We start from the raw sequence: 461,373 nt of genomic DNA on the forward strand, positions 1-461,373 counted from the left end.
ACGCTGTTTCCGCTGCTGAGAGTGTTTTTTTGCGGAGTAAGTGGAACGCCGCGATTGCCGCCAAGATGAAGGCGACTGTCAAATAAGCCGATACGATGACATGTGTTGCTTTTGTAGGTGTTGCTGTATTGAACATTGCTTTTAATGGTTCAATTTGCGTTAGCGTTCCATTGACGATCTTAAATCCTTCTGGTGAGTTCATGAAGGAGTTGACCGTCGTAATGAAGAATGCTGATGCTGTCGCACCGATGACGACTGGAATCCCGATCAACCAGTGTAACCATGGGTTTTTGAATCGATCCCATGTATACAGGTAAATACCGAGAAAAATCGCTTCAAAGAAGAATGCGAATGTTTCCATGAACAGTGGTAATGCGATCGTTTGACCAGCCACTTGCATGAGTGACGGCCAAAGTAGTGATAATTGCAATCCGATGGCCGTCCCTGTCACGACACCGACTGCGACGGTAACGACGTATCCACGCGTCCACCGTCTTGCTAATAAAATATAATCCGGATCTTTGCGTTTCAGACCGATGAATTCAGCAGCGAGTACCATGAGTGGTACCCCGACGCCAATCGTCGCGAATATAATATGAAACGCTAATGTGAGCCCTGTCAACAATCGACTGAGCAATACGGGATCATTGAACATGTATATAGCCCCCTCTTCCTAAAACATACTTCTCTATATGGTCTATAACCGTATCATAGAGAACATAACCCTTTATGTCTGTTTATAATGTTTGATGTAACAAATTGTTCACATGTGCACGTGATTTTTTTCACAAAATGTTCGAAAACTCCTATTCTTACATATATAAAAAGCTCTCCCATTCTTGATTTCGAAAGGGAAAGCTTAATGTCCTTCATTATTTCATAAAACTTTTTAAACATATTCTCGGAAATAATGATCGAGTAAATCAATCACAAATGGAATCGCGGATTCATCCGGATTCAAGGTTGGTTGGTGAAGTCCAGATGTCGGATTGTCGACTCCGAGCCAAAACATCATCCCTGGAATTTCCTTCAACATGAATCCGAAGTCTTCTCCTGTCATTGCTGCATCACATTCAATGTAGTTCGCATTCATCTTGACGAATGATGAAAATTTATCAACGATGTGTCGGTCATTGACGACCTCGTAATAACGATTTCCGAATTGTAGATCAATCTTGACGCCAAACGAAGCTTCGATTCCTCGAATGATGTCACGAACGCGTCGTTCCAGTTTTTCCATGTCTTCTCCATTGAGTGCGCGCATCGTACCGTCAAGAACAGCTCTACCGGCGATGACGTTTTCCCGAATCCCGGCATCGACCTTTCCAATCGTAATGACGCTACAGTTCATCGGATTGATCGATCGACTGACGATTGTTTGCAGTTGCATGATCAAGGCTGCTTGCGCGACGACCGTATCAATCGTCAAATGAGGAAAGGCCGCGTGACCACTTTGACCATAAATCGTTATATGAACTTCTCGAGCACTCGCGAACAAGACGCCGGGACGGCTCGCAATCGTACCGACTGGATATTCCGGTGCAACATGAAGACCATACATCTCACTTGGACGATATTTTTCAAACAACGGACTTTTAATCATTGGTTCAGCCCCGCCCGGACCTTCTTCCGCTGGTTGGAATAAAAAGACGACATCATCCATGACCGGCAATTCAATGATTCGTTTCATCAACCCTAACGCAATCGATGTGTGCATATCGTGACCACAGGCATGCATGAAGCCTGGATGTTCCGAGCAAAATGGAAGACCTGTCGCTTCTTCAATTGGTAACCCATCAATGTCTGCCCGGTACCCAATCGTCCGATTTCCAGTCAATCCTTTCACTCGAACGAAAACACCTGTTTCAAACGTGTCATACGTGACACGATCTGGTGGATAAGCACGAATTTGTTCCAATATAAAAGCTTGCGTCTTAAATTCCTTGAACCCTGGTTCTGGTATTTTATGAAGCGCGCGCCGCATTTCAATGGCGTATTCCATCTGACTGACTTCCTCCTTCTTCTTTTACGATGTCCCAAAATGCTTGAACTTGTTTTAGTTCAAGCATCGATTCCGTAGACAAAATCCATGTATCTCGCTTTAATATTTTTCCAGACGATGTTTTTAAAGGAAGCTGCATGACTTCATTCGAATGCTGAATCGTCGACTCGGGTAAAATCGCAAATCCAATTCCATGTAGAGCCATCTGCTTACATGTCTCGATTTGATCGACGACCAACGTCCGAGATGGTGGACTTGCGAACCGATCTTGCCACCATTCTAAAATTTCCTGATAGTACGTTGAGTCACTCTTGAACTGGATGAATGGTCGATCCGTCACGCGTAACTGTTCGATTGACGTCAACTCACTATCGACTAAATAGAGCGGATCCGAGAAAAGACGTTCTTTGACACCTTTCCAGTCCGGGTTTCCACGAATGATCCCGATATGAAAATGTTCCTCTAACATATGACGCATCATTTCACTGGACCATCCCGTGACAAGCTGAACACGGACATGCGGATAACGCTCAACGAATCGTTTTAAGACACGCGGGAGCCAATATTGCCCCATGATGGAAGCAACGGCAATCCGAAGCGTTCCATAAACGGCACCCTCTTCTGCCGTCAATTCACTTTTTAACTCAAGTTCCTTCCGATTCATCTCTTTTGCGAGACCGATTACTTTTTCTCCTTGTGGTGTGATGCTTAACCCACGCGATGAACGAATGAATAATTTTGTTCCCCAGCGTCTTTCAATCGCAACGAGACGTTGACTAAGCGCAGGTTGCGAGACGAATAATCGTTCAGCAGCGCGCCTCATATTCAATTCTTCCGATAAGGTGATCAACATTTCCATTTCCGACACTTGCAATGTGAGATTCGACTCCTCATGATATAAGATGGCATTAGTTTAACACGTTAGAAAGGACGATACATATGACACGCTATCATTTTATGTTCATCATCTCAACGATTGCAACGCTTGGCAGTCTCTATTTCAGTGAAATTCGCGGATTCATCCCCTGCCCTCTCTGTTGGTGGCAACGACTATTCATGTATACGACTGCCTTTTATTTGCTCATCTCGCTATTCCGGTCGAAAACGATCGATCCGCTCTTCGTTCGCCTGTATGTGCTTGCCGGCTTTGGTGTCGCTTTGTACCACGTCATCCTTGAGCGTTTACCTGATGGCGAAGCGTTATGTACAAGCGGCTGTCTCATCAAATGGGTCAACTATTTTGGTTTCTTGACGATCCCGATGATGAGTCTCATTGCCTTCACATTACTTTTGATTCTAGCGTTCTATCCAGCACGTTCGAACAATGAAGCATAAGATGGGGCTGACTCAAAAGTCAGTCTCTACAAAGATAAGTGTGGCAGAATGATGATCTGCCATCCTTATCTCGTAACAAAAAGAATGACGCGTCTTTTCATGCCCTTTCCTCAGGCGAGACACAAGCCAGCTTTCCTGCTTCGTTGAAGCAGGAAAGCTGGTCTTGTTCGTCTCTGACAGCGCATAAATGCGCTTGTTCCTGTAGGAGTGGCGTGTGACGCGTCATTCTTTTTTTGAGTCAGCCCCCGTTTGACATCACGTCCAGCGATTGAAGACGCTGACGGCACTTGAGAACGCAAGCTCCGAGAGTTGTCCCGTACCTTCACACCAGTCCCCGACGAAAGCGACACCTGCATGATCCGGAATGTGAGTCGCAAGCGGCGTTTGCCCCATTTTCCATTTGATTTCTTGTACGACTGCTCGTTTGATCGTTCGTTCTGCGACGATACGTTGTCGCCAATCTGCAAAATGAGCGTCAAGCATCTGTTCGATTCCTGTTCGGACATGTCCAATATAATCAGGATCCTCAAGTCGATCGTGTTCAAGGTAGGCGATTGCTTGAAGAACTTGACCATCCTTCGGTGCAAGACTTGCATCATAATGCGATAAATCCGTGATGAACGCTCGATGCGAACGGTCGTAGATGTATGAATACGGTGTTTCGATATACGGATGAAGTCCAAGATCATACACGAATACTTCTACCGGTTCATGGCTCGCGTACGGTGTAACAAATCGCTGAATGTCAGTGGGAGTCGCCATTTTTAAGATTTCACGCGGTGGGACGGCAAAGATGATCCGTTCGACGTTCCATTCTTGTTTCTTTCGATCACGTACTAAGAATCCTGTCGTAGTCGATTCGACTGCTGTTATTTTTGTTTTTTTCAGGATCTCTCCGTGGTTCTCTAGGATGATCCGTTCCAACTCCTGTACTAGCCCTTGCCACCCACCTTCGATGTATGAGACAGGCTTGCGCGTCCGAAAAAGTTTTTGATAATACTCGAAATAGACGTCTGACGGGATTTTTTCGGGTTCTGCCGTAAAAAAGTTCGTTGATGCCAAATCAAGCATCAACTGTACCACTTGTTCATCGACTCGTTCCGTTTTTAACCATTGCCCAATTGATTGTTGCGGATCCCCTCGTTCGACTCGTAAAATCGTTTTAATGATCTCCCAAGTGAAACGTACTTTGTTCGTTCCTTCGATGACTTCTGTTTTCAATAATCCCCAGGCATTCGCAGGAACTGCCGTCAAATGACCTGAAAACTCATATTTCGCACGACTCGCTGAGAAATCCAGCCACGTCACTTCGATACCGAGCTGTTTCGTTAGTTTGCGAAGAATCGATTGATCGCGTCCATAAATCGCATGAGCACCGTAATTAAACGTAAATCCTTTTACGGTTTGAGAGGTGGCACGTCCTCCAAGTAATCCCGCATCCCAAAGCGTGACCGGCGTTCCTTGTTTTGCGAATAATGCAGCTGCCGTCAAGCCGGATAACCCTCCACCTATGATCCCAATCGTCATACTCTCGCCTCCTCAATCATCGTTTCTCTTCTTTTCCCATAACGATTGAAGAAGAATCGAAGAACATGAAAAAAGACGTGATTTCACGATTGAAATCACGTCTCCTTATTTTGGATTAGGCTTTCCACCATTCATCGAGTGGTGAGACCGGCATATGATGCTTATGCCCAACACGTTTATACTGCGTCTCTAACTTTTCTTGACTTGCTTCTGAAATCGTCTTTCCTTCCAAATAATCATCGATTTCTTCATATGTCATACCAAGTGCCACTTCGTCTGGTAGTGCCGGACGATTTTCTTCAAGATCTGCTGTCGGAACTTTTTCAATCAAGACTTCTGGTGCGTTCAAGTAACGTAAGAGTTGTTTCCCTTGCCGTTTATTCAGTCCTGTCAATGGCGTCAAATCACATGCACCATCACCATGTTTCGTGTAGAATCCCGTCACGAATTCAGCTGCATGATCCGTTCCAACGACTAAACAGCCATAATGAGCGGCTAAATCATATTGGCTTTTCATTCGCTCTCGCGCTTTCGTATTTCCTTTACTAAAGTCGGAAAGTTCTGCACCTGTCGCTTCTTTGAACGCCTGCATCGATGCTTCGACTGCTGGTTTAATGTTCACACGAAGCGAATGATCCGGTTGAATGAACGTCAAGGCTGTCTGTGCGTCTGCTTCATCTTGTTGTTCCCCGTAAGGCAAGCGGACCGCATAAAATGCGACATCTTTTCCCTCTTCTTTTCGTAACTCTTCAACTGCCAGTTGGCACAGACGACCGGCGAGCGAAGAATCTTGTCCCCCTGAGATGCCCAGTACGAATCCTTTTGCACTTGTATGCTTGAGATACGCCTTCAAGAAGGCTACCCGCTCGTTTACTTCTTGTGCTGGGTCAATGACAGGCTTTACTCCTGTTACTTGGATGATTTCTTGTTGCATGAATCGCTTCACTCCTTCACATTATGTTGATCGTCATTTCGAATCAATCATTTGTTGGTCCGTCGTTTGTTTCGCACTTGCTCCTTTAAACTGACGGATTGTCGATACGCGAACTTCCGTGCTATCACCTAAAGAGGAGATCGGTAATTCAACTGTATACTGTTTCGTTTCACGTTTCGTGAACGTATCCTTTTCAATCGCTTGCGTGAATACTTGCTCTTTCTCAAAATCATACGTTACGTGTTGTTTCGCATCAATCAATTGAGCCTGAAAACGTTGTGAGGAAGGATACGTCACGTTCACACTGTGATCATTTGGATTCGTTAAAGAAATGTTTAATTGCATCATGTCGTCCTGCTTTGTCGTTTTGACTGCAATCTGAATCGGTTCGTTCGTGGTTGTTGTTGCCTGTTGTTTCTTTTCTTGGCAACCTGCTAAACAAACAGTAAGCAGTAGCAGAATGAAAACGAGACGTTTCATCTCATCCCTCCTTTTATCTTTATCAATTTTATCATAAAAAAAAGCGAGAGAGGATTCTCCTCTCTCGCACGTTTATTCACTTATGCTACAGGTAAAGTCGATGGATTCATCTTGAATGAAAACAATTGCTCTAATCCTGTCGCAAACAGTTCGTCACAAATATCCTCTGCCGCGTTTGCTGGTGCGACTAATGTAATCGTACGACTGTCGATTGTTTCGATCGTTACATATACCCCTGTTTTTGTCCGTTCCTTGTATCCTACTGCTAAATCAGTTTCAGCGAAAAGTAACATATCCCCGATTCTCCCCTTTTCTCATTCATAATGCCTGCCAAGAGATGACCTACATGATTCGAATTCGTTATTGTAGATTAACTGTACCAAAGGGCAGGAAAAAGAAGAAAATTGTCATTCGACATTTCATTTCAAAACAATATTTCAATTTTATCAGGGATATTTTGGAATGCTTGATTTAGTTGTTAGATGCAAGCGTTTTAATAAGCATTTCCAACACATTTCATTTCGATTTCAAAAAGATGACAACATAATTTTGATTATTTTACCAGCGTTTTTAGACAACAGGGAAAATATACCTAGACAATCAGTGACTCATTTTGTCGAATGATTCTCTCAAGCAATTATTTTTTAAGTTCTTATGAACTTTCATCTATCATTCGATTCATTTGCTGCCAAACCGTTCCTAGTGCTTCTTCCCCACTTTCGATCCGCGTTAATGCGAGTTCGGCTTGTAGAGCCACTTCATATTCCCGGTCTCGGATGGCTTCACGCAGTCTTGGAATTGACTGTTCCGTTCCGACATCAAACAGGAAGCGAGCAGCTCGCCAGCGTACTAATTTATTTTTATCCGCTAACGCTTCCATCATCATTGGTTCAGCTTCTGGCATCGCCCAATCTGAAATCGTATCGCCTGCTGTCCGGCGAACGATCCCTGACGGATCATGCAGTGCACTCGTCAAATACTCTAACAGTTCTTCTCGGTGATCTTCGAACATCCCAAGCTTTACAATCGCTTGACGCCGAATTTGCATCTTCTCATCCTGTAACAGGCGAGCATAAGCTGGAACCCATTCCATCTCAACAGGTAGTTCATCGAGCGCCGCGAATCGTTCTTTCCAATCGGATGATTGAATCGCTTGACCGCTAAACGTAATATCTTCTCCTGCTGCGAGCGACTTGAGACGTTCGAGACGTTCGACTGGATAGGCAATCTCAATCTCATTCGCTACTTCACGCAAGCTTTCGTCAAGGTCACCGTATCGAGGTGCTTGTTCTACCCAGCGTCGATCGCTAATGACATTTTGAACGAATGGTTGGACGAATAGCGCTGCTTCTCGGAAACGTTCCGACAGCCCTTCTCGTTTTTCTTCTAATCCTTTCACACCTTTGATTTGCATCGGTACGCCTAAAATGAATTGCACGAATAGATGGACAGGTTCATACTCAGCATCTGTCTCGTGTTGTTCAACGTCATTTAACGTTTCACCGAACGCACGTCGTATATCGATGACAAGCGAGCGCCAATCATATTTTGGATAACGCTCGATCGATAAAAAGTCACTGACCTGATAAACGAACTTAACGCCAGGTATTTCAAGTAATCGCTGAATGTGTTCCGGTGCGCCAAAGGCATGCTCGAATGTCTGCCCCTTTTCCGAAAAGACCTCATCAACGATGACTTTCATGTTATTTGGACTTGGTGTTGGTTCAATCGCTACGATTTTCATGTGTATCCCCTCCACTTCTATCATTTCAGATATCTCATCTGAAATGCAAAGCAAATGCCCTACAGACGTGACTGTAGGGCAAAAACTTACTTGAATGCTTCTTCGATGATTGCAACGAAAGCATCCGGTGTCTCAAGCATCCCCATGTGTCCACTGTCTGTTGACCGATGTATGAGATGATCATTCTTTGGTGCAAATGCGCTTTCCTCTGAAATCAGTTGATCTTTCGTGCCGTGAATGATGAGACCCTTCACGCTTGCTTTCGTCAAGACCTTCGTCATATCTCGCCGATCTCGCATCGCAGAGAGCGCACGGATAGCTCCTTCGACCGTCATCATGTACCCGATCTCAAGTGCTTCAGCGACAGCGAACTCATCTGCCCCTTCAGCGAATAAGGATGGAACAAGACCATTGACGAATTCTCTAACACCTACTTCTTCAACGCGCGTGATGTTTTGATTTCGTTTTTGTTTCGCTTGTTCATCATCTGCTTTACCTGTCGAGTACACCAGACCGTATCCACTGATTTGATCCGCATACCCTTCTACGATTGCAGCTGTGATGTATCCACCAAATGAATGCCCGATGATGATCGGCTTTTCGATACCACGTCGATCAAGTTCATGCATGACCCATTCGGCAAAGCCTTCAATCGTATCCGGACCAACATCAAGTCCCTCATGTCCTGGTAAACTTAGTGGTAAGACATCAAAGGAATGTCGTAAATTTGCTTCTACCCGATTAAAATAATCTGTTCCTCCTGTAAATCCATGCAGGAGTACGAGTGTTTGTTTTTCCATTGACTACCTCATCCCTTCCATTCAGATGCGAGCATACGGTACATCGTCAAATCCATGAAACGACCATGACTGTATGCATAATCTTCTAGTAATCCTTCTGCTTTGAATCCTAATTTTTGAACCAATGCGTTAGAAGCGAGGTTTTCAGGTGCGACGAGGGCGCTGATTCGATGGAGAGCAAATTCTTCAAAGCCATATGTCAGAACAGCTCTTGCCGCTTCCGAAGCGACACCACGTTGCCAATAATCTTGACTAACTTCAAAACCAATTTCAGCCCGATGGTATTGAGACAACCAGTTATGAAAACCGATCGTACCGATCAATTGATTCGTTTGTGCATCAGCAATTGCCCAGCGAATCGCTTTACCTTGCGTGAACTGTTCCTTAAAGTAACTGATGACATTTTTAGCTTCATAGACCGTCACGAGCGGATCTGATCCGTAATAGTACATGACTTTATCGTCCGATAGGATTTTAAACAATTCGCGTGCGTCACGGTTTTCGAGCTCACGTAATATGAAGCGCTCGGTCCGCAATTCCGGGAAAGGCTTTCGCAAGCCCCACATGCTCCATCACCTCTCTTTATGCTTCTCTATGTAGTATGCCCGTTTTCAGAAGTAAATATCCTTTCAGGCAATTCGAAGTTTTGCTACTATTAAATTATGAAGTAGTTAGTCATGGAAAGGAAGCGAAGTGGTATGTCGAGTGCGTTACTTTACTTATATGAGGACGAGGAAAATCAACGATTAACGATGTCAGGAGTACATTTCTCTGATTTCGCTGCAGCCGTCGATTTGAAACGTCCTTTACTCATTTCAGGAAGTGATTTCAAACAGACGAAACAATCGTTTCGAACGATGCTTCATTACATCGAAGCGCATGAGATCGAACAGTTTTCACAATCAACGGATGTCCAGCGTCATCCTTTGACTGCTATTGATATTCGCTCCTCTCATTCGCTCGATGTATTGACGGATGTCGAAATCGCGGAGTTATTATTTTTAATGCATATGAAACGAGGGACACCTCTTCCTTTCCTTGACTCGATCGAGAATGAACTGGTCTATTTTAGCGAACACGATGGGCTTCATGCTTCTGTTTACTTGAAGGATTGGTCACGAGTAGAACAACTTATCTCCGATCTCGTACAACGGAAATTTCGTCAGCACGCACGATCCGTCGCCTCGATCGCCTTAACAGCTGAAATCATGATTCATATCCGTCATCTCCTCAAAGAAGGAGTATTGATTAATTTCGAAAGTGCAAAACGGTCTGTTTTCTCAAGAAATATCACGATTCCCGTATATGTAGCAGGACGCTACGAAGATATGAGCGTATTACATGAAGATTTTGAAGCGGAGAAAGAATCGATCCTTCGACGAGGAACGCTTGTTTGTCGCAAAAAGAAATGGAGTTTTGAGCTAGATTGACCTTTAGCATCTTTTTCTTTTAGAAAAGGATGCTTTTGTTCTATTTGAATTTCACATGACGATCCCCTCTTAACGGGTATTCCTATCCATATGACAATATTGTTAAAAAATTTTTCGAATTTTCACACAAAATAAGACTAGCATCTTGTGAAGACTTCGCTATAATGAGGATAACCTTTTCAAGATAGAAGTTAGACCCGGTTTTTTATAGGGATAGTACTGGAATCAACAGAAGGAGGAATTCAATATGGATCAGTTAAAAGTGAACGGAATTGGCTCATTCACGAAATTTGCGACAAATGGGAACATCCTGAAATTAAAGGATGCAACACTCGGTGAAGTGAAATTGTCGCTGAATGAAGCGAGTTCAATGACCATCGCCCCTGTCGATGAAGAAAATGGACTTTTCATCATTAAAGGGCAACAGCAGGAATCGCTTGTTGAACTGACGTTACCACGTCAATCCTGTGAGGTCGTTCACGCTTGGCTCCTCCATAAATTGAAACGTCACAAAAAAACGCGCTCGATTGCAACGAGCTGATGTATAACGTATAACGTCTTGGGTAGAGACCTCATCTCTCCTCAAGGCGTTATTTGTTTTCAAAAATTCGGTGGTGAATTTTCAGAAAATATTGTTTTATTAATTTCTTCATGTTATCCTTAGAAAAATTCAAACAGGAGGTTTTAAACATGACACACGCAACGCTCATCCAAAAACGACTGATTGTGATTAAGAGTAGGGACTGAAGATTCATTTCTCGTTTGAGAAAATGAAGATCCAGGCCCTTTTCGTCATTTCGACAAGGCGTCTGAGCAAACGACGCCTATCCACAAACTTAGTGGATGAGGCTTTTTTTATGAAATTAGGATGAATGGAGGACAACACATGTTTAAGACAAAAGATACATTTGCTTTAGGATTTATGATTTTTGCTTTATTTTTCGGTGCGGGTAACCTAATCTTCCCACCGGAACTCGGTGCGCTTGCGGGTTCACAGTTCCTTCCTGCCATCCTTGGTTTTATCGTAACGGGTGTCGGTCTTCCTTTGCTCGGCTTACTTGCAGTTGCCTCTATCGGGGGTGGCATCAAAACACTTGCTGCACCACTCCCTCGTTTTGTAGGTGCTGCCTTGACGTTCGCACTCTATGTTGCAATCGGTCCCTTTTTCGGAATTCCGCGAACATCGGTTGTCACGTATGAGCTCGGAGTCGTACCATTTCTTGGTGCTCCCTCACAAATGACGTTGATCATCTCATCGAGTCTCTTTTTCCTTGCCACACTTTATCTTGTACTACGACCAGGAAAATTACTTGAGATCATCGGGCGTTTCATCACACCATTATTACTGATTGCTCTTGCTGCATTAAGCATCAGTAGCATCATTTCGCCACTTTCGGGTGTCGCTTCACCAAACGAAGCGTATGAGACGACTGGACAGGCATTCATTCAAGGTTTCCTTCAAGGATACTTAACGCTTGATGCACTCGGCGCCTTGGTATTTGGTGTCGTCGTACTGCATACATTGAAAAGCCGAGGCGTTCATGAACGAAAAGCACAATTTAAAGTCGTCACTCGTGCCGGAATTATCGCTGCCACTGCTTTGACTCTCGTCTATGTCGGACTTGGAATGATCGGACGTAACACCTTTGCCGCCATCGGAAAAGTTGATGGTCCAGCACTTCTTCAGCATTATGCAAATACTGCCTTCGGCTCAATCGGTTTAGCTGTACTTGGTCTTGCAATTCTGCTTGCATGTCTGACGACATCAGTTGGTCTCGTCACCGCATTTGCAGAATATATGATGACGATTTCCAACCGTGTATCTTTAAAAGCGGCAAGTATCTTCACGACTGCTCTCGGTCTTACGGTATCGATCGTCGGATTGCAGACATTGTTATCTATCGCCGTCCCGGTATTAATGTTCCTTTATCCAATCGTCATCGTCTTGATTGCATTGACATTCATGCGTCATCTGTTCCGTCGTAAGTCGGTCGTTTATCAATCAACTCTTGGTGTAACGATTTTCTTCTCATTCTGTAGTGCGTTGAATCAACTTTCGCTTTTCCCGGGAAATCTTAAAACGTTCTATCAATCCTTGCCTTTAGTAGATCAAAGTTTAGAATGGTTATTCCCAACACTCATCGCCTTCGGTATCAGTTCATGGTTTGGACACGTTTCCAGTGCTTCTATCACACAAAAACGCGCTAGCTAGTGATTCCGCTTTCATCGCTATGGTATGATGAACAAAATGGTTCTATTAATGGAGGCGTCATATACATGGATAAGATTGCTTGGATTACCGACAGCATGGCTTTTTTTGAGCCAGGAGAGGCTGAAAAAATCGGAGTCCATGTGATACCGACTTTACTCATCTTAAACGGAGAGTCTTACCGGGAGTATGTCGATATCTCGATTGAACAGCTTGATCAAAAAATGCGAGAAGATTCCCACGCTTCACCGACGACTTCTCAACCATCATTCGGTGATTTCGTAACCTTGTATGAACAATTGCTTGAAGATGGTTATGATTATGGGTATGCGATTCATATCACGAGTGGACTGAGCGGCACATATTCGAGTTCCGTCGCTGCAGCTGAAGCTGTCGGTTTCCCCTTATACGCGATTGATTCGTATACAGGTGCTGCGAATCAGCAAGAACTTGTCCGGATCGCACAACGACTCGTTGCTGCTGGTAAAGGTCCAGATGAAGTCATGTCTACGCTTGAGACATTCAAACACAAATCGCATTTTTATCTGATCATCGGAAATATGGAGACGATGCGACGGAGCGGACGTGTCTCAGGAAGTCAATTTTTACTAGCAAACATGCTCAATATTAAACCAATCGCTCAATTTAATGAGGAAGGACGACTTGTCCCATTTAAAAAAGTCCGTTCCATCAAAAAAGCTTTTAAAGAAATGGTCAGTGAAATTTCATCAAAAGTCAGTGCTCATGGTGTATATGATCGGACGCTTTATGTCAGTCATACGCTCGCTCATGCCGCTGCTGAAGAATTACGGCGCTTGATTTCTACAGAACACCCGGAGCTTCAAGTACGCATTACCCAATTTGGTCCTTCCATCTTGGCACATGCTGGCGCTGAGACGGTCGGTGTGTACTGGTTCGACGAGATTCCTTTACCGACAACTTGATAGCTTGCACGAAACGATGAAAAAACCGGACGGTCTGCTTGAGACCGTCCGGTTTTTTCATGTCGTTTCATACTTACGAAATAGTTCTTCTAATAATACGGCTTCGTCCGTCGTCCGTTGAATCGGCTCATGCGGAAGCGTGATTGCACTTGATAACGTTTCAGAAGGATATACATCAATCGAAACTTGTTCCATTTCGATGAGATACTCAAGGATGGAATCAAGTGATGTCTCCTTATTGAATTGACGAAGCCAATTTTCATATCGACGATCAACTTTTCCTTCTTTGAGCAAAATCTTTCCATCGTCAATGATTGCCCACTTAGGTGGCGCATCGATTTGAAAGAGTTCCAACTGCTGGTACTCTTCTATCGTTCGTTTCGTCACCGGAACAACACCGTTAATCGATACTAACCGTTTTAATCTAAGATGCGCTCGCATCGTCATGAAACGAGGTCGCCCAGCGACTCGCTCGACAAGCAACGTCGGCTTGTCGATGGAGCGCATCGTCTCTTCATCAAATAATAAACTATGATCAACATCTAACAGTAACATCAAGCCACTCCTTTTTTTCTACGGGAGACGATGAATGCATAGGAGCTACATAAAAGAATCGCAGCAAAACAATATCCACCGATTACATCTGAGAAATAGTGAACGTTTAAAATGATTCGAGAAGCTCCCATGGCGAGAAATAAACCAATCGTCACGATTGATACAAGTACCTTCCCACCTGTTTTAAGATGACGAAACGCAACGACGAGAAATCCAGCATATACGGCAAAAGCCATCGCTGAGTGACCACTCGGAAAACTGTATCCTACGCCACCAACCAATTCATTTAACGAGGGGCGCTCTCGGACAAAAGCGAATTTAACGACTTGATTCAATACACCTACTGATATTGCCATGATCACATACCAGATGCTTGCGATACGATCTCGCCACAATACATAACTTAGTATTCCAAGTAACACCGTCATCGTCATCGCCCCTGGACCCGATCCGAGTTGAGTAAACCAAGAAACGTAATCCCCTGGGACGTGTTGCGACATGTATGACGATAATTGGGCATCAAATAAAAAATAGCCTGTCATCCGAATGGAGACAGCGATGATCACGAACAAGACGACAGCGATGGATGCACCAATCCACGCCCCTCTCGCACCCCGCATCAGTATGTCCCCTTACGTTCTTCTAATTCTTCTGCTGAATAGTCTTCCTTATCTCGCAATCGATGCGCTAGTCGTCCGGATGCATTTGCTGCGATGGCTGCGACGATATCATCCATGAACGTGTTGACTTTTCCGTCCCCAAGCTTCGTATCGAGTTCTTTGATGATACCGACCTTTGCTTTATCCAAATAGCCGAACGTCGTAACCGCAATCGAACCATACGTGTTGACGGCACCAATCGCAATCGTCTCATCTACGCCAAATAGCCCTTCATCGCTTTGGATGATGGACAGGAGGGGTTCTGATAATAACCCTTTTTCCGCCAAGATGTCTAGTTCTGCTCCGACGAGAATCGCATGTTGTAATTCACGTTTTTCAAGAACACGTTCTACTGAACTGACACATGTTTCAATTGTCAGATCCACCGTGTAGGGGGCCTGCATTTGGTAAACGATCTCAGCGATTGCATGAATCGTCACCCCTCGTTCATGTAACTTATCGATAGCTGCCTGTTTGACCTCTTTTGAATGTGTTTTCTTCATGACTATATCCACCTCTCCAACAAAGTACTTCATTAGTATACACGGATTCTGAACCTCCTCTCAAACTTCTTTGACATCGACGCCAGAATCCGTCATGATTATTTTGTAAAGCGTTATCATTTCAGGGGAAAGTAGGGGATTTTCGATGAACATCGGGGTTGTATTGTTTCCATCGAAACGCGTTCAAGATTTTGCAAATTCATACCGAAAGAGATATGACTCGAAGTATGCACTGATCACACCTCATATCACGCTACGGGAGCGGATGGAAGTCGATGAGACAGAATTAGACCACATCGTGACGGAGTTGAATCGAATCGCGTCCGAAACGAAGCCTGTCAATTTGCACATCCAAGGAGCTCGTTCGTTCCATCCGACGAACAATGTCTTGTTCCTTAAAGTAATGCCGACGGATGAGTTAGAACAATTACATCGCGCTTTGCATACGGGACCACTCGAACATAAGCCGAAATACGATTTCTTGCCACATATCACAATCGGTCAAGAACTGTCGGATGTCGAACTGTTCGATGTACTAGAACGTCTCAAGATGGAAGATATCCGTTTCCAAGAGGACGTCACGAAAATGGCTTTATTGTATGAACTGGAGAACGGTGCTTGGAGTGTCTATGAGACATTCCGCTTCACAGGTCAATGAATGATTAAACTTCCCGGTCGAAGCTTCGACCGGGAAGTTTTAGTTCTGGTAATACACCGTATGCATTTGCCTGTTCTTCTAAAAAGTCGTCTGCTTCGTGTTCGCGGTAAGGATCAGTTGGGCGTATCGGTTGAACTCGAGCGACTGGTTCAGTCTTTAGCTGTGGATCGACACGTACTTGACGATTGACATATTGTACGACTGTAAAATCGATTGCGTTCATCCTCTGCACTTCCTCTCTCCTTCTAGTGACAGTTATATTTGATAGTTCCCCGATCGAGCACAAAAAAAACCAAGCCTCCCGCATGGGAAAGCCCGGCTTAATCGATCGTGTATTAAAGAATGTGGAACCCGCTATCGACGTGAAGGATTTCTCCTGTCACCCCACTCGACATTTGTGAAAGCAAGAACAGTCCACTTTGACCAATTTGTTCTGTCGTCACGTTACGATGAAGTGGCGCACGTTCTTCGATGCTATCAAGAATTGAATTGAAGTCGCCGACACCTTTTGCGGATACTGTCCGAATTGGACCAGCTGAGATCGCATTGACACGAACGCCTTGCTGACCGTATTCAGCAGCGAGATAACGAACGCTTGCATCTAATGCGGCTTTCGCAACACCCATGACGTTGTAGTTCGGAACCATCTTCTCACCACCGAGGTACGTCAACGTGATGACGGATGCATCTTCCGTAAAGAAATCTTTCGCCGCTTTGACGACTGCTGTTAAGCTGTAAGCTGAAATATCAAGTGCTTGCGCGAACTGTTCACGCGTTACCCCAGAAAATTCACCACGAAGCGCTTCTTTATCCGCGAATGCGATCGAGTGAGCAATCCCAGAAATTTTACCGTGATCTGCATGGATCGTTTGGAAGACCTGTTCGATCTCTTCATCACTCGTGACATCACACGTATAATAAGAAGCCGGTCGTGATAATTCTTGTCCTAATTTTTCAAGTGGTGCCTTGAAGCGTTCCCCGACATATGTAAATGCCAGGCTTGCTCCAGCAGCGTCGAGCGCACGTGCGATACCCCATGCAATCGAACGTTGGTTAATGACGCCCATGACGACGTACGTCTTGCCTTCGAGTGAAGGATAAATATTCATGATAAAGTCCCCCTTGAATTAGTACCTGGTAATAAAACCTATCTTCAGGTTACAAAAACGTAACGCTTCTGTCAACCATCGCTCTTGATATTGCGGATTTGATAAATTACGGTAATATAGAAAGAGATAGAAAGTAGGGATGAAATGAATCGATTCAAATCATTTACACAACGTTATGATCATACGTTGCTTTTTTTACTCGCCTGTCTGATGGTCATCAGTATCATCGCCATCTATACAGCACAACCTTCGCTTAAAGGTGCGATCAGTGCCATTAACTTCTCTGCCAAACAAATTCAATGGTATGTCATCGGCTTCATGGCGTTATCCGTCGTCATTTTCATCGATTATGAACAGTTGAAGCGATTCCACTGGTTTTTATATGGAGCAGGTATCGTATCGTTAATCGGTCTTGTCATTTTCCGTGGTACACCAATCGTCACTGAAATCAAAGGGGCATACGGTTGGTATCAATTCCCCGTTATCGGTACGGTTCAACCGGCTGAGTTCATGAAGTTCTTTTTGATCGTTACGCTCGCTGCCGTCATTACCGAGCACAATGCGCGTTATGTTCAACATGAAAGAGATCTCTTGTTACTTATCAAGTTAGTCGCGGTTACAGCCTTGCCGCTCGGTCTTATCATCATTCAGCCCGATTTAGGGATCGGTTTGATTCTATGCGTCATCTTAGCATGTGCGATGTTATTATCAGGACTGAATTGGAAATGGCTTTTGACGATGTTCGGTCTGTTCGCAGGAGCTGTCATCATCTTCTTTTACCTGTTCTTTTTCCAAAATGATTTACTCGCAACCTTTTTCCCAGGTCACGCGATGAACCGGATCATGGCTTGGTTGCAACCGTTCGAATATGCGGATGATTTGTCGTACCAGCTCGTCCAAGCAATCAACGCGACAGGTTCAGGTCAAATGTTCGGCGTTGGATATGGGAAACTGCAAGTGTTCGTTCCAGAATTGCATACAGACTTCATCTTTACGACGATTGCCTCACACTATGGTTTCATCGGGGCTGCCATCGTCTTGATCGTCTTGTTCCTGTTCGTCTATCGCTTGATTCAGATTGCTCTCGAGACAGCTGATCCATTTGGTACCTATATCGTGACAGGATATGTCGCGATGTTTACGTTCCAAATCTTCCAAAACATCGGGATGACGATTGGTGTCTTACCGATCACAGGTCTTCCCTTACCGTTCATCAGTTATGGTGGATCAACGATGATCGTAAACCTCGTCGGTCTAGGATTGATTATGGCAATCGCCTCTCAATCTCGGATTTCCATGTTCGATGAAGACTAAACACAAATAAAAGGCAGTGGACCAAGTCCACTGCCTTTTATTTGTGTACTTCATCATTCCAGTCGGAGATCCTCAGGAAGTGGTGCTTCAAAACGAACCCGTTCTCCCGTAGCAGGATGAAGGAACGTTGCTGATGCACTATGGAGCGCCTGACGCGGCAGTAACGGGTTCCCTTGATACATCGTATCGCCAATCAAAGGATGCCCAAGAAAAGCAAGATGGACACGAATTTGGTGTGTCCGACCTGTCTCTAGTCGGATATCGAGTAATGAGATTTCTTGGTCAAAGGCTCGAACTAGACGGCTATTTAAGATATGCGTAATGGCTCGTTGACCATCTGGTCGTACCATCCGTTCCATGAAGGAATGATCGGTTTGACCAATCGGTTGATCAATTGTTTGTACCGGTACGTTTCCGGGTGCATACGCTAAATAATGTCGTTCTAATTCATTGGATCGTTGCATGAGACTCATCCGGTGATGGGCAAGCCCATGTTTCGCGAACAAGACAAGACCACTCGTATCACGATCGAGCCGATTAACGATATGGATTGCATACGGAATTCCTTGTTTTCGGTAATAACCAAGGACATAGTTCGATAATGAGCGTTCTGGATGCAGTCGAGACGGAATCGATGCCATGCCCGGCGGTTTATTGACGACGAGCAACCAATCATCTTCAAACAAAATATCAAGTTCCCCTTCTGTCGCCACCATATCCGGTGCTGGTGTCTCTTCCGGGAAGAAGACATGGACATGATCACCCGCGTGTAAGACGTCGTGGACGTTAACATGCTGACCATTACGCGTGATATCCCCATGATTTTTAATCGATACTAACATTTTTCGCGAAATCCCTAAGCGGGTCGTACAAAAATGACTGACACGCCAGCCATCCTCGTTGTCAGTCACCATCTGTTGTAGCTGAAATCCATTCATGTTTCCATTTCCTTTACTTTAACGTCTTTCGTCTGCCAGGAAAGATTCCCGCACCCGTTGCCAGAACGGGAAAGAACGAAAACGAGCAAATTTCACTTTTTTATCAGAGACCCGGCATCGAATCGATGTCACGTTTTGATGAATGATTGAAGCATAGTGGTCATAGGTCATCTGAAAATCAATCGGATTAACGGGACGAATTTCGACATCATGATGTTTCGGTAACAACATCGGTGAGCCGATCGTCCGGTAAACACGATTGTTGATGGAAGCCATCTCTGTAATTTGAATTGCTTCGAGCGCCGGGTGAACGATCGCTCCGCCGAGTGCCTTATTGTAAGCTGTCGAACCAGACGGTGTTGATACACACAACCCGTCCCCTCGGAATGTTTCGAAGTAGTCGCCTCGAATCGATAAATCGCAAACGAGCGTCTGATTAAAACTTTTAATCGTACATTCATTCAAGGCAAGCAGTTGGTTGTGTGAACCGTCCGCATAATCAATCGAGAGTTCAAGCAACGGGTATTGAACCGTCGCTAAATCCTGCTTCGCGATATGATCAATCAGTTCATCCATTTCTTCAGGGCGCCAATCCGCATAAAAACCAAGATGTCCCGTATGAATCCCAACAAGCGTAATTGTCTCTACTTGATCGAGATACGAATGAAACGCCTGTAACATCGTTCCGTCTCCACCAATCGAGACGACGATTTCCGGCTGGCTGACATCAAGAATACATCCCCGATCCGTCAATGCCTGCTCGAGTTGCTGTTTCAGCGCATGAGATCGCTCATCATCACGAGCCGTGATTGCAAAACGCATGGTCATCCCCCTACTCTTTTAATCGTTCAGACGCCTTAGCGTCGCGTTGAAAGACGAGTTGTGCATCTTGGATTTCTACTTTCAGCTGGCTCATCTCCGCATCAAGCAAAAATGCTGCCTCTGCTGCACGACGCAGACGCTCACGCGTCTCTTCCGGAATATTTCCTTGGTACTTATAATTCAACGAGTGTTCAATCGTTGCCCAGAAGTTCATCGCAAGCGTTCGAATTTGAATCTCGACTAACGTCGGAACTTCACCTTCGATCGTCTGTACCGGATAGGCAATGATGACGTGATACGATCGATAGCCACTATCCTTTTTTTGCGTAATGTAGTTCCGTTCTTCGACGATTTTAAAATCTCCGCGCGAGCGCAGCAGCTCAAGGACATGAATGATATCATCGACGAATTGACACATGATACGTAATCCGGCGATATCCTGCATGTCTTGTTCTAATGACTCACGCGCAATTGCTTTTCGTTCCGCTTTTTGAAGAATGCTCTTTACAGGTTTGACCCGTCCTGTGACAAATTCAATCGGTGAATGTTCTCCCCGTTGCTGAAATTGTTTACGAATCGCTTTTAGCTTAACTTTCAACTCATCGACCGCGATTTGATACGGCGCAAGAAATAAATCCCAATTTTCTTTTGTCATCTGATTTGTCACCACTTTTAATCGAATAGTATTGGTTCACTGCCTGTTCCTACCTCATTCATGTTATCATATTTTCAGACATTCAACTAGAAAGGCGTGATTCCGATTAGACAAGAATTGGAAATCGAATTTAAGAACTTATTGTCTGAACAAGAATATCTATCGTTATTTACCCATTATGCGTCAACAAAACAACCCATTTGGCAAGCAAATGATTATTTTGATACGCCTGATTTTGAACTTCGAAAAAAAGGTGCTGCTTTACGGATTCGTGAGAAAAAACAAGGGCTCGTACTGACTTTAAAACAACCTCATGAGGAGGGGTTGCTTGAAACGCATGTTACGTTATCATCAACTGAAGCAGAAGATCTATTCAAATACGGTCTAATTCATTCCGAAGAGATGAACGAACAGCTAAAGTCATTTGATTTACAGGGATCTTTAGAACATTTAGGTCGATTAGAGACAGAACGAATCGAAACCGTGCTCCCGGAAGGATTGCTTGTCCTTGATAAAAGTCGCTATCTCGGACATACCGATTATGAGTTAGAGTTTGAGGTCAGTAACTTCGAACAAGGGCAAAAGGATTTCGAGCGAATTCTTTCAGAACACGACATTCCACAACGCAAAACAAAAAATAAAATCGTTCGCTTTATGGAACGTAAAGCGCTTTCTTGATTTTTCGTGTAGAAATGAACAAGCAAAACCTTTGCTCTTTCTTTTTTTTCGTTGCTAAAATAGGGTAACGATAACAACAGGAAGGGGTGAACGGATGGAACACGCACAATGTAACGGATCTTATTGTTCATTGGACGAACCATCGATTCAACAACCGACGAAACCTCTGGAAATCTATCATTTTCTAGATGTGACACAAACGGATGGTTTACGGTTGATACCCGTTCTCAAGAAGTTAGAACTAGAATATGGCCATCTGTTCCGTCTTCGGACGATTGCAACGATTCCATGTGCTCCATCACGATCCGCATGCGACATGTCACCACTCGTCATTCTAAAAGCAATTGAGCTTCAAGGAAAAACGTTTGGTATGCGATTCATGCGACGCCTTCGAATGCTTCATAACGTCGAAGGAGAAAGTGCTTATAGTCGACCATCATTGATGCGGCTAGCAGAGGCATTAACGGAGTATGGTTTGGATTTAGATGAGTTCCATCGTGATGTCTCGTCGGATACGATTCAGCAAATGCTCGAGAAAGAAACCGAACTAGTCACCGAATGGGATGTTCGGATTCTTCCAACACTCGCTTTCGTTGGAGACGAAGAAGCGATCAAAGCAGAAGGACCTTATGAGTATTTGGTGTATGTCTCGATCTTAAGTGAATTGCTAGATCATACGATCGAAAAACAACCGAAGCCACCACTCGAACAATTCTTGAGACGGTATGAAACAGCAACAACGGCTGAAATCGCCTTTATTTATGACGCTCCTGAATCCCAGATTGAACACGAATTAAAAAAATTGGTCTTGCAACAAAAATGTGCTTCTCTATCGTACTGTGATGGAAAAGTATGGCGTCATTTAAAAGATTCGGCACATGCATGATAAAAACAACAAAAAGGACAGTGAAGCACGCTTCACTGTCCTTTTTGTGTTCAATCATAGATAAAAGAAAAAGTCCCTCATGACGAGAAGGACTTTTTCTTTTGACCATTGGATGGGGGAAAAAGAGAATCGACTGGGGAATGTGACCCTCTTCACAATATAAGTATATCGTGGTTCTCTTTTCTTTTCCACTCTTTGTTCACTTTGTCACAAAGATGTCACTCTGCTAACAAAGCTTCAAATTCATCTAGGACACGTTCAAATTGACGCAGTGCTGCTTCAACTGGTGCTTTTGTTGTCATATCAACACCCGCAGCTTTTAATACTTCGATTGGATAATCACTTGATCCCGCTTTTAAGAAATTGTTGATGTATCGCTCTACAGCAGGTTGTCCTTCTTCTAGAATCTGATCCGTCAAGGCAGCAGCAGCAGAAATGCCCGTTGCATACTGATAGACATAATAATTGTAATAGAAGTGTGGAATCCGAGCCCATTCTAGACCGATTTCTTCATCCAATACAATTTCTTCTCCGAAGTATTTTTGATTCAACGCATAATACGTTGACGTTAAGAATTCCGGTGTCAGCGATTGTCCAAGACGAGCCGCATCATGAATTGCATGTTCGAATTCAGCGAACATCGTTTGTCGGAACAATGTTCCACGGAATGTTTCGAGTTGATTGTTTAATAGATAGAGTTTTTCTTTACGATCCGTTACTTTCTTCAATAGATAGTCGTTCAACAATGCTTCATTCGTCGTTGAGGCAACTTCTGCGACGAAGATTGAATAATCACCATATGGATATGGTTGAGACTTCCGCGTGTAATAACTATGGACAGAATGTCCGAATTCATGTGCGAGTGTAAAGAGGTTGTTGATGTTGTCTTGCCAGTTCATCAAAATGAACGGCTGTGTATCATAAGCACCAGAAGAGTAGGCTCCACTCCGTTTACCACGCGTCTCTCGGACATCAACCCAACGTTCAGACAACCCTTCTTCGAGGATGTGCTTGTACTCTGCTCCGAGCGGTGCGAGCCCTTCGACCATCAATTGTTTCGCTTCCTCGTAAGAGACTTTCATCTCCACCTCAGAAACGAGCGGTGTGTACATATCATACACGTGTAGTTCATCGAGTCCGAGCACTCGCTTACGTAGGGCGACGTAACGATGGAGCAATGGTAAATGTTCATGTACCGCTTCAACTAATCCATCATAGACGGACTCAGGAATCGCATTACCGTGTAAAGCTGCTGCGCGTGCCGATGGGAACTTCCGGACATCTGCATAGAAGTTGTCTTTCTTAACTGACCCAGCAAGTGTCGAAGCGAGCGTATTCGTGTATTTCGCATATGTTCCATACATCGCTTTAAATGCTGCTTCACGGACCGAACGATCAGATGATTCCAGGAATGTGATGAAGCGACCATGTGTCAACTCTGTCTCTTCTCCGTCTTCCCCTTTGATTTTCGGGAATGTCAGATCTGCATTGTTCAACATACCGAACGTCGTACCGGATTGACCGAGTACTTCTCCTGCCTTTGCAAGAATCGCTTCTTCCGCTTCCGTCAGGACGTGTTCACGCTCTTGATTCAATTCATCAAATGCATGACGATACATCGCAAGATCTGGATTCTCATTAAGATACGTCTCAATCGTTGACTCAGGTACAGCTAATAGTTCTGGTGTCATGAAAGCAAGTGTTGCTCCGATTTGCGACGCGAGTGTTCGAGCACGGTCGTTCATTGCTTGGTAGAAACTATCTGCTGTATTTTCGTCATAACGCATGTGCGCGTATGTATAAAGCTTATAAAGACGTCTTGAGACTTCGTCTCGTAACTGTAACCCTTCATAGAGCGTTTCTGCACTCTGTCCAAGACGACCCTTATACTCGACGAGTAATGGGAGCATTGCTTTCACCGATTCGAATTCTTCTTCCCACGCTTCGTTCGTTGCGTAAATCGACTCTAGATTCCATGTTTCTGTAACGTCAACATCTTGACGTGTTAATACTTCTGCCATTTCCCTCACTCCTTTAATTCAGTTATACCTGTTTTCTTTTCGACAAACAATCGAAGTGCTCCTGCTAAAGCAGCTTATTCGCCTCCTCAATCCGCTCCATCCATTCCCTGACGAGAGCACCAATCAAATCTCTTTCAATCGATAGATTCAATTGGTGAAGCAGTTGATTTATGACATATTCCAGACGGCTCAAAGTGTACCGCCCTTTTATCTCTAAAAAGACGACGATTTGAAATTCAAAGGGATGGACGGGTAGAAATAATAGACGTGTGATGGGGAGAAAGGCAAAAGAGGGAAGATTTTGTAGATGGAAACCTGATTGATACAGTGGGATCTTGAGGATGCGTGGAGGTAATGAAGGATAAAAAGGACGTCGCCGATAGCGATGAACGATTCCTTGCCATCGAGCGATTGAAAATTTCCGAGGAAATGATGAAGGTTCTTTCGAAAGAAAATCAGATAATGAGAGCGGTTGAACCGTACAATAGACATGATGTTTTGCAAAAGGAACCGGATGTCGAAATCTCCGGATTTGATTCTCGACGATCAGATCCAAGTAATCATGTTGTAAAAATGCTTGTCGCATCCAACCTTGCAATCGCAACGTGACACCATGTGAAGGATGAAATCCGATCCACCGAACCGTTTGTTCTTGTTTCGCATCAAGCCTGGCTCGTCTGATCCATTCCTCTGCTGACATCGGAGAACGTTGAATTTCAATCCCGATTTTCTTTTCTGGTATCCACAGATCAAAACGTCTCTCCCCAGTCATCCATTCAATTTCGACTTGGACACCTGCGTTTATTAAAGAATCCGCAATCCGCTTTTTCCAAGACATATGCACGTTGCTTTCTCCTGAACAAGCTGAGATATGTGCAAAGTGTGGTCGTCGTCCTTGCCTGACGCGCAATGGCTTCAGGCAATACGGACAACGTAAGGACATCGTTTTTAATTCATGGATGGGAAATCTGTGAATCATGATGCGTTTACCAGAAGCATCAATGGCTTCAAACATCTGAATCGTCCCCTTTTACTAAAGTAACGGTGAGAATAAACGTGAAATCGATTCAATTAATCGACGGCGTAATGGACGCCGATGGAACATATCAGCATCAACTTGTGTCGAATGGCTAAAATCTTCATAAAAATCACGTGTCAGTTCATGGACAGAGTTCGTTCCATATAAGAAAGCATTCACTTCGAAATTCAAATGAAAACTACGTAAATCCATGTTCGCTGTCCCAATCGTTGCGATGGCGTCGTCCACAACGATGACTTTCGAGTGCATGAATCCCTTATTGTACTCGTAAATTTTCACACCAGCTCGTAGCAAATCATCAAAATAAGAACGGCTCGCATAAAATACGATTTTATGGTCTGGAAAGCTCGGTAGCAAAATACGGACGTCAATCCCTGCCATTGCAGCTGTCTTCAGCGCTGTCATGAGATCTTCGTCCGGTATCAAATACGGGGAAGCAATATAGACCGATTCACGCGCTTCCGTGATGAGCCCGAAGTAAAGTGATTTCATTGCCTCATATGGCTCATCAGGACCGCTCGCAATGATTTGAACACCTCCTGTTGCTTCTTCAACGTACTCAAGTGGCTCCATGTAAAACGGTGTAAACAGCCGTTCACCGGTCATGTAATACCAGTCTTGCAAAAAAATCAGTTGGAGTTCAGAGACAGCCTCTCCCCTTACGAGAAGATGGGTATCACGCCAAAAACCAAAATGTTGATCACGACCGATATACTCGTCGCCAATGTTGATTCCACCCGTAAATGCAACCGTTCCATCGATGACGACGATTTTCCGATGATTCCGGTAGTTTGATTTACTCGAAATAAACGGTAAGACGACGGGGAAAAACGCACGAACCTCAACACCAGCTGCCTGCATCTTCTTGAAATAATGTTTATCCGTCGAAAAACAACCGACGGCATCATAAAGAAAGCGGACCTCGATTCCTTGCTTAGCCTTTTCAATCAACGCTTCCTGTAGCTGAAGCGCAAGTTGATCATCGCGTACGATATAGTACTCCAAATGAATATGATGCTGTGCTTGACGAATCTCTTCTAAAAGAATTGGAAACTTTTCCTGACCATTCGTCAAGATTCTTGTATGTGTATTATACGAAATCGGAAGGCGACTGATTGAATCGATAAGTGTCACAACTTTTCCATAATGTCCTTCTTGGAACACTGATTGGTGTACCCCTGCCTTAAACTGGGTACGATACTTAATGTAAGACTCTTCATCAAGCATTGCCTTCAGTCGAAACATTCGTTTTCGACGGTAGTTCTGACCAAATGTGAAATACACGAATACGCCAACGACAGGCAATGCCATCATGACGAGTGCCCAGACGAGCGTTCGTTCTGGGTTTCGATTTTCGAGTAGAATGATGACGAACACGCTCATGACGACCAAGATGATGACGATGGACAGCCACCCTACCATATAGACACTCCAATAGTAGGATAAAAAGGCAATCAAGCCGATGGTCAAGATGAGGGTCATGAGAAGTTGTACACGTCGTAGCATGAATCCCCCTCCTTTTATGTAGGTAGTACAAATCGTATTTAAACTGATGACAGAAAGGAAGCGTTTAAATGGGTACGTATATCATTACTGGTGCAACAAGTGGAATTGGTGAGGCAACTTCCCTTCAACTCATTCGGGAGGGACATACCGTCCTTGCGATTGGTCGCAATGAAGAAAAGGGATCCTCTCTTGAATCAAACGGAGAAGGACGTTTATATTTCTTCCCTGTCGACTTAGCTGATTCCTCTGCAATCGATGCGTTCTTTGAAGAAACACAAGAAGATTTCCCAGAAATCGATGGTATTTTCAACAATGCAGGTACTTTCGGGAAACCCGTTGCACCTGAACGTGTCTCCGATCAACAAAAAGAAGTATTCCAAGTGAACTATCATGCGCCCGAACGAATTATCCAGCTCGCGACGAAACGCTTCTCAAAGGGTGCTTCCATCGTCAATAATAGCGCCATCGTAGGTCATGTTAAGTTTCCAGCAATGCTACTGCCTTACGCTTCGTCTAAAAGTGCTTTACTGACGCTAACAAAGACATACGCCGCCCGCTTCCATGGTAAGTACCGATTTAATGCTATTTGCCCGGGACCAGTCGATACAGCGCTCAGTCATGCGTTATATGGCGGGAAAGATAAATTTGATCTCGCAATGAAACATCACCTTCGAGGTGAGCCCGCACAACCTTCTGAAATCGCTGAGGTCGTTTGTTTCTTACTATCAAACAAAGCAAGTTACATCAACGGTCAAGCGCTCATCGTAGATGGAGGCTATACCCTCACTTAATACCAGAACAAAAGGAGGTATCACGATATGTGATCCTCCTTTTCCTCGCACTTTTTCTGACCTTAGTTCGGAAAATGTTTCCGAATGAACGGAAAGACATCTGAAGCAATAATCTGTTTCCCGTATTCAGCTACAGGATGTATCGTTTGTTCGCTGAACTGGAGATACTCTGCGATTAAACTCATGACGTTTTCTTGCGCTTCTACGTTCACATCATCTTCGAAATGAACATGCAGTAAATAGAGTCCATCTTTTTGATAAAGCGCTGTTTCAAGTTCTGCGAATACAGGAGCATTCGCATATTGACTGAGCGCGATGATATGTTCGAAATCGCGAGTTTCAAATAAAACATCTTGGCTTAACTCTGTATCTTTATCTTCTGTCTCAGACATCGCTGATCGTAAAAGTGAATCGAGTTCGTCTTCATCGACTTGCTCACCATCAACTGCATTTTTCGCGATCGTTACAGTGACTTCAAGACCTTTTTCAAATGCTTGCACTTGTATCCATAGTGGACCTTCGAAGGAGATGGACTCTTTTTCATTCGCTTCGTCCATCATCTGCCAGAATAACTGTTCTCCCCGTTCCCGGTTATACCAAATCTCATCTCGGGCAAAACCACGGCGTTCGATGTCGGTGTACGTGATGAAGAACTTGACCGTATTGTCATTGACGCGTTCGATTTTCAAACTGTCCACTCCTTTCTTCTCGTTCCTTATCTAGAATACGAACGAGGACATGACTTGGATTCATAGTTTTAAATCCGAAGGATATATTTCTATTCCTTTGTTATCTTTATTTTAACCTTTTTTATCGGTAACAAAAAGCACACTGCTCACGAAGCAGCGTGCTTTTTAAAATTACTCGTTTACAAGACGCTGCGCTTCCAAAAGTTGGAATGTACGCACCTTGCGCGGTAAGAATCGACGGATTTCATCCTCGTTGTATCCAACTTGAAGGCGTTTTTCATCAATCAAGATTGGGCGACGCAATAATCCTGGATATTCTTGAATCAAATCGTATAGGTGCTGCAACGATAAGTTTTCAACGGAAACATCGAGTTTCGAGAAGACTTTTGAACGTGTTGAGATAATCTCGTCCGTTCCATCTTCCGTCATACGAAGAATCTGTTTGATTTCATCGAGCGATAATGGTTCTGAAAAGATATTACGTTCAACGAACGGGATTTCATGTTCTTCAAGCCACGCGCGTGCTTTCCGACAAGAAGTACAACTTGGTGAAGTATAGAGTGTTACCATTGAAAAACATCCTCCCCCTGATTTAACATCATTCAATACCTATGTGAATAAGCAGATATTGATGATGGTTCTATTACTTGACAGTTTACATCTAATAAAGCAGAAAACCTAGCTTTTTTATAAAGATGAAAGAACTTTTCGTAAAAAAGCTTGTTAAAGCCACCACGTGGCTTTAACAAGCTGGCGTGTGATCAAATGGCTGAGAAATCGTCTCTTTTGCTTTAGGAAGTTTCATTTCTTTCAGTTTTTTCTCTAAAATATCCCGCAAAAGGCGCTTCTTCAGCTTTTTCTTCTTGTCACGTTCTTTCATATTCCGACACCCCAATCGGCCCGAAACAGAACTAACAACCATACGAAAGCAAAATAATCATCTTCTACATTAGTAAGTATACCACGTATCTCAAAAATCTATTCCTACTTTAAGCAATTAAATATGTGAGATTGTCGATTGAGGAATGAAAAACAGTTGCAATTTCTTTCAAATTTCTGTAGAGTGTATAGAAATATCAACGCTCAGAAAGGAGTTTTTCATTCATGGCATTAACACTCGTTACGATTCTCGATCATCCGATCGCTCAAAAATATTTATCTCGTTCTGGTTTGAATCATGCGATTTCAGTAGCGGAACGCGCACTGACGCTTGCTACGAAACGCGGCTTAGATGCTGACACTGCTACGAAGGCAGCACTCTTACATGATATCGGTCATTACGAATGGTATACCGATGGCACTTGGAACTATGATTTATATCGCCAAAATGATATTCATGCCATTAAAGGAGCTGAACGTGCTCACAAACTACTGATTCGCCTTGGTGAAGAACCAGCACGCGCAAAAGAAATTGCTCTCGCCGTTCTTTTGCACACGGATTCTTATCTTCCACCAGGTGCGATCAATCGAACACCTCTTCAACAACTTGTCCATGATGCGGATACGCTGGAAGAACAGCCGGGCGGACTTCATCATTACGAAAAAATTGACTTTGAAGAAGCTATGCGTCGTCTTGATGCAATCGATGCAGTCGTCCATCGATTTGCTCATCTACCGCGTATCGCATCAGAAAATTAAAAGGCATTTCCACGATCAACGTGGAAATGCCTTTTTGCTTTAACAATTATACGAGTTGCGCTTGGTACGCTTCAAGTTCTGCATCCGTCATCGAAACGAAGTGACCAGGCTCGATTTCACGAAGAGGTGGAATGCTCGAATCTTCATCCGATTTACCAACCGGTCCACTCGTCGGACGATCAAAGATGATCCGTTTACGTGTCCGCTCGTGCTCTGGATCCGGAAGTGGAATCGCAGATAAAAGTGACTTCGTATAAGCATGAACAGGATTCTCATACAGACGATCCGCATCACACAATTCAACGAGGTGACCCTGATACATAACACCAATCCGGTCTGAGATATACTTGACCATCGATAAATCGTGGGCGATGAACAAGTATGTCAAACTGCGATCACGTTGTAGTTTTTTCATCAAGTTGACAACTTGGGCTTGAATCGATACGTCGAGTGCTGAAATCGGCTCATCCGCAATGATGAAGTCCGGCTCTACAGCAAGTGCACGTGCGATACCAATCCGTTGACGCTGACCACCTGAGAACTCGTGCGGGTAACGACTCGCGTGTTCTTTCGTCAAACCAACAGTTTCAAGCAAATCATATACACGGTTATTGCGCTCTTCTTTTGAGTTCGCTAAACCATGGATATCGATTCCTTCAGCGATGATATCGCCAACCGTCATCCGTGGATTTAACGATGCATACGGATCTTGGAAGATCATTTGCATTGCACGGTTGAATTTCAATTTGTCTTTACGTGACTTCTTACCATGAACGTTTTCACCTTTAAAGATGACTTCGCCGTCTGTCGCTTCGTATAAACCAATGATCGAGCGACCAGTCGTAGACTTACCACAGCCTGATTCTCCAACGAGACCAAGTACTTCGCCTTCGTAGATATCAAATGAGAGTCCATCAACCGCTTTGACGACGCGTCCACGTCCAATATTGAAATGTTGCTTCAAGTTTTTTACTTCAAGTAATTTATTACGGTTTTCCATTATTTCAGACCGCCTTTCAGAAGCGATTTTGAGAACACGCTGTCCGGACGGTATTTTAACGCCAAGTCACGGATTGCAGCGGGTGGTTCAACGTATGGAGCTTGTGGATGTAGCAACCACGTCGCCGCTTCGTGTGTATCTGAGATTTTGAAGAAAGGTGGTTCTTTCTCGAAATCAATCTTCATCGCGTATTTGTTACGCGGTGCAAACGCATCACCGACTGGTGGATGCATCAAGTTCGGTGGAGTTCCTGGAATCGCCGGAAGATCTTGCGAACGGTCATCAGATGGACGCGGCATTGAGCCTAGTAGTCCCCAAGTATATGGATGACGCGGCTCATAGAAGATCTCATCTACTGTACCTTTTTCAATCAATTTACCAGCATACATGACGGCTACACGGTCAGCCATGTTCGCTACGACACCTAAGTCGTGCGTAATGAAGATGATTGCTGTACCCGTTTTTTGCTGAATGTCTTTCAATAACTCAAGAATCTGAGCTTGAATCGTTACATCGAGGGCAGTCGTCGGCTCATCGGCAATCAACACTTTCGGATTACATGCAAGTGCGATTGCGATGACGATCCGTTGACGCATCCCACCTGATAATTGGTGCGGATATTGTTTCAGACGCGCTTCTGGATTCGGAATTCCTACGAGTGTCAAAAGTTCGAGTGTACGCTTTTTCGCTGCGTCGCCTGTTAAACCTTGGTGACGTTTTAGACCTTCAGCGATTTGTTTATAGATCGTCATCGTCGGGTTAAGTGATGTCATCGGATCTTGGAAGATCATTGCGATATCACGACCGCGGACTTTTTGCATTTCTTTATCCGAAAGCTTAACGAGGTCACGACCTTCAAATAAGATTTCACCTTGTGTGATTTCACCTGGTGGGTTTGGAATCAAACGCATGATTGCTTTTGAAGTAACCGATTTACCAGAACCAGACTCACCAACGATTGCGAGTGTCTCGCCTTTTTTCAAATCAAACGATACACCGCGGACGGCTTGTACCGTCCCGGCATACGTATGGAAAGCGACATTCAGGTCGCGAACAGATAAAATAGTTTCCATTGTGAATGAGCTCCTCTCTAGTTTCCGTTAGCGTCGTAAACGTGGGTCGAACGCATCACGCAGTCCATCTGCCAACATATTGAAGCTGACCATGAGGAGTACGATGACCGTCGATGGAACAACGAGCAAGAATGGGAACGTTTTGAGTTCTTTGTACCCTTCGTTGATCAATGTACCGAGTGACGGTTGTGGTGGTGCAAGTCCTAAACCGATGAAGCTTAAGAACGCTTCGAAGAAGATCGCACTTGGAATCGTGAACATGAGTGAGATGATGATCGTTCCCAAGGTATTTGGAATCAAATGTTTAAAGATCAATCGTGCGCTAGAAGCACCAAGTGTCCGTGCTGCAAGAACGAATTCTTGGTTCTTTAGTTTCAGGATTTGACCACGAACAAGTCGGCTCATCCCGATCCAGCCGGTAATCGTCATCGCAAGGATAATCGTCGTGATCCCTGGTTCAAGAATCAAGATGAACAAGATGATCAAGATCAAGTTTGGTACACCTGTTAAAATTTCAGCAATCCGTTGCATGATGTTATCGACACGTCCACCATAATAAGCAGAAATTCCGCCGTATGTGACACCAACGAGAACATCGATGAGTGCTGCCATCAAACCGATGAACAACGAAATCTTCGTTCCTTCCCAGACGCGTGACCAAAGATCACGACCAAGATGGTCTGTTCCGAACCAGAAGTTCTCCGTCACCTGTTTTTGTTTATAAAAATCAATCGGCGTATCACCAAGTGTTGCCATACCGTCAAAACCAGCCCACTCTAAACCAGTAACTTTAGGTGGAAGTTTAGCTTGCGTGATTGTTTGGGTATAAGGGTCATTACCAGATAAAGTAGGTCCGACTAATGACATGATTGCGATGATGATGATGACGGCAAGTGAGAGAATTGCCGCTTTGTTCTTGCGTAGACGCATCCAAGCATCTTGCCAGAAGTTTAAGCTTTTACCAGCAAGGCGTTCCCCTGCTTGTTCATTGAACTCAACGTGTTGGAACAGCGATGAATCAAACTGTTCTGCTTTTGCATTTGAATTTTGTTCAGCCATTATTTGTTACCCCCCAAACGGATCCGTGGATCAACGACACCGTACAGCAAATCGACGATCAAAATCATGAGAATGAAGACTGCTGAGAAGAACAACGTCGTACCCATGATGACTGTGTAGTCATTTTGTGTGATTGATGATACGAAGAGTTCACCAAGACCAGGTACAGAGAAAATCCGCTCAATGACGAGTGTTCCTGTAATCAATGCAGCTGTCATTGGTCCAAGAATCGTGATCGCCGGAATCAAGGCGTTTCGAACCATGTGTTTCCAAGTAATCGACTGACCATCTAGGCCTTTTGCTTTAGCTAACGTGACATAATCCTGGTTCGTAACTTCTAGCATCTCTGTTCGGACGAATCGAGCAATTGAGGCTGTAACCCCAAGTGATAACGATATGGTCGGCAAGATGGTATGCGCCGGGCTTTCCCAGAACGCGACTGGCAAAACGCCCCATTTCACGCCAACATAGTATTGAAGGAGTGAGGCGAATACGAAGGACGGTACCGAGATTCCGATAACCGATACGAACATTGCACCGTAATCGATCACTGTGTTGTGACGAAGCGCCGCGACAACACCTAAGACGAGTCCTAAAAATACTCCAAGTACTAATGCTTGAACTCCTAATTGAGCCGATGGTCCAATTCGTTCAGAGATTAAATCCGTTACCGGACGGCTATCATATTTGAATGAAATACCGAGATCTCCTTGAAACAAGTTAACCATATACGCTGCATAGCGTTGTGGCAGTGGATCATTCAAGTTGTACTTATCCCGAAGGATGTTCAACTGTTCAGGAGAAAGTTTCTCCTGGTTTTGGAACGGTGAACCTGGTAGCAGATCCATCAGGAAGAAAGTGAACGAAGCGATGAGTAAAAACGTCAGTACGCCGTAAACCAGGCGTTGAGCTAAATAACGGCCCATAAGATGGCACCCCCTATAAAGATTTTCTGTTTTTTTCGAAACATCAATAAAATCAGTATGACCCACAATTGTCGGAACATTCAAGAATTTTGTCATAAAAATTTAAAAATTCTTTTTTTATTGTGCTTTGATTTGATGTTCGCTTGGATGTTTTTCTAATTTCATCCAATAGTCAGAATTTTTCGTTTGATTCCATTATACTTTGCTAACAAAGTAATTAGAACTACTTTTTTACGAAACTTTCACATTTTCGATAAAAATGAGTTTCCATTCATAAAAAGTAGTATAAAACAGGAGCGTACCCGAACTGATCAGGGGACGCTCCCATTCTCGATTACTTAATATCAACGTATTTGTATTGGAAATCTGCTCCGAACACTTGACGGTTGAAATCTTTAACCGTCGGACGGCTCAAGTATGCAGAACCAGCTTGATAGATTGGCGCGATGGCTTGATCTTTCTCAATCAATTGCGCTTCCGCTTGTTTGAAGAGATCGAGACGTTTGTTTAAGTCAGACTCTTCATTCGCTGCGTTCAACAATTTATCATAAGCTGCAGACTTGTACTTGACGTCGTTTTGGCTATTCGTTGATTCGAAGATAGAAAGGTTAGACATTGGATCCTGATAATCCGGGCCCCAAAGTGAGTATGAAACCTGGTAGTCGCCTTTTGTTTCAAGGTCGAGTTTATTCTTGAACGGTTGTTGTTTGATTGAAACAGTGACGTTCGGAAGATTTTTCTCGATTTGACCTTTCATGTACTCACTGATCTTCTTCGCATCTTCATTGTCGAATGAAAGAAGTTCAATCGTCGTTTTCTTATCGCCGTTTGCTTTTTTCCAAAGATCAGCTGCTTCTTTTCCATCACGGTCGAACCAGTTGATGTCGCTCGTATAGTCTTTACCAGACGCATCTTTGATGAATTCTTTTGGAATGAAGCTTGTTGTTGGAATCGAACCGTTCGCAAGAAGCGTATCTGTGATTCCTTTTGGATCGATGGCACGAGCAATTGCTTTACGTGCATCAACATTTTTCATCGTTGCATCTTCGTTATTGAACTTCAAATAAGCGATTGAAGAACGAAGAGCTGTCTTGAATTCAGGCTTCGATTTGTAAGCTTCAACTTGCTCTGAAGTCAAACCAGCGTAATCGATATCATTTGAATCATAGAGGTTTACTACTGTTGACGTATCCTTGACGACACTGACCGTAACTTCGTCGAGTTTGACAGCGTCTTTATCCCAGTAGTTATCGTTTTTCTTCAGCACTCGTTTTGAATCCGTTTTCCAAGATTCCCAAACGAAAGGACCGTTATAGAGTAATTTATCTGGTTTGAGCGAGAAGTCTTTTTCATTCTTTTTGTAGAAGTCTTCACTGATCGGTGAGTACGTACCAAACGATGTCAGTGAAAGGAAATACGGCGCTGGACGCTCAAGTTTTACTTCTAACGTTTTGTCGTCAAGTGCTTTAACACCGAGTTCGTCGACAGCTTTTTTACCCTGTGTAACATCAGCGCCGTTTTTTAACGTGTCAAAGATGTACGAGTAACTAGATGCTGTTTTCGGATCAGCAGCACGTTTCCAAGCGAATTCGAAATCTTGTGCTTTGACGGGTGAACCATCAGACCATTTTGAATCACGAAGTGTGAACGTATACGTCAAGTTATCACTTGAGATATCTGTTTTTTCTGCAAGTGCTGGAATCGCTTTGCCGTCTTTATCGAGACGGTAAAGACCTTCCATCGTATTCCCGATCATGTTGAAAGCAACAGAATCCGTAGCTTTCGCTGGATCCACTGTCGTGATATCCGAAGAGTCTGTTAAGCGTAGATTTTTCTTTCCGTCTGTAGAACCTGAATCACTGTCTCCGCCACCTGTCGAACATCCAGCAAGCACTGCGCTTCCTGCAAGCATGACTGATAATGCGAGACCGACTGTTTTTTTCTTCATCGGTAAGTCATCTCCTTTTCAATTTCCAAGTTGCCATAATGCCTATGACATCAATAACGTCCCGTCGAAACTGCAATGTATTCCCCAAAATGCATTGACCTAGTTTCAAAAACTTAAACGAAGTGATAAATTGATTTTATGTGAGAATAGCATTAACGTCAAGTAAATAGTCACACTATTTGCTATTTTGCATCATTCGTTTGTTACCGATTCGTAACAGGATTAAAAATTTCGTATACTAAGGTTATCAATGCATTTAAGGGGGATTTTCATGCGATCGACCTATTTCCGACCGGTCATCATTGCGGTCATTCTAGTCTTACTTTATACGATATGGGCGACTATCACCGATTCGACGCACGGTATTTTGTACCATCTATCTGGTGGGTTGTTCATTGGAGGCTTTTTGCTTATGGCAATCGGATTCTTTTCCAACATGTCGGCTAACGGCTTCTTCCGTGGAATGACAGCTGGATTTAAAAAACAACGGGAAGCGAAGCTTCGAGAGATTGATGGCGATTACTACGAAGATGATGACGAAGAGGAAGAAGTCCTCCGTAAAAAGCAAAATCGGGCTTCAGCGCGAACGAAACCCTATGTTTCTAGTGGTATTATCTTCATCATCGTCTCACTGATCATCTCTTACTTTTAATCGAAATCACCGTGACGTACCTTCTATCGTATGGTAAACTTAAGTGAATTAAACAAGAAAACACGACGACAAAGAGTAGTAACTTAGGTACATCCCTTTCAGAGAGTCCATGGTGCTGGAAATGGACAGGTGATGCCTACGTGAATGGACTTTCGAGTGGCTGATTCGAATCAAGTAGAGTCAGATGGGTTTGCCCATTACAGCAAATTGAGCGGCTATGCGAATAGCAACTTGGGTGGCAACGCGATGAATCGTCCCTTGATTTTCAAGGGGCGTTTTTTATTTTGATTTTATTATTTGGAGGGATTTCATTATGAAAACGATTTTCTCAGGTATCAAACCAACGGGAACAGTAACACTCGGAAATTACTTAGGTGCGATGAAACACTTCGTGAATTTACAAGATGGTCATGATGCGTATTATTGTGTCGTCGACTTGCACTCGATCACGGTCGATATCGATCGTGTCGAACTGATGAATAATACACGTGCACTCGCAGCTCTTTATATCGCAAGTGGTCTGAATCCAGAAAAATCAACAATCTTTGTTCAATCAGAAGTCAAAGCGCATGCACAACTCGGCTGGATGTTGACGTGTCTTTCTGGAATGGGTGAACTAGAGCGTATGACACAGTATAAAGATAAATCACAAGGAAAAGACCGAATCGGTGCAGGATTGTTTGTCTATCCGACACTCATGGCAGCTGATATCCTACTCTATGATGCGGAACTCGTTCCAGTCGGTGATGATCAAAAACAACATATTGAGTTAACGCGTGACTTGGCTCAACGTTTTAATAGTCGTTACTATGAGACGTTCACATTACCAGAACCAATCATCGCTGAATCAGGAGCACGAATCATGAGCCTGACGACGCCAGACAAAAAGATGTCAAAATCTGATCAGAATCCGAAGGGCTTCATCTCGATGCTTGACGCACCAGAAGTCATTCGTAAAAAAGTAAAATCAGCCGTCACGGACTCAGAAGGGATCGTCAAATTCGATCGGGAAAATAAACCAGGTGTGTCGAATTTGCTTGAGATTTACTCACTACTCGCTGGCATCTCGATTCCAGATCTCGAAACCAAATACGAAGGTTCGAACTACGGAACATTTAAAGCAGATGTCGCGGAAGCTATCATTTCGGAACTCGAACCGATTCAACAACGCTACTATGAGTTGATTGATTCTGAAGAGCTCGATCAGATTCTCGACGCTGGACGAGACCGTGCTGAAGCCGTTGCTGCTAAAAAACTCGCGAAAATCGAGAAGGCAATGGGACTACAACGGAAGCGTGCCAAAGTAAAAAAATAAGTCTTACTCCAAAAGAGATCGGAATGCTCCGGTCTTTTTTATTGCCACAAACAAAAAACTGCTTCCGAATTAAATCGGAAGCAGTTTTTATTTTGCTTATTTTCCTTCGATCGAAGCCCATTTGTACGAGAAGTCTGCGCCGAAGTTATGCTCGACGACACCTTTGACGTATGGTTTAACGAGGAATGCACGTCCACGCTGATAAACAGGTGAGATTGCTGCAGAGTCGAGAAGGATTTTCTCAGCTTCTTGCAATTCAGACCAACGTTTCGTTGCATCTGTTTGTGTTTGAGCATCTTTGATGAGTTTATCATACTCTTCATTTGACCACTTACCACGGTTATATGGTCCGTCTGTCAAGAAGAGATCGAGGAACGTCATCGGATCTTGGTAGTCAGGTCCCCAGCCCGCGAGCGAGAATTGGAAGTCCCCTTTGTTTTCAAGATCAAGTTTGTTTTTGAATGGTTGTTGTTTGATTGTGACCTTCATACCTGGAAGGTTTTTCTCAAGTTCACCTTTCAAGAACTCACCGATTTTTTTCGAATCGTCGCTATCGTAGTTCAAGAGTTCAAGATCAACCGATTTTTGACCGATTTCCTTTAAGCCCTCTTCCCAGAGTTTTTTCGCTTCGTCTGCATTATATTCGTTGAATCCAGGATACTTGTCGCGGAAATCTTTTCCGTCAGCATCTTTCGCGAAATCTTTTGGTACGAGATAGTTCGCTGGAAGTGATCCGTTTGCGAGGATGACATCCGTGATTCCTTTTTTATCGTAACCCATGTCGATTGCGCGACGGATTTTTTCGTTATCAAGCGCTTTTACCTTCGTGTTGAGGTAGAGGTAGAAGATAGTTGATTCGCCTTTTGTTTTGAATTCTTTATTATCTTTGAACTGGGCAACGAACTCAGATGTTAAACCTGTGCGATCGATGTCACCTTTTTCGTAAAGGTTAACACCAGTTGCAACTTCTTTAACGACCTTAACGTTGATCGTTTTAAGTTTAACGGCATCTTTATCCCAGTAGTTATCGTTTTTGACCATTTTCCAGCCTTGCTCACGAGTCCACTCTGTTAATTTGAATGGTCCGTTATAGAGCGACTTGTCTGCAGTCGAACCGAAGTCTTTTCCGATTTTCTTCGAGAGTTCTTCTGATTTCGGCATGAATGGTCCGAATCCAGTGAGTCCGAGGAAGTAATCTGCAGGTGCTTTTAACTTAACTTCGAACGTTTTGTCGTCGATTGCTTTGACGCCGACAGCATCACGCTCACCTTTTTTCGTATTGTACTCTTCTGCACCTTCGATGTTGTAGAAGACGTATGCATACTGTGAAGCGTTCTCTGGATTAAGAACTTCTTTCCATGCATATTCGAAGTCTTTAGCTGTGATTGGAGTACCGTCAGACCACTTCGCATCACGTAATTTGAACGTGTATGTCTTTTTGTCTTCTGATACTTCATGACTCTCAGCGATACCTGGTGTTGGTTGCTGCTTGTCATCAAGACGGTAAAGACCTTCCATCGTGTTGTTCAACACGTTGAATGAAACCGAGTCTGTTGAAGTCGTCGGGTTAAGTGTCGGGATATCCGAACCTTCGATCAAGTTAAGAGTTTGATCACTAGATTTTTTGTCTGAACCTGTGTCGCCCGATTTGTCGCCTGAATCCGTTGTCGAACAAGCTGCGAGGAACGCACTTGATACGAGAGCTACTGAAGTAGCTAAAGCAAAACTTTTCTTCTTCATGTTACGATGACCCCCCTAGGTTTCTAAAAATGATACTGTCAGGTTTTTGACCGAAAAAAAAAGAATTACTATATTCGAATCAAACCCTTCGTTACAAATAGTTTACAATGTTCTGATAATTTTGCAAACCTTTTATCCGATTTTTCTAAATATTTTTTCAAAAAAGACTGGGACCTCACGAAAAAATGGTCCCAGCTCAGTGATTATTTTAGAATTTTCATTGCGCGAAGTAGGTATTCTGGTCCATAAATCGGTACTTCGATTCCTTGAATCGTATCAGAAACATATAATTTCTCTGTCGTCTGATACAAAGGAACGATGACGGCATCTTGATTGATCAACTGTCTTTCAGCTTGATGATATAACGCCTGTTTTTTCTTCATATCTCGTACCTGTCGTGCTTTTTCGATCATTAGATCGTACGTGTCTGATTGATAGTTTACGGAATTCAACGGATTATCTGAGACGAACTGATTCAAATATGCAAGTGGACCTGGATAATCCGGCATCCATCCCGTTAACGTCATCGCGTACTGAGCTGACTGTTCTTTATCAATCTTCTCTTCAATCGCAACTGGTTTAAGAACGATATCAATATCAGGCAACTGTTTCTCAAGATACGTCTCGAGCTGTTTCCCGATTCGTTTTGCCTGTGGATCATCAAAATTAAGCATCTCGATTCGTTGTTTCTTCTGTTGTTGACCATTTTCTTTTTTTACTTGCACCGGTTCTGTCATTAATACATTCGTATCTGTGACGACGAATCGATTCGTCGGAATGCCGGCATATCCTAAAGGAAGTTGAACGGACTCTTTTTCCATCAAGGCGTAAGCAATTCGTTTTCGGAGTGTCTTTTCACGGAAGGCTTCATTTTTTTGATTAAATGCGATATAAAAGACACCGCTCCGCTTTTTTTGATAGGTTGGTCGAGAGACTTGATCTTCTTGTGTCTCGACACTCTCTTGTAACGGAAGAATCGCTGCTTTACTGTTCTCATACGTACTCCATTGCGTCTGATGATCAGAGATGATGCGACTTTTCACTTCTTCGACTGTGACAACATTTTGTTGATGATACTGGTTGTTTTTCTTAAGCGTATATCCATTTTTCGACATCTGTTCTAGTGTAAACGCACCATTACCCGTGAGGTCTTGCCACTTCTTGGATTCCGGTTGGGGATAAAAGACGGACATCGCGAGTAATTCTTTTAGATTCGAAACCGGCTGATTCAGCGTGATGACAAGTTGATCGCGTCCTTTCGCCTTTACACCTAAACGCTCTGGCTTCATTTTTCCGTCATTGACGGCACGTCCATTTTCAAACACTTCAAATAAAAAACCATAAGGAGAATTCGTTTTATTAGCTGCGACACGTCGGAAACTATCGACAAAGTCTTGTGCCGTGATCGGCTGACCCTGCGCATTTTTCGTTTGTTTGAGTTGAATCGTATACGTCAGACGATCCTTTGAGACTGACATATCCTGTGCTAATCCTCTACGGACGGATGTCCCAGAAGTAAAGACATATAATCCTTCATACAGTTGTGCTAACAGTGTCTGAGAACGACTATCTGTCGCTAACGCAATATCAGATGTCTTCGGGAGTGATGATTCAATTAATTCAAGCTTCACTGCTTGGGTCTCCTGATCTGTTTTCGTCTTTTGAGATGATGATAGACGATATATGAGCGTACCACCGAGACCAATCAATAAAAATAAGATCAATATCAGGATTGATGTTTTTCTTGTGATGTTAGTCATAAACGACTCCTTTCTGCGTCAAACACGCATTTCTCTATTGAATCAGAAAATCAGCAAAAAAGCGACCCCCTCGTTTTTTCAAGGGAATCGCTTAAGCTTAAGCTTCGTAACGTTTGAATACGAGTGATGCGTTGTGTCCACCGAACCCGAGCGAGTTGCTCAGGGCGTAATTCAATTCGACGCTCCGTGCACCTTCCGTCACGTAATCAAGATCGCAGCCTTCACTCGGCTGTTTGAGATGAATCGTCGGGTGAACGGTTTGTTCTTGTAACGATTTGATCGTTGCAATCGCCTCGACGCCACCAGCGCCACCAAGTAAGTGACCAATCATCGATTTCGTCGAGTTGACGACGAGTTGTTTTGCCTGTTCACCGAAGACACTGTGGATCGCTTTTGTTTCAAGAATGTCGTTCATCGGTGTGCTCGTTCCGTGTGCATTGATGTATCCGACTGCTTCTGGTGCGATACCTGCATCTTGGATTGCCATTGCCATCGCACGCGCTCCACCGTCTCCATCTGGATCTGGAGCTGTGATGTGGTAGGCGTCAGCTGTTAATCCATACCCACTGACTTCGGCATAGATTTTTGCGCCACGTGCTACCGCATGCTCGTACTCTTCAAGAATCAAGATACCTGCCCCTTCTCCCATGACGAATCCATCACGCCCTTCGTCAAACGGACGGCTTGCTGTCTCAGGATCGTGATTCGTTGACATCGCTTTGTTGGAACAAAAACCAGCAAACGCTAAGTTCGTGATTGGTGCTTCCGCTCCACCAGCGATCATGACATCTGCATCGCCCCGTTCGATGACACGAAGTGCTTCCCCGATGGCATTCGTTCCTGAAGCACATGCTGTGACAGAACAGTTATTCGGTCCCTTGGCTCCGGTATAGATCGATACCTGACCGCTTGCCATGTTCGGAATCATCATCGGAATGAAGAACGGGCTGACACGACGGTGTCCGCGCTCGAAGTAAATCTTCGCTTGTTTCTCGATTGTCTCCACGCCACCGATCCCTGATCCAATCCAGACACCTGCACGTTCAGCAATCGACTTGATATCAATTCCAGCATCTTTTACAGCTTCCATGCTTGCGACAAGTGAGTAATGAACGAAGCGATCCATCTTGCGTGCTTCTTTCGCCTCGATGAATTCTGTCACGTCGAAGTTCTGCAATTCGCCAGTGACCTTTGTTGGATATTCATCGATATCGAGACGCTCCATCGGTCGAATCCCGTTCGTTCCTTCTTTTAATGCTTCCCAGAATGTATTGGCATCGTTCCCGATTGGTGTCAGTGCTCCGATTCCTGTGACTACAACGCGTTTTCTCATCATCTTATGTGTTCTCTCCTTTAGTCCAAGTAATGTATGCTGCTCCCCAAGTCAATCCGGCACCGAATCCAGCAAGTACGAGCTTCGTACCAGGTGTCAGGCGTCCTTGTTGACGTGCTTCTTCGAGTGCGAGTGGGATTGAAGCAGCCGATGTATTCGCATGCTCATCGATGGTGACGATGACTTTTTCTTGCGGTATATGCAGCCGTTCGCACGCTGCATCAATGATGCGTAGGTTTGCTTGGTGCGGGATCAAGATATCGATGTCTTCGAGCGTACTATCCGCTTTTTGAATGACTTTTTCAACGATTTCCGGTAATTTGCGAACAGCGAACTTAAAGACTTCACGACCATTCATCTCGATCGGTCCATCGATGTCCTTAAATAATAAATGTGCTCCGCGTCCATCTGTTCCAAGTTCAAAGGCATTAAGACCCGCTTGCTCAGTTGGTCCGATGACGACTGCCCCTGCACCGTCTCCAAATAAGATGGCAGTTGACCGGTCTGACCAGTCGACGATACTCGACATTTTTTCAGCACCGATGACGAGCGCATGTTTTCCTTCGACTGTTGCTAACATGCTAGCAGCTGTTTGTAATGCAAAGATGAAACCACTACATGCCGCACTAATATCGAATGCAGTCGCTCCTCGTGCTCCAAGACGCTCTTGAACGATACAGGCAGTAGATGGAAACGCCCGTCCTGTTGCCGTTCCGACGACAATCAACCCGATGTCCTCTACTGTCAATCCAGCATCATCAAGCGCTTTCTGAGCAGCTTCTGTCGCTAAGTCAGTGACATCCACATCATCGGCTGCAATCCGTCGTGCCCCGATTCCTGTCCGTGTCCGAATCCATTCATCGCTCGTATCGAGCGTCGTTGCTAATTCATCGTTCGTCACGCGGCGTGACGGCAAAGACGTTCCTAATCCTACAATCCCGATCTTCATAAGGCATCCCCTTTTGTTATTAGTATCTGGTACTAATATAAAGCGTTAATATGCTTTTGTCAAAGAAAAAAGGAAGAGCATGGTCTCCCGTGCCCTTCCCCATACCTCATTCTGCTAAAGTCCGTACGACTTCCATGACCATTTTAGCGGAATTGATTGACGCAATCTCGAGGAACTCATCAAACGAGAGTGACGCTTCTTCATTGGCGCTATCTGAAATCGAACGCGTTACGACGAACGGAACACCGAACTGATGACAGACTTGTGCGATTGGTGCTGCTTCCATCTCGACGGCTGCGACTTCTGGGAAGTGAGCCTTGATTTGAGCAGAGCGCTCTGAATCGTGGATGAATGAATCGCCTGTCGCAATCAATCCATGTACGACGCGAATCGCATCCATCCGCTCGATGACGGCTTCTGCCGTCGCAACAAGCTTCGGATCTGCTTGATAGGCAGCTGGCATTCCAGGTACCTGACCATATTCGTATCCAAATGCCGTCACGTCGACGTCGTGGTGACGTACTTCTGTTGAGACGACGACATCCCCGACCGTTAAGCCTTCCTTGAATCCACCTGCTGAGCCCGTATTGATGACAGCACTTGGTTTGTAGTGGTCTAGCAATAATGTCGTCCCGATCGCAGCGTTCACTTTCCCGATTCCTGACTTCAAGATGACGACAGGAACGCTATTTAAAAGCCCTTCATAAAAATGATAGTTTGCGATGACTGTATCTTTACGTTCTGATAACTCATTACGCAATAAGTTGACTTCCTCTTCCATTGCGCCGATGATTGCGATTGGCATAATTCATTCCTCCATCAAACAGAAAGCCGGATTGCTCCGGCTCCTGTGTTCTTTATTTGATCGATGTAATTTTTACTGCGTATTCGCCGCCTGGTGCTGGTACAGAGACTTGATCTCCGACTTGGTGCCCCATTAAACTTTTCGCGATTGGTGATTCGTTCGAGATTTTACCAGTGAACGGATCTGCTTCGGCACTACCGACGATCGTATACGTATCTTCTTCGTTATCTTCGACACTTAAGAAAGTGACCGTCGTTCCGATACCGACGACCGAGATATCCTTCTCTTCTTCTGAGATGATGGCAACATTACGAAGCATCTCTTCAAGTTGAGCGATCCGGCCTTCGACCATCGCTTGCTCTTCTTTTGCTGAATCGTACTCTGCGTTCTCTGAAAGGTCACCGAACGAACGGGCAATCTTGATGTTCTCGACGACTTCTTTCCGGCGGACTGACTTCAATTCATTCAATTCATTTTCAATGTTCGCTTTACCTTCAAGCGTCATGTAGTATTGCTTTTCTGCCATTTTTGTCACGCTCCTTTTTATTCCACTAGTATAGTATATTCACATCTTTTTTGGAATCAATATCCTCTTTGATCGAGTGCTGAACGATAATCAAGAATCGCTCGAATCTTCGTCACGAGTAAATCGATAGCGACATGATTCTCGCCGCCTTCCGGTACGATGATGTCCGCATACCGTTTTGTTGGTTCACAGAACTGCAGATGCATCGGACGAACGACATTCGTGTACTGTTCAACGACTGAGTCGATTGAACGTCCACGTTCGTTGATATCGCGTTGCATCCGACGCAGAATGCGAACGTCCGCATCCGTATCGACGAACACCTTGATATCCATTAGTTCCCGTAACCGTTCGTCTTCAAGCGCTAAAATTCCTTCTACGATGATGACATCGCGTGGTTCGAGACGAATCGTTTCTTGTGCCCGCGTGTGGGCGACATAGTCATATACCGGTTTTTCAACGGCAATGTTTTCACGGAGCGACTGAATGTGCTCAATCAACAGACCATTATCAAAAGCGAACGGGTGATCATAGTTTGTCTGATACCGCTCCTCCATTGATAAACCACTTTGATCTTTATAATACGCGTCCTGCTCAATCATGACGATTGATTCACTTGGGAACGCATCGACGAGTGAACGTGCCACCGTCGTCTTCCCTGAACCCGTTCCGCCCGCTACACCAATTACTACCGGTTTTTGCATGTCATTCGTTCCTCCATCATTTCGACTTTTTCCGACTGACGGATACACCGTCACCGAGCGGAAAAATCGTCGTATCGTATTGTTCTTGTTCCATCATCCAGACCGTGAATTCCTTGACGAGACGCACGAGTCGACGTCTTCTTCGATCGAATGTCTTCGGATCAGACTCGAGGACATCTCCGTGTAAGAAGAGATTATCCGTATAGAGCACGCCGCCCTCAGGAATGAGTCGCCCATATCCTGCAAAGAATTTTTTATACTGTCCTTTAGCGGCATCAATGAAGACCGCATCGAACTGGTCTTCAAGCGTTTCGGCTAATTCTACTGCATCACCGAAAATGATGTCAATCCGGTCCGCCACATCTGACCGGGCGATGAAGGTTTTTGCTTCTTCATACCTCTTTGCATTCCGTTCAATCGTCGTAATACGCGCATCCGGTAGCGCACGGGCCATCCGAATCGCACTATATCCGATTGCGGTTCCAACTTCTAGAATGCGCTTCGGTTGTTGTAATCGCAATAGCGATAACAAGACTTCGGAACCTGTCAGTTCGATGATTGGTATATGATGTTCTTCCGCATAACGCTCCATTTCTTCTAACAGAGCATCTCGAGGATGAATCATTGATTCGACATAGGTCGTGAAATCATTCACGCCATTCACTCCCTCTTCCGCATAAACAGGTTGACTTGAAGCGAACTTCCCGCTTCAACCCAACCCGTTGCTCATTGCTCTTTACTCGCTTCGTATTCCACCCATTCCGGCTTATACTTAACGACGTTTCGTTGATGTTCTTCATATGTCTCTTCGTATAGAATCTGTCCTCGTGGATGTTTATCACTTGGTGGACGGGCGAAGAAATAGACATATTTCGTTTTATTCGGATTTAACACGGCAAGTACCGAATCTTTACTGACCGTTGAAATCGGACCGATCGGAATCCCTTCGTACTTATACGTATTGTACTTCGAATTGTTCTCGAGATCCTTCAGCGTCGTTAAGGCCGTATTTTCACCTGTGCCATACCAAACCGTTGGATCCGACTGTAACTTCATACCGTCATCCAATCGATTTTTGAAGACACCAGCGATTTCACGACGATCATCTGCTGTCGCCGCTTCACGCTCGACCATGGAACCGAGACTGAGTACTTCATGGAAGGTCATGCCAGACTTTTGAATAGCATCCTCATTCTCATCGTAGACTTTTTCTGTTTCATCGAGCATCGTCTCGACGATTTGATCAATGCTTTTTCCTTTATCAAACTCATACGTTGCTGGGAAGAGGTACCCTTCAAGTGCATACAGGACACCATTCTTCTTCACTTCATCCGTCAACATCGGATATTTTTCAATCATGCTGTCGATGAATGTCGCATCCGTCAATTCTTTACGGACCGTCTCTTCCTTGAAGTTCGTTGCTTTCGCGATCAAAGCAATTTGACGATCCATCGTGATGCCTTCAGGTAACGTGATTTTCACATCCGCTGCCTTCATGACCGTTCCCGTCTTTAATTCATTGATGATTTCATCCGGGGACATGGCTTGTGACAGTGTATACGTACCCGCCTGGAATGACGATTCATTCTTGTAACGGACGTAGTAACGGAAAATCGTCTCGTTTGCGATTAAGTCTTTTTCCTTTAGTAAAGAAGCAATCGAACTCGTCCCTGCTCCTAAAGGAATTTCGACTTTGACGGATTTCGTCGCTGTTTCATCGACTGGTTCAAGCGCATTTTTCAAAAAGACATAGACGACCGCACTGGCAACTAGAAAAATCGTCAACAATACAGAAAGGATGATTAGCGTAATCCGGCGTGATGTCCGGCGTCGCCTTTTTTCGATTTCAGCATTTTGCTTCCATTCGTTCTCCATCGGTTCCTCCTTCTTCTCTTAAAACAAGGTGACATCGTAAGAGAAAGTCTCTTACGACGTCACCTGTCATGAGTCGGGTTAGTCTAACTGGTCTTCGAGCGTGTTAAAGACTTCTTCGATTTCATCCCAAGTCGCTGTATCGTCTTCATCGATTGGTACGAGGTTGAAGTCGTTGTCTCCATCACCGTATTCGTCGAGTTCGTAAACGAAGATGTCGACTTCTTCTGCTTCGTCATAGTCTGCTCCGATTGGCTCGAGGAAGATGTATGTCTTGCTCGAACGTGGGCTTTCATAACGCAGACGTTCTACGAATTCGAAATCATTTCCTTCGCCGTCCGGAATTACGTAACGTGTTGGTTCATTCTGTTGCATCAGTGATCCGCTCCTTTAACGCAAGCTCGAGTTCATCCCAAGTTTGCTCATCATTTTCATCGATCAGGCTCAATTCGAAATCATCTTCGCCTTCTCCATATTCATCGATCTCACAGATGATCAGATCATCTGCTCCTTCGTCAGGGTTACCGATCATTTCAAGAAACAGATAGGTTTTTCCTGTACGTTCACTCGAGTAACGGTACCATTCTTCGAAAAGATGTTCGCCGCCCTCTTCATCTGGAAAGAGATACTGACGTTTTTCTTCAGCCATCGGTTTCTCCCCCCTTCATCGGTTCGTCCGATCCAAGTACGATTGCAGGATCATGACGGCAGCCATCTTATCGATGACTTGTTTACGCTTTTTACGGCTGACATCGGCATCGATCAGCATCCGTTCTGCTTGCATCGTCGTCAACCGTTCATCCATGAAGACGACTTCAAGCCCGGTATGCTGTTCGATTTCCTTCGCAAAAGCTTCACTTGCTTCTGCGCGGGGACCGATGGAACCGTTCATGTTTTTCGGAAGACCAATGACTAGGATTTCGACATTGTATGTCTTCATGATGACATCGAGCCGTTTGAAGGCTTCTGGGTAATCCGGTTCCGTCCACTTGACCGTCTCGACGCCTTGCGCCGTCCAGCCCATCAAGTCACTGACCGCTACCCCGATCGTCTTCGAACCGACATCTAGTCCCATTGCACGTTTCATTTTGAATTTCCACTCTCCGCCAAATAAGATTTCACGAGTTCTTCGAGCAATTCGTCGCGTTCAATCTTACGAATTAAATTACGTGCGTCATTATGACGAGGAATGTAAGCAGGATCTCCTGAAAGGAGATAGCCGACGATTTGGTTGATCGGATGATATCCTTTTTCTTCTAAAGCATGATAGACCGTCAACAACACATCACGTGTCGCTGCTTTGTTATCGTCTTCCGGAAAGTTGAATTTCATCGTTTGATCCATCTGACTCACGTTCATCACCTCTTTCATATACACTACGTTTCTATTATGCCAGTGATTGCACGTATTGTGAAGCGTACGCGAGTGCTTCTTCTAATTTCGACGCATCTTTTCCACCAGCTTGAGCCATGTCAGGGCGACCGCCACCGCCACCACCGCAGCGTGTTGCGACTTCCTTGATCAATTTACCAGCATGATAGCCTTGGTCGATTAAATCTTTTGAGACGCTTGCGACGAGATTGACTTTCTCACCTTGCGCACTTCCGAGAACGATGATTGCTGATCCGAGCGAGCTCTTCAACTCGTCCATCATACCGCGAAGAGCATCCATATCTGAGACGTCGACGCGTTTCGCAAGCACACGCACACCGTTGATTTCCTCAACATCGTCCTTCAATGAAGCAGCTTCGATGTTCGCAAGTTTTGCTTGCAACGATTCATTCGCCCGTTCCGTCTCACGGAGCTGTTGTTGCAGTGCTTCGATGCGAACAGGAACTTCTGTCGTCTTCGTCTTCAAGACAGCTGCTGCTTGTTCGAGTGTTTCCAAGTGCTGATTCATGACACGATACGCGCCTGCACCCGTTACCGCCTCGATTCGGCGTGTACCTGCACCGATCCCAGACTCTGAAACGATCTTGAACAAGCCGATTTCTGCTGTGTTCCCGACGTGGATACCGCCACACAACTCGATCGAGTATGTGCCTGCTGAGACGACACGGACCGTTTCACCGTATTTCTCACCAAACAATGCCATTGCGCCTTTTGCTTTTGCATCAGCGATGTTCATCTCTTCGATATCAACCGGTAGTGATGCCCAGATTGCTTGGTTGACGTCTTGTTCAATCTTCGTCAACTCTTCTTGTGTCACTGCACCGAAGTGTGAGAAGTCGAAACGAAGACGGTCTGGAGAAACGAGTGATCCCGCTTGATTGACGTGTGTTCCGAGCGTATCTTTCAATGCTTTATGAAGTAAGTGTGTTGCCGTGTGATTTTTCGTGACGGCTTTACGCTCTGCTGCTTCGACGTTTGCAACGACGTCTGCAGCTTCCGTTGCGATCCCTGTACGAACGATGACCGTATGCAAGTTTTGACCGTTTGGTGCTTTTTGAACATCTTTGACATCAAGAACGAAGTCTTTGCCTTCGATTGTTCCTGTATCCGCGACTTCACCACCACTTTCAGCGTAGAACGGCGTGATGTCGAGAATGACTTGTGCTTCTTCACCAGCAGCGACTTCTGTGACTCGTTCTCCATCATGCAACAATGCGATGATTTTCGCATCCGCCTTAAGGTCGGTATAGCCGACGAACGTACTTTTATCTTTTAGCGTCGAGAGGACTTCCGATTGCTGTTGCATCGAACCACTCTCTTCACGCGCTGCACGTGCCCGCTGACGTTGTGCATCCATCGCTAGTTTGAAGCCTTCTTCATCAACAGACATCTGATGATCTTCCGCATACTCGACTGTCAATTCGAGTGGGAAACCATACGTGTCATACAGACGGAACGCATCTTCACCACTGATGACATGCTCACCGTTTGCCTTAGACGTCTGAGCGACCGTATTCAAGATTGTAAGACCGTCATGAAGTGTCTCATGGAAACGTTCTTCTTCGTTTTTGATGACGCGTTTGATGAAGTCCGCTTTTTCTGGCACTTGTGGGTAGAAGTCGACCATGACATTCCCGACCGTATCGACGAGTTCATACATGAACGGACGTTCGATTCCAAGCATCTTCGCATAACGAACCGCACGGCGTAGTAAACGACGAAGGACATATCCACGACCTTCATTCGAAGGAAGCGCACCATCACCAATTGCGAATGATACGGTACGGATGTGGTCTGCGATGACTTTAAATGCTACATCGAGTTTCGAATCATCACGGTAGATTTTACCGCTGATCTCTTCTGTTTTGTGAATGATCGGCATGAACAGATCCGTATCGAAGTTCGTCGGCACGTCCTGCATGACACATGCCATCCGTTCGAGTCCCATTCCTGTATCGATGTTTTTACGCGGAAGTTCCGTGTAGTTGCCGTGTCCATCGTGGTTATACTGACTGAAGACGATATTCCAGATCTCGAGATAGCGTTCGTTTTCGCCACCTGGGTAGAGTTCTGAATCGTTCGGATCGTCTCCAAAAGCAGGTCCACGGTCGAAGAAGATTTCCGTGTTCGGACCAGATGGACCTTCACCGATTTCCCAGAAGTTATCTTCAAGTGGAATGATCCGCTCAGCCGGTACACCGAGTTCAAGCCAGATTTGACGCGCTGCGTCATCTTCCGGGTGAATCGTGACCGAGAGACGTTCCGGGTCAAGACCGTACCAGTCATCACTCGTCAAGAGTTCCCAGCCCCATTTGATCGCATCTTCACGGAAGTAATCACCGACAGAGAAGTTTCCGAGCATCTCGAAGAACGTATGGTGACGTGCTGTTTTCCCGACGTTTTCGATATCGTTCGTCCGGATTGATTTTTGTGCGTTGACGATACGTGGATTATCAGGAATGACACGACCATCGAAATACTTCTTGAGTGTCGCAACACCTGAGTTGATCCACAAGAGCGATGGATCCTCGACCGGTACGAGTGAAGCACTCGGTTCGATCGCATGCCCTTTGCTTTGGAAGAAATCAAGATACATCTGACGGATTTGTGCACCCGTTAATGGTTTTAGAGCTTTCATGAACAGTTACCCCCATTGGTTTTATTTGGACGCAAAAAAGCGATGCCTTCATCCCTGAAAAGGGACGAAAGCATCGCTTCCGTGGTACCACCCTCGTTCGTAAGCAATCCATTGCTTACCTCGAACATCTGATAACGGGGATGACCCGCAGGTGTTTACACCCGACTCCGGAAGGAGCTTCAAAGGGACTCGAGAAAGTGATTGCAGCAGACTCACTTCTCTCTGGACTCGAGTTTTCCTTTTACTTATCTTCCATCAACGTGTTACGTCCATTCATCTATCGTGATTATTACCTATCGTACAGCATCCGTCAAGTCTTTGTCACCCCACCGAGTCGTTCAATCAATCGTGTTCGGCGCCGTGGCTCCTCTTCTTGCGACGCTTTATGAAACGCTCGTGGATCGCCGAACAATAATAAACTCGACTTCGCACGGGTGACCGCCGTATAAATCAAGTTTCGGGAATGCTTGAATGCTCCCGTGAAATAGACCGGCATCAAGACGATCGGAAACTCGGACCCTTGTGCCTTGTGAATCGTAATCGCGTAGGCATGCGTGAATTGATCCCAGTCACTCCGGTTGTACTCGACTTCCGTCTGGTCGAAGCGGACGATGATCTTATCCACCTTGTCGACGTTTTCTTTGGCGAAGAAGATATTGACGATTTCGCCGATATCTCCGTTATAGACGTTCTCTTCCGCATTGTTGACGAGCTGAAGAATCTTGTCCCCGGTCCGGTAAATCCGGGTGCCTTGTTTGACTTCGCGTTTTTTCGGTTCCTCCGGATTGTAGACGCGTTGCAAGGCGACATTCAGTTCGTCGATTCCGACCTGACCACGGTAAGTCGGTGCCAAAACCTGAACATCGAATTTCGAATACCCTTTTGCAAGTGCTTTTTCCGCGAAGGCTGAGATGCCGCGTAACGTCTCTTGCGGAGACGCGGTGTAAAAGCGACGATCCGCAAGTGGTGATAACAAATCAGCTGACGTCGTCCGGTTCTTCAAATCGTGCGCGAGCCGTAAAATCGAAGAATCTTCCGCTTGGCGATGGACGACGTTCAAACGAACGACGGGAATCCCTTCCGTATCCATCAAATCTGCCAGCACCTGCCCAGGACCGACGGATGGTAACTGATCGCGGTCACCGACGAACAAGATTTTCATGCCGTTCGGCACAGCACGGAGCAGACTCGATAACAAGTAGATATCAATCATCGACGACTCATCGATGATCAGTACTTTCCCCGTGATTGGCTGATCTTCATTTAGCTGAAAGTTCGTTCCGTCATACTTCAATAGACGATGAATCGTCATCGCTGGGACGTCCGTTGCTTCCGATAGACGTTTAGCGGCGCGTCCGGTCGGTGCGACAAGAACGTACGGATAGACATCCCCCGTCTTGACGCGACTTTTCTCAAGCGGCCAATCATGAATTTCTTGCAGGGCATGTAAAATTCCCTTGATGACGGTCGTCTTACCGGTACCGGGTCCACCTGTCAGAACCATTAACGGTGCTTTGACCGCTAACTCGATCGCTTCCCGCTGTTGCGCCGCATATTCCATGCCAAACTGTTCTTCGAGGTGCCCGATTGCTTCAAGGATCGTCGCGACATCGACTTCCTGTTCGGCACCGTTCGCCATGACCCGCGCGAGTTCCTTCGCCGCCCGAACTTCGGCATAAAAGATCGTCGGTAAATACAGACAGCCTTCTTCGAGCTTGACCTTATCTTCAGCGAGCAACAGTTCAATCGCTTGTTCTAGCCGTTCCCCTGGGTCTTCACCAAGCAACCGGGGCGCCCGTTGCAATAGCGAGTCGACTGTCGCAAAGGCATGCCCCTCTCCTGCTTCTTGTTCTAATATGTGCATGATCGAAGCAGCGACGCGCTCCGGGTGTAATCCGACGAGTCCAAGATGTGATGCGATATGATCGGCTGTCTTAAAACCAATCCCATTCACTTCATACATCAAGGAATATGGATTCTCTCGTATTCGCGCCATGGCGTCCCCTTCGTAAGCAGCATAAATCTTTGCCGCTAGCTTCGGTGTGACATCAAACGGTGCTAAGAACAGCATCAACTGATCGACACCGTATAACGTGGCGAGTCGACTCAAGATGATGTCAGCTTGTTTTTGTTTTAACCCAGGCACCTGATTCAGTACCCGTTCATCTTTCAAAATGAGATCCACTGCCTCTTCTCCGAGAGCATCGACGATATTTTTCGCTGTCTTCGGACCAATGCCGGTGAACGAACCATTCGTCAAGAAGCGGATCGTCGCATGTTTTGTCATCGGAACCGATCGTCGAATCAGCTCCGCCTTCAGTTGTTTTCCGAACCGGGGATGATCGACGAGACGACCGAATGCTTGATACGTTCCTCCGAGTTCGATCCCAACCCCAGTACCCGTGATGACGAGCTCGGTTTCTTTCAGTTCAAAGTTCTTTTCTTTGACGGCGACCAATACAATGGAGTGTGCTTCTTCTTCAGAAGAAAAGAGCACACGTTTGACGCGCCCGACGACTTGATGGGGGTGCTCCATCACTCCACCTTCTTTCTCTCTTTTTCATTCGCTGCTTTCATCATAGCATTCGTTTACCGGATTTTAAATCAGGGAAAGATACCCTGAAACATTTCGTTAAGAGGAGGAGTTTAAGGATGGAACGTTTACCGATTGCAGGATTGTGTGAATTAGTACTTGAAGTCGAGGATATGGATCGTGCGGTCGGCTTTTGGAATGGGACACTAGGCATTCCAGTCGTCGAGCAATGGGCTCCTGAGGACGCTGAACCGAGCAAAGAACAATCTAAGCAAGACGGGGTTTGGGCAACGTGGCTCTACATTGGCGGTAACACTCGACTCGGTCTGTGGCTGAAACGGGACTTTACGATGGAAGAACGGACCGTCAAACACTTACCAGTGTCCGAATGGGACACGTTGTACGATGAAGGTGGTGTCCATGTCCACTGTGCTTTTTACGTTGAGAAGGACGAGTTCCAGCAAGCCTTGAATCAATTGCGGGAAGCATCGATCACCGTGAAGCTCAGAGAATGGGACGAACAGGAGACCTCGAATCAAAAAGAGCATTCTGCTTATTTCAAGGATACGGAAAATAACGTCATCGAACTGTACACGAAAAACATGGATGAAGCCTATGAAGACTTTTCCGGTCCACCACTTCGTGTCATCCGTGAAGTTGGGAATTAAATAGCATAAAAAAAGACGACTCCAGGCGGAATCGTCTTTTTTATATCAGTCTGCTTGTTTTAATAACGCATCCATCTTCGCTTTCGCGTCCCGCGCAAGGGCGTGTTCCGGCTGGTAGGTAAGAACGGCTTCGAGTTCTGCATAACAGGCTTCCTGTTGACCAAGGAAAGCAAGGGCAATCGCATAATTGTATCGTGCATCTGTATGCGTTTCGTCAAGCATCAAGACGTGCTCGAACATCTCGACCGCTTCTTCCAACTTCTCGTTTTGCGCTAAGGCAAGTCCGTATTGGAATGCGATCTCGATATCGACACCGTTTAATTCTGACGCGCGTTGTAGACGAGGTAAGCCACGTACTGGATCACCAAGTTTTTGATACGTCATTCCCAGCATGAAATGGAGATCCGCGTCGTCAAGTCCATATAATAACGCTGCCCGCAATGATTCCTCTGCTTCGACGAGTTTGTCGGCAGCAAAGAACAGCGCCCCTTTTGCATAATAGGCACTCGCAAACGTATTATCGATCATCAGTGCCCGGTCATAAAAACGAAGGGCACGATCAGCATCGTTCATCGATTGGAGTAATGTTCCAAGATTGACGTACGCTGTCGGATCTTTTGGATTTTCTTCGATCGCGTCGTTAAACGCTTGCGCTGCTAATTCATAATTTCCAGCTTCTAGATGCCGGAATCCTACTTCATTATAGTTCATCTTCTTTTGCTCCTTACGCTAGATAAGCGAGGCGTTCGCCTGCTTTATAGGCTGCATCGATCGTCGCACCACCGAGGCAGATGTCCCCATCATAGAATACGACTGCTTGTCCTGGTGTGATTGCCCGTTGACGCTCGTCAAATGAAACATCGAGTCCATCTTCGAGGACACGAACCGTGACGGCTGTATCTTGTTGACGGTAACGGAATTTCGCCGTACAACGGAATGTCTCACCGACCGGACGCTCAGATGTCCAGCTGACATCTGAAGCAAGTAATCCTTCCGAATACAACAATTCGTTATGGAATCCTTGATCGACATAGAGGATGTTCTTCTCTAAATTTTTCCCGACGACGAACCAAGGCTCTCCGTCGCCACCGATACCGAGTCCATGACGTTGCCCCATCGTATAGTACATCAATCCATCGTGACGTCCCATGACGTTGCCGTCAAGTGTCCGCATCTCACCGGGTTGCGCCGGCAGATATTGACCGAGGAACTGTTTGAAGTTCCGCTCGCCAATGAAGCAAATGCCTGTCGAGTCTTTTTTCTTCGCCGTTGCGAGGTTCGCTTCTTCTGCGATCCGGCGCACTTCTGATTTTTCCATGTGCCCGATCGGGAACATCGCCTTCGCGATTTGCTCTTGCGACAATTGATTCAAGAAATATGTTTGATCCTTGTTTGCATCAACGCCTCGAAGCAATTTATGTTCTCCATCCTCATAGACGGCACGCGCATAGTGCCCTGTCGCGACGAAATCGGCACCAAGACGCATCGCGTGATCGAGGAAGGCTTTGAACTTGATTTCCTTGTTACACATGACGTCCGGATTCGGTGTCCGACCGAGTTTATATTCATCGAGGAAGTACGTGAAGACTTTATCCCAGTACTCTTTCTCGAAATTGACCGCATAGTACGGAATGCCGATTTGATTGGCTACCGCGATGACGTCTTCATAATCTTCCGTCGCCGTACAAAAGCCGTTCTCATCCGTGTCATCCCAGTTTTTCATGAAGATTCCGATGACGTTATAGCCTTGCTCTTTTAATAAATGAGCAGTCACAGAAGAATCGACACCGCCCGACATCCCAACGACGACTGTCGTTTCACTCGGGGCTTTCGCTCGTGTATTCATTTATTTCACCTCTTAGTTAATTCTGAAACGATTTTACGACATCTTGCAAGGCTTGTGCGAGTAGTTCGACTTGCGCGAGCTCATTTCCGTGACCAAAACTGATTCGGACCGATGCTCGTGTCCGTTCATCTTCGCCATACATCGCCGATAAGACATGCGAAGGTTCGACGGATCCTGCCGTACATGCACTCCCGCTCGATACGGCCATTTGACGCATATCAAGCATGATCAGGAACGGTTCGATCTCAATCCGCGGGAAGTAAAGATTGAGGACATTCGGCAATCCTTCAACGCCGTTGACTTCGTAAGTTACGCCACTTTCATCCAATCGCGTTAGTAAAACGCTGCGCAGTTGTTTGATGTGGTCCTGTTGTCGATCACGCTCTGCGATCATCAGTTCGAGCGCTTTCGCTAAACCGACGATTCCCGGTACGTTCTCTGTACCAGCACGACGCTTGCGTTCCTGTTCTCCTCCGAACGTTTGAGGCGCTAACTTCACACCAGTCCGAACATACAACAATCCGATTCCTTTTGGACCATTGATTTTATGACCAGACGCGGATAAGAGATCGACCTGTAACGCTTCGACATCGATTGCTTGTTTCCCGAACACTTGCACCGCGTCCGTATGGAACAAAATACCGCGTTCTCGTAAAAATTGACCGAATGCCGCAATCGGCTGAATCGTTCCAACTTCATTGTTGCCGAACATGATCGAGACGAGTGTCGTATCTTCCCGTACCGCTTCTTGCAAAGCAGCCATTGAGACGACACCTGTATCTGGAACATCGAGATACGTGACGTCATAGCCTTGTTTTTCGAGCTCTTCGAACGCATGTAATACAGCATGGTGCTCAAACCGTGTCGTAATGAGATGACGCCCTTTTTCACGCGCCGCCTCAGCCGCACCGAAAATCGCATAATTATCCGATTCCGTTCCACCACTCGTAAAAATCAGTTCGGTTGGTTTCGCATTCAATTCTTGTGCAATCTGCCGGCGTGCTTTGTCAATTGCTGCACGAGCAGACCGACCAGCCGCGTGAACACTCGATGGGTTGCCGTACTGTTCGAGCAAATAAGGCGTCATCGCCTCAAGGACTTCCGGACGCATCGGCGTCGTCGCCGAATGGTCAAAGTAATTCATTCGTTTTCACCTCTCAAATATAGAACATGTATCCTGTATCTTCTTCTTCCGCTAAGTCTTGTAGCGTTGTTGAATCGAGTACTTGATCGACTGCTTGCTGGATTTTATCCCAAAGTTTGCGCTTCGTGACCTCGTCACACGCATCGCCTTCGACGACCACGAGTGGTCCTTCAAGCAGACGGATGATTTCACCCGCTGTGATGTTTTGCGCTTCACGACCGAGCTTATACCCGCCGTAAGCACCACGGACACTTTTGACGAGACCTCCATTACGAAGGGGGGCAATCAACTGTTCAAGATAATGCTCAGATAAGTCATACATCTGCGCGATTTTTTTTAGGGATAATGGTTTAGATTCAGCTTCTTTCGCGAGTGCGATCATGATCGTCAGACCATATCGCCCTTTCGTCGAGATTTTCATCATGCGAAGGATCATCCTTTCTAGTATAGTAGTAGCTAAAAGTGGAAGGAGCGTATGTGTATGGCACATTTATTTGAATCCCAGTCACCTGCCGGACCGCTCGCGAATCGAATGCGTCCGCAGAATCTGGATGAAATCGTCGGACAACGCCATCTGATCGGAGAGACGACGCTCCTGCGGCGTGCCATCTTAGCCGATCGTCTCGGAACCGTCATTTTTTACGGTCCACCCGGAACCGGTAAGACGACGCTCGCGCGTGTCATCTCCAGTTATACGAAATCAGCGTTCGAGCAATTGAACGCGGTCACAGCGAAACTGGAACAATTACGGGAAATTCTAAAAGCGGCCGAAGCCCGTCTTCAGTTCGAGGATCAAAAAACGATTCTCTTTCTCGATGAGATCCATCGATTCAATAAGATGCAACAAGACGCCTTACTGCCAGCGCTAGAAGCAGGTACGATCACGTTGATCGGGGCGACGACTGAAAATCCGAGTTTTGAGGTCAACGCCGCTCTGTTATCGCGGGCAACGGTTTTTCGTTTCGAACCCCCGACGCCAGATGACTTACGGATCGTCCTCGACCGGACCCTAAAAGACGAAGAGCGTGGTCTTGGCAAATATCCGATCACGATCACGGATGACGCGATCGATCATTACGTCAAGTTGTCGGATGGCGATTACCGGGCATTGTTGAATGCGCTTGAACTCGCCGTCTTAACGACACCGGAAATCGATGGTCAGATCACGATCGATCTCGCTGTCGCCGAGGAATCGATTCAACAAAAAGCATTGAAGTACGATAAGGACGGCGATCGGCATTATGATGTCATCTCCGCCTTCATCAAATCGATTCGGGGTTCCGATCCCGACGCTGCGCTCTACTGGCTCGCTGTCATGATTGAAGCGGGCGAAAGTCCGCGCTTCATCGTACGGCGTCTCTACGTCCATGCGGCAGAAGACATCGGTCTGTCTGATCCGCAAGCGTTATTGATGGTCGATGCCTGTGCACGTGCGTGCGAGTACGTCGGTTTCCCTGAAGCAAGGATTCCGCTCGCTGAAACCGTCTTATATCTCGCGACGGCACCGAAATCGAATGCTGTCATCTCAGCGATCGATCAAGCATTGACACTCGTCCGTCGTTCAGACGGTGGTCCGGTACCGCCGCACTTGCGCGATGCCCATCATCCAGGGGCAGGAGCACTTGGAAATGGCGTCACCTATCAGTATCCGCACGACTTCGAACATGCCTATGTGCCACAGAATTACTGGCCCGAGAACCTTGCCCGGACAAAACCCGTCTTTTATCGTCCAAGCCCACGCGGTTTTGAGAAACAACTGCAAGCTCGACTTGATTTTTGGCACAAACAAACAGCCACACATCAGAAAAAGCGACCATAAGGTCGCTTTTTTTAACGAACGCGTTCGATCGTCACGCCGGCTTCACGGACGATCTCATTGATGACGTAGCTCGCTGCGATCAATCCACCAACTGATGGAACGAACGCATTCGAACTTGGCGGCATCTTTGCCTTACGAATTGCAGCCGCATCGTTTCCGACGACTTGACGGACTTCTTCGATGATCTTAACAGGCGGTTCATCAGAGAAGACGACAGGAACACCTTTATGAATACCGGCTTTCCGAAGTTTCGTCCGAATGACCTTCGCTAGTGGATCATAACTTGTATCTTTGATGTCAACGATCTTGATGCGTGTCGGATCCATCTTGTTCGCCATCCCCATACTTGAGATGATTGGAATGTTACGTTTCTTACATTCCTGAATCAAGTGAATCTTGAACGAGACCGTGTCCGATGCATCGATGACATAATCCGGTTGCTGTTCGAAGAACGACTCGAATGTCTCTTCATTGTAGAACATCTTCAAGCGAACGATTTCAAGATCCGGATTTATTAACGCAAGACGTTCTGCCATCGCATCGACCTTCGGTTGACCAACCGTCGGAAGCAAAGCATGGATTTGTCGGTTGACGTTCGTGATGTCGATATCGTCCTTATCGACAAGAATCAAACGACCTACACCACTGCGGGCAAGCGCTTCTGCTGAGAACGATCCAACACCACCGATACCCAGAATAGCGACGGACTTGGATGCCAATGCGTCAAGTCCAGTTTTACCGATTGCTAATTCATTACGCGAAAATTGATGTAACATCTCATAACCTCACAATACTCATACTGTTTTACTCGGAATTATATCATAAAAAAAAACGTCATGCGACGTGTCAAACAACAAAATAATAAGACGATGGGACCCGAAGTGCCGTGTCGATACCTTATTTTTGAACCTGCTGTGCAGGTGGGTGTCTTATCCGATTCCTATTCGTACGTCCTCCTGCTGTGTTACGAGGCATGTACTACTAGTTGGAACGTCAAACTCCCTATCAAAAAAGAGTGGCTCAAAGATAAAAGGCGGCTCTCGTACAATTCAGGAACCCCATCTGATGCATTTAATATAGCATCCTCCCCTCTGAAATGCAACTACTTCCCACTCCAGAAAAAGATGCTTTTTTTCAGGTCCAACGTTTCGTGAAGTGTTGATTCGGATCATATCGTTGTTGTTGGAATGCAGGATCGAATCGTGGTGTGCGTGTTGCATTCCCGACACCCGCGATGAACGCCCAGTTCCCATAGTTCGAAGCGACATCATAGTCGATCAACTGCTGTTCGAAATATCGCGCTCCGATGCGCCAGTCCTGCTTTAATTCATGAATTAGATAACTGGCAACGATCTGCCTGCCGCGGTTCGACATCCATCCCGTCTCGCGAATCTCGTTCATGAAGGCGTCGACGAATGGCACACCGGTTTTTCCTTCTATCCAACGTTCGACAGCTAGCTGGTCCGCCTTCCACGTGTATTGACCTTCTTGTAATCCGCTCGCACGGAACAGACGGCTTCCTGTCTCACGCATCGTCAAATGGAAGAAGTCACGCCATAACAGTTCGAAATACAACCAGTACGTCGATTCATTCGCTCCCTTTTTTCGCTCGGCTGCCTGCAATTCAGCCATGACGCGACGCGGCGAGAGTGATCCGTTCGCTAGCCAGGCAGACAGCTTCGAAGAATCATTTCGTAAGAACCCATTCCGTGTTTCTTTATAGGTGAATACAGGCTCAGCAAGGTATTCCTGAAGGCGCGCTCTCCCTGCTGACTCTCCACCACGGAACGGGAACGCGATTTCGGGATTCGCTTCGACCGATTCTTCTTTTACTAACTGAATACCGGTTGGTGGATCGAGTGGATCGTAGAAGGTCCCTTTCGCCTCGACCCGTTTTCGAAATGCCGTAAAGACACGCTTTAATTCATCACTTCCGATATCTTCCCGTCGATGTAATGTCTGTGTCTCAAAAGAACGGACGGCATACTTGTCTTCGATATACTGTTCACTTGCCGCTTCTTCTGTGCCGGTCATCTTATGGAAATAGACGGTATCATCCGCTTGCAGGTAAGAATCGAGTGTCTCATGCACCTTCCCTTCTAGAATATCTAGCGTGATTCCGATCTGAGCAAGATGACTCGCTAGGTTCTCTAGTGTCTCTTGTTCAAATCGCGCTTGTTGTGTACCTCTTTTAAAATCGCGTTTCTTTTGGTCTTTGACGTATACGGCACGAATGACGTCCTGTTCTTCACACGCACTCCGAAGTGCCTCATGATCATCGACACGTAAATCATGACGATACCAAACGACTGCTCCCATATTGATCGACTCCCTTCTCCTTATACTATGACCCGACCAAGGTAGATAGAAAACCACTTGATGTGCCGATGAGGTTTTAAGACGTTGTTTTCGTGGAATATGATTAGTACAACAAATCAGAGGAGTGAATGAATCAATGGCAGCAAAACGCGGTAAACTCAGAACACTAATGACGCTCGTAACGACGGTTGGTCCAATCGTCTATAAATTCTATAAAAAACAGCAGTCGAAAAAATCAATCAACAACCCTAAATAAAAAATGGACGTCTCCTTATCGGAGCGTCCATTTTTTAACGTTTACTGACACCTTCACTCGCCTCTACATAAAACCGCCATGGATAGGCTGTCGCTTCTCCTGCATTCGGAATACCGATCCGTGTCGTCTGGACGATCGCATCGACCGGGTCAGCAACGAGTCGGAAACGGTCTTGATAAAGATCCTGTCCCGAATCAGCTGTCGTTAGACCAAATCCTTGGCACAGTTTCGCTGGTCCATTGACGAGATTGCGTCGTTGCGCCGTTGTCAACTCTGCGTAGGAACAACCAAAACGACGTTCAGCGACCCGATCGTGCCCATTGATGATTTCCGCACCTCGTAGCAACAGTCCGTATCCTTCCCCTTCGTGTCCACAAACGATATTCATGCAGTGATGCATACCATATGTGAAGTACACATAGAGATGCCCCGGCGGACCGAACATCGGTGCCGTCCGTTTCGTTGGTTTTCCGGAAAACGAATGCGCTGCTTGATCGTGAGGACCGAGATAGGCTTCGACCTCGACGATCCGCATCGTCACCTCATCGACTGTGATCTGTGTTCCTAAGAAATCTGGACCGACTTCAACCGGAGACCGTTCAAAAAAGTGTCGTTCCATCCGTTCACCCTCCTTCATGAAACAAGCGAACCTCCCATACCGGAAGATTCGCTTGTCGTATCTTAAGATTGTTTGACCGCTGTTCGAATCGAGAGATCGTTTAATTGCGCATCCGAGACTGGGCTTGGTGCTGCCGTCAACAGATCACTTGCTGATGCTGTTTTCGGGAAGGCAATCGTATCACGCAAGTTTGAACGTCCTGCGAGTAACATGACGAGACGGTCTAGACCAAGTGCGATCCCCGCATGTGGTGGTGTTCCGTATTCGAATGCTTCCATCAAGAAACCGAACTGCTCGTTTGCTTCTTCTTCTGTGAAGCCAAGCAACTTGAACATCCGCTCTTGGATATCCCGTTCGTAGATCCGTTGTGATCCACCGCCAAGCTCGTATCCGTTCAAGACGAGGTCATACGCGACGGCGAGGACTTTTCCAGGATCCGTCTCGAGCAATTTGAGATCTTCACGACGTGGCATCGTGAACGGGTGGTGGTTTGCGTAGAAACGACCATCTTCTTCTTCATACGTGACGAGCGGGAAGTCCGTCACCCAAAGGAAGTTGAAGACCGACTCATCGATCAAGTCTAGTTCCTTCGCTAACTTCTGACGGAGCGCACCTAAGCTGTCTGCTACGATCGATGCTTTTGCTGCGACGAACAACAATAAGTCGCCTGCTTCCGCATCTGTCGCCGCTGTCAGGCGAGCAGTTGCTTCTTCGTCGAAGAACTTCGCGATCGGACCGTTCAGTCCGTCCGCTGTCACTTTGACCCACGCGAGACCTTTTGCACCGTAGATTGCCGTGAATTCTTGTAACTTATCGATGTCTTTCCGCGAGAAGCGCTCAGCTGCACCTTTAACGTTCAATGCTTTGACTTCGCCACCTGCTTCTAGTGCCATGTCGAATACTTTGAATCCTGCACCTTTGACGGCTTCCGCGACATCAATCAATTCGAGACCGAAGCGTGTATCCGGCTTATCCGAACCATACCGGCTCATCGCTTCCGCATATGGCATCCGTGGGAACGGTGTCACGATATCTTTACCAAGCGTTTCCTTCATGACACGCGTCATCATCGATTCCATCATCGCATACAAGTCTTCGATGTCCATGAAGCTCGTCTCGATATCGACTTGCGTGAATTCAGGTTGACGGTCTGCCCGTAAGTCTTCGTCACGGAAACAACGTGCAATTTGGAAGTACCGCTCAAAACCAGACACCATCAGCAATTGTTTGAACAATTGCGGTGATTGTGGCAAGGCATAGAACTCACCTGGGTGAACACGACTCGGAACGAGATAGTCACGTGCGCCTTCTGGTGTTGATTTCGTTAAGATTGGTGTCTCGACTTCCAAGAAGTCTTGCTCATCGAGGAAGTTCCGCATGATGTTCGATGCTTTCGAACGGAGACGGAATGTCTCTTGAAGCGACGGACGACGCAAGTCAAGATAACGATATTTAAGACGTAAATCTTCTGACGTCTGCTCTGCTTCTTCACTGATCGGGAATGGTGTCATCTTCGCTACGTTCAAGATGACGACTTCATCCGCGACGACCTCGACTTGCCCAGTCGGGATGTTCGGGTTCGGATTCTCACGGGCGATGACGTGTCCTTTGATGTCGAGGACATACTCTGAACGAATCGATTCCGCAAGGCGATGTGCCTGCTCGTTTTCCGGTTGGAAGACGATTTGGACGATGCCACTACGGTCGCGGAGATCAAGGAAGATCAATCCTCCTAAGTCACGTCGTTTTTGAACCCATCCTTTAAGTTGAACGTGTTGTCCGATGACTTCTTCTGTCACCTGACCGTTCATATGCGTGCGTCCGATCATTGTGCTTCCTCCTTTAATTTCGCGACGATCGTATCAGCGACTGCTGATAACGGAACGTCCGTCTGTTCCCCTGTAGCCATGTTCTTCAGCGCTGCTGCACCACGCTCGACTTCTTCATCCCCGAGGATGACCGTATAGCGTGCTTTCAAGCGATCGGCTGCCTTGAATTGTCCTTTGAACTTTCGACCGAGATAATCCCGATCCGCGACAAGTCCTTCGAGACGCATCAATTGTAAGAGACGTGTTGCCGTCTTTTCGACTTCGTCACTGCCTTGCGCGACGATGAAGACATCGATTTGATCATCGACTGCCGGTAAGACGTTCTCATTCTCAAGTGCCATCAATAAACGTTCGATGCCGATTCCGAATCCGATTCCCGGTGTTGCCGGTCCACCGATCTGTTCGACGAGACCGTTGTATCGTCCACCGCCACATAGTGTCGTGATTGCTCCGAAGCCTTCTGCTTCTGACATGATCTCGAACGCCGTGTGATTATAATAATCGATTCCGCGAACAAGCGTTGGATCAACGACATACTCGATGCCGAGTGCATCTAAGTGAAGCAATACTTCATCGAAGTAAGCTTTTGATGCCGGGTTTAAGTAATCGAGAATTGATGGTGCTGTTGCCATGCTCGGGTGATCGCGGTCGACCTTACAGTCAAGGACACGAAGTGGATTCGTTTCGAGACGGTTCTGACAGTCCTGACATAACTCGTGAACGACCGGTTTGAAGTGATCGACAAGTGCTGCCCGGTGTGCGGCGCGACTTTCGTTATCCCCGAGTGTATTGATGACGAGCTTGAGGTGCTTCAATCCGAATGAACGGTAGATGCTCATCGCGAGACTGATGACTTCCGCATCGATCGCTGGTTGTTCACTACCAAGTGCCTCGACTCCATATTGGTGAAGCTGACGGAAACGACCTGCTTGCGGACGTTCATAACGGAACATCGGTCCAATGTAGAACAATTTCGTCGGTTGGTTCGGTGAACCGAACAGCTTGTTCGTCACGAATGAACGAACGACAGCAGCCGTTCCTTCTGGACGTAACGTCAACTGGTCTTTTCCGCGTTTCTCAAGCATGAACATTTCTTTTTGAACGATATCCGTCGTCTCACCAACGCCACGTTTGAAGAGTTCTGTCTCCTCAAAAATCGGCGTCCGGATTTCCTTATAGTTGTAACGCTTACTGATATCACGTAATTGTTGCTCGATGTACTGCCAGCGTTCGACTGTTCCTGGAAGGACATCAAACGTACCGCGTGGTAATTTCATCTCAAATTCCTCCTTTTTTGAATACAAAAAAGTCCTCGTCCGCAAAGGGACGAGAACTTGAAGATCCCGTGGTACCACCCTGGTTGTCAAATCACATTTGACCACTCGGTGCAGTTAACGCCTGCGTACGACCTTCCCTACTATCAGTTCAGGAAGATACCTCGGAAGGGTCTTTCATCGAGTTCATCTGTTCGCCCTTCCAGCCAAGGGGCGACTCTCTAAGCAGACAAGGTCTTGATTACTCCTCTTCGTCTTCGGTCGTATGAATCATTTGGTTACGTCTAATATTGCCTCGTCTCTCGGTTCCTGTCAAGCGTTTGCTTCTTTTTCAAGAATCAATGTCACCGGTCCATCATTGACGAGCGCGATATCCATCATCGCACCGAACTGACCTGTCTCGACCGTCAGTCCTTGCGCACGAAGACGTTCATTGAACGCTTCATACAATTCGTTGGCAAGATCCGGTTTCGCCGCTTCCGTGAACGCTGGGCGACGTCCTTTTTTGACATCACCATACAGCGTGAACTGCGAGACGGATAGAATCTGACCGTCGACATCTTGCAACGAGCGGTTCATCCGTTCCTCTTCATCTTCAAACACGCGGAGTCCTGCGATTTTATCAGCTAACCAGTTCACCTGATCGATCGTGTCTTCGTGCGTGACACCGACAAGCAAGAGAAAACCTTGCTTGATTTGACCGATGACCTCCTGATCGACTGTGACACTTGCTTCTTTGACTCGTTGTAATACGACTCGCATGACTCATCCGCTCCTTACGTCATCATGACGCGATGCACAGCATACACGTCAGAGATTTGTTTGATCCGATCAACGACTTTTTGTAAATGGTTGACGTTGTTGATCGCGATCGTCATCGTGATTTTGGCTTGTTTACTGTCGTCGCCTTTCCCGCTGACGGCAACAATGTTCGTATTCGTCGCAGATACCGACTGCAGAACATCGTTCAATAATCCAGCCCGGTCGAATCCAGAAATTTCGATTTCGACGTTATAACTCTTAACGGCTTTGCCTTCGTGTTCCCACTCGACTTCGAGCAAGCGTTCTGGATTTTGTTCATGAATGACGTTCAAACAATCCGTCCGGTGAATCGAGACACCCCGTCCACGTGTGATGTACCCGACGATATCGTCCCCTGGTACTGGATTACAACAACGACTCATGCGAACGAGCATGTTATCGATTCCTTTGACACGAACACCTTCTGGATTTTCCTTCTTCGGACGATCAAACGTCTTCATCTCACTGATCGCTTCGTTCAGTTCAAGATTTTTAGATTCTTTGTCTTTGCGTAACTTTTCCGTCAATTTATGAGCGACTTGGGCAGCTGTCAGACCATGATACCCAACGGCAGCATACATGTCTTCTTCTTGCGCGAAGTTGAACTTCCGCGTCACGTCTTCGAGCGTCTTCTCATTGATGACTTCCTTCGGCTCGAATCCGAGTTTCTTGACTTCTGCTTCGATCAGTTCCCGTCCTTTAGAGACGTTCTCTTCGCGTTGCTGACGTTTGAACCATTGACGGATCTTGTTCTTCGCCTGACTCGACACACAAATCTTGAGCCAGTCCTTACTTGGACCATAACTGTGTTTTGATGTGACGATTTCAATGATGTCACCTGTCTTCAGCTTATAATCAATCGGTACCATCCGTCCGTTGACTTTCGCTCCGATCGTCCGGTGACCGATCTCTGTATGAATCCGGTAGGCATAATCAATCGGAACAGAGCCTTTCGGCAATTCGATGACGTCGCCTTTTGGTGTAAAGACGTACAACATGTCACTAAAGAAGTCGACTTTGACCGATTCCATGAATTCTTCAGCATCCGCCGTATCCTTCTGCAACTCAAGGATTTCCCGGAAATGGGCAATCTTATCCTCAAAGCCTGATTTCGCTTCCTGTTCCTTACCTTCTTTATACGCCCAGTGAGCGGCAATCCCGTACTCGGCAATAAAGTGCATGTCCCGTGTCCGAATTTGGACCTCGAGCGGCTCGCCTTTCGGTCCGATGACCGTCGTATGCAGCGATTGATACATGTTCGGCTTCGGCATCGCGATATAATCCTTGAAACGTCCCGGCATCGGTTTATATTGCGTATGAATGATTCCGAGAACAGCGTAACAGTCCTTGATTGAATCGACGATGATGCGTACAGCCATCAAGTCATAGATTTCACTGAACTCTTTTTTCGAGTTTTGCATCTTGTTATAAATGGAATAGATATGCTTCGGACGTCCATCGACTTCCGCTGCGATTTGTACATCATCAAGTACTTCGTTGACCTCTTCGATGACCGAACTGACGAGCGCTTCGCGTTCCGTCCGTTTTTGTTTCATCATTGAGACAATCCGGTAGTACTGTTGTGGATTGATATAACGCAAACTGATGTCTTCGAGTTCCCACTTGATCGTCGAGATCCCGAGACGATGCGCAAGCGGTGCAAAGATTTCGAGCGTCTCTTCTGCCTTTTGCACCTGCTTTTCCTTGACCATATGTTGCAACGTTCGCATGTTATGCAAACGGTCAGCCAGTTTGATCAAGATGACGCGAATGTCTTCTGCCATCGCGATGAACATCTTCCGGTGGTTTTCAGCCAATTCTTCGCGTTTCGATTTATATTTGATTTTCCCGAGTTTCGTGACGCCGTCAACGAGCATCGCGACGTCGGGTCCGAATCGTTCCGTTAATTCTTCGAGTGTAATGTCCGTATCTTCGACGACATCATGAAGAAGCGCAGCGACAATCGTCGTTGCATCTAAACCAATATCGACTAAGATACCGGCAACTTGTACCGGATGAATGATGTAGGGTTCACCAGAACGGCGGAATTGCCCATCATGTTCGTCTTTCGCGAATTGGTAAGCCCGTTCGATGTCTTTGACTTCAGCTTGCGTCATGTATTCCGCACATCGAGCGAGAAGGTCTTCTACATTTACGATTTGTTTGTTTGTCATCCCTTTTCCTCACCCAGTCCCCGGGATCGTCTGCAACGGAATCCCTAATATATAGTTCTTATTATCGTGAAATCTTGAGAAGATGTCAAAATAAAAAGAAATACCCCCTTGGTCATCATGTACCAAGAGAGTATGTATGCTTCAGTCTTCGTAGCGAATCAATGAGAGAACGTCGTATCCTTCGAGTTTCTCACGTCCACCAAGACCATCGAGTTCAATCAAGAATCCGATTCCGGCAACCGTTCCGCCTAATTTTTCAATCATTTGAATCGTCGCTTCGATCGTACCACCTGTTGCAAGCAAGTCGTCAAGGATGACGACGCGTTGTCCCGGTTGGATCGCATCTTCGTGCATCGTCAAGACATCTTTTCCGTACTCAAGACCATACTCGACACGGACTGTCTCACGCGGTAATTTTCCTTCCTTACGAACAGGAACGAATCCGATCTCCATCGCGTATGCGGCTGGGCAACCAACGACGAATCCGCGTGCTTCCGGACCGGCGATGATATCTGCGCCTTTACTACGCGCATACTCGACGAGTGCATCGACCGATTGTTTATATGCCGGTCCGTTTTGCATGAGTGATGTGATGTCCTTGAAACTAATTCCTTCTTTCGGCCAGTTTTCGACCTCTTTTATATGCTGTTTGAACTCCATGTCTTTTCCTCCTGCTTCGCCGCTTCTACCAAAGTATCAAAACGCTCTTTCAACTGAGCGAGTGACGAATAAATGTATTGTTGCTCGAGCTCTTGACGCGCTTCATGACGCTGGTACGTCGGAGCTTCCGTCAGATCTCGCTTTGCAGCATTTGGGTTCACACCCGGCAGCCCGTCCTCCATTGTAACAAGAAAATCAAGTTCCGAGAATACCGAATGCATAAAGTTAATCGATCGTTTCGTCCATTTTCGCGATTTCGACAAACGTACAAGACCGATCCGGAGCTCGTCACGCGGACATTTCGCGAAATACTGGAAGTAATGCTTGAAGTCCTCCCGCGACGGAATCGTCTCGAAATAATATCCCTCGTCCTTAAAGGCACAATAAATCCGCTCTGCCTGTTGCACGTATGGATAAAATGCTGCTTCTTCTTCCGGTAGATCAAGGAAAACGATATTTTGATGGATCGGACCGTTCAACGGACGTTCCGCGTACTTCTCTTTCACCTCATCGGTAAAGGCGACGAATGTCGTCGTCTCATGCGGTAAGGCGAATAGTTCGCTCAGCGGCCGCTTACCGCCGCGGTAATCGAACACTTGGACATCTTCGACAGCGACGTCTTGAATCATCAATTGTGGTTTACGGAACCCATTCCATTCATTGATGTTCAGACTGCCCATCAAGTGAATCTCCGATAAGGTCGAGACTTCATCGACGAGGTCGCCGAAGCCGAAGCCGATCGCATCGAGTTCCTTCCCGTCGCCTGATAGTAGTGCTTTGACATGCGTCAAGTCACGACCGATCCGTTTCATGTCACGGATCTTCGCTTGCTCGATGACGATCCGTGGTGCGGGATTTCCCATCCCGAACGGTGCCAATCGCTGAATATCTTCAATCAACTGAATCGACACATCACTGACCTGTAGACGTAGATCGACATCGATCGTCGCGATGAAGGCATCGTCCGGCAACGTACTGGCTTGTTCATTCAAACGTTGACGTAACGCCTCGACGTCATCGGAAGAGAGCGTCATGCCGGCAGCAGCGGGATGTCCTCCGAAATGCGGCAAGATATCTTCACATTTCGTGAGTTCAGCGAATAAATCAAAGGCTGGAATCGATCGTCCAGAACCCTTCGCTGTTCCTTTTTCAGCATCATGACACAGCATGATGACGGGACGATGGTATTTTTCAACGAGTCGCGAGGCGACGATCCCAACGACACCTGGATTCCAATCTGCCGCATCGACGACGAGTACGCGGTCCTCTTTAAAACGTTCTTCGACAAGCGCCGTTGCTTCCTCTGCAATCTGCTTGACGATATCTTGACGTTGTTTATTTTGTTGGTCGAGTTGTTTCGCGAGATGAAGTGCCTCATCTTTGCTTTCCGCTAGTAACATCTCAAGCGCTGGCATCGCCGAATCCAGACGACCTGCCGCATTGATCCGCGGACCGAATGCAAATCCGACCGATTCTTCCGTCAGTTCGTCTTCCGTCAAACTACAGACGTCACGTAACGCAAGGATACCCGGACGTTCACTTGCATTCAGCGCCTCGATGCCGCGAATCGCAAGCAACCTGTTCTCTCCGACGAGCGGTACGAGATCGGCAATCGTTCCGAGCACCGCAAGATCGAGTAACTCGACGGGTTCCCGGTCAAGCAGTGCATGCGCGACTTTAAAAGCAACGCCTGCCCCAGCAAGTTTTGAGAATGGATAATCTGAGTCGACACCCGGATGAATTAAGGCAAAGGCATCAGGTAACGTTTCTTTTGCTTCATGGTGATCGGTAATGATTAAGTCGACACCGAGTTCCTTGAGGACATCTGCTTCGTGGATGCCGGAAATCCCACAGTCGACGGTGATGACGAGGCTGAACCCTTCTTCCGCTGCCCAGCGAAACGCGGCTTCGTTTGGTCCATAGCCTTCCGTGAATCGGTTCGGGATATAACACTCTGCCATTCCTCCGATTTCAATCAAGGCGTGCCAGAGAATCGCAGCGGAACTCACGCCGTCGACGTCATAATCACCATAAATCAAAATCATTTCGCCTTCGTTGACGGCACGTTGAATCCGTTCGACGACTTTTGGCATGTCTTTAAAAGCAAATGGATCATGGAATGTCATTTGATCCGTCTCTAAAAAATCACGGGCGGCTTCACGAGTCGTGAATCCCCGTTGGACAAGTAGTTGTGCGACGTGCGGTGAGATCGTGCCATCCGCCGTCAATTGTTCGATTTGTTCTGAATCGATGACTTTATCAAGCCATGTTTTTTTAGCATGGTACATCTCAAACCCTCCAATCAACTTCCCCATTATAATTGAAAATCCGCACCAGCGATAGCTGATGCGGATACTCTTTTAAGAAGCGCGTTTTGTACGACCAAGTGTCCGACCTTTCATGACGAGCCAGAGCTGCGCGGCGATGAAGATCGAAGAATACATTCCCATGATCAACCCGACGAGCAGGGCGAGACTGAATCCACGGATTGCTTCGCTACCGAAGATGTAGAGTGCCGCTGCCGTCATGATGACCGTGACGACCGTATTGATCGAGCGAATGATCGTCTGTTGAATCGATTCATTGACGATGTGTGCCAATTCATCAAATGAGACTTTCCGTCCACCTTTTTCAGCAAGTCCGAGATTTTCTCGTACCCTGTCGAAGGTAACGATCGTATCGTTGACGGAATACCCAATGATCGTCAAGACGGCTGCGATGAAGTACAGATTGACTTCGATCTGGAACAGCGAGAAGAAAGCAATGATCATCAATGCATCATGTAGCAATGCGAGTACTGTCGCAATCCCGTAGAGCGGTTGGAATCGGAACGAGACGTAGATGACGATCCCGAGTGACGCAAGTAAAACCGCATAAATCGCGTTACGCGCGATTTCCCGACCGACTTGTGCCGAAACTGTCGAGATACTCGGTTCTTTCTTGTATTCCGCTTCAATCGTTTGTTTCATTTCAGAAATCTGCTGTTGGCTGAATTCACCAACGAACGTGACGTTCGCTAACTTTCCGCCTTGAGCGAATTGAATACCATCGATTTCTTCCGCATCAATCCCAGCATCTTCAATGACAGAGCGGACGTCCGCTTCCTTGATTTGATTCTCAGAAGAAATCTCGACGCGCGTTCCTTGCGTGAAGTCGATCCCGAGGTTCAGACCACGGAACGACAACAAGAGGACCGACACGATGACAAGCGCGATCGTGATTGCGAAATAGATTTTACGATGTTTGACGTAATCGAATTTCGTAGGATTAAAGCTCACGGATTTCACTCTCCTTTACACCGAACCATGATTTCTTCTTATCGAACCATCGGCTACTGACAAGGAGTTGCATCAGGTAACGTGAGACAAAGACGTTCGTGACGAACGTGACGGCGATCGAAACCATCAACATGATGGCGAATCCTTTGACCGTACTTGTACCAAAGTAGTACAACACACCAGCAGAGATCAACGTCGTCAAGTTGGCATCAAGAATCGTACCGAACGAACGACGGTTACCGGCTTTAAATGCGGACAAGACAGATTTACCACTTCGTAATTCATCCTTGATCCGCTCAGCAGTGATGATGTTCGCATCGACCGCCATCCCGACCCCAAGAACGAGTGCCGCAATCCCCGGTAACGTGAGGACGGCATTGATCCCGTTAAAGAAGATCATGACGAGATAGATGTAGAACAGTAACGTAATGATCGAAACGAATCCAGAGATCCGGTAGAACAAGAGCATGAACAAGAAGACCGCCGCGACACCAATCGCTGACGCGAACAATGTTTGATCAAGTGCATCCTGTCCAAAAGCAGCAGAGACCGACGTCGAGTAGATTTCCTCGAGTTTGACCGGCAGTGCACCGGCGTTCAGGATCGACGATAATTGTTTCCCGTACTCGGCATCAATATCGCCACCAGAAATAATCGCTTTATCCGAATTGATCGGTTGTGTGACCGATGCATCCGAGACGATCTTCGAGTTTGCTTTTTGAATTTCTTTTTCATACGAATCGCCTTTCTCGTAATCGAGCCAGATGACGAGACGATTCGCAGGTGGTTGCATTTGTGAGACTTGTTGTGTCACTTCATAGAATTTCTCTTTTGATTTCATCGTCAACTCGACGAGTGGTTCATTCGTGTTCGGATCATACCCTACTTTTGCCCCTTTGGCTTTTAAGTCTGATCCATCGAGCAACAACTTATCGTTGATGTCACGGAATGACAATTGTGCTGTCGAAGATAGGATTTGACGCGCTTCCGTCTGATCCTTGACGCCAGCAAGCTGAACGCGAATCCGGTTATCGCCTTCGATCCGGATGTCTGGTTCAGAGACACCGAGGACGTTGACACGGTTCTCGATTGCCGTCAGCGTCGCACTCATCGCATTTTGATCGATGACGTCTCCTTCTTTCAGCGGTTGTACTTCATACAAGACTTCGAAGCCACCCTTAAGGTCAAGGCCGAGCTTCGTATCCTTCAACAACCATGACGATGTCGTACCGATCAGTACGAGCAACGCGATGACGACGATGAAGAATGTGGCAAGTTTCCCTTTCTTGATCATGCTACATTGTCCTTTCTCTAGTTCCCAGTATATTTTCAGACAACTTTGTTCTCCTACCCTAGCTTACAAAAGAAATGGTAATCTTAGCAAACGTTTTTCTCATATATAAACAGAAAAGACGCTCCGGAATCCGGAAAGCGCCTTTTCAATGCCTTATTCGACAGTTTCGTCGTCCATGACAGTCGTTGATTTTTTCGTCACTTCTGCGACAGCACTTCGGTTGAATGTCAATTGTGCATTACCTGACTTCAATGTCACCGTCATGTCGTCAACTTTTTGGACAACCCCGTGAAGACCACCGATCGTAACGATCGAGTCGCCGCGTGAGAGTTCATTTTGCATCTGACGCACTTGCTTCTGGCGTTTGTTCTGTGGACGGATCAACAAGAAATAGAACACCACGAAGATCAAGATCATCGGGAGGAATGTGATTAAGCCTTCCATCTGATTCAGCTCCTTTATCATTCAAATCACGTTCATTATACCGTGAAAGAATTGATTTGTCAGACGATTTGTTAGAAATTCTTTGCGTTCGGTAAATTGTAACCGTATTCTTCGAAAAATTCTTCCTTGAAATCGAGCAGACGATCCTCACGAATCGCTTGGCGAACGCCTTCCATCAACTTGACGAGGAAGTGAAGATTGTGTGTCGAACACAGATGCAGACCGAACGTTTCTTGCGCACGAATCAAGTGATGGATGTACGAACGCGAGTAGTTCTTACACGCGTAGCAATCACATTTCTCATCGAGCGGACGGAAATCACGTGCATACTTCGCGTTCCGGACGACGAGACGTCCTTGTGATGTCATCAATGTGCCGTTTCGTGCGATCCGTGTCGGTAAGACACAGTCGAACATATCGATTCCGCGGATCGCACCCTCGATCAATGCGTCCGGTGAACCGACGCCCATCAAATAACGTGGTTTGTCTTCCGGCATGAGTGGTGTCGTGAATTCGAGCGCACGGTACATGACGTCTTTTGGCTCTCCAACTGATAGACCACCGACCGCATAACCAGGGAAATCAAGGGCAACGAGGTCTTTTGCACTTTGACGACGTAAGTCTTCGTATTCTCCACCTTGGATGATACCGAACAGCGCTTGATCGTGTGGACGTTCATGCGCAGCAAGACAACGTTCTGCCCAGCGGCTCGTTCGTTCGACGGATGCTTTCATGTACTCGTGAGAAGCTGGGTACGGTGGGCATTCATCAAACGCCATCATGATATCTGAACCGAGTGCATTTTGAATTTCCATCGCTTTTTCCGGTGACAAGAACAATTTGTCCCCGTTCAAGTGGTTACGGAAATGAACACCCTCCTCAGAAATGTTCCGGAGATCAGCAAGTGAGAAGACTTGGAAACCACCTGAGTCCGTCAGAATCGCGCCATCCCAGTTCATGAATTTATGCAGACCGCCCGCTTCCTTGATGACATCATGTCCTGGACGCACCCAGAGGTGGTACGTGTTCGCGAGGATGATGTTCGCGTTCATGTCCTTGATTTGTTCCGGTGCCATCGTCTTGACCGTCGCTTGCGTTCCGACCGGCATGAAGACCGGTGTTTCGAAACTACCGTGCGGCGTGTGGACGATTCCTAACCGCGCTCCGGATTGTTTACATGTCTTGATATGTTCGTATGTTACCGCGTGTTTTGTCATTAGTTTCGTTCCTCTCTCGTTAAGAACATCGCATCACCGAAGCTAAAGAAACGATAGCCGTTCGCGACTGCTTCTTCATAGGCATGCAAAATGTGTTCCCGTGTCGATAATGCGGACACGAGCATGATCAATGTTGATTTCGGTAAATGGAAGTTCGTGATCAGACCATCAATCCCTTTGACTTCCTGACCCGGGAAGATGAAGATGTCCGTCCAGCCCGTTGCTTCGACGAAGTCGCCATGGTCACGGATGACCGTTTCAAGCGTCCGTGTCGATGTCGTTCCGACCGCGATGATTCGTCCGCCTTGTTTTCGTGTTTCGCGTAGCAAGGCAGCTGAACTTTCCGGCAGTTCGTAGTACTCACTGTGCATTTTGTGACTATCGACGTCGTCGACCGAGACAGGACGGAATGTGCCAAGTCCGACATGTAGCGTCAACGGTGCGATCCGGACGCCTTTCGCTTTAAGCGCTTCGAGCAATTCCGGTGTGAAGTGAAGACCGGCCGTCGGTGCTGCCGCACTTCCGCGTTCCCGAGCATACACCGTCTGGTAACGATCTTGATCCTCGAGTTGTTCATGAATGTACGGTGGCAGTGGCATCGTTCCGAGTTGGTCGAGCACTTCATAGAAAATGCCGTCATAGAAAAACTTCAGGATTCGTCCCCCGTCTTCAAGTGCTTCGACGCACTCAGCACGGAGTAACCCGTCACCAAACGACAAAATCGTTCCTGGTTTAACGCGTTTTGCCGGTTTCGCCAGTGTTTCCCAGACATCGTCACTCGTCTGCTTCAAGAGTAACAATTCGATCTTCCCACCCGTCTCTTCCTTCACACCAAAGAGACGTGCCGGTAAGACTTTCGTATCATTGATGACGAGTGTATCACCTTCGCGGAAGTGATCGACGATATCATGGAAGTGTTGATGCTGAATCGCACCCGTCTCCCGATCGAGAACCATCAATTTCGAACTCGTCCGGTCGAGCAATGGCACTTGGGCAATTTGTTCTTCTGGTAAATGAAAATCAAATAAGTTTACATCCATTGGTTCAATTTCCTTCTTTCAGTCCTAAATGTTGGCGGGCGAACGGTGTTAAGACACGTCCGCGCGGAGTACGTTGTAAAAAGCCTTGTTGCAGTAAATATGGTTCATACACATCCTCGATCGTCTGCGCATCTTCACCGATCGTCGCTGCGATCGTCTCGAGACCGACCGGACCACCGGCAAACCGTTCTGCAAGCGATCGTAGTAAACGATGGTCGACATCGTCAAGCCCTAGTGCATCGACATGCAAACGATCAAGCGCACTTGTCGCGAGCACAGCATCGATCTCGGTTTGATGGGCGACTTGAGCGAAATCACGGACACGCCGTAACAACCGGTTCGCGACACGTGGTGTTCCACGTGAACGAAGCGCGATCGCTTCTGCAGCGAGGCGATCCGCTTCGAATCCGAACAATCGCGACGTCCGGGTCACGATGGCAGACAACTCTGACATCGTATAATATTCAAGCTTCAGCGTCACGCCAAAACGATCACGGAGCGGTGCCGATAACATCCCGGCACGCGTCGTTGCACCAACGAGCGTAAACGGTGGTAAATCAATTCGGACACTGCGGGCGAGTTCCCCTTGACCGATGACGATATCGAGACAATAATCCTCCATCGCCGGATACAGAATCTCTTCGATTGATCGACTCAATCGATGAATCTCGTCGATGAAGAGGACATCACCCGGTTCCAGTGATGAAAGGATTGCCGCTAGATCACCCGGTCGTTCGATTGCAGGACCGGCTGTCGTCTTGATGCCGACTCCCATCTCGTTCGCGATGATCGTCGCAAGCGTCGTCTTCCCAAGACCCGGAGGACCATAGAGAAGCACGTGATCGAGTGTTTCCTGACGAATTTTTGCCGCCTCGATAAAGACACTCAAGTTTCCCTTAGCTTTCTCCTGCCCGATATACTGCTCGAGCGTCTGAGGACGCAGGCTCCACTCTTCTTGATCTTCCGCATGGGCGGATTCTGACAAAATGCGCTCTTCCATGTCCTCACCTCACATTCAATAACAACTGGAGTGCCCGTTTGACATATTGATCCGTCGACAGGACTTCTGCCTGCAACGCTTTTTTGACTTTCTCGACTTCTCGGTCACTGTAACCTAGCGCCGTCAAGGCTTCACAAGCTTCATTCAATTCAGCATTGCCTTGCGCGAACAAGCCTTCGCTCGGTACGTAATCCGGTGCGAGCTCGGCTAACTTTCCTTTTAGGTCGAGTGTCATTTGTTTTGCTGTTTTCTTGCCGACCCCCGGGAACTTGACGAGATAACTTTCTTTCTCTTGTTCAATCGCTTCAACGAGCGCATCGACATTCCCTGATGCGACGATTGCAAGCGCTCCTTTAGGTCCGATTCCTGTGACACCGAGCAACTTCGTGAACAAGGCACGCTCACGACGGGAACGGAATCCAAATAAGACTTCTTGGTCCTCACGGACATAATGATACGTATATACGATGATCTGTTCGTCTCCGGTCCGATAAAAAAACGGGTTCGGTGCTACGATTTTGTAGCCAATCCCGCCAACTTCTACCGTCACGAATTCCGCACAGACATAAGCGACTTCGCCGCGTACGAATTCTATCAATGTGGAACGCTCCCATCCTTAAACAAACTCTCGTGTTATTGTAGCATACATCTTCGTTTGGCTTCAAAGCGTTCTTCAGCAAAAATCAATACATATGTTCGCTCTCTCAATCAGAAGACAAAAAAGCGTGATCGTTCGCACGACCACGCTTCCATCTTCTATTTTACGAACGCTCAAGCATCCGTTCGAGCGCCAACACGGCATGCCGCGTCGTCTCCGCGTCGACTGTAATGACGTTGACCGGCTCACCGGCTTCGACTTGTTCGAGCGCCCACGCTAAGTGCGGTAAGTCGATCCGGTTCATCGTCAGACACGGACACATGAATGGATTGAGCGACACGATATCGAGTTCCGGATGAGTCGTCGCGAGGCGATTGACGAGATTCATCTCTGTTCCGATTGCCCACTTCGTTCCGGGAGCAGCCTGTTCTATTTGTTGAATGATGTACGCGGTTGATCCGTTGAGATCAGACGCTGTCACGACTTCATGCGAACATTCCGGGTGAACGAGAATCTTTCGCTCCGGATCCGTCTTGCGGAACTGATCAATCTGACCGACCGTGAATTTCTCATGGACCGAGCAGTGTCCTTTCCACAAGATGACGCGGACGTCCTGGTCCTCCCCATCAAAAACGAGTTCGTCCTTGATCGGATCCCAAATCGCCATCTGTTCTAACGGAATTCCGAGTGCGTGCGCCGTATTGCGACCGAGGTGTTGATCCGGCAGGAAGAATAAGATGTCGCGTTCAGCAAGCGCCCATTCGACCATCTGGACAGCGTTTGATGACGTCACCGTCGCCCCACCATGACGACCAACGAACGCTTTGATGGCTGCCGTCGAATTGACATACGTCAACGGTAAGATCGACTCCCCGAACCGTTCCGTCAAGATCGTAAAAGCACGCTCTGTTTGCGTATCGTTCGCCATATCCGCCATCGAACAACCAGCACGCATGTCAGGCAAAACGACCGTATGTGACGCATCTGTCAACATGTCTGCCGTCTCTGCCATGAAGTGGACACCACAAAAGACTGTACATTCCGCTTCTGTCATCTGCTTCGCGACTTGCGCGAGCTGGAGCGAATCTCCTGTCGCATCCGCGAACTGGACGACTTCATCCTTTTGGTAGTGGTGGGCAGGTAAGAACAAGCGACTGCCCATCCGTGCTTTGACCCCTTCGATGATCGCGATCAAGTCTGCTTCTGTTTGCTGTAAGTACGACGCCGGAATCCCTTCGTGACGTAATAGATCAAATGACATCTTTTTTTCCTCCTTCGATTTTCATGCTGATATCAAGTGCTGTTGCTGAATGGGTGAGTGCCCCGAGTGAGATGACGTCTGCTCCGCTATCCGCGAAGTCCGATAATGTGTCTACTGTGATCCCACCGGATAATTCGACCGTGATATGCGGTGGAATCAATTGCCGGAGCTGTTTAATTTCTGCTGGTGTCCGGTTATCGAGCATGATGATATCGACTTCTGCAGCCACTGCCTCCAGCACTTCCGCTTCCGTCTCGACTTCGACTTCAATTGGTGTCGTATGACCCGCGACACGTTTTGCTCGCGCCACCGCTTCCGTAATCGATCCCGCTACTGTGATGTGGTTGTCCTTGATCATGACGGCGTCATCGAGACGTCCGCGATGACTATAGCCACCCCCGACGCGAACGGCATGTTTTTCGAGCATTCGTAATCCAGGGGTCGTCTTTCGTGTATCCGTGATTCGGATTCGCCCTGCTGCTACCTCGACCGCTTGACGTGTCTTCGTCGCAATCCCGGATAAGCGTTGCACCAGGTTCAAGGCGACCCGTTCTCCGCTTAAAATGTCCTGTAACGAACCAGACCACTCGGCAAGGAGTGTTCCTCGCGTGACGATCGTCCCTTCCGCTACATGAATCGTCACGTCGACTTGTAAGAGATGTGCCATCTCCCGAATGATGTCGACTCCGCAAAAGACACCGTCTTCCTTTGCTAGAAAACGACCGGTTCCGCGTTCTTGTCCCGTCAGACATCCTTCACTTGTGATATCCCACTGTCCGATGTCCTCGATTAAAAATGCTTCCAGTTGTTGCCGTAACTGCCACTTGTTCAACGTTCTCATCCTCTCCTGTCAACCGACTTCGCGCCCCTTCAAGCAACAGACATGCCGTTACGTGACGTAATCGATTCTCTTCTGCTTCCTGTCCGGATTCGTCTAATGTCCAGCTTTTTAACTCTTCTAAACTATCTTCTATTTGCTTAACATCCATTTCGACACCAATGACCTGTGATAGACGGTCTGTTACGGAACGAAGTGTTCCCGGGCGTCGTTTGACTTGTTTGACTAAAAGTTCCGGTAACAACTCGAGCTGTTCTGCTACTGCTTTCCCCATGACAACACATTCAAGGAGCGAGTTCGACGCCAGACGATTTCGACCGTGAAGTCCAATCGATGCTGTCTCACCGACCGCGTAAAGTCCTTCGACATGCGTCTGCCCCGTCAGATCCGTTTCGATCCCACCCATCAAGAAATGGATGCCTGGTGCAATTTCAACGAGATCCGGATTTATGTTCAGTTTTTCACATTTTTCAACAAACGTTGGAAACCGTTTCGTCCGGTCGACGACGTTTGACGTATCGAGATAGACCGGTTCACATTTTCGCACCTCATGGATTCGTTTTGCGACTTCATCTCGCGCCGCTAAATCTTGCATCGGATGATCCGCCATGATCCGGTCACCATTTTTCGTTACAAGCGTCGCTCCTGCACCTCGTAGTGCTTCCGTGATCAAACCTTCCGAGCGACCAGCATGAACGAGTACCGTCGGATGATGCTGGATATAACCGAGATCACGAATCGTCGCTCCCGCTTCAAAAGCGAGTGCAATCCCGTCTCCTTGAATCAAAGGGTCATTCGTCGACGCCGCGAATAATCCACCCACTCCACCGGTCGCGAGAATCGTCGCGCGCGCCACAATCTCGATCGGCTCCCCATGGCTATATCCGACTGCACCAACTACCTGCCCATTTACTTGAATCAACTCTGTGATACGCGTCTGCTCGAGAATCGGAAATGGTACTTGCGGCATCAACGTCTCCATGATCCGTTTACCAGTCTCGTCGCCGCCACAGTGATAAATCCGCGGCAAACGATGTGCTCCTTCACGACCGAGCAAAAACTCTCCTTCGGACTGATCGAATGGAACGCCTTGTCGTAACAAAAATTCCATCGCCTCGGTTCCCGATCGGGTGACGTAATCGACGACGGACGGATTGATATGCCCTTTTGCTGCTTTGCACGTATCTTCAAAGTGACCACGATGATTGACTTCTGCATAAGCGGAAGCAATCCCACCTTGTGCTCGGACGGAATTCGTCTCAAACCGCGAACCTTTCGAGACGAGTAATGCGTCCATCCCTGATGGAAGATGCAGGGCGACTGAAATTGCGGCAAGTCCTGTTCCAATGATCAACACATCCGTCTCAAGCTTTTTATGTAAAGACATATGTTTTACACCTCTATATCTAAATGTTTACTATTGACTTGACAATAAGTTTGGCATACTTTTAGCTGAGTGACAAGACGAAAGGACAGGATTTTTTCATGATCTATCTCGATTACGCAGCGACGACTCCGCTGCATCCACAAGCACTCGATCATTATCAACAAGCCGCTCAGTCGTTCTACGGCAACAGTTCTTCTCTTCATGACATCGGTGGGAACGCTGAACGTTTACTCGAACGAGCCCGTCAGTATCTGATGCAACAATTGGCTCAACAAGAAGGAACCGTCATCTTTACAGGGAGTGGATCAGAAGCGAATTATATTGCTTTGACACATCTGATGCGACAGAGTAACAAATCAGTTGTCTTGACACTTCGATGTGAACACGACTCGGTCTTGCTTCCGCTAGCGCGCTGGGCACAAGAAACACGGCACCTTTCTTTATTACCGGACGGAACGTTCGATTGGGAACAATTCATCGCAGCTTGTACGGATGAAATCGGTGTTGTCTCGATTCAACATGTCAATTCGGATACCGGTTTTCGTTTTCCGGTCGAACGGATTGCAGCATATTGTCAATCGCGTGAGATTCTGTTTCATTGCGATGGTGTCCAAGGATTTTTAAAAGATGCAATCAACATCGACGCTTTTGATGCCTACACGATGAGTAGTCATAAAGTGTATGGACCAAAAGGATTGGGCGCTTTGTATTTACGGCGTCCGCTCTTCAGCCCTTATTACGAAGGACATCACGAATTTGGAATCCGTCCAGGCACAGTCGACGTTCCAGGAATTGCCGCGTTCATCGCTGCCTGTGAAGCGTCTCGCTTCGAAAATCCAGGAATCCAAGCTTCAAGCCGTCGATTTCGTGGTATGCTAAAAAAAACATTGTCTTCGTCTCGTTACACAATGATTGAGTCGCCAACGCAACTCGCTTCCATCTGCGCCATCCATACGAAACAACGGGACGGTCAATACGCGTTGCTCGCCTTGAATCGTGCCGGAATCGCGGTTTCCGCTGGTAGTGCCTGCCGGGCTGGAGAAAACGGTCCGAATGCGACATTACGTGCCATCGGCTTCGATGAATCAGCGGCTCATGGGTTGATTCGGCTCAGTTTTGGAAGACACACGACGAACGAAGAAATCGAACAGTGCATTGATGTGTTGAACACGATTTCATGACACTGGAGAAAGGTAGGAGACATGATGGGGAAACGCATCTCCGGAGAAGAACGCCGGAAATCATTACTTCGTATGATTGAGGAAAGTGAGCAACCTGTCACAGGAACAGCACTGGCGAAACAAGCAGGTGTCAGTCGCCAAGTGATCGTGCAGGATTTATCATTGTTAAAGGCAAAAGGATATCCTGTCATCGCGACAGCTCGTGGCTATTTCATCAATGATCCGGAAGTCGACGGTTCAAAATTACGTCGCAAGATCGTTTGCCGTCACGGCATCGATCAGTTAAAGGATGAGTGTGACGCCATCGTTGACGAAGGAGTCGTCGTCCGCGATGTCATCATCGAACATCCCGTCTACGGCTTCATCACTGGAGAATTGATGCTAAAGAGCCGCCGAGACGTCCGTGTATTGCTAGAGCAGCTAAAGGAGACGCAAGCCACTCCGCTCTCGAGCCTGACGGACGGAGTCCATATCCACACGCTGGAGGCGGATCATGAAGACGCACTGGAAGCAGCCATTGCGAAACTCGATCGTCTCGGAATTCTCGTTTCAGAGCTCGATGTCTGAACATACAAAAACCGCCTATTCCAAAGGAATAAGCGGTTTTTTTATCGTTCAATCGGTTCAAGTCGTGTCTCCGGCATCGTAGATGGCGGATCGAACGTTGCTAAGACTTTGCGGACGCGTCGGTTTTCGATATGCAAGACGGTCAACGTGACACGTTCATAACGCATCGCCGTTCCGACGTCCGGTAATTGTCCGCTCTCCTCCATGATCCATCCCCCAAGTGACTGGGCGTCCGTGTCTGGCATCGTCAATTGAAATTGCTGACAGAAGTCTTCAATGTCGTACTCTGCTAGACATTCGTATTGCTCTGGACCAATCCGTTTCGTATATTCCAATGATTCATCGTGTTCATCCCAAATCTCCCCGACGATTTCTTCTAAAATATCCTCAAGGGTGATCAGACCTGCCGTACCTCCGAATTCATCAAGGACAACTGCCATGTGGGACTGTTTGACTTTGAGTTCCGGTAATAAATCCATCAATCGCGTCTGTGGTACGACGAACGATACCGGTCGAATCCATTCTCGGATATCAACGGAGCCGTTCTTCACGTATGCACGCAGAAAGTCCCGCTCCGATAATACACCGATGACGTGATCAATCGAATCTTTATAGACCGGTAGACGAGAATAGCCACCCTTCTGGACCTCTGCAAGGATGTCTTCAAGCCGCGCATCAATATCGATTGCCTGAATATCCATGCGAGGTGTCAGCGCATCCTCGACCGTCACATGTTGAAAATCAACCGCTTGGTGAACGAGTTCCGCCTCTGCAAGCCCCATGATCCCCTCTTCTTGACTGATATCGACGAGTGCCTTGAGTTCCTGTTCGGTCACGAGCGGTCCTTTCGGATCTGCTCCAATCAACCGAAGCGCAAACTGACGTAAGCGGAGTAACAGAAAAACGAGTGGTCGAAAGCACAGTAAGAAGAAGCGCAGTGGACGTCCGATCAATAACACGTAACGTTCCGTATGTTCACGAGCATACGACTTCGGTATCAATTCTCCGAACAACAGCAACAGAAAAAACAGCGCAAGAAAGGCAACGGTTTGTGTTGCGATCGTCTCGACGAACTGGATGATCCACCAGCCACCAAATAAGATAAAAGCGACGTTGACGATCGTATTCCCAATCAAAATCGAAGTCAGTGTCTCTTCGTAGCGTTGAAGTAAGCGAAATACACGGGACGCACGCGCGTCCCCTGCTTCCGATTGGTGCAACAACCGCAACCGATTGACACTCGCGAGTGCCGTCTCAGCTGAGGAAAAGAACGCGGATAACATGAGAATCGGAATTAACCAAACGACTGAAATCATGGGCAATGGGTCCACGATGCTTTCACACTCCGTTTCCTAATGGAATGAACCGCTTAGAATGATGACTCGACGAATTCGAACTCGAAATCGCGGATTCGAACGACGTCGCCGTCGATCGCACCAAGACGACGCAACTCTTCGTCGACACCCATTTGACGCAGTGTCCGAGCGAAACGTTTAATCGATTCTTCACGCATGAAGTTCGTCATCGTGAAGAGTTTTTCGATGCGTGGTCCTTTGATGACGAAGCAATCGTCTTCATCTTTCGTGATCGTAAAGCCAGCTTCTGGTGCTTCGTAACCGTAGACGACACGTGGTGTCGCTGTTTTCTCTTCGAGTTCCTCAAGACCGAATTCTGGTGTTGCATCGACGAGGTCAGCGATTCGGAATAACAGATCGCGTAAACCTTGACGTGTTGCTGCTGAAATCTCGAATACTTCAAGCTCTGGGAAAGCTTCCTTGAAGGCTTCAAGATGTTCTGCCGCATCTGGCATGTCCATCTTGTTCGCGACGACGACTTGCGGACGTTCTGTTAAGCGGAGATTATAGTCCGCGAGTTCTTTATTGATGATGTTGTAGTCTTCGATTGGATCGCGACCTTCCATCCCGCTCATGTCGATGACGTGTACGATGACTTTCGTCCGTTCGACGTGACGGAGGAACTGGTGACCGAGTCCGACACCTTCACTTGCACCTTCGATCAATCCTGGCAAGTCAGCCATGACGAAACTACGGCTATCTTCCGTTTCGACGACACCGATGTTCGGTGTGATCGTCGTGAAGTGATATGCGCCGATTTTCGGACGTGCGGCTGAAACGACGGATAACATCGTTGATTTTCCGACGCTTGGGAAACCGACGAGACCGACGTCTGCTAGCATCTTCAGCTCAAGTTTCAAGTACTTCTCTTCTCCTGGCTCACCGTTTTCAGCGTGCTCAGGTGCTGGGTTGGCTGGTGTCGCAAAACGTGTATTTCCACGTCCGCCACGTCCACCTTTTGCGACGATCGCTTGTTGTCCGTGATGGACGAGGTCAGCGATGACCGCATTCGTATCATCATCGTAGACGACTGTACCGGGTGGGACCTTGACGATTAGGTGCTCGGCTTTACGACCGTGCATCCCTTTTGACATACCGTTTTCACCTTGAACCGCTTTAAAGTGGCGTTTGTAACGGAAGTCCATCAATGTCCGAAGCCCTTCGTCGACTTCGAGGACGACGTGAGCCCCGTGACCACCGTCACCGCCGGCAGGACCGCCGTCCGGAACGTATTTCTCGCGACGGAACGCTACTTGCCCACGTCCTCCGTCACCTGCTTTTACATAAATATTTACCTGATCGACAAACATGTCGGATCCCTCCTCTTACTTCTCTTCCTCAAACGGAAGACTTTCAATCTCAATCACACACTCATTTTCCGTCTGCGACTCGATTTCCATCGGCGTCACTAGATCCTCAAGGCGCGACATATCTAGTAGATCCCGATAGATCTCGATGGTCACGCCCTCGTGGAAGGTCACGGATACTTCTCCTACTCCTACATCAATCATGGCGATGGCCGCTTCGACGAGTTGCTTCAGCCGCTCATCTTCCATGTGGGGTGCTCCGATGACATCATACGTCACAGTTTTGCCTGACCATTCAGCTTGCAGTAACGCCAGTGCGGTTTTCGGCAATCCGATTCGCGCTAGACGCCCTTCCCGTGATGCTTGCTCCCGGTACGCCGAACAGATCGACTCGACTGCTTGTTCGTCTCCGATCGCGCCATACGAACGGACGAGTTGTATCCGGTTCAACCACTCGTGACGAAGAGTCTTCAAAAGATCAAGTACCTGCTGTTCCTCCATCGGTCGTTCCCTCCTAAAAAAAACAGACCCTAACCCTCGAAAGTGGCTAGAGTCTGCTTCGTCGATCCTTATGCTGGGTAAACGCTGACTTGTTTCTTGTCGCGTCCGAGACGTTCGAAACGAACGACACCAGTTGCAGTTGCGAAAAGTGTATCATCGCCACCACGTCCGACGTTCATACCTGGGTGAATCTTCGTACCGCGTTGACGGTAGAGGATTGAACCAGCAGAAACAGTTTGACCGTCTGCACGTTTCGCCCCAAGGCGTTTCGATTGCGAGTCACGACCGTTCTTTGTCGAACCTACCCCTTTTTTCGATGCGAAGAACTGAAGATTAAGTTTCAACATGTGGAATCCACCTCCTATACTTGTTCAAGTTGGATAAACTCACCGTAACTTTCAGCGATGGTACCAAGTTGGACCAAAGTCGCTTCCAGTAACAATTGGGTGCGCTCACTGACATCCGGTGCTAAGTCAGCGTACGGTTCTACATAAAAGTAGCCACCCTCTTGTTGTTCTGCCATTTCAAGGAGCAGGACCTGCCCGAGTAATGCTTCTATGGCATTGTATGCCCCGAAGATCACCGACGAGACGCCGGCACAGACAAGGTCGAGACCTGGTTCTGCGAACTCGGCATGTCCTGTCACTTCGATGGAGCGGACGAGTTCCGCTTCATCTCGTCGAATCTTGACACGTATCATGGCTTACGCTTCGATTTTCTCGATGCGGACCTTCGTGTAAGGTTGACGGTGACCTTGCTTACGACGGTAGTTCTTTTTCGCTTTCATTTTGAAGACAGTGATCTTTTTCGCGCGAGCGTGTTTGATGACCGTTGCTACGACCTTCGCACCTTCTACGAGTGGAGCGCCGACTTTAACATCGTCACCACCAAGGATCAATACTTCACCAAATTCAACTGTGCTGTCGACGTCTGCGTTTAATTTCTCAACGTAGATTTCTTGGCCAGCTTCAACTTTGACTTGTTTACCACCAGTTTTGATAATTGCGTACATTACGTGCACCTCCTCTTAGGAACTCAGACTCGCCATCACGGGCAGCGGATGCTTTAAAACCCGGTCTGTGCGGTTGTAGTCATTTGGGTGCTTCCAAACGAACTAACGTTATTCAGAATACCAAACGTTCTTCTACCTTGTCAATGCTGTTCTGAAGGATTATTCCGATCGCTTGATGAAATCGAGACAGTCCTGTGACGACCCCGTGAACAGGACCGCTGGATCGCCTTCGAGCACATGGACTTCGAGCGGTTGACGAGAGATGAATTCGTCTTGCAACAGATGCCGTGGTGCGCGAATCACGACCGCTTCCGCATAGGTCGCAATCTCAAGTAACTTCGGTTCAATCAAGCGATAGACACTCAATCGCGTCCACTGTCCGGATTCCTGTGAGCGTTCCTGTAGCGATTTCCCGTGACGTTGTCGTGTCAGTTCGCATAAGCCCATCTTCGTAAAGCCATAGACTTCGATTTGTTTCGTCTCGAGCGCCGCTCGTTCTTTGAGGAGTTGCGTCACCCGTGTCTGACCTTTACTAGAGCCACGTAAAAAATCGATCGCAATCATACCGCTAATGTTGCGCAACCGTAATTGGCGCATGACTTCGACCGCAGCCGCTTCATTGATTTGATCAAACGTCCGCTTTTGTTCCTTGACGGAGATCGTCTTCCCACTGTTGACGTCGATGACAGTCATCGTCTCGACCTCTTCAATCAAGAGATACGCTCCCCCGTCAAGCCAGACGACCCGTTGCATCGCCTTCTCGATTGCGCCATCGATCGCTTCCATCTCAGGTAAGCGTCCTTTTCGTAGCGACCGTTCGACGGACAGACCAAGCAATTCCAGGCGTTCCTTTTCCTGACGCGTCATGACGAGCGCATCGGTGACATGTGGAAGTCGTTTTGCTTCCTGAACGATCAGTGCCTCGTCTTGTTCAAGACGCGGTGCCTGCATGAGTTCTTTATGTCGTGTCCGTAATGACTGAAGCTCTTGCTTCAATTCGTCAATTGATGCTTTTGCTGCCTCCGTCCGGTAGAGAATCCCCTCTTCGTCCGTCGTCGTCAATTGCTCCGCCAGTTGACGCTGAACGACGAGATCCAGCTTTCGACTGAAACGGATGCGTCGCCCGTACGGGAAATAAACGAGATAACGTCCACCATAGGTGATGTTCTGCGTCACTTTGTGTTGTTTCGGTGCGACTCCTTCCTTGACGACCTGGACGAGTAACGTCTGTCCGACCTGGACCGCTTGTCCGATCGTCGGTACGTCCGGATAGCGACGAAGTGCTTCCACCGTTTCATTCAGCGGTAAGTAAAGCGGTGTGCCGTCAGTCGCAATCAAAAAGGCTGCTCCGAGCGTCGGATGCAACCGGTCGACCTTGGCATAGACGAAAGTGCCAACCCGGATCTCGTCGCGCATCCGCTCATGATATTCAATTAATCGACCGCCTTCGACCAATGCCAATCGTTCAAGCGAAGCGGTCTGTTCACTAATCCATCGCATACTGATCCCTCCAAAAAAATTAGACTAGGCACGACGATGTCGTCCTAGTCTAATTTCCCATTCTTATTTCATCCCAAGCATCTTCTTCAATTTGACGAAGAATCCTTTTTGTGGTTGTTCATTTAAATCAAGCAGTGGTACAGATTCTCCGAGAATCCGGCGGGCAATGTTCCGGTAGCCGAGTCCAGCCCGGTTATCCGGATTCATCGTCACAGGCACACCACGGTGGGAAGCGGCGATGACTTCTTCATCATCGATGATCAGACCAAGTAGATCAATCGAAAGGATACGCATGATCTCATCGATGTCGAGCATGTCACCTGATGCCATCATGTGTGAACGCACCCGGTTGATGACAAGTTTCGGAACGATGTTACGTTCTGAGCGCTCGAGCATCCCGATGATCCGGTCCGCATCTTGAACGGCTGCTTTTTCCGGTGTCGTAACGACGACGGCTTCATCCGCTCCAGCGATTGCATTCATGAAGCCTTGTTCGATTCCGGCAGGGCAATCGATCAAGACGAAGTCGTATTCGAGTTTCAGTGTATCGATGATTGCCTTCACCTGTTCGGGTGTGACGGAGGACTTATCCTTTGATTGAGCAGCAGGCAACAGATACATCTCTTCAAAACGTTTATCGCGGACGAGTGCTTGGTGCAATTTACATTGCCCTGTCACGACGTCAACGATGTTATAGATACTCCGGTTATCGAGACCAAGCACGATATCCAGATTACGTAACCCGATATCCGTATCAACGAGGCAAACGGAATGTCCCATCAATGCAAGTGCTGTCCCGATGTTTGCAGTCGTCGTTGTCTTTCCGACGCCACCTTTACCGGATGTGACGACGATGGCGCGTCCCATGTTCGTCTTCGCCTCCATATGTACCTGTTCTTTCACTTGTTCCATATCCGTCACCCTCTTTCACTATCAATCGCAAACTGATCCATCCGCGCGAGCGGAACGGTTTGAAGGCGGGAGAATTCCACCCCGTCTTCGCCTAAAAATGCACAACCCATATCGAGAGCAGGAATCGGTGCGTCGTCCGGTTCTTCGTGGACGGTGCCAGCGACTGCGACCCATTTCGGTTGCAATACACTCGCAGCGATGACGGCTTCCGTATTGCCACCTTTACCTGCATGAACGGTACCACGTAAAGCACCGAGACAATAGATACTTCCTGTCGCATGGACGACCGCACCCGGATTGATATCTCCGATGATGACGATCGATCCTTCGACGTCTAATACGTGCCCACTGCGTGCCGTTCCACCGAAGTAATGAAACGTTCGCTCTCCGTACAAGGCTTTTGCCTCGTCCTTCGTGATGCACTCACTATCATAGCCTTTGAAAGAGAAGGAATCATGTCGCGCGACGATAGATTCGACGGCCGTCAACACCCCTTCATCGACATAACGTCGACCGAAGAAGAAGGTGATCGGTACGGCGCGTCCGTTCTCGACGGATTTGTCCGCAAGCGTCAACTCTAAATCGTCAAGAAATTCATCCACACTGCACCTTTCATTCACATAGACGGCGAGGCCACCACGATGACCTTTCATCGTTACATAACGTTTACGCTCAATCATGACTCATCCTCTTTTCTCGTCAAGGGTCGACTGCACGAGTCGGGTCATCGGATAATACAGGATGATGATCCCGATCAGCTGCGCAACCAGACTCCTTGGAATGATCTGTGTCGCAAGTTCCTGGAAGGAGACTCCGACACCCACGACCGAAGCCGTGAAGAAATATATATCGAGCTCATACAAAATGGCACTGAACGTGAACGTGACAAGAATCGTCAATACGTTCTCCTTTACATATTTTAGCACGAAGCTACTAAAAAGCGGAATGGCGGATAACGCAAATAAGTAAATGCCGATGATATCCGAGTACACGAAATCATACAGCAATCCGAAAACGAGTCCGAATCCGAGTGCCTGTTCAAGTTTTCCGTACCGACCGAGGAACATCAGACCGATCAATGTCGCATGGATGACGTACGGCGAACCATCTCCGAGTGGTCCCGCGAACAACGTCCCTTCTAAGATAAAAAGAAGGAACACGGCGAAAAACAACTTAACGTTATTCACGAGTGTCCCCTCCCTTATCGGTCTCAGCGAAAGGTTCCTTCGCTTCGCGCTCAATCACGAAGACATGACCGAACTGTTCGAAGTCTGCTGCCGGTTTGACGTATGCGATTTTTGAAGCCCCATACTGATCGGCTTTCACTTCCTCGATTTTTCCGATGACAATTCCGCTCGGATACTTTCCACCGAGACCGGACGTCGTGACGGTCTGCCCTTTTTTCAGCTTCGCATCATTCGGAATTTTCGTGAACTTGAGTAATTTCGTCTCTTCATCAAAGCCTTCGATCGTACCGAAGACCCCTTTTCCTTTCGTGTCGTCTGCCGTTGCCGAGACGTTATTCGTCCGACTTGTATCCGACATCAACTGCACGAGGGATGTATAAGCACTCGCCTGGATGACGCGACCGATCAGTCCATCTGCTGTTACGACGGCCATGTTCGCCTTGACTCCTTTTTGTTCGCCGATGTTAATCGTGACGAACCGTTGCCATTCGGACGATGTCCGACCGATCATCTCTGCCGGTAACAATTTGTAGTCGCGAATCGATCCGTTCAGGTCGAGCATGTCTTTCAATTCTTTATTCTCACGTTCAAGATCACGGACTTTGACGGCATTGCCGGCATAGTCACTTAAGCGTGATTTCAAGTGTTCGTTCTCTTTGTACACGTCACGCACTTCTTTAATCGAAGTGACCGTATCATCAATCCAGCCAATCGGTGTCGCGAAAAGGCGTTGACCGACGCCCACGGTATCACGCACGAAGCTTTGATACCAGTGGGATTGGTTACGCCCTTGTAGCGAAATCCCGATCAAGATCACCAAAAGGAGAAAACTAAGGAGTGTGATGAGCAGTTTTCGATTATTTAAAAATCGCTTCATCGCTCATCCCGTCCTTATCTTTTTTGCGAGATGCCTGATTTCGAACGAAGAACATTCATCATCTCGAGTGATTTTCCTGTACCGATTGCGACACAATCGAGTGCATTTTCTGCAACGAGTGTCAAAATTCGTGTTTCGTCTTCGATGACAGCGTCGAGGTTCTTCAAGAGTGCCCCACCGCCTGTCAAGACGATTCCGCGGTCCATGACGTCTGCTGATAATTCAGGAGGCGTCTGCTCAAGCGTGTGTTTGACACCTGCAAGAATCGCTTCGACCGTATCTGAGAGTGCGTCACAAATTTCCGCACTTGTGACTTCAATCTGTTTCGGAAGACCTGTGACGAGATCACGTCCACGGATTTCCATCGTTTCGTTTTCTGACTCTTCATCGATGCGAGCGTAACCGATCGTCATTTTCAACGTCTCAGCTGTCCGCTCCCCGATCATCAAGTTGTATTTCGATTTGATGTAACGAATGATCGACTCATCCATCTCATCACCACCGACACGGATCGATTGGCTCGTGACGATACCACCGAGTGAGATGACAGCAACTTCTGTTGTACCACCACCGATATCAACGACCATCGAGCCTGTTGGTTCTGAAACCGGAAGACCAGCTCCGATTGCTGCTGCGAATGGTTCTTCAATCGTGTACGCTTCACGCGCACCTGCAAGTTTCGCTGCATCTTCGACCGCACGTTTTTCGACTGATGTGATACCACTTGGTACACAGATCATGACGTTCGTCTTAGAAGAGAACAAGCCTTTTTTCTTCGAAGCTTGATCCATGAAATATTTGATCATCGTAGCGGTTGTTTCATAATCCGCGATAACCCCGTCTTTCATCGGGCGTCGTGCAGTCACGTTACCCGGCGTACGACCGATCATGTTTTTTGCCGCGTTACCGACAGCTTCAATTTTCCCTGTATCCGTACGGAAGGCGACGACGGACGGTTCGCGGACGACGATTCCTTGCCCCTTTACATACACAAGCGTGTTAGCCGTACCTAAGTCAATGCCGATTTCACGGCTGAATGATCCAAACATTATTCAAAAAACCCCTCTCTGAGAATACACTTCACTAATTATAACGGAAAAGCCTTCATTGGAAAGCGTTAAAACGTTACAGCTTGTTTACAGTTCGCCTTAGAAAACACACAAAAAAACGTCTGACGGAAAGAATCGAAACTTTCCCTTCAGACGTTATTCTTACATAAATCCGCGCTGTTTCATACTAATAAATTGTCCATGCCCGATGATGATGTGGTCAAGACAACTGATTCCAATGAGTCGTCCCGCCTCAACGAGCCGCTCGGATACCTCGATATCTTCCCGACTTGGCGTCGGGTCACCAGACGGATGATTGTGGACGGCGATGAAGTTCGCAGCCGAGCAGCGAATCGCTTCCCGGAAGACGTCTCGCGGGTGGACGATCGACGTGTTCAATCCTCCGATGAATAACGTCTTTTTCGAGACGACCTCATTTTTCGTATTCAAATACAGGCAGATGAAGTGTTCCTGCTGATAGAGGCGCATCTCTTCTAACAACAGTTCGGCGGCGTCTTCCGGTGAACGGATCGTCGGTCGCACCCATTTGGGTTCCGTGACGAGCCGTCGACCGAGTTCTAGTCCAGCCATGATTTGTAGTGCCTTCGCCTTCCCGACCCCCGGTGCTTTTTCGAGCCCACCGACTCCGGCCGCCTCGAGTTCGATCAACGAAGGATAGATGTGCAGTAATTCTTCCGCGATTTCAAGCGGTGTCCGGTCGCGCGTGCCACTTCGGACGAGACACGCCAGTAACTCGACTGTCGTCGCTTGTGCCAAGCCTTTTAACTGAACCATATCCTTCGGCCATTCAATCACAGCATCCGACCTCTCTGTTTCAGGATTACGCAAACATCGGCTTGATTTCAAAGGACGCGAGACGTTTTGTGATCTCGTGGATCGGCAGTCCGACGACATTATAATAATCGCCTTCGATCGCCTCGACGAACAGACCACCCATCGCTTGGATGCCATAGCCGCCCGCTTTATCATAGGGCTCGTTCGTCGCGATATAGCCTTCCATCCACTCGTCTGGTAATGCACCAAAACGGACGTGCGTCGTCACGTCGAACGTCTCTTCCTTCTCTCCGAAGCGAATCGTCACGCCTGTCACGACTTCATGAGCACGTCCTGACAGACGCGCAAGCATCGCCCGCGCTTCAGAAATATCCGCCGGCTTCTCAAGAATCATGTCATCGATCGCGACGACCGTATCGGCAGCCAGAATGACACCATCTGCTGTAATCGCTCGCGCTTTCTTTTGTGATAGATGGCGGACGTATTCATGCGGTGACATCGGGTATGGTGCTTCTTCGACGACATTCGCCGGTACGACTTCATGAGGAATGCCGATTTGTTGTAGGAGTTCCGTCCGACGTGGTGAAGCCGACGCGAGAATCAAGTGTGGTTGCGTTATCATCAGTATCACGTTCTTTCCCGTTAATTTCGAATCGGATAATTCGAGTCATCGTTTAGTCTAACAAAAAACAAGCGGTCCCTAACAGTCTAGGAACCACTTGTTTTATCTTAATTTCCTGTCACATCGACAAACGGATCCGACTTCGGTGTCTTCTCCTCGAGTGGGGTTTGCTTATCCGGCGTCAGCTTCGTCAAATCCGGACGATAATACGATTCGATCTCGACTGTGAACGAGAGCATCTCATCCTCAAGTAAGACCGTCCCACTGCCTGGACCTGGTTCTTCCGGTCCTGACAACTGGATTTGGCGTAAGACCGTGATTCGATCCGTCCGCTCGATTTGTTTTAAGAATGCCATCAGTTCAACATACGATGGGGCTTCGACTGTTAGTGATGCCGGAAGTGGCGTTGCGTTCGCGGTGACCGGTGCAGCGGCAGTTGTTTCAGCCTGGTCCGATTCTGTCGCCATCGCTCCGTCAACTGCAGGCGTTGATGTCACCGGTGACTGCGGTGCTGTCTCTGTCGCCTGACCAAACGTGATCGACTGGACCTTGACACCGGCAATCTGACTCGACGCATTGATCGCATCGATGACATCATCGTTCGATGCCGTCACCGGGACTTTTTGCTGGAGGAAGCTCGATTCAGCGACGTCGACTTTCTGTTCATTCGCCTTCGCTTGCTCGAGCACCATCTGTTCTCGCTTCAGCGTCGCTTCTTTTTCTTGGAGCGTTTGATGCGTCGTGTAGGTCGTATAACCTAAGTAACCGACCGCACCAAGGACGATTATAATCGTTAGACCGAGGAGGATGAAGCTACTATAACGTTTCAATTGTCCGGCACCTCCTCGATTTCAGTCGTTACATTCGGATCAGTCGTTGTATCGGTCGAAGGAGTCACTTCCGTTGAGCTATCCGTTTCCGATTCAGCTGGCTGATCTTCTTTTGGTACTTCTGGATCAGCTTCGTTCGTTTCACCCTTGACGACTTCCGTCGGATTGACGTTTAACGAGAATTGTCCGATATAACGGGGTTCTTCTGACTTGGCATCGTCAGACGGTGTAATTTCCGTCGTTGGAACTTCTTGTCCGGTCGTCGGATCAACTGTCGTTGTCGTGACGACGTCTGCCTTTTCGTTCATCGTTCGTGTCGTCACACTCGCAAGATTCGTTCCTGAGAAGACTTTATCCGTCAGTAGCTCGCGATAAAAATCGTTCAGTTCATCAAGCGTCTCGAATTGTGTCGTCATCGTCACGGCATGATCTGCCCCATAGGCGAATTGAAGAATGTAACCGCGTTCCGGGAGATAACGGGTAATCCGCTCAAGTGTTGGTACAGCAGGACGAGGCGTCGTTTCAAGTCCTTCGACCGTCTGTTTAAGTTGTGCGACTTCTTGTTTCGCCGATTGATCCGATTCCGACTGCAACTGACGGACGATCTGGATTTGATCGTTCGTCGATTCGACGCGGTCCGCGAATTGATCGGTTTGCCAATACAGATAGCCACCGGCGAGTCCCCCGAACAATAAGAGGATCAATGAAGCGACGAGCGGATACTTCGGTGCTTCGTCATTTTCGGGTAACAAGTTGATCCGGTCTTTTCGCGGTGAGGCAAGCCCTGCGAGCGGTAAGTAGGCCCGTGGAATCGACTGCCCGTCGATCGTCATCATATCTGGAATTTCGTCTAAACTTAAATCAAAGTTCGACCGGAAACGCGTTGCCAATTCATCACGGAACGGGAAGTCGCCGGCAAGGACGACGTTCGTGATTTCCCGTCCTTCGCGCGCGAGCGAAAAGCGATAGAAATCGAGCACTCGTGAGAACTCGAGCAACATCTCGTCTAAGACGAGTTCAACCGTCGGATCATCCGAACGGTAACGATAATGCAATTGATTATCGATGACATCAACATCCCACGCGTCAGCCGCAAACGTATCAACGGAGCGAATCAGACGCGGAACGTGATCTTCGATGATGATCAACTGGTGGTTCGTTGCATTCGCATTCCAGATCAATAATGTATCGGCTTCTGTCGTGACCGGATGATGGGCTTCGATCCCGAAATAGGTCGCGAGTGGTTGAGGTTCAGCTGCGACCAGTCGTAAATGCTTTTGTTTGAACAGTTGCGTATATTGCTTCAGCGCCTCGTTTGGCGCGGCATAGAGCATGATTTCTCGCTTGCCGTCTTCTTCCAGAACCGTGTAATCAAAATACGGTTCTTCAAACGGCAAGACGATACTATGTCCAATTTCCATGAATAAGTAACCGCGGATTTGATTCGTCTCGATCGTCTCCGGGATATCAAGTTTCCGAGCGAGAACGAGTGAACCATCGAGTGCCAGCACCGCTTGCGAGCCACGTGGTACTTTCAGCTTCGTCAGTAACCCGTCAAAGATGAAATCAAGCGAGGCTTCGGGTTGCAACCAGCCTCCTTGCAGTGTTCCCGGCGGCAGCGCGACGACTGCCCGGCGCTTAATGACGCCTTTTTTGACGACTGCACCGAAAATTGCGACATCGGTGAAATTAAAGTAAATATATGTACCTTTACGCCGTTGCGCCATATGTACGTTCTTCCTTTCTTAAAGCAGTAAATCGAGGTACCACGATACCCAATCATCCGCAAAATAATATGTCAGTAATGTTCCGACGGCAATCGACGGAACGAAGGGAATTGGTTGTTTCCGTTTCACGCGTCCGAGTCCCAGTAACGTTAAACCAAGAACGGAACCGACGAATGCCGAGACGAACAAGGCAATGACGACGTGAAGCGGTCCAAGGAAGATCCCGAGCAGTCCGAACAGCTTGACATCCCCTGCCCCCATACCACGCCGGGAAGCAAGAAATATGACGAATAATAGAACGAACCCGACGATTCCACCAATAATTGGATTATACCAGTTTTCGAGTGGAGAAAGGTAGCGCACAATCAAGGCAATCGGCAAAAAGACAAGTAAAATTTTATTCGGGATCAGCATGTACGCTAAGTCCGACATTGTCAGGATGAACAACAAGCTCGTCAGGACGAGTGTCAACGCGAGTTCCATTGACCAGCCGAACTGCCAGAAGGCATAGGCGTAGAGAATCCCTCCGAGTAATTCAAGCGCTGGATACTTGATTGAGATCGACTGTCCGCAAGAGCGACATTTCCCGCCGAGTAGTGCGTAACCGAGTACCGGTGTTAGTTCGAGCGGTCCAAGAACATGTCCACACGTCGGACAATGGGAACGCGGATGAACGATCGACTCCCCGACCGGGACGCGCAGACCGACGACGTTCGTAAACGACGTGATGAGTAAGCCTAACAAGAAAAAATAAACCGTGAAGACGATCGTCATGACACGACCTCCCTTTCAAAAAAGTTCAGAAAAAAACCCCCGAGGAGGGGGGTGGTGATTATTTCTTTTCTTGTACTCCACTGCGCTTCAATGCTGAAGGAGCTGAAGCATTGAAATAAGTATAATCTGCTGATTTACTAGTTAACGTAACTGCATATGTGTAAGAACCATTTTTCTCAGTGACGACAACATATGAATTTTTGTAATCTTCATCTGAGTTCAATGCATCCTTCATATCATCAATATATTTTTTCAAAGAGTCAGTACGTGGTGCTGCTGCAGTACCTTTAGCAACATCATTAGCCGCAATAGCATCATTATTGTCATTAACTCCAACTTTTACTGTTTCACCTGGTTGAACAGGATTGGAAGATGTATACAGTTTTGCTGCAGCGACTAATTGCTTCGCATCCGAAACAACTGCATCCTTACGTGAGTTCTCGATCAAACCACCGATTGCGACGACAGCGATTGCTGCAATGATTCCTAAGATAACGACGACGACGAGTAACTCGATCAAAGTCAGTCCGCGCTCATCGCGCATTTGTTTTGCATCTAACCAGATTTCTTTTAACCGTTCTACCATTTCATTATGCCTCCCTAGTACTTTTTAACTGTGCGTGGTTAGTAGGTAATACTATCCAGACGAATACTATTATAGTAGCACCATATTTTTTGTAGATTATGTCTTTTTTTCACAACAGGTAAATGTTTTTACAATTGTCAACTTGCTTGAATATCCGAGTAAATTTTAAACATCGGTACAACGACGGCAATGACGATGACACCAACGATGGCAGCAAGGACAACGATCAAGAGTGGTTCAATAATCGACTTTAATCGGTCCGTCGTCGTTTCGACTTCTGTCTCATAAAAGTTCGCGACTTCTGTCAACATCGTATCAAGACGTCCTGACTCTTCCCCAATCGCAATCATCTGTGTGACGAGAGGTGGAAAATATTTGTTTTTCTCAAGTGGCTCATGCATCGGAATTCCGCGTGACATCGCTTCATTGGCACCGGCGATACCCTTTCGGATGATCCGATTCGTGACGATCCGTTCCGTAATGTCGAGCGATGCCAAGATCGGGACCGAAGCGTTCAACAATACCGATAGTCCACGCGTCATTAAGGCGATTTGCGATTTTTGAATCAATGGACCAAAGACTGGAATCATTAACAAGAAGCGATCAAAGAATACACGTTGCCGTTCGTTTTTTAAATTGAAATACAGTAAGCCAATCAATCCGAATGCAATCAACAGCATCACCCACCAATAAGCGACGAAGAAGTCGGATACGGCGACGACAAGTTTCGTGATCAACGGCAGTTCACTGCCAAGCTGGTCGAAGATTGACGCAAACGTCGGCACAACGTTCATCATCAAGAAGACGACGACGCCAACGGCAACAAGTGAAACAACCGCTGGGTAGATCAATGCCGAGATGACCTTCCGTTTGATTTCGTATTGTTTTTCAAGTTGAGTGACGATGTTATCGAGCGCTTCCTCAAGATTACCACTCGCCTCTCCCGCCATCGCCATACTGACGAAGAACGTATCAAAGACGCGCGGATGTTTTTCAATCGCTTGCGAAAACTGGATCCCACTTCGTAAATCGTCCTCGACCTCCACGAGTGCCCGTTCGAGTGGTTTCGATTCCGTCTGCTTCCGGAGAATTTCCGTCGCCTTGACGATCGAAACACCGGACCGCACGAGGGTCGCGAACTGCCGCGCATACATGACGAGATGTTCGATTTTCGGTTTTGCACTGAGAAACGTAATCTCAGTGTTCAAGCCTTTCGATTCTTGTTTTTCGAGTGAGGTCACAGCGATCTGATCCGTCCGCAACCGTTCTGCGGCTTCTCGTTTCGTCAGTGCTGTAATCTTACCTTTCTTTCGTTTGCCGGCAATCGTCCGACCTTCATAAATGAATACTGCCATGTGTTCACCCCGATATATACGGTGATGCAGCAGAAGCCGGAATCAATCCCCGACTGACGAGATCCTGCAATGCCATCTGCATCGTCTGCATGCCGTATTGTTTACCCGTCTGCAGGACGGATTGAATCTGATATTCCTTACCGGTCCGAATTAAGTTCGAGACAGCTGGTGTATCGACCATGATCTCAAGGGCTGCGACGCGTCCTGAACCGTCTGAACGCGGCATCAGGCGTTGCGAGACGACGCCCGCAAGAACGTTCGCCAGTTGAGCCCGAATCTGATCTTGTTGCTCTGACGGGAAAACATCGATGATTCGGCTGACTGTCGAGGCAGCCGTCGACGTATGGACCGTTGCAAAGACGAGGTGACCTGTCTCTGCTGCTGTCACGGCGGTCGCGATCGTTTCAAGGTCCCGCATCTCTCCAAGCAAAATGACATCCGGATCTTGACGGAGTGCTGACCGTAACCCGGTCGCGAAACGTGGCGCATCGATCCCGATTTCCCGCTGATCGATCAGACTTTTATGATGACTATGTAAGTATTCAATCGGATCCTCAAGCGTAATGATTCGTTTGTACATTGTCTGATTGATTTCATTGATCATCGCTGCAAGTGTTGTCGATTTTCCGGAACCCGTCGGACCCGTCACGAGAATCAAGCCGTGTGGTTTCGTTAAGAATCGTTTTAAGACAGGTGGCAATGCTAATTGCTCAAGCGTCGGCACCTCGGTCGGAATCGTCCGAAACGCCATCGACAAAGCGCCTCGTTGATAAAAACAGTTGACCCGGTACCGAGCGACACCGGTCACACCGAACGAAAAATCGATGTCCCGGTCCTGCTTCAGCTGTAGATACATCTCTTCCGTGATCAATGACTGCACAAATCCATCAATGATGATTGGTTTCATCTTCTCTGTCCCGAAAGGTGTCAACGTTCCGTTGATCCGAAAGACGGGCGGTGATCCCGCTGTCAAGTGAACGTCGGACGCCCCTCGTTCTTTTGATGAGCGTAAAATATCTTCGATTTGTGCCCGTTCCATCGTACTGTTCATTCTGAAATCACCGTCCGTAAAATCTCTTCTGTCGTCGTAATCCCGTCCGCGACTTTTGATAGACCATCTGCAAGGAGGAACCGTTGACCTTGTTCCTTGACATACGCTGTGATATCACTTTCCGTCGATTGGTTCATGATCATCCGGCGTAACACTTCGTCGACCATAATGACCTCTTGAATCGCAACCCGTCCACGGTACCCTGTCATATTACAAGACGAGCAGCCGCGTCCACGCATGACCGTCGTCGCTTCAATTCCCTCTTGATCAAATAACTCTTGTTCTCGTTTTGAAATCGGATGGACTTCGCCACAATCGCGACAGACACGGCGAACGAGTCGTTGTGCAATCAATCCACTGACAGAAGCAGCAACAAGGAACGGTTCGACACCCATATCAATCAATCGCGTGATCGAACTAACGGCAGAGTTCGTGTGTAAAGTCGAAAGAACCAAGTGTCCTGTCAGCGAAGCACGAATCGAAATCTCAGCCGTCTCGATGTCTCGAATCTCCCCGACCATGACGACGTTCGGATCCTGACGAAGGATCGAGCGAAGACCACTCGCAAACGTCAACCCAATCTTCGCGTTGACTTGAACTTGATTGATCCCATCGACCTGGTACTCGACCGGATCTTCAACAGTGATGATGTTGCGCGACTCGTCATTCAACTCATTTAACGCAGCATATAACGTCGACGATTTCCCGGAACCGGTCGGACCGGTGATCAAGATAATGCCGTTCGGGCGCTTCAGCATCTCCCGAAACTGTGATTCATTCCGCGAACTAAAACCGATTTTTGAAATCGAGATGTTCGAGTTCGAGCTGTCAAGAATCCGGATAACGACCTTCTCGCCGTAAACGGTCGGCAAGGTCGAGACACGGAAATCATACGGTAATCCATTAAAGACATATTTAATACGTCCATCCTGTGGCAAGCGTGACTCGGTGATATCGAGTTCACTCATGACCTTGATCCGGGTCGTCAGAATGCTTTGGATCTGCTTCGGATAGTTGTTCTCCGTTCGTAATTCTCCATCAATCCGAATCCGGATCGTCATCGAAGTTTCCTGCGGATCCATATGAATATCCGATGCACGCTGGGCAATCGCGTTCTCTAAAATTTGATTGACGAGTCGGATGATGGGTGCATCTTCACGTGTCACGACATCACGGGATTGATTCGACTCCATCATGTCATCGGATTCGAGTAGCTCCCGTAACGACGAATCAATGTCGTAGTATTTCAGGATCGTTCGTCTGATTTCGTCACGCGTCGCGATTCCGACATCGATTGATAGACCGGTCTGCATCCGCAAATCGTCAATCGCGATCAAATCCATCGGATCCGCCATAGCGATGAACAAACGATTTCCTTCCCGGTAGACCGGGACTAGTGTATGTCGCTGTGCGAGGTCTTTTGAAATCAGTTTCGTGACGGCGACATCAACTGGATAGTTGTACAGCTGGATGATCGGAATCTTCAATTGGTGATGTAGCGCCTCTAATAATTGTTGTTCCGTCAAGTGACCAAGTCGAAGCAGTGCATCCCCGAGTTTTTCGGTCGATCGTTTGACCGTCAACGCCTCTTCGACTTGTTGCTCCGTCACGAGGCTTTCTTCGATCAACATTTCCCCTAAACGTTTTCGTTTCATTGCCATTTAACGTGTCATCCTTCCGCGTGCCATGTTTCTTCTTCCTCTAACACATCCGGTTTTTGATGTTTTTCATCCATTACACTCGTCACTGCTGCCGTCAACAGACACAAGACGACAATTCCGACTAAAACGAGTGGGTTCGTAATCCAGTCGAGCTGGATGCTGAAGTAGATCAACGTCACGATCAAGATCGCCGCAACGGATAAAATCGCTTTTGTCGTCACGGTCGTCACGTAAGGGATCGTCACTGCAAACATCAGACCACAGATGATTGTCGCTAGACCGATGATGATACCGAGTTCAATTGCTATCGTCGTCCAGTTCATCTTTTTTCCTCCTTCTTATCCGACAGGTTCCCCTGTTGTTTCACCTTCTACTGGTGAAGCAGGATCACCCGTTTCGTTACTATCAGGTGTATCGGGTGACGTCGGACTTGTCGGAGACGTTGGTGTATCTGGCGTCTCAATGCCATCTGTCTGCGGTTCATCCGTCGTTTGGTCATTATTTGTATCCGTTGAATCATTGGAATCATTCGTATCCGTCGAATCATCGGAGTTCGTGTCGTCTTCCGGTTCAGGTACGACGACAGGTGCTTGTTCTTCTTGACTACTCTTTGTGACGATTGCTGGGATGGCTGCGTAGAAATCAAGAGACAATAACTGCTTCTTCTCACCTTGAGCCGTCTTCGTCACGCGATAGACTTCAATCGATTTCCCTTCTTCTCCCGCTTGTGTATCACTCGTCGTTCCAGCTGTAAGCGTTGCAGAATAACGTGTGATCGTCCGGAATGGAATCGTTTTTTCGCCTTCAAGGACGGTCGTGACTGTTTCCTTGAACGGTGTGCCTCGCAATTCAAGCGTGACATCACTTCCATTTTGGGTCGCAATGACACGATAAATTGATGCTTGTGTATTACGAACGGCAAAATCTGTTTTTTCATCAATTTTGACGTCATATCCTAGTGTGATACCGTCTGGTAATACCGTATGCGGCATCCGTTCGACGATTTCAAATGGCGTCTTTGCGAACAGTTCGTATAACTTGCTACCGACATACGAGCCTGCGACTGCATCCATACCGTACGTCTTGACATTCATTAATTGTCCCGGCTTGATTTCCACATTCATCATTGCCGTGATCATCTGTTCTTCAGCAGCAGACCGCGTCGAGAATGAAACCGTTGAAACGACCTCACCTGTTGGATCGACTGCAGCTTCCGATTGAGCAGGATCAAAGTTTCCTTCCTGTAACGTTTTACTCGTATCGATTAACCATGTCTTAAAGGCAACGAGTTGCTCATCCGAGTAACTGATTGGCTGCGTCGCTAAAAAATTCTCAAACGATGCTTCATCTACCGTTACCATCAAGTCTCCACCTTTTTTCAAAGAAGCTTTTTTGACAGAATCAGCGGCGTTGATCGTCACGACTTCTGTTGGAATCGGTGTCGTCTCTTCACCCGTTCCAGTCGTCAGAGGCGTTTTCTTCGTCCACTCCGTGATCGCTTTCTCAACTTTCGATTGTGCTTCCTTTCGATCCATGCCACTAACTGGAACCGATCCAATTCGTGCCGTCTCAGAAAACGTCGTAGGTGCCGTTGCTTTACCGGTAAAGGAAATCAAGGCAAACGATGGTACGTAAATCAGGGCTACCAGTACAAGTAGCAAAAGTGTATGTATAGCAAAACGCTTCGGATTAATCATCATCTGTTTCCTTTCTGTATGAATTTAATCATTTCAGGTGCCTAGTATTTCCATTATAATGAATATTATGATGAAACATAAGTCCTATCCTGACAAATCCTTTCATGATCTGTGAATAGGTGCTGTTTTTGATTTTCTAGAAAAATCATTTAGGATCTTTCATCCTCATCTATCATGAAGTAGAGGTGAATCCATGCAACGCGAGCAAGGCGGTTTTTCGCTAATCGAAGTATTAGTCAGTATTACGATCTTATCTATTATATCGGTCTCTCTGATCAGCATTTTTTCTCAGTCACTAGCTGCCTCACGCGACAGTACGGAGTTGACGTTTGCGAATTATTTGGCCAAAAACGCAACCTCTTATATCAAGCGAGAAGCTATAGAAGCGACAAGTGACGAACCCTTCGCCTTCAGTTCTTTATCAAAACAGGCAGACAAAGCTACTTATCTGAATGGAAAATATGTCATTCCAGAGCCTACGTCTCCTTCTTGTGAACTATCGGCTATTTGCTCATCAATCTTTACTAATCCTGAAATCAATAATATTGCCTTTGAAGTCAAATACAGTGTGACCCCTCGGAAACTCGAAGGAGTCGTTAATCCGAATCTTCTTGACCTCCATGTATTCGTCTACATAGAAGGAACTACTGAACCGATTACATCATTGAAAGGATCGATTACGAATGCGACGCTCAATCAAAGTTTTCCGACAACAAAATGACGGCTTCTCGCTCGTCGAACTACTCGTCGCCATCGTCATTGCCTCGATTTTCAGTGCTGTCATCCTGACTGTGTTCATCTCTGGTACGAAAAGCTTTCGGGCAACTGGAATCATCAGTGAACTGCGTAGTGAAGCTGATAGTCGAGTCGGCATCATATTAAACGAAATCGGTGGATTTGATGCGATTCGGATCGATGAAGCAAAACAGTTATCGTTTTATAAACGAACACTTCCTGTTTTGAACGCAGACACTGGATTACTTGAACGCGCCAGTGGATTTGAACCTTTTAACGCAACAGAAGAATCATCTGCTTCAGAGAAGGAAGCGACACCCGTCCGTTATACGTTCGCAGAACAAACCTCGGACGGCACCGAACTAATGTACGAATCGACACCACAGTCGATCGACGACCAAACGGAATTACTTCAAACGTTCAAGTTATCGAGTCCCGAGTATCAAACCATTACATCAGGAACATATCCGGGGCGCTACGTCATTCACGGTATTTTAACGATTACAACTACAATTCAATCGACAGATCAAGAAGAAGTCCAGACCTTCACGAGTACGATTGGATTTTAACTCAGAAAGGAACACGGTATGCGTAAATCCGAACAAGGCTATACACTACTTTTCGTTCTTGTGACTTTAACCGTCCTGTCTGTCCTCGCTGTTGCGACGATTGGCATCAGTTTACAGTCAACTCGCCTAACCGAAATCCGCGAGACGGATATCGATGTCGAGACGACGACACAAAATGATCTTGATTTAGCAGTCGCCTCCCTCCAGAATATCGTTTCAAAGACGACTGGGACTTCACCAACGACTTCTTCTCAAGCATTATTTGAGAATCTCGACAGCTCTATCGTCTTACCCTTAAAAACAATCGTTCCGAACGTGACCGTCAAGCTAAATGAAGCCGCATCGAACGTTCGTGTCAAAGCGCTTGATTTAACAGCGACAGTTTCAAAACAAAAAGGCGATCAGCCAGCAATCAAAAAAACGTATCGACAACGTGTCTATTTGTCTGCGATTCCTAGTTTTTTGTACTATACGTTAGGTTCAGATGATCAAGTCATCTTAAATGGCGCTCCCTTGATCGAAGGTAATATTTTTTCCCGCAACGCCCTGCAAGCAACTGCGACCCCGATATTTAAATACAACGACGAGGATGGAACCTTTACTAATACCAAAGCACTTCCTTATATCGCAGGTCAGGTACGCGTTTTTCAAGAGAAGAATCAGCCATTACTGAAGTGCGGAGATTACCTTGTGTGTGATAAAACGATTTTTGATCCGAAAGGTGCAACAGAGCTAGTATCAACGAAAGAAACACTCGTTCCGTTCGATTTTGATTATGCGTTGAACGACTTTCTGAAACTACCGGTGAATACGCCTCTTACACAAGTCGCGTCTACATTGAAAAACTCCTCGATTCCACAATCTATATTAACGGGACCTTTTTTAACGGAACTTGATACAAAGCGACAAATGATTAGTCCAGCATTAAACACAGGCAATACCGTGACATTGACAGATGATCTTGTTCAAGAAACACTCGAACCTTTAATCATTAACGGGAACTTAACGATCTCTTCCTTGAACCCTTTGACCCAGCCGCTTGAGATCAAGCGTCCTCTCGTCGTTCTTGGCAACTTACTGATTCGAGGAAATGTTGGATTTGCAACGACGATTTATGCAACCGGAACAAGTCGTCTGGATGACGCAAACATTCAAGGGCTGACTTCAACAGCTAAACAAAATACATTGATTTTACTCAGTAAAGGAAATCTCGTCATTAACCGCGTCAATAAATTTTCGACGCCCCAAACGACTACACCTGATTTAAATGCCTTTCTATATAGTGATGACAATCAAAAAAATACGATTTACTCTGTAGGTTCGACGATGAATGTACGCGGTGGTATTTTTACGAAGGGTAATCTAGAAGTCAACGCCTATCGTGGAAAATTGGACTTACCAGAAAATGCGTTTCCTGCAAACGTAAGAGAACTCGAAAAACTGATGGTCGCTAACAAATCATCTGACTTTGAAGCATCCCGTCTACGTATGGCGTATGATGCGACGGTATTAAAAAATCCAACAGCCTTACTTCCACTTAATCGAGCGGTCCAATTGTATGTCGAAACACCAAAACGCGTTCAACCGTAACATACATAAAAAAGAGTCATTCGCTTGCGACGAATGACTCTTTTTTGACTAGAATTTTGTTGCTCGGTATTCCTTAGCGAGCTTTTTCACCTTTTTGCTTTCTACCGTTGCACCGTTCTGTTCTAACATGGCGTACAAATCTTTTCGATTTTGTTTGACCGTTTCATAGACCGGTTTCTCTTTCCCACGATTCGAATCAGCTCCTGCTTCTAACAACAGTTCAATCGCTGCCTCATTTTGATCCAGTGTCGCATAAAAGAGTGGTGTATGACCAAAGTCATCGATCCGATTGAGCTCTTTTTTCGACGCTTTTTTTATCAAAAGAGCATACGCATCAATCGATCGATTCACACTCGTTGCAACATGAAGAACCGACTGACCTTGTGCATTCAATTGGCTGATTTTTGCACCTTCTGCCAACCATTCAGCGACCGTGCTACGCGGCGCGAACTGCGCCGCATAAAACCAGTTCGCTTTATTTTTTACGGTCTGCTCATCAAGAAGGAGTTTTGCTTTGTCAAAAGCGAGTGTTTCCTGGAAGCGACGGATGTAACGATTTTTCTCCTTTGTTGATAAAGAAGCATCTTTTAATGCGTTCGCAAGTCGCTCTGGTTTTTCTGAACGCAGTCCTTGCTCGAGTGCTGCTTGTTGATTTGATTTCGTAACATATATCGCTCCCCCGATTCCAATAATGATTAAAATCAAGAGGACGACAATGATTCGTTTGCGTTTCATATATGTCCCCACTTCTTAATAAACATCTCCATCCAAGTCTGACGTTCCTGCTTCAGAACCGATCGTCACCTTGAATGTCGTCGTTAGTGGTGTTTTTTGATTATCTTTCATGACTTCGAGCACATCTTTGTTTTCTTTTAATGCCGTTACTTTGATACGTGCCACACCTGGACGAAGTGGTTGTAGCGCTTGTCCTGTCGGATCAATTTTGACGTATTCCTTACCCTGAAGCACTTCCAACCGATAGAAGCGTTCTGTCGTCGTCACTGGGAACCAGCGCAGAATCGGTGATTTTTTATCATCCTTCATCGTCATCGCGATATCATCGGCTGTCAGATTAAGTGGGTTCTCACGTACCCGTACGAGCGTCTTCGCGACTGTATCTGGGAAATCTGTCAATGTGAGTAACGCTTCGACCGGTCCGTTTGGTGTACCGGTTTTACCCGTAATCGTATAACCCGATGCCGTCTGTTTCAATTCAATTGCATTACTAACAGTTGAAGTCGTAAATGGTAATGGATAGTTCGGATTGAATGTCGCCGTTACATCTTGATTCGATCCAACCCACAGTTCCAGATTACTTGGGGAAACGGATAATTCCGGCAACTTCACTTGAATCGTATACGTCGTTGATTGGGCAAGATAAGTCGAGCTTCCAGCTGTCGCAGGTACGACCGCTTTGACCGTGACTGTGCCTGGTGTCTTTCCTGTCAACTCCAACGTATTCTTAGTTAAGCCACTTGTCGTAACACGCGAATCATTCGTTATGATCCACTGAATCGGCGTATTGCTTCCCGATACCATCGAAGCGATTCCTGTCATTGATTTTGTTTCGCCGACATATAACGTATCTGGCACGTTTCGGACGATGAGTCCTCCGAACACATCATTGATGACAAGTTCAGAAGTCGCCGTCAACTCTTTACCGTTTCCGACTGGTACGACGAGTTTAATTTGTGTCGTCCCGACTTTTTTCGGCTTGATGACACCAGCTTCATCGATGGATGCGATTTCTGAATCTACGATTGACCATTTTAACGTGCCGTACTGACTACCTATAGGGCTGATTTCTGGTAAAACCTTATATGATGGTGTCGTGATATCCATCTTGACGGACGGAATTTTCGCACTTGTCGCATAGGATGGTGTCAGTGCATAACCAATCGTCGGAAAAGCTTGTGGATCATTGGTGACAGTTGTTGATTTATCTTTTCCATTCTTTTTATCTCGGTAGACGTTTTTCGTTGATGTCAGCGTATTATCTTTTTTATCAAGCACATGAACGCCTGCAGTATCTTTGGCACGTACTTTGACAGTGAATGTCACTTCTGATTGATCTGCGATCCATTCCCCTTTATGAACACCTGAAATCGCCTCATCATATTCGATATCCGGGAGTTTCCCTTTAATCGTCTGTCCTGTAATATTCGCTCCAGTCAGACCAGTCGTTGATAAAATTTCAAGATTACTCGGAAATTGTTCGTTGAAAAGGATATTCTCCATTGTCACCGAGAATTGTCCCATGATGTATCCGTTGTTACCAATGGCATCCTTTTGCATCATCGGAGACGTTTTGACGGCGTAGGTGATATCCGCTGTTTCCCCTTTTGGAATCGTAGCTGGATCAATCGAGCGCGAAAGGACGAAAGGCATAGATGCAGCCGGACGAACGACTTGAACCGTTCGTGTCTCAATTGTTTTGGCTCCTCGTTGATCCTCTGCTTCAATCCGGATCGTCACACTCGTCTTCCCTTTGAGCTTTGAATCGAATGATTGACTAACGAACGAGTTATTTTTCAATTTATTGTTTTCAAAAACTTTCTCATCATCAATGTAGATGCGCGTCTTTAACTCACGATCTTGTAGGTCGTAGTCGTTGACTTGATACGAGATCGTCAACGGTTCGTTCTCGAGGTAACTTGATTTATCCGTTGGTAAGATATTCTTGATTAAAGGCTTATGGTTCGCACCAATGAAAGCACGATACATCGTGTTTGAGAATAGTTCTTTTTCTTGTTGTTGATTAAAGCTCGAAGTATGCCCTGCTCCTGAATACGTAACGTTTCCTTTGGTATACATATAATAGTGGTTGCGTGCATCACCAATTGTTCTTCCGGCAGCCTGATTAGAACTACTGAGGTTGTTTTCACGGATGTTATACCATGGAATCAAGTCCGGTTGTTCAAGATCCAGACCAAAGTATTGATTGTGTGTCGTTGCGATAGCAACCGTATCAGCCAGGGCAAATGGATAGGAAGTCATGACCCCAGCATTTTGTTTGACAGCTTGACCAGATGTTCGAGGTGCCGCGTACCCCATGTTCGTAAAATTCTTTTGACCTGCGAGATCTGCAAACTTTGTTTCCCAGAATAGCTCTGGTTTGCTGGATTGTGCCGGTCTAAAGATCGTATCATGTGTCAGCATCAATCCTTGCCCCGTATTCGTGAAGTTAAGAATAGCATCTGATGCAGGGTCACTGAGTGAAGCTGCACCATACGAATCTTGAAAACCGAAGATTAGCATATCATAGGATGTGTTTATATTTTTACTGGCATACGTTTTGTTAAACGTGTCCGCAGAAATGACTTCTACATTAAAGTCATATAACCCATCTTGTTTTAGTAAAGTTCCTGAGTTCATAAAACCGTTGATTGAACCGGTCGTTCCAGAACGCGTGACTTGTAAAATTTTCGCTTTAGCTTCTTGGTCCTGCATCAAGAAACTACCACTTTTGTAATCTACAAGTCCATCTTTATTACTAATTTTAAGTTTCCAGTTTCTTGGTCCCGTATAACTAGGAGTATCAAAGGTGTATGAAATTTTTCCAGAAGTACCTTTCATCTCTTTAGCCCAAGGTATAACTTTTTCTGATTCATCAAATTGATCGTTACTATCAAAATCAATATATAAGTCTACAGAAAATTCATTAGAATATACATTTGTGACTTCGTATGCAAATTCAATTGATTTGTTTGGAACAGCCATATTTCTTTTATCTACACTCATTAATGAAAGTCCATCTTGCGAGACTGCTACCTTACTTAAGCGCGGTCGCTCGATTTTTTCTTCTTGCAATCGAAGAACTGCCTGTTTTGTATCTGTATAAACAATTGCATCACCCGATATCGTGCTTTGCTTAAAAATCGAAGTGAAATTACTTGTTTCATGTGTTAACACATCAGCGTGTAAAAAGACTGGTAATCTTTTTTGAATATAGTACGTCAAAATTTCATTCGCTTTTAACTGCGTAATATCATTTTCAATTCTACTCGTATTATGTTTTTTGGAAGTATCAGATACTTTGACAGAATACCGATCTTCTCCCGTAAAAACAGACGGATCAAAAACGATCGCATCAAATGCGCCATCAAGTGGAAAACGAGACGCATTCAACTCTTTGACCGTCATCATCTTGATTTCATATTGACTAGTATTCAAGTCTTTTAACAGTGACAACGATGTAATGGTCGTTCCCGGATCAATCCGGTTCGTCGTCGACCAATCATCACGAATCTCTAAAATCTTAAATTTTTCACCGGTTGCCGCTTTGGAATGTGGCTCATGTATATACGTAAAACTTGAAAAAATCAGTAAGATGGCTAAGGCTAGACGGACCCACTGTTTCATCACTTATCGTCTCCTCATCGTGTCATTGAGATATGGGACTATACTCCCCCATTTCATTATAACGAGAGAATGCGGATTTTCCCTATTTTGTAAAAATGGAAGCGTGATAATGACGTACTTCACTAATGAAATAGAGTGATCCCGTCAAGACGTATGTCCGGTCCATCTCTAATTGATCGAAAAACGCTTCGACCGTCGTTACATTGGCGCCATCTTGCTTTAACTCCTCTATCGTCCGAGCTCGTGGAAAATCAAATGTCGTCTCGTAAATATCTGGCGTAATGCTACGTAACTGCGTTAGCATCGCCGTCCGGTCTTTGTCACGCAAAATCGAACAGAGTAACGTCACGGGTTTTGATTCCTCTTTTAACCGTTCAACGAGTGCCGTGATGCCTTCCGGATTATGTGCACCATCGAGAATGATCCGTGGTTTGCGCGAGATGATCTCAAACCGTCCCGGATGTTTTGCCTCCCGTAATCCTTTTCGGATTGCCGCTTTCGACCACCCAAGTCGCCGCGCACAAATGACGGCATTCGCCGCATTATGGACTTGATGATGACCTTCGAGCCCTAAGCGTGTCTCTGGTATTCCATCATATGTCGCCCAGGTCCCCGTCTCTTTTAAGCGGTAACGAATGATGGCTTCCTGACTCCATTTCAACGTCGCATTCCGGTCCCCGCAATACGCCATTAACGGCACCGTCAGCTCTTCTTGCAGTTTCCCGGCGATGACCGGTGTCCCTTGTTTGATGATGCCGAACTTTTGTAAAGCAATCTCTTGGAGCGTATCTCCGAGAATCGCTTGGTGATCGTGTCCGATCGACGTGATGATTGCTGCGACCGGCTTCTTGAAGACGTTCGTCGAATCATACAGTCCACCGAGACCGACTTCATAGATGACGAAATCGGGACGAATCTGATCAAAATAATAGAATGCAAGTCCTGTTAATGCCTCGAACTCAGTAACCGTACCGAGTGCCGGATCGATGCGCCCGATGGCCGCTTGAACGGCGATCGCAGCTGCGACGAGATCGTCTTCTGCAATCGGCACCCCGTTCAACATGATCCGTTCCTCGAACTGAATGATATACGGCGACGTAAACGTCCCGATTCGTAATCCTTCCGCAATTCCCATCTCACGTAAGAACGCAACCGTCGATCCTTTTCCGTTCGTGCCAGCGACATGAATCGTCGGAATCGCGTCTGGGTCAATCTGTAATTCCAGTAACATCGCCTGCATCCGTTCAAGACCCGGTTTGACGCCGAATGCTAGTAAGCTCGATAACCATTCCAATACATCTTCTCGCGTCCTCATGCTGTTCGCTCCTTTAAAAAAAGTGGCTCAAGGAGACTTGAGCCACTGCTGTAATTAGTGTGAGAGTTCGTTGATGCGTGCTTCGACAGCTTGACGTTTTTCCGTATAATCAAGTGCCTTCGCTTTTTCTTCATCAATGACATGTGCTGGTGCTTTGCCGACGAAGCCAGGGTTGTTGAGTTTTTTCTCGACCCGTTCGACTTCTTTCGTATACTTGACGAGTTCTTTATTCAAGCGCGCGATTTCTTCCTCGATGTTGATCAAGTCCGCGAGTGGGATGAACAATTCTGCTCCCGTCACGATCGCACTCATTGCTTTTTCTGGCGCTGGCATCTGCTCTTCGATCCGGAGTTCAGACGCGTTCGTGAACTTTTGCAAGTACGAGCTGTTTGACGACAAGTCGTCTTGAACACGTGCGTCATTCGTCGAGATGAACAGTTGGATCTGTTTCGACATCGGTGCGTTCACTTCCGCGCGGATGTTACGAACCGAACGGATGACGTTCTGAACCGCTTCAAATGCTGGAACAGCTTCCGGGAAGTCGAGTGATGCCTCGTGTGTTGGCCACGCGGCACGTGTGATCGTCTCACCTTCATGCGGTAAGTGTTGCCAGATTTCTTCCGTGATGAACGGCATGAACGGATGCATCAGACGCATGATCCGGTCGAGCGTATAGGCAAGAACCGAACGCGTCGTCTGCTTCGCTGCTTCATCTTCCCCGTTGAGCGGTAATTTCGCCATCTCGATGTACCAGTTACAGAAGTCTTCCCAGATGAAGTGATAGAGAATACGTCCCGCTTCACCAAACTCATATTTGTCCGACAGACGCGTCACATCGTCGATCGTCGTCTGTAAGCGTGTCAGAATCCATTTATCTGCGAGTGACTTCTCGCCTGTCAAATCGATCTGATCAAACGTTAGACCATCCATGTTCATCAAGGCAAAACGGCTTGCGTTCCACAGTTTGTTCGAGAAGTTCCATGTTGCTTCGATCTTTTCCCAGTAGAAGCGGAGGTCGTTCCCTGGCGTTGATCCTGTCGTTAAGAACCAACGAAGAGAATCGGCACCGTATTTCTCGATGACATCCATCGGGTCGATTCCGTTACCGAGTGATTTTGACATCTTGCGTCCTTCCGAATCACGAATCAATCCGTGGATCAAGACGTCTTGGAATGGACGTTGTCCTGTAAATTCATACGATTGGAAGATCATCCGTGATACCCAGAAAGCGATGATGTCATAACCCGTAACGAGTGTCGATGTCGGGAAGTATTTTTGATAATCCGCTGCGTCCGTGTTCGGCCATCCCATCGTTGAGAACGGCCAAAGCGCTGAAGAGAACCACGTATCGAGGACATCGTTGTCTTGCTCCCAGTTCTCGATATCGGCTGGTGCTTCCTTACCAACGTAGACTTCGCCTGTTTCTTTATGGTACCAAGCCGGAATCCGGTGTCCCCACCAGAGTTGACGGCTGACACACCAGTCACGGATGTTTTCCATCCAGCGCACATACGTGTTTTCAAAGCGTTGTGGAACGAAGTTGACCTTGTCTGGTCCTTGTTGTTCCTCGAGTGCTTTTTGCGCGAGTGGTTCCATTTTGACGAACCATTGGAGTGAAAGATACGGCTCAACGATCGCGTCTGAACGCTCCGAGTGACCGACAGAGTGCAAGTGTGGTTCGATTTTGATTAGAACACCTTCTGCTTTTAAATCTTCAACGATTTGTTTCCGGCATTCGAAGCGATCCATACCTTCGTATTTCCCTGCGTTCTCGTTCATCGTTCCATCTTCATTCATGACGAGGACACGTGGTAACTCGTGACGGTTACCGACTTCGAAGTCGTTCGGGTCGTGCGCTGGTGTGATCTTAACGACACCTGTACCGAACTCCATGTCGACATAGTCATCGGCAACAATCGGAATCTCGCGACCAACGATTGGTAACGTGATTGTTTTTCCGACGAGGTGAGCATAACGCTCATCCTTCGGGTTCACGGCGATCGCTGTGTCACCGAGCATCGTCTCAGGACGTGTCGTCGCTAGTTCAACGTGACCTGAACCGTCCGTTAGTGGATAGCTGAAGTGATAGAACGCACCTTCGATATCCTTGTAGATGACTTCGATATCCGAGATCGCTGTTTTCGTCGCTGGGTCCCAGTTAACGATGTATTCGCCGCGGTAGATTAAACCTTTTTCGTAAAGTTTCACGAAGACTTCTTGAACCGCTTCTGACAATCCTTCGTCAAGCGTGAAGCGTTCACGCGAATAATCGAGTCCGAGACCAAGTTTTGCCCATTGTGCACGGATCGTTGACGCGTACTCTTCTTTCCATGCCCATGATTGCTCGAGGAATTTCTCACGACCCATTTCAAGACGTGATTGTCCTTCTGCCCGCAGTTTTTGTTCGACTTTTGCTTGCGTCGCGATACCGGCATGGTCCATTCCTGGTAGATAAAGGACGTCAAAGCCTTGCATTCGCTTCATCCGTGTCAGCATGTCTTGTAACGTCGTGTCCCACGCGTGACCAAGGTGCAATTTACCTGTGACGTTCGGTGGTGGAATGACGATCGTATATGGCTCTTTCTCTGGATCCTGGTCGGCTTTGAAATAGTCACCTTTCACCCAAAAGTCGTACCATTTTTCTTCCGTTGCCTGCGGATCATACTTCGTTGGCATTGATAATTCCTGCATCCTGATCGCTCCCTTTTTGTCCATAATAAAAACGGCTTCTCTCGTCCTATGCTAAGGACGAAAGAAAGCCGTTGCTTTTTTCCGCGGTACCACCTTAGTTCATCCATAATCGGATGCCCTCGAGCCACGTAACGTGTGGAGGACGGATATCGCTCGTAAGACTCACGATACCAGCTCGTGGGGTGACCTTCCTCCTGTTCGCCCGTCACATCTTTCAGCCAAGGATGTGTTCTCTACGCCGGTACGAATACAGGACTACTCTTCCCGTCATCGCTGTTGCCATTTTCTTCTTTACTCATTTTAGCCGAGACTTCAAGTAATCGTCAAGAACTGCTTAACGACCAAATTCAACTTGGAGTTCTTGGAACGTCAATTCGACGGCTTCAATTGTCCGTTCGATGTCTTCGTCCGTATGGGCGATTGACAGGAAGAGACCTTCGAATTGTGACGGTGGTAAGAAGACACCACGCGCCGCCATCTTTTGATAATACGAACGGAACATCTCAAGGTTCGATGTTTTCGCTTTTTCGAAGTTCGTGACGCGTTCATCCGTAAAGAAGACACCGAACATCGCACCTGCGCGGTTCGTCGTCAGCGGAATGTTATATTTCGCTGCAGCGTTCAGGTAGCCTTCTGACAGACGGCTCGCTTTCCGGTCGAACTCTTCATAGTGTTCTGGTTTCAATTGTGTCAGTGTCGCTAGACCCGCTGCCATCGCGAGTGGGTTCCCGGATAACGTACCCGCTTGATAGATTGGACCTTGTGGTGCAATCTGTTCCATAATGTCGCGACGTCCGCCGTAAGCACCGACTGGCATTCCGCCGCCGATGACTTTACCGAGACACGTGATGTCCGGTGTGACACCGAAATGTCCTTGTGCACAGTGGAATCCGACACGGAAACCAGTCATGACTTCGTCAAAGATCAGTAAGGCGCCGTTTTCCGACGTGATTTCCCGTAATCCTTCGAGGAATCCCGGTTCTGGTGGCACGAAGCCCATGTTCCCAGCAGCCGGTTCGACGATGACACCCGCGATATCGTCGCCATGTTTTTCAAAGGCAATCCGAACAGCGTCTAAATCGTTATAAGGAACCGTCAGCGTCATGCTCGCGATTTGCGCTGGAACGCCTGGTGAATCCGGTAGTCCGAGTGTCGCGACACCTGACCCTGCTTTGATCAAGAGCGAGTCGCCGTGACCATGGTAACAGCCTTCGAATTTGAGGATTTTCGTCCGACCTGTATAGCCGCGTGCGAGACGAAGGGCAGCCATCGTCGCTTCTGTCCCTGAGTTGACCATCCGGACGACTTCGACTGACGGCACCCGACTAATGACGACTTCAGCCATCGCTGATTCGATTTCCGTTGGTGTCCCGTAGCTCCAGCCACGTGTCGCTTGTTCTTGGATCGCTGACGTGACGATTGGATCGGCATGGCCGAGAATCATCGGTCCCCATGACAAGACGTAATCGATATACTCTTTTCCGTCGATATCATAGAGCTTCGATCCTTTCGCATGATCTGCGAAAATCGGTGTCATCCCGACCGATTTATAAGCACGAACCGGGCTGTTGACGCCACCCGGCATGAGCGGGAGCGCCCGCTCGAATGCTGCTTTTGATTTTGAGTTCTGGTTAATTAAGCTCATTTCGACCCCTCCAGGTAACGACAAATGTCTTTTGCGAAATAGGTGATGATTAAATCAGCGCCTGCTCGTTTAAAGCCAAGCATCGTCTCAAGGACGATTCGTTCTTCGTCGATCCAGCCGTTCAAGGCTGCTGCTTTCACCATGGCATACTCACCCGATACGTTATAGGCGACGATCGGTAAATCGATTCGTTCACGCACATCACGAATGATATCCATGAAAGCGAGCGCTGGTTTGACGATCATGAAGTCAGCTCCTTGATCGACGTCCGCTGTTGCTTCACGGAACGCTTCACGACGGTTCGCTGGATCCATTTGGTAGCCTTTCCGGTCGCCTTCTCCTGGTGCGGAGTTTGCCGCATCACGGAATGGACCATAATAAGCAGACGCATATTTAACGCCGTAGCTCATGACAGGAATATGGCTGAAGCCATTCTCGTCCAACCCTTGGCGAATCGCTGCGACGAATCCGTCCATCATTGATGATGGAGCGATGACGTCAGCACCCGCCCGTGCTTGCGAGATCGCTGTCTTGACGTGGAGCGGTAATGATGCATCATTATCAACCGTACCATCGGCGACGATACCGCAGTGACCCGTTGACGTATATTCACATAAGCATGTGTCGGCAATGACCGTTAGCTGCGGTGCAACCTTCTTAACGAGACGTGTCGCTTCTTGAACGATCCCATGATCGTGAAACGCACCTGATCCTTGCTCGTCTTTTAAATGGTCGTGCGGAACACCGAATAAGATGACGGATTCGATTCCAAGTGCAACGACTTCTTCGATTTCAGCCGTCAAGTGATCGAGTGATAAGTTGAAGACGCCAGGCATCGAGCTGACTTCGCGTTTGATATCTTCGCCTTCAGCGACGAAGATCGGATAAATCAAATCTGATTTATGCAATTGATTCTCGCGGACGAGTGACCGGAGTGATGCGGTATGACGCAAACGACGGTGACGTGCGTATTCTAATGTGTTCATGCTGATTCCTCCTCAATGATACGATCAATCATGCCGTCTACCGTGAATTCACGGGCGACATGGATCGGTTGAAGTCCGGCTGCTTTTGCTGCTTGCTCCGTAATCGTCCCAATGACGATGAACGTCGTCTGTGGGGATAATGGAGCAATCGCTTCGACAGCGGAAGGACTCTGCAGTCCAATATAGGCGGCAGTTCTGACAAGTGCTTCAGGTAGCCGACGGGTGACGGTTTCATACGTGATGATATCTTCGACCGTATATCGATTCAGTTTTCGTAACTGATCGACCGGTGCTTGCCGGGATCGGTTCCCTCGTGCAAAGACGATATGATCGCCGTCAGACAAGTGTGGTCCGAGTTCTGCGACGAGTGCGTCTCCTGTAAAGGTCGACGGACAGAAGTCTGCTGTTCGACCGTACTTCGCAAGTGCGTCTGCCGTCTTTCGTCCGACGACCGCGATACGCGTTTCTGCTAATTCAGGCAACGCATCAGCAATCCGGTGGACACCATTCGGACTCGTCACGATGAGCCAATCAATTCCCTTCGGCAATGTAAACGAAACCGGTCGCGTTTCAATGACAGGATAATGCACTGACTCGATCGCGACGGCGCGCAGTCGCGCCATCTGCTCGGTCGTCGGTGGTCGGCTGCCCGTGAAGAGTACCTGCTTACAAGTCATCCGGAAGTGTCGCGAGAATCTCACGACCGCCCGAAGCAAGCAGACGTTCGGCAACATCTTGACCGAGTTGCATCGGGTCTAGACCTGATTCGCGCTCGAGTAGGATTTGCTCTCCATCGACGGATCCAATGAATCCGACGAGTGTCGTTGACATGTCTTCGTTGATCGTTGCAAATCCACCGACCGGAACGTGACAACTACCTTCGATCGCCGCTAAGAAAGCGCGCTCTGCGTAAGCTACTTTTTCTGTCATCTGATCATGGATCAGGTGCAAGAGATCACGTACTTCTTGGTCATGTTCGCGACATTCGATACCGAGGATTCCTTGACCGACGGCTGGAATCATGTCATCTGTCGAGAGATATTCCGAGACGACGTCTTCAGACCAACCCATCCGTTGTAGACCAGCTGCTGCGAGTAGGATCCCGTCAAACGGACCATTCTTTAATTTATCGAGTCGTGTGTCGATGTTTCCACGAATCGATTCGATTTTTAAATCAGGGCGGAGTTTTAGCAATTGCGAGCCACGACGTAAGCTACTCGTACCGACAACCGCACCTTCCGGCAAGGAAGCAAGACCTTCGCCTGTTTTCGTAATCAAGGCATCACGCGCATCGACACGCGCTGGTGTTGCACCGATGATGAGACCGTCCGGTAATTCAGAAGGTAGATCCTTCATGCTGTGAACGGCAAAATCGATTTCTTCGTCAATCATCTGTTGCTCGATCTCTTTTACGAATAATCCTTTACCGCCGACTTTCGAGAGCGTCACATCCAAAATACGGTCCCCTTTTGTGATGATGTTCTTGATTTCGAACTCATACGGCGCGCCGGCTTGTTTCAACTGGTCAATGACCCATTTCGTCTGTGTCATCGCTAGCTTCGAGCTTCGCGATCCAACAATGATTTTTCGCATGCTAAAATCCCCCTGTACAATGATAAAGGGGCGGCACAAGTCCGCCCCATGCATTTTCTATTGTAACACAAATCGTGCTTTGTTCACCGGTTCACAGCTTTTGCGGAAGGTGTCGTCTCTTCTGATGTCATCACGTCATCTTCGAGCCCTTCGAACAAGTCTTCGTTAAGTGCGAACGTATCCATGAACTGCGCAATCCGCTCATCGGCATCTGGCTTCGCTGCCGCATCTTTAATATAAGACAACGGTTCACGCAACAACTGGTTGATGATTGATTTCATGTGTTTGCCAATGACTGTTTTTTCACGTTTCGACATCTCCGGTAATTTCCGTTCCAAGCTTTGCATCGTTTCTTGTTGAATGCGTAACGCCTGGTCTCGTAATTCCGTGATGATCGGTACGACACCAAGTGTCGTCATCCAACCTTCGAACTCAGCGATTGCCGCTTCAATCCGTTGTTCGATCTTCGCCGCTTCCTTCATTCGTTCCGCCATATTTTGTTGGACGATCGATGTCAGATCATCGACATCATACAAATGAACACCTGGCAAGTCACCGACGGTCGGTTCGATGTCGCGTGGTACGGCGATATCGATCAAGAGGAATGGACGATCGTGACGGAACAGCTGTGCAGCCGCGATGTCTTCGCGTTTGATGATGGCCCGTTTGGCACCCGTTGAAGAGATGACGATGTCTGCCCGAAGCAAACCGCACTGCATCTCGTTAATCGAATGTGCCGATCCTTCGAACCGATTCGCGACCTCTTCTGCTTTAGCTAACGTCCGGTTAAAGACCGTGATATCGCGTGCCCCTGCTTCATATAGGTTAAGCGTCGTCAATTCGCCGGTTTCTCCCGCACCGATGACGACGATTGATTTATCTTCAAGCGATCCGAGTAACTGTTCGGCAAGCGTGACAGCTGCAGCACTGACAGAAACGGCATTTTCACCGATTCCAGTTTCTGCGTGAGCCCGTTTGGCGAGCGTGACCGCTTCTTTGAAGAGTTTATTGAAGACCGTTCCTGTCGTTTCAAGCTTTTGCGCCATGAAGAAGCTTGTCTTGACTTGACCAAGAATCTGCGTTTCACCGACGATCATCGAATCAAGCCCACTTGTCACGCGGAACAGATGCTTCATCGCATCGAACCCTTCATGAATGAAGAGATACGGCTCGAGTTCTTCCATCGTCAAACCGAACCAGTTTGCAAGGAAACGTTTCGTATAATACCGTCCTGTATGTGGCTGATCCGTCACGACGTACAGTTCCGTCCGATTACATGTCGAGACGATGACACTTTCAAAAATACTTTTTTCATCGCGCAATGCGACGACCGCTCCCTTCATCTCATGCTCCCCAAATGAGACTTGTTCGCGTATTGATACAGGCGCTGTTTTGTTATTCAAGCCGACCACTACGATATGCATGCGCTCTACCCCTTACGTCCAAAGATTTCGTTCCGATCTATCTTTTCGTTCTCTATCCTACATTATAACCATTATAAAAAAGATTCCAATCAATTTATAAACTAAAATGAGTCGAAGTTGTGAAATCTTCTTCATTTTTTCTCTTCTTCTACCTTATCCCTCTCACATGAAAATCACAAACCCTCTGCTCCTAAAAAGAGCAGAGGGTTACACTTTACTTCAAGGATTCAGGTGATACCGTCACGTCCGGTACGTCGAGACGCTGCTGACGTAAACGATAGATCCGAGCGATATTTTGAACGACGACTTTTGAAACGGCGTATGTTGGAACCGCCAAGATGACACCGATGATTCCACCGATTTTCCCAGCAACGAGCAAGACGATGATGATCGTCAACGGATGAACCTTGAGTGTCTTTCCTTGGACATAAGGAGAAATCAAGTTCGACTCGATTTGCTGCGCGACGACGATCGTGATGATCGCATAGACGGCTTTGATCGGATCATCGATGAACCCGACGATGACCGCCGGTACGGCACCGATGTAGGGACCAAGATACGGAATGATGTTCGTGACCGTACAGAATAAGGCAAGCAGTAACGCATATTGAATATCTGCGATGAAGAAGCCAATCAATGACATGAGACCGACACAGATCGAGACGATGACCTGTCCATTGACATAATGCTTCACTGTCACGTGCATGTCGTGCAAGATTTTACGCGTTTCTGTTTCATAGCTTTTCGGCAACAGCTTCACGACGGAATCCGGAAACTTATAGCCGTCAAGCAACATGTAAACTAAGATGAACGGTACTAAGACGATGATTAAAACGGTCGAAGAGATGACACCGAAAATCGTTCCGACAGACGTCGAGACAGACTTAAAGACTGTACCGATATACGATGTTGCTTCATTCGTCCACTTGTCAAACAAGTCCGTGTTCTCGTGAACCCATGTCGAGATGAATCGGTTGTTCATCAATTGATCGCGTAAATTTAAAGTCTGATCACGCAATTCAACGACGAGTGTCGGAATGCTCGTCGCAAAATCCGTCACCTGTTCGACTAAGATGGGTCCGATTGATGCAACCGCAATCGTCAGGATCGAAATGAAACCAAGCAAGACGATTAGCACGGCAAGACCACGCTTCTTGACTCGTTTTTGTAGTGCGTCCACGATGCCAAGCGTAAAGTAATAGAAGATCCCTGCGATGATCAATGGCGGGAAGATCAAGGCTAACATGACACGAATTGGCTGGAATAAAAATGAAATTTTCGTTCCAACCCAGATGACGAGAAAAATCACTAATATCCAGATTAATGCTTTAAACCACTTGTTTCGTAACAACTCCACCTAACTTATCCCCCTCATACCTATTCGTCAGCCGACTTTTTCCTCGGTGACGTCTTCGAGACGCTGACGCTCCATCTGACCCCAGTTTCCTCGACCAGTCAAGAATTGAATCAATCCTCCTAGCTTGAAGAAGACGAGAATCGGACGGTACCAGAACGACTCGGTTAAGGACCATAGATACAACCGAATCAATTCCTTGACGTTCTTGAATCGGTGCATCGTCCACTCTTCCAATAATACGGCACCTGCTGACAATAGGGAACCATAGAGTAAAGCGACAACCAGCAAGACGATCCCAAATTCAAAGTTGAGTGTACCGACGAGTAGGTTGAGCGGAATGATGAAATAACCGATCAGTTCGACGATTGGTCCGAGTAGTTCAATTAAAAAGAAATACAACATCGAGACGCTACCAACAGAACCATATTTCGGATTGCCAATCATTCGTTTATGCGTCCACAACGTCTCAGCAAGACCACGATGCCAACGTGTTCGCTGTGACCGTAACACTTCCATCGACTCAGGAGCCTGTGTCCAGCAGACCGGCGCCGGAACGTACTCGATACGTTTATCGAGCTTATTTTCCTTCATGTACCGGTGTAAGCGGACGACAAGCTCCATGTCCTCACCGACGAGACCTTCTTTATATCCACCAGCCTGTACGACGATGTTCTTTTGGAACAATCCGAAGGCGCCGGAGACGATCAATAAGATATTGAAACGACTAAGACCAAGGCGACCGAACAAGAATGCTCGGAAATACTCGATCATCTGCATCAGGACGATCCGTTGCTTCGGTGTCCGAATCTCGACGATTTCGCCGCCTTCAATCGTACAACCGTTAACGAGGAAGATCGAACCACACGTCGCGACGACTTCTTCATCTGACTCAACGATCGGTTTCATGACTTTTAATAACGCATCGCGCTCTAAAATCGAATCCGCGTCGAGCGAACAGAAATACGGATAACTCGAGTAATCAATACCAGCATTCAAGGCATCTGCCTTTCCACCATTCTCTTTATCGATGACAATCAAACGACTATCAATGCGGGAACGGTAGACTTGTTTGACCGGCTTTGAACCAATCAAGATACGTGGATATTGAATTTCTTTTTCTAACTCATACGCGCGAAACAGCTCATCCATTGTTCCGTCTTTTGAACCATCGTTAATGACGAGTACCTCATGCTCTGGGTAGTCAAGGGCTAGCAAGGCTTGGACACTTGAGACGATCGTATATTCTTCATTATAGGCTGGAACAAGGATACTGACCGGTCGTGTATAGAGAGACCGCATCAATGGTAAATAGGAGCTTTCTTTTCGGCGGAACCGTTGCCGTCGCACCATCTGAGCAGAAATCAGATACAGCGTCGAATAGAATACGATGACGAGTAACATATAGATCAATACTGTCCATGAGAGGACTTCAATAATGGCTTGGATTGTCTCAGACGACATGATGCTTCATCTCCTTTGCCAACCGTTCGGTCGCTTTTTGACGCGCATAGCGGTCGGGGTGTGTACTTGAAACCTTCGCCAACTGTTCGATCCCACCACAAGCAAGTAACGCATCAAAGGCTGCCGTCCGGACCCACCATGATCGACTGCCGACAAACGGCAGGATCGCTGGTATCGCATCATCTGGAACGACGTGCTCTAAGAAACGAAGGGCAAGCATTTGCTCAACCCAACTTGATTCTTCTTCCAAGTAAGGCACATACAATTTCCAGTCTTCCTCAAGTCCAATCCGTGTGAGCGCGCGAAGGGCTCGCTTTCGGACTTCTGGATTCTTATCAGTCGTTTTATCGCGTACGAGCGCGATATAACGTGTCTCATCTCGATCAAAGATCAACTGGAGTATTGCTAGTCGAAACGATAGTGTAAGTTCATCGAACGATGTGACCCATTCTTGTAAGTCGTGACTACGACCGATCGCAAGAATCGCACCAAAGAAGCTGATATCATTTTCTTGTTTAGCAATCGCAATCGCATCTTGCGGGGATAAGGAGACAAGTGTCCGGACGATGACATCGCTCTCCTCTTTTTCAATTGCCTTTCCCCAACGGGCATGAATCATCGGTGCGACTGCGACCAAACGGAATTGAGAAACGGCTTCATAGGCGTTCAAGCGACGATCAATCCGCCGATGCTTCAATTGTTGCTCATAATACGCTTGCATATTAGAAGCGACGAAAGCTTGTATACGTTCAAGATGCACCGGCGTTGCCGTCAAGTTAGACAACGCGAACAATTCAAGCTCCGCTAAATCTTCGTTTCCTTTTTGAATCGTTGGCATGTCTTGACGTTCACTTGTCGCATAGTCATAGATGTCATCTCGAAAGGCAAGCTGCCAATCGCGACGCGCATGCTCACGATTGGCGCGTTTTCGTTTTTGAACGACAAGATAGATCAACGCTCCACCTTGTAAGAAGATGAGTACGACGATGAATACTAGAATCGCCTGCATCATCGGCCGTCCTCGACTTTGCGAATCCACGCACGGAACTCTTCGATTTTCAGTGGAAGCGTCATGATGTAATCAACACCACGATCAATCGCTAGGACATGATCACGTTCGCGGTTATACATCGAGATCATCATCGATTGGAATGGTGCGACACTCTGTTGTTTCGCTCGCAGCAGTAATTCCAATCCATCTGCTCGCGGCAATGCGGACGTGAACACGAGTAAGTACGGACGGGATGCTACATACTCATCAAGGAACGTCTCCGCTCGCTCGAACGTCATGAAGCGTTCGAAACGGTCCGTCAATTCCCGTTCCATCATCCGACGGATATGCGGATCTTCCGTTACGACGACAACGTCTGCGATATGATGGATCTTCTTATAACGCGCAAGGCGATCGAGAACAAGCTCCCTCGACAGCGTCGCCGGCAGAACTTCACGTGCGTTCTCTAACCCATAGAAAGAGGGTTCCGTATTAAAGTAAACGACGGGAATCCGCTCCTCAATGACGGGTTTGCTCGCGAGAACGACATCGGCATAAGAGATGTCCGTCCGCACGCACCATCCTTCCTCGATCAGACCATTGACCGTCTCCGGCATTTGTCCGACCGTGTGTACGAATAAGGTATTCGTCGTTGATTCTCGGACAGCCTCTTCCGTCCATTCGATCGTCGAACTGACCTCACGATCTTGAGTTGTTGATTCAAACGACTGATTGATTAATTTCCACATCTCTTCACGTCGCATTTAGTTTCCTCCCTCAGTGAATGCTTTTTTCATCGTATGATAGATAGGTTTCAATTCTTCCCGTTGCTGTGGATTCGTCCACTCGGCCCAGTTGTAGAAACCACGATTCTTCTCTGGAATACGTGTCTCACCGACTTGACCTGTGACTTCGATTCCTTCCGTGATCATCTTCGATTCGAGTCCATCTTTCCAGAAGTCTCCGATGATTTCATGTTTACTTGGATCACGCATATTCAAGACCATCCATGGAATACGAAGTTCAACGGTTGGTTTCGTGACATCTGAGATATCCGTTAAAATGTCATCTGGTTCTCCTTCATGTAAAACACCTGTGTCCCATTTGACGGCTGGTTTGACGATTTTTTTCGTCACCGGGTCTCGTCTTGCATAATCGAGCATTTGATAGATCGGAACGAACTTGCCGCTGTCTTTTTGATCAGACGGAGGTTTCACCATCTCAAACGGCATCTTCAGACCGTAGTGGTATCGGAAGATGTCATAGCGAGCATCGACATCGATACGCGCTGTCTGATCGATCGTCAGGCGGTATTCAGCTCCTTCGTCAAGCGTCAACGAACCGACTTTCGTGTTCCCATCATTCGGTTTCGTCGATAGTGCAAGTGTCGTCGGCTCTGCTTTCTTCCGGTCGATGCGTAAGTAGAGATAAGCCTCGTCGGAAGTCATATAAATCGCTCGATCCTTATTTTCAGCTACTGGTGCATACCCTTTCCAATCATCCAATTTCCCATCAATGATGATGTCTGAACGGAGGAATCCAAGCATCCCGAAATGTTGTTCACTTGTTTGAACATTCGACCAACGTGGACGGGTATCCGCATCGTCATAATCCATTGTGTTCCATGTTCGTTTGAACCATTCGTCTTGCCAGATGAAGACCAGTCCACCAGCCGTCTTGACGTCCTTGATGTCTTGATAGAGCTGCGCGACGAGTTCGCCTTGTTTCTTTTCACTGACATGTCCTTGGTCGAAACCGTTCGGTCCAAGGTGTGTCTTCCCGCGTGAACTTGGAATACCGAATTCCGATACAAGTAACGGCATATCATGATAGTCTTTCATTTCTTTCAAATAACGAGCGTAGGATTCAGAGCTCTTATCTGCTTTTTGACTGTATTCTTCCTTGATGAACGAAGGGTAATACGGATAGATGTGATAAGACGCAAACAAACCACCTGGGAAATCCTTCGTTGCTTTTAAATGATTGAAGTCGATCGAGACGAGATCTTGCTCTTCTTCGACCTCTTTCGGGTGTTTCAATGGATCCGTCGTCGGCCAGTTCGTCGAACCAATTGGTCGAGTCGTTCCGTACTCTTTGATTTCGTGTGCTGTCGCTGTATCCATCCGACCAGCAAGCCACGATTCGAACGGTGACGCCTCTTGTGTCGTCGTCACGTATTTCCCTTCGAATCGCGTGCCTTTGTTCTTTTTATTCGTCTCGACGACGGCTTCCGGTAACCATTCGATTCCGAAGACGAACGCTGAAACGTATTGCGAGACGTCTGAAGTATATGTTCCGGAAGCATGACCGACGACTTCCTTGACGACCGCGTTACCATGAATGACATCGACCATTCGTTTGGCTTCCGTATCGGTCATCTTCAAGAAGTCTGGTTCAAAAGCGTTCTTCAACTCTTCGAATGGTTTTTCCTCGACCCACATACCTTGCATCAAATAAATCGGTTGCTTCGCCCGTTCGTTATACGCTTTTAATGCATCGTAAAAAGCAGGAGGATGCAATGTATACACGCGAATCGTATTGACACCCAACTCGCCGATTTCCTTTAGCCAACGATCGTATTCATTACGACTGATGGCATGTTCCCCGGGAAATGCACCCGGTCGACCGAGTCCGACGTTAACGCCTTTGACGAAATACGGCTTCCATTCGCCATCTTGATACATCTCAAGCGTGTCTTGTCCTTCTCGTGCCCGAGTTCGTAATTCCTGATTGCCGACTTTCGTTTGTGAGAGTGGTTTTACTTTTGCAGCTTGCGTCGAAACACGTTTTGTATCTTCTAAAATTCGCGTCAATGTCGGGGCATAAATCTTCCAAAAGAATGCTGATTCACTCTCTGCACTATCGAGGATGAACTGTTTACGGAACCAATCAAGCCCACTATATCGATAGTAGCGCGGGATGTCCGCGACATCTGTATAGTCACCAGCAAAATAGTGTCCACTACCTTGCGTAACATACGCAGGGAACTCAAGCGGCAACTGATATTTCCGAAGCATCGCTTGGGTCTGCTTTGACGGTTTCCAAGAAAAATGCGCTTGTTGCTCGCCACCATCTAGCTCTAAAATCTCAAACCAGTAGTTATAACGCACCTCATCTTTTGCATTGCCCTTGTTTTTATCCCATTTATAAAGTAATGGTGTGTCATCATTGACGAAAAAAGCTTTTTCCGTTGAGTCATTGATGAAGACATAACCTGGACCAGATAGTTTAAATTCTTTTTCTTTCGCCTGTGCTTTTAATTGAGCTACGACGTTCTTCTCAAGACCTTGCAATTTTGTTAAATCCGGGAAAAAACGACCAATCCATCCTGTCCAAGCCGTTCCGAACAATTGACGAAACGCATTGGACCGTTCGACCGACGTCGGACTTGCCGCCGTATTGAACTCCGCCACGACGGTTTTCCCTTGCGAAATGGCTTCGGTCGCGAGCTCGACGTCTTCCGTCGTCAAGCCACCACGATGTTCTTTTTTTCCGTTGACGTCATATGACTTTCCATACGTATCCGTAAACAACAGCACATCTGCTTTAGAAGCCTGTTGTAGCATTTGCTTCCCTTGTGTACCGTCATAACGATTAATGTAATCCGAATACTTATAATCTTGCTCTTGCGCATTTCGGATTTTCAAGTGATTCAATAACCACGTCGTTCCAGCGTGCTCTCGCTCATCTGTACCGTTCGTATAATCAAATAGCGCGATATTTAATGTCTTTTCCTGCTTTAAGAACCAAATGGCAAATGGTGTCAGAATAAGTAATATGACGATTGCAAACGTCCATTTATAACGCCTCATATTGGCATAGCCTCCCACTAGAACAATTTGTTCCTATCATTGTAACGTGAATTAAATAATGTTCATATAATGGAAATCAAAAATGATGGAAGGAAATGATTAGATGCTATTTATAGATTACTTTAACCCTAATTAAAAAACGTTCTGCTCTCCTATTGCCGGAGAACAGAACGTTTCGTTATTTTACAGTAGACGATAAATCGCTTCCCATGCGGCATCGACGCCTTCTCCTGTCTCAGATGAGAAAGGAATCAAGGTATCTTGACCGTCAAATTGCAATTTACGTTTGATTGCCGCGATATGTTTATCACGTTGACTCTTTTTGATCTTATCGAGTTTTGTCGCAACGACGATGACCGGTAGATCGTAATACTTCAAGAAATCATACATCGTCACATCATCCGCAGACGGATCGTGTCGGATGTCGACGAGCTGTACGACACCTTTGAGGATTTCCCGTTGCGTGAAGTACTTCTCCATCATCTTGCCCCATGCTTCACGCTCCGTCTTCGAGACTTTCGCATACCCGTAACCCGGTACATCGACGAACATGACTTCATCATTGATGTTGAAGAAGTTCAAGGTTTGCGTCTTACCTGGTTTCGAAGATGTCCGTGCGAGTGCTTTTCGCTGGACCAGCTTATTGATGAAGGAAGACTTTCCGACGTTCGATCGCCCTGCGAGTGCCACTTCTGGCAACATTGGCTCCGGATAATGTTCCGGATTGACGCCACTCGTAATAAAATCAGCTTTATAAATTTTCATGTTACTCTCCTTTTAATGCATGTTCGAGCACTTGCTCCATCGTCGCGACCGGAATGAATTCCATTCCTGCGCGAACGCTTTCCGGGATATCATCGATGTCCCGCGTATTGTCTTGCGGCAGCAGAACGGTCGTCAAGCCCGCACGATGTGCTGCGAGTGACTTCTCCTTTAATCCACCGATCGGTAAGACACGTCCACGCAACGTGATTTCACCTGTCATCCCGACATCCCGGCGAACCGGACGTTTTGTTAAAGCGGAAATCAATGCTGTCGCGAGTGTGATCCCAGCAGATGGACCATCTTTCGGTACAGCACCTTCAGGAACGTGGATGTGGATGTCTTGCGTTTCGTAGAAATTCGGTTCGATGCCAAGGGACGTCGCATTCGCTCGGACGAAGCTATAAGCGGTCTGAGCCGACTCTTGCATGACATCACCGAGTTTCCCGGTTAACTGCAATTTCCCTTTACCCGGAGCAAGGCTGACTTCGATCGTCAACGTATCGCCCCCAAAAGCAGTATACGCTAAACCAGTCACCGCGCCAATCATATCTTCGAGCTCGCCTTGACCATAGCGGTAGATCGGTTTGCCTAAGAAATCATCCAGATTACGTTTTGTCACCGTCACCCGTTTCTTCTCACCCATCGCGATTTGTTTCGCTGCTTTCCGGCAAAGTGAGCCGAGAACACGTTCGAGATTCCGGACACCGGCTTCTCGTGTATAACGCCGGACGACTTCTTCTAGCGCGTCTGCCTTGACTGTTAATTGACTCTTTTTCAGACCATGTTCAGCCAGTTGCTTCGATAAGAGATGACGAACGGCAATTTCCGTTTTCTCTTGTTCCGTATAGCCACCGATTTGAATCAGTTCCATCCGGTCGAGCAATGGTCCGGGGATATTCGAGACATCGTTCGCTGTCGCGATGAACAGAACGTTCGATAGATCGAACGGTTCTTCGATATAGTGATCAGAAAAGCTGTTGTTTTGTTCTGGATCAAGAACTTCAAGCATCGCGGACGACGGGTCACCACGGAAGTCATTTGACATTTTATCGATCTCATCGAGCAGGAAGACCGGGTTGTTCGTTCCTGCTTGTTTTAAACCACGAATGATTCGACCTGGCATCGCACCGATATATGTCCGGCGATGTCCACGGATCTCCGCTTCGTCGCGCACGCCACCAAGTGAGACGCGGACGAACTTCCGCTCGAGCGCTGTTGCAATCGAACGGGCAAGCGACGTTTTCCCGACTCCCGGAGGACCAGATAGACAGAGAATCGGTCCACGTAATGAGTCCGTTAATTGACGAACGGCAAGATACTCAAGGATCCGTTCTTTGACCTTCTCTAGACCGTAATGGTCCTTTTCAAGCTGTTCCGAAGCAGCCGAGACGTTCAAGAAATCATCGGTTGCTTCATTCCACGGCAACGAGAAGAACCATTCGAGATAGTTGCGAATGACCCCATGTTCGGGACTCGTCGCTGGTACGACCGCTAAACGACTGATTTCCTTCTCGACGTTTGCAACCGTCGTTTCTGGTAAATCAAGCATCGCTAGCTGTTCCCGGTATTTCGTCGCATCACTTTCAACAGAAGCCGACTCGCCACCGAGTTCTTGTTGAATCGTCTTCAATTGTTCCCGCAAGTAATACTCGCGTTGCGATTGTTCAATCGTCTTCTTCGTCCGTTCACGCATCTCGCGTTCGAGTTCGACGACTTCATATTCGTGCTTCATGACGTCAAGCAACATCAACCCTCGTTCGACTGGATCCTGTTGTTCGAGAAACTCCTGTTTCTTCGAGATATCGATTGGTAACTTCGACGTGATATAGTCCGTTAATGAGTCGAGACGTTCGTATGTCTCGAACCGACGACGTTCATCCGTTCCGATTCCTTTGATCCGAGAGACGAGCTGACCGAACTGTTCTTTAATCAGACGAACAAGTGCTTCTTGTTTCGCCCCTTTGATGTCCATCTTCTCGATTGGTTCGATGACGGCTTGATATCCCTCGTCCGTCTCCTCGACGTTTTCAATCCGGACGCGTTCCTTCCCGATGACGCGGACACGGACCGTATCATTCCCGAGTTCACTCATCTTCGCGATTTGAACGAGTGTACCAACCTGGTGCAGCCCGTCGACAGACGGCTCTGCTTCTGGGTCACGTTGCGTGACGACGACGAGATCAATTTCGTGTTCCTTTGATGCAAGTAAGGCTTTTAAGGATACCGGACGCCCGACATCAATCGTCAATCCGATCAACGGATACGCAACGACACCGCGTAACGGTAAAAGTGGATATTGTTTTTTCTTCATTCGAATTCCTCCTAAACAAAAAGACTCGGAAAGGCGTACAAGTAGCCTCCGAGCCGATTTGTCACGGTGTTACGCCGTTTCTTTTTCTTTCCCATGTTCAATTGTACCATCTTTCAACTCAAGCGTTGGACCGCGTTTACCAGTCAACGTTTCTGCTGTAATGATGACTTTCGCGATGTCTTCACGCGATGGGATTTCGAACATGATATCAAGCATAGTTTCTTCGATGATGGAACGAAGACCACGCGCACCTGTTTTACGTTCGATTGCAAGTTTTGCAATCTCAAGAAGTGCATCTTCCGTGAAGTCGAGTTCGACATCATCGAGTTGAAGCATTTTCTTATATTGTTTCACGAGGGCGTTTTTCGGTTTCGTCAAGATTTGAACGAGTGCCTCTTCATCAAGTGGCTCGAGCGTCGCCATGACCGGCAAACGACCGATGAACTCTGGAATCAAACCGAACTTTTGAAGATCTTCTGGTAATGCAGCTGCCAGAATTTCTTTTTGTGTAAGGTTACGGTTCTCTGAATCGTTTCCGAATCCGATGACTTTTTTACCAAGACGACGTTTGATCGACTGATCGATACCATCGAATGCGCCACCGACGATAAACAAGATGTTCGTCGTATCGATTTGGATGAATTCTTGATGTGGGTGTTTTCGTCCACCTTGTGGCGGTACACTCGCAACCGTTCCTTCCAAAATCTTCAGCAAGGCTTGTTGGACACCCTCACCAGATACGTCACGTGTAATCGACGGGTTTTCTGATTTACGAGCGATCTTATCGATCTCATCAATGTAGATGATTCCTTTTTCAGCCTTCTCAACATCATAGTCTGCTGCTTGGATGAGTTTCAACAGGATGTTCTCGACGTCTTCACCGACATAACCGGCTTCCGTCAAACTTGTTGCATCTGCAATCGCAAACGGTACGTTCAAGATACGTGCCATCGTTTGGGCAAGAAGTGTTTTACCGCTACCTGTTGGTCCAATCATGACGATGTTCGACTTCGAAAGCTCGACATCATCTGCGCGACCACCAGCATTGATTCGTTTGTAGTGATTATACATCGCTACAGACAACGACTTCTTCGCTTTTTCTTGACCGATGACATAATCGTCAAGTGTCGTACGAATTTCATGCGGTTTCGGAACATTCTTTAGCTCGACTTCTTCTTCAGTGCCGAGTTCTTCCTCTACGATTTCATTGCAGAGTTCGATACACTCGTCGCAAATGTAAACGCCAGGTCCAGCAACAAGTTTGCGTACTTGTTCTTGTGTCTTTCCACAGAAAGAACATTTTAGCTGACCTTTTTCTTCGTTAAATTTAAACATAAAGGTCCACCCCTTTAACGTGGAAATTGTATGGATGCCTGTAGCATCCCGTCTCACGTTTTACTATTTATGATTGTAGCATGAACAAGGAAAGTCTTTCAAATCCTGGACGAACGATTTACAGTTTGATGTTCTGAACCAAGGATCGTTTGTCCTTGTTTGACCTATCGTACAAAAAAATCGACTCCAAGACCAGAAATTGGGCTTGAAGTCGATCGAAAACCATGAAATGGCTTATTTTGCTTTTGCGTTGTCGACGAGAACATCGATAGCTTTACGGAATTGAAGATCGCCTTTAAGCGTTTCAAGACCACCTTGTGGTGCAAGCATCGTTTCAAGTTGATCTGCAGGGATGTTGTAGAGTTCTGACATTGATTGAAGTTCAGCTTGAGTTTCCTCATCTGTTACTTCGATTTTTTCGTCAGCAACGATTTGCTTGAGGACGAGACGTGCTTTAACGCGCTCTTCCGCTTGCTCTTTCATTTCAGAACGCATTGCCTCTTCTGTCGTTCCAGTCAACTGGAAGTACATGTTGAGGTCGATGCCTTGTGATTGAATACGTTGTGTGAACTCTTGAACCATACGCTCGACTTCGTTTTCGACCATGACTTCTGGAAGATCAACTGTCGCATTTTTCGTAGCCGCTTCGACTAACTCATCGCGCATTGAAGCATCAGCTTCTTGTTTGCGTGTGTTTTCGAGACGCGTACGGATTTTTGTTTTCAACTCGTCGAGTGAAGAAACTTCTTCATCCATTTCTTTTGCGAACTCATCTGTCAATTCAGGGAGCTCTTGTGCTTTAACTTCGTGGATCGTTACTTTGAATGTAACTGGTTTTCCAGCGAGTGATGCTTCGTGGTATTCCTCTGGGAATGTCACTTCAAGATCTTTTTGCTCGCCAGTTTTTAAACCGACCATTTGCTCTTCGAATCCAGGAATGAAGTTTCCAGAACCGATGACGAGTGAGTAGTTCTCAGCAGTTCCGCCGTCGAATTGGTTTTCCCCATCGAAACCTGCGAAGTCGAATACGACTGTATCGCCATTCTCGATGACGCCATCTTCTTTAACGACGAGTTCTGCACCGCGTTCTTGTAATGTTTTGAGTTCAGCGTCGACGTCTTCGTCAGTAACGTTCGTTTCAACTGCTGTGTACTCAAGACCTTTGTACTCACCGAGTGTAGCTTCTGGCTCGATGACGAACGTGATTTTGAATTCGACTGGCTTGCCTTTTTCGAGTGTTTCAACGTCGATGTTCTCAAGCGCGATTGGCTCGATTCCTGATTCGACGACTGCACCTTCAATTGTGTCCTTGTAAAGGATATCGAGTGCATCTTGGTACAGTGCTTCTTCACCGTACATTTTGTTGAACATTGCGCGTGGCATTTTTCCTTTGCGGAAACCAGGTGTGTTCAAAGTCTTAACGACTTTCTTGAACGCTTGGTCTACCGCTTTATCAAATGCTTCAGCAGGCGCTTCATACGTGAGGACGCCGAGGCTACCTGATTGTTTTTCCCATTTTGCAGTCATGCTGAGTCCCTCCAAAATTGTCAATTAGCGTACATGTGTGTACAACAAGTCACATTATAGCACAATCGTTCTGACGATTACCACTGTTGAACGAATCGTTTCCAGATGTCTCAATCGAAGTAAATCTGCTCGAATGCGATGACTTCTGGATAAAGGATATGTGCCGCTCGATATAACCGCTTCGCCAGCGGACTGAGGATACGTTCCGGTTCTTCACGTTCAAATGTCAGACCTGCGAGTTCTTCGCAGGCTGCGAGCCACTTCTCCATGTCTGATCCAATTCGTTCTCGCTCTTCAAGATGGATTAATTGATCCGATCGCAAGACGAGTAACGCTCGGAACGGATCCATTCGCTCTAACGTATGCATCGATGCCAGTAACGCTTGTTGCTCCTGTTGATGTACCAGCAAAATTTCTTCTAACTCTTCACGTGACGAGATCGTCCAGTCTACATCTACGTGTGGCACATGAATGCTCACCGGATATGACACGTGATCAAGCACGCTTCCTAATAACTGATCAATGACGAGTAGACTTTGATGTTCTGTCTCTTGCGCCTGAAGGTATTTTTGTGTGATGTATGCAATGAGCTCAGATGTCCGTTCGAATTCCCTACCGGTCAATTGGCGCATTTGTTCAACCCAACTGCCATGTCGCAACACATGCATCAATTCCGTTGCTGATGTTACCTCACGCTGCGCAACAGGGTTGTTTTGAACTGCCGGCTTTTGTTCGCGAACACGCATCTGTTGTTTGATTTCATCTAATCGAAGCGCGAGCCCATAAGGTAGATACGGTGACGCCGAGCGCAAAGCGAGTTTCATCGGATAACGTTCTCCGAGTTCATAAAGAAAGAGTGCGAGCACTTGCTCGACACCCTCGACTTCAAGAAATCGTTCTGCCACTGTTTCAAATCGTTCCCGGTCATGCATTAAGAGTGGTTGAATGACATAGAGCCGGTGTAAGACATCTTCTCCTGTCAATTGGTCAGTCTCTAATTCCATAATCAATTGTTCTTGTTTAGAAGCGGGCAAACGAAGAATGCGCGCTCGCTCTACTTCTAGTTCATGTTCCATCCAGCGCGATGTCCCCATATTCCGGCACTCCTTCATGTTCAACTTATTTCGTAAATGGGTCGAGTAAAGATGTCCAGTTCGTGATTGCTTCTTGAAGTTGTCCTGCCTGCTCGATTCCTAATCGATTCAACGTATCTAACGAGACGTCCGCTTCAAGTAATCGAGCGATGTCTTCCGATTGATTCACGTACTGCTCGAGTTTTGCACTTAAATTTTGCAATTCTTGTGGCGGATTTTCAAGTCCCGCTAATCGTTGATCGATTTGATCCAGTTCTTGATTGAACTGATCAATCGTTCCGTTTTCCTTCAACTTTTCGATTTGTTGATCGAGTGCCTGTTCAGGGTTTGCAGATTCACGCGCTGTCGTAGCCGCTTCATTCAAGGAAGCCGACAAATCTGACGTGACTTGGGCCGTATCTTTTGCAATGCCTTGAAGTTCTCCAGCGTAATCGACACTATTTTTTACATCGTTGACTTGTTGTTTTGCATCGTCGACTGTATTTGAAATCTCACTACATCCAGCAAGAAACGTACTTAGCACAAGGACTGCTCCAACTTTCTTCCACATTGCATTCATCCCTTTCGAGTTCATGATACCTTAATTATAATCGAAAATCGGAATAAAAAAAAGAGACCACCCTCGTAAGGGCAGTCTCTATTTTAATTATAGCGTCCCAAGAGGGATTCGAACCCCCGACCGACGGCTTAGAAGGCCGTTGCTCTATCCTGCTGAGCTATTGGGACGTGTCAACACGAATAAACTATACTAGAACAATTCTTTCGTGTCAATCACATTACAAACATTGCATTTATTTTATTACAAAAATGTTCCGTCCAGATGCAGGGCATTCACTCGATCGCCATTCACATCGAGAAAATCGACAGAATAACGGTTTTGATCCACTTCAAGAATCGCATACGTCTTGTCTGGTCGATGACGTGGCATCCGGATTGAACCTGGATTGATGAATAACACGCCGTCCCGATATTCAGCCTTCGCAACATGGGAATGACCATATAAGACGATGTCCGCCTGCTTTTCCTTCGCATGATGCTGCAAGACATCTAGACTGTATTTGACGTCCTGACGATGTCCGTGGACACAAAGGATGGTACGACCATCTATTTCCGACATGACTTCTTCCGGAAAATCGTGTCCGTAATCGCAATTTCCTCGGACAACACGATATGGATATAATGATTCGATGTCGCGCGTCAATTGGGAGTCCCCACAATGAAATGCCAAATCCACGTCTTGGTGACGTTCGAATATCGTAAGCAGTTCTTGTTCTAGTCCATGGCTATCACTAACGATCAACGCTCTCATCTTCATCACACTCCTAAGAAAATAGTTAAGTCCTGTTCGAGCTTGCGCAATGCATTGCCACGATGACTAATCATCGCTTTTTCTTCTTTCGTCAACTCAGCAGCCGTCTGTCCGCTTGCCGTGACGAACAATGGATCATAACCGAAACCGTTCGAACCCGCCGCTTCAAAACCGATTCGCCCTTCCATCGTTCCACGAACCGTCAATGTCTCGCCTGTTGGTTTCGCTAGCGCGAGGACACAAACGAAGCGCGCTGTCCGCTCTTCCTCCGGAACACCTTCTAACTTTTCAAGTAGTAGAGCGTTATTCGCCGCATCCGACTTTTCAAGACCCGCGAATCGTGCCGAGTAGACACCTGGAGCGCCATCTAAAGCATCGACTTCAAGACCTGAATCATCAGCAAGTACTGCGTGACCAAAGTAGGCTGCTGCCTCTGTTGCTTTTAAGAGTGCATTTTCCTCGAATGTCTCACCTGTTTCGTCTGTTTCCGGAGCATCGGCGTGATTGAGTAACGATTCGACCGTATAACCGAGACGACCCAGCATGCTTTCAAGTTCCTTCACTTTACCTGCATTGTGTGTTGCGACGATGACCTTCATCTATATTCCCCCACTTCTTCTCCTACATACCACCAAGAGACACCGAGTGCATCTCGACCAGCATCAATCAGTTCCTTAATTCCTTTTTCCCCAAGTTCGAGCATATCGAGCATCTCTTGACGGGAAAATGTCGACTCTTCACCCGTTGCTTGCATCTCGACGATTTTACCCGATGAGGTCATGACGAGATTGAAGTCGACTTCAGCCGCAGCATCCTCTTCGTAGCATAAATCGAGCAAGACATTCGAATCAACGATTCCAACCGAGATCGCTGCGATGCCTTCCTTGATTGGCGTATCCGTCAGTTTCCCGGCTTGGATCAATTGATCGACTGCTCGGACGAGTGCTAAGAAACCACCAGTGATCGATGCCGTTCGTGTGCCACCATCTGCTTGAATGACATCACAATCGATCCAGATTGTTCGTTCCCCAAGCTTCTCTAAATCGACGACCGCTCGAAGCGAGCGACTAATCAGACGTTGGATTTCCATCGTCCGTCCCGTCTGCTTGCCGCGGACGGCTTCTCGTGCGGTCCGCTGAGCCGTTGCACGTGGTAACATCGAATATTCCGCATTGATCCAGCCCTGGCGTTTACCGCGAAGGAACGGTGGCACCTTCTCCTCGACGGTCGCCGTACAGAGGACTTTCGTATCGCCCAGTTCAATCAAGACAGAACCTTCTGCGTGTTTATTGACATCAATCGATAATTGAATAGGACGGAGATGGTCCGCCGTTCGTTGGTCTATCCGCATTTAATCTTCCTCCGTTCCAAGCACGATGCGCTCCGCATGGATGGTCTGATCGAGCCAGTCCGTCGCAATCTGATCAAATGAGCGGATATCGCCTGTCGCGTAATAACGATGTTCCGGAATTTGTGTCACATCTGCTGAAATCGTATTGTAATCAAGTAGTGCTGCTACCTCGAGCGCTGTCTCGTCTCCTGAAGAGATTAGTTGGACGCCTGGTCCGATGACCCGTCCAATCACATCTGCTAGGAGCGGGTAATGGGTGCACCCGAGGATCAATGTATCCATATCGTAATTCATCAATGGTCGTAATGTATTGGCAACGACACGCTCGACGTACGCACCGTCTGTCTGCATCGACTCGACGAGCGGAACGAATGGCGGGCACGCTAGCGATTCGACGACGACTTGTCCTTCGACGTGGCGTAACGCCTTCTCATAGGAATTACTTGTAATCGTCATCTTCGTTCCGATGACACCAATTCGTTTCGTACGCGTCACCTTGACTGCCGCACGGGCCCCAGGATCAATGACACCGATGACAGGTATATTTAAACGTTCTCGCGCTTCTTTTAGGACGACAGCCGTGGCTGTGTTACAGGCGATCACGATCAACTTCACATCTTGTTGCACGAGATAATCAATCATCTCCCACGTAAACTCACGAATCTCTTCTTCTGGGCGAGGACCATACGGGCATCGTAATGTATCTCCGACATAGATGATTCGTTCGTGGGGCAACTGTCGCATCAACTCACGTGCGACCGTCAACCCACCGACTCCGGAATCTAGTACTCCAATCGCTCGATTCACTCTTCTCCACCTCTTTCTCTCTTTCCTATGGTAACAAAAAAGGACGACGGTGCAAGACCGGCGTCCGAGAATGTACGATTACAGGATTACTGAGCAAGACCTTCGCTAGTCAGCATATCTGAAAGAGTCGTGATTGCTTCAGAAGCATCGTCACCGTTTGCAACGATTTTGATATCTGAATCTTTCGCGATTCCGAGTGAAAGAACACCCATGATTGACTTCAAGTTGACAGTCTTCCCGTTGTATTCCAAGTTGATGTCTGATTGGAATTTAGAAGCTGTGTTGACGAGCTGAGTAGCCGGACGAGCGTGAATGCCTGAATCCGCGATGACTTTGAATGTTTTTTCCATGATTAAGAAATCTCCCTTCACTAATAACGTACTAGTGAGTCGTTTTCGAATATGTGAACTCATTATCAAATGATAACGGATTCGAATCGATTCTGCAAGGAATTTTTATACGCTTCACTCCATGGGAATGCTTTCCCCGAACGATCGATTTGTACCATCGATGTCCGTCCTGTGAACATCAGTTCACCCTGCTCATCAAACGCTCCATAATGGACGTCACACGATGCACTACCGACATGTACCGGATACGCATAGACAGCGAGACGCGCCCGTGGATAGACTTGGCGAATATAGTTACACTGAGCATCGGCGACGACGATGATGCCGTCATCTGCCAGCGAATATCCTGTTTCCTCTAACATCAATGTCCGAACGTCCTCAAAATAGACGAACGGTACCCGGTTATTCATATGACCATAGGCATCCGTCTCCGCAAAACGAACGGCGACGTCGAGTCGTGTGCCATGTTTCATCTGTTCAAGCCATGATTCAAGTTCTGGAATATAAGCTGGTACGCGCACAATGAGTTCCTCCTATCTGAATGAAAAAAGAAGGAGCAAGCTCCTTCTTTGATAAATCATGAACTAACTGCTTCACCTGTCCGTCCTTCGTCACTACCGAAGAACTTCTTGAATGAATGAAGTGTCGTCTGACGGTTCATCGCTGCGATCGAAGTCGTCAACGGAATCCCTTTCGGACAAACCTCGACACAGTTTTGAGCGTTACCGCACTGCATGATCCCGCCATCTTCCATTAACGCTTCAAGGCGTTCTTCCTTGTGGAAGGCACCTGTCGGATGCGAGTTGAATAGACGAACTTGTGAAATCGATGCTGGTCCGATGAATGTCGAACGATCGTTGACGTTCGGACATGCCTCGAGACACACACCACAAGTCATACATTTCGATAACTCATATGCCCATTGACGTTTGTTTTCTGGCATCCGTGGTCCTGGACCTAAGTCGTACGTTCCATCGATTGGAACCCATGCTTTGACTTTCTTCAGCGCATCGAACATGCGTTGACGGTCGACTTGAAGGTCACGAACGATTGGGAACGTCTGCATCGGTTGCAGGCGGATTGGCTGTTCGAGTTTATCGACGAGTGCCGTACACGACTGACGTGGTGTACCGTTGATAACCATCGAACAAGCGCCACAGACTTCTTCTAGACAACCCATGTCCCAGTTGATTGGTGTCGTTTTTTCACCGGCTGCATTGACGGGGTTCCGACGAATCTCCATTAAAGCAGAGATGACGTTCATGTTCGGACGGTACGGAATTTCAAACGCTTCATCATACGGTTTACCATCTGGTCCATCTTGACGTTGAACGATGAATTGAACCGATTTTTGCGTAGTAGATGATTCGAGTGGTGTCGCCATTATGCTTTCACCTCTTTCTTCGACTTCTTGCTGTAGTCGCGTTTCCGTGGTGGAATCAACGACGTGTCGACGTCTTCATAGAAGATTTCTGGATGACCATTCGTATAACGCGCCATCGTCGTCTTCAAGAACTGTTCATCATTACGTTCCGGGAAGTCCGGTTTGTAGTGTGCTCCGCGACTCTCGTCACGTTTTAAGGCACCGAGCGTGATTGCTTCGGCTAGGTCGAGCATGTGATCGAGCTGACGAATGAACGATGCCCCTTGGTTACTCCAACGTGCTGTATCCGTTGCCGAGATACGTGTGAAGCGATCGCGGAGTTCCTTGATTTTTGTAAGCGTTTCTTCGAGCTTATCGTTATACCGGACGACCGTGACGTTATCCGTCATGATCTCCCCAAGCTCACGGTGGATTTGATACGCATTTTCCGTACCTTCCATTGATAGGATATCGTTGAAACGGTTGATTTCTTCGATCTTATGCGCTTCGACGACGTCCTCGCTCATCTCATGAACCGATGTCTCGAGTTCGTTCATATATGCGATTGCAGATGGTCCAGCGACCATTCCGCCGTATACCGCAGAGAGAAGCGAGTTCGCTCCGAGACGGTTACCACCGTGCATCGAATAATCACATTCACCAGCTGCGAACAATCCAGGGATGTTCGTCATTTGATCGTAGTCGACCCATAGTCCACCCATTGAATAGTGAACAGCTGGGAAAATCTTCATCGGTACTTTTCGTGGATCATCACCGACGAATTTCTCGTAGATTTCAAGGATCCCACCGAGTTTGACATCGAGTTCTTTTGCGTCTTTATGTGATAGATCCAGATAGACCATGTTCTCCCCGTTGACGCCGAGTTTTTGATTGACACAGACGTCAAAAATCTCGCGTGTCGCGATATCTCGTGGAACAAGGTTTCCGTACGCCGGATATTTCTCTTCAAGGAAGTACCAAGGTTTACCGTCTTTATACGTCCAGACGCGACCACCTTCACCTCGTGCTGATTCACTCATGAGACGTAATTTATCGTCTCCAGGAATCGCTGTCGGGTGAATCTGAATGAACTCACCGTTCGCGTAGATTGCTCCTTGACGATAGACAGCTGCTGCTGCTTGTCCTGTGTTGATGACCGAGTTCGTCGATTTTCCGAAGATGACCCCAGGACCACCTGTCGCGAGGATGACAGAATCCGCGGCAAATGCCTCGATTTCCATCGTCCGGAGGTTTTGACAAACTGCTCCACGACAAATGCCATTGTCATCGATGATGGCGCGAAGGAATTCCCATCCTTCATATTTTTCTACCAAACCTTGCGCTTCGAACTTACGAACTTGTTCATCCAATGCGTACAACAGTTGTTGCCCAGTCGTTGCCCCAGCGTATGCCGTCCGGTGATGCAACGTTCCTCCGAAACGTCGGAAGTCGAGTAAGCCTTCCGGTGTCCGGTTGAACATAACACCCATCCGGTCGAACATATGAATGATCTTCGGTGCTGCTTCCGCCATTTTTTGAACAGGTGGTTGATTTGCGAGGAAGTCCCCACCGTATACCGTGTCATCGAAATGCTGGTACGGTGAATCGCCTTCCCCTTTTGTATTGACCGCTCCGTTGATGCCACCTTGTGCACAAACAGAGTGTGAGCGTTTGACGGGTACGAGTGAGAATAACTTAACTGGTACGCCTTGCTCCGCTGCTTTTATCGTAGCCATCAGACCGGCAAGCCCTCCGCCGATGATGACAAGATTCTTGTTCGCCATGTTGTCAGTTCCCCTTTCCTTACAACACGCCTGCAAACGTTAAGATCGAGCGTACGCCTACAAACGATAAACCGATGAATACGAGTGCTGCCACGTAAGACATCGCCCGTTGAGATGCTGGTGACTGCGTGATTCCCCATGTGATGCAGAACGTCCAAAGTCCGTTCGCAAGGTGGAATGTCGTCGCCAAGATCCCGACGATATAGAACGCGAGCATGAATCCGTTATCGACGATGTTCTGCATCATGCTTGCATCCACTGGTGTTCCCATCGCAGCGGCAATACGTGTTTCCCAAACGTGCCACGTGATGAACACGACAAGGAATACACCGCTGAACCGTTGCAGTACATACATCCAGTTCCGGAAGTATGTATAACGCCCTGTGTTCGCAGAACCGGTGAATGCGATGTACACACCGTAGACACCATGCAAGATGATCGGAATGAAGATGACAAAGATCTCTAAGAACAATCGATACGGAACGTTCCCCACGAATTCCGCGGCCTTATTGAAGTCTTCCTCACCACGTACGATGAAGTAGTTCGTCGTTAAGTGCGAAAGTAAAAATAACCCGATTGGAATGACGCCGAGCAGTGAGTGTATCTTACGACTCACGAAATCACGATGATTCGCCATCCAAATCCCCCCTTTTGTTTGCCAATCAACCGTTGGCGCATTTTGGTAGAAAAGCGCTTTCATAAGGAAATTCGTCTTTTCATCACTTATTCTACTCCTGTCCTTTTTAGAAGACAACCCGAGCTGTTGCATTTAACTGCAAATTTTTTTAGGAAAACAATGACCGACAAGAATCATCTCGGTATAATGGTTCACAGATAGGAGTGAATCATGATGGATGCTACACCAAATCAAACACCACTTTTCGGTATCGAATTGATCCGAGATTATGTGCTGACCGATCTTCTCGGATCGGATTATCGGCAAGTCATCTACTGGGCAGGTAAACGTTTAGCGCGTCAATTCCCTGTCGTAGATGAATCTGAATTAGCCTCATTTTTTGAACAAGCAGGTTGGGGAACGCTCGAAATCAAGAAACGTAAAGGGACTGCCATCTCATTGGTGCTGTCTCCTCCTGATACGACGAGAGATGAACGACCACAAGGATACTTCCAACTCGAAGCCGGTTTCCTCGCTGAACAGTTCTCTCGTTTTAACGGATGTGTCGCAGAAGGATATGCCGAGTTAACTAAAGAGCTCGTTCAAATCACGGTCCAAATCGACCCTAAAGATCCACTTGAACCGCTCAAGTAAAATTTACATAGAACGTGACAGGAATCTTAATTTTCAACATCGAAATAGATTCATGAAACCTTTTGCAGCAAGTGCTCGTAAAATCAGTCGTACACAAATCGCGAGGAGGAACTTCACATGTTCAAAAAACTAGCAGCAGATTTAACGGGATTCAGTGATATCGGACAAGTCATTCATCCTGATGATTTCGACAAGGCAGCCGCTGACGATTATGTCTTACATGAAGACGGCGAGAAAATCTATTTCTTGATCAAATCTAAATCTGACGAGTATTGCTTTACGAATCTGGCTTTGATTCACCTCGATGGTGAAAGTGCCGTCAGTTCGAAACGCGTCTTGTATCGTTATCCGTACGCACACTATCCGATTCGCCACGTCATGTTCGAAACGGCGGGAACAGTAGATCTTGATGTCGAGATCAAATTCGAGATTGGTGGTAAACATTATTCGATCGACGTCGATAAGAAACAACTCGAACATGTGAAAGATCTTTATAAAACACTTCTTGCGATCGCTGAAAAACAGTATGAAGGACAAAAGATGCTCGAGTTCGCAAACAGCTCATTGAATCATTCGGTCACGATTCTCGGCGGACTTCGTCAAGGTGACATGAACGTGCCGCAAACATTCAAGGAGTTGTCCGAACAATCCTTCGAGTGGCTACAAGGTCACTACCATCAGTGGAACCAGCGTGACTTTGGTTCATACTACGAAAAGTACATCAACAACTAATCACTAAAAAATGCCGCCCTCTTCAAGAGGACGGCTTTTTTTCATTCTTCATTCGCTTGACTTAAATATTCAGCGACGGTTTCCGCTAACTTGACAGGTAATCCTGCTTCCGCCAACTGCTCGATCGTTGCGCGTCGCAAGCTACGCATCGATCCGAAATGACGAATCAACTGTTGGCGTCGTTTCGGTCCGACTCCTGGAATCTCGTCGAGCAAGGAACGAGTCATCCCTTTTGAACGGAGCGAGCGGTGGAACGTGATCGCAAATCGGTGGACTTCATCTTGCATGCGTTGAAGTAGATAAAACGCACTTGAACGCGGACTTAGTTCAATTAACCGTGCACCTTCTCCGAACAACAACTGACTCGTCCGGTGTTTGTCATCCTTTTTTAATGACCCGACTGGCAGGGATAAACCGAGTTCATCTTGAATGACTTCTAAAGCAGCATTCAACTGTCCGACTCCTCCGTCAATCAGGACGAGATCTGGAAGGCGCGCTCCTTCAAGTAACAACCGACGATACCGACGGCGCACGATTTCCCGCATCGATTCATAGTCATCGGGTCCTTGCACCGTCCGGATTTTGAACTTCCGGTATTCCTTCTTAAGCGGTTTACCGTCTTCAAAGACGACGAGCGCCGAAACGGCATCCGCACCTTGAATGTTCGCGTTATCGATGATTTCGATCCGTGACAGTGGATGAACGTCAATCGCATCGGCGAGTTCTTCGACTGCTTGAACGGTCCGTTTCTCATCTTTTGCTAACAACTCGAAACGCTCCGAGATCGCATTTTCAGCATTCTTCGTCGCTAGATCAAGTAATTTCCGTTTTGATCCTCGGACCGGAACGTGAATTTTAATCGATAGCGCCTCTTTGAGCAGCAACTGATTGACGAGTGGCGGTACATATACTTCACTTGGTTTGATGTTCTTTTCGTAGAACTGGACGATGAAACTCTCGAGCTCTTCTGCCGGTGTACCATAGATCGGGAAAAGCGAGACATCACGTTCGATCATCTTTCCGCCGCGAAGGAAGAAGACTTGGACACACATCCAGCCTTTATCGACATGGATCCCGAATACGTCACGTGACGTCAGATCCGCTGTGATCATGTTTTGTTTGTTCATGATCGACTCGATCGCCCTTACTTGATCGCGCAATTCTCCCGCACGTTCGAACTCCATCGTTTCGGCCGCGTCCGCCATCTTCTGTTTCAAGTCTTCGACAAGCTCTTTTGTGTCGCCCGACAAGAAACGTCGGATTTCCGAAACGAGTGCCTTTTGTTCCGACTCGAGATTCGGGATTTCGCATGGACCGAGACACTGACCGATGTGGTAATACAGACAAAGTTTTTTCGGCATCGGCTGGCATTTACGTAGCGGATATAAACGATCTAGCAGACGTTTCGTCTCGTTTGCCGCATACGCATTCGGATAAGGACCAAAATAATGACCACCATCTTTTTTCAACTTACGTGTCGTGATCAGGCGAGGATATGTCTCATTCGTAATTTTCAAGTACGGATACGACTTATCATCCTTCAACATGATATTGTACTTCGGATCATGTTTCTTAATAAGCGTCATCTCAAGCAACAACGCTTCTAGTTCACTAGCTGTGATGATGTATTCGAAGTCACGGACTTCCGCGACGAGACGTTCCGTCTTGATATCATGTGCTCCCGTGAAATAGGAACGGACACGATTCTTGAGATTTTTTGCTTTTCCGACATAGATGACTTCGCCGAATTCATTTTTGTGCAGATAACATCCTGGCTCATCAGGCAAAAGGGATAGTTTCGCTTTGATATGTTCTTGATGTCCCAAATAAATGTCTCCTTTCACCGTTTTTAGTTTTATTCGTTCGGGTAAATACCATACATTGATTATGACATACGGAGGATGAAAAATGCGTACATATGATTGCATTGTGATCGGAACAGGTTCCGCTGGAAATCAAGCGGCTTATAAATTCGCTGAAAAAGGACTACGTGTTGCCATCGTGGAGAACTTCACTCCAGGTGGCACATGCGCACAACGTGGATGTGACGCCAAAAAAATCTTACTGACGGGTAGTGAGACGAAAGACGCTGTCGAGCGATTGCTCGGATACGGCGTAAAGGGTCTGATTTCGATTGATTGGCGCCAATTGATGGAGCGAAAGAATGAATACACACGCGCCATCCCGGAGCAAACACGAAAGCGGTACGCGGAAACGGACATCGACTATTTCCATGGAGAACCGCATTTCGTGTCTTCACATCGCCTTCGAATTGGTGAAGACGAAATCGAAGGGAAACAGTTTTTAATTGCAACCGGTCTAAGACCTCGCGAATTATCTGTACCCGGTAGTGAGCGTTTCATAACAAGTAATGAGTTTCTTGAACTGAAAGAACTTCCACGACGACTCGTCTGCATCGGCGGTGGTTATATCTCGTTCGAGTTCGCCCATCTCGCTCGTATTGCTGGCGCAGACGTCACGATCGTCTTACGTTCTAACCCCTTAAAACAATTCGAGAGCGAATTGGTCGATGTGTTGTTAGAAGCCACACGGGCACTTGGTATCTCGATCATCAAAGAAGCAAAGGTCGTCGCTTACGAAGAGGAATCCCTTCATTTATCGAACGGCGACGTATTGAAGACCGACGTCGTCTTGAATGCGACCGGACGTGTCGCGAGTATCGACCAGCTTGGTCTCGAAGCCATCGGCGTTGCGCATAACGAAAAAGGAATCCATGTCAATGCGTACCTTCAGTCTTCCGTCGAACATATCTATGCCGCAGGAGATGTCGCTGTCAGCGGGAATCCCGCATTGACGCCGTTTGCTGGAACCGAAGGACGACTCGCTGCCGATAACATGCTCGAAGGGAACAACCGGAAACTGGAGCTGCTCCCTGTACCAAGTGTCGTATTCACTGCTCCGAACCTCGCCCTCGTCGGTGAAACGGAAGCTGCTTTGAAAAAAGCAGGTATTCCTTACCGTGGTCGCTTGATCGATACGTCCTCCTGGCAAACGAACGCACGGATCAAAGACATTTTTGCTCGGGCGAAAGTGCTCGTTGGAGAAGATGATCAAGTACTCGGCGCACACTTCATCGGTGTCAATGCAGCGGAACTAGCAAACTATTTCTCGTTTGCGATGCAACACCGGATTCCAAGTACTTCGATGCAACAGACTGGATTCGCTTATCCGACACCGGCTTCAGACATCGCTTCGTTATTCGAGGATTGACAGGAGGATTTTTGATGATTCAATACGGCTATACGATTTTATACGTTGAAGACACTGCACGAACGCTGACATTCTATCGAGACGTTCTTGGCTTATCCGTCAAGGCGGAGCACGGGAGCTACATCGAGTTCGAGACCGGTCAGACGACACTCGCCTTCAATACGCGTGAAGACGTGCAACAGTTGATTCCGGATTACATGATACCGAGTGGAAAAACACAACAGACGTTAGAGATTGGTTTCATCACGGATGACGTCCCTACTCTATTTCAGAAGGTGGTGGAGGCAGGATATGAGACCGTCCTCGCGCCTGCACAAAAACCGTGGGGGCAAGTCGTCGCCTATGTTCTCGACCCCGATGGTCACCTGATCGAACTTTGTACGCCAATGTAATCTAAAAAAAACAGACCGTTCTGCCTGTGCAGAACGGTCTGTTTTGATATGCAGGAAAGAATTAGTTAGATGTTTCAACGAATTCTTTAAGTGCGTCTTTTGGCATGAAGCCCATTGTTTTGTTGACAGGTTGTCCATCTTTGAAGAGAACGAGTGTCGGGATACTTTGAACTTGGAATGCTCCAGCTACTTCTGGGTTTGCATCTACGTCGACTTTGACGATTTTTACATCTTGCATGTCAGCATCGAGTTCTTCAAGAACAGGTGCGAGCATACGACATGGTCCACACCATGTTGCCCAAAAATCAACAAGGACGAGACCTTCTTGTGTTTCTTCTTTAAATGATTGGCTAGTTGCGTGTACGATTGCCATTGATCATAACCTCCTAATGAGTAGATCCACCCGGTAAAAAAATGGGTGATCTCTTTATTGATTCGAGTATATCATAGCAGTCTCTTCCAACAAACGAAACTGCTCACGCGAAAAATCTGCAAAAACAACCGGCACCATGATAATGGCACCGGTCTTCAAACTCATCCGTGAACGAGCATTTTTTTGAATTCAGCTGTCAATAGTGGCACGACGTCGAACAAATCACCGACGATGCCATAGTCAGCGACAGAGAAGATGTTCGCTTCCGGGTCCTTGTTGATCGCAACGATCACTTTGGCATTTGACATCCCTGCTAAGTGTTGGATCGCACCTGAGATCCCACACGCGATATAAAGGTCCGGTGTAACGACTTTACCTGTCTGACCGATTTGAAGCGCATAGTCGCAGTAATCTGCATCACAAGCACCACGCGAAGCACCCACTGCTCCTCCGAGGACATCTGCTAGTTCTTGTAACGGTGCGAAGCCGTCCGAACTCTTGACGCCTCGTCCACCTGCGACGATGACTTTTGCCTCTGACAAATCAACGCCGCCTGTTGCTTTGCGTACGATGTCTGCGACGATTGTCCGTAAATCCTTCAGTTCAACCGTAACCGACTCGACCGTTCCTTGTGAACTACCTGCTTCGAGCGGATCGATGTTGTTCGGACGGACTGTAAAGAGTGTCTTGCCTTCTGCGACTTTAACTTTTTCAAATGCTTTCCCCGAGTAGATCGGGCGAATGAATGACGCATCTGCGCCTTCCCCTTCAATCGCCGTCACATCACTGATCAAACCGGCTTGTAGTTTTGCCGCGATCTTCGGTGATAGATCCTTGCCGAGCGACGTATGACCGAAGACGAGCACGTCGGGTGACGTTCGATTCATCAACTCGAGGAAGACTTGTCCATAACCGTCTGGCGTGTAGTGTAAAAGACGCTCATCCTCGACGATGAGGACTTGGTCAGCTCCGCGTGATGCTAGAGCATCGGCATCCTTTGCGACATCGTGTCCAATCAGGACCGCGATGACTTCATCTGCGACACGTCGCGCTGCTGCGATTGCCTCAAACGACACATTCCGTAAACTACCATCCCGTGATTCTGCGAGTACTAATGCTTTTGTCATTCGTTTCTCCCCCTTAGACCACTTTTGCTTCGTTACGTAATAATGATGCGAGCTGCGCGACTTGCTCGTTCAGTTCACCTTCGAGGATCTTACCAGCTGCTTTGTTCGGTGGTAAGAAACGCTCAATCGTTTCTAGACGTGGTGCGAGTTCGTCTTCATCAAGTTCGAGATCATCGAGTTCGAGTTCTTCAAGCGGCTTCTTCTTCGCTTTCATGATTCCTGGAAGACTTGGATAACGCGGTTCGTTCAACCCTTGTTGCGCAGTGACGAGTAACGGAAGTGTTGTTTCGATCGTCTCCGTATCCCCTTCAGCGTCGCGTGTCACGACAGCTTTCGTACCGTCGAGCTCTAGTTTCGTGATCGTCGTCACGTAAGGGATATCAAGTAGTTCTGCGACGCGAGGCGCCACTTGACCACTTCCGCCATCGACTGCGACGTTTCCGGCGATGACGAGATCAACCGTTTGTTCCTTCAAATAACCAGCGAGCACTTCAGAAATCGTGAAATGATCTGCCTCTTCGATATCATCTTCAATCGATATACGAACTGCTTGATCCGCTCCCATTGCGAGTGCTGTTCGTAATTCCTTGTCCGCATCTTCCGGTCCGACCGTCACGACCGTCACCGTTCCCCCTTGTGCATCACGGACACGAATCGCTTCTTCTACCGCATACTCATCGTATGGGTTAATGATGAACTCAGCGCCATCCTCATCGATTTGACCATTCTCGAGTTGGATTGCTTCTTCCGTATCGAATGTGCGTTTCAACAGTACATAGATTTCCATCTCATGCTCCCCCTTGTCGTCTATTCACCATCATTCTTTGTATCCGCTTACATAGTTGTTGTCATGAAAAGGGCTTAACTCAGCCCTTTGATCAACATCCGATGAATCCCGTCGCGTGTCTCAAGCAACTCATATTTGAATCCACTTGCCATCCAGCTCGTCACGACCTCATCGATCGTTCCGAAAATCATCTGACGTGCTAATCGATAATCCAGATCGTTTGAAAACTCACCTGTCGTCATCCCGTGCTTAACGACCCGGTCAATCAGATGCAAGTACGGCTTTAAGACGGCAGCGATGTTTTGACGCATGTCTTGGTTCGATTGACGCAACTCAATCTGCGTGACGACCGCTAAATCATAGTCGACGGATAATTGCTCGAGGTGTGCCTCGATCAATGCTGCCAATTGTTCCGTCGCTGATGTATGGCTCGCGATTTGTCCTTCGGAATATTCGATGAAGCTTCCCATTTTCGCTTGGAATAGCGAAATCAAGAGATGTTCTTTATTCTTGAAGTACAGATAGATCGTTCCATCCGCAACCCCGGCTTCCTTTGCGATGGCAGTCACTTTCGCTCCATGGTAGCCGTTCTTGGCGATGACTTTTACGGCGGCATCAATGATGCGGTCACTCTTTGACATTGTTCGTTTCATTCCACTATCTCCTAACGCATAAAATGAATGATGGTTCATTCATATTTATTCTATCATGTCATTTTATCCTGTCAACTGCTTTCTTCGAGTTGTTTGGCACGTTCTTCTTCAACGAGAACACGGCGGAGAATCTTACCAACGAACGTCTTCGGTAACTCTTGCCGGAATTCATACTGCTTCGGCACTTTGAACGATGCTAACTGTTTACGACAGAATTGATCGAGTTCTTCTTCCGTGACCGTCATCTCATCCTTGACGACGATGAACGCCTTGACGGTCTCTCCGCGGTAGACATCCGGAACACCGATGACGACCGCTTCTTTAACGGCTGGGTGTTCATATAGGATTTCTTCGACTTCACGTGGATAAATGTTGAATCCAGAAGCAATGATCAAATCTTTTTTCCGATCGACGATTCGGAAATAATGATCCTCACCGATATATCCAAGGTCTCCCGTATGCAACCAACCGTTTCGCAGAACAGCTTGCGTATCTTCTGGTCGTTTCCAGTATCCTTTCATGACTTGCGGACCTGTGACGATAATCTCACCAATCTCACCTGGAGCAGCTGGTGTCTCTCCGTCCGCTTGGACGATTTTCGCTTGCGTATCGGGTACCGGAATACCGACCGTTCCAGGAATCCGACGATCCCAGATACAGTTCGTATGCGTCACCGGACTCGTTTCAGAGAGACCGTATCCTTCAACGATCCGCCCACCCGTCAGCGCTTCGAATTTTTCCTGCACTTCGACTGGTAGAGGAGCTGAACCAGAAATACAGGCTTCAATCGAAGAGAGATCATACTTCTTCAGCTTCGGATGATTCAATAGACCAACATACATCGTCGGAGCACCTGGGAACAGATTCGGTTTTTCCTTATGAATCGTCTTGAGTACCTGTTCGATATCGAATTTCGGAACGATGATTTGTTCATAGGCATTAAATATGCCGAAATTGAGGTTACACGTCATGCCATAGACATGGAAATAAGGAACGACTGCTAACAGCTTCCGTCCATCTCCTCGATTGTATTTATAGAACCAGTTGTCGATCTGTTCGACGTTTGCACTCAAGTTAAAGTGTGTCAACATGACACCTTTTGGAGCGCCTGTCGTTCCACCCGTATATTGGAGAACCGCGACGTCCTCCTTCGGTTGAATCGCGACTGGTGTAATCGGTTCATACCCCCGCAAAGATAAAAACGGGATCGAACCTGTCGTATCAATGATGATGTTGTTATCTTTCCGTGCTTTAATCGGATAGAGTTTATTTTTAGGGAAGGGAAGGTAATCCGCGATACTTGTCGTCACGACGGTCTTGAGTGTCGTCGACGCCTTGACACGAGACGCTTTCGGATAGAGTAGATCGAGCGTCACGAGCATATGTGCTCCTGAATCGACGAGAATCTGTTCAAGTTCACGGTCTGTATAGAGTGGGTTCACTTGGACGACGATACCACCTGCATAGAGAACAGCATAATAACTGATCATATACTGGGGACAGTTCGGTAACATCAGTCCGACGCGATCCCCTTTTTTTAGTCCGTGCTCTTGTAATAGGCTTCCAAGTGCGCGAGCCTCGTCACGTACTTCACGAAACGTCATACGTTTTCCTAAGAAACTCAAGGCACGTTGTTCTGGAAAATCAGTCGCTGCCTCATCGAGTGCCTGATAAAGAGGTAATTCTCGATAATCAATCGATGCGGGTACTTGCTCGGGATAATCAGATAACCAAACGGATTCCATACGTTTCCCTCCCTGATAATGAATTACTATTCATTTTTATTATACGTTGAATCGAATTCGACATGCCAGTAAAATCCAAAAAAAGAAATCAAATCTGCTTGTTTTTTTCGATTCGTTCAATTAGAAATCATCATACAAAAAAGCAGCACCACCCTTTCTCGTTTCCGAAAAAGAAGAAGCACTGCTTTTTAATAGACATCACCGGGATGGATACGTAAATCCTTCACCAATGACTTCGCGCACTTTATGAATGACGACGAAGGCGCGGGGATCCGCTGCTTCGACGATCTGTTTCAACGGTGCCAGTTGTCGTTTATCGACGATCATATACAACATATCATTCTTTTGTTTCGTGAAATGACCGTGACTGTGGATGACCGTCGCGCTACGACCGAGCGTCTCTGTCAGGATCGTCGCGATCTCCTCTTGGCGATGACTGATGATCGTGACCGCTTCGCGGACATTTAATCCTTCGCTGACGAGATCAATCAAGTACGAGCCGATGATGATTGCAATCAACGTGTATAGCATCGTCTCTTCTCCGAATAGGAACCCTGATGCACCGACGACCGCGACATCGATGATGAACATCGAGACCGCGATACTGAGATTCAAGTATTTATTCATCAGTCGAGCGATGATGACTCCGCCGCCCGTCGTTCCTCCAGCTCGAATGACGAGACCAATCCCAACACCAATCAGAATTCCCGCATAGACCGTACCGATTAAACGGCTATCTGATGAAGTTGCAAGACTTGCTGTTGAGGAGAGGACAAATGATGTGACGGCGACCGAGATGACGGAGTAAAGCATCGTCTTCCGGCTGAGGAATCGATAACCGACGACGAACAGCAAGGCGTTCGCAATCAGGGAAACAAGTCCCGTATCCCAGCCATAGAGGTAGTAGAAGATGACCGTGATCCCGATCAATCCACCTTCAGATAAATCGTTCGGAATCGTAAAGTAGTTGATTCCAAAGGCGAGAATCGCCGATCCGATGATGACCCAGAAGATGTCCTTCCAAGAAATCAATTGCATCGCTTCAAAAGCACGGCGTCTCGTTTCTGTCGTTGTTGATGTTTTTCGTACGTTCATATGCGTTCCTCCTTTTTTGATTAGGCGTGGCTTCCAATAAAAATTCCGTACTGAAACGATGTCAGTACGGAATGATCACACGGTAAGACCGGTTCTTTTAATTAAATACAATCCAAAGGATACCGACGACCAAAAAGGCGATCGAAACCCCGAACATGATTTTCGCTAAACGTTCTAACACGGATTCACCCCACTAACGCTGATCCGATGACGTAGGACATGCCGATCGATAAGGCACATGAAATGATACCGACAGCAATGTTGCCGTTCTCGATTTCACGGTCTACCGGCAAATTCGGTGTCAGGAATTCAAAGATCCAGTATGTCGATATCAACAGTAAGAAGCCAAAAGCACTTTCAAGAAATATCGACCCGACCCGTTCTTCCCCTTGAACAGCGAAATGAACGATATTGGCGAGTCCGATGATTTTTCCACCTGTTGCTAACGCAACGGCGATGTTGCCACTCTTGATATGTTCCCAGTTTTTATACCGGGTTGTCAACTCAAAAAGTGCAAGTCCTAAAATGATCAGTAATCCCGCGACCGAATAGAGCGCTGTCGTATAGACATAGACGTTCTCAAAAATGTTCATCTTGCTTTCCTCATTTCAGTTCGATGATCGTCACACCGTGTCCGCCTTCACCTTGACCACCTAAGCGGTGACCTTTGACGTGACGATGACCTTTCAAGAATTCTTGGACACCTTGACGCATCGCTCCCGTACCCAGACCATGGATGACACGAATGTGGTCGTAGTTCGATAACAAAGCTTGGTCCATGAAGCGTTCGAGCTTCGATAATCCTTCTTCAACACGGACGCCACGTAAATCCAGTTCAGCTGAAGGCGCCGATTGTTTCGTCACACTCGTACCACCAGAACGCCCTTTTGTTTGAGGACGTTTTGGAGTACTGCCGATCTTCGCGAGATCTTCCGGTTTGACGTTCACCTTCATGATGCCGACTTGAACGGTGTACTCGCCGTTCGCCTGTTGGTTGATGATATAGCCTTTTTGATTGAAGGTCGTGACTTTGACTTCTTCGCCTTTATCAAAACGTGGCGTTTGATCGTATTTCGCTTTTACTTTAGCGATCCGCTTCTCTTGCAGATTCGGCTTCGCATCTTCAAGTTTTTTACGTGCCTCGATCAGTTCATGCTCTTTGACGGCACCAGCATCACGCAATTCTTTCAAACGTTTAATGACGCCTTCAGCCTCTTTTTGGGCACGTTCGACTGCACGTGCTGCTTTCTCTTCCGCTTTTGCCAGAATCTCATTTTTCTCTTCCTGAATCTCTGCTTGTTCTTGCTCGAATTGCTCACGCTCTGCAACGAGTCGTTTCTTCTCTTCTAGCAACTGAGCCTCTAACGTTTCAGCACGCTGTTTCGCTTCTTCCAGTCGTTCGATCATCGTTTCGACGGATTGGGCGTCGCTACCGATTTGACCACGTGCCGCGTCGATGATCCGGTCTTCAAGTCCGAGACGTTTTGAAATCTCGAACGCGTTCGAGCGTCCCGGTACACCGATGAGTAAGCGATACGTCGGACTGAGGGATTCGACATCGAATTCCATCGACGCGTTGACGACTCCTTCTCGGTTATAGCCGTACGCTTTTAATTCCGAATAGTGCGTCGTCGCTGCAACGCGTGCTCCGCGGCGTTTCACTTCATCAAGAATTGCAATCGCCAGGGCAGCCCCTTCTGTCGGGTCCGTTCCCGCACCCAATTCATCAAACAGCACCAAACTCATGAAATCGATTTTCTCCATCATCGAGACGATGTTCGTCATGTGCGAGCTGAACGTTGACAAGTTTTGTTCAATCGACTGTTCATCCCCGATATCGGCATAAATCGCATCGAAGACACTGAGCTCCGTCTCATCTGCTGCCGGCACGTATAGTCCTGATTGCACCATCAATTGCAAAAGACCAATCGTCTTTAAGGTAACCGTCTTACCACCGGTGTTCGGACCTGTGATGACGAGTGATGTAAAATCGCCACCTAGCGAGACAGTGATCGGTACGACCTCTTCTTTTGGAATGAAGGGATGTCGTGCTTCCTTCAGAATGATATGGCGGTCTTCGTTCAAGCGTGGTTCGACCGCTCCGATCTGATGACCGTACAATGCTTTCGCCATGATGAAATCAAGTTCTGCTAGTACATCGAGATTGATGCGCAGCGAGTCGCCGACACTCCCGACAAGTGCTGATAATTGTGCGAGGATTCGTTCGATTTCAGCTCGTTCTTTCAAACGCGCTTCTTGGATCTCGTTGTTCGCAGAAACGACGGCTTGTGGTTCGATGAACAACGTTGCACCGGACGCCGACTGATCGTGGACGATCCCACCGAACGCTTGACGATATTCTTGTTTGACCGGGACACAGTAGCGATCATTTCGAATCGTCACGATGGCGTCAGATAGCATCTTCGCTTTACTACGTAAGACACTATCGATTTTTGAACGAACTTGTCCTTCAAGCGAACGCAACTGACTGCGTAACGCTCGTAATTTATCACTTGCCGAATCTTGAACAGTTCCCTGATCGTCAATGGCATGACGAATCCCCTGTTCGATCTCAACGAGCTTCGTGATTTGCTCAATTCGACTATCAAGGCGTGGTAATCGTAGATCCGGATGATCCTCATGCAATCGTTCCTGGAACGCCTTTACTTGACGTCCTGAATAGACGACGTCTGCGACGGATAGAAGTTCACTCGTCGAGAGGACCGAACCAATTTCTGCTCGTTTCACTTCACTGCGGACATCTGTCAGTCCACCGAACGGATAACGGTCACGTAACCGATAAACCGTCGTTGCTTCCGTCGTGACAGCCAATAATTCCTTGACCTGCTCGAACTCTTCCGCTGGACGCATCGCTCGAACGAACTGTGCTCCAAGTGAGCTTGCCGTGAACGATAACATGTTTTCTTTTAACTTCTCATATTCTAAGACGCGTAATGCGTTGGCATTCATTTAATCCACTCCTAAACGTTTTCGACCGAAGAAGGCAAGTGCTGCTTCGGCGCTCCACGTATTGATGACATCAGACGCCTCCAAATAGGCTTTACGTGCATGGAGGACTCCAAGTTTCATATCTTCTAACATTTCTGGTCGGTGTGTATCCGTATTGATCAAAATTTTCACACCAGCAGCCTTCGCTTTTGCTAGGGAACTTGCCGTCAAATCGAATCGTGCAGGGTTTGCATTCATCTCAAGCGCTGTTCCTGTCTCGGCTGCTAGTTCGATCAAGCGATCGACGTTAACGGCATAGCCCTCTCGTCTACCGATGATTCGTCCTGTCGGATGGGCAATCAGAGAAACGTAAGGATTACGACACGCATTCTCAAGCCGTTGCATGATCTCTTCTTCCGTCTGATCGAATTTCGAATGAATCGAGGCAATGACGTAATCCATCTCTTTTAAGAAATCATCTGCATAATCGAGCGACCCATCAGGCAAGATATCCATCTCGACGCCACATAAAATCGTCATCTCGGGATGTTTCTTGCGTGCTGCTTCGATTTCGACCCGTTGCGCACGTAGACGCTCTTCCGTCAATCCATTGACGAACTTCATATACTTACTATGGTCGGTGATCGCCATCCATGTATACCCTCGTGCAGCACACGCATCGACTAGTTCTTCAACAGGTAATGTTCCATCTGACCATGTCGTATGCATGTGCACATCTGCTTGAATATCCTGTTCCGTTAAAAGGTGTGACAAATCCTGCTCGAACTCTTGACGCCCTGCTCGTAATTCAGGTGCGATGAACGGTAAGTCGTACCGCGCAAACAATTCTTCTTCCGTCTTCGGCTGTACTAATCCTTGCTCGGTTTCAACGCCATATTCAGAAATGCTCTCTCCCCGTTCTTTGGCGAGCTGACGCATCCGGACATTGTGATCCTTCGAACCCGTGAAGTGATGTAATGTGGATGCGTACGCCGCGTCATCGACAATTCGGAAATCAACCGCGATATAATGGACGTCTCGTTTTAAGACGAGTGATACTTTCGTGCTGCCGGCAGCGATGACTTCATCGATGAGCGACAGTTCCAAGAGTTGCTCCTTGATCCGTTCCGGTTCGTTCGTCGAGAGGATGAAATCAAGATCCTTGCACGTCTCTTCTGCTCGGCGGAAGCTTCCACCAACTTCGAAGCGAATGATTTCATCGAACGACGCAAGGGTCTGATTTAATTCCGCAACGACCTTCCGCATGACACCATACGGTAATCGTTCTGGTCGTGTTTCAAACGTTTCGAGCGCTTTGACGTACTTTTCGACCGTCTTCTTACCGAATCCAGGCATCGCTTCGACTGTACCATCCGCTAATTTCTCTGCAAAGGAATCCGCATCAATGACGCCGACTTCATGCAATTTAGCAAGTTTCTTCCCACCAAGACCTGGGATCTTCAGTAAAGCAATCAGTCCTTCCGGTACTTCTTGTTCGAGTTCCGTCAGTGCCGTACTCGTTCCCGTTTCCCGGTACTCCTCAAGAACAGCAGCCGTTCCTTTACCAATCCCCTTCATCGCCGTGAAATCGTCGATTGCCATGAAGTCAGCATCGGATGCCTCGAGGATACTTGCTGCTTTTCGGAAAGCATTGATCTTAAACGGATTTTCCCCTTTAACCTCTAGATAGACTGAGATTCGTTCTAAGTGACGCATTGCATCTTGAATCGTACGCATGTGCAATTCTCCCCTCAAAAAAAGCTCCCATTTAACGGGAGCATGTTTATTTTATCAATCCAACTTTGTCCATCAGCCAATTCGCAAGGAGCGGTGTATGTTGGATGATGAAGCTTGCCAAACTCGAGTCTGCGATCGCATCCTGTATCGACTGAATCGGAACGAATGCTGCGAGGAACAAGAGTAAGAAAATGAAGATGTACATCTCGATAAAGCCGAAGACGCCACCTAATAATCCTTTGACTTGTTTTAAAATCGGAATGTTCGTCAACGAATCAAACATCGACAACAAGATTGCTAAGATGATTTTTGTACCGAAGAACAGGACGACGAACCAAAAGGCTTTGTAGAACACCTCATCGAGTCGTGCTGAACTTGGAATTGCGAACATCGTCAAGTCGATTCCCGCATCATCTAGTGTCGACGGATACGGTACCCACAAACGGAATTTCGTCGCCAATTCTTCATAAAACGACAAGGCGACGATGAAGGAAATGATCAGGCTGAGCAAATGCCCGGCCTGCAATACGACTCCCCGTCGGACACCCGTCATGACGCCTAAGGCGAGAAGTAATAAGATAACGAAAGAAATCATAGTTTATAGTTCACCCAAATTCTTTTTTATTTTTACGTAATCACTACCAATATTAAGCGCCGCTAGGACGGCGATTTGACGAACGTCGAGTTGTGGTGCTTGTTCTCGGATTTCTCGAATTTTCGTATCGACGAGGAGACCCACTTCGCGTACGTGTTCTGGCGACTCCGTTCCGACAATCGTATAATCATTGCCTGCGATATGAATCGTCGTCCGGTTCAACCCTTCTGAATCAGCCATTTTTCTGTCCTCCTCATACTTTGCTTCTTTCATATAGTACCATCATTTTCGTTTTAGGAAAAGAAGTCCCCCATCGGTCTTAAGGATGGTATGCTTAATCCCGGAAAGGGAGGTTATCTCGTGGGAACTACCGTTTTACGCTTATCTAAAGAAAAGCAAGACCTCGTCATACAAGAGTTTAAACAAGGACAGACGAAGAGTCCACCGTATGCCCGCTTCGCCGCTAAAGTACCTGGATGTGTCATCACGATTTACAATTCTGGAAAAGTGATGTTTCAAGGAACGGAAGCTGAAACCATCGCTTCACGCTTCGGTACGGCTACACCGACTAAATCGAAGGAACCACTTGTTTCAACGTTACCAAATGGTTTCTCGGAATGGTCCGTCGCTGGCAGTGACGAAGTCGGAAAAGGCGATTTCTTCGGTCCACTCGTCGTCGTCGCTTCCTTCGTTGATCGAAAGCAGATTGCACTTCTTCACGAACTCGGTGTTCGAGACTCCAAACATCTGAACGATACCGAGATTCGTCGGATTGCTCGCGATCTCCATGCTGTCATTCCGTACACATATCGTATCCTACACAATCCAGAATACAATCAGATGCAACGAACGATGACACAAGGAAAGATGACTGCCCTGATGCATAATGATGTACTCGAGCGACTTCTTGACCAACTGGAGACGAAACCAGAAGCGATTTTGATTGATCAGTTCGCTGAAAAGACTGTTTACTACAAACACTTGTCTGGTGTCGTCAATCCCGTTCGAGAAAATGTCTACTTCTCGACCAAGGCGGAACAACTCCATGTCGCCGTCGCTGCCTCATCCATCATCGCTCGCGCCATCTTTTTGAAGGAGATGGACAAGTTGAGCGAGACAACAGGTGTCGTCATTCCGAAAGGTGCTGGTGCTAAAGTGGATCAAGTCGCCGCTTCACTGATCTTACGTTATGGAGCTGACAAACTTCGTGACTGGACGAAAGCCCATTTTGCGAATACGAAAAAGGCACAACAACTAGCCACGAAACGAAACCGACCATGACCTTAACGGAATGGTCGGTTTTTTTAAATGACGGACTCCCCTTCAGACAGTCGTTCTAATTCCGCAAGAAGTATATGTTTTTCATTAAAAGGAATCGTTTTTGTACCGATTCGTTCTACCTCATCATGACCTTTCCCGACAATGACGATTCGTTTCCCTTCGTGCGCCAGATGCGCTGCTTGTACGAGCGCTTCATGACGGGACGTATGACAACCTACTAAATGTTCACGTGGAATATCAACGATTAGCTCTTCGATGATTCGATCCGGATTCTCTGTCCTCGCATCATGGACCGTTGCGATGATGTGTTCACAATATTTGCTTGCGATCCGCCCCATCTCCGCTCGTTTCGTTCGATCACGCTCTCCAGCTGCACTTAAAACGACCGATAGCGACTCTCCGGAAGAAGTGAGTGCCTGTAAACATTTTTCTAGACCATCCGGTGTATGGGCATAATCGATATAAATCTCACAAGGTGCCCAGTCCAGTCGTTCGAGTCGTCCTTTCGGCAATTCCAGTTCTGGAATATGACGAATCAAGGTATAGAGATTGGCATCGCCTGCCCGCAACAATCCCATCGCCGCCGCTAAATTCGCTGCATTGAATTCACCTAGTAAAGCTGTCGGCACACGCGTCGTCGTCTCGTCGATCCGCACATTGACGGTGTCCGTCAACCACTCGACCGCGATCTGTGACGTCCGGTGTGGTTGCGTCGTATACCAGATGACGGGTTGTAAAGGCGCAGCTTCTCGCATGACGCGACTCCAACCATCTTCTCGATTCAAGACGATGGTCCGACCATTTGACGCAGCAACTTGTTGAAACAACAAAGCTTTCGTCTTGGCGTAATCCTCCATTGAATGATGGTAATCCAGATGATCATGCGTCAGGTTCGTAAATGCTGCCGAGTGGAAAGACACTCCCTCGACTCGACCTTCGGCTAATGCGTGAGAAGACACTTCAATGATGCAATCAGTCACGCCTTTTTCAACCATTTCATACAACAGTCGATGTAAGATGATGGCTTCAGGCGTCGTATTCGGCGTCTCAATGAGTTCCTCATCAATTCGTGCACCGACCGTGCTGATCATGCCGGCTTTTATACCTGTTGCTCGAAAGAGATCATACGCCAATTTCGTCGTCGTCGTTTTTCCATTCGTTCCGGTTACACCGTATACACGCATCTTTTGACTCGGTTGATTGTAAAAGCGATTCGCGACTTGACCTGCAAGTCGTTTCGTATCCGGCACAGTAATGACGGGAACCGGGCAATCCGGAAACGATCGTTCAGCTAAAATCGCCACAGCACCGTTTTGGATTGCCTGATTGATATAATCGTGACCATCAACCGTGTAGCCGTTGATACAGATGAATAATCCCCCAGGTCTGATTTGTCGCGAATCGGTTGCGATATTCGTGATGAGTGGATTGATTGCTTCCTTTATAGTGAATGGTAATAGTTCAGTCAGGAGCTTCGCTAGTCGATTCATGATGTACTCTTCCCTTCTTTGTCTCTTCTCTATGTCAAGATGAATTAGTCAACCGATCACATAAACAGTCGTATCCATTGTTTCAAGTAAATCAAATACTCTTTTACGGAACATACCCGCTTTAAGACTTGCTTAATCTTTTATCATGCTAGAAAATTATTCTCTTCAATGCATGAAATGAGCGTTTCTTCCCTTGCACCTCTTAATCAGCTTTGATACACTCTTAAAGTTAACTAGTTAACTAAAAGGAGAAATAGGATGCTCTATACACAAGAAGATGTACTCGGACAACTATCAAAAGTCTCACGTCTCGTAAAACGAGAGATTGATGCTACCTTGCTTCCCTACTCGTTACATACGGGTCAATGGGCACTAATAAAAGCAGTTGCATTACTACAACCTGTTTCACAAGTCCAACTGGCCGATTATCTAATCATTGAAAAACCAGCTGTGACGAAAACCGTCTCACGTCTTGAGACGCTTGGTTTCATCACTCGGATAAAAGAAGGACGAACACACTTTGTCTCATTGACACCTCTAGCCATTGAACGGTTCGACCAAATCGATGCTGCGGTCCAAGAGACCCACCAACGCTTACTCGCCTCCTTCTCCCTTACCGATCAGCAACAGCTCGGTGAGTGGATGACGCACCTACTTACTCTACATCGACAGGAGGAATCTTCATGATCGCTCGGTTATTCTCGCGTCATTACGTCATGACGCTGATCATTAACCTATTGCTCTTCATCACGTTTTATCTACTCAATGCCTCACTTCCACTACTCGCTGCTAAGCAGTTTCCGGTCTCCGCTTCAGCCCTCGGATGGATTGTGACGAGCTTCATCCTGGCAACCGTCTGTTCTCGTCCACTGATTGGTCACTGGTTAGATCGTTACGACTTAAAGCGCGTCTTGATGGTCTCTGCAAGTCTCTTTACATTAATGAGCCTCTGCTACTTGCTTGTCTTACCACTGGAATCATTCTTCTATTTAATCGTCATCCGTGTCATCCATGGCTTTAGTTTCGGGATGCTATCTTCTTCAATTAGTCTCGCCGTTACGACATTGATTCCAAAGACACGTCAAGGAGAAGGGATGGGCTATTTCGTCCTATCGATGAACTTGGCATCCGTCCTTGGTCCCGTCATCGGTCTAACCTTCATCCAGGAAAAAGCATTCATTCTTTACTTCGTGACGGTTGCCGCCCTAGCGATCATCTCCTTCTTGTTAATGACGCGTCTGCCACTGACGAGTCAACATATCCCAAGCACGTCCGCGTTTCGTTTAAGTCAGTCTCTCTTCTTATCGCGTCCGCTTTTGTTGGTGGCGACTCTGTTGGCAGGCGTTGCGATTTCTAGTACATCTGCGTTCATTTCACTGTACACGGACTCGATCGGTCATATCGCATATGCTTCTTATTTTTATGCGCTAGTCGCTCTCGGGATGGTCGCGATTCGACCGATTGCTGGAAAACTGTTCGACCAGCGAGGAGCTGCATTCGTGTTGTTGCCATCGTATGTTCTTTATATGATGGGCTTTGTCATTCTCGGCATGTATCCTTCATTGGCTGGTTTATTGCTTGCAGCCGTCATTATTGGAGTCGGTTCTGCTTCTATCTTCCCTGGTCTTCAAACCGTTCTCTTGAACTTCGCACCTCCCGCACAGAAAGGAAAAGCCATCTCGACCTTTTTCCTTGCTTATGACACAGGTTTTGGAATCGGTGCCTTGATTCTTGCTACGGTCGCAAGCGGTATCGGCTATTCCAATATGTTCTTGTCCTGTAGTCTGATTGTTCTCGTAAGTGGTCTACTGTATTTCACCTTTACGAAACGACAAGCTGCTTCATCTGAAACAGAAGAACTTGCTTCTTGAATCTGTCGTCAAACGAAAAACAGCCGCCTTCCTCTGAAAGGAAAGCGGCTGTTTGTTTATCCTGATTATGCGCGAAGTTCCGCATTGAACGTTTCTTTCACTGCATCTACGACTCGCTGTTGCGCTGTCGTGATTTCTTCATCGACTAACGTCCGTTCTTTGTTTTGATAACGGAGGGAGAAAGCGAATGATTTTTCATTCTCTCCGACGTTCTCACCCGTGTAGACATCGAACAATTCGATCGTCTGAAGAAGTGGACCGGCTGCTTCCGTCATGACATCGATGATGGATTGCGCCGTCACTGATCGCTCGACGACGATTGCTAAGTCGCGTGTCATTGATGGGAAACGTGAGATTTCCGAGTAGACCTGCTCTTCTTTCGAACGTAGTGCCATCGCCTCTAATTCAAAGACGTACACTTCTTTTAGACCATACTGTTCTTTTGACAGACCAGGATGCACTTGACCGACGAATCCGATCGCTTCTCCGTCAAGCAAAATGCGCGCCGTCCGTCCTGGGTGCATCGATGGAATGCTCGCTGCCTCGAACGTCAACGTGATACCGACTGCAGAAGCGAGTGTCTCGACGATTCCTTTCATGACGAAGAAATCTGTTTTGACGAGCGTTCCGTGCGCACGGTGTTGTTCTGACACACCGACTGCGACGCCACCGATCATTTCTTGTTCAATCGGGAGTGTCTCAAGTGACGCATCCCGTTGCAGATAAACACTGCCGAGTTCATAAAACGCGACATCGGCATGCTGTCGTGCGACATTATGCTGCGCGACTTCAAGGAGTCCCGGAATGAGTGACGTCCGCAGTGTCGAACGTGCTTCACTGATTGGCATCGCCAGTTTGACCGGATGCAAATCTTCTCGTTCATTGAATTGCATCGCGCGTTGTTCGCTCGTCAATGAATACGTGATGGCTTGCGAAAGACCTGCTCCCTGCAATGTCCGGCGTAAATGACGACGGTGAATGTTCCGTTTTGGTAAGAAGCCACGGCTCGCTTCAGACGGTAAGCTTGAAGTCAGTGCATCATATCCGTAGAGACGAGCGACTTCTTCCGCTAAATCAGCTGGAATTTTCAAGTCTTGGCGGCGAGTCGGTACGCTGACTGTCAAGGCATCACCCGATAATTCAACACCGAGACCAAGACGTTCGAGTAACGTTTGCATGACCGTTCCTTCGATCTCCATACCAAGACGGTGATTGATGTACGAGACACTCGCTTCAATCAAGTGATCGTCAAGCTCGAGCGTTCCAGCTTGAGCGACACCAGCCTGAACCGTTCCACCCGAGAGTTCAGCAATCAAAGTTGCAGCCCGATCGAGTGCTAACAAGACACGACGTGGATCAACGCCCTTTTCGAAACGGGCACTCGAGTCCGAGCGAAGTCCAAGAACACGGCTCGTCTTCCGGACGGAAATCGGTGCGAAGTAAGCTGATTCTAAAATAATCGATGTCGTGTTTTCATCGACTTCGGTATTCGCTCCACCCATGACACCAGCAAGCGCGACCGGGTGTTCACCGTCAGTGATGACCAGCATCGAAGAATCGAGCGTCCGCTCTACTTCGTCGAGCGTCGTGAACGACTCTCCTGCGTGCGCTTGACGCACGACGATCCGTTTTCCGAGTTTTTCAGCATCAAATGAATGAAGCGGTTGACCTGTCTCAAGTAAGACGAAGTTCGTAACGTCGACGACGTTGTTGATCGGACGAATGCCGTTCGCAATCAAGCGGTTTTTTAACCAAGTCGGTGACTCTTGAATCGTCACGCCTTGAATTTCTCGTGCCGCGTAGAACGGGCAGTCCTCTGAATCAAGCGTCACGTCGACTGCCGTCGCAGTTTCTGCTTCGTTGACTTCAACGACCGGGAAAGTCGGTGTCGTATCGTAAAGCGCCGCCACTTCGTGTGCGACACCATACATGCTGAGGCAGTCCGAACGGTTCGGCGTTAATCCAAGCTCGAGGATTTCATCACGTAGACCGAGTAACTCCAAAACGTCTTGTCCTGGTGTGACTGGTTCACGGAACGTATGGATCCCGTCCTGCTCATCTTCTAGGATATATTTCTTTTCGAATCCGAGTTCTTCGAGTGAACAGATCATCCCTTCTGAGACGACACCTCGCAATTTGGCACGTTTGATTTTAATACCTGGCAGGCGAGCTCCGACGCGTGCGACGATGACATCTTGTCCGGCTTCGACGTTCGGTGCACCACACACGATTTGGACCGGTTCGTCTTGCCCGATGTCGACCGTCGTGACATTCAATTTATCTGCTTCTGGATGTTTTTCTTTCGTTAATACACGTCCGACGACGATGTTGTTCAACGCTTCATCCCGGACATCTACGCCTTCGACTTCGATTCCGCTCTTTGTAATCAAATCAGCCAAATCTTGTCCTGATGTGTGACTGACATCCACATATTCGTTCAACCATTGTTTTGAGACTAACATCTGCGTTCCCCCTTAAAACTGTTCGCTGAAGCGAACGTCATTCGTATAGAAGTGGCGAATATCATCGACACCGTATTTCAACATGGCAATCCGTTCGATACCCATTCCGAATGCGAAACCTGACATTTTAGTGCTATCATATTCGGCCATTTCGAGAACGTGAGGGTGAACCATTCCAGCGCCCAGAATTTCAATCCATCCCGTCTGTTTACAGATGTTACATCCTTTACCGCCACATTTGAAGCACGAGACGTCGACTTCGACGGACGGCTCCGTGAACGGGAAGAAACTTGGGCGTAAGCGGACTTCACGTGCTTCACCGAACATCTGCTTCGCGAAGGCTTCAAGCGTTCCTTTTAAGTCTGCCATCGAAATCGATTCTCCGACGACGAGTCCTTCGACTTGCATGAATTGGTGCGAATGTGTCGCATCATCTTCGTCTCGACGATAGACTTTACCTGGGCAGAGAATGCGGATCGGTTCTCCTTTCGAAGCGAGCATCGTCCGTGCTTGGACCGGTGACGTATGCGTTCGCATCAAAATTTCTTCCGTGATATAGAACGAGTCTTGCATGTCACGTGCCGGGTGATCCTTCGGTAAATTCAACATCTCGAAGTTGAACAGATCTTGCTCGACTTCTGGACCTTCGGCAATCGTATAACCGAGTCCGACGAAGATGTCTTCGATCTCATCCGTCACCTGTTGCAAGAGGTGCGCATGACCGACCTTTTTCGGACGTCCTGGTAACGTGACGTCAATTGCTTCCGCTGCCAGTTTCGCATCCATTTCTTGTTGTTTGACAGCTGTCAGACGTTGTTCCAATTGCTCCTGGATCGCTTGACGGACTGTATTTGCGATCTCACCGACGACTGGTCGTTCTTCCGCTGATAACTTTCCCATTCCTCGTAATACTTCTGTGATTGGTCCCTTTTTCCCGAGATACTTGACTCGGACGTCATTGAGATCTTTTTGTGTTGTTGCCTGATCGACTAATGTCAACGCTTCATCGCGTAATGCTTCTAATTGCTCGCGCATCTTTCCCACTCCTTTAGCTGAAGATATAAAAAAACGTCCCTCCGGCAAATGCCGAAGGGACGATGTAAACACCGTGGTACCACCCTTGTTTGACTTTTCAATCGAAAAGTCCTCCAATTGCGCGATAACGGGCGCATCCCGTCACGATCTCTCGTGCGACTCCGGAGTGAATTCGGTTAGCAGATTCACGAAGCAGTTTTCAGTCTACGACCGCTTCTCCCTGATTGAATCGTTCCCTAACGTACTCTGTTCCATCAACGTCCATGATGTATTCCTGATGTTCACTTTAGCATGAACGCTTGTCGGTTTCAATCCACGCTTGCAAAATGATAAAGCAAAATGCCAGCCGCTACTGCCGCATTCAATGACTCCGCTTTACCACGAATCGGGATGTAGGCACGCTCATCACAATAAGAGAGCAATTCTGGCGCAACGCCTTGTGCTTCGTTCCCGATGATCAAACCGAGTGCATCCATCGGTGCGATCGTTTGATAAGACGTCGCTCCTTCTAACGCCGTGCCGATTACCGCAATTCCTTGCTCGTGCAGTGCATTGACTGCCTCTTCGAGCGGCATGGAGATGACCGGTAGATGGAACAGCGATCCTTGCGTCGCACGGATGACTTTTCCGTTATAGACGTCAACTGTTCCCGGTCCGACGACGACACCATCGAATCCAGCTGCGTCAGCTGTCCGAATCATCGTCCCGACGTTCCCTGGATCTTGCAGACGATCGAGCAACAAATAGCGTCCTCGTTCTAATTGCGCCGAAGCTTGTTTCATCTCACAGACAGCGAAGATGCCTTGCGACGTTTCAGTCTCAGCCAGTACTTTGATGACGGCATCATCAATCGTAAAGACATCGGCATTTCGTTTCCAAGAACCGGGTACTTGATACGATTCACGCACGATCAATTCCTTGACGATTCCAGCGCGAACAGCTTCTTCAATCAAGTGTTCTCCTTCAATTAAGAAACGGTTCGTCTGCAGACGTCCTTTTTTCGTTAAGAGTTTTTTCCATTGTTTAACGATTTCGTTCTTTGCTGATGCGATGTGCTTCATTGTTTTATTACCCCTCGTAGATCGCTTGGACAGTCTCCGCATCCAGACGTTTTGTCACAGCAACGACTAGATCGACGGCTGCTTCGAAATCGGCTTTATGCATGATTGAGACATTCGTGTGCAGGTAACGAATCGGTACAGTCAATGCAAGTGATGGAACACCTGTATTCGATAAGTGGAACTTCGCTGCATCCGTTCCGCCACCTGGTGTTAAGTCCAGTTGATACTTGATATTTTCTTCTGTTGCGACTTTCGTCACGAAATCGATCAATCCACGATGTGCGATCATCGACGCATCGAACATGATGACTTGAACGCCTTCACCTAATTTCGACAATGCTTCACGATCGGTCATTCCTGGCGTGTCACCCGGGATACCTGTATCGACAGCAAAGGCGATTGATGGTTTGAGCAGGTGCGCGACAGTTTGAGCCCCACGTAATCCGACTTCTTCCTGAACAGTCGCGCCTGCGAAAATCGTGTTCGGATGTCCATCTGCTTTTAAGCGTTTGATTGCTTCGATTGCGATAGCACAACCAATCCGGTTGTCCCACGCTTTTGCCATCAAGAAGTTCTCATTTTTCATCACAGTAAATTCGCAATGTGGAACGACCGTATCACCCGGACGAATTCCCCAACCGTCGACTTCTTCTTTTGATGAAGCACCGATATCGATGAACATGTCTTTAATGTCGACCGGCTTATTGCGCGCTTCCGGTGGTAAAACATGAGGTGGTTTTGCACCGATTACACCTGGAATGACTTCACCAGATGACGTCACAATATTCATACGCTGTGCCAAGAGGACCTGACCCCACCAACCGCCGAGTGGTTGGAAACGAAGGAATCCTTTTTCATCAATCTTCGTGACCATGAATCCGACTTCATCCATGTGACCCGCAATCAATACACGTGGTGCATCTTCGCCTGCGCCTTTATGTTCAGCAAAGAGACTACCGAGACCATCTTGGTGGAATGCTTCTGCATGAGGTTCTAAATATTCACGCATGAGGCTCCGGACTTCTTTTTCGTTTCCCGGTACACCTGTTGCGTCCGTGAGACGTTTTAGCATATGTAATTGTTCGTTCATCTGATTTCCTCCTTAGTAACCGTTGTCTTGTCGCACATGGTTTGCTTCATTTTTAGAAATGTAAGCCTTGAAAATCATATCCTGTGTAAAGCCTAGTGTAGCACCTAATGCAAGGTATGCACCAATCAGAACATCATAACTTTGTTCCGTCCGCGAGATCGCAAAGACGTTCGTTTTGTTATAGACGTCTAAAAAAGCATCTGTTGCTGTCAAATAGAAGTCACCTTCAGTAAAATGACTTTTCTTGTAATCAAGTGCTAGACCTAGTGAGAGTAGAAAATGGACGCCATCGACATATTCCTCAAGAATTGTGACTTGAGCGGATGGTCCCTTCTTCGACCAGAACTTAAAGCAACGTGTCTCGTTCGCAAGTTCACCGAGTTCGACCAATAAGGCGAGCAGACGCTCGTCGAATTGATTGCCTGTCAATTGATGTTCTGACTGAATCCGTTTATCCAACTGTTCTTGCATCTCAAAAAGTGTCAACCAATCCATCTTTAATTCTCCTTCTATCTAAAAAAATCATATGACCGTCTCATCGACGTGCCTTCTTATTTTATCATTAAATCGAAAAAAACGTCGGAGAATTAAATTCCCCGACGAATTGTAGAACTTAAGCGTTCAATTTTGCTTTTGCTGTGTCAGCAAGTGAAGCAAATGCAGTTGCATCTGTAACTGCGAGGTCAGCGAGCATCTTACGGTTAACGTCGATACCTGCTAATTTAAGACCATGCATCATGCGGCTGTAAGAAAGACCGTTGATACGTGCTGCCGCATTGATCCGAGTGATCCAGAGGCGACGGAAGTCACGTTTCTTTTGACGACGGTCACGGTAAGCGTACATGAGAGATTTCATGACTTGCTGTTTCGCAACCTTGAAGAGTGTATGTTTCGAGCCGTAGTAGCCCTTAGCTAATTTGAGTTGTTTTTTACGACGTTGACGAGTCGTATATCCGCCTTTTACGCGTGGCATATAAATTCCCTCCTAAATCTGTATACGATTGGATAAATTACTTCGCGATCATGTGACGGATGCGTTTGAAGTCACCCGTAGATACCATGCTAGCTTTACGTAATTTACGTTTCGCTTTTGTTGATTTGTTACCGAACAAGTGGCTTGTGTAAGCACGACCACGTTTCAATTTGCCAGAAGCAGTACGTTTGAAACGTTTAGAAGCACCGCGGTGCGATTTCATTTTAGGCATGAGAGATTCCCTCCTACTTCGATTCGATTAGTCTTCTTTCTTAGGAGCAAGCACGAGGAACATGCTGCGTCCTTCCATCTTCGGTCTCTGTTCCACAACACCGAACTCACTTAAATCCGTTGCGAGGCGTTCGAGAACGCGTTTACCGATTTCCGAGTGAGTGATGGCACGACCGCGGAAACGAATGCTCGCTTTCACTTTGTTACCATTCTCCAAGAATTTCTTCGCATTACGGAATTTCGTTTGGAAGTCGTTCTCCTCGATCGTCGGGCTAAGACGAACTTCTTTCATCTGAATCACTTTCTGATTCTTCCGAGTTTCTTTGTCCTTCTTTTGCATCTCGAAACGGTATTTACCGTAGTCCATGATCTTACAAACTGGCGGCGTCGCTTGTGGAGCGACCATGACGAGGTCAAGTTCCGCTTCCTCTGCGAGACGTAGCGCTTCGTTGCGTGATTGGACACCTAGTTGAGCACCATCCGCTCCGATAAGACGAACTTCCCGGGCACGGATGCTTTCATTGATTAACAGATCTTTGCTAATGGTTAGCACCTCCATCGTGCATTGCACGAAAAATGAATGATAGAAAACGCTATAAAAAAAGCGTCGGCAGTTCTTCCCGCCCACACTCATAAGGAACGTCAAAGCATAGCAGTCGCTACACATTGCGTATCTTCATGATGAACCAGTACGAGTCGTCATACATGGTGAGAAGCGGGATGCTTCTGCTTTGTTGTCATTTCACTTTGCTATCATAGCACTTGTTTTCCCGTGATGTCAAGCCGCTTTCTATGTTCTTACAGAACGTTGCTCACATACTTGATTATAATAGCAATCCTTTGACGGATAAGCAAGAAGTTTCTAACCTGTTTTTCACGGGTACACTCTTAACATGGAAAAAAAGATTCAGAACATTCGCAAGCAAAATTGTTTATTTAGAATGATTATTGTTTTATAATCAATTTAATCTTACATAAGGGGGAGAATAACAGATGACTGAAAAACGATTAACGACCAATCAAGGTGTACCAATCGGAGACAACCAGAATTCACGTACGGCTGGACGTCGCGGACCAACGTTATTAGAAGACTATCAATTAATTGAAAAGATGGCCCATTTCGACCGGGAACGTGTACCTGAGCGCGTCGTACACGCTCGTGGATTTGGTGCTCACGGTGTCTTCACTGTCAAAAACTCAATGAAAAAGTACACGAAAGCAGCGTTTTTACAAGAAGAAGGGACAGAAGTTCCTGTCTTTGCCCGCTTCTCGACTGTTATTCACGGCACGCATTCTCCAGAGACGCTCCGCGATCCACGTGGGTTCTCTGTCAAATTCTACACAGAAGAAGGAAACTGGGATTTCGTCGGGAACAATCTTCCTGTCTTCTTCATTCGTGACGCAATGAAGTTCCCGGATATGGTGCACTCGCTTAAACCAGATCCGCGCACGAACATTCAAGATCCTGACCGTTATTGGGATTTCATGACACTTCGTCCGGAATCGACGAACATGCTCATGCATCTCTTTACGGATGAAGGCATTCCTGCAAGCTACCGTAAAATGCGTGGTTCTTCCGTCCACTCATTCAAATGGGTGAACGCTCATGGCAATACGGTTTACGTCAAACTACGCTGGGTACCGAAAGCTGGTATTCATAACCTCTCAGCAGAAGAAGCAACGGAAATTCAAGGAAAAGACTTTAACCACGCTTCAAACGATACGTTCCAAGCGATTGAAGACGGAGATTATCCGGAATGGGATCTGTTCGTACAGGTACTCGATCCAGCTGACGTCGATCAGTTCGATTTCGATCCGCTTGACGCGACAAAAGATTGGTTTGAAGATGTCATTCCGTTCCAACACGTCGGTACGATGACATTGAACAAAAACGTCGACAACTACTTCGCTGAAACAGAATCTGTCGGCTTCAACCCAGGTGTCTTGATTCCAGGGATGTTACCATCTGAAGATAAGTTGTTACAAGGTCGTCTGTTCTCTTACTCAGACACACAACGCTACCGTATCGGAACGAACTACCAACAACTTCCGATCAACTGTCCGTTCGCACAAGTGAACAACTACCAACGTGATGGTGCAATGCCAGTCGGTCAGCAAACGAGTCCGGTGAACTACGAACCAAACCGTTATCAAGAAGAACCAAAAGAAACACCAGAGTATACGGAAGAAAACCAGCCGTTACTTGATGATAAACACGGTCGTCTCGAAATCGAGAAGACGAACAACTTCGGTCAAGCCGGCGAAGTATACCGTCGTTTGACAGAAGACGAGCAAGCAGCTCTTCTGAAGAACCTCGTCAATGATCTCGAGCAGGTTCGCCATGAGAACACAGTCTTGCTCGCAATCTGCAACTTCTACCGTGCTGATGCTTCACTCGGTCAGAAACTATCAGAAGCGCTTCAAGTCGATATCGAACCGTTCTTGCAACAAATGCGTTCGTAATATGACAGACACAAGCACCCTCGACGCTAGTCTTGGGTGCTTTTTTGTGTCTTAGTATGGAATGAAATCGTAGCGTTCTGCCGTCTTGTACGTGAACTCATTAAGTTTCTTGAATAAGACGATTTGATCGAGGCCAACCTGCTTGACTGTATTTTGTTGCATATAACGTTTTTGCTCTGCCGTGAACGTATTATAGATCGGAGCATAGCCATTGCTTTGGAACGGTTGCATTTGAATCGCCCGATCTGCGTCTTCAAATCGATTGTAGCGAATCGTTCCTCCGACAACTCCTCTACCGAGAATCGTCATCGCTTTTCCATCCGCCCGGTGCACGTTTCGAATCGTATTATAACGGACCGTTGGATTCTTCCAGTTCATCATCGAAATCGCATAATCCTTTGTTCCATCAATCGTATTTTTTTCGATCCGCACATTCGTGTGTAATCGATTTTCTGTATATTGATGTGTGCCAATTGCCACGTTGATGTTACGAAACAGGTTATTGCGAATCGTGATATCTGCATTCGGAGTTCCATCTTGTTTCGACCACTTCCAGTTGAACCCCTTTGTGATTGGGTCTGGTGTATCGAGATTAATCGATTCATTCGGACCTGTATTCGGTATCATGACGGCGTCGACGAATTTCATGTTTTCGATGACTGCCTTTTTCGTCGCATCAAGTTCCATTGCATGTGAACCCTTTTGATTCCGTACTGTGATGCCACCAATATACAAGTTTTGATTATGAGCAATAGCGAACGCTGAACCACGCGTATATCGATTCAAGTCGATTTGTGCATTCCCTTTTCCGATGATTTTAACGTTTTGTGAGCCATCATACTTTCCGACCTTTTTGTTCAAACGCAATACGGATGGAGCAACAAGATCAAATACACTGGTCGTTGAACTAATCTTCGTCGTTCCTGTCTCCGTCGTCTTCTTGATGATGACGCCATCTTCCAAGATCACCGTCGTATTGGACGGAATACCGACACGTAGTGGAGACAGATATGTTCCTTTCGTCAAGACGAGTGTCCCGCCCCCCTCTTTTTCAAGACGTTCCAAATAAGAGCGCATCGTATAATGGTTGCGCGTCTTTGCGTTATAAGTCGTATATTTACGAATCGTCGGGTCAATCGCTTCTGTTTTTGGTGTGATCCGGTACGTCTTTTTAGTCGTCGCCGCATCCGCTTCACCCGGATGAATACCGATTACCAATGAAGAGGTGATGAGAACAGCAAGAGTCGTCTGTTTCATTTTTTGTAACTTCCTTCCCATCCTTCAAAACATTCCATCCAATGAAGGTTTATTATAGCATTTATCCAATTAAAGGAAAAATAATTTTCGGTTATGTTGAATAGATTCAGCTGAATGATCTACCTTTGTCATCGGCATGCCGCTTCCTTCTTTTAAGTATCACATCACAAAAAAAGTCCGCCCTACAGTAGCAGGACGAACTCTTTCATGAGGCTAGAATTATTTTGAACGGTTCGCGATTTCTTGCTCTAAATCAGCGACGAATTGTTCAAGTGATGCGTTGCTTGAGTCTTTTGAACCGTAGCGACGAATGTTGACTTCGCGCGATTCGACTTCTTTGTCACCTAGAACGAGCATGACTGGTACTTTATTGACTTGTGCTTCACGAATCCGGTATCCGAGTTTCTCGTCACGGAAATCTGTTTCGACACGAATTCCTTTTTTCAGCAAGATCGCTTTGATTTCACGGGCATAGTCTTCATGCACTTTAGAAACCGGAATCAATTTCACCTGGACCGGTGCGAGCCATGTTGGGAACGCGCCTTTGTATTCTTCGATCAAGTATGCGACGAATCGTTCCATCGTCGAAACGACACCACGGTGTAAGACGACCGGACGGTGATCTTGTCCGTCATTTCCTTTGTACGTCAATTCGAATCGCTCTGGTAAGAGGAAGTCGAGTTGGACTGTCGAAAGCGTCTCATCTTTACCAAGTGCTGTCCGAACTTGCACGTCAAGCTTTGGTCCGTAGAAGGCAGCTTCGCCTTCTGCTTCGAAGTATTCGAGTTCGAGCTCATCCATTGTTTCTTTCAACTCACGTTGCGCCATTTCCCAAATCGCATCGTTATCGAAGTACTTCTCTTTGTCCGCTGGGTCACGGTACGAAAGACGGAATTTGTAATCCGTGATTCCGAAGTCAGCATAGACTTCTTGAATGAGGTGAACGATGGCTTTGAACTCATCTTTCATTTGGTCAGGACGGACGAACGTATGTCCATCGTTAAGGACCATATAACGAACACGCTGAAGACCAGTCAAGGCACCAGACATCTCATAACGGTGCATACCACCAAGCTCCGCGACACGAAGCGGTAAATCACGGTACGAACGCGGTTCGTTCTTGTAGACCATCATGTGGTGTGGACAGTTCATCGGACGAAGAACGAGTTCTTCATTGTCCATCTCCATTTTCGGGAACATGTCATCTTGATAGTGATCCCAGTGACCCGATGTCTTGTATAGATCGACTGAACCGAGAACCGGTGTATAGACGTGCTCATATCCAAGTTCGAGTTCTTTATCGACGATATAACGTTCGACCGTCCGACGGATCGCTGCTCCTTTTGGTAGCCACATCGGGAGTCCTTGACCGACTTCTTGAGAAGTGAAGAACAAGCCAAGTTCCTTCCCGAGTTTACGGTGATCCCGCTCTTTCGCTTCAGCAAGGAAGTGGAGATGTTGTTTCAACTGATCTTTTGTCGCCCATGCTGTACCGTAAATCCGTTGTAACATCTTGTTTTTTGAATCCCCACGCCAGTAAGCACCAGCAATGCTCATCAATTTGAAGACTTGTAGCTTCGCTGTTGCTGGAACGTGTGGTCCACGGCAGAGATCGAAGAATTCGCCTTGACGGTAAATCGTCAAATCCTGATCAGCAGGAATCGATTCGATCAATTCGACTTTCAACGGATCATTGAGTTCTTTATAGATTGCAAGTGCTTCGTCACGCGAAACGACTTCGCGTTCGATCGGCAAGTTCTCACCCGCGATTTTATTCATCATTTTCTCGATTTCTGGTAAGTCTTCTTCTGTCAGACGACGTTCCATATCGATGTCATAGTAGAAACCATTCTCGATTGTCGGTCCGATCCCAAGATGAATCGTTTCATCTGGATACAGACGTTTGATGGCTTGTGCCATCAAGTGAGCTGAAGAGTGACGAATCAAGTCGAGCCCTTCTTCTGAATCCGGCATGATCAATTCGATTGTGCCGTCCTCTTCGATTGGACGACGGTAATCGATTGCGTGCCCGTTTAGTTTGGCAGCAAATGCTTTTTTACGAAGTCCTGGGCTGATTGAAGCAGCAACTTCTTCTGCTGTCGTACCGACTGCGAATTCCTTTACGGCGCCATCTGGAAATGTAAGTGCGATGTTTGACATGACTGTTTCCCCCTTTAACAAAATAAAAAAGACTCATCCCTAAAAAGGGACGAGTCTTAATCTCGTGGTACCACCCTCGTTCCCGGACCAATGTTGGTTCGGCTCGAACACGCGTTAACGGGCGTGAAGCGCAAACGGATTAGCCCCGTTCGTGCTATGAGGGAGTAAAGACATGAATGATGCCATGAGAAGCTTCCACCATTCTTCTCTCGCTAGTTTGGTTCATTTCATACTTCATATCCTCAATCGTTGCATCGTCTATTGACGTGTCATTAGTATAACGAATCGGTCGCTTCCTTGACAAGGAAAATTAGTAGCGACGTCGATTTTCACCGAGGAACTCAATCGGTTGCGTCGTCGTCCGGATCCGCTCCATCAGTCGTGCGGCCTTTAATTTATCACCTTGATCGTTTGTAATCCCGAAATGGAGCTCGAGTTCATCATAAGATAAGTTCGAGCTGAACAATGTCGGCAGACGATGCATCATGCGATATTGCAAAATGATCCCGAACAACTCATCCCGTACCCACGGACTGATCGATTCTGCACCGATATCATCAATTAATAAGACTGGAATCGTTTGGAATCCTTCGAGGAACGTATCGAACGAGTCCGACCGAATCCGCCGTTTTGCTTCAGCGACGAACCCCGGGGCATGGACGAGAATCGTTGCAATCCGTTCTTTCTTCAGTGCATTCCCGATCGCAGCCAAGAGATACGTTTTCCCGACACCAAAGCTACCGTGCAGGTACAGTCCCTTTACATGCTCTTTTGAGCGCAAGTGATTGAGGAACTGCGAAGCCGCGCGCAAGGCGAGCTTCCGGTCCGTCGTCGACAAGTCGAAATCGCTGAAGTTCGCATCGCGCACTTCGTCCGGCAGGAACAGACTCTTGAACTTTTTCTCAAGTGCACGTTCATCTTCTCGGTCTTTGAGTGCTTGCGACTTCTCATACGAGACGACGATCTGTCCTTTTTCGACGTGCAGGATCGGCTGATAGCCTTCGATGACGGCTTTGCTTTCAATCAATCGATTCCCATCCATCTGTTCCGCATATTCGTTCAGTTTGAGCATTCCCCGCTCGATCATCCGTTGATCGATCTCTGGATGGGTCCGTAAGAACATGACGACCCCCGGATGAGACAAGACCCGTTGTTGAATCGCTCGAACCGATTCTGCAACGTCCGGTCGATTTAATATTTTTTCGATAGATGATTGGATATGTTCCATGTCCCGACTCCTTTAGTTCCCCTTCAGTTCTCGTAAGATTCGTTCCATCTCTTCATCGTCTGGAACATCCGCTTCGAAACTCGCTTTTTTAGAGGCTTCATACTGTTGCTGTTTCGCCTTCTCTTCTTGCAACCACTTCGGATTCGGACCGCCGTTCGTATTGCTGGTCCGTCCCCGACGTCCGCCAACGGTCTGACGCGCTCGTTCTTGTTTTTGCTCCTGCTTCTTCGCAATCAAATCATCTTGCTCCTGCGTCTTCGCCAGTGCCTCGGATGCTGTCACGTACCCTTTCTGTTTCCAATCATCGACGATGGATAAGAGGAAGTTCTTACTGAAGCGATTGTCTTTTTTGACGACGAGCGCATAGTAGTAGGCGGCATTGACGATCCCGGACGACATTTCATAATCGATGATCAATTGCTGGATCAACTCTTCATCTCGCTCTGATAACGCTTTGACCTTCCGCAACTTCGCGACATAATGCTTCGGATGGGTGCTTTCCATCGTCTCCGTCGCTTCGACGTCTCCGACCTCGATCGTATCGAGTGAGGCGACCTTCGCTTTTTTCTCGCGGCTGAGTTTTTGTTTCGCTGACAACATCATCTGTTTGCAACGTTCTTGTTTCTCAGCATCGGTCATCGGCAAGTACGCTTCGTGGCGGAAACGGGCATTCAACAGCTCCGCCATCAATGCTTCATTCGACTGCGTAACGTAAGCAAGCTTTACGAGCAGATGATCGATTGCCTTTGAATAAAACGAGCGTGGCAAAAAGCGATCGGTTTGACGTTTCATCTCTTCTAAATCAAACGAATAATCGAATTCATATACTGCTCGTTCCTGTTTCGCATAGGCCTTCGGTTGATGCGCAGAAGCAAGACCAGCTTTCACATCGAACACTTGATCAAATCGGACCGTCCGATCAACGATATTCTTCGGAAGCGGTTCTGTCCGGAAACGATGCTGGAGGGAGCGGAAACGAATTTCACCGACGCGGTAGAATAGTAGACTCGATAACACCCCGTCATTCAAGAAAGTGTTTGGCGCGAGCGGCACCCGGATTTGATAGATGTAGCGATACGCGGCTTGGCGCGCTTCGAACGTCCGGATCAAACCGATGCCTTCTAGCTTGAATAACTCTTCCTTGAATTCATCGACGGAAAAACCGAGTAGCGTTCCGAGTTCCGCATGGGAGATGTATTGGGATTTTGTTTTTCCCGGAATCATCTCGCTCCAAAACGTTTGATAGAGTCCAAGTGCTTTGACACCAATGATCGGCTGGTACAAATAATATAAAGATTGATAGGCTTCACGGTCGACGACACCATTGCTCATCACTAAGCAAAGATCGGTACCGGAAAGTTCACGTTCTACCATCTGACTCGTCCTTTCCTTAGGGAGAAAAAGAGAGGTGCGCTGACCGGACAGACGACCTCTCTTATATCACGTTCAATTTTCACGGTCATTTTCTTGATGTCGCTCCATCAGCTCAGAGAGCTCTTGGAAGAAGACATTGATGTCCTTGAATTGTTTATAAACACTCGCAAAGCGGACGTATGCCACTTCATCGACGGAAGCTAATTCATTTAACACGAGACGTCCGACCTGCTCACTTGGAATCTCATGCTGAGCCGTCGCCCGCAATGCCTTTTCGACCCGACTGACGACTGTTTCTAGCTGTTCAATCGAAATCGGTCGTTTTTCACAGGCACGCACTAGTCCCCGCAAAATTTTATCACGATTGAACTCGTCGCGCGTTCCGTCTTTCTTTACGATGATTAAAGGGGTCTGTTCGACCATTTCGAAAGTCGTAAAGCGATAGCCGCAAGACTCACATTCACGTCTCCTCCGAATCGAACCGAAATCCTGGACCGGTCTTGAGTCCAGTACTTTTGTTCCGTTAAAATTACAGGCTGGACAGCGCATGCCGTACCTCCGTTCACGTGATTTCTTTTGTTCCAATCATTTTTAATCGATATCCCGCATCAAGTGATGCATAGATTCGCTCGATGTGTTTTTCGAGATCAGGTCCGAGAAGACTTTCACGATGTAAGAATAGATCGACGGCCGTACGTCCGCCCGCCACCATAATGACGGTCGCGAGTCCGTCGACTTCTTTTAATGTAAAAGCGAGTTCTCCACGTTCCGCGTCAACACGACGAACTGTCCCGCCCTCTTGCTTTAAGATATTTTCTAAACCAGCAAACAACATCTCGACTGTTGCCGCATAGTAGTGTGTGCGTAAATTTTCGTTTTTATGTGTATCGGATGTCTCTAGCTGTTTTTGCAAGCGTTCCTTCAGTCCCATGGTCATCCTCTTTTCTTTGTTTCTTCTACTATTAAGAATAACAGACGTCAGACATATTAAAAAGCCCTCGTCTGAACGACGAGGGCTTGACGAATTCGTGTGTGTTGTCAGTTGACGTGCTGGACAGTAGCCGCTGGAACTTGAACTGGTCCCATACCACGTGGAATTTCGACATTTTCACGGATTTTCGCATCGAGCTTTTCAGCAATGTAGTTCGCTGCGATGGCTGGATCGATCCGATCCCCACAAGTAAAGACATCAACCGATGCATACCCGTGCTCTGGGAAACTGTGAATCGTCAAGTGCGATTCAGAGATAATGACGACGCCACTGACGCCGTGTGGTGCAAACTTGTGGAATGCTACTTCTCGTACTTCTGCACCTGCTTGAAGTGCTGCGTCAACGAAAAGTCGTTCAACGAATTCCATGTCGTTCAATTTTTCAGGATTACAATCCCAAAGTTCTGCAATAATGTGTCTTCCCATAGTATCCATTTGTGGATCCCCCCTACATTCAATGGTCTTCAAAGTAGTTGATCACTTACTTTGCGCCTGAGTCGTTCGCACCCACGGGGGAAAGTTAGTCCAGAGAGGTCCTAACCCTTTAAGCTGCGATTGCCAGACCGATTGAAGTTCACGATTTGAATTATAGCGAGTATCAAAAAGATACACAAGGATAAATTTCAAAAATTAATACATTTCTAGAAAAAAAACGGGACAGGTCCCGTCGTTACTGGGATCTGCCCGTTGTCATTAATTCAATTCAAGTTCTTTTTCAACCGTTCCCATCGCCTCTAAGTGCGCCGAAACAAGGTGTACGAGGTCGACGACGCGGCAGGAGTAACCCCATTCATTATCGTACCAAGCGAGGACCTTCACTTGACGACCACCCATGACCATCGTCGAGAGTCCATCGACGACCGTCGAACGCTCTTCTCCGTTGAAGTCGATCGAAACGAGCGGTTCCATCGTCATTCCGAGAATGCCTTCAAGCGAACCGTCCGCTGCTTTCGTGAACGCTTCGTTCACTTCAGCAACTGTCGTATCGCGACTGACTTCGACGACGAGATCGACGAGTGAGACGTTTGGTGTCGGAACACGAAGCGCGAGTCCATTCAATTTTCCTTCCAAGTGTGGCAAGACGAGAGAAATCGCCTTTGCCGCACCTGTCGATGTTGGAATGATGGATGAGCCACATGCACGTGCGCGTCGTAAATCTTTATGTGGATTATCAATATTATTTTGATCGTTCGTAAACGCGTGAACCGTCGTCACGAGACCCGATTCGATTCCGAATGCCCGGTCGATGACTTGCACGACAGGTGCGAGACAGTTCGTCGTACACGATGCGTTCGAGACGATAGCATCTGTTTCATGATCATACATGTCGTCATTGACACCCATGACGATCGTCCGGACATCCCCTTTAGCAGGTGCCGTGATGACGACCTTTTTTGCGCCTGCCACTAAATGCTTCGCAGCACCCGTATCTGAGTTGAACTTTCCTGTCGCTTCGACGACGATATCGATGCCGAGTTCCCCCCACGGCAATAGTTCAGGATTGCGTTCACTGACGATTTGAATTTGTCTTCCGTCAACCATCAACGCCCCATCGATGATGTCGACCGGATAATTGAATTTCCCATGTACCGTGTCGTACTTGATTAAATGTGCAAGTGTTTCGACTGGATAGCTTGCATTGATTGCTACGACTTCGCTTTTCCCCTCAGCGATCAGACGTCGAAAGACCATTCGACCAATTCGACCAAAACCATTGACTGCCACCTTGACTCCCATGTGCGGATCCCCCTTCAATGTGACGGATGTAGCTCCGTTTACAGATAGAACTATATCATGAAATGTAAGCGATTTCATTATGTTCTCTAAAAAAAGTGAGAGAAGATGGAAACTTCTCTCACTTCGCACTTTTCATGTACCACTCTCATGCTTATCGGTGTCATATAATACTAACCATTTATCGATTTGTTGATATAACGAATCAAGACTCCCATCATTAAAGAACACATCATCCGCAAGCTCTTTTTTCTGTTCAATGCTAAGTTGCGAATGAATACGTGCATATGCTTCTTCTTCCGATAGATCATTACGTTGCATCAATCGTCTTAACTGCATGTTTTCCGGACAATACACGACTACGACACGGTCGAACAGCGTCCGCCAATCGCCTTCAAGTAACAACGGAATATCAAATACGACGAGCGAATGTCCTGAACGTTCATAGGCATCTGCTTCATCAAGCATCTGTCGTCGAATACTTGGGTGCATCAACTGATTCAGCTGTTGTCGTTTTTCGCTATCCTGAAAAATGATTTGTCCGAGTTTTGGACGAACGAGACGTCCTTCTTCGAATGCTTCCGGGAAGGCCATCTTGACCGCCTCATAGGCTCGCCCGCCTGGTTCAATGACTTCTCGTGCAACGAGATCCGCATCGATGACCGCTATTCCTTTTTGCTTCAGATAGCTAGAAACCGTACTTTTACCGGTGGCGATACTGCCCGTCAGACCAACCCTCATAAGGCGACCTGTTGGCACGTCGGACAGAAGTGTGTTCCCCGTCCGCCGACTTTAATTTTTTCAATGACAGTGCCACAACGGGGACACGGTTCGCCCTTTTGACCGTATACCGCGAGTTGAAGCTGGAACTCACCTTTTCCAGAAGGTGAGACATAACTTCGGATCGTACTTCCTCCCGCTTCCACTGCTTGTCGTAAGACGTCGACACCGGCTTGATGGATGCGTGAGATATCATCAAGCGTCAAGGCACCAGCCTTCGTCAACGGATGAACGCGTGCCGCATGAAGGGTCTCATCGACATAGATGTTACCGAGACCAAGGAAAATCGATTGGTCGAGCAGTGCCGTTTTGATTGGACTTCTTTTTTTACGAATTAAATTCTCCGCTAACACTTCTGCTGTGAACTCCGGATCAAACGGTTCACGCTCCAGCTGTGCCAGTGGAGCAGTCTGCATCGCTGTTTCCTTATCACGCAATTCCATCGTTCCGAACTTCCGGACGTCATTGTAATGCAGCTCCGAACCATCCGTGAATCGGAAGACGACATGGGTATGTTTATCCCGCTCGACCGGTTGTGGATACGGGAAGTACTTCCCTTCCATCCGCAAATGGCTGACGAGATAAAAACGATCAAAATCAAAGAGTAGGAACTTACCGCGACGTTCGACGCGTTCGATCCGTTCTTGATGTAAGGCATCTGCAAATGGTGCCACTTCCATCCCCCGAATCATTTTCGGGTGGTAGACTTTGACGGAAGAGACTGTTTTTCCAGAGACCGAACGTTCTAAACTGCGGCGAACGGTCTCGACTTCAGGTAATTCAGGCACGTCTATTCCTCCTTGCTTACTTCGTTTCGTACCACGTATGTCCTGCGCCCCCATCGACGCGTAGCGGTACGGATAGTTCGACGGTCTGCTCCATCGCTTGTTTGACAAGCGCTTGTAAAGCGTCGAGTTCCTCGTCTGGTGCTTCAAAAATCAATTCATCGTGTACTTGTAATAACAAACGCGCTTTCAGATCAGATGCCTGTAAGGCAGCATGAACATCAAGCATCGCTTTTTTAATGATATCCGCAGCCGAACCTTGAATCGGCGTATTGATCGCTGTACGTTCCGCAAAACCGCGTAAGTTGAAGTTTTTCGAATTGATATCCGGAATGTTACGGCGACGGTTCATCAACGTTTCGACGAATCCATTCGCTCGTGCCGTTTCAATCGCCGTATCCATGAACTGTTTGATTTGCGGGAACAGCTCGAAATAACGATCGATGAACGATTGTGCTTCCTTCCGCGTGATGTTCAAGTTTTGTGACAGTCCATAATCGCTGATTCCATAAATAATGCCGAAGTTGACGGCTTTCGCCTGACGCCGCATATTTCCTGTGACATCCTCCGGTTCAACACCAAAGACACTACTTGCCGTTTGAGTATGGATATCCTCATCATGTAAGAATGCATCGACAAGCGTCTGATCCTGCGACATATCGGCCATGACACGTAATTCGATTTGTGAATAGTCGGCAGCGTACAGTGACCAGCCTGCCTCACTCGGAACGAAGGCTTTTCGAATCTTCCGTCCTTCTTCGATCCGAATCGGGATATTCTGAAGGTTCGGATTGACCGAACTTAAACGACCTGTCTGGGCAATCGTCTGAGCAAAACGGGTGTGAATCTTTCCGTCTTCCTTGATGACTTTTTGTAAGCCTTCGACATACGTCGACTGTAATTTTTGGAGCTCCCGGTATAACATGATGTGATCGATGACCGGATGCAGCGGACGCAGTTTTTCAAGGACGTCTGCGGCAGTCGAGTAGCCGGTCTTTGTTTTCTTGAAGGCGGGCAGTTCGAGTTTTTCAAACAGAATCACACCAAGTTGTTTCGGTGAATTGATATTGAACGACTCACCTGCCGCTTCAAAGACCAACGTCTCAAGTTCTGTAAGACGCCCGGCAAGATCTGCTTGCATCGATTGGAGCGTCGCGACGTCGACACGAATCCCGGTCCACTCCATCTCAGCGAGGACACCTGACAATGGACGCTCTAGTGTTTCATACAGCTCATATTGCTGATTCGCCTTCAACTCTTCCCGGACTTTCGGGAACAATAACTCGATCATCCGTGCCTTTTCTGCAAGATAAGGATGTAATACGTCATCCGCTGGGGCTAGACGTTTGGCTCCCTTACCGAGGACTGCTTCTTCGTTCGGTGCCATCAATGCATAATGACCAGCAATTGAAGCGAGCGTCGTGCCGCCACTTAAGTTCAATAAGTAACCCGCTAATAACAGATCCTCATAACCGTTTAAGGTTAAGCCGTGCTTACGCAACGCGAATGCGACTTGTTTGGCATCAAGACAAACCTTCCGATGTTCCGACTCGATCCATTGGCGGAATGCCGGATCCTCGACCAGCGTTGGGGCAGCAACATAGATCGTGTCAGGCGTTGCGATCGCAAACCCGATGATGTCCTCTTCCATGTAATCCTCTCGCAACTGTTCAGCAAGCAACACCGCATCGGTGACGTCTTCAGGAAGTGAAGTGATCGTCACGACGTTCAACTGCTCTTTATCCTCTTCTTTGACGACAGGGGCGAATCGATTCGTCAACGACTTGAAGCCAAGCGACTGGAACAACGAATACGGCACTTGGGTATCAACGTCGCGAATTTGCAAATCATCTAGCGTCGTCTCGAGCGGGACATCGACTTTAATTGTCGCAAGTTCTTTCGATAGTCGTGCTAACTCTTCGTTCGCGATGACTTTTTCCTTCTGCTTACCTTTTAAGTCTTCAACATGTTCATACAGTCCTTCGACAGAACCATATGCCGAAATCAATTTAACTGCCGTCTTTTCACCAATCCCAGGAATCCCTGGAATATTATCCGACTTATCCCCCATTAACCCTTTCAGGTCAATCATTTGAATCGGTTTGAGACCACCATATGTCTCAGCGAACAGTTCCTCCGTCATGCACTGGACGTCCGTGATCCCACGCTTCGTGATCAAGACTTCGACCTTATCCGTGACAAGTTGAAGTAAATCTTTATCACCTGTGACGATCCGCGTCCGATCCGTCGGCATCGTTCGTGCGAGCGTACCAATCAAATCATCTGCCTCATAGCGATGGAGTTCCATCATTTGAATACCGAGCGCTTCACAGATATCCCGGACGATCGGGAATTGCTCACGTAGTTCGGACGGTGTCTTTTCCCGACTTCCCTTATACTCCTGATAGACATCATGACGGAACGTTTCACTCGAAGCATCAAAGGCAACGAGCATATGTGTCGGTTGTTCTTCCTCGAGCAACTTCAATAACATCATCGTAAAGCCATAAGCTGCGTTCGTATTTCGTCCTTGCGCATCCGTCATTGGTGGTAAGGCGAAAAACGCCCGATAGGTCAACGAGTTCCCATCAATCAATAGCAATTTATTTTCCATCATCTACGCCCCTTTAATCGATTTTCTGTTCCTATTGTATCACTCTACACACATTTGTTCGCTAAAAATGACCAAAAAAAGACGATTGACTCACGGGGAGTCAATCGCCAAGGGCATGACGACATGGGAGCTGATCCAGTCGCCATACAGATGATGAAGAAGGTACTTTCATCATAAGATACGTCTATTAAGGAAATGTGAATCCACTGTGAAATTCAGCCATGTTTTGGTAAACGAATCGTAAATGTCGTCCCTTTCTGCTCTTCTGAAGCGACTTCGATTTCACCATGATGAAGGTCGACGATGTGTTTGACGATGGCTAGTCCGAGACCCGTTCCCCCAGAATTGCGGCTTCTTGCCTTATCGACGCGATAGAAACGTTCGAAAATCCGTTGGGTTTCTTTCGGATGAATGCCAATTCCATCATCTTTGATGATGAGCTGGACAGACTCTTCCCCATCCTCGAGCTGAATCCAGACGTTGCCACCATTTGGCGTATAATTCAACGCATTCGCGACCAAGTTGACGACGACCTGTTTCAATCGATTCAAATCTGCCCGAATGAAGACTTCCTCTTCCGTTTCGATATGAATCGTCATCTCTTTTTCTGTTGCTCGTCGGTCCAGGAGTGCTGCCGTTTCCCGAACGAGACTTGTCACATCAACGATTGCTGTCTCGAGTTGATAATTATCCTGTTCTAGACGAGAGAGTTCAAGCAAGTCTTCCACCAATGTCTGCATCCGTTCCGACTCGTCATGAATGATCCGTAAAAATTGTTCTCGGACTTCCGGAACCTCTTGCGCACCATCGAGTAACGTTTCCGCAAACCCTTTGATGGACGTCAACGGTGTCTTTAATTCATGGCTGACATTCGCGACGAAGTCTTTACGCATTTGTTCCAGTTTTTTGATTTCCGTGATGTCGTTAAAGACGACGGTCGTTCCCTGCACGCGACCGTTCTTATCGAAAATCGGAGCGGCACTGACCATGAACGTCCGACTATTGATGCCGAATCGCACACTCGACTGCTTTCGATTTGGTTTTTCCGTCAGATAGACATCTTCAATCACCTGGCTCATCTTTTCGTTTGGAAGTACACGATAGTACAGCTTCCCGCTAGACGGTTCATGAATGTTGAACATTTCCCGATACGTCCGGTTGACGAGCAGGACATAACCTTTTTCATCAATCAACATGAGACCGGCTCCCATGTACTCGATCAAGGATTCAAGACGCGCCCGTTGCATCGCTTCACCAGACGATGCGTTCTCGAGATTGCGCGCTAGTAGATTGATGGAGCGCCCTAAATCGCGTGATTCGTCGGGTGCCGACAACTCATAGACGCGTGACTTGTAATTTCCATGCGACAGTTCGTGCAGGACATCAGTTGCCTCCGCGATCGGTCGAAGGAATCGTTTCGTCGACCGATAAATCGTCAAGAATATAACCAATAACGACGCAACTAGAGAAAGGATGATGACCGTCCAAATCCGTGAATAAATGACGTTTAAGTCTTTTGCGTAACGAATGAAACTGACGTACACCTCGCCACCGTCCGCTGTCGGAACAGGCTTCGTGAATTGGACGACACTGTCATCTGTTTTCGATTCAAACGTCCCCTCATCAGGAATCGCTGAAAAATTAAGAGTCGCGACTTTTAGTTTCGTCACATCAACCGGTGTACCAGCAATGATCTCACCCCGACCATTGAATAAAATCATGTCGAAGTTCGATTCAGCGTACAATTGATTTACGTACTGGGCCATCTCCGAAACATCGCGTCCTTGTAAGATTGTCTCGACAAGAGAAGTCTCATCCATCAATTTTTCTTTTTCATTTTGGACATAGAACTCTTTAAAGGATTGCCCAAGTAAGAAACCGAGTGCAATTAGCACGAGACTGATGAACGAAAACATTTTGAAGATGAACCGCTTGCGATACTTACTCATTCCGGTTTCGGCTCCTCCATCTTATACCCGAGACCACGAATCGTTTTGATATAAATCGGTTTTTTCGTATTCGGCTCGATTTTTTCACGAACATGACTAATGTGCACATCCACGATTCGTGTATCGCCGACGAAATCATAGTTCCAGATTGCGGATAACAGTTGATCTCGTGTCAGGACACGTCCCTTATTTTTAGCAAGATATACGAGCAATTCGAATTCTTTAGGTGTCAGTTCAAGACGCTCTTCTGCTTTGAAAGCTTCGTAGTTATCTGGAACGATCTTGACATCACCAATCATAATCGTCCCATCCGTCACTTCTTCCGAAGGTGTTGTCTGATGACTCATTCGTCGTAAAATTGCTTTCACACGGGCGACGACTTCACGTGGGCTAAATGGTTTTGTCAGATAATCGTCCGCACCGAGTTCAAGACCAAGGACTTTATCGAACTCATCATCCTTTGCCGTCAGCATCAAGATCGGCGTATTGATTTTCTGTTGGCGTAGCCGTTTACATACTTCAAGACCGTCGAGTTCCGGCAACATGAGATCCAGTACGATCAGTGCGGCATCTTGTTTTTCCGCTAATTTTAAACCTGACATCCCATCATGTGCCGTTTCGACGATGAAACCAGCCTGTTCTAGATTAAACTTCAATAGTGTTGCAATCGACAATTCATCATCTACCACGATAATTTTATCTTTCAAACCTTGCATCCCCCTCAAGTTTCGTTCTTTCGAATGAGGAATTCCGTGGAATCCGCTTCGTCTGTCTTCATCTTACCGACTTTCACAGGAAAATCACAAATCTTTCTGCTGTTTCTTTACACAATCTTTAAAGGAGATGCCGAATCCAACTAGATCGTTCGTGTAAAAGCTAATAAAATGGGGAAACAATACATATCGTTAATTGTAGGAGGTAGAATGTATGGAATGGAACCATCCCCTTTTTGCAGCCATCACGGCGTGGTTCATCGCTCAAGCAGCGAAGCTTGTCACGAGTTTGGTTCGGACACGAAAGTTCGACCTGGAAATCATGTTTGCTTCCGGTGGTATGCCTAGTTCACATAGTTCGACTGTCGTCGCCTTAGCCGTTGTCATCGGTTTTCAGGAGGGCTTCTCGTCTTCGATTTTCGCACTGGCTGTCATCTTTGCGACAATCATCATGTATGATGCGACCGGTGTCAGACAAGCAGTCGGTGTTCAGGCAAAACTACTCAATGATTATTTCAAAGGAATTCGCCATGAGACTCCTCTCCTGAATGAGCTCGTCGGTCATACCGAATTTCAGGTGTTCGTCGGTCTGTTACTCGGACTAGCCGTCGGTATTCTGTGGCCCGTCTTCTTCTTTTAATCCTATGATGTACAACAGCCCATCCAAAAATCGGATGGGCTGTTTGAGTATGATAAAGCTTATGGTTTCAAGACGACCTTGATACATCCATCTGTCCGATCATTAAATGTCTGATAGGCAGAAGCAGCATCATCAAGTGCCACTCGGTGTGTCACGATATCCGTCGGATCAAATTCTTGATTGATGATTTTCTGGAACAGTTCCGGCATCAAATGAACGACTGGTGCTTGTCCCATTTTCAGCGTAATATTTCGGGTAAAGAAATCGCCAAGCGGAAACTGATTATATTTTTTAGCGTAGACGCCTGTCAACTGCACAGTACCAAATTTCCGGACAGCGTCCTTTGCAATGTCAATGGCACTCAACGTTCCACCTTGCAGACCAATCTTTTGTTCAATTTTTTCTACAGGGGACATCTTCCCATCAAAACCGACGCAATCAATGACGACGTCTGCTCCACCTTGTGTTAGCTCTTTAATATACGCACCACTTTCTGCGTGATCCGAGAAATTTACTGTCTCGACTTTATTCGTGACTTTAGCATGATTTAATCGATACACTTGATCATCCACCGCAATGACTCGCTTTGCTCCTTGCATCCATGCAAATTTTTGTGTCATTAGTCCAACTGGTCCTGATCCGAGTACGACGACCGTATCTCCTTTTTTCACACCCGCATGCAGGACACTCCAATACGCCGTAGGTAAAACGTCAGATAAGAACAATAATGCCTCATCTTCTAATTCGCATGATTCAGGAATCACGAGTGGCATGAAATTCCCGAACGGAACTTTTAAATATTCCGCCTGACCACCGGGATGTCCACCAAACTCTTCTGTAAAACCGAAGTACCCACCTGTATCGACATGGGGATTTCCGTTCGAGTTATCACATTGACTCTCCATATCATGTTCACAAAAGAAACAGTGACCACAAGCAACATTAAACGGTAACACGACGCGGTCGCCACGCTTGACCTTCGTCACACCTGGTCCAACCTCTTCAACGATGCCCATCGGTTCATGACCAATGACATAATCTTTGTGAGCCGGCATATTTCCTTGATAGATGTGTAAATCTGATCCACAAATTGCAGTCGATGTGATTTTGACGATGATATCATCGTTTTTATCAATCGATGGATCCTGGACTTGTTTGACTTGAACATCTTTTGCTCCTTGGTACGTTACGGCGCGCATGTGGCATCCCCCTTAGTGGAATAAAATGACGTACCTTTGTCCTTACCCTAATACAATCATCTTTTCTACATGTTTATTAAAATTGGAACTTTTCGCCTATGTGTATCGTATGTTGTGAAAAACACACTTTACACAATAAACCTATGAATGAAAGGAGGCACTCACGTGGCACGATGCACCGTTTGTCGTCAATCCTGGTCTGCTCGAACAATCTATCGTTTAATCTGGTCTGCTCACGGACTGCCCTGTCCACATTGTCAAAACTCACAACACCTACATATGGAACACCAAGGTTACTTCCTTCGAATCGGATACTTGATTCCTTGGCTGACGTTTCTTCTTATACTGGTCTGCCCTTGGTATGCCAAGTTATCGCACTATGCTTCTCCTCATCGATTATGACGAGATGAAAAAAGACGAGCTTGTCGAAAGTGACAAGTTCGTCTTTTTTTAGAATCAAGATTTTAATAAGTCGAGTACAGAGCGGACTGTAGAGGCAGAACGATTCAAAGCCTCTTGCTCCTCAGTCGTCAGTTCGAGTTCATAGACATGCTCGACACCGTTTCCGCCAAGAATGACCGGTACACCGAAATACATATCGTCATATCCATATTCGCCTTCGAGATAAGCAATGGCAGGTAGAATACGTCGCTGGTCCTTCAAGATCGCCTCGACCATCTCAGCAATTGCTGCTGCCGGTGCGTAGTAAGCGGAACCGTTTCCGAGTAACTGAACGATTTCACCGCCGCCTTTACGTGTTCGGTCAACGATCGCATCTAACCGCTCCTTGGATATCAGTTTCTCGATTGGAATACCTCCCGCCTGAGAATAGCGCAGTAGTGGCACCATGTCATCCCCGTGTCCGCCGAGTACGAATCCCGATACATCCTTTACAGAAACGTTCAGTTCCTCTGCTAAGAATGTCCGGAAGCGTGCTGTGTCGAGGACACCGGATTGACCGATGACACGCTCTTTCGGAAAACCAGATGCTTGATAGACCGTATACGTCATCGCATCGACAGGATTCGTCAAAACGATGATGATCGATTCCGGTGCATGCGCAACGATTTCCTTCGTCACAGCTGTCATGACGGCAGCATTCGTACTCACGAGGTCCTCGCGGCTCATACCCGGCTTCCGAGCGATACCGGCAGTGATGACGACGATATCCGCACCGTTGATGTCGGCATAGTTCGATGTCCCTTTTACTGAAGCATCAAACCCGAGGATCGGCGCTGCCTCTTGCATATCGAGCGCCTTTCCTTTCGTCGGATTCTCTTGCTCAGGTCGGTCGACGAGGACGACATCTCCTAGCTCTCGCTGAGCAAGATAGAGTGCTGTCGTTGCGCCCGTAAAGCCACTTCCTATGACTGCGATCTTCTTCCGTCTGTTCATCGACTCATTCCTCCTGATCGGATTACATGTTTTTGATGAGTTCGTCCGCGAATTCAGAACACTTCACTTCAGTCGCACCATCCATGAGACGTGCGAAGTCGTATGTGACGACTTTCGATTCAATCGATGTTTCCATCGATTTGATGATGAGATCTGCCGCTTCGTTCCAGCCGAGGTGACGGAACATCATTTCGCCTGACAAGATGACAGACGATGGGTTGACTTTATCAAGTCCAGCGTATTTCGGTGCTGTACCGTGAGTGGCTTCAAAGATCGCATGACCTGTCATGTAGTTGATGTTTGCTCCAGGTGCGATTCCGATACCACCGACTTGTGCAGCAAGTGCATCCGAGATGTAGTCACCGTTCAAGTTCATTGTCGCAACGACATCGAACTCTTTTGGACGAGTCAAGATTTGTTGTAAGAAGATATCAGCGATTGAGTCTTTCACGATCAACTTACCAGCAGCTTCTGCGTCTGCTTGTGCTTTATTCGCAGCATCTGTTCCTTCTTCTTCCTTGATGCGATCGTACTGGTTCCAAGTGAAGACGTGCTCTGCGTATTCACGCTCAGCAAGCTCATAACCCCAGTTTTTGAAAGCACCCTCAGTGAACTTCATGATGTTTCCTTTATGAACGAGCGTCAACGAAGCGCGTTTGTTCTCGAGTGCATATTCGATTGCTGCACGAACGAGGCGTTCTGTTCCCTCTTTTGAAATCGGTTTGATTCCAAGACCAGATGTCTCAGGGAAGCGGATTTTATTGACACCCATTTCGTTTTGAAGGAACTGAAGCAGTTTTGCAGCGCCTTCGCTACCTTCTGCGTATTCGATTCCTGCGTAGATGTCTTCAGTATTTTCACGGAAGATGACCATGTCTGTATCTTCTGGGCGTTTAACCGGTGAAGGAACACCTGTGAAGTAACGAACTGGACGAAGACATGTGTACAAATCAAGCTCTTGACGTAGAGCAACGTTCAACGAACGGATTCCGCCGCCGACTGGTGTCGTAAGTGGTCCCTTGATTGCGATGATGTGCTCACGAATGAGATCGAGTGTCTCTTCTGGTAACCAGTTGCCTGTTTTGTTGAATGCTTTTTCACCAGCGTAGACTTCTTTCCATTCGATTTTCTTCTCACCGTTGTATGCTTTTTCAACTGCCGCATCAAACACACGTACAGCTGCGTTCCAGATGTCAGGTCCTGTTCCGTCACCAATGATGAACGGAATGATTGGAGCGTTTGGAACTTGAAGTGTACCGTTAGTTACTGTGATGTTTTCGCCTTGAAGTGTAGCCATGTCTAAAAATCCCCCTTAAGTAATTGTAATCTACATCAAAAATCAGGAGAGGATTGCTCCTCCCCGTCCTTTTAACGTTCTTCGATGGACACGTATGTCCGGTGCGTTTCACCCGTGTAGTCTGCACGCGGGCGAATCAGACGGTTATCGCTATACTGCTCTAAAATGTGCGCCAACCAACCTGACATCCGACTTACTGCAAAGATTGGAGTGAATAGTTCTGTATCAAGTCCAAGTGCATGGTACGTAGAAGCGGAATAGAAATCAACATTTGGTTTCAATCCTTTTTCCGATTGGACGATTTCGTCGATCTTAACTGACATCTCATACCATTTCGGCTCCCCGATTTGAGCAGTCAGCTGACGACTCATTTCTTGAAGATGCTTCGCACGTGGGTCGCCGTCCTTGTAGACACGGTGACCGAAGCCCATGATTTTTTGCTTGTTCTCAAGTTTATTATGAACATACTCGTCAACCTTTTCAACCGAATCAATTTCTAACAACATCTTCATGACGGCTTCGTTCGCGCCACCGTGAAGTGGTCCTTTTAATGCGCCCATCGCTGCCGTCACACCTGAGTAGACGTCAGAGAGTGTCGCGACACACACGCGTGCTGTGAACGTCGAAGCGTTCAACTCGTGGTCAGCGTGAAGAACGAGCGCTTGGTTAAAGGCTTTTTCTGCAACTTCCGTTGGCTCTTCACCCGTCAACATGAACAAGAAATTTCCTGCGTATGAAAGACCTGCTTTAGGTGCGATCGGCTCTTGTCCTTTTTTGATACGAGCGTAAGCTGTGACGAGTGTTGCGATTTGTGCCTGTAATTTGATGGCTTTAGCGTAATTCGCCTCAGTCGACATATCTTCCGATGTCTCATCGTAAAGCGCGAGTTGAGAGAGCGCTGTTCGAATCGTCGCCATCGCATTCGCCGACTTCGGTGCTGCCTTCATCGTTTCAAGAACGGCAGTCGCAACCGTTGCTTCGGAAATAAGTGCTTCCGATAGTTGCTTCAATTCCTCTTCTTTCGGTAGACGGTCGTTCCACAACAAGAAGACGACTTCCTCAAATGAGGCGTGCTCCGCCAAATCATCAATCGTATAACCGCCATACGTCAATTGACCATCGATGATCGAACTGATTTTCGATGAAGTCGCGACGATTCCCTCTAAACCTTTAGTTTGCGTCATGACAATAATCCCCCTTTTTTTCCCCAGAAATTTAAAACGCTTTCATTTCCGTATTGAAAAAAAGACGTCCACTCAAGAGTCGTTCCCCATGCTTGTAGCGCTGTACTCTTGAATAGACCATCTTGTTTCTGTTCTTAGTATAAACAAAAATACCCAAAAAGTGAATGAACTTGCATACTATTATCAAAAAATTAATTCAGTTACTTTGCTGATTCGGCTCATCCTGTGAACGCTTTTGCGATGACATCCCACATTCCGATGACGAGCGCCGCGATTCCAGCACCAATCAATGGTCCGACCGGTACCCCACGGAAAAGTCCTACTGCAAGAATCGTTCCAGCTAGCAAGGCTGTCGTCACGAGTGGATCTTCTTTCATCAGTCCAACACCGTGTGCCGCGACGATTGCAACAAAAATTCCTGATAAAAATGAGATGATGCCGATATGTCCCCGAATACTTTGGAGCAACTCCTTAAATCCGATATCCCCTGCTGCAATCGGTACGAGGATCGCTGCCGTGATCAATGTGACGCCCCACGTGATTCCTTTTGCCTGCAAGGAAGGAAACAGTCTACCATCCAGCCCGATTGCCTTGATGATCAGCAGGAAGGCTGCAGCAATGATTAATGATTTATTTTGTGCGATGACCCCGATGAAGACGAGGGCAATCAAAAAAAGATAAGCTTCCATACGTCCTCCTCATACAAAAAAAGACGGACATGACCTAAGTCACGTCCGTCATGAATGGATTATGCGTTATATAGTTTACCTGTCAATGGATCGATTGAGATCATTTGACCGTCTTTGAAGACTGTCAATGCATCTTCGACACCAACGATGACTGGTTTACCGAGTGATGGTCCAACGATTCCAGCATGGCTTGTCAATCCGCCATCAACTGTGATCATCGCTGCAGCCATCTCGATTGCAGGCATCATGTCACGATCAGTTGAGTTCGTAACGAGGATCATGCCTGGCTTCGCTTTCGAGTTTGCTTCTTCAGCATTGTTTGCGATGACGACTTCGCCAACGACTCCACGCTCACCGATCCCACGACCGTTTGCGATCTCTTTACCGACGATGTGGATTTTCAACATGTTCGTTGTACCAGCAGTCAAAGCAGGAATACCTGCTGAGATGACGACGAGATCACCATCTGTGACGAAACCAGCGTCTTTTGCTGTGTCCGCAGCAAGTGTCAACATGTCATCCGTGTTGTCTGAAAGATGATCAACGACGATTGGGTACACGCCCCATACGATGTTCAACTGACGTGCGACACGTGCGCTTGGTGTAACAGCGACGATGTTTGGCTCTGGACGGTATTTCGAGATACGTGCAGCCGTGTAACCCGATTGTGTCGGTGTCAAGATTGCTTTTGCGTCCAAGTTGATTGCAGTGTGCGTAACCGCTTGAGCGATTGCATCCGTCACTGTGTGCTCACTACGTGTCTGACGATCTTTCAACAAGAGCTTGTAGTCGAGCATTTTTTCTGTACGTTTTGCGATCGAGTGCATCATTTGGACAGATTCGATTGGGTAGTCCCCTGCTGCTGTCTCACCTGAAAGCATGATTGCATCCGTACCATCAAGAATCGCGTTCGCGACGTCTGATGCTTCAGCACGTGTTGGACGTGGGAAACGTTGCATCGAGTCAAGCATTTGTGTTGCTGTAATGACTGGTTTACCGAAGTCGTTACAAAGCTTGATCAAGTCTTTTTGAGTTGGCGTGACTTCTTCCGTTGGAATCTCGATACCGAGGTCACCACGCGCTACCATCAAACCGTCCGAAATCGCAAGGATTTCTTCGATGTTATCGACACCTTCTTGGTTCTCGATTTTCGGGAAGATTTTGATGTGGCTCGCGTTGTTTTTCTCAAGCAATTGACGAATCGCAACGACGTCTGACGCACGGCGCACGAAAGATGCCGCGATCAAATCGATATCGCTCTTGATACCGAACTCGATATCCGCAATATCTTTTTCTGTCAAAGCAGGAAGGTTAACCTTCACGTTTGGCAAGTTAACACCTTTTTTCGTCTTGATGACGCCTTCGTTTTCGATTGAACAACGAAGCTCACGGTTCGGAAGTTTTTCAGTGACACGAAGACCGATGAGACCGTCATCAAGCATGATCATCGAACCAACTTCGACGTCATCATAGAGTCCTTCATACGTGACAGAGAATTTATCTTTCGTTCCGACGATTTCGTTTGCGTCTCCGCTAACGATGATGACTTCTTGACCACGTTCGAGAAGCGCTTTTCCTTCTTCAAACGAATGTGTACGGATTTCTGGTCCTTTCGTATCAAGAAGAATCGTAACGATTTTGTTTGCTTCTTTCGCTGCACGACGGATATCCGTGATACGTGCACCGTGTTCTTCATAATCGCCGTGTGAGAAGTTCAAACGAGCGACGTTCATACCTGCTTCAATCATTTCTGGAAGACGTTTTTCTGACGCCGGTCCAATCGTACATACAATTTTAGTTCTACGCATATTCCATAAACCTCCTACGGTGTTTGGCCAAGTGCTCTTGTCCATTCCAATCCTATCGACGTTCGTTAAATCGAAAGCTGTTTTGAAAGCTCGAGAATATCAAGATCCAGCTCATGTTTATTTTCGTCGAGTGCCTCATCGATGTCGAGATCGATCATCTTACCACCACGTACACCTACGACACGTCCTTGTTTTCCTTGAAGTAGGATTTCGATGGCATGCGCCCCCATCCGACTTGCAAGTACACGGTCCGCTGCCGTTGGTGCTCCACCACGTTGAACGTGACCAAGAACCGTGACGCGTGTGTCGAGACCTGTTTCTTTTGCGATCGCGTCTCCCACGTCCTGAGCACGGCCTGCACCTTCAGCGACGATGACGATTGAGTGTTTCTTACCGCGATTGACACCACTTTGAATGCGATCGAGGACTTCTTTTAAATCTTCAGGACGCTCAGGAACAAGAATCGATTCTGCTCCACCAGCAAGTCCTGCATATAATGCGATATCACCCGCATCGCGTCCCATGACTTCAATGACATACGTCCGCTCATGCGACGATGCCGTATCACGGATTTTATCGATCGCTTCAAGCGCCGTGTTGAGCGCTGTATCAAAACCGATCGTATAGTCCGTTCCAGGAATATCGTTATCGATCGTACCTGGAAGTCCAATTGTCGGGAAGCCAAGTCCCGTCAATTTTTGGGCACCACGATACGACCCGTCTCCGCCTACGACGACGAGTGCATCAATTTCAAATTTCTTAAGATTGACGACCGCTTTTGCTCGTCCTTCTTCTGTACGGAACTCAGGGCAACGTGCTGAACGTAGGAACGTTCCGCCTCGTTGAATGATGTCACCGACTGACCCAAGGTTCAACTGGACGATGTCCCCGTTGATTAATCCTTGATAGCCGTTATAGACACCAAATACTTCTAAGCCATGAAAAATCGCTTTACGCGTGACAGCACGCACCGCGGCATTCATACCTGGTGCATCGCCGCCACTCGTTAAGACAGCAATCCGTTTTAAACTCACGTTAATCACCTCTCCATTAATCTGAATCTAAAATAGCACGTTGTTTTCTTGTTTTACAACAGGGCAGATTGCATAAACTTTCACTTGTTTTTTCATTACCGATTCCGGAAATGAGGAATATCAATCATGATAGCGATTACATGGTGTTTATGTGCCAATTTGGTGATATTTTTCGGTCCGCTGATCAATGAGCTCTTCCTTGGTCAGATGAACCAATGATTCAAGCTTCTGTACCAATACAGTTTTTAATTTATCCGCCTGTAATGACACATCGAGATGCGCCCCTCCGACGACTTCTGGAATGATGGCATCCGCGATCCCGAGTCGTAATAAATCAGGTGCTGTGATCTTCATCGATTCTGCCGCTTTCTCCGCAAGACTTGCATCTTTCCATAACAATGCTGCAGCACCTTCAGGAGAGATGACCGAATACGTTGAATTCTCGAGCATCAAGAGTTGATCACACACTCCGATTCCTAAAGCACCACCTGATCCACCTTCACCGATGACGATCGAGATGATTGGAACCGTCATGCCAGCCATCTCAAATAAGTTTTTCGCGATGGCCTCACTCTGACCACGTTCTTCTGCCGCACGTCCTGGGTAAGCCCCTTTCGTGTCGATGAACGTAATGATCGGTCGATTAAATTTCTCCGCTTGTTGCATGAGACGTAGTGCTTTTCGGTACCCTTCCGGATGTGGCATCCCGAAATTACGACGAATGTTTTCTTTTGTATCTTTTCCGCGTTGATGACCGATGATCGTCACCGGACGACCATTCAGTGTTCCGATTCCACCGACGATTGCCGCATCATCATATCCATGACGATCGCCATGCAGTTCGATGAAATCTTCACAGATGGATTCAATGTAATCGAGTGTCGTTGGACGTTCTGGATGACGTGCCAATTGAACACGATTCCACGCTTTCATATTCCCGTAAATATCGAGTTCTAACCGATGAAGGCGTTCTTCAAGAAGTTGGAGTTCTTCCTTGAAGTCTAGACCTTGTGTTTCCGCCATATCATGGAGCTCAAGAATTTTTTCGCGTAACGCGATGACTGGTTGGTCAAATGGTTGCATGGTTCGTTCCCTCCGCATGTAGCTTTAAGATTCGCGTATAGTACGTTTTCAGATCATGTCGTGATACGACATCGTCCAGTTGACCTGCTTGTAATAAGAATTCTGCTGTTTGGAAATCTTCCGGTAGTTTTTCACGTATCGTCTGTTCGATGATCCGTCGACCTGCAAATCCGATCAACGCCCCCGGTTCAGCGATGTTAAAGTCACCGAGCATCGCAAAACTTGCTGATACCCCGCCGGTCGTCGGATGAGTCATACAAGAAATATAAAGTAGTCCAGCATCTGAATGCTGTTTTAAGAAGAGACTCGATTTCGCCATCTGCATGAGACTAACCATTCCCTCTTGCATCCGTGCTCCACCTGAAGCGGAGAAAATCGTGACAGGTAGACGATGTTTCGTTGCGTAACGAACCGCTTCAGAAATCGCAGCACCAACCGCTGCACCCATCGAACCCATCCGGAATCGTGCATCCATGACACAAGCGACGAGTGGGTGACCATTCACATTCCCGACGCCACAGACGATCGCTTCCTCAAGACCCGTTCTGACTTGGTCGCCCTTTAATTTTTCCGGGTAATCCTGGAATCCAAGCGGATCCGCTTGAACTGCCGGTAAGTCGAAATACGTCACCGAACCTTCATCGAATAATTGCGTAAAACGTTCTTGCGCGGTCAACGGGTGATGATACCCACATGAACAGACACGTAAGTTCGCCTCCAGTTGTTTCGTATATTGGATTAATTTACATTTCGGACACTTCGTCATTAGGCCAACTGGCACATCGACACGCTGCTCCTTCGAAGTCAGCGTGACGAACTTTTTAGGTTTTCGAAAAAATGCTTGCACGTTCAGTTCCCCCTTGTCATCCTATGGGCGGTTCAAGAGTTGTTCCCGTTCCGCCTGCGTATAGAGTTCCCCTTGACCGAAGCTTTTATGGAAGGCATTGACTTGTCGCCAGATTCGTTCAAACAAATCGTTATCGACCGTCTGAATCAACGTCTCACGAAACGCTGCATCGGATGATACGACTGGTGCAAGCACCGAAAGGTCATCCAGCTGCGCGAGCGCTGCTTGCTCAAGCAAGCGGAGCGTTCCTGCCAAGTCTTCGAACTTCGAATCGCCAGTCACTAAGAATTGAGCGATGATTTGAATATAGGTATGATCGTCACGGTTCAATAGAAAGCTTCCGCCTCCATGTCGTGTCTCGACGATCCCTAAATAAGCGAGCGTCCGTAATGCTTCTCGTACGGACGGTCGACTGATGGATAGTCGTTCTGCCAGTTCCCGTTCCGATGGAATACGGTCTCCTGGAACTAATCCATCTTGTTCGATCATCAATTTAATCGCCGCGATATTTGCTTCAAACGCATTTCGTTTCTTCTCCATATCGATACGGCACCACCTTTCTGACCCTTCAGTCGGTTGCTTCAATCGGTGGCATTGGTCAGACCAATTACCCCTTATTATAACAAATCTTATTACCTAGTACTAGTTTGAGCGGGGGACATTTTTCAGGACAACATGATCCTCGCCAAACCGAATACGTAGCCGAGCTAGTAATTCCTCATCATGCTGAACTGCATAAAGCGGCGGTAATGATTTCGTCTCACGTGAATCCGCGTAGCGGACGACGACTGGAATATCGCCTGGTGCCGCTTCAAGCAACTGTTCAAGTGCGGCCAGCTCATTTTTCGATGTTAACTTGACGAATAGCACATCTTGTCCAAGCGGACGGAGACGTTCCAAAATGAACTGACGCTCCCCTTCGCGATCCTGCACCTTTAATTCAATCAATAAGACGTTTCCTAAATAAAGTGATCGACGGAATCGTTCATATTGATTCGGGAAGACGACGACCTCTTCATTCGAATACCCATCGACTGCCTGAATGACCGCCATCGTTTGACCGCGTTTCGTCTTGAACTCTCGGATCTGATCAATATAACAGACTAAATAGTGTGTTTCCGAACCGACGCCAAGGTCATGGAAATAAGCAGATTCAACCGGAGCTTTCATTGCTGTCGTCAACGGAGAATACGTCAACCAGAATCCAAGCGCTTCCCGTTCTAATCGTGCCCAGTCGGAATCACTTCGTTTCGATGACTTCTGTGTCCGGCGTTTCCCGAGGGTTGCCAGTTCGTCCGGAAGTAATGTATTCGATGACTCGGTGAAATACTCGAGTACCTCTTGTTCGGCGAGTCCGCGATCGCCGTGCGTCGCTCGGTCTAGCGCACCACTGTAGAGTAACAATTCAATTTTCGCGCGCTCCTTCTTGCCCCATCCGATGTGGGTTAACAGATCAGCAATCGTCGCCGTGTGCTTCGATGCTTCCTTTACACGCTCGAACTCTCGCTCGGAAATACCTTTAATCACATGGATACCGAGTCGAATCCCTTTGCCTTCTAGTGAAGAACGGTAATCGGAAATCCAGACATCCGGCGAGTGGACAGGGAGACGTCGTTCGCGCATCAATCGGACGAGACGCTCCGGCTGTTCGACCGAGACGAGCAAGAAAATGTGCGGGAAATGCGCTTTGATGTACCCGAGGGCATAACTAATCTTTGAATAGGCGACCGCATGGCTTCGGTTGAATCCATACCCAGCGAATCGCTCAATTTGTTCATAGAGTGATTGTGCGATCGCATCATCGAATCCATTCGACTTTGCTCCTTTAAGAAAACGAACCCGTTCCTGTTCGAGCGAATCCGTACTTTTTTTAGAAATCGCACGTCGTAATAAATCTGCTTGTGCGAGTGTAAATCCAGCTACTCGACGGGTGATTTCCATGACTTGTTCCTGATAGACGATGATGCCATACGTTGGTGCAAGTACGTCTTCTAATACGGGATGCAACATCTGATAAGGTTGACCAGCTTTTCGTTTCGCGTACAGATCAATGAATTTCATTGGTCCCGGACGATAGAGTGACATCGTTGCCACCAAATCTTCGAACCGATTCGGTTTGACTTCGCGCAACGTCTGTTTCATACCTGTCGACTCGAATTGGAAAATATCATCCGTCTCGGCGCGGGCAAAGACTTGGAATGTCGCGCGGTCTTCTTCTGGAATTTGCGTGAGCGTAAAGGATGGCTGTTCTCGTCGAATCAATTCTTCCATCCGACGCAAACGACTGAGATTTCGTAATCCTAACAAGTCAATTTTCAACAATCCTTGACGTTCCAATGCCTGCATCAAAAACTGCGTCACATAGCGTTCATTTGGTCCCGTTTCAACGGGTGTCGTCTCGACGAGCTGTTCAGATCCAATGACGACACCGGCCGCGTGAACCGAACGTTGTCGCGGGAGACCCTCGACCGCTTGCGCTAGTTGCAACAGTTGCCGGCGCTTTTCGCTTCCAGAGAACCAGCGATATGTCTGTTTGTTTTGTTCAATCCCTTGTAACATCGTTGATTTTCCAAGCTGTTTGACCGCAGCATCTAACTCATCCTTCGAAAACTCTAGCGTCCGTCCGACGTCTCGCAAAGCGGCTTTGGCACCGAGCGTCGACAATGTACCGATTTGAGCAACGTGATCTTTTCCGTAACGCATCACGAGATCCTCTAATACTTCTTCGCGTCGTTCATCTTCGATATCGATATCGATATCCGGCATGGAAATCCGCTCAGGGTTCAAGAATCGTTCGAATAGTAATCCATATTTCAATGGATCCACCGTCGTGATCCCAAGCGCATAGCTGACAAGTGATCCAGCTGCTGAGCCTCGACCAGGTCCAACGAAAATGCCTTTCGCTTTTGCACTACGTACGAGTTCTTCAACGATTAAGAAGTAATCAGCAAATCCCGTCTTATCGATGACTGATAGTTCATAAGCGAGACGTTCCCGCGCTTCGTTACTTTCATGACCATGTGCCAGTAACCCTTCCTCAGCACGTTTCCGTAATAACGCATTCGAGTCTTCCGCGATACGTGGCAGTGGACGTTGTTGAAACGGTAATTCCAAGCGTTCAGATGTCGTAGCAAACTGCTCCGCCATCGTAATTTCTCGCTCGGTAAAGTCTTCGAGTAACTCTTCCCGGGTCTTTAAATGCATCAGACGATCTGTCTTTTGGTCTTGGAACGTCGTCGCCTCACCAATCGCACGTATTGCTTGATACGCTGACGCTTCATCTCGACGAATGTAACGAACAGGATCGACTGGGATGGTCTCAACACCAAGCGCTGCTGCTACTTCGCGGTAACGCGCACGACTCTCTCGTTCGACCGTTGAGCGACTAGAGGTCACGCCCATATATGTACGCGCTCCTTGAACGTGTCCCATCCATTGAACGAAGGAACGACGTAGACGCGTCGCATCTTCAGAGGCTTGACGCAGTGGCACGAGCACCGCAATCAGTGATGAAACTTCAGTCTCCTCTTGTTGACTGGCTAGTCGATACAGTTGACGCAGTCCATCAGAAGAAAAAGCAAACCATAAGATACAAAATTCTTCTTCTTCGATTCGCTGCTCCCATCCGACGATCGGTTGCATATTTCGACGCTGACATGCATCGATGAATGCGGGAACTCCTGTCAATGTCGTTTCACAGATGACCGCTCGTCCGATGTGTCGACGGACTAGTTCATCGAGATAGGGCTCGATTCGAACTAAACTCTGCAATGGACTAAACTGCGTTCGAACATTTATATGCATCTTCCATTCTCCTTTCTCTTCTGATGGATGTTTTTAAAAGTTTTCAGAACATTCATATCTAACTGACTCAAGTACTCGCCATCTGATTTATTATTCGATACAATAAGTATAGAAATATCATGACGGGTACGGAAGGAGCGTTTCTCATGATTTTGAATCGCAGTCAAATCGCACGTGAAAAAGTCGAACAATTAAAGCTCGGTGTTACCGCTTTTACTGAAACGGAAGAAATCGCTGAGAAGATTCGCAAATCTGTCGCTGAACTTCAACTGAATGTCATTGAAGATCACACAGATCGTGGCGTTTGGTTCATTCCGCAAGACGAAACAAAAACGCAATAAGCGTAAAAAGGCTGTTCGCTTCGCTTCCTCAATGAGAGGAGTGAGACCGAGCAGCCTTTTTCCATTTAAAACTGGAAGTTAGCAGCGACCTCGTCCAGACGACGGATGACACGTTCGACCTCACTCAACTGTCCAATCGTTGCACCAGACGCCATCGGATGTCCACCACCATTGAATTCTTTTGCTACTTCATTGATGACGGGACCCTTCGAACGAATCCGGACGCGAACCTCCGTGTCCGTTTCAAGGAACAATGCCCAACACTTCATGCCTTTTAAACCGGCAAAACTATTGACGAGCAACGATGCTTGCTCAACCGTCGCCCCGAACTGCTTCAACGTATCTTGTGTCAATACGACATAACCGACACCTTGATCCGTCAATTGAATATGTTGAAGGACATATCCTTGTAAATGAAGCGCTGCAAGTTCTGTTTCGTACATATTGCGATACAACCAGTCCGTATCGATTCCTGCATCAATCAATTGCGCAGCGACTTCAAATGTTCGTTTCGTCGTACCACGGAATTGGAAACGTCCTGTGTCACCGACGATCCCAGCGTAGAATTGAATGGCAGCTGATGTTGGAATCTCGTATCCCCATTCGTTCAATAAATGAACGAGCAATTCCGATGTCGAACTCATCGTCGTATCGACGAGTTGCACTGGTGCGTATGGATCTTCATCCGGATGATGGTCGATTTTAATGACGTCTTTTCCTGTCATCGCAACCTTCCCGTCAATCCGCGCTTGATTCGCTGTATCCAGAATCACGACTAACGCCTCTTTGTATAATTCATCGTCTACTTGATCGAGCTCTCCCATGAATGACAATGATGTCGCCATCTCTCCGGCCGTTAATACCGTTTTGCTAGGGAATTGATATTGTAACGTCAATTGCAAACCGAATTGACTACCGAGTGCATCGGGATCTGGACGTTCATGACGATGAATGATGATCGTATCTGCCGCTTCAATCATTTGTTTGATTTGCTCTTTCACTGTGCACAGCTCCTCTAATCTTGATATGATATGAGATGAAGACAAAAAGGAGGTCCTTTTAACATGCAATTCATCCTCATCGCCCTCATCGTTTTCTCGCTTGGTGGGTATTTGTTAGCAAAACGCCGCGCGTTCCATACGAAAAGCACGAACCGAAAATACTTGTTCAATACGCAAGCGAGCATTTGGTTGAGCTTGTTCGTCATCCTATTCGCCGTCAACCAGTTCGTTTCCGGAAACGGATTAACGACACTCGTCGGGAAAATCGTTTGTTCCATTTTAATCATCGTCGGTGTTGCTTCATTCATCGCCGGATTCATCCGTTACAAAAAGATTTATCCGTATGTCGTCCGCGAGATGGAGCAATCCTGAGCTAGATTCAGAGGAACCGAAGTCCATTGACTTCGGTTCTTTTTGATTCATTTAACGATCGATGAGTTGGGATGTCACGAGTGCCTTCGCAACGATTTGTGTGCCTTGATACATCTCGACATCGACTTTCCCGAATTTTCGACCGACGTCAAAGACATTCGCCCGGATCGTTACCGTGCTCTCGATTTGAACAGGTTTAATGAAATAGATGCTGACGTTCTCGATGACAAGGTCACCTTTTTTCATATGGCGCAACATTCGCGTCGCTCCTTCGACTAGAAGCGTCGTCAACACCCCACTCGAAGCAGTCCCCATGAAGTTCGTCATTTGCGGCGAGACCTCAAGCGATAAGTACGGTCCCCGTTCGTCCTCTGCCGCCTTGATCTGTCCTGTAATTAGATCGTCGAACGTCTCTCCGACTTGTGGCTGACGATTCGCGAGTTGCAGTGCCTTGAGGACGTCTTGACGGCTAATGATCCCGAGCAATCGACCGTACTGGTCGATGACCGGTAACATCTCGATTCCTTCCCAGACCATCTGATGCGCAGAATTCGTGACACTCGTTCGAATACCCACCGTGATCGGATGACGGGTCATGACTTTTTCAACAGCCCAATCATGCGGACGGTCAATGATGTCCTTCGCTGTCACGACACCGACGACCTTCATTTGTTCATCGATGACGGGATAACGGTTGTGTTTCGTCTGCTCATTCAACTCGTGCCAGCGTGAAATCGGATCCGTCGTCTGTAAATAGAACGTATCATGCAACGGAATTAAAATATCCGAAACGAGTAAAATCTCCTTTTTGATCAATCGATCATAAATCGCACGGTTGATCATCGTCGCAACCGTGAACGTATCGTAGGACGTCGAAATGATCGGCAACTCCATCTCATCCGCTAATCGTTTTGCATCCTCCGTCGTATCAAAGCCACCGGTAATCAATACAGCAGCTCCTGCTTCAAGCACGAGTTCATGTGCTTTTTCGCGGTTTCCGATGATGACGAGACTATCGACATCGATATAGCGCATCATGGCTTCGAGCTTCATTGCGCCAATGACGAATTTCGTCAGCGTCTTGTGTAATCCATTTCGACCACCGAGCACCTGACCGTCAACGATGTTCACGACTTCCGCGAATGTCAGCTTCTCGATATTTTCTTTTTGTTTCTTTTTAATCCGAATCGTTCCGACTCGCTCAATCGTCGAGACGAACCCTAAATTTTCTGCTTCCTTGATGGCGCGATAAGCCGTCCCCTCGGATACGGTCAAATCCTTCGCGATTTGTCGGACGGAAATCTTTGTTCCGACATCAAGATCTTCGATATGTCGAATGATCTGTTCGTGTTTCGTAGGCATACTGTATCCCTTCTTTTCCTTTTTTCTACTCTCCTGTCATTATACTGTACTACTCTAAAGATGAAAACGTGTACTAGTCTGATTTACGATAAATGTTTTTCGAACCGGACGATGATATACTTATGTAGAAAATGAGTAGAGAGGTGGAATCATATATGAGCGAACGTACGAACCAAATCAGTGAATTCCTGAAAGAACAAGGAATCGACTTAGCCGTCGTCACTTCGAAGGCAAATGTCTTTTATTTCTCAGGAGTCTACGCTGAACCCCACGAACGTGTCATGGCGGTCCTCGTCGATGTAACCGGCAAACATGTATTATTCTGTCCGGCACTCGAAGCAAGTATCGTTGCAGCGAGTCCTTGGGAAGGAGACGTCGTGACGTATGAGGATCACGAAAACCCGTTTGATCGATTAGCAGAATTATTCGCGACATTCGAACACTCGAATAACCGAATCGGTATCGAAGGGGAACACATGACGTTCAGTCGCTATCAGGAACTAAGCTCACGTCTCGAGAACGCAGCCATTCTTGATATCGGTGAGTCTTTACAAGCGCTTCGTCTGAAGAAAACACCGGAAGAAATCGCTATTCTTCAAGAAGCCGCAGCACTTGCGGACGAAGCAATCGAAATCGGTAAACAAGCGATTCGCCCGGGGATCACGGAAATCGAAGTCATTGCGGAAATCGAATATGAAATGAAGAAAAAAGGTGTCCGCGAGATGTCATTTGATACGCTTGTTTTATTTGGTGCAAACAGTGCTGATCCGCACGGTGTACCCGGCGACCGTGTCATCCAAGAAGGCGACTTCGTCTTATTCGACCTCGGCGTCGTTTGGAAAGGCTACTGTTCCGATATTACACGGACCTTCATTTATGGCGAAGCGAACGAAGAACAGAAAACAATCTATGAAACGGTTCGTCAAGCACTTGAAGCCGCGACAGAAGCGAGTCAGATCGGCACGACACTCGGTTCATTAGATAAGGCAGCCCGTGACGTTATTACAAACGCTGGCTACGGACAGTACTTCACGCACCGTGTCGGTCATGGACTTGGAATCGAGGTTCATGAATTCCCGTCTCTCGCGTCAAACAATCTACTGACGGCTGAAGCTGGTATCGTCTACACACTCGAACCAGGCATTTATGTTCCAGGTGTCGGTGGCGTCCGTATCGAGGATGATATTCATCTCACTGCGGAAGGTCCAGTTGCGTTAACTCGCACACCCAAACACCTTCAATCCATTCCGTCATCTTAACTCAAGACAAACACCTAATCCATCGCTTGGATTAGGTGTTTCTGATTATAGACAAAATGTCTGACTAAAAAAAATGTCTCGTCTTTTCACGCCCTTTCCTCAGGCGAGACACAAGCCAGTTTTCCCGCTTCATTCAAGCAGGAAAACGGGTCTTGTTTGTCTCTGACAGCGCAAAATTGCGCTTTTTCCTGTAGGAGTGGCGTGTGACGCGTCATTCTTTTTATACCGTAGGATCTGAGGAACGTTTTGTTCACTCGACATCGCTTCCTAGGGAAAAACAAGCAAGAGCGACCCTGCAGCGAAGCGAAGCGGCGCGATGCTTGTCCCAGGAAAACGATTCGAGACGAACAAAAAAGCGCAATCCTTCTCGTTAGAGAAAAATTGCACCTTATCTTCAGTCTCAAACATCTAATCCATTGCTTGGATTAGATGTTTTTGCTTATTTACGGGATTGATGGACGACATTGACGCCACCTGTCACATCGAGGATTGCTCCCGTGATCATACTTGATTCTTCTGCCAACAAGAAGGAGATCGCGCGAGCGATATCTTCCCCAACTCCCGTTCTTCCGACCGGCGTCGCCTCATCTTGCTCCGCTTCAGAAATCAACTTCGTCTTATTGTCACCGACGATGTTTCCTGGGTTGACCATGTTGACCGTGATGCCGTGCTCGGCCTCTTCAAGCGCTACACTCTTCGTCAAACTCACCATCCCGCTTTTAGCAGCAGCGAACGCTGCCCGGCATACCCATCCTGGCGCTGTTGCACTCTCTGGAAAGCCATACGTAATGATTCGACCATAGGCTTGCTTACGCATGACGGGTAATACTTGACGTAACAGCCAAAAACTAGCTGTCAGATTCCCAGTGATCACTTCATTCCATTCCTGATCAGTATAATCCACTAATGCTTTTCGTTCGAATATATAAGGTCCTGCATTAAGTATCAACGCATCAATCCGACCTTGCTCGTTGATTGCTTGTTGGGTTGCGCGTTCCAACTCTTCTTGGTTTGTCACATCCGCTTGAATCGTCATGAGATTCGGATGTGTAAATTCGGGTTCGGAACGATGAAACGCTGTCACTTTCCAACCTTCTTCCAGCAACTGGCGTGTCACTCGTTCTCCCAGTCCTTTTGTACCTGCTGTAATTAACGCGTGCCTCATCTTGGCATCGCCCCCTTTCACTGACTCCATCTTACGACGGAACGGAAAGGAAGAACAATTTTTAGAACTCACTGAATGTTTCGTCCGCTCCCAGTAAGAGAATGGTATAATTAGGGTGTACTCATCATATCGATTACGAAGGGATGGATTCATCATGGCAATCGTCTATCATAATGTACTCGTAGCAGTAGATGGCTCAAAAGAGGCAGAACGTGCCTTCGAGACGGCAATCGATGTTTCATTGCGAAATGATGCAAAATTGATCATCGCACACGTCATTGATACACGGACATTCGCAACAGTTGAAGCCTATGACCGCACCATCACGGAACGCGCCGAATCTTACGCGAAGGAATTGCTAGACGAATATGTCAAGACCGCTCAAGATCGCGGTGTACAGGAAGTCGAAGTAGCGATTGAATACGGTTCACCTAAAGTAACGATCGCTAAAAAACTTGCTCCTAATCACGATGCCGATTTAATCATCTGTGGCGCAACTGGTTTGAACGCTGTCGAGCGTTTCTTCATCGGTAGTGTCTCTGAAAGCATTACGCGTTACGCAAAATGTGACGTCTTGATCGTCCGGTTATGAATCACTCTTCTACAAAAAGCCTTTCTCCCTTCATTTCAAAGGAAGAAAGGCTTTTTTGACGACCTACTTAATCAAAAAACCATCGAACCAATGTCCGATGGTTTAAAATCATTTGTATTTTACTGTGACCGTACGACGACCCCAGTTGAATGCTTCTGAACGAGAGTAGTAAAGGATATCCATTTTCTTCCCTTTGATGGCACCGCCAGTATCAGCAGCTGTATACGTCCCTTTTAATTTCCCTTTGTAATACACTTTCACTGTCGAACGAAGTGGAATGACACGTGGATCAACCGCTACGACTTTCTTTTTCGAGCTTTTGATGTTCCAACCGATTGCTGTCAGATTACCACTACCTGGATCATACGGTGTGTAAGCTGTTGCGCTTACGTTCGTGATTGTTTTCCAACCACCTGTCGATTGTTTTTTCGAGCTACTTGATGTTACGACTTTCGAGTAGCTTGCGCTAAGGTAAGCTGTTTTGCCTTTGTAACTTACTTTATACCAGTTACCTGTTTTTGCTTTGTACGATAACGTTTGATTCTTATATAGAAGACCGAGCTTTTTCGAAGAAGTAGTAGCTTTCTGACGAATGACTAGGCTATCGACTGTTGACTTGACGCTTTTCTTAGTTGCAGCCTCTGCTTGAAGACCTGCGAACGAACTGAGTGCTAACACGACCGTTAAAACACTTGCGAGCATCCGTTTCATCATGTATTTTCTCCTCCATCATTGTTTCGTGTTTGTTAACTGAGATTAATATACATGACAAAACGAAGGAGTGCCGTTACATATAGACCACAAAAATATGTCTGTACTATTACTTTTATGTTACAAACGACTCATTTTTTTAAGAAATCGACCTTTTTCGGGTTTATTTTTACAAAGATGACGATTCATTTTTCGTTATATGACAAACATCGTAACAATAGATCGTATGTTCGTATATTCCCATCCTTAGATTTCATCAAAAAAAGGACTGAATCGTTGGAATAACGACTCAGTCCTTTTGAAACGATTATGCGTTTTGAGCAACTAATTCACCAACACGAACCGTGTCGCGTGCAATCATCAATTCCTCATTCGTTGGAATGATGATGACTTTAACTGGTGAGTGTGGGTAGTTAATGAAGAGTTCTTCTCCACGAGCTCCGTTGTTGAGTGATGGATCCCAGTAAACGCCCATGAATTCAAGACCACGTAAGACACGCTCACGGATTGAATCTGAGTTTTCTCCGACACCGGCTGTGAAGATGATCGCATCGACACCGTTCATCTCAGCAGCGTATTGCCCGATGTAACCGTGGATACGGTTCGCGAAGATACGGAGTGCCATCTCTGAACGATGGTTTCCTTCTTTAGCAGCCGTTTGGACATCACGCAAGTCACTTGAAAGACCTGAGAGACCGTAGATTCCAGACTCTTTGTTCATGACGTTCAAGACGTCTTCTGCTGTTTTCCCTGTTTTCTCCATCAAGAATGGAATCAACGCTGGGTCAAGTGAACCAGAACGTGTTCCCATCGTGATCCCTTCAAGCGGTGTGAAGCCCATCGTCGTATCGATTGATTCGCCACCCGAAACTGCTGCGATCGATGCTCCGCTACCTAAGTGACACGAGATCAAACGGAGGTCTTTTAACGGACGACCGAGTAATTCAGATGCACGTTCCGTAACGTATTTGTGGCTCGTACCGTGGAAACCATATTTACGGATACCGTATTCTGTATAGTAATCATACGGCAAGCTGTAAAGGAAGTTTTCTTCTGGCATCGTTTGGTGGAACGCCGTATCGAAGACTGCCACTTGTGGTACTTCCGGAAGCAATGCTTGGAATGCCCGGATTCCGATCAAGTTTGGTGGAATGTGAAGTGGTCCGAGCTCTGTGTACGACTCGATATCGTGCATGACTTCATCTGTAATCAATACAGAGTCTGCATATTTTTCTTTACCATGAAGCACACGGTGTCCAACACCTTTAATCTCATCGTAAGACGAGATGATTCCGAACTCCATTAATTTTTCGAGTGACAACTCGACTGCTTCTTTATGTGTTGCAAGTGGGAGGACATCTGTATACTTTTGTCCTTCACCATATTTGATCGTAAAGATTGCATCGTCTTTACCGACGCGTTCAACGAGTCCGACTGCGATCATCGTTTCGTTCGGCATTTCGAGCAATTGGAACTTCAAAGACGAACTACCTGCGTTTACCGCCATAATTTTTGCCATGATTTTTCCCCTTTTCCATTTGAATCCAATGAACATTCACATCTGTTTAGGTTTTCTTCTATTTCTGTTCTACAACTAGAATAGTCAAATTAACGACAGATTTCAATCACTTTGCGTAATTCATTTTAATTCTGTGTTAATCCATTCATCAATCTGTTTCACCATACCACCAAACGCGCGGGCATCTGTGAACGATGGCAACTCAGCAAGCAATGCTTGTTTTGGCATCTTCATACCGGCTAAATGATTACGGACGATCAAATAACTTTTTGCTGCCTGTTCTTGTTTGAACATCGTGAGCGGCAACTGCAAAATACCGATGACATGCGCTTTGGATTCGAAGTACTGTTTCAACTTCCCTTCCGTATCATGCTGGAAAAGACCGTTCGGGATGACGAAGACACCGAATCCACCTGGTTTGACGTATTGCATCGCTTGTTCAATCAACAAGAAATGACTGTAGCTCATGCCTTCGTCTCGTTTCAAGATGTAAGAAGCGGCAGCCTCTTCATCCGGATAATAACCGACAGGAAGATCAGCCATCGCAAGATCAACTGGATCTAACAATAATGGTCGTAACGCATCTTGATGGGTATACGTGACTGGATAGTCGAGTAATTCCGTTACCGCTGCCGATAAACGAATCAATGTCTCATCCACCTCGACCGCCTCAGCAGATGTACCTGTCGAAAGTTGACTTAAGACAGCATGTAACATGCCACCTGTCCCACTCCCCAACTCAAGTAGTCGGATGTCCTCCTTACCTACCAATTTCCCGATTAGATAACCAGCAAACAAAGCGACGCTATCTGGCGTCGGCAAATGGTTCGGTTGCGCTTGTTTCATCCCTTCTAGAATAGCAAGCGATACTGCCTTCCGAATGACTTCTTTGTCTACATTTTCAGTATGACGATCGTTCAATCGATCAATCACCGTCGTCAACGCTTCTAAATAGGGCATATCAAGATCACGTTCAATTTGTTTTGTTTGACGTGTTAATTCCTTATATAACTTTTCTAACGGCTCCATGTACGTCATCCTCTCCAAAACGAAACGGCCCCCCGTAGAGCGGGAGCCGTTTCTATCATTAGTTCCATTGTAACGCTTCAGCGGCGTTTGTAAACCATTCTTACTTCGCTTCACGTGCTGCAGCGAGTGCTGCTTCGAAATTGACTTCGTCTGTTGATTCTTCAAGATATTCAACGTACGTAATCTCGTTGTTTGAATCAAGAACGAAAACAGAACGGGCAAGCAGGCGTAATTCTTCGATGGCTACGCCATACTGTGTACCGAATGAAAGATCACGGTGATCAGACAACGTCACGACTTGATCGAGACCGCTTGATGCGCACCAGCGACGTTGTGCGAATGGAAGGTCGTTTGAAACCGTCATGACCGTCACACCTTCGATTGTTGCTGCTTCTTCATTGAATTTACGTGTTTGCGCATCACAAACGCCTGTATCGATCGATGGGACGACGCTGATGATCCGGACACCTTGATATGTATCACGTGTTACCGGTGATAAGTCGTTAGCTAACACTTGAAAGTCAGGTGCTGTTTGTCCGACTTGAACCGCTGTTCCTTGAAGTGTGATTGGATTTCCTTTAAACGTTGCCATTATGAATTCCCCTTTTCCCCTGATTGGATATACTATATTTTCTATTTAACTATAGGAATGATCCGCGAAGATGGCAAGCATTCTGCCATAATTGATGGACTTCAGTACCCGTCTTTCTAAAAAACAGGTATAATGAAAGAGTTCATGAAACGCTTTCAAGGGGGAATTGACCATGGCTCGAAATAATGTCTACCTGTACTACCGAAATACACAAAGACACGAGACGCAGGTGCGAAAGTTGATTGATGTCGGTACACGATACGGACTGAACGTCGTCCAAGATCACCGACAAGCAAACATCATCGTCTCGATTGGTGGAGATGGGGCTTTCTTGCAAGCGGCACGCTTCACAGGTTTCCGTGATGATGCGATCTATGTTGGATTCGCTGAAGGACCAAACTCGTTCTACTGTGATTTTGATATCAATGATCTTTCTGCGGTCGAAGCCATCTTTAAAGAGACAGGCAACCGTGTCTCCGATGGTGAAATCGAAGTACGTCGTTATCCACTGCTCGAAGCATCCATCAACGGTGGACCACCGATGCTCTGTCTGAACGAATGTTCCGTGAAGTCGAGCATCATCAAATCACTCGCAATCGAAGTCTATATCGACGACTTCCTGTTTGAGACATTCCGCGGGGACGGAATGGTCATCTCAACACCAACGGGCTCTACGGCTTATAATAAGTCACTCTCTGGTGCGATCGTCGATCCATTGATTCACTGTCTTCAAGTCAGCGAAATTGCTTCCGTCAACAACAACCGGTACCGGACACTCGGTTCTGCTTTCCTACTGAACCGTGGACGGAAACTTTCGTTACGCATCATCGAGGACGGAAACGACTATCCGATCATCGGGATGGATAACGAAGCACTCAGTCTCACACGAACAGATTCAGTCGATATCCAGCTTTCTGAAAAAGAACTGAAAACCGTCAAATTGACGAACAATACATTTTGGCATAAGATTCAACGCTCGTTCTTATGACAATAAAAAAATCTGCCTCCTCGGGGCAGATTTTTTTATTGCGTCTTCCGTTACGTCACCCTTTATACTCCAATCAAAGGAGGTACACAAATGATGTATTCCACTCAGGAAATCGCCAAACTGACCGGCGTCACAAAACGAACACTCTATCATTATGAGACGATCGGTCTCCTCGTGCCAAAGCGTACCAATGCTGGTCACCGAAGTTACAGCAGAGAGGATCTTTTACGTTTACAACAAATCCTGCTCTACCGCTCTCTTGATTTCCCACTGTCAGAAATCCAAAGATTACTCACGCAATCTGATTCCAATCATCATACGACACTGAAAAAGCAGATTGCACTCCTTCAAAAAAAAGCTTCGCATTATCAAATGCTTGCTCGACTCGCTGAACAGACATTACTCACCTTAAAAGGAGGAATTCCGATGAAAGACGAACAATTATTCCGCGGTTTGCGTCACGAAGAGATCGTTACGCATGAAAAGCAACATGCAGATGAAGTTCAAAAACACTATGGCGACACAGACGCTTATCGAATCAGTGCAAAAAGACAACAACAACGAAAGCCGAAAGAGAAAGAACAACTGAGCAGCATGCATAAGCAACTCGATCAGCGCTTGACGACCCTTTACCGCGAAGGGCACGCGACGACGGATCCAGACGTTCAACAAGTCGTCAAAGAACAACATGATTTCATCGATACGTATTATTACCCGTGCGCATTATCTCTCTTTGCCTCACTCGGTCAGATGTATGTGTCTGACGAACGATTCCGTGCCTATTACGATGCGTATGCCCCCGGACTATCCACGTTCTATTCGGAAGCTATTTCACACTATACGCAAACATCACACTAACGCGGCTTCCGCCTGATAAACGGTTTTTCCAGCTTGGACCGTCTCGACCAAACGGTTATTCAAGATGGCTTCCCCACGCAAGCGATAGAAGTCTTCTTCAAAGATGACGAAGTCGGCATCATAGCCTGGTAAGAGCAATCCTTTTCGACCGTGTGTTTCCGTCGCGAGATGTGGATTTTTCGTAAAGAGCAACAAGGCTTCAAACATCGATAACGTCTCGTTCGTCTTATTGACACGCCCTGCCGTTCCTTCCGTCGCTGCATAAAGCGACCGTCGGACATCGGGGTCAGAGATCGGCGCATCTGCTCCGCCGCACAACAGTGCGCCGGTCTCAGCTAACGAACGTAAACGATAACTCCAGTCTAAGCGGTTCAAGCCGAGTCGATCGACGATGAAGTCGGCGTCATCTAGTAAAAAGACTGGTTGAACGTCAATCAAGACCGGTAACTTCCGAATTCGCGCAAGCGTTTCTGGTCGGACGACCGTCGCATGAATGATGCGATCTCGTTTCCCTTTTGGTGCCGGATACTTCTCGAGCACCTGTACGAACCGCTCGATCGCTAAATCACCGATGACATGTGCCGCGACTGTGAACCCGTAACTACGTGCGCGTTTGACGAGTTGTTCGAGTTGTTCTGGCGTATGCACTTCGATACCACGTGTCGTCGGATCATCGGAATAACCACGACCGAGAAGAGCTGTTCGTCCTCCGAGCGCGCCGTCGACGAACAGTTTCATCGCACCGATTGACATCGTTGACGGTAAAGTAGGTTGTTGTTGTACGAACTCATCGATGACAAGATGATGCACGAGCAGATGCGTATGGAAGCCTGTCTCTTGCGTCACTTCCTTATAAGCTTGCAAGATGTCCGCGACATCCCCGTGATACGACAAGTCTTCTGTGTGTGCCGCAATGATGCCATATTGGTATAAGCTCTTAATCGCTGACCGAAGGGACGCTTTATTCCGCTCCAAGTTTCCAGCTTGTAACGCATATAAAGGTTCAAGCGCCGCATCGTACAAGAATCCGTCAGCTTCTCCATTATCCGATAAACCGACCTTTCCACCTTCGATGACAGTCGACGCTTTATATCCGAGCTGTTGGAATAAGACATCGTTGACAAGTGCTGTATGCCGGTCTGTTCGTTTCAACAAGGCAGGTGCGTCAGGGAACAACTGATTGAGCCACGCCTTCGTCGGTGCACGATCAAGCTTCGTTTCGTCATAGCCTTCTGCCACATGGATTCCATTGACTGGTTCCGCCTTGAGAAAAGCTTGTCCTAACGCTTCAAGCGTCGTATAACGCGAGGCATCGACACGATTGATCGCTTCCCCGTAACCGATCAGATGAATATGCGCATCTGTAAAGGCTGGATATACAGCTTTTCCGTTCAAATCGTAAATCTGATCAATACGTCTACCGAAACGGCGGCGTAGCTTTCCTTCCTCCCCCATCGCGATGATCCGCGTTTTCTCGACGAACATCGCTGAATGGACATCCTCTTCGTGTGCCATCGTGCGAATCAATCCGTTTACGTATAGTGTTCCCATTCCACTCACTCCTCTTTTTACAAAAATAGGGTGACCATGACGGTCACCCTGAATTGTCGATCCTGATTTAAACGTGCAATGTTTCTTCTGGTGCACACGACCGTTTAATACGTTCGATCGCGGCCGGATCGTATTCATTTAGGACACGTTCCGCTAAGACAATCGTTCGTTCATAGTCTCCCGCTAAGAACTTCGTTTCCGCGATCGTCAGCGACATATGTATCTCGTTGTCGTGGCGACGGTACCGGTTCGCATACTGGACGAGCCGTTCGGCATACGTGACTTCGAACACTAATGTATCTAACCGTTCTTGCACATGTTTAAACGTTTCTTGGACGTCTTGACTTTGTGCGACGATCGATCGAACGTTAAACGGTAACTCCTCTAACCGTGTTTCAAGCGTCTGCAGTGAACGATTCGCATTTCGAAGCGCTTCTTCCACCTCAGCCGGTAAGTTCGGTAATCCGAGTCGTTTTAGACGGAGACGTGTTTGCGACAGCTGATGACGCCATTCGACGATTCGTTCGCGAACTTCCGTCTCTTCTTTTCGAAGTGCCTGGAGTTCGACCGTAAAGCGTTCGTACTGAATCATCAACTGTTCTTCGAGGCGAATCGCATCGCGCATCTGATCTTCGAGCATACTGAACGGGATGATTTTTCCGGCAATCGACTCATCGAGATCTTTTGCTGCTTCAAAGAGCAGCTCTTCGTCACGCTGAATCGTTTCATAGTGAATCCCTAAATCTGCTGAGATTTCATATTTTTCACGTAAGATACTGAACTCTTGTGCCAATTGATGAATCCGTTCACGCATCCGTAGCGCTTTTTGTTTCAAGAATTGGTTTTCTTTTTTCACTTGATGACGCGCATCGACCTCACGACGGAACGTATCATACATTTGATCCACATCGGCCGATAACTGTTGAATCGCCTCTTCCAAACCATCGACTTCTAGCATTTCGATTTTTTCAGAAAGGCTCAGACGTTGTTCCTCGAACCGTTTGATCTCGGATTGGAGACCGAGTGGTTCAAGTGGATACCCATCTAACGACATTTCCTTATAGCCTGCTCCGAGCTGATCAATCCGTTGACGTAATTCATGAGCAAGAATCTTCCATTGTTTCGGTACAAGTTCGACGAGTTGACGCGTCGTTGCTACTTCTTGCTCGAGTAGCAAGCTTGTTTCATACGCCTTCGTCACTTCACCTGAAGCTTCGTACTGACACATCTCATTCCAGTGCGCATCGATTTGTTCACTCCGTTCTTCGAGACGCGCAAGCGCCGGACCGAATGAGTTCGCTTGAATCAATAATGATTTCCGAACTTGCCCTGAATCGGCTTCCCCTTGCGCTTTCAGTTCGGCTAGAACCGATTGATTCGTTTTGAACGTCGACATCTCGACGAGCATCTCATCGATCAACCCTTCGAGTTCCGCAATCAATTGTTCCGTTACTTCGAGGTCATTCTTGACGGCGATGAAACGATATTTATCGAGCGCTTCCTCCGCCCGGTAAAGGGTCTCATCGATTTGGGCGACGTGGACCGTTAATAACTCTTCCCACGCTTGATGCCAGGAGCTGAACTTCGTCTCCGTCTCACCCGCCATCGGTAGTTGCTTTAAGTCCTGCAACTCCTTTGGAATCGATGCACTGACGATGCCTTGTTTGCGCATATCAAGTTCATCGATTTTCGTGTAGTATTTTTTTCGACTGATCATGCTAAATAGCATGACGAGTAATACGATGACGATGACTCCGATCACCCATGCCCACATTTGTCACGACCTCCACTCTGTCCTACGACTTTAGATTTTCTCTAAATCGCAATAATCTTATCCTTATAATAGTATAGCGCAACCGTTTTGCATAGATTTACAAGGGCTTTTCCTGATTTCTTCCGCTGTTTTGAATCCTTTTTCCAAAAATCAATTGTTTGTCAGCTACGCGAAAACTCGTTAAACTAAAAAAAATACGCTTTTTACGGGAGGAATTTTTATTATGTTCGAAACAAAGACATATGAAGGTGACCGGACGAAACAATACGACATGCTCTCAAAACAACTCGATGCGCTATTAATGGGAGAAGACAATCAAGTTGCAAACTTATCGAATGCGAGCGCGTTGCTCAACCAGTTCCTCGACCGTATCAACTGGGTCGGCTTCTATTTGACGGATACGGAGCAAAACCAACTCGTCCTCGGACCGTTCCAAGGACTTCCAGCATGCGTCCGTATTCCATTTGGTCGTGGTGTCTGCGGAACGTCCGCAGCAGAACAGACGACACAACGAATCGAAGATGTGCATCAGTTCCCAGGTCACATCGCATGTGACGCAGCTTCGAATTCAGAAATCGTCATTCCACTCGTCAAAGACGGACAAACGATTGGTGTCCTCGATATCGACAGCCCAGAATTCAACCGTTTCGACGAAGTCGATCAAGCTGGTCTAGAAGCATTCTGTACGACACTGCTTCGCCATCTGTAATTCTGATTGACAGTCGATTGTCCACACCGTATACTTGTAAAAGTGCAGAAATGATAACGATAGCGGTCAAATCGCTTACGTATCACATTTCATGACTCGGTGAATAACCGGAGGGGCATCGTGTAACTTTGCTATCAAGCGAGGGTGCCACATCATGAAATGGGCGTAATGTGGGTTTGATGGCGTTATTATTTTTATGCAAATAATAACGAACAATAAGGAGGAGTCTTATTATGGCTCGCTATACAGGTCCAGCTTGGAAACTCTCACGTCGTCTCGGTATCTCACTTACTGAAACAGGAAAAGAAATCGCAAAACGCCCTTACGCACCAGGTCAACACGGTAACAGCCGTCGTAAAGTATCTGAGTACGGTCTTCAACTTCAAGCGAAGCAAACACTTCGTCACATGTACGGAGTAAACGAACGCCAATTCAACCGTATCTTCAACGATGCTGGCAAAATGCCTGGTATCCACGGTGAGAACTTCATGTTCTTACTCGAAGCACGTCTTGATAACGTCGTTTACCGTATGGGTATGGCTCGTACACGTCGTGCTGCTCGTCAGCTCGTCAACCACGGTCACATCCAAGTTGATGGACAACGCGTTGATATCCCATCATTCCGCGTGAAACCAGGTCAAACGATCTCAGTTCGCGAAAAATCGAAGAACTTTGTCGTTATCAAAGAAGCACTCGAAGTTGCTCCAGCAACTAAAGACTTCGTTACTTTCGATGCTGAGAAGCTCGAAGGAACGTTCGTCCGTCTTCCTGAGCGTTCTGAATTGAACGATCAAATCCAAGAACAACTCGTCGTCGAGTACTACTCACGTTAATCGATTGTTCCAGCACTCACTTCGGTGGGTGCTTTTTTTATGCCTATGACTAAAATGTATACCTGGTCTTAAAAAAAGAGTGACGTCATTCATTCGTTTGTGTTAACCTTTAAATATACATAGTTAACACAAACAGAAAAGAGGACTTCATTTATGAAAACAAGAGATTTAACATTCGTCGCCCTTGGTGCTGCCATCATCGCAGCCGTCAGTTCTTTGCCACAAATTCAACTTGTCGGCGCTGTTCCGATCACGCTCCAGATGCTCGCGATCATGACGGTCAGCGCGATTCTCGGCGGAAAACGTGGTGGACTCGCTGTCTTAATCTTCTTATTACTCGCAGCAGCTGGTCTACCGGTGCTTGGCGGAAAAGGCGGACTAGCCCCATTCGTCGGACCAACCGTTGGTTATTTGATTGCCTTTCCGATTGCTGGATTCTTCATCGGTCTTGTTGCTGAAAAAACGCGTCGCTTCGTTCCCCTCTTCATCGGGATGATCGTCTTTGGTCTTGGTTTAGTCTACTTGCTTGGAACATTTGGTCTAATGGCTGTACTCGATCTATCGTTCAAAGATGCTTTTGCGATTAACTATCCTTTCGTCTTATGGGATACGATCAAAGCTGTCATTGCCACGACGATTGCCGTTCGCTTGTTGCCACTCCGTTTATTCCGAACAGCTTAAAAAAAACGCTCTCTGCATCTAAGTGCAGGGAGCGTTTCGTATATCATCAAGCATGCTCGACGACGAAGTATTTTTTCTTTCCGCGACGTACGATCGTAAAGCGACCGATTGCATCAGCTTCCGTGATTTCTTTCGTTAAATCTTGCTCGCGTTCTCCGTTTAGGTAGATTGCACCGTTCGTGACGTCTTCACGTGCTTGACGTTTTGACGGACTGATCTTCGCCTCAACGAGAACGTCGACGAGGTTTGTCGCTTCACCGAGTGTAAAGCGCGGCATTCCTTTGAACGCATCTTCGATATCTTCGACTTGCAACGATTTAATATCTCCACTAAAGAGTGCTGTCGTAATACGTTGTGCTTGTGTCAGACCTTCTTCACCATGGACGAGAACGGTCATCTCTTCTGCGAGACGACGTTGCGCGACACGCTTCTCTGGTGCTGCCTTGACTTCTTCTGCGAGCGCGTCGAGTTCTTCGTGCGTTAAGAACGTGAAGTATTTCAAGAACTTGATGACGTCAAGATCGTCAACGTTGAACCAGAATTGGTAGAACTCGTACGGTGACGTTTTGTCAGCGTCTAACCAAACCGCACCACCTGCTGTCTTACCGAATTTTTGACCGTCTGCTTTTGTAACAAGCGGTACCGTCAAACCGAATGCTTTTTCTTCATGACCCGCACGACGAATCAATTCCATCCCTGCTGTGATGTTCCCCCATTGGTCACTTCCTCCGACTTGAAGGCGGCACCCTTTGTCTTCGTAGAGTTTCAAGAAGTCAAACGATTGAAGTAACATGTATGAGAACTCAGTGAATGAGATCCCGTTTTGAAGGCGTGAGTCAACAGAATCTTTCGCAAGCATGTAGCTGACCGGGAAGTGTTTTCCGATATCGCGTAAGAAATCGATGATCGTCAAATCTTTCGTCCAGTCCAGGTTATTGGCGATCGTGACCGGGTTCTCCCCTTCAAGCGGTAAGAAACGTGACAACTGGCCCTTAATCCGATTCGCGAACTCTTCGACGATATCCGATGTATTCAACGAACGTTCTGTTGCGCGACCACTCGGGTCTCCGATCATTCCCGTTGCTCCACCAACGAGACCTACGACATGGTGACCTGCTTGTTGGAATCGCTTTAAGACTAAGATCGGCAACAAGTGTCCGATATGCAACGAATCTGCTGTTGGATCAAAGCCTGTGTAAAGCGTCGTTGGTGTCTCGAGTAATGTCTTCAATCCTTCTTCATCCGTCATTTGGTTAATTAAACCGCGAAATTCTAAATCCTCTAGTAACGTCATTGTGTCTCCTCCTAAAGTTCACTTTTAACAATAAAAAACCGCCCCTTCGTCTAAGACGAAGGGACGGAAGATTCCGTGGTACCACCCTGATTGCCCTTTACATAAAAGGACCACTTGGTTCGTCGATAACGGGACGGACCGCTTGATTTCTCAAGAAACTCCTGGAAGCGTAATTCGTAAGTTCACTGTGTCCTAGTTCGCAGCACCACTAGGTCTCTGTCACAGGGAGTGACTTACTACTGTATTCCGATCACTGTTTAACGTAGTATATGAAAATAAGATGGTTTCATGATACGTCGAAGACGAATCCGCTGTCAAGTCCGATTTCACTGGTGGATTTATGGTATAATACGTCTATCTGTGATTTAATATTAATTTACACCTAAGTTTAAGATGCAAAGGAGATCATTTATGCGCGAGAACTGGTTCAAGTTTTGGAATCACCCCCGGACGAAAGCCGTTCGGCACTGGTCGAATATCACATACGATGTTTCGTGGAACATCATTTTATTCCTCATCATAGCAGTCCTTCTCATCGGCAGCTTCTCTGTCGGAGCGGCTGGAGGATATTTCGCTTCCCTCGTCAAAGATACGAAAGCACCACCTTTGACTGAGATGAAACAAGAAGTGAACAGTTATGCGGTGACAAGTCAAATTTATTGGGGAAGTGGCGAAAAGCTGACGAACATCTCAACGGATGAAGAACGTCAGCCGGTTGATATCAAGAATATCTCCCCTTATTTAATTGATGCGCTTCTATCAACGGAAGACGTAGATTTTTATCAACATGATGGAGTCGTTCCAAAAGCAACTTTACGAGCAGTCTTACAAGAATTGACGAATTCAGCGTCACGCACCGGCGGAAGTACGCTGACACAACAATTAATTAAAAACCAAATCCTGACGAACGAAGTTTCATTCGAACGGAAAGCAAAAGAGATCATCTTAGCGCTCCGCCTTGAAAATGCGATGTCAAAAGATGAAATTTTACAGGCATATTTGAATGTCGTCTCATTCGGACGAAATTCACTCGGGCGTAACATCGCCGGTATCGAAGCTGCCTCCCAAGGGGTCTTCAACAAATCAGCGAAAAAACTGACGTTACCACAAGCAGCTTTCCTCGCTGGTATTCCGAAAAACCCTTACTACTACACACCTTATCTACAAGGCGGTGTCGTCAAAAAGGACTTGACGCCAAGTGTCAATCGGATGAAGACCGTGTTGAAGCGAATGTATGTCGCAAAAAACATTACGAAAGAACAATATGAAAAAGCAATCAAACACGACATCACGAAAGACTTCGCGAAACAGTCGAAACGTTCGCGTGACACGTATCCGTATGTCTATGATTTAGCAGAACGTGAAGCGACGAAGATCATGACGAAGTACTTGATGAAACAAGATGGTGTGAAAGAAGACGAAGTCAAACCGTCTGAACTGGCAGAAGTCCGGGCAAACTATCAAGATCAAGCACTGGTTGCACTCCGTCAAGGTGGATACAAAGTTCACATGACGCTAGATAAAAAAATTCATGAATCGATGCAACAACCTGCGAAGAACAACGGGAACTTCCCTGGTGGCATGCAGTACAAACAAGTCGTCGATCCAAAAACGAAAAAAACCGTTTCGAAACAAGATCCAGAAGAAACAGCAGCAGTCATGGTTCAGAATGAGACGGGGCGTATCCTCGGATTCGTTGGTGGACGTTACCTTGATGGAAAAGCCGATGATTTTAACCGAGCATTCCAAGCGAAACGTCAAATCGGGTCAACGGCAAAACCAATTCTCGTCTACTCGAACGGGATTGAAAATCGTTTGATCACTCCGGCATCTACCGTCAATGATGAAGAGTACTACTACCAGACCGTACCACGTCAACCAGGTGATCGTCCGATCAAGAACGAAGGTGGACGTTATCGTGGAAACGTGACGGTTCGTACAGCACTTGAACTCTCATTGAACGTACCTGCCGTTAAGATTTACGAGAAGATGAACATGTCGAACTCGATTCAAAAACTCGTCGATATGGGTGTTGAAGTACCGGATGCGATTCGTTATGCTCCTTCGGCGGCACTCGGAACGATGGAGATTACACCGGTCGAACTTGCTGGTGCTTACGCGACACTCGCCAACTATGGTGAATTCGTGCAACCATACGTCATTTCGAAAATTACGAAAGACGGAAAAGATATCTATAAAGCAAAACCGAAGAAAAAACGAATTTATGAACCACGAACAGCTTACCTGACACTTGATATGATGCGTGGCGTCTTCTCAAAAGGCACAGCAACGTTTGCAAAAGATCGATTGAACGTTCCTGGAGATTGGGCTGGTAAGACAGGTACGACGAACGATGTCAAAGACTCTTACCTTGTCGGTTCCACTCCTGGTGTGACGCTTGCCGTTTGGACAGGACACGATCAGAACAACTCGCTCATCGGTCCAACGACCTATTACCAACGAACACAAACGCTGTGGTCACAAATGGCGAATGCGACGTATGCCGCGAACAGTAGTTACTTCAAATCCGGTGCCCGCTTCACACAACCATCTTCTGTAACAGCAAACGACTTCAAGAACAGTGGTCGCTTCAAAGAAGAAGATAAGAAGAAAAAAGCGGAAGAAGCAAAGAAAAAAGCCGAAGCGAAGAAAAAGAAAGAAGCAGAAGAAAAGAAAAAAGAAGCTGACGCACAGAAGAAAGAAGAGCAACAAAAAGAACAAGATCAGGCTAAAGAAAAAGCGGAAGCTGATGCTAAGAAAAAAGCAGCCGATGACGCCAAGCGTGCTGCCGATGCAAAAGCAAAAGCCGAAGCAGAGGCAAAAAAGAAAGCGGAAGCGGACGCTAAGAAACAAGAAGCTGATGCTAAGAAAAAAGAAGCAGAGGCGAAGAAACAGCAAGAACAACAGAAGAAACAAGATGAAAAGAAAAATGATGCTGCTTCTGAAAACTAACAAAAAGGATGAATCACCTGTCACGGTGATTCATCCTTTTTTACGTTCAATCTTCCATCGTCGACAAATCGCCTGTTTCAAGATTCAACTCCCATGCTTTCAGGACACGGCGCATGATTTTACCACTTCGTGTCTTCGGCAATTTATCCCGGAAATCGATTTCTCTCGGTGCCGCGTGAGCAGCCAGCCCCTCTTTGACGAATGCTTGGATTTCTTGTTTTAGTTCATCCGTCGGCTCGTAACCATCACGTAAGGCAATGAACGCCTTGATGATTTCACCGCGGACTGGATCTGGTTTCCCGATGACACCGGCTTCTGCGACAGCTGGGTGCTCGACGAGACGACTTTCGACCTCGAACGGACCAACCCGTTCTCCAGCCGTCATGATGACATCATCGACACGTCCTTGGAACCAGAAGTAACCTTCGTCATCCATATAGGCAGAATCCCCTGAGACATACCATCCTTTAAAGAAATACGATTCATATTTCTGCGGATTGTTCCAAATTTGACGCATCATCGATGGCCATGGTGTTTTTAAAGCAAGATTCCCCATCCGAAATGGCGGTAACTCATTTCCTTGATCATCAATGATCGCAGCCTGAGTTCCTGGAATCGGTTTCCCCATTGATCCCGGTTTGATGTCCATCGACTTGTAGTTACAAATCATCATCGCGCCCGTCTCCGTCATCCACCATGTATCATGGATCCGTTGATCAAAGGCTTCTTTCCCCCAACGAATGACTTCCGGGTTCAACGGTTCTCCGACAGACAATACATGACGAAGACTTGAGAGATCATGATGATTTGCAACATCCGCTCCTGCTCCCATCAACATCCGGAAAGCCGTTGGTGCGCTATACCAGACCGTTACCTTGTACTTCTCGATGACACTGTACCAGAAATCCGGATTGAACCGTCCACCGACGACGATGTTCGTCGCGCCATTCAAGAATGGTGCGAAGATACCGTAACTTGTTCCTGTGACCCACCCCGGATCAGCCGTACACCAGTAGACATCATCTTCTTGGAGATCAAGTACCCATCGGCCTGTCATTAAGTGCTGAATCATCGCATTTTGAACGTGGAGGACACCTTTTGGTTTCCCTGTCGATCCTGAAGTGTAGTGCAGGATCAATCCGTCTTCACGATCTAACCAGACCGGTTCGAATACATCGGATGCTTGCTCGAACGCTTTGCGGAAATCGAGTAATGTGTCCGATTCTTCGACATCTTCGTCGACAAGTACTACCTTTTCAAGTGATTCCAGTTCCCCAACTGGAACACGTGGGAGCAATGCCTTCGTCGTCACGAGTAACTTCGCTTCAGAATCAAGCAAGCGATCACGGACCGCTTGTTCCATGAATGCTTCAAATAACGGACCGACGATTGCGCCTACCTTCAGTGCGCCAAGCAAGGCAAAATACAATTCCGGTGAACGTGGCATGAAGATGAAAATACGGTCACCCGTTTTGACCCCTGCATCGACTAATACGTTTGCCGCTTTATTCGTCAATCGTTTCATATCTGCATATGTGAATCGTTGTTCCGTCGTTCCATCGAAATAGATCAGCGCATCCTTGTTCGCCCGCTCGCCTTCTGCGTGGCGGTCGATTGCTTCATGAGCCATGTTGACTTTCCCCGTTGTCGCCCATGAAAAGTACTGCTCAGCATCTTTCCAGTCGTACGTGTTCGTTTCATCATACTCTGCTAACCAATGCTTCCCCGGAAGCGCTTTCAAAACTTTCATGTCTCGTTCCTCCCCTTCTATGTTTTCCTCTTTATTATAAGCTAGTTATCCGTCAGTTCAATCCATTTGCCGTCAATTTGTTAAAAAATCCCTCTCTTTGCTCAAGCGCTTTCGTCTATAATGAATAGGAAGGTGGTGACGCTTACATGTTTGAAAAACAATTCAATCATCGGACGCATGAAACATCACTCGGTCCTGTTGACATCGAAGGTCCCGTACCGAGTCAAACACTAGCAATGTATACACTCGATTCAGGGTTGACGGCTTTTCGTCCACCCGCTGAACAACATCAAGCGCTCGTTGAGATTGCAGACCTTGAGGAAGGACGGATCATCGTCGCCCGTCAAGGAACGGAAATCATCGGTTATGTGACTTACTTATACCCTGATCCATACGAAACGTGGAGCGAAGGAAACAATCCGTACATCTTGGAACTCGGAGCGATCGAAGTCTCCTCTCGGTTTCGCGGACAACAGATCGGTAAAAAATTGCTTGAAATCTCTATGCTCGATCCAGCTATGGAACACTATTTGATTTTAACGACTGAATATTATTGGCATTGGGACTTAAAAGGGAGCGGACTATCGGTCTGGGATTACCGAAAAATCATGGAGAAGATGATGAACCATGGTGGTCTTGTCTTCTTCCCGACCGACGATCCGGAAATCGCCTCCCATCCTGCCAACTGCCTGATGGCGCGTATCGGAAAACACGTCTCACCTGAAGTCGTCGCTCATTTTGATGCGCTACGCTTGAGAAGACGTTTCATGTATGACTGAGCTCGAGGAGGAATCGTCATGTTAATCGAACAAATCATGAATACGACGTGCATCACGATGCAACCGACGAATTCCATCGCGCATGCGGTCGAACTCATGCAACGTCATCAGATTCGTCATGTTCTTGTCGTCAATGCCCGCCATGAACTCGTCGGTCTTGTCGGACTAAAGGAAATTCAAAGCGCAAGTAGTATCTTTCATCCGGATACGGCAAAACAAGACCTACAGTATCCGGTCTCAAGCATCATGATTGAAAGTCCTGTCACGGCTCACCCGCTCGATTTTCTCGAAGATGCGGCTGTGCTGTTTTATGAATATCGATTGACGTGTCTGCCAATCGTCCGCGGTCGACGCCTTGTCGGTGTCGTCACGGAAACGGATTTGTTGCGGACATTCGTTCAATTGACGGGTGCACTCGAACCAAGTTCTCAAATCGAAATCCGTGTTGAGAACACTGCTGGAACATTAGCAAAGATTGCCGCACTGCTTGCCAAAACGAATATCAATATCTTAAATGTACTCGTATATCCAACAGACGATCCGTATGTCCGGATCGTTGCGTTTCGTGTCCAGACGATGAATCCGATTCGGATCATCGAAAAGTTGCGCAAAGAAGGATTCGATGTACTTGGACCGGATGTGAGCAGATGAAGGATTTTGCCTATCTGTACAGTCCTGAAGAGGCGACTTATCGGTTTTCGGAGACACATCCATTCAATCCGATTCGCCTCGAATTAACGGTTTCTTTGCTTGAAGCGATGCATCAATTAGATGACATTCCTTGTATCGCGCCACGTCATGCGACTGATGAAGAATTGTCACTCGTTCATGATCAGGATTATATTGCTGCCGTCAAAGCAGCCGGGACCGGAGCATTAACGCCTCTGAAGGCACAGATGTATGGTCTTGGGACAGAAGACACCCCTTTGTTCCAGGGGATGCATTCGGGCGCTTCTCTCCTTGTCGGCGGCACGATCGAAGCATGTGACCTCGTCTTATCTGGTCAATATAAACGGACCTTTCATATCGGTGGCGGCTTGCATCACGGATTCCGTGGGCGTGCCTCTGGTTTTTGTGTCTATAACGATACCGCTGTCGCCATGGCAGCCATGATTGAAAAATATCACTGTAAAATTCTTTATGTCGATACGGACGCTCATCATGGCGATGGAGTACAATGGGCCTTTTATAATCGAAAGGACGTCATGACATTGTCTCTCCATGAGACGGGTCGCTACTTGTTTCCAGGAACGGGAATGGTGACGGAACGAGGGTCTGAAGAAGGATATGGATTTAGCTGGAACGTGCCACTGGACGCCTTTACGGAAGATGATTCGTTTTTACTCGCTTATGAGACGGCACTCTTTGAAGCCTGTGAATTGTTCCAACCGGATCTCATCATTACGCAAAATGGTGCCGATGCACACGCGCTTGATCCATTGACTCATTTATCCTTAACGATGAAAAGTTATGAGCAGATCCCTCAAATCGCCGTCGCTGCAGCAAATAAATATACGAATGGAAAAATCGTTGCTTTAGGAGGCGGTGGCTATGACTGGTATCGTGTCGTCCCCCGCGCGTGGAGTCAAGTTTTTGCTGCCATGACCGGACAAGCTCCGTTTCGTGGAGAGATTCCTACTTCATGGCAAGAACGTTGGAGTGGGCAAGAAACACCCCCACCAACACACTGGCATGATCCAACACCACTCTACCCCGCCATTCCGCGACGACCTGAAATCGAAGAAAAAAATTGGGAGACTGTTAAACGACTAATTTGGCCGTTCGTGAGCGATGAACGTAAGAAACAATTGACTGCGACTTCCCCTTACTCCGTTGATTAATCGACTTTATATCTTCACATTTATTTCGTTCGGAGTTCACAACTTGTTGCTATACTAAATATGGAATTTTTACTTAGTAAATGAATAATAGTTGGGGGAATCATCATGAAAAAGGCATGGCTTTATTCCGGTCTTATTCTATCGACGGGGATCGTACTCGCAGGGTGCGGCAATGAAAAACAGGCAATGGATCACGATAACATGCAAGGGTCAGGAAAACCGACGGTCGAGGTCAACGTCAATGTTCCGGCCAAGACAATGGAAGAAGATAAAGTTGTTTTTAAAGCGTCAGCTGTCGAACAAAAGAAACCAGTCAATCTTGAGGACGTGACATTTGAAGTTTGGGAAGCCGGAAAACAAGACGGTGCCCATCAAAAGTTCAAGGCAACCTTGAAAAAGACGGGTTCTTATCAAGCAGAAGCTAAGCTTGCTGAAGGTGAGTATGAAGGACTGTATCATATCAATGATAAAAAAGGACTCCATCATATGGATAAGATCTCATTCGTCGTCATGGATCATTCACATGAAAAAGAGGAAGCATCGCACGAGCATGGACATGATCACGAAGCCGTCGACGGTCTGTCTGTCCATTACATGGGCGCAACAAAAGCGAAAGCTGGTGCTGAACTTCCCGTCTCCTTTCATGTTTTCCTCGATGGGAAACCGCTAAAAGCGAACGTACAAGTGGAAGTCATTGAAACGGGCATTGAAAAGCATAACTACGTTCCTCTAGAAAAAAAGGGCGATGCCTACAGCGGGAAAGTGACATTGACTGCACCTGGTCAGACGACGGTTCGACTCCATGTCGAAAATGACCAACTCCACCATCACCAAGATGAACTTATTACCGTCGCGAAATAAAAAACGTCTCTTTTTTCAAGCAGCTTGCTTGAGAGAAGAGACGTTTTTTCGATTAAGGACGTGTCGAATCCCGTTGTTCGATCCGGTGTGGTAACGTGACATCGTTCGTTTCAATTTCTTCTTTGTTCAAGATTTTCGTCAATAGACGCATCGAGACTGCTCCGATATCATACATCGGTTGAACGACAGTCGTCAGTTTCGGACGAATCATCGTCGCAAGACGTGTGTTATCGTGTCCGATGACTTCGAAGTCTTCCGGTACACGGTGTCCAGCATCCTGTAAGGCATGGATGACACCAAGAGCCATCTCATCCGTTCCAGCAAAAATCGCGCGTGGGCAATCTTCTCCAAGTTCAAGCAATTGATTCATCGCCTTCATTCCTGAATCATACGTATAGTTTCCAAGGACGACATTTTGCTCGTTAAACGGAAGATTTGCTTCTTCGAGTGCTCGGCGATAACCCGCAAATTTCTTTTCACCATTGATTTGCTGTTCGAGTGGTCCAGTGATGAATCCAATCCGTTCATGTCCACGGTCGATCAAAGACTTAACAGCATCGTGCGCAGCACTCTCATAATCGATGTTGACGGCAGGAAGATCATAATCTTGATTCAACGTCGCAGCAAGAACGATCGGAACTGGTGATGTTTTGAACTCACGAACGAGATCCTCATGCAAACGTCCGCCCATGAAGATGATTCCATCCACCTGTTTTCCGAGTAATGTATTGAGCAAATGAATCTCTTTTTCCCGGTTTTGGTCGGAGTTACATAAAATGATGTTATATTTATACATTGTCGCGACATCCTCAATCCCGCGTGCTAAATCCGCAAAGAAGATGTTCGAGATATCGGGCACGATGACACCGACCGTCGTTGTTTTTTTACTTGCCAGTCCACGGGCAACAGCGTTCGGACGATAACCAAGCTGTTCGATTGCGTCTTGGACCTTCTTTCGTGTAGATGGTTTGACATTCGGGTTTCCGTTGACGACACGCGATACGGTCGCCATTGAAACAGCAGCCTCTCGCGCGACATCGTAAATCGTAATATTACTATTCAAAACAAATTCCTCCTTTAGTATGATCCATCTCAAGTGTTTTCATTTCGTTTTCATTTTTAGGCAACACGAAAGGAAGACAGGAAAAGATAGTTTTCTTTTCCCATTCTTCCTTCATTGTAAAACGTTTTCATTCGCTTTAGGTTACCCTTTTTCGGAAATCATTGAACGTTTAGTGCCGGAAAGGTAGTCGTCAAGTTTTCGATGAACGTATCGAATTCTTGGAAATCGAGTTGTTGGTTCGCATCAGACAATGCAAGTGCTGGGAACGGATGGACTTCGACCATGACAGCGTCTGCTCCAATCGCGTATGCCGCTTTTGCTGTTGGCAAGAGTAAATCCTTACGTCCTGTCGAGTGCGTGACATCGACCATGACAGGGAGATGCGTCTCTTGCTTCAGAATCGGAACTGCCGAGATATCAAGCGTGTTCCGTGTTGCACGTTCATACGTCCGAATGCCACGCTCACATAAGATGACTTGATCGTTACCACTCGCCATGATGTACTCAGCCGCGTACATGAATTCCTCGAGCGTTGCAGAAAGACCTCGTTTTAAAAGAACCGGTTTATTCGTACGACCGACTTCCTTGAGTAAATCGAAGTTTTGCATGTTGCGTGCGCCGACCTGGATGATGTCGACATATGGTAAAGCAGATTCAACGGCGCTCGGTGTCATGATTTCAGTGATGACATGCAAACCGTGCGCGTCCGCTGCTTTTTTCAACATCTTTAGACCTTCGAGTCCTAGACCTTGGAAGTCGTAAGGCGATGTACGTGGTTTGTACGCTCCGCCTCGCATGAACTTCACGCCGTGTTTCGCGAGCTGTTCCGCGACCTCAAATACTTGTTCTTCGCTCTCGACCGCACACGGTCCAGCGATTAATTGTTGCGAACCGTCTCCGATGACGGCATCTCCGATCCGGATGATCGTATTCGTCGGTTTTTGTTTCCGTGATACGAGTAATTTCCGAGTCCGATCTTCTCCTTGTAATTCGAGAGAAGCTTTGAAAATTTCTTTAAATACATGCTGAAGGCGTCCTGTTTCAAAAGGTCCATGGTTATTAGCGGCAATTGATTCGAGCATTTGACGTTCTCGAACAGGGTCGTATCGATCAAGCCCTTGTGCTCGTTTGACTTTTCCGATTTCAACGGCAATTTGACCTCGTCTGTTCATCAATTCCAATAATTCTGCATTCACTAAATCGAGTTCATCACGTAATCTTTTTAATTCTGCATGTTGATCCATGTCCTACCACTCCCTAATCAGCATATAGCTCGTAATAGCAACTAATTATAGCGAACTCTTTCCCTGTTGTACATAAAGAAGCTGCATGATTTCTTAAAATATGAAAATAAATTACGTTTTTTCATATAATTTTTTTGTGTTTTCTCTATAAGGAAACATAGAAAAAGAGCCCTCGTGATGAGAGCTCCTCATATATTGATTATTTCTTATGATTCACATCAGACTGCGGATCATTGTCTTCCTCTTGTTCGTCTGCTAACTGTTCGCGTAACTCCGAAAGTTCAACGACCGTCTCCGTGTCGATCTCTTCTGCAACAGACGCCCCATCCACTTCGTCGCCGATTTCACGTTCGATGTCACGTACGAGTTGCTCCGCTTCTGCGAGAGCAGCATCAATGCTTGCTTGATCCTTCTCAAAGCCCGCATATTGTGCCGCTTCTTGAACCGTTGAATTATTCTTCGCTTTTTCAATGACAGGTGCTGCCTTATCTTTCGCTAGTTGAATCCACTCACCTACGAGTGGCTCCGCTTTTTCACGGACAACTTGTGTCTGTTCCGTCAAACGTTGACGCGCAGGCGCCGTACGCTCGTCAATCAGATTGCGTACTTCACGACCTGATTTTGGGCTAGAAAGGAGAGCTGCCGCAGCACCAATCAATCCACCAACGATGACTCCGGCAAGGAAGCCTCCTCCTTTAGAAGAATCTTGTGCTTGATATGGGTGTTGTTTCGTCATGATTTACGATCTCCCTTCAACTCATCTGGAATGCTTTCAACGTCCGGTACTGACACGACTTCCGGTGTGACCGGCGCCTCTGCCTTTTTCCGGAATCGACGACGTGGCTTTTTCTCAACCGTCGTCGTTGCCGTCGAATGATTTTGAACCGTAGTCTCTGCCGGTTTATTTTTCTTAAATAACTCTACAGCGACTGAGCCCCAACGGACTGCTTGCGCAATCTGTTCTTTATTCGTATCCGCTGCACCAGCAACCGTATCGGATACTGTCCGGACAGAATCTGTCACTTTGTTTAAAGACGTACCGAGTTCTTCGATCGAGTTTGCGACAGGTGCAAGCAATTCTGTTTTTTCTTCAATCGTATCGACCAGACGATTCGTCTTATGTAACAACGCTGTCGTCTCCATCATGATACCGTCTAATTGACGTTCAAGTCCTGCTGTCGTGTTGGCTACATTGTTGAGCGTCTTACTCGCAGCACCTAATACACGGGCAAGGAAAATGACGAGCACTACGAATGCGATCGCAGCGACTAATCCGGCGATTCCGCCTAATGTGATTTCCATGGTTCTTGCCTCCAATTTTTTTGCATAGTCTTTTGTTGTTAGTTCGACATGTAGCAAGTCGTTCCTGCTACTCCAAATGGTTTATTTCCGTTACAATGATAAATGAAACCTACATAATCCATTTCGAGGGGGAAATTTCATGCGTGACCCACGTCTTACTCAACTGGCAACGAATCTCATTAACTATTCAGTTGCCCTTGAACCTGGTGAAAAAGTATTGATTGAAAACTTCGGCATCGAACGCGAACTGGTCGAGGCACTCGTTGAAGCTGCCTACGCGGCTGGCGGACATCCGTTCGTTTTACTTAAGGATAATCGTATCCTACGAAAATTATACCGAAATGCTTCAGAAGAGCAACTCCAATTGATGGCAGACATCGAACGCAAGCAAATGCAAGCAATGGACGCATACATCGGACTACGTGCTGGTGATAACATCAATGAATTGTCAGATGTGCCGGCTGAACAGATGAAACTTTACGGTCAAACGATCGGTAAGATGCACACACAAGATCGTGTCAAAGGAACGAAATGGGTCGTACTTCGTTTCCCAACTGCATCGATGGCGCAACTTGCGAATCAATCGACAGAAGCATTCGAAGACTTCTACTTCGATGTCTGCACGCTTGATTATGAAAAAATGGGACAAGCGATGGAACCACTCGTCGACTTGATGAACCGGACGGATCGTGTTCGTCTCGTCGGACCAGGAACGGATCTAACGTTTTCAATCAAAGACATCCCAGCCATCAAATGCGCCGGAAATGCTAACATTCCAGACGGTGAAGTCTTTACGGCACCCGTCAAGGATTCGGTCAACGGTGTCATCTCATATAACACACCATCTCCGTATCAAGGGTTCACGTTTGAAAACGTCAAACTGACGTTCAAAGATGGTAAAATCGTCGAAGCGACGGCGAACGATACGGATCGGATCAACCAAGTCTTCGATACAGATGCTGGTTCTCGTTTTGTCGGCGAATTCGCGATCGGCGTCAATCCCTTCATTCAGCATCCAATGAAGGATATTCTATTCGATGAAAAAATCGATGGCAGCTTCCACTTCACACCAGGTCAAGCTTACGAAGAAGCCTACAACGGTAATGACTCATCCGTTCACTGGGATCTCGTCAACATCCAACGTCCTGATTACGGTGGTGGAGAAATCTGGTTCGACGACGTATTGATCCGTAAAGACGGTCGTTTCGTTCTTCCAGAACTTGAAGTCCTCAATCCTGAAAACCTGAAATAAGAAAAAGCGGATGGCTCGTCCTTCATTAGGACGGGGTCATCCGTTTCTTTATCTTATTTTTTCAATGTCGCACGAAGCATCCAAATTTGTTTTTCGATTTCCTTCGCTTGACCAAGTAGATCATCTTCAACCGTCACGTCTTGTGCCTCAAGATGTTCAATCGCATCGAGCATCTCTTTTCGGACTTGTTGGAAGTCTTTGATGACAGAATCAATCATCTCATCTGCCGATAATCCCGATTTCGCTTCTTCAAGCGTTGTTTGCTCTAAATACTCTTTTAGTGTCGCAGAAGGTGTTCCGTTATTCATCAGGAGACGTTCTGCAACGACATCATATTGTTCAGACACCCATGTATAAAGTTCTTCAAGCTTCTCGTGAAGCGTTAAGAAGTCTGGTCCTTTAATGTACCAATGATAATTGTGGAGTTTGACGAACAGTACCCCATAGTTTGCTACCTGTTGATTCAAAGCTGATTTTGCATGATTACTAATCATCTGATATTCCCCTTTCCTGATTTCAAATGACGTTCTATTTCATCTTTATCCTTAAATAACAAAGAATAAACATCATTCTCAGGAAAAGTGTTCTATCGAGGACGCTTTAATCCTTTCAACATATACCCACCTTTGAAGTCGACGGAATCAAATGCTACGAGAAATGCTTTCGGTTCGTATTCTTCGACGAGATTACGAAGCACTTTCATACGTGTTCGAGCCGCGAGCACATCTAACCGGTAACGGACACCGTCTCGTCCTTGACCTTGGTAATGTGTCACGCCAAAACCATTATCGCGAATGACTTGAATCAGTTCCGCTGGAAATTCTTGCGTATGCACTTGAATCATATTGTAACCGATGGCGAGTTTTCGCTCGACATATCCACCGACGAGTATTCCTAGACCAAATCCAAGCGCGTAAACGACCATACCGAGTGTCGTTAAGTCTTGGAATACGATTCCTAGTGCAAAAATGTAAATCAATGTTTCGACTGTGCCAAATAATCCGGCAATGACAGTTCGCCCTTTGACGAGCATGATCGTCCGTAATGTCAAAACAGGAACGTAAATCAACTGGAGCAATAAGATGAGTAAAATCTGTCCCATGGTGTCTTTCCTTTCTGTTAATAACTTCAACACATACACACTATTTCAAACTTTTTTTCAAGATGCAATCCTATTTTAGATTTTCCTCATCGGTTTTTTGAAATTACTATCATAATTCAAAATTACGACAAAAAAAGTGCCACTCCGGTCGAGTGACACTTTTAATTCTTGCTTATTTCACACTTTGATATTGATGCTGATACGTTTGAATGTCGCCCGCTCCCATGAACAGAAGCACAGCATTTTCATGCTGACGTAGAACAGAAACGTTATCGCGCGTCAGAATAGAAGCTTGCGGGATTTTCTCCTGCAGATCTTCTACGCGAACTTGCCCTTCCTGCTCACGTGCCGATCCAAAGATTTCGCATAGATATGTCGCATCTGCTTCACGTAAAGAAGTCGCGAAATCATCCATGAATGATTTCAAGCGTGTGTACGTATGCGGTTGGAAAATCGCAATGACTTCGCGGTCCGGATATTTCTTCCGTGCCGACTCAATCGTCGCGCTGATTTCCTTCGGATGGTGCGCGTAGTCATCTACTAGGATTTGTGTGCCGAATTCCGACTCACTGAAGCGACGTTTTACACCACCAAATGTGGCTAAACGTTCAGCAACGTCGTCTTTGCTCAATCCTTCGTACTGACAGATCGCAATGACAGAGAGTGCATTCAAGACATGATGACGACCGAATCCTGGAATGAGGAACGTGCCGTAGAAATCATCACGTAAATAAACATCAAATGATGTACCATCTGGCGTTGACGTCGCGTTTTCCGCGCGGAAATCATTGTTTTCTCCAAATCCATAATAGAGAACAGGTACATTCGCTTGAATGTTTTGAAGATGCTCATCATCTCCACAAGCAACAATCGCTTGCTTAACCTGCATCGCCATTTCTTGGAATGCCGAAACGACGTCATCGATTCCTGTGAAATAATCCGAATGATCGAAGTCGATATTCGTCATGATAGCGTAGTCCGGCTTGTAATATAAGAAGTGACGTTTGTATTCACATGCCTCGAAGACGAATGCTTTCGCATCCTCTACTCCTGCCCCTGTCCCGTCTCCGATCAAGAAAGCTGTCGGCGTGATACCGCTCAAGACGTGTGAAAGCAAACCTGTCGTCGACGTTTTTCCGTGTGAGCCTGTAATGGCGACCGAACGATATTCATTTGCTAGGTGTCCTAAGAAATCGTAATAATGATGGATGGTTAAACCAAGTTCATTTGCCCGTGCGATTTCTGGATGATCATCTCCAAAAGCATTTCCTTGGATGATGACATAATCTTCTTTGATGTTATCCGCATTGAACGGGAAAAATGGAATTCCCTTAGCCCGTAACGCGTCTTCAGTAAAAATGTGCTTTTCGATGTCTGAACCTTGCACCTCATGATTCATCTCATGTAGTACTTGGGCGAGCGCACTCATCCCTGTTCCTTTGATTCCAACAAAATGATACTTTGTCATATAAAAGCCCTCCAATTCACGTTCCGGTCCGTACCATCGGGCTCGGGTACAAAACCTGTACCATTATAGCAAACCGATTTATTTTTTACCATGTAAATTATTTTGTTCTCGACGTGCGCGATACATCGCCATCAAGTCTTTCGTCGTCATGACGACGTTAACAGGCGGTCCGACCGGTTTTTTCACTTCCGACTGAACAGGCTTATCCACCTCAGTAACAGATGGATCTTGATCTACTTCAATAGCAGATGGATCAAAAGTCGGTGCGAAGCTCTCCGCTTGTTGCTCAGCTTCTTTTTCATCAGCAGACTCTTCACTTGATGTCTCTGTCGGAACAACTAATTGTTCCGCCGTCTCACTGTTGGAAGATGTTTCAGTTCCGTCCGTTTCTTCTACTTCGGTTACGGTCGGCACTTCTTCTCTTACGAGCTCTTCACTTGTGTGAGGTTCCGGTACAAGTAATTCGACGTCCGTCACCGGTACAAGACCAGCATTCGCTTCGTCTGATACGACTTCTGTCGGATCAGCTGATTGTTCCATCGTCTCACTGTTGGAAGATGTTTCAGTTACGTCCGTTTCTTCTACTTCGGTTACAGTCGGTACTTCTTCTCTCACGAGTTCTTCACTTGTGTGAGGTTCCGGTACGAGTAATTCGACGTCCGTCACTGGTACAAGACCAGCATCTGCTTCCGCTTCGTCTAATACGACTTCTGGCGCGGTCAGTTCTTGATCCGCCAAAGCAACCTCATCAGTATTTCCCTCTTCGACTGTTTCCGAAACCTGCTCATTCGTTTCCGTTTCTTCCGCAGCTTTTACGGTTTCCGATGCAGATTGCTTCGGACGTTGGAATCCATAAATCGGTGAAGGAACATCCGTTAAAACGAAGCGATCTTCACGCTCCTCTTTTTTCGGACGTTCTACCGGCTTTGTCTCACGTTCCCCTGCAAGCTCTCGACGAATCCGGGCAGCCTGCTCTTTTAGTGACTGTTCATAACGATTACTCATACGTTCACCCCTCCATCTTGTTAAAAAATCGGTCGAATCATCGACCGATTGAGAATGCTTCCCCTACTGCTTTTGTATCATCGAGTACAAGAATCCCTTTTTCTTGTGGTGCATCGACAAGTCCGAGCTCACGCGCTGAACAGAGCATACCGCTTGATGGTACGCCGCGTAACGCTGAAGGACGGATGATTAACCCAGACGGCATGACCGCTCCCGGTTTAGCAACGACTACTTTTTGACCCGCCGCTACATTCGGTGCTCCACAAACGATTTGTAAAGTTCCGTTATCTACTTCTACCTGACAGACCGATAATTTATCAGCATCCGGATGCTTCTCGCAAGAAGCAACGAACCCAACAACGAATTTCGGAGAATAATCCACTTGTTCGAGTGACAATTCGATATCTCGACTCGCCAGTTCCTTTTGGATGCGTGTTGCCAATTCTTCCGTCAATTCAACCGGTCCTTGTGTCTCGATCTTAAACGTAGTCGAAGCATCAAACAGGTTGTAACCGACGACACGATCACCATGCTTGATAGTTGCTACGTCTCCTTCACGAGTCGCTGTCACTTCCGCACGTGGTGCGTCTTCCAAAATGATCATTAAGACGTCGCCGACGCCCTCTTTATTATAAAACACATTCATTCAATCCATGACTCCCTTCCGTCTTTCTCACAATGCCTATTGTATCAGATTCTTCACTCTTTCGGCTGCTTGTTTTTCGCAAGGACGAAGACCGGCTCCAGATTGCCATCTTCATATAAGAATGGCAGTGCCGTGACCGGTACACGACCGTTCGAGAAGAAGTCAAACATCAACTGCTGTAAGACATCATATCCGGCGTCATTACGAATATCAGCGAAAATCAGGACATCCTGATGCGGAATCCCGACAGCGAATTCTCCTTCGATTTGCGCCGCGTAATCGGCTAATAACGTCTTGTTCAAAACACGACTCGCCTCATATCCGTCGCCGAGACTCAAGAAATAAAAGATATTCCCTGCGACTTCGTCTTGTTTAAATGGCGCTTCAAGCGATTTCACATTAAAACGCGCTGCTTCTGATAACTGTTCAGCTGTCCATTCAGCAGACGCCAGTAACTCCTCATCAATCAAACGATACGTCGCCCCTAAATCAAGTGCGTACATGATTTTCGTCTCACCTGTATGTGGTGTACTGACGAGCGTCTTTCCTTCTTTTGTCGTATCGGCAAACGATTTAGCGCGAATTACAGGAAAGATTTTTTGCTCTTGTCCAACGAGTGAGATTTGATCCGTTTGTCCGAGTACAGCACGGATATATTCGATCGTCTCTTCGACTGCGATGACACCTCTTCGTTTTGCTTTTGCGACAAGCGGATTCAATCCGACATCGACGCCTGATTTATCGTGCTTTCGCTCAATTCGTAACACAGACTTTTCACGATCGAAATATGTCGTGTACCCTTCTTCTTCAAATGTCTGTGTCATCATTCTTCGGATTTGTTGTAGTTCCATTCGAATTCATCCTTTCTATCATGAAAAAAAGCGAGTCAGCGCTCGCTTTTTTCTTAAACCGTCTCTAAAAATGCTGTCACCTGTTCTGGTGTCTTCCGCTCTTTCCCGACATAACGCCCTGTCTCTTCACCATCGCGGAATGCAACAAAACTCGGAATTCCGAAGATGTCCATTTCCTGGGCAATTTCAATATGATCGTCGCGATCGACGTAGTAAAATTCGAAGCCGTTAAATGTTTGCTCGATTTCCGGCATGAACGGATCTAAGAAGCGGCAATCCGGGCACCAGTTTGCTGAGAATAAAAAGACGGCATTTCCTTGTTTTGCTGTATCGAATTCTTGTTTGGATTGTAATGTTTTCATGATGATTTCCTCCTTTGATTTCCCTAGAAGTCATTGCCCTCATCATAGCATATTCAATTGTGGCTGTGCGTTTTCGTGCTTGGTTTGCTATACTGCAACTAGAAAACACCTGGAAAGGACTTCACTATGGCAGATCAACCAATCAAACACCCGTTCGAACGCTTCGTCGGCTTCGTTGGCATGACGAGTTGTTTACGTTTCGGCTATTCCTTCATTGATTCCGAACGAAGCTTACCCGAAATCTTTTTGTATTTGGTCGTCGGTTTTGCGATCATCATTTTACTCGAAGCACTCGGAAAACGACTCGCTCGAAAATTGCCTGTCGTACGCATGCGGTATTTGACTCCACTTTACCTCATTTACCTCTACGTTTTCTTTACGAGTTTTTATTCAAGTTCATTCGGATTCTCTTTATGAAAAAAGCTGATTCAAAAAGTCATATGCTTGTTCGTCCACCATCCGGTCAAACAGGCGTATCCTTTAGAATCAGCTTTTTGTATTTAATATTCGATTTTTAAATCGCCATCTTGAATCCGACCGAGACGTCGTAATATGCGATAAATGAAATAACTGATGATGCCGGGCGCAAGGAAACAGAGGACAGCGACTGCTAGGTAATACTCCATTTCGAACCCCATCGTTTTTAATAACATCAACGGACCAACGAATCCGCTCGTACCCATACCAGAACCTTCCGGGTTACTCTCAAGCATTAACAGAACAGTCGCAAATGGCGCTAGGATTGCGCCGGCTACAGTCGGCGGTAGAAGAATCCAAGGATTTCGAATGATATTCCCTACTTGTAACATCGATGTTCCAATCCCTTGAGCAATCACACCACCGATTCCGTTATCACGGTAACTGATGACGCCAAACCCAATCATCTGTGCCGCACAACCGATCGTCGCCGCCCCTGCAGCAAGTCCATCCAAACCAAGCATGATTCCAAGCGCAGCACTCGAAATCGGCGCTGTCAATGCAAGACCCATGACGGTAGCAACGAAAATTCCCATGAATAATGGTTCGCGTTCCGTTCCCCAACGAATCAACTCACCAAGATCCGTCATCCCTTTTCCAATCCACTTTCCTGCGTAACGTCCGGCAACGAATCCGGCTAGTAACGTAACGAACGGCGTCAATAAAATATCGAGTCGCGTCGTCTTTGAAACGAGTTTTCCGACCTCTGTCGCAAGAAGTGTTGCAATGTAGCTACCTGCTGGTCCTCCTGCTTCATATCCGAACGCACCAACGGCAACTGCTGCGAACAAGATCAGCGGTGGTGCCTCAAGTGCAAACGCTACAGCCACACCGATTGCTGGCCCAGTCAGTGCGATTGCCTGCTCTCCTAACTGAATGAGGAACTTCGCCTCTACACCACGATCGACCAGTCCCTCACCAATCGTTCGGATGATGAGACCCATGATCAACGAACTAAACAAACCAAGTGCCATATAACTTAATACGGTGATGAAATATACTTTAGGGCTAAGTGAGATCCCTTTTTGTTTGAACATCTTGTCACGTCCTTTTCTTAACATCGCGTATCATTATATCAAATCTCCTTTCTATCCGACTACATTGTTTTTCCAACTGACAAGACAGTTCATGCTTACGTCGTTCTTATTAAACAAAAACAGACAGCGGATTCACATCCACTGTCTGTCATGTCATTCACTTGACTTGTAGCGTCGCGAGTGTCGTCGTATCGAGGTTCGTGACGAGTTTCCGAAGCAATTCCTTCGCCGCATCATAATCATCTGTATGCATGATCGATGCATGCGTATGGATGTAGCGTGCTGGTAAACCAACGACTGTCGTTGGAATCCCATTATTCGAACGATGGATGACACCACCATCGGTTCCACCTGCACCGACATAATATTGGTACGGAATCTTGTTCGATTCTGCCGTATCGAGGACGTAATCCGTCATCTCTTTTGAGAGGATCATGACACTGTCTTTAATTCGAAGCAATGGTCCTTGTCCGAGTTGACCAAATTCCGTTTTGTCTCCTGATGCATCATTGGCAGGAGAAGCGTCGACGACGAACGCGACGTCGGGATCGATGAGTGCCGTCGCTGTTTGCGCACCGCGCAATCCAACTTCTTCTTGAACCGTTGCACCCGAGAACAAAATGTTCGGATGATCCGCCGCTGTCGTCTCTTCCAACAATTCAATCGCCATTCCGACACCATAGCGGTTATCCCATGCTTTCGCCATGATCTTCTTCGGATTCGCCATCGGTGTGAACGGGAAGAATGGTACGGCAGGAATACCTGGACGTACTCCAAACGATTCTGCCTCTTCTTTTGAGTCTGCACCGATATCGATGAACATGTCTTTGATCGCCATTGGCTTATTGCGCACTTCTTCTGTCAATAAGTGTGGTGGAATCGATGCGATGACACCAGGGATGACACCGTTGTCCGTACAGATCGAGAAGCGTTGCGCAAGCAACACTTGGCTCCACCAGCCACCGAGCGGTTGAATCCGCAACATTCCGTTCTTCGTGATTTGCGTCACCATGAATGCCACTTCGTCCATGTGCCCGGCAACCATGACTTTCGGCCCTGTCGCATCGCCTGTTCGTTTTCCAAAAATCGAACCAAGCCCATCCGTAACGATCTCATCCGTGACAGGTGTGATGCGCTCGCGAACGAACTGACGAACGTCGTGCTCAAACCCCGGTGCCCCGTTCAATTCCGTCAGTGTTCGAAATAACTCTCTCGTTTTTTCATTCATATGTATCGCCTCCTGCTTCTCATTATACAAAAAATTGCTTCTATCACTTAACCTTTTGTTTCTCTCTGAACGAATTATTTGGTACAGTAGGAATAGAACCTGTAAGGAGGGGAATTTTAATGAAAAAACGCTATTGGATTATCGGATTGGCAGCAGCTGTCGTCGCCGCTTTCGCAGTGAAGAAAGCCGTTGATAACAAACAACTTTCTGCCGAGGAAGCGCTCGAAATCACGAAACGCACATTTTCAGCAAAAGGACGTGTCCAAGGTGCATGGATCTCTGCAACACCAGAGGCTTACGCATATGAGTCACGTGACTACCAAAGCTACAAAGGTGGCATCTCGGTCCTTGAAGGTGATGACGAAAAAACGTATCAATTCACAGTTGATGCCGAAACTGGCGCTTTACTCGAATACGCTTAATCAAAAGACCGTGCTTCGATCGACGAAGTACGGTCTTTTTTCCACGTTCATCTGAAGGAGGTATGATTCATGTCGATTCTTGCTACGCTGTTCGTTATCCTCGTTGCTTTGGAACACTTTTATATTTTAGCACTTGAAATGTTCTTTCTTTCTTCCAAAGCGGCTCGTCGAACGTTCGGTTTAACGGACGAAGCTGTTGCATCACAACAAATTCGGACACTTTTTGCGAATCAAGGCTTATATAATGGATTTTTAGCAGCCGGACTAGTATTTGGTCTGATTCGTCAGGATGTGGCTGTTCAATTGTTCTTTTTAGCATGTGTCATCATCGCTGCGCTTTATGGCGCCGTGACTGCCAATCGCTCCATTTTACTCAAACAAGGCTTGCCTGCCATACTTGCTTTCATCTTCGTGTTGCTTGCATGAGAAAAGCCTCTATCCGATTGGATAGAGGCTTTTTTTCTTAATTAACGCGGGTTGTCGTTGCGTTCGTAGATCGGGTTCATGTATTCCGTCGTCGAGTATAGACGTGGAACAACGATGTATAAGATGACCGCTGGTACAGCAATGATCAACAACATCAAGAGCATCGGTAACCAGTAGACGACTTTTTGTTGAAGATTATCCGAGTTACCGTCGATGTATTCTTTTACGCCATCAACTTTTGCAGCATCGGCACTCGTCAACAATTTACCGCTATCGGCATTGAAGAAGTGGATTTCACGTTTGATCGTGATGAAGATGCCGTCACGGACTGTCTCGATGACAGCGATTCCGCCAATGACTTCTTCTCCTTTTTCATTCGTGAACGTCTTCGGATCCTCGATTTCGACCGAACCTTTTTTATAATCGTAATGCGTCGTTGGTAATTCCTCATTTAATGCTTTCGTCATTTCTGAGGTATCAACCGCAGCAAGTACCGATTGACCGATACTTAATGCGAGAAAGAGCGCCGTTACGAAGGCTAAGCTTTTCTGCCACATCCCCAAATTCCCCCTTTACCTATAAGTACAAGTTCTTCAGTCAACAACATTGTACCAATTAATAAGAAAAAAGTGTGAAAGAAATACCAGGAAAATAAGAAAACTTTTTGTCTAAATTAATTTTGGTACGTTGCTTCCATCCGATAAATCGGTTGACCCATTGATGAAAAACGCTCTTCGTACTCTGTTCGGACGTTATCTTCCGGTTCATTCGCATGTAAATCAAGTGACATCCAGTCGAAGCGCATGCCGTATGCTGACATCGTCATCAAACTCGATTCGAACAACTTCCGATTATCTGTCTTGAAGTGGATTTGACCTTTCGCCGGTAAAATATCTTCATATGTCGAGAGGAATGTTTTATACGTCAAGCGGCGTTTCGCATGACGTGTCTTTGGCCATGGATCAGAGAAGTTCAAGTACACGCGGGACACTTCACCTTTTTCAAAGTAATCACGTAGGTCTTTTGCATCGACCGTCAAGACGCGAACGTTCGATTGTGGTGTTTCGACCAATTTTTGAACGATCGTCACGGCAACGCTTTCGAATAGTTCGATCGCGATGAAGTTGATATCCGGGTGTTGGTGCGCCATTCCGGTAATGAAAGCTCCTTTCCCTGATCCCACTTCGATGTAGATCGGGTTATCATTCTTGAACTCGCTAGCCCATGCTCCTTTAAGAGATGCTGGTTCTGCTATATAGATCGAGGATTGTTCCTTCATATAATCCTGCGCCCATGGTTTATGTCGTAAACGCACTATCGTTCATCCTTTCCAAACTTAAATTATCCGCAGATAAGTTTATCATGATTCGGGTAATTATATAAGAACTTCTTCGTTTCCTATCGAAGAATGTTCAGCAGTTCGTCACTTGAGAAATAGTGAGCATTCTAATACACTTAAGGTACGTAAGAACCGAAAAGGAGGGCTATACTGTGGATGATTTCTTGATTAGTTGGGCATCTCCCATCGTTCTCGTCTTGGGAATCACTGCTTTGTTCGTTTGGGCGACTTTCGGAAAAGTCGACGTCGAATAAGGGCAATCTCTGTACCTTGTGTAATCATACACAAGGTACTTTTTTTATTTTCTAAATGATTTTAGGTTGGTTTTACCATGAAACAGATGTATACTTTTTTTGAAACAGATACTTTATTACAGCTATCGAACACCAAAAACGTTGGTAAAAAGGAGAATTGTAATGAACGAAAATAAAAACAGTGATTCAAAAGAACTAGTACAGAAGAAAACAGGTGCGGATCTCGTCGTCGATTCACTCATCGAGCAAGGTGTTGATTACATCTTCGGTATTCCCGGCGCCAAAATCGATTCCGTCTTCAATGTGTTACAGGACCGGGGACCTGAACTCATTGTTGCACGCCACGAACAAAACGCTGCCTTCATGGCTCAAGCCATCGGACGCTTGACGGACAAACCGGGTGTCGTCCTTGTGACATCTGGTCCTGGGGCATCAAATTTAGCGACTGGTCTTGTGACGGCGAACTCTGAAGGTGACCCTGTTGTCGCAATTGCTGGAGCTGTCACGCGAGCCGATCGTTTAAAACGAACACATCAGTCCATGGACAATCAGGCACTCTTTACACCGATTACGAACTTTAGTGCTGAAGTGCAAGATGCCGATAACATTCCAGAAGTATTATCGAATGCTTTCCGAACAGCTGAAACGACAGCTGGAGCTGCTTTCGTCAGTATCCCGCAAGACGTCGGGTTAAGCGAAGCGAACGTCACGGCGTTCCGTGCGGTTGAAGCACCAAAGCTCGGCGTTGCACCAGAAGCATGGGTCGATGAAACAGCCCGTCTGATTCAAGAGGCAAAACTCCCTGTCTTGTTACTCGGTATGCGCGCGAGTCAACCAGACGTCGTACACGCGATTCGTTCGTTACTCAAAAACGTCTCGATTCCTGTCGTTCAGACATTCCAAGCGGCCGGCACGTTATCACGTGAGCTTGAATCGAATTTCTACGGACGTGTTGGATTGTTCCGCAATCAGCCGGGAGATGCGTTACTTGCAGAAGCGGATCTTGTCCTCTCGATCGGATATGATCCAATCGGTTATGACCCGAAATTCTGGAACCAACCAACGCACGACCGGACGCTTGTGCACATCGATCAAATGCGTGCTGAAATCGATCATTTCTATCGTCCAGATCATGAGCTTGTCGGTGATATGGCGAAAACAGTCGACGCGATCGCTGAACGCCTGCAACCACTCACATTACCTGAAAGCTCTGTTCAATTCCTTGAAGGATTACATCAACGTCTTGTCGATCGCGATGTCCCTCCTGTAGCGGATTCTCCATTGACGCATCCACTTTATTTCATGAAGACGTTGCGTGAAAAAATTGCGGACGATGTCACCGTCACGGTCGATGTTGGCTCACACTACATCTGGATGGCACGTCACTTCCGTTCGTACGAACCGCGCCACCTCCTCTTTAGTAACGGAATGCAAACGCTCGGCGTCGCACTTCCATGGGCAATCGCAGCTACACTCGTCCGCCCAGGAAAGAAAGCTGTCTCGATTTCAGGTGACGGCGGATTCCTCTTCTCTGCAATGGAACTTGAGACAGCTGTCCGTTTGAACTCACCACTCGTCCACTTCGTCTGGCGTGACAGTGGATTCGATATGGTCGCGTTCCAACAAGAGATGAAATACAAACGGAAATCCGGTACGTCATTCGGTGACGTCGATCTCGTCAAATATGCGGAAAGCTTTGGAGCAAAAGGACTCCGCGTCAATCATCCTTCGGAACTCGCAGCAATCATGGATGAAGCACTCGCGACAGACGGTCCCGTCATCGTCGATGTACCGATCGATTACCGTGACAACATCGCGCTCGGAGAACAAGTTCATCTCGATCAATTGAACTAAGGAGGATTCACATGGCACACGATAAAACACTCGTCCAGATTTCAACGATGATGGCACTGCTTGACGGCGTATTTGAGAGTGAAGTCACGTATGCTTCCGTCCTTGATCAACGTGATTTCGGTATCGGAACGTTTGACCACTTAGACGGTGAGATGATTGGATTCGATGGTCAATTCTATCAACTCCGCTCAGATGGTAGTGCTCGACCGCTCCAACCTGAGACGACGACACCTTTCGCGACATTAACCCGTTTCGAGCCGGAACAAACCCTGACCGTGACGGAAGAGATGTCAAAAGCGACGTTTGAGCACTGGCTGAACGAACAACTCCCAACGATCAATAGCTTTTATGCTATCCGGATTGACGGAACATTCACGGAGGTTCAGACACGCACCGTCGCACGCCAGGAAAAACCGTTCGTTCCAATCACGGAAGCTGTCGCTTCTCAAAGCGCTCGTACGTTCGAGCACACGGAAGGAACGCTTGCCGGATACTATACACCACGATTTGGTCACGGTATCGCCGTCGCCGGATATCACCTTCATTTCATCGATACTGCTCGCGCAGGTGGTGGTCACGTCTTTGACTACACAGTTAAGAACGTCACCGTCACATTCGAAGAAAAGCCGCAACTTGATTTACGTCTACCGACGACAGCGGCTTATCGATCGGCAGATCTCGAAAGTCACGATATTGAAAAAGAGATTAAAATCGCAGAAGGTTAAGCAAAAAAGCGTGTCGTTCCCTTTCGGAATGACACGCTTTTTAGTCGTTTGAGTATTCAAGTAGCTGTTCAAGAAAATGATAACTGTCGTCGACATCCGGATGACGCGTATCTTCATACCAGTAGAGTGACAATACTGCTTGCGCTACGACATACCAGTGCATGCGTCGCTTCAAATCACTCGTCAAAGGATGTCCATAATGTTCGAACCATTCTGGCCAAGCCGCTTCGTCGACATAACTATATAACATCATTCCAAGATCGTACGCACGGTCAGCAATGATCGCATCATCCCAATCGTTCAGATAGAGTTGACCGTCTGCTCCCGTCAACCAGTTATTATGGTTCAAATCTGAATGACAAACGACCTGCTCATCCGTTCTGACCTGCTCCAGATTTTGTTCGAGGTAAACCATCGCATGTTCCACGAGCTCCGGATCCTCTAAATCATCCGGTTGAAAGTACAAACGACATTGTCGCAATAACTCATCAGGTTCGATCGGGCGCTGGTCAAGCTGTTGTAGCATGAACAGTAATTCCTTCGAATCATGGATTTTCCCAAGCAAACGTGCTACTTCAGGACGTTCCATCATTTCGGGCTCCAACTCGTCGCCTTCAATGAACTGTTGGGCGCTGATGACGTCCCCACTATAAATCCGTTTCGTCCATAATAGCTTCGGAACGATTCCGTCTGCGGATAAAATCGCCAAAAACGGCGATGAATTTCGTTTTAAGAACAACTTCGATTGTCCGGTTGAAGCGATGTACGCTTCTCCTGTGATTCCACCTGCTGGCGTAAGGGTCCAGCCTTCGCCAAGCGCATCTAAAATATCTAATTCCATTATAATCCGCTCAACTTTTTTAGTAGATTTGCCTAAGGCACAATGCTTATCTTAACACGTTGCGATCGTCGTTGACAACGGAAGGACCTGAATCCTGTCGACACCTTTCAGAAGCGGGTCAACCGAGGCCTCATCCCCTTGTACATGCACATTCCAGCGCGAATGATCAAGTGAGACTTCAATGATTTCTTGCGTCGTATTGTAAACGATGAGCGTGCGTTGCCATGCATCATACGAGTGGACCGCTCCAAGTTCATAAGCAATGACACCCGGACGTAAATCGATGAAATGAAGCAACTCGCGAATCTGATTCGCTCGGTGCAACCGGAATCCGCCATGCATTCTGCGAATCTGCAAAATCGTCTTGATGTATGTGACAAGGGACAGATGATCATCCCGCCGTTCCCAGTCCATTCGATTGATCTCGTCTGATGCGTTATAGCTGTTTTCAACACCTTGTTTCGTGCGTAAGAACTCTTGACCTGCGTGAAGAAACGGAATTCCTTGCGCAAACAAGGCAATCGTCTGAGCTAGGCGACTCATCCGCAATAATTGCTGTTCATCTGCCTCTGGACAAGATAACTTTAATTTATCGTATAACGTATGATTGTCGTGCGCCTCGACGTAATTGATGGAATAGGTAGGTTCCGGAAAACGTCCGTACGTTTGATTGTCGATATGGACACTTCCCGCAATCCCGTTTCGGACCTCCCCTTCCTTCCAGCCATCTCCCGCAACGAATCCTCGGTCGAATTCACTGAACGTCGATCCTTTTAACGCGTCACGGAACACATCATTAAAATGGGCGATCCGCGGCATTTGCGCAGCGGAGGCACTCATCGCCTTTAACCGTTCCGGTAACGCTGTCGCAAGATCCCATCCTTCTCCATACACCAGAATCGTTGGATCAATCGCATCGAGCGCCGCGCGAACATCATTCATCGTCTCAATGTCATGAATCCCCATCAAATCAAATCGAAAGGCATCAATCCGGTAGACTCGAGCAAAGTACGTCAAACAGTCAACGATCAGACGGCGCATCATGAATCGCTCAGATGCGGTATCATTTCCGACACCTGTTCCGTTCGATAGTGTTCCGTCTACTTCGTAGCGGAAATAATAACCAGGAACAAGTTGTTCGAGAGAGGAGCGTTCTCGAATGAAGACGTGATTCATGACGACATCGAATGTGACACGAATGCCTGCTTCATGGAGTCGCTCTACCATTTCCGCGTATTCTCTGACGCGAACGAGTGGTTCAACCGAACTCGCATAACTCCCAGCTAGCCCGAACCAAAGCATTGGGTCGTATCCCCAGTTATATGGAGACCGTGTCCGTTCATCGGTCGTCTCAAAAAAGTGGACTGGTAGCAATTGCAGATGGGTGATCCCGAGATCTAGGAGGTAATCAAGTCCCGTCGCATGACCTCGAGGAGAGCGCGTTCCTCGTTCCGTCATCCCTGCGTATTGACCCGGATGACTTGAACCAGCTGAGTGATCGATCGTGAAATCACGAATATTCGCTTCGTAGATGACAGCGTCTGACGGTTTGACGAACAGAGGACGCGCGACACGCTTCGGGAACCACTTGGTCATCGTCCGTTCGACGTCAACGATGACGCCGTATCGACCATTCTCCGATATCGCACTAGCGTACGGATCGACGACCTCTTGTGTGCCAAGGTATGTCGTCACTTCATACCGATACCAGCACTCTGCGATATCTTGTTCCAGTTGAAGATGATAGGCACCTTGCTCTTGTCGCTCCATTTCGTGCTTTTCGAGTAACCGTTCATCTTGATCGTACACGACACACATGATTCGTTCTGCGACCGGTGACCAAACAGCAAAGTGAAATGCTCCCTCTTCTTCCCAGACACCGAGCTTCCCTTCGTAACGGTACTTGCGCTCGAATGCTTCCGTCCGGACTAACCGGTCGGGAACGACGCGGATTGACCGACCTGCTCCGAATACCTCATATCGACATTCTAGCTCGACCGGTTCCAGAACCGTCAATTCATAAATCACCAGTTGTTCCTCACGGTGTGTCTCGACTTGCTGGATCGCAAGTGATTGTCCATCACATTCAAGCGACCAGTGGATTGACGGATTGCCTTCGACCTCGATCCGGATGCTTTGGAACGATAAGAACTCCGCCCGGATCACTGGTATCGCTACTTCTTGATTCGTCATCTCTTTCGCAACGACAATGCCGTCGCTCCCTCCCTTACTCTTGGATTCGAGACTGTTCCTCACTTTGAATCGCCATGTGAAACGGAATCGATACCGTCTCTTTTAGGATTTTTTCACACACCCGCATCTGAAATGCCTTTGTATGTGTCGCATTCGCATTCATCCGTTGTACCCAGTTCGGAAAATCGACTTTATTGACATACGTCGTCGTCGTTTCTTTTGGAATTTGATCAAAATAACCTGAAGGAGCGAGGATGACTCGTTCGATCGGCAAGACGTAATCTCGGCCGAGTACGACCCGTAAAATATCTTCTGTCCGCTTTAAACCGATGTTCGGATTCAAAATTTGTTTCGCAGAAGCCTTGAACGGCTGCTCCCGCCATAACTTATCTCGCCGGATATGATAGATACTTTCGTCACCATCAAGCCATTCCATGATATAGATTGCGGACGGTCCGACGACGAACGGACTCAACTCGACTTCTCCGACTTGATATTGGATGACCGCTCGATAAAACATCGCATATTGTTCATTTAGTAGATGCAGCATCTGATAGAAGTCTAAATGACGTTTCAATGGAATCCGCCAAATGTCCTCCTCCCCTGCTCCGCCAGTGACGTTCAAGAGCTTTTGTAACTCGAGACGTTTTTTGTACCATTTATCAAACGCTCTTCGAGATAATTGTTTACCCGGAAGTTGAATGACTTCACTTTTTTTCATCACTTGCCACCACTTCTTCGGACGGATGAGCGTCTCCCCTGGAAACAACTCTCCTGCCTCCCATCTGCGGTATACATGGGCATAATCATGTGCCTGGTGTTCACCGAATCGTTTCGTCATCTCTAGCGGATTTTTTTCAAATCGACTATCTAAATCATATAGTTTCATCAAAATTGCGATGGGGATCACCTCATTCCTCTTCACCTAGATGAATCCGGTAAACCGGCTCATATCGCGGTGAAACCTCTGGTCGTACTTCAAATAGAACGAGTTCACGAACAGTCCACTCTACCGATTGCATCGGACTCGTCTCCCATTCAGCTGCCTCAGTCCGCCATTTTTTCGCGATCGTGACATGCGGTACGAATGGTCTGGTCGAATTCGGATCAATCTGTTCCACTAATTGAAACAACTCCTCCGATTCCGTTCCGAATCCTACGACGCGTGGTCGTTCATCTCGACCAAACGTGATCAAACGATCGAATCGTAGCACGAAGGGTTCCATCGTACGCGCGACCTGCTGTAACTGCTGTTTCCACGACTGCTGTTCTTTTTCCTCCAATGGACCGAAAAAACGAAGTGTTAGATGATACTCTTCTAACGTATAGACGTTACGAAAGTACTCAGGTAGCGATAACCGTTCAGCAAGATTCGCTAAATCTTTAGAAGGAATCGGTAAGGCAATGAAAAAGTGTCGTTCTTGTCTCATCGTCGCGTTCACTCCTTCATACGACCACTGATACCATACAGAATCGCACCTAGGATACTACTACTTGTATATACCCAAAAGACGATATAGATTGTACTCTTCTCGAGTACAAAACCACTCATCAGATTAAACAAAGCGGTCGCGAGTCCCGTCGTCGTTGCCATATATGTACTGACGGCTGTTGCGACCATCGTCTCTGGAACGAGCGATCGGACATAATCTAAGGCGACAGGGATCAATAGACCTACGATCATACCTTGCATCGCAGATAATACCCACAGCATGACGATTGGAAGTTCTAAAGCAATCATCGCCGTCCGCGCAGCCGACAACAAGGAGACGAATACAAGAACCGGAATCGCTCCGAATCGTAATAACAGACGCGTGGCGATGCGCATGAACGGAATTTCGCACAGAACGGCGACAAAGAATAATGTTCCGACGAGTGCCGTCGTCTCGCCACGAATCGTGACGTAGCTACCAAAGTAATAATTGTTGGCGAAGATGGGTCCGAAGATCAAACTCCCCCCTGCTAGGAACAACAGGAAGCGTCGATTCGAAAAGAGCTGTTTTAACGGTACGGGTTGCTGATGTGAAACATGGACGCTGCCCGTCTCTTCAATACCGATCAGCACAAGGAAACCGAGAACCCATGCTGCACCGGTTGCATAAAAAATCAGATTTAGTCCGCCACCCTCAGTGATTTGCCCAAGAATGAAAACAGCTAAAGCGAACCCTGCTGAGCCGAAAAGACGTAAAGCGCCGTAATCCACTTTACGCTTTCGCGTGTACTCAATCGCTAATGTATCCACGAGCGGAATATGCGCACACTGGAACAACGCCCAGACACAAGAAATCAACAATAAAAGCAGATAAGCAGACGTCAGTAAGTAACTGAGTGTAAATATACCGGCAGCAAGCATCGCGACGAGTAAGAGTCGTTTCGGCTTCCCGAGTCGATCCGCCGCGATTCCCCAGACAGGTTGTAGGAAAATGGAGAGAATCGGTCCAATCGCAACGATTGTTCCAATCTCTGAAGCCGACAGTCCGAACGCGTCGTTCGAGAAATAAAGCGCGAGGTACGGAATGAGTGCTCCTTGTCCAAAGAAAATAAAGAAATATAAGGCTTGGAAATGATAGGTTTGACGATTTTTCACACGGAACTTCCTTTCAAGAAGCAATCCCCCCATCTTTACGATGCGGGGATCATCAATCATTATTTTGCGAGTTCATAAATCGCTTCTGCATAGATTGCGACAGCAAGCAATAGTTCATCAAAATCAACATATTCATCGACTTGGTGGGCAACTTCAGGACCACCAGGGAAGACTGGACCAAAAGCAACTCCCGCCGTCAATGAACGCGCATAAGTGCCGCCACCAATTGCTATCAGATCAGCTGATTGGTTCGTGTGGCGCTCATAGACGGCACTTAGTGTCTTGATCAATTCATGGTTTGGATCAACATGGTGCGGAGTCATATGCGTACGCGTCTGCAATTCAAAACCATATCCTGCCGCGGCTTCCTTGATGATTTGCAGACGTTCCGTGAAGTCTGCCGTATACGGGTAACGGATATTGATCGATGCCGTTCCTTGCTCTTCGGCGTAACGGAATACACCGCCGTTGATCGTTAAGTCACCTGTCTCGTCTGAAGCAGCGACACCGATCGCTACACCGCGAGAATCCCGGAACATATGCGTCACGAGTTGAATATAACGACGACCGTTATAATCCAAGTGAAGCGTGTTGAGGAAACGCGCCAAATGTAAGGCCGCATTTTTACCGTTGTCCGGCTCCATCGCATGGGCTGCGACACCGTTCACATCAAGAACGAGACCTTCCGTTTCTTGCTTGACTGTCCCCGTCAAACCTTGTTCTTCAAGATAAGCATGGAAATCCGTTTCAAGTGTTCCTACTTCGACGACACGAAGAAGCGCCTGGGCATGACCCGGTACCATGTTCGGACGTTCGCCACCTTCAAAACGAACGAGATGATAGCCTGTATCAGATGCTTGCGCTGGTTTCCCTTGAATCAATAACCCGTCATAGAGTCCTTTTTCCGCATTGATGATCGGGAAGTCGGCATCTGGTGCAAAACCGAGTGTTGGCATCTCTTCATGTTTGAAGTAATGATTGACACAACGCCATTCACTCTCCTCATCCCCTCCTGCAATCAGACGGATGCGTTTCGAGAGTGGTAAGCCAAGTTCTTTGACGATTTTCAAAGCATAATAAGCTGCCATCGTCGGTCCTTTATCATCGATTGCTCCACGCGCATACAGTTTTCCATCTACAAGCGTCGGATTGAACGGACCGTATGTCCAGTGATCGCCACCAGCTGGTACGACGTCTAAGTGACAAAGAATACCGAGTAACTCTTCTCCTTGACCATACTCCAAATGTCCTGCGTACCCATCGACATTTTTTGTCGTGAATCCATCGCGTTCCCCTGTCGCGAGCATCCAATCGAGTGCACGTTTGACTTCATGACCAAACGGCGCACCCTCTTCAATCGTGGATTCGTCGAGTACACTCGGAATCCGTAATAGTTCTTTTAAATCTTCTAATAAGTCCTCGCGACGTGCGAGTACTTCCTCTTTCCAATTCACCATCTGATTTCGCTCCTTCATTACTGGTTTTGGATTCGTTTCCTATACACCTTCCTAGTATAGCGAATATTCGTTCAGATACGAACATCCAAATTCTGTTTTCTTTTTTATTTATCGAAATGACGAACATTAATATGAAATAAAACCTAAATTATCGACTTTACAAACCATTTGAATATGTTTTTTATGCTAACGTTCGGTTAAATTACTTGCATTTTAATATCAAAACGTTATACTAAAGGCGAAACAACTGGATATTGCATTGTCTTTTGTCACCCGAAGCTTTAGAACACTATTCTATCCATTGGGGGAGTGGTTATACCAATGAAAGATTCTACAGACCGTATGTTGACCCGGATTAAATCGATTTATCTCTACATCCAAGAGAACGGAGCTACTACGACAGCAGAGTTGGTTGAAGAGTTTGGCATCACTTCAAGGACCGTCCAGCGGGATTTGAACGTGCTCGAATACAACAATCTCATTGTGAGCCCTCGACGCGGTACATGGACGTCGAGTAAGAAACAAAAGCAAGCGGGTTGATCCACTGTTTCACTATGTATATCTTTCGATGACGCGATTCTTCGCGTCTTTTTTTGTTATCTTTTTTAAAACGTGGGGTATAGCTATTGGGAGAAGGAGATGATAAGCATGAATATTTTAATCATTGGAGCAAACGGAACGACGGGACGCAAAATGGTCGAATTGATCGCTAAACAAGGAGATCACCAAGCGATCGCTGTCGTACGGGAAGAAAATCAAATCAACGATTTGATTGCACTCGGTGCATCTGAAGTCAGACTTGGGGATTTGACGAAGGATGTCAGTGGCGTCGTCAGTAACGCGGACGTCGTCATCTTTGCAGCGGGTGCTGGTGGCGCATCGGACGAATTGACACGTGCCGTCGATCAGGAAGGTGCGATCAAAGTCATCGATGCAGCAAAAGCGAACGGAATCAATCGTTTCCTAATGCTCAGTTCAGTCGGTACAGAAGAACCGAAAGGCGAACTAAAAGTATATCTCGAATCGAAAGCAGCAGCAGATGCTCACCTAAAAGAAAGCGGACTTGATTATACGATCGTCCGTCCTGGTCCACTCAGCTACGATGACCCAGCAGGTACTGTTGAAACGAAAGAGCATTTCGATTCATACGAAGATCGTAAGGTGTCTCGTGACGATGTGGCAGCACTGTTCGTTCACTTGATTGATCATCCGACACAATCTCGTGTGTTCGAAGTACTCAGCGGTCCTTATCCGATCGCGGAAGCACTACGTAATCAATAATTAAACTCTACAACTAAACCCTACAACAAAAGGCGATGGAATGTATGTTCATTCCATCGCCTTTCGTTTTGCTTATTCAGGTTGCCAATCAAACAAGGATAATTCATCCGGTGTCAGTTCGCGGTAGTCCCCAAGTGCAAGTGCCGGATCAAGCTCCAAGCGACCAATCGAACGCCGTTTCAAGAATGTGACCTCTTTACCGAGGGCAAGCATCATCCGTTTGACTTGATGAAACTTCCCTTCCGTGATTGTCAATTCAAGCTTTGAGTCTGTTTCTGTCGTCGATAAGATAACGAGTTTTCCTGGCTTTGCCTGATAACCGTCTTCTAAGGTGACGCCTGCCGCAATTGCCTCGACGTCTTCTTGCGTCAACACACCTGTCACTTCCGCGTAATACGTTTTTTCGACGTGTTTCTTCGGAGACATCAAAGCATGATTGAACGCTCCATCGTTTGTCAGTAACAATAAGCCTTCAGTATCCTTATCAAGTCGTCCGACCGGAAACGGTTTGAAATACGTCACGTCTTCAAACAACAGATCAATGACGGTCTCATCTCGTTTATCCTCCGTCGCACTAATGACACCAGGTGGTTTATTCATCATTAAATAGATGTATTTTTGATACGTGACCGGTTCGCCGTACATCAGAACCTGTTGCGTCTCGACATCGACATGTTGTTTCGGATCACGAACGATCTCACCATCGACTTGAATTGCCCCTGCCTTGAGCAAAAGTTTTACTTCTTTTCGGGAGCCTGCCCCCATGTTGGATAATAGTTTATCTAGACGCATGACCTCGTCCTCGTTTCAATGAAATTTTACGTCCTAATACGACTTCTGCTAATCCACTCCAAATCGAGAGTCCAGCGAAAATCACGATTCCAACTGCCGCACCAATGATCAGGATCAACAGAGATGCCCATGTCGTCTCTGGTAAGAAGGACACCATTCCCCACTTCACGAGTGCAACACCTGCTCCCATCAATGCACTGATGATTAGAATCAAAGATGTCCGGCGCAAGACCGTACTGAATGGGAACTTCACCGTTTGTGTGATCCGGAAGAACATCAATCCCGTCGCAACGAGATAACCAATGATCGTCGCATAACCAGCACCCGTTCCATCACCCGTCAAATGAATCAACGGCGCATTCAAGAGATACTTCGCAAGTAATCCTGCGAGGGTCGCAATGATCGTGAAGTACTGACGGTTAATCCCTTGAAGGACAGCTGCCGTAACAGAATACAAGGCAAGGAACAATGCACTCGGCGCATAACTTAATAGATAGACCCAGGCCGCTTGATCTTTCGGGAAGAGCACATGGAACGTTTCTTCACTGAGGAGAATCATCCCGACGACTGCCGGAATCGTCACGAAAAAGACGAGTTGATAAATCTGTGAGATTTGAGCTCGTACTTTCCGCATATCCCCTTGCGTAAAGGATGCGGTCAACAGTGGAGTTGCCGATAATGACAATCCTGTTGCGACCGACACCGGAATCAAGACGATCTTATGACTATCCGCAATCAGATAGGCAGTCGCGTTTCCGGCCGCTTCGAGCGTGTAACCGATACTTTGTAATGCGGCATTCATCGTATTTTGGTCGATGACTTGGTAAAGGGGTGTCGAAAGACCGACCATGACGATTGGAATCGCATACGTCAATAATTCCTTATACAAATCCGTTAACGGGCGATCCGGCGAACTGACGGTTTGAGTAGCACGTAGTTCCTGCAAGCCGCTGGCACGTTTGCGGAAATAATAGATCAGAACCGCAACACTACCGATTGCACCAATGAAAGCGCTGAACGTTGCAATCGTTGCGGCAAATGCTGCACCTGAATCAAATAAATAAATCGCGATGCTGACTCCTGCAAGCAAAAAGATGATCCGGACGATTTGCTCCAAGATTTGCGAAATCGCTGTTGGTCCCATCGATTGATACCCTTGGAAGTAACCTCGGGTCATACTCATCGGGGGAATCAAGAGTAAAGCGAAACTCACGCCACGAATCGTCATCGTGACGGCATCAACGTATGCTGCTGAATCAACGTCACCACCTGGAATGGCCCGGTGTGCTAAATACGGTGCGAGAAAGAATAAAGCGAGGAAGGAAACAATCCCGGTCAAGGACATGATTTTCAGACCAGACCGATACAACCGTTCACTCGTATCATATTCTCCTAATGCATTGTATTTGGCGACGAATTTCGAGACGGCGACAGGAATCCCCGCTGTCGCGAGTCCGATCATGATCGCATAATAGTTATAGGCATAGGTATAGAACATGATGCCTGTCGCGCCGACCATGAACTGAAACGGAAAGAGATAAATCAAACCCAGTGCGCGGGAAATCAGTGACGCACCGGATAGGAGCATCGTTCCACGAACGAATCCTGAATTGCCGGAAGAAGTAGACTGCTTATTACTGACTGTGGACATGGTAACATCCCTCACGCTTTCTAATTTTTAAACTCGACACTCTGATCGTGACTGTCTCATTATACAAGTTCTCTCGTACACAATTGCAAATCATTATACCGCTGTCTATCTTGAATTGAAAGAGACGGTTTGTTTACAGTCGCAACTTCTGCTAAAGTGAAACAAGCAGAATTCTATGAATGAGGTGACCTTATGTACGATGTAATCGTAATCGGAGGCGGACCGAGCGGCTTGATGGCAACGCTCGCCTCTTTACAGGCTGGAGCCCGAACACTCCTGCTTGATAAAGGAAATAAATTAGGTCGGAAGCTTGCGATCTCCGGCGGCGGACGTTGCAACGTCACGAACCGAAAACCACTCGACGAACTCGTCCAGTCGATTCCAGGAAACGGACGTTTCCTTTATAGTGCCTTTTCTCAATTCAATAATGAATCGATCATCGAACTCTTCGAAGGGTTTGGTGTCGCCCTCAAAGAAGAGGACAATGGACGGATGTTTCCTGTCTCGGATAAAGCAGCAGATGTCGTCCGTGTGTTGATCGATCAAATCCGCGCGCATGGTGCCGAGATTCAAACAGACGCGCAGGTCGCTACGCTCGACTTCCATCCAGACGGTTCTTTTGCAGCTGTCATCTTAGAAAATGGCATGCGTCTTGAAGCAAAAAGTTGCATCGTTGCAGTCGGCGGACAATCCGTTCCGCACACGGGTTCGACAGGTGACGGCTATCCGTGGGCTGAAAAAGCAGGTCATACGATCACTGAGCTCTTCCCAACTGAAGTTCCGATCCTATTAGGTGATACGTTCATTCATGAAAAAACATTACAAGGGCTGTCGCTACGTGACGTTGCCTTAACGGTCCACGGTAAAAAGGACAAAGCAATCAAGACACATACGGGTGACTTACTCTTCACACACTTCGGTTTAAGCGGTCCGATTGCTTTACGCTGTAGCCAGTACACGATCAAGGAACGCAAACGTTCCAAGGAGACGATCGTCTATCTATCGATTGACCTCTTCCCAGACGAATCACTCGGTGCGTTAACGGAACGCTTCCAAGCCGCGCTTGCAGCCAATCCCAAGAAAACAGTGCGCAATGCCCTCCGTGGCTTCGTGCCGGAACGTCTGCTTGAACTTCTCTTTGCTCAAATCGGCTTTGGCGATGAAGTCTGCACACAAGTCAAGAAACAGGACTGGACGGACTTCTTGCAAAAATTAAAGCGATTCCCACTTAAAGCAACGGGAACGCTCGACTTTGATAAAGCTTTCGTCACGGGTGGTGGCGTCTCGATCAAAGAGATTGATCCAAAGACGATGATGTCGAAAAAAGCCGAGCGATTATTCTTTGCCGGGGAGATTCTTGATATCCATGGATATACAGGTGGTTACAACATCACAGCTGCATTCGTGACGGGTCATTGCGCCGGTAGTCACGCCGCAGAGATGGCACGTGATACTGTCTTTTAATATGAACAAGACCCGATTCTTCTGCTTAACAGAGGAATCGGGTCTTGTTGTGTCAGGATTTAATCAATCGGTGTAAACGATCGGCTTGAGAATTTATCCGTGACGACTAACGCGAACAACTCGTTATCCTGCACGAAAATCCCCTTCGAACCATATACTTTCGGACTGGCTGTCTCACCCGTGATCGTTTTGTCCTTTCGATCGATCGAATAGAGATAGAGCGCTTCTGAATCGAGTGTGTAGATCCGACCTTGCCGTTCAGCAAGACCAATCGGACGGAACTCGGACTCGAACGATTTCTTCGCATCACTTCGCATCCCACTCGCCGCTTCAATCTTCTCACGTTTGATGACTGACAGATAAGGCGGTTTCTGTTTTTTCTTCAATGCACGTTTTTTCTTTTCCGAGGCGTCAGGATCAATCTTGATCTTATCCTCTTTCATCGCGAAATAAGTCACCTCGACTCGTCCCAGTGCTCGAATATGATTAATCGTATAGAATTCTTTTTTCTTCGCATCATATCCAAGACCATGGAAACTATCCCGTATCGTTGTTCCTTGTACTTTTTCACGTTTTTCTTCGCTCCAGACACCGTCTTTTCGCGTAATCGTGACTAGAATCTGATTCGACGTCAATAGCGCGACGGTCTCCCCGTCAACGAGCGTCATACCGTCTAAACCAGCGAGCAACAACTTTCCTTCTTCTAACTGGAAAGATGCGTTGATGCGTTCTCCGGTTCCACTGATTTCAAAGAAACGATAATCGTCTGTGACGACGAGGTACGAACCAATGGAATCATCATATAACATATGTTGGACATTTTTGATTAATGGCTCTTCCGGGTTCGGAATAGCTGAAGGCGTTTTCGGTGGCACCTGTTTAACGGCTGCCTGATGCTTTGATTGCGTCTCGATTTTCGCGAACGTTTCTTGAATACGTGACAACGTCTCTGGCTTCGAGAAGACGAGCAGTACGCAAAGGATCAACCCCGAAACGACAGCAAAAATCGTTGTATAGACTATATAAGATCGTTTCATTGATGGTACTCGCCTTTCTTTCTCGGTTTCTGATTCAGTGTAGCAGAAGGTCGTTGAAAAAAAAAGCGGACTTGCGACGGAAATGAAGAAACCCCCTCCATTCGCATCAAACGAATGAAAGGGGCTATGGCTTAGTTTGCCACGATATTGATTAATTTTTTCGGTACGACGATGACTTTACGAACTGTTTTGTCGCCGATCCATTCTTGTGTCTTTTCATCAGCAAAGGCAAGTGCTTCGATTTCTTCTTTTGTCGCATCGACGTTGATTTTGATTTTAGAGCGAACCTTTCCGTTCACTTGAATGACGAATTCCATCGTATCGCTGACGAGTTTCGATTCATCGAATGTTGGCCATGCCGCATACGTCAATGTCTCTTCAAATCCAAGTTGTTCCCAGAGTTCCTCACCAAGGTGCGGCGCGACTGGTGTTAACAATTGAATGAATCCACGAAGGAAGTGACGCGGAAGAACCGACTGTTTATTTGCTTCGTTGACGAAGACCATGAGTTGCGAAATTCCGGTGTTGAACTGGATGTTCGCGAAGTCTTCCGTAACCTTCTTGACCGTCTGGTGGTACGTCCGCTCGAAGTCAGCATCGACTTCTGTGACGTCTTGAATGTCTGCTGTCCGTTCGAACAAGCGCCAGACACGATCAAGGAAACGACGGGCTCCATCAAGACCGTTCTCAGACCAGGCAACTGATGCGTCGAGTGGTCCCATGAACATTTCGTACAAGCGTAACGTATCCGCACCATGCGACTTGACGATTTCATCCGGGTTGATGACATTACCGCGTGATTTTGACATCTTCTCGTTGTTTTCTCCAAGAATCATCCCTTGGTTGTACAACTTCTGGAATGGTTCTTTTGTTGGTACGACGCCTGCATCATACAAGACTTTATGCCAGAAGCGCGCATACAACAAGTGGAGAACGGCGTGTTCCGCACCACCGATGTAAATATCGACTGGAAGCCAGTATTTTAATTTTTCTGGATCCGCGATCGCCTCTTCATTGTGCGGATCGATGAAACGGAGATAATACCAGCAGCTTCCGCCCCATTGTGGCATCGTATTCGTCTCGCGACGCCCTTTCATTCCTGTTTCAGGATCCGTATAATCCAACCAGTCTTCCGCAAGCGCAAGTGGTGATTCGCCTGTACCAGACGGTTTGATTTCCGGAATGATTGGAAGTTCAAGCGGTAATTCCTCTTGACTGAGCGTCTTCATCGAACCATCTTCCATATGAACGACTGGAATCGGCTCGCCCCAATACCGTTGACGACTGAACAACCAGTCGCGGAGACGATACGTGATTTTCTTACGTCCGACTTGATTCGTTTCGAGTTCAGCAATCATCGTCTCGATTGCTTCTTGTTTTCCAAGACCATCAAGCATATGCGAGTTGACGTGTTCGCCCTCTCCTGTATAGGCTGCTTCATCGACGTTTCCACCCGCGACGACTTCAACGATTGGCAAGTCGAATTGTTTCGCGAATTCATGATCGCGCTCATCGTGTCCTGGGACCGCCATGATTGCACCCGTTCCGTACGAAGCAAGGACATAATCAGCGATCCAGATTGGAAGACGATCACCTGAGATTGGATTGACGGCGAAAGCACCCGTGAAGACGCCTGTTTTTTCCTTCGCTAAATCCGTCCGCTCGAGGTCCGACTTCGTTTGGACCTGCGAAATGTACGTATCGACGGCTTCCTTGTGATCCGCTGTCGTGATGTCAGCTACGAATGGATGCTCCGGCGCAAGCACGAGGTACGTCGCACCGAAGATTGTGTCCGGGCGTGTCGTAAAGACCGTGACTTGTTTTTTGTGTCCATCAATCGTGAAATCGATCTCAGCACCTTCTGATTTCCCGATCCAGTTCCGTTGCATCTCTTTGACAGAATCCGGCCAATCGAGGTCATCGAGATCTTCAAGAAGACGATCCGCATATTCCGTGATTTTCAAGACCCATTGACGCATCGGGACACGCACGACCGGATGATTTCCGCGTTCAGATAATCCGTCGATGACTTCTTCATTCGCAAGAACGGTTCCGAGTGCTGGGCACCAGTTGACCGCGACTTCGTCCACGAACGCAAGTCCTTTTTCATACAACTTCGTAAAGATCCACTGTGTCCATTTGTAGTACTTCGGATCTGTCGTGTTGATTTCACGATCCCAGTCATAGGAGAATCCAAGTTCTTTCAACTGACGCTTGAACGTCTCGATGTTTTTCGCTGTGAATTCACGTGGGTCATTCCCTGTATCGAGGGCGTATTGTTCTGCTGGTAATCCGAACGCATCCCATCCCATCGGGTGCAAGACGTTGTATCCTTGCATCCGTTTCATCCGTGCGAGGATGTCGGTTGCTGTGTAGCCTTCCGGGTGACCGACGTGGAGACCGGCACCTGACGGATACGGGAACATATCAAGGGCATAAAACCCTTCTTTTTCTGGATCTTCTGTCGTGACGAAGGCGTTGTCTTGATCCCAACGCGCCTGCCATTTTGGTTCGATTTCGCGATGATTGTACGGCATGTCTTTTCCTCCTCTAATCTAAAAAAACCGGTCCTCCGCCCCTAGGAATAGGGACGAAAGACCGGTTTGGCTTCCGCGGTACCACCCACGTTGTCTGTCTATGACAGACCGCTTGATTCACGGATAACGGTGTGAAAGACCGGATTCGCTACTACGACTTCACGAATCGTGCTCCCTGACGAGTTCACGGTTGTTACCGACTGGTTCGCACCTTCCACCAGCTCTCTTGACGGCACCTTTCCCCTACTACTTCAGTTCCATGCAATTGACTATCTTTTCCTAGTGTAATCTGTTTCTTCCTCAAGCGTCAACGCTTCCGTAAAATTTCCTCGATTTCTGCATGCGATCGTGCTACATGATCCGCTTGTTCTAGACGTTGCATCGGCATCCGATCATCGAGAAGCGCAATCACTTCCATGCCTGCTGCTTTTGCGCCGATCATCCCGTTTGCAGCGTCTTCAATGACGAGACAATCTTCAGGCGCGTGCCCGATTCGTGATGCTGCAAGATGAAAAATCGCAGGATCAGGCTTTGAACGCACGACTTCTTCTCCACTGACGTAATGCGTGATTGGAAGCTCATAATGACGGATGACGCGTTCGATTTTTTGAAGCGAACTCGAGGAGGCAATCCCGATATCGTAACCAAGAGACGCCGCTTGCTCGATGACTTGTTTGACTCCCTCTTTTAAACCACATTCCTCCGGTTTTGCATGAATTTGAAACAACCGATGTTCTTCCTCAAGTAATGCACTCGCTGTTTCTGGAAGGTCGTGTTGCTCGACAAGTTCTTCCCACATCTCATCTCCTGTTTTTCCCATGAACGTCGCATACTGAACTGGATCGAGCGGAATCGATAACGTTTTGAACATTTGCTGATGGACCTCAAAGTAGCGGATTTCACTATCTAAGATGACCCCATCCATATCAAAAATAAGACCTCGTTTTTTCAAGACACATCCCCCTCAATTGATCTATCATGATTTCAGCATATCAAAAAAACGACTACACAATGTAGTCGTTTATCCTTCTTCATTTAGTTACTGTTTAACTTGTCGCCATTTGGACACTGGTTTGTCGGTAAGCCGGAAAATAATCCGAATCAGCATCTGACCCGTATCGTACACATAACTGATCGTATATGGCTGGTTGGAGGATCGATTTTCCTTGATGATACTCAAATAAACGATACCCGGTGTAACGGCATTTACTCTCAAAGAGACTATCCCGTTCTTGATATCCACCCCCGAGATGTTGTTCGACGAGACCGCGTGCTTTCGCCTGAAGAATCGCTTCGTACTCGAGTCGCTGATTCGGGAACATCTTCGCTTCGTCCCGCTTACAACCAATCAAATGACCGTGGGCATATTCTTTTCCAAGCAATACGAAGTATCCACCAACAGGTTCTCCGTCGATTTCCGCAATCAGTAACAATGGCTCACAGAGTGGATTTGCTTCAAATAATTGCTCAAAATAACTCGCCGTAAAATAGTAATGAGCCGAAGCATTCTTCCGGTCCATCGTTTCATGATACAACGCTACAAAAACAGGTAGGTCGTCTCGTGTTCCTGTTCTAACGGTTAAAGGAGAGGCAAGCGATTTGCGAATCATACTTCTCGTCTTCTTATGAAATGTCTGCATGATGTCTTCTATTGAAGGGCGTAAATCGATACTCGTCGTATGACGGATGAAGGAGACTTTCGTCCAATCCCGCATGAAGCGTTCATTACCCGTCAATGGATTAAAGCGAATCATTTCCGAGACAATCGCTTCTCGCTTTGCCCACCTTTCAAACAATAGACGTGCATGCTGCATTTCAGTCGCAGTCAGTTGACCGATGATTTCCGGTCCACCATAGCCATACGGCGTGATGAGATCTGAATAAGGCGTATCAAAAATTCGGCGCTTCAAAAAGGGATAGAACAGTGTTCCTGCATCACCTTCATAACGGAATAGCACCGCTTGCTCAGACGGTCTAGCGTTGAGCGTGACATATTGGTGACTGTAGAAGATATCAAGAGGTTGTTGCTGTACGTGTGTCGTCCAAGTTGCGGCATCTGTGATGAATTGACACCTTTCCATTCGTGCACCTCCAGTCAAAAAGAAGCAACGTTCATATGACCTTTCTTTTTCAAGTTCTTGATTAGAAAGTACCCGTTTCTTTGCCGAAATATTCCATATTATTAAATGTTTATTTTATGATTTTCGAACGAATGACGTAACAAAAGACAGCGGTCATAATGTCCGCTGTCTTACAGATGATGCTCATGATGTGATTTTTGGAATAGCACGAAGGAAGACGACGCCCGCTAGCAGAATCAATCCAATTAATGTCAAGAAGACCGCTGACATACCTGATACATCGTAGATCAACCCTCCAACGGTCGGACTGATCATCCGCCCCGCTGAAGCAGCAATATTGACGTACCCTTGGAATTCTCCTTCTTTTCCGATCGGCGCGAGTCTCGCTGCCATAGCAGGAACTGCTGGCCAGATGAACATCTCACCAATCGTCAGGATGATCATCGCGACGAGGAACATCTTGAAGCCGCCTGCGAACGGAACGATCAGATAAGACAAGAGGAAGATTCCTGTACCGGTCATCAATTGTCGCTTTAAGTCATCTCCAAACCAACGAAGAATTGGTGTTAGTAAAGGTTGTGCGAACACGATGAGTGCTCCGTTGATCGTCCAAAGAATCGAGTACTCGGAAATCGTGACACCGAGCGATTTCGTGTGTACGGCAAAGGTTCCTTGCCATTGCACATAAACGAACCAAAGTAAGGCATAACCAATCGAGACGAGCAACATCGTCCGTGCCGCACCGCGTGCAAGGGGTGTGCGTGTCGTTTCGATCTCGTCATGCGCCGCATGCATCCGCGCCGGTGCCTGAATCCAGGACAAACCAACGAACAAAATGATGGCAAAGGCGATGTAGAGGACGAGATTGGCGATGAAGATGTACTGAATCGAAAAGGCAGCGATTTGACCACTGACTGCTGTCCCGAGCGCTACACCGACGTTTTGTGCGACATAGATCGCATTAAAGGCACGGCGCCCACCTTCCGGCCAGATGACACCCGTCATCGCGTAGATCGTCGGAAAAACCATCCCACCGACGAATCCAATCAATCCAAGCATCGCGACGTATCCGAGGTACGTCTGATGAAACAGCAACAAGCCGACGGAAGACAGGACAAGTCCGATGACACTGATGACAAGCGTCTTCTTGCCACCGAGATGGTCAAACGCTTTTCCACCTAAGTAGTTTCCGACGATTGCTAAGGCCGAGTTGACGAACAACGCCATCCCTGCTTTTGTCATCGACTCTCCTAAATATTCATGAATATATAATGTATTAAACGGCCATAAAAAAGAGGATCCCGTCGTATTGATGGCCATCGCAAGGACGAGGATCCAGACCGCTTTTGGTAATTTTGGCATACATGTGGTCCTCCTATTTCATTCTCAACCTTGCCACTTTACGCAATCCGTCCCCTAACTGTCAAGCCACTTCGCTTTTCGTCAACGAATCAAAAAATGATATAATGCAGAAAGAATCTTGCACATACTGAACCATTACTAGAAAAACAGACCATAGGAACAGGAGTCTATGCCATGTCACTTGCCCGTGTACTACCTTATACGAAACAATTACTCGAGTCCGTTATCGAACCCGGAGACTGCGTCGTCGATATGACTGCCGGAAATGGACATGATACACAGTTTTTAGCAGAACGCGTCGGTCCAGAAGGTCGAGTCCTTGCGTTCGACGTCCAGGCACAAGCCATCGAGGAATCGACGCGACGTCTCGACGAAGCCGGAATGTTAGCACGCGTCGACCTTTATCATGAAAGCCACATCCATGTCGGTGCCCGTCTTTCGGACGAACAACGTCCTGTCCGCGCCGGTGTCTTCAATCTCGGCTACCTGCCTGGAAGCGACAAATCAATCACGACGACAGGAGAAGAGACGCTCGAAGCACTCGATGCCCTCCTCCCGGTCCTCGCTCCCGGCGGTCTTGTCGTCCTCGTCGTCTATCACGGTCACCTGGAAGGAAAACGTGAACGCGACGCTGTCCTCGATTACGTCACAGCCCTTGATCAGCAAGATTATGCCGTTCTCCAGTACCGTTTCTTGAATCAACAAAATCATCCCCCGTTCATCATCGCGATCGAGAAAAAAGTACGCGGATGATGGGACACAAAAAAGTGATGCCCTTTTTTAGAGGCATCACTTTTATTATTTCATTCTTCAACAAGCTTAAAGAACAACATTAATTTTTCTGCAAACCGAGTGTTCAACCGTTCGAAACTAAAATGCGGAAAACCGTGTAGACGTTGTAAGTAAATCTGATCGCCACCCATTTTCCGGCATACTTCAAGCGTCAACTTGACGTCTGCGAACTGATCGTCTGGTGCATAAAAACAAGCCAAGTTCACACGCGGCAGTTTTTTTCGTTCCTCGTCATGTACGACGATCTCTTCTTCGATTTCCCGGTACTGTGCATAGGTCAGTTCACCGATGCGAACGGTATCTTCCGTACTTTGACCAAACGGCAACGTACCGAGTGGCGCATCGGGCCGGAAACGATCAAATGCACTCGCGAAGACTTGTTTGACGCCTCCGAGTTGTTTCGAAGGATGCCAATCAAATAACGGTGAAATGAACGCAAGGCTTGCGACCGGTAATTCATATTCTTGCAACAGACGATTGACGACGAGTGCGCCCATGCTACAGGCGACGATATGAATCGGTAGCTTGCGTTTCCCGGCTTCACGTAATGCTTCTTTTAACAGTTGACCATGCTCTTCAAACGAGATGCGACGTGGTGCGTCGACAAGTAATACTTCATACTCTCGTTCGAGTACCCGAATCAAGGCTTCACTCGGACGGGCACGCAGTTGTAACGGATAAACTAATACGATGATTCCTGTTGGTTGTTCAACCACAAACTCACCTCTTCACTTCATACTTCCTTTTTACGATACCTTATTTCAAACGCACACGAAACCGTCCCAAGACGGATTTCATGAGGCGACATGGCGAAGACGAATGACAGATTCTACTTGCCCAAAGACTTCTTCCGTCATCTCACTGAGTTCTTCAAAACCGAATGAGGTTAAGAACTGACGTGCTTTATAGTTACGTGCCTCCACGTATACTTCGAGTGGGACGGCTCCTTGTCGTTCGAGTTCACGGATCAGCCGTCGTCCGATTCCGTTTTGCTGATATTTCGGCAAGACGTACAGACGAATGATCTCCCACGTTCCCTCAACATCAACAGCATGAATGAAACCGACGATTTCCTCATCGATGATTCCGACATAAAAATACTCTCCCCGTGCTTCTTCCGCCGTCCGGATCGCACGAACGACTTCTTCTTGCGGATACGCCTCCTGCACGAAATGCGCTTTCGAACGTTCGGAATAGATTTCTGCATACGTATCCAACCAAGATGTGACGGCAATGTCATGAATACGTCCTGCATCAGCTGGAATAGCTTCGCGTATTTCCATAATCGGAACCCCCCTTTGTATTCATACGAATCGACTCATGTACTTTTACCCTCTTCTAGAAAAAACATTCGTTTCCTGCAAAGTTCCACGGAAACAAAAAAGTCCGAAAACCCGCGTAGGGTTTTCGGACTTTTTGATTATGCGAAACGTTTTGCTTGTTCTTCAAGAACTGCTGCTTTATCTGTTTGCTCCCATGGAAGCTCAACATCTGTACGACCGAAGTGACCGTATGCAGCTGTTTGACGATAGATCGGACGACGGAGATCAAGCATGTTGATGATTCCAGCCGGACGAAGATCGAAGTTTTCAGCAACCAATTCGACGAGTTGCGCTTCAGGAAGTTTTCCTGTACCGAATGTATCAACCGCGATTGATACTGGGTGCGCGACACCGATTGCGTACGCGAGTTGAACTTCTGCTTTGTCTGCAAGACCTGCAGCAACGAGGTTCTTCGCGACGTAACGTGCTGCGTATGCAGCTGAACGGTCGACTTTTGTTGGATCTTTACCTGAGAATGCTCCACCGCCGTGGCGTGCGTATCCACCATACGTATCAACGATGATCTTACGACCAGTTAATCCAGCATCTCCTTGTGGTCCGCCAATGACGAAACGACCAGTTGGGTTGATGAAGAATTTCGTTGCTGCGTCGATGTATTCAGCCGGGATAACCGGTGTGATGACGTGTTCTTTCAAGTCAGCTTGGATTTGCTCAAGCGTGACTTCTTCTGCATGTTGTGTCGAGATGACGATCGTATCGACACGAACTGGCTCGTTGTTCTCGTTGTATTCGACCGTGACTTGTGTTTTTCCGTCTGGACGAAGGTAGTCGAGTTGACCGTTTTTACGCACTTCTGCCAAACGGCGTGCGAGACGGTGTGAGAGCGAGATTGGAAGTGGCATGAGTTCTGGTGTTTCTTTCGTTGCATAACCGAACATGAGACCTTGGTCTCCTGCACCGATTGCATCGATTTCTGCATCAGACATGCTACCTTCACGTGCTTCAAGCGCTTGGTCGACACCAAGAGCGATGTCTGCTGATTGCTCATCGATTGATGTCAATACAGCACACGTGTCAGCGTCGAAACCGTATTTCGCGCGTGTATAACCGATTTCACGAATCGTTTCACGAACGACTTTTGGAATGTCGACGTAAGTCGATGTCGTGATCTCACCTGCAACGAGAACGAGACCTGTTGTAACAGAAGTTTCTGCCGCAACACGCGCGTTTGGATCCGCCGCGAGGATTGCATCAAGAATTGAATCCGAAATTTGGTCACAGATTTTATCTGGATGACCTTCAGTGACTGACTCCGACGTGAATAGTCGGCGATTAAGGTTTGTCATGTATGACCCTCCCAAAAAAGAATTTGACGGTGTACTCATTTCCCCTAGTTGAGTGGGACGGTAAAATGAAAAAAACCTTTCCAAGTCCAAAAAATGGTCAGGGAAAGGTTGTGCGTTCTTCCTTTACCCTCTTATCGTTCGAAGTGTTTACTTCGCTTCAGGAGAGCACCTTTTCCCTCATTAATATGTGAATTAATGTAGGACGGTTGCCGGGTTTCTTCGGGCCTTGTTCCCTCCACCTGCTCAGAATAAGAGTATCCGTTACGAATTACATGATATAAAGTTGTACCTACTCTGTCAAGCAAGGTTTCAAATTCTAGTCGAAACTTTTTGAAAGAGATGTTAAACTGTTAATGCTGAAAGCGTTTCCAGATAAATAGAAATCAGCACCAGAAAATGATTGCTCTCTCTTTAGTATGTCATATATAATAAATGTGTCATACTAAATACAGTGAGCCAAAACCAACGTAGGGGAAAGGTGGGGTCAGGATGCCGATGACGGTCCTGAATATCGAAGAACTACTCAAGAAAGAGCATGTGTTCAAACAACTATCTGTTGCTGAACTTGTCGAACATGCGATTCGAAACGAAGAAGGTGTCCTTGCTGAGAACGGCGCATTATCTGTAGAAACGGGGAAATTTACAGGTCGTTCACCAAAAGATAAGTTCATCGTCCGTGATTCTTCCTGCGAGTCTCACATTGATTGGGGTCATGTCAACCAACCAATGGATGGAGACAAATTTGAACAATTGTTGCAAAAGGTTCTTCGTTACATGAACGAAGCCGATCAGCTCTACTACACAGAAGCTGCTGCTGGAGCAGATACGCACTTCACCCTTCCGGTCCGTGTGCTCACACAATACGCTTGGCATAACCTGTTTGCCAAACAACTTTTTTTACGCGAGTATCCTGAAGTGGCTGCCTTCGAACCGTTCACGGTCGTCTATGCGCCACATTTCAAAGCAGATCCTGCCGTTGACGGAACGAACTCTGAGACGTTCATCGCGATGTCGTTCGAACACCGGATCGTCTTGATCGGTGGAACGGAATACGCGGGAGAAATCAAAAAATCAATCTTTTCCGTCATGAACTATCTCTTGCCACAAGAAAATGTCCTTTCGATGCACTGCTCGGCAAACGTCGGACACGAAGGCGACGTCGCCTTGTTCTTCGGTCTATCCGGTACTGGTAAGACCACCCTCTCAGCAGACGATAGCCGTCAATTGATCGGCGACGATGAGCATGGTTGGTCGCACGACGGTGTCTTCAACATCGAAGGTGGATGTTATGCAAAGACCGTTAACTTATCACGCGAAAAAGAACCGCAAATCTTTGACGCGATCCGTTTCGGAACCGTCCTTGAAAACGTCGTGCTCGACGAAGCCCGTCACCCTGATTACGATGACACATCGTTGACGGAAAATACGCGTGCTGCTTATCCGATCACTGCAATCGATAATATCGCTGTTCCGTCACGTGCTGGTCACCCGAAGACGATCGTCTTCTTGACGGCTGATGCGTACGGTGTCTTGCCTCCGATCAGTAAATTGACGAAAGAACAAGCGATGTATCACTTCCTATCAGGATATACATCAAAACTCGCTGGAACAGAACGTGGGGTCACGGAACCGGAAGCAACGTTCTCAACATGCTTCGGTTCACCATTCCTTCCACTGATGCCTGAAAAATATGCGACGATGCTGGGCGAATTGATTGATCGTCATGGTGTCACTGTTTATCTCGTCAACACAGGCTGGACAGGTGGTGCTTACGGAACAGGTAGCCGCATGAAGCTATCCTATACACGGACGATGGTCAACGCTGCCGTCAACGGTACACTCGCAACGATTCCAACAGAAGAGCACCCGATTTTCGGACTTCATATGCCACTGGAAGTTCCAGGTGTTCCAAGCGAGTTACTCAATCCAGTACGCGTCTGGTCGAATCCGGACGAATACGACACACAAGCGCGGTCGCTTGCTGAGAAATTCCAACATAATTTCCTTCGCTTCGAAAGTGCGACGGATGCGATCAAGTCAGCTGGTCCACGCCTATAAAAAAAGAGCCTTCGGGCTCTTTTTTTATAGGATAGAATCCGTTCTTTCTTGAAGATGTGTTTCTTTTTGTTTAAGCCATTCCTGACTTTCTGCTAGTAGCGCATAGGCTCGTGGAAGTGAGACACCTAAACGTTGACTGAGTAGTTCGAACTGATCAAAATCACAGCGATCTGCACTGATCACAAGCACTAAACAATCCCGGAATGGATGATCTTTTCCTTGTAGGACAACCTTCAAGGAATCTTCGATTGGTAATTGACCAATGATGTCGTCGATATCCACAGACAATAACGCATCAATATGTGACAGCAATCCGATCATGTAGGCACTCTCTGACTTCAACGTGCGTGTTTCTTTTGCAAATAGCTCGCAAAGCTTAGCACAATGTAAAGAAGACCGGAGTAACTCATTTGACCATTCGTAAGGACTAGCAAGCTTCATCTCACGCAAGACGATTAACGAAATCCAGCTTTTGAGTTGCGAGAAGCCAAGTAGTGAAATGGCTTGACGAACAGAGCTGACTGTATTTCGTAATCCCATTCCTGGAGAATTGATCAGTTGCAGTACTTGAATGCTGATATACGGATTTGCTTCAATCTCATCAATGACTTCATCGTATTTTTCATCCGTATCGAGCCATTTTAGCATCTTCAGCAATACCGGCAATTGAGGAGGGACAGCTTTTCCCTTCATCAACATCGGCTTAGCATAAAAATAGCCTTGGAACCAGTCATATCCCATTTCAAGACAACGTGTGTGATCTTCATGTGTCTCGACTCGTTCGGCAAGCATCTTGATATGGGGATAATTACGCCGGACGATATGCAGGATCGCACTTTGCTCGCGAGGAGAAATCGCCTCGATGTCGATTTTAATTAAATCAATTAGCGCGAATAATTCTGTTCCATGTTGACGAAGTAAATCGGTCACAAAATCATCGAGTGCTAGTGTAAAACCTGCTTCTTTCCAACTGTGCAACACAGATAACATCTCTGTATCGATATCAACAGTTTCTAAAATTTCGATAACGAACCGTTTTGGATCTAAATAGTGAATCAGATCACTTTTCAAGAGATCCGCTGTAAAGTTGACGAAAAGTTTTTTACCTTCAGCGACATGCTCTACACCCATATGAACGAGTGTATTCGTTAAAACATCCATTGTCGCTAGATCACCGTCGAATACATTCATTTGTTTGACGGAACGATACAGCAACTCGAATGCATCAACTGCTCCGATTCGGTCAACGATGGGTTGACGTGCTAGTAAGATATCCATCGTCCTCCATCCCCCTCTACATTACTCATATGGTTCTAATTATATCAAAATTTATTTTTCAGGAAGTTTATTGTTTTTTACAACGAATCAATATTCTTTTTTTCCCATTATGTATGTAAGTTCAATTCTTCAGATGACAAAAAAACCGATACGACATTCATCGTACCGGCTAAATCATCGATTATAGATACCAGTCTCAAACCAATTCAACACATTCCGCGTCACACGCAACTTGTCATGAATCGGAAATTGATGGGCATAGGCATAAGTCTGAAGCGTCGTATGCTCAGGATGACGTGCAGCATAAGCGGTTGCGTGTCGTAAACGAACGTTCTCATCGTATGCACCGTGAATCAATAATACTTCACCTTGAGGTTCGACATGGAGCGGCGAGCGAACCGCGTATTCATCAGGAACCGTGTCTGGTGTACCTCCCGTGTATCGCCGCAGCATCTTTTGCATCGTCTTCTGCTCTTCGTACGTCCACGTCAACTCCGTCACCCCTGCCCAGGACACCGTTCGGGCGACTGGACGGTGATGCGCAAGGAGCAACGCCATCTGTCCACCACGTGAAAATCCAAATGCGTGAACATGTGAGACACGTTGCTGCAACCAGTCAAAGGCACTGCAGGCGTCTTCGATATCGTGATGTCCGAAGTCTTCTTTTCCCGTACCGCCTAGATTCCCGCGATAGAAGGGGGCCATGACAAAAAAGCCAGCCTGTGCGAACGCGAGCAGTCGTGTCGGTCGGACCATTCCGATCGAACGCGTTCCACCACGCAAGTAGAGAATTCCCTGACCGTTTGCAACTTGTGGGAGTACGATATAGGCACCGACCCGTTCCCCATCCGCTGTAGTATAGAACATCCGAAACGTCCGAAACGGACCTTGGCGCGGAAGTTCAAACCAATCGGCGTTCGCTAAGTACACGGAGCGTCTCCGGAAGGACACGGTCCTTCATCATGAAGCTGTATTGTCGGTTCGTATCGAGACGATCGGGGAGTTCCTCGAATAGAAAAGCACCATCTGTTTCATCCACGGCAAGATGAGACGACAATGATCCGATTTGCGCGAAATAGATGTTTTTGATGATCGTATCGCCTTTTCCGGCAACACGATATTGTCCGACATATGAGAGGGAATCGATTTTCCCACCCGTCTCTTCCATTACTTCACGACGTGCGGCTTCTTCTGCCGTTTCACCCGGTTCAACCTTTCCACCAGGAAATTCATACCCCCGCTGCTTATGATGGGTCAGCAACCATTTTCCTTCGTACACGGCAATGACCCACACGTGCAAAGGACGATCCGAGAACGGATGGTCATCAAAACTTAACTCCACTTGATTTTGATAATAATCCAAGAATGTAATCACGTACGTGCACCTCATTTCTTCTTCTAACTTCACTTTACCTGTTTCACGGGTATTCTAAAAGTGAAAACGCTAGGATTACCTGTAAATCTGGAAAATGATAGCCTACTATCATCCGGTAAAGACAAAAAAACAGCCGATGTTCCACTAAGGAACAATCGACTGTCGTTTTACATTACTTCAAACGTGCTTCGAGTTCTGCTTTTTCTGCTTCGAATCCTGGTTTCCCAAGAAGAGCGAACATGTTTTTCTTGTACGCTTCGACGCCTGGCTGATCGAATGGGTTCACTCCGAGGAGGTAACCACTCATCGCACAAGCTTTTTCGAAGAAGTAGAACAGGAATCCGAGGTGATACGGTGTCATCTCTGGAAGTTCGACTGTCAAGTTCGGTACTTGTCCGTCCGTGTGTGCAAGCAACGTACCTTCTGCCGCCTTATCGTTGACGAATTGAATTGACTTACCTGCAAGGAAGTTCAATCCATCGAGATCCTGAGCATCTTCTTCAACAGTCAACGCATGACGCGCTTGACCGACTTTGATGACTGTCTCGAACAGGTCACGACGACCTTCTTGGACGTATTGTCCCATCGAGTGGAGATCCGTCGAGAAGTCGACTGCTGCTGGGAAGATTCCTTTGAAGTCTTTTCCTTCTGACTCGCCGTATAATTGTTTCCACCACTCCGATACATAATGAAGTGCTGGTTCGTAGTTGACGAGAAGCTCGATCGTCTTCCCTTTCGCATAGAGCGCATTTCGTACGACCGCGTATTGATACGCTTCGTTGTCAGCTAGGTTTTCGCTCGCATAGCGCTCTTGCGCGTCACGGGCACCTTGCATCAACTCTTCAATTGAAATACCAGCTGCTGCGATTGGTAATAGACCAACCGGTGTCAAAACAGAGAAACGGCCGCCGACATCATCCGGAATGACGAATGTTTCGTATCCTTCAGAGTCTGCGAGTGTTTTTAATGCACCACGCGCTTTATCCGTCGTTGCATAAATCCGGTGTTTTGCTTCTGCTTTACCGTATTTCTCTTCCATGAACGATTTCAAGAGACGGAACGAAATCGCTGGTTCTGTCGTCGTACCCGATTTCGAGATGATGTTGACCGATACATCTTTTCCTTCGAGGACTTCGAATAAATCGTGCAGATACGTCGATGAGATATTATGTCCTGCATAGATGATTTGTGGTGCTTTGCGATCTTCTTTTGATAACAAGTTATGGAATGAGTGTCCGAGCATCTCGATCGCAGCACGCGCTCCGAGATATGAACCGCCGATTCCGACGACTAACAACACATCAGAATCCGACTTGATTTTTTCTGCAGACGCTTGAATGCGTGCAAACTCCGCTTGATCGTAGTTCTTCGGAAGATCTACCCATCCTAAGAAATCACTTCCTGCGCCTGTTCCTGCATGAATCGCATGGTGAAGCGTCTTTACCGTTTCCGCCATATGATCTACTTCATGTTGACCTACGAATTGTAGGGCTTTCGAATAATCAAAACGTACTGTTGACATGCCATCGTCCTCCTTATTCATTCGCAACGAAATGCGACCTTCCTTTTCATTAAAACGCAAGAAGGAAGGTCGTTCAAGTCTTTTGTGAAATGAGTAGCAAATGTTACAGATTGTTATAGGGCAGCTGTCACGATTTGACGAACATCTTCGTTTCCGAGTGATTTGAAGTTTCCGAAGTCGCCGCGTGTCATTGCTGACTTGACGATTGCGTCAACTGTATCTTCTTTGATGTCATAATCAGCGAGACGATTCGGTGCACCGAGTGATGTCCAGAAAGCACTGATTGCATCGATTGTAGCGTGTGCCGCTTCCATCTCTGATTTACCTTCCGTATCAACGTTAAAGACGTTCTCACCGAGTGTCACGAAACGATGTGCATTTGATTCGTCAAGCACGTGGCGCATCCAGTTCGGGAAGAGGATCGCAAGTCCACCTGCGTGCGGGATATCGTGAACAGCTGAGACCGCATGTTCGATGTTGTGTGATGCCCAGTCTCCACGTGCGCCCATTTGAAGGACACCGTTGAGTGCCATCGTACCAGCGAAGAGAATCGTGCCACGAAGTTCAACGTTCTCGAGATCGTTGACGAGTTTTGGTGCTGCTTCGACGACTGCTTTCATGACACCTTCTGTCATCCGTTCTTGGACCGGTGCATGCGCAGGGTGGAAGTATTGCTCGAGGCAGTGGCTCATCATATCGACGATACCGTAGATTGTTTGATCTTTTGGCACACTGACTGTGTACTTCGGATCAAGGATCGAGAATGTTGGGAACGTAAGCGGGCTACCCCAACCGTATTTCTCTTGTGTCTTCCAGTTCGTGATGACGGATCCAGCGTTCATCTCAGAACCTGTTGCTGCAAGCGTCAAGACTGTTCCGAATGGGATGACTGTCTCTGGTGTTGCTTTGCCGATGACGAGATCCCACGCTTCGCCTTCATAAGGAATACCAGCAGCGATCAATTTCGTGCAGTCGATGACAGAACCGCCACCGAGTGCAAGCAATGCGTCAACGCCTGCTTCACGTGCGATTTTGATACCGCGCTCTGCTGTCTCGATACGCGGGTTCGGTTCGACACCGTCGCATTCGACGTACTCGATTCCTGCCGCGTTGAGTTCACGTGTGACATCATCATAGACGCCGTTCCGTTTAATACTGCCGCCACCGAAGACGAGCATGACTTTCTTTGCACCGAGTGCTTCGAGTTGTGGTTTCAGTTGGCTGACTTGTCCGTCACCAAAAATAAGTTTCGTTGGATTGCGATATTCAAAGTTTTCCATCTGTGTTGCCTCCTCAATAAGTAATGAACACCTTACATTATCCACACATTCCCCTTTCGCATCTAATTTAATGCTTATTCTGTGTAAAAATCGCATAAAAAAAAGAGAACCGACCGATGTCGATTCTCTCATGTGGCTTATTTTTGGAAGTTTGATTTTTCAATCCATTCTTCCAATTTACCTTTAAGAACGTTGAATCCAGGTGCTTCTTCTTGTTTGAAAGCAGGACCTGCATCGCGACGTCCAGCGTTTTTGCGTGGACCTTTCGCGCGTGCTTCACGTTTTGGAGCTTCCTGAGTTGCTTTGATCGAAAGCTTCATTTTTTTGTTAGCTTCGTCGATGTCGAGAACTTTAACAGTTACTTCATCGCCAACTTTTACGTAATCGTTGATGTCTTTTACGTAATCGTGTGAGATTTCTGAGATGTGGACGAGACCTTGTGTTTGCTCGTCAAGTGCTACGAAAGCACCGAAGTTTTGAATACCAGTTACTTTACCAGTAACGACTTGGTCTTTTTCAAAGTTTGCCATAATGTATACACTCCCTAACTAAATTCATCAACTTATAATAACACACTTTTCTTGTATCGTAAAAAATATTTTTGGAATTTGTTTATTTTTTATTTCACGAGGGAACATTTTAGTAGCAAGACTTCAAGTATTCCCCCTGATTCTGCCGAACTTTCCGAGTTCGGCCCTTTTTTTGTTCTTTTACTCAATTGACCTAAAAAACAGATACCGAAAAGTGATGTGAGCGACTTTCACAACGCTCTAATAAAAACGGACAGTCTCGGTCTGCTCGCTTTCCGCGGACAAGCCCTCATGCCGCTTCAGATGCGTCGCATCTTCCAGGGTCATGATGACTTGTTTTTCCGCAGGAGTCGAGCAGAACCTCGCCTGTCCTAGCGTAAAGGAAATATAGAGTAGAAGCAATCATAAATTAAGAGGGACATTAATTACTCAAAAATCAAACTGCAATTGACAATGACCGTTCACAAATGAACCTGAACGAAAATGTTCTGCAATCCATTTACCAGAGCGAAAATGTCCACACACCCAGTGTGCATTACGATAATGCGGTGTAATAAGGCACATCCGAAGTCCTCCTTTCCTTTTAGCAAGGAAGGATTACTTTCAGCTTCGAACAAATAAAATTGTTTTACTTGAGACACATATGTAGTATTGTTTGATTAAGTTCTTAACAACACTATTCTTGTTCGAATAGACATTGCAGTGTCTATCCGAACGCAACGTGCAGCTGAGAGTTTATCTTTCCTGCCGTACTAAGCAGTTGCGATTTCGCAGCTGCTTTTTTTGTACACTTTTCCGGACCACCTCCTCTGATATCTGAATTTTCGATTATTTCAACCGTTAGAAAAAGGACTAACTGAATAGTTTCAACAAAACTTTATCAGTTAGTCCTTTCCACGTACCGTTCACTTCACTTACAGATCGTCGAATCCATTCGCATCGGTTACTTTCGCATACGAACGTGATTTTTGTTCGAAGAAGTCCGATTTCGTCGCGTTCATCGAATCATCTGAATACGCACGAATCCATGGCATGACGTCTTCGTCGTGCCCTTCATAGAGATCCGACAAACCGATGACGCGAAGGCGTTTGTTCGCGAGATATTTAACGTAATCACGCATCTCACTGACGTCAAGTCCGTCTAGATCACGTAAAACGTATTCGCTCCACTCGATTTCAAGATCAACGGCACGCTTGAACGTGTCATAGACGAATTGTGTGAATGAGCCATCGGCATCAATTTCCGGATGCTCCGACAAGACAGCACGTAACAATTGGCTGATGAAGTACGAATGTTGCAATTCATCACGTTGAATATAACTGATCATCGTCGATGTTCCGACCATCTTTTGGTGACGCGCTAAGTTATAGAAGAAGGCAAAGCCTGAATAGAAGTTGATTCCTTCAAGAACGATCGAAGCAACGAGCGATTTCGCGAAGTTCTCTGGAGTCCGGTCATTTTGGAAATCTTCGTATAAATCAAGAATGAATGCATTACGCTTCATGACCATGTCATCGTCTTTCGCGATATCAAAAATCCGGTTTTGTTCAGCCAATGGAACTAAGCTGGATAAGACGTAGCTGTACGATTGATTATGCACGACTTCCTGTTGCGCGATGATTGCGAGAATCGCATGAACGGACGAATCCGACGTGAACATTGCCGATTCCAAGATATAACGTGTCTGAACCGAGTCAAGGATCGAGAGTAGCCCGATGATTCGTTTGAATGCATCCTGTTCCCGTTCACTTAATTGATTCCACTGTTGCATGTCCTTCGACATCGAGATCTCATCTGGGATCCAGAAGTTCGATAACAGTTGTTTGTAAATCGAATAAAACTGTGGATACGCAATGTCGTTCCAGTTGACGATGGCACTCGTTTCGCCACCGATGATCGCTGTCGCGCGATTTGGATGACGTGCATCAAGCAGTTTGATTTTTTGTAGCTGTTCCATGTGCTTCGACTCCTTCTTGCTGTAATTGAAGAATGGTCCGTTTCGTCCATTCCTTGACGAGATGTGGGCGATTGCGTGGTGACTGTTCGATTTTTAACAGTTCTCCAGCAAGCGGTACACCGAATTTCGAGAGATGATAGGCCATCTCATCAACGGCGCGACAATATTTGACGAACATCTTGTCCCCTGTTCCAAAAACAGCTGCCTGCGGAATCGCATGCGAACTCTCCTTTAGAACGGTTCTGAGACAATCGCGCATATCGTCGGGTAGTTGCCCATCTCCCCACGTATACGAACCAAAATAGACGATATCATAAGGCATTAACTGATACGTCGTCACTTCATCCGCAAACAACATCGTCGGCTCGATTCCCATCTCAGAACACGTCTTCGCGACGAGTTCTGCCACCTCCTCCGTGTTTCCACTCAATGACGCATATACGATTGCTGCCTTCATGATATCGTCCTCCTTATCTTATGATGAACACGATTCACATTCGTCGATTTCAACCGTCGTCGAACGCGTGTAGTAGATCGTCTTCATCCCGAGTTGCCACGCTTCCATGTGCATCTCGAGTAATTCTTTCGCCTTGACGTTATTTTTCACGTACAGATTGAAACTGATCGCTTGGTCGATGTGACGCTGACGCGAAGCATTTTGACGGATGCTCCATAACTGGTCGATTTCAAACGCTGATTTATAGAACCAGTTCGTTTCCGGCGTTAAATCTGGAACGGTGACTGGAATCTTATAGTTCTTCTTCTCTTCCGAGTAGACTTTTTTGTAGATTGGATCAATCGATGCCGTACTACCCGCAATGATTGCCGTCGATGAGTTCGGTGCGACTGCCATCAAGTATGCGTTACGCATTCCGTACGCCGTGATGTCGGCTTGGAGACGATCCCAATCGAGTTCATCCGTCGTTTTGTAGTGGCGACGTTTGATGTACTCTCCTGTTTGCCATTCTGAACCTTCGAAGAGACGGTACGCGCCTTTCTCTTTCGCAAGTTGCATCGACGCATCGATCGTCAAGTAAGCAATCTTCTCGTAGAGACGGTCTGCGTATTGTACCGCTTCGACCGATTCCCAACGGATGCCTTCGAGCGCGAGCAGATGGTGCCAACCGAACGTCCCAAGACCAACGGCACGGTATTTTTGATTCGTCAATTGTGCTTGCGGGACATCGATCGTATTCAAGTCGATGACGTTATCAAGCATCCGCATTTGAATCGGAATCAATCGCTCGAGGACATCAGAACGAACTGCACGTGCAAGTGCAATCGATGACAAGTTACAGACGACGAAGTCCCCAGGTGTTTTCGTGACGATGATCTTACCGTCTTCCGTGTATTCTTCCGTCACGGTCGTCGGGCTCATGTTCTGCATGATTTCCGAGCACAGGTTTGACGAGTAGATCATCCCTGCATGTTTATTCGGGTTCGCACGGTTAACGGCGTCACGGAAGAACATGTATGGCGTCCCGGTCTCGAGTTGCGAACGCATGTAGCGCTTGACGAGATCGATTGCCGGAACTGTTTTTTTGCTGAGGCGTGGCTCGTTGACACATGCTTCGTATCGTTCAGTGAAGCTGCCACCTTGTTCCGTCTCATCGAAGTAATCCTCGAGGCTAAAGCCCATGACTGTCCGAATTTCGTGTGGGTCAAATAAATGCCAGTCTTCTCGTGCTTCGACGGCACGCATGAAACGGTCCGGTAAGTTGACGCCTGTGAACAAGTCGTGTGTCCGAAGTCGCTCATCCCCGTTGTTGAGCTTCGCGTCCAGGAACTCGAGAATGTCCTTATGCCAGATGTCGAGATACACCGCGATAGATCCTTGGCGCATACCGAGCTGGTCGACGCTGACTGCCGTGTTGTTCAATTGTTTCATCCACGGGATGACACCGCTTGAGACGCCTTTGAAGCCTTTGATGTCTGATCCGCGTGAGCGAATCTTACCCATGTAGACGCCGATTCCGCCGCCACCTTTAGAAAGTGTCGCCACGTCCGTGTTCGAGTCGTAGATGCCACGTAGCGAATCATCGACTGTATCGATGAAACATGAAGAAAGTTGACCGTAAGACTTACCAGCGTTCGAAAGCGTCGGAGTCGCAACTGTCATGTAGAGATTCGACAATGCCCAGTAAGACTCTTTGACGAGTTCTAAACGACGTTCTTTCGGTTCGTTCTGCATCAGTGTCATCGCGATGACCATGAATCGTTCTTGTGGTAGCTCGTACAAGTTTTTGACGTGATCACGTGCGAGGTACCGGTCTGCCAGTGTTCGAAGACCAATGTATGTGAACAAGTGGTCGCGGGATGGATCGATCGTTGCCGACAGTTCGTTGATGTCTTCCTTCGAATACGCATCTAGTAAATGTTTCGTGAAGATGCCGATTTCTGTCAGTTTTTCAATCAGCGTATACAGCGAACCATACCGTTCTTCTGCTGCATATCCGCGATTTTCACCTGCTTCAAGGTATAACCGATTTAAGTAAGTCGCTGTCGCTACGAATGTCCAGTTCGGCTCTTCTGCCTTTAACATATCGAGTGCGTGCATCGTTAACAGTTCATAGACTTGATCGGCTTGTAGGGATTTTCCTTCAAGCGCTCGGATGGCACGTTCAGTATAGCGGTCGATATCAAGTTCCGGATACGTTTCCGTCGCCTGTCGAATCACGACATATACGTCTTCTATTGTCATTGCACCCTTAAAGATGCGTGCTGTATTCAGTGGAGATGCCACTATGAACCACTCCCATTCTCTATCGTTAAACAGGTTCGCATTACACAATGAAATACGCTAAACTAAAAAAAGACGTCCTACATATAGAAAGGACTCTACAAGTATCACTCTATATATAGACGTTTTAGCCGTTTTTAAACCTGTTAATGTACAAGATATAGGTTATCACTGAAATTCAAAAAAATAACCCCTTGCTTTGAAATTCAGGTCAAACAATTTGAAAAAGGCATCATGACGCCTTTTGAGATATATTGAGATAGCGAGTAAAATGCATTATAAGGTCAAGTGAACCGTTAAAATAAAGATGGTCCATTTCTCCTACTAGAAGAAAAATATTCTCTTCGAATTTTCTGATATACTGAACGTATCGATCTTCCGTCTATCAGGAAGAAGGATTCAATCCATCTATCACGAAAAGACGGCATATACGTATGTACGTTGAAAGGAGCTTACCTCATGCAAGTCGATTACACACCAAATCCGAATTCCGTCAAAATCACGCTCGAAGAACAGCGCTTCGGTGCTAAAAGTACGAGTGTCAAAAAAGAAGATACACCTGAAGATGCGTTGCTCGCATCATTGATCGCCCTCGATGGCATCGACAATCTGTTCGCTTACGGCGACTTCGTGACGGTTACGAAAGAACCAGAAGCAGAATGGAACGAACTGCTACCACGCATTGAAGCAAACATGTAAAAAACAAGAAGACACCTGTTCCTGGACAGGTGTCTTTGTTCAAGGAGCGATCACTGATGCCAACCGTATCCATCATCATTCCGACGTACAATCGTCCTCGTGAATTAGCAGAAGCGCTAGAAGCATTGACGCGTCAACACTATCAAGACTTCGAAGTCATCGTCTTAAACAATAATGGAGACGATGTCTCAGCAGTGACGACTGCGTATCAGGACCGTCTTCAACTAACCTATGTCGAGTTACCTGAAAACCATCATGTTCGTGCTCGAAATCATGGTGTCACGCTCGCTTCCGGTCGGTATATCTTACTTCATGACGATGACGACCTCTTATTACCGAGTCACCTCGAAGAAGCGGTCGGCGATCTCGAAGCTGGTGCCGACCTCACCTATACGGACGCGGAACTCTTTACGTATCGCTGGGAAGAGGATCACCGGATTGCAGTCGATTCTGAGCCATTCGCGTATCCGTACGATCCGGAGACGATTCGAGAAGACTCGACGTACATTCCGTCCGGGTCACTCTACCGTAAATCGCTCCACGATCAACTCGGTCCATTTGATGAGGACGTCTTCAACTACTGGGACTGGGATTGGATCTTACGCGTCGGCAAGGAACATTTAATACTGCACCCGGCGCGCGCGACCGTCTTATATGCTTTCAATCCGTCGGGTAATCATGAATCCGCGCGTCAGGATGCAGGGCGACGCGTCTTTTTTGAACGCCTCGTTGAAAAACACCAACTTCCGACAAATGAAATGAAGAACTTCCATATCGTCCAGGCTGAGCGACGCGCACGATTGCGCCAGACCCGCCGTACCTTCAATGGTCAATTGACAGAAAGTGAGTGATCCCATGTACACCGAAAAACAACTCGAATTATTAGCATTATTAACACAAAATGGTCCGATGGGCGTGGACTTGCTTGCGCAAATGCTCGACTGGGAAGCGTCAGAAGTAGCAGCTTCCATCGAGACATTCAAACGCGACGGTGTCCTACTCGGTTACACCGCTGTCATCGACTGGCAAAAGATTCATGCCCATCATGGCGTGACAGCTTTCATCGATGTCAAAGTCACACCGAAACGTGGACGCGGTTTTGACGAGGTAGCGGAGCGCATCCATCGTTTCCCGGAAGTGACGTCCCTTTATCTGATGTCGGGCGCATATGACTTACAAGTCGTACTTGATGGCAAATCGCTACAAGAAGTCTCTCAATTCGTCTCGGAAAAATTATCGACGCTCGACTCCGTCATCTCGACGACGACCCATTTCCGCTTGAAGACCTACAAGCACGATGGTGTTCTCTTCAGTCAGGATGATGACGACAAACGATTGAAGGTGTCTCCATGAAGTCTCTATCTGAACGTGTCGAACAGCTAGCCCCATCTGGCATCCGTCGTTTCTTTGATTTAGCAGGATCGATGGAAGACGTCATCTCCCTTGGTGTCGGCGAACCTGATTTCGTCACGCCATGGAATGTTCGCGAAGCGAGCTTCGCAGCACTCGAGCAAGGTTATACAGCGTATAGTGCCAACGCCGGTTTACTCGAGTTACGCCAGGAAATCGCGCTTTACATGCAAGAAAAGTTCGCCATCTCCTATTCGACGACGGAAGAAATCATCGTTACGACTGGAGCCTCAGAAGGACTCGATCTTGCGTTTCGTAGTTTGATCAATCCAGGAGATGAAGTCATCGTCGTCGAACCGGCGTTCGTTTCGTATGCTCCCTTGATCGAACTCGCTGGTGGCATTCCTGTCGCCGCTCCGTGTCATGCAGAAGACGGTTTTGCGATTCAACCGGAAACGATCGAACAATTGCTGACAGATAAGACGAAAGCGATCATTTTCTGTTTCCCATCGAATCCGACAGGCTCGACGATGTCGCGCGATCAATTAGCGGACCTAGCGTTACTCGTCCAAAAGCATGATCTATATGTCATCAGTGACGAGATCTATGCCGAACTATCCTACGAAACGGAAGCGATCTGCTTCGCGACCCTTCCCGGTATGCGAGAGCGGACGATCATCATCAACGGCTTCTCGAAAGCCTTCGCGATGACAGGCTGGCGGCTTGGCTTCACTTGTGCCCCACCTGCGATCACGCAATCGATGCTGAAGGTCCATCAATACGGGATGATGTGTGCCCCGACACTCGTTCAATTCGCGGGCATTGAAGCACTGCGTTCTCGTCATAAAACGGTCCCTGACATGGTGACGAGTTATCGTCAACGCCGGAACTACTTCGTTAAGGCATTAAACGATGCGGGTCTCCCGACACACTTACCGGGTGGCGCCTTCTATGCCTTTCCGTACATCGGTCATACCGGACTAACGAGCGAGCAGTTCGCTGAGCAATTGTTACTCGCTGAGCGTGTCGCCGTCGTTCCAGGATCCGTCTTCGGAGCAAGCGGTGAAGGTTATGTCCGGGCGAGTTATGCGAGTTCGATTGAACAACTGCAAGAAGCGATCGCTCGGATTCATCGCTTCATGAAAAAATGGCAGGCTCAAGATGAGGCAGCATCGTCTCATTCACATTAAAAAATGATCCGCCTTGCTCAAAGAAGCAGGCGGATCATTTTTTAGTCTACATAGAGAACGAGAAACATTCGATGGTCGTCTTCCGCATGATACGGCGAGATCGGACCGAGTTGTGGCGCAAAGACTTCTAAGCGATACGGTGAATCCTTGAAGTCAAGCGGTGTCCGCTCTTTGATCAAGCGTCCCATTTCGTCCGCTAGTTCTTTCACTTCAACCAAACTACGCGAGCGTTCCATCGGTGCTTCGAAGACGAATGCCTCGATCCCCTCAATCGTCGCACATCGGAGAAAACGCCGGAGTGACGGTAATGCTGCTTCCATGTTATCCTCTATCGTTTGGTTCTCCTCGTACACAGGGGCTCCCCAGAGGCGTGCCTCGCTTCCTGTCGCACTTCGGAAATGATCAATCGTCTCTTCCGTGATGGGATCACGCGTCAACGCGAAGCGTGTTTTATCCCGCTTCAGATTCTTTTCATTCGTCCGGTCGATTTCTGTCAGTAAATCAAGTTGAAGTGGTCGTGCTAACCGAAACAGTTCGCGTTGCAGACGTGCTAAGGAATGACCAATCGGAACAATTGTGTCTTTCGCTTTCGGAGGTTTATCCCCTTCATAACCGTTCATGACACGTGCGATTTGTCCGGCCTCATAAACGAGTCGATAAAACGAACCGTCCTGATCATCATTTACTGTACCGAGCGTCTCATGCTGTGCTGCAAGATCCGTCACGTATTGGTTCGCAAGACAGGTCGAGATCATCAAGACGTCGACAAGTTCAAAGCGAAGGGCTTCTAAATCATTTTGTTCTAGTGCTTCTCCGACTTCACCGACTTCTTCCGTCAGGCGCGCGAGACCAGATAGCGGTCGAAAATAACCACCGAGTGAGCGAATCGTCGCATCAACCTTTTGTTGCAGTGTCTTCATCTGTTCCATCTGTCTGACCCTCCACGATCGCCTGGCGTACGTGCATTTCTGTCTCCTGTTTAACGTGTTGCGCAAACGCCTGGTTTTTCTTCCATTCCCGGATTCCGACAGATGTCGCAGCAATCAATGCAGCAATTAGTCCAATTTCTCTTTTACGCATCGAGATCTCCTCCTTTTGAATGACTCGTAACCTATCTAAACATGATATGATGATATCAATTAATTCTACATAATCCAGTAAGAGGTGTTGCTTGTGTCGACTGAACGTCTTTGGCAAATGGCCCGGTTCCTGACGGTGATCTTCGCCTTCTTAGTTGGTGGATGGTTACTCATCCGCCTCTCGTCCATTTTGTATCCGTTTGTCTTTGCGTTTCTGCTTGCCCTTTTGAGTCGACCGCTCGTCGATTTTTTCCAAAAGCGGTTACGAATCACTCGCGGATGGGGTGCGTTGTTGTCCATCATTTTGATCAGTGGCTTATTAGTTGGTTCGCTCGCCTTGATCATCATGCAGTTGATTCGCGGTCTTGTATTTGTCGCCAACCAATTACCGGCGCAAATCCAAGAGTTGAGCCTGTATTTTCAAAAGCTGTACAATGAAAAACTGGCACCCATCTGGAACGATGCTTCCGAAGCCTTACGCTCACTAGAGCCATCGCAACAAAATACGGTTCAAAACAGTATTCAATCTCTCGGTAGTTCACTTGCGAGTGCGATTGGCGAAGGCTCAAAAAGTATCGCCATGATGCTACAGACGGTCCTTGCGACATTGCCATCGATTGCATTGATTTTCGTCATCGTCTTACTTGCTTGGTTTTTCATCGCAAAAGATTGGCACCAGTACGAGATGCGATTGAAGCGCTATGAGATGCTTCCTTGGTTCGCTCGTTTCGAGTCGGTCTTCCTGAGCTTACGATCTGCCTTATTCGGCTATCTCAAAGCGCAGCTCACGTTGATCACGATCACGTTCTTCATCGTCTTGATTGGTTTGTTCATCATTGGTGTCGAGCATCCGTTCGCAGTTGCTTTTATCGCTGCCTTTTTTGATATCTTGCCGTATCTTGGCACCGGTTCCGTCTTCCTGCCTTGGATTGCCTATTCGATCATCACGGGTGATACAACACTTGCGATTGGACTCGGGATTCTATACGCTCTCGTCATTCTGCAGCGTAACATCATGGAACCGAAAATCGTCGGCGATAATATCGGGATTCAACCAATCACGGCGTTGATTGCGCTGTTCGTCGGGATCAAATTCTTTGGTGTCTTCGGACTGATTCTCGGACCATTGATCGCTGTCATCTTAAAAGCACTCTACAACGCCCAGATTTTTCATTATATCTGGGACTTCGTCAAAGGATCACCCACACCATTTCGGTGAGGGTGATTTTTTTGGTACAGCTGCATATAACGGATACCCTTCCGGATCCATCGGTTGAGTTGCCGGCAGATAATCGCACGGAAAACGGGCGCCGGTCGCAAGCAGACAAGCGTCCAGCCAATCATCGATCGCAACATGCGACTGACGTTGTTCCCATAGCGGTGGACAATCAAAGCGTTCGAGCAATTCGATCCGTTCCGCAATGCCTTCGGTCGTTTTCTTTGAAAAGCGTGCCGGATGACCGGCGAGTCGCGCGAAACAGACTTCCGGATGGGCTTCAATCATCTCCGTTCGATATACGCTGCGGACTTCTCGGATTTTCGGTAATAGGTACCACGCTTGTTTTGAAAGCCCGATCCCCGCATGTTGTTTGGCTAAATCATTTGCTTCCATATAGGTAGAAGCTGTCAACGCACTACGAAACGGTGCATTAAAGACACTGCTCGTCCGCCCAGGTCGTAGCTCCAGTCGCAACAGTTGATCCGTTTCCCGTCGTCCTTCCATCAAGCCGATCGGCATATCGATCCAGATCCGGTCAGCTAGCGGAATCTGAGTAAGCGTCGGTTCGACGAATCCCGTATAACGACCATTTTCGTACATAACGACGACCCACCCCGCCTTTGCCGCATCAATCCCGATGACGTGCATTCGTCTTCTCCCGGAAAGAACGCAGTAGTGATAAGACGGTGAAGATACCGATGAACGTCGCGAGACCGAGCGATAGACGGTCGCGCGCATCCATATACCAGACGACGGCAAGAATCGTCAACAAGACGCCGAGTAGATTCCAACGTCTCATTTTTCTTGCTCGACGAACCGGTACAGACTACGGACCATGACGCCCGTTGCTCCTTTTGGACCAATCTCAGACGCTTGATTCTGTTCCGATGTTCCCGCGATATCGAGGTGTAGCCAAGGTGTGTCACCAACGAATTCGCCGACGAACGCACCACCGAAGATCATGTGTCCCATGCGTCCCGGTGAGTTGTTCAAGTCTGCGACTTCCGAACGGCGGACTTGTTTGATGAAGGCATCAACATACGGCATCTGCCAAACCATCTCATTCGTCTCTTTCGTCACCTGTTCAAAGCGTTCGTAAAGTGACGTATCGTTCGTCAACGCACCTGTGATTTCTGTTCCAAGCGCGACAAGGACACCACCTGTCAACGTTGCGAGATCGATGATCGCTTTAGGTTGATACTCTTTCACGTACGTGACTGCGTCAGCAAGAACAAGTCGTCCTTCCGCATCCGTGTTCAAGACTTCAATCGTTTTTCCCGCCATCGATGTGATGACGTCGTCTGGCTTGAAGGCATCCCCGGAAATCATGTTGTCGGTTGCTGGAATGACACCGATGACGTGAACATCTGGCTTCAGTTGACCGAGTGCTTCGAATAGCCCGAGAACCGCTGCTGCTCCACCCATGTCGCCTTTCATTCCGACGATACCGTCTTTTGGTTTGATGGAATAACCACCTGTATCGAATGTGACGCCCTTCCCGACGACCGCGATTGGTGCTTCTGCTGAACCTTTATATTCAAGGACAATCAATTTCGGTGGAATGACGGATCCTTGGTTGACGGCAAGCAAGGCGCCCATCCCGAGTGCTTCCATCTCTTCCTTATCGATGATCCGGAGATCATGCCCATGACGCTCCGCGATGAAGCGTGCTTCATCCGCAAGCGCTGGCGCCGTCAAAAGATTCCCAGGCATCGTTACGAGACGACGCGCTAAGTTCGTCGCTTCAGCCAAGACCGTTCCGCGGCGTACGGCTTCTTCCTCTACAGGTAAGACCGTCAGTTGTAACGTATATGCTTTCGAAGGCGACGTCTTATAATGTTTGACCTCATATGTAGCGAGGGTGAATGTCTCGGCAATCAGTTCGACCGGTTGCCCTGGGAATGTTGTTGCATCAACTGTGACATGTTCTAAGCGACGTGCTTTGACATGCTGTGCCGCTTTTCCGAGCAAGCGACGTAAATCGTCTTGCGAGAGCTGATCAACTTTCCCGAGTCCAACGAACAGTACACGTGCGACGTCGCCCGCTAACGTTGGCAATAGACGCAGTTCTCCTCGTTTCGTTGAGATATCGCCTTGACGAACCCACTCTTCTAGTTTGTCACCATACAATGCTTGTAACCGTTCATCGAGCGGTTGATTTCCAGAAATCCCGACAACGAGTACATCTACGGATTGATTCGTTTGCATATAAAACTCCCCCTTTGACTAGTATCTATTAGTATGAAGTGTTTTCAGTCATTTTCCAACTGATAGCCTCTCGACTTACCGCAAACGCTTTCACTACTTCTGTTCGACAATTTGTCGAAATGCTTGGTTTCAAACAATTGTTGCCCGTTTCACAATATGATAGGATTAAACGGGTGAAATGTTGAGACACTTCAAGAAACGATGCGTTTGCTGTTCCGGGAAATGTCTACGTTTTCATTCAAGGGAGAGTGCGCAGAAGGCTCGTTAAGAGAGAGGCGTTTATGGGTATCTATAGATAGCTAAGAAACGAAGTCGTCGCGTTAAAAAAACTTACTGAAAAGAGGGTAATGCACATGGCACAACATATCAAGGGAATTGGCGCTTCTGCAGGGATCGCGATTGCAAAAGCATTCGTGATGGAAACACCGGTCTTTGAGATTCCATCGCACAAAATCGAGGATGCAGCTGCGGAAAAAGAACGTTTCCAAGCGGCAATCGCAAAATCGAAGACAGAACTCGAAGTCATTCGTGAAAATACCTTACAAGAATTAGGTCCAGATAAAGCGGAGATCTTCTCGGCTCACCTTCTCATCTTAGAAGATCCGGAAATCGTCAGTCAGGTGAACGCAAAAATCGAGGACGAGCAAGCAAATGCTGCAAAAGCACTCGATGAAGTCGCAAACATGATGGTCATGATTTTCGAATCGATGGATAACGAATACATGCGCGAACGTGCAGCAGACGTTCGTGACGTCACGAAACGGACGATGGCTCACCTTCTCGGTATCACGTTCGTCACTCCAGCTCAAATCAACGAAGAAGTCATCATCATCGCGGAAGACTTGACTCCTTCGGATACAGCTCAATTGAACCGTAAATATGCTAAAGGTTTCGCAACGAACATTGGTGGCCGGACATCGCACTCTGCCATCATGTCACGTTCACTCGAAATCCCAGCAGTCGTCGGAACAAAAGTCGTCTTGACGGACGTTAAACACGGCGATCTTCTCATCCTTGATGGTGCTGAAGGTGACGTCATCGTCAACCCAAGCGAAGAGCAAGTTGCTGAGTATGAAGCAAAACGCGCAGCATACATCGCACAAAAAGAAGAGTGGAAAAAACTCAAGAACGAAAAAACAATGACGGCTGACGGTCATCACGTCGAACTCGCTGCAAACATCGGTACACCAAACGATGTCAAAGGCGTTTTGGATAACGGTGCAGAAGCAGTCGGTCTCTACCGTACGGAATTCCTCTACATGGATGCAGAGACATTCCCAACGGAAGATGAGCAGTTCACAGCTTACAAAACGGTTCTCGAATCAATGGGCGATAAAAAAGTCGTCATCCGGACACTTGATATCGGTGGCGATAAAGAATTGTCGTACCTTGATCTCCCACACGAGATGAACCCGTTCCTCGGTTACCGTGCGATCCGTCTCTGTCTCGATCAAACAGACTTGTTCCGTACACAATTACGCGCACTTCTTCGTGCGAGTGCATACGGTAAACTCGCTGTCATGTTCCCGATGATCGCAACGATCGAAGAGTTCCGTGCTGCAAAAGCACTTCTCCTTGAAGAGAAAGCAAACCTCCAAGCTGAAGGCGTTACGGTATCGGAAGACATCGAAGTCGGTATGATGGTCGAAATCCCAGCAACGGCAGTCATGGCTCGTCAGTTCGCAAAAGAAGTCGACTTCTTCTCTGTCGGAACGAACGATTTGATTCAATACACGATGGCGGCAGACCGGATGAACGAAAAAGTATCATACCTGTACCAACCGTTCAACCCAGCGATCTTGAACCTCTTGAACAACGTCATCACTGAAGCACACAAAGCAGGCAAATGGGTCGGCATGTGTGGTGAGATGGCAGGAGAAGAATTGGCACTCCCAATCCTTCTTGGTCTTGGTCTCGATGAGTTCTCAATGTCAGCATCATCTGTTCTTCGCGCTCGTAGCTTGATGACACGTCTCAACAAGTCAGAATGTGAAGCAATCGTCGAGCAAGTGCTTGATATGGATACAGCAGAAGAAGTCGTCGACTTCCTCAGCACGACATTCGATATCAAAAAATAAGTTCTGTCAGACGAATCTGGAGCAATCCAGGTTCGTCTTTTTTTGTCTTGTTAAACAAAAAAACAACGCCTCTTTCTAAATAAGAAAGAAGACGTTGTTGAAACGGTGATCATTGAGCTTGTTTCTTCTTTTCTGGAGTAGCTTGTTCCGACAAAATCGGACGCTCGTTCCCCATCAAGAAGATAAAGATGACACCGAGTACTGCTGGAATCAGTGCCCAGAAATAGACGGTTGAGATCGATTCTGCAAGCGACGTCTTGATCGCTGTCGCAACTTCTGGTGGCATCTTCGCAAACGCATCAGCCGTTGGGAACTGTCCACCGGACGGCGCCCCGCCTTGCGGCAACCGATCCGCTACAGCTGACGTAAACGTCCGTGATTGAATGATACCAAGCACTGTGACACCAAGCGTCATCCCGATTGTCCGGAATGTTGATCCCATCGAGGTCGCTGCGCCACGACGTTGCATCTCGATCCCATTGATACTCGCTAGATTCAATAGAGAGAAACTAAAGCCAACACCGAAGCCAAGAATGATCATATAGATCGTTACCGCTGTCCGCGATGTCTCAAGCGTCATCGTACTAAGGAGATAGACACCGAGTAGGAAGAAGACCGCCGAGACGATCATGATGTTCCGGAAACCAAACTTATTCGGCAACTGTCCACCAAGTTGCGCCGAGATGACCGAGGCGATCAACATCGGCATCAGGATCAGACCGGAGTTCGTCGCGCTTCCACCAAAGACACCTTGCACGAAGATTGGAATGAATACACTCGCTGAGATAAAGACGAATCCATAAAAGAACGCCACGCCTTGTGTTGCCGCAAATAAGCGACGGCGGAATAGACTGAACGTAATGACGGGATCCGCGGCACGTCGTTCAGCAAATGCGAAGGCAACGAACGCGACGAACGCTGCTCCGAACAGACCAAGAATTTGTGGCGAAGACCATGCATACTCTTTGCCACCCATTTCGAGCGCGAGTAAGAATAACACCAATCCGGCGACAAGCGTAAAGGCACCGACGTAGTCGATTTTCTGTGTCCGGTGCACCGGTGATTCCTGATAGAAGACCGTCACGAGACCAAGGGCAATCAAACCAAGTGGAATATTAATGTAGAACACCCAGCGCCAGTCGAGGGAATCCGTCAATACGGCACCAAGCAACGGTCCGAAGATACTCGAGATTCCAAAGACTGCTCCGAACAATCCACTGACTTTCCCCCGTTTTTCCGGCGGGAAGATATCAAAGATGATCGTAAAGGCAATCGGCATCAACGCTCCACCACCAAGCCCTTGCAAGGCACGATAGGCAGACAATTCAATGATCGAGTCTGCCATTCCACATAAGATACTTCCCACCATGAAGAGGAGCATCCCAAAGAGGAAGAAGCGTTTTCTTCCATACATGTCACTCAATTTACCGAAGATCGGCATTCCGGCAACGGTTGCGATCATGTAAGCCGACGTGACCCATGCATACTGATCAAACCCATTCAGTTCGCTGACAATCGTCGGCATCGCTGTCGCAACGATCGTGTTATCCATTGCTGCGACTAAAATCCCAATCAATAATCCGATGACGACAGGTGTCGTATTCGTTTTTGTTGTAGTCGAAGACATCGACGCACCTCATTTCTCAAAAAATTAGCTAACTCTTATAATAGCTAACTCATTGTATCATCATATGTGCAAAATCTCATTATCAAATGTGCTTTATGATCGTTTCACACAAAAAAGACGGATCGCTCAGGGCGATCCGTCGCTTTTCTTTTTTACTCTACTCGATACGAAATCGCTTCTCCGGCTTCGACCGTCCGTCCGACATCAACATCAACTTTTCGATCCCCACTATTCGTGACGATGATCGGCGTCAGTAATGATGGTACGAGTGGTCGTACTTGTTCAAGATCGACATTGAGGAGTGGCGTCCCCGGTTCGACACGATCGCCGGCTTTCGCCAACGCCTCGAACCCTTTTCCTTCGAGTGACACCGTATCAATACCGATGTGAATCAAGATTTCATCTCCATTATCCGCAAGAATACCGATTGCGTGTTTCGTCGGGAAGAACGTCGTGATCTCACCAGAGACAGGGGAGACAACATATCCTTCCGTTGGTTCGATCGCATATCCGTCACCCATCATGCGACCGGAGAACACTTGATCCGGTACATCATCGAGAGAACGAATGATACCGCTCAGTGGTGCGACATATCCATCTTCAGGCACGTAAGCCCCATCACGATCCCCAGCGAGTGGACCGGCATCTGCTGTACCAGTTCCAGAAGTCCGTGCTTCGTCTCCCGTTGGTACTTGTGGAATTGGATCTGCTTCTGGTGTCTCTTTCGGTTTATAATTTGGATCTTTCATGATATCTGCCATTTCTGTCTTGATCCCATCGGATTTCGGTCCAAAGATGGCCTGGACGTTATCTCCGACTTCAAGAACACCAGCAGCACCGAGCTCTTTCAAACGATCCTTATTAACACCTGATTTATCATTGACAGTAATCCGAAGACGCGTGATACAAGCATCTAAATGTTTAATGTTTGATGGACCACCGAATGCTTGTAGAATTTCATACGGTAGATCACCTGCTTGTGCCGTTGAGGTAGCGGCACCTTCCTTAATTGCTTCGCGCCCCGGAATCTTCAGATCAAACTTCGTGATGACGAAGCGGAATCCGAAGTAGTAGATGACGGCGAAGACAAGACCGACTGGAATGACGAGCCACCACGAGGTTCGGTTCGGTAGAATCCCGAATAACGTGTAGTCAATCAGTCCACCGGAGAACGTCATCCCGATCTTGACGTTCAGTAAATCCATGATCATGAATGAAAGTCCGGCAAAGACGGCGTGAACGGCAAACAAAAGTGGTGCGACGAATACGAAGGAGAACTCGACTGGCTCCGTGATCCCAGTTAAGAAAGAAGTCAACGCAGCTGAGAAGTAAAGACCTTCGACGGCTTTACGACGATCCTTCGCAACGGTATGGTACATCGCAAGACAGGCTGCTGGAAGACCGAACATCATGAATGGATATTTCCCGGTCATATATGTCCCTGCTGTAAATGGTACACCGTCCTTCAACTGTGCGAAGAAGATCCGCTGATCCCCATTGATGATCGTTCCTGCTTTATCCGTATATTCCCCAAACTGGAACCAGAAGCTTGAGTACCAGATATGGTGAAGACCAAACGGAATCAACGAACGTTCGACAAGTCCAAAGATGAAGGCAGACAACGGTTCGTTCGCTTCGATGATTGTTTTCGAAAATGTGTTGATTCCACTACCGATCGGTGGCCAAATATACGACAAGGCAAACCCGGCGACAAGACTGAATAAGGCGGTTGCGATCGGAACAAAACGCTTCCCTGCGAAGAATCCGAGGAAATCAGGCAGTTTGATTTTAAAGAATTTATTATAACTGTACGCTGCTATCAAACCGGCAATGATCCCTCCGAATACCCCCATTTGCAAGGTCGGTATCCCGAGGACCGTCGCATACGACAAGTCACTCGCTTTCTGTGCTTCCGTGATTTTTTCTGGTGTGATCTGTAAGAAAGAACTGATGACCTTGTTCATGATCAAGAAACCGACGATCGCTGCTAGACCGGCGACCCCTTCCCCATTCGCAAGACCAATCGCGACCCCGACGGCAAACAGTAACCCGAGGTTCGCAAAGATGATATCACCCGCATCCTGCATGACCCGCCAGATGACGACTAGCGAATCGTTCTCGAGGAACGGTAAATATTGCGTCAAGTTCGGGTTTTGAAACGCTGTCCCGAACGCGAGCAATAGCCCCGCTGCCGGCAAAATCGCTACCGGTAACATCAAGGCCTTACCGATCCGCTGTAAGACACCAAACACGTTTTTCCACATGCGTATATTCCCTCCTTTTTTAAACAAACTACTTAATTCATACCCTAAAATATTCTAGTGCAAAACGATTCTAAAAGATTTTTCCAAAAAAAATGAGACCTTCCGCAGAAGGACTCATTTTAAAAACATTAGACTGTTTTTTCTTGTTTACGTGATGCGATGACGGCTTGGATTTCAGACTTGATGTTGTCTGATTTCGGTCCGTAGATCGCTTGAACGTTGTTACCAACTTCAAGGACACCAGCAGCACCTAATTTTTTCAACTCATCTTTGTTGACTTTCGATTTGTCGAGAACTTCGACACGAAGACGTGTGATACATGCATCCAAGTGTTTGATGTTCGACTCTGAACCGAGTGCATCAAGGATACCTTCAGCGAGTTCAGAACCTTGAGCAGATGAAGTCTCTTGCGCTGCATCTTCACGACCTGGAGTTTTCAGGTTGAACTTGCGGATTGCGAAACGGAATCCAACATAGTAGATGACAGAGAGTGCAAGACCGACGACGATGACGAGCCACCACTGCGTGCGTCCTGGAAGAACACCGAAGAGAAGGAAGTCAATCAAACCACCAGAGAATGTCATACCGATCTTAACGTTCAACAATTGCATCGTCATGAACGAGAGACCTGCGAAGACTGCGTGAACTGCGAACAAGATTGGAGCAACGAACAAGAATGCGAATTCGATTGGCTCTGTGATACCTGTCAAGAATGCTGTAAGTGCTGCTGATCCAAGAAGACCACCAACGACTGCACGGCGCTCAGGACGAGCTTCGTGGTACATAGCGAGTGCTGCTGCTGGAAGACCGAACATCATGAACGGGAATTTACCAGTCATGAACGTACCAGCAGTCAATTCAACGTTATCTTTCAATTGAGCGAAGAAGATCGCTTGGTCACCACGAACGACATCACCTGCTGCATTCGTGTACGAACCGAATTCGAACCAGAATGGTGCATAGAAGATGTGGTGAAGACCGAATGGAATCAACGAACGTTCGATGAGACCGAAGACGAATGCTGCGAGTGTTGGGTTCTTCTCCATCATGAAGTGGGAGAATGTGTTCAATCCGTCCTGAGCGAACGGCCAAACGAATACAAGCACAAGACCAGCGAACAATGAAACGACAGCAGTAACGATTGGAACGAAACGTTTACCAGCAAAGAATCCGAGGAACTGCGGCAATTCGAGATTATGGTACTTCCCATACGCCCAAGCTGCGATCAGACCGATGATGATACCTCCGAATACCCCAGTTTGAAGTGTTGGGATTCCGAGTACGTTTGCATACCCTTGACCGTTAGCAACCATTTCTGGTGTAACGCCGAGCCAAACGCTCATTGTTTTGTTCATGATCAAGAATCCGACGATTGCCGCAAGTCCGGCTGCGCCGTCCCCTGCAAGACCAATCGCGACACCGACCGCGAATAAGAGTGCTAAGTTACCGAAGATGATATCCCCGGCTGCTTCCATCAATTTTGCAACCTTGATGATTGCATCATTTTTCAAGAACTCGAGTTTTGACGTCAAGTTCGGATTTTGCATCGCGTTACCGAATCCGAGTAGGATACCGGCAGCTGGCAAAATCGCTACAGGAAGCATCAACGCTTTACCGACACGTTGAAGAACAGCAAAAATCTGTTTGAACATGTGTGTTTCCTCCTTTTCCTGTTAAGAGCGAAGTATGATGAATAATGCCAATGATTGAGACGAAAAAAGTCAGACATCTGACCGATTTTTACAGAAAAAAATCAGGCACGAGCGGATTGTAGACAATAGACTTATCCCGTTGCATAACGGAAATAAAGCTTCTTGCCCGACATCCCACTCATGCCTGATCGTATCAGTAACACGTAGTCCGTGCGGTCATTTACCTGAATCGTACTGCACTAAGCGTTGCAGATGCATCGTAAGATACGTCGCCTCACCGCGCGGTACCGCTTTCTTCAACTGACGTTCCATGATGGACATCAGCTCCCAAGCAGTATCATAGCATAGCGGATATTCTTCACGCAATAGCTTTTCTACTTTTTCTGGAGCCTCTAGATACTCCCCATTGGAAACCCTTTCAATCGCTGAACGAAGATGCCGAATCAGACGCTTGTAATCAAGCGATTTTCGATCGATTTTAATCTCCAGTCGCTGTTCGATATGACTAGCAATTAAACCGACGAGTTGATGATGGCGGTTGACTTCGAGTACGTCTTTGAAGTTCGTCGCTGAATGAATATGAAGTGCGATGAATCCTGTCTCAGCTGGAGGCAGGTAAAAATTCATCTCGGCACTGATGAACTCGACGATTTCTTCTGCAAGGGCGTACTCTTCCGGATACAAGGCTTCCGTTTCAGCAAGAAACGGATTCGTGACTTCCATTCCTTGTTCCAGTCGCTTGAACGTAAACGTCAAATGATCCGTCAATCCGATATGGATATGTTCGTCGACCTTTTTTCCGAAGCGCGTCTCGATCATCGAGACGATCTCGTTCATCAACGCGATGAAATTCTCATCGAGATGACCGACGAGCGCCTTATATTGATCCTGTTCTTCTTTATCCTTCAACGTGTAGACTTTTTCCAACTTGTCGAGATCTGTCAGTTGATCGCCTGGCTTCCGACCGAAGCCAATCCCTTTCGCGAGGATAATGACTTCCTGATTCGCACCAGTCGAACAAATGACGACATTATTATTCAATACCTTGATAACGTGGTACATTTGTTTATCCATTCGCTCTCAACCCAATCTGCTCTTACACATTTATTTAAAGACATTGTTTTTATTATAACGGTTTTTCAGACACGAAAAAAGCCTACTTACTCAAGTAGACTTTAAAACATTTGGTAACCGCTCTTACGCAAGAAGCGAATCGATAGACCTGCGATGATGATTCCGGCAAGACCAGCCGCGAACATCGTGATATCCGCTGTCTGTAGACCAGCAATCCGGTCTCCGAGATTCGGAATCGCTTCACGAGCATTCGTGAAGTATTCGAGCGTCGACTGGTTGTCGATCATCATGATGATGATGACCGGATAGAGTACGAGCATCACCCATGTACTCCGCAACAACATGTTTAAGATGAATCCGATACTAAAGAACATGACGAGATAAAGCACACTCCCGATCACGGCTTGAATGATATGCATACTGTTCCCCCTTTGAATCTCTTCTAGTATAACCGACAAAAAAGGCAAATGCACGAGTGTACATTTGCCTAAAACGTGAACTTAGAACTTCCCTTTTTTGATCGCAAGACCAAGTTTTTTCAGTTCGAAGAAGTGTTTGTTATCGATGACTTTTTTCATGAACGATGCATTACGACCGTAGATCTTCTTACCAAAGACCATGCCGATGCCGTCTTTGTGACCAAGCGAAGCGACCGTTCCTTTGTTCTCGTACGTGAACGTCGATGTTTGACGACCCGCGATGAGTGCTGCAATGTTCTCAGCGACTTTGTGTGCTTGTTGTGTCGCGATTTGTGCAGTCGGTGGGTACGGACGGTTCGAATTTGGATCCATGACTGCTGAACAGTCACCGATCATGAAGACATTGTCGTGTCCTGGAACACGGAGATCTTCTTCAACGACGACACGGTTACGCATCGCTTCGAAACCAGATGCTGCAACGACAGGGTTACCGCTGACGCCACCAGTCCAGATGATCGTGTTCGCTTCGATCGTCTCAGTCGTGTCGCCTTGAAGCGGACCGAATGTGACGCTTCCTGGTCCACATTCCTTGATGCCGTTACCGAGTTTGAACTCGATGCCTTGGCGCTCAAGCCATTTGTGTGCATAGTTGACGAGATCTGCATCGAATCCTGGAAGGACTGTCGGTGCTGCCTCGATGTTGACGACACGAACGAGTTCGCGTGGAATGTCATATTGTTTGCACAGTTCTGGAATACGGTTGACGAGCTCACCCATGAACTCGATTCCTGTGAATCCAGCACCACCAACAACGATCGTCAAGAGTGAACGATCTTGTGATCCTGTTGTTTTGTACTGTGCGAATGAGTAATCGATATGTTCCTTGATTTTACGGACGCTGTTCAACGAGCTGATCGTCAGCGCGTGTTCCTTCAATCCTTTGATACCGAATGTTTCAGGAACGCCACCGAGAGCAACGACGACGTAATCGTAAGGAACTGTTCCGCCATCTTGTAAGAGAACCGTTTTAGCAGCCGTGTCGACTTTCTCAACGATACCTTTGACAAGTTTTACGCGTGACGGGTTGATGACATCATTGATGTAGATGCGCGCTTGCTCCGCAGACATCGTACCTGCAGCTGGTTCATGCAACCAAGTTGTTTGGTAATGATAGTCGTGTTTGTTAATCAACGTGATGTTCGCTTGATCGACGCCGAGTTTCTTTTGAAGGTTGACTGCTGTGATCAATCCACCGTAGCCCGCTCCAAGAATAACAATGTTAGGTGTGTTCATGTTCTGATACTCCTTACGAATCGTAGTTTTGTTGTGATTTTCTTCACATTCAATTACAGACGAATGCTCAAAAATTTTGTTCAAATAATGTTCACATGTCTATAAGCCTATTGAAACACTTTTCAGGAATGATTGCAAAAGAAAAATGTAATTTCCCTTAAAAAAATGTGAGATGTTCCGTACTTGCACCTTCACCCCCTACTTCCTATATAATGGACCTATCCAACGCTAGGAGGGAATCAGATGCACCAACCATATGATGTCACGATCATCGGCGGCGGTCCAGTCGGACTGTTCACCGCGTTTTATTCAGGAATGCGCCAGATGAAGACGAAGGTCATCGAGAGTCTACCTCAATTAGGTGGTCAACTCGCTACGCTTTATCCTGAAAAATATATATACGATATTGCCGGTTTTCCGAAAGTAAAAGCACAAGAACTGGTCGATCGGTTGCTTGAACAAGCAAATGAATTCGATCCGACATACGTGCTCGGTGAGACAGTCATCGCTTACGAACGGATGGATGACGGAATCATCCGCCTCGTCACGAATAAAGGCGAGCATTATACGAAGACCGTCATCTTGACGGCAGGAAACGGCTCGTTCGCTGCGCGTCCACTCGGAGTGGCAGATGCAGAACGCTTCGAAGAAACAAACTTACACTATTTCGTCAACGACATGGAACGCTTCAAGGATCGCCAAGTCGTCTTACTGGGTGGCGGTGACTCTGCAGTTGACTGGTCATTGATGCTTGAGCCGATTGCAAAATCCGTCACGCTCGTCCACCGTCGTGATAAGTTCCGTGCCCATGAACATTCGGTCGAACTGTTACACGATTCGTCCGTCAACGTCATGACGCCGTATACACTTGAATCGGTCACAGGTGAGACGCACATCGAGACGCTGACGTTCAAACATGCTGAAAGTGGTGAAGTCGTCGTCGTCGCTGCGGACGATGTCGTCTGTAACTTCGGCTTCGTCTCGTCACTCGGACCGCTCAAAGAATGGGAAGTCGAATTCGAACGCAATTCGATTCGTGTCAATTCGAAGATGGAGACTGCGATTCCAGGCGTCTTCGCTTGTGGTGATATCGCGACTTACGAAGGACGCGTCAAACTGATCGCAACGGGCTTCGGTGAAGCACCGATCGCCGTTAACCAAGCGAAGCTTCTCGTTGATCCATCTGCTCGTCACCCGCAACACTCGACGAGTCTGTTCGAAAAAGTAACGAATCATTCTTGAGATAACTGAATGGCTGAAAACAAATAAGAGGTCGAATTCCGGATGACATATCGGAGTCCGACCTCTTATTTTGATGGAATCACATATAGGACGTGAACAAACATCTTCGACTCCTACAGGAAAAGGAAGCACGATGTGTGCTTCCGTCAGGGATAGGTAAGACCCGACAGATCACATGGAATGGGAACTGGCGCGGCTTACCTCCCGCCTGAGGAAAGCAAAGATGTTGAAAACGTCCGATTTCATACGGATGATCTTTTAACAGGTATCCGGTAAACCCGTTGCACGAGTTCCACCCCACCTCGCTCAATCATCGATTCTTCGAAGACCTGACCACCGAATCGCTCGTAAAACTGGCACGCTGGATTATCCCGCAAGACAGAAACCTGCATCATCTCATATTCCGCTAAGTCCTCAGCGATGCGTTGAAACAAAGCTTTTCCGAGTCCTTGTCCTTGCGACGCTTGCAAGACATAAATCGCATACAACTCCCCTTCACGCGCATCACTTCGATTCGCTCCACCTTGCGCAAAACCAACGACTTCTTCTCCTGACACGGCAACATACACGCGCTGATTGACTAATGTCTGTTCCCATTGTTTCGTCCGTTTTTCGTGCGATAACTGCACTAAATAAGTGTCCGGAATAATACCTTGATACGTCTCCCGCCAGGCATCAATATGAACGCGGGCGATAGCTGACGCATCTTCAAGACGTGCTTCACGAATCCTCATAACGGGATGATGAAGCGACGTGTCTCGCGTCCATTACGAACAGTCGGCTCGATTTCTTGTCCACCGTTCGCCAAGATGACACGGCGAGATGCTAGATTATCAACGCCACACGTCAACAGCACTTGATCGAGTCCACGTTGCCGTGCTTCTTCTAGCGCTAAACGGAGTCCGGTCGTCGCATATCCTTTCTGACGCTCGGATGGTCGGATGCCGTATCCGATGTGTCCGCCGTACAACTTCAAGTTCTCCGTCAAGTCATGCCGGAAGTTCAGCGCACCGACGATTCGTTGCCCGTCGACCATCCAGTACGTCGAATGGGTGACAAGACCCGGTCTGACTGTTGTCTCCATTTCCTTCAGTTCCGCAAAATAAGCGCCCAGTGGTTCATATGTGTCTCCGACTGCTTCCGGCACGATCGTTTCGCCCGACTCTCGCCAGTCTTCTAAAAAGGCACGATACTCTGTCTCCCACGCAAGAGCTGGTTTCATCAACTGCATCATTGGTGATTGCGCACCTCCTCTTCAATCAAACGATCGAGCCAGTCATCGACATGTTGGAACAGATAGCCCGCTTGTTTCGCAGCTGTCGTATCCATATAGAAATCGCGTTCTGGCGCAAGCGGCGATTCATCCTCTCCTTTTGCAACGAGTTGACTCGTCGTTCCCGCAACGCGGTCGATCTTATCCACTAGGTCTTGAATTGATAAGACACCGTCACTTGCAGCGTTGATTGGTCCGGTCAGTTCCGAACGACCACACCACTCAAGAAAGGCAGCAGCTTCGTAACTTGAGATATACCCCATCTTCGCGTATGTGTTTTCGGCAACGATCGGACGACCGTCAAGCGCCCGCTTGATATGAAAGACGAGTCGCTCCGTATAGTCATCTGGTCCGAGGACGACCGGAAAACGGACCGCAACGACTGGGAACGTCGCCCGTTGGAAGAAATAACTCTCCGCTTGGCGTTTCCCTTCGCCATATCCATGTTCCTTCTCAAGCTCATATTTCCCGGGAAACGGATTGTAGGCACGCTCCGTGATATTCGCACCACCGTCTTCATAGACAGACATCGTCGACGTCAACACGTAACGCCCGACTTTTCCTTCAAACGCGTCGATCGCAAGCTTGGCTTGATACGGCGTGAAGCAAATGTTGTCATAAATGACATCCCAGTGCTGTTGGCTTAAGTCCTTCATCGTACTACTTGACGTCCGGTCCCCTTTAAAGAATGTCAAGCCCTTCGCGACCGGTGGCGTATGCTCGCCGCGTGTGACGATTGTCACGTCATCTCCCGAATCGGCTAAGCGAATCGCAAGCCGGCGTCCGAAGTAGCGCGTTCCCCCGAAGATCAATACTTTTCTCATCCTGAAGCCCTCCCTGTTCGTAGTAGCATTCACTCTCTTAAATATTTCGAGTCAACTGAACAGGTCTCCTGTATAAGAGCAATAAAAAAAATCGTGGACGATGTCCACGATTGGATTCATTAACAGCCACCCGGTGTCCCGGCATTCGTTGCCGTCCGGAACGATGTCCCGCAACCGCATGTTGCGATGGCATTCGGATTCGTGATTGTGAATCCGCCACCGAGCATCGACTGTTTATAATCGATTTCCAGTCCTTTGACGACCGGGTAATCTTTTTCGTCCACGATGACGGTCACGCCGTGCTGTTCGAAAACGAGATCCGTTTCTTTCTGTTGGTCGAATCCCATTCCGTACGACAGACCACTACATCCACCACCTTGGACGAGCATCCGAAGATTCCGTTCATCTGCTGGTGCCTGCGCCATCATGTCCTGGACTTGTAGCGCTGCTGCCTCCGTTAAATGGATCATGTCATCACCTTCCTTTTCTTTAGTATACGCAACTTCTGAGCGAATCGAAACCTAGTTGCTTGAAACTATCTTGAATTCGTTGTATAAATGGTATGTACAACAAAATAATCGTTCCATCTTCAGGGCAGGGTGAAATTCCCGACCGGCGGTAAACAACTCTTCTTGAGTTGAAGCCCGCGAGCGAATAGGGCGCTATTTGCTGATTCTGTGTAATTCAGGAGCCGACAGTACAGTCTGGATGGGAGAAGATGGCGGCATGAGTTTGAATTTGATCGATTTTTGCAATAATCGATTAGGTTTATTTAATGCGGACTTCTCCCCTGTTGATCTCATCAATAGGGGTTTCTTTATGGACGCAGTCATGCCAATACTTCATCGAGAGGAACGAGCAAAAGGAGACAATACTCGTATGAAACGCACACAAAAAATGGTCACTCTGTCAATGTTAGGTTCAATCTCATTTGTTCTTATGCTTATCAATTTTCCACTACCGTTCTTACCGAACTATCTGAAGATTGACTTCAGTGATGTTCCTGCTCTCGTCGCAGCGATCATGTTCTCACCGGTCGCAGGTGTCATCGTCGAAGCACTGAAGAACGTGCTATACTACATCTTCCGCGGAAGTGGTGTTCCGGTCGGAGAATTCGCGAACTTCGCTGCTGGCGTCGCATTCGTGCTTCCTGTTAGCTGGTTCTACCATAAAAAGAAATCAACACAAGGTCTCGCAACTGGTCTCGTCGCTGGTACGATCACGATGGCACTCGGTCTTGCGATTCTCAACTATATCTTGATCCTTCCAGCGTATGCATGGTTCCTCGGTATGGACTACATGGCGGATCCAGCTGTCAAATGGACAGCGATCACAGCCGGTATCTTACCGTTTAACGTCATCAAGGCGTTGTTCATCTCGGCACTCTTCATTCCGTTGTTCTTGAAACTACGACCATGGATGATGCGCCGTCAACAATCTGCCTGATCCGAAAAGCTGCGCCCGCTGACGGACACGAATCCCCTCGTTCAGACGAACGAGGGGATTTTTTGGCTGTCCGTGCTCACAGCTCATTCTCTTCGATTTTTAGGTAAATCTTTTCAAGCAACTCTTCCGGCGTCTCGCCTACGACCGTCTCACCATCAACGAGACAAAAATGATCAAGCGAACAAATGCCGCAATAGCCGAGGCAACCGTATTCGACGACGTCGACGTTCGGGTCACGTTCGAGTTGCTCCATGACGACCTGTGTACCAGCCGCTAAGTTACTGATACAAAATTCAATAATCGGATTCACTTTTTTTCCTCCTTCAAGCAGGAAACGACCTGCCTCATGTCGTATTATACAAGGTCAGACTGATTTAGGGGAACTAAGGGGGATTTTACGTTATGAAGCAATTGGTCGTACTCGGCGGAGGATATGGTGGAATGCGGATTTGTGAGCGATTCAAGGACGAGGAAGTTGCCGTCACGCTCGTCGACCGTCTACCGTACCACGCACTCAAAACGGAATATTACGCACTCGCAGCAGGTACATTATCAGATCGGGATGTCCGGATTGAATTTCCGGAGGGGAAACATCTTACTTATAAATATGGACATGTCATTAAAATTTCACCAGAGACGAATACGGTCCACCTGCAGGACGGATCTGAATTATTCTATGATGACTTGATCATCGCCCTCGGTTGCGAGGATAAATACCACAACATTCCGGGTGCTCAAGAGTTTACATACAGCATCCAGACACTTGAAGAATCTCGAAAGACACAGCAAGCGATCTGTGGTCTGTCACCGGGGTCCGTCGTCTCGATCGTCGGTGCTGGTCTATCTGGTGTCGAACTCGCCAGTGAACTGCACGAGAGCCGGAAGGATTTGACGATTCGTTTGTTCGACCGCGGTCCATCCGTCTTGTCATTCTTATCCGACAAAGTCTCATCTTACGTCCAGGAATGGTTCGAGGAGCATGACGTGGAAGTCATCAACAATTCGAACGTCACGCTCGTCACAGCGGACGACGTGCGTAACGGCGACGATACGTACCCGTCGGACTTGACGATTTGGACGGCAGGTACGCAACCGGTCAAAGTCGTTCGTGATCTCGGCTTTGCTGCAGACAGTGGTGGTCGGATCAAATTGACGGAACATCATCACGTACCAGAATACGATAACGTCTTCGTCATCGGCGATTGTGCCAGCTTGCCTTATGCGCCAAGCGGTCAACTCGCAGAACATCAGGCAGAACAAGTCGTCGACGTCTTGCAAGCGAAATGGCAAGGGAAAAAATTGCCGAAACTGCCAGAAATCAAACTGCGCGGGATGCTCGGATCGCTCGGAAAATCAGACGGTTTCGGGATCGTCATGGGCAAGCAAGCGCTGACGGGGAAAGTCCCACGTCTCTTGAAGTCCGGTGTCTTATGGAAACACAAAAAGATTAAATGAGCAAAAGAGGTGTCCCAAGCTTTGGGATACCTCTTCTTCATTACCCCGTCTGACTTAACTTCGCATCGATCGCTGCCGTGATCGTCTTCAGCTTGACGTACCCCTCGTCAATCATCTCATCATCAAGCACGATCAGTGGATAAAAATAGACATCCTCTTTCAAGGCTTCCGTCCATTGATCCGATGTTGCTGTCTCGAAATCGACATAGCGTAGCGTCATTTCTTGCTCATATTTTCGCCCGAGGACGGCTTGTAGCCAACTGAACGTCTCTTCCGAGCTGGGTGCCCCGACACAACTCGGACAAGTGACCGCTGTTCCATAAACCGTGATTTCCATCTTGAAGTCCCCCTTTTCAATTCTCTCCTCTTTAGTATACAAGTTTTCCAGATTGAGAACATTTTTCAACCCTGTTACAATGAAACTATACGAAAGGATGTGTTTACGCATGGAAATGTTTGATCAAGTGAATGAAGTTCTTGAAAAATTGCGTCCGTTCCTTCTTCGTGATGGAGGAGACGTTGAACTCGTAGATGTAGAAGACGGAATCGTAAAACTCCGTTTGATGGGAGCTTGTGGTAGCTGCCCAAGTTCAACGATCACATTGAAGGCCGGTATCGAACGTGCCCTTCTTGAAGAAGTCGCTGGCGTCGTTGAAGTCGAACAAGTCTTCTAATACATGAAATCCCGAACGAATTCTCGTTCGGGATTTTTTGATTCATAGAATCCATTCGGCTAACGTATCGACCATATATGTCGGTTGACGATCCTGACCTTGAATGAAGACGGGTGTATGGACGCCAGAATTGACGTGCATCGTCCGGATGCCTCCATTGATTCCGAATAGGATATCCGTATGGTAGTTATCCCCGACCATGATGACGTCTTCTTTTGACAGACCAATCATCTCCGTCGCGATATCGACCATGACCGGTTCCGGTTTACCGATGAAGAACGGTTCCTTCTCCGTCGTCACGCGCAGGACGGACGTCAAGGCACCGTTTCCTGGTAAGAATCCACGTTCTGTCGGAATGGCGATGTCTCCGTTCGTCGAGATAAACCGAGCACCGGCACGAATCGCGAGAGCACCGACAGCGAGTTTTTCATATGTGATCTGACGGTCAAGACCGATGACGACGTAATCTGCCGCTTCGGTTGCGACGACGTCTAACCCTTCCCGTTCAAGCGCATCAATCAGTCCTGTCTCACCGATCGCATAGACGCGCGCTTTCGGTGATAAATCAGCGATATAACGACCAGTCGCCATCGCACTCGTCAAAACGTGTTTCGCATCGGAATGAACACCCATCCCGCGTAATTTCTCCGCCACGGCTTCTGCCGTCATCGACGCATTATTCGTCACGAACAAATACGGAATCCCTTCTGCTTGCAGACGATTGACGAAATCGACCGCTTCTTTTACCGGTTCCGTTCCGTTATACATCGTTCCATCTAAATCAAATAAATAGCCTTTTGCCTTCATCCTGACTCACTCCTCGTTTGGTAAAAATGCAGACACCGGTCCGAGTTCTGTCTCGATATACCGGCGAATCGCTTCCGGGAAACGACGTAGTTCTGCTTCCTCTGTCTCAAGTACCGCCCGAATCTCCGCCATACTCGACTGTGTGAATGACCGGACGATTAACGTACGTAACGCAACGAGCTTCTTCAGACTCGTCGCGAGCGATCCATCGATGACCTTCTCATCTTCTAAAATGAGAATGATATCTTCATAACTTCCCGGATCCCGCATGATGAATCCATCAATCATACTGTTTCCGATGTCGATGACACTTTCGATGACTAAAAAACCGATCCGTTCCATAGCCAGTGCCGTCGTCACCGGATCCCCCGTAACTTCCTTACTTTGTCGAAGTGCCGTCTCATAACAGACGACCGTCTCTTCGATTTTTTGACGATTGACGAAATACATCTTCATTCCCCCTCACATCCTCCATTTTATCGCTATCCGGCAATCCTGAAAAGCAGAAAGGTCATTTGCATCACATTCCCCAATGTGTTATCCTCAATTTAGATTTTTGCTGAAAATAGTATGTCACATTTGTGACGTGGAGGTTATATACATGGAACGGGAACTCGCACTGGAAATCGTACGCGCTACGGAAGCAGCAGCACTAGCTTCTGCTCAATGGATTGGTCGCGGTAAGAAAAATGAAGCGGATGATGCAGCAACGACTGCGATGCGCGAAGTCTTGAACACGGTCAACATGAACGGAACGGTCGTCATCGGTGAAGGTGAGCTCGACGAAGCACCGATGCTCTTCATCGGCGAACGTGTCGGAACAGCAAACGGTCCAATCGTTGACATCGCCGTCGACCCGCTCGAAGGTACGAACATCGTTGCCAAAGGTCTCGGTAATGCGATGGTCGTCATCGCCGTCGCCGATCAAGGTGCCCTGCTCCACGCACCGGATATGTATATGGATAAATTAACGGTTGGACCGAACTTGAAGGGGCACGTCTCTCTCGACGATCCACTTGAAGTCATCATTGAAAAGGCAGCTCAATACAACAATAAACGGATTGAGGATGTCACTGTCATTATGCAAGACCGCCCACGTCACGATCACTTCCGCGAAGCCGCGATGCGGATGGGCGCACGGGTTCGTCTGTTTGAAGACGGCGACGTCTCGGCTGGAATCGCACCACTCTCTCCTGCGACAGGAATCGATATCTTCATCGGTACAGGCGGTGCTCCTGAAGGTGTCATCACGGCTGCTGCCGTTAAAGCAATGGGCGGCGACATGCAGGCACGCTTACATCCGATGAACGAGGAAGAAACCGCTCGTGTCATCCGGATGGGACTTGAAGATCCGCTTCAACTCTTGACGCTTGATGACCTTATCAAAAGCGACGACTGTATCTTTGCCGCGACCGGCGTCACGACAGGCGAAATGCTCGATGGCGTCAAGTTCTTGACGGATGATATCGTTGAGACGACATCCCTCGTCATGCGTTCGAAGACACGGACGATTCGAAAAGTCATCGCCGAGCATAGCTTATCGCGTAAACCATACTTGCAAAAAGTCCCCCAAACCCTTTAATCTGAAACAGATGTTAGGGAAATGAGGGAAGCTGAATGATGGAAGAACGTGATTTTTTATATGATGATGTCGAACAAACGAAGACACGCTTCGTCAGTTGGATTGGAGAAGCCAGTCGGTTTGATCTCGCCATCACCCACTCGGAGCATTTTTACGGTAAGATTCTCGTCTTGAATCTCTTATCGAATCGCTTTGCGATCATCGGTGCGGATGATTTTGATGAACCTGGCTACATCGCGACGGCGTTTGACGTCGAAGACGATGCGGCAACGGAACTTGAGATGTACCTGCGTGCTTATATCGGTCTATGAAAAAAGCCTTCGTCCGTGGACGAAGGCTTTTTCTTATAAGAGACGATCGTTTCGTTCATTTAGTGTGTTCGGTCCGCTGAAGACGTTCGTATTGTCTGACTCGTCATGGGCACGACGCTCTGAATGCTGGTCTGCTTCATCACCGACGAGTAATACGAATTGACCGCTTTCGACCGCATGATTTGCACGATCGACGTCTTCCTTCGTCAAGCCACTTCCATGAATCGCGTCGCCATGAGAAGCCGTATCATCCTTTTTGAAGATACTCTTGATTTCCTGCCAGAGATTACGATGATCTTCCTGTGACAGACGCGTAGATGTCTGTTGGTTGTTCAAATCCGCCAATTCCTCGATTTGTTCGAGATCGTATTTGTCGTGTGCTAAGACTTTTAAATCAGTCGAGACGACACCGGCAACACGGAGATCGTGCACGGCACTGACGACTTCTGGTACGGATGAGTAAATTCCAACGATTCGCATGGATGGTTCCCCCTATAGATACATGATACTTATAGTAATAGCCGAATTCCTTCCATTGGAAACGCTTTTCTGTATGACAGTTTGATTACTCGCTTTCCGTCTTCTCTGGTGCAGGTGCGAACTTCCGTTTCAACTTCAACGTATTGGATGAAGAACCGTCGAAGCGAGGTGGTACTTCTTCTCCTTCTACCAATCCGATCTTCTTGACGATGAAGTAGGCACATCCGAAGTTACAGTATTCGTAGAGATAATCCGCCACATGCGAAATCTTCGTATCGAATGTCGCTTTCTCGTGTTGATCCTCATAGAAGCCACGTAGCCGTAATTGACCGTGCCCCCAGTCTCCCACGATATAATCATATTTCTCAAGGACGTCGCTAAAACGACCGATGAAGGCTTCCTCATTAAAACCTTCGCGCTTCTCTTCGACGACCTCATAACGTTCCCGATTGACTTGTATCATTATTCCCACCTCCTGCTGTTCTTATCATAGCATATTCCATTTCGCCTGGCAGACGAAAAACCGTCCGAGCAACTGCTCGAACGGTTTTTGATCATTAGTCGATCGGAAGTGCTGTTTTATTCTTTTTCGCTGCGTTGACTTGCTCATCCGCGTGATACGACGAACGAACGAGTGGACCTGCCTCACAGTGCGAGAACCCTTTGCTGAGGGCGATTTGCTTCAGTTCAGCGAACTCTTGTGGTGTATAGTATTTGATGACGTCGAGGTGTTTTTTCGTCGGTTGGAGATACTGACCGATCGTCATGATGTCGACGTTATTTGCGCGAAGATCATCCATCGTTTCAAGAATCTCTTCCCATGTCTCACCAAGACCAAGCATCAAGCTCGACTTCGTTGGAATTTCAGGTGCGAGTTCCTTCGAACGACGAAGGAATTCAAGCGTCCGGTCGTAAGTTGCTTTCGCACGAACGGTCGGCGTCAGACGGCGGACCGTCTCGATGTTGTGGTTCATGATGTCTGGTTGTGCATCGATCAGCGTTTTCAATGCCTCAAAGTTCCCGCCCATATCTGAAGGCAAGACTTCGATTGATGTCTCTGGGTTCATCCGACGCACTTCACGGACAGTTTCAGCGTAAACGCCTGCTCCGAAATCATTCAGATCGTCACGAGCAACCGCTGTGATGACCGCGTGCTTCAGGTTCATCAAACGAACGGATTCCGCGACACGTTTTGGTTCTTCGAGATCGAGTTCGTTTGGACGTCCTGTCGTCACGGCGCAAAAACGGCACGCACGTGTACAGATACTTCCAAGAATCATGAACGTCGCCGTCCGGCGTACCGCCCAACACTCGTGGATATTCGGACACTTTGCTTCCTCACAGACAGTATGTAGCTTTTTCTCGCGCATCATACTTTTTAATTCTGTGTAGGTTTCATTCGTATTCAGCTTGATTTTCAACCATTCCGGTTTACGTTGGATTTCTCCGCGTCCCATGGTTTCGCTTCCCCCTTCATCCCCAAAAAGTCAATTAATGTCTGCTTTAGTATAACAAACAATCAGGGTTTGCGAACAGGCAATTCATTATATTCCGACTTCTCCGATAAGCGTTTGAACAACAAATCCCGTAACAATTCCGGCATGAAATATTCTTTTGGCATTTCTTTGATTGCTGGGAAGAGTGGACCGAATGTGAACATATCCGGCAAGACGACCGTATAGTTTCGCGTTGGCTCAAGCGGTTGATGTGCTGTCAAACCAGCATAATGCATCCGTCCCATTAACTTACCACGGAAACCGAGACCCCGAACCTTTAGTTGTTCAAACTGATCTGTCTTGACTTCGTCGAGGAAGGTTTGGACTTCCACACCGGTCATCGTCACCTTACAGGGATTGATCGGGTGCGGGCAGAGTCGATGTAAATCAAAGGCAGAGACAGGACCTGGTGGAAGTGACCCAAGCAGAATGCCTGCCGGGACACAAGCGATATCCGCATCACACCAGTCGCGCATCGTCTCGACAAGCAATTGTGAGAATGGCGACTCGCTGAACCAATCATTGGCTAGACCCGATGTCTCGCCAATCGGTTCCTTCATCTGTTGTTCCGCGAGATATTGTTCCCGGTCGAGCAATTTCGCCGTCGCTTCGTCCTCGACGTAATCGTGCAAGGAGTGAAGGACCGCTTCCTTCTCACCCGTATCCGTATTCATGTAGATCTCACCTGCATATTGTCCATGTTTTCCCGCTTGCGTGATCAAGACACCATTCTTAACGACACCGTCATCAAGGACATGATGCGTATGCGCACCGATGATCAAATCAAGTTCCGGAAAACGCATCGCCAGTTCTTCGTCTTGATAGAAACCGAGGTGACTTAAGCAAATCAAGACGTCGACTTCTTGGCGCAAACGCTCGATTTCACGCGCTGCGACGTCAAACGGTTCTTCGATCGTCCAACCAAGTAAACCGTATAGTTCAATATACGGTGCCGTCAGACCAAAGACGCCGACTTTGCCAGTCGGTAATTCGTGAATGACACCTTGTTCGGCAAACGGCGCTTCTAAATTCGAGACGAGGACCGGAAAGTCCGCTTCCATGTAGAGATTCGCTAACCAGTCATGTGGAAACGTGATGCCTTCATTGTTCCCGATCGTCACTGCGGTCGGCATCAACGCATTCAATAAATGCGTATTGATTTTTCCTTTTGTTGCTTCCGTCGCTGGATCCACACGGTCCGCATGATCGCCGAGATCAAAAACGAGCGAATCGTACGTCCGGTGTTCCTTGACGAAGGACATGTAGCGAGGCCACATATCGAAGTGTGAGTGCAAATCATTATAGTGAATGATGTGTAACTTCATGCAGAAGCCCCCCTTGATGATTTAGAACAAAGAGATTTGTCGCGGCGCGAGTTCATAGTCGAGATCGAGAATCTCGATTAATCGTTTCGCATTCGGGGCAGCATCTCCTGCTGAGTTGTTATTAAAAAAGACATAGACATCCTTTGCTTCCGCTGCAACGTCGCGGACGTGACTTGCGAGTTCTTGTAGCTCGTCTTCCGAATACCGGTAGAGACAGCGGACTTTTCGCCAATCTTCGCTGCTTTGACCGGGTTTCTTTAACCAACCGGCTTTATTTCGTCCGTGGAGGCGGATGAATGCCGTCTCCTGCGTCACGACCGGTACGAATGGTACGGAACCATCTTCCGTCTGCGGTTCGTCACAAATCGTATGAATGAACTGATGTTCCTTCAGAAAACGGAGCGTTCGCTCACGATAAGCTTCCGAATACCACGATGGATTTCGGAACTCGATCGCGACCGGCAGTCCGGCAAGTGATTTTCGGATTGTTTGCAAATATTCCAAGTGCATTTTGCTGACATCGAACCAGGGCGGCAACTGCACGAGGATTGCCGCAATCTTTCCACTCTTTCGCATCGGTTCGATCGACGCGATATATTGTTCAAAAATCGGTCCGAGCGGATCTTTGTTGTCCCGGTCGTGCCCACTCATCGCGCGGTGAACCTTGACGATGAAGCGAAATCCATCCGGCGTCTCGGATACCCATTTTTCATAGTTTCGTTCCGGTTGAATCGCATAGAATGTCGAGTCGACCTCGACCGCTGGAAAATGACCGGCATAGGCAGCCAGTTTCTCTTTACGATCTTGCGGGGTCAAGTAGAGACTATCATGATCTCCCCAGCCCGTGACACCGATATATATCATGCTCTCTTCCCCCTCGTGTGTTCTATTCTACCTATTCATCATAGCATAGCAGAATCCGGGATTTCTTCTTCGATGCTTCCTAAGCAAACACTCTTTTTTCAGAAAAAAGACATCCCTCCCCTCCCTACTCATGCAGGAAGGAAAAGGATGCCTAGTCACCGTTCTCATCATGAAGCAGTAGACTGTGCCTCGACGATTTTCGGAGCAGGAGCTCTTCGTTTTGGAACCGGAACGATATAGTTTCCGTACGGCAATAGACTGATCACATAAGAGACAGAAATCGAAGCCGCAAGCGTGACGATCATCGCACAAATGAACATACTCGCAGAGTCGAAGTAAGCGAAGAGATCCGTCCGACCGATTCCGCGAATGACGAGCGGGTGAATTAGGTAAATGCCCATCGAATGTGTTCCGATCGTCTGGAAGATGCGCATCGCTGTCGCATCCGTCTGGACACGGCGGAAGACATAGTTCAAGACGACGAGAACGAACGGGATGTAGACCAGATTCGAGAGATTCGTCGACGTGTACGTCCGCTCTAAATCGATGCTGACCCAAATATCAAGGATGATCAATCCACTGATCAGCAATAAGATCGTCCGATGACGTTTTAAAATCTGCTGAATCTCTTCATAATAGACGGCGTATGTAATCCCCATCATGAAATAGGCAATCCAGTTAAGTAAGAAGGAGCGGCTATTGACGAGTCGATCCAGAAACTCGATGTCCGTCGTTAAGCTTCCTGAAGTCAGCCAGAAGTAGTTGACACCCATCGACACCACTGTCGCGACAAGTAGCAATGTTCCTTTCTTAAGTCGTGCAAGTACCGGAAATACGACATAAAACTGAAGCACCGTCAAAATGAAGTACAGATGGAAGTTTGCCGTTCCATAAAGGAAGTAATCCGATAGTGGCATACCCGGCTTTAGACTATCTTCTACATGATAACGATACACGAGGTAAATCGTGCTCCAAATCAAATAAGGAATGAAAATTTTAGAGAAACGGGACTTGACGAATGTTCCAAAATCAAATCCTTTGCGCTGGACCATCGACATCAACAGAAACGCACTGATGATGGCAAAGATCGGCGTACCAATCCGGGAAAATTGATCGATGTAACCAATCGCTTCATTTTCGAATTCCCCTTTCGAATGGTAAAGACCGGCGATGACATGGACAGCGACGACCATGATTGCCGCAATTGATCGAATGACAGGAATTTCTTGATAAAATTTCATTTTTTCACACCTTAATCATGTTTATAGATTTTTTCACAAAAGTTATTATAATCTATTTTCGTCCAAATTAAATGATAATATCCAAATTTTATCGGATGTAACGAAAAAGAATCTATTTTGAAATGAGGATTCGTCTTATACACATCTGCTAAAATGTCATACTGCTTTTCTGTTCTTAATAGCTTGAAGAAAAAAGAGAGAAGTGTTTTTGTTCGCTCGAAATCGCTTCCTAGGGAAAAAACAAGCAAGAGCGACCCTGCAGCGAAGCGAAGCGACGTGATGCTTTGTCCCAGGAAAACGATTCGAGATGAACAAAAAAAGCGCGATCCTTCTCTTTAGAGAAAAATTGCACTTTGTCTTTAATCTGAAAGAATCCCTTTTGAAATAAGAGACTCTTTTTTGTGAAGACTAGATTTTTTCGTAAGATAACGCGATACATCCGGAAGCAAAGACGCGTGTTTCGACTAACCGTAGCGTCTGTGGTTGATCAAATACCGGAAACATCCGTTTTCCACTACCGAGCAGAACGGGGTAGATCACGACATGATAGCGATCGACGAGTCCAAGCTCAATTGCTTCAGAAGCAAGCGTCGCCCCACCGATCGCAATCTGTTTTCCAGGCAATGCTTTTAGTGCTTGAAGTTCCTCGGCAAGCGACTGATTCGCTAGACGCGCATTTCTTGTGACGGAATCAAGCGTCCGCGAGAAGACGACCTTCTCAAGCGATTGCCAGGTTTTCGCATACTCAACGACAATCGGCTCGTCTTCCTGATCCGCTGTCTCCCAGTATTGCATCATCTCGTACAAACGACGTCCATAGACATGAGTATCGAACGCTTTCTCGTAGTCATTGAAATACTGATGTAATTCCGCGTCCGGTGAAGCGAAATCGATCCTACCTGACGCATCTTCGATATAACCGTCGAGCGAGACTTGAAAGGAATAGACGATGTCACGCATAGTAATCCCTCCTTTTTCACTCTTTACCCGAATAACCATTTCATGAAAAAAACTCCCTCATCCGTAGATGAGAGAGTAAGACGAATTATCCGATTGAACCTTCCATCTCGAACTTGATGAGACGGTTCATTTCGACCGCATATTCCATTGGAAGTTCTTTCGTGAATGGCTCGATGAAGCCCATGACGATCATTTCCGTTGCTTCCTCTTGTGAGATCCCGCGGCTCATGAGGTAGAACAATTGCTCTTCCGAGACCTTCGAGACTTTCGCTTCGTGCTCGAGCGAAATGTTATCATTGAGGATTTCGTTGTACGGAATCGTATCCGACGTCGATTGGTTATCCATGATGAGCGTATCACATTCGATGTTCGAACGTGCACCTGTCGCTTTACGTCCAAAGTGAACGATACCGCGGTACGTGACTTTACCACCGTGTTTTGAGATCGACTTCGAGACGATCGTCGACGATGTGTTCGGTGCTAAGTGAATCATCTTCGCACCCGCATCTTGGTGTTGACCTTTACCAGCGATTGCGATTGACAATGTCATACCACGTGAACCTTCACCTTTGAGGATGACGGCTGGGTATTTCATCGTCAGTTTCGAACCGATGTTACCATCGACCCATTCCATCGTTGCGCCAGCTTCACAGATCGCACGCTTCGTAACGAGGTTGTAGACGTTGTTCGCCCAGTTTTGGATCGTCGTGTAACGGCAGTAAGCGTTTTTGTTGATGAAGATCTCAACGACCGCTGAGTGAAGCGAGTTCGTCGTGTAGACCGGTGCTGTACATCCTTCGACGTAGTGAACCGATGCTTCGTCATCAACGATGATCAACGTCCGCTCGAATTGACCCATGTTTTCCGAGTTGATCCGGAAGTAGGCTTGAAGCGGCGTGTCGACTTTAACACCTTTTGGTACGTAGATGAACGATCCACCTGACCAGACCGCTGTGTTCAAAGCTGCGAACTTGTTGTCTGTTGGCGGGATTAATTTTCCGAAGTACTCACGGAAGATATCTTCGTTCTCTTTTAACGCTGTATCTGTATCTTTGAAGACGACACCGATTTCTTCGAGGTCTTCTTTCATGTTGTGGTAGACAACTTCTGACTCGTACTGAGCCGAGACACCTGCCAAGTATTTTTGCTCTGCTTCTGGGATACCGAGTTTGTCAAACGTACGTTTGATTTCTTCTGGTACTTCATCCCATGATTTCTCTGCACGTTCCGACGGCTTGACGTAGTACGTGATGTCGTCGAAGTTCAATTCTGAGAGATCGCCACCCCACGCTGGCATCGCTTGTTCGTTGAAGATCTTAAGTGATTTCAAACGGAAATCAAGCATCCATTGTGGTTCTTCCTTCATTTTCGAGATCGTTTCGACGACTTCAGTCGTCAAGCCACGTCCAGAACGGAAGATCGAGATATCGCGATCGTGGAAACCATATTTATAATCGCCAATTTCCGGCATGTTCTTTGCCATGTTCATTTCCTCCTCTTACTTGCTTGTGACCGAAGTTTACTTCCCTTCTTCTACGCCGCGTTCGAGCGCCTTCCAGGCAAGTGTCGCACATTTGATCCGTGCCGGGAATTTCGTGACACCCGAGAGTGCCTCGACGTCCCCGAGGTCGAACGATTCGTCGTCATAGTCTTTTCCTTGGACCATGTCCGAAAAGATATCCGCGAGTCGTAAGGCTTCTTCGATAGTCTTACCTTTGACGAGTTGCGTCATCATTGAAGCAGACGCCATGCTGATCGAGCAGCCCTCCCCGTCAAATTTCGCATCACGGACGACATCGTCTTCAATCGCGAGCTGGAGACGAATCGTATCGCCGCACGTCGGATTGTTCATGTCGATCGTGACGCCCCCCTCGATCGCACCGCGATTTCGGGGAGTTTTATAGTGATCCATGATCACTTGACGATACAAGTGATCGAGATTGTTAAAATCCATGACTGAAATACTCCTTCGTTTGGCGAAGTCCTGTCACGAGTGCGTCAACCTCTTCTTTCGTGTTGTAGAGATAGAAGCTAGCGCGAGCCGTCGAGCTCGCTCCGAGCCAACGCATCAGGGGCTGTGCACAATGGTGACCGGCGCGAACCGCGATTCCCTGCATATCAAGGACGGTTGCGACGTCATGTGCATGGACATCACCGAGATTGAACGTGACGAGTCCAACGCGTTCTTCCGGACCGTAAATCGTGAGTCCGTCGATGTCACGCATTTGTGCCATCGCGTACTGCGCGAGTTCACGTTCGTGTGCTTCGACGTTCTCTAGACCAATCTCTTCTAAGAAATCAATCGCTGCCGATAAACCAACGGCACCTGCGATAATCGGTGTACCCGCTTCGAAACGATATGGAGACGGTTTGAACGTCGACTCTTCAAGACCAACGTAATCAATCATCTCACCACCGAATTCAACCGGTTCCATCGCATTGAGTAATGCCTTTTTCCCGTAAAGAACACCAACGCCTGTCGGACCACACATCTTGTGTGCGGAGAAAGCGAGGAAGTCACAGTCGAGATCCGTGACATTAATCCGTTGGTGTGGTGCACTTTGCGCAGCATCGACGACCATGACGGCACCACGAGCGTGCGCAAGACGAGCGACTTCTTTGATCGGATTGATTGTACCGAGAACGTTCGAGACGTGTGCCATAGCGACGATCTTCGTCCGGTCAGACAGTTGTGCTTCGACCGCTTCGACCGTCACGCGACCATCCGCTGTCAAATCAACGTATTTTAACTTCGCTTTTTTGCGTTTAGCGACTTGTTGCCACGGAATGAGATTCGCATGGTGTTCGAGGTACGTGACGACGATCTCGTCGCCTTCTTCGACATGCTCCATGCCGTAGCTAGACGCGACGATGTTGATTGCCGTCGTCGTGCCGCGGGTAAAGATAATTTCTTCATGGTGTTGCGCCTGGATGAAACGACGAACGTTCTCACGCGCACCTTCGTACGCATCCGTCGCTCGTGTTCCGAGCGTATGGACGCCACGGTGCACATTCGAATGAATCGTCTTATAGTAGTCGTCAATCGCATTGATGACGACGAGCGGCTTCTGCGAAGAGGCCGCACTATCGAGATAGACGAGTTTCCGGTCGTTGACCTGTTGGTCGAGGATCGGAAACTGATTGCGGATGGATGCATCGATTCCCATATTAGTTTACTTTCCCTTCGATGACTTGAACGAGACGTTCTTTCACCGAGTCAATCGCAAGTTCCGAGACGACTGGCTGGAGGAATCCGTGAACGACGAGGCGTTCTGCTTCCTTCCGTGAAAGGCCACGGCTCATCAAGTAGTAGAGTTGTAGTTCATCGACACGACCGACAGATGCCGCGTGTCCTGCCATGACGTCATCCTCATCGATCAAGAGGATTGGGTTCGCATCACCACGTGCCTTTTCAGACAACATGAGGACACGTTCCGTTTGAACGCCGTTTGATTTCGAAGCGCCGTGATGGATCATCGACGTTCCGTTGAAGATAGATGTTGCTGAATCTTTCTGGACACCGTGGATCAAGATGAAACCTTCTGATCCTTTACCGAAGTGGTCCGTCCGGACATTGAAGTTTTGTTTTTGCTCTCCACGACCGACCGTAACGGCTTTCGTATCTGAGAACGAATCGTTTCCGACGAGGTGTGTTTTTGTTTCTGTGACCGTGTGACCGTCATTCATGTGACCGAGTGCCCATTCAAGCTTCGCGCCTTGTTTGACGACACCACGACGGTTCATATACGTGATGGCACCTTTCGATAACGTATCGACACCACCGAAGAGGACTTTTGCGTTGTCTTCAACGAAGACTTCTGTGACGACGTTGACGTTATGCGCTTCGTCACCGTAAGAAACGAAGTTTTCGATATACGTTAATTCGCTGTCGGCGTCTGCGACGATGATCGCGTGATGGTAAAGCGCTGCGCCTGATTGCTCAAGCGTGTAGATCGCTTGCATCGGTACAGAAAGCTTAACGCCTTTTGGTACATAAAGGAACGTACCGCCGTTACGAAGTGCTGCGTTTAATGCCGCAAGACGATCTTCGTTAACTTGAACGCCTTCCGTCATGAAGTACTTCTCGACGAGTTCCGGGTGTTGTTTTAATGCGTCTTCGAGCGTCGTGAAGATGACGCCGTTCGCCGCTTCACTGTTTTGCGCGTGAACGAGTTGTCCGTTACGCGTGACGAGCATGTGATCACGGTTCTCGCCGATCAATGCTTCGATATCTGAAGAAAGACCAGTGACGGTTTCGAGTTCCGTCGTACCTTCTGTAAAGTTCCAGCCTTCGATCTTGATTTTTTCTACTTTTGGCAATGCGAGCGTTGGGGCAAGATCAAGCGCGTCTTGACGCTTTGCGACCATCCAAGATGGTTCCCCTAAGCGAGTCGCACGTTCTGCCACTGCCTCGCGATTTACTGCAAGATTCAGTTCTACAGTCATCATGCTTCCTCCCTCGTCTTACGCTTTTGTTTCGATTTCGACGTCTTCGATGCCGAGTTCTTTTTTAACCCAGTCATAACCTTCTGCTTCGAGACGGTGTGCGAGTTCTTTACCACCAGACATGACGATTTTTCCGCCCATCATGATGTGGATGAAGTCTGGCTCGATATAGTTCAAGAGACGTTGGTAGTGCGTGATGATCAAGCAACCGAATTCAGGTGAACGCATTTCGTTGACACCTTTTGCGACGACTTTCAGTGCATCGATATCAAGACCTGAATCGATTTCATCAAGAATCGCGATCGCTGGTTTAAGCATCATCATCTGAAGAATTTCGTTACGTTTCTTTTCTCCACCAGAGAAACCTTCGTTGAGGTAACGGTGTGCCATTTCTGAAGGCATCTCGAGAAGACCCATTTGTGAATCAAGCTCACGGATGAACTTCATGAGTGAGATTTCATCGCCTTCTTCACGACGCGAGTTGATCGCTGAACGAAGGAAGTCTGAGTTCGTGACACCACTGATTTCGCTTGGGTACTGCATTGCGAGGAACATACCCGCTTGTGCGCGCTCATCAACTTCCATGTCGAGGACGTCTTCGCCGTCGAGTGTGACTGAACCAGATGTCACTTCATACGATGGGTGACCCATCAATGCTGATGCGAGTGTTGATTTACCTGTCCCGTTTGGTCCCATGACCGCGTGGATTTCCCCGCCTTTGATTTCCAAGTTGACGCCTTTCAAGATTTCCTTGCCGTCGATCGCGACGTGTAGATCTTCAATCTTCAAGTGTGAAGCCTTCATGTTAGAATCCCTCCATCTATTCATTTCGTGACTGACGATTCAGAACACGAGCGTTACTAATTTAGTATCATTCTAATCTTAAAGAAACATCGCGTATTATTCAAGCGTCATCGCTCGCTGATTTTTCTCAAAATCATGCGTTTTGTTGAGAATCATTCGAAAATTTCACCGGTTCCTCGAGTTCCTCGATCGTCGAAGCCCGATGAATCCGTTGTGACAGTAAGAGCAGTGGTATTCCGAATAATGTCAAGCCCGCTAATATCCCGAAAATCGGTAACGGACGGTCCGCTCCATATAAACTTAACAAATGTCCTCCGACAATCGGACCGATTGATTGTCCGATCGACGTCAAGCCCATCGCTCCGAAATAACTGCCCCGTAATTCTGGCTTCGCGAACCGATCGGTCAAGATGTCGGTCATCGTGAACATCATGACTTCCCCGCACGTGAAGATGAACATCGCGACGATCATCAACCAGATCGCGTTCGCATTTCCCATGATGAACAATCCGATCGCAACAGTCGCAATCCCGGTCGTGATTGAGACGAGCGGTGACGTCTTGACACCAAACTTCATGATCGGATACTGCACGATCAAGACGGTGATCGCATTGATCGTGATTAAGATTGCATAGAGTGTCTTCCCGCCTTCAAGCAGTGACGTCTCCGTCAAGAACTGTGGCAAGGTCGAGTTGAACTGGCTGTAGCCAAAGACGCCGAAGATGATACCGGCGAGTGCCAGCGTAAAGGCGATATCCGTCCGCAACAGACGAACCGTTGCTCCAAACGAGACCTTTTTCCCACCATGCGTCTCGGTGATCGGATGGCGTTTGAATAAGATACCAATCATCACCCCGTACACGATATAGACGAACGCCGTGATGTAAAACGTCGCGGACGTGTTCCCTGCACTCAGCAGTAAAGCGATTCCCGGTCCGATCGCTGCTGCGATGTTGATCATCGCGTAACGGATATTGAAGACGAACAACCGGTTCGCTTCATCCGTCGTATCACTGATCAAGGCACGAGCAGATGGCTCGAAGATTGAGCGACAGACCCCGTTCAAGGCACTGAGCGTAAAGAATGCCCAGAACGTCTCGACTTGTGCCAGCGCGATGAAGACGACCGCGAACCCAATCGTTCCGGCAAGCATCATCGTCCGCCGTCCATAACGGTCTGACAAAGTACCACCGATGAAGCTCATGACGAGACTGGCGATCGCCGAAATACTGAGGACCCAGCCGACATCGACCGGATCAAACTTCAGGACGGTCGTCATGTAGATGGCGAAGAACGGCATCGTGATGAACGTTCCGAGACGCGAGAAAAACGTCCCGAACAAGACCCCGAGTGTCAACGGATGCAGTTGACGTATGCGTTGCATATGATTCCCCCTAACCCCTGTTTCAGACAAATGAAAAGCATCCTTCCATTATATAGGAAGGATGCCGGCTTCGGTGAACTTATTTGCTGACTGGAACGACAGCACCTTTGTACTTGTCGAGGATCCAATCTTGGTTTTTCTTTTCGTGCAGAACGTCAAGAAGTGCTGTGACACGCTTGTCTTTTTCATCGCCATCACGTGTAACGATGATGTTGACGTATGGTGACGACTCATCTTCTGATGCAATTGCGTCTTTCAATGGGTTCAGACCGTTATCGATCGCATAGTTCGTGTTGATGAGGACGGCGTCGCCTTCATTGTTTTTGTAAGCTTGCGGAAGAAGTGATGCTTCGATGTTCGTTTTGAACTTGAGTTTCTTCGGGTTCTCCGCGATATCACCGAGTTGTGCATCTGTCGTTTTACCGTCTTTGAGTTTGATCAATCCTTCGTTTTGAAGAAACGTCAAGACACGACCTCGTTCTGCGACGTTTGAGCTCGTTAAGATCGTTGCACCGTTTGGTAACTTATCGAGTGACTTGTATTTCTTCGAGTAGATACCGAGTGGTTCAACGTGAACGCCACCTGCGTTCGCGAACTTATATGATTTGTTTTCTTTCTCTTGTTGCTCAAGATACGGTACGTGCTGGAAGTAGTTCGCATCGATTTCTTTCGCTGCGAGTGCTTTATTCGGAAGTACGTAATCTTGGAACTTCTGGATTTCAAGCTTGTAACCTTTTGCTTCGTATTCTTTTTTAACGTGCTCAAGAATCTCAGCGTGCGGTACGTTTGAAGCACCGATGACAAGTGTTTTGTCGTCGCTACCTGATCCTGATGATTTTTCGCCACATGCAGCAAGGCTGATTGCTAAAACGGATACAGCGGCAGTACCTACGAATTTTTTCCAAACTTTCATGAATGATTCCTCCAATATGATTAAGTTTTGAATTAACGTTTATCGATTGCTCGGATCAGCAAGTCACCAATGATTTGGATGACGAAGACGATCGCTAAGATTAAGAGTGTCGCAATGACGATGACATCGTTTTGAGAACGCTGGAATCCTTCGATGAAGGCCATGTCCCCAAGTCCACCTCCGCCGACTACTCCGGCCATTGCCGTATAACCGACAAGTGAGACGAGTGTGACCGTGATACCAGAAACGATGGCAGGCAACGCTTCCGGGATTAAGACTTTATAGATGATTTGGAACTTCGTCGCCCCCATCGATTCAGCTGCCTCGATGACACCTTTATCGACTTCGCGTAACGCGAGTTCAACCATCCGACCGTAAAATGGTGCAGCACCGAAAATCAGTGCCGGTAATGCTGCCGTTGGTCCGAGGAACGAACCGACGATCGCTGTCGTAAATGGAATCAATAAGATCAGTAAGATGATGAACGGAATCGAACGGAAGACGTTGACGATCAAGCTCAACACTGAATAGAACGCCCGATTCTTGAACAATAACTCTTCGTTTGTCGCATACAATAGTAAACCAATGATCAAACCGAGAACGAATGTCGAAACCCCAGCGATTGCCGTCATATAGACGGTACTGCCTGTCGCTTCCCACACCATGTCCCAATCTAGGTTGTCAAAGAATGAAATCATCGGTGATCCACCTCCACTTCAACATCACTGGCTTGAAGCTTCGTGATGACCGCTTGTGTTGCTTCTGTTTCCCCGATCAACTGAATGAACAGTGTACCGAGTGCCCCTTCCTGTGATTGACCGACGTTTCCGCCGATGATGTTGAACAGGACCGGTGAATCCTTCATGACTTCCGCGAGGATCGGGCTTTCCGCTGTCGATCCGACGAACGTCAACTGAACGATTTTTCCGGTTGGGTACCGTTCGCGTAGTTTCGCGAACGTCAACTCGTTTTCCGAAGGCGACGTCAATTGTTTGACGAACTCCTTCGTCATCGCTTGCTTCGGATGACGGAAGACTTCTGCGACCGGTCCTTGCTCGACGATTTTACCGGCTTCCATGACGGCGACCCGGTGACAGATTTTTTGAATGACGTGCATCTCGTGTGTGATCAAGACGATCGTCAGTTTCAGTTTTTCATTGATGTCGACGAGTAACTCAAGGATTGAATCCGTCGTCTTCGGATCGAGTGCACTTGTTGCCTCGTCACATAAGAGAACGTCCGGGTTCGATGCCAGTGCCCGAGCGATACCGACACGTTGTTTTTGACCACCCGATAATTGTGACGGATAGGCTTTTTCGCGTCCGTCCAAACCAACGAGTTGGATCAGTTCCGCGACCCGTTCCTTGCGGTGTGCTTTCGGGAAGCCACCGAGCTCGAGTGGGAACATGATGTTCTCTTCAACCGTCCGTGACCATAGTAAGTTGAAGTGCTGAAAGACCATCGAGACATTCTTGCGGACGCCTCGTAATTCTTTTGGTTTCAGTGATGTCATCTCAACACCATCGATTTGGATCGAACCACTAGTTGGTGCTTCGAGCATATTCAGCAATCGGATCAGGGTCGATTTCCCTGCTCCGGAATAACCGATTATTCCAAAAATTTCACCGCGCTCGATTGTCAGATCGACATTCGCGACGGCTTCGACCGCTCCGCGCTTTGAGCGATAAATCTTTCCTACGTCTTGTAAACGAATCACAACTGTCCCTCCTAAAATAAAAAAAGTGCGCGCGTTTTAGAGCAAACGCGCGCACTTTTCAGTACACAAAACCATTTGCTCTCATCTCCCAGACTTTTGTCTGCTGGAATTAGCACCACTTCGGATTAGATCCGCGGTTGCCGGGTTTCATCGGGCCAGTCCCTCCACCACTCTCGATAAGAGTTTCGGTATTAAGTTTGTAGAATATATTCTGAATATTAGCAGGGGTTATTTTTGTTGTCAAACAGTTTTTTCAGAAACTTTTTCGAGGAACGTGAAAGCACGTGTTAAGTCTTCTTTCAAATCTTCTGCGTCTTCAAGTCCAACTGAAATCCGAACGAGACCGTCTGTGATGCCGAGTTCTGCCCGACGTTCTGCTGGGATTGACGCATGCGTCATCCGTGCCGGCACCGAAATCAGACTCTCGACGGCACCAAGACTCTCAGCGAGTGTGAAGAAGTGTGTCGCCTCGACGAGTTTTTCTGCGTTCGCTGCTGAACCGACATCAAAGCTGATCATCCCACCAAATCCAGTCGCTTGTTTCGCTTGGATGTCGTGACCAGGATGCGATGCAAGTCCTGGGTAGAAGATGTTCGAGACGATGTCTTGCGCTTGTAGGAACGCAACGAGATCATGTGCTGTCTCTTCGATCGCATCCATTCGGATACCGAGTGTACGAAGACCACGGACGAGCAAGAAGCTGTCTTGCGGTCCAAGCACGCCGCCTGTCGAGTTTTGGATGAAGTGCAGCTCTTCGCCGAGCGCATCATCTTTGACGACGACAAGTCCAGCGACGACGTCCGAGTGTCCGCCGATGTATTTCGTCGCACTGTGCAAGACGATATCTGCACCGAGTGCGAGTGGTTGTTGATGATACGGTGTCGCGAACGTGTTGTCGACGACGAGTTTAAGATCGTGACGTTTGGCAATCGTTGCAATCGCTGCGATATCCGTAACTTTCAACAACGGGTTCGTCGGTGTTTCGACGTAGACGATCTTCGTGTTGTCTTGGATCGCTGCTTCCGTCGCCGCAAGGTCCGTCGTATCGACGAATGTCACTTCGATGTTGAACTTCGGTAAGACGCGTTGCATCAAGCGGAACGTACCACCGTAGACGTCATCCGTCATGACGATGTGGTCGCCAGACTCAAGCAAGTGGAAGACGGCATGGATCGCTGCCATCCCAGAACCGAACGCAAAACCACGTGCGCCACCTTCGAGATCCGCAATCAATCGTTCGATGCTCGTCCGTGTTGGGTTCGCTGTCCGTGAATATTCATATCCGTCCTTGAGTTGACCGATTTTATCCTGCTTGTATGTGCTTGTTTGATAGATCGGAGGTGTGACGGCTCCTGTTGCCCGGTCGACACCTGTTCCTCCATGAATCAATGCTGTCTTCTTACGCATGAGTTTCGTCCACCTTTTCAAAGATTTGTTGGCTCAAGTAGCGTTCGGCACTGTCTGCGAAGACGGTGACGATCGTACTGCCGGGGTGACGCTTCGCGATATCAAGCGCAGCAACAAGCGCTGCACCTGCTGAACTACCAACGAGTAATCCTTCGCGAGCAGCGAGTGTATGAACTGCGTCAAATGCATCACGGTCAGAAATCGTATGAATCTCGTCGACGAGTTCACGCGGAACGAGACTTGGCCATTTTGCTGTACCGATACCTTCTGTCTTATGCGGACCGGCTGGACCACCATTTAAGACGGAGCCTTCCGGTTCGACGATTGCTGCTTTTGTACCGAGACGTTGTTTTAAGAAGTCCGCTGTTCCGGCGAACGTACCACCTGAACCACAACCGGCAACGAACCAGTCGATGTGCGGCAAGTCCGCAATCAGCTCAGGACCGAGTGTCCGCTGATACGTGACTGGGTTCTCTTCGTTTTCGAATTGTAACGGAACGTAACTGTTCGGAATTTCCTGACCGAGTTCTTTTGCCCGGTCGATAGCCCCTTGCATATCGAGTTCAGTCGGCGTGTTGACGACGGTTGCGCCGAGTGCCCGCATCAACGTCTGTTTTTCCTGACTGAATTTTTCCGGAACGACACAGATGACTTTGAGATCGTATTTCTTAGCGGCGAGCGCCAAGCCGATGCCGGTATTCCCAGCTGTCGGCTCGATGATCGTACCGCCTGGTGTCACATGTCCGTTTTCGATTGCTGCATCAACGAGTTGAATGCCAAGGCGGTCTTTGACGCTGCCCCCAGGGTTCATCCATTCGAGCTTCGCCAAAATGCGCGTACCAGCAGGCAAATCGAATGAAGTGATCTCGTAGAGTGGTGTGTTTCCGACGAGGTCGCGGACGTTGTTCGCGATCATCCGAAGACGATGTCCCATTCATCACGACCGGCAAGCATTTTCTCGGCATAGTGCTTCGCTCCTTTGAGGTCATGTGCGCTCGCAAATCCACATTGGACTTCGTTTTGCGCTGGAATCTCTTCTGCTGCGAGGACGTCTTTCAACGTCTTCTCAACGAGTTCGCTCATTTTTTCGACCGAGTCGAAATTCATCATCGCCATGTAGAAACCTGTTTGGCATCCCATCGGCGAGACATCGATGACATCATCCGAGTAGTTACGGATGTTTTCAGCAAGTAAGTGCTCGAGTGTGTGCATCGCACGCATCGGCATTTGCTCAACGTTTGGTTGCGTAAAACGGATATCGTATTTGACGACTTGGTCGACTTTACCTTCTTTATAACCCGCGACGCGGATATAAGGTGCTTTGACTTTCGTATGATCCAGGTTAAAGCTTTCGACGTTCATTTTTTGAAGTGCCATGATTTATTCCCCCATTTTCTCGGCTTCTACGAGCCAGACGAAGTGATTGTATTGTATAAATTTAACAGTGAATCCCCGTACTGTAAACAATTCTTCCATAACTGGAATCAACGGGTAGAACTCGCGTTCGAGATCTTCCGCTAACGCGTCGAACCCTTGAGCACGTGCTTCACGAATCGTTTGCAGGCGTGCCTCTTCTGAGACGAACATCGTATCCGCGTAGACGATTTTTCCGTCTGCCGGTAAATGTGATGCCATCAGTTCGATTGCTTCTCCCTTTTCCTCATCTGTTAAATGATGAAACGCATACGTCGAAACAAAACTGCTTACTTCCTTCGCTTCGAACGAGAGGAAGTGACCGTCCTGTACAGCAAGCGACGGAATCTTTTCCGTCAGGATTGCCCGCATCTCCGGACTTGGTTCGACGGCGAGTACGGCGTCGTGACGTGCCAGAAGACGTTGTGTCAGGTTCCCTGTGCCTGCTCCGAATTCAATGACCGGCGACTGCGCTTTATCCGCTACTGTATCCAAAATCTCATCGTATCGACGAAAGACCTCTTTATATTCCGGATCGTGTCCGGTTACTGTCTCGTCATACGTTGATGCCCATTCTGTGAAAACATCCATAAAACGTACTGTCATGCCTTGTCGTCCTCCATCTCACCAGTTAATTCCGAGTAATCGGATATGAATTAAAGTAATTTTCCTTATTCGCATTGTAGCAAGGAGATTCTATCCTGGCAAGCGACCGGCTCGAAAAACCTCCAGAAAACAAAAAAAAGGCGTTGCCGGCGAACCGACAACACGAATAATGTGGTTAGAAATGCTACGAAGGAAAACCCAGCTCCATTCGGAATTGTTCGCTCTTCCACGTGGAGGACGGCGCCTGTTCGACATGATTGCCAGCTTACGTTCACTTCCTGATCGGTCCTTTCGATCCACCACCCGTTCATTGCACCGCTTCGTCTTTGGGGGACGACTTAAGGGGAAACAATACACCGGCTTAGGATGAGAGAAAGGGTTCAAGACTTGAAGCGTATTGAACGATCATCTCTGCTAGACTTCCTATAATGCATTTCTAGAAGTTGTTATGAATATACCATTCATATTTCGGCGTTGTCAACGGATTATTGTAAATATTCCGACAATTTAACAAAAAGAAAAATCCAGTCGGACTTTTCTTACCGTTCTTGACAAAAAGCAAAGACGTTTTGAACGGACTGGAAAGCATAAAGTCGCTCTACGACTTGATTTTCTTCAATTCGCAACAACGCAGGAACACTCATGACACGGGCTTCTTCTAAGAAATCCGGAATGAAATTCCCATTCGCCTTCTGAATCGATTGACCTGATTCCGTCGCTTCGACGATATCAAGCATTCGTTCCGCGATGGCGCATGTCCCGCACATCGGTGCATAGACATACAATAGTCCGTTTTCCGGGACGGTCGTGACCTCTTGCATGACGGTCGCTCCTTTCTTCGTGGTATCTGACGTCAGTATACAAAAAAAAGAGAGCGGACGAAACGCAAGCGCCTCGTTCACTCTCTTTTCGTTAAGTATTACTCGTTGATCATCGATTTGTACGCCGCAGCGTCCATCAATGCTTCGACTTGTGATGCATCTTCGATTTCGATGTCGACCATCCAAGCGCCTTCGAATGGTGACTCGTTGACGAGTTCTGGGGAATCCGAAAGGTTTTCGTTGATGGCAACGACTTTACCAGAGATCGGTGCGTATAATTCCGAGACTGTCTTGACCGACTCGACTGAACCGAATGGCTCGTTTGCTGAGATCGTATCCCCGACTTCAGGCAATTCGACGAAGACGATATCCCCGAGTTCGTGTTGCGCGAAATCCGTGATTCCGATGCGCGCCTTGTTTCCTGATACTTCGACCCATTCATGTTCTTCCGAATAGCGTAAGTTGTCTTTTACTTGACTCATTTCCGATTCCCCCTGTGGACTAATTTGGACTAACGTGTTCAGTATACCAAAATCGACTCTGAACTTAATACCATTTTCCTTGATACATTTCTTCCTTGAAGCCGATCGTGACGTCTTTCCCGTCTGTGACGATCGGACGCTTCAACAACATGCCGTCACTTGCGAGTAACTTGTATTGCTCGTCTTCTGATAGCTCTGGAAGTTTGTCCTTGATCCCTTGCGAACGGTATGATTGACCGCTCGTGTTGAAGAATTTCTTCAGTGGCTCTCCACTCTTTTGATGAAGTTCCTGAATCGTCGTTGCAGATGGTGTCTCCTCGACGATATGTTTGTAATCCACTTCGACACCGTGCTGTTCGAGTGCTTTTTTTGCTTTGACGCACGTACTACATTTCGGATAGCCGTACATCGTGACTGTTTTTGTCATGTTCCTCACCTCACCTTCAAGAGTAGCAGATGGATCACTTCTGCTTCAAGCGTGCGAGCGCCCCGTCAATCTGATCTTGGTGATGCGCGTCATGGGCAACGAACGACTCGACGAATGTAAGTGGTCGGAAATCCTCATAGGTTGCTTCAAACTGCTCGTCAGACAAACGATCGAGGTGATTGACGATGTCACGCCGGACGCTGATCGCTTTTTTCAACAAAGCAAGCGGATCGATATGATGCGCATATTCGACCGCCAGTCGATTGAACTGATCAAAATCCGTCTCGACGAGCGTCAACGGTTCATCCGGTAACTTCGAGATGGCATGATCGTAATAAAACCGGTCCCATAAATACAGATGACTGACGCACTCAAGGACGGTCCACTTATTAAGTGCAAGCGGCAGATCCCATTCTTCCGGCGACAAACGTTCAAGGGATTGATAGTAGGCAATCGCAAATTGCAGTTCAACCAATTCTTGGCGCATCTCGTTTTCCTCCTCCAACCAAAAACTTCGCCTTTACAGAGATTTTCCCTGCAAAGGCGAAGCGGTAAACCTGACTTAGACCGTATATTTGTTTGACTCGATGAGACGTTTTGCGATGTCGCGTTTCGTACCGATGACGTTGATTGGCTGGTAACGGCTGAATTTTTTCAGCGCTGAGAGCAACATCCGGAGTTCGTCGCCGCTTGCTGCCGCGTAGAGTGTCTCTTTCGCGTCACGCTCGACAGCTTCGAACGCTTGTTGTGCGAAGACTTCCGTGTAACGGACTTTCAGTTCGCTCTTCTCGATGCCTTTGTCGGCAATCGCTTTGTCCGTCCGGACGATCGCTGACTCCAGCGCATAGATCGCACTCATTATGTCGGCTGTATTCGCTAAAATCTCTTGCTCGCCTTGGAGTTTGTCCTGGTATTTCTGGACCGCTGTTCCGGCAGTCAACAAGAAGATCTTCTTCATCATCGCGAGTAAGTGGCGTTCGCGATCAAGTGGTGCTGTTCCGATTTCTGTCGGCATGAAGCTCATCACTTCTTGTTGCAGACGCTGTGCTTCCGCAAGCAACGGCAACTCGCCTTTCATCGCTTTCTTCAGCAACGTTCCTGGAACGAGAAGACGGTTGATCTCGTTCGTTCCTTCGAAGATCCGGTTGATCCGTGAATCACGGTACATGTTCTCGACTTCATATTCTGCCATGAAGCCGTAACCACCGTGAATTTGAACTGCTTCATCGATGACGTAATCAAATGTTTCCGAAGCAAAGACTTTGTTCATCGAGCACTCGATTGCGTACTCCGCGATTGCATCGGCGATTTTCTTACCGTCCTTGCTCTCTTCTTCTGACAACTGATCGAGGCTGTCCTGGAACAGACCACCCGTCCGGTAGACCGAACTTTCCATCGCATACGTCTGTGCTGCCATCGTTGCGAGTTTTTCTTGAATCAATGGGAACGAGCTGATTGGTGTCTTGAACTGTTTCCGTTCGTTCGAGTACTGGACTGCGAGATCGATCGCCCGTTTTGACGAACCGACAGCACCGACAGCTAATTTATAACGACCGACGTTCAAGATGTTGAAGGCGATGACGTGACCGCGTCCGATCTCACCAAGGACGTTATCGACTGGTACTTCTGCATCTTGTAAGATCAACGTCCGTGTCGATGATCCTTTGATTCCCATCTTCTGTTCCTCGACGCCTGTCGAGACGCCTGGATACGATCCTTCGACGAGGAAGGCTGTGAACTTGTCACCGTCGATTTTTGCGTAGACGACGAACAAGCTTGCGAAACCAGCGTTCGTGATCCATTGTTTTTCACCATTCAAGATGTAGTGCGTACCAGCTTCGTTCAAGACAGCCGTCGTTTTGGCACCAAGAGCATCCGAACCAGAGCCTGGTTCCGTTAACGCGTACGAAGCGATCCACTCCCCTGAAGCGAGCTTCGGCAAGTATTTATGCTTTTGCTCTTCGTTTCCGAAGAAAACGATCGGCAACGAACCGATTCCGACGTGTGCGCCGTAGCTGAGGGCGAATGAACGACCGCGCGCGAACTTCTCCGTGATGATCGAAGACGAAATCTTATCCATCTGATAGCCGCCGTATGCTTCCGGAACGTCTGCACCGAGTAGACCAAGCTCGCCTGCTTCACGGAGGAGACCGACTGATAATTCGAACTCGTGTTTTTCGATTCGGTCAAGGACAGGAACGACACGATCTTCGACGAACTTCGCTGTCATGTCACCGACCATTTTGTGTTCTTCCGAGAAATCCTCTGGTGTGAAGAGACGTTCTGGTGCTAACTCATCTAATACGAAACTGCCACCTTTGATTAATTCGTTTGTCGTTTGGCTCATTGTCCTGTTCCTCCTTCAACTAGTTCGAATACGCCTGCTGCGCCCATTCCGCCACCGATACACATAGAGACGACACCATACTGGACATTCCGACGTTTCATTTCATTCAAGAGCGTCAATGTGAGTTTTGTTCCTGTACAACCGAGTGGGTGACCGAGGGCGATCGCTCCACCGTTGACGTTGACGATGTCTTCGTTTAATCCAAGCTCGCGGATGACACCGAGTGACTGCGATGCGAACGCTTCGTTCAACTCGATCAATCCGACGTCCTCAAGCGTGATGCCTGCGAGTTCAAGTGCTTTCGGAATCGCAACGACTGGTCCGATTCCCATCACTTCCGGACGGACACCACCGACCGCAAACGACTTGAACTTTCCGAGAATCGGTAACCCTTGGCGTTCTGCTTCTTCCCGTTCCATGACGAGGACAGCAGCCGCACCGTCTGACGTCTGCGAAGAGTTCCCTGCTGTGACGCTACCGCCGAGGCGGAACGCTGGGCGAAGTTTCGCAAGACCTTCCGGTGACGAATCCGGACGAACGCCTTCATCGTGTTCGACGATGAATGTCTTCTCTTCGATTTTCAGTTCATCATTGACGAATTGTTCCGTCACCGTTACCGGGACGATTTCGTCAGCAAACTTACCAGCTGCGATGGCTGCCGCTGCTTTTTGGTGACTCTTCAACGCAAACGCATCTTGATCTTCCCGTGAGACATTGTAGGTCGCAGCGACTTGCTCCGCTGTATGCCCCATGCTCATGTAGTATTCCGGTGCCGTGTCGACGATCGACGGATTAGGTCGGACGACGTGACCTGGCATCGGGACTTGACTCATCGATTCAAGTCCACCAGCGACGACCGCAGTTGCTTGCCCCGTCATGATCTTCATCGCTGCGTCAGCGATCGATTGTAGTCCACTTGAGCAATAGCGATTGATCGTGATTGCCGGTACCTCATGTGATAATCCACCGAGGACTGAAGCGTAACGGGCGATGTTCATCCCTTGCTCTGCTTCCGGTAAGGCACATCCGAGGATGACGTCATCGACCGCTCCCGTGTAACCGGACCGTTTCAACGTTTCCTGGATGGCGATGCCTGCTAATTCATCCGAGCGCATCGATTTGAATGCGCCCTTTTTTGCTTTTCCGACCGGTGTCCGTGCACCGGCGACGATTACTGCTTCCTTCATCCGAATCCCCCCAGTCCTCAGTTACGAAGCGGCTTGCCTTTGACGAGCATGTGCTGCATCCGTTGTTGTGTCTTCATCTCACCGATCAGGCTCAAGAATGCTTCCCGTTCGATGTCGAGCATATATTGTTCATCGACGTAGCTACCGAAGGCGACGTTTCCACCGGCGATGACGTGTGCCAGTTTACTAGCGATTTTCAAATCGTGTTCCGAGATATAGCCACCGTAGAACATTTCGCGTGTCGCGAGTTCAAGCGTTGCTTTCCCAGCACGACCGACGACTGGAATCTTCGCTTTCGCTGGTGCCGTGTAGCCGGTCCGGTCCAGTTCAAGGACGAGTTGTTTCGCATCATACGTCAAGTGATCCCGGTTCATCGAGATTTGATCAACGGAGCGGACATATCCGAGTTCGCGTGCTTCAAAGGCTGATTTTGAGACTTTTGCCATCGCGACGTTTTCGAACGTTTTTTGTGCTGCTTTTTCGATATTGACGAGTCCGTCCGGTGTGTTTTCTAACAGTCGACGATACGTATTGACGTTTCCGCCGCCTCCTGGAATCAGACCGACACCGACTTCGACAAGACCCATATACGTTTCAAGCCCGGCTTGCAGACGAGCTGCCGGAAGCGAGATCTCCGTACCGCCACCAAGCGTCATCCCTTGTGGTGCAGCGACGATTGGACGCGATGCATAACGAATCTTTTGAATCGATTGTTGGAACTTGTTGATGATCCAGTCGAGCTCGAACCAGTTTTCATCTTCCGCTTCCATCAGCATCATCGCTAGATTCGCACCGACACAGAAGTTCTTGCCATCGTTCGCGATGACGAGACCACGATGGTTTTTCTCAACGAGATCGACCGACTGTTCGATCATCTGCATGATGTCGACACCAATCGCATTGCTCTTCGAAGTGAACTCGAGGACTGCGACATCGTCGCCGATATCAAGCAAGCGTGCCCCGTTGTTCTCAAGGAGAACACCGTTTGACTTCCGGACGTCGCGGAGACGGATTTCCTTCGGATTGACCGTTGCTCCGACGTAGTCTTGTGTCGTTGTGTCATAATGACGACCGGACGCATCATAGAAACTCGTTTTTCCTGCCGCGAGCATCTCATCGACCCATGCCGGTACTTCGTAACCATCTTGTTTCATCTTCGCGACCGTTTTCTCGACGCCGAGTGCGTCCCATGTCTCGAACGGTCCCATCTTCCAGCCGAAGCCCCATTTCATTGCTTCATCGATCGCTTTAATGTCGTCTGCGATCTCACCTGTCAGCTGAGCCGAGTAGAGCAATGTTTTCGCATGAATCGGCCAGAGTAAGGCACCGACACGATCTTGTGCGAAGACGACGGCTTTCAGTTTGTTTTTTGCGCCCGGAAGTGCTTTAGCTTGTCCGATTGACGGTTCAGTAAGCGCTTTCTTTTCAACGTACTCAAATGTCTCGAGGTCAAGTTCAAGGATCTGTTTTCCGACTTTCTTATAGAAGCCTTGACCCGTCTTCGCACCGAGTGCTCCTTGTTCGACAAGGCGACGCATTTCAGCCGGAACCGCGAACGTCTCCTTCTCTTCGCCTTCTGGCAACAAGTCATAGACGTTGTTTGCGACGTGAACGAACGTGTCGATGCCGACGACGTCGAGTGTCCGGAACGTCGCTGACCCTGGGCGACCAAGGAGTGGACCTGTGACCGAATCGACCTCCCCGATCGAATAGCCACCTTTTTTCATCTCATCCATCGTCACGAGGAGACCGTATGTCCCGATTCGGTTACCGATGAAGTTCGGTGTGTCCTTCGCAATGACGACGCCTTTCCCGAGTCGTTCCTCTGCGAATTGCTTCATAAAGTCGACGACACTCGGATCCGTGTCTGACGTCGGAATCAACTCAAGTAACTTCAGATAACGTGGTGGGTTAAAGAAGTGTGTCCCGAGGAAACGACGATTGAACGACTCCGAACGCCCTTCACGCATCGCTTCGATCGAGATACCCGATGTATTCGAGCTGACGATCGCGTCTTCCCGAATGAACGGTTCAATCGTTTTAAACAATTGCTGTTTAACATCGAGTCGTTCAACGACGACTTCAACGATCCAGTCCGCTTCTTTCAGACGCTCTAAGTCGTCTTCTAAGTTTCCGACCTCGATGAAGTCGATCAATTTTTTCGACGCGAGTGGTGCTGGATTTTGTTTCAAGAGTTTTTCGCGGTTATCGCGCGCGATGCGGGAACGGACGCGCGGATCACTTAGCGTCAAGCCCTGCTTCTCTTCTTGTGCCGTAAGTTCTTTTGGTACGATATCAAGCATCAATGTCCGTATGCCAGCATTCGCAAGATGTGCTGCGATGCCTGCACCCATCACCCCTGAACCGATGATGACGGCGAATTGGATGTGTTTCGTCAACTGGATTGTGGTCGGCTGACCGATTTGACTCGCCATGATATACCCCCTGAGTTTAAATTGAATGAACAACCATTCATTATACTGACAAAAAAAGAAGCCGAACGACTTTGGTGTGCTTCTTCTACATCTTCATCATAAATGAATAATGATTCAGTAGCAATAAAAAATCAGTCAATGGACAAATTTTCCTGTTAGACTGATAAAAAGGAGTGGATAGAAATGAGTCAAACCGAGCATGTATGGAATCAAAAAGCCGCTGACTGGGCGGATCGCGCTGACGATATGTGGACAAACGGCAGTCGGAAAACCGTTTTGCCGTTCTTACGAAAAACAATCACCGGTGGTCGCTTGCTTGATCTCGGTTGCGGTGATGGGGCAGCCTGTCGCTTACTGACACCGGACTTTCAGACAGTCGGACTCGATGTCTCAGACGAGATGATCCGAATCGCGCGTGAGAAGTCACCCGAGCAGACGTTCATCGTTGGAACGGGTGAAGCATTGCCGTTCGCCGATCATGCGTTTGATGTCGTCCTCGCCGTCAACTCACTTGAATGGTCGACACGTCCCGTAAAGGTTTTAGAAGAAATCGAACGTGTCGCCCCGCTTGTCGTCATCAGTCTACTTGGTCCGACAGCCGCTCCGCGTCAACTTGCTTATCGTCGTCTCTACGGTGAGGAAGTCGCGATGGGGAATACGATGATGCCGTGGGAACTGCTGCAGCTAGCTAAAGAACGGGGTTGGACGTTACTCGATGAAGCAATCATCCAAAAGGAAGGCGCCGTCATGACGGGGCATCGGTTACTGGATCAAGCCCATGCTTTCTCGTGTTTATTTGCTTTTCAGACGACGGCTGTAAGGGAGAGATAAATATGTCACACAGTACCTTTTATACGTCTATATTAATAGCTTTATGTATTGTTTTTTTATTTTACATTGATGCTCTCGATGTTCTAGAAAGATGGCAATTCTTCCTACTCTTTATTGGTCTCTTATTCTGTATACAGGCATTGGGGGACCGTTTATTTCGACGTTATCGGGAGAAACGTTTCCAACCACAAACTACTGTCTTCTTAATGATTGGTTTATTTGCTGGGATGGTGTTTCTAGGTAATATCATTTGGCCATGATGCGAAATGATCGATGTAACGCACTATTCACCTCACTGTCTTCTCACCCGCTTTCCTCAGGCGAGACACAAGCCAGTCTTCCTCATCCTTCGGATAACGAATCCGGGTCTTGTTTGTCTCTGACAGCGCGAGATGAAACATCGCGCTTTTTCCTGTAGGAGTCGGGTGAAGACATGTGAGGAGGACGCACTCATTTGTTATTCAAAGAACTCAAAAGCGATCGATTCCATTGACGGAAATCGATCGCTTTTGATGTTTGTTCATTTAGGACGAACCGGGCATCTTCGACTCCTGCAGGAAAAGGAAGCATGAACCATGCTTCCGTCAGGGAAGAGGAAGACCCGGCAAATCACATGGAATGTGAGGTGCCGCGGCTTACTTCCCGCCTGAGGAAAGCGAAGATGCTAGGGACGTCCGGTATACTATGCTTTATCCTCCATGCGTTCGCTGATGTACCTGTCGCAACCATTCTTCAATCAAAATGTGATCTGATCGTTCTTCCCATTTCAGTCGAAAATAGAATGTCTGTAGCATCTGTTTGACATTACGATACGTCGTCCACTCCGCATCTCCCCATGTCACGTCACTCTCAAGCCACTCCTTAATATTACGTTCGATTCGTTGCAATAGGACATCTTCCGACAGTCCATGGCGACAAGCTTGCAACCATGCCGTCACCATCCGGTCCGCTTCTTCATCGACATAGAGATAATCGGACCGCGTCAACTGACGAATCATCGCATCAATCGCTCCGAGTTCCTCCTCTGGACGACTCGCTGGGTGCGTAAACCAAACCGCATAGACATCTGCGATATGTGCCATGCTGTGTGCCCACCCCATTCCGTCAATGAATCCACGGACATCCTTTTCTTGCTCCAAATAGGTTTGTAAGTAAGTGGACAGCCGATTCAGCTGACTTTGCGTCAATAAGTATCGGGTTTTGTCCATCACTAACAATTCAGCGAGTGCTAATGCTGAAAATGATCGCGTCAGAACAGCTGTTGTGTCCGCTGTTCCCATTCTATACATCAACCCATGCCCGCTTAAAATAAAATCGAAAATTCGATTGGTGTCTTCTATCGTAAAGGACTCTGATGCGATATAGGTCGCTAACTGCGGATAGATCAATCCATCTCGTAACTCAGAATTCGTCGAACCGATATGTAGAAGTAACTCATCGAGTAATCCAGGCGTTACACTCGAGTCTTGTTGTAGCAGTTCCTTTAACTCTTGTTCTGTTCGCACCATTCCGTCCTCTCCTCTCTGAATCAAAAAAAGACGATGCAACGTTGCATCGCCTTCTCTTCTTATCCTTTGACCATTCCTTTGAGAACGAAGGCAACGTTTGCCGGTCGTTCTGCTAAGCGGCGCATGAAGTAACCGTACCAGTCACGTCCATAAGGAACGTAGACACGGACTTTATAGCCTTGTTTGACGAGTTCGAGTTGACGCTCGACCCGGATACCAAATAACATCTGGAATTCGAACTGGTCTTTTTCGATTCCGTTTTCTTTAGCGTGACGGATGACTTGCTCGATCATCGCATCGTCATGTGTTGCGACGGCAGCATAGTTTCCGAGTGATAATTGTAACTTCACGAGCTTGATGTAGTTATGATCGACGTCTTCCTTCTCTGGAAATGCAACCGTTGCCGGCTCTTTATAAGCCCCTTTGACAATCCGGAGATTCGTCTCGAAGCGTCCGACACGTTTGATGTCATCTTCCGACCGGTAGAGGTATGACTGGATGACTGTTCCGATGTTATCGAAAGATTGGCGCAATTCTTCAAACAATTGAATCGTCTTTTCACAACGTGGCTCATCTTCCATATCGATCGTGACGAAGACACCGAGTTCTTTCGCCCGTGTTAAGATCCGTTCCATGTTCGAGCGAATCAAGTCGTCCGAGATATCGAGTCCGAGTGATGTCAGTTTCAACGAGAGTTGCGAGTCTAATTTTTCTTCCGCAATCATCTCAACCGCACGAATACATTCTTGTGTCATCATCTCTGCTTCTGCCACCGTTGAGATGAACTCCCCTAAATGGTCCATCGTGACGCATAACCCTTTTGCGTTCAATTCCTGGATCGCCCGTTTTGATGCTTCCAATGAATCCCCTGCCACGAAGCGACTTGCTCCGAATTTAAGCCCGTATCGCTTGGCGAGACCGTTCAATGTCTTGTTTTGCGATAAGAAGATAAAACCATCCCGTAGTACTTTTTCCATCACTCATGATTCCCCCTAAATAAATGCTAGGCTGTTTTACCGTATCGGTTCACATCTCTGCACTCATATTATGCCATAAAGCGCTTACATACGCTCTTTATTTCGTTTATTTTTGAGAATCCGTTGAGCAACAAGTCCTACGGCAAAGAATAGGACATACAGCCCGATCGCAACGAAAAATTGCCAGGAGAACGGATCGCGAAGGCTTGAGCCGATATTGTTGTAAACGAACGCACCGGGAATGATCCCGAGATAGTTGGCAATGGCGAACTGTTTAAAGCGAATTTTTGACAATCCGGACGCATAGCTGATCGCGTCAAACGGAAACAGTGGAATCAATCGAACGACGAGCACGACGAGGAAGCCGTTCGTCGCAATCCGTTCGTCAAGCACGTTCAGCTTCCCTTTCCCAATCAATTTCTCAACTCCACGGCGACCGAGCAACCGGGCGATCCAAAAGCTGAGCAAACCGCCGGTACCGGCACCAATGACGTCGAGCAATGTCCCGAGCCATGGACCGTACGTATAACCGCCAAAAATGGTCAACAGGCTTGCTGGGAAAAAGACGAGTGGTCGAATCGTGTAAGCGAGTACGTAAAGCAACATCCCTGTCAGACCTTGATCCCGTACCCAATCCGATAATGCTTGAATGTCGAATTGCTCCAACATTCCCGACATCCGGAAATACAGGAGCAATCCAAGTCCAAACATAAAATACAGCGTGAGCGGGAGCCAGTCCCGGAGCCGTAATTTTTTCATGACATTGTCGCCGGAGCAACGTAATAGAAAATCGACAGGAAGATCAACACACTACCAGCAAGGACGAACAGATGCCAAATCGCGTGGTTATACGGCAAGCGTGCCCATACGTAGAAGATGACGCCGAGGGAGTACGCAAGTCCACCACCGAGGAGCAATAAGAATCCTTGTAATCCGAGTGCTTCATAGATCGGCTTGATCGCAAACAGACAACACCAGCCGAGGATCAGATAAGACGCATTCGAGATCCAGACATATTTACCGGTCGAATAAAGCTTCCAGATGATGCCGAGCGTTCCGACACCCCAGACGATCCCGAGTAACGTCCAGCCGAGCGGACCACGGAGCGTGATCAAGGCGAACGGTGTATAACTACCAGCAATCAAGAGATAGATGCCAGCATGATCTAAAATTTGTAGAACCTTGTTTGCTTTCGTATGCATCAGCGAATGCATCAAGGTCGAGAACAGATAAAGGAGAATCATCGTTGCCCCGAAGATACTGACAGCAGTGACGTTCCAAGCGCTGCCGGATTTCGTCGCCTGCAGGATCAACATCACGAGCGCGACGATACTGAAAATGACACCCAATCCGTGTGTAATGGCACTGGCGATCTCCTCTTTCAAGGAGTCACCTTTCGCGAGTAGCTCTTCGATCGTTTCTTTCGATTGTTGCTTGATCGTTTGCTTAAGTTCTTTTTTGGTAACCAACCGAACACCTACTTTCTAATGACACAAGACTAACACTTTGATTATACGCTCTGAAGCGACAGCGTGCCTATCGAAAGATTCTGTCGATTTGATGACAACCGTCATCTGTTTGTCTTTTCCCGCTTATACAAAAATCCACACCGTCTATGCGATGTGGATGTCGTTTACCATTGTTCAATATCCGGGCGATCCTTGAACGTCGATTTTGTACCGTGACGTTCGTTAAGGACGGCTTCGACTTCTTTGAATGAGACACCGCGCTCAGCGAGCAAGACCGTTAAGTGATACAACAAGTCTGCTGTCTCTTCTGCTAACGTATCGTTACCAGCGAGAACGACTTCAAATGCCTCTTCGCCGAACTTCTTCGCGATCTTCTCATATCCAGAAGCAATCAAATAGTTCGTATAGGATTCTGCTTCTTTCGCGTCAATCTTCGCTTTGACGGTCTGTTCCAGTTCGTATAACATCGGGCACCTCCACTTCCGTATAGAAACAACTGCGATTTCCGGTATGGCATGTCGGACCATTCGCTTTGACCGTGATCAAGAGACTATCCTGATCACAGTCGATCCACATCCGTTTGAGCTCAAGCGTATTCCCGCTCGTCTCCCCTTTTGTCCAAAGACGATTCTTCGTCCGCGAGAAGAAGGTGACAAGACCGGTCGCAAGCGTCTTATCATAGGCGGCTTGGTCCATGAAGCCGACCATCAAGACATCGTTCGTCTGCTCGTCGACGACGACGGCAGCGACGAGTCCTTTTGAAAAATTCAATGTCGTCATCGGACTTCGACTCCCCGTTCTTTGAGGTAGGCTTTCGTTTCCGGCATCGTGTATGTCGCTTCATGGAAGATTGAAGCAGCAAGGGCCGCGTCAGCGCCTGCTTCCAACCCTTCCGCTAAGTGATCGAGCGTTCCGACCCCACCGGAAGCGATGATCGGCACATTGACGACTTCACGTAGACGACGGATCAAGGCAAGATCATACCCGTCCTTCGTGCCGTCAGCATCCATCGATGTGACGAGTAACTCGCCGGCACCGAGGGCAACGGCTTCCTGCGCCCACTCGATCGCGTCACGTCCGACGGGTTGTGTTCCACCGTGTGAGAAGACACCCCACGAGTCGCCCGTCTGCTTCGCATCGATTGCGACGACCGTCGCTTGGACACCGAACAGGCGGCTGACTTCTTGAATCAGTTGTGGATTTTGAAGTGCTGACGAGTTGAGTGAGACTTTGTCAGCACCAGCACGAATCAAGCGTTTCGCGTCTTCGATCGTCTTGATTCCGCCACCGACCGTAAACGGCATATAAATGACTTCCGCGACGCGTTCGACGATATCAAGCATCGTCTCGCGCCCTTCTTGCGTTGCTGAGATATCGAGCAGGACGAGTTCGTCCGCCCCTTGCTCGTAATAGTATTTCGCGACGGCGACCGGGTCACCAAGATCACGTAAGTTCTGGAATTTGACCCCTTTGACGACACGTCCTTCCTTGACGTCAAGACAGGGAATGATTCGTTTCATCAACATACGCGTAACACCTCTTTTAAGGCAAGTGATCCGTCAAGTAACGCCCGACCGACGACCGCTCCGTCCATCCCGATTTCTTTGAGGCGCGCGACGTCATCGACTGTCGTCACACCACCGGAAGCAATCAATTCGACCCCTTCCCGTTTTAAACGATCGAGTCCATCAACGTCCGGTCCCATCATCATTCCGTCACGCGAAATGTCTGTATAAAGGAACGTCTTGATGCCTTTACCGATCAGGTGCGTCATCGCCTCTTCGAGCGTCCAACCGCTCGCTTCGAGCCAGCCGCGTGTTTGGACGATGCCTTCTTTTGCATCCAAGGCAACAGCCAGTTTATCACCAGCGAGAGCAATCATCTGTTCGAGTAACGCTTCGTCTTCAAGGGCGACCGTGCCGACGAGAATTCGGTCGATTCCGGCACCGACGTATGCTTCGACCGTCTCGATGTTACGGACACCACCACCGGCTTCAACAAACAAACCGGTTTCCTTTTTGATGTCGGCGATCAAGTTCAAGTGTAACGGTTCGCCGGCTTTCGCGCCGTCAAGATCGATCAGGTGAATCGCTGTTGCCCCGTCTTCCTTGAAGCGCTTCGCGATCGTCAGCGCATCGCCGAAGAATGTCTGTTGGTCAAAATCTCCTTGCTTCAGGCGCACCGCCTGTCCGCTCATTAAATCGATTGCTGGGTAGAGTTGCATGTTGTCTCTCTCCATTCCTTCAGTAGTTTCAGTCCGACTTCGCCACTCTTCTCTGGGTGGAACTGCATCCCGGTGACTTGTCCTTTTTGAACGATTGCCGGAACAAGACGTCCGTATTCAACCGCGTCGACGATCCATTCTGGGTCACAAACAGCGCCGTACGAGTGGACGAAATAGACCGCTTCTCCGTGGTTCGTCAGTTGGTGCCAACCCATGTGTGGTAAGCGGACGTCATTCGGTAATTTTTCGATCGTTCCCGGTAAAATCCCGAGACCTTCCGTCAGTCCATCTTCGTCACTCGATTCAAAGAGCAGTTGCATCCCAAGACAAATCCCGAGGAACGGTTTCTTTTCGGCTTGTTCTTTTAAGAAGTCGACGAGTCCCGTTTCCTTCAGGCGCTCCATTGCCGGTGCATAGGCACCGACACCCGGTAAGACGAGTGCTTCTGCTTGGTCAAGCAACTCCGTGTCACTCGTGACGATGACTGCTTCGCCGAGCTCCTTTAACGCCCGCTCGACATTCGCGATATTCCCGACGCCATAATCGACGATTGCTATCATTGATCAATCAACCCTTTCGTAGACGGTACGCCTTCGCTCGTCACGGCGACTGCCTGACGGACGGCCCGACCGAGTGCTTTGAACAACCCTTCGATCATGTGGTGTGTGTTCGAGCCATATAAGACTTCAGCATGAATCGTCATCCGGGCACTCCGGGATAAGCCTTGGAAGAACTCTTCTGCGAGTTCCGTATCAAAGTCACCGAGCTTCGGATTCTTGAAACTAGCACGGAAGACGGTGAACGGACGACCGCTGAAATCAAGGACGACCGACGCAAGGGTCTCATCCATCGGTACACGCGATTCGCCGTAGCGTTCGATCCCGGCTTTATCACCGAGTGCTTCCGTCAATGCTGCCCCGAGAACAATCGCTGTATCTTCGACTGTGTGGTGGGCATCAATCCACGTATCACCTTTTGCGGTTACCTTCAGACCGATCCGGGCCTGGAAGGCAAATAACGTCAACATATGATCAAAGAAGCCGACACCGGTCTTAATTTCAACGGGACCTCCTGCGAGATCGACCTCGACCTTGATGTCTGACTCTGCACTTACTCGTTCGCTTGCGCCACGCCGCATCGTAATTCCTCCTCTACACACATTTCTAATACTTGCATTGCTTCTGGTGATCCACAACTGACACGGAAAGCTTGGTTAAACAAGCGGATCCGTAATCCGGCGTCAGCACAACGCTGCGTAAAACGTTCGGCTTCCGGATACTCGACGTAGACGAAGTTCGCCGCACTCGGATATGTCTTGCCGATTGGCGCGAGAATCCGTTCAATTGCTTCACGGCTCGCGTACGTTTCTTCTAAGACCCGATCGAGTTCCGGTTCTGCCATGATGGCGATGCCGACAGCTGCCGATAGACCAGAGACGTTATACGGTGATTTAATCTGTTCGATTTCTTGGATGATTTGTTCGCTCGCGATGACGAATCCGAGTCGAAGTGATGCGAGTCCGAACGCTTTCGAGAGCGTCCGTAAGATGATCGCTTTCGGATATTCCTCCAGTAAGTGAAGCATCGACTGTTCGAGCGCGAAGTCGATATAGGCCTCATCGATGACGACGTATTTGCCACTGTCGAGCAAACGACGGATGTCCGCTTCCTTGCGGAGGACACCGGACGGATTGTGCGGGTGACTCAAGAAGATGATCTCACCAGGAGCTGCGATCAATCCGTCGACGTCAAGCGCCATTTCGTCGAGTAGCGGTACCCGTTCAAACGGTGCCCGTGCTCGGTCAGCGTAGAACTGGTACATGACGAAGTCCGGTTCCGAGGCGATGACTGGCATGCCAGGTCCACCGTAGCGGGCACATAAGTAGCCGATCAACTCATCCGATCCGTTCCCGGCGACGAGTTGCGTCGGACGGACACCAGCGTACGTCGCGTACGACGCCTTAACTTGATCGATGATCTCGACAGGATATTCATTTAAAGGGAACGTTGCGATCAATTCCTGGATCGCTTCGATCCCGACTGGACTGTGGGTCGTGAATCGTTCGTTTTGGTGTAATCGCATTAGTCTTCCCTCACTTCGATGGCTTGTGCGTGTGCTTCGAGTCCTTCGACCCGGGCAACGGTCTTCGCTGCGTTCGCGAGACGTTGTACGCCTGCGCGTGTTGCTTCGAGCATCGTCTGGTGGCGCAGGAACGTCCGTGCTGATAATCCAGACGCAAAACGAGCTGTTCCGGATGTCGGTAAGACGTGGTTCGTTCCGGCGACGTAATCGCCGAGTGTTTCCGGTGTCTCGTGACCGAGGAAAATCATCCCGGCGTGACGGATCGATTTAACGACCTCTTGCGGATTGGCAACGGCAAGTTCCAAGTGTTCCGCTGCGAGACGGTTCGCTTCTTCGATCGCTTTCTCAAGTGGAGCGACGAAGACGCCACCGTTTTCCATTGCACGACGGGCAATCTCTTGACGCGGCAATTGTTGTAAGCGTCGCTCGATCTCCGCATCTACCGCTTGTTTCATCTCTTCCGTCGGCACGAAGGCGATCGCGACAGCGTCACGGTCGTGTTCAGCTTGCGCAAGGAGGTCGGCTGCGATCCGGTCCGGATGCGCCGTTTCGTCAGCGATGACGACAACTTCCGATGGACCGGCGACCGAGTCGATGCCGACGATCCCGTAGACTTGGCGTTTTGCTTCAGCGACGAAGCGGTTCCCGGGTCCGACGATTAAATCGACGGCTTGGATGCTTTCTGTTCCGAATGTCAGTGCGGCGACGGCTTGTGCTCCACCAATCGTATAGATTTCTGTCACACCGGCAATGCGTGCAGCAACGAGAACCTCATCACTTAAGTTCGTCATCGGCGTCACCATGACGACGCGTTCGACTCCGGCGACTTTCGCTGGGATCGCGTTCATCAAGACCGTCGACGGATAACTTGCTGCACCACCCGGTACGTAGATTCCGACCGAATCAACGGGAACGAACCGTTGACGTCGTGTCACGTCTGCTTCGACGAGTTCGATGTCAGACGGAAGTTCCTGTTCATGCCATTCGACAAGTCGCGTCGCCATCAACTTCAACGAGTCGATCAAGTTAGCGTCTGCCTGTTCGAACGCTTGTGTGATCCGTGTTTCACTGAGACGGAAATCTTCAAGATCGACCTGATCGAATTGGTTCGTGTAATCGCGGACAGCAGCGTCACCGTCTGTTGCGACGCGTTCGAGAATCGCGCGGACCGCGAGCTCCGTGTCGCGATCGATGCTGAAAGGTTTTGTCGGTGTCATGATCGTGTCACTCCTTCTGTCAATTGCTCGAGCAAGCGGATGACTTCAACCCGCTTCCGTTTTAGCGTCCATTCGCTCGTAAAGAATCGAGCGCTAATATCGATGATTTTTTCGTATTCATTTAGTCCGTTTGCCCGTAACGTCTCACCTGTCTCGACGATATCGACGATTGCGTCAGCAAGACCGAGTAACGGTGCCAACTCGACGGAGCCGTTCAACGGTACGATGTCGACGTCGACACCGAGTTCACTGAAGTAACGTTTTGCGATGACCGGATACTTCGTCGCAATCCGGACGCGGCGTCCACCTTCGAATTGTAGCGGTTCCTTCGCACAAACGGACATCCGGCAGACACCGAACGGTAATTCCGCCAGTTCCGATAATTCTTGATCTGATTCGAGTAAGATGTCACTGCCGGTGATCGCGACATCAAGAACTCCTTGGGCAACGTACGGGATCAAGTCTGATCCTTTCATGAAGACGAATTCGTGCTCGCCTCGTTTGACGATTAGTTCGCGTTCAATGGCTCCCCATGTCTCGACGCCAGCTTCTTTTAAATAACGTTCTGTCGCTTTCGACAGCCGTCCTTTTGTAATTCCGATTCGCATTTAGAGCACCTCCGCCAACCGTTCGACCGAGAATCCGATGCCGAACGCCTGTTGTTCTTGTCCGAATTGTTCATAAAGCCGGTCGTAGCGTCCACCGACGAGGACAGGTTCCGTCACGCCTTCGATGAAACCGTGAATCGTGATCCCGTCGTAGTACGTCTGTAAGCCCATTTGACCGAAGTCGAGATCGGCATTAACGGCTTCCGCGAGATCAAGCACGGCATTGAGTCGTGTTTCGTCGACGTACGGTAGGATCGTCTCTGCTCCTTCACGTCCGAACAACAAAGGAAGTTTCGCAAGTAAGGCATCATCGAGTTGACCCGCAATCCGCTTTAGTTCGATGACGTTACGTAAACGCAGCATCTGCGTCACTTGATCACGTAAGTGGTGATCACCGACGCGCGTCTCAATCAAATGCTCGATTAGACCGGCATCACCGATCGAGAGTGTAACTTCTTTTCCTGTCAGTTCTTCGACGAGTCGGACCGCAAGTTGAATTGCTTCGACTTCCGCGATTTGTCCCCGTTCCTCGAATCCGACTTGGAACTTTTCTTCCGGTTGAAAGACGGAGCCACTGTAGAAGACACGTTTATATTGTTCGCGACCACGTTCGCTGAGTGCACGCGCGACACTAGTCGTAAAATCCATCCGAATCTGTTCCCGTCCACCGATTTCCTCAATTAAGGGGGTGATTAATCGGGTATAGTTAGATTGTTCGAGTCCATCTTCGAGCTGACGAATGACCTGTTGGAGCCGCGTTGCCGAGGCACCAACGTAATCTGTCGCTCCATCCTTGAGTCGAATCGTAGAAAATGATTGCATACTCCCACTCCTTTATCTTATTATCACTGTACCACGCTAAATTATTTAACGATAAGATACCGCGTTTCGGGCACATTGTCAATCGCTTTGCTTGCCAATTCTAAAAAATCGGAGGGTTTATCATGCAATTATTGAAATGGGACGGTCACGTCCACAGTCCATATTGTCCCCACGGTACGAAGGATCCACTTGAAGCCTACATCGAGCGTGCCTTAGAGCAAGGCTTAGAACGGATCAGCTTCACGGAACATGCCCCTTTACCTGAAGGTGTGACGGATCCTGCGCCAGATAACGATTCCGGAATGTCGTTCGCGACAGCTGATGCCTACCTGAAGGAATTAACGCAACTCCGCGAGACATACAAGAATCAGATCGACATCCGGATCGGGATGGAGTTCGACTACTGGGAAGGACATGTCGAAGGTACGCGTGATATCATCGCTCGCTACGCTGACGTCTTGACCGACGGAATTCTTTCACTGCATTACTTATACATTGATGATCAGTATTACGGCGTCGACTTCAGCAAGGAAAGCTTCGGTGAGATCGTCACGAAACTCGGAAGCGTCACGGCGGTCCATGAACGGTATTATGAAGGGATCCAAGCCCTCGTCATGACGGACCTCGGTGCACACCAGCCGAAGCGACTCGGTCACTTGACGTTACCGACGAAGTTCATCCAAGCCTATCCGCTCGAATCGAATCCAACGAATCTCGACGACACGTTACGAAAGATCCGTCAGGCGAACTTCGCACTCGACGTCAATACGGCAGGACTCCGGAAGCCGTTATGTGGTCTTTCCTATCCTTACCCGGAACTCCTGCAAGTCACGCAGTCGTTATCGATTCCACTCGTCTATGGATCAGATGCCCACCTCGCAAAAGATGTCGGTGCTGATTTTGATTTCAAATGGTAAATAAAAATCCGGATGCCGCAGCGTCCGGATTTTTTTGTTTAAGAATACGGGAAATCAGTAGCGTCGACAGGAGCAATCGATCGTGCTAATTTTTTTAATTGTGCTAGCGACACGTTACCGGACAGGAGGACAATTTGATTGTCCTCGACGTAATAGAGGTTCGTTCTCTTTTGTTTCTGCTGGAAATAAGCTGTCTGTCCGTTTGCAAGCGTCGTTTCCTTCCAGTCTTCGCCTTGAACGTCTTGCTTCGGAACAACGGTAAGCAGAATCGTTTGGGACTTCGTGTGGAAGAACCAGACACTATCGTCCCCATTAGGAGTCGAACTACTCATAATCGCTTGGAATGTCGAGAACGGTAAATTCAAGCCGCGAGCAGAACTACTCTTCTTAATGTTTTGAACGTCGTCATATGAGACGCCTCCTAAAATCCAGTTCTTCTCTTGCTTGGTATACTCTAGTACAGCAAGACGATTTGCTCCTTTTGGGTAATGCAGTGTCACGTAAGCATGATTTCCGACAACGATACTACTCCAGATATCGCGTTCAGTCGGATGCGCTTTCGTTCCATCTTTAAAGTAAAACGTCACGTGACGTCGAAAATCCGCTTCAAAAGAATCCTTTTCAAGAAAGTCTTTCGCTTTAATGCGTTGCACGATCGCATCAGGATTATTTACATCTTCAGCAGTATTATCCTCGATCCAGTGTGACCTAAGCTGATTCAAAGGCGGAACTTGGTCCGGTTCTGCACAACCGCTCAAGATACTTGCAGCGAGTAAAGCACTGATTACACCAATCCGTTGAAATCGCATGACAATCTCCTTTTCCTCTTTTTTCCTTTCTTTGAGTATCTCACGTTGCGGGACTAAGTCTTCAAGAAAATTACGAAAAGAGGGAAAGGAGAATTTCTGATTAATACGCATTTATACATGAAAGATCTGTAGACAAAAACAGACTAGCTCCCTTCTATTGAAGAAGAGAACTAATCTGTTTCGTATGTTTCATTCTAAGTTGGCATGTTTCCCGTACATCGTTTGCGAATCGAGCTGTTTGTCTTCCATGATCTGCAGAATCAAGCCATCATAGAACAACAACATCGTCTGTTCGAACAACGATCCCATCGGTTGAACCGTCTCGTCCGCTGATGCCGTTTGTTCTTTCGGAACTCCAGGCAGTTTTACGACTAAGTCGGCTAATCGTGCTAACGTCGACGTCGAATTGATCGTGACAACGGCAACGGTTCCACCGAGTTGCTGTGCTTTCTCGACAATTGGTACCAACGTTTTCGTCTCACCCGAACCGGAACCGACGATCAACAAGTCACCCTCGCGTAAATTCGCCGTGACTGTCTCGCCGACGACATACGCGTCGAGTCCCATGTGCATCAACCGCATGACGAACGCTTTCCCCATCAAGCCGGAGCGACCAGCTCCTGCGAGAAAGATCCGATTCGCTTGAAGAACAGCGTCTGCCAGTTTTTTCGTCTCCGTCGCATCGATCGCTTCAACTGTCGAAGTCAGTTCATCGATAATCGTTTGAATGTGTGTCATTTACGCCTCTTGTAGCATCCGGTGCATCGTTGACGCTGTCTCTTGTTTATCATCTTGTCCTGTGATCCCGCCACCGACGATGATCAAATCAGGACGTGCAGCGATGACTTCCGGTAACGTCTCCATCTTGATGCCACCCGCAACAGCTGTTTTTGCGTTTGTCACAACCGATTTGATTGTCGCAAGATCCTCGAACGAGTTTTGACCGACTGCTTGGAGATCGTAACCTGTGTGGACACAGATGTAGTCGACGCCTAATGCATCCAGTTCTTTCGCCCGTGTCGCGATATCTTTCACAGCAATCATGTCGACGAGAATCTGTTTGCCTGATTTTTTCGCTTCTTCGACTGCCCCTTTGATCGACATGTCTTCGGCTGCACCAAGGATCGTCACGATGTCAGCACCGTGTGCGACAGCTTGGCTGACTTCGTAGCCAGCAGCATCCATGATCTTCAAGTCGGCGAGGACTGTTAAGTTCGGGAACGCGGCTTTCATTTCTTTAACGGCGCGGAGCCCCTCGTTGATGACGACCGGTGTGCCGATTTCAACGATATCTAAATTGTCTTCCCCGATTTCTTTGACTAAAGCAATCGCACCTGCTGTATCGACTAAATCAATTGCGAGTTGTAATTTCATTTGTATCTCTCCCATTCTCTTCTGTATTGTCGTACCTGACACTTCCTTCCGACGTTCATGAAGGAACAGGACTAAATATAATCCGCAGGAGCATTCTTGAGAAGTACGCACTTTTAATTTACATAGTGCGGTTTTTCATACATAGTGCGGAAAAGTATACTGTCGACTAGAAGAAAGACTATACTGGAGCAGGAGGTGGAACGATGCCACATTTTGAAGACCGTCAGTTTAACTGTGAGAAGGAATTGACCCTCTCGATCATCGGGGGCAAATGGAAGATGCTCATTCTTTGGCACTTAGGCAAGGAAGGGACGAAACGATTCGGGGAACTGAAAAGTCTGATGCCCGGGATCACGCAACGGATGCTCGTCAATCAACTACGGGAACTCGAAGACCACCACATCATTCACCGGGAAGTCTATCCGGTCGTACCACCGAAGGTCGAATACTCGTTGACGCCGCACGGTCATAGCTTAATGCCTATTTTAGATGCGATGTATGACTGGGGTAAGGATTATGCGAATAATGTCCTAGAAATAGACTTCGAACAACAGAAAATATCGCCATAAAAAAGATGCTCATGGTCTCGTCTCTTTTTAGAGGTAAGTCCACGGAGCATCTTTTTTTAGGATTCTTCTGTCGTATAGATTTTCGACATTGCCAGTTCATCGACGTATTCGCCATCGATGAAGAGCGACGCGATGCGAGTTCCTTCAATGTTGAAGCCAAACTTATGATAGAGTTCGATTGCCCGCAGATTGTCCTTGCGAACCGTCAACTCGAGTCGGATGAGTCCTGCTTCAATCGCAAAGGCATCAACCGCTTCAAGTAGTCCCGCACCAAGTCCACGACCCGTATAGGCATCGAGCAAGCCAATGACGAGATTCGCCCGGTGACGAATCCGACTCGGTTCACCACCGACGACAAGCACGTACCCGACGAGTTGCTCGTCGACATCCACGACGAAAATGTCTGAGTTCGCAGCCTGACCGAACTTCTCGATGAACGCCTCCGCCTGTTCCATTGACAGGACGCGTTCCTCCGGCTCATACAACATATATTTTGTCTCCCGATCAATGCGTCGCATCAAGTCCGATAAGGCTTTTCCGTCCATTAAGGTGGCCCGTCGTATCATAATTATCATCTTCCTCTACCATTGTTATTAAAATTAACTCGAAAAATAAATAGTTAATTAAGTTATTTATTAGTTTGTTGGTAAATTATAAAAAAGGAATATATAAGACATTAATTATCAATTTTACCAATATCAATAATTAATATACATTTAAAAATGATATATTTATTTATGAATTCATAATCATATTTAGGAGGATTTTTTTGATACAAACTACTGCAGATAAGAAATTTAAAGATATTTTTTACCATGAATTAAGTTCAACTATAGAAAATAATAAAGTAAACTTATTTGTTACACAAATACAAAATAATAAGTTTAACTACTTTAGATTGATGAATGGTTTAATTTCTAACATCATTCCTTTTTGCTTATCACCGAAAGAAATAGAAGAAATCAATAATTCCGGTCTTTCATATGTGAATGCAGTTAGCAGACTTAAAGAATATGAGAACAATTCTGGTGAGCTTGGAGAAATTTTGTTATATAACTTTTTAGAAATAGATTTAAATGCCCCAAAATTACTAACAAAAATGAAGTTAAAAACATCTAGTAAAGATTATGTTAAAGGCGCAGATGGAATCCACCTCTTAAAAAAAAATGAGTTAGATTACGAACTTATTTTTGGAGAATCAAAAATGAGAACTAATTTCAAAGATGGAATTTATGATGCCCTTACATCAATAAAAGCATATATAAATCGTGAAGTTAATAATATAAATCATGAAGTAAATTTGGTTAATAGCAATTTAATTGGAGAAGTTTTCAATGAACAGCAATTTAAAGTATTAAAAGATATTTTGATACCCTCAAAAAACGAATCAAACATAGATTACTCTTTTGGGATTTTTATCGGTTTTGAAATATGTTTTTCTGAAGAAGAACTAAAGTTAAATAACTCTAATTTCAGAATTATTATCAGAGAAAAGATTAAAGATTTGGTGCAAAAAGAGTTACAATACTTACAAAAAAAAATTATAGAGTTCGATTTAACTAGTTATAATTTTTATTTATATTGTGTACCGTTTACCGATCTTGATACTACTAGGAAGAGAATGATTAAAAATCTTAAGGAGGCTAAAAATGATTTTTGATAAATTAAGCGAAGAAGTTATGCAAAATCAATATTTCCACGAACTTATTAATAAATTATTAGTTCATGACACTAACAAAATACTTAAACAACCATCAAAATATTTAACAATTACTGAACAACATCATTTGTTTAGATTCGCTGATATATTATCCAACTCTAACTTAGATAAACATAAAAATCTTTCTTTTAAAATAGTTAGTTCAATAATATCAAGTACTAATAAAATTGAACCCGCTGATGAAATCTATACAAACGCTATATTAGGTAAACTAGGAAATTTCCCAGCAATAAAATTATTAGATCTTAAATATCCACTGCCTTGGGATAGATCATTAGAGTTACAAGTTAAACAATCAAGACAAACAATACCTTATAAAACCGAACAGTACTTTACTGATACCCAATTTGACATTATTAGTAGTATTGATAATAAAAAATACTATAGTTTTTCTGGTCCAACTTCATTAGGGAAATCTTATGTAATTAAGACTCTTTTATTAAAAGAAATAATGGAAACTAAAAAAGAAACTTTTATTATTCTCGTTCCCACAAAAGCATTAATCAATCAGTACATAAAAGATTTAAAAAATGATTTTTTCAATCTTTTTACAGAGTTTAATGTTGGTGTTTTTTCAAATTTTAATATCGATTTTAATTACGATAATTACTCAAAAAAAGTATATATTCTCACGCCAGAGAGATTGTTAGATATGGTTTCAGATACAAAAGAGTCTTTTATAGATGTATTGTATGTCGATGAAGCGCATAAAATTGCATCACAAAATGATAGTAGAAGTATTACATTGTATTTATCTATAGAAAAAACAATTATGCATTCAAAAAATCTGAGCTTGTTTTTTTCTTCACCTCTTATTGATAACCCTGAAAAACTTTTAAATTTATTTAATTTAGATGATTCTAATCATTTTTACGTATCAAATCAATCACCAGTATCACAAAAAATTATTTATGTGGATTTGATGTCAAGAAATGTCTCAACACTAGAATACTTGAATGATCAATTACTAACTCTCCCTCTAAAAAATAATAGTTTAACAGATATATTTTCAGTAATTTATACAATAGGTTCTGAATTTTCCAACCTAATTTACTTACCTTCTATAGATAAAACAATTACCAACGCTTTAGGTTTAAGGGAATACTTATTAAAAAAACAAAAGTCAAAACCACAGATTTCAGATTCAATAAGTGATTTAATGAAATTTATAGCTGAAAATATACACCCAAACTGCTATTTAATACACTGTCTTGAATACAGAATAGGTTACCATTTTGGTGCGTTACCGCAAACTATCAGGTATAAAATTGAAGAACTTTTTAAAAGTGGTGATATAAAATACTTATTTTGTACATCAACTCTTTTAGAAGGTGTAAACCTTCCTGCTAAAAATATATTTATTCTAGATAATAAAAATGGACTATCTAAAATGACAGATATTGATTTTTGGAATTTAGCAGGTAGAGCGGGAAGGATGAATTATGATATAAGTGGGCAAATAATATGTGTTAAAGCAAATAATACAGTCTGGAAAAACAGTGATGTTTTGACGAATAAAAATATCAGTTTGAAACCAGTCATAGAATCGAAAATAAACAATAATACTCTCAAAATAAAAAGTGCAATAGAAAAGAAAAGAAAAAATAAAAATAATTCTAGCGAAGAACAAATATTAAAATACATTGCCAATATAATTTCGATAGATTATTTAAACGATACTCATAGTATATTAATAAATAAAATAAATTCTAATTCTAAATTAAACTTGTCTGATTCGTTATCAAATATTCAAAAAAACATTATAGTTCCATATGATATTTTAAGTAAAAGTTATAATATTGATTATGAACAACAAAACTCTGCTTTTAAGTATTTACTTACTTCAAACGTAAAAATTACTTTATCTAAAGTTACATACGGCAATTGTCTTAAGTTTTTAAACTTGCTGCATGAGATATACTTGTGGGAAGATTATGAAAAAGATTTATCTAAAAAATCTGTATTAAAATACTATGCCACATTAATGAATCAATGGATGAACGGCGTTAGTATCCGTAATATTATTAGAGATAATATAATTTATAAAAATGATCAAAAAAAAGAAGTCTATAAATTTGGTAAATCTACAGGTGAAGTTTACGATAAAAATAATTCTGAACATATTAATTTAATAATCAGAGAAGTATTAGACGATATAGAAAATATAATTCAGCACAAACTTCTTGTTTATGTAAATAATTATTTTGATTTAAATCATCATATATATGACGGTAATGTTAGTGAAAATTGGTCTCAATTTTTAGAGTATGGAACTATAGACACTAAAGAAATTGTATTACAAAGTCTAGGATTATCGAGACAATCAGCAATCTATTTCAAAGAGCATTACCAAGATTGTATCCATTTACTTATTAATAATGAGATAGAGATTGATTATATTTTATTAAAGGAAAGAATACAGAGTGAGGAACCTAATATTTATTCTGAAGAAATCGCAAGAATATTAATTTGAATATATTAATTAAAAACTTTTAATCGTAAAAAGCAGTTAGATTCTCGAGTGTACCTCGCAAATCTAACTGCTTTTACTTATTAATTTATTATTATGGTCAGTTTCTAAAACCAGTAGCTCTAAAATCATCACCTGAAATTTCTGATGAAATCATGTCAACAAATTGATATATCGACTTATTAATAAATTCTGATAAAAGCCATCCATGTTTACTATCCAAATGGGCAGATAAAGTATTTGGATCATACCTTGACATCTCGCTCAAGCGATGCATTGAAGCAAGAGTTAGTACCATAGAATTCTTGAAAATTATTCGGCTCTTTAAATCATTTCTTTTATAATACCAAAGTTCATTAGTACTATATATATAAACAAACGCGTTTCTATATTTATGATAATAATTCAAAAAATCATTATAATTTTTAGCTTTACTACTAGTTACCCAATTAAATTTTTCTTTAGTTTTTAAATAACATGTGTTTAATCCATAGTGTTCATCCAATTCAAAATCAGAAAAATGATTCAACACTCGTTTTTTTGAATACTCTGACTCCAATTGAAATTCTAACCATCCTGACTTTTTATCAGTTACAAATCTCGGATTTAAAATTGGTATAAACAACTCTGTGTCTGAAGGGAAAGTTAGTTTATATGCTCTATGTACATATTCCAAATTATATAATAAGTCCTTTAAAGTATATACCTCAGGTTTTGATTCCGTTTTCTTTTTATTTTCCAAATATGAAGTAAGTTTTCTATTAAACTCTTGTTCATCCCCACTTATTATGTGTTCCTTTATTTTCAAAAAAACTTCTTTTGATATTATTGGTATTTGCTTATTAGCAAAAAAATTCTTATTATCTTGATCTATTTTTATGGGTTGATTTAAATAATTACTCAAACCAGCTAAAACGCCTTTTTTATGTAATTTTACAAACTCATTTTGTAATTTTACTTGTCCTTTTTGTCTCTGTCCTGAAATACCATGCTTTGGATCAAATTTTACATTCTTGTATGTTAAAAGAGCTTTAGTTGCATTTAAAAAGCAATAATATGTAGTTAAAGGTTTTGATACTAAATCTAATTCTTGTGTAGCTAGGTAAAAATTCTTAGCTTGATTCCAATAATTTAATGCCTCTTCACAATTTTTTTCTTTACCTGATCGGAGCAATAATTCAATATAATGCCAATGCGAATCTGTTAATACTGTCTTTTTATCAAAACTTGGTTTCACTATAGCTTTTCTAAGTAAAAGTTCTCGCTTCTTATACATTGCATAACTTCTTTGATTAACAGGCTTAATTTGATTTTTAACTTCTTTTATCTGTGCGCTTATTTTTGATTGCGTAACATCTAATTTATTAATTTTTTTATTGATACTAGATTCAGTTCTATTCATTTTATACCCCTTCAATATAAATATTTCAAACTAATTCGAAATAATTTATATAAATTTAAATTTAAATTACTATAAAAAAGAAAACTCCTTATTAAAAAGGAGTCTTCTTTCTTGAAATCCACTGATTTCGTCGTATGGAGACGGTGGGAGTCGAACCCACGTCCGAAGGCATCGTATACTTAAGCTTCTACGTGTGTAGTCAATTTATTGGGATCTCGTCGTCAGGCTGCCAATTGACAGGCGTCCGTCCGACCAGTCTGATTCCATCTCTTCTCTTTCCCTCCAGACGGAAGGGTCCAAGCGTAGCCTGTTTAAAGTGAGACCCTAGAAATCAGCCGACCAGGCGACAGCTGCTAGGATCCGCAGTTGCTATTACGCTGCTGCGAGTTGTGTGTTAGTTTTGCCAGTTATGGCTGGTGCGTTTTAACGAGGCCGACCCCTCGACACGCCACAGAAGACCGAACTACCCCCGTCGAATCCGTAACGTCCCCAAGATAATAAATTGGGGCTTTCCGAATACTAATATTCTAGCAGAAAAGTGTTACGGGTTCAATACTTTTGCTTATCACGAAGTGCCCGCTCGATATCACGCTTCGCATCCTTCTTCTTCAGGTCGTCGCGTTTATCGAATTTTTTCTTCCCGCGTCCGAGTCCGATCAAGCATTTCGCGTAACCGTTCTTGATGTAGACTTTCAGCGGTACGATCGTATAACCGTCCCGTGAGACCGCTCCGATCAAGTTCGCAATCTGTTTCTTGTGCAACAACAGCTTCCGTGGGCGGAGCTGTTCATGGTTATACCGGTTCCCCTGTTCGAAGTGGGCGATGTTCGAGTTCCAGAGAATCGCCTCTCCCCCGTCGAACCGGACGAATGCGTCCCCGATACTGATTTTCCCTTTACGAACCGATTTGATCTCCGTTCCCGTCAAGACGAGACCGGCTTCAATCGTATCCTCGATCGCATAATCGAACGAGGCCCGTTTGTTGTTCGCTAAGACTTTCGAATCTGTTCCCTTTGGCATGTTCGTTCACCACATTTCCGATGCGGAAGCGCTTATTTGCGCTTCCGTTTCTTATTCGAGACCGCTTTATGGAACGGCGGTTTATCTTTCTTATTCTTTAACGAGAATCCTTTTCCTTTGCTTTGGTCGCTCTTACCTGACCGTTTCTTGCCACGACGATCGTCTTTCTTCTTATCGTCACGTTTTTGTCCTGGACGTCCACCGCTTGAACGGATCGTCTTCGACTCAAACCGTTTCTTCGGTTGCCGTTCTGGCATCCCGACGACGCTGAAGTCGATCGTCCGTTCATCGATGTTGACGTTCGTGACCTTGATTTCGACGACATCACCGATCCGGAACTGTTGCTTCGTCCGCTCACCGATTAGCTGATAGTTCGCTTCATCGTAGCGGTAGAAGTCATCCGTCATCGCTTGGATGTGGACGAGTCCTTCGATTGTGTTCGGCAATTCGACGAACATTCCGAAGTTCGTGACACCACTGACGACACCTTCAAACGTCTCACCGATGTGTTGCTCCATATACTCGGCTTTCTTCAAGGCGTTCGTTTCCCGCTCCGCGTCAACGGCGCGACGCTCGCGTTTTGACGAATGATCGGCAATTTCCGGGAGGATCTCCGAGTAACGGTCTTGCGTCTTTTGCGATTTGTCATTGTAGATGACATATTCACGCAACAGACGGTGGACCATTAAGTCCGGATAACGACGGATCGGTGACGTGAAGTGCGTGTAGTAGTCCGTCGACAGACCGAAGTGACCGATCGGTTCGATGTCGTATTTCGCTTGTTGGAGCGATCGGAGCATGACCGTACTGACGACGGCTTCTTCCGGCTCCCCTTCGACGGCGTTGAGGATCGATTGCAACGTTTTCGGTGCGACTGACTCACCCTTGCGTTCGACGTTGATGCCGAAGTTACCGATGAACTTGAAGAACGTATCGAGACGTTCTGCTTTTGGCTCATCGTGGATCCGGTACATGAACGGCAGTTTTTGACGCTGAATGTGCTCCGCGACCGTTTCGTTCGCTGCGAGCATGAACTCTTCGATCAGCTTCTCAGCGACCGATCGTTCGCGGAGGATGATTTCACTCGTCTTGCCTTCTTCGTTGACGAGAACCTTCGCTTCTGGGAAGTCGAAGTTGATCGCCCCACGACGCGAGCGGCGTTCGCGGAGGATTGCTGCGAGTTCCGCCATCTTGTCGAAGTACTCGACGAGATCTTGGTACTTCGCGATCACTTCTTCGTCTTCGCGTTCGATGATTTTCCGGACGTCCGTGTACGTCATCCGTTCCGTCGTCTTGATGACACTCTGGAAGATTTCATGGTTGACGACAGCACCGTTCGCATCGATTTCCATGATACAGCTGAGCGTCAGACGATCAACGTGCGGATTGAGCGAGCAGATCCCGTTCGATAGACGGTGCGGAATCATCGGGATGACACGGTCGACGAGATAAACACTCGTTCCGCGCTCACGCGCTTCTTCGTCGAGTGCTGAATCTTCTTTGACGTAATGCGAGACGTCGGCGATGTGGACACCGAGCTCGAAGTTACCGTTCGCTAGCTTTTTGACGTGAACCGCATCATCGAGGTCCTTTGCGTCTGCCCCGTCAATCGTGACCGTCAATTCGTTTCGTAGATCGACGCGTCCGACTAAGTCTTTCTCATCGATTTGATCCGGTACGGCATTCGCCTCAGCGATCGCTTCCGGTGAGAAGTCGACGTTGATCCCATGCTTATGGACGATCGATAAGATGTCGACGCCTGGGTCATTCTTGTGACCGATGATTTTCAAGACTTTCGCCGTTCCGGCGTAGCGACCGTCCGGATACTTCGTGATCCGGGCGAGGACTTTGTGGCCATCGACGGCACCGAGTGTATCGTCGTTCGCGACGACCGGTAAGAACGTCAGCTTCGTATCATCCGGTTCGATATAAGCAATCGATTCGATCCGTCCTTTTGGACTGACGAACGTCCCGACGAAATCGGCTGGTCCGCGTGAGAGAATCTTGAGCAATTTCCCTTCACGACGGTCGCCACCGTTTGACTCGGCAAACACTTTGACGAGGACACGGTCGCCGTTATAGACGTTCTTCAGTTCCGGTGCCGGCAAGAAGATGTCGCCTTCTGAACCGTCTTCCGGTGAGACGAAACCGAACCCGCGTTGGTGGACGGAAATCTTCCCTGCAACTTGACCGATTTGCGCGAGCGTTCCGTACTTGTTCGAGCGTGTCCGAGCAATCAACGCTTCGTCTTCCATTGCGTTTAGCGTCCGGATCAATTCCTTGAATGCTTCCGTATCCGCTAGTTCTAGTTTTTTCGTTAATTGATCAATCGACAACGGACGTTCTTCCGTCGTGATGACCGTTAATATTCGTTCACGTAATTCCAACGTGACACCTCCAGTTACTTGCTCCAGTTCAATGACTCCAGAAAGTCCAAGATGTCAGAGTGGAGCTGGTCTTTTTCTTTGTCGAGCGTAATGACGTGACCTGAGTTCTCATACCAGATCAGCTCTTTTTGGAAGGCACTGACTCCATCATGGATGATGTTCGCGGAGTCGGTGTTGATCATGTGATCGTTGCGCGCTTGGACGACGAGCGTCGGTGCGTAGACGTCCTCAAGCGAATCGCGTGTCTCACGCAGCAGTTCCTGCAAGTCCTTCAAGGTCGGCATCGGTTCGAAGGACGCCATCTCGTGGTCGATCTCTTCTTGTGATTTGCCTTCTCGTTTCTTGAATTCTCGTGCGTACTCAGTGACTCCTGCATACATGACTTCTTCACTTTTGATGTAGGCGGGTGCACACATCGGGATGACCGCTTTGACCGGACGGTTCATCGATAACTTCAGCGACATGACGCCACCAAGCGATAGTCCGCAAACGGCGATTTCGTCATAACCTTTATCGACGAGTTCTTGATATCCGGCAAGGACATCCTGCCACCAGTCGGCTGGCCCGGTCTTCGTCAGCTCTTCGGGTGGGGCAGCGTGCCCTTTATATTGTGGTGCGAGGGACGTATAGCCCCGCTTTTGCAAGTAGCGGCCGAGGATGCGGACATCCGCGCTCGATCCAGTGAATCCGTGTAATAGTAAAACGGCACGTGGGCCGGCTTCGAAAAAGAATGGTTTCGGTAAAGTGATTTTCATAAAATGATTCCCCCTCTAACTCTATACCCCATATCCGGAAAAATTGAATATCGAGAAATACAAAAAACGACAGCGCGATCATACGGCTGTCGTTTCAATGCTCACTTATAAAAAGCGACGAGTAACGCCAAGATGAAGAGTAATGCTCCTAAGATAGACGCCACGCGATTTAGGACCGCATCCAAGCCACGAGCTTTTTGGCGACCAAATAATTGTTCTGCTCCACCCGTCAATGCTCCGAGTCCGGTCGTACGACCTGACATCAATAGAACGACGATGATGAGAAGAACGGAAACGACGATGAGGCCGACAAGAGCCACGTTATGAATGATCATCGATGATCCTCCTTCAGTAATATACGCTTCTTTCATTATAGAGAAAAACAAGTACGGGAACAAGGAATAGATTTAGGAACTTTTTCCTGCCTGCTCCACCTGATGAAAAAGAGACACCTGAATCGTCGACTCAGGTGTCCTGTCTTCTTATTGTTTAATCAATTCGAGATCAACTGGGATGTTCTTCTCGACTTTGTCGCCTTTTAAGTGCTTGATCGCTGTCTCGACACCCATTTTCCCGATCTCAGTCGGTTTTTGAGCGATCGTTCCTGCCATTTTTCCGTCTTTGACGGCTTTGACGGCATCATCTGTTGCATCGAAGCCGATGACTTTGACATCGTTGAGACCCGCTGCTTTTAACGCTTCGACCGCACCGAGAGCCATTTCATCATTGTGAGCGAAGACGGCTTTGATGTCTTTGTTGTTTTGGAGGATGTTCTCCATGACCGACAATCCTTTTGCCCGGTCGAAGTTTGCTGCTTGTTTTGCGACGACGTCAAGTTTACCGTCGACTGCTTCATGGAACCCTTTACCACGGTCACGAGTTGCGGATGCTCCTGGAATCCCTTCGAGCTCCACGACTTTTGCTTTGTCGCCGACGAGTTCGATCATGTACTCACCTGCTTGTTTCCCACCCGCGACGTTATCTGACGCGATGTGTGCGACGACGTCGCCTGCTTCTGCGTTCCGGTCAACTGTGATGACGGGAATGTTCGCATCGTTCGCTGTTTGGACGGCTGCACCGACTGCTGCTGAATCCGTTGGGTTGATCAAAATGAGATCGACTTTCTTTTGAACCATGTCTTCAATATCGCTTGCTTGTTTTGCCGCGTCATCTTGCGCATCTGCGACTTGAAGTGTTGCGCCTTGTGCTTTGGCTTCTTGTTCTGCCCCTTCTTTTAACGAGACAAAGAATGGGTTGTTGAGAGTTGAAATCGAAAGACCAATCTTGAAGTCCTTCGTCTTTTTCTTCGTTTCACCGTTGCTGCTGCCTGGCTGTTCCGTCGAACAAGCTGCTGCGAAGACCATTAGTGCCATCATGACGACTGCAAGTAGTTTTTTCATCTGTAGATCCTCCTTTTTGAGTGTGGGTTACGCTGCTTGTTTCCGGTCCGCGAGTACCGCGAACAAAATGACTAAACCTTTGACGACGAGTTGGAAGAACGAGGAGACACCAAGCAAGTTGAGTCCATTGTTCAGTGTTCCAATGATCAAGGCACCGATCAAGGTACCGACAATCCAGCCACGACCACCTGACAGGCTCGTCCCACCAAGGACGACCGCTGCGATGGCGTCAAGTTCGTACGATGTCCCCGCCGTCGGCTGCGCCGAGTTCAGACGGGACGTCAGGATGATGCCGGCAAGTGCTGCCATCAAGCCTGAGAGTGAGTAGATCATGATTTTGACTTTATTGACTTGAATCCCCATCAGCTTCGCTGCTTCTTCGTTACCACCGATCGCATACGTATAACGACCGAACGTCGTCTTCTTCAAGATGAAGTAGAGGACCGCGAAGGCGATCAACATCGTTAGAACCGGTACCGGGAAGATCCAGAAGTAACCGCGTCCGAACAATTCGAACCAGCCACCTTGGCTCAGACCAGTGATCGGTTTCCCGTCCGTATAGACGAGCGTCAATCCGCGGAAGATTGTCATCGTCGCGAGTGTCGCGATGAACGGTGCCACTTTCCCGAGTGAGATGACCATCCCGTTTAGAGCACCCATGACAGCTCCGACGATCAGACCAGCCAGAACAGCAATCAACGCTGACGTTCCGTCCGTCATCAGACCCGCGACGAAAGCGGACGAGAGGGCGAGAATCGAGCCGACCGATAAATCAATCCCACCTGTCAGAATGACGAACGTCATCCCGAAGGCAATCAAGGCATTGATCGAGACTTGCCGTAAGATGTTAAATAAATTATTCAATGTTAAAAAGTCCGGTTCCATGATCGAGACGACGAGGACGATCGCGAACAATCCTGCGAGTGGTCCAAGCTTTTGTCCGATCCCAAGACGTCTCGGTTTTGCTTCCGTTACCTTGCCTTGCATCAATTCCATATCATTGTCCTCCTGTCGCAAGTGTCATGATGCTTTCTTGCGTCGCTTCCTGTCGTGTCAACATGCCGCTCATCTTGCCTTCGCGCATGACGTAGACCCGGTCGCTCATCCCGAGAATCTCCGGGAGGTCCGAGCTGACCATGATGATCGCGACACCCGCCGCAGCGAGTTCGTTCATGATGAGGTAAATCTCTTTCTTCGCCCCGACGTCGACACCACGTGTCGGTTCGTCGAGGATCAAGACTTTCGGTTGTGTCCCGAGCCACTTCGCGAGGACGACCTTCTGTTGGTTCCCACCGGACAGTGACTTCGCCGGCTGGTCCATCGAGCTGTGCCGGACCGAGAGCGACTTCAAATATCCTTCTGCGAAATCGCGTTCTGCCTGATCCTTGATGACACCAGAGCGAGATAACGAACGGATCGTCGGCAGCGAGATGTTCTCACGCAGTGAAAAATCGAGGAACAAGCCTTCGCCTTTGCGGTCCTCGGTCAAAAAGCCGATACCCTGGCGAATCGCGTCGTACGGTGTCTTGATTTTTAGCGACTGTCCGTTCAGTTCGATCGTCCCGTCTTTCAAGCGATCGACCCCGAACAATCCGCGCATGACTTCCGTCCGCCCGGCACCCATCAAACCCGAGAAGCCGATGATTTCGCCTGCTTTGACGGAGAACGAGACATCGTCGAACCGTTTTCCGCTCGCTTGTTTGACCTCAAGGACAGTCGCACCGATTGACACGTCACGATCCGGATACCGTTCACCCATCTCACGACCGACCATCTCTCGGACGATCTGTTCGAACGATGTTTCAGGAATCGCGTGCGTCGAGACGGAGATCCCGTCCCGTAAGACGGTGATCCGGTCGCAGAGCTCGAAGATTTCCTCCATCCGGTGTGAGATATAGACGATCGAGACACCTTGGTTGCGCAGTGCCGTCGCGACGCTGAACAAGGCACGAATTTCCCGCTCTGTCAGTGCCGCTGTCGGTTCATCCATGATGATGACCTTCGCATCCGTCATCAAAGCTTTCGCGATCTCAATCATCTGTTGCTGACCGACCGATAACGTCCGAGCGAGCTGGTCGACGTCCATGAAGACGTTCAATTCCGCGAGTTCACGTTCCGCCTGCCGCTTCATCTCCCCTTGCTTGAGAATCCCAAAGCGTGACTTCAACTCCCGTCCGAGGAACAAGTTCTCCGTCACCGTCAAATCCGGGAGGATGTTTAGTTCCTGATGGATGAAGGCAATCCCCGCCTCTTCAGCAAGCTTCGGATTCTTATACTCGACGTCCTGTCCATCGACGCGGATCGTGCCTGCGTCCGCTTTATGAACACCGGTCAAAATCTTCATCAGCGTCGATTTCCCAGCACCGTTCTCTCCCATCAAGGCGTGGATCTCACCCGCAGCGAGTTCGAAGTCGACCCCTTTCAGGACAGGGACGGGACCGAATGCTTTTTTGATACCTGTCATCTCGATACGCATCGCATGACCCCCTTAAAAGATTACGCCGGAATGGAAGATGATATTTGCGTACGGTGTCGCTTCTCCGGTCCGGATGATGACCTTCGCCTGCTGTGTCTGTTTCTTGAATTCCTCGTGCGAAACGAACGTCGTCTCGATCTGCATGGCTTCCAGTTGCTCGAGGACGTCTGGATTCGCTTCCTTAATCTCCGTTGCCAGAGTCAGCTGTTCGATCGCCATGTCACCGGCGACGACACGGACGACGTCGAGGAATGACGGTGTGCCGAGTTCCAGTGCTAAATCGATTCGTGCGACCCCGTCTGGAATCGGTAAGCCGCAATCGGCGATGACGATCGTATCGGTATGACCGAGATCGGTCAGGACCTTGCTGATATGACTATTTAAGATACCGTGTTTCTTCATGCGTCTCCCTCCATCTGTTCCCGTGTCGGCATGCCGCCTTGAGCGCCAAGCGCGCGAATCGATAAGCCGGCTGCCCGGTTCGCGAAACGAATTGCCTCGACGAGCGGTTGTCCTTCCGTTAACGCAACGGCTAAGGCACCGTTGAACGTATCCCCTGCTCCTGTCGTATCAACGACGGTCGTCTCGATCGCTGGAATCGTCACGATTGACTCACCGTCGTAGAAGCGTGCGCCGCGACTGCCTTCGGTTACGATCAGTTTATTCGGGTATTCCATCAGCCAATGTTCGATTGGTTGGTCTTGTCCGAAGATCAAGCCACATTCATGTTCGTTTGGCGTTAAGTATGTGACGTGTTCAATCAATTCCAGACTGAGTGACATCGCCGGTGCTGGATTCAAGACGACTGGAATGCCGGCTGCATGTGCTTCGCGAGCAACGATCTCGACCGTTTCGATTGGAATCTCGAGCTGGAGTAAGATGATTTCACTGTCTGCGAGAATCGGTGCGAGTGTATCATCCGCAAATTGGACATGTTGATTGGCAGACTGAACGACGACGATCGAGTTATCGCCTTCAGCGAGCGTGATGTGTGCCGTTCCCGTCCGTTCGCCTTCAATCGTTTGCAAGTGCGTCGTCTGCACTCCTTGCGTCTTGAAGTTTTCGCGGATCGCTTCACCGTTTGCGTCACTGCCGACGCAACCGATCATTTCGACGGTACTGCCGAGACGCGCGACTGCGACCGCTTGGTTCGCACCCTTTCCGCCCGGTACGGTATGAAAGGCATCCCCGATGATCGTTTCGCCTGCGCCTGGACGGCGTTTACTTTCGACGACGAGATCCATCGAGATACTGCCGATGACACTGATTTGTTTCATGCTTCCTCATCCTTCCGTTTCGTCGTTTCCCGTTCGATGATCTCAACCGTCAACTCATGATGAACTGCGGCAATCGGTGTGCCTTCAATCCGTTGAATCAGGAGTTTCGCGGCCAGTTCTCCCATTTGATAGATTGGCTGCGCAATCGTCGTCAACGGTGGTGAAATCATTTGTCCGAGTTCGATCCCGTCATAGCCGATCACTTGTAGCTCGTCCGGAATCGTAATCCCGCGTTCCGCAGCGACTTGCACCGTTGCTGCAGCGATGACATCACTCGCGGCAAAAATACCGTTGCAATGATAGTGATCAAACAGATAGTTCGCGGCATCAAGCGCCCCTTGAAAGTGGAACGGTGACTCGATGCTTGCAACGAGATGCGTTCCAGCAATCTCTTCGAAGCCATCCCGTCGTTTCTTGATCGTCGGGAGTTTCGATGGACCACTGATGACGGCCAGTTCCGTCGCACCAGATGCAAGTAAAAATGATGCTGCCTTCTTCCCGCCTTCGTATCCGTTTGAGGTCACCGTCGGAATCGCTCCTTGTAACACACGGTCTAACGCTACGACCGGCACTTCGAGTTCTTCATAGTTCGGATTATTCGAGTAGTTCGTCGTGATGATCAATCCGTCGACATGCATCGCCTCGAGTGACTTGATATATTCGCGTTCTTTCTGAAACTGTTCGTCTGTGTTACACAAAATGACCTGAAAACCATGTTGATGTGCCATATCTTCCACAGCCCGTGCGAGTTGTGGGAAGAACGGATTCGTGATGTCGGGAACGATCAAACCGATCAGTCCGGACCGCTTTTGGAACAACGATCTCGCGACCCGGTTTGGTCGATAATCCAATTGTTTGATTGCCTGAAGCACCGCCTTACGCGATTTCTCACTGACATAACCCTTTTCGTTCATGACGCGTGAGACCGTCGCGACGGAGACATGTGCCGCTTTCGCTACTTCCCGGATGGTCGACATGTTTCGCCACCTCTTTCTTTTGATAACGCTTACAAGAATCATCATATTGTGTAACCGGTTACACATCAATCTTTTTTCTTTAAAATATATTTTATTTTTTTCGAGTCCTTGGATTGGACCATAAAAAAAGAAGCCTGACACCGCATCAGACTTACGATCATTCCATATGATCATGCACGAATCATATCTTAAATAAAGACGATCAATGAGAGACCAATCAAAATATTAATGAATCCTAATCCGTCGGTCGCTTTCGTGTACAGTGACGGTTTATCTTTTTTGACGCTGTCATTCAGGAACATCAATGTCACGGCAATGACGGTCGTGATGCCGAGTGGCGCATTTAAAAAACTATCGGAATACGTAAATAAGTTATTCGTAATATAGAGACTATTTAAGACAGATAAACCAAACAACACTTTATGCACGAAACTCACTCCTATAATCATCAGGATCTTACGAAACCAACTAAGATCTGATTTCGCTCTCCCTCTATTATAGAATATTCTTCCAGTTACTCTCCCTTACACTATTGAAAGAAAGTATTTGGATGCATACGCAAATACACCGCAAGACAGCGTCACGCCATCTTACGGTGTATTTCTTGTCCTCTCAGTAGCACGTTAGGTTAGATTGTTGATTTCCGAAAAAGACGGAAACTCCTGCGGGAAGAGCGGAATAGGTAAGACCCCGCAGGAGCACACGCGACAAGGAGACTTGCCTTCCGTCCGCGGAAAGCGACGTCTTGGACGGAAATTCATGAACAATCGGAGTCTAACTGACAAGACTTTCATCTCTTTGCTTTCCCGGCTCTTTTTCGCTCCACGAACAAACGTCGAATCAAAGCAACAATGAACGCAACAATTGCTAGCGGCTCAAATAAATAAATCAATAGGAACGTGACATCGATGACGGCATCCTCCGGATTATAACGGATGATATAGAGCGCACCGGGTAAGATGGCAATCAGTCCGCCAATTCCGAGTGCCGTTCCCAAAATCAGACTCTGACGTGAAAATCGGCTCGTGATTTGATACAAACCGATGAATAGTATGAGTTCCGTAAAATAGATGAGGCGCAACGGGATGTCACCAATCGACGTATCAAGCCCTAAAAACAAAAACCGAAATAGCATGTCGATTCCCCCTTCCCTCTAGTTCTACCCCGAACAGCGTCCTCGTAATGCTTCATTTCCAGTTTCCCTGCATATCCTCGCTTCAATTAGGGAATAGCTAGAGAGTTACAGTCACATACAGAGAGTTGGGATCGGATGAAAGAAGAACACTCGATGAGGGTCGTCAGTTGTCTGAATGATTATTTCGAACGTCATCAGCAGCCTCTTCAAGTCGACCTATTGCGGGGGCTACCGCCGATCGTATTATTATTACGCGACGATGCGAAGCGCGCCTTTCCAAAGGAAGCGAACCTGCATGATGAATTATTACAGGATATTAAGCGTCTCGTTCAAGAATGTCTGGAGCCGGATACACTACGTGAACTTGGAATCGATGTAGATCTCCCAGATTTTTTCGTGACCCGTGCACCCCTTCATTCCCCTCATCATTATCTCGTTACGTTTATTGAAGATTGATTTCATATTAAAAAGTAGCTATTTCTTCCATCACGTGCACGTGTTTGCGTGAAAGAAGAAATAGCTGCTTTTTTATAGACGTAAAAAACCGGTAGAGCCGAAGCACTACCGGTTATACTTCTATGAAGAAGATTCCTTAATTCTCGACCTCAAGAATCGCTTCGATTTCGGCTTCTACTTCTTTGTTGACCATTTGTGAACGTTTTTTTCGTAACTCCAGATCCATTTCCTGATCGATGAAATGGTTCGTATGTTTATCAAAACAATCAAAACAAATCGGATAAAAGTCTTTTGCTTCTTTGTTCAATGAGTTGAATTCCCACGTATCGAGTTCCAAGTAACTGACTTGGTTGTTCGTTTCAGTTCCACAGATTTCACACTTCATGTTCATTGCCTCCTTAGACGTCGAGATTCGCTTTTTCGAGTTGGCGTTCCTGACGTTCCTTGATGCGCTTCAAACGTCCGTGATACTTCATGATGTTCGCTTGAGATTGTTTCGCTTCGTCAGTTGTCGGTTCTAAATCAGCGATGCCCCAGAATTTGACGACGACGTCTAATACTTGGTCGAAGTATTGGAGTGGTCCATAGTTCGTATCAACAGCAATCGTCTTCATGCGTTCCGTAAAATCAGGCATGACAGCACCTGGCATCGAGAAGTTGATGATGACGTCTTCGAAGAAGACGATGAAGTTCGGGTCAAGCTCTAGGTGTGCTTTGACCGTGTCACGATAGAACGCATAATGCAGTGCTTCGTCCTTCGCTAGACGACGAAGTAGCGTTGCCAAATCCTTGTCATGCGCCCCTGCGATTTTCGCCACGTTGTTATAAAAGACAAGTGTCGCTAACTCTTGCAGTGACGTATATGCCATCGTCGCTAGCGGGTTCGTGAAGTCCGGGAACCAGCCGTTCTCAACGACGCGTCTTCTTAACTGATGGAGTCGCGTTGGATTGACGTTTCGCGTGACGAGTAAATACGTCTCGAGTAAGTTCGAGTGCTGGTCTTCTTCTGCTGTCCATGTCCGGACGAAGTCATTGATGACTTCCATCGAGTTCTTGAATGTATAGTCTAAGTGTGACGTATACCATGGTAAGTTGACTTCTGTCAGTAATGCCGTCTCGATTGCTACGATAACACCTTCTGGAAGCGTGACTTGGCTCTCATCCCAAGGAACGCGTTTAAACGACATCGCCTTATCCCATGGAATGAACTCGTGGTAGCTCCAGTCAATATTAGCTGAACGTTCCTTATGCAGTCGATATAACTCTTGAATACGTGGTTCTAAACGGATATCTAAATCTGAATTTAACATGATCGTATCTCCTTTAAACGTATTTTTCACCTTCATTGATTAAGGTGTAATTAATCGCTATAACTATTTGATTTGCACTTATTTATGAGTATAACATTTTAGCCGTCTAATGAGATAAATCAATTTTTTGACAGTTCATTTTAGTTTTGATGACAAAAGGGATTTTCGCGTTTGACATCGCTTGATATGTAAAAAAAACCTCCTATCCGTGTGTACGTATCACACGAATAGGAGGTTTTCCTTATAGCTTGTTCAAACAATCAACCTGAAATTACTTCTTGAGGTTGTAGAATGATTTGATTCCGTCGTAGACAGCAACGTCTGAAAGCATGTCTTCGATGCGGAGAAGTTGGTTGTATTTCGCGATACGGTCTGTACGTGAAAGTGAACCCGTTTTGATTTGACCAGCGTTTGTCGCAACAGCGATGTCAGCGATCGTTGAATCTTCAGTTTCACCAGAACGGTGAGAAACGACAGCTGTGTAACCAGCTTTTTTAGCCATTTCGATTGCGTCGAATGTTTCAGTCAACGTACCGATTTGGTTAACTTTGATGAGGATCGAGTTCGCGATGCCTTTTTCGATACCTTCAGCAAGTTTCTCAGTGTTCGTTACGAACAAGTCATCCCCAACGAGTTGGACTTTGTGTCCGATACGATCTGTAAGAAGTTTGTGACCATCCCAGTCGTTTTCGTCACAGCCATCTTCGATTGAGATGATTGGGTATTTGTCAACGAGTTGTGCGTAGAATTCAACAAGCTCTTCTGTTGAGAGGACTTTGCCTTCGCCAGCGAGGTTGTATGTTCCAGCTGCTTTATCGTAGAACTCAGAAGAAGCGACGTCCATTGCCAGGTAAACATCTTCGCCTGCTTTGTAGCCAGCTTTTTCGATTGCTTCAAGGATAACTGTGATTGCTTCTTCGTTTGATTTCAAGTTTGGAGCGAATCCACCCTCGTCACCAACTGCTGTGTTAAGACCCATTCCGCTAAGAACTGATTTCAACGCGTGGAAGATTTCAGCACCCATACGAAGTGCTTCTTTGAATGTTGGAGCACCGACAGGCATGATCATGAACTCTTGGAAGTCCACGTTGTTGTCTGCGTGTGATCCACCGTTGATGATGTTCATCATTGGAGTTGGTAATGTTTTCGCGTTAAATCCACCGAGGTATGTGTAGAGTGGAAGACCAAGCTCATCTGCAGCAGCACGTGCAGCAGCCATAGAAACACCAAGGATTGCGTTAGCACCGAAGTTACCTTTGTTTTTCGTACCGTCGAGATCGATCATCTTTTTGTCGATTCCAGCTTGGTCGAAGACATCGTAACCGATGATTTCTGGTGCGATTTTTTCGTTGACGTTGTCAACAGCTTTCAAAACACCTTTTCCGAGGTAACGTGCTTTGTCGCCATCACGGAGTTCGACTGCTTCGTGCTCACCAGTTGATGCACCTGATGGTACGAGTGCGCGACCGAAACCGCCATCTTCTGTATAAACTTCTACTTCTACTGTTGGGTTACCGCGTGAATCAAGAATCTCGCGTGCGTAAATCTCTGTAATCATTGACATTTAAATTCGCTCCTTTTGTGTGTAAGAAATATGTGGTGTAGCTACTTCGATCGACGGGATTATTTCTTCAAAACGATCGATTTACCAGTCATCTCTGCTGGTTGGTCTGCTCCGAGGAGATCAAGGACCGTTGGTGCGAGATCAGCGAGTGCACCTGTGAGTGGTTCAAGGAGTTCAACGTCCTCGACCGTCACGATACATGGAACGGGTTCTGTCGTATGCGCCGTCATCTTACTGCCGTCCGCATTGAGGACTTTATCCGCGTTCCCGTGGTCAGCCGTGATGACTGCCGCGCCGCCTTTGCTGAGAATCAAGTCAACGACTTTCCCAAGACACTCATCGACAGCTTCGATCGCCTTTTTCGTCGGCTCGAGCATACCCGAGTGACCGACCATATCCGGGTTAGCGAAGTTGAGGATGATCGCGTCGTGTTTGTCCGAGTTGATTGCGTCGACGAGGGCATCTGTGACTTCATAGACGCTCATCTCCGGTTTCAAGTCGTATGTCGCGACTTTTGGTGAAGGGATCAAGATCCGATCTTCCCCTTCGTATGGTTCTTCACGTTGTCCGTTGAAGAAGAACGTGACGTGCGGATACTTTTCCGTTTCCGCGATGCGTAGCTGTTTGAGACCTTGTTTTGACAATGTCTCACCAAGCGTGTTCTTGATGTCTTCAGGCGGGAAGACGATGTCCGTATCAATCGCATCCGAGTACTTCGTCATTGAGACGAGTAGCAGGTTCTTCGGTGCGTTGTCTGGAATTTCGAAGCCGTTGAAGCCACCTTTTTCTTTGTAGACTTTCGAAAGCTGAATCGCACGGTCAGGACGATAGTTGAAGAACACGATCGCATCGTTATCGTGGATCGGTGCGACTGGCGTACCGTCTTCCTGCACGACAACAGTTGGTTCGATGAACTCATCCGTTACGTCTTGTTTGTACGAAGCTTCAACCATGCCGATTGGATCCTTCGTCGTCGGACCTTCACCGAACGTGATGGCGTCATAGACTTTCTTGACGCGTTCCCAACGGTTATCGCGATCCATCGCATAGTAGCGACCAGAGATACTCGCGAATTGTCCAACATTCAATTCATCCATCTTCGCTTGCGCGTCACGGAGGAAACCAGCGCCCGATTGTGGGTCGCAGTCACGACCGTCCGTGAAAGCATGGAGGTAGACTTTTTCGATTTCGTGAAGTTTCGCGAATTCGAGCACCGCATACAAGTGGTTGATGTGACTGTGGATTCCACCGTCAGAGACCAAACCGAAGATATGAAGCGCTGAACCGTATTTCTTCACGTGACCTGCCGCATCGTTCATCGCTTGACGCGAGAAGAACGAGCGATCCTTGACCGCGTTGTTGATTCGGGATAGCGATTGATAGACGACGCGACCTGCACCGATGTTCAGGTGACCCACTTCTGAGTTCCCCATTTGACCTTCAGGCAAACCGACGTATTCGCCTTTCGCATTCAACAACGTATGCGGGTATTGACCCCAGTAACGGTCGAAGTTCGGTTTGTTTGCCGCCGTAACGGCATTTCCGAACTCCTCGTCACGCATACCAAAACCATCAAGGATGATCAGTGCGACTGGACGTTTTTTCATTTAAATCGCCTCCAACAGTTTGAGGAACGATCCTGTCTCAAGACTTGCACCGCCGACGAGCGCGCCGTCGATGTCTGGTTGAGCCATATATTCTTTGATGTTTTCCGGTTTGACGCTACCACCGTATTGGATGCGGACAGCTTCTGCTGCTTCAGCACCGAATTCAGCTGCAACGACGTCACGGACGAATTTACAAGAATCTTGTGCATCTTGTTCTGTCGCTGATTTACCTGTTCCGATTGCCCAGACAGGCTCGTAAGCGACGACGAGATTTTTCACTTGGTCGACAGTAAGACCTTTAAGGCTGTTTGCTGTCTGTTCGCGGATGACGTCTTCGAACTTGCCGCCTTCACGCTCTTCCAGTGTTTCACCTACACAAACGATTGGAACGAGGCCGTGCTCGAACGCTTTTTTCGCTTTGCTGTTGATGAACGCATCTGTTTCGCCGAAGTACTCACGACGCTCAGAGTGACCGAGGATGACGTATGTCACGTCGAGTTCTTTGAGCATGAGCGGGCTGATTTCACCAGTGAACGCACCGCTCTCTTTGTCGTACATGTTTTGAGCACCGATCTTAAGATCCGTACCAGCTGCTGCTTCTGTCAAGTGTGCCAAGAATACTGCTGGCGCACAGACGGCTGCGTCGACTGTCGTCGAAGCAGGTACAGCTCCTTTGACTTCCTCAACGAATGCGACTGCATCCTTGAGCGTCAGATTCATCTTCCAGTTACCTGCGATAATTGGTTTACGCATTGAGAAACACTCCCTTGTGAACTTAGATTACTTGTCGTTTAGCGCTTCGACACCAGGAAGAGCTTTCCCTTCCATGAATTCGAGACTTGCTCCACCACCTGTAGAGATGTGGCTCATTTTGTCAGCAAGACCGAATTTCTCTGCCGCAGCAGCTGAGTCGCCACCGCCGATGATTGAGTACGCATCGCTGTCCGCAAGAGCTTGCGCGACACCTTTTGTACCGTTTGCGTATTTATCGAGTTCGAATACGCCCATCGGTCCGTTCCAGACGACGAGTTTCGAGTTCTTGATTGCCTCTGCATAGAGTTCAACCGTTTTTGGACCGATATCAAGTGACATGTGATCTGCTGGGATCTCTGTGATGTCACGTGGTCCGACATATGTTTCTTCTCCGAATTCCTTCGTGATGACGCAGTCGATTGGCATAAGGAACTTAACGCCTTTTTCTTCTGCTTTCTTCATGAATTCCTTCGCTTGGTCGATTTTGTCGACCTCAAGAAGTGAAGTACCGACTTCGATACCACGAGCTGTGAGGAACGTGTACGATAAGCCGCCACCGATGATCAACGTATCGACGATGTCGAGTAAGTGATCGATGACACCGATTTTGTCCGCTACTTTCGAACCACCGATGATTGCCGTGAACGGGCGATCTGGGTTAGAAAGAGCTTTACCGAGAACTTGAAGTTCTTTTTCGATGAGAAGACCGGCAACTGCTGTGTCGACATGGTGTGCGATACCTTCTGTCGATGCGTGTGCACGGTGTGCTGCGCCGAACGCGTCGTTGACGAAGACGTCAGCGAGTTTCGCGAATCCTTTAGCGAGCTCTTCGTCATTTTTCGTTTCACCAGGGTAGAAGCGAACATTCTCTAAGACGACGACATCGCCGTTTTCGAGTTTGCTGACTGCTTCTTCTGCAACTGGACCGTATGCTTCTTCAACGAGCTTGATGTCTTTACCAAGCAATTCGCTGAGGCGTGCTACGACTGGTGCAAGTGAGAACTCAGGGTTCTTTTCGCCTTTTGGACGACCCATGTGGCTAGCGAGAATGACTTTTGCTCCGCCGTCGATCAAGTGTTTGATCGTTGGGAGTGCAGCACGGATCCGTGTGTCATCCGTGATTTTACCGTCTTCCAACGGTACGTTGAAATCCACGCGTGTAAATACGCGTTTTCCTTGTACATCGATGTCGCGAATCGATTTCTTATTCATACATTCGTCCTCCGTCTCTTACGTATAGTGAGGGGCGAATGCCCCTCCCGCTTTTTTCCGCAATAAGAGCGGAGACTGATATCGTTTCCGCTCTTATTCAATTGCTATTTAATTGCTCGAATTACTTAGCGATTTCTGCGAAGTGTTTGAGTGTACGAACGAGTTGGCTAGTGTAAGACATTTCGTTGTCATACCAAGCAACTGTTTTAACAAGTTGTTTGTCGCCGACTGTCATGACTTTAGTTTGTGTTGCATCGAAGAGTGATCCGTAAGAGATACCAACGATGTCAGAAGAAACGATTTCGTCTTCAGTGTAACCGTAAGACTCGTTAGCAGCTGCTTTCATTGCTGCGTTGATTTCTTCTACAGAAACTTTTTTGTCGAGTACAGTTACGAGCTCAGTGAGTGAACCTGTAGCGACTGGTACACGTTGTGCAGATCCGTCAAGTTTACCTTGAAGTTCTGGAAGAACGAGACCGATTGCTTTTGCAGCACCAGTTGAGTTTGGAACGATGTTTGCTGCTGCCGCACGTGCACGACGGAAGTCACCTTTAGGGTGTGGAGCGTCGAGTGTGTTTTGGTCACCAGTGTAAGCGTGGATCGTAGTCATGAGACCTTCAACGATTCCGAACTGATCTTGGAGAACTTTAGCCATTGGCGCGAGACAGTTAGTAGTACATGAAGCACCAGAGATAACTGTTTCAGTTCCGTCAAGGATTTCGTGGTTCGTGTTGAAGACGACTGTTTTCATGTCGCCAGTTGCAGGTGCAGAGATAACGACTTTTTTAGCGCCAGCTTTCAAGTGAAGCTCAGCTTTTTCTTTGTCTGTGAAGAAACCAGTACATTCGAGAACGATGTCAACACCGAGCTCGCCCCATGGGAGTTCTTCTGGGTTGCGGTTAGCAAGTGTTTTGATTTCTTTACCGTTGACGAGGAAGTAACCGTCGTGTACTTCAACTTCGCCGTCGAAACGACCTTGAGTCGTATCATATTTGAGAAGGTGTGCAAGCATTTTAGTGTCTGTAAGGTCGTTGATCGCGACTACTTCGATTCCATCGAATTGAAGAATTTGACGAAGTGCCAAACGTCCGATACGTCCAAATCCGTTAATACCAACTTTTACTGCCATGATAATTTTCCTCCTTTTAATGTAAAGCGAGTTATCTATTATTCAAAAGGGGGTTACCCTTTCAAAATCGAAGCTGCTGCGCCTTCATCCGTGATCAGGATGATGTCTGGCGACTGTTTGACATAGGCGTTGATCGCTTCTGCCTTCGAATGACCACCTGCGACGACGATGACGTGTTCGACTTGCTTCAAGTCAGCCAGTTGGAGACCAACTGTCTTGACCCGGTGCACGATGTTCCCGTCTCGATCGAAGTAATATCCGAATGCTTCCGCTACTGCTTGTTCATGTTCCAGTCGGGTCAGGAGATCCTCAGACGCACGACGACGTTTTGCCATCGTTTTCGCCTCACCAATTCCATGTACCACGATTGAAGCACCTTTAATCATTTGAAGCACATTTTTTATGCTCGGCTCTTCGATCATCTTGACGAAAGTCTCTGTGCTGACCATGTCTGGGATGTGAAGCAGATGATAATCACTTTGAGCGCGTGACGCCATCCGTGAGCATACTGTGTTCGCTTGTAGTTCGAGCGTTTCTCCTAATCCTCCGCGTGCCGGAACGAACGTCATCGGACGGTGTTCCTTATCTGGCGACATCATCGCCGCGACGGAAGCCATCGTCGTACCGCCTGTGACAGCGATCGTATTGTGATGGTTTGAAGAAAGCTCTCGTTTGAGTCGTGCGACGGTCGCCCGCCCCATGTCTCGTTGTACCCAGAAGGTCTCATCGGAATCACCCGGTACGATGACGACGTCCCGTACTCCGAGTCTCTCTTTCAAGGCTTTCGCCATGTCTGAGATCCCTGCGAGTTCTCCCATGATGCTGTGCATGCTGCGAAGAACGTTTCGTCCTTCATCCGTCAAGGACATCCCTTGCGTCGCGACCTCTAGGAGGTCTTGCTGCTTCAAGAAGTCGACTTCCCGCCGTAAGACGCGTTCCGTCAAGCCAAGGCTTGTCGCAAGCGTACGTCGTCCGATCGGTTGCATCAGTCGCACGTAATGAAGGATGTCGTAGCGTGTCTGCATTTCTTCGATCAGATCAGGCACGATTCGTTTTTGGATCTGGACTAACTGCCGAATCATGTATTTCCCTCTCCTCTCAAGTAGCTGGACGCTTTCTGTCCCGCATGTCATAACGTGTCCCACTTGGTACACCGTTATCATAACAGTCCATTTCTCGCCTTGCAAGTCTCGTTTCTCAAGTTTTTTGAAGTAAGCGGTTTCTTATCGTTTCCGTCTCGATTTTGCCATAACTCCAGATTTCGCCGTCATGCATGACAACGGGAATCTCGTATAAGAACCGTAGACTGAGCGCTTCATCCTGATCAATGTTGACTTCCTCGAACGTCCATTCCGGAAACTCATCGAGTACGAAGTCGAGTAAGATGGCGGCCTCTTCACATAGCGTACATCCCGGACGTGAATAGAGTGTTAAGTGTCTGTGTCGTTTTAATCCCATTCTGATTGCGCCTTCCTTTGCTGCATCGTTTTTTTTGTTAAACCAAGCGCTGCCCGATATTTCGCAACCGTCCGTCGCGCGACTGTCAGACCGTCTGCTTGCAGGCGATCCGTTAATTGCTGATCACTTAACGGACAATCACTGTGCTGAATGTATTCGGCGATCCGCCGTTTAATCAAAAAACTCGAATCTCCGCTTGTCGTTCGTGAGACGAACAAGTCTTCTAAAGCAACGAGACCATGGACCGTCTCGACATACTTCGCAGCAATCGCTCGACCAATCGTTGACGGATGATGTCCCGTTGCTTCTGCGACTTGTTTTTTCGTCAATGGCTCAAGATGCAGTTCTCCCTTGAACCAGCGTTCTTGTCGCTCAAGCAAGACCGAGAGGATGGCATGCATCGTAACGCGACGTCGTTCGTACGCGCGCAAAAAAGGCGTTGCCTCTTTTAATTCGAGCCACGTCTGATCCGTGTCGAGTGTCATCCAGTCGATCTGAAGTTTTCCAACTAACAGGTGAATCCGCGCTTCTGCCATGACCGATCGTTCCTCTTTAGGAAGATCCGGTGTCCGGCTCAGCCGCGTCAATCGTTTTCGCAATCGTGTCCGGTCCTGTTCACTGAACTGAGCGAATACCTGACTCGCCGGAGCATGCCGCAACCGATCCGTCAGTTCGATCAATTCCGTGTCGTCTAGCTCGATCGCCTGTAACCATTGGCACTCGCGTTCCGAGCGGGCAGCGATGCCGACTGGTTCACATTGTTGTAAGAGTGTCCGTGCTTCTTTAATCGTTGCGACATTGGTCGAGAAGGATGCAGCGAGTTGCTCGTCCGATGTCCGCAATAAACCGTCCGCTTCTAAATACACGATGAGTTGTTCCGCCATATATCCTATTTCCTGTCTGACTGATTCTAAACGTATTTGTGCAAGAAGCTCGTCTTCATAGGACGCCAAATGTCCTGCCATCTGCTCGACCTCTAACGAAACCTGATTCGGGTAATGGCGGTGCAACCGTCGTTTCAACCGTCGCCATTCCTCCTCGAGCTCTGCCGCTGGTTGTTCAAGCACATGTAACTGATACTGTTGTGACGCCGATAACGTCATCTGTTGCGTCTGTTCCTGGCGTTGATCCATCGATTCCCCTCCCCCACTTCTTATTATAGAAGAAACGTTTTAAAAAACGTGCTCTGAACCCCTTTTGAGTCGCTAGAGAAAAGAAAAGTCATGCTTCCCTATTGCTTTTCTGAAAAAATGTCGCTATACTATTAATTGTTCAGTACATCAGATGCACCCGTAGCTCAGGGGATAGAGCACTGGTTTCCGGTACCAGGTGTCGGGAGTTCGAATCTCTCCGGGTGTACCATTTATTCAACCACAAGGCAATGCCAGCAATGGCGTTGCCTTTTTTCTATATTGATATGTTTCATTTGCCCTTGTAATGGAAAAATACCTAAAAGTCGCATCGTATCTTTTGACCAATATTGACCAAAGGATTATGATAAGGATAAGTCGAATAGGAAGCTACATACCAACTATAAGGAGGCAAAGACTATGTTAATTCCAACAGTCATCGAACAAACAAACCGCGGGGAACGTGCTTACGATATCTACTCACGTTTGCTAAAAGACCGCATCATTCTTCTCGGGAGCGCGATTGACGACAACGTCGCCAACTCAGTCGTTGCCCAACTTCTGTTCTTAGCAGCAGAAGATCCAGATAAAGAAATCTCGCTTTACATCAACAGCCCAGGTGGTTCGATCACTGCCGGTATGGCGATTTACGATACAATGAACTTCATCAAGCCACAAGTCTCAACGATTTGTATCGGTATGGCTGCATCGATGGGTGCGTTCTTGCTCCAAGCAGGCGCAAAAGGAAAACGTTTCGCGTTACCAAACGCTGAAATCATGATCCACCAACCACTCGGTGGTACACAAGGTCAAGCATCGGATATCAAAATCCATGCGGAGCGTATCATCAAAATGCGTGAGCACCTCAACAAAATCATGGCTGAAAACACAGGACAACCACTTGAAGTCATCGAACGCGATACAGAGCGTGACAACTTCATGTCAGCACAAGCTGCTGCTGATTACGGTCTCATCGACCGCGTCATGGAACGTGCATAAGTCATCCAGAGTGTCTCCTTCGGGAGACACTTTTTTTGTATCCATAAAGTCTTGTCGTTTATCGTTGCATACAAAAAACCTCCCGTTCCTTATAGAACGAGAGGTCGATGATCAGTCGATCAAGTCTGTGATGTCTGAAACGATATCGTGGTTTTCACGAATCAGCGAGTAGATCGCGTTCGCATGTGGCGAAAGCTCTTCTTCTGCTTGTAATTGTTTCAGGAATAAAGATGTTGCGAACGCAACGAGTGTGCTTTTCGGTACACCGATTGATTTCGCTTTTTTTGTTAACACTTCATCAAACTTCGCATCGACTGTCAGCGAAATACGTTTCTTTTCGTTAGCCATTTCAAAAACTCCTTAATTCGAACATTTAGTTGCATCGACTATATATTATAGTAGACTATGGTTCATCCCGCAAGCGACCCTCTTATAAGGCCCCTGTCATCGACTCTCCATTCCGTACTTTTTCAGCGATTTGATCAATCTTCCGCAACCGGTGATTGATCCCTGATTTTGAGATGGAGCCGCTTTCGACCATCTCCCCGAGCTCTTGTAACGTGACGTCTTGATGTGTCACACGCAAGATCGCGATCTCCTTCAACTTATCCGGTAAGACATCGAGTCCGACCGTCCGCTCGAGGAACTTGATGTTCTCGACTTGGCGTAATGCCGCACCGACCGTTTTGTTGAGGTTCGCCGTCTCACAGTTGACGAGACGGTTGACCGAGTTACGCATATCCTTTAAGATCCGGACATCCTCGAACCGTAGCATCGATTGTGTCGCATCAACGAGCTTGAGGAAATCGGAAATCTTCTCGCTCTCCTTGATGTAGAGGATGTGTCCCTTTTTCCGTTCGATCGCTTTCGCGTTCAAATCAAAGACGTTCGATAGACCACGGAGCGCCGCATTATGTTCTTCATATAAGCTGAAGATCTCCAAGTGATACGACGACGTCGCGGGATTGTTGAGCGAACCTCCGGCGAGGAACGCCCCTCGTAAATAAGCGCGTGCTTTTCGTTCATCGTTGAGGATCGTATCACTGATTGAACGAATCATCGTGAACCCCTCTCCGAGGATTCCGAGGTCTTGTAAAATCTTATCCGCCTGTTGTTTGACGCGGACGATGTAGACGTTATTCTTTTTCAGACGCATTTTCTTCCGCACGAGCAGATCAAGATGGACTCCGTATGCTTTTTTCAGCAATGAGTAGATCCGACGGGCAATCGAGGCATTCTCGGTCGAGATATCGAGTGTCAGACCACGTCCGAGACCGAACGAGATCGCACCGTTCATCCGAGCGAGTGCCGCGAGTTCCGCCTTCATCTCGTGATCGGTGATCGGAATCTGCGTTAATTCTTTTTTGACTTCTGAGGCAAAGCTCATGTCAGCTCCTCCTTTCCTTCGAGTTGACGCATCCGTCGAATCGACAACACTTTTCGCATGACGAGGCTTGCGACGGCATCTGAGTCATGACGGATGAAGTGATGATTGTAATCGACGATATCGTCTGCCAGCACTTCAACGCCAGCGAGCTCGAATTGTTTTTCATTATAGGTGACGATGTCAGCGTGATCCTTCTGGTATTTCTTCAGGTAACTCGCATCGATCGATTCGTTGTTGACGATGATCGTATCAACGACGCCTTGTCCGAGGAAGCGTTCGAGTGCCGCTAAATGTTCATTGGCTGTGAACGCCGTCGTCTCGCCGGGTTGTGTCATGACGTTACAAATATAGACGACCGGAGCCAGTGATTGTTGGATCGCTTCCCGGATCTCATCGATCAGGACGTTCGGGATGATACTCGTATAGAGACTACCCGGACCGAGGACGATGACGTCGGCGTCAAGAATCGCCTGAATCGCTTCCGGTACCGGACGGACGTCCTGTTCTTCAAGGAAGATCCGTTCGATCTTTTTGCCGACCTTCGGAATCAACGACTCACCTTTGACGATCGTTCCGTCCTCGAACTCAGCACATAACGTGATCGTCCGCTCCGTCGCCGGATAGACTTTTCCTTCCGCGTTCAACAGTTGTCCCATGACGCCGATTGCTTCGACGAACGAACCATTACAGAGCTGGGTTGCTGCCGTCAGCATTAAGTTTCCGAGCGAATGCCCGTGTAGTCCTTCCCCGGTCTCGAACCGGTACTGCATGATTCGGTCCATCAACGTCTCCGACTTCGATAAGGAAACGATGACGTTTCGGATATCGCCCGGCGGCAACATGTTGAATTCCGTCCGCAGACGACCAGAACTGCCGCCGTCATCAGCGACCGTGACGATGGCTGTGATGTCGAGCGGATAATGCTTGAGTCCACGAAGAAGCGTCGAGAGTCCTGTCCCGCCACCGACAGCGACGACTTTACGTTCCCATTTCATCACTTCTCCTCCTTCGCATGCACATAATCCCGGTGATTCGTCTCGATGTGATACTGCGTCGCAAATTCTTTACTGATCGCTTCGGCGAACGTAATCGAGCGGTGTTTCCCGCCTGTACAACCGAGGGCGATGACGAGTTGCGACTTCCCTTCCCGCTCGTATTGTGGAATCAGGAACTCGAGCAAATCGACAAGTTTTTTATAGAACAGCTTCGCTTCCGGCCACTGCATGACGTACGACGCGACTTCCTCGTCGAGTCCTGTTTTTGGACGCAGCTCTGGAATGTAGAACGGATTCGGTAAGAAGCGCAGGTCAAAGACGAGATCGGCATCAAGCGGTAAGCCGTGTTTGAAACCGAACGACATGACGTTGACCGTGAACGGAATCCGCGTGCCTTCCGTGAACTCCTTCAAGAGACGCTCTTTCAGTGCAAGCGGCTTGATGTCACTCGTATCAATCAGCATCTGTGCCTTATCACGGAATCCTTCGAGCAACGTCCGCTCACGTTCGATCCCGATCAATGGGGAATCTGTCGGTGCGAGCGGGTGCGAACGACGCGATTCCTTGTAACGACGAACGAGAACATCGTTTCGTGCATCAAGATACAACATCCGGATTTGTAAATCGGTTTTCTTTAGATCCTCATAGACGACAAAAAAGCTGTCGATGAAATCACGCGCGCGGGTATCGATGGCAACGGCGATTTTAGGACGCACTTGTCCGATGACTTCGATGAGATGCGGCAGTAACGTCGGGGGCAGATTGTCGACACAAAAATAGCCTAAGTCCTCAAAGCTGTTCATTGCGACAGTCTTCCCAGCCCCACTCATACCCGTGATGATGACAAGTTGCGGTTGATTCTGTTCCATCTTTTCGCCCTCCAGACAACAGTTCCGTGTGTATTTTTCACTTCTTTCTCAGTATATCATAAAAAAAGAGCCAGCTTCACTGAAGTCTCCTTCAATGAAACTGGTTCGTTATTATGCGTGTGAGGATTCTTGTAATTCTTCAAGCAACGCTTCAATGAAATGCTGTGCATTTTGCGCTGCGATCGAACCATCATTTGTTGCTGTAACAACTTGACGAAGTGTTTTCTCACGAACATCACCGGCAGCAAAGATGCCTTTGATGTTCGTTTCCATCGCTTCGTTCGTTACGACGTAGCCTTGGTCGTTTAAGATGCCGAGATCTTGGACGTAACCAGTGATTGGGTTCATCCCAATGTAGATGAAGACACCATCAATTGGATGCGTCGTCACGTCAGCTGTTTTTGTGTTGATCAGCTCGATACCGCCGACTTTCCCGTCTTGTTCGTTGATCTGTTTGACCGTATGGTTCCAGATGAAGTCGATTTTCGGGTTGTCGAACGCACGTTTTTGAAGAATCTTTTGAGCGCGGAGCTCATCACGACGGTGTACGATCGTGACTTTTTTCGCGAAGCGTGTCAAGTAGACGCCTTCTTCAACAGCAGAGTCGCCCCCACCGATGACGAAGAGTTCTTTTTCTTTGAAGAACGCGCCATCACAGACAGCACAGTAAGAAACACCGCGACCGCCGAGCTCTTCTTCACCCGGTACGCCGATTTTTTTATATTGTGCACCAGACGCGATGATGATCGCCCGCGCGTAGTAATCTTTGTTGTGTGCATGAATCGTTTTGTATGCTTTACCGTCTTCGATGCTCCGAACGTCTCCGTACGCATATTCTGCGCCGAATGCTTTCGAGTGGTCGAACATTTTTTGCGAGAGATCGGGTCCGAGGATACTGTCGTATCCTGGATAGTTCTCGATATCTTCTGTGTTCGCCATTTGACCGCCCGGAATCCCGCGTTCGATCATTAATGTCGAAAGGTTCGCACGTGATGCATAAAGTGCGGCTGTCATCCCAGCAGGACCTGCCCCGATGATGATGACGTCATAAATTTTTTGTTCTGTTTCCGCCATGATTCCACCCCATTTATCGTAATCGTTGTAGTTTGAGTATAGGTGAGAATCGCCTAAACGTCTAACACTTTGCTTGCAGCGGTGCCAGCATCCGTTCATGTGTCCGGATCATTGATGCGACATGATCGAACGAACAATCGACGAGCGATGCACATTCTTCGATTAACATCCCGTCCCGTAAATCATGGAACAGATAAAGCAGCGATGCAGCGGATGCTTCGATCGAATCGAATGACTCACCGCTTAAGACGAGTTGTGCGAAGCGCTCGTAAAAATCACCTTCAAGACTCATTCGTTCTTCGTCTGAAACGAATCGTTCCGCAAGACGGATCGTCTGCAATGCCCGGTGAATGCGTTCATCCACGACATCAGTCCGACCTTCCATCTCAATGACAATCTGTTCTGTCAATAAGAGAACGTCTTCCCGGTCCGTCACTTCTGGCATCATCGATAACGCCAGTCGTGCCTCGGCATCGTTCAGTTTGCCAAGGAGCAGTGCCGTGAAGATGCGCGAGACATCATCTTCTGTCTTCAACGCTTGGATGAGTGCTGAACGGAACTGCAGGTTGTGGCGGATGTCATACGTATCCGTTTCTTCCTTTAACGCTTGTGCTTCGTCCGACTTCAAGAAAGCCGCCGCTTCTTCGACGTGTCCCGTCTTATAGGCAGAAATCGATAACCAGTGACCGAAGAGTGGATCTCCTCGGTAACCGCGACGCTCGAGTAATTTCAACTCTTCATAGGCGATATCGTACCGTCCGATGATCGCTAACGTCGACGCGACCTTATAACGTGTCTCAAGATGCACAGAACGGACGTGTTCGAGCTGACGAGAGAGACGATGTGCCTCTTCGTCCTGTCCCATCTCGTGTAGCAAGACGAGCGTGTTACAGAGGGCATGCAAATTTCCCGGATTCCCTTCAAGGACCCGTTCGAGGGAAGCGAATGCCTGATCATTCTCTCCTAAATAGAACTCGACGATCGCGAGGTTGTTGTAGGCAGGCCAGAACGTCGGGTACTGGGCAATCAGTCCAGTCAACGTCTCCTGTGCCGCGAACAGCATCCCTTTATCGATCTGGCGTTGTGCCTGACCATGCAGACGAATCAATTCATCCTCTTCGTCGTCTTCCATCTCTTGTTCAAGATCAATCAGTTCCACGAGTGCGGCCGATGCCTCCGCGTGTTTGCCGTTTGGTGCTTGCTCTAAATATTCCATCGCATGTTGTCGCGCTTCTTCATAAAGTGAGACGTGTGCGTAGTTATTCGCTAAATAAAAGAGTGCTTCCGTATTTGATGCGTCGAGTGCGCGTACTTGTTTCAAGACATCATTCGCATGATTGATTTCTCCTGTCTCGAATAAGACACGGGCATAACGGAGCAAATAACGGATGTCCGCTGGCTGAAGTGTCGTCGCCTCATCTAAATGATAGACGGCTTCGTCCAGTCGCCCTTCCCGGTGCGCCTTCCGTCCGCGGAAATAAAAAAGTTCCGCTTGGCGCGCTGTTATCGCAAAGGGGTCTGCTTTGTATTTGGTTAATTCCATCATGATTCAAGCCCCCATAAATAGTAAACTGGTTTCGTAGTTGCAGACACAAGAATACCCTATCTCTAGGAGGCATGCAACAGAAAAAAACGCCGGAGTTCATCCCCAGCGTTTCGCATAAATCGATTCCAGTTCTTTGTAATTCTCTAAGCATTTTCGTACAAAAGCATCCGTCTCCGGATTCAGTCCTTCAAGACGTGCCACGTCCTTGTCATATGCCTGCCGTAAGCTCGTCGCATAATCCGGAATCTCTCCGTCATACGCATAAACGACTGCGGGCGAAACCGTGATCTTTTCGTGCTTATGCAAGGCGGTCCGGATATGGAAGAGTGGAACATCGACTTGGTTCGGTTGGTGAAGATCTCCTTGAACAGGATGCTTCTCAACAGCCAACACCTCAACGACGAGACCTTGTGGACGTTCGGCGAATAATCTTCCGAAATACTTTCCTGTCTTATACGTAAAGCGGATGTGCGTCATCTTTTTTCCTTCTTCCTTCTCACAGTTTTGTCACATTTCGTGCCGGCGAAGCGGCTGACTCGAGACGCGTTCGTTCGGTGCAATGTCCCGGTGAACAACTGATCCGGCACCAACGACGGCACCATCTCCGATCGTTACGCCCGGTAGGATCGTCACGTTCGCACCGATCAAAACATTGCTTCCGATGACGACGTCACCTAAACGATACTCCGTCGTCAAATATTCATGACAGAGAATCGTCGTATTGAAGCCGATGATCGTATTGTCACCAATCGTGATTCGCTCCGGGAACATCGTGTCTGGCATCACCATCAAGGCAAGCGCCGTCTTCTCCCCGATCTTCATCCGAAGACATGTCCGGTAGAGCGCGTTCTTGAAACGAAGCGACGGAGCAAACCGCCCGATCGTGATGATCGTAAAGCACCACATCACTTTAAAGAACGACACCGTCCGGTACATGTGCCAGAGTGGATTCGTCGTGCCGACCTGAAACCGATCAGTTCGCCGCGCCATTTTGTTCCTCCAGCCAAGCAGCAAGATGATCCATCGAATCAATGATGACGTCCGGCTCGAGGGCTTCTAAGTACGCGCGTCCTTTGATCGCCCAACCGACCGCGACTGTCTTCAATCCCGCGTTCTTACCACCGAGAATGTCCGTATCGTTGTCACCGACCATGATCGTTTCGTCTGCCGTTGATCCAAGCAACTGCATCGCTTTTTCGAACGGCTCGACGGCTGGTTTTTCTTCCGTCACGTCGTCCGCTGCGATGACGGCGTCAAACAGTGACGTCAATCCGAATAACTCGATGCCGCGTAAAGCGACACGACGGCTCTTCGACGTGACGACCGCCATCTTATAACCCGCTTCATGCAGGCGACGTAATCCGTCAAGCACACCCGGATACTCGAGCACGAGCGCGTCATGCATCGCGATGTTGTAGCTCCGGTAAAAGGCAACCATCTCTTTCCACTCTTCTGCGTTCATCGCTGAGAATGATTTTTCAAGCGTTGGACCGATGAACGGAAGCAATTCCGCTTCCGTGAACGTCCGGTCCGGGTAATAGTAACTGAGCGTATGCTCGAAACTTTTTAAGATCAATGGATTCGTATCGATCAACGTTCCATCTAAGTCAAACAGTAACGTGCGAATCATCGATTACTTCGCCTCCTTTTTCGAACCGTCCAAGTAACGAACGGCGTTGCGGCGAACGACCATCATAATCACACCGAAGATGATCAAACAGATCGAGACGATTTGTGCCGTCCGGAGTCCATCCCCCATCATCAGACTGTCCGTCCGGAGTCCTTCAATATAAAAGCGTCCGATCGAGTACCAAATCAGATAACCGAGGAAGACATACCCACGGCGTGGATTGAACTTCATCCGCCAGACGATCAATAGAATGACACCGATGATATTCCAGATGCTTTCATAGAGGAACGTCGGTAAATAGTACGTTCCGTCAATATACATCTGATTGACGATCCAGTTCGGTAAGTGCAGCGTATCTTGTAAGTACGACCATGTCGTTTCGCCACCGTGTGCTTCTTGGTTGAAGAAGTTACCCCAGCGTCCGACGGCTTGTCCGAACAAGAGGGATGGTGCCAAGATATCGGCGATTTGCCAGAACGAGATCTTTTTCTTACGCGTGTAAATGATGACCGTCAAAATCGCGCCGATGATTGCACCGTGGATCGCAATCCCACCTTGGCGGATATTGATGATTTGGTCGAGATGTTGACTATAGTAGTTCCACTCGAACGCAACGTAGTAAATCCGGGCACAGATGATACTGATCGGAATCGACCAGATGACGACATCGACCGCATACTCTTCGTTGAAGCCAATTCGCTTCGATTCGAAGATCGCAATCAGGAGACCGACGACCGCACCGAGTGCGATGACGATGCCGTACCAGTAAATCGGTACAGGACCGAGTTCGATCGCCACGCGGTCAAACGTTGGTTGTACAGAGGCTAAAGTTCCCATCAAAGACCACCATTCCCATCTTCAATTGCTTGCGCGAGACGTCCCGCGAATTCTTCTGCTGTGTTGATGCCCATGTTCTTCAGACGATAGTTCATCGCTGCGACTTCGATGATGACAGCAAGGTTTCGTCCGGGACGAACCGGAATCGTCAGGAACGGAATTTCCGTATCGATGATTTGGAGTGTCTCTTGATCGAGACCGACGCGGTCATAGACTTTCGATTGATCCCAAATCTCGAGGTTACAGACGAGGCTGATCTTCTTATGCGAGCGAACCGCACCTGCACCGAACAACGTCATCACATCGATGATCCCGATTCCACGAATCTCAAGCAGATGTTGAATCAACTTCGGTGCTGTCCCAACGAGAATCCCGTCACCAGTTTGACGAATCTCAACTGAGTCATCTGCCACTAGGCGGTGACCTCGCTTAACGAGTTCGAGTGCCGTTTCCGATTTACCGACACCACTTGCCCCTTTGATGAAGACACCGACACCATAGATATCGACGAGGACACCATGCATCGCCGTCGTTGGCGCAAGTTCCGCTTCGAGGAAGTTCGTGATCTGTGACTCGACCGATGTCGTATGCCCTTTTGTCGTCAACAGTGGCACGTTCGTCTCGTCTGCGGCTTGGATGATCGCTTCCGGTACTTCGAATCCACGCGTGATCAAGATACCAGGTGTTTCATCCGTACAGAGGACATTCGCTCGTTCGCGTTGTTCCTCGTACGTTAAATTATTGAAGAACGTCAATTCTGTTTTTCCGAGAATCTGGAGACGTTCTGCCGGGTAATAGGCATAATAACCGGCAAGCACAAGGCCAGGTCGGCACAAATCAGCCGTCAGAATCGGACGATGTAAGCCCTCTTCTCCCGTGACGATGTGGAGATTGAATTGTTTTACGATTTCAGCTGTTCGCACTTTTGGTTGCACGCTTCGTCAGCCCCTTTCACTTGAAGTATTGTACCATATTTTTATTCGATTCATGGAATTGGATTAGAAGCATGATTTCTTGGGAATGGAATAAAGAGTTAATATTTTGAAGGAGGTTTTGCCGTGATGTCAGGCGGTGGTATCGGATTCATTTTAGTCATTATCTTATTTGCGGTTCTAGCGATTGCTGGTTTCGTCTACCTCATCATCTCACTGATCGATATGTGGAAAGCGTATTCGCGTAATCAAGATCAAACAGCCCTCTTATTCTTCATCATCTCAATCATCGGAATCTTCATCAGCGGTTCATTCATTTCCTACGTCCTCGCGATCATCTTCTATTGGAATCGCGCACGCAGAAAAAGTTGGCTCGGAATCGGTCTGATTCTCGTTTCAATCGTTCTTGCAATCATCGGTGTCATTGCCTTACTCTCGTTCGGTTACGATATGAATAATATCGAAAACATGAACTTTGACGAGCCGATGATGGATCAGGATTACGATTATTGATGTAAGCTACACCCATCCTTTTCAGTGAGGATGGGTGTTTTTGTCTATGCAGCTGACGAAGCCCCGCTCGCGTGACTCCTACAGGAAAAAGTGCGGACGTCCGCGCTGTCAGAGACAAACGAGACCCGGCTTACTCTAGAACGACGTAGCCGCGGCTTGTGTCTCGCCTGAGGAAAGCACGCAAAGCGGATAAGACGTCATAAGAAAAGCGCAACCTCTTTTTCAAGAAGTTGCGCTAGTATGCTTATAACGCTTGTGGACTGAGGTGAACACCGTGCGTGACCGAAATCGTACCTGTCTTCGTATCCGCTTCGACCTCGATTTTTGGTGAACGACCGCGTCCTGAGACGAAATGGAGTTTCCGGTTGACGATCTCTTTTTGATCCCGGATCAATTCCATGTCATCGAGGTTGCAGTTGAGACCACCGAAGTTCGTCTCGAGTTCCCCGTAGACTTCAGCGCCGTGCGGCAACATCAAGGCGATGCTTCCAGCAAGCGACGACGCTTTGACCTTCGCATTTTGCGCTGTCTTCAGCTCGCAGCGGACGTTTCCGTTCGCCGTTTTTAGTTCTGAACGTTCGAAGACACCTGTCGTGATGATTTGTCCATTGGCTGTCTTCGCCTTTAAGACTTTCAACTCCGACTCTTCGATTTCAATCGAACCGTTCGCTGTCGATACTTTGACGTCCTCACTGAACAGATCGCGGACGTTGACTCGACCGTTTGCTGTCATCAGTTGAGCGGATGTCGTGTCGAGTGACGTCAGCGAAATTTCCCCGTTTAGCGTCTGTAAGACGAATGATTCGTAATGACGACGTGGTACTTTCAGATGGACTGTCGCACGGACACTCTTATCCTTCAAACGGATTGAGAGTGTGTTCGCCGAGACCGCGTGTTGAACAGCAGCTTGAAGTTGCTCAAGCGCCTGTTCTTCCGTCACCTGTTGGCGACGGAGCGGACGTCCTGTCACCGTCAATTCGCATTCTTCGAGATCACTCGGTTCGACGACCAAGTTCGCATTGAACAGATCGACGTGAACCGTCTCACCGCTGAACGGGAATTGTTTGACGTAGGTGACGTTCGGACCGGACGCCTGATTAAGCGAAAGATCACTGTCCTTGATTCGGCTGACGAGATTATCGAACGCTGACATGACTTTCGTCGTCAGTGAATCGACGGAATACTGGTCGACCCGATCATATTGTTCTGGTTCATCGACGTACTTATGTTCACTGGCAGAAGTTGCACGTTCGTCGATCGCTTCGAGCCGCTCAAGTTTATCGAGTGCCTCATCAATCGTTAACTTTCCTTCTTTGACTTGCTCCAATATCAATTGACGCATATCTTGCTTCATGAACCGTTCCCTCCTATTCTTGAACCTCAAACGTGTGTTACATGATACTTTCGTTTAAGTTCCCTTAGTTCCTCCCTACGAATCCTCATCCATAAAAGTTTCATGATTCAATTCGTGCCGCATCGCGTTCAAGGACAGGTGCGAGGTATCGTCCCGTGTAAGATGCTTCGACTTCAGCAATCTGTTCCGGTGTACCGGCAGCAACGATTGTTCCGCCACCGTCGCCTCCCTCTGGTCCCAGATCAATCAAGTAGTCTGCCGTCTTGATGACATCTAAGTTGTGTTCGATGACGAGCACCGTATCACCATTATCGACGAGACGTTGCAAGACTTTCAACAGACGCGCGATATCGTGGACGTGGAGTCCTGTCGTCGGCTCATCAAGAATATAGATCGTCTTCCCAGTCGAGCGCTTATGCAACTCGGACGCCAGTTTAACACGTTGGGCTTCCCCGCCAGACAGTTCCGTCGCGGGTTGACCGAGACGCATGTACGTCAGACCGACGTCAGCGATCGTCTGCAATTTCCGCGTGATCTTCGGAATGTTCTCGAAGAAGGCAAGGGCATCTTCAACCGTCATCTCAAGGACATCGGCAATCGTCTTGCCTTTATACTTCACTTCGAGTGTTTCGCGGTTGTAGCGTTTCCCGTGACAGACTTCACACGGAACATAGACGTCCGGTAAGAAGTGCATCTCAATCTTGATGATTCCGTCGCCGCGACACGCTTCACAGCGTCCACCCTTGATGTTGAAACTGAAACGCCCTTTTTTGTAACCACGGAGTTTCGCTTCGTTCGTCGAAGCAAAGACGTCCCGAATGTCATCGAAGACACCGGTATAGGTTGCTGGGTTCGAGCGTGGTGTCCGACCGATTGGTGACTGGTCGATGTCGATGACCTTATCGATTTGATCCAGACCGGTGATTCCTTTATGAGCACCCGGTTTTTCCTTCGCCCGGTTCATCTCGTGCGCGATCGTCTTATAAAGAATTTCATTGATCAAGGTCGATTTCCCGGATCCCGAGACACCGGTCACAGCAACGAACAGACCAAGCGGAATGTCGACATCGACGTTCTTCAAGTTGTTTTCCGATGCTTTGTGGATATGGAGCATCCGACCGTCTGGCTCTTTGCGTGTCGATGGAACAGGAATGAACTTCTTCCCGGACAAGTATTGACCTGTCAACGAGTTCGCATCCTGCATCAACTCTTCCGGTTTCCCGGCTGCCGTGACGAATCCACCGTGATCGCCGGCACCTGGTCCGATATCAATCAAGTAATCGGCTGCCATCATCGTGTCTTCATCGTGCTCGACGACGATCAATGTATTGCCGAGATCACGCATCGCCTTCAGCGTATTGATCAAACGATCATTATCGCGTTGGTGTAAACCGATCGACGGTTCATCAAGAACGTAGAGGACGCCCGTCAGACGCGAACCGATTTGAGTCGCAAGACGAATCCGTTGCGCTTCTCCACCGGACAACGTCCCCGCTGCGCGTGAGATTGTCAGGTAATCGAGACCAACGTTCTCAAGGAACGACGCTCGTTCATGAATCTCACGGACGATCATCCGCGAAATCGTCTGATCCTTCTCACTTAATTTCTCGGGCAGTTCGTCAAAGAACATGACCGCTTGTTTGACAGACATCTTCGTCACTTCACCGATATGGTGATCGGATACTTTGACGGCGAGCGATTCCCGTTTCAAGCGGTGTCCTTTACACGTCGGACATGCCTTCTTCGCCATGTAGCCTTCCATCTGTTCCCGAATATAATCAGACGACGTCTCCTTGAAGCGACGTTGTAAGTTATTGAGGACCCCTTCGAAGTAGAGGTTCGTATTTCGGACCATCCCGAAGTCATTCTCATAACGGAAGTGGATCTCTTCCTTCGTGTTTCCGTTCAAGATCGTTTCGCGATGTTCTTCTGACAACTGTTCGAACGGTGTATCCATATCGATCTTGAAATGGTCACAGACCGCTTTGAGCAATTGAGGATAATACTGCGAACTTGTCGGTTCCCAGGCAACGATTGCCCCTTCGTTCAATGACTTATCGGGATGTGGCACGACGAGATCGACATCGACCTCAAGCTTCGTTCCGAGACCGTCACATGACGTACAAGCACCAAACGGTGAGTTGAACGAGAACATGCGTGGTTCGAGTTCGCCGATCGAGAAGCCACAGATCGGACAAGCATGGTGTTCACTGAACAACAGTTCGTTGCCGTCCATCGTATCGACGATGACCCGACCGTCCGCGAGGCGAAGGGCAGTCTCGAGTGAGTCCGCCAGACGGGCTTCGACGTCTGGTCGCACGACGACACGGTCGACGACGACTTCGATCGAGTGTTTCTTGTTTTTCTCAAGCGTGATCTCTTCGGCGAGATCCATCGTCTCTCCGTTGACACGGACGCGGACGAAACCTTCCTTCTTCAAATCGTCGAGAATCTTGACGTGCGTCCCTTTGCGTCCGGAAACGATTGGCGCGAGAATTTGCAGACGGGTCCGCTCCGGTAACTCCATCACTTGGTCAACCATCTGACTGATCGTCTGGCTCGAAATCTCGATTCCATGATTTGGACAGATCGGTTTACCAATCCGTGCGTACAACAGACGCAAATAGTCATAGATCTCTGTGACCGTTCCAACCGTCGAACGTGGGTTTTTACTCGTCGTCTTCTGGTCGATTGAAATTGCTGGACTCAGTCCTTCGATCGTGTCGACATCCGGTTTATCCATCTGTCCGAGGAACTGACGGGCATAGGCAGATAAACTTTCGACATAACGACGTTGTCCTTCAGCGTAAATCGTGTCGAAGGCAAGCGACGATTTCCCTGACCCGGACAAGCCCGTCAAGACGACGAGCTGATCGCGGGGGATTTCGACATCGATGTTTTGTAGATTATTGACGCGAGCGCCTTTGATGATAATCTGATTCTTCTTTTCTCCCAACTTAGGCACCTGCTTTCAATTCTAATATGAGGTCGCGGAGTTCAGCAGCTCGTTCGAACTGCATGTCTTTCGCCGCTTGACGCATCTCTTGGTCGAGCTGCTCAAGCAACGTTTCGCGCTCCGGTTTTTTGAGTTTGTTGAACTTCTCGAGTTTTTCGACAGTGTCGTCGCTCTCGATCGTCGTACTGATGACACCACGAACGTCTTTTTTGATCGTCTGCGGCGTGATACCATGTTCTTCGTTGAACGCCATCTGGATCGCGCGACGGCGTTCCGTCTCATCGATCGCGCGTTGCATCGAATCGGTTACTTTATCGGCAAACAAGATGACGTGTCCTTCCGAGTTCCGAGCCGCCCGACCAATCGTTTGAATCAGCGAACGGTCCGAACGGAGGAACCCTTCCTTATCGGCATCAAGAATCGTCACGAGTGAGACTTCCGGAATATCGAGTCCTTCTCGTAACAAGTTGATCCCGACGAGGACATCGTATTTTCCGAGTCGTAAGTCACGGATGATTTCAATCCGTTCCAGTGTCTTGATCTCCGAGTGCATATAGTTGACCTTGACACCATTCTCTTTCAAGTAATCGGTCAAATCTTCTGCCATCTTCTTCGTCAGTGTCGTCACGAGAACACGTTCGTTCTTCGCGACCCGGTCACGGATGTTATCCATCAAGTAATCGATTTGTCCCGTGATTGGATGAATCTCGATCGTCGGATCGACGAGGCCGGTCGGACGGATGATTTGCTCGACCATCTCTTTCGAATGTTCGAGTTCATACGGTCCTGGTGTCGCCGAGATATAGATTGCCTGACTGACTTTTTCCTCAAACTCCTCGAACCGTAAAGGACGGTTGTCTTTTGCCGACGGAAGACGGAAGCCGTGATCGACAAGGACTTGTTTCCGTGCCTGGTCTCCGTTATACATCCCGCGAATTTGCGGCAGTGTGACGTGCGACTCATCGGCAACGAGTAAGAAGTCCTTCGGGAAGTAATCGAGCAAAGTATACGGTGTTGCCCCTTCTGGCATCAAGTTCAAATGACGCGAGTAGTTCTCGATTCCGGAACAATAGCCCATCTCACGCATCATCTCAAGGTCGTAGTTCGTCCGTTGTTCGAGCCGTTGCGCTTCGAGCAACTGATTGTCTTCGCGTAACTTCGCAAGCTGGACCTCTAGTTCCTTCTCGATGTTCGCGATCGCTTTTTGCAGACGGGTATCTCCCGTCACGAAGTGGGACGCCGGGAAGATCGAGATGTGCTCGCGGTCCGCAACGATCTCACCTGTCAGCGGATCCATGTCACGGATCCGTTCGATCTCGTCACCGAAGAACTCGACCCGGACACACTGTTCGTCGCGGGACGCCGGGAAGATTTCGACGACGTCTCCCCGGACACGGAACCGTCCGCGCTGGAAGTCGATGTCATTACGCTCGTACTGGATGTCGATCAAGCGACGGAGCATCTCGTTTCGCCCCATCTCATTGCCAACACGTAGTGACAAGACGTGGTTGTTGTACTCTTCCGGGTTACCGAGACCATAAATACACGAGACAGACGCAACGATCAAGACGTCCTCCCGTTCGAACAGGGCGGACGTCGCCGAGTGACGTAGTTTATCAATCTCGTCGTTGATCGAAGAGTCTTTCTCAATGAACGTATCCGTCGATGGGACATACGCCTCCGGTTGGTAATAATCATAAAAACTAACGAAGTATTCGACCGCATTGTTCGGGAAGAATTCCTTGAACTCCGAGTAGAGTTGTCCCGCTAGTGTTTTGTTGTGGGCAAGGACGAGCGTCGGTTTTTTGATTTCCTTGATGACGTTCGAGACCGTGAACGTCTTCCCGGTACCAGTCGCCCCAAGCAACGTCTGATGTCGTTCGCCTTGTTTTAGCCCAGTCACCAATTTTTCGATTGCCGTCGGCTGATCACCGCCTGGCTCAAATGGTGAAACGAGTTCAAATTCCATCGTTTGCTTCCCCCTCATCACGTAAAAAATCTATTTTTATTGTACCACTTTACGAACAAACATTCGATTATGAAGTGCTCCTTTTAGGAAGTTACCCTTTTTTTCGAAAATGCAAAAGTTTCTTTTTTGCTTCGAGTGTTGATCCTCGATTTTTCTGCCGACAAAAAAATCCCCGTCACGGCTGTTCCGTGACAGGGATGTACTCGTTAATGCAAGGACCGCACTTTAGTGCGACCATGGACCGGCTCATTGACGAACAGGATGCCGAGCTCATGATGATCTTGTTCATAGAAGGCACGTTGCGCAAACCGGATATCTCCGTTATGGTTCATGACTTCAAGACGCAGATACGGTTTGTGTTTTTGGATGGCTTCGTAGAACGATGTTTCCGAATCGACCTTTTCACCATTGACCTTATAAATCGCTTCGCCCGGAATCAAGCCCATCTCGGCAGCTGGTTTATCAGGTAGCGTTCCGAGAATGACGGCACCACGTGTTCCATTGAGGAACAATGGTGTCTGTGCCCGGTTCAAGCGTTTGACCCGCTGATGCAATAGGATATGCAGGACGAGCAACAAGACGATCCCATACAGCCATTCCGCTTGTCCGGTGACGTACGCAAGAACCGTCAAGAGAATCGCGACGAGACTCGTAATCAAACGTCCTTGAACAAGCGGACGCATCAATTCTTTCGGCAGCTTACCCGTAAAGAGGAAGCTGAAGCCGATTGGTAACCAGAGAACGATCGGAACGAGCTCTGGGAAGCTGTAACGTGGCCACCAGGCTTCAAGCACATCGCCCGGAACAAAGACAAGCAAAGGCAACAGCCAAAGTTTATTCGCTGACAGTCCACCGATGAAGCGACCACGCTTCGAGACGACGAGTGACGGTGACAGGCGTCGTTGCCCGCGCCACCAGACGAGTAGACATTCCGCGACGAGCGTTAACGTCGCAAGCAATAAAATCATTTTCGGCTCAACCGCTCGAACCGGATCAAGACGTGAATCCATTAGGAACCAGCCGGCAAGTCCAAGCAAAACGATCGGCCAAAGCGGTACGTTCAAGCGAACGATACCGACCAACAGCAGGACGCTTGAGAGTCCGAGTAACAACAGAGCGTATTGCGGCGTCAGCGTCAATCCAAGCCAGCCACTGACGACGGATAAGACGAGACCAATTAGTAACCCGGGTAAAAGTGTTTCGAGGACATCACTTCGTTTTCCGTGTGTCCGGGAGCGAAATAGTCCACGTTCCCGTTTGACACGCCGGATGCCGATGACCCAACTGACAAGGAGTGCTAACCACAAGGTCGGACTGGCGATGAGACTAATCGCGGTCCAACCAATTTCATCGAGTAATTCCACGCGCATTCAGACCTCTTTCCATTCCTTATTATTGAGCAGCGACCTCGAGTGCTTTTTTTCGCTGGACGTCATTTTTGTCGTCCTCGAGTTTCTTCAGGAGACGTGTCTCCATCTCACCCGCTGTCTGCTGATCGATTTTTCCAGTGACGTCGAGTTTCGCATCCTTTTGCAAGGCTTCGACGGCTTGCTTCATCGTGTCACCGAAATACCCATCCTGTCCTTTTGGCTCGTAACCGATTGCTTCGAGGACCAGGTGAGCGTTTTCGACCGATTTTCCATAATCACCGACTTCAAGTGACTTCTGATCAGTCAAAATCTTCGTGACGTTGAAGTATGCTGGTTGCTTGACTTCGATCGTTGGCTTGACCCCTTTTTTATGGATCCAGTTACCGTCCGGCGTCAGCCATTTGTTCGTCGTCAACTTCAAATCACTACCATCCTTCAAATCATACGCACTTTGAACGATGCCTTTACCGAACGATTTTGTACCGACGACCTCAGCCCCGGCTCCTTCCTTCAGACCGGCTGCCAGAATCTCGGACGCGGACGCGGATCCGCCATCTTCGAGCACGACGATGTTATAAGGTTTCTTCTCGTCTGCTTTCCCGAATTCCTGCTGCCGCTCCCCTTTATTGTTCTCGACTTGATAAATCGGAACGTCCTTCGGAATGAACGGTGCAATCATGCTTGAGACAGCCGTCAAAAGACCACCCGGATTCCCACGAACGTCGATGACGAGTCCATCGATGTTCTGACTCTCAAGTTTCGCGAGCCCCTTTTCGAACTCTTTAGCCGTCGGTTCTGAGAACTGCGTCACTTGCAAGACACCAATTTTCTTCCCGTTGACGTCCTCAGTCGACGTATAGACCGTCTCAATCGGAATCGTATCCCGTTTGATCGTGATGTCCATCGCGTCTTGTCCACTTCGCTGAATCGTCAGGACGACGTTCGTTCCTTTTTCACCACGGATTTTCTTGACCGCTTGATCCGTCTTTTGCCCTTTCGTCGACTTGCCGTCGATTTCTAAGATGACGTCACCCGGTTTGATCCCGGCTTTTTCAGCAGGTGATCCCTTAATCGGTGAAACGATGACGATCGACTCGCCTTTTTGTTCAAGCGTCGCACCGATCCCTTCGAACGAAGACGATAGATTCGTATTGAACGATGCCGTCTCCGACTCATCCATATAGACGGAATACGGATCGTCAAGCACTTCCGCCATACCGGACAACGCACCGTCCAGCAGTTCTTTATCCGTTACGTCCTCTAGATAGTTCTGTTCGATCATTTGACGGACCTGATCGACTTTTTTCCAATCACCCGTCGCATTCGCCGACGACGATGACGTCGAGACAGAATCCGTTCCGCCAGCCGCTAACATCCCGACGGCGCCTGCCCCTAAACCAAGCCCGAAGGTACTGACCGCGATGACTGCTGTTGTAGATTTTTTCACGCTTGATTCCCCACTTCCATTAAAAACGCAGTATTTTTTTCAGTATAGCAAAAAAAGATAGGTTACCCTATCTTTTCGGTATTCTATGGGATGTCAAAAGATGTACGGTGCCGGATCCACTGCATTTGGTTGCCCGACCGCCCATTCTCCCTTATGCAATTCGAAATGCAGATGCGGTCCTGTTGACCAGCCAGTTGAGCCGAGCGTCCCGACCGTTTGACCTGGCATGACCGTTTGACCCGCCGACACACTGATCGAGTCGAGATGCGCATAGACGGTCGTATAGACCTGTCTGTCGATCAAATGCGTCACCATGACGACATTTCCGTACCCGGTCGCACTACCGGCACGGAGGACGATCCCACCGGCTGCCGCATGAATCGGAGTCCCTTTCGCATTGACGAGATCGATGCCCGTATGCAACTCCGGTTTCCCTGTCAACGGATTGTTCCGCGGACCAAATGGTGACGACACATAGCCTTTGACTGGTAAGTGGAACGGTCGACTGACGTCGACATCAACACTCGTATCCGGTGTTGCACTTGGCGTCTCGGTCTCAGGAACCGACGTCTCTGTTTTAGGTGTCTCTGCTTTCGGCGCCTCTTTCTGTTCCTGTTGCGCTGCTGCCTCTCGTGCAGCTTCAGCAGCTTCTGCGGCTTCCGCTTGACGTTTGGCTTCTGCTGCCCGCGCGGCTTCTTCGGCTTTGCGTTTCGCCTCTTCTTTTGCTTTTCGCTCCGCTTCTTGCAAGGCGATCAATTCGTTTTGGATCAGACGACGCTGATCCGCAAGGATTTCCGCCTCTTCGGCTTTTGAGAACTGCTCTTGTTGTAGTTCCTTGACCTTCGTGTTCAACTGGACGACGAGCTTCCGCTTCAAATCAGACTCCGCGATGATCCGCGTCTGAAGCACGAGTAACTTCCGTTGTTCCTGTTTCATGCTCTCCAGTAATAACGCTTGTTCCGAGCGCTGTTCGCTCAGTTGCTTGACGTTTGCCTTATAGGCTTGCAAGACATTATCATCTTGCTTGATGATCTCGCTGACCGTACTGAAACGCGAAATCAAATCACCAAAATCCTTTGCATCGAGCAGGACCTCGATGTATTTGATGTCTCCTTTTTGCTGGACGGCACGCAATCGGCTTCCGAGCAAATCTTCTTGCTGATGCAGTTCCTTCAACGTCTCGGAAATCGCTTCTTCCGTCAGACGCAATTGTTCCTTGGATGCAGCAACAGCCGCTTGTTGATCGGCTATTTTAAGCGCTAAATCATCCAAACGGCTGTTGACTTCATCCAGTTGCGCACGGGCTTCCTTGCGCTCCTGTTTCGTCAAGATTAACTTCTCTGATGTCTGATTCTGTGATCGTTCCGTCTCTTTCAGACGGCTTTCGACCTCCTGTTGTTCCTTCAGCAAATCTTCTTTCGACGTGGCATCAACGGACACACTAGTTCCAATCAAAGCTAAGCTCAGGACGGCAGAATAGAATCGGACTTTCATGAGAAGCATCTCTCCTCTATTTTATTTTTGAGTGAATCACTTAAATCTTCAAGAAACGACCGAGTGATGTCGTCGATCCCCATACACCGATGAATGCACCGAGTCCGAGTAGAATCAAGACGACTTGTGCCGACAGTTCACTTGGTGGAATCAGCGAGAAGATTCCCGCATTCACGGTAGCAAGTTGCGGTTGGATCGCGTTGTATGAGACTTCGTAACCGAAGTAGACGACGACGATCGGGATGATGGCACCTAATATGCCCATCAATAATCCTTCGACGAAGAACGGTGCACGGATGAATCCGTTTTTCGCTCCGACGAGGCGCATGATCTCGATTTCCCGGCGACGGGAGAAGATCGTGACTTTGATCGTGTTCGAAATGAGGAACATTGCCATGAATGTCAATCCGACGATCAGGATGATTCCACCGATCCGAACTCCTTCAAGGAAGTTAAACATCTTTTTAACATAGTCCTTACCATATTCGACACTATCTACATTTTCCATTTTTTTGATGGAATTTGCAAGTGTTTCTGTCTCTTTTGGTGAGGTAGCTTTGACGATATATCGGTCGTGAAGTGGGTTATCCTTTTCAACCGACTGATAAGCTTGTGAGCCTTCGCCAAGTTGCTCCTTGAAGCGGTCCAGTTCTTCTTCTTTCGAACTATAACGAACAGAGTTGACACCCGGCATCTGCTTGAGGGAGTCACCCACTGCATCAATCTTCGACTGGTCTGCTTCCCGTTCGACGAACACTTGGATTTCAACGTCTTTTTCGACGTTATCGGAAATCTTGTTGACGTTGAACATGAGCATCGCGAATATTCCTACGAGAAGTAAAGTGACGGTAACAGCACTGACAGAAGCGAATGTCATCCAGCCGTTCCGGACGAGACCTTTTGCCCCTTCCCGTAAATGACGGAATCCATTAAACTTCATAGCCGTACATTCCTTTCTCTTCGTCTCGGACGATTTTTCCTCCGTCGATCGCTAAGACACGATGACGCATCTTGTTAACGATGTCTCGGTTGTGTGTCGCCATTACGACCGTTGTCCCACGGCGATAGATCTCTTCGAACACTTCCATGATCTCCCATGCTGTATCCGGGTCTAGGTTCCCAGTCGGCTCATCGGCGATGACGAGTGACGGACGATTGACGATGGCTCTCGCGATCGAGATCCGTTGTTGTTCGCCCCCAGATAATTCGTCCGGATAGTTGCGCTCTTTATGCTTGAGCTTCACGAGATCGAGGACCTCGAGGACTTTCTTTCGGATTTGTGCTTTGTCTTCTCCTACGACTTCTAGCGCGAAGGCAACATTTTCATAAACCGTCAATGACGGGAGTAGTTTGAAATCTTGGAAGATGACGCCGATTTGGCGACGAAGTTCGGGGATTTGACGGTTTTTCAGCTTACCGACTTCGATTCCTTTAAATAAAAATGAACCGCTCGTGGGTTTCTCTTCGCGGTACATCATTTTCATGAATGTTGATTTACCCGCACCCGACGGACCGACGATATAGACGAATTCGCCTTGATTGATCGTCAAATCGACCTCACGGAGTGCCGTGACGCCGTTCGGATAAATCTTACTGATTCGTTGCATCTTGATCACGTACTTCACATCCTTACTTATTTACTGATGCTGAATGGATAGGTCTAAAAACCTACCGACCACCATTATAACAGGGACAAAATTGAACGCACATTACAATCAAATGTCATTTCAGGCGATTATACCACAAAAAAGAGGCACGAATGACGAACACATGTCGTGTGTGTCATCTCGTACCCCATCATATCCCATAATTACTTTTTCTCAGCGAGCCAGTCAGCAACGGCAACGATTTCTTCATCCTCTTTGAGGATTCCAGCAGGCATTTGCCCTTTCCCGTTCTTGATGATCTCTTGGATCTCTTCTGAAGAGTACTTCGAGCCGACCTTCGTCAGGTTCGGTCCGACATTTCCTTCAAGGTTGTTCCCGTGACACGATGCACAGTTGTTCGCGAAGATTTTTTCCGCATCGACGGCTGTTTCCGTCTTCGACGAATCATCGTTCATCGTCGACTCTTCCTTCGTGCTTGACGAATCGCTAGAGCTTGAGTCGTCACTACCACCACATGCTGCGAGTGCAAGTGTCGTGCCTAACCCTAACGCGAGTAACAAGTTTTTCAGCTTCATCCGGATATCCCCCTCTGTAAGTATCTAAGTAAACGCTTCTGACCTAGTTAGAGTATAACCGTTATCCGGAAGAGTTAAGCGTGATTTCACAAAAACTTCACGAGTTCGGGACAATTACGGCACATTCCGGTAGCGTTTGTCGTCCGTAAAACCAAGTCCCAGTACTTCATGGGCTTCACTGACGACGAGGAACGCTGACGGATCGATGTGTTTGACGATTTCTTTGAGCGTCGTGATCTCCCCTTGGCGGACGACGACCATCAGCATCGGTTTCCGTGTCCGTGTGAACGCACCTGCTGCCTCGATCTCCGTCGCTCCGCGATCGAGCGTCTCGAAGATTTCCTTCACTAACGCTTCCCGCTGATCGGAGATGATATAGGCGAGCTTGTCGTTCGTGATCCCAAGCTGGACGACGTCGATCATCTTGATTGTGATGAACAAGGCGACGAGCGCATACAATCCGATCTCGAGCGAGAAGATTGTCGCTGCACTGATGACGATCGTTCCGTCGAGCAAGGCAATACAGAGATGGAGCGGCAACTTCGTGAAGCGATGCAAGATTTGCGCAATCAAATCCATTCCCCCGGTCGACGCTCGTCCCCTGAAGATCAGACCGAGTCCGATTCCGACACCGGCACCGCCGAAAATCGCGGCAAGCATCGGATTCATCGTCGCAGCCGGAACATCGAACCGCTCATACACGAGGATGACGACCGGTAAAAAGATTGAACCGACGAGTGATTTGACACCAAAGCCCATCCCGAGGATCATCCACCCGATCGCGAGCAAGACGACGTTTGCGACGAGCTGGAACAAGCCTGGCGAGATCCCGAACAAATCGTTCAAGACGATTGATAAGCCACTAACGCCTCCTGAGGCGAGTTGATTCGGTGCTAAAAATAAACTAAAGGCACTTGCGACGAACAAGGACCCGATTAACAAATACGCATAATCGCGCACGACTTCCTGACGCGTCGATGTCATGACATTCCATTTCCCCTTATCGATTGATTCTCGTGTTTCATTTTAGCGGAAAAGTCAGACAACGACTAGAGAGGCGGAACAACTCACAGTGTTCCCTTTATACCGCACTAAAGGGCGGACTGTAGCGGACGATGCCGCTAACACCACGCAACCCATTTCGTTCAAGCGCAAGAACGAGAAAGACCTCTGGCGGAACGGGGAACGGCGGCTGAATATCATAGTCGATCGCCCGTTCGAAACCGAACTGTGGATAATAGCTGTCGTGACCAAGCACTACAATGTGTGATTCGCCAGCATCCCGCGCATCCTCAATCACTTGACGGATCAATTCAGAGCCGATGCCCTTTCGTTGCCACGCAGGAAATACGCCGACCGGCGCCAAGGCAAGTGACGGGATGTCATCGATATAAATCCGGCTCAAGAGAACATGACCGACGATTTCTCCTTTGTCGGTCACGGCGACGCGACCAAAAACTGGTTGCGCCGCATCGTCCTCGCGTAACGCATCAACGAGGTTCGCTTCGTTTGGTTGTTCGAACGCTGCTTCATGGACAAGCCGGATTCCCGCTGCATCCTTAAAGCCTTCTTTCCGAATGATCATCAGCTATTGCTCCCTTCGAGTGGTTTCGTTGCGAGAAGCGTGAACTCGGACGGGATGTTCTCACCGTTCCAGCCACGATGCTCGTCGAACCGGTCTAATGTGAAACGTGTCGCGATGATCCCGTTCAAGATCTCGCTCAGCGTAAAATAACGGACGGAGACGTCCGGAAAAGCAACTTGTTCCGCAGCCGTAAAGTGCGTCTTGTACGCCAAGTCACCCGCTTGCAACGCTTGATCGAAATAACGCGGTCGATACGTCAAGTCCGCATCGATCCAACGTCCGACTGGATGAAAATCGCTAAGGATCAACTGTCCACCAGGCCGCAAGATCGTAAACAGAATCTGCAGAAAACGCTCGAGATCCGCAAAATAATGCAAAATCCCGCCTTCTAAGTAGAGGAGATCAAACGTATCACGATATCGTTCAAGATCGATCGCATAAAGATCGCCGACGACATATTGAATTGATGTCTCAGCATGGTGCGCCAGTTCAAGCGCATACTTGGCATTCTCCTCTGAAATATCAAACACCGTGACGTCCGCCCCGAGTAACGCTAACGGCACCGCCTTGCGTCCGTTCGAACCACAGATGTTCGCGATCGTCTTCCCGGCGACGTCTTCGAAATGACGACGATGTTTCTTCAAACATGCGGCGGGATCTTGTTTGATGATCGCAGCATATTCCGCCGGTGTACCGTCGCGTTTCTCCCAAAATTCATACGCCCGGTACTCCCACGCTTGTTTGTTGATCCGACTTTGCTCCTGCATGACTGTTCCCCCTTTGACGGTCAAAAAACCAGTCGAACATCGTCCGACTGGTTGGTTGTCTTACATATTCATCAGACGGAGGTACGCATCGATGAAGCCCATGATGTCACCATCCATTGCTCCTTGCGTGTTCCCGACTTCATAGTTCGTCCGGTGATCCTTGACCATGCTGTATGGGTGGAAGACGTACGAACGGATTTGGCTACCCCATGCGATATCCGATTTTTCACCACGGATCTCGTCGAGTTTCTTTTGTTGCTCTTCGATTTCGCGTTGGTAGAGTTTCGCTTTCAACATTTTCATTGCTGCTTCACGGTTTTTGATCTGCGACCGTTCTTGTTGACAAGAGACGACGACGCCTGTCGGAACGTGTGTGATCCGGACAGCCGAGTCCGTCGTATTGATGTGCTGACCACCGGCACCAGAGGCACGGTACGTATCGATCCGTAAATCTTCCGTACGGACTTCGATGTCGATGTCATCGTTGAATTCCGGCATGACGTCACACGAGACGAACGATGTATGACGGCGACCTGACGAGTCAAACGGTGAGATCCGGACTAAACGATGGATCCCTTTTTCGGCTTTTAAGTATCCATAGGCATTGTGCCCTTGAATACGGAGCGTGACCGATTTAACACCGGCTTCATCACCTGGTTGGTAGTCCATCGTTTCGACTTTCCAGCCTTGCTTGTCGCAGAAACGTTGGTACATCCGCAACAGCATCGATGCCCAGTCTTGCGACTCGGTACCACCTGCACCTGGGTGTAGCTCGAGGATCGCGTTGTTCGCGTCATACTCGCCGTTCAAGAGGATTTGTAGTTCGAAGTCTTCGAACTTCTTCTTAAGGTCGCCAAGTTCTGACTCGAGCTCTTCTTGAAGATCCGCATCCGGCTCTTCCTTGATCAATTCGTACGTCAAAGCAACGTTTTCGTGACCTGCTTCGAGTTCTTTGTATTTGTCGACCATCGCTTTTAAGCCGTTCGACTCATCGATGACTTTTTGTGCCGATTCCTGGTTGTTCCAGAAGTCTGGGTACGTCATCTCGTTTTCAAGTTCTTCGATCCGGGCAATCTTCGACTCGAGGTCGAGTGATGCCTTATATTCGTCGAGTTTCTTTTCCATCCACTCGGCGGTGTTGCGAATTTCTGCTAATTCCATGTGTTCCACCTTCTCTTTCCGTGAAAAGAGGCAGGAATCTCCTGCCTCTCTTTCAGTCGATTCATCACTTATGCCTGACGGCCGTGACAGTTCTTATATTTCTTACCGGATCCACACCAGCACGGATCGTTGCGTCCGATTTGGTCGTTTGGATTTTTCCGGACCGGCTTTTTCTTGACCGCTTTGTCTTCCTTACCCGAAACGGCGACTTCGTCTTGGACGACTTTTTCGCGTTTGAGGTTCGGATCGAGATCTGCCCGAAGGACGAATTGTGTCACTTCTTCAGCGATCGCAGCGTTCATCGCATCAAACATCATCGAACCTTCCGATTGGTATTCACGGAGCGGGTCGTTTTGACCGTATGCCCGGAGGTGAATCCCTTCACGGAGTTGATCCATTTGATCGATGTGGTTCATCCAGTGTTGGTCGACGGCACGAAGAACGATGACTTTTTCGAACTCATCGAATGCTTCGGCTGGTACTTCTGACCGTTTGTGCTCGTAGTGTGCGAATGTCCGCTCTTTGAGCAACTCGATGATTTCTTCGCGTTCTTTTCCGAAGAGGTCGCTTTCCGTGACCTTCTCTTCGATCGCAAGCGTCTGGTTCGCCCACTCCGCAAGCGCACCGATGCTCCACTCTTCCGGGACGAACTCGACCGGCGTGTACTGATGGACGCCTGCTTCGATCGTCTGCTCGATCATCGGACGGACGATATCTGACACGGAACCCGCATCGAGAATCGCTGCCCGGTCCGCGTACATGACTTTCCGTTGGTCCGCCATGACGTTATCGTAGCCGAGGACTTGTTTCCGCGCATCGAAGTTGTTGCCTTCGACGCGTTTTTGAGCCGATTCAACGGCACGAGACACCATCCGGCTCTCGATTGGTTGTGAATCATCCATTCCGAGACGATCCATCATCGATTGCAGCGAATCAGAACCGAAACGACGCATCAATTCATCTTCAAGTGACAGATAGAATTGTGATGCCCCTGGGTCCCCTTGACGACCGGCACGACCACGGAGCTGGTTATCGATCCGACGTGATTCATGACGCTCTGTTCCGAGGATGTAGAGACCGCCTTTTTCCAATACACCTTGACCGAGCTTGATGTCGGTACCACGACCGGCCATGTTCGTTGCGATCGTGACCGAGTTCGCTTGACCGGCGTTCTCGATGATTTCCGCTTCACGCGCGTGGTTCTTCGCGTTCAAGACTTCGTGACGGATGCCACGTTTCTTGAGGATATTGCTGAGTAACTCCGACGTCTCAACGGCAACCGTACCGACGAGGACAGGCTGTCCTTCGCGGTGGGCACGTTCGATTTCGTCTGCGACGGCAGCAAACTTCCCGTTCATCGTCTTGAAGATCAAGTCCGGCATATCGTTTCGGACGACTGGTTTGTTCGTCGGAACCGGTACGACGTGCATGTTGTAGATGTTACGGAACTCTTCTTCCTCTGTCTTCGCTGTACCCGTCATCCCGGCAAGCTTCGTATACATCCGGAAGAAGTTTTGGTACGTGATCGTCGCAAGCGTCATTGATTCGCGTTGAATCTCGACGCCTTCCTTCGCTTCGATCGCTTGGTGCAGACCTTCCGAGTAACGACGCCCTTCCATGACACGACCTGTGAACTGGTCGATGATCATGACTTCGTCTTCACGAACCATATAGTCGACATCACGATGCATGACGGCGTTTGCTCGGAGTGCGAGGCTCAAGTGATGGTTGAGTGAGACGTGCTCGAGACCAAACAAGTTATCGATGCCGAAGTATTTCTCAGCGCGGTCGATCCCTTGCTCCGTCAACAGGACACTCTTCGTTTTGATGTCGACCGTGTAGTCTTCATCTGCCTTCATGATTTTCGCAAATGCATCAGCTTGTGAATAGAGTGCTGTCGATTTCTCGGCAGACCCTGAGATGATGAGTGGTGTCCGCGCTTCATCGACGAGAATCGAGTCGACTTCATCGACGACGGCGTAATGGAGCGGTCTTTGAACACGGTCTTCTTTATACAGGACCATGTTGTCACGCAAGTAGTCGAAACCGAACTCGTTGTTCGTTCCGTACGTGATGTCACAGCTGTATGCTGCTTGTTTTTCCTGACGCGACATGCTTGAGAGGTTCAAGCCGACCGATAGACCAAGGGCCGCATAAAGAGGTTCCATGATGTCACGGTCACGTTTTGCAAGATATTCGTTGACGGTAACGACGTGAACGCCGTTGCCAGCGAGGGCATTCAAATAAACAGGGAGTGTCGCGACGAGCGTCTTACCTTCCCCGGTCTTCATTTCGGCGATATCACCGTTATGCAGGACATATCCACCGATCAACTGAACGCGGTAGTGGCGCATGCCGAGAACGCGTGTCGAAACTTCGCGACAGACGGCGAAAGCTTCCGGTAAAATATCATCTAAGTCTTCTCCGTTAGCGAGACGCTCACGGAATTCAACGACTTTTCCTTCGAGTTCTTGATCCGATAACGCACCAATTTGTGTCTCGAATGATTCCACAGCATCTGCTGCTTTTTCGGCTTTCTTCAGGACACGTTTCGTTGGTGCAAATAATTCTTTTAGAAAATTAGCCATGCCTTACAGTCCCCTTACTTCGAACGATTCTTTGAACGAACAGAATTCCGAGATTTTTCCTTTATTCAGTGTACCGAATACGACGTCAAATTTCAACAAGCGGACCGAGTAGCGGTCTCGGTCTTTTGTCATAGAGCAAACGTACCTTGTGTAAAAATAGTTTTTCATCATATCAAAAAGGGACCCGCCCGTAAGAGCGAGTCCCTGTTGTATTCATTATTCTGGTTCAATCAAACCGTAACGACCATCCTTACGACGGTAGACGACGTTCGTGTTGCCCGTTTCTGCGTCTGAGAAGACGAAGAATGCGTGTCCGAGCATGTCCATCTGAAGAATTGCTTCTTCCGTATCCATTGGTTTGAGTGTGAAACGCTTCGTCCGAACGAGTTCGAGTTCTGCCTCGTCCTCTTCATAGACAGGCGCTTCCGCTTCCGGTCCTTCGAGCGTTTTGAAGTACTCTCCGATGCCGCCTTCTTTAGCGCGCCCTCTCCGGTTCAACTTTGTTTTGTGTTTCCGGATCTGACGTTCGAGCTTATCGACGACGAGGTCGATCGCTGCATACATATCGCCATTGATGTCCTCTGCACGGAGCAAGAGGTTTGGCATTGGAATCGTCACTTCGACTTTTTGCTTCTCATTGTTGACTTTGAGATTGACATAAGCCGTTTGCGCTTCCGTAGGAGTTGTAAAATAACGAGTTAACTTTTCAAGCTTTTTCTCGACGTAATCCTTGAGAGCATCTGTGACGTCCAAGTTTTCACCGCGAATGTTGTAGATCATGTAAACTCCTCCTTAAGTAACCGGTTGAACCTATGAATTCGAGATGATTCAGTCGTTTCCTTCTGAATATTCGAAATTCTTTGGTTCGTTTTTATTATAGCACGATAAGTGAAGGAAGACCATGAAAACGATGACATTCTCATGAACGTTCCCATCTGTTCTTAGCGTACGATAATATTGAAGCATGTTGATGTTAACGTATATACCCGTTTTATTCGAACTCAAAACAAAAACCGCTTTTAGGCGAATAGCCTAAAAACGGTGGCGGCTGCTATTGGATTAGATCTTTGAAACGTTCGCAGCTTGTGGACCACGATCGCCTTCAACGATTTCAAATTCCACTTCTTCGCCTTCTTCAAGTGATTTGTAACCATCGACTTGAATCGCTGAGAAGTGTACGAATACGTCTTTCGCGTCAGACGTCTCGATGAAACCATAACCCTTTTCAGCATTAAACCATTTTACTTTACCTTGTTCCATTCGAATTCACGTTCCCTTCGCAAACCAGAGTTCGAGAGCAAGCTCTCTACGGCTTAGTCTATCAAAAGAAGGAATTATTTACAATTAAAAATTCTGATTAATTTGAATTCATTCAGAAAAATGAATAATATTCCCTACTTATTGGTCTATATTTCAAAAAATTACGTTGTCATTACAGTTGTATTATTGTATTATATCGTTAGTAATTACCTATTTTATCCATTGTCCTATCTTAAGGAGGATGTAGTCGAATGCGACCATTCCATAATGACGAAAAGTATCGAATCACGAAACGGACGGTGGCGATTCTCCCGTGCTACGACATGATGAAGCAATCCATCATCGTACTCGAGGATGGCTCGACCATCATGACACCGCTTCGGCCGTATCAACTACTGCAGCTTTCCTGCAGGCAATACAACAGTTCCATCGAGGAACGCATCGTGACAGCAAAACGTGTCGCATCTGTAAAAGGAAAAGTCCCAGTCGTCATTGAACCGACACTTGGCCTCGTGTTTTTCCCAACGAAATCACCGAAACGTGATGATTGCGAGTGGTACGCTTGGAGCCACATGTCCGAAGTCATCGAGGAAGACGGACAGACGAAGCTCAAGACTCGTAATGGCATGATCCTTCCCGTAAACGCCTCTCCTTACATCGTCCGCAACCAAATGAAAGCAACTGGCGAGCTGATGGCTCGTTATCAACAATTGAACGCGATGACATTAGAGGAACGCTTTAATGCAATCAAATCTTAAGCAGTGACCGTAAAAAAATCAGGGTTGGGCGATGAATTCGCTCAATCCTTTTTGGTTTCTACCGATATATAATGAGATGACAGTTTTAAAAAACAAGGAGGCTTCTCGATGAACATCCAATTGAACCCGGCACGTCCGGCGCAATCCCCTGGTCAGACGCCGCTTTCGGAGACGAAGACCTATAAAGGAACGGTCCTTGAGAAGACCGGTCCACATACGGCTCTCGTCCAGGTCGGTCGGGATAAGATCGAGATGACCTTCACGGGCGACGTCCCGACAGGTGATTTCCAGTTCAAGGTCAAAGGACAGACCGCAGAAGGTTACTTGATCGAACGGTTGACTCCAGCGACACCGGACGCAGAGACGCCACCTGTCCTGTCCGTTCCCTCAAACGTCGATCCTGCCTTACTTGAAGGCGTACCAGCGGAACTGAAACAGGCCGTCGCAAAGTTACTCGCAAGCGGTCAACTGCCGCAGACACCGGAAATCGTCGCCCAGCTCGTGACAGCACTGCAGGGGACATACAAGGACTTAGCACTCGAACTCGTGTCGCGACCAGACATGACATTGCCAGCAGACGCCGACGTCTTGATCGCAAGTCTCCTCGCAACGACGGAAGATTATCCGGACGTCCTGCCGGAACGCGACGCCTTAAAGGAGCAGCCGACGTTCGAAAAAGCTGTCGCGCTTGATGTCGCCCGCGTCACCCTGCCAACGCAACGCGAGATCGAGACAGCATCGCCACTCCATATCCGGCAATACATCGAACACCTACCAGCAGAGAAACGCCCAGCACTCGTCGCTACGCTCGAACGAGGCGATGTCGAAACAGTCCGCAAACAGCTGACGCCCTACTTCCCGCAAGCGCCGCTTGAGCCGAAGACGAGCGTCCGCGAGCAATTAATTGGTCTGACAGCACGGGCAAGTCAACCGGAAGCTCAAGCAGCGCAATCGGCTCCGGTCCGCTCTGCCTTGACGCTTGTCCGCGAAGTGACGCCACGGCTCGCTGAGATCACGAATGATTTCAAGAGCCAACAACGAACGATCGTCTCGCAACTTCGCCAGATCGAACCACTCGTTGAGACGCGTCCTGTCCAGATGGTCGCCGTCATCGAGAGCACGGCGCAACGCTTAAAACAAGTCTTCCAACAAACGGACGCTTTACTGCATACATCGATGAAAGACGAAAAACAGTTGATCCATTTCTTATCGAAACTTGAACGGGGCGCAGAACTAGCACTACTCGGACGAGGGACGGAAGTAAAAGCCGTCTTACAGGAAGTCCGGATCGCCTTTGAAGCCTTCCGTTATGCGCCAGCAAACATTCGTCCGACTTACTTACCGGAGATGCAAGGATTACCACCGCAAGCACCAGCGTTACCAGCGCAAGTAGCAACAAAAGCTGTTCCGTATGAGCCGCAACAGAACAGTCCACGCCTTTTGCAGGAGACCGTCCAAAAGACGCTTCAGCTCCAGACAGCGGAACTGAAACTCAGTACGCCGGCAGCGAATCCGGAAGCCGCCAAATTGCAGACGTTCCTCGCAGCACAACAGCAAGTCAATAAACCGGACAGCCAGCAACAGTTGAACCAGATTCTCCTGGCGTTACCGGTCCAACTCGTCGAAGCGACGGCAGGACTCCACGTTCACTTGCAAAATAAACGTCCGGACGAAGTGATCGACTGGGAAAACAATACGTTGTATGTCCAGCTCAATACGCCGCGCCTCGGTGAAATCGGTGTCCGCGTTGAGACCGTCAACCGAAAGATGCAGATCACGATTGAAAATGATTTCCCAGTTCTTGAACAACTGGCGACCCCGTTCCTCGACCGAACGACGGATGCCTTGCAAGCGACCGGTTACCAAGACGTCCGAATCCAGTTCCGTCCGTTCACGCGCGAGCAAGTGACGGAGACCGTCAAACAAGACGAGATACCGCGTGGCTACGACTATCGTATCTAAAAAGGAGAGACCGTTATGTATCAGAAAATCGATTTAACCGGACGCAAGACCGCTGCCGTCCTCCGCTACGATGAAGCATCCGGTCAAGCACCGGTCGTCGTCGCTCGGGCCAGCGGACAAGCCGCCGATCGAATCCTACAAGAAGCACGAGCAAACGGTGTCGCGATCGAACACGATACGTCACTGCTCGGTCACTTACTTGATCTTGATCTCGGAACAGCGATTCCCCCGCAACTGTACGACGTGATGGCAGAACTGCTCTTATTGATCGAAGAACTCGACAACGCGAAAGGACGGCAAACATGACAGAACAAGAACTCTACGCGATGACCCCGCAACAGCTGACGGAAGTCATGCTGACGGGGCTCGTCCTACAATATGATCGCGCCACGATTGCGCGTGACGCGATCCGCTTTGACGAAGTCAACGAACGTTTACAAAAAGCCTATCAGTTACTCGACAAACTGCAGGCAGGGTTACACGACGACGGTGGCATCATCACCGCACAACTCGATGCCATCTACCACTATCTTGCCGAGCAGACGTTACACGTCTATAAGACACCAAGTATCTTAGACGAACTACTCGAACTGGCAGAAGACTTACGCGTCACTTGGCAAGCGGCGCAGACCGTCGATCGACCACTCGTGCGCGCCGCACATCATCAACGATACGAAGGGATGGAATACGAATGAGAATCACGAATAACGTCCAAGCCTTGAAGGCTTATCGCAACCTCAGCATCAACCAGGCGAACGTCAAGACGACGATGGATAAACTATCGAGCGGTCAGAAGATCAACCGGGGTGCGGATGATGCAGCTGGTCTCGCGATCTCGGAGAAGATGCGTAATCGCTTGAAGGCACTTGATAAAGCGGAACAGAATGTCCTCGATGGTGTCTCGATGATTCAGACGGCTGAAGGCGGCTTGAGTGAAACGCATAATCTGTTGCAACGGATGCGCGAACTCGCCGTCCAAGCTGGTAACAGCACACTCGCGACAGAAGACCGGACAGCAATTCAAGAAGAGATCAACCAGTTGACGAACGAAGTCTCGCGGATCGCGAAGACGACGCAGTTCAACGGCAAAGAATTGTTGAGCGGCAAGTTCAACGATGCCGACAGTGCCCTGTTCATCCAAACGAATGCGGGAGCCAACGAAGGCATCTCGATCACGATTAACGACATGCAAGCCCTCGCGATTGGTGTCAGTTCAACGACACAAGCTGATCCGTCAATCCGTCCGCTTGATTTCCCGAGTGGTGATGCACCCGAGTATGCCCTTAGCGTCATGACGGCAACGGACGCGAATGACGCGATCAGCCAGTATACGAAAGCAATCGATACGATCTCCCAGCAACGGGCACAACTCGGGGCAATCCAGAACCGGTTCGAAGCAACATCATCCGTCCTCAGTGTCAGCGTCGAGAACTTAACAGCGTCGGAATCACGGATTCGCGATACTGATATGGCGCGTGAGATGATGGAATATGCGAAATACAACATCCTTAACCAATCGGGGATGGCAATGATCGCTCAAGCGAACGCCTTGCCGCAAGGCGTCTTACAATTACTCAACTAAGGAGGCAGACCCGATGGATATCCGCCGCATCCAAGAAACGCAACGACTCCAGTCCTTAAAGGGTGGTCCGCGTGAAGTCGAAGCGTCGACGACCTTCTCTGCCTTGATGCAAGAGAAACGGGACCACAAAGGTTACGAGCGCCTGCAACAAAAGCTCGCGCTCGTCGAAGAACACGGACAATTGCTCGCTGAGAGCCAGACGATCGAACATCTCGAAAGCTACAAAGAAAAGATTAAGGATTTCCTAAAAGATGCCCTCGACCAATCGCAACAACTTGAAGAAAAGCGTGGCTTTAATCGCCGCGGTCGGACGAAAATCTATAAAGTCGTCGAACAAGTCGATGCAAAGCTCCTCCAGTTGACGAATACCGTCATCTCTGGTGAGTCGCGCCGTCTCGATATCCTCGACCAAATCGGCGAAATCAAAGGGATGCTCGTCAACGTTTTCGTTTAATTCAAATTAGAGGAGTTCCTCCACATGCCAGACCTATATCTAAAAAAATGTACCTGCCCCTTCTGCCTGAAGACGACAGAAACGAAACGAGTCCTGTCGCGGCATATCCGTGTCGCTTCGACGGACTTTGATGGCTTCATCCGTCATCAAGGCGTCAACGTCTATCTCTATGAACCGGTTCAGTGTAGTCATTGTCGGTTCTTCTTCCACGAGTCGTTCGGAAAGTTATCACCAGACGTTCGGGCGACCTTACAAGATCACATCCTGCCGACGCTTCCTGTCTTACCATTTGCCGGGACGGAGCGGACGATCGAGCAGGCAATTCAGCTCTATAAGCTTTGCCTCTACACGGCTCAAGTGACGGAGCAAAAACCAGCGATCCAAGCGATGCTCGGAGTTCGTCTATCCTGGTTGCATCGTTTGACCGGTCAATCAGCGGAAGAACAACTCTGGGCCAACCGAGCAATCGAGAAGTATGTCTCGCTTTACGAAAATTACACATCCGTTAAAGAAAGTGGTATTCCAGAAGATGTTCTATGGCTTCGGATTGCTGATTTATATGCTGTGACAAAAGACAAAGAACATGCCCGTTTATGGTACAGCCGTTTGTTCCAAAGTCAAACGGCGACCGACAAAGTTAAAAAAGACGCACGAACCCACTGGGAATGGGTGCAAGAGCAGGATTGATCCTTGTTCGTCAATAGACGCAACAAGGATTTTTTTCCCCACTCGTCGAAAGGAGCCAACACACCGCTTCAGGAAAGGAGGTCCGCGATGCGACCGACGTTACCGCTTCTTTATTTACTCATCACCTATGGGGTGATGTTACTCGTTAGCAGAACACCATTCGTTCCAATAATTGCCGTTCTTGCGACGCTACTTGCTGTGACGTTCGTCGCTGTTAAAGCAAGGCGTTGGTTCTTTCCGAAACACCCGGAACGTTCGGTCGGCATCGCGATTCTCTTGTTCGCAAGTGGTCTCTGGATCAACTTTATCCTGACCTTCTTTCCGCACCCACCGGAAGTCGACTCTGCTGCGAACCTGACATTGACCGCCTTTTTAATGTTGACGGCCATCGCCTTTTCCCGATTGATCGACTGGTCATCGATCCGTCATGCGCGGCTTCTCTACGTCGACGGTATCCTCTTATTCGGGATGGTCTTCGTCTTCGGTTACACGGTCATATTGCAACATGTACCGACGTTCGCTCGCTCCGACATCGAGTTCGTTGCCATGCTCGGCTACGCGATTAGTTTTATTGCGCAGTTGTTCTTCTTTCTGGTCTTATATGCGACAGGACTTCGTGGACCAGCACACAGACGACTGATCCGCGCGATGATGGTATTCATCTTGGCGAACTTCGGTTATTATACGTTCTTCGTTCGTGATGAGTTGACGTTCGCTGCTTGCTTCTTCCCGCTTTATGCGGTCAGTTTGCATGAACTAGCTGTCTATTTCAAAGATGTCCCACCAAAGCAACCGGCACGCGATCGACTCGGGCGACCGTATTTGCCGTATATTAGTTTGCTTGTTCTGATGACAGGCATCACGTTCCTCCCGATGGCGCAGGATGTCTACTTCCCGACCCTGATCATTTTGTTCTCGTTGTTTACGTTCCGGCAGTTTTTCTCCGAACGTCTCAATCGTCAGTTACTAACGGAACTCGAGACGTTCGAAGTCGATTTGACACACCGGATCGACCGCCATACAACACAACTCGAACTCCGGAAGGAAGAGTACCGCCGCCTGTTCCTCGCCCACCCACAACCGATCATTCGTTTCGACGGCAATGGGCATGAGAAAGCGATGAATCCGGCAGCAGAACGTTACTTCCCGCACGGGTATGTTCCTGATGCGTTAGTCGATCAATTGATTGCGGCATTTCTGAAACTTGAGACTGGTGAAAAACAACTCTTGATGCGTCCCGTCGACGGACGGACATTCGAAGTGACGTTGATTCCGATTCCGGGTGAAGCAGATCTTTACGTCATTCTGTCCGATTTGACGGAAGCCTTATCGCAAGAAAAATGGCTCCAGGAGCTCGGTTATCACGACGCCTTGACGGCACTTCCGAATCGCCGGTATTTCGAGGATCACCTTGGAGCGCAGCTCGCAACCTTAACCGAAGGATCACTACTATTCATCGACCTTGACGGCTTTAAGCAGATTAATGACCGCTATGGGCATGACGCCGGCGATTATGTCTTGCAGGAGACAGCACGGCGCTTGCAACTTGATTTAATACAGGATGATTTAGCGGCGCGCCTCGGTGGAGATGAATTCATCGTTTTCCTCGCTCGCAGTCGCGCAGAGACGATCACCTACGCTGAGAATGTCCTCCTTCGCTTGAACGATCCCTTCTTCTTTGACGCTACTGCGATGCAGGTCACGCCGTCAATCGGCATCGCTCGTTATCCCGAGGATGGTCGGACGACGAGTCTGCTCTTAATTCGCGCCGACGAAGCGATGTACACCGTCAAGCAGGAAGAGAAGAACGCCTACCGCTTTAAATGAACGGCAAAATGCCCTATCCATGGAAATGGACAGGGCATTTTTAGTGAGCTTACGACTCACGACGATATTTTTCTTCTTCATAAGCATCTGGCGCATCGGAGACAGGGCGTTCGAACTCTTCCCATGATTCCGATTCAACGTCCGGTTCAATGAACTGATCGTACGAGCCATCCGATTGGAAATACGGCTGCGGTACCGAACGTTTCTTGTCTTCCCGCTTGGTCACGAAAGATCCCTCCCTCACACAAGAAAGTTACTGACGAGAATCAAAATACGGTGAAAAACTATGATCGACTTCCTCATACGGATCAACGTACGATTTACGACTCGTTTGCGTCTGACGCAACTGACTGATTTGTACCCCTAATTTAGCCGTTTCTGCTGATAATTTCAAGTCGATTTTTCGACTATCAGCGACGAGTTCCTGGATGACGGCTTGGTTGGCACCGGCTAGCAGATTCGAGTGTGCCGCGATGAATGCTTCTCGTTCGTTCAGCAGACCTTGAATCTTCTCGATCCATTCATCATACGTCTCTTCATTCGGCGTTTGATCAAGTAATTCAATCAATCGTTTCGTCTTCAGGCGAAGCGGATCGAGCGGACTCATCGTTGCCGTGCGAGTTTCATCGCTTCTTTCCACGTCTCGCGGAACTCCTCGGCAAAACCGATCACTTCGTCAATTGCAACCAAATCATTTTTTACGTTGGCATCAATCAGCCGTGTTTGCATGTAGTCATACAGACTGTTCAAATCCTTTGATAAGGCGATCGATTGATTCAACGTCAATTGCAATTCGGTAATGATTGCTTGTGCTTTTTGGATATTCGTATTTTTTTGTTCAATCATCTTCTGTTCGATCGCTCGTTTTGCGAGCATTGAGAATTTAATCAAGCCTTCGTATAACATCAACGTTAAATCTTGAGGTAACGCCGTCGTTACCGAGTTCGTCTGATACGTCGCATAAGGGTTCATCGCGTTTCCTCCTTTTTATTGTCCTTGTCCGAGATAACCGGCAAGCGTCGCCGATTGACTGTTCGCTTGATTCATTGCTTGTTCCATCGCCGCGAATCGGCGATAGTAACTGTCTTCTTTTCGTTTCAACTTGTCTTCCCACGACAACATACTCTTATCGAGATCAGCGAGTGATTTTCCGAGTCGATACGTCGTCGCTACCGCTCCGTCACGTCCAGCGACGCCAGAAATCTTATCACGAAGTGTCGTCGCAAATCCTTGAATCTGACGCACGAATCCGTCCAGTCCATTTGGGTTTGGAACGGTGTTACCTTGCCCATCTTTCGTCGGTTCCGGCGCATCAGCTGTGAATAGTTTAAAGACACCTTCCGGCTGTTCTTCAAGCATCTTCTTCAATTTCGTCTCATCTATTTTTAGCTTTCCACCGTCACGAAAGTCACTCGTTGAAGTGATCCCGATTTGCGACATGTACCGGAGTTGAATTGTATCCGTACCTGACGTATACGAGTAACCCGTATCGACCTTTGACGAGATTGCACTCCTAAACTGATTCAGCCCGTCCTGCAAGTAGCTATCATTCTTGAGAACACCGCTCATTGCTTTTTCTTCCCATTTTTTGACTTCGTCCTCACTTAGTTCTTTCCTTTGCGCATTCGTCAATGGTTGGAAATCACGATACTTCTCCTCACGAACCTTTTTGTTCATTTTATCGATGACATCGTTGTATTTATCGACGAAGTTCTTAATCGAATCAAAGTTTTTCTGTGTATCGAGTGTCGTATTAATCGTCGTCGCTGTCGTCGAGACATTATTTAACGTGATTGTCAGTCCGTTTTGCGTGAACGTGTTCGTTGTCTGTTCGAGTTCTTGTCCACCAATCGTGTACTTCGCATTCTGTCCTTCACGACCGAATGTGCTGTCTTGTGAATTAACCTTCGCAGTATTATCTGATGCATCGACGATCGAGATTTCCGCTCCCGCGGTGTTTAAGTTACCGGTACTCGTTTTCGTTAAGACCAGTTTTCCTGTTAAATCGTTGAAGACGGCATTCATTCCAAGACTGGTTTTACCGTTGATCGCTGCTGTTAAGTCAGAGATTTTTTGTGTTGCGTCCAGTTGCAGTGTCTCCGTCACCGCTACGCCCGTTGCATCAAATGTATTGATTTGGACATTGATTTTGCCATTCGCATCTTTCGTGAACAGTCCACTTTCTTCAAGAGTTGCATCACTCTTCTTTCCGCTTGCCGCAATGAGTGTTACGGATGCAGCACTCGCGAGTTGACTAATACTGTCAATCGTCACACTGCCAGTTGACGCTGTTGGACTCGCCGTCACCGTCAACGCCGTCGGATTCGAGCTCGTGACCGTTTTCGATTGATAATTCTTTGATAATAACATGTCACTTGCAGCTGTCCGAAAATCAAGCAATGCCCGATTCATCTCTCTGTACGCATCACGTTGCCATGTCAACGTCTGTTTCTTTTGCGATAAACGATCAACCGGTGCTCGCTCCGCCTGCATCAATTGTTTAATCATCGTTTCCGTATCAATCCCACTCGCAAGACCACTTAGTCGAATCCCTGCCATCCAATCAGTCCTTTCTGTTAAATCCGTTTATCGATTAATTGATTAAATTCCATGAATGCCGCAAAGAAATCGAGTTCTTTTTTACTTGGGATTTCTTGCACGACGTTATTATTCGTATCGACGACTTGAATGTAATATTCGTTTAATTTTTCATGTTTGACGAATTTAAGTCCTGTCCGTTGCAGTTCAAGTTTTACATTCGCCTGCTCCATCGCCGTCTCAAGTTTCGTGATGTGTTGCGGTGTCGGTAGGACAACGACTCCTTCTTCTGCTAGCGCTTCCTGATTCGCTTCCACAAACACATTGCGTGTCGCTTCGTACGGCAGGACGTTCGAAGGCAGATGAAGGCGAATTTCCGTATTAATGGAATTCATAGTCGGTCACTCCTTATTTGTTCTCTATGTAGTATATCGGCTGAATTAGATATTTTATAAGTATTAATTTAAGGAACGTGATTTCAGGGTAAAAAGAACGTATGTTTCTATAAAAAGGAGGTATGATAATGCTGTTGCTAAACAATCTATCGTCACAACAACAAGCTATTCTATTAGCTAGTATTCTAGGAGATGGAGAAATCACAAAGTGTTATTCAAGTTCTAGGCGAAAGAACAATAGTTATCGCGAACACTTTGGAGAGTCACAGCGATTTTATCGGGAATGGAAGCGACAACAACTTCCTGATTTGCTATACATTCGTCAAAACAACTTAGTGTCACGCTCCCTTCCTTTATTTACGGAACTTTATCCTTACTTTTATCCATCTGATCAAAAAGATATTCCTTTCGCCTTACTCTCCTTATGTAATCATCCGCTTTTCTTATTGACCCTCTATCTTGATGACGGCTCACTAATTGTCTCAAAACGCCTTACATCAAAACAACAACTGATTGCTTCTCCTACAATCGCACTTTACCTTCAGTCTTTTTCAAAACAGTCACTGACTCTGCTTTGTGAATGGCTAAATCATAATTTCCGACTCTATTTCAGAGTAGCCAAAACGTCGAATGGCTCCGGATATTTCTTGCGAACAACTCGTTTTGAAGACACGATGCAGTTTCTTGATTATTTGACACCCTATGTAAATGAGTTACCTGACTTTTCGTATAAACTCGATTGGAAAATTCGATTGAAACAAATACAACAGGATCACCCACATGTAAAAGTCTTAAGCGCAATGCCAAATCGGTACTTTAGTCCACTAGAAATAGAGCAATTGCTGAATGACATGTCAAACGAAGTTCCTATATCAGAAATCGCTCAACGCTTAAATCGATCGACATGGTCAATCTACGCCAAACTCAATGCCATTAAAAAAGGTCACGGAACGAGTCCGTGACCTGAACAATCGATATGTGCCAATTACGATTAACGGAGTAATTGGAGAACGCCTTGCGGCTGTTGGTTCGCTTGCTACGCGCATTAGCTTTCGCTAATGATAAGACTATATCTTCATCCCTAAAGTTCAAGGAGCTGGGCACTTCCCCCGCCGTTTACGGAGTACGGATTTCATAACCATCGGACAAGTCCATTAGGTCGTCTATCCTAGTCGTTGAACCTTCACCAAGGTTTCCCTACAGGTGCTTGGCTGCTGATTGTCCAATCCTCGATGTTTTTCAAAACGTTCACGCCCGCCGTTTCCAGCCACGTTGTCGTACATTAAGGCTCTCAGGAGTTCCAGCAATTCACCCAGTCATGATCTAACCCGTTGCCAGATTAGACGCCCGGTAGAATCAATCATCGAAGGAGTTGGAGAACGCCCTGCGGTGTCTGATTCGATTGAGCCAACATTGCTTGTGCAGCTTGCGCAAGAATCGAGTTCTTTGTTTGGTTCATCATTTCTTTCGCCATATCAACGTCACGAACGCGTGATTCAGCCGCTGTTAGGTTTTCAGAAGATGTTTTAAGGTTGTTAATTGTGTGCTCTAAACGGTTTTGAGTAGCACCAAGTTTAGAACGCTCAGCTGAAACTGTTTCAATCGCATCGTTTACTGTAGTGATGGCTGTGTTAGCACCAGTCTGAGTAGTGATGTCAATACCAACTGTTGAAGCTTCATCTGTTCCCGTACCAACTGCAAGTGCAGTTGCATCCATGTTACCGATGATCAATGTGAGGTTTTGTGATTCATTCGCACCAATCTGGAATACTTTACCGTCAGTATCTGAACCATCAAGTAATTTTTGAGTGTTAAACTCAGTAGTTTTAGCAATACGTGTAGTTTCTTTTGCTAACTGAGTAAATTCTTTTTGTAACTCTTCACGATCAGTAAGTGTGTTAGTATCGTTGGCAGATTGAGTCGCTAATTCACGCATCCGTTGAAGAATATCATGTGTTTCGTTTAATGCACCTTCAGCTGTTTGAATCAATGAGATACCATCTTGTGCGTTACGTGAAGCTTGGTCAAGTCCACGAACTTGTCCACGCATTTTTTCAGAGATTGCAAGACCAGCTGCATCATCTCCTGCTTTGTTGATGCGAAGACCTGAAGCGAGTTTCTCCATTGATTTTCCTTGCGCTGCAGAAGCTGCAGACAACTTGTTGTGTGTGTTAAGAGCTGTAATGTTGTGATTGATAATCATTGTAATTTCCCTCCATAGGATAAGTTTTTTGTCTCTTTGAAGATCCGTCTTCTCCGAGATGTGTCCCCTGGCCGGCCCAAGGGTGACACGGTAGAATTAGTCGATGACTGCTTCCACCTTATATATCGTCGTCCGTTCGAAATGTTTAACAGCTTTCTTCAAAAAAATGCAAAAAAAATCGTACATCCGGTTTGGACGTACGATTTTCTCATAGTTTAGAGACGCGTTGCACCCGTCTCTTCTTGTAATTGTTCAGCTACGGCAACCAATTCTTCCATCGCTCCATTGACTTCACCGAGTGACGCCGCTTGATGACTCGACGCCTGCAAGACTTGTTCTGCATGCTTCGATGCTTCCTCGACCATCGCAAGGATATTTGCTGTCGTTAAGCCGACCTGGTCGATCTCTTGATCCGATTTGACGACGAGTTGGTCAACTGATTTCACTCGTGAATAGACGTTCTCTGTTGAATGATGAATCTCTTCGAACGACGATCCTGCTTGTTCGACGAGTCCAACTCCTGTCGCGACTTCACTTTGAACATCGGTCATTGCATTCGCTGTATCATTGACAAGACGCTTGACACCAGAAATCAAATCCGTAATTTCTTTTGCGGATGTCGCTGTCTGTTCCGCGAGCTTCTTAACTTCTGCTGCAACGACGGCAAATCCACGTCCTGCTTCACCTGCGCGTGCCGCTTCAATCGATGCATTCAAACTGAGCAAGTTCGTCTGTGCTGAGATGTCACTAATGACATCGGTGATCCGTGAGATCTCACCTGTCATATCCGTCAAGCGACCATTAAGTGTCGCCGACTGTTCCATCTTCTTCGAAATCATGTGCATTGCCTCAACAGAATCTGTCGCGAGCGTCTTCCCGTTCTGGGCTTCCGTCTGCATGACCGTCGCTGATTTCAAGGCTTCGTTCATCTCTTTTGCGACTTCATCCATCGTCCGTTTGACGGCACCAAGCGCATCCATCGACAAGTAGGCTTGATCGACATTTTCGTTCATCTTCGCTGATAGCTCTGCCATCGCTGAACGAATACTCTCACCTGATGCATTACCTTCCTGGACTGCTGCTGCGATTTCTTGCGCGGACGCTGTCAGCTTATCGCTTGAACTGCCCATCTGTGTCGCCTGTTTGCGGATATGTAGAACCATGACTTCGAGTTCATGCATCAATTGGTCGACTTCATCCCCGCGCTTCGCTTCCTCAAAATCGACGTTGAAGTTGCCGTTCGCGACTTCGCGCGCCGTCTCTGTTGCCTTTTCGATCGCTTTGATCGGTTGACGTAAGATCAATTGCGTCAACGACGTCCCTATCAACGATAACAATATGCCAATCCCTGCTCCAATCCAGATTGCGTTCGTATCCGTGACATCAAGTCCACGGTGGAGATAGAGCACGAGCTGAGCTGAGATGCCGATCGTGATGACTGAGATCGCCAAGACCCAAAAGAATAACCGTACTTTCAAGTTGCTTCGTAATTTACGCATAACCGAAACTCCCTTTCCTGTATCTTTTTTCACCGTCCTCTCTATCGGTTTCTTTTGGAACCGTTTTAAGTCAGTTGACCCGATTTGCAAAAACGATTCCCAGTGAAATGACAAAAACACATCAAAAAGAGTGATGGATCAAATCGTCCATCACTCTCTCTTTCTTATTTCCGCTCGATCTCAACATACTTATACGAAATATCCGTTCCGACATTATGACGGGCGAGATTTTTGACTTCCGTGTTTTGCAAGAAAGCATTCTTTCGTTGGTAGACCGGTGAGATTGCCTGATCGTCGAGCAACAGGCTTTCTGCTTTACTGAGTAACGCAAGACGTTTGTCTTGATCGAGCTCACTTTCAGCCTGTTTCAAGAGACGGTCATACTGTTTGTTCGAGTAGTCCATCATGTTGAACGGGTTACCGGTCGTGAACAAGTTCAGGTATGTCGTCGCATCTTGATAGTCTGGTGCCCAGCTTGCAAGTGACAGATCGTAGTCCCCTCGTCCTTCACGTGCGAGACGTTCTTTCTTCGGTAGTGACAACAATTTGACGTCGACGTTCTGTTTCTTCAACGCGCCTTGGATGTACTCACCGATTTTTTTCGAGACGTCATCGTCTTCGATCAACATCGTCAATTCAAGATTTTGCTTTGCCAGCACTTTGTTTGCCGCTGTTACATCATATGACGATTCGATTTGACGCGCACCATCGTATTTCGGATCAAGTTCTTTCGGCACGATGTAGTCAGCAGGAAGTGATCCGTTCCCGAGTAACGTTTCTGTCATCGCTTTTTTATCATATGCCGCGTCGATCGCTTGGCGTGTTTCTTTATCCTTCAAAGCATCCGTTTTTTCGTTCATCCGGATGAAGAACATCCGTGAATCGCTGAACGTGTTGTACTCTTTTTGATCCTTGTACGTCACGACGTTCTCCGAGTTGAGTGGTGCGACATCGAGTTCACCGGACTCGAACAAGTTGATCGCAAGCATCGGATCCTTGATGATTTTGACGTCGACTTCGTCGATTTTGACGTTCTTCCGGTCTGCGTACTCAGCGTTTTTCGCGAGTGTATAGCCTTGTTCGGCTTGATATTTTTTGAATGTGAACGGTCCGTTGTAGACGTTCGTCTTTGGATCTGTTCCGAACTGGTCGCCTTCTGCTTTGACGATATCTTCCCGGACCGGCATGTACGTGCCGAACGTCGTCATGCTGAGGAAGTATGGTGTCGGGCGTTTCAGTTCAATTCGAAGTGTCTCGTCGTCGACCGCTGTCGTTTTTTCGACTGGCTCGAGCAAGTAAGCGAACGGTGAGTTCGTTTTGATGACGCGCTCAAATGCATAACGGAAGTGCTCTGCTGTGACGGGCTTTCCGTCCGACCATTTCGCATTCGGGTCAAGCTTGAACGTATAGACTTTTCCGTCTTCAGACACGCTATGTGATTTCGCTGCCGCCGGAACAAGTTCGTTGTTCGCGTCGAAGCGATAGAGTCCTTCGTAGATTTGATTGAAGATGTTTGATGTGATGGCATCTGCCGGGTCAACCGACAGGAGGTCGTAACTCTCCATCGTATGCAGGACTTTTTTGTCCGCTTGTTTGTCTTCTGCTGGTTCTGTCGTTGCACATCCTGCTAATAGGACTGCCGTACTCGCCGCTGCGATCAATGTCTTTTTCATGTGTAATGCCTCCTGAGAAATATGATGAGCGTTGGATGATTCGGCATACCTTGACGTACAACAAAAGGCGTCCTCTACGCATAGCTAACAGCTAATGCATAGAGGACGCCTGTATCCGCGCGGTGCCACCTCTGATTGAGACGAAAAATCGTCTCCACTTGTCGCTGGTCCAACAACCAGCTAGCCCAGTAACGGGGGCAACCGTCCTGTCTACTCGAAGGTTCAACAGGCTCTCAGCGGTCCATTCTCGTTCAGCTTACCGTGTCAGGCTCTCACCATTCCTGACTCGCTTGGTCGGCAGTGTTGACGATACTTACTCCGCGTCGTCGATGTAATTGATATGGCTTAACTTGTTGTTTACTTTACACGGCTTGTTTTTCGCTGTCAACGAAAAAAACTCAGAACGGATGGTCTTCTTGTTTTTCTTGTTCCCGACGGACCGGACGTGGTCGAATCGGTTCGACGTGTTTGACATGTGTTCGTGTAACGATTCGGTTACTGAGTGCTGCGTCCACGAGAATCGTGATTGCTGCTGCCATGTGTAAGAACATCCCGACGACCGGAATGACACCGACCGTTGATGCGACGATCCCAACGATGTTCCCTTTTGAGACATTTCCGGCACGTGCCGTCAATACGACGACGACGATGTGAAACGCCAGCATCAACCACAGGGCATTGTAACCTGAGAAAATAACGATTGAACCACCTAGAAGCGGAATCCCGAGCACCGCTTCCATTCCACCTGATACCCACTTCAACGTCCGCAATGAATCCTGTCGACTCTCCATGACGTCGCCTCCTCTTTTTTTCCATATGTCTAGTATACGACGGATTGCAGAAAAGGTTCCAACGTTTTTGTTTAGTTTCTGTAATAGTAATCATAAAAAAAGCAATCGACGAATGTACTCAAGTCTTGCTCCCTTTCCTCAGGCGAGACACAAGCCGCGACTCTTTCGCTTCAAGCAAAAAGCCGGGTCTTGTTTGTCTCTGACAGCGCAACTGCGCTTTTTCCTGTAGGAGTGGAGCACCTTGAGTGTCCAGCATGCACTGGAATATCCGTCAATCGCTCATTATTTTAAACCGCCAACACGTGGAACTGATAGCCACGATGGACGACGAATCCTGCCTCTTTATAAAGATCAAGTGCCCGGTCGTTATCCGTCTCGACGTCAAGCTCGAGTTGTGTCCGACCTGTCCGGAACAATGCTTGAACCATCAGCTTCAGCATCTTCTTCCCGTAACCATTACCTTGCGCTTCCGGACGAACCGCGAACGCATGGATGCTCGCTTGTGTATCGGAAGCAAGATAAGCACGGATGACGCCGACCGGTTTGCCGTTTGCGACACCGATGAACGTAATCCGGTCGTCAGATTCAATCGCTTGATAGATCGACTCTGCTTCTTCGTCCGTGTTCCCGAACGATTTACCAAGCGTCTCGACGATGAACGGACGGTCGTCTGCTGTCGCTTCGCGTAATTCGAAATCAGGATCGGCTTTTAAGAACAACTGCGCCTTTTTCAAGATCATGTTGTACTCCGTCATCCGGTACTCAGCACCTAACCCTTCGAGGACAGCTTGACCTGACTCACTTGCATCGTCAATGACGAACGTGAATGCTTCGACGCCTGCTTCCGTTGCCTGCGCACGTGCCGCTTCAACGAGTGCTGTGAAGATGCCTTGTTTTCGGTAATCCGGATCAACGAAGACATTCAATTCCCACTCCGTCGGTAAGTACGCGAATGCTTGTAAATATCCAATCAATTGCTCGCCATCATAGATTGCGAAATCGTTCTCGCCGACCCAATCGGCTGCGACCTTTAATTCAATGCCATCATGATCGTTGACACATTTTTCGAGTTGTAATACATCTGTTGTTTGTTTGACGTCTGTGACGTTCCATTCCATATTCATTCACCTCATTTTCAACTATACCGAACGAACAAAAGAAGCACTAGCAAAAGCTAGTGCTCATTGCAGTTTAAATGTCTTCATCATCTGCGGGACGTCCTTGACGATCAAGTTCTCGATCGCTTTTTTACCGACAGCACCTTTGACGGCTTCCGTCGGTAAGACGTAGTAGTACGTTTTGCTACCTTTCGTCCCGAGATATGTACCATATCCGATTTCACGGTCGAACTGTTTTTTCGAGAGCTTCTTCGGCTCGTAGTTCAAATTGACGAGCAACTGATCCGCGCCTTTGACTTTATAATAAAAGGCGAACGTACCACTTCGCGTGACAACACCGTATTTCGATTTGACCGTCTTGTTTTTGACAAGTTCGACTTTATCTTGTTGGATCGCCTTTTTTAACGCGTCCGTCGTCTTGACTGTATAGCCGAACGATTCGTTCGCGACGACCCCTTTACTATATGTCACGTTGCTTGCAGCAAAACCCGTCACCGGAGTCAGACATGCTCCGAGTAAGACTCCTGTCATTGCGATTCGTTTCATGCTGACTCCCCCTTAAAATGATCGATAGTAATGGATTCCCTTTTGTGAAATAGGTAAACTCTATTCTCGAAAAAGATTTGACGGAATTGTCTAAATTTCTTACGATAGGGATAACGAAACGAAATGGGGTTAAAGCGATGACTGAACAAGAACAATTAACGCAAGAACAGCTCGATAACTTGCTCAAGAATGCGTTTGCAATGCAGGTTCCGATCCTCGAGAAGTTCATGAAGGATACACACGATCGTTATGCACTCGCAACGACGTCGTTCAAGCGTGACATGGAAGCGATGAAAGAGACGGAATGGCATCAGTTCTTCGCTAGTAAACTGTTACCGCACTTCTTCCTCGAGCACCTCGGATTCGGTGCATCGTTCCGCTTCAACGGACACGACAAGGAAGTCGATCTTCCGGAAAACGTCGTGCCGGTCCGCAATGATGCCGATGAGCAAATCGATAAAGTCGTCCTTGGGGTCAAAAAGGCGATGCAAGACGAGCACATCAAGAACCACGATCTCGTCGCGAACTTCTATAAGGAAACACTCGAACTCGCGTGCCAAATGGGTAGCCGTGTCGGGATGAGCGATGAGTTCTATACTCTCGTCAAACCAAGTCTCGTTCATGCGAACGAAGGCGAATGATCTTTAACTTTTACCAACATTAATAGGAGAACAGCTTCTGTGTGATACGGAAGCTGTTCTCCTTTTTCGTGTGCCTATTCCAGAACGAAGTAGCTCATCCGCGACTCCTACAGGAAAAGAAAGTGCCAATAGCACTTTCGTCAGGGACTAGTAAGACCCGGCAGATGGCACGGAGTGCAAGATGCCGCGGCTTACTCCCGCCTGTGGAAAGCAAGGATGACGGAATCGTTCGTCAGAATCCTCTATCATTCTACCCCATCAAAACCGAACGTAGAACACCGCTCCTCCACCACTTCGGTCGCGAACACCATAGTCGAATTGATGACTATCAAGAATCATCCGACTGATCGCAAGACCCAGTCCATGTCCGGCACTGCCTTCTTGTTTGACGTAGACGTCCCAGATCGTCGCTCGGTCTTCTGCCTGAACTCCCGCGCCTTCATCTTCAACTGTCAATTCGTCATGCGTTAAGCGAACGGTGACCGTCCCGCCGACTGGTGAAGCAAAACGGGCGTTCATCAGGAAGTTGATCAAGACGCGTTCGAACATGCGTGGATCAAGTGACTGCCTAACCGGTTGCAGCTCGGTCGTAAGCGTCAGCCCTGCTTGCGTGAACGTCCCGCGCAGGCGTTCATTCGTCATCGACACGAGTTCATCGAGTGCCACATCTGTCCTTTCTAGCGGCATCCGTCCACCAGCAAGCTTCGAATAAAGCAACGTCTCATCAATCAGATGACCGAGTCGATCCGTCTCCTCGATGATGCTCGTCGTCACGTCGGGCAGTTCAGCGACGGGAATGACACCTGCTGCCAGTGCCTCGGTCTCGTTTCGAATGATCGCGAGCGGCGTCCGCAAGTCATGGGTGATGCCGGCAATGAACGTCTTCTGTAGATGATCCTTCTGTTTGAGTTGCGTCTGCATCTCGTCGACCGCGTCAATCAACTCCCCGACTTCATCCTTCGGTCGCGCCGGCAGGACGACGTCCGTTTCGCCAGCACCAATCTTTTGAGCAACGGATCGAAGCGTGACGATCGGTCGTGTCAGGTGTCGTCCCATATAGTAAGCGAGTAACGATGCGAGTAATAGGGTCACGAGTAACGCGAGTCCGATCGCGAGATAAACACCACTCAGCGCACTACTCGCCAGTGGTGCTTGTCGGACCGTCGTGATGCGCGTTCCGTCAACCGTCAACTGATACGTCAGCAACCGTTCATTTTGCACTTCAATGACATCTTCCTTCTTGAGATTATCAAGAAGTGGCAACCGCCCCGCCGGTCCGCGCGCCCCAATCCGTTGCGTCAACCCGTCGGTCGTCAAAAACCCTTGAATATCACGCGGTATCGGCGTGTCGGCTTCAAGCGCTTGTTTAATGATGTTCGCTTCCCGGGCGAGTTGATCGTACCGTTCGCCTTCTGCGAATCGATTGACGAGAAACGCCGTCAAGACGAAACTGAGGATCCCCATCACGAGCAGCGGACCGACGACAGCGTATAAGAACTTACGTATCAAAGGACGCCGTTTCATTCAATCGCCTCCAATCGATAGCCGACCCGGTGGACCGTCTTCAATTGTTGTTTAATGACAGGTAACTTATCCCGTAATTGTTTAACGTGTGTATCAACGGTCCGGGTATCGCCACCAAACGCGTACCCCCAGACGTCATCAAGAATCTGATCCCGACTCAGTGCCTCCCCGAGGTGTTCGATGAAGTAAAGCAACAGTTCGAATTCCATTTTTGCGAGACTGATCGCCCGCTCACCTGTTTTGACTTGGCGTCCCTTCTCATCGATCGTCAAGTCACCGAACGCATGGCGAGCGACCGGACGGACTTTAAGTGCCCGTTCAAGCCGGATCGTCAATTCTTTCAGGACGACCGGTTTGACGAGATAGTCATCGGCACCGAGTTCGAGTCCGAAGACGCGATCATCGGCCTCGCCGCGTGATGTCATCATGAAGACGACCGGTGGCTGAACTTGTGATTTGATACTTGGTACAAGTGACCAACCGTCCCCGTCCGGTAAGCGGACGTCGATCAAAACGGCATCAAACGCTCTCGTCAGGCACTGTTTCGCCTCTGCTAACGAACCGGCAATCGTCACCTCATACGCATGGTGCCGAAGGAAACGTGCCGTCACCTGCGCTAATTTTTGTTCATCTTCAATCAATAGTACGTTCATGGTCATCCCTCCACTCTTAGTGTAGCGCCTTTTTGCCTACATTTGCCTTTCTTCGCAGTTTCTTTGCAACTTCCTCACAACTTCTCTTTCGTGACCCTCTACCATAAAAGGTGAAAGGAGTGATCATCCCATGACATTCAAAAAACAATGGATCACTGCATTGACAATTAGCGCATTAACAGTCGGAGGCGCATCAGCATACGCTGCGACGAACGACGACTCGAGCACGACAAAACAAGCGAAACACGGGCACCACTTCGAAGGTATGAAAAAACATGATATGACGCTACTCTTGAAAAAATTGAACCTGACACAAGCTGAGGCAGATGCTGCCCGGGAAAAAGGGCAATCAATCGCCGATCTCGCAAAAACAAAAGGAATCTCGTTCGCTGATTACAAAAAAGCAGAACTCGCAGCAGCGAAGGAGCAGCTGGCAAGTCTCGTTAAATCAGGCGACTTAACGCAAACGCAAGCAGACGACATTTTGAAGCGTCAAACGGAACGGTTCAGTGGCGTCAAGAGCTACGCTGAACTCAAAGACAAGATGCCGATGGGTCGCCACGGTGGACCAGGTTTCTTCAATGAATCATTGATTGCTGACGTCCTGAAGGCACTCGGACTGAGCCAGTCGAAGTTCGACGCAGCGAATCAATCGCTTGCTGCTTATGCGAAGGCACAGTCGATCAAGTTCGCCGACTATAAAAAAGCATTGCTTGCGGCGCAGACAAGTGAACTCAATCAACTCGTCAAAGACGGGAAGATGACGAAAAAGCAAGCAACGGAAATCAAGTCTCGACTGACAGAGGAATATAAGGATGCAAAGAGCTACGACGATCTTCCGGATCGCGGCGAACACGGTAAGCGTGGCGACCATGGACCGGGTGGTGTCTTTGGTGATTCAACATCCGCAATTTTAAAAGCACTTGGACTCGATGAAGCGAAATTTAAAGCTGCAAAGCAATCATTACCTGAATTCGCGGAAGCGAACAAGATCGCTTACGCCGATTTCGAGAAAGCCGTCCTGACAGCTCAAACTGCTGCGATTGATCAACAAGTCAAAGATGGCAAGCTGACAGACAAACAAGCGAAGCAGATCAAGGAACACATCCAGTCTCGAGCGGATGAAGTCTCAAGCTACGCTGATTTGAAGAAAGGACCAGCACGCGATGGTGGTCATGGTCGAGGACACGGACCTGGTCCGGACGGCGACATGCCGGGCGCACCGGATCAAGGAACGGATACCGATCCAAATGCCAGTGACACGTCCGTCGATTTAGCGATTTAAGGATGAGACCGAAGCTCTTTCATGAGAGTTTCGGCTTTTTTGTGTTCGATTTAGGACAGATGTCTTTTAATCATGATTTTCATATACTGGTTCACTTTTTTGAAAAATAAGTCTATTCCTTGAACGAAGGTTGCAATTTCCATTTCCTACACCCGATACTAGTAAAGAGAACGCTAGTATTGTAAGGAGGTGACGTGGATGGCTTTTCATGAAGCGATGAATCGGATTCGTCAATCCGACACAGCCCCACTCTATATCGGTGGACTGGAAGTGTCCCGTCCGGAAACGGCGGAAGCCTTCTTTCAGCAACAGACAGATGCAATCTTTTTATTCGATGCCTCTGGAACGATCATCTATTTCAATGAACAGTTACCAGACATGCTCGGCTATTCCGCTGAGACGCTCTATGAGCATTTCGCTGTGTTCAATCCGCCTGATCAGATTGAAGCGGTGACTGCCTTTTTCACGCGTGCCTTAAACGGTGAGACCGTTCATTATACGGCGCAAGGACTTCATGCTGACCAACACCGGGTCACATTAAAGATCACGAACATGCCAGTCGAACAAGACGGACAAGTCATCGGTGTCTACGGAGTCGCACGCGATATCACACGTGAAAAACAACTCGAAGAAGATGTCTCGTCGATTCGTTCTCAACTTGAACTGACGGAACAGATTCCGGAACTCGTCGTCTTTCACTTCGACGTCAACACACAAACAATCGAGTTTTCTCCCGCTTTATTGCATTTTTTAGGTCTTTCAGAAGTCAACGCGACGACGCTTGACCAAGGACAGTTATTTAGTCGGATTCATCCACGTGACTTCGATCCGCTCCGGTTCGAGATGGAACGTTTGATTGCGGGTGAAAAGGAACGTTTTGAAATGGAAGTCTCCCTGTTGACCGCTGACGATACCTATCAGCTGTTGCGCTTGAAAGCCTTTCATCGTCCACATCATCCAGATCATCTATCGGTCGTCCTCTATGATTTATCGGAAGTCGACGAAGCGCGACGTCAACTCGTCACGGAACGGGCACAGGCACGTGAAATCTACGAAGCCGTTAATGCCGCGATCTCACAAATCGACTTGTTCTCGGGACGAATCCTCTTTCACTCACAAGGTTTCCTGCACATCTTTGAAGAATTGCCGCAGGATTTAATTCTTAGTCGTGAGTGGTTGTTTGAACGGTTGGACGTCCGTGATCACGCGGCGATGAAACAGTTCATTAGACGGTTAGTCGACGGTCAGGCGGGTACGATCCAGTATCGTCTTCACTTCCCGGATGGTCGCGTCAAATGGATCGAGGACCAACAGATCCCGGTCTTCCAACTAGACGGCACGATTGCTTACACAAATAGCATCATGCATGACATCACGCTTCAAAAAGCGTACGAGGAACAATTAAGGCAGCTTGCTTTGCGTGACGCCGTGACACATCTGCCGAATCGGCAAGCACTCATCGAGACGATTGACGCGTGGCAAGAAAAGAATCAATCGTTCTTCGTCCTCACTGTCTCCTTCAACCGGATCGCTGAGATCAACAACGCCTTCGGACACGGTTCCGGTGATCAGTGGCTACAAGGAACGGCAGCCTTATTACAACAAACAAAACCGGACGAGACGTTTCTCGGGCACCTTGGTGGCGATGAGTACTCCTTGCTCGTACCGACGAGCTATAAACAGGACGTGACGACATGTGCTGAGGCACTACTCGACTTATCGGAAACACCGATCTCGATCGAACCGTATGCCTTGTTCGCGCGAATCTCGGTCGGGGTCAGCCGATATCCGGAAGACAGTACGGACGCTGTCGAATTATTGAAGCATTCCTATACCGCCTTACGTCGCTCACGTCGTGAAAACCACAGCGCGATGCACCACTACGCATCGAATCTTGATATCGATTACTACCGACGCTATCGTCTTGAGCAGGACTTGCATTATGCGATTGAGCGTAATCAACTGTTCCTCGAATATCAGCCGAAAGTCGATAGCTGGACCGGAAAAATCGTCGGTCTCGAGGCATTGATTCGCTGGCAACACCCGGAATGGGGACGCATTCCCCCGAACGATTTCATTCCGCTTGCTGAAGAGAGTGCCTTACATGTCGCAATCGGGGACTGGGTCGTCGAGACGGCGTGTCGTTCGATGCAACACTGGAAAGCAACAGGCGCAGAGCTCGTTCCGATTTCCGTCAACGTCTCACCAAAACGATTCTTGATTCCTGGTTTTGAACATCATATCGAGCGGATGCTATCGACGTATCAGCTCGCACCTGAATTACTTGAACTCGAAATCACGGAAGCGGCCTTGATCATGGATGACCCGATGACGAGTCGGACGCTTGAATACGTCAGTCGGATCGGCGTTCGGATCGCACTCGACGACTTCGGGAAAGGCTATTCCTCGATGGTCTATCTGCAACGGTATCCGATCAACGTCATCAAGATTGATCGACAGTTCGCAACCCACATCACGGATGACGCCAAAGCCCAAGCGATCGTCAAAAGTATTCTCTACATGGCAGGTGAGTTCAATCTAACGGTCGTCGCAGAAGGCATCGAGACACTTCGTCAGCTCGATACGTTCCGGACGCTCAATTGTCCGAGTATCCAAGGCTACCTGTTTAGTCGCCCGGTGCCAGCGGACGTCATGGAATCGTTCCTCTTGCGCGAGATCTTGTATCCGATCGAAGCCTGTTCCTTGTCGAGCGATACGGTTCCTCGCTTCTCTGTCTCAGGAAAGGTTCGCATGTTAACGCATCATGAACGACCATTCGAACTTCCTTTTTCGGACATCGAAGCCCATCAGACGAGTACGCGGGCGCTCTACTTTTCAACGAAGACACCGTTACCGTTGTCGGATGCGACGTTTGAGGTTCGCTTAAGTGAAGGATTACAACTCGTCACGTGTACGGTGACGATCACCGGACAGGAAGATGAACAATATATCGGCGAATACACGAATCCGACAGAAGCGGAACAGATCATGCGGTTCTTCCAGTCGTTACGTTATCGCCCTTGATCTCTCCACGAAGACGTTCACACACGTCTTCGTGCTTTTTTGTTATAGTAATCGTAAAGCGTTTTACTTCTGAAGGGAGGAATGGCATGCAGTCACCACTACCTACGAAACATCATCGCCGCTCTACGAAAGGTCAGCTCTTTCGACGATTATTGATGCTGACGATCGGTGCCATCATCTTCGCGCTTGGACTGAAAGGATTCCTTGTTCCAAATAACATCATCGATGGTGGAATCGTCGGGATCTCGATCATCGGCTCAAAAGTGACCGATACGACGCTCGCCTTATGGCTGTTCTTCTTGAACATCCCATTCATCTTCTTTGGCTACAAACAAATCGGAAAAACGTTCGCCCTGTCGACGTTATATGCCATCTTCGTCATGGCGATCGCAACAAAACTCCTCGAGCACATCGGTCCGCTGACGAGCGTGGATTTGCTCGCGACCGTCTTCGGTGGCTTGATTCTTGGAATCGGCGTTGGCATCGTCATCCGCTCGAGTGGATCACTCGACGGAACCGAGATTCTTGCTGTCTCCTTCAGCCGCTCAACGCCGTTTTCAGTCGGTGAGATCGTCATGTTCTTCAACGTCTTCATCCTCGGCGCCGCTGGCTTCGTCTTCGGTTGGGACCGGGCGATGTACTCGTTGATCACCTATTTCGTTGCCTTCAAGACGATTGATGTCGTCATCGACGGACTCGATCAGTCGAAGAGTGTCTGGATCATTTCGGAGAATTACGAAGAGATCGGTCTTGCAATCATGGATCGACTAGGTCGAAGCATGACGTACTTAAACGGAGAAGGTGCCTTCACCGGCGACGGTAAAAAAGTCATCTTTTGCGTCATCAGTCGCCTCGAGGAATCAAAACTCAAAGACATCGTCCGTGACTTCGATGAACAAGCCTTCATTGCGATCGGCAACATCCATGATGTCCATGGCGGTCGCTTCAAGAAAAAAGATATCCATTAACCGAATGAAAGGAAGGAACACGGGTGTGGAAAAAACATCGTAAGAAAATCATCGGTGGCGTGATCGTCATCGTGACGCTTGCTGTCATCGTCGTCATCGGGATTTCCGGTTATGTCGGCTCCTCGTTGACGCAACCGGGACGAGAAGCCTTGACGACGACACCAAAGAAAGCGGAAGGACTCGACTATGAAGACGTCACCTTCCGCTCCTATAAAGACCGGACACGTTTGTCCGGCTGGTGGATGCCAAGTGAGGATGCAAAACTGACGGTCGTCTTCGCCCACGGTTACGGCAAGAACCGGGAGCAAGAAGATGTTCCGATCTTCCCGTTATTCAAGAAGTTCCACGACGCGGGCTATAACGTCCTGACATTTGATTTCCGCGGGTCCGGTGAATCGGACGGAAAACGTGTCACAGTCGGTGCAAAGGAACAAGATGATTTGCTGACGGCCGTTCGCTACGCGAAGTCACGGTCTTCAAAACCAGTCGTCCTCTACGGTATCTCGATGGGCGCTGCAACATCACTCGTGACCGCTCCAAAGGCGGACGTCGTCGGCGTCATCGCCGACAGCCCGTTTAGCGATCTCGAGAACTATCTCGCAACGAATCTGCCTGTCTGGAGCGGATTACCGAACTTCCCGTTCACCCCGATCATCCTGGAGATCACGCCACCTCTGACAGGCCTCAATCCAGAACGGGTGAAACCGATTGAAGCGGTTCGACGGATCGAGTATCCGATCCTGTTGATCCACGGGAAGGACGACGATGCGATTCCGGTCACGGAAAGCATGAAGATTCAAAAGGCGGCACCGCGCTCCGAGCTCTACGTGACGGAAAATGGTGGACACGTCCAGTCGTATGCGCACGACCGGAAAGCATATGAAGAGAAAGTCATGACGTACTTGTCAGATCTGCATTGATGAAAGGAGATTGACATGCAACAGTTATCGTTGTTCCTGACCTTTTTCGTCGCACTGATAGTCATGACAATCGGACTGCTCGTCTCCCGCCGTGCCGGCTATCGTTTACCGTACGGACGAACGATAGCCTTGATTTGGACCGGCTCTGCCCTAATCGGACTAGCTCTTTACTTATTACGTTAAACGAACAGCCGCTCGCTTCCTTGACGGAAACGAGCGGCTGTTGTTTGTGCTTATCGTTTTAGTACGGCAGCGCCGACAATCTTCAAGACTTCCGGACGACTGAGTTTCTCTTTCCCTTTTGCAAGGGCATCCAGCGTTCCATGTGCGAGTGCAAGTGGAATGTGACAGAATTCATAAATCGTCGTCTCCTTCGGAATGGACGCAAGGTAAGCATCGGCTTCTGCGAGATTCTCGCGCGCATAAGCAAACATCGTATCCGTCGTCCAACCAGGTGGGAAGTAACCGACACCACGCTCCGCATCCTCCTGTTGGTTACGCAGGATGTTGACGGCTTGTAAACCACGACCAAATCCGATCGCTTGCTGTTTATCAGTGACGATACCAGCCTTCCAGTACCAGATGTCGGATAACATGACACCGACGAGTCCGGCGACATAATACGTATACTCGTCAAGATCCGCTTCCGTCTCGACCGTCCAGTCACGCTCTGCCCAGACAGCCATCCCTTCTGCCATCTCCGCCGTCGAATCGAGGACCTTCGGACGAATTGCGGCCGGACAATAGGCGATCCACTCCGGTAGACGGAGTGTCACTTCCGGTAGGTGCGCCGTGTAGGGCGCAATCAACTCGAGATAGGTCGTAGCGGAGAACGTGCCCCGCATCAATAACGCTGTCTCGCGAAGCAACATCGTCTTGACGTCCGTCGCCAAGTCCTCATGGTCTTCAATCTCATCGATGGCACGCATGCATAGATAAGCAGCACCGACCGCTTCCTGTAAGTCTTGCGATAGTCGACTAATCGGGATATAGAAGGTGCGACTCGTCGCTTTTAATACACGGTTCGCGTCTTTTTTCAGCTGCTTCGTCTCATTCATTCCTGACAACTCCCTCTTTGGCTCAAAAGGTTTCTTTTCTCTTCATTACTATACACGATTCAACGCGTTTCAGCATTTGTTTCATGATAAGAAAGACTCCCTTTGCAGCACATTCGGGCAAAGGGAGTCTTTTCGTCCTCGTTTAAAGCGCATCGTTCATTAAAAAGATACGTTCCGATGACATTCAAATGGAATCATTTTTCCTGTTGTTTCAAGAGTTGTCCAATCAATCCAGTACTACGGGACGCTTCCGTATTCTCCTCTTGGATCGACAAGTAGACTTCCTTCCGGTGGATATCAACTTGCCGTGGCGCCTTGATACCAATCTTGATTTGATCGCCTTCGATTGCAAGAATCGTCAGTTCGATGTCGTCACCGATTTGAATCGCTTCTCCCGTCTTTCGTTTAAGTACGAGCATCAGCGACCACCTACTTCCGTCAGACTACCGATCAGATGACGATTCGTGTATGAATCGTCTAGGATGATTTGTTTTGCGAGCCGTTGTTTCGTCTCCATGACGAAAGGTGCTCGTAAGTTCGTCGTCGACGTCGTGAACGGATCCCGTAATGTGACCGTCGTATAAACGGCGACTTGCGCCGTATCCTCGATTCCGAGTTGCTCTTTTGCTGCCTCCGGTAACTCGAAGACATATTCCGGATCAATCCAGAACGGGTTCGTCACGACGAAGGCACACTCCGGCTGATCAATCGATTGAAACGACCAGAACGGGACCCCTTCTCCGAACGGGAGCAAGATGAATCGTTTTGCTTCCGGAAAACCTGGTAATTCGGACGCGAAGGTGATGATTTCCGTCTCGTCAATCGTAATGGTTCCAAAAAAATCCGTTTCGATCTGCATGTCGTTATCCTTCCCCATCGAATATGCCGCCAACCGGCCACATATTCAGTTGATTTTGTTCTTGTAGATAAATGTCGACCTGACCTTCTTTCACAGTCAGTTCCGGTCGATGCGTTTCAACATCGATTTTCGGACGATTCGCGGTATAACTTAGTCGCACCTCAGCCGGTGTATAGGTCGTCTTGACTCGATCGAGGCTCCGCGGAATGAATCCGAGGGTCGTCACTTCAGCAGGTGGTGTATCATTGGCTTTCGCAATCCGCGCGACAGTTCCACCGCCCTGCTCGATTCGCATCAGTTGATCGCCTTCAGAGGATCGTCTCGCAACAGCTTCCTGCCCTTTTTGTCGTCCATAAGTAGCATACTGCCGAACGGATTCGAGCGCAGGAACGCGCCCCATCTCGATCCAGGCTTGCGTCGAATCGATCTCAAGGCGCGCCGCGACGGTTTCAATCGATAGTTCCCCACGTGGTTGTTCGATCGACAGGGAGGCAGGTGTCTGCTTCTGCTCGATTTGCGGACGCGTGATGTTCATCCCGATTCGTGCCGCCGTCTGACGTATTTCAAGATGCGGAAGATTCATCTGCCTTCACCCCTTATCGTAGGAAATCGAGTAATGTCGGCTGAATGATTCGTGCCCCGGCGCTGAGTGCTGCGCGGTGTAACGTCTCGTATGACTTCAGCTCCATGATGACTTTTTCCGCCTCAATGTCTTCGTTATCCGACATGACCGTCTTCGCGATGATTTCCTGATCCTCGAGCCGTGATGTGTTCAAATCCATCCGGTTGACCCGTGCCCCAAGATCAGCACGTGTCTCGACCGTTCCATTGACCATCTCATCGATATCTTTCAACATCCCGGATAAGGTAGCCCCGTTGTTATCAGCGTTCGTTCCAAGTGCATCGTAGACTTTTTTCAACGTTTGGAACGTTTCCGGTCCAAAGACGCTGAGTGGTGAAATGTTAACTTGGACTTCGATACCAGAAGAAACTTCATATTTGATGGATTCCGTCTCCTTACCTGTCGGATCACCATCCGTGAAGACACCGTCAACAGGACCAGTTGTACTCGCTAAGTAATCACGCAATCCGTCCATCGAGACGAATGCCGTATCCGTCTTCGTTCCGTTGAAGATGCCTTTTTCATTGTATTTCGTATTCGCGAGCGTCCCAATGTGTTCAATCAATTGACCGACTTCGCTCTGGATCGCTTTACGTTGTGTAGCATCATACGTATCCGTCGCCGCTTGTGTCGTCAACTCACGAATCCGACTCATCGCTGATGTGACTTCGTTAAGGGCAGAATCCGTCAAGTCCATCCAGCCCGTTGCTTCGTTGGCATTTTTCTTGAACTGTTCGACTTCTCGTACTTCCGTCCGGTAACGCACGCCTTGCATCGCAACGACCGGATCCTCAGACGGACGTTGAATCTTCTTCCCACTGATCAATTGTTCCTGAAGCGTGCTCAAGCGCTGATAGCTTGAGGATAAGTGCCCGATATTCGTTTTTGTCAACATCGTTTGTGTTACTCTCATCTATTCATCACCGTCCTACGAGTCCCATACCGTTGATGATTTTATCAAGCATCTCATCGACGGTCGTAATATTTCGTGCTGCTGCATTATAAGCGTGTTGATACTGAATCATCATCGTCATCTCTTCATCGATCGAGACGGCAGACATCGACATGCGGCGCTGATCCGCACTTTCCATCAAGACAGCAGCACTCTTACCAAGGCGTCCGACCTGATCGGTCGAGACCGCCATATCGCCGATGACGTTTTGATAGAACGAGCCGATCGTCGTCGTCGTTTTCGACTCCGTGAATTCGATGCTCGCTGTCTTCATCTTCGCCAGTTTCAATGCCCCTTGACTATCCCCGATGTTACCGTCCGTCGACGTCGCGATGTTATCAAGACTAGCCTTGATGTCCGAACCGACGGAGATCGTTGCTGCCGTGATGTCACCGCTTGTTGATGCGAAGAAGGCATTTGATCCCGCTGTACCATCTTTCTTCAAGTTCGTCGCATGCGCAGCGTTAAAGGCATTCGCGAATGTCTTTGCCATCTCATTGAGTTGACTTTCCATCTTGACGTATTCCCCGACGGCTTTTCCGTCTCGCTCTTGCCCGTACATCTCAATTAGTCCTGATAAACGTCCTGTTGAGAAGCCGCCGAGCTGATCGAACGTATACGTCTGTGTCTCAGACTTAAAGCCGGTGTACAGTCCCTGTTCGTTCGTCGTGAACGTCAGTGTGTCCGCTTTCGGTAAATCGGAGTCGACAGCAAGCAGCTTGTCCCCGTTCGGAAACTTGATGTTGACGTCGATGCGCCCTTCCGCATTGCGCAACGCATTCCCCATCTGTCCTGTTTCGATCGCCTGAGCATCTACTGTCACTTTTTCGAAATCGACATATTGAGCAAGCTCATCAAAGTAACGATCTCGTTCATCGTAGAGTGCGTTTGGTAAAGCACCAAGCGGTTCGACAACGTGGATTTCCGTATTGATGTTATGGATTTTTTGTAAGAGGTCGTTGACTTTTTTCGTCGAGACCTCGATTTCACTTTTTAAGTCTGTTTTGACTTGATTGATCGCTTTTGCCATGTAATTGAAGGTCTGCGTGAGAGTCTCCGCCTTTTGTCGGACGACACTGCGTGCACCTGAATCTTGCGGATTCGTCGACAAGGTCTGGAGTGATTCCCAGAATCCATCGAATGCTTTTGCAAGACCGGTGTCAGACGGTTCATTGATGATATCTTCCATCCGCCCGAATGCCGCTTGTTTCGTACCGTAATAAGAGACCTTCGTCACTTCATCCCGGTACTGCTTATCGAGCATGACGTCTCGAATTCGCTCGAGCATTTCTCCGCGGACCCCAGTTCCGACTTGTCCATTTCGTCCAGATCCAAGTGAAATCGAAAGTTGTTCCGTCGTTCCCATGACGAGACGCTGGCGAGAGAATCCTTCCGTTCCGGCGTTCGCAATATTATTTCCAGTCGATTGCAGAGCCCACTGGTTCGTCGTTAATGCCCGACGTCCTGTCTCAAGCCCCATGAAAGTCGATCCCATCCGTATTCCTCCTTACGCGTTTCGATTGAAGTGTGTCTGGTTCAGTGCGGACTGTCCGTATGTGAAGTCGTCCGCTTCTGGAATCAAGAGTTGGAGATGCCAATCCAAATAATACAGGGATTGCTCCAGCAACTCCGCGTTTAGTGTGTTGAGCTGTCGCAATTGACCGATCGTCTGCAACAACGTTCGGAGTGAGTCGACATCTTCCGGATGCGTCGCGATCCATTCCGTCATCGTCACGCTCCCCATCAGTGCGAGCCGCTCTTGTTCTAGTCCTTCGATCCGTTTGATATGTACGGGTTCTTCTTTAACGATTTCAGACAAACGACGCATGTCATTTGCAATCAAGACTTGCTTCTTTTCTTCTGCGAGCGCAAGTAAATGAGCATGCGCCTCGTTGAGCTGATTGATGAGTTGCATTCGGTTTCTCCTTCCGAATTGAAAAGGTTCCATTCATATAAAAAACGACCCGCGCATCCGTGCCCCGAGTCGCCTCCATTGTCTACGATGTCCCGCTTACAGGTTCAAGAAACGTTCCGCGATTTTTTTCGCATCCGGTTTATAGGTTCCATCCTGGATCGCCTGTTTGAGGGATTCAATCTTTTCAGTCCGTGACGACTGTGTCTCGTTGAAACGCGCACGCGCTTCTGTAGAGATACTGACTTCATCCGGACGATTCGTACGTTGGTTTTTTGTTCCTTCTACTGATTGAGTTCTTTCGTACGTTTTGGGCATGTTCACCCATTTCGTAGAATCAATTCGCATGTGAACACCTGCTTTCTAGACTACAAGATTCTTAGTTCAAGTCCGATACGTCCTTGGTTTCGAAGAGTCAGAAGAGTCAAGCATCGCCTGGGCGAGGTCACGTCTTAAACGATCACGACATGTGGCACAAATCGTGCCTTCACGGGAGGGCTTCCCGCAACTCTCACACATGATTTCCATCTGGGAAATCTCGGAGATCAATAAACGCCCTTCCTTGATGTAACGGAAGACGGTATCTCGACTAACACCCGTTCCGATCTCGACATCTTTAGGTGAAGTTCGGATTTTTCGTCGTTCTCGCAGAAATTCGCGTACCTTCTCAAAATCCGTATGATCCTTTCGTATGCAATCAATACACAGTTCTGAAGATTGACGCACGACTAACTTCCCGCAAGATTTACAATTGATGACATCCATTTCCTTCACCTCACATAGAGTATCGGCAGGAATGTTACTTTCTTAAACACTTCGAAATAAAGTTACAGCAGAAATTTCTTTCGCTCCCGCTTCCTTGAGGCGAAACATCGCTTGGCGAAGCGTCGCACCTGTCGTATAGACATCATCGACAAGTACGATGTTCTTCCCCTTGACGTCATTCGTTACGCAAAACGGATTGCTACGCGCAAGTCGCGCTTGTCGTCCTGCCTTACTTTGTTCTGGACCATCCAGACGACTTAAACATGGAACGATCTTTCCGCGCATCCGACGTGCAATCAGCTCCGCTTGATTGAAACGGCGGTCTGAGAGACGTTCCGTGCTTAACGGAATCGGCACAAGAATTGCTTGCTTGATTTTTACCTTCTTCAAGTCATCGGTAAACATCTCAAGCAACGCAGTATCACCGAGAAACTTGAAGCGATACATGAAATTCTTCGCTGCATCATTGTATAAATAAAGAGGTGCTGTTTGGAGCGTCAACCCTTGTCTTCGCCATTCTGCGCAGTCTGAACAGCGCACTGGACCCGGCTTTCCACAATCGACACATTCCCCTCTTTTTACAAACTTTATTTTACAGGTCGGACAGGTCACTTGCCTAGTCCAGAGATTTCCGAGTTCCCAACTAGGTAGATAGACCTCTTGACAGAATAGACATCGATTCATGGTTGCACAGCATTTGCTTTCTTGATGTGATGGATCGCTTCGTACATCGCATCACTCCGGTCATTGGCGCAAAATAAAATGTCACCATCCGGGTATGCCGACGATCGTCCGACTCGTCCGCTGATTTGAATCAGGGCTGCCGTACTGAACCCTTGATCAGCATCAAGAATCGCGACTTGAACGTTTTCGATCGTCACACCCCGCTCAAGAATCGTCGTCGTCAGTAAGATTCCTGTCGACTGTCGAAAACGCTGGACCTTCTCGACTCGTTCCGAGTCTGCAGCATGGACGGTCTCGACGTCATAGCCCGCTGTCGCGAATCGATTTTGCCATCGCTCGAGCTCCGCGATCCGTGAGACGAAGACGAGCCGTGGTACAGCATTATGACGCGCCAACCAATCGAACACGATCTGTTCGCTATACGGTACGACGAGCTTTGGGACCGGTAACGGATAGCCATGATAGCGTCGCATCAGCCGAACCGTCGGAAACCGTCGATGCCAAAACGAAGGCGTTGCACTCAATAAAATCAGCGCGGCATCTTTCGTCATCGCGCGCTTGACGTATCGATGTAACGTCCGGTCGAGCCGGTACGGAAACGCATCGACCTCATCCAAAAAGACGACGTCGAAACAATTCCGATAATGAATCAATTGATGTGTCGTACTGACCGTGATGTCCCCTAGCTCAAGACGATCCGACGAACCACCGTACAAGGAGACGATGGAAGTGTTGGCGAATGCCCGCTTCAAATGTCCCGTCAATTCCCGGACGACGTCTGCACGTGGTGCCGCGACAAGCACACGGCGTCCGCTAGCGAGAGCGTCTGCGATCCCCGGGAAAAGCATCGGTGTCTTCCCGGCGCCGCACACGGCATGGACGAGAAGCCGTTTGTTAGTTAGAACCGTTCGTTGAATTGCTTGAGCAACGCGTAGTTGCGCCGGCGTCAACGTCAATGGTCCATGTTGTGCCGGTGTCACCGGATCAAGTGCCCGCTGATCCGTCACGAGTCGTCCACAGCTTCTCAGTTTGCCGTAAGCGAGACATTTCCGACAATAATAACAGGCTTTGCCACATGTACAGTCCCCTCGCACTGGAAGCGCGCCACATCGTTGGCAACGCCATGTCACGGCTGGTCTGAATCGGTATGTCACTTGTGGTGTGTCTATCCATTCAACAGGCACGAGTCGTCCTCGAAGATCCATCGTCATCTCTCCTTTTCTGTTTCGTCTCTTTCTCGCGGACGTTCGGTATCTCCTTGTGAGCGTTCCACTACTCAACTTGAGCTTTTGACTCGCAGAATTCGAGGTAACGTCATACGTTACGGTTTCAACAGGCGTTTCCATATAGTCATCCATGATTTTTGAGGATTTTGACAAAACAAAAGCAGCAGGTATCCTCATGAAGAGAATCCCTACTGCTTCCGCTCTTATCTTATTCTGCTGCGTGATACCATGTGACACCGATTGCCCCTGGTCCGAGGTGTGTACCGATGACGGGTCCAAAAACACTCATCTCGATGCGTGCCTGCGGGAAAAGTGCCTTCAGTTCAGCAATCTCTGCCTCTGCTTTCGCAGAATCCTCGGCATGGATGACACCGATGACATAACCGGTACCGTCACCGCGAATATCTTCCTTCATCATTTCCTCAATCCGATTGACTGCCCGCTTAAACGTTCGAATCTTTTCAAACGGAACGATTTTTCCATCAACGAAATGAAGGACCGGCTTGATTTTCAGGAACGAGCCGACGAATGCTTGCGCGACACTTAAACGTCCTCCACGCTGGAGGTGTTCGAGATCGTCGACGACGAAATAAGCACGAATCTTTTCCTTTAACGTCTCAAGACGCTGGACGATCGTCTCTGCCGTCGCTCCTGCATCTCGCAAACGAACGGCTTCTTGGACGAGAAACGCTTGCGGCATACAGGAAATACGTGAATCGACTGGATGGACGTTGACATGATCCACCATCATGTTGATCGTATGTAACGCTTGGTACGTTCCGCTGATCCCACTTGATAGTGTAATACCAATGATATCCGTTCCTTCTGGCAACTGCTCGAACAACGACACGAGATCACCGATGTTCGGTTGTGAGGTCGTTGGGAGACTACCTGTCTGGATGCGTTCATAAAATTCCGCTACCGAGATATCGAACCCTTCCCGGTAGGCGTCACCGTCGAAGATGACACTAAGTGGTGCGACGTGCACTTGATGTTCTTCACAATAGGTAGTTGGCAGATAGGCTGTGCTATCCGTTAAGATCACAATCTGGCTCATCCGTGAATTTCCTCGCTTTTATAGTTCCGTCGTGACGCTGCCAAATGTGACACGCCACAATCGCTTTTAAGTGTAGCATTTTTTATTGGATAAAAAAAGAAAGACGGAAGCGGGAGCTCCTGTCTTTCGAGATATTAAACGACGACCCATCCACGACGGATGGATTCGACGACAGCACCGGTCCGGTCCGGCACATTCATCTTCCGGAGGATCGATGAAACGTGGTTCTTGACCGTCTTTTCACTGATGTATAACGTATCACTGATCGCACGGTTCGAGAAACCGTCCGCTAACAATTGCAAGACTTCACATTCGCGACGCGTCAAGACGTGGAGTGGTGCTTCCGCGACTCGTTTTTCAACAGGTTGTGACGCCATCGTTTGTTTCATCTTCATCAAACGACGGTATTCCTGCAATAAGTTCGGTGTGACTTTCGGGTGGACATATCCACCTTCGCGGTACACGGAACGAATCGCATTGACGAGTTCGTCCGTTGCCATTTCCTTTAAGAGGTAACCGACTGCACCGGCACCTAGGGCGTGCATGACATACGTCTCATCATCATGAATCGATAAGATAATGACACGTACGTCCGGATAGACTTCCATCAGACGTTTTGTTGCTTCAACACCGTTGACTTGCGGCATGTTGATATCCATTAAGACGATATCCGGTTGATGGGTTTCGACGAGCGAGATGACTTCTGCTCCGCTTTCCCCTTCCGCTACGACGACGAATTCTTCTTCGAAATCAAGAATTCGTTTAACGCCTTCGCGGAATAACTGATGATCGTCGACGATGACTACTTTCACTTGCTCGTTGTTCACAGTGTTTCCCCTCTCGCTTCGGATTCCTCGATTGGAATCTTGACCTTGATGACCGTACCTTTTCCGGGCTGCGTCTCGATATCGAATTCACCATCGATCAATTCGATCCGTTCACGCATACCAACGAGTCCGAATGACTCGTCGCATGATGCGACGATGGAATCGAAATCAAATCCAACGCCATTATCCTTCACGTGGATTCGTACGGAATGTTGATATTGTTCTATGATAATACGAATGTCACTCGCTTTGGAATGCTTAACTGCATTTTGGACGGCTTCTTGGACGATTCGGAAGACAGCAACTTCATACGTCGAATCGATCCGTTCACCGCCTCCTAGATAATTGAAGTGAACCGGAATATTCGAAATTTCTTGAATATGTCGAAGATAGCGTTCGAGCGTCGGAACGAATCCGAGATCGTCAAGCGTCATCGGACGTAAATCGTATATGATACGGCGGATATCGGCAAGTCCATCCCGAATCAACGTCCGTAAACGGTGAATCTCTTCAAAAGCTGCCTCTGCCCCATTATGCTGGTGAATCTTTTCAATCAAATCAGCCCGGATCAAAACGTGGGCAAGCGTCTGCGCCGGACCATCGTGCATGTCGCGCGACAAGCGGCGGCGTTCATTTTCGGCGGACTGGAAGACTTTTAGACCCATCTCCTGTTTTTGCATCGCCTTTTCATATTTTTCATTCATCATCTGCATATCGTCCGTCAAGAAGTTGAGGACGACCGAGACACGTCCAATCAATTGATCTGCCCGTTCAATCGTCTCATCGAGCTGAATCAGTCGGCGTTCGAGCTCATCGCGGCGCTTTCGGCAATTCATCTCATCTCGTTGATTGATGAACGATTCGAGTTGTAACGCGTTCGCTGTCTCGTAGGCCGACCGGACATCCTGTTCCGAGTAGCTGTCGAAGTTCTTACTGACGACGACGAGTCGCGCCTTTGCATCCTTGATATGGCGTTCGAGTCGTTCTGCTTCTTTTATATAGTCGTGCACCCGAATTTTCAGGTCGCGCAGTTCTTGCTGGATTTCGGCATATTGTTCGCGAGAACTTTCCGTGATCCGGACGATTTCTTCCCGACTCTCTTCTACGACGCCGATGATGTTCTGTACGATATCATTCAAGGATAGCCGCTCCCTCATCTCATTCGTCATGGTACTCCCTCCATTCCTTTCCAGTCGTCTACGGTTGTCTCTCTCTTGGAACGTCGTTATGCTAGAAAGAACTAGTTAACGAGGAGGACATTTTGATTATGACATTATCTAATTATTATACAGTAAAAGAAAACGGTTTCCACGAAATCATTATTCAAAAGTCTCGATTCATCACTTATTTAGCTCGCGCAACGACGGAAGAACAAGCCCAGGCGTTCATTTCCGAGCTGAAAAAAAAACATCACGATGCGAACCATAACTGCTCCGCCTACGTCATCGGTGAGCGTAATGAGATTCAAAAAGCGAATGATGACGGTGAACCAAGCGGAACAGCTGGTGTTCCGATGCTCGAAGTCTTGAAGAAGCGTGACTTACGCGATACGGTCGTCGTCGTGACACGGTATTTCGGCGGCATCAAGCTCGGTGGTGGTGGATTGATTCGCGCATATGGTTCGAGTGTCTCTGAAGCATTGAACGCAGTCGGTGTCGTCGAACGAATCGAGCATACCGTCGTTTCTGTCAATGTCGACTACACATGGCTCGGAAAGCTTGAGAACGAATTACGAGCGAGTGTTCATCCGATTGATCAGATCCATTACCTCGATCAAGTCCAGATCGACGTCCTCGTCAAGACAGCCGATGTCCCCGATTTTCTCGACTGGATGACAAACATGACGAACGGTCAAGCCAATTTGTCAAGCGGCTCTACTCGTTACCTCGAACGTGACATTATTTCCTGACCTGCTATACTGATTGTAAAGAATTTTAAAGTTTTTTAAAAATTCAGTTAAAGTTAGGAGTTAATAAAGGTGGAAGAGCGAACCCGCAGTAATAAAAAAAAGATAAAGAAAAAACGTTCGTGGTTCAAGGTGTTCGTGATCAGTTTTCTGGTCGTGCTCGTCGGTGGAGGTGCGACCTTCGCTTACGTCGCGTATAAGACGTTCCAGACTGCAAACGATGCGAATGTCGATTTAGCGCGCGGTGACAAGTCCGAGAAACGAGAAGCAGCCATTGATTTGACGAAAGATCACTTTTCCGTTCTGCTCGTCGGGACGGATGAACGACCTGGCGACACCTCATCCCGTGCTGATACAATGATTGTCGCGACATTCAACAAGGACGATCAAACCGTTGATATGGTCAGCATTCCCCGTGATTCACTCGTCGAGATCCCTTCTGTCGGTTACGAGGATAAAATCAATCACTCTTATGCCTTTGGTGGCATCGATTCAACGATTGAAACGGTCGAGACGTTGCTCGATATTCCAATCGATTATTATGCATCGATCAACTTCAATGGTGTCGTCGCGATCGTCGACGCATTAGGCGGCATCGATGTCGATGTCAAGTTACCGATCGATACACTCGACTCATCCGATAAGCGCAATGGCGTTAAATTGGAACCGGGTCAACAGACGTTGAACGGCGAGGAAGCACTCGCCTATGCCCGAATGCGTTATCAAGATCCTGAAGGAGATATTGGTCGGACAAAACGTCAACAACAGATCGTCGAAGCCATCGTTGATCAGTCGACATCGTTCGGTTCAATCACCAAGCTAAATACCCTGATGGACGCGACGGGAGACAATTTCCGGACGAACATGTCGTTGACGGAAGCGTTCCAACTGCAACCGTTCATCAAAAAAATCGGTTCCATCAACCGGATCGATCTTAAAGGAACGGACACGAAAATTAACGGGGTCTATTACTACCAGCTTGATCAAACTTCATTGGCTGACGCGAAGACGACATTGAAGGAACAACTCAATTTGCCAATTGATGAGACGACAGACAGCATCACGTCGGAGGCTGCAGATGATTCGTTCACTCCAAGCAACTGATCATGCGTCACTACTGGAAGTACAACGTCGCGCTTATCAGATAGAAGCCGCATTACTCAATGCGACTGATTTCCCGCCCTTACGCGAAACGATCGATGAGATCGACGTTGAAGCGCCGATCGGTTTCGTTTACGTCATTGATGACGACATTGTTGGTGCTGTTACGATTAATGACGGGACGATCACTCGACTCGTCGTGGATCCGCCATACTTCCGTCAAGGAATCGCACAATCTTTGCTGCATCACGTGATGGAGCGACATCACACAAGACACGTCATGACCGGTGCACGTAATCTGCCAGCGCTTTCGCTCTATACTCGTTTCGGCTTTTCAGAAGTCCGGCGCGAGTGGCGTAGCGGGATCGAACTTGTCTTTTTAACACGCACCTGACTTTTAGGAACAACAAAGAAGCAGTAGACACCGGGTCTACTGCTTCTTTGTTGTTTAGAAGAAAAGAAATCCGAGAGCGGCTCCGATTAACACGATTCGTAACGGCGACTGTTTATAAAAACGAAGTAAACAGAACAAACCGAAGGCAATCAAGAAATCAAGACCACTCTTGATGCTTGACGTAAAGATTGGATCATAAAGAGCGGCAAGCAAGATACCAACGACGGCAGCATTGACGCCGATCAACATGCGTCCGACTGCTTGATTCTTGCGAATACGATCCCAGTACGGTAAAACACCGATGACGAGTAGGAATCCTGGCAGAAAGATGGCGAGCGTCGCAAGAAGACCGCCGGATACACCAGAGACGATCGTACCGAGATACGTCGCGAACGTAAAGAGTGGTCCCGGTACCGCTTGTGCAGCAGCGTAACCAGCAAGGAACGTATCCGTGTTCATCAGCCCAGGTACGAGTGTCTGCTCAAGGAATGGCAAGACGACATGTCCGCCACCAAAGACAAGGGCACCAGCACTGTACATGATACTCGTCAGTTGGACGGTTCCCGTCGCAGATTGCGCGAGAAACGGTGTGACGGCAAGTAAGACGAAGAATAAGACGAGTGCTGAGATGCTAAGTAGGCGTGGTACGCGAATCGACAAGGATCCACCCGTCTCCGTCTCTTCTTTGAACCAGAAGAACGCAAGAAGACCTGCGAGCAACAAGACACCGACTTGCGCCAGTGGATGTGCAATCAAGAGTACGCCTGCTAGCGCTAGGAGCATCAACGTCATCCGTTTGACGCCTGTCGCAAGTTTCATTCCCATGCCAAGGACGGCGTCAGCAACGATTGCGACAGCGACGAGTTTCAAGCCATGAATGAATCCGGCTTCCGCGACATCGAATTGTGTCGCAAGAATCGCGAATAGAATCAAAGCGATACTCGATGGCAACGTAAAGCCGACGAAGGAAATGATCGCCCCTGCTACACCTCCACGGATCAGACCGATTCCCATTCCGACCTGACTCGAAGCGGGACCCGGTAGGAATTGACAGAGTGCAACTAAGTCAGCATAGGCTTTCTCATCAATCCATTTTTTCCGTTTGACATATTCCTCATAAAAATATCCGAGATGGGCGACCGGACCGCCGAATGATGTCAATCCGAGCTTAAATGATACAAGAAAGATTTCAATTAAACGATGCATGTTTCACCTCCATCCTTCATTCTACACAAAATATGTTAAGTTCCTGTGAACTTCAACGGTTTTTCTTTCCATAAGTCCCTTTTCGCCACAATTTCTCCATGGGACCTTGTGGATGAGACTGGAGATATCTGTTTGAAGCAATACCTTGTGCGATCAAAAGTAGGAAAACGAGTAACAGTCCTTGCCATAACGGTGCCGTTCCATGTTGTCCACTGAAGAAGACGAACACGGTAAAGACGACTGTATGCATCAAATAATTCGTCAATGCCATCCGTCCCAGTCCAGCAAACCATTGCATGCGCCCAGCACGAACGAGTAACGCAACGGCACAAGCATAGGTGATCGCAAGCGTGCGTCCTGAGAGCCAGACGTAAAATAGATTGATTGATCCGTCTGGTACGTCAGCATGTGCTTGTATGATTCCAGCGAACGATGGAAGTGTCAGTAGTAAACTAATCCCGAGCGTCCACCACAGGAAACGATTCGTCGGGGGCGCTGCGCTGAAGCGTTCCATCAAATAGGCTCCGATCAAGAACAGGGATAGAATTTCTGGCCAAATGACACCGGAATTCATGAGGGCTTCCGGTAATTGAACTGTCGCGTGATGCGATAAAAATCCGAGAAGATCGCGTGATGCGACGAACGACTGAAGTGTCTTATCCAGCTCGACGACGGGAGCGTCGCCAAATTGACGAGCCCCAAAGAAAATAAGTAGATAGAGCAGAATGGCATAGATTTGAAATGCTATCGCAAACAAGAATTTCGTGACCGGCTTTGTTTTGGCGAACAATAACAAAATGAAGCCCGTCAACGCATACGTATGTAAGATATCTCCCTGCCAGACGAGCAGGTGCAAAAGACCAATGATGAGCAGAATTCCGAGCCGCCTTGCGAAGATCGTCATCGGTAGACCACGTTGTCGCAACCGATCGATGAACAGATAAAAACCGGCTCCAAAAAGAACACTAAACAGGGTATAGAATTTCGTCTGGATGAAGAGATCGAAAATGAGACGAATCGATTGATCCATCTCCCCCATCATCGCATTCGGTCGATCACCGAGAAAACTCGGCATGTTGACGAATAAAATCCCGCATAATGCAAAACCACGCAACACATCCAAATAGACGATGCGTTGATTCAATGATTGATTCATTCCAACACTCCCTTTCTGAAAAAAGACCGCTCACACGGATGAGCGGTCTTTTTTGATATACGTTATTTCGATGTAAAACGTTCCAACAAATTCAACAATGGTCGATAACGTTCGCCAAGCAAACCGAGCGACTCGACGAGAATGTCAAGAACGAGCAATAACATGACGAGTGAGACGAGGGCACCGATCGAATTCGTCTGCGAGAATAAAATCGCCGTCATCCCGAAGATGGCGCAGAGTCCATAGATAACGAGCACGGCTTGGCGCATCGTAAAGCCGAGATCAAGCAATCGGTGATGCAGATGGGCCTTATCCGGCGCAAATGGTGGTTTTCCTTGCAATACCCGTCGAACGATCGCAAACAACGTGTCGGAAATCGGGATCCCAAGCAAAATGACCGGAACGGCAAGCGAGAACAACGTCACGTTCTTGAATCCAAGGAGTGATAACACACCGAGCATATAGCCGAGGAACAAGGCACCGGTATCACCCATGAAAATCTTCGCTGGGTAGAAGTTATGAAACAGAAAACCGAACGTACTCATCAATAAGAGAATCGCGACGATCGTCACGTAGACGTTTCCTTGAATGACGGCAAGACTGATCAATGTCAACAAGACGATACTCGAGACACCCGCTGCTAGTCCGTCTAATCCATCAATTAAGTTGACGGCATTCGTGATCCCGATGACCCAAAGGAACGTCAGCGGAACACTCCACCATCCGAGATATAACTGCTGGTCGAACGGTAGATTGATGAACTCGATCCGGATCCCACCGTTTAGGACGATGACGGCAGCAACGATTTGCCCCATCAGCTTCAAACGGGCATTAAGTTGGAATCGATCATCCAGTGCACCGGTCAAAATAATAACGAACCCACCGACTAAAATGTGCGTCGCGTACGGACTCGAAGGTTGTAAGATAAAATAACCGATCATGAAGGCGATATAGATCGCTAATCCGCCAAGTCGCGGCATGATTCGGACGTGTACTTTTCGCGCGTCTGGACTGTCAACGGCACCGACTGCAATCGCAAAGCGTTTCACGACGGGTGTGATCAGTAAGGCGGCGATAAAACAGACGATGGACGCAGTCCATAACATAGTAACATCACGCTCCTGCGCGAATTATATCATAAAAAAAAAGAGCCGACGAGCGGCTCTTACATGAAGATCGGTACTTCAGCAGCTGGATCATATGTATAGATACCGCGCCCGACTTTTTTAATGGCAGGGTTTGCCTGTTCGACTTTCGCCATCAATTGGTAGATGTTACTAATTTGGTGACGGTAACGCAATTCAAGCTCCATTTGGATGTCACGTGCTGTCATCGATTCACGCTCGCGCATTAAATCGCTGATTTGGTGCACGTAGACTTCTAGCGGGTACCGTTGGTTGACGCGACGTTGTTTTAACGGACGCTCATGCGTGACGGCGACTTCTTGCGAATGTTCTCCCGTTCCACGGCTTAATTCCGAGATCAAATACTCGGCACGCCGCTGTAAACGACGGTATTCCTCTTCGATTTCCATTAGTTCGCGGTAGATGTGTTCACTGTTACCCATTCCTTGCCCCTCTTTCCTTTTTTATACATTAATGTTTCAATCGTGTTTCATTTGTATGTATTTTGAAATATTTTAAACTATAATTTGTCTTGATAATATATAATTTCTTTAATTATTTAATTATCCTGTAATATTTTCATATCCTTACCGATAAATTGGCTACACCTCATATTAACAGAAAGGAATGAAAACGGAACATATAATTTCGATATTTAACTATTTTAATAATACTTAAGTTCTACTAATTCAATATATATCTTTCTTATTTTACCGAAAAGGAGACTGGAAATTTAATGGGCAAATTACCTAAAACACTTCGGACCGCGCTAGTACTTTCGTTGGTATCCGGTTGCTTCGCCTCTACTTCTACTGTATCGGCTGCTTCTGGTACAACCTTTACGAAAACTTCGTATCAGACGACAGATGCCTTGAATCTACGCAGTTCGAACTCGACGTCTTCTAAAAAGTTACTGACGATCCCGAAGACGACGAAAGTCACGTCGAGCTATCGAAAAGGCTCTTGGTATAAGTTGTCATATAAAGGAAAGACGGGATATGTGACCGGATCTTATCTGAAAAAAATCGAGAGTGGCACTTCTTTTTCGAAGACGTCTTATAAGACGACGGATGCGCTGTCCTTACGTAGTGCGGCAACGACATCTTCCACTCGATTACTGACGATTCCTAAAGGCGCCGGTGTACAATCAAGTTTCAAAAGCGGGAATTGGTACAAAGTGACCTATGCAAATAAGACCGGTTATGTTTCTGGTTCGTATTTAAAGAAAGTGACTACACCAGCCAAAACGACGGTCTATACGACGACGGATCGCTTGAATTTCCGTTCGTCTCCTTCGACATCCGGAAAAGTCCTGACGACGATTCCAAGTGGAACTGCCGTCAATTCCCTCGCCGTTAAATCGAATTGGCACACGGTCCAGTACCAAGGGAAAACGGGGTATGTCATGGGAACGTACCTGAAGAAAGGGACTTCCGTTCCTGCCTCGACGACTGGAAACGTCGATTATAGTGGTTCAAAGATGTATGTGTTGATCCCGTCAGGCAATAGTGTCGCGCTTCGTGCGAGCGCGTCGACGCTCAGTGGTCAAATCGCTCGTCTTGGACGCGGTACTCCTGTCGTCGTCACGAATTCGCGTCATCAAACGAAAGGCTTCGTCGCCGTCCGGACGGCAAGTGGTCAAAGCGGTTATGTCGATGCGACGTATCTGACGTTGTTCCAACCGGCACCATCGAATCGCCCACTTCTCGTTCTTGATCCGGGTCACGGCGGACACGACGCAGGTGCAGTTCGTTACGGCGTTACTGAACGCGACATCGTCCTTGCTGTCACGAAACAAGTTGCCGAGCGTCTTGCCGGAAAAGTCGATGTGACGATGTCACGCTATACGAACGACTACTATCCGTCACTTGGAGAGCGGAGTGCCCTTGCGAACAGTCATGCAACGACTGCTTTCGTCAGTGTCCACATCAATGCTTCAACGAGTACGCAAGCATACGGAGCAGAGACCTTCTACTATAAAGGCGCCTCTTCGATCAACCTCGCTCGTAACGTCCAACAACGCCTCGTCTCCTACGCGGGCATGCGCGACCGAAGCGTCCACTATGCGAACTACGCTGTCATTCGTGGTACGAAAGCACCGTCGATTCTAGCGGAACTCGGTTTCCTCTCGAACAGCGCGGATCGGGCGAAACTGACGAACGCATCGTATCAGTCACGTTACGCTCAAGCAATCGCAGACGGCATTCTCGCCTCACTTTAAATCAACGCCATATCAAAAAGGATCGCTCAGGGAAGCGATCCTTTTTGCATACACATAACTTTCAAGGAATGTCCTTCACCATCAGGGAATGGTTCAGACAAGGGAGCGACTAGCGAGGATTTGCTCAAGGGATAGCAAATCTGTCGAATCGACACGATAGTCTGCCTCATGGAGCGCCGACTCCGGTCCAACTCCGACGGCATACATGCCGGCAGCGTGGATGGCAGTAATGCCAGCTGTCGCATCTTCTACACCGATGCAACGGCTCGGTTCGACGTCGAGTGCTTCTGCAGCACGGAGAAACACTTCAGGGTGTGGTTTCGATTGTGCAACGGTCGCAGCGTCTACGATGTCATCGAAATAGTGTCGGACCTTTAGTGCCTCGACGACCATCAGCGCATTTTTAGAGGCGGACGCCATTCCGATCTTCAGCCCAGCGTTTCGGATTTCATCGAGGAATGCAGTGATTCCAGGAAGAAGATCCTGTTCAGAAATATGTTGGATCAATGTGACATAGTGTTCGTTTTTCTTCGCAGCAAGTGCTAGCTTCTCTTCCTCCGAAAAAGCGTTCTGTTTCCCACCAAGCGCAAGGATACGCTCGAGTGAATCCATCCGGCTGACACCTTTTAATGTCTCATTGAATTCCCGGTCGAACGGGATATCCAAATCCTCTCCAAGTTGTTTCCACGCTAAGTAATGATACTCTGCTGTATCGGTAATTACGCCGTCTAAATCAAAAATGACCGCTTCGATCGTTGGTGCCATCCGACATCCATCCTTTCTTCCATCGTCCATGAAAGGCAAGAAATCGAATGACTTTGCGCAAACGATTGCACTTGCCTTATGAATAATTTTACTGGTTCTTCTGAATCTTTGCAAGCGTTATCAAATATTTCTGATTTTCTATTTTTAAGCACGAAACACGTTAATTTTGATAACGCTTTCAATTTTAAGGGAATGTTTTACTTATTTCGTTCTTTACTATTCGTTTTACATTTTTTAACTGCTATAATGAATCTCATAGCATATGAGGGAGTGACGAAGATGTTTCAACGTGTTAAACAGTTGTTGAATGATCAAAGTCGAAGAATTCATCGTTATGAAAAAATCGTAACGACGATCAATAGCCTAGAACGAGAAATGGAACAAACATCCGATCAAGCGTTACGTGAATTGACCGCCTCATTACGTGAGCGGCTACAAGCCGGGGAACGAATCGATGCAATCACACCAATGGCATTCGCCCTTGTCCGAGAAGCGAGTAAACGAACGCTCGGCTTACGGCATTACGATGTGCAGCTCATGGGCGGTCTGGCGTTACTTGAAGGACAAATCGCCCAGATGGCGACCGGTGAAGGAAAGACGCTCGTTGCTTCACTCGCGAGCTTCACTCAGGCGCTTCACGGAAAAGGTGTCCACGTCATTACCGTCAATGAGTATCTGGCACAACGCGATGCGGAGCAAATCGGTCAGATTCACCGATTTTTAGGGTTGCAGGTCGGAATCAATTCCGCTGAAGCTACGTTTGAGGAAAAACGGATCGCCTACGCAGCAGACATTACATACGGTGTCGGAACTGAATTCGGGTTCGATTACCTGCGCGATCATCTGATCATGGAGCCGACGGAACGTCTGCAACGTCCGCTTCATTTCGCCTTGATCGACGAAGTCGATAGCATTTTAATCGATGAAGCGAAAACGCCACTCATCATGGCGGAACGAGACAGTGTCCACGAAGGGTTACAGCAACTCGTCCGTCATGTCGTCCAAACATTCGAAGACGAGCGGGATTATACGTTCGACGAAGAGATTAAAGCAGTCGCCTTGACTGACCATGGGATCGAGACGATCGAGGAGGCGTTTGCGATTGATCATCTGTTCGCTGCTGAGCACTCCGTCCTTTTCCATTACGTCATTCAAGCCTTACGTGCCCATGTCGTCCTCAAGCGAGATGTCGACTATATCGTCAAAGATCAAAAAATCGCGCTCGTCGACCTCTTCACGGGTCGTCTGATGGAAGGGCGCAGTCTATCTGACGGGTTACATCAGGCACTTGAAGCAAAAGAAGGTGTTCCCGTCACGGAAGAGAACCGGACGACGGCACAAATCACGATTCAGCATTATTTCCGTCTTTATCATCAGGTGGCAGGAATGACGGGTACAGCGGCGACGTCACGGGAGGAGTTTCAAAAGACGTACGGGATGGATGTCGTGACGATTCCATCGAATCGACCGAAAATCCGGATCGATGCGGAGGACGTCATCTTTGCGACGCGTGACGAAAAATTAGAAGCGATCGCGCTGGCGACGAAATCGGCACA

At 47.6% G+C, this 461,373-nt stretch carries 450 protein-coding genes, 2 tRNA genes, 2 other RNA genes, 3 pseudogenes, 3 riboswitches and 8 other annotated features (2 of these 468 only partly in view); of the genes and pseudogenes, 96 read left to right on the top strand and 361 right to left on the bottom strand.

Annotated features, from left to right (window positions below):
* From KNQ03_RS04390 to KNQ03_RS04400, 3 genes are all read right to left on the bottom strand, one after another.
* Positions 1-655, bottom strand: the 5' end (the start) of a protein-coding gene (locus tag KNQ03_RS04390) for a cytochrome ubiquinol oxidase subunit I (RefSeq protein ID WP_023468859.1). The gene continues 743 nt to the left of window position 1, outside the view; only the first 655 of its 1,398 coding nucleotides appear in the window; it begins with the start codon at positions 653-655; its stop codon lies off the left edge, out of view.
* Between the two features lie 234 nt (positions 656-889).
* Positions 890-2,002, bottom strand: coding sequence for an N-acetyldiaminopimelate deacetylase (locus tag KNQ03_RS04395; protein ID WP_023468860.1), 1,113 nt, complete (start codon positions 2,000-2,002; stop codon positions 890-892).
* Positions 1,986-2,876, bottom strand: coding sequence for a transcriptional regulator CcpC (locus KNQ03_RS04400; RefSeq protein ID WP_214723669.1), 891 nt, complete (start codon positions 2,874-2,876; stop codon positions 1,986-1,988). Before KNQ03_RS04400 ends, KNQ03_RS04395 begins: the two co-directional genes overlap by 17 nt.
* 65 nt (positions 2,877-2,941) lie before the next feature.
* Between KNQ03_RS04400 and KNQ03_RS04405 the strand changes: the two genes are divergently transcribed.
* A complete protein-coding gene (locus KNQ03_RS04405) occupies positions 2,942-3,337 on the top strand; it encodes a disulfide bond formation protein B (RefSeq protein ID WP_023468862.1) in 396 nt (131 codons plus the stop codon).
* A 255-nt stretch (positions 3,338-3,592) separates the two neighbouring features.
* Here KNQ03_RS04405 and KNQ03_RS04410 read toward each other — a convergent pair whose 3' ends face one another.
* From KNQ03_RS04410 to KNQ03_RS04440, 7 genes are all read right to left on the bottom strand, one after another.
* The gene (locus KNQ03_RS04410; RefSeq protein ID WP_214723671.1) at positions 3,593-4,864 is read right to left on the bottom strand and encodes an FAD-dependent oxidoreductase; all 1,272 of its coding nucleotides are present in this window, start codon (positions 4,862-4,864) and stop codon (positions 3,593-3,595) included.
* Between the two features lie 115 nt (positions 4,865-4,979).
* Positions 4,980-5,798: an ammonia-dependent NAD(+) synthetase gene (nadE, locus tag KNQ03_RS04415; RefSeq protein WP_214723673.1), complete on the bottom strand. Its 819-nt coding sequence runs from the start codon at positions 5,796-5,798 to the stop codon at positions 4,980-4,982.
* A 33-nt stretch (positions 5,799-5,831) separates the two neighbouring features.
* Entirely contained in the window at positions 5,832-6,278 is a 447-nt protein-coding gene (locus tag KNQ03_RS04420; RefSeq protein ID WP_149427640.1) for a BsuPI-related putative proteinase inhibitor, read from the bottom strand.
* Between the two features lie 80 nt (positions 6,279-6,358).
* Positions 6,359-6,571, bottom strand: coding sequence for a hypothetical protein (locus KNQ03_RS04425; RefSeq protein WP_023468866.1), 213 nt, complete (start codon positions 6,569-6,571; stop codon positions 6,359-6,361).
* A 359-nt stretch (positions 6,572-6,930) separates the two neighbouring features.
* The gene (locus KNQ03_RS04430) at positions 6,931-8,022 is read right to left on the bottom strand and encodes a conserved virulence factor C family protein (RefSeq protein WP_214723676.1); all 1,092 of its coding nucleotides are present in this window, start codon (positions 8,020-8,022) and stop codon (positions 6,931-6,933) included.
* A gap of 86 nt (positions 8,023-8,108) precedes the next feature.
* The gene (locus KNQ03_RS04435; RefSeq protein ID WP_214723678.1) at positions 8,109-8,822 is read right to left on the bottom strand and encodes an alpha/beta fold hydrolase; all 714 of its coding nucleotides are present in this window, start codon (positions 8,820-8,822) and stop codon (positions 8,109-8,111) included.
* An 8-nt stretch (positions 8,823-8,830) separates the two neighbouring features.
* On the bottom strand, positions 8,831-9,388 hold the full coding sequence (locus KNQ03_RS04440; protein ID WP_023468869.1) for a GNAT family N-acetyltransferase: 558 nt from the start codon (positions 9,386-9,388) through the stop codon (positions 8,831-8,833).
* Positions 9,389-9,520: 132 nt separating this feature from the next.
* Between KNQ03_RS04440 and KNQ03_RS04445 the strand changes: the two genes are divergently transcribed.
* The 4 genes from KNQ03_RS04445 (at position 9,521) to KNQ03_RS04460 (ending at position 13,405) form a co-directional block, all read left to right on the top strand.
* Entirely contained in the window at positions 9,521-10,252 is a 732-nt protein-coding gene (locus KNQ03_RS04445) for a hypothetical protein (protein ID WP_214723680.1), read from the top strand.
* A 247-nt stretch (positions 10,253-10,499) separates the two neighbouring features.
* Complete coding sequence (locus KNQ03_RS04450; protein ID WP_050677561.1) at positions 10,500-10,793, top strand: hypothetical protein; 294 nt, start codon at positions 10,500-10,502, stop codon at positions 10,791-10,793.
* 345 nt (positions 10,794-11,138) lie between these two features.
* Positions 11,139-12,464, top strand: coding sequence for a branched-chain amino acid transport system II carrier protein (gene brnQ / locus KNQ03_RS04455; RefSeq protein ID WP_214723682.1), 1,326 nt, complete (start codon positions 11,139-11,141; stop codon positions 12,462-12,464).
* 65 nt (positions 12,465-12,529) lie between these two features.
* Positions 12,530-13,405, top strand: a complete 876-nt coding sequence (locus KNQ03_RS04460; RefSeq protein ID WP_055968680.1) for a DegV family protein — start codon at positions 12,530-12,532, stop codon at positions 13,403-13,405.
* 57 nt (positions 13,406-13,462) lie between these two features.
* Here KNQ03_RS04460 and KNQ03_RS04465 read toward each other — a convergent pair whose 3' ends face one another.
* Genes KNQ03_RS04465 through KNQ03_RS04475 form a run of 3 tightly spaced genes read right to left on the bottom strand, consistent with a single transcriptional unit; the run spans position 13,463 to position 15,122 of the window.
* A complete protein-coding gene (locus KNQ03_RS04465; protein WP_214723684.1) occupies positions 13,463-13,960 on the bottom strand; it encodes a hypothetical protein in 498 nt (165 codons plus the stop codon).
* Positions 13,960-14,580 (bottom strand): phosphatase PAP2 family protein, encoded by a 621-nt coding sequence (locus KNQ03_RS04470; RefSeq protein ID WP_214723686.1) that lies wholly within the window; start codon positions 14,578-14,580, stop codon positions 13,960-13,962. Before KNQ03_RS04470 ends, KNQ03_RS04465 begins: the two co-directional genes overlap by 1 nt.
* A complete protein-coding gene (locus KNQ03_RS04475) occupies positions 14,580-15,122 on the bottom strand; it encodes a phosphatidylglycerophosphatase A family protein (protein ID WP_034786059.1) in 543 nt (180 codons plus the stop codon). The genes KNQ03_RS04470 and KNQ03_RS04475 overlap by 1 nt, the downstream gene beginning before the upstream one ends.
* A 145-nt stretch (positions 15,123-15,267) precedes the next feature.
* On the opposite strand from KNQ03_RS04475, the gene KNQ03_RS04480 reads away from it, so the two are divergent.
* Positions 15,268-15,780, top strand: coding sequence for a YjcG family protein (locus tag KNQ03_RS04480; protein ID WP_023468877.1), 513 nt, complete (start codon positions 15,268-15,270; stop codon positions 15,778-15,780).
* 4 nt (positions 15,781-15,784) lie between these two features.
* Here the strand turns inward: KNQ03_RS04480 and KNQ03_RS04485 are convergent, their stop codons facing one another.
* Together KNQ03_RS04485 and fabI are read right to left on the bottom strand one after the other, a co-directional pair.
* Entirely contained in the window at positions 15,785-16,003 is a 219-nt protein-coding gene (locus KNQ03_RS04485) for a hypothetical protein (RefSeq protein WP_023468878.1), read from the bottom strand.
* Between the two features lie 112 nt (positions 16,004-16,115).
* Positions 16,116-16,889 (bottom strand): enoyl-ACP reductase FabI, encoded by a 774-nt coding sequence (fabI, locus tag KNQ03_RS04490; protein WP_029342212.1) that lies wholly within the window; start codon positions 16,887-16,889, stop codon positions 16,116-16,118.
* 144 nt (positions 16,890-17,033) lie between these two features.
* Between fabI and KNQ03_RS04495 the strand changes: the two genes are divergently transcribed.
* Positions 17,034-18,203 carry an FtsW/RodA/SpoVE family cell cycle protein gene (locus KNQ03_RS04495; protein WP_029342211.1) on the top strand — a complete coding sequence of 390 codons (1,170 nt, stop codon included), beginning with the start codon at positions 17,034-17,036 and terminating at the stop codon, positions 18,201-18,203.
* A gap of 53 nt (positions 18,204-18,256) precedes the next feature.
* On the opposite strand, the gene KNQ03_RS04500 is transcribed toward KNQ03_RS04495, so the two are convergent.
* The 3 genes from KNQ03_RS04500 to yjbM are packed head-to-tail and all read right to left on the bottom strand — an operon-like array spanning position 18,257 to position 20,618.
* Positions 18,257-19,141, bottom strand: a complete 885-nt coding sequence (locus KNQ03_RS04500; RefSeq protein ID WP_214723688.1) for an RluA family pseudouridine synthase — start codon at positions 19,139-19,141, stop codon at positions 18,257-18,259.
* An 18-nt stretch (positions 19,142-19,159) separates the two neighbouring features.
* Positions 19,160-19,963, bottom strand: a complete 804-nt coding sequence (locus KNQ03_RS04505; protein WP_023468882.1) for an NAD kinase — start codon at positions 19,961-19,963, stop codon at positions 19,160-19,162.
* A gap of 10 nt (positions 19,964-19,973) precedes the next feature.
* Positions 19,974-20,618, bottom strand: a complete 645-nt coding sequence (gene yjbM, locus KNQ03_RS04510; RefSeq protein WP_035396676.1) for a GTP diphosphokinase — start codon at positions 20,616-20,618, stop codon at positions 19,974-19,976.
* Between the two features lie 117 nt (positions 20,619-20,735).
* On the opposite strand from yjbM, the gene KNQ03_RS04515 reads away from it, so the two are divergent.
* On the top strand, positions 20,736-21,296 hold the full coding sequence (locus tag KNQ03_RS04515; RefSeq protein WP_149428148.1) for a CYTH domain-containing protein: 561 nt from the start codon (positions 20,736-20,738) through the stop codon (positions 21,294-21,296).
* Positions 21,297-21,390: 94 nt separating this feature from the next.
* A complete protein-coding gene (locus tag KNQ03_RS04520; protein ID WP_050677567.1) occupies positions 21,391-22,182 on the top strand; it encodes a DsbA family protein in 792 nt (263 codons plus the stop codon).
* Between the two features lie 218 nt (positions 22,183-22,400).
* Here the strand turns inward: KNQ03_RS04520 and pepF are convergent, their stop codons facing one another.
* From pepF to cls, 3 genes are all read right to left on the bottom strand, one after another.
* Entirely contained in the window at positions 22,401-24,203 is a 1,803-nt protein-coding gene (gene pepF, locus KNQ03_RS04525; RefSeq protein ID WP_050677569.1) for an oligoendopeptidase F, read from the bottom strand.
* Positions 24,204-24,267: 64 nt separating this feature from the next.
* Positions 24,268-25,218, bottom strand: a complete 951-nt coding sequence (locus tag KNQ03_RS04530) for a competence protein CoiA family protein (RefSeq protein ID WP_214723690.1) — start codon at positions 25,216-25,218, stop codon at positions 24,268-24,270.
* Between the two features lie 18 nt (positions 25,219-25,236).
* Positions 25,237-26,748 carry a cardiolipin synthase gene (cls, locus tag KNQ03_RS04535; RefSeq protein WP_214723692.1) on the bottom strand — a complete coding sequence of 504 codons (1,512 nt, stop codon included), beginning with the start codon at positions 26,746-26,748 and terminating at the stop codon, positions 25,237-25,239.
* Between the two features lie 68 nt (positions 26,749-26,816).
* Here cls and KNQ03_RS04540 point away from each other — a divergent pair, with 68 nt between their 5' ends.
* Entirely contained in the window at positions 26,817-27,539 is a 723-nt protein-coding gene (locus tag KNQ03_RS04540) for an SDR family NAD(P)-dependent oxidoreductase (protein WP_047393679.1), read from the top strand.
* A 62-nt stretch (positions 27,540-27,601) separates the two neighbouring features.
* Here the strand turns inward: KNQ03_RS04540 and mecA are convergent, their stop codons facing one another.
* From mecA to KNQ03_RS04555, 3 genes are all read right to left on the bottom strand, one after another.
* A complete protein-coding gene (mecA, locus tag KNQ03_RS04545) occupies positions 27,602-28,228 on the bottom strand; it encodes an adaptor protein MecA (protein ID WP_023468889.1) in 627 nt (208 codons plus the stop codon).
* A gap of 171 nt (positions 28,229-28,399) precedes the next feature.
* Entirely contained in the window at positions 28,400-28,798 is a 399-nt protein-coding gene (gene spxA, locus KNQ03_RS04550) for a transcriptional regulator SpxA (RefSeq protein ID WP_012370920.1), read from the bottom strand.
* Between the two features lie 172 nt (positions 28,799-28,970).
* Positions 28,971-29,108 (bottom strand): hypothetical protein, encoded by a 138-nt coding sequence (locus KNQ03_RS04555; protein ID WP_023468890.1) that lies wholly within the window; start codon positions 29,106-29,108, stop codon positions 28,971-28,973.
* Between the two features lie 224 nt (positions 29,109-29,332).
* Between KNQ03_RS04555 and KNQ03_RS04560 the strand changes: the two genes are divergently transcribed.
* A complete protein-coding gene (locus KNQ03_RS04560; RefSeq protein ID WP_029342203.1) occupies positions 29,333-29,866 on the top strand; it encodes an HD domain-containing protein in 534 nt (177 codons plus the stop codon).
* Positions 29,867-29,912: 46 nt separating this feature from the next.
* Here the strand turns inward: KNQ03_RS04560 and KNQ03_RS04565 are convergent, their stop codons facing one another.
* From KNQ03_RS04565 to KNQ03_RS04585, 5 genes are all read right to left on the bottom strand, one after another.
* Entirely contained in the window at positions 29,913-30,866 is a 954-nt protein-coding gene (locus tag KNQ03_RS04565; protein WP_029342202.1) for an ABC transporter ATP-binding protein, read from the bottom strand.
* Positions 30,866-31,939 carry an ABC transporter ATP-binding protein gene (locus KNQ03_RS04570; protein ID WP_029342201.1) on the bottom strand — a complete coding sequence of 358 codons (1,074 nt, stop codon included), beginning with the start codon at positions 31,937-31,939 and terminating at the stop codon, positions 30,866-30,868. Before KNQ03_RS04570 ends, KNQ03_RS04565 begins: the two co-directional genes overlap by 1 nt.
* 27 nt (positions 31,940-31,966) lie before the next feature.
* Complete coding sequence (opp3C, locus tag KNQ03_RS04575) at positions 31,967-32,998, bottom strand: oligopeptide ABC transporter permease (protein ID WP_050677572.1); 1,032 nt, start codon at positions 32,996-32,998, stop codon at positions 31,967-31,969.
* Positions 32,998-33,924 carry an oligopeptide ABC transporter permease gene (gene opp3b, locus KNQ03_RS04580; protein ID WP_058703812.1) on the bottom strand — a complete coding sequence of 309 codons (927 nt, stop codon included), beginning with the start codon at positions 33,922-33,924 and terminating at the stop codon, positions 32,998-33,000. Before opp3b ends, opp3C begins: the two co-directional genes overlap by 1 nt.
* A gap of 334 nt (positions 33,925-34,258) precedes the next feature.
* Positions 34,259-35,872, bottom strand: coding sequence for a peptide ABC transporter substrate-binding protein (locus tag KNQ03_RS04585; protein ID WP_214723694.1), 1,614 nt, complete (start codon positions 35,870-35,872; stop codon positions 34,259-34,261).
* Between the two features lie 271 nt (positions 35,873-36,143).
* Between KNQ03_RS04585 and KNQ03_RS04590 the strand changes: the two genes are divergently transcribed.
* Together KNQ03_RS04590 and trpS are read left to right on the top strand one after the other, a co-directional pair.
* On the top strand, positions 36,144-36,524 hold the full coding sequence (locus KNQ03_RS04590; RefSeq protein ID WP_029342197.1) for a DUF3899 domain-containing protein: 381 nt from the start codon (positions 36,144-36,146) through the stop codon (positions 36,522-36,524).
* A 56-nt stretch (positions 36,525-36,580) separates the two neighbouring features.
* Positions 36,581-36,786 (top strand) — a binding site (T-box leader).
* Positions 36,787-36,837: 51 nt separating this feature from the next.
* Positions 36,838-37,839: a tryptophan--tRNA ligase gene (gene trpS, locus KNQ03_RS04595; RefSeq protein ID WP_064299576.1), complete on the top strand. Its 1,002-nt coding sequence runs from the start codon at positions 36,838-36,840 to the stop codon at positions 37,837-37,839.
* A 96-nt stretch (positions 37,840-37,935) separates the two neighbouring features.
* Here trpS and KNQ03_RS04600 read toward each other — a convergent pair whose 3' ends face one another.
* The 15 genes from KNQ03_RS04600 to recD2 form a co-directional block, all read right to left on the bottom strand.
* Positions 37,936-39,579 carry a peptide ABC transporter substrate-binding protein gene (locus KNQ03_RS04600; protein WP_214723696.1) on the bottom strand — a complete coding sequence of 548 codons (1,644 nt, stop codon included), beginning with the start codon at positions 39,577-39,579 and terminating at the stop codon, positions 37,936-37,938.
* 203 nt (positions 39,580-39,782) lie between these two features.
* Positions 39,783-41,339: a peptide ABC transporter substrate-binding protein gene (locus KNQ03_RS04605; RefSeq protein ID WP_214723698.1), complete on the bottom strand. Its 1,557-nt coding sequence runs from the start codon at positions 41,337-41,339 to the stop codon at positions 39,783-39,785.
* 97 nt (positions 41,340-41,436) lie between these two features.
* Positions 41,437-42,675, bottom strand: a complete 1,239-nt coding sequence (gene fabF / locus KNQ03_RS04610; RefSeq protein WP_133207561.1) for a beta-ketoacyl-ACP synthase II — start codon at positions 42,673-42,675, stop codon at positions 41,437-41,439.
* A gap of 1 nt (position 42,676) precedes the next feature.
* Positions 42,677-43,621, bottom strand: a complete 945-nt coding sequence (locus KNQ03_RS04615; RefSeq protein ID WP_050677578.1) for a beta-ketoacyl-ACP synthase III — start codon at positions 43,619-43,621, stop codon at positions 42,677-42,679.
* Between the two features lie 106 nt (positions 43,622-43,727).
* Positions 43,728-44,426, bottom strand: a complete 699-nt coding sequence (mtnN, locus tag KNQ03_RS04620) for a 5'-methylthioadenosine/S-adenosylhomocysteine nucleosidase (protein WP_023468903.1) — start codon at positions 44,424-44,426, stop codon at positions 43,728-43,730.
* A 52-nt stretch (positions 44,427-44,478) separates the two neighbouring features.
* On the bottom strand, positions 44,479-44,952 hold the full coding sequence (greA, locus tag KNQ03_RS04625) for a transcription elongation factor GreA (RefSeq protein ID WP_029342224.1): 474 nt from the start codon (positions 44,950-44,952) through the stop codon (positions 44,479-44,481).
* 56 nt (positions 44,953-45,008) lie between these two features.
* Positions 45,009-45,656 (bottom strand): uridine kinase, encoded by a 648-nt coding sequence (udk, locus tag KNQ03_RS04630; RefSeq protein WP_214723700.1) that lies wholly within the window; start codon positions 45,654-45,656, stop codon positions 45,009-45,011.
* Positions 45,657-45,672: 16 nt separating this feature from the next.
* Positions 45,673-46,311: an O-methyltransferase gene (locus KNQ03_RS04635; protein WP_023468906.1), complete on the bottom strand. Its 639-nt coding sequence runs from the start codon at positions 46,309-46,311 to the stop codon at positions 45,673-45,675.
* A gap of 71 nt (positions 46,312-46,382) precedes the next feature.
* On the bottom strand, positions 46,383-47,531 hold the full coding sequence (gene mltG, locus KNQ03_RS04640) for an endolytic transglycosylase MltG (protein ID WP_149427657.1): 1,149 nt from the start codon (positions 47,529-47,531) through the stop codon (positions 46,383-46,385).
* 78 nt (positions 47,532-47,609) lie between these two features.
* Positions 47,610-47,903: a DUF1292 domain-containing protein gene (locus KNQ03_RS04645; RefSeq protein WP_023468908.1), complete on the bottom strand. Its 294-nt coding sequence runs from the start codon at positions 47,901-47,903 to the stop codon at positions 47,610-47,612.
* Positions 47,890-48,177, bottom strand: coding sequence for a DUF1292 domain-containing protein (locus KNQ03_RS04650; protein ID WP_023468909.1), 288 nt, complete (start codon positions 48,175-48,177; stop codon positions 47,890-47,892). Before KNQ03_RS04650 ends, KNQ03_RS04645 begins: the two co-directional genes overlap by 14 nt.
* Before the next feature lie 15 nt (positions 48,178-48,192).
* Positions 48,193-48,615 (bottom strand): Holliday junction resolvase RuvX, encoded by a 423-nt coding sequence (gene ruvX / locus KNQ03_RS04655; RefSeq protein WP_023468910.1) that lies wholly within the window; start codon positions 48,613-48,615, stop codon positions 48,193-48,195.
* Positions 48,612-48,881, bottom strand: a complete 270-nt coding sequence (locus tag KNQ03_RS04660; RefSeq protein ID WP_029342229.1) for an IreB family regulatory phosphoprotein — start codon at positions 48,879-48,881, stop codon at positions 48,612-48,614. The genes ruvX and KNQ03_RS04660 overlap by 4 nt, the downstream gene beginning before the upstream one ends.
* 34 nt (positions 48,882-48,915) lie before the next feature.
* Positions 48,916-51,558, bottom strand: a complete 2,643-nt coding sequence (gene alaS / locus KNQ03_RS04665) for an alanine--tRNA ligase (protein WP_214723702.1) — start codon at positions 51,556-51,558, stop codon at positions 48,916-48,918.
* A gap of 57 nt (positions 51,559-51,615) precedes the next feature.
* Positions 51,616-51,826, bottom strand: a binding site (T-box leader).
* 42 nt (positions 51,827-51,868) lie between these two features.
* Complete coding sequence (gene recD2 / locus KNQ03_RS04670; RefSeq protein ID WP_214723704.1) at positions 51,869-54,094, bottom strand: SF1B family DNA helicase RecD2; 2,226 nt, start codon at positions 54,092-54,094, stop codon at positions 51,869-51,871.
* A gap of 116 nt (positions 54,095-54,210) precedes the next feature.
* Between recD2 and KNQ03_RS04675 the strand changes: the two genes are divergently transcribed.
* Positions 54,211-54,759 carry a VOC family protein gene (locus KNQ03_RS04675; protein ID WP_214723706.1) on the top strand — a complete coding sequence of 183 codons (549 nt, stop codon included), beginning with the start codon at positions 54,211-54,213 and terminating at the stop codon, positions 54,757-54,759.
* A 45-nt stretch (positions 54,760-54,804) separates the two neighbouring features.
* On the opposite strand, the gene KNQ03_RS04680 is transcribed toward KNQ03_RS04675, so the two are convergent.
* From KNQ03_RS04680 to cymR, 4 genes are read right to left on the bottom strand one after another with little or no spacing between them, the layout of a single operon-like run.
* Positions 54,805-55,470: a tetratricopeptide repeat protein gene (locus tag KNQ03_RS04680; RefSeq protein ID WP_214723708.1), complete on the bottom strand. Its 666-nt coding sequence runs from the start codon at positions 55,468-55,470 to the stop codon at positions 54,805-54,807.
* Positions 55,471-55,483: 13 nt separating this feature from the next.
* Positions 55,484-56,605: a tRNA 2-thiouridine(34) synthase MnmA gene (gene mnmA / locus KNQ03_RS04685; protein WP_214723710.1), complete on the bottom strand. Its 1,122-nt coding sequence runs from the start codon at positions 56,603-56,605 to the stop codon at positions 55,484-55,486.
* Positions 56,606-56,621: 16 nt separating this feature from the next.
* The gene (locus tag KNQ03_RS04690) at positions 56,622-57,749 is read right to left on the bottom strand and encodes a cysteine desulfurase family protein (RefSeq protein WP_214723712.1); all 1,128 of its coding nucleotides are present in this window, start codon (positions 57,747-57,749) and stop codon (positions 56,622-56,624) included.
* Positions 57,750-57,762: 13 nt separating this feature from the next.
* Positions 57,763-58,170, bottom strand: coding sequence for a cysteine metabolism transcriptional regulator CymR (cymR, locus tag KNQ03_RS04695; protein ID WP_029342236.1), 408 nt, complete (start codon positions 58,168-58,170; stop codon positions 57,763-57,765).
* 60 nt (positions 58,171-58,230) lie between these two features.
* Here cymR and KNQ03_RS04700 point away from each other — a divergent pair, with 60 nt between their 5' ends.
* Positions 58,231-59,568 (top strand): replication-associated recombination protein A, encoded by a 1,338-nt coding sequence (locus KNQ03_RS04700; RefSeq protein ID WP_214723714.1) that lies wholly within the window; start codon positions 58,231-58,233, stop codon positions 59,566-59,568.
* An 11-nt stretch (positions 59,569-59,579) separates the two neighbouring features.
* Here KNQ03_RS04700 and KNQ03_RS04705 read toward each other — a convergent pair whose 3' ends face one another.
* The 19 genes and pseudogenes from KNQ03_RS04705 to KNQ03_RS04800 form a co-directional block, all read right to left on the bottom strand.
* On the bottom strand, positions 59,580-60,344 hold the full coding sequence (locus KNQ03_RS04705) for a tRNA threonylcarbamoyladenosine dehydratase (protein ID WP_023468920.1): 765 nt from the start codon (positions 60,342-60,344) through the stop codon (positions 59,580-59,582).
* A gap of 93 nt (positions 60,345-60,437) precedes the next feature.
* A non-coding RNA gene (gene ssrS / locus KNQ03_RS04710) (6S RNA) lies at positions 60,438-60,627 on the bottom strand.
* Positions 60,628-60,702: 75 nt separating this feature from the next.
* On the bottom strand, positions 60,703-61,887 hold the full coding sequence (locus tag KNQ03_RS04715; protein WP_214723716.1) for a DASH family cryptochrome: 1,185 nt from the start codon (positions 61,885-61,887) through the stop codon (positions 60,703-60,705).
* A 290-nt stretch (positions 61,888-62,177) separates the two neighbouring features.
* Positions 62,178-62,762 (bottom strand): DNA-3-methyladenine glycosylase, encoded by a 585-nt coding sequence (locus KNQ03_RS04720; RefSeq protein ID WP_214723718.1) that lies wholly within the window; start codon positions 62,760-62,762, stop codon positions 62,178-62,180.
* Between the two features lie 62 nt (positions 62,763-62,824).
* On the bottom strand, positions 62,825-64,591 hold the full coding sequence (gene aspS, locus KNQ03_RS04725) for an aspartate--tRNA ligase (RefSeq protein ID WP_214723720.1): 1,767 nt from the start codon (positions 64,589-64,591) through the stop codon (positions 62,825-62,827).
* Positions 64,588-65,868 carry a histidine--tRNA ligase gene (gene hisS, locus KNQ03_RS04730; protein ID WP_023468925.1) on the bottom strand — a complete coding sequence of 427 codons (1,281 nt, stop codon included), beginning with the start codon at positions 65,866-65,868 and terminating at the stop codon, positions 64,588-64,590. Before hisS ends, aspS begins: the two co-directional genes overlap by 4 nt.
* A gap of 42 nt (positions 65,869-65,910) precedes the next feature.
* Positions 65,911-66,132 (bottom strand) — a binding site (T-box leader).
* A 45-nt stretch (positions 66,133-66,177) separates the two neighbouring features.
* Entirely contained in the window at positions 66,178-66,627 is a 450-nt protein-coding gene (dtd, locus tag KNQ03_RS04735) for a D-aminoacyl-tRNA deacylase (RefSeq protein WP_058713802.1), read from the bottom strand.
* Between the two features lie 14 nt (positions 66,628-66,641).
* A complete protein-coding gene (locus KNQ03_RS04740) occupies positions 66,642-68,840 on the bottom strand; it encodes a RelA/SpoT family protein (RefSeq protein ID WP_023468927.1) in 2,199 nt (732 codons plus the stop codon).
* A 141-nt stretch (positions 68,841-68,981) separates the two neighbouring features.
* Positions 68,982-69,500 (bottom strand): adenine phosphoribosyltransferase, encoded by a 519-nt coding sequence (locus tag KNQ03_RS04745; RefSeq protein ID WP_050677592.1) that lies wholly within the window; start codon positions 69,498-69,500, stop codon positions 68,982-68,984.
* On the bottom strand, positions 69,479-71,788 hold the full coding sequence (gene recJ, locus KNQ03_RS04750; RefSeq protein ID WP_214723722.1) for a single-stranded-DNA-specific exonuclease RecJ: 2,310 nt from the start codon (positions 71,786-71,788) through the stop codon (positions 69,479-69,481). Before recJ ends, KNQ03_RS04745 begins: the two co-directional genes overlap by 22 nt.
* A 72-nt stretch (positions 71,789-71,860) precedes the next feature.
* Positions 71,861-74,072: pseudogene (gene secD, locus KNQ03_RS17020) on the bottom strand (protein translocase subunit SecD).
* 153 nt (positions 74,073-74,225) lie between these two features.
* The gene (gene yajC / locus KNQ03_RS04765; protein ID WP_029342244.1) at positions 74,226-74,516 is read right to left on the bottom strand and encodes a preprotein translocase subunit YajC; all 291 of its coding nucleotides are present in this window, start codon (positions 74,514-74,516) and stop codon (positions 74,226-74,228) included.
* 71 nt (positions 74,517-74,587) lie between these two features.
* Positions 74,588-75,733, bottom strand: coding sequence for a tRNA guanosine(34) transglycosylase Tgt (gene tgt / locus KNQ03_RS04770; RefSeq protein WP_029342245.1), 1,146 nt, complete (start codon positions 75,731-75,733; stop codon positions 74,588-74,590).
* Positions 75,733-76,773, bottom strand: coding sequence for a tRNA preQ1(34) S-adenosylmethionine ribosyltransferase-isomerase QueA (gene queA, locus KNQ03_RS04775; protein WP_023468934.1), 1,041 nt, complete (start codon positions 76,771-76,773; stop codon positions 75,733-75,735). Before queA ends, tgt begins: the two co-directional genes overlap by 1 nt.
* Positions 76,774-76,777: 4 nt before the next feature.
* Positions 76,778-77,773 (bottom strand): Holliday junction branch migration DNA helicase RuvB, encoded by a 996-nt coding sequence (gene ruvB / locus KNQ03_RS04780; RefSeq protein WP_023468935.1) that lies wholly within the window; start codon positions 77,771-77,773, stop codon positions 76,778-76,780.
* A gap of 4 nt (positions 77,774-77,777) precedes the next feature.
* Positions 77,778-78,371 (bottom strand): Holliday junction branch migration protein RuvA, encoded by a 594-nt coding sequence (gene ruvA, locus KNQ03_RS04785; RefSeq protein WP_023468936.1) that lies wholly within the window; start codon positions 78,369-78,371, stop codon positions 77,778-77,780.
* Positions 78,372-78,534: 163 nt separating this feature from the next.
* Entirely contained in the window at positions 78,535-79,632 is a 1,098-nt protein-coding gene (gene nadA, locus KNQ03_RS04790) for a quinolinate synthase NadA (RefSeq protein WP_214723726.1), read from the bottom strand.
* Complete coding sequence (nadC, locus tag KNQ03_RS04795) at positions 79,622-80,464, bottom strand: carboxylating nicotinate-nucleotide diphosphorylase (RefSeq protein WP_214724296.1); 843 nt, start codon at positions 80,462-80,464, stop codon at positions 79,622-79,624. The genes nadA and nadC overlap by 11 nt, the downstream gene beginning before the upstream one ends.
* Positions 80,388-81,857 (bottom strand): L-aspartate oxidase, encoded by a 1,470-nt coding sequence (locus KNQ03_RS04800; protein WP_214723728.1) that lies wholly within the window; start codon positions 81,855-81,857, stop codon positions 80,388-80,390. The genes nadC and KNQ03_RS04800 overlap by 77 nt, the downstream gene beginning before the upstream one ends.
* A gap of 98 nt (positions 81,858-81,955) precedes the next feature.
* On the opposite strand from KNQ03_RS04800, the gene KNQ03_RS04805 reads away from it, so the two are divergent.
* Both KNQ03_RS04805 and KNQ03_RS04810 read left to right on the top strand, forming a co-directional pair.
* On the top strand, positions 81,956-83,038 hold the full coding sequence (locus KNQ03_RS04805) for a cysteine desulfurase family protein (protein WP_214723730.1): 1,083 nt from the start codon (positions 81,956-81,958) through the stop codon (positions 83,036-83,038).
* 24 nt (positions 83,039-83,062) lie between these two features.
* The gene (locus KNQ03_RS04810; protein ID WP_149427668.1) at positions 83,063-83,605 is read left to right on the top strand and encodes a transcription repressor NadR; all 543 of its coding nucleotides are present in this window, start codon (positions 83,063-83,065) and stop codon (positions 83,603-83,605) included.
* Positions 83,606-83,646: 41 nt separating this feature from the next.
* Here KNQ03_RS04810 and KNQ03_RS04815 read toward each other — a convergent pair whose 3' ends face one another.
* The 23 genes from KNQ03_RS04815 to KNQ03_RS04925 form a co-directional block, all read right to left on the bottom strand.
* Positions 83,647-84,921, bottom strand: coding sequence for a hemolysin family protein (locus KNQ03_RS04815; RefSeq protein ID WP_251133635.1), 1,275 nt, complete (start codon positions 84,919-84,921; stop codon positions 83,647-83,649).
* 53 nt (positions 84,922-84,974) lie between these two features.
* Entirely contained in the window at positions 84,975-86,270 is a 1,296-nt protein-coding gene (gene obgE, locus KNQ03_RS04820) for a GTPase ObgE (protein ID WP_149427670.1), read from the bottom strand.
* Between the two features lie 15 nt (positions 86,271-86,285).
* On the bottom strand, positions 86,286-86,768 hold the full coding sequence (locus KNQ03_RS04825; protein ID WP_023468944.1) for a Spo0B domain-containing protein: 483 nt from the start codon (positions 86,766-86,768) through the stop codon (positions 86,286-86,288).
* 68 nt (positions 86,769-86,836) lie between these two features.
* On the bottom strand, positions 86,837-87,115 hold the full coding sequence (gene rpmA, locus KNQ03_RS04830; protein ID WP_012370976.1) for a 50S ribosomal protein L27: 279 nt from the start codon (positions 87,113-87,115) through the stop codon (positions 86,837-86,839).
* Positions 87,116-87,129: 14 nt separating this feature from the next.
* A complete protein-coding gene (locus KNQ03_RS04835) occupies positions 87,130-87,468 on the bottom strand; it encodes a ribosomal-processing cysteine protease Prp (protein WP_023468945.1) in 339 nt (112 codons plus the stop codon).
* Between the two features lie 3 nt (positions 87,469-87,471).
* Entirely contained in the window at positions 87,472-87,780 is a 309-nt protein-coding gene (gene rplU, locus KNQ03_RS04840) for a 50S ribosomal protein L21 (RefSeq protein ID WP_012370978.1), read from the bottom strand.
* Positions 87,781-87,795: 15 nt separating this feature from the next.
* Positions 87,796-87,865, bottom strand: a sequence feature (ribosomal protein L21 leader region).
* A 74-nt stretch (positions 87,866-87,939) separates the two neighbouring features.
* Positions 87,940-89,280, bottom strand: a complete 1,341-nt coding sequence (locus KNQ03_RS04845) for a ribonuclease E/G (RefSeq protein WP_064299552.1) — start codon at positions 89,278-89,280, stop codon at positions 87,940-87,942.
* A gap of 63 nt (positions 89,281-89,343) precedes the next feature.
* Positions 89,344-90,147 carry a septum site-determining protein MinD gene (gene minD / locus KNQ03_RS04850; protein WP_029342255.1) on the bottom strand — a complete coding sequence of 268 codons (804 nt, stop codon included), beginning with the start codon at positions 90,145-90,147 and terminating at the stop codon, positions 89,344-89,346.
* Between the two features lie 50 nt (positions 90,148-90,197).
* Positions 90,198-90,872, bottom strand: coding sequence for a septum site-determining protein MinC (locus KNQ03_RS04855; RefSeq protein WP_035406484.1), 675 nt, complete (start codon positions 90,870-90,872; stop codon positions 90,198-90,200).
* A gap of 3 nt (positions 90,873-90,875) precedes the next feature.
* The gene (mreD, locus tag KNQ03_RS04860; RefSeq protein WP_023468949.1) at positions 90,876-91,379 is read right to left on the bottom strand and encodes a rod shape-determining protein MreD; all 504 of its coding nucleotides are present in this window, start codon (positions 91,377-91,379) and stop codon (positions 90,876-90,878) included.
* On the bottom strand, positions 91,372-92,256 hold the full coding sequence (gene mreC / locus KNQ03_RS04865) for a rod shape-determining protein MreC (protein WP_058703839.1): 885 nt from the start codon (positions 92,254-92,256) through the stop codon (positions 91,372-91,374). Before mreC ends, mreD begins: the two co-directional genes overlap by 8 nt.
* Before the next feature lie 14 nt (positions 92,257-92,270).
* A complete protein-coding gene (locus KNQ03_RS04870; RefSeq protein WP_029342258.1) occupies positions 92,271-93,305 on the bottom strand; it encodes a rod shape-determining protein in 1,035 nt (344 codons plus the stop codon).
* A 162-nt stretch (positions 93,306-93,467) separates the two neighbouring features.
* On the bottom strand, positions 93,468-94,100 hold the full coding sequence (gene radC, locus KNQ03_RS04875) for a RadC family protein (protein ID WP_050677672.1): 633 nt from the start codon (positions 94,098-94,100) through the stop codon (positions 93,468-93,470).
* A 46-nt stretch (positions 94,101-94,146) separates the two neighbouring features.
* Positions 94,147-94,722 (bottom strand): Maf family protein, encoded by a 576-nt coding sequence (locus KNQ03_RS04880; RefSeq protein WP_214723734.1) that lies wholly within the window; start codon positions 94,720-94,722, stop codon positions 94,147-94,149.
* A gap of 107 nt (positions 94,723-94,829) precedes the next feature.
* Entirely contained in the window at positions 94,830-95,552 is a 723-nt protein-coding gene (locus tag KNQ03_RS04885) for a YfgM family protein (RefSeq protein WP_214723736.1), read from the bottom strand.
* A complete protein-coding gene (locus KNQ03_RS04890) occupies positions 95,549-97,279 on the bottom strand; it encodes a type IV pilus biogenesis protein PilM (protein ID WP_214723738.1) in 1,731 nt (576 codons plus the stop codon). The genes KNQ03_RS04885 and KNQ03_RS04890 overlap by 4 nt, the downstream gene beginning before the upstream one ends.
* An 18-nt stretch (positions 97,280-97,297) precedes the next feature.
* Positions 97,298-98,053: a prepilin peptidase gene (locus tag KNQ03_RS04895; protein WP_214723740.1), complete on the bottom strand. Its 756-nt coding sequence runs from the start codon at positions 98,051-98,053 to the stop codon at positions 97,298-97,300.
* A 58-nt stretch (positions 98,054-98,111) separates the two neighbouring features.
* Entirely contained in the window at positions 98,112-98,639 is a 528-nt protein-coding gene (locus tag KNQ03_RS04900) for a type II secretion system protein (protein WP_214723742.1), read from the bottom strand.
* Positions 98,640-98,776: 137 nt separating this feature from the next.
* On the bottom strand, positions 98,777-99,994 hold the full coding sequence (locus tag KNQ03_RS04905; protein ID WP_047393618.1) for a type II secretion system F family protein: 1,218 nt from the start codon (positions 99,992-99,994) through the stop codon (positions 98,777-98,779).
* Positions 99,995-99,998: 4 nt separating this feature from the next.
* Positions 99,999-101,045 carry a type IV pilus twitching motility protein PilT gene (locus tag KNQ03_RS04910; protein ID WP_214723744.1) on the bottom strand — a complete coding sequence of 349 codons (1,047 nt, stop codon included), beginning with the start codon at positions 101,043-101,045 and terminating at the stop codon, positions 99,999-100,001.
* Positions 101,042-102,706, bottom strand: a complete 1,665-nt coding sequence (locus KNQ03_RS04915) for a GspE/PulE family protein (protein ID WP_214723746.1) — start codon at positions 102,704-102,706, stop codon at positions 101,042-101,044. Before KNQ03_RS04915 ends, KNQ03_RS04910 begins: the two co-directional genes overlap by 4 nt.
* Before the next feature lie 8 nt (positions 102,707-102,714).
* A complete protein-coding gene (locus KNQ03_RS04920) occupies positions 102,715-103,029 on the bottom strand; it encodes a hypothetical protein (protein WP_029342268.1) in 315 nt (104 codons plus the stop codon).
* A gap of 15 nt (positions 103,030-103,044) precedes the next feature.
* On the bottom strand, positions 103,045-104,367 hold the full coding sequence (locus tag KNQ03_RS04925; protein ID WP_251140235.1) for a G5 domain-containing protein: 1,323 nt from the start codon (positions 104,365-104,367) through the stop codon (positions 103,045-103,047).
* Positions 104,368-104,596: 229 nt separating this feature from the next.
* On the opposite strand from KNQ03_RS04925, the gene KNQ03_RS04930 reads away from it, so the two are divergent.
* From KNQ03_RS04930 to KNQ03_RS04940, 3 genes are read left to right on the top strand one after another with little or no spacing between them, the layout of a single operon-like run.
* The gene (locus KNQ03_RS04930) at positions 104,597-105,124 is read left to right on the top strand and encodes a prepilin-type N-terminal cleavage/methylation domain-containing protein (protein WP_214723748.1); all 528 of its coding nucleotides are present in this window, start codon (positions 104,597-104,599) and stop codon (positions 105,122-105,124) included.
* Positions 105,087-105,707, top strand: coding sequence for a PilW family protein (locus KNQ03_RS04935; protein ID WP_214723750.1), 621 nt, complete (start codon positions 105,087-105,089; stop codon positions 105,705-105,707). Before KNQ03_RS04930 ends, KNQ03_RS04935 begins: the two co-directional genes overlap by 38 nt.
* 18 nt (positions 105,708-105,725) lie before the next feature.
* The gene (locus tag KNQ03_RS04940) at positions 105,726-107,297 is read left to right on the top strand and encodes a type IV pilus modification PilV family protein (protein ID WP_149427682.1); all 1,572 of its coding nucleotides are present in this window, start codon (positions 105,726-105,728) and stop codon (positions 107,295-107,297) included.
* A 48-nt stretch (positions 107,298-107,345) separates the two neighbouring features.
* On the opposite strand, the gene KNQ03_RS04945 is transcribed toward KNQ03_RS04940, so the two are convergent.
* The 30 genes from KNQ03_RS04945 to KNQ03_RS05090 form a co-directional block, all read right to left on the bottom strand.
* A complete protein-coding gene (locus KNQ03_RS04945; protein ID WP_214723752.1) occupies positions 107,346-108,032 on the bottom strand; it encodes an ankyrin repeat domain-containing protein in 687 nt (228 codons plus the stop codon).
* 15 nt (positions 108,033-108,047) lie between these two features.
* Positions 108,048-111,659: a DUF5057 domain-containing protein gene (locus KNQ03_RS04950; RefSeq protein WP_214723754.1), complete on the bottom strand. Its 3,612-nt coding sequence runs from the start codon at positions 111,657-111,659 to the stop codon at positions 108,048-108,050.
* Positions 111,660-111,741: 82 nt separating this feature from the next.
* Complete coding sequence (locus tag KNQ03_RS04955; RefSeq protein WP_214723755.1) at positions 111,742-112,974, bottom strand: bifunctional folylpolyglutamate synthase/dihydrofolate synthase; 1,233 nt, start codon at positions 112,972-112,974, stop codon at positions 111,742-111,744.
* Positions 112,975-113,028: 54 nt separating this feature from the next.
* A complete protein-coding gene (locus KNQ03_RS04960) occupies positions 113,029-115,665 on the bottom strand; it encodes a valine--tRNA ligase (protein WP_371743234.1) in 2,637 nt (878 codons plus the stop codon).
* 50 nt (positions 115,666-115,715) lie between these two features.
* Positions 115,716-115,945 (bottom strand) — a binding site (T-box leader).
* Between the two features lie 54 nt (positions 115,946-115,999).
* Entirely contained in the window at positions 116,000-117,310 is a 1,311-nt protein-coding gene (hemL, locus tag KNQ03_RS04965) for a glutamate-1-semialdehyde 2,1-aminomutase (protein ID WP_133207589.1), read from the bottom strand.
* Positions 117,307-118,296, bottom strand: coding sequence for a porphobilinogen synthase (gene hemB / locus KNQ03_RS04970; RefSeq protein WP_023468970.1), 990 nt, complete (start codon positions 118,294-118,296; stop codon positions 117,307-117,309). Before hemB ends, hemL begins: the two co-directional genes overlap by 4 nt.
* Complete coding sequence (locus tag KNQ03_RS04975; protein ID WP_214723757.1) at positions 118,293-118,973, bottom strand: uroporphyrinogen-III synthase; 681 nt, start codon at positions 118,971-118,973, stop codon at positions 118,293-118,295. The genes hemB and KNQ03_RS04975 overlap by 4 nt, the downstream gene beginning before the upstream one ends.
* Positions 118,963-119,889, bottom strand: coding sequence for a hydroxymethylbilane synthase (hemC, locus tag KNQ03_RS04980; protein ID WP_023468972.1), 927 nt, complete (start codon positions 119,887-119,889; stop codon positions 118,963-118,965). Before hemC ends, KNQ03_RS04975 begins: the two co-directional genes overlap by 11 nt.
* Positions 119,890-119,972: 83 nt before the next feature.
* Positions 119,973-121,313 (bottom strand): glutamyl-tRNA reductase, encoded by a 1,341-nt coding sequence (hemA, locus tag KNQ03_RS04985; protein ID WP_029342279.1) that lies wholly within the window; start codon positions 121,311-121,313, stop codon positions 119,973-119,975.
* Positions 121,314-121,527: 214 nt separating this feature from the next.
* Positions 121,528-122,670, bottom strand: coding sequence for an AI-2E family transporter (locus KNQ03_RS04990; protein WP_050677618.1), 1,143 nt, complete (start codon positions 122,668-122,670; stop codon positions 121,528-121,530).
* Positions 122,671-122,697: 27 nt separating this feature from the next.
* Positions 122,698-124,131: a glycosyltransferase family 2 protein gene (locus KNQ03_RS04995; protein ID WP_050677619.1), complete on the bottom strand. Its 1,434-nt coding sequence runs from the start codon at positions 124,129-124,131 to the stop codon at positions 122,698-122,700.
* Positions 124,121-125,140 (bottom strand): HEAT repeat domain-containing protein, encoded by a 1,020-nt coding sequence (locus tag KNQ03_RS05000; RefSeq protein ID WP_214723759.1) that lies wholly within the window; start codon positions 125,138-125,140, stop codon positions 124,121-124,123. Before KNQ03_RS05000 ends, KNQ03_RS04995 begins: the two co-directional genes overlap by 11 nt.
* On the bottom strand, positions 125,140-125,886 hold the full coding sequence (locus KNQ03_RS05005) for a response regulator (protein WP_214723761.1): 747 nt from the start codon (positions 125,884-125,886) through the stop codon (positions 125,140-125,142). The genes KNQ03_RS05000 and KNQ03_RS05005 overlap by 1 nt, the downstream gene beginning before the upstream one ends.
* Positions 125,887-128,934 carry a hypothetical protein gene (locus KNQ03_RS05010; protein ID WP_251133469.1) on the bottom strand — a complete coding sequence of 1,016 codons (3,048 nt, stop codon included), beginning with the start codon at positions 128,932-128,934 and terminating at the stop codon, positions 125,887-125,889. It lies immediately after the preceding gene.
* Positions 128,935-129,117: 183 nt separating this feature from the next.
* Complete coding sequence (yihA, locus tag KNQ03_RS05015; RefSeq protein WP_214723763.1) at positions 129,118-129,699, bottom strand: ribosome biogenesis GTP-binding protein YihA/YsxC; 582 nt, start codon at positions 129,697-129,699, stop codon at positions 129,118-129,120.
* Position 129,700: 1 nt separating this feature from the next.
* Positions 129,701-132,010 carry an endopeptidase La gene (gene lon, locus KNQ03_RS05020; protein WP_023468976.1) on the bottom strand — a complete coding sequence of 770 codons (2,310 nt, stop codon included), beginning with the start codon at positions 132,008-132,010 and terminating at the stop codon, positions 129,701-129,703.
* A 69-nt stretch (positions 132,011-132,079) separates the two neighbouring features.
* Positions 132,080-133,345 carry an ATP-dependent protease ATP-binding subunit ClpX gene (gene clpX, locus KNQ03_RS05025; protein WP_023468977.1) on the bottom strand — a complete coding sequence of 422 codons (1,266 nt, stop codon included), beginning with the start codon at positions 133,343-133,345 and terminating at the stop codon, positions 132,080-132,082.
* Between the two features lie 234 nt (positions 133,346-133,579).
* Complete coding sequence (gene tig, locus KNQ03_RS05030) at positions 133,580-134,872, bottom strand: trigger factor (protein WP_029342286.1); 1,293 nt, start codon at positions 134,870-134,872, stop codon at positions 133,580-133,582.
* A 110-nt stretch (positions 134,873-134,982) separates the two neighbouring features.
* Positions 134,983-135,966 (bottom strand): hypothetical protein, encoded by a 984-nt coding sequence (locus tag KNQ03_RS05035; RefSeq protein ID WP_214723765.1) that lies wholly within the window; start codon positions 135,964-135,966, stop codon positions 134,983-134,985.
* 25 nt (positions 135,967-135,991) lie between these two features.
* Entirely contained in the window at positions 135,992-136,516 is a 525-nt protein-coding gene (locus KNQ03_RS05040; protein WP_231681742.1) for a hypothetical protein, read from the bottom strand.
* A gap of 102 nt (positions 136,517-136,618) precedes the next feature.
* Positions 136,619-136,692 (bottom strand) — tRNA-Arg (locus KNQ03_RS05045).
* A 73-nt stretch (positions 136,693-136,765) separates the two neighbouring features.
* Complete coding sequence (locus KNQ03_RS05050; protein WP_050677624.1) at positions 136,766-137,275, bottom strand: metallophosphoesterase family protein; 510 nt, start codon at positions 137,273-137,275, stop codon at positions 136,766-136,768.
* 5 nt (positions 137,276-137,280) lie between these two features.
* The gene (locus tag KNQ03_RS05055) at positions 137,281-137,874 is read right to left on the bottom strand and encodes an XTP/dITP diphosphatase (RefSeq protein WP_214723766.1); all 594 of its coding nucleotides are present in this window, start codon (positions 137,872-137,874) and stop codon (positions 137,281-137,283) included.
* Complete coding sequence (rph, locus tag KNQ03_RS05060; RefSeq protein WP_214723768.1) at positions 137,871-138,626, bottom strand: ribonuclease PH; 756 nt, start codon at positions 138,624-138,626, stop codon at positions 137,871-137,873. Before rph ends, KNQ03_RS05055 begins: the two co-directional genes overlap by 4 nt.
* Positions 138,627-139,433, bottom strand: a complete 807-nt coding sequence (racE, locus tag KNQ03_RS05065; RefSeq protein WP_023468984.1) for a glutamate racemase — start codon at positions 139,431-139,433, stop codon at positions 138,627-138,629.
* Between the two features lie 86 nt (positions 139,434-139,519).
* Positions 139,520-139,783 carry a phosphocarrier protein HPr gene (locus tag KNQ03_RS05070; RefSeq protein WP_012371023.1) on the bottom strand — a complete coding sequence of 88 codons (264 nt, stop codon included), beginning with the start codon at positions 139,781-139,783 and terminating at the stop codon, positions 139,520-139,522.
* Positions 139,784-139,848: 65 nt separating this feature from the next.
* Complete coding sequence (locus KNQ03_RS05075; RefSeq protein WP_050677627.1) at positions 139,849-140,304, bottom strand: acyl-CoA thioesterase; 456 nt, start codon at positions 140,302-140,304, stop codon at positions 139,849-139,851.
* A 56-nt stretch (positions 140,305-140,360) separates the two neighbouring features.
* A complete protein-coding gene (gene sdhB, locus KNQ03_RS05080) occupies positions 140,361-141,167 on the bottom strand; it encodes a succinate dehydrogenase iron-sulfur subunit (RefSeq protein WP_023468986.1) in 807 nt (268 codons plus the stop codon).
* Positions 141,167-142,930, bottom strand: a complete 1,764-nt coding sequence (gene sdhA / locus KNQ03_RS05085) for a succinate dehydrogenase flavoprotein subunit (RefSeq protein WP_023468987.1) — start codon at positions 142,928-142,930, stop codon at positions 141,167-141,169. The genes sdhB and sdhA overlap by 1 nt, the downstream gene beginning before the upstream one ends.
* A 19-nt stretch (positions 142,931-142,949) precedes the next feature.
* The gene (locus KNQ03_RS05090; RefSeq protein WP_029342294.1) at positions 142,950-143,567 is read right to left on the bottom strand and encodes a succinate dehydrogenase cytochrome b558 subunit; all 618 of its coding nucleotides are present in this window, start codon (positions 143,565-143,567) and stop codon (positions 142,950-142,952) included.
* 213 nt (positions 143,568-143,780) lie between these two features.
* On the opposite strand from KNQ03_RS05090, the gene KNQ03_RS05095 reads away from it, so the two are divergent.
* Positions 143,781-144,200 (top strand): DUF2507 domain-containing protein, encoded by a 420-nt coding sequence (locus tag KNQ03_RS05095; RefSeq protein WP_214723770.1) that lies wholly within the window; start codon positions 143,781-143,783, stop codon positions 144,198-144,200.
* 117 nt (positions 144,201-144,317) lie between these two features.
* Positions 144,318-144,932 carry a PH domain-containing protein gene (locus KNQ03_RS05100; RefSeq protein ID WP_023468990.1) on the top strand — a complete coding sequence of 205 codons (615 nt, stop codon included), beginning with the start codon at positions 144,318-144,320 and terminating at the stop codon, positions 144,930-144,932.
* 41 nt (positions 144,933-144,973) lie between these two features.
* Here the strand turns inward: KNQ03_RS05100 and uvrC are convergent, their stop codons facing one another.
* Positions 144,974-146,758, bottom strand: a complete 1,785-nt coding sequence (gene uvrC, locus KNQ03_RS05105) for an excinuclease ABC subunit UvrC (protein WP_047393598.1) — start codon at positions 146,756-146,758, stop codon at positions 144,974-144,976.
* 82 nt (positions 146,759-146,840) lie between these two features.
* Here uvrC and KNQ03_RS05110 point away from each other — a divergent pair, with 82 nt between their 5' ends.
* The gene (locus tag KNQ03_RS05110; RefSeq protein WP_214723772.1) at positions 146,841-148,163 is read left to right on the top strand and encodes a dihydrolipoyl dehydrogenase family protein; all 1,323 of its coding nucleotides are present in this window, start codon (positions 146,841-146,843) and stop codon (positions 148,161-148,163) included.
* An 11-nt stretch (positions 148,164-148,174) separates the two neighbouring features.
* Positions 148,175-148,555: a VOC family protein gene (locus KNQ03_RS05115; protein WP_371743235.1), complete on the top strand. Its 381-nt coding sequence runs from the start codon at positions 148,175-148,177 to the stop codon at positions 148,553-148,555.
* A 61-nt stretch (positions 148,556-148,616) separates the two neighbouring features.
* Here KNQ03_RS05115 and trxA read toward each other — a convergent pair whose 3' ends face one another.
* From trxA to zapA, 11 genes are all read right to left on the bottom strand, one after another.
* Complete coding sequence (gene trxA / locus KNQ03_RS05120) at positions 148,617-148,928, bottom strand: thioredoxin (RefSeq protein ID WP_023468994.1); 312 nt, start codon at positions 148,926-148,928, stop codon at positions 148,617-148,619.
* A gap of 161 nt (positions 148,929-149,089) precedes the next feature.
* A complete protein-coding gene (locus KNQ03_RS05125) occupies positions 149,090-150,055 on the bottom strand; it encodes an electron transfer flavoprotein subunit alpha/FixB family protein (RefSeq protein ID WP_149427696.1) in 966 nt (321 codons plus the stop codon).
* Positions 150,056-150,068: 13 nt separating this feature from the next.
* Positions 150,069-150,842, bottom strand: a complete 774-nt coding sequence (locus KNQ03_RS05130; protein WP_050677631.1) for an electron transfer flavoprotein subunit beta/FixA family protein — start codon at positions 150,840-150,842, stop codon at positions 150,069-150,071.
* 74 nt (positions 150,843-150,916) lie between these two features.
* Positions 150,917-151,495, bottom strand: coding sequence for a fatty acid metabolism transcriptional regulator FadR (locus KNQ03_RS05135; protein ID WP_050677632.1), 579 nt, complete (start codon positions 151,493-151,495; stop codon positions 150,917-150,919).
* 71 nt (positions 151,496-151,566) lie between these two features.
* Positions 151,567-153,240: an AMP-binding protein gene (locus KNQ03_RS05140; protein ID WP_050677633.1), complete on the bottom strand. Its 1,674-nt coding sequence runs from the start codon at positions 153,238-153,240 to the stop codon at positions 151,567-151,569.
* Between the two features lie 198 nt (positions 153,241-153,438).
* Complete coding sequence (locus KNQ03_RS05145; RefSeq protein WP_050677634.1) at positions 153,439-154,335, bottom strand: YitT family protein; 897 nt, start codon at positions 154,333-154,335, stop codon at positions 153,439-153,441.
* Positions 154,336-154,520: 185 nt separating this feature from the next.
* Positions 154,521-154,928, bottom strand: a complete 408-nt coding sequence (locus tag KNQ03_RS05150; protein WP_023469001.1) for a DUF350 domain-containing protein — start codon at positions 154,926-154,928, stop codon at positions 154,521-154,523.
* Between the two features lie 10 nt (positions 154,929-154,938).
* The gene (locus KNQ03_RS05155; RefSeq protein WP_214723774.1) at positions 154,939-157,305 is read right to left on the bottom strand and encodes an endonuclease MutS2; all 2,367 of its coding nucleotides are present in this window, start codon (positions 157,303-157,305) and stop codon (positions 154,939-154,941) included.
* Positions 157,306-159,021: a DNA polymerase/3'-5' exonuclease PolX gene (gene polX / locus KNQ03_RS05160; RefSeq protein WP_214723776.1), complete on the bottom strand. Its 1,716-nt coding sequence runs from the start codon at positions 159,019-159,021 to the stop codon at positions 157,306-157,308.
* Positions 159,022-159,067: 46 nt separating this feature from the next.
* Positions 159,068-159,616, bottom strand: coding sequence for a CvpA family protein (locus KNQ03_RS05165; RefSeq protein ID WP_050677637.1), 549 nt, complete (start codon positions 159,614-159,616; stop codon positions 159,068-159,070).
* 3 nt (positions 159,617-159,619) lie between these two features.
* Positions 159,620-159,856 carry a cell division protein ZapA gene (zapA, locus tag KNQ03_RS05170; protein ID WP_029342308.1) on the bottom strand — a complete coding sequence of 79 codons (237 nt, stop codon included), beginning with the start codon at positions 159,854-159,856 and terminating at the stop codon, positions 159,620-159,622.
* A gap of 120 nt (positions 159,857-159,976) precedes the next feature.
* On the opposite strand from zapA, the gene rnhC reads away from it, so the two are divergent.
* Positions 159,977-160,897, top strand: coding sequence for a ribonuclease HIII (gene rnhC, locus KNQ03_RS05175; RefSeq protein WP_149427699.1), 921 nt, complete (start codon positions 159,977-159,979; stop codon positions 160,895-160,897).
* A 23-nt stretch (positions 160,898-160,920) separates the two neighbouring features.
* On the opposite strand, the gene KNQ03_RS05180 is transcribed toward rnhC, so the two are convergent.
* Positions 160,921-162,387, bottom strand: a complete 1,467-nt coding sequence (locus KNQ03_RS05180) for a UDP-N-acetylmuramoyl-L-alanyl-D-glutamate--2,6-diaminopimelate ligase (protein WP_214723778.1) — start codon at positions 162,385-162,387, stop codon at positions 160,921-160,923.
* A gap of 258 nt (positions 162,388-162,645) precedes the next feature.
* On the opposite strand from KNQ03_RS05180, the gene KNQ03_RS05185 reads away from it, so the two are divergent.
* Positions 162,646-163,074: a MarR family winged helix-turn-helix transcriptional regulator gene (locus KNQ03_RS05185; protein WP_023469008.1), complete on the top strand. Its 429-nt coding sequence runs from the start codon at positions 162,646-162,648 to the stop codon at positions 163,072-163,074.
* A complete protein-coding gene (locus tag KNQ03_RS05190; RefSeq protein WP_214723780.1) occupies positions 163,071-164,258 on the top strand; it encodes an MFS transporter in 1,188 nt (395 codons plus the stop codon). Before KNQ03_RS05185 ends, KNQ03_RS05190 begins: the two co-directional genes overlap by 4 nt.
* A 65-nt stretch (positions 164,259-164,323) precedes the next feature.
* Here the strand turns inward: KNQ03_RS05190 and pheT are convergent, their stop codons facing one another.
* The 8 genes from pheT to infC all read right to left on the bottom strand — a co-directional run bounded on the left by pheT (position 164,324) and on the right by infC (position 171,669).
* On the bottom strand, positions 164,324-166,720 hold the full coding sequence (gene pheT, locus KNQ03_RS05195) for a phenylalanine--tRNA ligase subunit beta (protein WP_214723782.1): 2,397 nt from the start codon (positions 166,718-166,720) through the stop codon (positions 164,324-164,326).
* Positions 166,721-166,732: 12 nt separating this feature from the next.
* A complete protein-coding gene (gene pheS, locus KNQ03_RS05200) occupies positions 166,733-167,755 on the bottom strand; it encodes a phenylalanine--tRNA ligase subunit alpha (RefSeq protein WP_035396564.1) in 1,023 nt (340 codons plus the stop codon).
* A gap of 308 nt (positions 167,756-168,063) precedes the next feature.
* Positions 168,064-168,849 (bottom strand): TrmH family RNA methyltransferase, encoded by a 786-nt coding sequence (locus KNQ03_RS05205; protein WP_369792088.1) that lies wholly within the window; start codon positions 168,847-168,849, stop codon positions 168,064-168,066.
* Positions 168,824-169,906 carry a M42 family metallopeptidase gene (locus KNQ03_RS05210; protein ID WP_064299521.1) on the bottom strand — a complete coding sequence of 361 codons (1,083 nt, stop codon included), beginning with the start codon at positions 169,904-169,906 and terminating at the stop codon, positions 168,824-168,826. Before KNQ03_RS05210 ends, KNQ03_RS05205 begins: the two co-directional genes overlap by 26 nt.
* 12 nt (positions 169,907-169,918) lie before the next feature.
* Positions 169,919-170,401, bottom strand: a complete 483-nt coding sequence (locus KNQ03_RS05215; protein ID WP_023469014.1) for a dUTP diphosphatase — start codon at positions 170,399-170,401, stop codon at positions 169,919-169,921.
* Between the two features lie 118 nt (positions 170,402-170,519).
* Positions 170,520-170,879: a 50S ribosomal protein L20 gene (rplT, locus tag KNQ03_RS05220; RefSeq protein ID WP_012371057.1), complete on the bottom strand. Its 360-nt coding sequence runs from the start codon at positions 170,877-170,879 to the stop codon at positions 170,520-170,522.
* Positions 170,880-170,916: 37 nt separating this feature from the next.
* Positions 170,917-171,111, bottom strand: a complete 195-nt coding sequence (rpmI, locus tag KNQ03_RS05225; RefSeq protein WP_023469015.1) for a 50S ribosomal protein L35 — start codon at positions 171,109-171,111, stop codon at positions 170,917-170,919.
* A gap of 27 nt (positions 171,112-171,138) precedes the next feature.
* Positions 171,139-171,669: a translation initiation factor IF-3 gene (infC, locus tag KNQ03_RS05230; protein ID WP_029342318.1), complete on the bottom strand. Its 531-nt coding sequence runs from the start codon at positions 171,667-171,669 to the stop codon at positions 171,139-171,141.
* A gap of 434 nt (positions 171,670-172,103) precedes the next feature.
* On the opposite strand from infC, the gene KNQ03_RS05235 reads away from it, so the two are divergent.
* The gene (locus KNQ03_RS05235; protein WP_023469017.1) at positions 172,104-173,573 is read left to right on the top strand and encodes a catalase; all 1,470 of its coding nucleotides are present in this window, start codon (positions 172,104-172,106) and stop codon (positions 173,571-173,573) included.
* 51 nt (positions 173,574-173,624) lie between these two features.
* On the opposite strand, the gene KNQ03_RS05240 is transcribed toward KNQ03_RS05235, so the two are convergent.
* The 13 genes from KNQ03_RS05240 to KNQ03_RS05300 all read right to left on the bottom strand — a co-directional run bounded on the left by KNQ03_RS05240 (position 173,625) and on the right by KNQ03_RS05300 (position 189,160).
* Positions 173,625-174,830, bottom strand: a complete 1,206-nt coding sequence (locus KNQ03_RS05240; protein ID WP_214723784.1) for a glycoside hydrolase family protein — start codon at positions 174,828-174,830, stop codon at positions 173,625-173,627.
* Between the two features lie 219 nt (positions 174,831-175,049).
* Complete coding sequence (thrS, locus tag KNQ03_RS05245) at positions 175,050-176,990, bottom strand: threonine--tRNA ligase (protein WP_029342321.1); 1,941 nt, start codon at positions 176,988-176,990, stop codon at positions 175,050-175,052.
* A gap of 310 nt (positions 176,991-177,300) precedes the next feature.
* The gene (gene dnaI / locus KNQ03_RS05250; RefSeq protein ID WP_149427706.1) at positions 177,301-178,218 is read right to left on the bottom strand and encodes a primosomal protein DnaI; all 918 of its coding nucleotides are present in this window, start codon (positions 178,216-178,218) and stop codon (positions 177,301-177,303) included.
* A 12-nt stretch (positions 178,219-178,230) separates the two neighbouring features.
* The gene (locus tag KNQ03_RS05255) at positions 178,231-179,592 is read right to left on the bottom strand and encodes a replication initiation and membrane attachment family protein (protein WP_064299518.1); all 1,362 of its coding nucleotides are present in this window, start codon (positions 179,590-179,592) and stop codon (positions 178,231-178,233) included.
* 72 nt (positions 179,593-179,664) lie between these two features.
* Positions 179,665-180,141 (bottom strand): transcriptional regulator NrdR, encoded by a 477-nt coding sequence (nrdR, locus tag KNQ03_RS05260; RefSeq protein WP_023469022.1) that lies wholly within the window; start codon positions 180,139-180,141, stop codon positions 179,665-179,667.
* A 13-nt stretch (positions 180,142-180,154) separates the two neighbouring features.
* A complete protein-coding gene (locus tag KNQ03_RS05265; protein WP_023469023.1) occupies positions 180,155-180,523 on the bottom strand; it encodes a hypothetical protein in 369 nt (122 codons plus the stop codon).
* Between the two features lie 107 nt (positions 180,524-180,630).
* Complete coding sequence (gene speD / locus KNQ03_RS05270; RefSeq protein ID WP_023469024.1) at positions 180,631-181,017, bottom strand: adenosylmethionine decarboxylase; 387 nt, start codon at positions 181,015-181,017, stop codon at positions 180,631-180,633.
* Between the two features lie 258 nt (positions 181,018-181,275).
* On the bottom strand, positions 181,276-182,319 hold the full coding sequence (locus tag KNQ03_RS05275) for a glyceraldehyde-3-phosphate dehydrogenase (RefSeq protein WP_149427707.1): 1,044 nt from the start codon (positions 182,317-182,319) through the stop codon (positions 181,276-181,278).
* 132 nt (positions 182,320-182,451) lie between these two features.
* Positions 182,452-183,057 carry a dephospho-CoA kinase gene (coaE, locus tag KNQ03_RS05280; protein WP_149427708.1) on the bottom strand — a complete coding sequence of 202 codons (606 nt, stop codon included), beginning with the start codon at positions 183,055-183,057 and terminating at the stop codon, positions 182,452-182,454.
* Positions 183,054-183,884 (bottom strand): DNA-formamidopyrimidine glycosylase, encoded by an 831-nt coding sequence (gene mutM, locus KNQ03_RS05285; RefSeq protein WP_149427709.1) that lies wholly within the window; start codon positions 183,882-183,884, stop codon positions 183,054-183,056. Before mutM ends, coaE begins: the two co-directional genes overlap by 4 nt.
* Positions 183,885-183,900: 16 nt before the next feature.
* Positions 183,901-186,498 (bottom strand): DNA polymerase I, encoded by a 2,598-nt coding sequence (gene polA / locus KNQ03_RS05290; RefSeq protein WP_214723786.1) that lies wholly within the window; start codon positions 186,496-186,498, stop codon positions 183,901-183,903.
* Positions 186,499-186,710: 212 nt separating this feature from the next.
* A complete protein-coding gene (gene pnpS / locus KNQ03_RS05295; RefSeq protein WP_214723788.1) occupies positions 186,711-188,444 on the bottom strand; it encodes a two-component system histidine kinase PnpS in 1,734 nt (577 codons plus the stop codon).
* On the bottom strand, positions 188,441-189,160 hold the full coding sequence (locus KNQ03_RS05300; RefSeq protein ID WP_371743236.1) for a response regulator: 720 nt from the start codon (positions 189,158-189,160) through the stop codon (positions 188,441-188,443). The genes pnpS and KNQ03_RS05300 overlap by 4 nt, the downstream gene beginning before the upstream one ends.
* A gap of 211 nt (positions 189,161-189,371) precedes the next feature.
* Between KNQ03_RS05300 and KNQ03_RS05305 the strand changes: the two genes are divergently transcribed.
* Positions 189,372-189,797 (top strand): divergent PAP2 family protein, encoded by a 426-nt coding sequence (locus KNQ03_RS05305; protein WP_133207611.1) that lies wholly within the window; start codon positions 189,372-189,374, stop codon positions 189,795-189,797.
* A gap of 59 nt (positions 189,798-189,856) precedes the next feature.
* On the opposite strand, the gene KNQ03_RS05310 is transcribed toward KNQ03_RS05305, so the two are convergent.
* From KNQ03_RS05310 to dnaE, 11 genes are all read right to left on the bottom strand, one after another.
* On the bottom strand, positions 189,857-190,996 hold the full coding sequence (locus KNQ03_RS05310) for a zinc-dependent alcohol dehydrogenase (protein ID WP_035396552.1): 1,140 nt from the start codon (positions 190,994-190,996) through the stop codon (positions 189,857-189,859).
* Positions 190,997-191,452: 456 nt separating this feature from the next.
* Positions 191,453-192,391, bottom strand: coding sequence for a malate dehydrogenase (gene mdh, locus KNQ03_RS05315; protein ID WP_050677650.1), 939 nt, complete (start codon positions 192,389-192,391; stop codon positions 191,453-191,455).
* Between the two features lie 22 nt (positions 192,392-192,413).
* Complete coding sequence (gene icd, locus KNQ03_RS05320; protein ID WP_149427711.1) at positions 192,414-193,688, bottom strand: NADP-dependent isocitrate dehydrogenase; 1,275 nt, start codon at positions 193,686-193,688, stop codon at positions 192,414-192,416.
* 71 nt (positions 193,689-193,759) lie between these two features.
* Positions 193,760-194,872, bottom strand: coding sequence for a citrate synthase (gene citZ / locus KNQ03_RS05325; RefSeq protein WP_047393546.1), 1,113 nt, complete (start codon positions 194,870-194,872; stop codon positions 193,760-193,762).
* A 218-nt stretch (positions 194,873-195,090) separates the two neighbouring features.
* A complete protein-coding gene (locus KNQ03_RS05330) occupies positions 195,091-195,561 on the bottom strand; it encodes a DUF441 domain-containing protein (protein ID WP_023469036.1) in 471 nt (156 codons plus the stop codon).
* A gap of 59 nt (positions 195,562-195,620) precedes the next feature.
* The gene (gene pyk, locus KNQ03_RS05335) at positions 195,621-197,369 is read right to left on the bottom strand and encodes a pyruvate kinase (protein WP_050677653.1); all 1,749 of its coding nucleotides are present in this window, start codon (positions 197,367-197,369) and stop codon (positions 195,621-195,623) included.
* 65 nt (positions 197,370-197,434) lie between these two features.
* On the bottom strand, positions 197,435-198,403 hold the full coding sequence (gene pfkA, locus KNQ03_RS05340) for a 6-phosphofructokinase (protein WP_029342336.1): 969 nt from the start codon (positions 198,401-198,403) through the stop codon (positions 197,435-197,437).
* Positions 198,404-198,550: 147 nt separating this feature from the next.
* Positions 198,551-199,486, bottom strand: coding sequence for an acetyl-CoA carboxylase carboxyl transferase subunit alpha (gene accA / locus KNQ03_RS05345; RefSeq protein ID WP_023469039.1), 936 nt, complete (start codon positions 199,484-199,486; stop codon positions 198,551-198,553).
* Entirely contained in the window at positions 199,473-200,333 is an 861-nt protein-coding gene (gene accD / locus KNQ03_RS05350; protein ID WP_023469040.1) for an acetyl-CoA carboxylase, carboxyltransferase subunit beta, read from the bottom strand. Before accD ends, accA begins: the two co-directional genes overlap by 14 nt.
* Before the next feature lie 21 nt (positions 200,334-200,354).
* On the bottom strand, positions 200,355-200,873 hold the full coding sequence (locus tag KNQ03_RS05355; RefSeq protein WP_050677654.1) for a FadR/GntR family transcriptional regulator: 519 nt from the start codon (positions 200,871-200,873) through the stop codon (positions 200,355-200,357).
* A 102-nt stretch (positions 200,874-200,975) separates the two neighbouring features.
* Positions 200,976-204,137 (bottom strand): DNA polymerase III subunit alpha, encoded by a 3,162-nt coding sequence (dnaE, locus tag KNQ03_RS05360; protein WP_214723792.1) that lies wholly within the window; start codon positions 204,135-204,137, stop codon positions 200,976-200,978.
* Between the two features lie 146 nt (positions 204,138-204,283).
* Here dnaE and KNQ03_RS05365 point away from each other — a divergent pair, with 146 nt between their 5' ends.
* Positions 204,284-204,478, top strand: a complete 195-nt coding sequence (locus KNQ03_RS05365; RefSeq protein ID WP_023469043.1) for a YtzJ family protein — start codon at positions 204,284-204,286, stop codon at positions 204,476-204,478.
* Between the two features lie 65 nt (positions 204,479-204,543).
* Here KNQ03_RS05365 and KNQ03_RS05370 read toward each other — a convergent pair whose 3' ends face one another.
* Complete coding sequence (locus tag KNQ03_RS05370; RefSeq protein ID WP_214723794.1) at positions 204,544-205,479, bottom strand: DHH family phosphoesterase; 936 nt, start codon at positions 205,477-205,479, stop codon at positions 204,544-204,546.
* Between the two features lie 63 nt (positions 205,480-205,542).
* On the opposite strand from KNQ03_RS05370, the gene KNQ03_RS05375 reads away from it, so the two are divergent.
* Positions 205,543-205,851: a YtpI family protein gene (locus KNQ03_RS05375; RefSeq protein ID WP_023469045.1), complete on the top strand. Its 309-nt coding sequence runs from the start codon at positions 205,543-205,545 to the stop codon at positions 205,849-205,851.
* A gap of 51 nt (positions 205,852-205,902) precedes the next feature.
* Here KNQ03_RS05375 and KNQ03_RS05380 read toward each other — a convergent pair whose 3' ends face one another.
* Positions 205,903-207,213, bottom strand: a complete 1,311-nt coding sequence (locus KNQ03_RS05380) for a DRTGG domain-containing protein (RefSeq protein WP_023469046.1) — start codon at positions 207,211-207,213, stop codon at positions 205,903-205,905.
* A gap of 155 nt (positions 207,214-207,368) precedes the next feature.
* On the opposite strand from KNQ03_RS05380, the gene KNQ03_RS05385 reads away from it, so the two are divergent.
* Positions 207,369-208,472 carry a M24 family metallopeptidase gene (locus KNQ03_RS05385; protein ID WP_214723796.1) on the top strand — a complete coding sequence of 368 codons (1,104 nt, stop codon included), beginning with the start codon at positions 207,369-207,371 and terminating at the stop codon, positions 208,470-208,472.
* A 439-nt stretch (positions 208,473-208,911) separates the two neighbouring features.
* Here the strand turns inward: KNQ03_RS05385 and KNQ03_RS05390 are convergent, their stop codons facing one another.
* A complete protein-coding gene (locus tag KNQ03_RS05390; protein ID WP_050678578.1) occupies positions 208,912-209,637 on the bottom strand; it encodes an SDR family oxidoreductase in 726 nt (241 codons plus the stop codon).
* A 154-nt stretch (positions 209,638-209,791) separates the two neighbouring features.
* Here KNQ03_RS05390 and KNQ03_RS05395 point away from each other — a divergent pair, with 154 nt between their 5' ends.
* Positions 209,792-210,229 carry a universal stress protein gene (locus KNQ03_RS05395; protein WP_029342342.1) on the top strand — a complete coding sequence of 146 codons (438 nt, stop codon included), beginning with the start codon at positions 209,792-209,794 and terminating at the stop codon, positions 210,227-210,229.
* Between the two features lie 108 nt (positions 210,230-210,337).
* On the opposite strand, the gene KNQ03_RS05400 is transcribed toward KNQ03_RS05395, so the two are convergent.
* The 4 genes from KNQ03_RS05400 to tpx all read right to left on the bottom strand — a co-directional run bounded on the left by KNQ03_RS05400 (position 210,338) and on the right by tpx (position 214,080).
* The gene (locus KNQ03_RS05400; RefSeq protein ID WP_050678579.1) at positions 210,338-210,943 is read right to left on the bottom strand and encodes a 3D domain-containing protein; all 606 of its coding nucleotides are present in this window, start codon (positions 210,941-210,943) and stop codon (positions 210,338-210,340) included.
* A gap of 304 nt (positions 210,944-211,247) precedes the next feature.
* Positions 211,248-212,459, bottom strand: coding sequence for an acetate kinase (locus tag KNQ03_RS05405; protein ID WP_050678580.1), 1,212 nt, complete (start codon positions 212,457-212,459; stop codon positions 211,248-211,250).
* A 120-nt stretch (positions 212,460-212,579) separates the two neighbouring features.
* Complete coding sequence (locus KNQ03_RS05410) at positions 212,580-213,488, bottom strand: class I SAM-dependent methyltransferase (RefSeq protein ID WP_023469052.1); 909 nt, start codon at positions 213,486-213,488, stop codon at positions 212,580-212,582.
* A gap of 100 nt (positions 213,489-213,588) precedes the next feature.
* On the bottom strand, positions 213,589-214,080 hold the full coding sequence (tpx, locus tag KNQ03_RS05415; protein ID WP_035396538.1) for a thiol peroxidase: 492 nt from the start codon (positions 214,078-214,080) through the stop codon (positions 213,589-213,591).
* Positions 214,081-214,252: 172 nt separating this feature from the next.
* Between tpx and KNQ03_RS05420 the strand changes: the two genes are divergently transcribed.
* Together KNQ03_RS05420 and KNQ03_RS05425 are read left to right on the top strand one after the other, a co-directional pair.
* Positions 214,253-215,068 carry an NAD kinase gene (locus tag KNQ03_RS05420; RefSeq protein ID WP_023469054.1) on the top strand — a complete coding sequence of 272 codons (816 nt, stop codon included), beginning with the start codon at positions 214,253-214,255 and terminating at the stop codon, positions 215,066-215,068.
* Positions 215,069-215,158: 90 nt separating this feature from the next.
* The gene (locus KNQ03_RS05425; protein WP_214723798.1) at positions 215,159-215,926 is read left to right on the top strand and encodes a MerR family transcriptional regulator; all 768 of its coding nucleotides are present in this window, start codon (positions 215,159-215,161) and stop codon (positions 215,924-215,926) included.
* Here KNQ03_RS05425 and KNQ03_RS05430 read toward each other — a convergent pair.
* A complete protein-coding gene (locus KNQ03_RS05430) occupies positions 215,918-217,477 on the bottom strand; it encodes an amidohydrolase (protein WP_214723800.1) in 1,560 nt (519 codons plus the stop codon). The genes KNQ03_RS05425 and KNQ03_RS05430 overlap by 9 nt on opposite strands.
* Before the next feature lie 67 nt (positions 217,478-217,544).
* The gene (gene ezrA / locus KNQ03_RS05435) at positions 217,545-219,251 is read right to left on the bottom strand and encodes a septation ring formation regulator EzrA (protein WP_064299501.1); all 1,707 of its coding nucleotides are present in this window, start codon (positions 219,249-219,251) and stop codon (positions 217,545-217,547) included.
* A 223-nt stretch (positions 219,252-219,474) separates the two neighbouring features.
* Here ezrA and KNQ03_RS05440 point away from each other — a divergent pair, with 223 nt between their 5' ends.
* From KNQ03_RS05440 to KNQ03_RS05450, 3 genes are all read left to right on the top strand, one after another.
* Positions 219,475-219,960, top strand: a complete 486-nt coding sequence (locus KNQ03_RS05440) for a GAF domain-containing protein (protein WP_023469058.1) — start codon at positions 219,475-219,477, stop codon at positions 219,958-219,960.
* Between the two features lie 233 nt (positions 219,961-220,193).
* Entirely contained in the window at positions 220,194-220,793 is a 600-nt protein-coding gene (gene rpsD, locus KNQ03_RS05445; protein WP_023469059.1) for a 30S ribosomal protein S4, read from the top strand.
* Between the two features lie 153 nt (positions 220,794-220,946).
* Positions 220,947-221,474 carry a biotin transporter BioY gene (locus KNQ03_RS05450; RefSeq protein ID WP_214723802.1) on the top strand — a complete coding sequence of 176 codons (528 nt, stop codon included), beginning with the start codon at positions 220,947-220,949 and terminating at the stop codon, positions 221,472-221,474.
* A 46-nt stretch (positions 221,475-221,520) separates the two neighbouring features.
* Here the strand turns inward: KNQ03_RS05450 and tyrS are convergent, their stop codons facing one another.
* A complete protein-coding gene (gene tyrS, locus KNQ03_RS05455; protein ID WP_064299499.1) occupies positions 221,521-222,768 on the bottom strand; it encodes a tyrosine--tRNA ligase in 1,248 nt (415 codons plus the stop codon).
* Between the two features lie 56 nt (positions 222,769-222,824).
* Positions 222,825-223,031 (bottom strand) — a binding site (T-box leader).
* 148 nt (positions 223,032-223,179) lie between these two features.
* Between tyrS and KNQ03_RS05460 the strand changes: the two genes are divergently transcribed.
* Positions 223,180-225,720 (top strand): transglycosylase domain-containing protein, encoded by a 2,541-nt coding sequence (locus KNQ03_RS05460; protein WP_133207620.1) that lies wholly within the window; start codon positions 223,180-223,182, stop codon positions 225,718-225,720.
* A 46-nt stretch (positions 225,721-225,766) separates the two neighbouring features.
* Here KNQ03_RS05460 and acsA read toward each other — a convergent pair whose 3' ends face one another.
* Positions 225,767-227,470: an acetate--CoA ligase gene (gene acsA / locus KNQ03_RS05465; RefSeq protein ID WP_035396511.1), complete on the bottom strand. Its 1,704-nt coding sequence runs from the start codon at positions 227,468-227,470 to the stop codon at positions 225,767-225,769.
* Between the two features lie 146 nt (positions 227,471-227,616).
* Between acsA and KNQ03_RS05470 the strand changes: the two genes are divergently transcribed.
* The 4 genes from KNQ03_RS05470 to KNQ03_RS05485 all read left to right on the top strand — a co-directional run bounded on the left by KNQ03_RS05470 (position 227,617) and on the right by KNQ03_RS05485 (position 230,951).
* The gene (locus KNQ03_RS05470; RefSeq protein WP_149427723.1) at positions 227,617-228,249 is read left to right on the top strand and encodes a GNAT family N-acetyltransferase; all 633 of its coding nucleotides are present in this window, start codon (positions 227,617-227,619) and stop codon (positions 228,247-228,249) included.
* 18 nt (positions 228,250-228,267) lie between these two features.
* Positions 228,268-228,900, top strand: coding sequence for an acetoin utilization AcuB family protein (locus KNQ03_RS05475; protein ID WP_023469065.1), 633 nt, complete (start codon positions 228,268-228,270; stop codon positions 228,898-228,900).
* Entirely contained in the window at positions 228,897-230,090 is a 1,194-nt protein-coding gene (locus KNQ03_RS05480) for an acetoin utilization protein AcuC (RefSeq protein ID WP_023469066.1), read from the top strand. The genes KNQ03_RS05475 and KNQ03_RS05480 overlap by 4 nt, the downstream gene beginning before the upstream one ends.
* A 105-nt stretch (positions 230,091-230,195) precedes the next feature.
* A complete protein-coding gene (locus KNQ03_RS05485; RefSeq protein WP_149427725.1) occupies positions 230,196-230,951 on the top strand; it encodes a maltotransferase domain-containing protein in 756 nt (251 codons plus the stop codon).
* A 52-nt stretch (positions 230,952-231,003) separates the two neighbouring features.
* Here the strand turns inward: KNQ03_RS05485 and ccpA are convergent, their stop codons facing one another.
* From ccpA to KNQ03_RS05505, 4 genes are all read right to left on the bottom strand, one after another.
* Entirely contained in the window at positions 231,004-232,014 is a 1,011-nt protein-coding gene (gene ccpA, locus KNQ03_RS05490) for a catabolite control protein A (RefSeq protein WP_023469068.1), read from the bottom strand.
* A gap of 158 nt (positions 232,015-232,172) precedes the next feature.
* The gene (locus tag KNQ03_RS05495) at positions 232,173-233,258 is read right to left on the bottom strand and encodes a bifunctional 3-deoxy-7-phosphoheptulonate synthase/chorismate mutase (RefSeq protein WP_023469069.1); all 1,086 of its coding nucleotides are present in this window, start codon (positions 233,256-233,258) and stop codon (positions 232,173-232,175) included.
* Between the two features lie 199 nt (positions 233,259-233,457).
* Positions 233,458-233,994: a YtxH domain-containing protein gene (locus KNQ03_RS05500; RefSeq protein WP_064299494.1), complete on the bottom strand. Its 537-nt coding sequence runs from the start codon at positions 233,992-233,994 to the stop codon at positions 233,458-233,460.
* Positions 233,991-234,560, bottom strand: coding sequence for a DUF948 domain-containing protein (locus KNQ03_RS05505; protein WP_029342359.1), 570 nt, complete (start codon positions 234,558-234,560; stop codon positions 233,991-233,993). Before KNQ03_RS05505 ends, KNQ03_RS05500 begins: the two co-directional genes overlap by 4 nt.
* A 139-nt stretch (positions 234,561-234,699) precedes the next feature.
* Between KNQ03_RS05505 and KNQ03_RS05510 the strand changes: the two genes are divergently transcribed.
* Positions 234,700-235,812, top strand: coding sequence for an aminopeptidase (locus tag KNQ03_RS05510; protein ID WP_029342360.1), 1,113 nt, complete (start codon positions 234,700-234,702; stop codon positions 235,810-235,812).
* A gap of 53 nt (positions 235,813-235,865) precedes the next feature.
* Here the strand turns inward: KNQ03_RS05510 and KNQ03_RS05515 are convergent, their stop codons facing one another.
* The 7 genes from KNQ03_RS05515 to KNQ03_RS05545 all read right to left on the bottom strand — a co-directional run bounded on the left by KNQ03_RS05515 (position 235,866) and on the right by KNQ03_RS05545 (position 241,246).
* Positions 235,866-236,306 (bottom strand): Dps family protein, encoded by a 441-nt coding sequence (locus KNQ03_RS05515; protein ID WP_023469073.1) that lies wholly within the window; start codon positions 236,304-236,306, stop codon positions 235,866-235,868.
* Positions 236,307-236,398: 92 nt separating this feature from the next.
* On the bottom strand, positions 236,399-236,914 hold the full coding sequence (locus KNQ03_RS05520) for a DUF2179 domain-containing protein (RefSeq protein WP_023469074.1): 516 nt from the start codon (positions 236,912-236,914) through the stop codon (positions 236,399-236,401).
* 172 nt (positions 236,915-237,086) lie between these two features.
* Positions 237,087-238,382, bottom strand: coding sequence for a UDP-N-acetylmuramate--L-alanine ligase (murC, locus tag KNQ03_RS05525; protein WP_023469075.1), 1,296 nt, complete (start codon positions 238,380-238,382; stop codon positions 237,087-237,089).
* A gap of 78 nt (positions 238,383-238,460) precedes the next feature.
* Positions 238,461-239,387, bottom strand: coding sequence for a hypothetical protein (locus tag KNQ03_RS05530; RefSeq protein WP_214723804.1), 927 nt, complete (start codon positions 239,385-239,387; stop codon positions 238,461-238,463).
* 37 nt (positions 239,388-239,424) lie between these two features.
* Positions 239,425-240,033 carry a YtpR family tRNA-binding protein gene (ytpR, locus tag KNQ03_RS05535; protein WP_214723806.1) on the bottom strand — a complete coding sequence of 203 codons (609 nt, stop codon included), beginning with the start codon at positions 240,031-240,033 and terminating at the stop codon, positions 239,425-239,427.
* Between the two features lie 53 nt (positions 240,034-240,086).
* Positions 240,087-240,884 carry a DUF1444 domain-containing protein gene (locus KNQ03_RS05540; protein WP_055968792.1) on the bottom strand — a complete coding sequence of 266 codons (798 nt, stop codon included), beginning with the start codon at positions 240,882-240,884 and terminating at the stop codon, positions 240,087-240,089.
* A gap of 53 nt (positions 240,885-240,937) precedes the next feature.
* Positions 240,938-241,246 carry a thioredoxin family protein gene (locus KNQ03_RS05545; protein ID WP_023469079.1) on the bottom strand — a complete coding sequence of 103 codons (309 nt, stop codon included), beginning with the start codon at positions 241,244-241,246 and terminating at the stop codon, positions 240,938-240,940.
* Positions 241,247-241,372: 126 nt separating this feature from the next.
* On the opposite strand from KNQ03_RS05545, the gene KNQ03_RS05550 reads away from it, so the two are divergent.
* Entirely contained in the window at positions 241,373-241,663 is a 291-nt protein-coding gene (locus KNQ03_RS05550) for a hypothetical protein (protein WP_214723808.1), read from the top strand.
* An 83-nt stretch (positions 241,664-241,746) separates the two neighbouring features.
* Here KNQ03_RS05550 and KNQ03_RS05555 read toward each other — a convergent pair whose 3' ends face one another.
* Positions 241,747-242,760 (bottom strand): PTS sugar transporter subunit IIC, encoded by a 1,014-nt coding sequence (locus KNQ03_RS05555; protein WP_214723810.1) that lies wholly within the window; start codon positions 242,758-242,760, stop codon positions 241,747-241,749.
* 157 nt (positions 242,761-242,917) lie between these two features.
* The gene (locus KNQ03_RS05560; protein WP_035396484.1) at positions 242,918-243,988 is read right to left on the bottom strand and encodes a M42 family metallopeptidase; all 1,071 of its coding nucleotides are present in this window, start codon (positions 243,986-243,988) and stop codon (positions 242,918-242,920) included.
* A gap of 119 nt (positions 243,989-244,107) precedes the next feature.
* On the opposite strand from KNQ03_RS05560, the gene KNQ03_RS05565 reads away from it, so the two are divergent.
* Together KNQ03_RS05565 and KNQ03_RS05570 are read left to right on the top strand one after the other, a co-directional pair.
* The gene (locus KNQ03_RS05565; RefSeq protein ID WP_012371126.1) at positions 244,108-244,410 is read left to right on the top strand and encodes a PepSY domain-containing protein; all 303 of its coding nucleotides are present in this window, start codon (positions 244,108-244,110) and stop codon (positions 244,408-244,410) included.
* A gap of 69 nt (positions 244,411-244,479) precedes the next feature.
* The gene (locus KNQ03_RS05570) at positions 244,480-244,836 is read left to right on the top strand and encodes a DUF1304 domain-containing protein (protein WP_058264707.1); all 357 of its coding nucleotides are present in this window, start codon (positions 244,480-244,482) and stop codon (positions 244,834-244,836) included.
* A gap of 41 nt (positions 244,837-244,877) precedes the next feature.
* On the opposite strand, the gene KNQ03_RS05575 is transcribed toward KNQ03_RS05570, so the two are convergent.
* Together KNQ03_RS05575 and trmB are read right to left on the bottom strand one after the other, a co-directional pair.
* A complete protein-coding gene (locus KNQ03_RS05575; protein ID WP_058703918.1) occupies positions 244,878-245,393 on the bottom strand; it encodes a hypothetical protein in 516 nt (171 codons plus the stop codon).
* 116 nt (positions 245,394-245,509) lie between these two features.
* Positions 245,510-246,151: a tRNA (guanosine(46)-N7)-methyltransferase TrmB gene (gene trmB / locus KNQ03_RS05580; RefSeq protein ID WP_023469086.1), complete on the bottom strand. Its 642-nt coding sequence runs from the start codon at positions 246,149-246,151 to the stop codon at positions 245,510-245,512.
* 176 nt (positions 246,152-246,327) lie between these two features.
* Here trmB and cydS point away from each other — a divergent pair, with 176 nt between their 5' ends.
* The 3 genes from cydS (at position 246,328) to budA (ending at position 249,008) form a co-directional block, all read left to right on the top strand.
* A complete protein-coding gene (gene cydS, locus KNQ03_RS17295) occupies positions 246,328-246,429 on the top strand; it encodes a cytochrome bd oxidase small subunit CydS family protein (protein WP_023469087.1) in 102 nt (33 codons plus the stop codon).
* A 162-nt stretch (positions 246,430-246,591) separates the two neighbouring features.
* Positions 246,592-248,283: an acetolactate synthase AlsS gene (gene alsS, locus KNQ03_RS05585; protein WP_050678597.1), complete on the top strand. Its 1,692-nt coding sequence runs from the start codon at positions 246,592-246,594 to the stop codon at positions 248,281-248,283.
* Between the two features lie 11 nt (positions 248,284-248,294).
* Positions 248,295-249,008, top strand: coding sequence for an acetolactate decarboxylase (gene budA / locus KNQ03_RS05590; protein ID WP_214723812.1), 714 nt, complete (start codon positions 248,295-248,297; stop codon positions 249,006-249,008).
* Between the two features lie 40 nt (positions 249,009-249,048).
* Here budA and KNQ03_RS05595 read toward each other — a convergent pair whose 3' ends face one another.
* From KNQ03_RS05595 to pepV, 6 genes are read right to left on the bottom strand one after another with little or no spacing between them, the layout of a single operon-like run.
* Positions 249,049-249,849, bottom strand: a complete 801-nt coding sequence (locus tag KNQ03_RS05595; RefSeq protein WP_087681261.1) for a phosphotransferase family protein — start codon at positions 249,847-249,849, stop codon at positions 249,049-249,051.
* Positions 249,850-249,900: 51 nt separating this feature from the next.
* A complete protein-coding gene (pulA, locus tag KNQ03_RS05600; protein ID WP_214723814.1) occupies positions 249,901-252,042 on the bottom strand; it encodes a type I pullulanase in 2,142 nt (713 codons plus the stop codon).
* A 34-nt stretch (positions 252,043-252,076) separates the two neighbouring features.
* Positions 252,077-252,931 (bottom strand): hypothetical protein, encoded by an 855-nt coding sequence (locus tag KNQ03_RS05605; protein WP_251140237.1) that lies wholly within the window; start codon positions 252,929-252,931, stop codon positions 252,077-252,079.
* Between the two features lie 22 nt (positions 252,932-252,953).
* Positions 252,954-253,472 carry an RNA 2',3'-cyclic phosphodiesterase gene (thpR, locus tag KNQ03_RS05610; RefSeq protein WP_214723816.1) on the bottom strand — a complete coding sequence of 173 codons (519 nt, stop codon included), beginning with the start codon at positions 253,470-253,472 and terminating at the stop codon, positions 252,954-252,956.
* 8 nt (positions 253,473-253,480) lie between these two features.
* Positions 253,481-254,629, bottom strand: a complete 1,149-nt coding sequence (locus tag KNQ03_RS05615) for an MFS transporter (RefSeq protein ID WP_064299485.1) — start codon at positions 254,627-254,629, stop codon at positions 253,481-253,483.
* Between the two features lie 59 nt (positions 254,630-254,688).
* Positions 254,689-256,086, bottom strand: coding sequence for a dipeptidase PepV (gene pepV, locus KNQ03_RS05620; protein WP_133207628.1), 1,398 nt, complete (start codon positions 256,084-256,086; stop codon positions 254,689-254,691).
* Positions 256,087-256,407: 321 nt separating this feature from the next.
* Between pepV and KNQ03_RS05625 the strand changes: the two genes are divergently transcribed.
* Complete coding sequence (locus KNQ03_RS05625) at positions 256,408-256,626, top strand: DeoR family transcriptional regulator (protein WP_023469095.1); 219 nt, start codon at positions 256,408-256,410, stop codon at positions 256,624-256,626.
* A 108-nt stretch (positions 256,627-256,734) separates the two neighbouring features.
* Positions 256,735-257,367 (top strand): SDR family oxidoreductase, encoded by a 633-nt coding sequence (locus KNQ03_RS05630; RefSeq protein WP_214723818.1) that lies wholly within the window; start codon positions 256,735-256,737, stop codon positions 257,365-257,367.
* 72 nt (positions 257,368-257,439) lie between these two features.
* On the opposite strand, the gene KNQ03_RS05635 is transcribed toward KNQ03_RS05630, so the two are convergent.
* Together KNQ03_RS05635 and KNQ03_RS05640 are read right to left on the bottom strand one after the other, a co-directional pair.
* Positions 257,440-258,159, bottom strand: coding sequence for a pseudouridine synthase (locus KNQ03_RS05635; RefSeq protein WP_214723820.1), 720 nt, complete (start codon positions 258,157-258,159; stop codon positions 257,440-257,442).
* On the bottom strand, positions 258,146-259,810 hold the full coding sequence (locus tag KNQ03_RS05640) for a putative polysaccharide biosynthesis protein (RefSeq protein WP_214723822.1): 1,665 nt from the start codon (positions 259,808-259,810) through the stop codon (positions 258,146-258,148). The genes KNQ03_RS05635 and KNQ03_RS05640 overlap by 14 nt, the downstream gene beginning before the upstream one ends.
* A 192-nt stretch (positions 259,811-260,002) precedes the next feature.
* Between KNQ03_RS05640 and KNQ03_RS05645 the strand changes: the two genes are divergently transcribed.
* Positions 260,003-261,274, top strand: coding sequence for a BaiN/RdsA family NAD(P)/FAD-dependent oxidoreductase (locus KNQ03_RS05645; RefSeq protein WP_214723824.1), 1,272 nt, complete (start codon positions 260,003-260,005; stop codon positions 261,272-261,274).
* A gap of 59 nt (positions 261,275-261,333) precedes the next feature.
* Here the strand turns inward: KNQ03_RS05645 and KNQ03_RS05650 are convergent, their stop codons facing one another.
* The 5 genes from KNQ03_RS05650 to KNQ03_RS05670 all read right to left on the bottom strand — a co-directional run bounded on the left by KNQ03_RS05650 (position 261,334) and on the right by KNQ03_RS05670 (position 268,291).
* Complete coding sequence (locus KNQ03_RS05650; protein ID WP_149427738.1) at positions 261,334-262,311, bottom strand: hypothetical protein; 978 nt, start codon at positions 262,309-262,311, stop codon at positions 261,334-261,336.
* A gap of 131 nt (positions 262,312-262,442) precedes the next feature.
* A complete protein-coding gene (gene leuS / locus KNQ03_RS05655) occupies positions 262,443-264,848 on the bottom strand; it encodes a leucine--tRNA ligase (protein WP_214723826.1) in 2,406 nt (801 codons plus the stop codon).
* A 46-nt stretch (positions 264,849-264,894) separates the two neighbouring features.
* Positions 264,895-265,117 (bottom strand) — a binding site (T-box leader).
* A 38-nt stretch (positions 265,118-265,155) separates the two neighbouring features.
* The gene (locus KNQ03_RS05660) at positions 265,156-265,800 is read right to left on the bottom strand and encodes an HAD family hydrolase (RefSeq protein ID WP_149427739.1); all 645 of its coding nucleotides are present in this window, start codon (positions 265,798-265,800) and stop codon (positions 265,156-265,158) included.
* A gap of 94 nt (positions 265,801-265,894) precedes the next feature.
* On the bottom strand, positions 265,895-266,929 hold the full coding sequence (locus tag KNQ03_RS05665) for a peptidoglycan bridge formation glycyltransferase FemA/FemB family protein (RefSeq protein WP_149427740.1): 1,035 nt from the start codon (positions 266,927-266,929) through the stop codon (positions 265,895-265,897).
* Between the two features lie 183 nt (positions 266,930-267,112).
* Positions 267,113-268,291, bottom strand: coding sequence for an MDR family MFS transporter (locus KNQ03_RS05670; protein ID WP_214723828.1), 1,179 nt, complete (start codon positions 268,289-268,291; stop codon positions 267,113-267,115).
* Positions 268,292-268,444: 153 nt separating this feature from the next.
* Between KNQ03_RS05670 and mnmM the strand changes: the two genes are divergently transcribed.
* Complete coding sequence (mnmM, locus tag KNQ03_RS05675) at positions 268,445-269,044, top strand: tRNA 5-(aminomethyl)-2-thiouridylate-methyltransferase MnmM (RefSeq protein ID WP_255343803.1); 600 nt, start codon at positions 268,445-268,447, stop codon at positions 269,042-269,044.
* Positions 269,045-269,094: 50 nt separating this feature from the next.
* On the opposite strand, the gene KNQ03_RS05680 is transcribed toward mnmM, so the two are convergent.
* From KNQ03_RS05680 to metK, 3 genes are all read right to left on the bottom strand, one after another.
* Positions 269,095-269,799, bottom strand: coding sequence for a serine aminopeptidase domain-containing protein (locus tag KNQ03_RS05680; RefSeq protein ID WP_035396459.1), 705 nt, complete (start codon positions 269,797-269,799; stop codon positions 269,095-269,097).
* A 78-nt stretch (positions 269,800-269,877) separates the two neighbouring features.
* The gene (locus tag KNQ03_RS05685; protein WP_023469107.1) at positions 269,878-270,366 is read right to left on the bottom strand and encodes a GNAT family N-acetyltransferase; all 489 of its coding nucleotides are present in this window, start codon (positions 270,364-270,366) and stop codon (positions 269,878-269,880) included.
* 137 nt (positions 270,367-270,503) lie between these two features.
* Positions 270,504-271,712 (bottom strand): methionine adenosyltransferase, encoded by a 1,209-nt coding sequence (gene metK, locus KNQ03_RS05690; RefSeq protein ID WP_023469108.1) that lies wholly within the window; start codon positions 271,710-271,712, stop codon positions 270,504-270,506.
* A 128-nt stretch (positions 271,713-271,840) separates the two neighbouring features.
* Positions 271,841-271,967: riboswitch (SAM riboswitch) on the bottom strand.
* 234 nt (positions 271,968-272,201) lie between these two features.
* Here metK and pckA point away from each other — a divergent pair.
* On the top strand, positions 272,202-273,770 hold the full coding sequence (gene pckA / locus KNQ03_RS05695) for a phosphoenolpyruvate carboxykinase (ATP) (RefSeq protein ID WP_195864591.1): 1,569 nt from the start codon (positions 272,202-272,204) through the stop codon (positions 273,768-273,770).
* 24 nt (positions 273,771-273,794) lie between these two features.
* Here pckA and KNQ03_RS05700 read toward each other — a convergent pair whose 3' ends face one another.
* From KNQ03_RS05700 to KNQ03_RS05740, 9 genes are all read right to left on the bottom strand, one after another.
* Positions 273,795-275,048, bottom strand: coding sequence for an EAL and HDOD domain-containing protein (locus KNQ03_RS05700; protein WP_214723830.1), 1,254 nt, complete (start codon positions 275,046-275,048; stop codon positions 273,795-273,797).
* Between the two features lie 174 nt (positions 275,049-275,222).
* Positions 275,223-275,978 (bottom strand): alpha/beta hydrolase family protein, encoded by a 756-nt coding sequence (locus KNQ03_RS05705; protein WP_149427743.1) that lies wholly within the window; start codon positions 275,976-275,978, stop codon positions 275,223-275,225.
* Complete coding sequence (gene ytkD / locus KNQ03_RS05710) at positions 275,950-276,423, bottom strand: RNA deprotection pyrophosphohydrolase (RefSeq protein WP_047393467.1); 474 nt, start codon at positions 276,421-276,423, stop codon at positions 275,950-275,952. The genes KNQ03_RS05705 and ytkD overlap by 29 nt, the downstream gene beginning before the upstream one ends.
* Before the next feature lie 172 nt (positions 276,424-276,595).
* Entirely contained in the window at positions 276,596-277,945 is a 1,350-nt protein-coding gene (locus tag KNQ03_RS05715; RefSeq protein WP_214723832.1) for a glucose-6-phosphate isomerase, read from the bottom strand.
* A gap of 113 nt (positions 277,946-278,058) precedes the next feature.
* Positions 278,059-279,225 carry an iron-containing alcohol dehydrogenase gene (locus KNQ03_RS05720; protein ID WP_050678634.1) on the bottom strand — a complete coding sequence of 389 codons (1,167 nt, stop codon included), beginning with the start codon at positions 279,223-279,225 and terminating at the stop codon, positions 278,059-278,061.
* A gap of 137 nt (positions 279,226-279,362) precedes the next feature.
* Positions 279,363-279,755 (bottom strand): S1 domain-containing post-transcriptional regulator GSP13, encoded by a 393-nt coding sequence (gene yugI / locus KNQ03_RS05725; protein WP_012371159.1) that lies wholly within the window; start codon positions 279,753-279,755, stop codon positions 279,363-279,365.
* A 914-nt stretch (positions 279,756-280,669) separates the two neighbouring features.
* Positions 280,670-281,713, bottom strand: a complete 1,044-nt coding sequence (locus tag KNQ03_RS05730) for a ribonucleotide-diphosphate reductase subunit beta (protein ID WP_035406099.1) — start codon at positions 281,711-281,713, stop codon at positions 280,670-280,672.
* Positions 281,682-282,170 (bottom strand): flavodoxin domain-containing protein, encoded by a 489-nt coding sequence (locus tag KNQ03_RS05735; protein WP_023469116.1) that lies wholly within the window; start codon positions 282,168-282,170, stop codon positions 281,682-281,684. Before KNQ03_RS05735 ends, KNQ03_RS05730 begins: the two co-directional genes overlap by 32 nt.
* A gap of 18 nt (positions 282,171-282,188) precedes the next feature.
* The gene (locus KNQ03_RS05740; protein ID WP_023469117.1) at positions 282,189-284,456 is read right to left on the bottom strand and encodes a ribonucleoside-diphosphate reductase subunit alpha; all 2,268 of its coding nucleotides are present in this window, start codon (positions 284,454-284,456) and stop codon (positions 282,189-282,191) included.
* A 456-nt stretch (positions 284,457-284,912) separates the two neighbouring features.
* Here KNQ03_RS05740 and KNQ03_RS05745 point away from each other — a divergent pair, with 456 nt between their 5' ends.
* Genes KNQ03_RS05745 through KNQ03_RS05760 form a run of 4 tightly spaced genes read left to right on the top strand, consistent with a single transcriptional unit; the run spans position 284,913 to position 287,692 of the window.
* Complete coding sequence (locus KNQ03_RS05745; protein WP_023469118.1) at positions 284,913-285,152, top strand: NifU N-terminal domain-containing protein; 240 nt, start codon at positions 284,913-284,915, stop codon at positions 285,150-285,152.
* 56 nt (positions 285,153-285,208) lie between these two features.
* Positions 285,209-286,003 (top strand): glycosyltransferase family 2 protein, encoded by a 795-nt coding sequence (locus KNQ03_RS05750; RefSeq protein WP_214723833.1) that lies wholly within the window; start codon positions 285,209-285,211, stop codon positions 286,001-286,003.
* Between the two features lie 4 nt (positions 286,004-286,007).
* On the top strand, positions 286,008-286,505 hold the full coding sequence (locus KNQ03_RS05755) for an Lrp/AsnC family transcriptional regulator (protein WP_214723835.1): 498 nt from the start codon (positions 286,008-286,010) through the stop codon (positions 286,503-286,505).
* Positions 286,502-287,692, top strand: a complete 1,191-nt coding sequence (locus tag KNQ03_RS05760) for an aminotransferase (RefSeq protein ID WP_214723837.1) — start codon at positions 286,502-286,504, stop codon at positions 287,690-287,692. The genes KNQ03_RS05755 and KNQ03_RS05760 overlap by 4 nt, the downstream gene beginning before the upstream one ends.
* A gap of 41 nt (positions 287,693-287,733) precedes the next feature.
* On the opposite strand, the gene KNQ03_RS05765 is transcribed toward KNQ03_RS05760, so the two are convergent.
* Together KNQ03_RS05765 and KNQ03_RS05770 are read right to left on the bottom strand one after the other, a co-directional pair.
* A complete protein-coding gene (locus tag KNQ03_RS05765; protein WP_251140238.1) occupies positions 287,734-288,621 on the bottom strand; it encodes a MazG nucleotide pyrophosphohydrolase domain-containing protein in 888 nt (295 codons plus the stop codon).
* Positions 288,587-288,772 (bottom strand): hypothetical protein, encoded by a 186-nt coding sequence (locus tag KNQ03_RS05770; RefSeq protein WP_050678640.1) that lies wholly within the window; start codon positions 288,770-288,772, stop codon positions 288,587-288,589. The genes KNQ03_RS05765 and KNQ03_RS05770 overlap by 35 nt, the downstream gene beginning before the upstream one ends.
* A gap of 93 nt (positions 288,773-288,865) precedes the next feature.
* Between KNQ03_RS05770 and ytvI the strand changes: the two genes are divergently transcribed.
* Complete coding sequence (ytvI, locus tag KNQ03_RS05775; protein ID WP_050678641.1) at positions 288,866-289,990, top strand: sporulation integral membrane protein YtvI; 1,125 nt, start codon at positions 288,866-288,868, stop codon at positions 289,988-289,990.
* On the opposite strand, the gene KNQ03_RS05780 is transcribed toward ytvI, so the two are convergent.
* From KNQ03_RS05780 to KNQ03_RS05790, 3 genes are read right to left on the bottom strand one after another with little or no spacing between them, the layout of a single operon-like run.
* Positions 289,970-290,638, bottom strand: a complete 669-nt coding sequence (locus KNQ03_RS05780) for a DUF429 domain-containing protein (protein WP_214723839.1) — start codon at positions 290,636-290,638, stop codon at positions 289,970-289,972. The two genes, ytvI and KNQ03_RS05780, sit on opposite strands and share 21 nt — an antisense overlap.
* Positions 290,619-290,789 (bottom strand): hypothetical protein, encoded by a 171-nt coding sequence (locus tag KNQ03_RS05785; protein ID WP_156323189.1) that lies wholly within the window; start codon positions 290,787-290,789, stop codon positions 290,619-290,621. Before KNQ03_RS05785 ends, KNQ03_RS05780 begins: the two co-directional genes overlap by 20 nt.
* Entirely contained in the window at positions 290,786-292,198 is a 1,413-nt protein-coding gene (locus KNQ03_RS05790) for a leucyl aminopeptidase (protein ID WP_149427747.1), read from the bottom strand. The genes KNQ03_RS05785 and KNQ03_RS05790 overlap by 4 nt, the downstream gene beginning before the upstream one ends.
* A gap of 353 nt (positions 292,199-292,551) precedes the next feature.
* Here KNQ03_RS05790 and ptsP point away from each other — a divergent pair, with 353 nt between their 5' ends.
* Entirely contained in the window at positions 292,552-294,276 is a 1,725-nt protein-coding gene (gene ptsP / locus KNQ03_RS05795; protein WP_023469128.1) for a phosphoenolpyruvate--protein phosphotransferase, read from the top strand.
* Positions 294,277-294,385: 109 nt separating this feature from the next.
* Here ptsP and KNQ03_RS05800 read toward each other — a convergent pair whose 3' ends face one another.
* From KNQ03_RS05800 to KNQ03_RS05825, 6 genes are all read right to left on the bottom strand, one after another.
* Positions 294,386-295,903: an MDR family MFS transporter gene (locus KNQ03_RS05800; RefSeq protein WP_214723841.1), complete on the bottom strand. Its 1,518-nt coding sequence runs from the start codon at positions 295,901-295,903 to the stop codon at positions 294,386-294,388.
* Positions 295,904-296,055: 152 nt separating this feature from the next.
* On the bottom strand, positions 296,056-298,167 hold the full coding sequence (gene ptsG / locus KNQ03_RS05805) for a glucose-specific PTS transporter subunit IIBC (protein WP_214723843.1): 2,112 nt from the start codon (positions 298,165-298,167) through the stop codon (positions 296,056-296,058).
* A gap of 128 nt (positions 298,168-298,295) precedes the next feature.
* Positions 298,296-299,819 (bottom strand): glucose-specific PTS transporter subunit IIBC, encoded by a 1,524-nt coding sequence (ptsG, locus tag KNQ03_RS05810; RefSeq protein WP_029342409.1) that lies wholly within the window; start codon positions 299,817-299,819, stop codon positions 298,296-298,298.
* A 216-nt stretch (positions 299,820-300,035) separates the two neighbouring features.
* On the bottom strand, positions 300,036-300,893 hold the full coding sequence (gene glcT / locus KNQ03_RS05815) for a glucose PTS transporter transcription antiterminator GlcT (RefSeq protein ID WP_023469132.1): 858 nt from the start codon (positions 300,891-300,893) through the stop codon (positions 300,036-300,038).
* A 101-nt stretch (positions 300,894-300,994) separates the two neighbouring features.
* A complete protein-coding gene (locus KNQ03_RS05820; RefSeq protein WP_023469133.1) occupies positions 300,995-301,312 on the bottom strand; it encodes a YuiB family protein in 318 nt (105 codons plus the stop codon).
* An 81-nt stretch (positions 301,313-301,393) separates the two neighbouring features.
* A complete protein-coding gene (locus tag KNQ03_RS05825) occupies positions 301,394-302,605 on the bottom strand; it encodes an NAD(P)/FAD-dependent oxidoreductase (protein ID WP_214723845.1) in 1,212 nt (403 codons plus the stop codon).
* Positions 302,606-302,848: 243 nt separating this feature from the next.
* Here KNQ03_RS05825 and KNQ03_RS05830 point away from each other — a divergent pair, with 243 nt between their 5' ends.
* Positions 302,849-303,847: an NAD(P)/FAD-dependent oxidoreductase gene (locus tag KNQ03_RS05830; RefSeq protein ID WP_023469135.1), complete on the top strand. Its 999-nt coding sequence runs from the start codon at positions 302,849-302,851 to the stop codon at positions 303,845-303,847.
* Positions 303,848-304,089: 242 nt separating this feature from the next.
* On the opposite strand, the gene KNQ03_RS05835 is transcribed toward KNQ03_RS05830, so the two are convergent.
* The 4 genes from KNQ03_RS05835 to KNQ03_RS05850 all read right to left on the bottom strand — a co-directional run bounded on the left by KNQ03_RS05835 (position 304,090) and on the right by KNQ03_RS05850 (position 306,414).
* Entirely contained in the window at positions 304,090-304,581 is a 492-nt protein-coding gene (locus tag KNQ03_RS05835) for a GNAT family N-acetyltransferase (RefSeq protein WP_214723847.1), read from the bottom strand.
* A complete protein-coding gene (locus tag KNQ03_RS05840) occupies positions 304,578-305,081 on the bottom strand; it encodes a GNAT family N-acetyltransferase (protein ID WP_214723849.1) in 504 nt (167 codons plus the stop codon). The genes KNQ03_RS05835 and KNQ03_RS05840 overlap by 4 nt, the downstream gene beginning before the upstream one ends.
* Positions 305,078-305,944: an NAD-dependent epimerase/dehydratase family protein gene (locus KNQ03_RS05845; protein WP_058264691.1), complete on the bottom strand. Its 867-nt coding sequence runs from the start codon at positions 305,942-305,944 to the stop codon at positions 305,078-305,080. The genes KNQ03_RS05840 and KNQ03_RS05845 overlap by 4 nt, the downstream gene beginning before the upstream one ends.
* A gap of 119 nt (positions 305,945-306,063) precedes the next feature.
* Positions 306,064-306,414, bottom strand: a complete 351-nt coding sequence (locus KNQ03_RS05850) for a HesB/IscA family protein (protein ID WP_029342414.1) — start codon at positions 306,412-306,414, stop codon at positions 306,064-306,066.
* Between the two features lie 111 nt (positions 306,415-306,525).
* A riboswitch (FMN riboswitch) is annotated at positions 306,526-306,668 on the top strand.
* A 155-nt stretch (positions 306,669-306,823) separates the two neighbouring features.
* Here KNQ03_RS05850 and KNQ03_RS05855 point away from each other — a divergent pair.
* The gene (locus tag KNQ03_RS05855) at positions 306,824-307,390 is read left to right on the top strand and encodes an ECF transporter S component (RefSeq protein ID WP_029342415.1); all 567 of its coding nucleotides are present in this window, start codon (positions 306,824-306,826) and stop codon (positions 307,388-307,390) included.
* 76 nt (positions 307,391-307,466) lie between these two features.
* On the opposite strand, the gene KNQ03_RS05860 is transcribed toward KNQ03_RS05855, so the two are convergent.
* The gene (locus KNQ03_RS05860) at positions 307,467-307,700 is read right to left on the bottom strand and encodes a YuzB family protein (RefSeq protein WP_023469141.1); all 234 of its coding nucleotides are present in this window, start codon (positions 307,698-307,700) and stop codon (positions 307,467-307,469) included.
* Positions 307,701-307,792: 92 nt separating this feature from the next.
* Between KNQ03_RS05860 and KNQ03_RS05865 the strand changes: the two genes are divergently transcribed.
* On the top strand, positions 307,793-308,845 hold the full coding sequence (locus KNQ03_RS05865) for an NAD(P)/FAD-dependent oxidoreductase (RefSeq protein ID WP_055968842.1): 1,053 nt from the start codon (positions 307,793-307,795) through the stop codon (positions 308,843-308,845).
* A gap of 40 nt (positions 308,846-308,885) precedes the next feature.
* On the opposite strand, the gene KNQ03_RS05870 is transcribed toward KNQ03_RS05865, so the two are convergent.
* Positions 308,886-309,182: a DUF1462 family protein gene (locus tag KNQ03_RS05870; protein WP_133207648.1), complete on the bottom strand. Its 297-nt coding sequence runs from the start codon at positions 309,180-309,182 to the stop codon at positions 308,886-308,888.
* 109 nt (positions 309,183-309,291) lie between these two features.
* On the opposite strand from KNQ03_RS05870, the gene KNQ03_RS05875 reads away from it, so the two are divergent.
* Positions 309,292-309,519 carry a NifU family protein gene (locus tag KNQ03_RS05875; protein WP_012371190.1) on the top strand — a complete coding sequence of 76 codons (228 nt, stop codon included), beginning with the start codon at positions 309,292-309,294 and terminating at the stop codon, positions 309,517-309,519.
* 42 nt (positions 309,520-309,561) lie between these two features.
* Here KNQ03_RS05875 and KNQ03_RS05880 read toward each other — a convergent pair whose 3' ends face one another.
* A complete protein-coding gene (locus KNQ03_RS05880; RefSeq protein WP_023469144.1) occupies positions 309,562-310,326 on the bottom strand; it encodes a TIGR01457 family HAD-type hydrolase in 765 nt (254 codons plus the stop codon).
* A 6-nt stretch (positions 310,327-310,332) separates the two neighbouring features.
* Entirely contained in the window at positions 310,333-310,776 is a 444-nt protein-coding gene (locus tag KNQ03_RS05885; RefSeq protein WP_214723851.1) for a DUF86 domain-containing protein, read from the bottom strand.
* 151 nt (positions 310,777-310,927) lie between these two features.
* Here KNQ03_RS05885 and glpX point away from each other — a divergent pair, with 151 nt between their 5' ends.
* Positions 310,928-311,908, top strand: coding sequence for a class II fructose-bisphosphatase (gene glpX / locus KNQ03_RS05890; RefSeq protein ID WP_029342420.1), 981 nt, complete (start codon positions 310,928-310,930; stop codon positions 311,906-311,908).
* A gap of 35 nt (positions 311,909-311,943) precedes the next feature.
* Positions 311,944-312,219: a DUF3055 domain-containing protein gene (locus KNQ03_RS05895; RefSeq protein WP_034786088.1), complete on the top strand. Its 276-nt coding sequence runs from the start codon at positions 311,944-311,946 to the stop codon at positions 312,217-312,219.
* A 33-nt stretch (positions 312,220-312,252) separates the two neighbouring features.
* Here KNQ03_RS05895 and KNQ03_RS05900 read toward each other — a convergent pair whose 3' ends face one another.
* From KNQ03_RS05900 to KNQ03_RS06030, 27 genes are all read right to left on the bottom strand, one after another.
* On the bottom strand, positions 312,253-312,699 hold the full coding sequence (locus tag KNQ03_RS05900) for a general stress protein (RefSeq protein WP_029342422.1): 447 nt from the start codon (positions 312,697-312,699) through the stop codon (positions 312,253-312,255).
* An 85-nt stretch (positions 312,700-312,784) separates the two neighbouring features.
* A complete protein-coding gene (locus KNQ03_RS05905; protein WP_133207650.1) occupies positions 312,785-313,162 on the bottom strand; it encodes a YutD family protein in 378 nt (125 codons plus the stop codon).
* A 94-nt stretch (positions 313,163-313,256) separates the two neighbouring features.
* Positions 313,257-314,156, bottom strand: a complete 900-nt coding sequence (gene lipA / locus KNQ03_RS05910) for a lipoyl synthase (RefSeq protein ID WP_023469150.1) — start codon at positions 314,154-314,156, stop codon at positions 313,257-313,259.
* Between the two features lie 62 nt (positions 314,157-314,218).
* Positions 314,219-315,520, bottom strand: coding sequence for a bifunctional metallophosphatase/5'-nucleotidase (locus tag KNQ03_RS05915; RefSeq protein ID WP_214723853.1), 1,302 nt, complete (start codon positions 315,518-315,520; stop codon positions 314,219-314,221).
* Between the two features lie 21 nt (positions 315,521-315,541).
* Complete coding sequence (locus KNQ03_RS05920; protein WP_214723855.1) at positions 315,542-316,384, bottom strand: DUF72 domain-containing protein; 843 nt, start codon at positions 316,382-316,384, stop codon at positions 315,542-315,544.
* Between the two features lie 167 nt (positions 316,385-316,551).
* Positions 316,552-317,625 carry an acyltransferase gene (locus KNQ03_RS05925; protein WP_214723857.1) on the bottom strand — a complete coding sequence of 358 codons (1,074 nt, stop codon included), beginning with the start codon at positions 317,623-317,625 and terminating at the stop codon, positions 316,552-316,554.
* 408 nt (positions 317,626-318,033) lie between these two features.
* Positions 318,034-318,585, bottom strand: coding sequence for a dihydrofolate reductase family protein (locus KNQ03_RS05930; RefSeq protein ID WP_214723859.1), 552 nt, complete (start codon positions 318,583-318,585; stop codon positions 318,034-318,036).
* Between the two features lie 85 nt (positions 318,586-318,670).
* Entirely contained in the window at positions 318,671-320,068 is a 1,398-nt protein-coding gene (gene sufB, locus KNQ03_RS05935; protein WP_023469154.1) for a Fe-S cluster assembly protein SufB, read from the bottom strand.
* A gap of 36 nt (positions 320,069-320,104) precedes the next feature.
* Positions 320,105-320,539: a Fe-S cluster assembly sulfur transfer protein SufU gene (sufU, locus tag KNQ03_RS05940; RefSeq protein WP_023469155.1), complete on the bottom strand. Its 435-nt coding sequence runs from the start codon at positions 320,537-320,539 to the stop codon at positions 320,105-320,107.
* Positions 320,529-321,752: a cysteine desulfurase gene (locus KNQ03_RS05945; RefSeq protein ID WP_035396382.1), complete on the bottom strand. Its 1,224-nt coding sequence runs from the start codon at positions 321,750-321,752 to the stop codon at positions 320,529-320,531. Before KNQ03_RS05945 ends, sufU begins: the two co-directional genes overlap by 11 nt.
* Position 321,753: 1 nt before the next feature.
* A complete protein-coding gene (gene sufD / locus KNQ03_RS05950; protein ID WP_047393415.1) occupies positions 321,754-323,031 on the bottom strand; it encodes a Fe-S cluster assembly protein SufD in 1,278 nt (425 codons plus the stop codon).
* Between the two features lie 18 nt (positions 323,032-323,049).
* Positions 323,050-323,835 carry a Fe-S cluster assembly ATPase SufC gene (sufC, locus tag KNQ03_RS05955; protein WP_023469158.1) on the bottom strand — a complete coding sequence of 262 codons (786 nt, stop codon included), beginning with the start codon at positions 323,833-323,835 and terminating at the stop codon, positions 323,050-323,052.
* Between the two features lie 133 nt (positions 323,836-323,968).
* A complete protein-coding gene (locus KNQ03_RS05960; RefSeq protein WP_214723861.1) occupies positions 323,969-325,219 on the bottom strand; it encodes an MDR family MFS transporter in 1,251 nt (416 codons plus the stop codon).
* A gap of 79 nt (positions 325,220-325,298) precedes the next feature.
* The gene (locus KNQ03_RS05965) at positions 325,299-326,132 is read right to left on the bottom strand and encodes a MetQ/NlpA family ABC transporter substrate-binding protein (protein WP_214723863.1); all 834 of its coding nucleotides are present in this window, start codon (positions 326,130-326,132) and stop codon (positions 325,299-325,301) included.
* Between the two features lie 32 nt (positions 326,133-326,164).
* Positions 326,165-326,830 carry a methionine ABC transporter permease gene (locus tag KNQ03_RS05970; protein ID WP_064299452.1) on the bottom strand — a complete coding sequence of 222 codons (666 nt, stop codon included), beginning with the start codon at positions 326,828-326,830 and terminating at the stop codon, positions 326,165-326,167.
* Positions 326,827-327,849 (bottom strand): methionine ABC transporter ATP-binding protein, encoded by a 1,023-nt coding sequence (locus tag KNQ03_RS05975; protein ID WP_023469162.1) that lies wholly within the window; start codon positions 327,847-327,849, stop codon positions 326,827-326,829. The genes KNQ03_RS05970 and KNQ03_RS05975 overlap by 4 nt, the downstream gene beginning before the upstream one ends.
* Positions 327,850-327,927: 78 nt before the next feature.
* Positions 327,928-328,032: riboswitch (SAM riboswitch) on the bottom strand.
* Positions 328,033-328,089: 57 nt separating this feature from the next.
* Entirely contained in the window at positions 328,090-329,256 is a 1,167-nt protein-coding gene (locus KNQ03_RS05980) for a bifunctional cystathionine gamma-lyase/homocysteine desulfhydrase (protein ID WP_149427756.1), read from the bottom strand.
* Positions 329,249-330,172 (bottom strand): PLP-dependent cysteine synthase family protein, encoded by a 924-nt coding sequence (locus tag KNQ03_RS05985; protein WP_149428156.1) that lies wholly within the window; start codon positions 330,170-330,172, stop codon positions 329,249-329,251. Before KNQ03_RS05985 ends, KNQ03_RS05980 begins: the two co-directional genes overlap by 8 nt.
* The gene (locus KNQ03_RS05990) at positions 330,169-330,633 is read right to left on the bottom strand and encodes an S-ribosylhomocysteine lyase (protein WP_023469165.1); all 465 of its coding nucleotides are present in this window, start codon (positions 330,631-330,633) and stop codon (positions 330,169-330,171) included. Before KNQ03_RS05990 ends, KNQ03_RS05985 begins: the two co-directional genes overlap by 4 nt.
* Positions 330,634-330,636: 3 nt before the next feature.
* Positions 330,637-331,275, bottom strand: a complete 639-nt coding sequence (locus KNQ03_RS05995) for a class I SAM-dependent methyltransferase (protein WP_214723865.1) — start codon at positions 331,273-331,275, stop codon at positions 330,637-330,639.
* Between the two features lie 539 nt (positions 331,276-331,814).
* Positions 331,815-332,096, bottom strand: a complete 282-nt coding sequence (locus tag KNQ03_RS06000) for a thioredoxin family protein (RefSeq protein ID WP_023469167.1) — start codon at positions 332,094-332,096, stop codon at positions 331,815-331,817.
* Positions 332,097-332,194: 98 nt separating this feature from the next.
* On the bottom strand, positions 332,195-332,578 hold the full coding sequence (gene gcvH, locus KNQ03_RS06005) for a glycine cleavage system protein GcvH (protein WP_029342437.1): 384 nt from the start codon (positions 332,576-332,578) through the stop codon (positions 332,195-332,197).
* A 64-nt stretch (positions 332,579-332,642) separates the two neighbouring features.
* Positions 332,643-333,005, bottom strand: a complete 363-nt coding sequence (locus tag KNQ03_RS06010) for an arsenate reductase family protein (RefSeq protein ID WP_023469169.1) — start codon at positions 333,003-333,005, stop codon at positions 332,643-332,645.
* A gap of 34 nt (positions 333,006-333,039) precedes the next feature.
* On the bottom strand, positions 333,040-333,492 hold the full coding sequence (locus tag KNQ03_RS06015) for a DinB family protein (RefSeq protein WP_149427758.1): 453 nt from the start codon (positions 333,490-333,492) through the stop codon (positions 333,040-333,042).
* A gap of 75 nt (positions 333,493-333,567) precedes the next feature.
* The gene (locus KNQ03_RS06020) at positions 333,568-335,352 is read right to left on the bottom strand and encodes an acyl-CoA dehydrogenase family protein (protein ID WP_023469171.1); all 1,785 of its coding nucleotides are present in this window, start codon (positions 335,350-335,352) and stop codon (positions 333,568-333,570) included.
* Entirely contained in the window at positions 335,349-336,539 is a 1,191-nt protein-coding gene (locus KNQ03_RS06025; protein ID WP_149427759.1) for an acetyl-CoA C-acetyltransferase, read from the bottom strand. The genes KNQ03_RS06020 and KNQ03_RS06025 overlap by 4 nt, the downstream gene beginning before the upstream one ends.
* A 17-nt stretch (positions 336,540-336,556) precedes the next feature.
* The gene (locus KNQ03_RS06030; RefSeq protein ID WP_149427760.1) at positions 336,557-338,974 is read right to left on the bottom strand and encodes a 3-hydroxyacyl-CoA dehydrogenase/enoyl-CoA hydratase family protein; all 2,418 of its coding nucleotides are present in this window, start codon (positions 338,972-338,974) and stop codon (positions 336,557-336,559) included.
* Between the two features lie 183 nt (positions 338,975-339,157).
* Between KNQ03_RS06030 and KNQ03_RS06035 the strand changes: the two genes are divergently transcribed.
* Complete coding sequence (locus tag KNQ03_RS06035; protein WP_064299446.1) at positions 339,158-339,805, top strand: class I SAM-dependent methyltransferase; 648 nt, start codon at positions 339,158-339,160, stop codon at positions 339,803-339,805.
* 689 nt (positions 339,806-340,494) lie between these two features.
* On the opposite strand, the gene KNQ03_RS06040 is transcribed toward KNQ03_RS06035, so the two are convergent.
* The 13 genes and pseudogenes from KNQ03_RS06040 to KNQ03_RS06105 all read right to left on the bottom strand — a co-directional run bounded on the left by KNQ03_RS06040 (position 340,495) and on the right by KNQ03_RS06105 (position 350,712).
* The gene (locus KNQ03_RS06040; protein WP_133207669.1) at positions 340,495-341,313 is read right to left on the bottom strand and encodes a DUF2785 domain-containing protein; all 819 of its coding nucleotides are present in this window, start codon (positions 341,311-341,313) and stop codon (positions 340,495-340,497) included.
* A 59-nt stretch (positions 341,314-341,372) separates the two neighbouring features.
* Positions 341,373-342,290: a proline dehydrogenase family protein gene (locus KNQ03_RS06045; RefSeq protein WP_023469178.1), complete on the bottom strand. Its 918-nt coding sequence runs from the start codon at positions 342,288-342,290 to the stop codon at positions 341,373-341,375.
* Between the two features lie 84 nt (positions 342,291-342,374).
* On the bottom strand, positions 342,375-343,049 hold the full coding sequence (locus tag KNQ03_RS06050; protein ID WP_023469179.1) for a TVP38/TMEM64 family protein: 675 nt from the start codon (positions 343,047-343,049) through the stop codon (positions 342,375-342,377).
* Complete coding sequence (trhA, locus tag KNQ03_RS06055) at positions 343,046-343,705, bottom strand: PAQR family membrane homeostasis protein TrhA (protein ID WP_035396436.1); 660 nt, start codon at positions 343,703-343,705, stop codon at positions 343,046-343,048. Before trhA ends, KNQ03_RS06050 begins: the two co-directional genes overlap by 4 nt.
* A 218-nt stretch (positions 343,706-343,923) precedes the next feature.
* Positions 343,924-344,539 (bottom strand): annotated as a pseudogene (gene hisIE / locus KNQ03_RS17025) (bifunctional phosphoribosyl-AMP cyclohydrolase/phosphoribosyl-ATP diphosphatase HisIE).
* On the bottom strand, positions 344,536-345,285 hold the full coding sequence (gene hisF, locus KNQ03_RS06070) for an imidazole glycerol phosphate synthase subunit HisF (RefSeq protein ID WP_023469183.1): 750 nt from the start codon (positions 345,283-345,285) through the stop codon (positions 344,536-344,538). Before hisF ends, hisIE begins: the two are co-directional and overlap by 4 nt.
* Positions 345,279-345,983, bottom strand: coding sequence for a 1-(5-phosphoribosyl)-5-[(5-phosphoribosylamino)methylideneamino]imidazole-4-carboxamide isomerase (gene hisA / locus KNQ03_RS06075; RefSeq protein ID WP_029342450.1), 705 nt, complete (start codon positions 345,981-345,983; stop codon positions 345,279-345,281). The genes hisF and hisA overlap by 7 nt, the downstream gene beginning before the upstream one ends.
* The gene (gene hisH, locus KNQ03_RS06080) at positions 345,956-346,543 is read right to left on the bottom strand and encodes an imidazole glycerol phosphate synthase subunit HisH (protein WP_023469185.1); all 588 of its coding nucleotides are present in this window, start codon (positions 346,541-346,543) and stop codon (positions 345,956-345,958) included. The genes hisA and hisH overlap by 28 nt, the downstream gene beginning before the upstream one ends.
* On the bottom strand, positions 346,540-347,121 hold the full coding sequence (hisB, locus tag KNQ03_RS06085) for an imidazoleglycerol-phosphate dehydratase HisB (RefSeq protein WP_035396348.1): 582 nt from the start codon (positions 347,119-347,121) through the stop codon (positions 346,540-346,542). Before hisB ends, hisH begins: the two co-directional genes overlap by 4 nt.
* Positions 347,094-348,065, bottom strand: a complete 972-nt coding sequence (locus KNQ03_RS06090) for a pyridoxal phosphate-dependent aminotransferase (RefSeq protein ID WP_214723867.1) — start codon at positions 348,063-348,065, stop codon at positions 347,094-347,096. Before KNQ03_RS06090 ends, hisB begins: the two co-directional genes overlap by 28 nt.
* Positions 348,065-349,282 (bottom strand): histidinol dehydrogenase, encoded by a 1,218-nt coding sequence (gene hisD, locus KNQ03_RS06095; protein WP_029342453.1) that lies wholly within the window; start codon positions 349,280-349,282, stop codon positions 348,065-348,067. Before hisD ends, KNQ03_RS06090 begins: the two co-directional genes overlap by 1 nt.
* Positions 349,279-349,890, bottom strand: coding sequence for an ATP phosphoribosyltransferase (gene hisG / locus KNQ03_RS06100; RefSeq protein ID WP_023469189.1), 612 nt, complete (start codon positions 349,888-349,890; stop codon positions 349,279-349,281). Before hisG ends, hisD begins: the two co-directional genes overlap by 4 nt.
* Positions 349,891-350,712 (bottom strand): ATP phosphoribosyltransferase regulatory subunit, encoded by an 822-nt coding sequence (locus KNQ03_RS06105; RefSeq protein WP_035396343.1) that lies wholly within the window; start codon positions 350,710-350,712, stop codon positions 349,891-349,893.
* A 122-nt stretch (positions 350,713-350,834) separates the two neighbouring features.
* Between KNQ03_RS06105 and hisJ the strand changes: the two genes are divergently transcribed.
* The gene (gene hisJ / locus KNQ03_RS06110; protein ID WP_214723869.1) at positions 350,835-351,629 is read left to right on the top strand and encodes a histidinol-phosphatase HisJ; all 795 of its coding nucleotides are present in this window, start codon (positions 350,835-350,837) and stop codon (positions 351,627-351,629) included.
* Positions 351,630-351,667: 38 nt separating this feature from the next.
* On the opposite strand, the gene KNQ03_RS06115 is transcribed toward hisJ, so the two are convergent.
* The 3 genes from KNQ03_RS06115 to hxlA all read right to left on the bottom strand — a co-directional run bounded on the left by KNQ03_RS06115 (position 351,668) and on the right by hxlA (position 353,812).
* On the bottom strand, positions 351,668-352,438 hold the full coding sequence (locus KNQ03_RS06115) for a hypothetical protein (protein ID WP_214723871.1): 771 nt from the start codon (positions 352,436-352,438) through the stop codon (positions 351,668-351,670).
* A 189-nt stretch (positions 352,439-352,627) separates the two neighbouring features.
* Complete coding sequence (gene hxlB / locus KNQ03_RS06120; RefSeq protein WP_214723873.1) at positions 352,628-353,176, bottom strand: 6-phospho-3-hexuloisomerase; 549 nt, start codon at positions 353,174-353,176, stop codon at positions 352,628-352,630.
* Positions 353,177-353,812 (bottom strand): 3-hexulose-6-phosphate synthase, encoded by a 636-nt coding sequence (gene hxlA / locus KNQ03_RS06125; protein WP_023469194.1) that lies wholly within the window; start codon positions 353,810-353,812, stop codon positions 353,177-353,179.
* A gap of 203 nt (positions 353,813-354,015) precedes the next feature.
* Here hxlA and hxlR point away from each other — a divergent pair, with 203 nt between their 5' ends.
* A complete protein-coding gene (hxlR, locus tag KNQ03_RS06130) occupies positions 354,016-354,381 on the top strand; it encodes a transcriptional activator HxlR (RefSeq protein WP_214723875.1) in 366 nt (121 codons plus the stop codon).
* 56 nt (positions 354,382-354,437) lie between these two features.
* On the opposite strand, the gene KNQ03_RS06135 is transcribed toward hxlR, so the two are convergent.
* The gene (locus tag KNQ03_RS06135; RefSeq protein WP_214723877.1) at positions 354,438-354,947 is read right to left on the bottom strand and encodes a GNAT family N-acetyltransferase; all 510 of its coding nucleotides are present in this window, start codon (positions 354,945-354,947) and stop codon (positions 354,438-354,440) included.
* 203 nt (positions 354,948-355,150) lie between these two features.
* Between KNQ03_RS06135 and KNQ03_RS06140 the strand changes: the two genes are divergently transcribed.
* Both KNQ03_RS06140 and KNQ03_RS06145 read left to right on the top strand, forming a co-directional pair.
* Positions 355,151-356,041, top strand: coding sequence for a HamA C-terminal domain-containing protein (locus tag KNQ03_RS06140; protein ID WP_214723879.1), 891 nt, complete (start codon positions 355,151-355,153; stop codon positions 356,039-356,041).
* A complete protein-coding gene (locus KNQ03_RS06145; RefSeq protein WP_214723881.1) occupies positions 356,031-358,574 on the top strand; it encodes a DEAD/DEAH box helicase in 2,544 nt (847 codons plus the stop codon). Before KNQ03_RS06140 ends, KNQ03_RS06145 begins: the two co-directional genes overlap by 11 nt.
* 97 nt (positions 358,575-358,671) lie before the next feature.
* Here the strand turns inward: KNQ03_RS06145 and KNQ03_RS06150 are convergent, their stop codons facing one another.
* From KNQ03_RS06150 to KNQ03_RS06215, 14 genes are all read right to left on the bottom strand, one after another.
* Positions 358,672-359,973: a YaaC family protein gene (locus KNQ03_RS06150; protein WP_214723883.1), complete on the bottom strand. Its 1,302-nt coding sequence runs from the start codon at positions 359,971-359,973 to the stop codon at positions 358,672-358,674.
* Between the two features lie 132 nt (positions 359,974-360,105).
* Positions 360,106-360,464: a transfer-messenger RNA gene (gene ssrA, locus KNQ03_RS06155) on the bottom strand.
* A gap of 58 nt (positions 360,465-360,522) precedes the next feature.
* Complete coding sequence (smpB, locus tag KNQ03_RS06160) at positions 360,523-360,993, bottom strand: SsrA-binding protein SmpB (RefSeq protein WP_023469198.1); 471 nt, start codon at positions 360,991-360,993, stop codon at positions 360,523-360,525.
* A gap of 32 nt (positions 360,994-361,025) precedes the next feature.
* Positions 361,026-363,380 carry a ribonuclease R gene (gene rnr / locus KNQ03_RS06165; RefSeq protein WP_023469199.1) on the bottom strand — a complete coding sequence of 785 codons (2,355 nt, stop codon included), beginning with the start codon at positions 363,378-363,380 and terminating at the stop codon, positions 361,026-361,028.
* 14 nt (positions 363,381-363,394) lie between these two features.
* On the bottom strand, positions 363,395-364,135 hold the full coding sequence (locus KNQ03_RS06170; RefSeq protein ID WP_214723885.1) for an alpha/beta hydrolase: 741 nt from the start codon (positions 364,133-364,135) through the stop codon (positions 363,395-363,397).
* Between the two features lie 101 nt (positions 364,136-364,236).
* Positions 364,237-364,470, bottom strand: coding sequence for a preprotein translocase subunit SecG (gene secG, locus KNQ03_RS06175; protein WP_023469201.1), 234 nt, complete (start codon positions 364,468-364,470; stop codon positions 364,237-364,239).
* A gap of 147 nt (positions 364,471-364,617) precedes the next feature.
* Positions 364,618-365,535, bottom strand: a complete 918-nt coding sequence (rbsB, locus tag KNQ03_RS06180; RefSeq protein WP_214723887.1) for a ribose ABC transporter substrate-binding protein RbsB — start codon at positions 365,533-365,535, stop codon at positions 364,618-364,620.
* Positions 365,536-365,562: 27 nt separating this feature from the next.
* On the bottom strand, positions 365,563-366,531 hold the full coding sequence (rbsC, locus tag KNQ03_RS06185; RefSeq protein ID WP_050678685.1) for a ribose ABC transporter permease: 969 nt from the start codon (positions 366,529-366,531) through the stop codon (positions 365,563-365,565).
* Position 366,532: 1 nt separating this feature from the next.
* Positions 366,533-368,011 (bottom strand): sugar ABC transporter ATP-binding protein, encoded by a 1,479-nt coding sequence (locus tag KNQ03_RS06190; RefSeq protein ID WP_029342468.1) that lies wholly within the window; start codon positions 368,009-368,011, stop codon positions 366,533-366,535.
* Positions 368,012-368,023: 12 nt separating this feature from the next.
* Entirely contained in the window at positions 368,024-368,413 is a 390-nt protein-coding gene (gene rbsD, locus KNQ03_RS06195) for a D-ribose pyranase (RefSeq protein WP_133207680.1), read from the bottom strand.
* Positions 368,410-369,288 carry a ribokinase gene (gene rbsK, locus KNQ03_RS06200; RefSeq protein ID WP_133207681.1) on the bottom strand — a complete coding sequence of 293 codons (879 nt, stop codon included), beginning with the start codon at positions 369,286-369,288 and terminating at the stop codon, positions 368,410-368,412. The genes rbsD and rbsK overlap by 4 nt, the downstream gene beginning before the upstream one ends.
* Positions 369,285-370,265: a LacI family DNA-binding transcriptional regulator gene (locus KNQ03_RS06205; protein WP_035396314.1), complete on the bottom strand. Its 981-nt coding sequence runs from the start codon at positions 370,263-370,265 to the stop codon at positions 369,285-369,287. Before KNQ03_RS06205 ends, rbsK begins: the two co-directional genes overlap by 4 nt.
* Positions 370,266-370,453: 188 nt before the next feature.
* Positions 370,454-370,693: a hypothetical protein gene (locus KNQ03_RS06210; protein WP_029342472.1), complete on the bottom strand. Its 240-nt coding sequence runs from the start codon at positions 370,691-370,693 to the stop codon at positions 370,454-370,456.
* A 362-nt stretch (positions 370,694-371,055) separates the two neighbouring features.
* Positions 371,056-371,400, bottom strand: coding sequence for a hypothetical protein (locus tag KNQ03_RS06215; RefSeq protein WP_058704563.1), 345 nt, complete (start codon positions 371,398-371,400; stop codon positions 371,056-371,058).
* A gap of 135 nt (positions 371,401-371,535) precedes the next feature.
* On the opposite strand from KNQ03_RS06215, the gene KNQ03_RS06220 reads away from it, so the two are divergent.
* A complete protein-coding gene (locus tag KNQ03_RS06220) occupies positions 371,536-371,856 on the top strand; it encodes a hypothetical protein (RefSeq protein WP_029342474.1) in 321 nt (106 codons plus the stop codon).
* Positions 371,857-371,992: 136 nt separating this feature from the next.
* Here the strand turns inward: KNQ03_RS06220 and KNQ03_RS06225 are convergent, their stop codons facing one another.
* The 10 genes from KNQ03_RS06225 to KNQ03_RS06270 form a co-directional block, all read right to left on the bottom strand.
* Positions 371,993-372,241, bottom strand: a complete 249-nt coding sequence (locus tag KNQ03_RS06225) for a hypothetical protein (RefSeq protein ID WP_231925650.1) — start codon at positions 372,239-372,241, stop codon at positions 371,993-371,995.
* Positions 372,242-372,254: 13 nt separating this feature from the next.
* Positions 372,255-373,166, bottom strand: a complete 912-nt coding sequence (locus tag KNQ03_RS06230; RefSeq protein ID WP_149427767.1) for an acyl-ACP desaturase — start codon at positions 373,164-373,166, stop codon at positions 372,255-372,257.
* Between the two features lie 271 nt (positions 373,167-373,437).
* Positions 373,438-374,730 carry a phosphopyruvate hydratase gene (gene eno / locus KNQ03_RS06235; RefSeq protein WP_023469213.1) on the bottom strand — a complete coding sequence of 431 codons (1,293 nt, stop codon included), beginning with the start codon at positions 374,728-374,730 and terminating at the stop codon, positions 373,438-373,440.
* Between the two features lie 59 nt (positions 374,731-374,789).
* Entirely contained in the window at positions 374,790-376,337 is a 1,548-nt protein-coding gene (gene gpmI / locus KNQ03_RS06240; RefSeq protein ID WP_214723889.1) for a 2,3-bisphosphoglycerate-independent phosphoglycerate mutase, read from the bottom strand.
* Positions 376,338-377,090, bottom strand: coding sequence for a triose-phosphate isomerase (gene tpiA, locus KNQ03_RS06245; RefSeq protein WP_023469215.1), 753 nt, complete (start codon positions 377,088-377,090; stop codon positions 376,338-376,340). It abuts the gene before it with no gap.
* 27 nt (positions 377,091-377,117) lie between these two features.
* Positions 377,118-378,302, bottom strand: coding sequence for a phosphoglycerate kinase (locus KNQ03_RS06250; RefSeq protein WP_035396304.1), 1,185 nt, complete (start codon positions 378,300-378,302; stop codon positions 377,118-377,120).
* Positions 378,303-378,423: 121 nt separating this feature from the next.
* A complete protein-coding gene (gene gap / locus KNQ03_RS06255) occupies positions 378,424-379,431 on the bottom strand; it encodes a type I glyceraldehyde-3-phosphate dehydrogenase (protein WP_035409970.1) in 1,008 nt (335 codons plus the stop codon).
* 53 nt (positions 379,432-379,484) lie between these two features.
* Positions 379,485-380,513 carry a sugar-binding transcriptional regulator gene (locus tag KNQ03_RS06260; protein ID WP_251140239.1) on the bottom strand — a complete coding sequence of 343 codons (1,029 nt, stop codon included), beginning with the start codon at positions 380,511-380,513 and terminating at the stop codon, positions 379,485-379,487.
* 115 nt (positions 380,514-380,628) lie between these two features.
* Complete coding sequence (locus KNQ03_RS06265) at positions 380,629-380,889, bottom strand: glutaredoxin family protein (RefSeq protein ID WP_214723891.1); 261 nt, start codon at positions 380,887-380,889, stop codon at positions 380,629-380,631.
* A complete protein-coding gene (locus KNQ03_RS06270; protein ID WP_214723893.1) occupies positions 380,880-382,022 on the bottom strand; it encodes an RNA polymerase factor sigma-54 in 1,143 nt (380 codons plus the stop codon). The genes KNQ03_RS06265 and KNQ03_RS06270 overlap by 10 nt, the downstream gene beginning before the upstream one ends.
* 153 nt (positions 382,023-382,175) lie before the next feature.
* Here KNQ03_RS06270 and KNQ03_RS06275 point away from each other — a divergent pair.
* Together KNQ03_RS06275 and clpP are read left to right on the top strand one after the other, a co-directional pair.
* Positions 382,176-382,251 (top strand) — tRNA-Arg (locus KNQ03_RS06275).
* Between the two features lie 182 nt (positions 382,252-382,433).
* Positions 382,434-383,018: pseudogene (gene clpP, locus KNQ03_RS06280) on the top strand (ATP-dependent Clp endopeptidase proteolytic subunit ClpP); the annotation flags it as partial.
* Between the two features lie 111 nt (positions 383,019-383,129).
* On the opposite strand, the gene KNQ03_RS06285 reads toward clpP, so the two are convergent.
* The 11 genes from KNQ03_RS06285 to hprK form a co-directional block, all read right to left on the bottom strand.
* Positions 383,130-383,366: a hypothetical protein gene (locus tag KNQ03_RS06285; RefSeq protein WP_023469221.1), complete on the bottom strand. Its 237-nt coding sequence runs from the start codon at positions 383,364-383,366 to the stop codon at positions 383,130-383,132.
* 82 nt (positions 383,367-383,448) lie between these two features.
* Entirely contained in the window at positions 383,449-384,405 is a 957-nt protein-coding gene (whiA, locus tag KNQ03_RS06290; RefSeq protein WP_023469222.1) for a DNA-binding protein WhiA, read from the bottom strand.
* The gene (locus KNQ03_RS06295; RefSeq protein WP_035409984.1) at positions 384,402-385,400 is read right to left on the bottom strand and encodes a gluconeogenesis factor YvcK family protein; all 999 of its coding nucleotides are present in this window, start codon (positions 385,398-385,400) and stop codon (positions 384,402-384,404) included. Before KNQ03_RS06295 ends, whiA begins: the two co-directional genes overlap by 4 nt.
* Positions 385,400-386,269, bottom strand: a complete 870-nt coding sequence (gene rapZ / locus KNQ03_RS06300; protein WP_050678698.1) for an RNase adapter RapZ — start codon at positions 386,267-386,269, stop codon at positions 385,400-385,402. Before rapZ ends, KNQ03_RS06295 begins: the two co-directional genes overlap by 1 nt.
* Positions 386,270-386,380: 111 nt before the next feature.
* On the bottom strand, positions 386,381-387,343 hold the full coding sequence (gene trxB, locus KNQ03_RS06305) for a thioredoxin-disulfide reductase (protein ID WP_023469225.1): 963 nt from the start codon (positions 387,341-387,343) through the stop codon (positions 386,381-386,383).
* A 61-nt stretch (positions 387,344-387,404) separates the two neighbouring features.
* Positions 387,405-388,889 (bottom strand): tetratricopeptide repeat protein, encoded by a 1,485-nt coding sequence (locus tag KNQ03_RS06310; RefSeq protein ID WP_047393317.1) that lies wholly within the window; start codon positions 388,887-388,889, stop codon positions 387,405-387,407.
* 96 nt (positions 388,890-388,985) lie between these two features.
* Complete coding sequence (kapB, locus tag KNQ03_RS06315; protein ID WP_023469227.1) at positions 388,986-389,366, bottom strand: sporulation phosphorelay system protein KapB; 381 nt, start codon at positions 389,364-389,366, stop codon at positions 388,986-388,988.
* A 30-nt stretch (positions 389,367-389,396) separates the two neighbouring features.
* Entirely contained in the window at positions 389,397-389,879 is a 483-nt protein-coding gene (locus KNQ03_RS06320; protein ID WP_035396297.1) for an acyltransferase, read from the bottom strand.
* On the bottom strand, positions 389,863-390,519 hold the full coding sequence (gene ppaX / locus KNQ03_RS06325; RefSeq protein WP_214723895.1) for a pyrophosphatase PpaX: 657 nt from the start codon (positions 390,517-390,519) through the stop codon (positions 389,863-389,865). Before ppaX ends, KNQ03_RS06320 begins: the two co-directional genes overlap by 17 nt.
* A gap of 3 nt (positions 390,520-390,522) precedes the next feature.
* The gene (gene lgt, locus KNQ03_RS06330) at positions 390,523-391,356 is read right to left on the bottom strand and encodes a prolipoprotein diacylglyceryl transferase (protein ID WP_214723897.1); all 834 of its coding nucleotides are present in this window, start codon (positions 391,354-391,356) and stop codon (positions 390,523-390,525) included.
* The gene (gene hprK, locus KNQ03_RS06335) at positions 391,356-392,291 is read right to left on the bottom strand and encodes an HPr(Ser) kinase/phosphatase (protein ID WP_035396292.1); all 936 of its coding nucleotides are present in this window, start codon (positions 392,289-392,291) and stop codon (positions 391,356-391,358) included. The genes lgt and hprK overlap by 1 nt, the downstream gene beginning before the upstream one ends.
* A 126-nt stretch (positions 392,292-392,417) precedes the next feature.
* Here hprK and KNQ03_RS06340 point away from each other — a divergent pair, with 126 nt between their 5' ends.
* Positions 392,418-392,801, top strand: a complete 384-nt coding sequence (locus KNQ03_RS06340; protein ID WP_149428157.1) for a hypothetical protein — start codon at positions 392,418-392,420, stop codon at positions 392,799-392,801.
* A 244-nt stretch (positions 392,802-393,045) separates the two neighbouring features.
* On the opposite strand, the gene KNQ03_RS06345 is transcribed toward KNQ03_RS06340, so the two are convergent.
* From KNQ03_RS06345 to KNQ03_RS06420, 16 genes are all read right to left on the bottom strand, one after another.
* Complete coding sequence (locus KNQ03_RS06345; RefSeq protein WP_149427770.1) at positions 393,046-394,155, bottom strand: DUF4097 family beta strand repeat-containing protein; 1,110 nt, start codon at positions 394,153-394,155, stop codon at positions 393,046-393,048.
* A 100-nt stretch (positions 394,156-394,255) separates the two neighbouring features.
* Complete coding sequence (gene uvrA / locus KNQ03_RS06350; protein ID WP_214723899.1) at positions 394,256-397,111, bottom strand: excinuclease ABC subunit UvrA; 2,856 nt, start codon at positions 397,109-397,111, stop codon at positions 394,256-394,258.
* 1 nt (position 397,112) lies between these two features.
* Complete coding sequence (gene uvrB, locus KNQ03_RS06355; RefSeq protein WP_029342490.1) at positions 397,113-399,080, bottom strand: excinuclease ABC subunit UvrB; 1,968 nt, start codon at positions 399,078-399,080, stop codon at positions 397,113-397,115.
* Between the two features lie 206 nt (positions 399,081-399,286).
* On the bottom strand, positions 399,287-400,450 hold the full coding sequence (locus tag KNQ03_RS06360) for a PDZ domain-containing protein (RefSeq protein ID WP_214723902.1): 1,164 nt from the start codon (positions 400,448-400,450) through the stop codon (positions 399,287-399,289).
* A 22-nt stretch (positions 400,451-400,472) separates the two neighbouring features.
* Positions 400,473-401,897 carry a S41 family peptidase gene (locus KNQ03_RS06365; protein ID WP_050678706.1) on the bottom strand — a complete coding sequence of 475 codons (1,425 nt, stop codon included), beginning with the start codon at positions 401,895-401,897 and terminating at the stop codon, positions 400,473-400,475.
* A gap of 93 nt (positions 401,898-401,990) precedes the next feature.
* Positions 401,991-403,391 carry a M23 family metallopeptidase gene (locus KNQ03_RS06370; protein WP_214723904.1) on the bottom strand — a complete coding sequence of 467 codons (1,401 nt, stop codon included), beginning with the start codon at positions 403,389-403,391 and terminating at the stop codon, positions 401,991-401,993.
* A gap of 40 nt (positions 403,392-403,431) precedes the next feature.
* Positions 403,432-404,331: a permease-like cell division protein FtsX gene (ftsX, locus tag KNQ03_RS06375; protein WP_214723906.1), complete on the bottom strand. Its 900-nt coding sequence runs from the start codon at positions 404,329-404,331 to the stop codon at positions 403,432-403,434.
* Complete coding sequence (gene ftsE, locus KNQ03_RS06380) at positions 404,321-405,007, bottom strand: cell division ATP-binding protein FtsE (RefSeq protein WP_035410018.1); 687 nt, start codon at positions 405,005-405,007, stop codon at positions 404,321-404,323. The genes ftsX and ftsE overlap by 11 nt, the downstream gene beginning before the upstream one ends.
* 194 nt (positions 405,008-405,201) lie before the next feature.
* Positions 405,202-405,573, bottom strand: a complete 372-nt coding sequence (gene cccB / locus KNQ03_RS06385) for a cytochrome c551 (protein ID WP_208796364.1) — start codon at positions 405,571-405,573, stop codon at positions 405,202-405,204.
* 114 nt (positions 405,574-405,687) lie between these two features.
* The gene (locus tag KNQ03_RS06390; protein WP_023469242.1) at positions 405,688-406,557 is read right to left on the bottom strand and encodes a YitT family protein; all 870 of its coding nucleotides are present in this window, start codon (positions 406,555-406,557) and stop codon (positions 405,688-405,690) included.
* 97 nt (positions 406,558-406,654) lie between these two features.
* Positions 406,655-407,158: a GNAT family N-acetyltransferase gene (locus KNQ03_RS06395; protein WP_214723908.1), complete on the bottom strand. Its 504-nt coding sequence runs from the start codon at positions 407,156-407,158 to the stop codon at positions 406,655-406,657.
* Complete coding sequence (locus tag KNQ03_RS06400) at positions 407,158-407,925, bottom strand: class I SAM-dependent methyltransferase (RefSeq protein ID WP_214723910.1); 768 nt, start codon at positions 407,923-407,925, stop codon at positions 407,158-407,160. Before KNQ03_RS06400 ends, KNQ03_RS06395 begins: the two co-directional genes overlap by 1 nt.
* Positions 407,926-407,985: 60 nt before the next feature.
* Positions 407,986-409,086: a peptide chain release factor 2 gene (gene prfB / locus KNQ03_RS06405; RefSeq protein ID WP_023469245.1), complete on the bottom strand. Its 1,101-nt coding sequence runs from the start codon at positions 409,084-409,086 to the stop codon at positions 407,986-407,988.
* A 68-nt stretch (positions 409,087-409,154) separates the two neighbouring features.
* Positions 409,155-411,674 (bottom strand): preprotein translocase subunit SecA, encoded by a 2,520-nt coding sequence (secA, locus tag KNQ03_RS06410; protein ID WP_214723912.1) that lies wholly within the window; start codon positions 411,672-411,674, stop codon positions 409,155-409,157.
* Between the two features lie 216 nt (positions 411,675-411,890).
* Positions 411,891-412,454: a ribosome hibernation-promoting factor, HPF/YfiA family gene (gene hpf, locus KNQ03_RS06415; protein WP_023469247.1), complete on the bottom strand. Its 564-nt coding sequence runs from the start codon at positions 412,452-412,454 to the stop codon at positions 411,891-411,893.
* 279 nt (positions 412,455-412,733) lie between these two features.
* Complete coding sequence (locus tag KNQ03_RS06420; RefSeq protein ID WP_023469248.1) at positions 412,734-412,934, bottom strand: cold shock domain-containing protein; 201 nt, start codon at positions 412,932-412,934, stop codon at positions 412,734-412,736.
* A gap of 251 nt (positions 412,935-413,185) precedes the next feature.
* Between KNQ03_RS06420 and KNQ03_RS06425 the strand changes: the two genes are divergently transcribed.
* The 8 genes from KNQ03_RS06425 to KNQ03_RS06460 all read left to right on the top strand — a co-directional run bounded on the left by KNQ03_RS06425 (position 413,186) and on the right by KNQ03_RS06460 (position 420,204).
* Positions 413,186-413,692, top strand: coding sequence for a competence protein ComK (locus KNQ03_RS06425; protein WP_029342501.1), 507 nt, complete (start codon positions 413,186-413,188; stop codon positions 413,690-413,692).
* 108 nt (positions 413,693-413,800) lie between these two features.
* Complete coding sequence (locus KNQ03_RS06430) at positions 413,801-415,654, top strand: hypothetical protein (RefSeq protein ID WP_149427777.1); 1,854 nt, start codon at positions 413,801-413,803, stop codon at positions 415,652-415,654.
* A gap of 15 nt (positions 415,655-415,669) precedes the next feature.
* Positions 415,670-415,960 (top strand): EscU/YscU/HrcU family type III secretion system export apparatus switch protein, encoded by a 291-nt coding sequence (locus tag KNQ03_RS06435; protein ID WP_029342503.1) that lies wholly within the window; start codon positions 415,670-415,672, stop codon positions 415,958-415,960.
* Positions 415,957-416,349 (top strand): flagellar export chaperone FliS, encoded by a 393-nt coding sequence (locus KNQ03_RS06440; protein ID WP_214723915.1) that lies wholly within the window; start codon positions 415,957-415,959, stop codon positions 416,347-416,349. The genes KNQ03_RS06435 and KNQ03_RS06440 overlap by 4 nt, the downstream gene beginning before the upstream one ends.
* Positions 416,346-417,236, top strand: a complete 891-nt coding sequence (locus KNQ03_RS06445; RefSeq protein ID WP_149427779.1) for a flagellin N-terminal helical domain-containing protein — start codon at positions 416,346-416,348, stop codon at positions 417,234-417,236. The genes KNQ03_RS06440 and KNQ03_RS06445 overlap by 4 nt, the downstream gene beginning before the upstream one ends.
* 13 nt (positions 417,237-417,249) lie before the next feature.
* Positions 417,250-417,690 carry a YaaR family protein gene (locus KNQ03_RS06450; RefSeq protein WP_149427780.1) on the top strand — a complete coding sequence of 147 codons (441 nt, stop codon included), beginning with the start codon at positions 417,250-417,252 and terminating at the stop codon, positions 417,688-417,690.
* 24 nt (positions 417,691-417,714) lie between these two features.
* Positions 417,715-418,377 (top strand): DUF2225 domain-containing protein, encoded by a 663-nt coding sequence (locus tag KNQ03_RS06455; protein ID WP_064299405.1) that lies wholly within the window; start codon positions 417,715-417,717, stop codon positions 418,375-418,377.
* A gap of 87 nt (positions 418,378-418,464) precedes the next feature.
* The gene (locus KNQ03_RS06460) at positions 418,465-420,204 is read left to right on the top strand and encodes a sensor domain-containing diguanylate cyclase (protein WP_214723917.1); all 1,740 of its coding nucleotides are present in this window, start codon (positions 418,465-418,467) and stop codon (positions 420,202-420,204) included.
* A gap of 49 nt (positions 420,205-420,253) precedes the next feature.
* Here KNQ03_RS06460 and KNQ03_RS06465 read toward each other — a convergent pair whose 3' ends face one another.
* From KNQ03_RS06465 to KNQ03_RS06485, 5 genes are read right to left on the bottom strand one after another with little or no spacing between them, the layout of a single operon-like run.
* A complete protein-coding gene (locus tag KNQ03_RS06465) occupies positions 420,254-420,430 on the bottom strand; it encodes a hypothetical protein (protein WP_167507588.1) in 177 nt (58 codons plus the stop codon).
* Between the two features lie 27 nt (positions 420,431-420,457).
* Positions 420,458-420,811: a hypothetical protein gene (locus KNQ03_RS06470; protein ID WP_029342509.1), complete on the bottom strand. Its 354-nt coding sequence runs from the start codon at positions 420,809-420,811 to the stop codon at positions 420,458-420,460.
* Positions 420,808-421,176 (bottom strand): flagellar export chaperone FliS, encoded by a 369-nt coding sequence (gene fliS / locus KNQ03_RS06475; protein WP_056063022.1) that lies wholly within the window; start codon positions 421,174-421,176, stop codon positions 420,808-420,810. Before fliS ends, KNQ03_RS06470 begins: the two co-directional genes overlap by 4 nt.
* A 15-nt stretch (positions 421,177-421,191) precedes the next feature.
* Positions 421,192-422,763, bottom strand: coding sequence for a flagellar filament capping protein FliD (fliD, locus tag KNQ03_RS06480; RefSeq protein WP_149427782.1), 1,572 nt, complete (start codon positions 422,761-422,763; stop codon positions 421,192-421,194).
* Between the two features lie 17 nt (positions 422,764-422,780).
* Positions 422,781-423,137, bottom strand: coding sequence for a flagellar protein FlaG (locus KNQ03_RS06485; protein ID WP_149427783.1), 357 nt, complete (start codon positions 423,135-423,137; stop codon positions 422,781-422,783).
* A gap of 128 nt (positions 423,138-423,265) precedes the next feature.
* Between KNQ03_RS06485 and KNQ03_RS06490 the strand changes: the two genes are divergently transcribed.
* A complete protein-coding gene (locus KNQ03_RS06490) occupies positions 423,266-424,099 on the top strand; it encodes an endonuclease (protein ID WP_251140240.1) in 834 nt (277 codons plus the stop codon).
* 398 nt (positions 424,100-424,497) lie between these two features.
* Here the strand turns inward: KNQ03_RS06490 and KNQ03_RS06495 are convergent, their stop codons facing one another.
* The 6 genes from KNQ03_RS06495 to KNQ03_RS06520 form a co-directional block, all read right to left on the bottom strand.
* On the bottom strand, positions 424,498-425,340 hold the full coding sequence (locus KNQ03_RS06495) for a flagellin N-terminal helical domain-containing protein (RefSeq protein ID WP_214723919.1): 843 nt from the start codon (positions 425,338-425,340) through the stop codon (positions 424,498-424,500).
* 215 nt (positions 425,341-425,555) lie between these two features.
* Positions 425,556-426,839, bottom strand: a complete 1,284-nt coding sequence (locus KNQ03_RS06500; RefSeq protein ID WP_214723921.1) for a methyl-accepting chemotaxis protein — start codon at positions 426,837-426,839, stop codon at positions 425,556-425,558.
* Positions 426,840-427,003: 164 nt separating this feature from the next.
* Positions 427,004-428,512, bottom strand: a complete 1,509-nt coding sequence (locus tag KNQ03_RS06505) for a peptide ABC transporter substrate-binding protein (RefSeq protein WP_214723923.1) — start codon at positions 428,510-428,512, stop codon at positions 427,004-427,006.
* 98 nt (positions 428,513-428,610) lie between these two features.
* Positions 428,611-428,848 (bottom strand) — a binding site (T-box leader).
* A gap of 62 nt (positions 428,849-428,910) precedes the next feature.
* Positions 428,911-429,303 carry a hypothetical protein gene (locus tag KNQ03_RS06510; RefSeq protein ID WP_064299399.1) on the bottom strand — a complete coding sequence of 131 codons (393 nt, stop codon included), beginning with the start codon at positions 429,301-429,303 and terminating at the stop codon, positions 428,911-428,913.
* Positions 429,304-429,590: 287 nt separating this feature from the next.
* Complete coding sequence (locus KNQ03_RS06515) at positions 429,591-430,421, bottom strand: GNAT family N-acetyltransferase (protein ID WP_064299398.1); 831 nt, start codon at positions 430,419-430,421, stop codon at positions 429,591-429,593.
* Between the two features lie 63 nt (positions 430,422-430,484).
* Positions 430,485-430,967 (bottom strand): hypothetical protein, encoded by a 483-nt coding sequence (locus tag KNQ03_RS06520; protein WP_064299397.1) that lies wholly within the window; start codon positions 430,965-430,967, stop codon positions 430,485-430,487.
* 137 nt (positions 430,968-431,104) lie between these two features.
* Between KNQ03_RS06520 and KNQ03_RS06525 the strand changes: the two genes are divergently transcribed.
* Positions 431,105-431,608, top strand: a complete 504-nt coding sequence (locus tag KNQ03_RS06525; RefSeq protein ID WP_023469278.1) for a hypothetical protein — start codon at positions 431,105-431,107, stop codon at positions 431,606-431,608.
* A 258-nt stretch (positions 431,609-431,866) separates the two neighbouring features.
* On the opposite strand, the gene KNQ03_RS06530 is transcribed toward KNQ03_RS06525, so the two are convergent.
* Together KNQ03_RS06530 and KNQ03_RS06535 are read right to left on the bottom strand one after the other, a co-directional pair.
* Positions 431,867-433,132 carry a HAMP domain-containing sensor histidine kinase gene (locus KNQ03_RS06530; RefSeq protein ID WP_214723925.1) on the bottom strand — a complete coding sequence of 422 codons (1,266 nt, stop codon included), beginning with the start codon at positions 433,130-433,132 and terminating at the stop codon, positions 431,867-431,869.
* On the bottom strand, positions 433,129-433,785 hold the full coding sequence (locus tag KNQ03_RS06535; RefSeq protein WP_214723927.1) for a response regulator transcription factor: 657 nt from the start codon (positions 433,783-433,785) through the stop codon (positions 433,129-433,131). The genes KNQ03_RS06530 and KNQ03_RS06535 overlap by 4 nt, the downstream gene beginning before the upstream one ends.
* A gap of 130 nt (positions 433,786-433,915) precedes the next feature.
* On the opposite strand from KNQ03_RS06535, the gene KNQ03_RS06540 reads away from it, so the two are divergent.
* The 5 genes from KNQ03_RS06540 to KNQ03_RS06560 all read left to right on the top strand — a co-directional run bounded on the left by KNQ03_RS06540 (position 433,916) and on the right by KNQ03_RS06560 (position 440,165).
* Entirely contained in the window at positions 433,916-435,070 is a 1,155-nt protein-coding gene (locus KNQ03_RS06540) for a hypothetical protein (RefSeq protein ID WP_214723929.1), read from the top strand.
* 198 nt (positions 435,071-435,268) lie between these two features.
* Positions 435,269-438,094, top strand: coding sequence for a sensor domain-containing protein (locus KNQ03_RS06545; RefSeq protein ID WP_214723932.1), 2,826 nt, complete (start codon positions 435,269-435,271; stop codon positions 438,092-438,094).
* Positions 438,095-438,180: 86 nt separating this feature from the next.
* Positions 438,181-439,062, top strand: coding sequence for a YitT family protein (locus KNQ03_RS06550; protein WP_035410093.1), 882 nt, complete (start codon positions 438,181-438,183; stop codon positions 439,060-439,062).
* Between the two features lie 23 nt (positions 439,063-439,085).
* Positions 439,086-439,982, top strand: a complete 897-nt coding sequence (locus tag KNQ03_RS06555; RefSeq protein WP_214723934.1) for an alpha/beta hydrolase — start codon at positions 439,086-439,088, stop codon at positions 439,980-439,982.
* A 15-nt stretch (positions 439,983-439,997) separates the two neighbouring features.
* Entirely contained in the window at positions 439,998-440,165 is a 168-nt protein-coding gene (locus tag KNQ03_RS06560; RefSeq protein WP_167507589.1) for a hypothetical protein, read from the top strand.
* Between the two features lie 50 nt (positions 440,166-440,215).
* On the opposite strand, the gene KNQ03_RS06565 is transcribed toward KNQ03_RS06560, so the two are convergent.
* From KNQ03_RS06565 to KNQ03_RS06625, 13 genes are all read right to left on the bottom strand, one after another.
* Positions 440,216-441,040 (bottom strand): squalene/phytoene synthase family protein, encoded by an 825-nt coding sequence (locus KNQ03_RS06565; protein ID WP_029342526.1) that lies wholly within the window; start codon positions 441,038-441,040, stop codon positions 440,216-440,218.
* A gap of 194 nt (positions 441,041-441,234) precedes the next feature.
* Complete coding sequence (gene csrA, locus KNQ03_RS06570) at positions 441,235-441,459, bottom strand: carbon storage regulator CsrA (protein WP_029342527.1); 225 nt, start codon at positions 441,457-441,459, stop codon at positions 441,235-441,237.
* Positions 441,459-441,899 (bottom strand): flagellar assembly protein FliW, encoded by a 441-nt coding sequence (gene fliW, locus KNQ03_RS06575; RefSeq protein WP_244290058.1) that lies wholly within the window; start codon positions 441,897-441,899, stop codon positions 441,459-441,461. The genes csrA and fliW overlap by 1 nt, the downstream gene beginning before the upstream one ends.
* Before the next feature lie 4 nt (positions 441,900-441,903).
* The gene (locus KNQ03_RS06580; protein WP_214723936.1) at positions 441,904-442,482 is read right to left on the bottom strand and encodes a DUF6470 family protein; all 579 of its coding nucleotides are present in this window, start codon (positions 442,480-442,482) and stop codon (positions 441,904-441,906) included.
* Positions 442,483-442,495: 13 nt separating this feature from the next.
* Positions 442,496-443,434 (bottom strand): flagellar hook-associated protein FlgL, encoded by a 939-nt coding sequence (gene flgL / locus KNQ03_RS06585; protein WP_214723938.1) that lies wholly within the window; start codon positions 443,432-443,434, stop codon positions 442,496-442,498.
* Between the two features lie 7 nt (positions 443,435-443,441).
* Entirely contained in the window at positions 443,442-444,968 is a 1,527-nt protein-coding gene (gene flgK, locus KNQ03_RS06590; protein ID WP_214723940.1) for a flagellar hook-associated protein FlgK, read from the bottom strand.
* A 12-nt stretch (positions 444,969-444,980) separates the two neighbouring features.
* Positions 444,981-445,388 (bottom strand): flagellar protein FlgN, encoded by a 408-nt coding sequence (locus tag KNQ03_RS06595; protein WP_050678734.1) that lies wholly within the window; start codon positions 445,386-445,388, stop codon positions 444,981-444,983.
* A 96-nt stretch (positions 445,389-445,484) separates the two neighbouring features.
* The gene (flgM, locus tag KNQ03_RS06600; RefSeq protein WP_047393186.1) at positions 445,485-445,733 is read right to left on the bottom strand and encodes a flagellar biosynthesis anti-sigma factor FlgM; all 249 of its coding nucleotides are present in this window, start codon (positions 445,731-445,733) and stop codon (positions 445,485-445,487) included.
* A gap of 459 nt (positions 445,734-446,192) precedes the next feature.
* Positions 446,193-446,690, bottom strand: coding sequence for a ComF family protein (locus KNQ03_RS17260; RefSeq protein WP_371743241.1), 498 nt, complete (start codon positions 446,688-446,690; stop codon positions 446,193-446,195).
* A gap of 140 nt (positions 446,691-446,830) precedes the next feature.
* Positions 446,831-448,039, bottom strand: coding sequence for a helicase-related protein (locus KNQ03_RS06610; RefSeq protein WP_214723944.1), 1,209 nt, complete (start codon positions 448,037-448,039; stop codon positions 446,831-446,833).
* Positions 448,040-448,268: 229 nt separating this feature from the next.
* Positions 448,269-449,117 (bottom strand): DegV family protein, encoded by an 849-nt coding sequence (locus tag KNQ03_RS06615; RefSeq protein ID WP_214723946.1) that lies wholly within the window; start codon positions 449,115-449,117, stop codon positions 448,269-448,271.
* Positions 449,118-449,251: 134 nt separating this feature from the next.
* Entirely contained in the window at positions 449,252-449,944 is a 693-nt protein-coding gene (locus KNQ03_RS06620) for a response regulator (protein WP_029342537.1), read from the bottom strand.
* Positions 449,941-451,101, bottom strand: a complete 1,161-nt coding sequence (locus KNQ03_RS06625) for a sensor histidine kinase (RefSeq protein ID WP_230088503.1) — start codon at positions 451,099-451,101, stop codon at positions 449,941-449,943. Before KNQ03_RS06625 ends, KNQ03_RS06620 begins: the two co-directional genes overlap by 4 nt.
* 110 nt (positions 451,102-451,211) lie before the next feature.
* Here KNQ03_RS06625 and KNQ03_RS06630 point away from each other — a divergent pair, with 110 nt between their 5' ends.
* The 3 genes from KNQ03_RS06630 (at position 451,212) to KNQ03_RS06640 (ending at position 453,345) form a co-directional block, all read left to right on the top strand.
* The gene (locus tag KNQ03_RS06630; RefSeq protein WP_050678738.1) at positions 451,212-451,853 is read left to right on the top strand and encodes a YigZ family protein; all 642 of its coding nucleotides are present in this window, start codon (positions 451,212-451,214) and stop codon (positions 451,851-451,853) included.
* A 135-nt stretch (positions 451,854-451,988) separates the two neighbouring features.
* Positions 451,989-452,954, top strand: a complete 966-nt coding sequence (locus tag KNQ03_RS06635; protein WP_353049752.1) for an LCP family protein — start codon at positions 451,989-451,991, stop codon at positions 452,952-452,954.
* Entirely contained in the window at positions 452,929-453,345 is a 417-nt protein-coding gene (locus KNQ03_RS06640) for a GNAT family N-acetyltransferase (protein WP_214723950.1), read from the top strand. Before KNQ03_RS06635 ends, KNQ03_RS06640 begins: the two co-directional genes overlap by 26 nt.
* 54 nt (positions 453,346-453,399) lie before the next feature.
* Here the strand turns inward: KNQ03_RS06640 and chrA are convergent, their stop codons facing one another.
* The 4 genes from chrA to KNQ03_RS06660 all read right to left on the bottom strand — a co-directional run bounded on the left by chrA (position 453,400) and on the right by KNQ03_RS06660 (position 457,274).
* Positions 453,400-454,551, bottom strand: a complete 1,152-nt coding sequence (gene chrA, locus KNQ03_RS06645) for a chromate efflux transporter (protein ID WP_214723952.1) — start codon at positions 454,549-454,551, stop codon at positions 453,400-453,402.
* A gap of 52 nt (positions 454,552-454,603) precedes the next feature.
* The gene (locus KNQ03_RS06650) at positions 454,604-455,707 is read right to left on the bottom strand and encodes a DUF418 domain-containing protein (protein ID WP_214723954.1); all 1,104 of its coding nucleotides are present in this window, start codon (positions 455,705-455,707) and stop codon (positions 454,604-454,606) included.
* A gap of 62 nt (positions 455,708-455,769) precedes the next feature.
* Entirely contained in the window at positions 455,770-456,813 is a 1,044-nt protein-coding gene (locus tag KNQ03_RS06655) for a glycosyltransferase family 4 protein (RefSeq protein ID WP_029342543.1), read from the bottom strand.
* A gap of 59 nt (positions 456,814-456,872) precedes the next feature.
* On the bottom strand, positions 456,873-457,274 hold the full coding sequence (locus KNQ03_RS06660) for a Rok-like winged helix domain-containing protein (protein WP_029342544.1): 402 nt from the start codon (positions 457,272-457,274) through the stop codon (positions 456,873-456,875).
* A gap of 293 nt (positions 457,275-457,567) precedes the next feature.
* Here KNQ03_RS06660 and KNQ03_RS06665 point away from each other — a divergent pair, with 293 nt between their 5' ends.
* Positions 457,568-459,052, top strand: coding sequence for an N-acetylmuramoyl-L-alanine amidase family protein (locus KNQ03_RS06665; protein WP_069940945.1), 1,485 nt, complete (start codon positions 457,568-457,570; stop codon positions 459,050-459,052).
* A gap of 93 nt (positions 459,053-459,145) precedes the next feature.
* Here KNQ03_RS06665 and pgmB read toward each other — a convergent pair whose 3' ends face one another.
* The gene (gene pgmB, locus KNQ03_RS06670; RefSeq protein ID WP_029342546.1) at positions 459,146-459,817 is read right to left on the bottom strand and encodes a beta-phosphoglucomutase; all 672 of its coding nucleotides are present in this window, start codon (positions 459,815-459,817) and stop codon (positions 459,146-459,148) included.
* A 279-nt stretch (positions 459,818-460,096) separates the two neighbouring features.
* On the opposite strand from pgmB, the gene secA2 reads away from it, so the two are divergent.
* On the top strand, positions 460,097-461,373 hold the 5' portion of the coding sequence (gene secA2 / locus KNQ03_RS06675) for an accessory Sec system translocase SecA2 (RefSeq protein ID WP_133207723.1). The gene runs 1,087 nt beyond the window's last position; the window shows 1,277 of its 2,364 coding nt (coding positions 1-1,277); it begins with the start codon at positions 460,097-460,099; its stop codon lies off the right edge, out of view.

The organism is Exiguobacterium sp. s143, from assembly GCF_018618895.1.
Classification (GTDB): domain Bacteria; phylum Bacillota; class Bacilli; order Exiguobacteriales; family Exiguobacteriaceae; genus Exiguobacterium_A; species Exiguobacterium_A abrahamii.

Coding starts and splice junctions, on each gene's coding strand:
- KNQ03_RS05460 (WP_133207620.1), top strand. CDS start 223,180: ATGCGCGAGAACTGGTTCAAGTTTTGGAATCACCCCCGGACGAAAGCC.
- KNQ03_RS05365 (WP_023469043.1), top strand. CDS start 204,284: ATGATTTTGAATCGCAGTCAAATCGCACGTGAAAAAGTCGAACAATTA.
- KNQ03_RS06425 (WP_029342501.1), top strand. CDS start 413,186: ATGCGACCATTCCATAATGACGAAAAGTATCGAATCACGAAACGGACG.
- yajC (WP_029342244.1), bottom strand. CDS start 74,516: ATGGAAGGCTTAATCACATTCCTCCCGATGATCTTGATCTTCGTGGTG.
- KNQ03_RS05145 (WP_050677634.1), bottom strand. CDS start 154,335: ATGAACGTACGAAAAACATCAACAACGACAGAAACGAGACGCCGTGCT.
- rpmA (WP_012370976.1), bottom strand. CDS start 87,115: ATGTTGAAACTTAATCTTCAGTTCTTCGCATCGAAAAAAGGGGTAGGT.
- sdhA (WP_023468987.1), bottom strand. CDS start 142,930: ATGGCGAACAAGAATCTTGTCATCATCGGCGGAGGGCTTGCCGGTCTG.
- KNQ03_RS05155 (WP_214723774.1), bottom strand. CDS start 157,305: ATGAATGCCAACGCATTACGCGTCTTAGAATATGAGAAGTTAAAAGAA.
- KNQ03_RS05570 (WP_058264707.1), top strand. CDS start 244,480: ATGTCGATTCTTGCTACGCTGTTCGTTATCCTCGTTGCTTTGGAACAC.
- KNQ03_RS05385 (WP_214723796.1), top strand. CDS start 207,369: ATGAGCGAACGTACGAACCAAATCAGTGAATTCCTGAAAGAACAAGGA.
- alsS (WP_050678597.1), top strand. CDS start 246,592: ATGAACGAAAATAAAAACAGTGATTCAAAAGAACTAGTACAGAAGAAA.
- KNQ03_RS05840 (WP_214723849.1), bottom strand. CDS start 305,081: ATGATGCAGTTGATGAAACCAGCTCTTGCGTGGGAGACAGAGTATCGT.
- opp3b (WP_058703812.1), bottom strand. CDS start 33,924: ATGGGCCGTTATTTAGCTCAACGCCTGGTTTACGGCGTACTGACGTTT.
- KNQ03_RS04895 (WP_214723740.1), bottom strand. CDS start 98,053: ATGACGATCGTCTTCACGGTTTATTTTTTCTTGTTAGGCTTACTCATC.
- whiA (WP_023469222.1), bottom strand. CDS start 384,405: ATGAGCTTTGCCTCAGAAGTCAAAAAAGAATTAACGCAGATTCCGATC.
- hemL (WP_133207589.1), bottom strand. CDS start 117,310: ATGAGCTTAATTAACCAGAACTCAAAATCAAAAGCAGCATTCGAGCGG.
- KNQ03_RS06090 (WP_214723867.1), bottom strand. CDS start 348,065: ATGCGATTACACCAAAACGAACGATTCACGACCCACAGTCCAGTCGGG.
- thpR (WP_214723816.1), bottom strand. CDS start 253,472: ATGAGACAAGAACGACACTTTTTCATTGCCTTACCGATTCCTTCTAAA.
- KNQ03_RS05920 (WP_214723855.1), bottom strand. CDS start 316,384: ATGATATATATCGGTGTCACGGGCTGGGGAGATCATGATAGTCTCTAC.
- KNQ03_RS06515 (WP_064299398.1), bottom strand. CDS start 430,421: ATGGAATGGAACGTCACAGACGTCAAACAAACAACAGATGTATTACAA.
- KNQ03_RS05010 (WP_251133469.1), bottom strand. CDS start 128,934: ATGAGGCGTTATAAATGGACGTTTGCAATCGTCATATTACTTATTCTG.
- KNQ03_RS05605 (WP_251140237.1), bottom strand. CDS start 252,931: ATGAAACTATATGATTTAGATAGTCGATTTGAAAAAAATCCGCTAGAG.
- sufC (WP_023469158.1), bottom strand. CDS start 323,835: ATGAAGGCTTCACACTTGAAGATTGAAGATCTACACGTCGCGATCGAC.
- sufU (WP_023469155.1), bottom strand. CDS start 320,539: ATGGATTTTAACAATCTCGATCACTTGTATCGTCAAGTGATCATGGAT.
- coaE (WP_149427708.1), bottom strand. CDS start 183,057: ATGAGGGTTGGTCTGACGGGCAGTATCGCCACCGGTAAAAGTACGGTT.
- KNQ03_RS04440 (WP_023468869.1), bottom strand. CDS start 9,388: ATGTGGGGCTTGCGAAAGCCTTTCCCGGAATTGCGGACCGAGCGCTTC.
- KNQ03_RS05980 (WP_149427756.1), bottom strand. CDS start 329,256: ATGCGTAAGAAGACAGCATTGATTCATGGAGGAACAGGTGTCGACCGG.
- KNQ03_RS05865 (WP_055968842.1), top strand. CDS start 307,793: ATGAAGCAATTGGTCGTACTCGGCGGAGGATATGGTGGAATGCGGATT.
- greA (WP_029342224.1), bottom strand. CDS start 44,952: ATGGCAGAAAAGCAATACTACATGACGCTTGAAGGTAAAGCGAACATT.
- speD (WP_023469024.1), bottom strand. CDS start 181,017: ATGGATACTATGGGAAGACACATTATTGCAGAACTTTGGGATTGTAAT.
- KNQ03_RS06220 (WP_029342474.1), top strand. CDS start 371,536: ATGAAAGAAGAACACTCGATGAGGGTCGTCAGTTGTCTGAATGATTAT.
- sufB (WP_023469154.1), bottom strand. CDS start 320,068: ATGGCAAAGAACATGCCGGAAATTGGCGATTATAAATATGGTTTCCAC.
- KNQ03_RS05715 (WP_214723832.1), bottom strand. CDS start 277,945: ATGTCAACAGTACGTTTTGATTATTCGAAAGCCCTACAATTCGTAGGT.
- recD2 (WP_214723704.1), bottom strand. CDS start 54,094: ATGGAGCACCCCCATCAAGTCGTCGGGCGCGTCAAACGTGTGCTCTTT.
- KNQ03_RS05550 (WP_214723808.1), top strand. CDS start 241,373: ATGGCAGATCAACCAATCAAACACCCGTTCGAACGCTTCGTCGGCTTC.
- rbsK (WP_133207681.1), bottom strand. CDS start 369,288: ATGAAACAAATCAGTGTCATCGGCAGTATCTCGATGGATCTCGTCGTC.
- KNQ03_RS05395 (WP_029342342.1), top strand. CDS start 209,792: ATGGCAATCGTCTATCATAATGTACTCGTAGCAGTAGATGGCTCAAAA.
- KNQ03_RS06035 (WP_064299446.1), top strand. CDS start 339,158: ATGAGTCAAACCGAGCATGTATGGAATCAAAAAGCCGCTGACTGGGCG.
- gap (WP_035409970.1), bottom strand. CDS start 379,431: ATGGCAGTAAAAGTTGGTATTAACGGATTTGGACGTATCGGACGTTTG.
- hisA (WP_029342450.1), bottom strand. CDS start 345,983: ATGCAACTCTACCCAGCAATCGATTTAATGAGCGGACAGGCGGTGCGC.
- KNQ03_RS05830 (WP_023469135.1), top strand. CDS start 302,849: ATGCACCAACCATATGATGTCACGATCATCGGCGGCGGTCCAGTCGGA.
- KNQ03_RS04800 (WP_214723728.1), bottom strand. CDS start 81,857: ATGTCTTTACATAAAAAGCTTGAGACGGATGTGTTGATCATTGGAACA.
- spxA (WP_012370920.1), bottom strand. CDS start 28,798: ATGGTAACACTCTATACTTCACCAAGTTGTACTTCTTGTCGGAAAGCA.
- KNQ03_RS04935 (WP_214723750.1), top strand. CDS start 105,087: ATGCGACGCTCAATCAAAGTTTTCCGACAACAAAATGACGGCTTCTCG.
- hxlB (WP_214723873.1), bottom strand. CDS start 353,176: ATGACACACATTCAAACGATTATCGATGAACTGACTTCGACAGTTGAA.
- KNQ03_RS05960 (WP_214723861.1), bottom strand. CDS start 325,219: ATGCAACGCATACGTCAACTGCATCCGTTGACACTCGGGGTCTTGTTC.
- nadE (WP_214723673.1), bottom strand. CDS start 5,798: ATGCAACAAGAAATCATCCAAGTAACAGGAGTAAAGCCTGTCATTGAC.
- tpiA (WP_023469215.1), bottom strand. CDS start 377,090: ATGCGTAAACCAATTATCGCAGGTAACTGGAAGATGAATCTGACGCTC.
- metK (WP_023469108.1), bottom strand. CDS start 271,712: ATGACAAACCTTAATCGCCGACTATTCACGTCGGAGTCAGTCACTGAA.
- hpf (WP_023469247.1), bottom strand. CDS start 412,454: ATGATCTACAACATTCGCGGTGAAAACTTGGACGTCACAGATGCTCTC.
- KNQ03_RS04845 (WP_064299552.1), bottom strand. CDS start 89,280: ATGCGATGGATTAGTGAACAGACCGCTTCGCTTGAACGATTGGCATTG.
- KNQ03_RS05730 (WP_035406099.1), bottom strand. CDS start 281,713: ATGGAACAGCTACAAAAAATCAAACTGCTTGATGCACGTCATCCAAAT.
- KNQ03_RS06540 (WP_214723929.1), top strand. CDS start 433,916: ATGACATTCAAAAAACAATGGATCACTGCATTGACAATTAGCGCATTA.
- KNQ03_RS06050 (WP_023469179.1), bottom strand. CDS start 343,049: ATGAAAAAATTACGGCTCCGGGACTGGCTCCCGCTCACGCTGTATTTT.
- KNQ03_RS06025 (WP_149427759.1), bottom strand. CDS start 336,539: ATGAAGGAAGCAGTAATCGTCGCCGGTGCACGGACACCGGTCGGAAAA.
- KNQ03_RS05275 (WP_149427707.1), bottom strand. CDS start 182,319: ATGGGAGTCAAGGTGGCAGTCAATGGTTTTGGTCGAATTGGTCGAATG.
- KNQ03_RS05355 (WP_050677654.1), bottom strand. CDS start 200,873: ATGGAGAAGAAACGAAATGCGTTTGAAGCAAATATCGCGGCGATTAAA.
- KNQ03_RS05090 (WP_029342294.1), bottom strand. CDS start 143,567: ATGGCGAATCATCGTGATTTCGTGAGTCGTAAGATACACTCACTGCTC.
- KNQ03_RS06505 (WP_214723923.1), bottom strand. CDS start 428,512: ATGAAAAAGACATTGATCGCAGCGGCGAGTACGGCAGTCCTATTAGCA.
- KNQ03_RS06150 (WP_214723883.1), bottom strand. CDS start 359,973: ATGAATAGAACTGAATCTAGTATCAATAAAAAAATTAATAAATTAGAT.
- nrdR (WP_023469022.1), bottom strand. CDS start 180,141: ATGCGCTGTCCAGCCTGTAATTTTAACGGAACAAAAGTACTGGACTCA.
- pepV (WP_133207628.1), bottom strand. CDS start 256,086: ATGGTGAATTGGAAAGAGGAAGTACTCGCACGTCGCGAGGACTTATTA.
- mltG (WP_149427657.1), bottom strand. CDS start 47,531: ATGGAGAACGAATGGAAGCAAAATGCTGAAATCGAAAAAAGGCGACGC.
- KNQ03_RS05310 (WP_035396552.1), bottom strand. CDS start 190,996: ATGCGCGCCGTAACGTACCAAGGAGCAAAAGATGTTCAAGTCAAACAA.
- csrA (WP_029342527.1), bottom strand. CDS start 441,459: ATGCTCGTACTTAAACGAAAGACGGGAGAAGCGATTCAAATCGGTGAC.
- KNQ03_RS04930 (WP_214723748.1), top strand. CDS start 104,597: ATGCAACGCGAGCAAGGCGGTTTTTCGCTAATCGAAGTATTAGTCAGT.
- KNQ03_RS06285 (WP_023469221.1), bottom strand. CDS start 383,366: ATGGCTAACGAAAAGAAACGTATTTCGCTGACAGTCGATGCGAAGTTT.
- KNQ03_RS05440 (WP_023469058.1), top strand. CDS start 219,475: ATGTTCGAAACAAAGACATATGAAGGTGACCGGACGAAACAATACGAC.
- minD (WP_029342255.1), bottom strand. CDS start 90,147: ATGGGACGCGCCATCGTCGTCACATCCGGTAAAGGTGGCGTCGGAAAG.
- KNQ03_RS04530 (WP_214723690.1), bottom strand. CDS start 25,218: ATGTTTGAAGCCATTGATGCTTCTGGTAAACGCATCATGATTCACAGA.
- KNQ03_RS04995 (WP_050677619.1), bottom strand. CDS start 124,131: ATGTCGTCTGAGACAATCCAAGCCATTATTGAAGTCCTCTCATGGACA.
- KNQ03_RS06640 (WP_214723950.1), top strand. CDS start 452,929: ATGATTCGTTCACTCCAAGCAACTGATCATGCGTCACTACTGGAAGTA.
- alaS (WP_214723702.1), bottom strand. CDS start 51,558: ATGAAAGCTCTAAAACCATTAACGGGTGCACAAATCCGTCAGATGTAT.
- KNQ03_RS06550 (WP_035410093.1), top strand. CDS start 438,181: ATGCAGTCACCACTACCTACGAAACATCATCGCCGCTCTACGAAAGGT.
- KNQ03_RS05520 (WP_023469074.1), bottom strand. CDS start 236,914: ATGGGACAGATTTTACTCATCTTATTGCTCCAGTTGATTTACGTTCCT.
- KNQ03_RS05995 (WP_214723865.1), bottom strand. CDS start 331,275: ATGACAGTACGTTTTATGGATGTTTTCACAGAATGGGCATCAACGTAT.
- KNQ03_RS05885 (WP_214723851.1), bottom strand. CDS start 310,776: ATGTATTTCGTCAATCGTCAAAAAATCGAAGAGACGGTCGTCTGTTAT.
- KNQ03_RS05745 (WP_023469118.1), top strand. CDS start 284,913: ATGCAAGTCGATTACACACCAAATCCGAATTCCGTCAAAATCACGCTC.
- KNQ03_RS05500 (WP_064299494.1), bottom strand. CDS start 233,994: ATGACGAAACAACACCCATATCAAGCACAAGATTCTTCTAAAGGAGGA.
- glpX (WP_029342420.1), top strand. CDS start 310,928: ATGGAACGGGAACTCGCACTGGAAATCGTACGCGCTACGGAAGCAGCA.
- prfB (WP_023469245.1), bottom strand. CDS start 409,086: ATGGAATTAGCAGAAATTCGCAACACCGCCGAGTGGATGGAAAAGAAA.
- KNQ03_RS04810 (WP_149427668.1), top strand. CDS start 83,063: ATGGGGAAACGCATCTCCGGAGAAGAACGCCGGAAATCATTACTTCGT.
- KNQ03_RS05300 (WP_371743236.1), bottom strand. CDS start 189,160: ATGCAAGGTTTGAAAGATAAAATTATCGTGGTAGATGATGAATTGTCG.
- pgmB (WP_029342546.1), bottom strand. CDS start 459,817: ATGGCACCAACGATCGAAGCGGTCATTTTTGATTTAGACGGCGTAATT.
- KNQ03_RS05305 (WP_133207611.1), top strand. CDS start 189,372: ATGGAATGGAACCATCCCCTTTTTGCAGCCATCACGGCGTGGTTCATC.
- KNQ03_RS04500 (WP_214723688.1), bottom strand. CDS start 19,141: ATGAATGGATTTCAGCTACAACAGATGGTGACTGACAACGAGGATGGC.
- KNQ03_RS04460 (WP_055968680.1), top strand. CDS start 12,530: ATGGATAAGATTGCTTGGATTACCGACAGCATGGCTTTTTTTGAGCCA.
- KNQ03_RS05100 (WP_023468990.1), top strand. CDS start 144,318: ATGTTCAAAAAACTAGCAGCAGATTTAACGGGATTCAGTGATATCGGA.
- KNQ03_RS05645 (WP_214723824.1), top strand. CDS start 260,003: ATGTACGATGTAATCGTAATCGGAGGCGGACCGAGCGGCTTGATGGCA.
- KNQ03_RS04675 (WP_214723706.1), top strand. CDS start 54,211: ATGGAACGTTTACCGATTGCAGGATTGTGTGAATTAGTACTTGAAGTC.
- KNQ03_RS06535 (WP_214723927.1), bottom strand. CDS start 433,785: ATGAACGTACTATTGATTGAAGATGAACAAAAATTAGCGCAGGTGACG.
- cls (WP_214723692.1), bottom strand. CDS start 26,748: ATGCTACGACGTGTACAACTTCTCATGACCCTCATCTTGACCATCGGC.
- KNQ03_RS05855 (WP_029342415.1), top strand. CDS start 306,824: ATGAAACGCACACAAAAAATGGTCACTCTGTCAATGTTAGGTTCAATC.
- KNQ03_RS05985 (WP_149428156.1), bottom strand. CDS start 330,172: ATGATCGCGAACAACGTCCGCGACCTCGTCGGAAACACACCACTCTAC.
- KNQ03_RS05565 (WP_012371126.1), top strand. CDS start 244,108: ATGAAAAAACGCTATTGGATTATCGGATTGGCAGCAGCTGTCGTCGCC.
- KNQ03_RS05390 (WP_050678578.1), bottom strand. CDS start 209,637: ATGAGGCACGCGTTAATTACAGCAGGTACAAAAGGACTGGGAGAACGA.
- KNQ03_RS05380 (WP_023469046.1), bottom strand. CDS start 207,213: ATGCCTACGAAACACGAACAGATCATTCGACATATCGAAGATCTTGAT.
- KNQ03_RS06615 (WP_214723946.1), bottom strand. CDS start 449,117: ATGAGCCAGATTGTGATCTTAACGGATAGCACAGCCTATCTGCCAACT.
- KNQ03_RS06170 (WP_214723885.1), bottom strand. CDS start 364,135: ATGAAAATCACTTTACCGAAACCATTCTTTTTCGAAGCCGGCCCACGT.
- KNQ03_RS05235 (WP_023469017.1), top strand. CDS start 172,104: ATGACTGAAAAACGATTAACGACCAATCAAGGTGTACCAATCGGAGAC.
- tgt (WP_029342245.1), bottom strand. CDS start 75,733: ATGACAAAACACGCGGTAACATACGAACATATCAAGACATGTAAACAA.
- KNQ03_RS05470 (WP_149427723.1), top strand. CDS start 227,617: ATGTTTGAAAAACAATTCAATCATCGGACGCATGAAACATCACTCGGT.
- KNQ03_RS04650 (WP_023468909.1), bottom strand. CDS start 48,177: ATGGCTGAAGAAAAACGTCAGTATCTCTTTCCAGATGAAGAGGGCGGC.
- KNQ03_RS06370 (WP_214723904.1), bottom strand. CDS start 403,391: ATGAAAGTCCGATTCTATTCTGCCGTCCTGAGCTTAGCTTTGATTGGA.
- KNQ03_RS04880 (WP_214723734.1), bottom strand. CDS start 94,722: ATGATAACGCAACCACACTTGATTCTCGCGTCGGCTTCACCACGTCGG.
- citZ (WP_047393546.1), bottom strand. CDS start 194,872: ATGACGCAAACTAAAGGTTTAGAGGGAATCGTCGCGACTTCATCGAAA.
- KNQ03_RS04745 (WP_050677592.1), bottom strand. CDS start 69,500: ATGGAGTTCAAACAGCATATAAAAGAGGTCGAAAACTGGCCGAAAGAA.
- KNQ03_RS04505 (WP_023468882.1), bottom strand. CDS start 19,963: ATGCGTTTTGCAATCACGGCTCGTGATGATGAGCGATCTCATGCGCTG.
- KNQ03_RS05540 (WP_055968792.1), bottom strand. CDS start 240,884: ATGGAACTACAACAAATCCGAAGAATGATGACACAGACATTTGAAGAA.
- mnmA (WP_214723710.1), bottom strand. CDS start 56,605: ATGAATACACGAGCGAAAGCCCCGAGTGAAACGACAGTCGTCGTTGGG.
- flgL (WP_214723938.1), bottom strand. CDS start 443,434: ATGAGAGTAACACAAACGATGTTGACAAAAACGAATATCGGGCACTTA.
- rbsD (WP_133207680.1), bottom strand. CDS start 368,413: ATGAAGAAACACGGTATCTTAAATAGTCATATCAGCAAGGTCCTGACC.
- gpmI (WP_214723889.1), bottom strand. CDS start 376,337: ATGAAAAAACGTCCAGTCGCACTGATCATCCTTGATGGTTTTGGTATG.
- KNQ03_RS04560 (WP_029342203.1), top strand. CDS start 29,333: ATGGCATTAACACTCGTTACGATTCTCGATCATCCGATCGCTCAAAAA.
- KNQ03_RS05835 (WP_214723847.1), bottom strand. CDS start 304,581: ATGAGGATTCGTGAAGCACGTCTTGAAGATGCGTCAGCTATCGCCCGC.
- KNQ03_RS04555 (WP_023468890.1), bottom strand. CDS start 29,108: ATGAAAGAACGTGACAAGAAGAAAAAGCTGAAGAAGCGCCTTTTGCGG.
- pyk (WP_050677653.1), bottom strand. CDS start 197,369: ATGCGTAGAACTAAAATTGTATGTACGATTGGACCGGCGTCAGAAAAA.
- KNQ03_RS06485 (WP_149427783.1), bottom strand. CDS start 423,137: ATGAATTCCATTAATACGGAAATTCGCCTTCATCTGCCTTCGAACGTC.
- KNQ03_RS06470 (WP_029342509.1), bottom strand. CDS start 420,811: ATGAGTCCGCTCGATCCGCTTCGCCTGAAGACGAAACGATTGATTGAA.
- mreC (WP_058703839.1), bottom strand. CDS start 92,256: ATGAAGCGATTTTTAAATAATCGAAAACTGCTCATCACACTCCTTAGT.
- KNQ03_RS05475 (WP_023469065.1), top strand. CDS start 228,268: ATGTTAATCGAACAAATCATGAATACGACGTGCATCACGATGCAACCG.
- ruvB (WP_023468935.1), bottom strand. CDS start 77,773: ATGGAAGAGCGCATTTTGTCAGAATCCGCCCATGCGGAAGATCAAGAA.
- KNQ03_RS06430 (WP_149427777.1), top strand. CDS start 413,801: ATGAACATCCAATTGAACCCGGCACGTCCGGCGCAATCCCCTGGTCAG.
- KNQ03_RS06135 (WP_214723877.1), bottom strand. CDS start 354,947: ATGATACGACGGGCCACCTTAATGGACGGAAAAGCCTTATCGGACTTG.
- KNQ03_RS04475 (WP_034786059.1), bottom strand. CDS start 15,122: ATGAAGAAAACACATTCAAAAGAGGTCAAACAGGCAGCTATCGATAAG.
- KNQ03_RS05780 (WP_214723839.1), bottom strand. CDS start 290,638: ATGCACGTCATCGGGATTGATGCGGCAAAGGCGGGGTGGGTCGTCGTT.
- KNQ03_RS05800 (WP_214723841.1), bottom strand. CDS start 295,903: ATGTCTTCGACTACAACAAAAACGAATACGACACCTGTCGTCATCGGA.
- KNQ03_RS04520 (WP_050677567.1), top strand. CDS start 21,391: ATGGAACACGCACAATGTAACGGATCTTATTGTTCATTGGACGAACCA.
- KNQ03_RS05850 (WP_029342414.1), bottom strand. CDS start 306,414: ATGATCCATTTAACGGAGGCAGCAGCGCTACAAGTCCAGGACATGATG.
- KNQ03_RS05210 (WP_064299521.1), bottom strand. CDS start 169,906: ATGAACGAACAATTACATATGCTAAAACGTCTCACGGACGCAACAGGT.
- KNQ03_RS05375 (WP_023469045.1), top strand. CDS start 205,543: ATGCAATTCATCCTCATCGCCCTCATCGTTTTCTCGCTTGGTGGGTAT.
- KNQ03_RS05990 (WP_023469165.1), bottom strand. CDS start 330,633: ATGGCACTTCAAAAAATGAACGTCGAAAGCTTTAACCTGGATCATACG.
- ezrA (WP_064299501.1), bottom strand. CDS start 219,251: ATGTGGGCATGGGTGATCGGAGTCATCGTCATCGTATTACTCGTCATG.
- KNQ03_RS06650 (WP_214723954.1), bottom strand. CDS start 455,707: ATGAATCAATCATTGAATCAACGCATCGTCTATTTGGATGTGTTGCGT.
- udk (WP_214723700.1), bottom strand. CDS start 45,656: ATGCAAAAACCGGTAGTAATTGGTGTAGCGGGCGGAACGGGTTCAGGG.
- KNQ03_RS04815 (WP_251133635.1), bottom strand. CDS start 84,921: ATGATTTCAGTCGTTTGGTTAATTCCGATTCTCATGTTATCCGCGTTC.
- hisB (WP_035396348.1), bottom strand. CDS start 347,121: ATGCGGCGTGGCGCAAGCGAACGAGTAAGTGCAGAGTCAGACATCAAG.
- trxB (WP_023469225.1), bottom strand. CDS start 387,343: ATGGCGGAAACAGAACAAAAAATTTATGACGTCATCATCATCGGGGCA.
- KNQ03_RS06445 (WP_149427779.1), top strand. CDS start 416,346: ATGAGAATCACGAATAACGTCCAAGCCTTGAAGGCTTATCGCAACCTC.
- KNQ03_RS05670 (WP_214723828.1), bottom strand. CDS start 268,291: ATGCCAAAATTACCAAAAGCGGTCTGGATCCTCGTCCTTGCGATGGCC.
- hisD (WP_029342453.1), bottom strand. CDS start 349,282: ATGACACCGACAAAACCTTTCAGCATCGATCGCGACACGGAGCTCGCG.
- yihA (WP_214723763.1), bottom strand. CDS start 129,699: ATGAAAATTTATAAAGCTGATTTTATTACGAGTGGCGTCAATCCGGAA.
- KNQ03_RS04920 (WP_029342268.1), bottom strand. CDS start 103,029: ATGAACTGGACGACGATAGCAATTGAACTCGGTATCATCATCGGTCTA.
- KNQ03_RS06340 (WP_149428157.1), top strand. CDS start 392,418: ATGTCAGGCGGTGGTATCGGATTCATTTTAGTCATTATCTTATTTGCG.
- KNQ03_RS06310 (WP_047393317.1), bottom strand. CDS start 388,889: ATGATGGAATTAACCAAATACAAAGCAGACCCCTTTGCGATAACAGCG.
- glcT (WP_023469132.1), bottom strand. CDS start 300,893: ATGGATAAACAAATGTACCACGTTATCAAGGTATTGAATAATAATGTC.
- KNQ03_RS04690 (WP_214723712.1), bottom strand. CDS start 57,749: ATGAATTACTTTGACCATTCGGCGACGACGCCGATGCGTCCGGAAGTC.
- KNQ03_RS04900 (WP_214723742.1), bottom strand. CDS start 98,639: ATGGTAGAACGGTTAAAAGAAATCTGGTTAGATGCAAAACAAATGCGC.
- KNQ03_RS06495 (WP_214723919.1), bottom strand. CDS start 425,340: ATGATTATCAATCACAACATTACAGCTCTTAACACACACAACAAGTTG.
- KNQ03_RS05770 (WP_050678640.1), bottom strand. CDS start 288,772: ATGCGTAAAAGAGAAATTGGACTAATTGCTGCATTGATTGCTGCGACA.
- KNQ03_RS05425 (WP_214723798.1), top strand. CDS start 215,159: ATGATGTATTCCACTCAGGAAATCGCCAAACTGACCGGCGTCACAAAA.
- KNQ03_RS06440 (WP_214723915.1), top strand. CDS start 415,957: ATGACAGAACAAGAACTCTACGCGATGACCCCGCAACAGCTGACGGAA.
- KNQ03_RS05240 (WP_214723784.1), bottom strand. CDS start 174,830: ATGAAACAGACGACTCTTGCTGTTCTCATCACCTCTTCATTGGTAATC.
- tpx (WP_035396538.1), bottom strand. CDS start 214,080: ATGGCAACGTTTAAAGGAAATCCAATCACACTTCAAGGAACAGCGGTT.
- KNQ03_RS06270 (WP_214723893.1), bottom strand. CDS start 382,022: ATGGATCAACGCCAGGAACAGACGCAACAGATGACGTTATCGGCGTCA.
- ruvX (WP_023468910.1), bottom strand. CDS start 48,615: ATGAAACGTGCAATGGGACTAGATGTCGGTTCGAAGACGATCGGGGTA.
- KNQ03_RS05595 (WP_087681261.1), bottom strand. CDS start 249,849: ATGGAATTAGATATTTTAGATGCGCTTGGCGAAGGCTGGACCCTTACG.
- KNQ03_RS05135 (WP_050677632.1), bottom strand. CDS start 151,495: ATGAAACGAACAATGTCAAAGAGTGACCGCATCATTGATGCCGCCGTA.
- KNQ03_RS05965 (WP_214723863.1), bottom strand. CDS start 326,132: ATGAAAGTTTGGAAAAAATTCGTAGGTACTGCCGCTGTATCCGTTTTA.
- KNQ03_RS05640 (WP_214723822.1), bottom strand. CDS start 259,810: ATGTCCACAGTCAGTAATAAGCAGTCTACTTCTTCCGGCAATTCAGGA.
- KNQ03_RS04905 (WP_047393618.1), bottom strand. CDS start 99,994: ATGGCAGTATTCATTTATGAAGGTCGGACGATTGCCGGCAAACGAAAG.
- pckA (WP_195864591.1), top strand. CDS start 272,202: ATGCCGATGACGGTCCTGAATATCGAAGAACTACTCAAGAAAGAGCAT.
- KNQ03_RS04600 (WP_214723696.1), bottom strand. CDS start 39,579: ATGAAGAAGAAAAGTTTTGCTTTAGCTACTTCAGTAGCTCTCGTATCA.
- KNQ03_RS05410 (WP_023469052.1), bottom strand. CDS start 213,488: ATGGAGCCGTTAGAAAAGTTATATAAGGAATTAACACGTCAAACAAAA.
- mdh (WP_050677650.1), bottom strand. CDS start 192,391: ATGAACAGACGGAAGAAGATCGCAGTCATAGGAAGTGGCTTTACGGGC.
- KNQ03_RS04955 (WP_214723755.1), bottom strand. CDS start 112,974: ATGAGGACGCGAGAAGATGTATTGGAATGGTTATCGAGCTTACTAGCA.
- sdhB (WP_023468986.1), bottom strand. CDS start 141,167: ATGGCGACACCACTCGAATCATCTACTACGCAAAAATCGGTTCAATTC.
- KNQ03_RS05130 (WP_050677631.1), bottom strand. CDS start 150,842: ATGGAAATCTATGTACTGTTGAAACGCACATTCGATACGGAAGAAGCA.
- KNQ03_RS05255 (WP_064299518.1), bottom strand. CDS start 179,592: ATGGTAGAACGTGAACTTTCCGGTACCGATCTTTGCTTAGTGATGAGC.
- KNQ03_RS05405 (WP_050678580.1), bottom strand. CDS start 212,459: ATGGCAAAAATTATGGCGGTAAACGCAGGTAGTTCGTCTTTGAAGTTC.
- KNQ03_RS06655 (WP_029342543.1), bottom strand. CDS start 456,813: ATGTTATGGACTGCGTCCATCGTCTGTTTTATCGCCGCCTTACTGATC.
- KNQ03_RS05430 (WP_214723800.1), bottom strand. CDS start 217,477: ATGGGAACACTATACGTAAACGGATTGATTCGCACGATGGCACACGAA.
- KNQ03_RS06625 (WP_230088503.1), bottom strand. CDS start 451,101: ATGAGGGAGCGGCTATCCTTGAATGATATCGTACAGAACATCATCGGC.
- KNQ03_RS05905 (WP_133207650.1), bottom strand. CDS start 313,162: ATGATACAAGTCAATCGGGAACGTTATGAGGTCGTCGAAGAGAAGCGC.
- KNQ03_RS04720 (WP_214723718.1), bottom strand. CDS start 62,762: ATGGAACGACACTTTTTTGAACGGTCTCCGGTTGAAGTCGGTCCAGAT.
- pheS (WP_035396564.1), bottom strand. CDS start 167,755: ATGCGCGAGCAATTAGAAGCATTACGCGATGAAGCGTTGACATTAGTC.
- KNQ03_RS04565 (WP_029342202.1), bottom strand. CDS start 30,866: ATGGAAAACCGTAATAAATTACTTGAAGTAAAAAACTTGAAGCAACAT.
- KNQ03_RS04835 (WP_023468945.1), bottom strand. CDS start 87,468: ATGATACGTGTCAAGATTCGACGAGATGAAGCGGAACTCGTCCGCTCC.
- KNQ03_RS06205 (WP_035396314.1), bottom strand. CDS start 370,265: ATGTCGACCATCCGGGAAGTAGCGAAAGCGGCACATGTCTCCGTCGCG.
- budA (WP_214723812.1), top strand. CDS start 248,295: ATGGCACACGATAAAACACTCGTCCAGATTTCAACGATGATGGCACTG.
- KNQ03_RS05070 (WP_012371023.1), bottom strand. CDS start 139,783: ATGGAAAAAACATTCAAAGTCATCGCGGATTCAGGCATTCACGCTCGT.
- KNQ03_RS04425 (WP_023468866.1), bottom strand. CDS start 6,571: ATGTTACTTTTCGCTGAAACTGATTTAGCAGTAGGATACAAGGAACGG.
- KNQ03_RS04945 (WP_214723752.1), bottom strand. CDS start 108,032: ATGAAACGCAAACGAATCATTGTCGTCCTCTTGATTTTAATCATTATT.
- KNQ03_RS05505 (WP_029342359.1), bottom strand. CDS start 234,560: ATGGAAATCACATTAGGCGGAATCGCCGGATTAGTCGCTGCGATCGCA.
- cccB (WP_208796364.1), bottom strand. CDS start 405,573: ATGAAGCTGAAAAACTTGTTACTCGCGTTAGGGTTAGGCACGACACTT.
- KNQ03_RS06395 (WP_214723908.1), bottom strand. CDS start 407,158: ATGATCATTCGGAAAGAAGGCTTTAAGGATGCAGCGGGAATCCGGCTT.
- KNQ03_RS04420 (WP_149427640.1), bottom strand. CDS start 6,278: ATGAAACGTCTCGTTTTCATTCTGCTACTGCTTACTGTTTGTTTAGCA.
- tig (WP_029342286.1), bottom strand. CDS start 134,872: ATGACTGCAAAATGGGAAAAACAATCAGGTAGCCTCGGCGTCCTCACG.
- KNQ03_RS05765 (WP_251140238.1), bottom strand. CDS start 288,621: ATGGAACAGATGAAGACACTGCAACAAAAGGTTGATGCGACGATTCGC.
- KNQ03_RS05555 (WP_214723810.1), bottom strand. CDS start 242,760: ATGTTCAAACAAAAAGGGATCTCACTTAGCCCTAAAGTATATTTCATC.
- KNQ03_RS04975 (WP_214723757.1), bottom strand. CDS start 118,973: ATGACTTGTAAGCAGGTACTCTTCACGGGCAGCCGACCACCGACGACC.
- KNQ03_RS05050 (WP_050677624.1), bottom strand. CDS start 137,275: ATGAGAGCGTTGATCGTTAGTGATAGCCATGGACTAGAACAAGAACTG.
- KNQ03_RS04570 (WP_029342201.1), bottom strand. CDS start 31,939: ATGGAAACTATTTTATCTGTTCGCGACCTGAATGTCGCTTTCCATACG.
- KNQ03_RS05450 (WP_214723802.1), top strand. CDS start 220,947: ATGAAAACAAGAGATTTAACATTCGTCGCCCTTGGTGCTGCCATCATC.
- fliW (WP_244290058.1), bottom strand. CDS start 441,899: ATGCAGATCGAAACGGATTTTTTTGGAACCATTACGATTGACGAGACG.
- dtd (WP_058713802.1), bottom strand. CDS start 66,627: ATGCGAGTCGTATTACAACGAGTCAAAGAAGCAAGTGTCACAGTCGAT.
- KNQ03_RS05825 (WP_214723845.1), bottom strand. CDS start 302,605: ATGAACACACCTAACATTGTTATTCTTGGAGCGGGCTACGGTGGATTG.
- KNQ03_RS06390 (WP_023469242.1), bottom strand. CDS start 406,557: ATGACATCGACGCGTCAGGAAGTCGTGCGCGATTATGCGTATTTGTTA.
- murC (WP_023469075.1), bottom strand. CDS start 238,382: ATGACAAAGTATCATTTTGTTGGAATCAAAGGAACAGGGATGAGTGCG.
- KNQ03_RS04485 (WP_023468878.1), bottom strand. CDS start 16,003: ATGAACGCAATCGATTTTACAGTCGTACAATATGTCAATCGTCAAGTA.
- KNQ03_RS05215 (WP_023469014.1), bottom strand. CDS start 170,401: ATGGATTGGTTGACACTTTTTGAGATGCAAGAACAGTTGGATAAACGG.
- fabI (WP_029342212.1), bottom strand. CDS start 16,889: ATGAATATTTATCCTTCACTCGAAGGCAAGACGTACGTCGTCATGGGC.
- KNQ03_RS05150 (WP_023469001.1), bottom strand. CDS start 154,928: ATGAACATTTTTGAGAACGTCTATGTCTATACGACAGCGCTCTATTCG.
- KNQ03_RS05700 (WP_214723830.1), bottom strand. CDS start 275,048: ATGGATATCTTACTAGCACGTCAACCCATCGTTGACCGAATCGGAGCA.
- clpX (WP_023468977.1), bottom strand. CDS start 133,345: ATGTTTAAATTTAACGAAGAAAAAGGTCAGCTAAAATGTTCTTTCTGT.
- KNQ03_RS05485 (WP_149427725.1), top strand. CDS start 230,196: ATGAAAAAGGCATGGCTTTATTCCGGTCTTATTCTATCGACGGGGATC.
- KNQ03_RS05755 (WP_214723835.1), top strand. CDS start 286,008: ATGTACACCGAAAAACAACTCGAATTATTAGCATTATTAACACAAAAT.
- lon (WP_023468976.1), bottom strand. CDS start 132,010: ATGAAGAAAAAACAATATCCACTTTTACCGTTACGCGGTGTCGTTGCG.
- queA (WP_023468934.1), bottom strand. CDS start 76,773: ATGGATGTAAACTTATTTGATTTTCATTTACCAGAAGAACAAATTGCC.
- KNQ03_RS04495 (WP_029342211.1), top strand. CDS start 17,034: ATGAATCGATTCAAATCATTTACACAACGTTATGATCATACGTTGCTT.
- KNQ03_RS06500 (WP_214723921.1), bottom strand. CDS start 426,839: ATGCGTAAATTACGAAGCAACTTGAAAGTACGGTTATTCTTTTGGGTC.
- KNQ03_RS04645 (WP_023468908.1), bottom strand. CDS start 47,903: ATGCAACAGAATGAACCAACACGTTACGTAATTCCGGACGGCGAAGGA.
- acsA (WP_035396511.1), bottom strand. CDS start 227,470: ATGAAAGTTTTGAAAGCGCTTCCGGGGAAGCATTGGTTAGCAGAGTAT.
- KNQ03_RS06490 (WP_251140240.1), top strand. CDS start 423,266: ATGCTGTTGCTAAACAATCTATCGTCACAACAACAAGCTATTCTATTA.
- KNQ03_RS05880 (WP_023469144.1), bottom strand. CDS start 310,326: ATGAAGGCAAAAGGCTATTTATTTGATTTAGATGGAACGATGTATAAC.
- KNQ03_RS05820 (WP_023469133.1), bottom strand. CDS start 301,312: ATGCATATCATTCAAGCCGTGATCGGGAGTGTGCTTTATCTCGTCATG.
- uvrB (WP_029342490.1), bottom strand. CDS start 399,080: ATGGAATTTGAACTCGTTTCACCATTTGAGCCAGGCGGTGATCAGCCG.
- KNQ03_RS06630 (WP_050678738.1), top strand. CDS start 451,212: ATGACATTATCTAATTATTATACAGTAAAAGAAAACGGTTTCCACGAA.
- cymR (WP_029342236.1), bottom strand. CDS start 58,170: ATGAAAATCTCGACGAAAGGGCGATATGGTCTGACGATCATGATCGCA.
- KNQ03_RS05685 (WP_023469107.1), bottom strand. CDS start 270,366: ATGGAAATACGCGAAGCTATTCCAGCTGATGCAGGACGTATTCATGAC.
- dnaI (WP_149427706.1), bottom strand. CDS start 178,218: ATGGAACATATCCAATCATCTATCGAAAAAATATTAAATCGACCGGAC.
- KNQ03_RS04890 (WP_214723738.1), bottom strand. CDS start 97,279: ATGGCGCAACGGCGTAAAGGTACATATATTTACTTTAATTTCACCGAT.
- KNQ03_RS04960 (WP_371743234.1), bottom strand. CDS start 115,665: ATGCAGGAATTATCAATGCCAACGAAGTATGATCCGCAGGCAACGGAA.
- KNQ03_RS05760 (WP_214723837.1), top strand. CDS start 286,502: ATGAAGTCTCTATCTGAACGTGTCGAACAGCTAGCCCCATCTGGCATC.
- KNQ03_RS06265 (WP_214723891.1), bottom strand. CDS start 380,889: ATGGGATTAAAACGACACAGACACTTAACACTCTATTCACGTCCGGGA.
- KNQ03_RS04450 (WP_050677561.1), top strand. CDS start 10,500: ATGGATCAGTTAAAAGTGAACGGAATTGGCTCATTCACGAAATTTGCG.
- KNQ03_RS05790 (WP_149427747.1), bottom strand. CDS start 292,198: ATGCAAACGAATCAATCCGTAGATGTACTCGTTGTCGGGATTTCTGGA.
- KNQ03_RS06045 (WP_023469178.1), bottom strand. CDS start 342,290: ATGGAAAAAGTACTACGGGATGGTTTTATCTTCTTATCGCAAAACAAG.
- KNQ03_RS05265 (WP_023469023.1), bottom strand. CDS start 180,523: ATGGGACTGAAGGAACGCTTGCAAAAACAGCTAGAGACATCCGATACA.
- KNQ03_RS06010 (WP_023469169.1), bottom strand. CDS start 333,005: ATGACAAAAACAGTCACGATGTACGGCTATCCGAAATGTAGTACGTGC.
- KNQ03_RS05480 (WP_023469066.1), top strand. CDS start 228,897: ATGAAGGATTTTGCCTATCTGTACAGTCCTGAAGAGGCGACTTATCGG.
- KNQ03_RS04715 (WP_214723716.1), bottom strand. CDS start 61,887: ATGGGAGCAGTCGTTTGGTATCGTCATGATTTACGTGTCGATGATCAT.
- pepF (WP_050677569.1), bottom strand. CDS start 24,203: ATGGCAGAAGTATTAACACGTCAAGATGTTGACGTTACAGAAACATGG.
- KNQ03_RS04805 (WP_214723730.1), top strand. CDS start 81,956: ATGATCTATCTCGATTACGCAGCGACGACTCCGCTGCATCCACAAGCA.
- KNQ03_RS06595 (WP_050678734.1), bottom strand. CDS start 445,388: ATGCAACTCATCAATCAGCTCAACGAGGCGCATGCTCATTTACTTGCG.
- KNQ03_RS06455 (WP_064299405.1), top strand. CDS start 417,715: ATGCCAGACCTATATCTAAAAAAATGTACCTGCCCCTTCTGCCTGAAG.
- KNQ03_RS06190 (WP_029342468.1), bottom strand. CDS start 368,011: ATGCGTATCGAGATGACAGGTATCAAAAAAGCATTCGGTCCCGTCCCT.
- flgM (WP_047393186.1), bottom strand. CDS start 445,733: ATGCGAATTGATTCTACGAAATGGGTGAACATGCCCAAAACGTACGAA.
- trxA (WP_023468994.1), bottom strand. CDS start 148,928: ATGGCAATCGTACACGCAACTAGCCAATCATTTAAAGAAGAAACACAA.
- KNQ03_RS05530 (WP_214723804.1), bottom strand. CDS start 239,387: ATGAGTAATCGTTATGAACAGTCACTAAAAGAGCAGGCTGCCCGGATT.
- lgt (WP_214723897.1), bottom strand. CDS start 391,356: ATGGGAACTTTAGCCTCTGTACAACCAACGTTTGACCGCGTGGCGATC.
- ftsX (WP_214723906.1), bottom strand. CDS start 404,331: ATGAAGTTTAATGGATTCCGTCATTTACGGGAAGGGGCAAAAGGTCTC.
- KNQ03_RS04585 (WP_214723694.1), bottom strand. CDS start 35,872: ATGAAGAAAAAAACAGTCGGTCTCGCATTATCAGTCATGCTTGCAGGA.
- KNQ03_RS05190 (WP_214723780.1), top strand. CDS start 163,071: ATGATCGCTCGGTTATTCTCGCGTCATTACGTCATGACGCTGATCATT.
- KNQ03_RS06215 (WP_058704563.1), bottom strand. CDS start 371,400: ATGCTATTTCGGTTTTTGTTTTTAGGGCTTGATACGTCGATTGGTGAC.
- KNQ03_RS05915 (WP_214723853.1), bottom strand. CDS start 315,520: ATGAAGTTACACATCATTCACTATAATGATTTGCACTCACACTTCGAT.
- KNQ03_RS05055 (WP_214723766.1), bottom strand. CDS start 137,874: ATGAAGGTCATCGTCGCAACACACAATGCAGGTAAAGTGAAGGAACTT.
- KNQ03_RS06030 (WP_149427760.1), bottom strand. CDS start 338,974: ATGGCGAGTCAAATCGGTCAGCCGACCACAATCCAGTTGACGAAACAC.
- KNQ03_RS04540 (WP_047393679.1), top strand. CDS start 26,817: ATGGGTACGTATATCATTACTGGTGCAACAAGTGGAATTGGTGAGGCA.
- KNQ03_RS05125 (WP_149427696.1), bottom strand. CDS start 150,055: ATGACAAAAGCATTAGTACTCGCAGAATCACGGGATGGTAGTTTACGG.
- KNQ03_RS04740 (WP_023468927.1), bottom strand. CDS start 68,840: ATGACAAACAAACAAATCGTAAATGTAGAAGACCTTCTCGCTCGATGT.
- hisS (WP_023468925.1), bottom strand. CDS start 65,868: ATGAAATTACCACGCGGTACGTTTGATGTCCTTCCAGGAACAGTCGAA.
- hisH (WP_023469185.1), bottom strand. CDS start 346,543: ATGATAGCAATCGTCGATTATGGCGTCGGGAATATCGCGAATGTCGAG.
- KNQ03_RS05560 (WP_035396484.1), bottom strand. CDS start 243,988: ATGAATGAAAAAACGAGAGAGTTATTTCGAACACTGACGGAATTGAAC.
- yugI (WP_012371159.1), bottom strand. CDS start 279,755: ATGGCAAACTTTGAAAAAGACCAAGTCGTTACTGGTAAAGTAACTGGT.
- KNQ03_RS05165 (WP_050677637.1), bottom strand. CDS start 159,616: ATGATTTCTTTCGTTATCTTATTACTTCTCGCCTTAGGCGTCATGACG.
- ppaX (WP_214723895.1), bottom strand. CDS start 390,519: ATGATTCGCACGTTACTGTTTGACTTAGATGGAACGTTGATCGATACG.
- KNQ03_RS05330 (WP_023469036.1), bottom strand. CDS start 195,561: ATGGAAGCTTATCTTTTTTTGATTGCCCTCGTCTTCATCGGGGTCATC.
- hxlA (WP_023469194.1), bottom strand. CDS start 353,812: ATGAAATTACAACTCGCAATTGATTTAGTCGATACAGCAGGTGCGATT.
- smpB (WP_023469198.1), bottom strand. CDS start 360,993: ATGCCAAAGGGAACAGATTCGAAAGTCTTAGCGAACAACAAACGGGCC.
- hxlR (WP_214723875.1), top strand. CDS start 354,016: ATGCCACATTTTGAAGACCGTCAGTTTAACTGTGAGAAGGAATTGACC.
- KNQ03_RS04470 (WP_214723686.1), bottom strand. CDS start 14,580: ATGCGGGGTGCGAGAGGGGCGTGGATTGGTGCATCCATCGCTGTCGTC.
- KNQ03_RS05650 (WP_149427738.1), bottom strand. CDS start 262,311: ATGAAACGATCTTATATAGTCTATACAACGATTTTTGCTGTCGTTTCG.
- KNQ03_RS05970 (WP_064299452.1), bottom strand. CDS start 326,830: ATGATTTCATTCTTTGACAACCTAGATTGGGACATGGTGTGGGAAGCG.
- KNQ03_RS05870 (WP_133207648.1), bottom strand. CDS start 309,182: ATGGAAATCACGGTTTATGGAACAGCGGTCACTTGTCCGAGTTGTGTC.
- KNQ03_RS05180 (WP_214723778.1), bottom strand. CDS start 162,387: ATGAATCGACTAGCGAAGCTCCTGACTGAACTATTACCATTCACTATA.
- KNQ03_RS06015 (WP_149427758.1), bottom strand. CDS start 333,492: ATGCGCCAAGAATTGGTTGAACTGCAATTTGCGATTGCCTACTATCAA.
- KNQ03_RS04870 (WP_029342258.1), bottom strand. CDS start 93,305: ATGTTTGGATCATTCAGCCGTGAAATCGGCATTGACTTAGGTACGGCT.
- rph (WP_214723768.1), bottom strand. CDS start 138,626: ATGCGGATAGACCAACGAACGGCGGACCATCTCCGTCCTATTCAATTA.
- KNQ03_RS06000 (WP_023469167.1), bottom strand. CDS start 332,096: ATGCAAGAGGTCACGACCGTCCCGGAAAACGGACTATTGTATGTCTAT.
- rplT (WP_012371057.1), bottom strand. CDS start 170,879: ATGCCACGCGTAAAAGGCGGATATACGACTCGTCAACGTCGTAAAAAA.
- hemB (WP_023468970.1), bottom strand. CDS start 118,296: ATGAACACATTAGAATACGCACGTCACCGTCGTTTGCGTCATACCGCA.
- KNQ03_RS04480 (WP_023468877.1), top strand. CDS start 15,268: ATGAACATCGGGGTTGTATTGTTTCCATCGAAACGCGTTCAAGATTTT.
- lipA (WP_023469150.1), bottom strand. CDS start 314,156: ATGGGACGCGGAGAAATCCAACGTAAACCGGAATGGTTGAAAATCAAG.
- polX (WP_214723776.1), bottom strand. CDS start 159,021: ATGCGTACGATTCAAGATGCAATGCGTCACTTAGAACGAATCTCAGTC.
- KNQ03_RS05095 (WP_214723770.1), top strand. CDS start 143,781: ATGGATGCTACACCAAATCAAACACCACTTTTCGGTATCGAATTGATC.
- rpsD (WP_023469059.1), top strand. CDS start 220,194: ATGGCTCGCTATACAGGTCCAGCTTGGAAACTCTCACGTCGTCTCGGT.
- KNQ03_RS04855 (WP_035406484.1), bottom strand. CDS start 90,872: ATGATTGAGCGTAAACGTTATGTAACGATGAAAGGTCATCGTGGTGGC.
- ptsG (WP_029342409.1), bottom strand. CDS start 299,819: ATGTTCAAACAGATTTTTGCTGTTCTTCAACGTGTCGGTAAAGCGTTG.
- KNQ03_RS04410 (WP_214723671.1), bottom strand. CDS start 4,864: ATGACGATTGGGATCATAGGTGGAGGGTTATCCGGCTTGACGGCAGCT.
- icd (WP_149427711.1), bottom strand. CDS start 193,688: ATGGCTACACTTCAAGGCGAAAACATCACAGTAACTAACGGTACACTT.
- secG (WP_023469201.1), bottom strand. CDS start 364,470: ATGATCATTCATAACGTGGCTCTTGTCGGCCTCATCGTCGTTTCCGTT.
- KNQ03_RS05545 (WP_023469079.1), bottom strand. CDS start 241,246: ATGAAAACATTACAATCCAAACAAGAATTCGATACAGCAAAACAAGGA.
- KNQ03_RS04700 (WP_214723714.1), top strand. CDS start 58,231: ATGGCACATTTATTTGAATCCCAGTCACCTGCCGGACCGCTCGCGAAT.
- secA (WP_214723912.1), bottom strand. CDS start 411,674: ATGGCTAATTTTCTAAAAGAATTATTTGCACCAACGAAACGTGTCCTG.
- KNQ03_RS05720 (WP_050678634.1), bottom strand. CDS start 279,225: ATGGAAAACTTTGAATATCGCAATCCAACGAAACTTATTTTTGGTGAC.
- KNQ03_RS04430 (WP_214723676.1), bottom strand. CDS start 8,022: ATGAAAATCGTAGCGATTGAACCAACACCAAGTCCAAATAACATGAAA.
- KNQ03_RS05000 (WP_214723759.1), bottom strand. CDS start 125,140: ATGCAGGCGATTCTAGTATTCATCGTCGTACTCATCTTCTTACAAGGT.
- hemA (WP_029342279.1), bottom strand. CDS start 121,313: ATGCATATCGTAGTGGTCGGCTTGAATAACAAAACAGCGCCTGTATCA.
- KNQ03_RS06435 (WP_029342503.1), top strand. CDS start 415,670: ATGTATCAGAAAATCGATTTAACCGGACGCAAGACCGCTGCCGTCCTC.
- KNQ03_RS06260 (WP_251140239.1), bottom strand. CDS start 380,513: ATGATTCGGCAGTTAGTCCAGATCCAAAAACGAATCGTGCCTGATCTG.
- KNQ03_RS06230 (WP_149427767.1), bottom strand. CDS start 373,166: ATGTTAAATTCAGATTTAGATATCCGTTTAGAACCACGTATTCAAGAG.
- KNQ03_RS05110 (WP_214723772.1), top strand. CDS start 146,841: ATGCGTACATATGATTGCATTGTGATCGGAACAGGTTCCGCTGGAAAT.
- opp3C (WP_050677572.1), bottom strand. CDS start 32,998: ATGGCTGAACAAAATTCAAATGCAAAAGCAGAACAGTTTGATTCATCG.
- KNQ03_RS05420 (WP_023469054.1), top strand. CDS start 214,253: ATGGCTCGAAATAATGTCTACCTGTACTACCGAAATACACAAAGACAC.
- fliD (WP_149427782.1), bottom strand. CDS start 422,763: ATGGCAGGGATTCGACTAAGTGGTCTTGCGAGTGGGATTGATACGGAA.
- hisG (WP_023469189.1), bottom strand. CDS start 349,890: ATGCGAATCGGAATTACAAAAGGACGGCTGTCGAAAGCGACAGAACGT.
- sufD (WP_047393415.1), bottom strand. CDS start 323,031: ATGACTGTAGAACTGAATCTTGCAGTAAATCGCGAGGCAGTGGCAGAA.
- KNQ03_RS05735 (WP_023469116.1), bottom strand. CDS start 282,170: ATGAAGGCAGCAATCGTATATGCGTCATTGAGTGGAAACACGGAGGAG.
- ptsP (WP_023469128.1), top strand. CDS start 292,552: ATGGCACAACATATCAAGGGAATTGGCGCTTCTGCAGGGATCGCGATT.
- KNQ03_RS05895 (WP_034786088.1), top strand. CDS start 311,944: ATGATGGAAGAACGTGATTTTTTATATGATGATGTCGAACAAACGAAG.
- KNQ03_RS05515 (WP_023469073.1), bottom strand. CDS start 236,306: ATGATTAGTAATCATGCAAAATCAGCTTTGAATCAACAGGTAGCAAAC.
- KNQ03_RS06530 (WP_214723925.1), bottom strand. CDS start 433,132: ATGAAACGGCGTCCTTTGATACGTAAGTTCTTATACGCTGTCGTCGGT.
- KNQ03_RS05185 (WP_023469008.1), top strand. CDS start 162,646: ATGCTCTATACACAAGAAGATGTACTCGGACAACTATCAAAAGTCTCA.
- gcvH (WP_029342437.1), bottom strand. CDS start 332,578: ATGAGTCAAGTAAAAGACAACTTACGCTATTCGGAAGAACATGAATGG.
- KNQ03_RS05630 (WP_214723818.1), top strand. CDS start 256,735: ATGAATATTTTAATCATTGGAGCAAACGGAACGACGGGACGCAAAATG.
- KNQ03_RS04395 (WP_023468860.1), bottom strand. CDS start 2,002: ATGGAATACGCCATTGAAATGCGGCGCGCGCTTCATAAAATACCAGAA.
- KNQ03_RS06420 (WP_023469248.1), bottom strand. CDS start 412,934: ATGGAACAAGGTAAAGTAAAATGGTTTAATGCTGAAAAGGGTTATGGT.
- rpmI (WP_023469015.1), bottom strand. CDS start 171,111: ATGCCTAAAATGAAATCGCACCGCGGTGCTTCTAAACGTTTCAAACGT.
- KNQ03_RS05040 (WP_231681742.1), bottom strand. CDS start 136,516: ATGTGGAAGAAAGTTGGAGCAGTCCTTGTGCTAAGTACGTTTCTTGCT.
- yjbM (WP_035396676.1), bottom strand. CDS start 20,618: ATGACAAAAGAAAATTGGGATTTATTTCTTGCGCCGTATCAAATCGCG.
- KNQ03_RS04435 (WP_214723678.1), bottom strand. CDS start 8,822: ATGGAAAAACAAACACTCGTACTCCTGCATGGATTTACAGGAGGAACA.
- KNQ03_RS06360 (WP_214723902.1), bottom strand. CDS start 400,450: ATGCGCGTGGAATTACTCGATGAAATTGGTTGGACCGCGATTAGTCTC.
- KNQ03_RS06580 (WP_214723936.1), bottom strand. CDS start 442,482: ATGAATCTTCCGCATCTTGAAATACGTCAGACGGCGGCACGAATCGGG.
- obgE (WP_149427670.1), bottom strand. CDS start 86,270: ATGTTTGTCGATCAGGTAAATATTTATGTAAAAGCAGGTGACGGAGGA.
- rbsC (WP_050678685.1), bottom strand. CDS start 366,531: ATGGAATTGATGCAAGGCAAGGTAACGGAAGCAAAACCGAGACGTCTT.
- KNQ03_RS04680 (WP_214723708.1), bottom strand. CDS start 55,470: ATGAACTATAATGAAGTAGGATTCCGGCATCTAGAAGCTGGAAATTAT.
- KNQ03_RS06345 (WP_149427770.1), bottom strand. CDS start 394,155: ATGAAGCAAGATATGCGTCAATTGATATTGGAGCAAGTCAAAGAAGGA.
- KNQ03_RS06525 (WP_023469278.1), top strand. CDS start 431,105: ATGACTGAACAAGAACAATTAACGCAAGAACAGCTCGATAACTTGCTC.
- KNQ03_RS04705 (WP_023468920.1), bottom strand. CDS start 60,344: ATGTTACATCAATTTTCGCGTAATGAATTAGCAATCGGTAAAACTGGA.
- nadA (WP_214723726.1), bottom strand. CDS start 79,632: ATGTCATTTGATCTATTACGTCACGAAGGGATTCCGGCGTCGTACTTA.
- KNQ03_RS04605 (WP_214723698.1), bottom strand. CDS start 41,339: ATGACTAACATCACAAGAAAAACATCAATCCTGATATTGATCTTATTT.
- KNQ03_RS04405 (WP_023468862.1), top strand. CDS start 2,942: ATGACACGCTATCATTTTATGTTCATCATCTCAACGATTGCAACGCTT.
- KNQ03_RS06565 (WP_029342526.1), bottom strand. CDS start 441,040: ATGAATGAGACGAAGCAGCTGAAAAAAGACGCGAACCGTGTATTAAAA.
- hisF (WP_023469183.1), bottom strand. CDS start 345,285: ATGTTGATGAAACGAATCATTCCCTGTCTTGACGTCAAGGAAGGACGT.
- KNQ03_RS05575 (WP_058703918.1), bottom strand. CDS start 245,393: ATGTGGCAGAAAAGCTTAGCCTTCGTAACGGCGCTCTTTCTCGCATTA.
- KNQ03_RS04950 (WP_214723754.1), bottom strand. CDS start 111,659: ATGAAACAGTGGGTCCGTCTAGCCTTAGCCATCTTACTGATTTTTTCA.
- KNQ03_RS05900 (WP_029342422.1), bottom strand. CDS start 312,699: ATGCGAATCGTTGGAATTTACTCATCCGTACCAGAAGTCGTCAGTGCC.
- dnaE (WP_214723792.1), bottom strand. CDS start 204,137: ATGCATATAAATGTTCGAACGCAGTTTAGTCCATTGCAGAGTTTAGTT.
- KNQ03_RS05930 (WP_214723859.1), bottom strand. CDS start 318,585: ATGCGTGACATCGTCTATTCCTTTCAAGTCTCGCTCGACGGTTATATC.
- accA (WP_023469039.1), bottom strand. CDS start 199,486: ATGCAACCATTTGACCAACCAGTCATCGCGTTACGCGAAAAAATTCTT.
- KNQ03_RS05495 (WP_023469069.1), bottom strand. CDS start 233,258: ATGGATCAACATGCAGAATTAAAAAGATTACGTGATGAACTCGATTTA.
- KNQ03_RS05875 (WP_012371190.1), top strand. CDS start 309,292: ATGGAAATGTTTGATCAAGTGAATGAAGTTCTTGAAAAATTGCGTCCG.
- KNQ03_RS06560 (WP_167507589.1), top strand. CDS start 439,998: ATGCAACAGTTATCGTTGTTCCTGACCTTTTTCGTCGCACTGATAGTC.
- KNQ03_RS06115 (WP_214723871.1), bottom strand. CDS start 352,438: ATGCGATTTCAACGGATTGGTGTAATCAGTGCTTTACTCGCTGCAAGT.
- KNQ03_RS06610 (WP_214723944.1), bottom strand. CDS start 448,039: ATGGATCTTCGAGGACGACTCGTGCCTGTTGAATGGATAGACACACCA.
- leuS (WP_214723826.1), bottom strand. CDS start 264,848: ATGCCGTACAATCATCGCGAAATCGAACCAAAATGGCAGGCGCGTTGG.
- KNQ03_RS05510 (WP_029342360.1), top strand. CDS start 234,700: ATGCGTGACCCACGTCTTACTCAACTGGCAACGAATCTCATTAACTAT.
- KNQ03_RS04910 (WP_214723744.1), bottom strand. CDS start 101,045: ATGAACAGTACGATGGAACGGGCACAAATCGAAGATATTTTACGCTCA.
- ptsG (WP_214723843.1), bottom strand. CDS start 298,167: ATGTGGAAAAACGTGTTTGGTGTCTTACAGCGGATCGGTAAGGCCTTG.
- KNQ03_RS05945 (WP_035396382.1), bottom strand. CDS start 321,752: ATGGGAATCGATGCATCCATCCGCAATCAGTTTCCGATCCTCGACCAA.
- KNQ03_RS05750 (WP_214723833.1), top strand. CDS start 285,209: ATGCCAACCGTATCCATCATCATTCCGACGTACAATCGTCCTCGTGAA.
- infC (WP_029342318.1), bottom strand. CDS start 171,669: ATGGAGGTGCTAACCATTAGCAAAGATCTGTTAATCAATGAAAGCATC.
- KNQ03_RS04825 (WP_023468944.1), bottom strand. CDS start 86,768: ATGGAGGAACAGCAGGTACTTGATCTTTTGAAGACTCTTCGTCACGAG.
- KNQ03_RS04590 (WP_029342197.1), top strand. CDS start 36,144: ATGCGATCGACCTATTTCCGACCGGTCATCATTGCGGTCATTCTAGTC.
- chrA (WP_214723952.1), bottom strand. CDS start 454,551: ATGCATCGTTTAATTGAAATCTTTCTTGTATCATTTAAGCTCGGATTG.
- KNQ03_RS05845 (WP_058264691.1), bottom strand. CDS start 305,944: ATGAGAAAAGTATTGATCTTCGGGGGAACGCGCTACTTCGGACGCCGG.
- KNQ03_RS05665 (WP_149427740.1), bottom strand. CDS start 266,929: ATGGAAAGGTGTCAATTCATCACAGATGCCGCAACTTGGACGACACAC.
- thrS (WP_029342321.1), bottom strand. CDS start 176,990: ATGTCAAACATCGCACTTACATTTCCAGATGGCGCCGTAAAGGAATTC.
- KNQ03_RS06400 (WP_214723910.1), bottom strand. CDS start 407,925: ATGCAGGAGCAAAGTCGGATCAACAAACAAGCGTGGGAGTACCGGGCG.
- hisJ (WP_214723869.1), top strand. CDS start 350,835: ATGCAATTATTGAAATGGGACGGTCACGTCCACAGTCCATATTGTCCC.
- rbsB (WP_214723887.1), bottom strand. CDS start 365,535: ATGAAAAAACTACTTGCAGTCGTCATGATGGCACTAATGGTCTTCGCA.
- hemC (WP_023468972.1), bottom strand. CDS start 119,889: ATGCGAAAAATCATTGTTGGATCGCGAAGCTCGAAGCTAGCGATGACA.
- rapZ (WP_050678698.1), bottom strand. CDS start 386,269: ATGGAACAGAATCAACCGCAACTTGTCATCATCACGGGTATGAGTGGG.
- tyrS (WP_064299499.1), bottom strand. CDS start 222,768: ATGACGTTACTAGAGGATTTAGAATTTCGCGGTTTAATTAACCAAATG.
- rplU (WP_012370978.1), bottom strand. CDS start 87,780: ATGTACGCAATTATCAAAACTGGTGGTAAACAAGTCAAAGTTGAAGCT.
- fabF (WP_133207561.1), bottom strand. CDS start 42,675: ATGATGAGAAAACGCGTTGTAGTCACAGGAATCGGAGCACTGACACCA.
- KNQ03_RS06660 (WP_029342544.1), bottom strand. CDS start 457,274: ATGGGTAACAGTGAACACATCTACCGCGAACTAATGGAAATCGAAGAG.
- recJ (WP_214723722.1), bottom strand. CDS start 71,788: ATGTACCATGCTAAAAAAACATGGCTTGATAAAGTCATCGATTCAGAA.
- fliS (WP_056063022.1), bottom strand. CDS start 421,176: ATGAACCCTTATGCGACGTATCAGACGAACTCGGTAACGACGGCGTTA.
- KNQ03_RS06250 (WP_035396304.1), bottom strand. CDS start 378,302: ATGAATAAGAAATCGATTCGCGACATCGATGTACAAGGAAAACGCGTA.
- zapA (WP_029342308.1), bottom strand. CDS start 159,856: ATGGCTGATTCAGAAGGGTTGAACCGGACGACGATTCATATCGCAGGC.
- KNQ03_RS05785 (WP_156323189.1), bottom strand. CDS start 290,789: ATGAGACGTTGGAATCTACTCGGCGTCTTGTTGACGATTCTTGCCGTC.
- KNQ03_RS06510 (WP_064299399.1), bottom strand. CDS start 429,303: ATGGAGAGTCGACAGGATTCATTGCGGACGTTGAAGTGGGTATCAGGT.
- KNQ03_RS06020 (WP_023469171.1), bottom strand. CDS start 335,352: ATGAGCCAAACGACAAACGAATTAATCAAAGGTGGCAGTTTCGTATTA.
- KNQ03_RS05005 (WP_214723761.1), bottom strand. CDS start 125,886: ATGCGACGTGAAGAGATGTGGAAATTAATCAATCAGTCGTTTGAATCA.
- KNQ03_RS05625 (WP_023469095.1), top strand. CDS start 256,408: ATGAAAGATTCTACAGACCGTATGTTGACCCGGATTAAATCGATTTAT.
- polA (WP_214723786.1), bottom strand. CDS start 186,498: ATGATGGAAAATAAATTGCTATTGATTGATGGGAACTCGTTGACCTAT.
- KNQ03_RS06225 (WP_231925650.1), bottom strand. CDS start 372,241: ATGAAGTGTGAAATCTGTGGAACTGAAACGAACAACCAAGTCAGTTAC.
- ytpR (WP_214723806.1), bottom strand. CDS start 240,033: ATGAATGTGTTTTATAATAAAGAGGGCGTCGGCGACGTCTTAATGATC.
- KNQ03_RS06665 (WP_069940945.1), top strand. CDS start 457,568: ATGGGCAAATTACCTAAAACACTTCGGACCGCGCTAGTACTTTCGTTG.
- KNQ03_RS06295 (WP_035409984.1), bottom strand. CDS start 385,400: ATGAAATGGGAACGTAAAGTCGTCGCTGTCGGTGGCGGGACAGGACTC.
- KNQ03_RS06545 (WP_214723932.1), top strand. CDS start 435,269: ATGGCTTTTCATGAAGCGATGAATCGGATTCGTCAATCCGACACAGCC.
- KNQ03_RS05140 (WP_050677633.1), bottom strand. CDS start 153,240: ATGGAATCCGTTTGGTTATCTGATTATCCCGAGCAAGTACCCGCATCG.
- KNQ03_RS04465 (WP_214723684.1), bottom strand. CDS start 13,960: ATGTTACTGTTAGATGTTGATCATAGTTTATTATTTGATGAAGAGACG.
- KNQ03_RS04445 (WP_214723680.1), top strand. CDS start 9,521: ATGTCGAGTGCGTTACTTTACTTATATGAGGACGAGGAAAATCAACGA.
- kapB (WP_023469227.1), bottom strand. CDS start 389,366: ATGACGCACATCCGCTTTACGTATAAGACAGGAAAGTATTTCGGAAGA.
- eno (WP_023469213.1), bottom strand. CDS start 374,730: ATGTCAATGATTACAGAGATTTACGCACGCGAGATTCTTGATTCACGC.
- KNQ03_RS06450 (WP_149427780.1), top strand. CDS start 417,250: ATGGATATCCGCCGCATCCAAGAAACGCAACGACTCCAGTCCTTAAAG.
- KNQ03_RS06520 (WP_064299397.1), bottom strand. CDS start 430,967: ATGAAACGAATCGCAATGACAGGAGTCTTACTCGGAGCATGTCTGACT.
- brnQ (WP_214723682.1), top strand. CDS start 11,139: ATGTTTAAGACAAAAGATACATTTGCTTTAGGATTTATGATTTTTGCT.
- KNQ03_RS06145 (WP_214723881.1), top strand. CDS start 356,031: ATGATTTTTGATAAATTAAGCGAAGAAGTTATGCAAAATCAATATTTC.
- radC (WP_050677672.1), bottom strand. CDS start 94,100: ATGGTTCAGTTAAAAGGCTTGGCACAAGCGACGACAGTCGAGTTACTG.
- pnpS (WP_214723788.1), bottom strand. CDS start 188,444: ATGAGTAAGTATCGCAAGCGGTTCATCTTCAAAATGTTTTCGTTCATC.
- mtnN (WP_023468903.1), bottom strand. CDS start 44,426: ATGCCAATCGCAATCATCGGCGCAATGGAAGAGGAAGTCAACTTATTG.
- aspS (WP_214723720.1), bottom strand. CDS start 64,591: ATGATCGGACGCACGCATATGAACGGTCAGGTGACAGAAGAAGTCATC.
- KNQ03_RS04615 (WP_050677578.1), bottom strand. CDS start 43,621: ATGAAGATCGGGATTGTAGGATTAGGAACGTCTTTGCCGTCACGCCGC.
- pheT (WP_214723782.1), bottom strand. CDS start 166,720: ATGTTAGTCTCAAAACAATGGTTGAACGAATATGTGGATGTCAGTCAC.
- KNQ03_RS04940 (WP_149427682.1), top strand. CDS start 105,726: ATGCGTAAATCCGAACAAGGCTATACACTACTTTTCGTTCTTGTGACT.
- KNQ03_RS06040 (WP_133207669.1), bottom strand. CDS start 341,313: ATGGTGCGAACAGAACAAGAGTTAAAGGAACTGCTACAACAAGACTCG.
- KNQ03_RS06105 (WP_035396343.1), bottom strand. CDS start 350,712: ATGCAATCATTTTCTACGATTCGACTCAAGGATGGAGCGACAGATTAC.
- KNQ03_RS05035 (WP_214723765.1), bottom strand. CDS start 135,966: ATGGGGACATCGCGCTGGATGGAACATGAACTAGAAGTAGAGCGAGCG.
- flgK (WP_214723940.1), bottom strand. CDS start 444,968: ATGGGATCGACTTTCATGGGGCTTGAGACAGGACGTCGGGCATTAACG.
- KNQ03_RS04915 (WP_214723746.1), bottom strand. CDS start 102,706: ATGGCAATGAAACGAAAACGTTTAGGGGAAATGTTGATCGAAGAAAGC.
- pulA (WP_214723814.1), bottom strand. CDS start 252,042: ATGACGAATCAAGAAGTAGCGATACCAGTGATCCGGGCGGAGTTCTTA.
- KNQ03_RS06320 (WP_035396297.1), bottom strand. CDS start 389,879: ATGGCGCGGCGAACTGATCGGTTTCAGGTCGGCACGACGAATCCACTC.
- KNQ03_RS05400 (WP_050678579.1), bottom strand. CDS start 210,943: ATGATGAAACGGATGCTCGCAAGTGTTTTAACGGTCGTGTTAGCACTC.
- KNQ03_RS05925 (WP_214723857.1), bottom strand. CDS start 317,625: ATGAAATTTTATCAAGAAATTCCTGTCATTCGATCAATTGCGGCAATC.
- trpS (WP_064299576.1), top strand. CDS start 36,838: ATGAAAACGATTTTCTCAGGTATCAAACCAACGGGAACAGTAACACTC.
- KNQ03_RS06460 (WP_214723917.1), top strand. CDS start 418,465: ATGCGACCGACGTTACCGCTTCTTTATTTACTCATCACCTATGGGGTG.
- KNQ03_RS05635 (WP_214723820.1), bottom strand. CDS start 258,159: ATGCGTCTAGATAAACTATTATCCAACATGGGGGCAGGCTCCCGAAAA.